The following is a 452,696-nucleotide window of genomic DNA, read 5'->3' as shown; positions in this document are numbered from 1 at the left end:
CGGGCTTCTTCAGCGATCCGGCGCTCATCTGGAAGGTCGGAAAACCGCCGACGCTGACCGAACGATCCAGCGACCACTTGACGTCCTTCGCCGTCACCGGCGTGCCGTCGTGAAACTTCGCGTTCTTGCGCAGCTTGAAGGTCGCCGACATGTCGCTGATGGTCATGTCCTCCGCGAGTTCGGGCTTGAACTTGTCGCGGTCGTAATAGGGCACGCCGCCGGGGCCGGCCTTCATCTCGTGGCCGATCAGGCGGTCGTAGCAATTCCAGGACACTTCATAGCCGGGCACGTTGGTGCCGACGCCGTGAATGTCGAGATTGTTGGGGCCGCTTTCGGAGACGATCAGCAAGGTTTCAGATCGGGCATCTGCCTTGGCGGGCGAGAAGATCGCCGGACCGGAGACCATGGCGCCAGCGGCGGCGCCTGTGGCGGTTTTCAGAAAATCACGACGCTTCATTCTGGCTCTCCCCAAGGGCGCGAGTGGATCGGCTTGGGAACAGACATCGCAAACTTCGTGCCAGAGCTTAACGAACCCCTAATGACCGTCTAGGGGACTGATAAATCTTGCATTTACGCAACGAGCCCGGCGGCCGACGTAGCCAGAGATCCGACTTAATTGCATACAAAGATATTGATATGCACATAATTTAGACTGCCGTGCAGCCGTGCTCGGTCATTGGTCGCCTGTTTCTGGCTTGACATATATCGGCTCCCGCTTCTTATTGCGAATAGTTCGCATTAGCATTTGCATCAGATCAAGAACGTTGGGGAATGGCGTGAGTTTGAGGTTGTGGGCGTCAATCACGGGGGCAGCGTGCCTCTCATCAATCTGGATTGGAGAGGCGAAGGCCCAGGAGGGACAAACGCTGTCGGAAATCGTGGTCAGTGCCGAGCGGCAGAAAGAAGCGGACGCCTTCCAGTCCACCACCCTGCTGACCGGCGACGCCCTCCAACGCACTACCTCGGCCTCCATCGCCGACTTACTGGCAACCCAGCCGGGCGTTGCGGCATCGACCTTTGCGCCGGGCGCGAGCAGGCCGAATATCCGCGGCCTCGATGACTATCGTGTTCGCATTCAGGAGAACGGCATCGGCAGCCAGGACGCATCGGATTTCAGCCAGGATCATCAGGTCCCGGTCGATCCGCTCTCCGCCGACAAGATCGAGGTGATCCGCGGTCCCGCAACGCTGCGCTATGGCAATCAGGCCATCGGTGGCGTCGTCAATGCCAGCAACAACCGCATTCCGGAAAATCTCGTGCCGGACAATTTCAGCGCACGCATCAAGGGCGGCGGCTCCTCGGTGGATAGTAGTATCGACGGCGCGGCCAGCATCGATGCCTCAGGCAACAATGTCGCCATTCACGTCGATACCTTCGGCCGCAGCGCCGGCGATTACAGAATTCCCGGCGGCGGCGTGCAGGCCAATACAAGGCTACGCTCGGAAGGCCAGTCGGTCGGCGGTTCCTACATCTTCGATGGCGGCTATATCGGCACCGCGATCCAGCACATCACCAGCCTGTATCATATCCCCGGCATCGCCGAATCCGCGTCGCGGACTCGCATCGATCTCGAACAGACCAAGGTGACCAGCAAGGGCGAATGGCGCGCGCCCACCGACGGCATCGCCGCGATCCGCTATACGTTCGGTGTCAGCGACTACAAGCATGGCGAGCTCGGCATCGGCGGCAATGGCGTCGACGGCCTGCAGAACACCATCACCAACAAGGAAATCGAAGGCCGCTTCGAACTGGACCACGCCGCGGTCGCAACACCGCTCGGCGCATTGACCGGAAGCTGGGGCGTACAGGCCAGCAACCGCAAGCTCGGCACTGCAGGCCTGCTCGGCGGGCTGCTCGCTCCCACCAATACGGACACGGTCGCAGGCTTCGTGTTCGAGCAATTGCAGCTCTCGGACACACTCAAATTCCAGGCCGCAGGCCGTATCGAGAGCCTGTCAGTCTCCGGCATGGCGCCAATCTTCCCCAGCAATTTCCTGCCACCACCCGACACATTTTCCGAGACCGCAGCGACACGCGATTTCACCCCGAAGAGCTTCAGCTTCGGACTGCTGAAATCACTGCCCTGGGACATGGTTGCCAATCTGAGCGTACAGCGTGCGCAGCGCGCGCCTGCCGCGCCTGAGCTTTATTCGCGCGGCTCCGACGGCGCATCCGGCACTTTCGTCATCGGCAATCCGGATCTGAAAATCGAAACCGCAGAGTCGGTCGAAGTCGGCCTGAAACGCAGCAGCGGCCAGCTTCGCTTCGAGGCGAGTCTCTACTACACGCGCTATCTTGATTTCATCTTCAAGCAGGTGACCGGCAACTTCTGCACCGACACTTTCGCAAGCTGCGGCGCGACCGGCCCACTGCTGCAAGTGGCCTACGGTCAGCGAGATGCGAATTTCCGCGGCGCCGAGCTGATGGCACAACTCGACGTGACGCCACTCAGCGACGGCATGCTCGGAATCGACACCCAATTCGACGTGGTCCGCGCGACCTTTGCCGATGGCAGCAACGTTCCGCGCATCGCACCGATGCGTGTGGGCGGCGGCGTCTGGTGGCGCAGCGCTGAATGGTATGCCCGTCTGGGTGTCCTGCATGCATTCACGCAGAACGACATTGCGCTCAATGAAACGTCGACTGCCGGCTACAATCTGCTGAAGGCTGAGGTGAGCTATACCCACACATTCGCGAAGGTCGACGGCGGCCTGCGCGACATCACCTTTGGCGTGACCGGCGACAATCTGCTCGACGAACAGGTCCGCAACCACATCTCCTTCAAGAAGGCGGAGGTGCTGCAGCCCGGACGCGGTGTGCGCCTCTTCACGAGTATGAGATTTTGAGCCCAATGACCTTGGAATCGCTCCAGTTTGGACCTCAACTCGGCCTCCAGAGGGCGACATCGTTCACATGCGAAGGTATTCTTCGCCATCATCTCCCATTGCAAACTTCGACCGACGGAATGCAGCCCCTATGACAAGATCCTGGTCTCCCATCACAACTGTATTGGTGGCGGTTAGCGGAACGGCGGCGCTTCCGCAGTTTGCTGTAGCTGCGACCACGGAAGCGCTGCTGCCGCATAATCTGTCCCCATGGGGCATGTTCATGAACGCCGATATCGTGGTGAAGGCCGTGATGATCGGTCTTGCCATCGCCTCGCTGGTGACCTGGACGGTCTGGCTCGCAAAGACCATCGAACTCAACCGCGAAACACGGTCCGCCAAACGGCGGCTCGACATACTGGAAAGCGACACGACGCTAGCCCAGGTCGAGCGCGACAGCGCCGATGCCCGCGATCCCGTGGCCCAGCTCATTCATTCGGCGGTGCGCGAGACTGCCCTCTCCCATGGACTGTTCGATGACGGCTTCAAGGAGCGTATTGCGCTCCGGCTTGAGCGCGTCGAACAGGCAATGTCGCGCCGGATCTCCCGCGGCATCGGCGTCGTCGCAACGATTGGTGCGACTGCGCCCTTTGTCGGCCTGTTCGGAACCGTCTGGGGCATCATGAACGCCTTCATCGGCATTTCGGAAACCAAGACCACCAACCTCGCCGTCGTCGCGCCGGGCATCGCCGAAGCCTTGCTCGCGACAGCACTTGGTCTCGTCGCAGCCATTCCGGCCGTGGTGATCTATAACCAGCTCGTTCGCAACATCACGACTTACCGTGCGCTGCTCGGCGATGCCTCCGCGCAGGTCATGCTGCTGATGAGCCGCGATCACGGCCGTCGCGGCATGCCAATCTCGCGGGCGGCGGAATAGACCATGGCTGCAAGATTAGGTGGACGCTCAGGCGGCGGTGACGACCTCGAAGTCAACCACGAAATCAATGTGACGCCTTTCATCGACGTGATGCTGGTTCTGCTGATCATCTTCATGGTGGCAGCGCCGCTTGCAACGGTCGATCTCGGTGTCGACCTGCCGGCAAGCGCCGTCGAACCACAACCGCGTCCCGACAAGCCGGTCTTCGTCACCGTCAAGCCTGACCTGACGATCGCCGTCGGCGAAGACATCATCCCGCGCGATACGCTGAGCGGCACGCTGGATGCTGCGACCAAGAATAACAAGGACGAGCGCATCTTCCTGCGCGCGGACAAGGTCGTGAGCTATGGCGATCTGATGGAAGTGATGAACCTGCTGCGCAACGCAGGCTATCTCAAGATCGCGCTGGTCGGCCTCGACGGACGAACCTCCACGCCATGAACGTCTTTGCGCTACATGCGCCGACCGACAACGTCGGTCTTCGCTGGACCGGGTCGGCGATCGCTATCGTCGCGATCCATGCCGGCCTGATCGCCGCAGGAATCTGGTGGTACCATCAGCCAAACCCGCCGGGCGTTACGATGCCCACCATCATGATCGACATGGCGCCGGCCACCGCCGCGCCTGAAACGCAGCCGCTGGATATCGCCCCTGGTCCCGAGATGCAGCAGTCGGACGCACCGTCCGAGCCGCCGCCCGAACCGGTTCAGCAGAAGCAGGTGGAAGAACAGATCCCGCCGACGCCGCTAATGGAGAAGCCGGTCGTCGAAGCGCCGCCCGAGCAGAAGACCGAGCCGACGCCTCCCCCGCCCGAGCCTGCCAAGATCATTCCCGATCCGCCAAAGCCGGTGCCGGAAAAGCCCAAGCCGAAGCCGATACGCGCCGAGGTCAAGAAGAAGCCGAACGATACGCCGGCAGCGCCGCAGACCACTGCAGCACCGCGCGCAGAACGCATCGCGCCTGCGGCATCGGCGGCCGCTGCCGGTGCATCGAGGGCAGCGTCTGCGTCTTACAATCAGCTCGTTCAATCACACTTGCAGCGCTTCAAGCAATTTCCCCAGAGTGCACGCACCGGTCAGTCAGGCACGGCAGTCGTCAGGATCGCCTTTACACTCGATCGCAGCGGTCGCGTGCTGTCTTCTCGCCTCCTGGAATCGTCGGGAAATCAAGCGCTCGATGCCGAAACGCTCGCCATGGTTCGTCGCGCGCAGCCATTTCCGGCATTTCCGCCGGAGAAGACCGGCGGTACGGAAGCGTTCAACGTTCCGCTGCGATACGACCTTCGTTAGCAACCGAAGATCGTGATGCGCCGCGACCGGGCAGATGTCACTGCACGGGATTGGCGCGCTCGAACTGGCGCAGCAGTTTGTTGCCGCGCTCTGCTGCAGCGTCGAGGGCCTCCTGCGCAGGCTTCTTGCCGCTGAAGGCCTGCTCCAGCTCATCCTCGATGGCGTCACGGATCAGCGTGAACGAGCCGAGGCGCAATCCCTTCGAATTTTCCGTCGGCGCTTTGAGCGTGATCTGTTCGATGGATTTCACGGTGCCGGGGTTGCGGTCGTAGAAGCCCTGCTGGCGCGTGAGCTCATAGGCGGCGCGCGTGATCGGCAGGTAACCCGTCTTCTGATGCCAGGTCGCCTGCACTTCGGGCTGCGAAAGAAACGCAAAGAACTTCGCGATGCCCTTATATTCTTCGCGCGGGCGATCGCGCAGTACCCAGAGCGTGGCGCCCCCGATGATCGAATTCTGCGGCGCGGCCGTGACATCCGGCCAGTACGGCATCATGCCATAGCCGACCTCGAATTTCGCATTGGCGAGAATGTCGGCGCGGGTCCCCGACGAGCCCAGGAAAATGCCGCATTCGCTCTTCTGAAAGCGTGGCTCAGCCGCTGTCGCACGGCCGCTATAGTCGAAGACCTTGGTCTTCTGCCATTCGGCAAGTTGCGTAATATGCCTCACCATCAGCGGATTGTTGAAGGTGAGCACCGCATCCAACCCGCCAAGGCCATTGGACTTGGTCGCCACCGGAATGTTGTGGAATGCCGAGAAGTTCTCGACATTGATCCATGATGGCCAGGCCGTGGTGAAGCCGCAAACCGCGCCTGCCGTCCGCAATCGCTTGGCAGCGGCGCCGAGTTCGGGCCATGTCCGCGGCGGCTCGTCCGGATTGAGCCCGGCGGCACGGAACAGATCCTTGTTGTAGTAAAGGATCGGCGTCGACGCATTGAACGGGAAGGACAGCATGTTGCCGGCCATGTCAGTGTAGTAGCCCGTAATGGCTGGCAGATAGGCTGACGGATTGAACGCCTCCGCCTGGTCGCGCATCAGTTCGTAGACGGGATAGGTTGCGCCTTTGGCGGCCATCATGGTGGCCGTCGCGATTTCGTTGACCTGGACGATGGCCGGCTGGCTCCGGGACCGGAAGGCAAAGATCGCCGCCGTGACGGTTTCGGTATAGTTGCCCTTGTAGACCGGAACGATGCGATAGCCCGTCTGTGTGGCGTTGAAATCCGCGGCCAGCTTTTCGACGTGCCGGCCGAGTTCTCCGGACATCGCATGCCACCACTGAATGTCGGTGGCGCGTGCGGGCGTCGCCGTCTGGCTGACTGTCACCACGAGCGCGAGATATCCGAGCGCCGCCTTCAACTTCATTTCATTCTGCCCTTACAACGCCGTCGGCTGCCGGCCTGCTGTGCTAATCATTCTTGTTGGGAGGCCAAAGCTTCCGCCGCCCAATAAAATAATGATTCCATTATAGTTTTGATCGAAATTGCCCCGCACGGTGGCGTTCACCGGACACGATCTGCCGCAGCACTCTGTTGCGACTTCGCGGCGTTCGGTTCAATCGGGACTGCGCCAGTTCAACCAGTTGTTGCGGGTTAATAGCCAGCACCGCCTGTATTTGCTACATTGAACTGTCTCGCAACCTCAACGAAACTCTTTCAGACTAGAAAAAACGAATTGCCGGGTTGCGACGCACGGCTGTCTCACCGATTGAACCTTTCGCAAGGCCGAATGACACACCTGTGGTGACGAGCCCGCACAACGGAGTTTCTGAAGGACAGGACGAGCTGGCGGCGCGAGGCCGGACCGGCCTCGTCGCGGCTGTCCGTGCGATTCCGATCCGCTGGCGCATTTTGTCCATCGCAGCCCTGAACTCGGCGGTCGTCCTCGTCCTGGCGGGATTGATCTGGAGCGGCTCGCGGGTGTTGTCCTCCGCCTGGGACGACGTGCGCCAGGTCCGGCAGTCCGATCAGGTTCTGGCCCTGCTCGAGAGCGAGACCGGCCGGCTGCAGAACCTGATCCATCGTTATATCAATCAGCCCAGCCCCGAACTGTTCGCCGAAATCCTGCTGCTGCGCGAGGCTGTGCTTGGGACACTGAATACCCGTGCCTCGACCGACCCCATGCTGTCTGGCTCGGTCGCCGAGCTAGAACGCGTCACCGAGCGCTTCCTTAGCGGCTTCGGTGAATTGCGGACGCTTCAAACCACCATTGCCAAGACCTACGAAGAACAGGTGCTTGGGCCTGCCAAGGACATGGCGGGACTGTACTCCATCATCGAGGGCGCCACCGGCCAGCGCGACGCGCTGATCTGGCCGGCACTCGGCAAGTCGCGTGAGGCATTCACCGCGATGCTGGTCGCCGCCAACGCCTATTATCTGTCGCTGGCATCCGCCTCGGCCGAAGATGCACGCCGCAACACCGAGACGATCGAGCGTACTATCCCGGTCATGACCGACCTCGCCGACAATGATCTGCAGCGTATTGCGTTGCAGCGGCTCAAGGGACGCTCAGTTGCCCTCCGCCAGGGGCTCGCAAAACTGTCCGAACAACTCTCCAGCCGCACGGACCTGCTGCGCAATTCGATCGATGCCAGCCAGGCCGACACGATTGCTGCGATCGATGGCCTGTCCGTCAAGATGCGCCAGCGCGAGCAGTCCGCGCAGGCCACTTTCGACCGTACGCTGACGGCGATCTCCCGCAATGTCATGGTCATCGCGGCGGCCTTTCTTGGGCTGATCATCACCGCAGGCATCATCATCGCGCTGAGCATCCGCCTGCCGCTGCAGCAGATCATGGCCTCGATGCGGGCGATCACCTCAGGCGACTATGATCGCAAGGTCCAAGGCACGGCCGCCAAGGACGAGGTTGGCGCCATGGCCCGCGCAGTCGAGGTGTTCCGTGAGAACGCCGTCGCCAAGCGCGAAGCCGAGAACGAGCTGCGTGCATCGAAAGAGAAGGCCGAGAGCGCCTTGCTCGAACTAAATGCCGCACAGCAGAATTTGATTGACGCCGAACGGCTGGCCGCACTTGGCGGTCTGGTCGCCGGCGTGGCCCACGAGGTCAATAATCCGATCGGCATCAGCCTCACCGTGGCATCAAGCTTCGCGCGGCGCTCGGAAATGTTCGAGGCCGAGCTGCGCTCCAATGCCCCGCTGCGGCGCTCGCAACTGGAAGAATTCGTCAAGACGTCACGCGATGCGGCACAGCAACTGGTCGCCAACCTGCATCGCGCCGGCGAGCTTATTCAGTCCTTCAAACAGGTCGCCGTCGATCGTTCCCACGCCGAACGGCGGCAGTTCAGCCTGTCCGAGGCCACCGATCAGATCATCGCCAGTCTGCGCCCCGTCCTTAAGAAGGCTCCGATCACACTGACGGTCGACGTGCCGGACGGGCTGATGATCGATGGCTATCCCGGGTCCTACGGCCAGATCCTGACCAATCTGTTCCTGAATGCGGCCAATCACGCATTTCCGGACGGTAAACCCGGCGCCATCGCTATCACCGCCAAGCCGCGCGGCACCGACGATATCGAGATCAGCTTCTCCGACAACGGCGCCGGCATGAGCCCGGACGTCCAGCGACAGGCTTTCGACCCGTTTTTCACCACGCGCCGCAACGAAGGCGGCACCGGTCTCGGCCTCCACATCGTGTACAATCTGGTGACCCAGCAGCTGGGTGGCCGGATGATGCTGGAGTCAAGATTGGGACAAGGCACGACATTTCGCATTATCATGCCGCGGGCCGCCACTGGCGCCGCTGGATCATTTGACGGGACTACGCAATGGCCGACCAGGACGATGTCCTCTACCTGATTGAAGACTCCGGTGATGTCCCGGAAGAATCCAATAACCGAAAATGGAAGATCGCGGTCATCGACGATGACCAGGCCGTGCATGAGGGCACGCGCTTCGCGCTGAGCGATTACACCCTGAACGGCCAGTCGCTGGAAATCCTGTCGGCCTATTCCGCTGCCGAAGGCCAGGCCCTGATGCGCGAGCATACGGATATCGCAGCCGTACTGCTCGACGTCATCATGGAGACGGATGCGGCCGGCCTCGAACTGGTCGAGTTCATCCGCAACGAGCTGCACAACGAAACCGTCCGCATCATCCTGCGTACCGGCCAGCCCGGCCAGGCGCCGGAGCGCCGCGTCATCGTCGACTATGACATCAACGATTACAAGGCGAAGACCGAACTGACCGCCGACAAGCTGTTCACCTCGCTGACGGCCGCGCTGCGCAGCTATCAGCAACTCGAACGCATGGTGCAGACACGGCGCGGCCTCGAAATCATCATCGACGCCGCCTCGACGCTCTATGATTTCAAGTCGATGCAGCGGCTTGCCGAAGGCGTGCTGACGCAGATCGCCTCGCTGCTGAATGTCGATTGCGCCGGCATTCTGGTGCTGCGCGATGGCGGCGTTGTCGGCGACGACTATGCCGTCCTCGCCGGATCAGGCTGCTACAGCCGCTTCATGGGTACCGCCACCGCACAGTCGCTCGATCCGGACCTGCGCCAGATGGTCGAAGATGCCTTCAAGCGCCGCAAGCACGACTTCGCCGACCATCGGACGGCGCTCTATATTCGCACCGGCAGCGGCCGTGAGGTTGTCGTGCTGCTGCAGGCGGAGCGGCAATTGTCGGAGACAGATCGTTCTCTGGTTGAGATCTTCGGCAGCCGGCTGTCGATCGCCTTCGACAACGTGATCCTCTATCAGCAACTGCACGAGGCCAATACGCAGTTGGAAGACCGCGTGGCGCAGCGTACCCGCGCCCTGATGCAGGCCAATCGCCGGCTTTCCGCGCAGTGGCTGCGGCTGCAGCGCGCCAACGGCTTCAAGAACGAGATTCTGGGTACCGTCGCCCATGACCTGAAGAATCCACTCGGCGTGATCCTCGGCCGCACCGAGATGCTGACCGAGCTGATATCCGCGGGATCGCCGAAGGAAAACATCTCCGCGCAGGTCGATCACATTCGTGACGCCACCAAGCGACTGACCTCGATGGTCGATCACCTGATCTCCGACGCCATGGCGGACGCCTTCGATATCACCATCCGCCGTGAGCCGGTCGATCTGGCGACGCTGGTCCGGGACGTCGCTGAAGCGAATCGGCCGTCTGCGGTGAACAAGCAGCAGGACCTCTCCGTCTCGGCGCCGGATCACCACGATCTCACCATGTGCGATGCCGACCGGATGCGTGAAGCGATCGACAATCTCGTCAGCAACGCCATCAAATACAGCCCGATCGGCGGCAAGATCGCGCTGCTCATCACAGGCGATGCCGATTATGTCCGCATCAGCATCAGCGACGAAGGTCCCGGCCTGTCGCCGGAGGATCTCGACCGCCTGTTTGGTCGTTTCCAGCGGCTTTCAGCCAAGCCAACCGGTGGTGAAAGTTCAACCGGCCTCGGCCTGTCGATCGTCAAACGCATCATCGACATGCATGGCGGCGAGGTGAATGCACATAGCCCCGGCCAGGGCGCCACCTTCACCATCCTGCTGCCAGCCACCAGTGAGGGCCTGTCATGAGCCAGAGCCCGCATATCGTTATCGTCGACGACGAAGCGCCCGCCCGTGAGATGGTGGGCGACTATCTCAAGATGCACGGCTTTGCCGTAACCCTGTGCGACGGCGGCAAGAGCCTGCGCAGCGAGATCGAGACCAAGGTGCCGGATCTCGTGGTGCTCGACCTCAACATGCCCGAGGAAGACGGGCTCTCGATCATCCGTGACCTCAAGAGCCGCATCAATGTGCCGGTGATCATGCTCACCGCCACCGCAAGCCCGATCGACCGTGTCGTCGGCCTCGAACTCGGCGCCGACGATTACATCGCCAAGCCCTGCGAACTCCGCGAATTGATGGCGCGCATCCGCTCGGTCTTGCGCCGAAGCACGCCGGTGAAGGGGGCAGCAGCAGATGCAACGCCTGCCAAGGAGAACAAAGACCATCTCGTGCGCTTCGGCACGAAGTGGCTCGATCTGGAAGCGCAGGCCCTGCGTGATGATGAAGGCAACGAACATCCGCTGACGGCCTCCGAATTCGGCCTGCTCAAGGTATTCGCCGCCAATCCGAAGCGCGTGCTCTCGCGCGAACGGCTGCTCGAACTGGCCAATGCCCGCGATGCAGAGGCTTTCGACCGGGCGGTTGACCTACGGATCATGCGAATCCGCCGCAAGATCGAGCCCGATCCGACGAAACCCGCCGTGATACGTACAATTCGCGGCGGGGGCTATTTGTTCTCCCCGGTGGGCGACAAGGCCTGAGCACCCCTTTTGGAATCTATCTCATTCAATTTACACGCATTTCACCTCTGAATGTTTCGTCGATAACCCTGCGACGAAACAATTCTCCGGTTCCATGAAACCATTTTCCGCTTTTGAAGCAGACGCCCTGAAACCGGGGCTCCTTAACAATCCTCCCAACGAAGCCGCAACGCGGTCTCTTACGGGAGTTAGTCATGCAGAACGTCATCGCCCTCAATGCCGCCGGTCAGCAGGGTATCATTACGGCCCGCGCCACCTCGGACGAGATGCTGCTGGAGAATATTGCCAGCGGCGACCGCACAGCGATGCACACGCTTTATGCCCGGCACAATGTGCGGGTCTATCGCTTCGTTCTCCGCATGCTGCGTGACACGTCGGCGGCGGAAGATCTGGTCAGTCAGGTATTCCTCGACGTGTGGCGGACCGCCAGCCAGTTCGAAGGCCGCTCGCAGGTCTCCACCTGGCTGTTGTCGATCGCACGCTTCAAGGCACTGACCGCGCTACGCCAGCGTAAATATGAAGACATCGACCAGGACGATGTCATGGAAATCGCCGACCAAGCCGATACACCTGAGGCATCGCTCGATCGCAGCCGCACCAGCGCCATTCTTCGCGCCTGTGTCGCCAAGCTGTCGCCGGCGCATCGCGAGATCGTCAACCTCGTCTACTATCATGAGAAGTCAGTGGAAGAGGTCGCCGGCCTGATCGGCATCCCCGCGTCGACGGTGAAGACCCGCATGTTCTACGCCCGCAAGCAGCTCGCCGATCTCCTGAAGACCGCCGGCATCGACAGTATCGCAGCGTAATCTGCCGCGTTCCTTTTGCTCCAACGTTACAGACGTCAGTTCGCGTAAATCTCCCCACCTCCAGCGACCCGGACGGGATGCCCCCTTCCGGGTCGTATTCTGTTTGGAGCTACGGCTTTGTCATCGTCGGCGGACGCACGAGCTTCCGCATCGACCTGCGCAATACATCTGACAAAATTGGACAAATTGTCTACGAGTCCAACGGCGAACGCCAATGTGGGCAGATGGACAGCCTTTTCAAGACGTTGCCGAATCCGGGCGGCCAACTAACAAAGACCTCGCGCAGTTTCGCCCGCGCGCTCTGCATGATAGAACACGTCCAGACTACACATGGACGGATGCAGATGTTCGAAGGCTTTGACCCTGTCATACTAGCCCGAGCGCAATTTGCGTTCACGATGTCATTTCACATCATCTTTCCCGCGTTCTCCATCGGGCTAGCGAGCTATCTCGCCGTGCTCGAAGCGCTCTGGTTGTGGACCGGGCGCGACGTCTTCCTCAACCTGTTCAATTACTGGCTCAAGATCTTCGCCGTGGCCTTCGGTATGGGCGTGGTCTCGGGTATCGTGATGTCCTACCAGTTCGGCACCAATTGGTCGGCCTTCTCCGACAAGGCCGGACCGATCATCGGGCCGCTGATGGCCTATGAAGTCCTCACCGCTTTCTTCCTTGAGGCTGGCTTTCTCGGCGTCATGCTGTTCGGACTGAAGCGCGTCGGTCCAAGGCTGCATTTCTTCGCTACGCTGATGGTCGCGATCGGCACGTTGTTTTCGGCGTTCTGGATTCTCTCGGCGAATTCCTGGATGCAGACGCCGGCCGGCTACAGCATCAATGCTGCCGGCCAGTTCGTTGCGGCCGACTGGTGGAAGGTGATTTTCAATCCGTCCTTCCCGTATCGTCTCGTGCATATGGTGCTGGCGGCCTATCTCACCACGGCTTTCGTGGTGGGCGCGGTCGGTGCTTGGCATCTGCTCAAGGATACGCGCCTGCCCGGCCCGCGCGTGATGTTCTCCATGGCGATGTGGATGGCCACATTGGTCGCGCCACTGCAGATTCTTGCCGGCGATCAGCACGGCCTCAACACGCTCGAGCACCAGCCAACCAAGATCATGGCCATGGAAGGCCATTTCGAGAGCCATCCCCATGGCGCGCCGCTGATCCTGTTCGGTCTCCCGAGCCAGGCCGAAGGCAAAGTGAACTACGCCATCGAGATACCCAAGCTCGGATCGCTGATCCTGAAGCATGATCTCAATGCGCCGATGGCCGGGCTCGATACTGTTCCGCGCGAAAACTGGCCGCCGGTGCCGGTGACGTTCTGGTCGTTCCGCATCATGGTCGGCATCGGCTTTCTGATGCTGGGGCTGGGGCTGCTGAGCCTCTTCATGCGCTTCCGCGGCAAGTTCTATGAGTCGCGATTCCTGCATAGCTTTGCGCTGGCGATGGGACCGGCCGGCTTCATCGCCGTGCTGGCCGGCTGGGTGACGACCGAAACGGGGCGGCAACCGTTCACGGTGTTCGGCCTGCTGCGGACCAGCGACTCGGTCTCGCCGCTGGCGGCGCCAGCCGTTGCGTCGTCGCTGATCGCCTTCGCCATCGTCTATTTCCTGGTCTTCGCCGCGGGCACGATCTATCTGCTCCGGCTCATGGCCGCGCCGCCCCATCATGATGAGCAAGGCCCGGCCGGCGACGTCCCGAGTCGTGCGGCGGGCATTACCCCGGCTGTGGGTGCAACCGCATCGGGGCACGCGTCATGATCGATATCGCGGTCGTCTGGGCCTTCATCATCGCCTTTGCCGTGTTCGTCTATGTCGTGATGGACGGCTTCGATCTCGGCCTCGGCATGCTGTTTCCGCTGTTCCCGAAGAAGGAAGACCGTGATGTCATGATGAACTCGGTCGCCCCGGTCTGGGACGGCAACGAGACCTGGCTGGTGCTCGGCGGCGGAGGGCTGATGGCAGCGTTTCCGCTGGCCTATGCGGTGCTGATGCCGGCGCTCTATACGCCGATGATTGTGATGCTGCTCGGCCTCGTGTTTCGCGGCGTCGCTTTCGAATTCCGCTGGCGCACCACGCGCGAGCGCAATCTGTGGGACATCGCTTTCGCCGGCGGATCGCTGATGGCCACACTGGCGCAGGGCGTGGCGCTCGGCGCGATCCTGCAAGGCATCGTCGTCAATGGTCGCCACTATGGCGGCGGCTGGTGGGACTGGCTGACACCGTTCAGCGTCCTGACCGGCCTCGCACTGATGGCCGGCTACGGCCTGCTCGGTGCCACCTGGCTGGTGTTGAAGACCGAAGGCGCGTTGCGCGATCAGGCCTATCGGCTGAGCTGGTGGCTGCTATTCGCCATGCTCGCCGCCATCGGTCTCGTCAGCATCGCGACGCCATTTCTGGATGCCGAATATGCGCGGCGCTGGTTCGCCTGGCCCAACATCATCCTGACGGCGCCGGTGCCGATTGCGGTTGCTGCCATCACGGCGCTCTTGATGCGAAGCCTCGCGGCCAAACAGGATTACCGGCCGTTCTTCCTGTCGCTGGCGCTGTTCGCATTGTCCTATGCCGGATTGGGCATCAGCATGTGGCCCTATATCGTGCCGCGCAGCATCACCATCTGGCAGGCCGCGTCCCCCGACAACAGCCTGCATTTCATGAGCTACGGCGTCGCCGTGCTGGTTCCCATCATCCTCGGCTACACCGCCTGGGCCTATTACGTGTTTCGCGGCAAAGTTCGCGCCGGCGCGGGCTATCACTGATGACACCTGCGTCGCAGCAAAAGCCCGGCTCTTTGGGCAAGCGCCCGCTGCTACAGCGCCTGTTGTGGTTTGTTGCGCTGTGGCTGGGCGGCGTCGCCAGTGTGACCCTCGTCAGCTACGTGCTGCGACTGTGGATCGCACCGAAATAGACGCGGTGACCTTTAATCAAATCGTCACCCGCGGACGGCAAATATGCCGGCGACTCACGACGTCCGCCCGCGGACTGTCGCCATGCTCGTTGATTTCATGGTTCCCGTGATTTGGCTGGGATGATACAGAATATCGACGCGAAACCGGAGATGCCTGCGATGATCAACATCCGCCGCCTGCTTGGCTTTCAACTCGTTGCCGCAGCCAGCCTGATGTTGTCGATCACGCAAGGCCTCGCCCAGCAACCGCGCCCGGATGTCGGCGACGAGCCCGGGCTGATTGCCGACGACTCCGTTCAGCTTGAACCGGAATTCCAGAAGCAGATGGTGCTGTACCGCACCACCGAGGCACCGGGCACCATCATCATCGCGACCTCAGAGCGCCATCTCTATGTGGTGCAGGGCAATGGTCGCGCGCTGCGTTACGGCATCGGCGTCGGCCGCGACGGCTTCCAGTGGCAGGGTCTCTTGAAGATCTCACGCAAGGCGGAATGGCCGGACTGGACGCCGCCGCCGGAAATGATCGCGCGCCAGCCTTACCTTCCTCGCTTCATGGCGGGCGGCCCCGGCAATCCGCTCGGCGCCCGCGCGCTCTATCTCGGCGCCACCGTCTATCGTATCCACGGCACCAACCGGCCTGACACCATCGGCACCGCCGTATCGTCCGGCTGCTTCCGGCTGGTCAATGCCGATGTCGCCGATCTCTACGAGCGGATCCCGGTGGGCACCAAGGTCATCGTGCGGCAGAAGCCTGAAATCTGATCTGCGCCTCGCCGCGCAGCTCTTCGATCCAGTTTTTCTCTGACATATTTTTCTCTGACGACGGGGCGGACTTCGCATGGGGATGAAGCGGACTTTCACGACCGGGCTGGCCATCGGCCTGGTGGTTGCCACTGCAGTGGCTGCGGCTGCGATCACCTATGAGCGCTACGACACCAAGACGCTGAAGCGCACCGTCAAACGCGACGCAGTACTCTGCGGCGTCAATACCGGCCTGCCCGGCTTCTCGTCGCCGGATGCGCAGGGCACCTGGACCGGCTTCGATGTCGACTTCTGCCGCGCCGTCGCCGCTGCGATCTTCAACGATCCAAAGAAGGTGACCTTCGTTCCGCTCGACGCGTCGGATCGCTTCAAGGAGCTGCAGAGCCGCAAGGTCGATATCCTGTCGCGCAATTCCACCTGGAGCATGTCGCGCGAGACCAATTACGATCTCTATTTCCCGGCCGTATCCTATTATGACGGCCAGGGCTTCATGGTGCCGAAGTCTCGCAAGATCGATTCCGCATTGGAACTCGATGGCAGCAAGGTCTGCGTCCAGGACGGCACCACGACGGTGCTGAACCTCGCGGACTACTTCCGCAGCAACAACATCAAATATACCGAAGTGAAGTTTCCAAAGCTGGACGAAGTCCTGAAGGCCTATAATTCCGGCCAGTGCGACACCTTCACGGCGGATGCCTCGCAGCTCTATGCGCTGCGCCTGACCATGAGCAAGCCCGACGATCACTTGATCCTGCCCGACGTCATCTCCAAGGAGCCGCTGGCCCCCGTGGTGCGCCAGCGTGACGACGACTGGATGATGATCGTGAAGTGGACGCTCTATGCCATGATCAATGCCGAAGAGCTCGGCATCACCTCGAAGAACATCGACGAAGCGCTGAAGTCCAAGAAGCCCGACGTGATGCGGCTGGTAGGCACCGAAGGCGCCTATGGCGAAGACCTCAGCCTCTCGAAGGACTGGGCCGCCCGCATCATCCGCCATGTCGGCAATTACGGCGAAGTCTACGACCGCAATATCGGCGAAGGCTCGAAGCTGAAGATTCCGCGTGGGCTCAACCAGATCTGGAGCGCTGGCGGCATTCAATATGCGCCGCCGATTAGGTAGGCTGCTTCTTTCTAACCTCTCCCCGCTTTTGCGGGGAGAGGTCGACCCGGCAGAGCGCAGCGACGCCGGGGCGGGTGAGGGGCATGGCACAGGGCCAGCGCCAATCTCACACTCTCGAAGCAAAGAATTCCACGGGAAGCTTCGGCGCCCATCATCGGAGCGATCCGATGAACTGCCTATGAGGCGCGCGCCTGCCATGCCCCTCACCCGCCGCGAAGACGCGGCGACCTCTCCCCGCAAAGCGCGGGGAGAGGTTAAGAGCGCCCGCCTCAATAATTCTTCAGCCGCGCCAGTTGGTCCGCGTGATAATTGCTGTCCCCCAGCAATTCCTGGCAGACCCGCGCGCGCTTCATGAAGAAGCCGATGTCGAACTGGTCGGTCATGCCCATGCCGCCATGCATCTGCACGCCTTCCTGCACGGCCAGCGTCGCCGTGGTCCCGGCCTTGGCCTTGGCGACGGCAATCGCGGCCGGCGCCGTCGGTGCGCCGTCATCGATCAGCTGCAGTGCCTTCAGCACGGCCGCACGCGTGACTTCGATCTCGGTATAGAGATGCGCGGCGCGATGTTGAAGGGCCTGGAATTCACCGATCAGCTTGCCGAACTGCTTGCGCTCCTTGAGATAGGTCACGGTGCGGCCGAACACTTCGTCTGACAGCCCGACCATCTCCGCCGCGACGGCGCCGCGGCCGATATTCAGCACGCCATCCAGCAATGCCCCGCCCTGATCGACATCGCCGAGCACGCTGTCGGCGGTAACCTCGACATTGTCGAACGTGATCCGCGCTGCATTGTGCGAATCCACCATCGCGGTGCGCTCGAGCGCGATACCCTTGGCCTTCGGATCGACCAGAAACAGCGTGAGGCCGTCGCGCTCACCCGGCGCACCTGCGCTGCGCGCCGCGACGATCAGGAGATCGGCGGTGTGGCCATCGACGACAAAGGCCTTCGCGCCGTTCAGCTTGAAGCCATTGCCGGAGCGCGCGGCCTTCATCGCCGTTTGCAGCGGACGATGCTTCGCGCCTTCGTCGATGGCCAGCGCCGCCAGCAGCGCGCCATTGGCGATTTTTGTCAGGTATTCCGACTTCTGCGCGTCGCTGCCCCGATTCAGCGCCGAGACGCCCAGCACAGCCGTGGAGAAGAATGGCGACGGCATCAGCGTGCGGCCGATCTCTTCCATCACGACGCCGGCTTCGACGGCGCCGAGCCCGCTGCCGCCGAACGCGTCCGGCACCAGCAATCCGGCAAATCCCATCTCGGAAAACGCGCGCCAATAGTCGCGCGAGAACCCGGTCGCATCCTTGCTATCGCGGAGCTGCCGGAAATGGCTGACCGGCGCCTTGTCGCCGATAAAGCCGCGGGCACTGTCGCGCAGCATGGTCTGTTCTTCGTTGAGGAGGAGAGGCATGGGTGTGATCCAATGATGAGGCGGTCTGGCGACCAAATTGATCCTAGCTCAGTCCTCATGGTGAGGAGGCGCGAAGCGCCGTCTCGAACCATGAGATGGAGTGCACCACCATCCTTCGAGACGCGGCCTTCGGCCACTCCTCAGGATGAGGGCAGAGTGAAATTCACGCCCCCGGCAAATCCAGAATGCGTTTGGCAACGATCCCCAGCATCACCTCGCTGGTGCCGCCTTCGATCGAATTCGCCTTGGTACGCAGCCACGCCCGCGGACGTGCGCCTTCATGCGAGCGCTGGCTTTCCCATTCCAGTGCATCGATGCCGCCCGATGACATCAGGATTTCATGGCGGCGCTTGTTGAGTTCGGTGCCGTAATATTTCATCGCCGACGAAAACGCCGGATGCGCCTGCCCCGCCTTCGCCAGATCGACCGCGCGCTCGGCCGCGCAGGCCAATGCGGCCTCGTCGACTTCGAAACTTGCGATTTGTCCGCGCAGCATCGCATCGTCGAGGCGGCCCTGTTCGTCCGCCCCGATGGAGTCGGCAGCCACCTGGCCAAGCGGTCGGCCGGCGCCGCGCTCGCCCATGCCAGAGATCATCGCACGCTCGTGCTGCAGCAGGTATTTCGCCACGTCCCAGCCGCGATCGACAGTGCCGAGCACATGCGACTTCGGCACGCGGACGCTATCGAAGAAAGTTTCGCAGAAGGGCGACTTGCCGGAGATCAGCAGGATCGGCTTGGTGGAGACACCTTTCGACGTCATATCGAACAGGATGAAGCTGATGCCGTCATGCTTCTTGCCGGACGCGTCCGTACGCACCAGGCAGAAGATCCAGTCGGCATAGTTCGCATAAGACGTCCAGATCTTCTGACCGGTGATGAGATAGTCATCGCCGTCGCTCTCAGCGCGCGTTTGCAACGAGGCCAGATCGGAGCCGGCATTGGGCTCGGAATAGCCCTGGCACCAGCGGATCAGGCCCGCGGCGATCTTCGGCAGATGCTCCTGCTTCTGGGCGTCGGTGCCATATTTCAGCAGCGCCGGCCCGAGCATGGAAATGCCGAACGACACCAGCGGCAGACGGGCGGAGATCGCAGCCATTTCCTGGCGCAGGATCTTCGTCTGTTCGCCGTCGAGGCCGCCGCCGCCATATTCCTTTGGCCAATGCGGCACGGTCCAGCCCCTGTCGCGCATCCGTTCGAACCAGATCCGCTGCGGCTCGGATGAGTACTTCGCATTGCGACCGCCCCAGAACGTATCCTCGTCCGAGCTCATCGGCTTGCGCATCTCCGGCGGGCAATTGGCCTCAAGCCAGGCGCGCGTCTCGCTGCGAAATTGATCGAGATCCGACATCAGCGTTTCCATCCATTTTGTGCGCGGGATGCCGAGCATCCGCAATGTTGTTGGGCGAAGCTTACTCGCCACTTCGTGGAATTCAATGGCCTGCTGCAAAGCGGAAGTAGTCAGGCTCGCCATTCCGGTGTATCGCCAAAGGACAACGAGCAAAAACACACGAGGAAACAACATGCGTCTCAAGTGGCTTTCGCCTGGCGAAATGTCTCCCGACCAGAAGTCCATCTATGACGAGTCGATCGCCAGCAAGCGCGGACGCCCGCCGGAGCCGATGATGGCCTGGCTCGCCAGCCCGAATATGGCCCGGCACGCGACCCGCCTCGGCGCGTTTCTGCGCTACGACACCACGCTGACGCCGGCGCATGCCGAGCTGGCGATCCTCGTCACCGCACGGCACTGGACCGCGCATTTCGAATGGTACGCCCACAAGAAGATGGCGCTGGACGGCGGTCTCGATCCCGCCGTCATCGAAGACATCAAGAACCGTCGTACGCCGAGTTTCAGCGAGAAGAAGGCGCGGGTGATCTATGACGTCGCCAAGTCGCTGCACGAGGCACAGGGCCTGTCCAAGCCGCTCTATGACGAAGCCACCGAGACGCTGGGCGCCCAGGGCCTCGTCGAGATCATCGGCCTGTGCGGCTACTACGCCATGGTCTCAATGACGCTGAACACCTACGAATTCGGCCTGCCGGACGGGCTGGTGTCCGAGCTTGCATAGCCGACGTCCCTTGGGATGAGTAAAGCGCGGCGAAACCCATCAATCCAATTCCCGGAAACGATGGGTTTCGCGAAGACGCTCTACCCTTCCTGCGATCGCGTGACTAGATCGTCCCGAGCGTCACACCATTCAGGAGCTTCGACATGCCCGACCCCACCACGCCGATCCCCGCAGGCACACGGATCGGGCATGTTCACCTGAAGGTTGCCGATCTTGATCGCGCGCTCGGCTTTTACCGCGACGTCCTCGGCTTTCAGGTCAAGCAACGCTATGGCGATCAGGCTGTCTTCATCGCCGCCGGCGATTACCATCACCACATCGGCCTTAACACCTGGGAGAGCAAAGGCGGCCAGCCGCCGGCGCCCGGCACGACAGGTCTTTTCCATACCGCGATCCTGTATCCCACCCGCGCCGCATTGGCCGACGCGCTACACCGCGTGCTCTCGGCCGGCATACAGCTTGACGGCGCCAGCGACCACGGCGTCAGCGAAGCGCTGTATCTGCGCGACCCTGACCAGAACGGCGTCGAGTTATATTGGGATCGGCCGGAGGCGGAGTGGCCACGGAGTGGCGATGGCGGGATTGCGATGTTTACGAAGCGGCTGGATGTTGAGGAGCTGCTGAAGCAGCGGCAGACATAAACTCAGTCCTCATCCTGAGGAGCCGCGCCCTTCGCGCGGCGTCTCGAAGGATGTGCCAAGCGGCTCATGGTTCGAGACGGCGCTACGCGCCTCCTCACCATGAGGTGAGAGCTTTGCTCTTTCGCCCCCGCACCATGATCAACACGGCTGCGGCCACCTGCAACGCCATGCAGACATAAAACGGCACGGCGTAACTGCCCGAAAGATCGCGCAGCCAGCCGACAATGCCCGGACCGAAAGCGTAAGTGACCTGCGTCGCCGCCGTGATCAGGCTGACCAGCACCCCGAACGAGCGTGCGGCAAATTCGCGCTGCACGATCAGCGCCGGCAGCGTGATCAGGTTTCCAACCGAAAAGCCGAACAACGCGCAGGCAAAGAACACCAGCGCCTCATTGCGCGAATTGATGATGATCGCAAGCGCCGTCGCCTGGCTGAGAAACGACAGCGCCGATGCCAGTCGCTGATTGAGCCGGTCGATCACTGTCGAGAACAAGACGCGGCCAACCACCGCCATCAGTGTCAGCAGCGATACCGCGGCCGCCGCGCGCTCGCGGCCGATCACCGGATCGAGAAACGAGATCAGGTGCACGATGAAGCCGACCTGCGCAAATAATCCGAACGCAAAAGCAATGGTGAGCGTCAGGAACGCCACGTCGCGCATTGCCTCCGCGCGAATGCGTGTCGACGATGGCGCGCTGGCCGTAGCGGCAACACCGTCCGGTGTGGCGGATGCTGCGCGATGCGGCGGATGGCCGACGAAGATGATGATCACCGGGACGAGCAGCACAAGCATCGCGATCGCTGCTGCGATAGTCGCGCCGCCAAAGCCGAATGCATTGCTCGCCGTCACCATCAGAGGCACGCCGACGATGCCGCCGAAACTCGCGCCATTCAGCGCAAGACTGATGGCCATACCGCGCTTCTTGTCGAACCACAGACCGAGCGTGTTGGTGATGGCGCCGAGACTGGTGCCGGCCCAGCCGAATGCGAGCAGCACATTCACCGCATAGAGCTGCCAGGGCGACGTGATCTGTCCGAGCAGGATGGTGGCAAACGCCATCACGCCGACGCCGGCCAGCAAACAGTTGCGCGGCCCGAGCGCGCGCATCGCTTCGCTTACGAATGCGACCAGCAATGCGCCGACAAGATAGAAGAAGGTCGTGGCCGTTGCGATGGTCGAGGCCGGCCAGCCATGCACGCGCTGAAGTTCCGCGAGATAGACGCTCTGGCCATAGAAGCCGAGCGCCCAGCCGAATGTCGCGAGCAGGAAACAAACACCGACGATACGCCAGCCGTCGTAACGAGCGGATGTCTCGTCATTTACCTCGGGCTTCTTCGGCCCAGTCGGAGTCGCGTCCATTCCGGATCTGCTTTCATTACGTTTCGTCCATCATGCTGCTCTGCGACAACACGCCGCGCTGATGTACCACCGTGATTAGAATTAACCACCCGTTTTACGGGCCAAAACGCTTTTGGATTAACTTCACAATCAAGCCATTCAAATCTTCACACCCTTGGCAGCTGCATTCGGCAGCGCCATATGGTATCGTATTGGATATGGAGGATTTTGAACCGTGAATGCGCTCGCCGAAGTGACTGAACAGACCGACCGCTCGCTCCTGATCGTGGAGGACGACAAGCCGTTTCTGGAGCGTCTTTCGCGTGCAATGGAAACGCGCGGCTTCACGGTCACATCCTGCGACTCCGTTTCCGAAGGTCTCGCCCAGATCAGCAAGTCAGCACCCGCTTTTGCTGTGGTCGATCTTCGTCTCGGTGACGGCAACGGCCTCGATGTCGTGTCGGCGCTGAAGCAGCAGCGCCCCGATGCGCGCGCCATCGTGCTCACCGGCTATGGCAACATCGCCACCGCCGTGACAGCAGTGAAGATGGGTGCCGTCGACTATCTGTCGAAGCCGGCCGATGCCGATGACGTTGTTGCAGCGCTGCTCGCGATCGACAATGACAAGTCCGAACTGCCGAACAACCCGATGTCGGCCGACCGCGTGCGCTGGGAACACATCCAGCGCATCTATGAGATGTGCAACCGCAACGTCTCGGAAACCGCACGTCGTCTGAACATGCATCGCCGTACGCTGCAGCGCATTCTCGCCAAGCGCGCGCCGCGCTGAGCCTTCTTTAAAAGCTAGATTTCGTTCGGCCAGGCTGCATGACCTTGAGGGTCGTGCAGCCTGTTCAGTCTGTGCGCCGCGGTCATCGCGAAGCGCAGCATCATGCCCTTGCGCGTCGGCGCCGGGAGACGATGCTCCGGTGCATCGCAATGAACATGCGCGCCATAGGCATCCGCCACGATCAGGCCTGTGTCAGCGGGAAAAATCTCGCACGGCAGATCCTGCGTGAAGGCGAAGAACAGCCGGTCGCAATGCGCGCGATACTCGGGCCATTTCTGATCAGCCCGCAAATCCTCGATCGATGACTTGATCTCGACAATCCAGACATCGCCGCGTTCGTTCAGCGCAACCAGATCCGCACGCCGTCCGGATGGCAGCGGCAATTCGCTGACGCATGAGAATCCCAGCGACCGCAGCAGCCTTGTGGTTCCGCGCGCAATGGCCAGTGCCGTCTCCGACTGGCGGCGATCGAAAATCAGCGCGGGGGTGTGAACGGCGTTCGATTCCATGGCGACAAACTTAGCCGATTTCGGCGGGGCCGCACATCACGTCTCCCGCCGGTCGGCCGTATGAATGTCGCAAGCGGCCACAAGTTTTCCGCAAGCGACGACGTGCGCCGAAAATCATCGCTGCAGCCCGGATTACGGAGACATCTCATGAGCTTAGCCCATCTCGGTCGCGTCGTTCTGCTCGCGGCTGCCGCAACTTTGCCGCAAGCGATTTTCGCCGGTTCCGCACAGGCCAAGCCGACCGTCGAAGTCGCCTTCGTGCTCGACACTACCGGTTCCATGAGCGGCCTGATTGAGGGCGCCAAGCGCAAGATCTGGTCGATCGCGACCACCATCCTCGACAGTAATCCCGACGCCGACATCCGCATGGGTCTCGTCGCCTATCGCGACATCGGCGACGACTACGTGACCAAGACCTTCGACCTCACCCCCGACATCCAGGATCTCTATGGCAACCTGCTGCAGGTCCGGGCGCAGGGTGGCGGCGATTGGCCGGAAAGCGTCAACGAGGCGCTCGATGTCGCCGTCAACAAGCTGCAATGGACCAAGGGTAGCGATGTCAGGCGTATCGTCTTCCTGGTCGGCGACGCACCGCCGCATATGGATTATCAGCAGGACACGAAATACACGACCACGCTCGAAGTCGCGAAGCAGAAGGATATCATCGTCAACGCTGTTCTGGCAGGCGCTGCCCGCGATACGGAGAAGGTCTGGCGCGACGTTGCCCAGCGCGGCGACGGCCGTTTCATCGCAATCCCGCAGGATGGCGGCCAGATCGTCATCATCGAGACACCCTATGACGAAGAGATCATCATCCTGCAGAACGACATCAACAAGACGGTGATCCCCTACGGCCCCCGCGCGCTGCAGAAGCACACCGAGAACAAGACACGACAGCTCTCGGAAGTCGCAGCGGCGGCGCCCGCCTCGGCAACGGATATGGCGAGCTACATCAACAAGCGCGCGAAAGTGTCGTCGGAAGCCGTCACCGGCGGCGGCGACCTCGTCAGCGACGTGTCCGCCGGCAAGCAGAAGCTCGACAGCGTGAAGGAAGATGAATTGCCTGAGGCCATTCGCAAATTGTCGCCGCAGCAGCGCGCCGATGAGCTCGGCAAGCAGATGAAGGATCGCAAGGCGCTGAACGACAAGCTGACCGCGCTGGTGGCCAAGCGTGATGCCTACCTCATGACCCAGCGCGACAAGGCGCCGGCCAAGGCGTCGTCCTTCGATCGCGAGGTGGAGGCGACGTTGAAGGTGCAGTTGAAGAAGTAGAACGCGGTCGTCCTTTCCCTCCCCTCTCCCCCAGCGCAGCGAGGCTGCGCGCCGCGGGAGAGGGTGCCTGAGCGAAGCGAAGGCGGGAGAGGGGAAGAAGAAAGCGCCCAAATTTCCCTTTTCTCGCCCGCAAAAATCAGCATTGTGGCGCGATGACAGATGAAACCGAACATAAAGCCCAGGCCGGGGGCACCATCATTCCGGTGACCCTGTTTCAGCAGAACTGCATGTTGCTGTGGGATGAGGCCACGCGGCAGGCCGTGGTGATCGATCCCGGCGGCGACGTGCCGCTGATCCTGGACGCCATTGCCAAGGCCAATGTGAAGGTCGAACAGATCTGGCTGACCCACGGCCATATCGACCATGTCGGCGGCGCCGACGAGCTGCGCGAAACGCTGAAGGTCGAGATCATCGGCCCGCATGTCGCCGATACGTTCCTGCTCGAACATGTCGAGGACAGCGGCGCGAAGTACGGCATGACGGGCACCCGCAACTTCATGCCCGATCGCTGGCTCAATGAAGGCGACACCGTCAGCGTCGGCGGCCTGACTTTCGACATCTTGCACTGCCCCGGTCATTCGCCTGGGAGCGTCGTGTATTACAGCAAGGCGATGAAATTCGCCCATGTCGGCGACGTGCTATTCGCAGGCTCCATCGGGCGGACCGATTTCCCCGGCGGCAGCCATGAGACATTGATCAATTCGATTACGACCAAGCTGATCCCGCTCGGCGACGATGTCGGGTTCATCTGCGGTCATGGCCCGGGCTCCAGCATCGGCCAGGAGCGCATGACCAACCCGTTCCTCACCGGCGAGGCATAATCCCGCCATGAGTGACGACAGGGCCTCCGGGGAGCAAGGAGCGCTTTCCAAGCACATCCTGCCGAGCTCCGGAACGATGATCGGCGTCTGCGCGACGCTGATCGGACTGGTCAAGATCATGGAGCCGCAGATCGGCCCCAGCCGGGTCGATGAATATTCGGCCATCGCCTCGCTGTTCTTCCTCGCCAGCGCGGTCGCGTCCTACACATCGATGCGGAAGTCGCAAAACCGCCAACTCAGCGAGCGCTGCGAGTCGATTGCCGATCAGTGCTTTCTGGGAGGCCTCGTCGCGATCACGGTAATCATTCTGTTTTTCGCCTACGAAGTCATCTAGCCAGATTAGTCGGCTCGAGCAGGATCGGCCCAGTCTTCGATCTGCGATGCCGCAATGGTGCGCTTGGGTTGATATGGATTGAGTGTGCCGGCTGTAGCGGTCCAGCCTTTGGCCAGGATTTCCCGGGCGAACAGTTTTGCATCGATTTCGGATTTGAAGGTCCTGGTCGTACGCACACCGTTTGTCGCACGAGTGTCGGACTTCACGGATTTGTCGGGGCCAAACGCCACGTACCAGATATCGGGCTTCGTCATCATGGTGTAGTAACGCGAATTGTGACGAAAAGTTGCATCTCGTGTGGCATGCTCGAGCTTGGCAGGCCTTACCTCTTGGTCGTATGCCGCGGCTCGACAATATCCGATACCAGGCCGAGCTTCTCCAGCAGGCGGATCGTCAGATAGGTGGTATCGAACTCCCACCAGCGATGGCCATGGCGCGCGGAGCGCTGATCGGCGTGATGGTTGTTATGCCAGCCCTCGCCATGGGCGAGGTAGCCAATGAACAGATTATTGCGGCTGTCCTCATCGGTCGCGTAGTTGCGATAGCCCCAGATGTGGGTGACCGAGTTGACCGCCCAGGTCTGATGCCAGACGAAGACGGTTCGCACGAAGACCGCCCAGATGACGATGCTCAAAGCGAACTGCACGGCCTCGGCCCATGAGCCGCCCCACAGCAGTTTGCCGGCCAGGCCCGCAAAGAAGAAGACGTTGATCTGGATGAGCAGGATCTTCAGCTGCCAGAGATTGCGCTCCAGCGCGACATAGAACGGATCGCGCAGGACGTCCTTGGCATATCGTTCATAGATGCCGAGGCGGGACAGGTCCGGGTTCTTCACCAGCAGCCAGCCCATATGGCCCCAGAAGAAGCTGGCAAGCGGGCTGTGTGGGTCCGGCTGCTCGTCGGACTTCTCGTGATGACGGCGATGGATGGCAACCCAGCGCGCCGGCGTATCCTCGGCGCAGCAGATCGCCACGACAACGAAAGCGTGCTCCAGCCGTTTCGGACACTTGAAACCACGATGCGTCAGCAACCGGTGATAACCGATATTGATGCCGATGAGGCCGAACAACCGCGCTGCGATGACCGCCACAATCACCGCTGTCCAGTTGAAGAACATCGGCATCAGCGCGAGTAGTGCGAGTGCGTGAAAGGTGGCGATGGTGAGCGTGTTGAGCCAGTCGATGCGATAGGGCTGCACGCCGTCCGGCAAAGCGAGACCTGTCTCGGTACGATCGGCAAGGGGAATGTCCAGTGCGATGGCAGGGGCGATCTGATCGCGATTGCTGATGGCCATCGTTCTCCGCATCCGGGCGATTGATCGCCGCGTGGTGCTCGTGTGATTCCCCGGCACTTCTCTACGCGAGAACATCGGCGCTGACTACAGATACGCCGCAGGCCATAGATGGAACAAAACAGGCCGCCTGAAGGCGGCCCGTTCGAAAAGTCATTTATTGATCGGCTTAATCGATCACTTCGACAATGCGATGGGTGCGCGGCTCGACGAGAACCGTGCGACCATTGACCACGGTGTAGCGGTATTCACGGGCGGAATTGTATTCCGCGGGAACCTCGTAATAGGTCACGCCGCTCTCAGGCAGCACGGCACCGACACGAACTTCGTTGCTATAGGTGTAGGATGGGCGACGCTGTTCCACGACATAGCTGCGGAACCGCGGACGATCGTCGACACCGAGCACGCCGGCTACGCCGCCGACGACACCACCAATGGTGCCGCCTACGATAGCGCCCACAGGACCAGCTGCGCGCTCGCCATCGCGCGCACCACGCTCAATGCCTCCGGGGACACCCTGAGCCTGAGCAACGGCGGGAAGAGCCATCATGGCGACGATGGCAGCGGTTCCAAGAAGACGGCGGATCATGATGATCTCCAGTTTTGATTGATCGGTATTGCGCCGATACAAGCTCGCGGCCGCACAATGGTTCCGGCGATTGAACTGTTAGAACCTGCGCACCGAGGCTGAAATATCTGGAGAGATATGGAACCGGAGGGCTACGCCTTTAATTCTGACGCTTTCTAGACGCGAACCGGTATCCACTTCGCTTGAAAACGCTTTAGCTCGTGACCATCGCGCGGATGCGGCGCAGGAAATGATCGAGGTCGAACGGCTTGGTGATCATCTCCATCCCAGGCAGCAGAAAGCCTTTCGCCATAACGACGCTTTCGGAATAACCGGTGATGAACAGGATCTTCAAGTCCGGCCGCGCCTCGCGCGCCTGATCGGCAAGCTGACGGCCGTTCATGCCGGGCAGCCCGATATCGGTGACCAGCAGATCGATATTCGGCGTCTCGCGCAGGACCCGCAAGCCCGACGGACCATCAACTGCCTCAAGCACGCGATAGCCTTCGTCCTTCAACATATCGACGATGACAGAGCGCACCACCGGCTCATCCTCGACCACCAGCAGGGTTTCGCCTGCGGCCACATGCTGATCGCCCTTCAGCGGGGCCGCATCCTGTGCGGCAGCGTCTCCCTCATGGCGCGGCAGATACAGTTTCACGGTCGTCCCGATATCGAGCCTGCTGTCGATGCTGACATGTCCGTTGGATTGACGCGCGAAGCCGTAGATCATCGATAGGCCGAGGCCCGTGCCCTGCCCGATCGGCTTTGTCGTGAAGAACGGATCGAAGGCGCGCGCCACGACCTCCGGGCTCATGCCGGTTCCGCTGTCGCTGACGCTGATGCAGATATAGTCGCCGGGCGTCAGAGCCGGCGCATTGGCATTGATGGCATCGACGCGCACATTCTGTGTCGCGATCTTCAGGTGCCCACCATCAGGCATCGCGTCCCGCGCATTGATCGCCAGATTGAGCAACGCGCTCTCCAACTGGTTCGGATCGCACAGCGTGCACCACAAATCGGGCGCCGCCGCGATATCGAGATCCAGCGTCTCGCCGATGGTCCGGCGCAACAGATCCTCCAGCGAGACGATCAGCATATTGGCATCGACGCTTTTCGGAATCAGCGGTTGCCGCCGCGCGAAGGCCAGCAACCGGTGCGTCAGCGCAGCCGCACGATTGGCCGAGGTCATCGCAGCGTCGATATAGCGCGCGATATTGTCGGTGCGACCCTGACCGAGCCGTGTCTGCATCAGGTCGAGCGAGCCGACGATGCCGGTGAGCAGGTTGTTGAAGTCATGCGCGATGCCGCCGGTGAGCTGACCGACAGCCTCCATCTTCTGCGACTGCCGCAGGGCCTCTTCAGTATTTTTAAGGCGTTCGGCAGCAGCCTTCTCGGCAGTGACATCGCGCGCCACGCAATAGATCTGGTTCTGATCCGGCACCGCCGTCCAGGACAGCCAGCGATAGGAGCCATCCTTGTGGCGAAGGCGATTCTCGAAGCGGATCGTCGGTTCGCCGGCGGCAAGCTTGTCGACCTCGGCCATCGTCCTGGCCTGATCCTCGGGATGCTCGAGCCAGCGCGAGGTCTTGTTGAGCAGCTCGGCCTCGCTCCAGCCGAGCGTGCGCGTCCAGGCCGGATTGACGGTGCGCCAGACGCCATCATGGTCGGAGACCATCAGGAGATCCTGCGACACGCTCCAGATCCGGTCGCGCTCACGCGTCTTGTCGCGCACGCGCTGCTCCAGCGTCTCATTGAGGTCTGCAAGTTTTGCCGCGAGCCGACGCGCCTCATCCTCGCTCTTGCGCAGCGCCTGCTCGGCCAGCACCTGATCGGTGACGTCGGTATGCGCACCGACCAGCCGCAGCGGCTTTCCCGCGTCGTCGCGCTCGATATAGGACCGCACTGAAATCCAGCGGGTCTGGCCATCGCTCGGGCGAATGATGCGATACTGCACAGTATAGTCGCGCACGCCGCTTTTCACCGCGTCGCGAAACTTCTGCTCCGTCGCCTCGCGATCCTCGGGATGGATGCGACGCACCCAATCTTCGTGCGACTCGTTGGCCGCTTCCGGCGGCAAACCATGAACGATCAGATATTCGGGCGATCGACGATTGCGGAAGCCGGTACGCAGATCGACTTCGAGACCGCCGATCTGGCCGATCTGCTGCACGCGCGCGAGCTCTGCTTCTCGCTCGCGCAAGACAATGGTCGCTTCATGATCCCGAGTGACATCGCGGCAAACCACCAGCACACCGCCGACGCCGTCATCCAGATCGAGCGGACTGTAGCTGTAGGTCCAATAGCTGTGTTCGAGCTTACCATTGCGCGTCATGGGGATCAGCTGGTTTTCGTGCCAGGTGGCACCGCCGCCACTCATCACCTGCGCGATCTGCGGGCCGATGATGGGCCAGATCTCGTGCCAGAATTCACGGCCACGCGCGCCCAGCCCTGCGTGATGCTGTTGTGCATCCATGGTCAGGGCATAGGCGTCATTATAGAACTGGATGAGGTCCGGTCCCCACCAGATGAACATCGGGTGGTTGGTATTCAGAACGATCCGGATCGCAGTGCGCAGACTCTGCGGCCAGGTGTCCGGTGCTCCGATCGGATGCGATGCCCAATCGTAAGCACGCATCAACGCGCCCATCTCGCCTCCACCGGCGAGAAAGTCGGGCGAATTCGGTCGATGGGCATCCAGCATGCGCGGGCAATCGGTACGCAAGACCAATCTGACGTATCTTGAGAACTTAGCGCCCTGTCAGACCTGGCGCAAATCGGCGCCGATCACGCCCTGTTACTTGTCAGGGTGACTTGATGAGACCGGCAGCCGTGAGGGCACGAGTAATGGCACCGTTGATATCGATAGACCGCCGTCCTACGGGATCGCGGCGCGCGGCGCGTCGATCGCCTGACGTGCGCGGCTTTTGCGTCACCGATGAGACAGTGGCATCCGCCGGCGCCGCGGGTTCCACGGCTGCAGCTTCGACATTGCGGGGTGCAAGCTGCCGGGTAAGGCCGAAGAACTGCGCGATATGATAGGAGGATGAGATGCCGGCTTCGAGCAGGAAGGCACCGGCGGCACCATAGGGCTCGTCCTGTCCGGCAATCGCCAGCGGCGTGCCATGCGCCATGTCGGTGATCGTGAAGGATTCCACGACGGTTTCACCGTCCTTGTTCCACCACACCTCACGCGGATAGCCATCGACATCCACGGCGGACATCGGTGCGGGCGGCAGGCCGTGAAGGTCGAGCCATTGCTTGACGATCTCGCCGGCATTGGCCGGATTGACGGTGCGATCGGCACTGCCGTGCCAGACGGACACTTTCGGCCACTCACCGGTATGCGGCGATGCCTTGCGCACGAGGTTGCCGAGATCGTTCGCGGCACGCGGCGCCGCGCGATACATGCCGCTCAGCGCTTCCTGCATGGTGGTGGCGATACCGTAAGGCAGGCCCGCAATGATGGCGCCGGCCGCAAACACGTCAGGATAGGTTGCGAGCATCACCGACGTCATCGCGCCGCCGGCCGACAGACCAGTAACGAAGATACGCTTGCGGTCCACATCGTGGTCCACGGCCATCTGCTCGATCATCTCTCGGATCGAGAGCGCTTCGCCGCTATCCCGCGCGATATCATCGGCGTTGAACCAGTTGAAGCAGGTGTTGCCATTATTGGACGACTTCTGTTCGGGCATCAGCAGCGCGAAACCATAGCGCTCGGCCAGAGCAGACCAGCCGGTGCCGTTGTCATAGCCCGCAGCGTTCTGGGTGCATCCGTGCAGCACGACGACCAATGCCGGATTTGCTGCCAGCGTGGCGGGCACGTAACTGAACATACGGAGGTCGCCGGGATTGCTGCCGAAACCCGTTGATTCGCTGATCGGACTCAAACCTGCCGACGCACGGCCGCGCGCCAACCCCTGCAACGTATTGATTCCGGGCGGTTTCGGGAGATTGCGGAGGAAATCGATATTATCGGCAAGAGACACGGCAGCTCCTAGGTCGTCAGGCTTATACAACAGTACCGACGACATATGGTTGCTGCACTGCAAAATAAAACAAATACGGTTTCAATATACCTATCAACGAAACGAGAGGCGCCACGGACGCTTCCGAAATTACCTATATTGCAAAGGAAGCCCCGCAGGGCCGGCCATAACATGGCCAGGTCATACGGGGCGAGTCGGGGAGAGATGACGAGTTACTGTTTCATCTCGTTCTTCATCATCTTGTCTTTCTTCATGCCGTCTTTGTGCATGGAATCCTTCTTCGCGCTATTTTTCGACATTCCCTGGGTGCCCGTGGCTTTGGTCTCGCCTTCCTTCGCCGTCGTGCCGGTGCCCATCTTGGTCGAATCCTGGCCGGAGGGGCCGGTCGCCTGAGCAAAGGCTGCGAACGGAGTAGCGCCGATGGCCGTGGCGCAGATCGCAACAAGAATGGTTTTCCGCATGGTCAGCTCCTGTTGAGTGAACGGCCTTCAACGCGACGTGGTTCGAAACGTTCCTGTTCCGTCGGCCGTCAATTACCGGTTCCGCACACGGTTTCGCGAGGTCATACCAGGCCGGCAATGTGCAAAAGCACGCCCGCGCCTGCACAAGCCAACAGGATCTGCAGCAGACCAATCCTCAGATAGAAGACCCCAAGCAGCGCCGCGACCGACAGCGCGACAGCCCATCCGTTGACGCTGTGCAGAACCGGCATGTCGAAGCTGAGTCCGAGCGCACGAACAGGTTTCACGTCGCGAAACATCGTGTGGATGGCGAACCATATCGCCAGGTTGAGGATGACACCGACCACTGCGGCGGTAATCGCCGCCAGCGCGGCGCTCAGCGCGCGATTGCCACGAAGAGTTTCGACGAACGGCGCCCCGAGGAAAATCCAGAGAAAGCACGGCGCAAAGGTCACCCAGGTCGCGAGCAATCCACCAAGCGTGCCCGCCAGCAGCGGCGGCAACACCCCCGGTGCGCGGAAGGCAGCCATGAAGCCCACGAATTGCAGCACCATGATCAACGGACCAGGCGTGGTTTCGGCCATGCCAAGGCCATCGAGCATCTCGCCCGGCTTCAGCCATGCGTAGTGATCGACGGCCTGCTGCGCGACATAAGCGAGAACCGCATAGGCACCACCAAAGGTGACCATTGCCATCTTGGAGAAGAAAACGGCAATCTGGCTGAACACGTCATTGCTGCCGAACGCCACGAGCAGCACAGCGACGGGCGTGAGCCACAGCACCAGCCAGACGGTCGCAACGATGAGCGACTGCCGTACACTTGGCCGGGCATGGAGAGGAAGTTGATCTCCGAGCAAACTATCAGCGTCGCCTCCGCCTGATGACCCGTGACCCGCACTCACCGTGAAGGCCGGCAGACCGGCCCGACCGCCGAGGAAGCCAATCGCTGCCGCACCGAAAACGATCACCGGGAACGGCACATCGAGAAAGAAGATCGCGAGGAAGGCGATGGCCGCCAGCGCGCGCATCACGTCGTTCTTCAGCGCGCGGCTACCGACCCGCACCACCGCCTGCAGCACGATCGCGAGCACCGCGGCCTTCAAACCGAAGAACAGCGCCGCGACGAAGCCGACATTGCCGAATGCAGCGTAAATCCAGCTCAGCACCATGATGCAGATCGCACCGGGAAGGATGAACAGCCCGCCGGCCATCAGCCCGCCGGCGGTCCGGTGCATCAGCCAGCCAATATACGTGGCGAGCTGCTGCGCCTCCGGGCCCGGCAACAGCATGCAATAGTTCAGCGCATGCAGAAAACGGCTTTCCGACACCCAGCGCTTCTCGTCGACCAGGATCCGATGCATCACCGCGATCTGCCCGGCCGGACCGCCGAAGGAAAGCAATGCGATCCGCAGCCACACCGAAAACGCCTCGGAGAAGGAAACGCCGTGGGTCTGCGGCTCGGGAATGGCCGGTGGTGTGACCGAAGTTGCTTCCGCCATCTCAAGCTTTCGTCTTTGCTGTCGGCCAGTTGTGGGTTTCGGTGCTGGCATCGCGGCACCAGCGATAGAACGCATCGTACAGCTGCAGTCCAGCCTCAAGCTGCTCGAGATCGTCGGCATACATCCGCGACAGGCCGAGTGACGCCGCCAACAGGCCCGGCGCTTCCGGGGCGAGATCGAGCCGCGCTGTATCCGCCGCGCGGACAATGGTAGCCAGTCGCAGCAACGGCGGCGTGGCGAGGCCGAATTCCTCGATCATCACATCGAAGGTACAGAGCTCGCCGCGATGGCTCCAGAACACGCCTTCGATATCGAACGGTGCAGCATCAAATTTCTCGCCGACGGCCGAGACTTCCGACGGCGCAACGAACATGAACAGCGCCGCCGGATCGATGAAACGCCGGATCAGCCAGGGACAGGCAATGCGATCGATCTTTGGGCGTTCGCGCGTCACCCACAAAGTGCGGCCCTGCGGGTTTTGCGGCGGCAACTTGCTGGTGGGAACGCGCGGCAGGCCTGCACTCTCCCATGCGAGATACCCGCCTTCCAGAACCTCTGCCGGGATACCGGCATCGCGCAGCAGCGCGGCAACGCCGTGACTGAGCTTGAGACCTTTCTGGCAGATCACCATGGCGGACCGACCGCGCAGCGCCGCGGCCCAGCCATTCACGTCGCCGAATGGCCGCCGGACCGAACCCGGCAGGAGAAACGGCGACTGAGCGAAATCCTCGTCGGTGCGGACATCGACGAGCGCGGGACATTTCGGCGTCCCAATCAGGCGAGCGAGTTTTTCAACGGAAATGCTGTTAATCGATGACATGGCGCGTCCTTGCAGGAATGCGGGACGCGATACTTGGGCATGTCGCCTCGTGGGGAGATCGCTTTGTCCCCATGCCCCAATATCAAGCCATCGCGATTGACCTGTCAAGGCGCGCGCTGGACGATCAAACGCCGTGCTGGAATTCTATGCGTTGCCCGCCCGGCGCATCCATAGCAGAAAGCCCGCACTGGCGGTGACCGACAACACGCACAATGCGAAGCTTGCGAGCAGCGCGATGACCGCCGATGCCGCGGATTGCACCGCGAAATAGACCGCGCCGATCGCAGCAACGCCGGCTGCATTGGCGATTTGCGTCGTGGTGCCGTACATGCCCGAGCCGGCTCCCGCGCTCGACGTCTGCACGGTCGACAGCACGGCACTGGATAGCGGCGCCATGACCAGACCCTGGCCGTAACCGAACACGGCAAGCGGCACCGCCAGCAGCGATGCAGACGACGCGTTCGCGGCCGGCACCGTTGCGGCCAGCGCGGCAAGACCGATGACCTGCACCACGCACCCCTCGATCAGCACCAGCCTGCCACGATGACGCGACCGCATGCCGCTGTGACGCGATGCGACAACGAAGGCCAGCGCCAGCGGTACGAAAACGAAACCTGCCCGCAACGGCGGCATGTGCAGCGCGTTCTGCATGAACAACGTCATCACGAGGTAAAATGACAGATTGGCGAAGAAGAAAAAGAACACCGCGCACAGCCCGCGCATGAAAGCAGCATCAGCGAGCAACGCCAGATCGATCAGCGGCATGCCACCGCGCAGCGCGACGCGGCGCTCCAGCCTGACGAAGCCGGCGATCACTGCCGCACCCGTAGCCATCGCCAGCCACACCGACGGCGCCCAGTGCAATTCGTGCCCGAACAGCAGCGGGCCGATCAGACCGAGCAATCCGGCGAACAGCACCAGCGCGCCTATTATATCCAGCCGCGTGCCTGGACGGCGAGGAACGGATGGCATCAGCCGCCACGCCGCCGCGATGATGACAAGCCCCATCGGTACATTGACGAAGAACACCGCACGCCAGCCGAGGCCTGCAAGGTCCATCGTCACCAGCAGGCCACCGAGCAGAAAGCCCGCAGCGCCGGCAAGGCCAAGCACGATGCCGTAAACAGCGAAGGCGCGGGCGCGGGCTTCATCCACAAACAGCACATGGATGGTGGCTAGCACCTGCGGCACCATCAGCGCCGCAGTGGCGCCCTGCGCCAGCCGCGCTAGAATCAGCTCCGGTCCGGATTGCGCGAGCCCGCACCACAGTGACGCCAGGGTGAAGCCGAGCACGCCGGCGAGAAAGGCGTTCTTGGTGGCGTAGATGTCACCGAGTCGACCGCCGGTGATCACCAGCGTCGCATATCCGATCAGATAGACCGCAATCACGGCCTCGATCTGCGCCGCGCTGGCACGAAGCTCGACCGCGATGGTTGGGATCGCGACATTGACGATGAAGGCATCGACCCCAAACATGAACTGCGCCGCAACGACGATCGCCAGCACCCACCAGCGGCGCGTGGAGTCGACAGGATTGGCAACGATCTGGTGCATGGAAGCGCCTCGCTCAACGGTCGGCCTGAAGCAGCCGTCCACTTTGATCCCAGCTTCCAGTCATCGCGTCGATTACCTCGGAGGTAGCTTTATTCAATTGAACTCTCCCGTCGGAATTGGTGGCGCTGACCGCAGGCCCGGCTTCGCAGGTCGATCTCCCGGTCCAAGTCACACCGAATTTGCATTCCTCGTGCAGGAAGATGCCGCCTGTGGCCCGATTGCTGCATGGCGAAGCAATTGCATATGCCGGCCCTTCCGGTTTCGAGGCCTCTTCGATGTATGACTACGACACGATCGTGATCGGCTCCGGCCCCTCTGGCCGGCGCGCTGCCGTCCAGTTCGCCAAGCTCGGTAAATCGGTGCTGGTGGTGGAGAAGGGCCGACGAGTCGGCGGCGTCTCGGTCCATACCGGCACCATTCCATCGAAGACGCTGCGCGAGACCGTGCTCAACCTGTCCGGCTGGCGCGAGCGCGGCTTCTACGGCCGTTCCTATCGGGTGAAACAGGACATCGACGCCCATGACCTGATCGTGCGGCTGCAGAAGACACTCGACCACGAAGTCGAGGTGCTGGAGCATCAGTTCAGCCGCAATGCCGTGAAGACGGCGCTCGGCGAGGCACGTTTCACCGGACCGCACCAGATCGAGATCGCCAACGAGAAGAACGAGATCAAGAATGTCTCCGCCGGCCATATCCTGATTGCCTGCGGCACCCGCCCGTTCCGGCCGGATTATGTCCCGTTCGACAACAAGACGGTATTCGACAGCGACGAGATCATCGACCTGCCGAAACTGCCGCGCAGCCTCGCGGTGATCGGCGCCGGCGTGATCGGTGTCGAATATGCCACTATCTTCAGCGCGCTCGATGTCGCCGTGACCCTGATCGAGCCGCGGCCGACCTTTCTCGATTTCATCGACAAGGAGCTGATCGACGAATTCATGCATGAGCTGCGCGATCGCAATGTCGCGCTGCGGCTCGGCTCCAAGGTCAATGCGATCGAGCAGAACGCACATGGCCAGATCGTCACCCGGCTCGCTGACGGCCGCAACGTCACGTCCGAGATGTTGCTGTTCGCCGCCGGCCGCGTCGGCGCCACCGACCGGCTCAATCTCGATGCTGCCGGCATCACCGTCGATCACCGCGGCCGCATTGCCGTCGATCCCGTAACGCTGCAGACCAGCGTGCCGCATATCTATGCGGCGGGCGATGTCATCGGCTTTCCTTCACTGGCCTCCACATCGATGGAGCAAGGCCGCGTTGCCGCCTGCCACGCGCTCGGGATGGAGCCGCTGGCACCCCCGGAGTTCTTTCCCTACGGCATCTATTCGGTGCCGGAGATTTCCACGACCGGCCTCACCGAAGAGGAAGTCCGCCAGAAGGGCATTCCCTATGAGGTCGGCGTCGCGCGCTTTCGCGAGACCTCGCGCGGCCATATCATGGGCCTGGATAGCGGCATGATGAAGATGATCTTCTCGACCAAGACCCGCCGCCTGCTCGGCGTGCATATCCTTGGCGAAGGCGCGACCGAGCTGATCCATATCGGCCAGGCCGTGCTCAATCTCAAAGGCACGATCGACTACTTCATCCAGAACACGTTCAACTATCCGACGCTGGCCGAGGCCTACAAGATCGCCGGGCTGGATGCGTGGAACAGGATGACGGCAAGGTAACTCTTTGTCATTCCGGAGCACAGTCTCGGCGCAGCCGAGAGCACGAGCCGGGAATGACTGAGGCAGCCCCACTCTCCTAGCTGCGCTTGCCACCAATCGAGATGAACGCCATGAGACAGGGCTCCGGCAACGGGTTGCGCCAGCGATGGCGTGTCCCGTTCTGCACGACGCAGTCGCCCTGACGCAAATGGACTTTCTGACCATCGTCCAATTCCAGCGTCATCTCGCCGCGAACCACGACTCCGTAATCGATCGTATCCGACGTGTGCATGCCTGGTGCATCGCGCTCGAAATGATCCCCCATGCCCGGGACCTTGTCCGACAACTCGCGCAGCCCGCTTTCCATTGTGACGCCGGGCGGCGGCTTCCAGCCTTCGGGCCGCTTGGGCGGATACGAAATCAGACGAAACATCGTTCCTCCCGGGCCGGGAAAAGCGCGCGTTCCCTTGAGCATCGGGTCCGGCTCCAGGCCCGTAAGTCCGGGCACTCCCTCGGTCATGTAGAGTTCGTAGAATGTCAGGCCGGGATTGGCATCGATCTCCACGACCTTGGACGTGACATCGAAGGACTTGAACACCGACTTGCCGGCTTCATCGCGGCCAGTCACGACCCGCTTGGGCGGTGGCAGCTCGCTCGCATCTTTCGCATCCGAGCTTTGCGGCAGCGCGGCCAAAGCGCCGCCACCGGCGATCACCGAAAGCGCCTGAAGCAGTTGGCGCCGATCGCTGCCTGCAAATCGTTCGGTACCCTGCGCGGCATCCAGAGACCCAGCATTCGAAGCCTTAGGCTTCTCACGTGACAACCACCGCCATGAGAACTTGCTCATCTGCATTCTCCATCGCGCTTTATCGTCAGCACATCGCTGTGCCGCGAGGCTGATCAGGCCGACATGACGTAGGGGATGCTGCCGATAATGGCGGCAAGCTGGAATGCGTTCGACAGCATGCCGCCCCAATGCATCCGTCGGAGCCGGCGCACGGCCTCGGCATCACCGGCATCTCTGGCACTCAGCTGGCTATCCATCCGCCGCAAGAACCAGCCCCGCGCCCAGATCGCAAAAGCCGCGATCAAGCCGATGCCGATGGTGAAAACCAGTCGACCAGCCAGTGCAAAAGCCCCTGTCGCGATGACACCGGCGATAGCGACCATCAGAAAATAAGAGCGGAACAGGCCCCGCAGTAACTGAGTCACTTCCGGGATATCCAGCCTCACCAGCAGAAAGGCCGGTGACGACAGCAGAAAGAAGCCCATCGAGAAAATCAGAAGGACCATAGAGGCCAAGGCGACGGCATCGGGCGTCATGCAATTACCCTTCTATCTGTCCGGGCAACAACCTTTCCATCAACTTCCGACACCAATATCCCCGTGGGCCTCTTCGACACTATTGGGCTTTGGTCGAATCCGGAGAGATATGCCTTCTCCAACAGAACAGCGCCTATCCGAAGAACCTGACACGGGCGAACCCACCCAGCCGCACATCCGTTGCGATCAGTTCAGCTTGACGACCTCCACACGCCGGTTCTTGGCGCGGCCGTCATCCTGGTCATTCGATGCTGCGGGTGCGAGCATGCCGACACCGGCTGCGCGCAGGCGCTTGCCATCTGCGCGGAAGCTCGTGGTGAGCGCCGCCACAACCGACTCCGCACGGCGGCGCGACAGATCGAGATTGTAGTCATAGGCGCCCTGATTATCGGTATGGCCAACGATCAGCACGGCAAGCTTAGGATCGGATGACAGAAGCCCTGCAATCTCCTGCAGGGTCGGCGACGATTCCGGCTTCAGGTCGGCCTTGCTCGTATCGAAGAATATCCCGTACAGCGCAACGCGGCCGGTAGAGCCGATGGTCTTCGCCATCTCGTCGGCCTTTACCACCACCATCTTCTGCTCACGCGGCTTCGGCTCGACGATATGCACGACGGCCACGGTGCGTTCGTTGAAGGCCTTGCAGTAGAGATCGTCCTTCACGAGATAGGTCTGCACGGTGACATAGGCTTCGCCGCCAGCTTGCGGGATCTTGGCAGCGAAGAAGCGCTGATCGTCGAGATGAGACGCCATGGCGCATTTGCCATTGGAGAAATCACCGTCTTTCAACTGCGCCTCAGTGACGAAATACATCAGCAGGCTCATATCGCCGCCGCCGCCCGCAGCCGAGCGCGTCGGATCGCCGCCGCAGTCATCGGTCTTGCAGCTATAGAGCACCTCGCCGCCGGCTGCCTTGACCACATCCTGATAGTTCCGCAGCACTTCGAGCGGCGAGCGGTTGGCCGGCAGCAGATAGGTGATGCGCGTACGTGCGCCTTCCACTTCAAGCAGCTTGTTCGGCTTGTAGACCTGATTGTTCATCCGATCGCGATCGCTATCGCCGGTCTTTTCCAGTTTCGACAGCGGGATGGTGAAGTCAGTGAAGGCGAGGCGCTCGTAGCTGATGATGAAGGAACCGTCATAACGCTTCAACAACGCGCTATCGCGCGCGCCGGGAACATCCTTGTTGGGAATCGTCGCATCGGCCTGTGCCGCACACGCACCGAACAGAACAAACAAGCCAACCGTCAGAATGCGTCCGAGCATGAGTCATGCGTCCCCGTTTCAGGAGCGCTCACGATGACGATTTGGGACATGTAAACAAGCGGACTAAAGCGCAGCGAATGGCCGCGCAGCCATGTCCGGTTTTCATTGAACCGAACGGTGCTGCGCGGCGACCAATCTCGTTAAGTCCAAACGGGTTTAGCCCCACGGACCGCGGCGCGTCTGACTGCCGCCGTTCCACGGGCCGGTTGCTTGAGGCGCGGAACGCGTCGGTACCTGCGACTGAGCACCCATCTGCCCCGCAAGCTGCTGCAGCGCTGCGATTCGATTTTGCGTCGCCGGATGCGTGGTGAACAGATTGTCCATGGCACGCCCCGACAGCGGATTGATGATGAACATATGGGCGGTCGCCGGCGCACGCTCGGCATCCTCATTGGGAATCTGATGCGCGGCGTTGTCGATCTTGGCCAGTGCCGAGGCCAGCCACATCGGCTGGCCGCAGATCCGCGCGCCCATCTCGTCGGCGGCATATTCGCGCGTCCGGCTGATCGCCATCTGCACCAGCATGGCGGCGAGCGGCGCCAGGATCATCAGCGCGATCTGGCCGATCATGCCCGGGCCATTATTGTTGCGGTTGCCGCCGAAGAACATGCCGAACTGGGCGATCATCGAGATCGCACCGGCGATGGTCGCAGTGATGGTCATCAGCAACGTGTCGTGATGCTTGATATGCGCCAGCTCATGCGCCACCACGCCGGCGAGCTCTTCGCGCGACAGCTGCTGCATCAAACCGGTGGTCACGGCCACGGCGGCATTCTCCGGATTACGACCGGTCGCAAAGGCGTTCGGCTGCGGATTGTCCATGATGTAGGTCTTGGGCATCGGCAGGCCGGCGTTCTGAGCGAGTTCGCCGACCATGCGATACAAGTCCGGCGCGTTGCTGATATCGACCGGCTGGGCGCCGTGCATCGACAGCACCGCGCGGTCCGAATTCCAGTAGGCGAACATGTTCATGCCGGCGGCGACCACCAGTGCGATCGTCGCACCCGACGCACCGCCCATGAGATAGCCGACACCCATGAACAGGGCGGTCATGCCAGCCAGCAGAATCGCGGTCTTGAAGTAGCTCATTGGTCCTCCTGCCCGCCTGCGGGAAACGCTGCGGTGCAGCCATCAAATGGTGATCGGCCCGATCGTTCCGCAAGGCGGCATTGTGCGGCAGCGCGTCGCGGCCATGCAGCGGATTGCATTGAATGCCGCGACATGTGGCCATAGGCTGCGCAACGAAAACATTAAAAAACATTACAAAGAGGAAACACTATGGCTCGCGTGAAGTTCGGCGCCTTTCTCGCACCGCATCATCCGATCGGCGAACATCCAATGCTGCAGTTCCGGCGGGACCTCGATCTCGTCGAGCAGCTCGATGCGCTCGGCTACGATGAATTCTGGTGCGGCGAGCATCATTCGTCGGGTTGGGAGATGATCGCCTCGCCGGAGATGTTCCTCGCCGCGGCAGGCGAACGCACCAAGCGCATTCGCTTGGGGACCGGTGTGATCTCGCTGCCCTATCATCATCCCTACAATGTCGCGCAGCGCATGGTGCAGCTCGACCATATGACCGGCGGCCGCGCCATTTTCGGTTCCGGCCCCGGGGCTCTCGCTTCCGACGCGCATACACTCGGCATCGACCCGATGACCCAGCGCGATCGCCAGGACGAAGCCATCGCCATCATCCGCCGTCTGTTCAACGGTGAGCGCGTCACCGCGAAGAGCGACTGGTTCACCATGAACGACGCCGCGCTGCAGATCCTGCCTCTGCAGGAGGAGATGCCCTTCGTGGTTGCGTCGCAGATCTCCCCCTCGGGCATGACGCTGGCCGGCAAATACGGCATCGGCATCATCTCGCTCGGCTCGATGTCGACACAGGGTTTGATGGCACTGCCGACGCAATGGGGCTTTGCGGAGGATGCCGCGAAGAAGCACGGCACCACGGTCGACCGCGCCAACTGGCGCGTGCTGCTATCCTGGCACATCGCGGAGACCCGCGAACAGGCAGAGCGCGAGGCTGGCCCCGGCCTGATGCGATGGCACAACGAATATAATGTCGGCACGCTGCAGCGGCCGGGCCTGCAACCCTTCACCTCACCCGAGGACGCGGTCGAGAAGACCGCAGGTGGCGAGAATGCGGCGTCGACCATCGGCACGCCGGATGACCTCATCAAAACCATCAAGAACCTGATGCAGGTTTCCGGCGGTGTCGGTACCATCATCGGCTTCGTGCATGACTGGGCCAATCCGGAGAACACACGGCGCAGCTGGGACATGGTGGCGCGCTATGTGGTGCCGGAGATCAACGGCTACATCGCGTCTTTACGCAAGTCGCAGCAATTCGTGATCGAGAACCGCGAGGTGTTCGAGCGCGCGGGCCAGGCCGTGATGGCCAAGATCATGGCCAACGAGAAAGCAGCCGCGGCGCTGCCGCTGACGGGACCGGGACGCGTGGCGATCCCGCTGGTGAATGCGCCGGATCTAAAGAAGGGGTAGTTAGAATTCCGTCATGCGCGGGCTTGTCCCGCGTATCCACGTCTTAAACCACCAGGCAAAGACGTCGATGGCCGGGACAAGCCCGGCCATCACGGAGAATGTGGCACTCACTTCCCGTAATAATCCTGCGCCGTTTCCCACGCCGCCGTCTGCAGCATCTTCGCAGTCGCTTCATCGAGACCCGCGAGATACGGATTGCCCACCGGCGAGCGGCCCGTCAGCGCGGCGAAGACCACGCAGGACGCAAGGTATGTGCCTGCCATGCTCGGATGACGCCTGTCGGGCTGGTACAGATTGAGCTCGGGCTGCTTCGCGCGCACCCTCGCAAATGCCAGACCTGCCGGAATCACCAAGGCATTGTTATCATTGCCGGCGACCGTATAGGCCTCGGCCAGTTGCTGCGTCATCTCCGACTTGTCTTCATAGGCCCAGGACATGAAGAAGACCGGTTTCGCGCCATGTGCCCTGACGATGTCCGCATCCTTTTTCGCATATTCAGTAAAGACCGACTTCAGCTTGGGATGGATCGGGCACTGGCTACAATCCATCATGATCGCAGCATCGAACAACCGCTCGCGCTTGTTGAAGATGATGTTGTTATTATCGTCGAAGGAATAGGACGCGATTGCGTTGGGTCGGAAATAGCTCTCGACATCGTGCCATTCGAAGCCGGAGCCGCCGATGGTCACCGAGGTCGCCTGGTAGCTCGTCCTGTTGGCGGGATCGGCAGCGCGCACCATCCCCAGCACGTGGCTGTGCATGCTGTTGTTGAAGTAGAAGAAGCTGTTGCCGATGAAGATCTCGGTCTTCGGAAAATCGGGTCCCAGCGACGTGACCTTGGGTTTGGTCTGCGCTTGCACCGCAACGGGCGCACCGGCCATGGCAGCAAGGGTTGCCACAGCGAGGAGCATGACTCGCAAAGTTCTGGACATGGAATGTCTCCCGGTTCTTATTATATGCGTATATGCGTATCGATAGCACAGGGCCGTGCGGATTGCGCCGGCCTCGATCGCGGGAGGCAGATCACCGCATGCCCCATGAGCTCGATTCCCATGACCTCGATCCCCTGATCCTTGATCTCCTGGAATGGATCACGCGCGAACCCAGATCCTATGCCGACGTGCTCGATGCATGGCGGACGTCGTGCCCGCGACTGACGGTGTGGGAAGACTGCATCGACCGCGGATTTGCCACACGCATGCACATCGCCGGACATGGCTCCGTCGTTCAAGTGACGGCCGCAGGCTTGTCCTTCCTGCAACGGCATGGACGCGTCATGCCAAAGACGCCAGCCTCGATCACCGCAACTAGTCCAGCGGCATCGTAAGCTGCGCGCCTTCATCGGCCACAAACACTGCGATCAGCTCGGCCGGCTCCGTATTGCTCGCATTGGCCGAGACGAGATGCGTCGAGCCCGGCGGCTCGAAGAATGACTGCCCAACCTTGAAGGTTTCGACCGGCCCGCCGCCGAGCTGCGAGCGAATCTCTCCCTTGGTGATGTAGGCTGTCACCGTGCCGGAATGACGATGCGGCGCGCTGAAGCCGCCGGGGCCATAGGACACGCGCACAATGGTCACGCGCTTTCCCGGCACATTCGGCAGCGCATGCGACGTGATCAGTTCCACCGCATCGCCGGGATTGGCGCTGGAGCCAGCGTTGACGGCGCAAAGCGGCGCCAGAACAATCGACAAGGCGTCCATTGTCGTCGGAAGTGCTTTGCCAAGGGCAATCGCACACATCAGTCCTGCGGCAACGGCAACAGACACATAGCGGGCTTCAGGCAGCCGCGGTGCGAGCGCATCGCATGTGATGGACATTCTTCGCTCCGTGCCCGTCAGCCGTTGTCCTGGCCGAACGCCTTGCGCATCGCGACATAGCCCTGCTGCTGCTGGCTCCAGTTACGACCGCCGGTGACACCGCCATCGACCACCAGATCGTTGCCGTTGACGAAAGAGGATTCATCGCTCGCCAGAAACACCGCGGCATGGGCGATATCGTCCGGCAGACCAGCGCGCGGGATCGGCTGCGCAGCCTTGAACGCCTCGCGCATCAGCGCCGGCGTCTGCTCGGCTGCTTCCACCGATAGTCCCAGCGCCTTGCCGAAGATTCCGGTCGCGATGGCGCCTGGCGAGATGCTGTTGACGCGCACACCGCTCTCACCGAGCTCCATCGCCACGCATTTGGTCAGATGGATGACCGCGGCCTTGGCGGCGCCGTAGACCACCGAGGACGAATAGCCGGCGAGCCGGCCGGCAATACTGCCATTGTTGATGATGCTGCCCGAGCCCTGTTTCTTCATATGCGGGGCGGCATGTTTCATGCCGAGCATGACGCTGCGTACGAGTGTCGCCATCGCCGTATCGAAACGATCGACGTCGAGGCCTTCGATACCACCGGTTTGCGCCGGACCGCCGGCATTGTTGAACAGGCAATCGATGCGGCCGAATTTCTCGACCGCGTGACCGATCAGTGCACTCATCTGCGCTTCATCGGTAACGTCGGTCTGACGGAAACTGCAATTTGCGCCGAGCTTCAAAGCAAGCGCATTGCCTTCCGGCGCACGACGCCCGGCAATCACAACTTTCGCACCCTGCGCGATGAAAATTTCCGCTGTACGGAACCCGATACCGCTCGTCGCACCGGTGATGACAGCGACCTTGTTGTCGAGACGCCCCATGTCGTTTCCCCGTTTGTTTTTATGGCCGGCATTTGACGCCCCGAACCTGCGCCCGCGCAAGGCGTATTTTGAGTCAGCGCGACTCGCAGCCCGCTGAATTTGCAGATGAAGCGGCGCACTTTCCAAGCCACAACCGTCGGAGAGTCCCGAGAATTACGATTAAGGAAGTTCTAAGACGCATCTGCGTATCGTGCAGCATTGTACCGCCATCCAAGCATGGCTCGCGATTGCTGGAGACCTTTTCCGTGAAGCTGCTCAATAACCTGCCGATTTCTGCCAAGCTCGGGCTTCTCGTCACCGTCACTCTGATCGGTCTCTGCCTCGCCGGCGTGCAGGCGACGCGTCTCGTCAGCGCCGAGATGCGCAGCTCTCGCATGGAGCAGGTTCTCGCCATCGTCGAAACGGCGCGCAACATGGCGCTCGGTCTGCAGAAGCAGGTGACAGCCGGCGAGTTGACGAAGGATGCTGCAATCCAGGAATTCGTCAAGCGCGCCCGCACGATGACTTATGACAAGGGCAACGGCTACGTCTTCTCCTATGACATGAACGGAATCGCGCTGGTGACGCCGGATCCGAAGCAGTTCGGCACCAACCGGCTGGACGTCCCGACCAACGGCCGTGCGCTGACCCGCGAGTTGCGCGACGGCGTCGCCGCCAAGGGCGATGTCACGCTGTATTACGAATACATGAAGCCGGGCACGACCGAATTGATCCGCAAGTTCTCCTATGCGGTTGCCGTGCCCGACTGGAATCTGTTCGTCGGCACCGGCGCCTATCTCGACGACCTCGATACCAAGATGACGCCGATCATCTGGTCGCTGGCGACAGCGATCCTCGGTATCGCTGTTGTTGCCGGCCTGATCGCCTGGTTTATCGCCCGCAGCATCACGAGGCCGCTGAGCCAACTCGGCACCCGCATGCGGGATCTCGCTGACGGCAAGCTGGAAGCCGAGATCCCCGGCGCCGACCGTCGCGACGAGATCGGTGCGATGGCCACGACGGTGCAGGTGTTCAAGGACAACGCGATCCGCATGCACGGCCTCGAGCAGGAAGAGGTCGCCGTCCAGCAGCGCGTCGCCGCCGAACGCAAGTCGGCGATGAACAGCCTTGCCGATGGCTTCGAGCAAAGCGTCAACGGCGTCGTGAAATCGGTTGCGACGTCCGCGGCCGGAATGCAGGCCACCGCATCGTCCATGACCAACACCGCAAGCGAAACCACCGATCGCGTCGCCAGCGTCAGCATGGCGTCCGAGAAGGCGCTGAACAACGTGCAGACCGTTGCCGCTGCAGCGGAAGAATTGACCGCGTCCGTCGAGGAAATCTCGCGGCAGGTCGCGCAATCGACCGAGATCGCGCGGCAGGCCGTCGGCGAGGCAGACCGAACCAACGCAACGGTTCAGCTCCTGTCCGGCGCAGCCGAAAAGATCGGCGTTGTGGTTCAGTTGATCGACACGATTGCAGCACAGACAAACCTCCTGGCGCTCAATGCCACCATCGAGGCCGCCCGTGCCGGCGAAGCGGGGCGCGGCTTCGCGGTCGTTGCCTCGGAGGTGAAGGCCCTGGCAACCCAGACAGCCAAGGCAACGGAGGAAATCTCGGCGCAGGTAGCCAGCATGCAATCGACGACCGGAGATGCCGTCTCGGCAATCGGCAATATCAGTGCGACCATCGAGAAGATGAGCGAGATTTCGATGGCGATTTCATCAGCCGTCGAGGAGCAAGGCGCTGCGACCCGCGAAATCGCCCGCAACATTCAGGCCGCAGCCACGGGCTCCAGCGAAATCGCCACCAATATCGGCAGCGTCAACGCAGCAGCCTCCGCCACGGGACAAGCGGCCGGCCAGGTGCTCAGCGGCGCGCGCGAGCTCGACGGGCAGGCCAGCATGCTGCAATCGGCGGTGACAGACTTCCTGACCAAGGTTCGCGCGGCCTAAATCAGGCGAGCGATCGAAACCTTCGATCGATACGGGCCGTTCCGCTTACAGCGCGGGGCGGCCCGATGTCTTTTTGGCGCTGGATGCCAGCGTGGTCAGAGCTGCTTCATCCGCAACGGGACGCTGCGTAGCTGCCAGCAGCGGCGCATCGACATATTGACGGATGCCGTTGTGATCCATCACGAAGAGCGGCCGGGTGTTCTTCATGTTGACGTCCTCGACCATCGCCATGCGACGGTTGTCGAGCATGAACCAGCGGCCATCGAGACGGGCGGCCGCAACAGCGTGGTCTTCCTGGCGCAGCGTATCGCGCAGGATCACAACGCGCAGATCCTCGGCCGCAACGCCGGCGGCACGTAATGCGGTGAACTTGGCGATGGCATAGTCCTCGCAATCGCCGGCACCCGTGGCGAACAGTGCCAGCGGCGAGCGCCAGACATCCGTTGCGCCATAGAGCACAAGATCATCACCGGGCCGAACCGCCAGATTGATAGCGCGATTGACCTCACCCATGCGGGCGCGACCATCGCGAGCACTGGCATCGCCGACGATATCCAGAAACTTCGCGGCCTCAGGCGAGCAGCGGACGGGTGTCTCGGCACAAAGCTCGACAGCAAGCTGCTCGTCGTCCTGCTCGCGTTCCACCCCGCGCCATTTGGCTTTGAGCTCGCCTTCCGGCAGCGACGATGTGGCGAGGCCAAACGGCTCCGCAGGCCGCTCGACTGCGTCGATCGCCTGGTCAGGAAAGGCCGTTCCGGCCAGGAGATCAGCGGGTGCCGCGAAAATCGCCAGCCCCAAGGCCAGCACAGACGCGCAGCGCACCCGCGCAAAAGCAGAAGTCCACATCATAGACGCCCCGTCTGTCCGGGCATCGGCAAGCAGGGCTGCTCGCACGTGACCGGATCATTTGTGGGGCCATCTTGAGGCGGCTAATTTTCGACGAGATTAAAAGGGGTTAGCCGGGTCGGCGAAGTTCGCGGACAGGCTGAAGGAGGGCTAACCGGCTTGACGACAATTTTATCGAAATGGCCGAAAGGCTCGTACGGGAGGGATTATATTACCTCACGGATTCGTTCCAGCGACGTCGATTTCCGGAACCGGGAACACAGCCTGAACTCGGAACATCGTTAACGAAAATTCACTATATGGATCAGTGGTATCCGGATGATTTCACAAAGCGGGCGATAGCTTGAAAAAGTGATGCGCAGACGTCCACTATCGCATTGCACCCCGCGGTGGTATGCATGGCTCGCAAATTAGCTAATTAATAACCATAACCATGCGCGGTAGAAATTGAACTACGCGGGTCCATTCGAATTTTCGCAATCTGGCGATGCTCCGGCCGAACCAACGGCTGGCGGCGGCGGTATTGGCCATACGTTTTCCGCTCATACGGCCGGTTCCGCGATTGTGGTGCAGGATGCCAACCTGCTGTTCTCCGGCGACTACAAGCGCTCAGGCGTCGACCTCGTCCTGTCAAAGGACGGACACGAACACGTCGTCTCCGACTATTTCAAGGGTTCACTGCGCGCAGCTCTGTCGTCGCCCGATGGCGCGCAGCTGTCCGGCGACCTCGTTACTGCCCTCGTCGGCGAAGTGCAGGTCGCCCAGCTCGGCGGCGGCGCCAATGCTGCCGCGCAAGTCATTGGTACTGTTAGCAAGCTAGCCGGCAGCGCGACTGCGATCCGCAATGGCGTCTCCGTGATGCTCAATGTCGGCGATCAGGTGCAGAAGGGCGACGTGGTCCAGGCTGGCGCAGACTCATCGCTGACCATGACTTTCATCGATGGCACCGTGTTTGGCCTCTCGGCCAATGCACGCATGGTGCTGAACGAGATGGTCTACGATCCCCAGGGATCGGCGAACTCATCCCTCCTCAGCCTCGTGCAGGGCACGATCACTTTCGTTGCCGGCGAAACTGCCAAGCATGGCAACATGCGCGTCGATACGCCGGTTGCCACGATGGGCATCCGCGGCACCGCCGTGTTGGTCGAAATCGGTTTCGAAGTGCCCGGACAGGGCGGCGCACCGCCGGTGAAATTCCAGGTTCTGGTCGAGCCCAACGGCGCGACCGGCTCCTACGTTTTGTATAGCAAGACCAGCGGCCAGGCGATCGGCACCGTCAATGCGGCCGGTCAGGTCACCAGCGTGCTCGGCAATGGCGATACATCCACAGGCATCGCCGATCCGCTGACGCCGATCGCACGGGCGATCATTGAGCAAACGCTGCAGACTTATTTCCCGAACTACGTTCCGAACGCCAATCCGCGCAGCGGACCCGGCGGCGGTTCATCTCCGAGCGATCCCAATTCCGGCACCAGTCCGGATCCCTTGAAATTCATTATTCCGGATTTTCTGCCGAACCAGCCCTACACCGTCCCGATCAAGCTGCAGGGCGATGGTTCCACTACGCCACCGATTGATGTCACCTTCACGCACTTCAACACCGCGCCGATCGTCACCGTCGCTCCGGTTGTCGTGATGCTGCCGGTCGACAAGACCAGCTTTGAAATCAAGGATCAGGTCCAGATCACCGATCCGGATAGCGGCGACGTTGCGACACCCTATGTGCCGGGCACCGCGCATATCATTTCGGCGAGCGGTCCGAGCGGCACACCCACGTCGCTTGACCTCAAATCGCTGGTCACCGTCGATCCACAAACCGGTCATGTCAGTTACGATCCGGCAGCGTTCAAGTTCCTCGCCGCAGGACAGAAGGCCGTCTACACCATCGGCTTCGACAGCCAGTCGGGACCGGACACGACCCATGAGACGCTGACCTTCACGGTCGATGGCTCCAATGATGCGCCGGTCGTTGCATCTGCGCTGACAGGCGCCGCAACGCAGAGCGCTGCCCCGCAGAGCTTCGATCTGCTCGCCGGCGCATCAGACGCCGATCTCGGCGAAACGGCGACGCTGACCGTTGGCAACCTCAAGTTCGCGCTGAATGGCGGCACCGCACAACAGGCCGCACCGACCGGCGTGACACTGACCGGCACCACCCTCCATGTCGATCCACACGCCTTTGCCTATCTTGGCGAGGGCCAGACGGCGACGATCACTGTCACCTACAGCGTCATCGACCCCCATGGCGCGAGTGTGGCGCAGACCGAGACGATTACGATTACGGGCACGAATGACGCACCGGTGATCGTATCTACTGGTACCACCGCTGCCGCGACTGCAGATTCGATCGGCACCGGCGGCGTGACTGCACAAGGTGACATCGCATTCTCCGACGCCGATCTCACCGATGTACATCAGATCACGTCAACGAGTAGCGCAACGACGATCGGCTCATTGAGTTTTGGCACGATCACGTCGGGCACCGGTGACGGCTCTGGTGGCAGCTTTGGCTGGACCTATCATGCAGACCCCGCCCAAGCAGAAGCGGCACTTCTCGCTTCAAGCAACGGTATAGTGACGGAAACGTTCACGGTTACCATTGCCGATGGTCACGGCGGCACGGTCAATCAGACGATAACAGTTACGCTGGCAGCCAATATCTGGATTGGATCAGGCACGAACAGCACTTTCGCGCTCATCGAGACCGAGGGGGCACAAACCAGTAATTGGAACGACCCGACTAACTGGTCGCAAGGCGTTCCAACGACGTCCCAGATCGTGCTGATCAACACGGACACAAACATTAATCTCGACGTTAACGCGGTTGTCGGATCATTGCTGATTGCCGCCTGCACTTCGATTTTTCTGACGACCTCGGGTGGTGCGCATACGCTGACTGTTTCCAACGACTTCATCAATGCGGGAAACATTGAGCTCGCGCCCGGCACTTCGTTGGAAGTTACTGGCATCGTACAGAATACCGGCACCATCGTCATCGATGACTTCTACACACCGTCCGGCGCGGCGCTCGTGATTGATCATACCGTTACGCTTGAAGGCGGCGGCTGGGTGACACTGGCCGGATCTGCCGACAGGATTTCCGGCGGCACCACCGATGCCAAATTGATCAACGTCGACAATACGATCGACGGCTACGGCAGGCTGGGCGATGGACATCTCGACATCACCAACCAGCATCATGGCAACATCATTGCTGACACGCACTACAAGCTGGTCATCGACGTTCGTTTTTCGGACTTCATCAATTGCGGCACCATTGAATCGAATTCCTGCGGCGGTCTCGAAATCAAAGGCGATCTGGTCAATTACGGGACCATCGAAGCCTATGCCGGCCTGTTCGAGATCGGCGGCAATGTCACCGGTCACGGCACCGCGAAAATCAGCGGCGGCAATCTCGAATTCGGCGGCTGGTCGGATGCCAATGTGACATTCTCCGGCGTCAGCAGCGACGAATTGATCCTCGACCGTGGCTCTCACTTTGTCGGCACGGTATCCGGTCTGTCCTATGGCGACACGATCGACCTGAAGGGCATCTCGCCCTGGCAGCTCTGGTTCGACCAGCACGACGGCGTCGTCGATGTGCATTACGGTTGGGGCAAGAATGACTATTTCACGCTGACCGATCCAGGCGTGCTGAAACATCTCGACATCGACTCCGACCATCACGGTGGCACCGAGATGACCTGGAGCAATGACGCGCCCGACATCAATACGTCGTCGGCTGAGCTTTCCAAGCTCCACGGCGGCTATTTCAAGATTTCCGACGTGTCCGTGTGGGACAAAGATTGGTCCAGCGGTGAGAACTATAAGCTGGACATCAACGGCACTGTGGTGAAGTCGGGATCACTCTCGTCTATTGATCATTATCTCGAAGATGGTTTCACCTTCAAACCAACCAGTTCGGAAACGCCTCAAGCGACCGTTGCCGTCACCGTCACTGACGGATTCGGCGCTAGCGAACATGTCAATTTCATCTTCAATACAGCACCTCTCCAGTCCAATACGCAGGTGTCACTGAACGGCACGACCGGAAATGACGTTATCTTCGCAACGGTCAACAAAGATACGCTGACGGGTGGCCATGGCTCGGATCAATTCGTCTTCGGGTCGCATAGCGGATCAATCGATAGGGATATCGTCACGGACTTCGAAGTCGGCACCGACAAGATCGTGCTCGACCACATTCGTGGTGTGCCCAATCTTTCAGGCCCCTTCGGCGATTTGAAGCTGACCCTTTGGGAGCTGTCCGGCGGAATCGAGCAGAAGGGAAACAATACCCTGATCCATCTCGATGGCGGTGACACGCTGCAACTCAATAACGTGCACATGTCCCAGCTGCACGCCAGCGACTTCATCGTCCACCCCTATTCCAACGTGGCGTAACGCGGCACCGTTAACCGTCCCGCGGACAGCACCTGCACAAGTCGCCTGACTGATGGCATAATGGCTGTCAGATCGGGGCTTGGGGTGGCGCTTGTACCTGACGAGCGACCGTCCGCATGATCCGCAAAGGTTTGACGATGCAGCGTGGCCTGTCACGAACCTCCAGCCTGCCGGCGCGGACCGAGCTTGGCGATGCCTTGCGGGCCTGCCGCGGCGCCTTTCTCGGCGTCGGGCTGATGAGCTGCATGATCAATATCCTGTATCTGACCGGCTCGTTCTTCATGCTCGAGGTCTATGACCGCGTGCTGCCAAGCCGCAGCGTGCCGACTCTCGTCGGTCTCATCGTCCTGGCCGGCGGGCTTTATGTGGCCCAGGGTATTCTCGACCTGCTGCGCGGCCGCATTCTGGTGCGGATCGGCAGTTCGCTCGACGAGGCGCTGAGCCCTCGCGTGTTCCAGACCGTGGTGCGACTGCCCCTCCTTGCCGGCGGACACAACGAAGGTCTGCAGCCGCTGCGCGATCTCGACAATGTTCGCTCGTTCCTCTCCGGCATGGGACCGAGCGCGCTGTTCGACCTGCCCTGGCTGCCGCTCTATCTGGCGATCTGCTTTGCGTTTCATCCGATGATCGGCGTCACCGCACTGGTCGGCGCCATCCTGCTGGTGGGCCTGACGATCCTCACAGAAATCATGACCCGCGAACCTGCGCGCGAGGCCAACGGCCTTGCGGCACGTCGCAGCGGGATTGCTTCGGCCAGCCGGCGTAATGCCGAAGTCGTCGTCGCGATGGGCATGGCCGGGCGTCTGACGCAGCGATGGCGCGAGGCCAACGAGACCTATCTGGCCGGCAACCAGCGCACCAGCGATGTAGCCGGCGGCCTCGGCGCCATCGCCAAGGTCATGCGCATGATCCTACAATCAGCGGTGCTCGGCGTCGGTGCCTATCTCGTGATCAATCAGGAAGCCACCGCCGGCATCATCATCGCGGGCTCGATCCTCAGCGCCCGCGCGCTGGCGCCGGTCGATCTGGCGATCGCGCACTGGAAGGGTTTTGTCACCGCCCGGCAGAGCTGGCATCGGCTCAACGGGCTGCTATACGCCTTGCCGGACCAGGCAGCGCTGACTCAGCTGCAAGATCCGTCGCAGAAACTGACCATCGAAGGCGTCAGCATCGCACCGCCGGGTGAGCAGAAGGTCACGGTCAGCGACATCACTTTTGCGCTCGCGGCCGGCAACGGTCTCGGCATCATCGGACCGTCGGGCTCCGGCAAATCATCGCTGCTGCGCGCGCTGGTCGGCGTCTGGAAGCCGGTGCGCGGTCATGTCCGGCTCGATGCCGCGGCGCTCGACCAATGGGCGCCGGACGATCTCGGCCGCCATATCGGCTATTTGCCTCAGGATGTCGAACTGTTCGCAGGCTCCATTGCCGACAATATCTGCCGTTTTGATCCCGATGCGAAGGATGACGATATCATCACCGCGGCACGGCAGGCCGGCGTCCATGACCTCATCGTCGGCATGCGCGAAGGCTATGATACGCAGGTCGGCGATCACGGCGGCGTTCTATCCGCCGGTCAGGCGCAACGCATCGCGCTGGCGCGCGCGCTGTATGGCGATCCGTTCCTGATCGTTCTGGACGAACCGAATTCCAATCTCGACACCGAAGGCGATGAAGCGCTGACCAAGGCCGTGCGCGCGGCCCGTACGCGCGGCGCCATCGTCATCGTCGTTGCACACCGGCCGATCGGCATCGAAGGCGTCGACATGCTGCTGGTGCTGAAGGATGGTCGCATGCAGGCCTTCGGACCGAAGGAGACCGTGCTGGGTCAGGTGCTGCAGCGCCCGGCAGCACAGCCGATCAAGATCGTCGCCGACGGCGGAGTTGCCAAGCCATGAGTGCGCCGCTCACAGGTTCGCGTCGTTCCATTCGCCTCCATCTGATGATCGGCCTTGCCGTCGTCCTCGTGCTGGCAGGCGGTTTGGGCGGCTGGGCGTCGACCGCGCAGATCTCCGGCGCCCTGATCGCGCCCGGCTCGGTGGTCGTCGATTCCAACGTCAAGAAAGTCCAGCACCCGACCGGCGGCGTCGTCGGCGAAGTGCGCGCCCGCGACGGCGACCTGGTAAAGGCTGGCGATGTCGTCGTGCGCCTGGACGATACCGTCACCAAAGCCGGCCTTGCTATCGTCACTAAGAACCTCAACGGATTGTGGGCACGCGCGGCGCGGCTGGAAGCCGAGCAGCGCGGCGTCGATCGTATTACGTTTCCACCGCAGCTTATCGAGCAGATCGCGGATGACGACGTGAAGAACGTCATCGCCAGCGAGACCAAGCTGTTCAACGTGCGCTCGACCGGCCGCGTCGGCCAAAAGCAGCAGCTGCGCGAACGCATTGCGCAGCTCAACGAGGAGATCGCCGGCCTCACCGCGCAGGAAACTGCCAAGACCCGCGAGATAGCGCTGGTGGAGAAGGAGCTGGTCGGCGTCCGCGGATTGTTCGATCAACAGCTGGTGCAGATCTCGCGCCTGACCGTGCTGGAGCGCGACGCCGCGCGCCTCGCCGGCGAACGCGCACAGTTCATCGCCGCCCGCGCCCAGGCCAAGGGCAAAATCACCGAGATCGAGCTGCAGATTTTCCAGATCGACAAGGATCTCGTCAGCGAGGTCTCCAAGGACCTGCGCGAGACCAATGACAAGATCGGCGAATTCGTCGAACGCAAGGTCACCGCCGAGGACCAGCTGCGCCGCATCGACATCCGCGCGCCGCAGGACGGCATGGTGCTGCAGTCCACTGTACACACCATCGGCGGGGTCATTACCGCGGGCGACGCCATCATGCTGATCGTGCCGCAGACCGACAATCTGTCGGTGGAAGCCCGGGTCAATCCGCAGGATATCGACAAGCTGCAGATCGGCCAGAAGACGCTGCTGCGACTTTCCGCCTTCAACCAGCGCACCACGCCCGAGCTCAACGGCGCCGTCAGCCGCGTCTCGCCGGATACGACGACGGATCAGCGCACCGGGCAGAGCTATTACACGATCCGGATTTCGATGCCCGCATCGGAAGTCGCCAAGCTCGGCGATGTGCGCCTGATCCCCGGCATGCCCGTCGAAGCCTTCGTGCAGACCGGCGACCGCACCATGCTGTCCTATCTCGCCAAGCCGCTGAGCGATCAGTTGATGCGCGCCTTCCGCGAGAAATGACCCTGCACCCATGAAGCGCATGCGGCGAGTGAGACGGCTGGCGCAGCGGTTCGGTTGGGCACGTGCGTTCTGTGTCGTATTACTGCTTGGCCTCGCGTCGCTGCGCATCGCTGATCCACCCGCCATCGAGGAATTGCGGCTGCGGGTCTTCGATACCTATCAGGTGATCCAGCCGCGGGTGAAGACGGCGAAGCCCGTTACCATCGTGGATATCGACGAGAAGAGCCTCGCAAAATATGGCCAGTGGCCGTGGCCGCGCACGCGTATCGCCGAGCTTGTCACCAGGTTGAACCAGCTAGGCGCCGTCGTGACCGGCTTCGACATCGTATTCCCCGAACCGGACCGGCTGAATCCTGCGCTGGCGGCGGAGAGTTTTACAGGGCTCGATGACGAGACGCGCATCCGACTGAAAGCATTACCCAGCAACGATCAGGTGCTGGCAGACGCCATCCGGCGCGGGCGCGTGGTGCTTGGCGAGTCCGGCCTGCCCTATGTCGTTTCGGAACTCGACAAGTCTCTGCCCCTGACGGGGTTGGCCATGCTCGGCGGGGATCCGCAGCCATTCATGTTGGCGTTTCCCGGACTGATCCGGAATATCGATCTGCTGGAAAAGGCAGCCATGGGACGCGGCCTGTTCACCATCAGTCAGGAGCGCGACGGTCTCGTGCGCCGCGTGCCCGTGATGATGCAGGCGCAAGGCATAGTCATGCCGTCGCTGAGCTTCGAGATGCTGCGCGCCATCACCGGCACCGACACGATCCTGATCAAATCCGACCGCGCCGGCATCAAGAGCATTGCGATCAAGGGTCTGGAGATTCCCACCGACAGCGAAGGACGGATCTGGGTGCATTTCGCCAAGCGCGATCCCAGTATCTATGTGTCGGCGTCCGACGTGCTCGATGGCACGGTGCAACCCGGCATGATCGCGCGGCATTTGGTGCTGATCGGTACCTCGGCGGTCGGCTTGCTCGATACCAAGACGACACCGCTCGATGCGGTCATTCCCGGCGTCGAGGTTCATGCGCAGGTGCTGGAGAGTGCGCTCACAAAGACCGTGCTGTCGCAACCCGCCTATACGCGTGGCGCCGAACTGTGCATTGCGATCATTCTCGGCATTATCGTGATCTGGCTCGCCCCGATGTTCGGCCCCGTCACCCTTATCATCATGGGCGCCGTGTTTGCGGCGCTGCTCGCCGGTACATCCTGGTATTTCTACACGCAGCACCGCCTGCTGATCGACTTCACCTATCCCTTGCTCTCGACCACACTGATCTATCTCACGCTGATCTTCAGCAATTTCGTGCGCGAGCAGGCGCAGCGCCGCCGCATCCGCTCGGCCTTCAGCCAGTATTTGTCGCCGGCGCTGGTGGCTCAGCTCGCCCAGTCGCCGGAGAAACTGGTACTTGGCGGCGAGGAGCGCGAAATGACCATCATGTTCTCGGACGTACGCGGCTTCACTACGATCTCGGAATCCTACAAGCACGATCCGCATGGCCTGACCACGCTGATGAACCGCTTCCTGACGCCGCTGACCAATGCAATCCTCGATCGCAAGGGTACCATCGACAAATATATGGGCGACGCCATCATGGCGTTCTGGAATGCACCGCTCGACGACGATCAGCACCAGATCAATGCCTGCCACGCCGCGCTCGACATGCTGGATCGCATCGACGCACTGAACAGACTGCGCCAGATCGAGGCCGAGAACGGCGGCCACGTCTATATCCCGATCAATGTCGGCATCGGCCTCAATACCGGCATCTGCGTCGTCGGCAATATGGGATCGGATCTGCGCTTCGACTATTCGGTGCTCGGCGACAGCGTCAATCTGGCCTCGCGTCTCGAAGGCCAGTCAAAGGAATACGGCTTTCCGATCATCGTCGGCTCGAAGACCGCGCTCGCCGTCAAGGACAAGTTCGCCATTCTCGAACTCGACTTCATCATGGTGAAGGGCAAGAAAGAACCGGAAGTGATCTACGCCATCGCCGGACGTGAGGACGTGACGCATTCGGAGCGCTTCCAGACGCTGCGCAACCTGACCATCGAAATGCTCGCCTGCTATCGTAGTCGCGACTGGGACGGCGCGTTGTACGCCGTCGAGCGCGGCCGCAATTCCGATGTCGCGAATGCCCTTGAGAAGCTCTACGATCTCTATGAGAAGCGCATCCGCGCCTATCAGGAGACCCCGCCACCAGCGGACTGGAACGGCTCGTTTGCATTGCTGACGAAGTAATCCCACGTAGGGCACAATAGCAAAGCGTATTGCGCCAGCGGGCGGTGGGTTACGCTGCGCTAACCCATCCTACAATCTACAGATCAGATTTCGCGCAGTGCCCGCATACTGGGCACGCTGACTTCGGCGAGCTTCAGATTGTCTTCGTTCTGGTCGATCGCGACATATTGCCCGTCCCAATAGGTCAGCGCGGTGTGCGGAACCGAAGTGATGACATCGCGGACGCGGCCGATGACGATGGCGTGGGAGTGGCGCTCGATGACTTCCTCGACGTCGCAGTCGATTGCCGCAAGGCTGCCGGCCAGCAGCGGCACGCCGGTTGCCCGGGTCACCCATTGCGCGCCAACGAAACGTTCTGCGCCCTTCAATCCGCCCTTGCCCGAAAATCGCTCGGCCACGTCGAGCTGATCAGCCGACAAAATGTTGACACCGAAGGCGCCGTAGCGCTGCAGCAGCGGCCAGGACGACGACTCCCGGTTGACGCTGACGATCAGCGTCGGTGGATCGACCGACAGCGACGAGACCGACGTCACCGTCATGCCGGTGATGTCCTTGCCGCGCCCGACAGTGATGACGCTGACGCCGCCGGCCAGCACCCGCATGGCGCCACGGAATTCTTGCGAAGAGACCTCGCGATCAGAAGAAATCTCGCGATCGACGGTGATGTTACGAACGACGGAATTCATGGCAGCCTCGCAGGTCACAATAGTCTCACAAACCAGTGGCGTCGGCTCCCGGGCCGAGCAGATTGCGCAGGATCGAACCTTCCAGCGCCGCAAGATCTGCCGAGCCGCGCTGCCGCGGCCGGGCGATATCGACATTGATATCGTGCGCGATGCGACCGTCTTCAATCACAAGCACGCGATCTGCCAGCGCCACGGCCTCGGACACGTCATGCGTCACGAGAATCGAGGTGAAGGTCTGATCATGCCACACGCGACCGAGCAACTGCTGCATCGAAATACGCGTCAGCGCATCGAGTGCGCCGAGCGGCTCATCGAGCGCCAGCACACGCGGATGGCTGACCAATGCCCGCGCCAGCGCGACACGCTGCTTCTGGCCACCTGACAAGACGGACGGCCATTGATCGCGCTTCTCGGCGAGACCGACTTCCGTCAATGCACTTTCGGCGCGCGCCTTGGCATCGGCAGATGTCCGGTCGGTCCCCAGGCCAACTTCCACATTCGAGAGCACGCTGGCCCATGGCAGCAGGCGCGGTTCCTGGAACATCACGCGGATGTCCTCCGGGCGGGTTTCCTCACCAAAGCTGATCGTACCGGCAGTCGGCGCGTCGAGGCCTGCGATCAAGCGGAGCAGCGTGCTCTTGCCGCAGCCGCTCTGGCCGACAATGGCCACGAACTGGCCGGCAGGAATATGCAGATCGACGCCGCGCAGCACTTCATTGCTGCCGAAGGATTTGCGGAGACCACGAATGGTCAGCGACAGTCCACGGGACTTCTGCTCCGACGGACGCCGCGCCTGCGTGGCGAGGGCCTGTTCGAAATCGACGGGTGCATCGATGACCTGAGCATCGACATGGCTGAGGCGAAGAGACTGTTGCACGGTCATTTCAAATTCTCGCTTCCGAATTTCGCTCAATGTTTCTGAAAAGCCGGGTGCCAGGACAATGTCAGCCGTTCCAGCGCGCGCGAGGCGCTGTCGGCCACCTTGCCCAGTAGCGCGTAGATCAGGATGCTGAGCACGACGACGTCGATCTGCATGAATTCGCGCGCCTGCATCGCCATGTAGCCAAGGCCCGACGAGGCCGCGATGGTTTCGGCCACGATCAGCGTCAGCCACATGATGCCGAGCGCAAAGCGGACGCCGACGAATATCGACGGCAGCGCGCCCGGGAAGATCACACGGCGGAACAGCTCGCTATTGCGCATGCCATAGATGCGGCCCATCTCGATCAGCTGCGGATCGACCGTGCGAATGCCGTGCAGCGTGTTAAGATAGATAGGGAAGAATACGCCAAGCGCGACCAGGAACAGCTTGGCCGATTCATCGATGCCGAACCACAGGATCACCAGCGGGATCAGCGCCAGATGCGGCACGTTGCGCACCATCTGCAGCGTCGTATCCGTGAGCTTGCTGCTGAGCTGGGACAGACCGTTGGCCAGACCGAAGGCAAAGCCGATGCTGCCGCCGATCAGGAAACCGACGGACGCACGCCAGAACGACACCCAGATATTCTGGGTGAGTTCGCCCGAAATCAGCAGCTTCCAGCCAGCCAAGGCAACATCGGTCGGCGCCGGCATTACCCGCGCCGGCACGTAACCCGTGACGCAAGCGGCCTGCCAGACGAGCAGGATGACCAGTGGCACGATCCATTGAGTCAGGCCATCGATGCGCGGCAAGCGAAAGCTGCGAACGCGGGGAAGGATTTCAACAATGCTCATGATGGGGTGCCTGTTGGAATTACGAGGCGCTCTGCGCGCGGTGCTCATTGGCAACGATTTCACCGACCGGGCCGGTGCGCGTCCGTAGCGATGTGACATTGTCGTGCTGTTGCAGCGACAGCAGCGGGAAGACGAGCTCGGCGAAGCGATAGGCTTCCTCGAGATGCGGATAGCCGGACATGATGAAGGTATCGACGCCGACGTCCAGATATTCCTTGATGCGCGCCGCCACCGTCTGCGCATCCCCGACCAGCGCCGTACCGGCGCCGCCACGCACGAGGCCAACACCGGCCCAGAGGTTCGGGCTGATCTCGAGCTTGTCGCGACGTCCGCCATGCAGCTGCATCATGCGCTGCTGGCCGACCGAATCCTGCCGGGCCAATGTCTTCTGCGCATTGGCGATGACGTCGTCGGTGACATACTGAATGAGTTCGTCGGCGGCCTTCCATGCCGCCTCGTTGGTCTCTCGCACGACCACATGAAGACGGATGCCGAACGACAGCTTGCGGCCGCGCTTTTCGGCCGCAGCCTTCACCCGCGCGACCTTCTCGGCGACCAACGCAGGCGGCTCGCCCCAGGTGAGATATTTGTCGACGGTGTCCACCGCGACATCGATGCCGGCATCCGACGAGCCGCCGAAATACAGCGGCGGGCGCGGCGACTGCACCGGCGGGAAGATCAGGCGACCGTCTTCAATCTGGATATGCTTGCCCTGGACATTGACGGTCTTGCCGGCCAGCAGGTCGTTATAGACGTTGAGGAATTCGCGGGTGACGGCATAGCGCTCATCATGCGGCAGGAAAATGCCGTCGCCCTTGTTCTCGACGGGATCGCCGCCAGTAACAACATTGATCAAGAGGCGACCGTTGGTGACACGGTCCAGCGTTGCGGTCATGCGCGCGGCGACGCTCGGCGATTGCAGGCCCGGCCGGACGGCCACGAGATAGCGAAGCTGTTCGGTCCACGGGGCCACAGCGGATGCAACCACCCATGAATCCTCGCAGCTGCGTCCCGTAGGCAGCAGCACGCCGAAATAGCCCAGCTGATCGGCGGCCTGCGCGATCTGGCGGAGATATTTGAAGTCGATGTCGCGCGCACCATGGGTCGATGCCAAGTAGCGTCCATCGCCGTGGGTCGGCAGGAACCAGAGAACATTGGCTTTGGATGGATTGCTCATCGGTGACGTCTCTCTCGCATCGGGCGACCATTGCGGCACCGCGAGAGGATGGTGTCATGACATAAGTCTGTCGAGTGGCCGGGGAAAATAGCGACGTGCGCACTGTGACTTAGGTCGATGACGAGACGTTCCTTTCAAACTTCCGGGCATATGCAGCGCATTTTTCTCCGCCAATCCTGCATCCCGTGGCGATCACAACCGCGTGGGTCGAAATGCAAGAGCTCGACCCGCGATCAGCGCTACTGAGTGGAGAATTTCATGCTGAGATTGCGGCGTGTGACACTCAGATTGTTTTGCTCAAAGGCTCATCATGAGAATGATCGTACAGGCCGTCATTGAGCAATCTGGCGCTTTCGCCGCCGTCATTGACGCTTTGTTAATGACGTCAGCACCGCTACCGCTCCAAATCGTGCGGCATTTACACAACTACCCGCGTTTTGCGAACCGATTTAACCAAATCGACAAGGCGTTTTGCGAGGCTCGGCCACCATGCAGAACGCATCCGCCCCAGGCTCGTCGGCCTCTCCAATAGACAGCGACCGCCCGACCGCAACCTCTTCGACCGAGGCTGCTACCGGATTCGTGGATAGCGATGCCGCATGCGAATTGGAGATGCTGCGCGAGATCGTACGCATGCTGCCGGCCTCCGTCACTGTGCAAGACGATCAGGGCGACTTTCTGCTGGTGAATGACGCCGCGGCAATCCAGTTCAATGCATCGGCAGACCAATTCAACAGACCCGATCCGCAATCGGATTTTCTGGTGCAGGCACTGACGCATCGACGCATGACTGCACTCGACCTGCTGCAGTCCGGCCGCTCCGCGGTATTCGAGGAACGCGTCAATTCCGAACGCGACAGGCGCGTGTTCCTGACCACGCATCGTCCGGCGCGTATCGGTGATCGTAGCGTGCTACTGTCCAGCGCCACCGATGTGAGCCGGCAGAAAGAGATGGAAGAAGAGCTGTTTCGTCGCGCCTATTACGACGAGCTGACCGATCTACCGACGCGGCGTGTGATCGAGAAACATGTCGGCGACATCATTGGCCATTCCGGCGAGACATCACATTTCGCGCTGGCCTTCCTCGACATCGACAATTTCAAGCACATCAACGACTATTACGGTCATAGTGTCGGTGATGCGCTGCTGGTACAGTTCGCCAAGCGGCTGGCGCTCGACCTGCGCGGCACCGACATGCTGTCGCGGATTTCCGGTGACGAATTCCTGCTGCTGCTGAACCCGATCCAGAGCCAGCAGGAGGTCGCCGAATATCTGGAACTGCTGGTGCAGCGGCTGCGTGCGCCGTTCTTCATCGACGGCTCCGAAGTATTCGCTTCAGCCTCGATCGGCGTCAGCCTCTATCCCGAACACGGCCGCAACTACGACACGCTGCATCAGAACGCCGATATCGCGATGTATCGCGTGAAGAATGAAACCAAGGGCGCTGCGGTGTTCTTCGACTCCAGCATGGAGAGCGAGGCGCTGACCCGCATGGCCACCGAACAGTCGTTGCGGCTGGCGATTCTCGACAAGCGGTTCTGCTGCGCGTTTCAACCGAAGGTCGATATCCGCAGCCTGGAGATCAAGGGTATCGAGGCCCTGGTGCGGCTGCGTAACGACGATGGCGTGATCCAGGCACCCAGCACCTTCATCAATCTGGCAGTCGAACTCGGCCTGATTGACGAGCTCACCCATCTGGTGCTCGCCGAGATTATGAAGTCGATCGACCTGATCGACGAGACCTTCGGCGCCACCGCCAGTATCAGCATCAACGTCGCCGCCAAACAGGCTGGCAACCCGGAATTCATGCGCGCCTTTGCCAGGGCCATCGAGGAGACCGGCTGCCCAACGCGCTTCATGGTCGAAGTGACCGAAGACGCATTCGTCGCCAAGACACATTTCCAGGACGACATCCTGCCGATGTTCCGAGCGCTCGGCGTCGGCATCTCCATCGACGATTTCGGCGTCGGCTATTCGTCGTTGTCGGCGCTGGCGGATATCACCGCCGACGAGATCAAGATCGACCGATCCTTCATTACCGACATCCACAAGCGCCCACGCAGCCAAGGCATCCTCCGCGCCATCGAGTCGCTCAGCGAGGCGCTGGGCATGACCGTGATCGCCGAAGGCGTCGAGACCTTCGAGGAACTGGCCTATCTTCAGGCCGCGACCAAGATCCGCTATGCGCAGGGCTATTATTTCTCCAAGCCGATCTTTCTGGAAGAACTGCAGCCCCAGGCGCGCACCAGTAGCGACCTGCGCAGCGCACCACCGGCTCGCCCGGCAGCAGATGCCCGCCCCGCCTATTCCCGCTCCGGCGGCCGGGGTTATTGAGGCACCGCCCTCTCCCCGTCATTGTCATCCCGTAACCACATCCCATCTGTTAAGGGACTGAAAACCACGCGCTACGCACACCAGAGAGCCCCCATGCCCGTCGTCCCGCTGTTTCTGAATATCCTCTGGATCGTGTTCGGCGGATTGGGAATGGCGGTCGGCTGGCTGATCGCGGCCGTTGTGATGGCCATCACCATCATCGGCCTGCCCTGGGCCCGCGCCGCCTTCAATATCGCCGCCTATACGCTGCTGCCGTTCGGCCAGCGCGCCGTTGACCGCGAGGCCGTCACCGGCCGCGGCGACATCGGCACGGGTGTGTTCGGCCTGATCGGCAATGTGATCTGGCTGGTGCTGGCCGGCTGGTGGCTGGCGATCGGCCATCTCCTGGCGGCGCTGGCCCTGGCGATCACCATCGTCGGCATTCCCTTTGCCTGGGCACATCTGAAGCTCGCCGGCATCGCGCTGTGGCCAATCGGCAAGGTCATCGTACCGGCCTAACGCGCATTGCGTTGAACAAATTCAAATTTTCTCGTTGAGAGTGCGCCGCGCATACGCGTGATTAACTATTTCGCTCAATGGTGAAACGAGGTGGGCCTCGGGCGCCGGAGTGATTATGCGTAAGCTTCCTTTTTTGATCGTTGCAGGTTCTTTCACGGCGGTTGTCGCCGCGGGCGCTGGCGCCTGGCATTTCTTCGGGCCCACCGGTGCTCAGACCAGCGCCAAAGCCGATAAAGGCGAGCTCACCACCGCCTCGATCGACACGCGCGCGCCGAAGTCGAACTCGACCGCACCAATCGAACCGCCGCCGCGTGTGCAGGCCGTCGCAGCTGCACCGGCTGCCGCGCCGATGCCCGCCGCTCCAGCCGTTGAAAAACGCCCGGCCATCGCCAAGCCCGTCTGCAACAATCCGAACGCGCTCGGCGTGTCACGCACCGTACAGATCGACACCACCGGTGGCCCCGGCCTCGGCATGTCGCAATACCGCGACTATGACTTCCTGCAGCCCGGCGAAGTCGTGCTGACCTTCGACGACGGCCCGTGGCCGGTGACCACGCCTGCCGTGCTGGCTGCGCTCAGCGCGCAATGCGTGCAGGCCGTGTTCTTCCCGATCGGCAAACATGCCACCTGGCATCCCGCGGTGTTGAAGCAGGTGATCGCGGCCGGCCATTCGGTTGGCACCCATACCTGGTCGCACCAGAATCTGGCGACCAAGACCCCGCAGGAAGCCAAGGACGAGATCGAACGCGGCATCAGCGCCATCACCCTGATGGCCGGCCAGCCGCTGTCGCCCTTCTTCCGTTTCCCGCAGCTGCGCCAGAATGCGGAGCTGAAGGCCTATCTCGCCGAGCGCAACATCGCCGCCTTCTCCATCGACATCGATTCCGAGGACTTCCGTATCCACAATGCAGGCAAGCTGGTCGCCTCGGTGATGGAAAAGCTGAAGAAGAAGGGCAAAGGCATCATCCTGATGCATGACCTGCACAAGTGGTCCGCTGCTGCCGTGCCGGACCTGCTCGCCCAACTCAAGGCCGGCGGCTACAAGATCGTGCATATCCGCGCCAAGGACACGCTGCCGACCATCGCAAGCTACGACGCCGCCATCGCCGCCGAACTGCAGCCGGTGAAAACCAGCAATGCGCGCCCGATTTCCAACGTGATCCAGACGGTCGACTAACACCTGATCCACTCGGGTTGAACCCAATCGAGGCCGGGGCGGCACCGCTGCCCCGGCCTTTTTGTGTTTCGTGGCAAGGCGCGCGGCGAAACAAAACGATCCCCCGACGAAACCATTATCAGCCTCGACGCAGACCGCCTGAAACCGGGCATGGTTATCCATCTGTCCAACGAAGCGGCACACAGCGCCGCCCAACAGGGACAGTCAGATGCGCATCATCGGTTTCATCGTCGCCTTCTCGTTCGCCTTTGCCGGCCCGTCATTCTCCGGCACCGCGATGAACGACCTGCCGGGTATCGGCACCTTTTCCTACAACGGCGCGCAGATCGCCCCAGATCCGGCGACCGCGAAATTCGCCTATCTGACGCTCACGCGTCGCGCCTGATCGCACCCCTCCCCTCCGATATCCCCAGACACAGAAAGCCATCACCATGACCTCATTCAGCGCGAATCTGATCGGACACACCCTCAAGGCCGCCACTGTCGGCGCAATCCTGATGCTGTCGGCGACGGCGAGCCATGCCCAGTCGGCGAGCCCTTTTGCCGGCTTTGACGGATCGTGGAGCGGCAGCGGCACCGTGTCGCTGTCGGATGGCTCCTCCGAACAAATTCGCTGCCGCGCCACCTACAACGTTGTCGGCGGTACCGCGCTGAAACAGTCTCTCCGCTGCGCCAGCGACAGCTACAAGTTCGAACTCAGCAGCGATGTGAAGAGCCAGGGTAATCAGGTGACCGGCACCTGGGGCGAAGCCAGCCGCAATATCTTCGGCAATCTGCAGGGCAGCGCCGGCGGTGGCCAGATCGATGTCTTCGTCGAGGCCGCCGGCTTCGCCGCCAACCTGACGCTGACGACCAAGGGCAACAAGCAGCTGGTCTCGATCAGCTCCAAGGGTCAGATCCGCGACGTCTCGATCAATATGATCCGGAGCTGAGGCAGAACCTATGCGGCTTGATGCTGTCGACCCACGGCATCAAGCCCACTGCCTGACACGAGTGTTTTGATGCCCGGTTGCCGCCTGCGCCTGATCACGCGAAGCAGTGGGTTTTCAATTGTGAGATGCACGATGATGCCCGCGCCGCCGGCTATGGCGACATAACACAGCATCATCATTGTCGATGCTTCGGGCGTCGGCAGCTGAAGCCATCGCTCATTACCTGTTTTCATGACGTCGAAAGCGATCGGATGCGTGAGATAGATGGCGTAGGACGCATTGCCGATCAGAATAAGCGGCTGCCAGGTTATGGCACCGCCGGCATATTCGACAAACAGCGCACTGGCGACAATCACGACCGGCGCGGCTGCGGCGAGCGCCATATAGACCGACGGCGTGACGCTGTTTGCCCATAGCGGTCCCACGAATTGGGACCCATAGCAGAGTGTGACGAGTGCGGCGCCGATCCAGACAATGGAGCGTTGTGGTGCAGCGGGAGCAAAAACCTGCAACGCATAGAAGATCGCGATCCCGGCGATGAAGAACTTCGTATAGTCGAAGGACAGATAGTGGCAGGCAGCCGCCGTGCAGACGGCGGCCGCCGCATAGTTCAACGCCACCAGGCATCCGACAACGATCAGCGGCGCCAGACGGCGGCTGATCACAAGCGCGGCTGCGAAGATCAGATAAAAATACACCTCGTAGTTCAGCGACCAACCGACATTTAGGATCGGATATTTGTCACCGATCGGCGCGAACATCAGGCTACGGCCGACATAGGCCCAGAGCGGCTCGGACGAACGGCCATCCAACGGCTTTGCCCATGTCTCTGCCTCAAGCAGCGCAGATCCGAACATCACGACAAGAAGCACGGCTGTGCACAGCCAATAGAGCGGTGCGATCCGCTCCAGGCGCTTAGCGAGAAAATCGTCATCACCCTTCCGGGTGATGAAACACATGATGAAGCCGGAGATGACGAAGAAGGTGGAGACCCCGAAGAATTCGGTGTGCCAATCGCCCGCGAACTTGTAGCCGGTGTGGAAAAACACCACGCCAAGGGCAGCTATGCCGCGCAACACCTGCAGATTTGACAGCATGGGCCTCCCTCAACCGCCCGTCGCGGTCGGGGACAAACCTCTGGCAGAGACGAGAGTTCCGCCGATCCGGAACTCTTGCGGGACAAAGAAGGCCGCGAGGTGACGCTAGCGGTCAGAAGCCGTAAAGCCGTGCGGGATTGTCGACGAGGATTGTCTTGCGAAGTGCCGCGTCGGGCGCCCACACCGCGAGCTGGTTCAGCAGGCGGCCGTCGTCAATCTGAAAGAGCGGCGTGACCTCGGTAGACTTTCTGCCAGCCGGCGTCACCGAATCCGGATGCGGCCAGTCGGTGCCCCAGATGATCCGCTCCGGATTGGCGGCGATCAGCGCCTTCGCCAGCGGTGCGACGTCCGGGTAATCTGGCCCTTGTGTCGAAGCGCGATAGGCGCCGGAAATCTTCACATAGGCCTTGCCGGTTTTGACGAGGTCGAGCAGGTCCGCAAAGCCCGGCTGATCCAGCCCGAGCTTGGCTTCCGCGCCGCCGAAATGATCGAATACCAGCGGCATCGGCGCACTGGCAACAACCTCCTTGATCGCAGATACCAATGGCAGATTGGTGAACATCTGGATGTGCCAGCCGCGCGTCTTCATGCGCTCGATCGCAGCCAGCAGACGCTGCTTGCCGATGGCGGGGTCGCTCACGCCGCTGGTCGCAAGATTGATCCGCATGCCGCGAATGCCGGCGGCCTTCATGGCGTCGAGCTCGCTCTCCGGTGTCTTGTCATCGATAACAGCAACGCCGCGCGCATCGTTGCCCCGCGCCTTCATGCCGAACAGGGTCGCCGAATTATCAGTGCCGTAGATGCTGGGCGTGACGATCACCACGCGCTTGACGCCGAGTGCCTTGTGCAGCGCCGCCATTTCCTCCGGCGACGCCAGTTCCGGCGTATAGACGCGGCCTGCAAAAAACGGGAATTTTTCGGGATCGCCATGAATATGGGTGTGACAGTCGCAGGCGTCTGCAGGCACCTGGAAATTCACCGGCGTCGCCGGCTGCGCGGCCTTGCCAACCGCAAATCTGTTGCTGAGCACGACAGCCCCCGCGATTGAAGAGAGCAGAACACCGCGTCTTGTGAACATTGGTTCCTCCCTGATGTCGTGACGCCATTTTGGGTCGGCGTTCACTTGATTGAGGCCAACGTGATCGTTTCGCGATCCATGTCAAGTGTGCTTCCACATGCTGCAAAGCAAAGAGGACGGGGATCGCCTTCCTGCTGTACAGCCCCATGTCGAATTGGCTGTGCAGCAGCTCGCTTGCAGTCATGTCACGGTTTGCGGACGGTCACGCGCAGGAACGTCGCCTTCACCGATGTCGTCGAAGGATCGGAGCTTTTATTCTGACTCTCGAAGAGCTTTACAAGCTCCCCCTTCAAGGTGTCGGCGCGACCGTCTTTTTCAGCCGCATCGAAGGCATTCATGGTCGGACCGTAATAGGCCTTGAACTGGTCGACGAACTTTGCCGGCGGTCCGGCAAAGTTGAATTCGTAGGAGTCACGAGCGAATGAGATATTTGGCTTCGGAATGCCGGCCGAGGTGAAGCGCTCGACAACATTGTCCTCGAGCCCCCAGGTCATGGGACTTACGAAGCCTTCCGGCGGAGGGGGCGAATAGGACGAGCTGATCTTGAGGATCTGCGCCACCAGAGTGGGATCGTTCGGGATCCAGTTTCCCATCACAATCCGGCCGCCTGGCCGCGTGACGCGAACCATTTCCCTGGCAACATCCGATGGCCTGGGCGCGAACATCGCGCCGAAGATGCTGACAACGAGATCGAAACTGTCGTCCTTGATATCTTTTAGATTCGACGCATCGCCTTCCTGAAAGCGACACGTAAGCCCTTCCGCCATCGCGCGCCTGTTGCCGGCGTCCACCAGATTGCGCGCGATATCGACGCCTGTGACGTTTGCCCCGGCTTTTGCTGCGGGAATTGCCGTCGTTCCGTCTCCGCATCCAAGATCGAGCACGTCACTTCCGCGCGTGATCCCGATCGACGCAACGAGCGCCTCGCCGCTGGCGCGCATCGTCTCCGCGATACGGGTGAAATCGCCTTTCTCCCAAAGAGCCTGGTTCGCATTCATGGGACGTCCTCCGATGTTCAACGCGGGAACGGCCGGCGCCTGGGTCGGTTCGCAGAACGCCGCCTGGGTAGCCGCAGTTATGTCACTCGGCTAGCGTTCCAGGTTCAGCATTCGCGATCGGACGATACCCCGCTGCCAAACACAGCGTGATTGAGCAAATGGGCGAGGTTCCGGGACAATCACGGGCGCAACCTCGTCCCCTCGCCCGCGCGAAATACCCGCCACACCCGCGGCGCGAGCGCTTCTGCGCATCCCGCCCCGATCCGAACGTGCGACCGTCGCCCGAAAGAGGGCACGCGCACTCCAACCGAGCCATTTTCGCCGAATCCGGCCCCGGCCAGCCGTTGCCGCCGCCCGGCCAATCGGCTAAATGGACGCTCAAGCACCCGTAGCTCAGCTGGATAGAGCGTTGCCCTCCGAAGGCAAAGGTCACACGTTCGAATCGTGTCGGGTGCGCCAGATCTTGCCGCGCCGCGCTAGGCGGCCTTTGCGGGGGCAAGCCCAACGGATTGCGCCTCAGAGCTTTGCCTCCGTTAAGCCGTTCGACCATCAGCACGCAGCGTCTCGTCGATGACATAATCGACCATCGCGTCCTGCAGATGATATTTGCGAACATGCTCGCGCAGATCCAGTGCCATCTGGCGCAGATGCGGCTTGTCGCTCAGTCCGCGCTCGATCACGGCCGACAGACTGCCCGGGGTTACGTCGTACAACAGAACATGCTCGTGTTCTCGAACGGGCGCGTGACGCTCGACCGTCGGATAGTTGAGAACCGGCACCGTCAGGCATTGCGCCGCCTCGGCGGTTCGATAGCACTCCCAGCTATAGCCCGACGGCGACCAGGCCAGCCATGCGCTGGAAAGCCGCCGCAGGAACTCGTCATGCGGTAGCCTCTCATGCGGAATATCGACCTTGAGACCCTTGCTTCTCAACGCCTCGAGTTCTGAAAGACCGACACGGCGCACCCACGAATTTTCCGCAACCTCGCCAACGAAAAACACGTCAGATGTCTTTTCCGGAGGTTCGCTATCGGTATCGATCCTTATTGCAGGAAGCGAAATGGGGCGGATCTTCGCCAGACGTTCGTTCCAGCGCCGATTGCGCCGTATGCGCCGCGTCGGAAGTGCCGGATGGGCCGAGTGGCAGAGAATGTGCCACCGATCGACGGGAAGCTCGCGTTTAAAAGCCGCGGTAGCCTTGTCGAGCAGAAAAAAGTTATGCGAGCCGACGATGAAGGCGTCGTTCATATCCAGAACGGCGATCGGCACGGGAGGCTTCACGAATCGTAGCCAGGAGACGCCGAACACTCTTGTCATCGCGGAGAGCGGGCGAAGCGGCTGCCGGAAGAAAGCGCGTAGCCAGTAGCGCGGATGCCACGCCGGGCGTAGTGGCATATAGACGATGATCAGGTCGTATGCCCCGCGTCGCGCCTCACGCATCGCCTTGATGAATCGCCAGGGCGTGCAGTCGGCGAAGCCTTTCGCCGCTCGCCCGCGAGGGATCGGACGTTCCCCCGTCCAGAGCACATCCGTCTCTTCCGGATAGATATCCTTGCAGTAGTGCCAGGAGCCCAATTCGAGGATTCTCGGTCTGGTCCTATTTGGGCTTTCTGCCGTCGCACTCACCGATGGAATTCCTTAACAGACGAGGCCAGCTCACAGGAGTTGCAATAGAACGGGTATCGCCATCACGGATTGATGCGCGACACGACATGAATGCAACAAAAAAGCGCGTCTGACGAGGGCGAAGAAGGCTGCAACATGCCCGTTTGCAAGCGTTTTTGGCGAGCTGGCCTCAAGGCGCCTTTTAGCCTCTCCCAGAGCTACCTGCGATCGGACACCGGCTGTTCGCTTGCTGCACGGCTGCAGTTTCTACAGCACTCGGCGGGGACCGCTGCTCAACCTGTTGAAGGTCGGCGGGCATTCCAATTTTCACTTTCCGCACCCGCGACCGTTGACGCCGCAGGATCAGCCTATGAGCGATCCGCGCGCCACCACCCATATTCCATGTCGTCAACTGGGCGCGCGACGCGCTGCAGCCACATCCTCTACAGGACATGATAAAGCATAACATCCTGAGCGCGCGGCGGACTGGATCCATACCTGGTTTGTCATGAGGCTGATCGCATATCAGGGTGGACAAGGCCGAGCGTCGGCACGTCAGATAACCGAACGGTCAGTGCTGAAGGACAGGCGCCGCACAAGACAACCAACGTCGAGGGAACGCCACAGGCAGAGCCCATGCCGCAATGCGGCGGGAGCACCATGCCGGTCCTCTTTCAAATCGATCCACTCCAACGACCTTGGTGACAGAAGGTCGTCAACAAGGGACTCGTTTTGAATGGATCGAATTTGACAATTCGCAACGTGACTCAGTCGGCAGTGCCTTGTGGCTCGGGCGGCTCCTGATCAAGCGCATCACCAAGCGCCTTTCCCCGGGCGAGACTCCGTTCTTCCTGCACCCTGATATTGTGCATCAGAGCTGTGAGGCGACGGCCAGTGATGGGCTGACCATCACCCTGGGTAACGCCCTGCGCAGCAAGGCCCGCAGCAATCTCGGTCCACGTCGCGCCGTCTTCACGGTGCATCCGTTCCAGTTCCCGAAGGTTCTTTCGAATAATTTCAGTCGCGCCAGATTTGATCTTGCCGATCGGCGAATCCTGCCGTTCGGCTTTCAACAATTTCACGTAATCGCGAAGGCTTTTGAGATCGATATCCATGGCCACGGCAATAGTGTCGGTTTCTTAAAACGCCACTTCATCAACCGATGAATAGCCCCTATCGATCTATTATCAAGATTTACGGCATTTAACTCAATGCGCGGATTTACCGATTTGATCTGATAGACTTTGGAGTGAGGCAGCTCGACTCATCTATATTTTTACGAATCAATTTCAATATTCTTTGGGTCGACTTTAATTTGATTGTCGCGCATCTCATTGATCGTGCGTGCGCCATTCTCCATTATTCGATCAAATCGCCACCCCGTGACGATCGTGAGATGGGCGGCTAGCATCTCGCGACCACACGAAGACCACACCGATAACTACACAACTCCTATGCGCTCTTGTGCACGACATATCGGTGCGGACGGCACCCCATCATCGTTCGAACAATCTGCATCGTCGTGCGATGAAGATCGACCGTCGGTTGATCGTTTGCGCACACATCTATCTCGACGGCTTCGCGCAAGCTTCGCTTGTTACGCCGCTCTTACGATTTGATTGCCACTGCAGACAGTCATGACCAATGCAAAGATCAGCATGACGATGTCCAAGAAACCGTCGGATTCACAGTCGACCGCTGTGGAAAACGGCAGCCTGTTTCGTGAGCAATCACCGAATTTACACTCCACGCCAAAACCTCATATCGCTGCTGCCGCTGCGATCGACGAGCTTCTCGCCAGCGAAGCGCGGGCGAATATGCAACGCGCTCGCATTTCCACCCGCGAAGAGCCGATCAAGGCAAAGGTGCGCTTCACTGTGCCGCCCGCCCGTATTGTCGCAAGACCGTTACAATCGCCGGCATGGAAAGCTCCATTCTTCTCCCTGGCGATGGTCGTCGGCCTGTCAACGCTCGTTTCCGCTGGCGCGATTGCCTATCTGCTCCTGCGGCCGATGACATCTTCAGCCGTATCCGATGCGGATCTTCGCAGCATTCGCGATTCCGTCGCGCAGCTACGACGGCAAGTTGCGGAGATGACCGGCGATGTGGCGAGCAGTCGCGCTGCCGCTGAAGCTGCCCGTACGCAGGCCGCCGAACAGGCAAGCCGCGCACAAGATCGCGCCGACCGCGAACAAACCGCTCTGGCTGCGAAATTTGCACGCATTGCCGATGAGAAAGCGCAAGCGGTACAGGTCGCAGCCACGCTGGCGAATACTGCCGATATCACCGGCACGGTGCAGCCTCAGGCGCAACGGCCAGCAAATACGTCACGCGAAGTTATTCCCGGCTGGCACGTGCGTCGCGCCTATGATGGCGTCGCAGTGCTCGAGGGGAAGACCGGCGTGATTGAGGTCGTGCCGGGGCAGGATGTCCCTGCTCTCGGGCGGATCCAGGAAATCAAGAACGAAAACAACCGCTGGCAGGTTCTGACCAGCAGAGGCGTCATCCTTTCAGGTCGCTGAATTGATGCCTCGATCTGACTGATCGATACTAACGGCCACGCACAGGCAGGATGCTCGTGACACGCTGGATGACTACCAAGGACGACGCCGACAAGATCGGCAACTTCGGATTCGTATCGAGCGATCCGAGCGCCCTATATGGCACGCTCTTGAGAGCGGATTTCAGTATTGGCCGATGCCGACTGATATCGGACCCACGCAATCGCATGTTGCTGCCCCGCACATGACGAACAGACTCTCGCTCCATATGCCCGCACACGACAATCAATGCGTTTTGCCGTGTGGTACTGCACTGGTTCAAACCGGTGAAGTCGCGATTGCATCTGTGACGACACGCTGTGAGATAGTTCGATGCAAAAAGGGTCCGACTAAATCGTCGCGCTTCATGAATTATCCACTTGTTAGTTTGCTTCAACTGCATGGTTTGCATGCACGACTCTTTGCAAATTTGTGCACCTCGACTACTTGATGATGCGGTATCATCTTGATGACCAGTATGCCGATTCGCGTGTGTGACAACTCGGGCAAGTTCAGCCGATCAAAGCGCCAGATATCGACGATACGGCACGCGATCGGCCACTTCCCTCGTTTTGACATTAGCGCTGGTTCGGTTCTGCCACCGACCGTGCACGACCATGAGATGTCATGTTGTGTTCACATAGCGAGAGGGAGCTCTCTGAAACTACGGATGAATGCAAGTCGGAGAATGTGAGCTGACCGCATCACAGCATTGGGTATCCCGTAAAAAGCGACCGGGCCTCCCATTTGCAAGTCAGCGAATCGCTCAAAGGCCCATCCATCCGCTCAAGTAACTGTTGTGTTGCGTCTTCAAGACAAAAATGGGGCGAGTGCGCCTAATTCGACCCCATAACGATATCAAGGCGAACACGCAGGGGATTAAAATGTTTGTTGTAATCGATGACCGAGAGGGCGTCACACAAGGCTATGCGGCCGGGTTTGATCGCGAAGGGGTTGTATCGATTGGCTTCACTTCTACAGACTTTCGCGATTGGCTGGAATGTGCCGTTGGTAATGATTTAACTGTCATTCGGGCCTTTCTGCTGGGCGATTGTCCGGATCGGACGAGCATCCCATCCAGTATCCGCAACAGGTCACGGGCGCCGATTATTGCGCTCAACAGCCTGAAGCACCTCAAGCAGACCATTGAGTTATTCGAAGCTGGCGTCGATGACGTCGTTCACGCACCGGTCCACGTCCGCGAGATCATGGCACGAACGGCAGTTATTCGCCGCCGCACCATCGATCAGCATGAACCGGCACAAACGAGCGTAATTCGTGTCTTTCTCGATGGCCGCGACCCGGAGGTTGCCGGTCGCACTTTGATTCTGCCACGACGCGAACTACGCATTCTCGAACACCTGGTCGGGCATCAGGGCAAATGGCTGACGAAGACCCAGCTCTTCAACGCCATCTATGGTCTGTTCGATGCCAGCTTCGATGAGAATGTGATCGAAAGCCATGTGAGCAAGCTGCGCAAGAAGCTACGCGATCATCTCGGCTTCGACCCGATCGAATCGAAGCGTTATATGGGTTACCGGCTGGACGATCTGAAGTCTCGTCCCGCTCACGAAGCGCCTATTTCAAAGGCGAACTAAGGCTCACGCCTTACGCGCAAGAGGACGCCGACTACGGCGTTGGCGTCCACCGCCTCCTCGAACTGCTGTGCAAGACACAGAGCTTCTCGCGCAACACGAGGTACCACACATCCACCACGCTAGATCATCGAGTATCACCGTACCACAGCGATGACCACTCGCTGTAGTCTCAGCGGCGAATCTGATCCTTCGACACATAGTTGAAATCCTGCACCAGGACTTCCTGCAGCGCGTCCGTCTGCAGACGCTTGTTGACCTGCGCGCGCACCGTCTGTGCGAATTGTGTGAGGTCGTAACGACCGAGATTCTTGAAATCGAGCTTCTGGTCGCCATAGATCATACGGAATGCTTCATCGACGACGAACGGCTCCGGCGGCACCGGCAGCTGACGCAGGACTTTGGCGTTAGCGGTGAAGACGAGTTGGGTGACGATATAGCCCTGAACGCTGCCGTCAGCGATCATCGGCACATTGATCACCTTGACCTTTTCATAAACCAGACCTTCAGGTTGGTCCTGCTTCGCGGGCAATGCGGCCGCAGTCTCCTTCCAGTAGGAGATCCCGAAACTGGTACCCACAGTGACGAGGCAGGCCCAAATGCCCGTGATCAGCAGCTTCATCATTTGCGCTTGCCTGCGATCGCCAGGGAATAGGTGCCGTCCGATTCAACCTCCTGGATCGAACGCGCGATGATGGCCGAGACCTCACGCACCGCATCGAGATGGATCTGTAACGCCGCTTGATTACGAATCAGGCTGGCGCGCAACAGTGTGAGTTGCGGCGCGACACGCGGATCGTTCTTGATGTCCTGAGTCAGCCGCATCGCGCGAGTCAGCTCGAGCAGACCACGGTTCTTGCGCTGGCTGAAGCCGTCGAAATCCACTACCGCGCGAACCTCAAGCTTCTCCGTCTCTTCGTCGATGGTTGCTTTCAACCGATCAATCGCGGTCAGCGCGCTGCTTTGGGTGCCGAGCCATTGGCCAGGCGTATCGTCCCCCTCGCCGAAAATGGGAGCCTCCTGCACAGCCGATTCAGGAAGGTCGGTCTCAGGCAAGGCCAGAGCCTGCGCCTCGACGGGGATGACTGAGGTCTGCTGTTCGATCTGTTCCATGTCGATCTCTACTGTCATGGCCGGATTCGGCCGTTAGCCTTCGGAAGTTGGAGCCGATGTCGGGCGCGATTTGGCCAGTTGCTTGGCGATGCCGACGCCGTTGCCCTTGGCCATTTCATTGCCGATCTGCTCGGCGAGCATCGAACGCCAGACATTGCCGGCGGTACCCTTGCCGAATACGTCCTCCGCATCCTTCGGCAGCATCGTTTCCACGAACATCTGCAGCACGAAGGCTTCGAACTTGCGGTAAACCGGGTTGCTTCCCTCAGCCTTCCGGATGATCGGCGTTGACACTATCTCTCCGCCGCTGACGGGGGCAGACTTCGCGCTCTGGGCGGCCTGCCCTGCGGCAAACTCGTCGGCGACCGCAGATGCGAAGTTCGCCTCGCCCGCCGGCGCCATACGCTCAAGCCTCGTTGCCGCGACGCGTTGAGCGGCCGGATCCGCCGCCTTCATGACATCCGCAATTAGATCGTTCGATACCGGCGCGACTGTCATGCCACGCTCCCCGCAATTGCGAGATTTCTCATCGGTCTACGCTCCCTCGATCGACCGCCGGACGGCCTTGTCGACTTCATCTTCCAGAACCCGCTTTTCATCGGCCCGAACCGTGCGTCCGACCGCCGACTTCACCATCTTCAGCGCATGTTTCAGCTTGCGGCCTTCGTCGCGTGCATGCGCCGCCAGTCTTTCCCTCGTCTTGGCTACGACGCCTTGCTCGATGCTGGCGGCGCGCAAACTCTGGCTCGCCGTCTGCACGGCGAGGTCCGGAAGCTTGCTCTCATCATTGAACCCTTCCAGAATGAGGCGCTGTTTCTCCTCGAGCTGGTTCTCCCGTGCCTGGCATTCCATCAGCTGCCACTCGGCAATCCGGTGCAGCCTTGCCTGCACGGCGGCGATACGGCGGATCTTGTGGTCGCGCTTCTGCATGGTTCGTCACCCGGACAGCCAGGATGCGAAAGCGATACTGAATTGCAGCACCATTTCGCGGCCCGTGAGATAGAGCAGCAACAGACCGCCAGTGAGTACAAAGGGAATCGAGATAAAGTAGACGGGAATGCTTGGCGTCAGTTTATTGGCGAGACCAACCGCGAAATTGACGATGACAGCATAGACGACGAAGGGACTTGCGACCCGGAGCGCCAGCGTAAAGGCCATGGAGAGATGATCTACGAGTTGCGTTAGCCCGCCCTCGGCGCTGATTCCGGTTGCCGGCAACCAGATCTGATAGGACCCGACCAGGCCGCGCAACAATTCCCAATGCTGGTCGGTTACAAAGAAGACCACCGTCGCAGTCAGCGTGATCAGCGGCACCAGCGCCGGCACATGCTCGCCATCGTCGGCGACACCAGGGAGGGTCAGACCAATCCCAGACGCGACGAATGTAGCCATCGTTTCCAGCGCCGCGAAGAACATGCGTGCAGTGAGTCCAATGACCAGGCCCACCATCAGCTCGGACATGATCAGGCGGAGGAGATCCGGCGCCGTCGCCGCTTCCACAGCAGGCCGGACCGTAGACTCCAGCAGAGGTGTGAGCATCAAGGTGACGCTGATGGCGAGGAACAACCGGATCTGTGTCGGGATATTGACCCGGGAATAGCCCGGCGCCACCATCATGCAAGTTCCGATGCGGCAAAAGATCAGGAACGTGGCCAGAATGGAGACAGAGCTGCTTGCGATCAAGACACAGCTCCGAGCGACATCACCTCGGCCCCCCGTGCGATCTCCACATGCGACAGCACCGGCAGCGTGGGGAACATGCGCTCGGTGATCATGCGAACATAAGGACGGACGTCAGGTGGCGCCACCAGCACCGCAGTGTCGCCATTGGCAGCCGCCTTGCGGACCGCAACCGACACGTCATCCGCAAATTGCTCGACCAGCCGCGGATCGGCGTCGAATTCCACGATCTCACCCTTGCCGTCGCGCTTGATGCTCTGATGGAAGGCGAGGTCCCAGCGATTGCCGAGGCGGAGCACCTTGAGCACGCCGTTGTCGGCGAAATCACCGCAGATCTGCTGCGCAATGCGCATCCGTACGTGCTCGGCCACATGCTCGGACCGACGCACATGCGGCGCGATCTCGGCGATGGCTTCCAGAATGAGATGCAGATTGCGGATCGAGATCCGCTCTGCCAGCAGAAGCTTGAACACCGCCTGCAGCCCGGAATAGGAAATCTGCGATGGCACCATATCCTCGATCAGCCGCTTGTATTCGGGATCGAGCCGATCGATCAGTGCGCGGGTGTCCTTGTAGGTAAGGAGCTGGGCCAGATTGTTGCGGACAACCTCACTGAGATGTGTGAGCAGCACCGAGATATTGTCAGCGATCTTGAATCCATCCTGTTTGACTTCGTCGATGAACGTCTCCGGAACCCACATCGCCTTCATCCCGAAAGCGGGTTCGATTGTCTCGTCGCCCGGAACATCTGGCTTCCGATCGCCGTCAAACAACACGAGAGACTCGCCGATACGTAATTCGTGATGGGCCACGACGGTGCCGTAGATCTTGATACGATATGACTTCGGCCCGATGGAGAGGTCGTCGGTCAGCTTGATCTCGGGAATGACGAAGCCATATTGGGCAGCGAAACGCCGCCGAACCTTGGCGACGCGATGCGCCAATTCCCCATGGGCATTCAGCATCTGGATCGCAAGCTGGCTACCGACGCAGAGCTCGACATCGGAGGTCTTGAGCAATTCCTTGACGGAATCCCTGTTCTCGATCTGCACCTTTTCCTGAACCTGCGCGATGCGTGCCTGTTCCACCTTCGCGCGGGCGGCCTGCTGGCGCGGGAGCGTAAAGCTCATGAAGGCCATGGCGCTGCCAAGCAGCGCGAAGGGCAGGAATGGCAGGCCGGGAAGCAGACCGAGCGCAAACATCATCATCGCGGCAACTGACTGGGCGCGCGGATACTTGCCGAGCTGCTTCAGCACCATCTGCTCGGCAGAGCCGCGGGTGCCGCCCTTGGAGACGAGCAGACCGGCCGAGAGCGACACGATCAGCGCGGGGATCTGCGAGACCAGGCCGTCACCAACGGAGAGCTTGGTGAAGACGTCAGCGGCGCGTGACAGTTCCATGCCATGATGAGTGACGCCGATGATGATGCCACCAAAGATGTTGATGGCCGTGATGATTAGGCCGGCAATGGCGTCGCCGCGCACGAATTTCGAGGCACCATCCATGGCGCCGAAGAACGAACTCTCCTCCTCCAGCTCGTGGCGCCGGCGCTGCGCTTCCTTGTCATCGATCAGACCCGCCGACAGGTCGGCGTCGATCGCCATTTGCTTGCCCGGAATGGCGTCAAGCGAAAAACGAGCACCGACTTCGGCGATACGCGTCGCACCCTTGGTGATCACTACGAAATTCACGGTAACGAGAATTGCAAAGATGATCAGACCGATGACGAAATCACCGCCCATCACGAATTTGGCGAAGCCGGCGACGACATAGCCGGCGGCGTGTTCTCCCTCACCGCCATGCGACAGGATCACGCGTGTGGTCGCCACGTTGAGCGCCAAACGCAGGATGGTCGCGATCAGTAGCACGGTCGGAAATGCCGAGAAATCCAGCGGCCGCTGAATCCATAGCGACACCATTAGGATCAGCGCGGACAACGCGATCGAGAAGGCCAGGCCGAGGTCGATCAGGATCGTCGGAACCGGCAGCACCAGCATCACCAGAATGGTGACGATGCCGAATGCAAAGGCCACGTCCGTGCCGGCCCGCCGTTCGGCCGGCAGGGCTGAAATCATTACGTCGGCCATGGCAAGTCTCGCGCGAATATCATGGCCGCACTGTGCAGCGCCGACCTTGCGTGAAGATGGTGAAGACGGTGGCGGCTAGAAGCCGCGCTCGATCCGGCCGTAGAGCACTTCGGTGAAGGCGAAGATATGGGCTCCCATGAAGGAGCCGGTGACGGCGACCACGATCAACATCACCACGATCTTGGGGATGAAGGTCAACGTCATTTCCTGCACCTGGGTCAGCGCCTGCAGGAGGGCAATGACGATGCCGACGAACATCGCGGAACCAACCGCCGGGCCGGCGGCAACGATGATGGTCCAGATCGCCTGTTGGGCGATATCGAGGGCGTCGCGCTCGTTCATGGCTCAGCTGATCGTGATGCCGGGTCCAAGAGAAACCTTGACCCCGTTCTCGAGCGTCGCGACCGCGCCGCCCTGGATGATATAGACTTCCTTAATCTTACCGGTCGTGTTCGTGCCGGATTCGTCCGTGAACGACGCGGTGCGACCGATCAGCCCTTCGGCCTGAGACATTGCGCTGGTCGACAGCAGCGTATCGAGCTTTGCATTGGTCTGAACCGCCTGCTCGACGGACGACAGCTGTGCAAGCTGGCTCATATATTCGGTTGAATCGGTCGGATTGGTGGGATCCTGGTTGCGCATCTGCGCGATCAGAAGCTGCAGGAAGCCATTGTAGTCGATCATATTGGTCGACGACGTCGTCGACGTCGTGTTTGTTGTGGATTTCGTGGTATCTACGCCGTTGACGATCATCTCGCTCTCCCTTGGTTAGGCTACGACCGGCAGCAGCATGTCGGCGCCGCTCAGGATCGCCTGTTCGACTTCGAACAGAGCCCGTATCTTCCGCAACGCCTCGTAATAGCGCTTCGCCTCGACGAGCTCCTCGATCGCATCGAGGCCCTGCAACAATTCCTTGTTGTCGGCCGCCGCGTAGATCGCGCAGCGCTGATGTCCAAAGACCGCACGCGCCTGTTCGATATCGCTCGGGCTCATCAACATCAGTTGCACGACGAAATAGAGCTGCCGAAGCGGCGTTGTCGCATCGGCGACCTGCATGACCTGGCTTTCCAGCAGGAAAGTCACGTCGTTGATCAGTTCCAGTGTCACCTTGCGGTCGACCCGCAAAACTGCGCCGTTAATATAGATTTTCTCACCCGATCGCAGCGATATGCACATTGGCTTCTTCATGCCAGCGAATCCCGGATGACGATATTGATCGCAACGAGATCGCTCACGTCCGACAACTGCCCTTCCCGGAGGCGCTCGGCTTCCTTGATGACCCAGAGACCAATCGAAATCAGTTGCGCTCGCAACTGCTCCGGCAGGCCGTTTCGTGGATTCGACAGATCTTGTATGAAGAAGGTCCAGAGATTACGAATATAGAGTAAGGCATCTGTTTCTTCGGATGAAGCAAGCGCTCCGCTCTGGATTTTCTGAAGTAGTTTAATTCCATGATTGAGCGCTTGTTGTTCTCTGGATCGCGCCTCGCGGCCGCTATCCTCGATTTCCGCGTCGTAACCTGCCAGTGTCATTTCAATCGATAACCTGTTGCTTCATAGATCAGCCCACCTATCAGAGATAATTAAGGATGCTGAGGTTCTGAATTTGCGCGGTCAGCGCATGCGACATCTCCAACTGATTTTTCAGGGAGTTGACCCGGACGGATGCCTCTTCCGGATCGACCACTTCCATCGCGTTGATCTGCTTGTTGACGATGTCGGTCTGCACCTTGAGACGACTGGTTGCATTTGTCGTCTGTTCCTGCGCGGTGCCGAGGCGTGCACCGACACTCGCGAGGTCGGACACCGAACCGCCGACCAGCAGCAGCGCCTTGTCTGTAACGGCCTGGAACGCGCTCTGATTCAGAGTTTCCAGACCAAGCCCGCTGAGCATCGTGTAGGCCATCGCCAGGTTCCGGAATGCCTTGTCATTGGCGCTGGCGGAGGAATCGACGGTTTGTGTCGTAGAGATGCGACTGCGCATGACCTGATCGGATGCCGACGACCAGTTCGTTCCCCAGGCCGGATCGTCGAACTCGGTCGCAAACGCATTGTCGAGGAAGTTATTCATGGCGGCGGGGGTGATATTTACGGCAGCCACGTCACCGGGCGGAAAACCAAAAGCGGCAGTAAAAGCCGCATCGATCGCCGTCTTGCTGGCCGAACCGGTCTGATAAGGCGTCATCGGCTGTTGCGCCGTGTTGATGCCGGCGAACAGATACTGTCCGTCCATCGAAACATTGAGCGTCGTGAGAAGCGACTGGAGGTTCGACGCTGCCGGCTGGGCGATGATGACGCCGCCATTTGCCGAATTGCGCGCCGCCAGCAAATCCTTCTGGAAGGACTGTGCCGTCTCGATCAATTGCGAAACACGCTCCTGCGTGACGTCCAGGCGGGCACTCACGAGTGCATTGGTATCGACGATTTTCTCCATATCGAGAAGCTCCGCACGCAGGGTCACGTCGCGACCCGTGAGTGCACCAAGACTCCCCCCGATGTCAGCGAGCCTTCCTGTCGTCGCCTCCTTGGTGGCCTTTGAGATCGCCACCTGGCTTTTCGACGCGGAGATGCGCAGGGTGGTCGAGATCGAGTTCGATGAAATGAAATTTGTAGCCATATCGATTACCCCACCGCCATCAGAAGTTCTTTCAGCATGTCGTCGATCGTTGAGATCAGTTTCGACGATGCCGAGAAAGTGCGTTCGACCTGCAACATGAAGGTCATCTCATCATCCATGTTGACGCCATTGACGTTCGACAACGCATCGGCGCTGCGCTCCAGGAGCGTCTGGCTATAGGTGGCGTCGTCGCCGACGCTCTTGCGTTGCGATTCCAGCCAACTCACCGAGGAGCCGGCAAAGTCGATGAGGCTGCCGCTAGGCTTGCCGAGCGCGGCCGGATCATAGGTTCGGGATGCCGCCATGCCATCGACGAGGCCCTGAATGCGGGCGAAGAAACCCGCCTCACCGCCGGCATTGTAGACATAATTGACGCCATTGATCCCACCATCGCGGATCAGGCTCGGATTGCCGCCAAGGGCCTGATCGACCAGGGCCGTCACCTTGATCGTCCCGGCGAGCCCGGTATTGATCACGCCCGTGGTCGGCATTCCGGGTCCACCGGCATAGGTGAAGAGGCCGGTTTGGTCTGGTCCAGCGGCAGCACTCTGATCCTTCTCGGCAAAAATCTCGATCACGGCGCGCGCAACTTCGTCGAGCTGATTCTGATAGGTCACCATCTTGTCGTCGCGAAGCGTCGCGAGACCAGCGAGCTTGCCGGAGCCGATCGGCATGATCGCGTTAGCGCCGGTAACGGGAACGCCATCGACGACCACAGCGTTGCCCGTTGTGGCGGCCGTGTAGGAATTTGTCGGAGCGAAGGTTACGGAGCGAGCGGTTCGCTCGAACAACGTGACCCCGGAATCCGTATAGACAACCATGTCATTGTTTGCGCGGGTGGCAAACGTGATCCCAACCTCCTGGGACAGCTTCGACAGGATACTATCGCGCGTATCAAGGTAGTCGGTGACGTCGGAGCCGGAGATCGTTCCCTTGATGATCGCCGTATTGACCGTCTCGAATTGCGCCAGAAGCTGATTGATATTCCCGACCGACGTCGCCATTTCGGCGTCGGCATCCGCGCGAACAGTCTGCACGGTGTTGGTCGAATCGTTCAGCGATGCGGCAACATTTTTGGCCGCCGTGACGGCGGAATTCGCGAACGTTACGTTATCCGGCGCCGATGCATATTGCTGCAGGGCGCTTTTCAGCTTGGCCAGTTGCGCCGCGGCAGACTGATCGAGCTCGGGGTCGTCGATGGTGACAGCCGCAACCTTCTGCAGACCGTTATAAAGGGCATCCTGCTGTGCGGTGTTCGATACCGCCTTGACGACATTGTTGAACAGACCGGCGCTGGCGGCCCGCTGAATACCACTGACATAGACACCGCTGCCCGGCTGGGAAACGATCAGAGCATTCTTGCGGGAGTAACCGTCCTGATGCAGGCCGGCGACGTTGCGCGAGATGACGGAAGACTGGACGCCCGACGCCATAAGCGACGAGCGGGCCGAATTGAGTGCGACCGTAAGTGACATTGGAGACTCCCGTCAGTGATCCGCGCTGTGCGTCAGCGCTTCAGGTTGACGAGTACGTCGAGCAGGTCCGCGCCGGTCTGGAACACCTTGGAATTCGCGGTGTAGCCACGCTGCGACTCGATCATCGCCGTGAGCTCGTTGGCCAGATCGACGTTGGATGCTTCGAGCGCTTCCGGCTTGATGGTACCGAGACCGCTATTGCCCGCGAAATCGACCTGGATGTTGCCGGAGTTGGTGCTGATCGAATAGACATTCCCGACTTCGGGCGAGAGATTGTCGGGACTCGGTACCGTCGCCAGCGGGATCTTGTAGCTCGCGATTCGCGTGCCGTCGTCGAAGATCGAATACATGGTGCCGTCTGAGCTCACCTCCACACGGTCGAGCGCGCTCGGCGCATTGCCGTTGGTCGTGGCCTTGAACTGGAACTCGTCTGCGACCTGCGTCATACTCGACATATCGAAAGTGACGGGCGAGCCGCCCGGGATTGTGAAGGCCATCGAGGTCGGGCTCGCGGCAGCGAGGCGGCCCTTGCCGGTGGCGCTGACGTCGAAGGTAAATGTCTGGGTGGTGCCCAGCTGCGACCCGGCTGCATAGGGGAAGCCGCCGCCTGCTGCCGCGCCTGCGCTGTTGTAGATCTGCACATCCCATGTATTGGCGGCTGTCTTGAACATGTACATGTCAAGTTTCACCGCATTTCCAATATTATCGTAGGTGATGACCGACGTTTTCGACGTAAAGTTCGGCGGTCCGGCGCTGATCGCAGCATTGGAATCCAGGTTGGCGCTACTGATGCCTGCCTGGGTCGTCGGATTTCCCAGCAAGGACTGCTGCGCGATGTTTACGACCTCGAGATTGCCGAGGCCGTTGGCAACGACGTTCGGCTGGGCGCCATTCTTGATGTTGTAGCCCATCAGATAGTAGCCACCGGTATTGTAGAGATTCCCCTGGCCATCCGGAACGAAAGAGCCAGCGCGCGTGAGGTAAGGCGTGCCTCCTGCGTCGCTGACAACAAAGAATCCGTTGCCCTGGATCGCCAAATCGGTCGCGGACGTCGTGTAATTCATCGTACCGGGATCAGAGATCGCGTAACGAACCTGCGTCTCGACACTACCGGAATTGTAGTTTCCGGTTCCGCTGCGAAGGATCAGAGAAGAGAATTCCGTCGAGGCGCGCTTGTAGCCCGTGGTATTCACGTTCGCGATATTGTCAGCGACCGTCGCCAGTTTGTTCGACTGCGCGTTCATGCCGGAGCCGCCTGTGCGCATCACCCCATACAGACTCATCGATTATCCTCCGTTTCACGTGTGAAGTATTAGAGTTGAAGTTGCTTGCGCGAGGCTGGCGGTTATCCACAGGGTCATCGTGACGCAGTGCGCTCGGCGCAAAAATCTCGGGCCTTGCTCGTCCACGACCCAAATCCGCTCGCGACAAGGCTGCCGATAACACTGCAGATGTAGCGTTTTTGGCCGACAATATTGGTCGGCCCAGCATTGTAGCGCGCGACAGCCATCGTCCAGTTTCCCTCGCGCTCACGCAGGTCTTTCAGAAATCGTGCGGCGTAGTCGACATTGCGCGCGGGATCGAACATCGCCTCTACACTTGGAAATTTTTCCCCGTGATAGCGATGATTGATCTGCATGCAGCCGAGATCGACCAGCTTGGCGCCCCTGCTCTTCTCCTCGGCGAAACGCGCAACGGCATTGCGCAGATCGGTGGCGAGCACCGTCCGGCCATCGACATTGAGCGCATAGGGATTCAGCACACCCTTGCGCCCGGTCTCGCTGAGACCGACCGCAAAGAGAACGCCGAGTGGCACATTGTGGCGGCGTGCCGCGCGCGCCATCTCCCGTTCGCACGGCCCCCCGGCTCGAGCGTCCGTTACAGCGCTAGATATAAACAGTGCTGCTGCGAACCCGATTACTATTCTGATCCTGCTGCCGCTCCGACGACCTTGGCGATTGCTCATGATCCTGCCTGTTATGCCGTGCGCCGCTCTGCGCATCGCCGGACGACCGGCCCGAAGAACCACCGTCCGCCTGCGATCCGCCTGACGACGGCAGCGAAGAACGTTGATCGGACGGCGCTTGTTGTTGCTGTTGCTGCTGACCGTTGTTCAGATTTGCGTCGGGGGTGCGGGTATGATCGATCGCCGCGATGTCGAACGTGTAGCCAGCCGACTGCATGGCGTCGGTGAGCGCACCGCGTTCCTGCCGCAGCATCTGCGTGGTTTCGTAGCGATCCGCAGTGAGATGAATCTCCACGGAATCGCCGGCAAGCCGCATCTTCACCGTGACAGAGCCGAGATTGGGCGGATCGAGTTCGAGCGTCATCATGCGCACCGGCCGGCTATCCGCAGCTTTGTTCGTTTCGAGCCCCGGCGCGTCAGCCACGCGAGCCCCTTCAGATGATGCGACGATCACCAGATCAGTAGCCATCCGATCGACGATCTTCTGCAGCGTCGTCACCTGTTGCACGGGTTCGAAATGCGTCTCTTGCTCACGGACGACCGCCTTCGCAACCGGAAGCGGCTTGGTATCCGTCGTCTCGACCGCCAACGTAAATCGATGCGTGGTGGCCGCATCGGCGTCAGGCACGTCGGCTGTTGCGGCGTGAATGAGCTTCGTGGGATCGCGCGGAGCATCATCTGCCTTCACGTCCGATACCGAAATGCGAGACGCCGCCTTGTCATCACTTGGCAAAGGTGAGTGTGCGTGATCGAGTTTGGCCATTACCGCGCTAAGCGCGGGATCCGGTCCGCGCCAGGGTGCAGATTTTGTCGCGCTCTCGTCGCCCTTCGTGGCCTTTGAATCGTCATCATCAGCTTGATCGTCGCTGACGTTTGGCTTTTGCGCGACTTCACCGGTCAATTCCGCAAGAACGGATGCCGCGTCGAGTATCGGCTTTGCGTCGACGATTTTCGCGTTATCGGCTGTCTTGGCAACATGCGGCGTGACTGTTTTGGTCTCCTTTGAGACCAGACGGAGCTGCTCGCGAAAGTGATCGGCCTTCTCCTTGCCGTCCTTGGCATGGGCACCGCCGTTCAATCCGCCTTTCGTCCCAGCCTTTCCGGCCGCTGTCTGGCGAAGCGCTGCCATCAGGAGATCAGCATTGTTCATCGGACCTTCTCCTTTAATTGTTCCTGCGACGCATCGAGCAACTTTTGTGCCCGATCGACGGCAGCGAGAGAGCGGCTGAAATCAATGCGCGGCCGCATGGCCGTCTTCGCTTCGCTGCTTCCGTCGCTCTTGGCTTTTGCCTCCGGCAGCGCCTTTCGAACATTCAGTCCAATGGCAAGCGCCGCGCTTTGCAGTTCGACATCACGTTCGGATAGTTTTGCCTTGTCGATCTGCTCAAGCTCGGCGATTGCCGTACTGTGTGCAGATGTGGCAACGCGTGCCGCGGCCCGGTACAGGCGCGCGCGTACGCGCTCGGCGCTGTCGTCATCGGACAATGCGAATACACGGTCGGCGGCGAGCACTGTCATTTCAGTCTTGCCGCGAACCAATGCCGTTCTTGCAATAAGAAGATAGAGTGCCCGCTGGCTCGCCCGATCAAGATGATCGAGCACAGCGACAAGACGCGGGAAACGATCGGGGCGCTGTACGAAGCTGAAGCGTGCCACAGAGAGCGCAAAGCGCTGGCGGAAATTGCCTGCATAGATAGAATGCCTATATCGGCGAAAGTAGCGCACCGCGAGGGCTTCGAACTTGTCGAAGTCGTCGTCCTGTCCGACGATGAAAATCTCCCGACGCAGTGCCGCTTCCTCGACCAGCGTGCCCGGCATCATCAGCCGCACCTCGTCAAGCAATGCGATCGCGACCTTCAGGTCGTCCTGTGCAACCAGTGCCGATTGCACCAGCGCGATCTCGGCACCGAGTGCCGCAGGCAGGCTGCGTGGCTTGATATTGGCGAGCTTCGACTTCGCTTCGTCCGTGCGCCCTTCGACATAAGCGATGGCGCCATCGACAATAGCCTCGTCAATATTCAGCACGTTGCGGGAGCGGAGGCTCGCAACCACTTGCGGCGACCCGCCACTCAAGAGGAAGGTGACAGCTGCACGCGAATTGCGCGGCTCCTTCCAGACGGTGGCATCGGCTTTCAGGAAGTTCTCACCCAAGCGCTTCAGCAGGGCGGGTTGGGAATTGTGAGCGTCGAGATCGCCGCGCGCGATCTGATCTTGCAGCATCTGCAATGAACGAACCATCTGATACGGCTCGCGCATTTGGTCGTCGGCCGGCTGCGCATGTGCACTGCCAAGACAGGCTAGAAGCGTTGCTGCAATGATCCTGGCGCTGGTCATAGCACGGGAGCACGGATCAGAAGCTCGATCCGCCGGTTCTGCGCGGCAAGCGGGTCGTTCTGAATTTTCGGCCGGCGGTCCGCATAGCCCTCGATGCGCTCGACCCGCCCGGCGTCGAGGCCGCCGCGCACCAGCATGTGATACGCCATATGCGCACGCGCGGTCGAAAGCCGCCAATTGTCATATTCCGACGTGCGATAGACACGGCTATCGGTGTGACCACGCACGATGACCTGGCCGCGGTTCTGCGCAATCATCGGCGTGATCTTGTCGAGCGCACGAACGAGACCGGGCGTGGGCTCGGCCGAGCCGTTGGCAAACATTCCGTAGTTCACGTCGTCCGTCAGATTGATCAGAAGTCCTTCGGGGGTTTCCCTCACTTCGGCCACCGGACGCGCCGGTCCAATGGCGGCCAGCGCCGCCGAAATTGCTGCCTGGAGCTTGGCGGCGTCCATCGGTTGGGCTTTTTCTTGCTGGGCGGGCGCCTTGTCAGGCTGCGCCGGGGATTTGTCAGCCGGCGCTGCAGTCTTGTCTGCCTGCGCCGGTTGCGGACGACCCGCTGCCGGATTGGACTTGTCGCCATCGTCGGCAAACAACCCGGCGGGCTTCGGTGCCTCCTGCTTGTCGGATTTCGCGGGAGTTGAATTCGATCCGGACATCTCTTGCCCCGGGGTGCCGGTGGCATCAGGCTTGGCATCGAGCGGGCGCGGCTCCTGACCCTCGCTCGCCGCGGCAGCAACATCTTCGCCGAATGGTAGGCTACCCGCGTCCTTGCGTCCCGACAGCTTCTTCTCGAGCGACGAGATCGACGCCATCGGCCAGTTGATCGGATCGAACGGATCTCGATAGGCCTCCCCGCCCTTCAGCCCTTCTTTGCGATTTGGGTCGAGCGCCGCACTGGTCTGTCCCGGACGCGGAGGACCGCCGGCAATCTCCGAGAGTACAGCATAAGGATCGCGAAACAACGTCGCCTCGCCATAGCGTGGCTGCGGAGGCTGCGGGCGCGCAAGCGCATCCGTCGGCTGACCTGGCTCCGGGTGCGGCCACTTGCTCTCGCCTTCCACGGCCTTGCCGGGGTCAACCCGCCGGGCATCGTTGATGCCCTTGCGATCCGGCGTCGAGTCCGTCAGCTTGATCGGGTTGAAGTAGGTGGCCACGCTTTCGCGCGTTTCCTGATTGGTGGCATTGATCAGCCACATCACCAGGAAGAATGCCATCATCGCCGTCATGAAGTCGGCGTAAGCGATTTTCCAGACACTGTTCTTCGTCTCGCCGCTCTCGAGCGAACTGCGGCGGCGGATGATCACTATTTCTGGCGGAAGCGGATCGGCCATCTCAGCTCTGGACCGCCATCTTCAGTCGTTCGGTCCAAACCTTGAGCTGAGTCTCAAGCACGATCTGATCAACGACAATCGACGCTTCCGCCTCGGGGCCGACACGCAATTCCGATGCGATTGCACGGACGCCGAGCTTGCTGCGGATCAGTTCGAGCAGCTCCGATGGGCCTGTGATGCGCAGGACCGGGCGGCGGCTATCGGTCGTGATTGACGACAGATGCTCGATGAACGCAGTGACGGCCTGTTTCTGCACGGCGTTACTGATGAGCGGCTCGAGAAGTCGAGCCGCTACGCCGGCGATTCTTCCCTGCAATTGATCACCCATTTCGGCGATATCGCCGACGAGCTTGGCCGCCGTTTCGTTGAGCAGTTGCTGCCGTTCTTCGGCGGCCTGTGCCGCAAGTGCCTGCTTCTCCTGCTCAATGCGCCGTTCGAACTCGGCGAGTGCACTCGCATAGCCTTCGGCGCGACCGCGCTCATAGCCATCATCCTCCTGCACGAGGGGCGGCTTTGGATGCATCTGCGGCTGCGGTTGAAACGACGGTTGCTGCTTTGCCTTCTGCAGAAGCGGCTGATGTTGCGGCTGCACGCTGGAGTGATGCAGATGGTCGAACGGAACGACGCGGCTGCGTGTTTTCGGCGGCTCCGGTCGATCGAAATCGGCGATCAGACGTGCGACTTGCTCTGCGCTCATACCGCTTCCTCTTGTCTGATCCATTGTTTCAGAATCGCTGCCGCCTGCTTCTCATCAAGCTGGATGATCTGTTCCAGCCGCTTCTGTGGCGTATTCTGCATACTGCTCGAGACATCCTGGATAAGATTGGGCGGAGCCTCGCCTCCTGACAGAGCCGCGGCCGCCATCGTGCTGCCGCCACTGAGCAGCGCATTCGTCTCCGCCTGGAACTGCGTTGTCTCGTCCGTCTTCGCGCTGGCCAGGATCGTATTGATCGCGGGGCGCAGACCGAACCAGATCAGCATGCCGGCCACGGCTAGAATGGTGATGGCGCTCACGAGACTGCCCGCTTGGCGCATCATCACCTCTGTGAAGGTGATCGACGGCACCGGCGCGAGATCGCGCGCACCTTCCATGAATTCGACCGCCGAAACCTGAATCTGGTCGCCACGCGGGCGATCGATGCCAGCTGCGGTCGCAGCAATCTGCGAGATCTCCGCGACCTTGGCTTCGATCGCAGCATCGCTCACCTTGTCGCCAAGGCTCGCAATGAGACGCGGCCGATTGACCAGAACGGCAAGGAACATCTTGTTCACCACGAAACCATCGCTCGTGGTCGTCACCGTCTTCGACGAAACTTCGTAATTGGTGATGTCTTCGCGGCGCTGCTTCTCGTCATTCTGATTCTTGGCGCCGGTCGCATTGACTTGCTGATCTGGCAGGTTCTGCTGAACGGTTGTCGGCTGCTGCCGATCGAGGCTCTGCGACGTTTCCTTCTCTCGCACAGCGCGTACGGAGCGCTGCACCCGCGAATCCGGATCGTAGACCGTCTCATTGGTCTGTTTCTTGTCGGTCGACAGCTGGGTTGCAACGCTGACCTCAAAATTATCGAGCCCCAGATAGGGCGTCAGTGCCCGGCTGACATTCTCCTGGATCGAGCGACTCACAACCTTCTGCAAGTTCGCCATCGTGGTCGGCGTTGCCCCGACGCTGCCGCTGCCGTCATCATCCGAGAGCAGCGACCCGTCGCTGTCGAGCACGGTGACCTTGTCCGCGGTCATCCCCGGCACGGCCGCAGCCACGAGATGGCGCACCGAACGTGCCGTGCGTGCATCCGCCGGACCATCCGTTCGCAATACGACCGAAGCCGACGGCGGCGACTGCTCACGCCGGAACGAGCCGCGCGCAGGCATCACGATATGGACGCGGGCTGCCTTGACGCCTTTGAGAACCTGGATTGTCCGCGCAATCTCGCCCTCGAGCGCACGCACGCGCGTGATTTCCTGCATGAACGACGTCAGGCCGAGCGAGCCAATCTTGTCGAACAGCTCATAACCGCCGCCGGTGGTGCTGGGCAGGCCCTTGTCGGCCAGCAGCGTACGCGCCTGCGCGGTCTGTCCGGGACGAACGTAGACGGTATCGCCTGCCGTATTCAGATCGAAAGCGATATTCGCGTCGCGCAGCACCGAGCTGACACGCGTCACGTCCTCGCGGCTAAGACCCGAATAGAGAACATTGTATTCCGGTCGGCTTATGTAGTACGCGCCGCCGCCAACGCCGCCAAACACAGCGAGGCCAACCACCGCGAGCAGAATGAGACGCTTCGTACCCAGCTCAAGCAGATTGTTCCAGAGCTTCTGCGCGTGCTCGCGATTGACCATAAATACCCCTGCCCACTTCCGAATCGATCATCGATTGTGAAGCTTGTCCGAGGGTTACGGAGAGCCGGAAAGCGAAATGGCCGCGACCTATGACGGTCGCGGCCATTCCCATTCACGATGCGAGAGCGATTAGCCGCGGAACAGCGACAGGATGCTCTGGCTGCCGGCGTTGGCGATCGACAGCGCCTGGATGCCCAGCTGCTGCTGCGTCTGCAAGGCCTGGAGGCGGGTCGATTCGGCGTTCATGTCTGCGTCGACGAGCTGGCCGATACCGCGATCGAGCGAGTCGGTCAGGGTCTTCACGAAGTCCTGCTGCAGACCAATGCGGTTCTTGATGGCGCCGAGATTGGTGGCGGCATCGGTGATCTTGCTCAGCGCTTTGTCTGTACCAGAGATGTAAGTCTCGAGCGCAGTCAGATCGGAGGCGCTATCGGTGAACTTCGAGATGTCCAGATTAGCGACGCTGAAGGTAGTCCAGCCACCATTCTTGTAGACGTCGTAGGTCTGGTCAAGAACGCCTTTTTGGGTCGCCACATTGGCGGTAACCGCTGGCTGTAACGCAACGGTACCGCCGGTCGCACCGCCATTGGTGCTTGTGGTGGCGATCGAGGTCGTGCTGGCGTTCTTGATCTCAAGCGTCTTGCCATCGGCATTGACACCAACAGTGAGGCCCTGGATGCCCAAACCGTTAAGTGCCTTGGCGATGTCCTGAACCGTGGAAGTCTGCGACACGTTGATCGTGGTCGTCGTGACAGCTCCACCAAGAGGCGTGACGGCGAAAGCGATCGTGCCCGTGGTCGTCGCGGGCGGGCCAGCCGCACCGACGGTGGCCGGATCGAAAACGAGGGTCGACGTCGTGGCGGCAGCGTGAGCCGTGATGTAGGCGGCGTCCAGCGTTGTATCGTAGAGCTTGATGGCGTCGAGGTCGATGGTGAGCGTGTCCACCGAAACGACACCGCCGGCGCGGGAGAAGGACGACACGACCGACTTGGTCGAGTTGTAGGTGGGGTCCTGTGAGTCGACCGAGATCCAGTTTTCACCGTTGAACACGGCCGAGTCGGCGGTGTTCTTCAGCTGCTTCTGGAGTTCGGTGATTTCACTCTGGATCTTGGCGCGGTCAACACCCGGGGTACGGGCAGCAACCAGTTTTTCCTTGATCGACGAGACGACGTCAACCGTGCCTTCGAGGCCGGTATACATCGTGTCGATGGTCGCAGCGCCGAGACCGAGAGCGTCCTGCACGGCGCCCAGAGCCTGAACGTCCGAACGCATCGTGGTAGCGATCGACCAGTAAGCGGCGTTGTCCGACGCGGTCGCCACGCGATAGCCGGTCGAGATGCGGTTCATCGTGGTGGAGAGGTTGGCATCGACCGAGCGCAGAGTCTGCAGCGCGGTCATGGCCTGGGAGTTGGTCATCAAGCTAGACATCGTATGTCCCTTTAATTTGATTGATTTGCTGGGGACATACCGGACTTTCACCGGTACGAGAGGGCGGCATCATGCCTTTGGAATGTCGATATCTGATCGACCCAACCTGTCGTGAATTGCAAGCTAGCCGCCAAACCTTACCCAAAGCTGAAGGGAGCGGCGGCTCGTATAGTTAACAGCGATCATTTGATTCGTCACTTACCTTGTGATGAATCAAATGATCTAGAGAAACGACTTCACAAGACCAACTGCGAGCAAATTCCAGCCGTCGATCAATACGAAGAATAGTACCTTGAACGGTAGCGCGAACACCGTGGGCGGCATCATCATCATGCCCATCGACATCGTTAGTGTTGCAACGATCATGTCGATCACCAGAAATGGCATGACGACAAGAAATCCGATCTCGAATGCGCGGCGAAGCTCCGACACCATGAAAGCCGGAATGATGATTCGCAGATCGATCCGCTGACCTTCGAGTTTGATCTTCATGCTTTCGGCAGCAAGGTTCTCGAAGGTTTGCAGATCCTTTTCACGTACGTGCTGCAGCATGAAATCCCGAAACGGATCTGTGACACGCGAATAGGCTTCCTGCTCTGTGATCTCATTCTTCATCAGGGGCTGAAGGCCGTTCTGCCACGCGCGATCGAAGGTCGGTGCCATCACATAGAATGTGAGGAACAGCGCAAGGCTGATCATCACGATATTGGCCGGCGTGGTTTGCAGGCCAAGCCCTGTGCGCAGGAATGAGAGTGCGACGACGAAGCGCGTGAAGCTCGTCACCATGATGAGCAGGCCCGGCGCCAGTGACAGCACCGTCAGCAGCGCGACCATCTGGATGATTCGGCCGCTCGCACTACCCTCGCCCTGCGGAAGCAAGGTCGACAGATCCGGAACCTGCGCCACTGCAGCCGTCGGCAGAAGCACCAGGAGCAGGATCGGAATGATACGCTTCATTGCACCACCAGCGTCTCGATAATCAACTCACGAACCCTGCCGCTCGAACGCGTAAGCGCGCGCTCATTCAGGTCTTCGCGCAGATATTGCAGGCCGCGGGCACCCTCGATCTGCGCGGGTGTGAGCGTGCGCAGATAGGCTGCAACATCCTCACCTATGCGAGCGACCACGATGCTCGCCTCCTCCTCGGTCAATTTATCGGTTACGATCGATGCCTCCATGCGGATCCAGGCATTTGGCGGCGCCGCCAGATTGGTCACGACCGGCGTGATCTTGCGCAGACGATCATTGGCATTGAAGGCCGACGAGATCGGTTTCTCTGGGACTTCCTTCTGGCTTTCACTGATGCGCTGGAACGTCGACATCAGATGCAGGCTTGCCAGCGCTCCAGCCCCGACCGAGAGCGCCGTGACAAGCAGCAGGGCGCCAAACCACTGCATGAATCCTGGGCGCTGGCCTTCATTCGCTGTGTTATCGGCCATGATCGATTCCCATCAGAACGGCGCGACCTGGTCGTAAACCTGTTGACCCCAGTTCGGCTGCTGCACTTCCATGGACCGGCCTCGCCCGCCATACGAAATGCGGGCTTCGGCGATCTTCTCATAGGCGATGGTGTTGTTGCGGCTGATATCGATCGGGCGCACGATGCCGCCGACATTGACGATGCGCATTTCGTAATTGACGCGCATCTCCTGCGAACCGCTAACCAGGAGATTGCCGTTCGGGAGTACGTCGACAACGACGGCAGCCACCGAGAAACGTACTTCTTCGTTCCGGTCGATCTTGCCAGCGCCCTTGTTCGACGACTGGGACTTGACGTTGGTATCGAAATTTCCCGCCGAGAGCCATTTGGCGATATTGGCCGAGTAATCGGACTCAACCTTGATCTGCGAGTCCCGCGACCGATCCGTCTTGTTATCAAGGATCGCCTTATCGTTCATCAGAATATTCACGGTCAGCAGATCGCCGACCCGCGTTGCCCGGGAATCGCGGTAGAGGTCCTTGCGGTCATTCCAGATCGAGTGAGGGCCCGCGCTACGATAGGCTCGTCTCTCGATCGGAATTGCGCGCGCATCGACCTGCATACCGTTGCCGATCGGCGACATGTAGGGCGCCTGGCCAACCTCGGCGAGATTACTGGCGCAACCGGTCAGGCACGACAGTGCGACCGGAATCAGAATCACTCTCAACCACATCATTTCTTGGCTTTCCCGTCGTCGGTGCGACGCATCCCGGCAAGCGTGTCAGCGAGATGTGCGCCACGTGCCGGTTCCATTTCATTGAGGATCGCGCTGGCAACGCGAACGCGCAGCTTGGCGAGAACAGCAGCTGCCGTGTCATCAGCCATGCTGGCAATCTGCTGCGCCGCAGCTTCCGGATTCATGCGCGAGTAGATTTCGACGACGTTATCTTCCGCCTTTTTGAGGAATTCTTCGCGCAACTTCAGCCATTCCTCATATTCGGCACGCTTGGCCTCAAGTTCGGCAATGCGCAGCTTCAGCTTGGATTCCGTCGCTTCCAGCTCTTTCTGCTGCCACGCCACCCGGGCATCGAGTGCCTGGTCTGCGATATTGCCGCAAAAGCGCGCGACGTCGGATTCCTGGGAGTTCGCGGCTGCGCTATCCTTTTTGTCGATTGCGCCCGTGATCAGCGCCGAATCGGCTGGCGGACGCACCACCGGGTCCTGCTTGTTGGCAGCCGGGCGTGGGCGCGCGACTTGCGGCGTCTTTGCAAATTCACCGAGGTTCAGCGGCTTTGAGAGCTTCTGCTCGGGTTCGGCCGATGCCTGTGTGGACAGCACCATACCGACCAGCATGAGAAACTTGATCGATCGATTTGCGACGCGCGCCATTCGTGTTCTCGTGATTCAGCTGAGCGAGCGTTGCACGCTTTGGCTTGCGTGACGCTGACCCGGGCTTACTGGATGACGAGTTCCGCTTGCAGCGCGCCGGCCGCCTTGATCGCCTGCAAGATCGCGATGATTCCCTGCGGTTTCAGGCCGATTTGATTGAGACCACGCACCAGACGCTGCAAGTCCGCACCACGCAGAATGGCGATCTTGGCGCCGGGCTCGTTAGCTTCGATGAAGGTTTGCGGCACCACCTTCGTCTCGCCGCGCGCGAATGGGTTCGGTTGCGACACGATCGGCGCCTCGGTGATTCGCACCGACAGATTTCCATGGGTGACCGCGACTGTCGAAATCTGTACATTCCGGCCGATGACCACCGTTCCCGTGCGTTCGTCGACCACCACTCGCGCCGGCGAATCCGGCTCGACCAGTAGCTCCTCGATTTCGGCGATAAACCGCACCGGCGCGGTCGAGCGTGGGCGCGACAGCACGATGGTGCGATAATCGCGCTCGAAGGCCACGACCTTCTGGTAACGGCCGCTACTATGCGCGTTGATCGCGTCCATGATACGCGTTGCGGTGACGAAATCCGGATTCTTTAGCTCAAGAATGAGCGATTCCATCTCGCTGAAACGCCCCTTGACTTCACGTTCGATCAGCGCGCCATTTGGGATACGGCCAGCTGTGGCCACGCCCTGGCTAAGCGTTTGTGCAGCGCCTTCGACGTTGTAACCGCCTACAGCGATAGCACCTTGCGCGACAGCATAGGTTTCGCCATCGGCGCCGCGTAACTGCGTCATCACCAACGTTCCACCAAGCAGGGATGATGCGTCGCCCAATGACGAGATCGCGACGTCGATTCGCGAACCACCCGCGACAAACGGCGGCAGATCGGCCGTCACAACGACGGCGGCAACGTTGCGCGTGCGCAACGAGGTGCCACGGATATTGATGCCCATATTGTCGAGCATCGATTGCAACGATTGTTCGGTGAACGGCGCGTTGCGCAACGTGTCACCGGTGCCCTTGAGGCCGATCACAAGGCCATAGCCGAGGATTTGGTTCTCCCGCACGCCCTTGAGATTGGCGATGTCCTTCACACGCACAGCGGCATCTGCCGCCGAGATCGAAAGCGAAAGCAGGAGACCGCAAAGGAGACGCAGCATCATCCGTTCTGAATCCGTACTGATCCGTCCTGCTGGACGATGCCCCGGATAGTGACTCCGGTATCGAGGTTGCGAAGCTGCACCATCATGCCGGCGCTGCCCGACTGCAGGGATGTTGCATAGGTGACGATAATGAGCCCATCATCCTCGACGAGCACCTTCACCACAGCCCCGCGGGTGACGGCCTTCAGATCTTCGAGACCGTTGATCGGAATCAGGTGCCCCGCCAACAGTGTACGACGCGCGATGCGGCCAACGAGGGACGCACGGTCGTTGATGAATGCACTTGCGCCCTGAATATTGGGCGCAAAATTGCGATCCATGATCATTTCATCCCTGATGACGTCACCGGGATAGATCGCTGTAGCCGGCACCGGATAGCGGACAGACTCGTCCGCGGCCTGAGCGACGCTTGCAATGCCGGCCGCGAGCACGAGGCTCACGACCCAGCGGGTAACGATGGTAACTGCGCGCATCAGGCCGAGATCCCGTTCTGTGGATTACCGCATGCCCTTCGAAATGGTCGATGCCATCTCGTCAGCCGCCTGGATGACCTTGGAATTCATTTCATAAGAACGCTGCGCCGATATCAGCTCAGTGATTTCCTTCACCGGATCGACGTTCGAACTCTCGAGATAGTGTTGATGCAGCTTGCCGTAGCCAATGTCGCCTGCGAAGCCCACAACGGGCACGCCGGATGAAACCGTCTCGCGATAGAGATTGCCGCCCAGTGGATCCAGACCGGCTTCATTGGAGAAGTTCGCGAGCGAGAGTTGCCCGAGCTGAACAGGCGCAACGGTTCCGTCGACCTTCGCGAAGACCTGGCCAGACTCGTTGACAGTGACATCCACGGCATTCTGCGGGACGATGATCGCAGGCGTCACCAGATAGCCGTCCGGCGTCACCAGCTGGCGGTTTTCATTCAGGTTGAATGCACCGGCGCGTGTGTAGAGTGTCTCACCATTCGGACCGGCGATCTGGAACCAGCCGCGGCCATTAATGGCCATGTCATAAGTGTTGCCAGTCTGCGCCATGGCGCCCTGCAGATGCAGCTTGCGCACGGCAGCCGAACGCACGCCGAGACCGAGCTTTGCGCCTTCAGGTACTGCGCCCTCACCGCTTCGGTTGGGAACGCCCTGCGCGCGGTCGATCTGATAGAACAGATCGGTGAATTCCGCGCGGGATCGCTTGTACGAGGTCGTATTGATATTCGCGATATTATTCGCGATCACTTCGACATTAAGCTGCTGCGCGCCCATACCGGTGGCAGCAATGGCCAGAGCTCTCATGATTAAACCTCAAATCGCCATTCGGCTGACTTCTTGATACGCCTGAACGACCTTGTCGCGGACGGCGACAGCCATCTGCAATGACCGTTCGGCAGACATGACCGCCTCGACCACCTTCTGTGCCGAGAGCTTGCCGTGGATGGACTGGATTGACGCGGCTTCGCCGGCTTTGATCGAACCGATGGCATCGGCTGCGACCTGTTCGAGGACGTTGTTGAAACCGACGGTGGCCGCACCGGGCTGCACCGCGGGTGTCGCGGAATTGATGACTTCGCTGGTTTTGGCGAGCTCACCAGCACTGCTGATGACTGAGGATACCGCTTCAAGCATGGTTAGCTCCTCAAAAGATCGATGGTCATCGACACCATGGATCTCACTTGTTTGATGACCTGTAGGTTGGCCTCGAAGGACCGATTGGTTTCCCGCATGTCGCCCATTTCAATCAACGAGTTAACATTGGGCAGCTTTACGTAACCGGTTGGATCGGCAGCCGGGTGGCCTGGCTCATAGTCCACGCGGAACGGCGCCTGATCGGTTCCGACATCCTTCACCTTAACCATGCGCACACCAGCGGCACGGTCCATCTCGGCTGTGAAGGTCGTGGTCTTGCGGCGATACGGATCCGAGCCTGGCGTGCGGCCGGTTGAATTGGCATTGGCAAGGTTCTCCGACACGACACGCAAGCGGGTCGACTGCGCTTCGAGGCCGGAACTTGCGATCTGAACAGATGCTTGCAACGGATCAATCATCGTCATTTCCCTCAGGTCTTCATGCTTGTCATGAACATGCGATGAAACGATTTGACGATCGCCGTATTCAGCGAATAGTCGCGATTGATATCGCCAGCCTTCAGCATCTCTTGTTCAAGGCTGACGGAGTTGCCGGAGTGAACGGTCTCCCAGCTCTTTTCCTTGCGCATGCCCTGGGCCTCAACCGAAGAGCCGGTCGTGATATGCGCCGGCGACGTCACCGTCACAGGCACGACTTTCGAATCGAGAATCTTGTTGAACGGTTCAATGTCCTGCGCGCGATAGCCCGGCGTGTTCGCATTGGCGACATTCGCCGAGATTGCGGACTGCCGCAGCGACAGCCATCGCTCATGCGATGAGGCAACATCGAAGAGATAGACGGGTCCCACTTATCCCCCAGGCAAACATGATTCCTTCATCATGGTTTACAAATGGAAACTTGTCCGAGGCTGGAGATGCGCATCACGACATGCGCGGAACGCTTACGCATTCGTCTTCTGCTTTCGCGAATGCAGAAAGTAGATGATTTCTGCGACAGGGCGGAAGAACTCCGACGGAATCATCTTGTCGATGTATGCGACATCATACATCGAGCGCGCCAGCATCTTGTCTTCCACCACCGGGACACCATTCTTCTCGGCGATTTCCCTGATCTTCAGCGCGATCAGGTCCTGCCCCTTTGCAAGCACCGTCGGCGCAGCGTCTTCGCCCTGCTTGTACTTCAGCGCAATCGCGTAATGCGTGGGATTCGCGATCACCAGCGTGGCGCGCGGAACGGCCGCCAGCATCGACTTGCGAGCGCGATCGCGCGCCAACGAACGCAACCGCGATTTGACGATCGGATCGCCTTCGGCCTGCTTGAACTCGTCCTTGATCTCCTGCTTCGTCATGCGCAGTTCGCGGCGCCAATGGAAGCGTGCCCAGACGAGATCGAGCGACACCAGGACAATGGTCGCAATGCTGATGGCGGAGACAAGCCGCATTGCGGTAGTCAGCACCAATTCCGGAACGGCCGCCGGATCGCTAAACAATGCATTCACGGCCACGGCCTCCTCAGCCCGCAGGACGATCATCACGACCAGACTGATAGCGACGAACTTGAAGACCGACTTTCCGAATTCCACACGTCCCTGCGCGCCGAAGATTCTGCCCCAACCTTTCGCTATTGAGATGCGCGAGGCTTCCGGCTGGATGCGATCGAACACAATTCGCGGTGCGTTCTGCAGGAAAGATGATGCCAGCCCGGCCAGCATCAGGACGATAACAATCGGAATAACCAGTCCCGCCGCACTCATACCGACCGCGGTGAGCAACTCAATAGCATCCGTTCCATTACGGATGCGGATGCCCGACGGATCGTCGATCAATCGGGCTAAAGTGAAAGTCAGATTTCTGACGTTGTCGGTGGTCAGAAAGCTTTGAATAATCAGCAGTGCGAGCATAGAGGCGAAAATCGGCGCTTCGCGCGAGACCGGGATTTGGCCCTTCTCAACGGAATCACGAACCTTCTTCTCTGTCGCCTCTTCGGTTTTACTGTCCTTATCGGGTTCGTCAGACACAATGCTCTATCTTCAGGTGAATACCGGCTGATCTTCTTGATCGGGGTTGAGTTCAATTTCGCCGCGTCCGGCCATATCGAGCGCAAGATCGGTAATGGCGCGCCGGGCATCCAGGATTTCGCGCTGATTGGCGGGGATACCGTTTGCCAGTTCGTGATCCACCAGACGACGGGTGCGTGAGGCGAGCGACGACAGAATGAGCTCGCGGAATGTCGTATCCGATCCCTTGAGCGCCATCACCACACGGTCCGTCGGCACCTGATCGAAGATCAGCATGCGTGCCTTGGCGGTCAGATTCACGATGTCGTCGAAGGTAAACAGCATGCCCTTCAGAATCTCGGCCGACTTCGGCCGCGATTCGGTGAGGTTCTTCAGCGATTCCTCCATCTGCGTCCGCTCCATCTTGTTGATGATGTCAGCCATGCGCGGATAGGTGTCGGATGCCAGGTTCCGAGCGAAGTTGATCATGAAGTCTTCATGCATGGTCTTTTCGATAATGCTCATCGCATCCTCGACAACTGGCTTGAGGCTGAGCATACGTCGCATCAGGTCGTGACGGATATCTGGCGGCAGATGGCTCATCACGCGGGCTGCACAAGCCGGTTTCACACGCGAGAGAATCAACGCCGCAGTTTGCGGATGCTCCTTGAGAAGATAGTTGGCAAGCAGGCTTTCCGAGACGAGCGAGATGCGCTCCCAAACCGACTTGGTCTTGTTGCCCAGAACTTCGGAAATGATGTCAGTGATCTGGTCCGGCGGCAGCACGCCATTCAGCAGCTTCTCCAGCTCACCGACAGTGCCAAAGATATTCGGACCTTCCGAGAAATTCTGAGCGAATTCCTCGATGATCGCTTCGAGCTCAGGCCCTGAGATGGGCTTGAGCTCAGCCGCAGCCCGCGTGACCAGTTTGATCTCTTCGGGATCGAACTCCCGAAGCAGGCCGCCCGAGAGCTCACGCCCCATGGCCAGCAAAAGAGCCGCCGCCTTCTCGGTGCCACCTAGCGGTTTGATGCTGGTGCCGGCGCGCTTAGCAGGTGCATTGAATGCCATAAGGAATATCTCTTTGGGAAAATCTCTTTAAGCGTCCGGATCCCCGGCCGCTCCTCCGACGATTTCCGTCAGCGATACACCGAAACGCGAATTCTCGTCTTCCACGACCACGACCGCACCGCGCGCAACGATGCGTCCGTTGACGACGACTTCGACAGGTTCACCCACACGGTGATCGAGCGGGATCACTGCGCCGCGGCCAAGCTTCATCAGATCGGCGACCGGCATGGTGGCTGAGCCGAGCAGCACCTGCACCGTGACCGGGATGCGCAGGATAGGTTCAAGATTGGTCAGCCGGCTGGTTTCCTCGGCAGCGCGAGCCGCGAGATCTGCCAGTTTGCCGAACGACGCGCCGTCAGCCTTGAGCGGGTCTACGCCTGTAGCGGTCGCTGCGCTTACCGGATCGATATCGAATGGTTGCTTCATATCCCCTGCCTTCTTGAAAACTCAGATCTTGGCCTAAGCCGGATTTTGTGCCGCAGTGCGCGTATCGATTTCCGCGATAGCCTTGCGTGCCTCGTCGATCTTGTCGCCGAGCGTCTGGACCATCTGTCGGCCATCCGCGCTGAATTCGCGCACCATCAGCACCATGTCGTCCACCGTCTCATTGGTCTTGCCGACCACGGCGGTAAACTCGCCCTGATGCGCACGCAACTTCACGAGTTCACGATGCATCTTGGTAACGCGGATGCTCGTGAAGAGCAGAGCCGCAAAAAGGATGATGTCAACGAGCGAGGATACCATCGATAAATTCCCGTTTTTGGTCGGCCGATTCCTTGACCTGCAGTGAATAGACGCCATTCATCTGGCCGAGCTGGCACCAGAACAAGCGTTGATCATTGCATTCGAGGCGAACCATTGTGTCCGGCGTGGCGTTGAGCTTGAGCACCTGGCCGACGTGAAATTTCGCGACCTCGCCGAGAGTAAACTGTCGCTCTTCGAGAACCGCCTTCAGCACCACTTCGGTCCGCTTGATCTCGCTGTGCAACTGACGGCTCCAGTTCGGATCGGTGGATGCCGACTCACCGGATACGATCTGCGACAGCGACTGCCGGATCGGATTAAGCGCTGCGTGCGGAATGACGATGAACATCTCGCCGCCGCGATCGAGACCCTGCAGCAGGATCTTCGCACACACGGCCATGTTGTTGAGGCGGCCGATCGCAAGATAGTCCATGCGCGTCTCGACACGTTCCAGGTTGAACGTCACGTCGGAAGCGCGGTCGAATGACGCCTGCAACGCCTTGCCAAAGCGCTCGAACAGCGATTGCGCGACATGCAACTCCACATTCGAGAATACCCGCGGCATATCCAGCGGCGGCTCCGCACCATCGGCGCCGAACAGGAGCTCGATCATGGTGTAGACGAAATCGCGATCGAAACCAATCAGGATGCGCGCATCCCATGCTTGCGCATAGAACACCGCGGCAATGGCTTCGCCCTCATAGCGATCGAGGATATCGGAGAGGCGATCGCTGCCCACGCTGCTTAGCGAGAAATACGACTGCGAGGGCGACATGGATCGCAGGCTTTCGGCACAAAGATTCGTCATCTGGTCGAAAATCACATGCAGCATCGGCATGCGTTCGACGGAAATTCCGGCAGCCCCTAAAAGTTGATCTGATCCTTGATCTACGCGGCCTGACTTTACTTCTGACATCAGGCCCGTGCTCCCGCTTTCGCCGAGGATTCAGCAGGTGCCGCCTTCGCGGGACCGCCGGAGATGGTTTCGCTTTCGACGACATCAATCGACGGGCGTTCACCGGGGCCGATCATCTTGCGGCCGTGTTCGATCGCGATCTGCGGCAGGGCCCCGTTCATGAAGGCGAGCAGTGACTGCTTGACGATTACATACATCCGCGCGCGCTGCTCGCGCACCAGCTTGATCTTGTGGGCCAGCGGCGCGACAAGACCGTAGGACAAGAAGATGCCGGCAAATGTGCCGACCAGAGCTGCGCCGATGAAGCCGCCGAGCAATTTCGGGGATTGGTCGAGAGCGCCCATCGCCTTGATGACGCCGAGTACCGCGGCGACGATACCGAGCGCCGGCAGTCCTTCGGCCACCATCATCAGCGAGCCATATGGTTTCATCTTGCTGCGAATGATGGTTTCGATTTCCTCGTCCATCAGCGCTTCGATCTCATGCGGCCGCGCGCTGCCCATGATGATCAGGCGGAAGTAGTCGCAGATGAAGTGCAGAAGCGGCTCATTGGCGAGAACGGTCGGGAAGGCAGTGAATATTTCTGACGATGATGGATCGTCGATATGAGCTTCCACCTCGTTGCGACCCTTGTTTCGTACCTCGCGCATCAGAGAATGCAGAAGCCCGAGCAGATCGAGGTAATGGCGTTGCTTCGGCACTGCGACCGTCAACGCCTGCACGGTGGCGCGGCCGGTGTCGACCACGGTTTTCCAGGGATTCGCAATGACATAGGTGCCCAGCGACATCCCCATGATGATGACGAACTCCCAGGGCTGCCATATCACGCTGAGATGCCCGCCCATCGCGGTGAAGCCGCCGATCAGACTGGCGAGTGTGATAATGACGCCAAAGAGAATGCTCAAGCGCACCGCTCCAAATTGAGGATACGATTCACTTAGGCAACGATGCTTGCACGAGGCTGACATCGGCCTGCGCCGGCCAGCCCCGCGCAAGCTTGTGCGGGGAGTTTGAGGCCAGTCTCGCCGCATGCGCCCGCAGACTGGGAACCCACTGCCGATGGTCTCGACAATCGCAAGCTACCAGCTGATCTCCAAGAATATCGTCAAATCGTTGCAGCAGACGATGGAGAAGCCGGACGTGTCGAAGGACACAGAATACTACCTGTCACACATCCGCGATGTGAATACGATCGACGAATTCATCGGCGACTATCGGTTGTTCAGCTATGCCATGAAGGCGTACGGGTTGAGCGACATGACCTATGCCAAGGCGTTCATGCGCAAGGTTCTTACGGAAGGTGTTGCCAGCTCGACCACATTCGCCAACAAGCTTTCCGACGCCCGCTACCGCGAATTCGCCACCGCATTCGACTTCGCCAAGCTGGGTGACCAGGCGACGAGCACGACCGCCGCGCAGGTCGGCACCGTCGAGAAATACGTTCGGCAGCAACTCGAGGAAGACGCCGGATCGCAAAATGAAGGCGTTCGTCTGGCACTCTATTTCGAGCGCAAGGCGCCCAAGATCACCAGCATCTATCAGATTCTCGCTGATCCGGCGTTGATCAAGGTCGCCCAGATCGCGCTTGGCATCTCACCGATGACCTCGATGGCGGATGTCGACAAACAGGCGAATATGCTCAGCGCGAAAGTCGGCATCGCGGATTTCCAGACCCCCGAAAAGCTGCAGTCGTTCCTGCAGCGTTTTTCGGTGATGTGGGAGATGGAGAACGGAACGTCCACCGCCCAATCGGCTTCAAGCACCCTTATCACGCAGCCGCTCGAAATGGGCCTCAGCACGGACGTGCTGACCACCCTGCAGAACCTGAAAATCGGACGATAAAATGCAATCAGCGCTCTATGTCAGCCTCTCGGCCCAGGTCTCGCTTGAGAAGCGACTCGAAACCATTGCCAACAACATGGCCAATATGAAAACCGCCGCGTTCCGTGCCGACGCGGTGAAGTTCGAGACTGCAATGTCGCGCGCAGCAACGCAGGCGGTCGCGTTCTCCTCGCCCGGCGAAAACTTTATCTCGCGCAAGGAAGGCGCTATTACCCAGACTGGCAATACCCTGGACGTGGCGATCACCGGAAATAGCATGGCCGCGTACCCCGGCGGCCCCGATCCCGGCCACACGACGTGGATGGCGTTTGCTGGGCCGAACGGCACCGTCTATACGCGCGATGGCCGCATGCAGATCGACATCAACGGGCAGCTTCAGACCCTCACCGGCTATCCAATCCTCGATTCTGGCGGCACGCCGATCATCGTCGATCCCGATGCTGGCCCGCTAACGATTGTGCGCGATGGCACCATTTCGCAGGGTCGCATCCAGGTCGGTCAGCTCGGCCTGTTCGATATCGCCCCGGACGCAAAGCTGGAACGATTCGGAACGTCGGGCGTGATTCCGAGCAAGCCGGCGACCACCGCGCTCGATTTCGTCACGGTCGGCTTTCAGCAGGGCTACGTCGAAGGATCAAATGTCGATCCTCTGACAGAACTCACACAGATGATGACCGCACAGCGCACCTTCCAGAGCGTCAGCTCATTGATCGACAATTCCGAAAGTACCATGCAGAACGCCATTCGCACGCTGGGCGATCCAAAAGCCTGATGCCTGATGTGACCGGCGGGAGAGCTCGATGAACGCGCTTGAAAAACTCGAATCGACCATCGCAACCCTGCGCCGGGACGTGCCCACGGTTCGTGTCGGTGGCATGGTGTCCGAGGTGACGCCGACGCATTTTCGCGTCTCCGGCCTGTCGCGCTATGTCAGGCTCGGTGAATTGATCGGACTGGAAATCGACAAGCAGGTTCATCTCGGTGAGGTCGTACGGATCGATACTGACGGCGTAACGGCCAAACCGTTCGATTCCCACTTTGCTGCCGGCCTCGGCGTTCCCGCCTTCCGAATGCCTCCCAAGACGCTGTCTCCACATCCGGCCTGGAAAGGTCGCGTCATCAATGCCCTTGGTGAGCCACTGGATGGCGCCGGCGACATGCCGGTCGGCGAGCGCGAGATGCAAACGGATGCCAATCCCCCACCGGCGATGAGCCGCTCCCGCGTGAGCAAGCCGCTCCGTACCGGCGTCCGCGTCGTGGATCTCTTCACACCGCTCTGTATCGGCCAGCGCATCGGCATTTTCGCCGGTTCCGGCGTCGGCAAAACCACCCTTCTTTCGATGCTGGCACGCAGCGCCGGCTTCGACACGGTAGTCACTGCACTGGTCGGCGAGCGTGGACGAGAAGTACGTGAATTTCTCGAAGAATCGCTGGTCCATCACAAGACCCGCGCGATCACAGTCGTCTCGACGAGCGACGAAAGCCCGATGATGCGTCGACTGGCGCCGAAGACAGCGATGACCATCGCCGAATATTTCCGCGATCGCGGTGAATCGGTGCTGTTGATCGTCGATTCGGTAACGCGCTTCGCCCACGCATCCCGTGAAGTCGCGCTCGCTACCGGCGAGCCGGCGATCGCACGCGGCTATGCGCCGAGTGTCTTCAGCGAACTTCCGCGGCTGCTGGAGCGTTCGGGACCGGGCCTCGAAGGCCAGGGCTCCATTACGGGCGTGTTTGCCGTGCTGGTCGATGGTGACGATCACAACGAACCTGTGGCGGATACGGTGCGTGGTACACTGGACGGGCACATCATGCTCGACCGCGACGTCGCCGATCAGGGCCGCTATCCGGCCGTCAATGTGCTGTCATCGGTCTCGCGCCTCGGCCAGCATGTGTGGTCGCCGGAGGAAGCTAATCTGGTGCGTAAGCTGCGCGCCATGATCGCCCGCTTTGAGGACACCCGCGACCTTCGCCTGATGGGCGGCTATCAGCCCGGCCGCGACAGTGAACTCGATCAGGCCGTCCAGCTCGTGCCCAAGATCTACGACGTGCTGCAACAGCACCCGACCGACCCGTCCTGCGCCGAGCCGTTCCAGGAATTGCTCAGCGTGATCAAGACCGCAATCGGGTAACTGCGCTCCCGCGTTCTAGACACCCGGGATCGTATCGAGATTCGCTGCCGCGACGATCGCACCGGATCGCACAAGGCGCAGCGACTTCTGAATGTCGTCGTGAAAATATCGATCCTCGTCGAGATGGGCGACGTCTGCCCGGATCCGTGCTCGAACGTTTTCCAGACGATCGCTGGACTTGAGCGGCGCATGGAAATCACAGCCTTGCGCGCCCGCCAGCAGCTCGATGGCAATGACGGCCATCGCATTCTCGATCATCGGCAACAGCCGCCGTGCCGCATGCGCCGCCATCGAAACATGATCTTCCTGATTGGCCGATGTCGGAATCGAATCGACGCTGGCCGGATAGGCCCGCTGCTTGTTCTCAGATACCAGCGCCGCGGCCGTCACTTGCGCGATCATGAAACCGGAATTAAGCCCCGGCTTCGGTGTCAGGAACGCGGGCACACCGGATAGCACCGGATCCACCAGCATGGCGATCCGGCGCTCAGAGATCGATCCGATCTCGCAGATCGCAAGCGCCATCATATCCGCCGCAAAAGCAACCGGCGCCGCATGAAAATTGCCACCGGAGATCGCGATATCGTCGTCGGCAAAGACCAGAGGGTTGTCAGAGACGCCATTCGCTTCAGTGAGAAGCGTGGTGGCCACTTGTCGCAAAACGTCCAGCGCGGCGCCCATCACCTGCGGCTGACAGCGGAGGCAATAAGGATCCTGAACACGGACGTCGCCGGTGCGGTGCGACTCGCGAATCGCGCTGCCGGCGAGAAGTTCCTTCAATGCCTGGGCCGACACGATCTGCCCTTCATGTTTGCGCAGTTGATGGATGCGTGGATCGAACGGCGTATCCGAGCCACGCGCGGCGTCGGTGGACAAGGCACCACTGACGAGTGCGGTCCTGAATAGGATTTCGGCCTCGAACAATCCCGCCAGTGCATAGGCCGTCGAGAACTGCGTGCCGTTCAGCAGCGCCAGTCCTTCCTTGGCCCGCAGCTCGATCGGCTGCACACCCGCACTAGCGAGCGCCTCCGTCGCCGGCAATCGCCCGGACGTCGTCAGCGCCTCGCCGACGCCGATCATGACCGACGCCATATGCGCGAGCGGGGCCAGATCGCCGGAGGCACCGACTGATCCCTGCGCGGGCACGATGGGCGTGATGTCATGCGCAATCATGGCGCTGAGCAACTGGACCGTCTCCATGCGGACGCCGGAGAAACCCTGTGCCAGGCTCGCAAGCTTGAGGCACATCATCAGCCGCACCACCGGCGCTGGCGCTGGATCGCCGACGCCCACGCAATGTGACAGCACGATGTTTTTCTGGAGGGCCGTGATGCTTTCGGCTGCTATGCCGACATGAGCAAGCTTTCCGAAGCCTGTATTGATGCCATAGACGGGTTCGCCCTTGGCGACGATCCGGGCAACTGCCTCAACACTAGCATTGATGCGTGGAATACAGCTCTCATCGAGAACCGGTACTGCCCCCCTATAGATCGACCGCCAGTCCGCCAGCGTCACCGTACCCGGTGTGAAACGCATCGTCATTAAAGTGTCTCCAGGCCATCCGTAGATGGCCCAAGGCAACACATTCAACGCTGCGCTTCAATGTTTGCGCACAACAAAAAGGCCAGCCGTGCGGCTGGCCTTTCAGCTGATCGACAGTCAGACCGTGGGCTGCGACGTGCGACGCAGCGTCACGTTTGGCTTATGGCTTCCAGCCGCCGCCCGGCAGGTTGCCGTGATAGGGCGTGTTGCGGCAGTGGCCCCACGGACCGCGCCAGTAACCGGGAGGGCAGCCGTTACCCATCACGGGAGCTTCCTGATAATAGCCGCCTGGGAGCGGGCCGTAATAAGGCGTATAGCGGCAGCCACCATAGGGACCGCGCCAGCCGTTCGGACCGCAACCACCCGCAACCGGGATCACGTGCGCTTCGACAGCGATGCTCTGGCCCATCATCGGCGCAGCACTTGCCTGCGTCGAGACGATGAACATGGCGACGAGACATGCCGCCATCATGTGCAGAATTTTGGTCATTCTATTCCTCTCGATGAGTTGAAGATCACTCGGCCCCGACGAAAGCGTCTTCGCCTTGCCGCGCGATGCGCAACCCGAAGATGCATTGGTCTTCATTCTGCTTAGAGGCACCAGATACCGTTGGCAATTCCGTTCTATCAATGCACCGGCACAACCCGTTCGGTTAGTTATCCGCCCGTTAAGAACGGCGAACGGAGCTGCCGCGCGAAGTGCTCCATCAGTGTAGTTCCCTTTAAACGAAGATGCAGCGACGTGTTGGAGCTATTCCAGAGACCGGAACCCTGCATCCGATCCCGCTGCGATCGAAGTGCTGCGACACGAGCGACTTCAATTGCCGCAAGGCCTTTGCATGATAGCTGAGTTGCGTGGAGCTCGGTTCTCGCGCTACCACGGGCCGCCGCGCAATCGCTTGATGAAAGACACCCGTGCTACCCTGGAAACTGATCGATACGACCGAAGTACCCGGCGGCGGCGTGCCGCTGCGCCTGATGCAGCGCGGGCAAGAGTTCACCATCAAGCTCGGCCAGAACGAGTTGATGAGCAGTCGGCTGTTCGGCTCCGAGGAAGCGCTGGCGACACTCACCTGCTTTCGCCTCAAGGACATGAAGGCGCCGCGACTTTTGATCGGCGGCTATGGCATGGGCTTTACATTGCGCGCTGCGCTAAAGGTGCTCGGCCCGAAGGCGAAGATCACCGTGGTCGAACTGGTGCCCGCGATCGTCGCCTGGGCGCGTGGCCCAATGGCCGAGCTGTCTGGCGACAGCCTGAGTGATGAGCGCGTGGAGATTGTCGAGGGCGATGTCGTTAAAGCCATCGCTGGTGCACGCGGCAAATATGATGCGATCCTGCTCGACGTCGATAACGGACCCGAAGGCCTGACGCGAAAATCGAATGATGCGCTCTATGACCTGAAAGGGTTGCGCGCGGCCCAGGCCGCGCTCAGTCCGGGCGGCGTACTGGCCGTCTGGTCGTCATTTCCTTATGACAAATTCACGGCGCTCCTCGGCAAGGCAGGCTTCAACGCCGAGGAAATCAAGATCCGCGCCACCGGCACACGCGGTGGCGCCCGTCACGTCATCTGGCTGGCGACGAAGCCAAAAACATAGCCGTCGCCGCGATGAAGATGGATCTTAATAGGCAATCGAACGACGACTGCGGCGCGGTTCGGCATAAGGCTGCGGGCTGAACGCCAGACGCGGATTGACGATGCAGTCGACGCCGCGACCCGATGCAGTGGCCTGGCACGCTTCATAGCTTGGATAGGAGCAATCGGTCCCAAAAGCCTGCGACTGGATGCAGTAGGGATAGGTCGGGGCGGCAGCTGCAGGGCTGGAAGCCATGGCCGAGACACCACCAACAGCCAACACGGCCAGCATCAGATTGCGCATCACGTATTCTCCTCCGCGGCAGCGGTCCTGTGACATCCCCAGAAAGCAACAGAGCCTGCGGATGAACGTTCCCGCAAGCTCCGGTACATCCCGGTCTTGTGATTACGCGCTTACGCTGTCGTCATCACAAGGGTTAGACACCATAGTGCCGCATGGGTTCATTCGACCTTAAGGCCCGCGGCTTTGACCACTTTCTCCCACTTCTCGGTCTCCGCGACGATCATCTTACCGAACGCTTCTGGCGGTCCGATCAGCGGTTCGCCGCCGAGATCGATCAGCTTGGCCTTGACGGCCGGATCCGCCAGCACCGCATTAACGTCCGCGTTGAGCTTGGCGATAATCTCCGGCGGCGTCTTCTTCGGCGCACCCATGCCGAACAAGGCGCTGGCCTCATAACCCGGCACGGTTTCCGCGACGGTCGGCACATCGGGTAGCAGCGACGATTTGTCGGTGGTCGTCACCGCCAGCGCACGAAGGCTGCCCGAGCGGATATGCTGGATGATTGACGGCATGTTGTCGAAGATTACCTGGACCTGACCACCGAGCATGTCAGTGATCGCTGGCGCAGCACCGCGATAGGGCACATGCTGCATCTTGGCGCCTGACAGCATCATGAACATCTCGCCGGACAGATGCACCGAGGTGCCGTTGCCCGACGACGCCATGTTCACCTTGCCCGGATTGGCCTTCACGTAGGCGATGAATTCCCCGACGGTCTTCGCCGTGATGTCCTTGTTGACGGTCATCACATTGGCGGTGCGATGGAAGGCGGCGACAGGCGCGATATCACGCACGAAATTGAAGCTCAGCTTCCCATAAAGCGTCGCGTTGATGTAGTTCGCCGGATTGACCAGCAGGATGGTGTAGCCGTCGGGTTCTGCATTCACGACAGATTCGGTGCCGATATTGTTGCCGGCGCCCGGCTTGTTCTCGACGACGAATTGCTGGCCGGTTCGCTCGGATAGCTTCTGCCCGATCAGGCGAGCCAGAATATCGGTTGCACCGCCAGCAGGATAGCCGACGACAAAGCGAACCGGCCGCGTCGGATAATCCACGGCCAGCGCCGAGCTGACAGGAACAAGAGCGGTTGCAGTAAAAGCAGAAAAGCCAAGCGCAATCAGACCGATCGCGGCACGACGTGACGTCATATTTTATTCCCTCCGGCTGCCGCAACTTTGCGCGCGGTCAGCGTGTGTTGAATTGACAACGGCCGTATCTACCAAACAATTCAACTATCGACCAGTGCGACACTACTGCGGCACCAGCCCAAAGAAACGTCAAGGACCATTTCATGTCCCTCACCGTCACGGCCCTCGATCATCTCGTCCTGAATGTCACTGACGTCCAGCGCTCAGCCACCTGGTATCAACGCGTCCTGGGCATGGAAGTGAGGGTGTTCGATCCCGGTCCGGGAAAGTTACCGCGCACATCGGTGAGTTTTGGCGTGCAAAAGATCAATCTGCGGCCGATCGGCGCCGATAAGGTCGAGTGGTTCACGGCGGATCATGAGATGGCCGGCAGCGACGACCTCTGTTTTCTCACTGCATCACCGCCCGACGCCGTGGTTGCGCATCTCGGCGCTTGCGATGTTGCTATCGAGGAAGACCCGGTGGCCAAACAGGGCGCGCGCGGCACCTTGCGCTCGGTCTATTGCCGGGATCCCGATGGGAGCCTGATTGAAATTTCGTCTTACGAAATAGGCTGATCCTGCACGCGTTGCGGTTTGCGCACCGCTGCCGCTGATGGCACAACATCTTCCGTAAAAACAAGAATAAGAAAGCCGCACCCGCGTAAGCGGTCGCTCCGGCGGCTTTCGACGGAGGATGCATGCCCCACCCCGCGACGAATCCCGCCATGATTCCCGGTTCGATCGGCCCGTTCGACGGCATGGACGTGCCGTGGCTGCTGCGCATGCACGCCGAGACGCGTCGCGATCGCCCTTTCATCATCTGGTCGCCATTCGATGCGCCGGCGCGGCCATGGACCTATGGCGAGTTTCACGAGCGCGTCGGGGCACTTTCCGCAGGCCTTGCCCAACGCGGCATCGTCCAGGGTGACTATGTGCTGATCCATCTCGACAACTGCGTCGAGATGCTGCTGGCCTGGTTCGCCTGCGTCGAACTCGGCGCCATCGCCGTCACCACGAATACCCGCTCGTCGGCTGCGGAGATCGAATATTTCGCCGATCATTGCGGCGCCGTCGCCGCCATCACCCAGCCATCCTATGCCGAGCTCGTCGTCGCAAATTGCCGCAAACTGCGCTGGATCGCGGTGACGTCGCACAACGCCGGCGCGTCGGCCGACGGCCATGCAGTGGGCAAGGCTGAGCGGTTCGAATCCCTGTTCGCTGACAGCGCCGATCGTCCGCGACGCCCGGTCGACCCTTGGGCGCATTGTAGCGTCCAGTATACGTCAGGCACCACATCGCGGCCCAAAGCGGTGCTGTGGACCCATGCCAATGCGCTGTGGGGCGGCAAGGTGAATGCTGCGCATCAGGACCTGCATGCGTTCGATACGCATATGACCTATCTGCCGCTGTTCCACACCAACGCACTGGCCTATTCGATGCTGGCGACGTTGTGGGTCGGTGCCTCCCTCGTGCTTCAGCCGCGTTTTTCCGCGCGCCGGTTCTGGAACGTGGCGCTCGAACATCGCGCCACCTGGCTGTCGACCATCCCGTTCTGCATGAAGGCGCTGCTCGAGCACGACGTGCCGAAGCATCATTTCCGGCTGTGGGGTGCGTCGTTCTGCGATCCGCCGGCCTTCGCCAAATTCGGCGTCAAGATCATCGGCTGGTGGGGTATGACCGAAACCATTACTCACGGCATCATCGGCGAGGTCGATCAGCCCAACACGCCGATGGCCATCGGCCGCGCCGCAACCGAATATGGCATCCGCGTCACCAACGACGACGGCACGCCGACTGCTGTGGGTGAGACTGGCAATCTTACGATCAAGGGCATTCCCGGCCTGTCGCTGTTCAAGGAGTATCTGCACAACGAAGCTGCGACCTCAGACAGTTTCGACACCAACGGCTTCTTCATCACTGGCGACCGCGTCACGCTACTCGAGCGCGGCTATATCAAGTTTGGTGACCGTGCGAAGGACATGCTGAAAGTTGGCGGCGAGAACGTTGCCGCGTCCGAGATCGAGCAAGTCGTCATCACGGTGCCCGGCGTTCGCGAGGCGGCCGTCGTCGGCAAGAAACATCCGATGCTGGATGAAGTGCCGGTGGTTTTCATCATCCCGCATGCCGGCGTGGCGCAGGCGCCACCCGCGCTGCATGACAATGTCATGGCGGCCTGCAAGAGCGGGCTGGCGGATTTCAAAGTGCCCCGCGAAATCCATTTCGTGGACGAGATGCCACGTTCAACTCTCGAGAAAGTCGCCAAGGCCGAGTTGCGCAAGCTGCTGGCCTGAGGCGAACGGCGCTTACGCGCCGAGCGCCACCGGGCGGAACACCTGCAGCAATTGCTGGTCGATCTTGTCGCCCATCTGCTCCATGATCTCGAATGCCTTGGCATGCGTGAAGGCCATGCGATAGGCGCGCCGCTCCACCAGAGCCGCGTGGATGTCGACGATGGTCATCAGGCGCACGATGTCGCTGATCTGGTCGCCGGCCAGCGCATCGGGGTAACCACTGCCATCCAGGAACTCGTGGTGATGCAGCACCACGTCGAGCATCTCGCGCGGAAAACTGCCCTGCGCCACGAGCGCTTCGAAGCCGAGACGCGGATGTTTGCGCATCTCGAGCGTCTCGTCCTCAGTGAGCTTGCCCGGCTTGTCCAGAATCGACACCGGGATAAACGCCTTGCCCACGTCGTGCACGAGAGCTGCGCGCGTGAGACGGCGCTGATCTTCGTCGCGCATGCCGAGATGCTGCGCAAAGGCCACCGCGAAACCAGTCACGAACAGGCAGTGACGATAGCTGTGATTGTGATGACGGCCGACTGCGGCCAGCCATTCGCGCAGCGATGTACGCTTGATGGCCTTCAGAATCTGGTTCTCTGCCTGCATCACGTCGTTGAAGGTGAGCGGCACGCCCGCCGGCAATTTCTCGAAGATCTTGACCATGACCGCATGCGCCGCCTCGACGCCGCGATTCAGCGCCTTGCCGCGTGCGGAGAAGTCCTCGTCATGCGGGTTTGGAAATGCCGCGCGAATACGCTGCATGATGCCACGTGCATCGAACGGCCGCGCGATCGTATCGGTGGCGCCGAGCGCCCAGGCCTGCATGGATCCGTGATGCAGCGAGTCGGCCAGCACGAACAGGCGCGGTATCGCTTCATAGGATTTGTGGCGCAGCTTGTTGCGCACGCGCTGCACGGCCTCTGCCGAACGCAGATTGATATCGACCACGATACCCGACAGCTCGCTGGGCGGTGTCTCCGGAATGGCTGACGTTGGGACAACATCGACTTCGCCGACCTTCTGCAGGATATCGACGAGTTCGCTGCTGTGATCGCTGCGGTCCGATGCCAGAAGCAGTCGGCGGCGCGCCGGCGATTGGTTGACTGAAGCGGTCATATGCCCTCGATCTATTGCGGCGAACGGGCCGCAAGCAGGACATACATACCTTGGAACAGGGTTCTTGAAGCTTAATGGGTATTGTTAATGCTTCCTGATCGTCCCCCGGAAGGTTTCATTCCGGCGGATAGCACTATCAGTCGGTTAGGGCTTTCGCGAAAACTTTAAGCAATGCCGCCTTGCGCCGGAATCCGATCCGGAAAACAATCGCGCCATGAAGACCATCAGGTTCATCCTCGGCGTCGCGACCGCCCTCGCCGTCACGGTTCCAGCCCACGGGCAGCCCGCCGGGACGAGGCCCGATCTGCCATTCACGGCAACCCTTTCGAACGCCACCCCGCTGGCTTTTGGGATGGCGGCGGATGACGCCGCCCGTATCTTGGGCACCCCGCTAACCTATGTCAGCGGCCGACCGGGCGATGAGATCTATCTGGCGATCCGCACCTTCGGCGGCAGCGGCTTCTTCGACCGCCGCGACCGCCTCTATCTCCAGTTTCGCAAGGGACGCCTGACCGGCTGGAAGGGCGACTGGGGCCGGCATTGGATGTGGCAGTAGCCGCTTTGTGAGTAGACCCGTGCTGTCGTCCGCGCCAAACAGACCTCACCCCTTAACAACGATATGGAATACCTCGTGGGACAAGACATCACGCTGACTGCATCTGACGGCTTCAAACTCGGCGCCTACCGCACCCAGCCTGAGGGCAAGCCCAAGGGCGCCGTGGTGGTGATCCAGGAGATCTTCGGCGTAAACGACCACATCCGCACGGTCTGCGATCGCTTCGCTGTGCAAGGCTATGTGGCGGTGGCGCCGTCGATCTTCGATCGCACCGAACCCAACTTCCAGTCCGGTTATTCGCCCGAGGAAATCGCCATCGCGCGCAAGTTCGTTGCTAATCCGGATTGGCCCGCGATGCTGCGCGATGCCCAGGCCGCGATCGATTCCGTTGGGGATATCGGCAATGTCGGCATCATCGGCTTCTGCCTTGGCGGCAGCGTTGCCTTCGCCGCCGCCACGAAATTGACGGGCCTCAGCGCCGCCATCGGCTATTACGGCGGCGCCGTGGTGCGCTTTGCCGACGACAAGCCGACCGTCCCGACGCAGCTGCATTTCGGCGAAAAGGATCACGGCATTCCGCTGTCGGACGTCGAGACCATCCGCGCCAAGCGGCCGGATGTGGAGATCTTCGTCTATGACGGTGCCGAACACGGCTTCAATTGCGATCAGCGCGCCAGCTACAACAAAGCCAGCGCGGATGTTGCGAGAGAACGGAGCCTCGCGTTCCTCGCGAAGCATCTGAAGTAAGCCGCCGCCCTCTCCACGTCATTGCCGGGCTTGACCCCGCAATCCACCTTTGCGGCACCAACAGGCGCTTGGGCAAAGCTGGATACCCGGGTCAAGCCCGGGTATGACGACTGAGAGGGAGCAGCCTCGATCTTTCCCTGCCAGTCGGGAGAGATTGGAACATCACTCGCCCTTCACGCCCGCTGTCTTTGCCACCGTCGCCCAGCGATCGAAATCGCGGCGCAGGCTCCTCTCGAAAGATTCGGGGCTGTCTCCGACCGGAACGAGATTGACCGCCTGCAGGCCGGCGGTCCCCTCCGGCGAATTGATGATGCGACCGAGCTCGGCCGACAGCTTGCTCACAATGTCCTTCGGCGTCGCTGCTGGCACGAAGACGCCGACCCAGCCTTCAGCCTCGAAACCGGGATAGCCGAGTTCGGCCATGGTCTGCACGTTCGGCAGCTTGGGCTTGCGTTTCTCGCCGCCCACCGCGAGCGGACGGATCTTGCCGGCTTCGAGCTGCGGACCGGCCGTGGTGAAGTCGAGGAAGGCCGCCGTGACCTGATTGCCGAGCAAGTCGTTCAAGAGCGGCGCGGCGCCACGATACGGCACATGGGTCATATCAATGCCGGTGTTCTTCTTCAGAAGCTCGCCATAAAGATGCGACGTCGTGGCATTGCCAAAAGTGCCGTACGGATATTTTCCGGGACTGGATTTGGCAAGATCGACCAGTTCCTTCACGGACTTCATCGGCTGCGCTTCGGGCACGACGAGCACGATCGGCGAGATCGCGACCTGCGTGACGGGCGCGAGATCTTTGAACGCATCGTAGGGCAATTTCGACATCAGGCTCGGCGCCTGGATGATCTGCGTGATTGCGATCAGCACCGTGTAGCCGTCGCCCGGAGCCTTGGCAGCGAAATCGTTGCCGATCACGCCACCGGCGCCCGGCTTGTTCTCCACGGTGACGGTCTGCTTCCAGGACTCCTGCAGCTTCTGCGCCAGTAGGCGCGCCGCGACATCGGTGGCACCACCGGGTGCATAGGGCACGACGAAAGTAATGCGCCGATCGGGATAGGATTGCGCGGTCTGCGCAAATGCTTGCGAAGACAGCGCCGCTCCCAGCGCCCCGATGGCTGCCAGAGTGACGCCGCGCATCACGTTGACCGACGGACTGGTCTTCATCTCTTCTCCCCCTGATATCCATATGTGCCGGCATGGCGGCGCATTTCAGCGAGTTGGCCTCGCTTGATCATTGCTACAGGGCGGGAGACGATTCTGATACAGAGCAACGCGTATCCTGACGCCAATGCGCCGATACATCGCAGCCAATTTCATCGCGGGAAAGCGCGTCTATTCTGTGAAGCGGAGAAAATCGCGTGTGAGGTGATGACCGCGATCGATGCGTGCGATCAGAACCAGCGCTCACTGACCAGCACCGTATCACCGGGATTGATCGGCGTGCCCAATGGCACCACGGCGCGGTACGAGCCCTCGACGGTGGTATGGGTCAGCGTGACTTCATCACGCTTGGCGCGGGGCGAGAAGCCGCCGGCAATGGCGATCGCGCTCTCGACGCTCATATTGGGCACGTAGGGATACTGCCCAGGAGCAGCAACTTCACCGAGGATGAAGAACGGACGGTAGGCTTCGATTTCGACAGCCACCGACGGCTCGCGAATGAAGCCATTGCGCAGGCGGCCGGTGATGCTCGCAGCCAGGGCAGCGGGCGTCATGCCACGCGCCGGCACGCGACCGATCAGCGGCATGGTAATCGCGCCACCGGCATCGATGGCGTAGGAATTGGTGAGACCTTCCTGGCCGTAAACCACGACGCGCAGCTTGTCGCCGGCATCGAGCTTGTACTGCGCATCATAGGTCGAGACCGGGGGAGCATAAGCAACCGGCACTGCTGCCGGCCCGTAACCCGGGCGACCGTAAGCGAGCGTGTCGAGATCGGCAGCCGGCGCAACCACTGCAACAGGACCCGGTCTCCGCATGCAGCCGGACAAAGCCAGCGCGGCAACCGCGACAATCATGGGCAGACGAAACGCGCGGGCAGACGACACTGGACATATCCCTCATAGAGGCAGCCTCGGTTTTGGCCTCTTATGGTTAAAATTCCGTTGTCATGGCCTTCCATCAGGCAGCAAAAAACCCGCCTTCGGGAGCTCCGAAAGCGGGCTTTTGACGTTGTTTATCTACACTTAGCCGTGGTCAGCTCAGGCCGTGACGCCGACCCCGATCGGGCACGACACACCGGTGCCGCCGAGACCGCAATAGCCGCCAGGATTCTTTGCCAGATACTGCTGGTGATAGTCCTCGGCGAAGTAGAACTTCCCGGCCGGCGCAATCTCGGTGGTGATGGCGCCGAGGCCCTTCGCGGACAGTGCCTTCTGATACGCCGCCTTCGACGCTGCGACGGCATCGCGCTGTGCATCGCTGAAGGTGTAGATCGCGGAACGATATTGCGAGCCGATGTCGTTGCCCTGACGCATGCCCTGGGTCGGGTCGTGGCTTTCCCAGAACGTCTTCAGGAGCTGCTCATAAGAAATCTTCTTCGGATCGAACACCACCAGCACCGCTTCGGTATGACCGGTGCGACCCGAGCAGGTCTCTTCATAGGTCGGGTTCGGCGTGAAGCCACCGGCATAGCCGACCGCGGTCGTATAGATGCCGTCGCCGAGCTCCCAGAACTTGCGCTCGGCTCCCCAGAAGCAACCGAGCCCGAACACCGCCCGCTCAACTCCTTCTGGATAGGGCGGCTGGATGTTGCTGCCATTGACGAAGTGATGCTTGGCAGTGGGGATCGGCGTATCGCGACCGGGCAGTGCTTCGGCGGCGGTCGGCAATGCAGCGGTCTTGCGCATGAAAAGCATGGATCATCTCCCGGCGCGCTCGCGAACGAAGTGGACTCCGGTTCGCTGGACGAACACGCAGATCTGGGGGCCAACAGCACCCGCGAGGCAGAACCGGATTCACTCCTGCCGCGCGGCGTATCTCAGGTGGCAATATAGGTATCTACGAGGGAAACGGCAGGTGTGTTACGTCGTCGAGCGCCGTTCAATTCCGCGAATAGCCGATCAACGGCTTGCTTGGCCGAAACAACAGCATCAGCACGATGCCGAGCACGCCCATGACGGCCCAGGCCGGCTGGTTGAGCAGCAATTTGAGAAGCCCACTGAGGAACGGCGCATTTGCATCGACCATCGCCTGGAAGGAACGCTGGCTGGCCTGGTTGATGTCGTTCCAGAACTCCCCGAGCCGGGTCAGCCGCAGCGCCTGATCGGCAATCGAGCGCGCCCCATCATAGACCAGGAACACGAACCCACCGGCCAGCAATAACAGCCCTATCAGGCGGAAAAACCCGCGGATCATCCGAATCCCCTCATCGCTCTCACCCCCGGCAATACCGGGCAAACCCGAGAAATTCAACCTCATCAGCAACTTAACCGCCACTCTGCGGCTGTTTTTCGTCTAAAGGCGCAGCCGGAAGGCGTTGACGGTGGAAATCGGGCACTCTATAAGGAGCGCCAATGGCGGTGGGCGCAATCCCGCCGCCGCTGTTCTTTGAGCGGCGCGCCCCGTGAGTTTCGAAACGCGTGAGCTTTGCCGCTCCGGGGATAGCATTTTCAGGAACACCCCGGAAACAGATCAGCGTTGGCCGCAGTCGAGCGGCAGACGTCAATCAGCCCGGCGCCCGAGACGGGACGCTGCTGAAGGATAGTGAGATATGGCCAATACGACCTCCGCCAAGAAGGCGACGCGCAAGATTGCCCGCCGCACCATCGTCAACAAGTCCCGCCGCACCCAGATGCGCGGTGCAGTCCGCACCGTCGAGGCGGCGATCAAGAGCGGCGACCGCGAAGCGGCGCTGAAGGCGATGAAGCTCGCCGAGCCCGAACTGATGAAGGCTGCTCAGCGCAACCTCGTTCACAAGAATCTCGCAAGCCGCAAGGTCTCGCGTCTCGTCCATCAGATCGCGAAGCTCGCGCAGTAATCTGACGACAACATTCTTTCCAAAAAGCCCGGCTTCACGCCGGGCTTTTTTTATGCCGCAATGCGTTCGCGCTATCGCGTCACAAATTCTGATGAAGCGCAAAGACCGCCGCGCGCTTGCGCGATGCGCGTCTCGTCATGTCTCTTCAACGGCACAGCCGGAACGCACAACGCATCACACCGAGTGCCAATCCGCGTTATCGCTTGCGTCAGCGTGATTCTGAAAAAGCAACAGCGCCACGCCGCCAGCGCGAGTCCGATGTCTAGGGTTACCCTGACTCAACGCACAGAAAAAAACGCGCGGCTCTAATCACTTATCGGCATAGCGAAGCGGACCAGTTTGAAAACGCGGACTCGGCCCCTTCATTCGTAAATGAATTATGAATTTCTTTTTTCGCTGGATCGAATCTGCAACGGCACTGTCACATTACGATTCAGCGCGTTGATTCAAAACCTTGACGCATCGTCAAAAAAATCACGAGGTGTTCCGGGCTGCGCAAGTGAGGCTTTTGCGGGGCACCTGAAAAATGATTCCGTTGCGAGAAACCGGGCGTGCTGTATTTCTTTAATCACTCGCGGCGCCCGCGGTTCTTCAGATCAGAGCGATTTAAGAACCAGGACGGACCTTAGGATCAGCGACGGTCTTCAGGTTAGCGACACCTTCCAAGCTTTGATCGGATCGCAGCCCATAGCAATATGGGAAGGGTTGTTCTGTGTCGAAATTTCTCGGGTATCCGTTCGGATGCTTTGAAAAGAAATGCGCACCGGCCAATCGCAACCAGCAAAGCTGACGGTGCGGAAGTAAGCGGGCAGGCGAGCGGGCAAGACGACGATACGGGAATACGACTGAACGAGTTTCGATGTTCAGCGTTGCGGACTGACTTTGAACCACATGTGAACTGACATCTTGCCGCGAGCGACCGCGGTGAGCGGGGGAGGCTTTATGCGCAAATCGACCACGACAGCATTCCAGCGACCGCGATCTGCGTCTCGTTCAGATACGGCGACCCACACCTCCGCCCACGTTCCCGACAGACCCTCCAGTACGCGCTGACCTCGCGACGAGGTCCTCTTCGACATCACTGATCTGACCTCGGCCGGATGGCCGTTGGCGGAGCTGTGCCCGAAGACGACGCGTCACACGAGGTCGCACCGCGTCTCCATACGCGGACATTCATCGGCAGCGTTGTGCCGGACACTCACTCTATCTGAAAAGTTCTCTGACAATGGCTAATATGGAACAGGATCACTGGTCTCGCGTGAAAGGTCGGCTGCGGTCGACGGTTGGCGAAGACGTTTACTCCAGCTGGTTCGCGCGGATGGATCTCGAAAGCGTGCAGGACGACAGCGTCCATCTTTCGGTACCCACCCGATTCCTGAAGAGCTGGATCCAGGCCCACTACGCCGAGCGCGTGCTGAACGCCTGGCAGGCCGAGATGCCGCAAGTTCATCGCGTCGATCTCACCGTGCGTTCGGCGATGCGCAACGTTGCGCCCGCCAACAAGGAAGCCGCAGCGCCGACCGAAGCGCGCCGCACCGAGACGTTCAACAACCGTCCCGCGCCCGAACTCCGCGCTACGGCCACCGCTCCGGTGTCCGCAAGCCATGAAGCACTCGGCGGCTCGCCGCTCGATCCGCGCCTGACTTTTGCGAGCTTCGTGCTCGGCCGCGCCAACACGCTGGCCCATGCTGCCGCGCGTCAGGTCGCCGAAGGTCGCCGCGGCGATCCGGTGATGTTCAACCCGCTTTACATCCATGCCGGCGTCGGCCTCGGCAAAACCCATCTGTTGCAGGCCGTGACCTGGGCTGGCAATTCCGGCCCCGACCGCAAGGTGCTGTATCTCACCGCCGAGAAGTTCATGTACGGCTTCGTCGCTGCGCTGAAGACGCAGACGGCGCTCGCCTTCAAGGAAGCGCTACGCGGCATCGACGTGCTGGTGATCGACGACATGCAGTTCCTGCAGGGCAAGACTACGCAGGCCGAATTCTGTCACACACTGAACGCGCTGATCGATGCCGGCCGCCAGGTGGTGATCGCCGCCGATCGTCCGCCGTCGGATCTGGAAAGCCTTGACGAACGCGTGCGTTCGCGCCTCGCCGGCGGTCTCGTCGTCGAAATGAGCTCGCTCGGCGAAGAGCTGCGCCTGGGCATCCTGAAGTCGCGCGTTGCGGCGGCCCGTGCACATCATGCCTCGTTCGACGTACCGGAACCGGTGCTGGACTATCTGGCCCGCACCATCACCCACAATGGCCGCGATCTCGAAGGCGCAATCAACCGCCTGCTGGCGCATTCGAAGCTGAACGCCACGCCGGTGACGCTGGAAATGGCCGAACGCGAAGTGCGCGACCTGATCCGCCCGCAGGAGCCGAAGCGGATCAAGATCGAGGACATCCAGCGTGTCGTCGCGCGTCAGTACAATGTCAGCCGGTCCGACCTCCTGTCGTCGCGCCGCACCGCCAATGTCGTGCGCCCCCGTCAGGTTGCGATGTATCTGGCCAAGACCCTGACGCTGCGCTCGCTGCCGGAAATCGGCCGCCGCTTCGGTGGCCGCGATCACACCACGGTTCTGCATGCCGTACGCAAGATCGAGGCGCTGGTCGGCAAGGACGTGGCCTTGCAGGATGAGGTCGAGACGCTGAAGCGCCAACTGCAGGAGTAAAGCCTCCCCGCCCCCGACGCGCCAAAGCGTGCGTCGGGGCAGGACGAGGGTGTTAACCGTCAAAACATTGGGGGCCGGAAGCGCATCTCTCTTGCGCTTCCCGGCCATCCACGCCACCTTGCGGTCCCCCGCGGGATTGAGCAAAATCCACTTGATCGAGCTTGCGGGTGTCATCGCTGCGGCGCCCATTCGGGCCGCCAGGCATTTCCACACGACACCGGATTGAATCGGGCGGGTTTTGTTATGAAGGTCACCGTCGAACGCGCGCAACTCCTGAAGTCGCTGAGCCACGTGCATCGCGTGGTCGAGCGCCGCAACACGATTCCGATCCTGGGAAACGTGCTGATCCGCGCCGAAAATGCCCGGCTGTCGCTAAAGGCCACCGACCTCGACCTTGAAGTCACGGAAACCCTGGCCGCCGAAGTCGGCACCGCCGGTTCCACCACCGTGCCCGCGCATATGTTTTACGACATCGTCCGCAAACTGCCGGATGGCTCGCAGATCGTGCTCGAAGCCGATGGCGACCGCTCGGTGATGGCGATCCGCGCCGGCCGTTCGCGCTTCACGCTGCAGACGCTGCCGGAGAATGATTTCCCGGATCTCGCCGCCGGCGAAATGACGCACTCGTTTGCGCTGCCCGCATCCGACGTCAAGCGCCTGATCGACCGCACGCAGTTTGCGATCTCCACCGAAGAGACCCGCTATTATCTCAACGGCATCTATCTCCACGCCGCCGGCACCGCGACCGCGGCAACCCTGCGTGCCGTCGCCACCGACGGTCATCGTCTGGCACAGATCGACCTCAAGCTGCCCAAGGGCGCCGACGGCATGCCGGGCGTCATCGTGCCGCGCAAGACGGTCGGTGAAGTGCAGCGCCTGATCGAGGATCTGGAAGCCGAGATCACCATCGAACTGTCGCAGGGCAAGATCCGCTTCACGCTTGGCAATGTGGTCCTGACCTCGAAACTGATCGACGGCACCTTCCCCGACTATGGCCGCGTAATCCCGCAGAACAACGACAAGGAACTGGTGATCGACAAGAAGGACTTCGAGAACGCAGTCGACCGCGTCTCGACGATCTCCAGCGAACGCGGCCGCGCCGTGAAACTCGCGCTGTCGGCAGGCAAGCTCGTGCTGTCGGTGACAAATCCGGATTCCGGCAGCGCGACGGAAGAGCTCGAGGTCGAATACGCCTCCGACGCGCTCGATATCGGCTTCAACTCGCGCTATCTACTCGACATCGCTGCCCAGATCGAAGGCGAAGTCGCCGTGCTGCGCCTCGCCGATCCCGGTTCGCCGACGCTGGTGCAGGACAAGGACGCCAAGGGCGCCCTCTATGTGCTGATGCCGATGCGGGTGTGAGTTCCTTCAGGTGTCGTCCCCGCGAAAGCGGGGACCCATAGCCTCCGAAGAACTAGTTGCAGCCAGGTAACCACGACTCTGCCGTTTTATGCCGGCCGTGGTTATGGATCCCCGCCCCGCATGCGCCTTCGGCGCACTCGGCGGGGATGACAACGGAGATTGGCGCGGTTCGTTGCGACGACTTTAGCTGAGTCCCATATTCACGAATGACCGCCTCCCGCATCCATCGCCTGTCGCTCACCAATTTCCGCAGCTATCGCGCGGCGTCGCTGGAGACGTCGGCGGATATGGTCGCCCTCGTCGGTCCGAACGGCGCCGGCAAGACCAATTGCATCGAAGCGATCTCGTTTCTGTCGCCAGGCCGCGGCCTGCGCCGCGCGACACTCGAAGACGTTGCGAATAACGAAGGCGACGGTTCCTGGGCCGTGTCGGCGACAGTCGAGGGTGAGGTTGGTCTCGCCACACTCGGCACCGGCATCGATGCCCCCGCGGCAGAAGGTGCGTCCACCAGTCGACGCTGTCGTATCGACCGTGAGCCGGTAGGCTCTGCCGCAGCGTTTGGCGATCACCTGCGCATGGTGTGGCTGACACCCGCGATGGATCAGTTGTTCATGGGCGCCGCCTCCGAGCGCCGGCGCTTCTTTGACCGCCTCGTGCTGGCCATCGACAAGGATCATTCCGGTCGCGTCTCGGCACTCGAGCGTAGCCTGCGTTCACGTAACCGCTTGCTCGAAGACCGGAACAGCGACGCCCACTGGCTCGATGCCATCGAGCGCGAGACCGCCGAACTCGCGGTCGCCGTTGCCGCGACACGCGGCCAGACTGCAACGCGGCTCGCAGAGATGCTGCGCGTGCGCGGCGAAGCTTCAGCCTTTCCATCCGCACTCATCATGCTCGACGGCTGGATGGAGAATGCGATGGTCAATGAACCGGCCACAGCGGTCGAAGATCGCTATCGCCAGATCTTGCGCGATGGTCGCCCTCGTGATGCCGCCGCCGGCCGCACGCTCGACGGCCCGCATCTCACCGATCTGCAGGTGATCTATGCGCCGAAAAACATGCCGGCGCGCGATGCCTCCACCGGCGAACAGAAGGCCCTGTTGATCGGGCTCATCCTCGCCCACGCTACGCTGGTCGCCGAGATGACCGGCATCACGCCGCTCTTGTTACTTGACGAGGTCGTCGCCCATCTCGACCCTGATCGGCGCAAGTCGCTGTTCGGCGAACTCTCGAAATTGGGCGCCCAGGTTTGGATGACCGGCGCCGATCCTGTTGCTTTCGCAGATATCGGCCCATCCGGCGAGATTTTCGACGTCGCCAATGGGCATATCGCGCGGTGCCAGCCGGCCGGTTGAACCAAAGCAACACCTCCTACAACTCACTCTAAGTGCCCCGCGCAAATAATGTCGCTGCCCTTGTGGGCAGCGCTTTTGCATGCACGCAAGCAAACGCCGGAGGCTTTCAGTGATGTTTTCAAGCAAGCGCGGGATACAGCTCCCGGCCAGATACTGCCTGTTGGCCCTGCTCGTCAGCACCGCCATCGCCGGCGGCTCGCTGGCCTGCCGTGCCGAAGACGGCCTGGTGGATGTGAGAACGCTGCCGCATATCGAAGGCGCGATGGCCCGGCCTGAAGCCACCAAATACCCCAATCTCAGCGCCAGCTATTTCGGCGCAGGCAACGTCGCGGACACCATTGCCAACACCGGAAAATTACTCGCAGCCGATGGCTGGATCGCCTACACGCCGCCACTCGAGGGATCAGATCGCAGTCGCTGGTACAAGAAGGGTGCGCAGGGTGTGTCGGCCTCTTTTATGAGCGACGGCAGTAGAACCGATCGGTCGGGCGTCAGCTACAGCTCGCAGCGCCTGGAAGTGAACCTGCCTTTCCCCGATCGCGCGACCGATATCGTCTATGACGAACGGCGGCCGTATCTTGGATGCACAACGGCTGAAACCGTTGATGCGACGCTCGCCTTCTTTCAGAAAGAACTCGCTACATTGGGTTGGTCGCCGCTGTCCGCGGGCGCAGCCGAGGCGCGTTGGCCGGATGCGAAGATCGACGAGACGATCGCGAATGGCGTGCGCGTCTATTTTTCTCGTGACGGCAACACGCGGCAATTGCCGGTGATGCTGACCTTGCAGCGGAGCGCCGATAACAAGACCAGCGTCGAAATTCGCGTCGCGCCCTTCGCGCTTCCGCAAGATCTCGCTGCGGGCCCTGAATCCGCAGGCCTGCCGCGACCGGAACGCATTAAATCCGCAGGAACCACGGGCAGCGCGGATTCTATCAGGCGTGAAGCGCATGCGCTGATCCCGGCTGAACTTGGCCCGGTGCTGGCCTTCTATCGCCGCGAACTCGGCAAGAAGGGCTGGGTCGAACAGGGCAAGGACACCGTCGTCACCGCCGATCGCGCCTCGCTCGCATTCACATCGCCGGAAGAGACGGCAACGATGCAGATCGGTCGCAAATACGATCTGACCACCGTGCAGATCGACGTACAGGTTCTGCCATCGGTGATCACTGCGCGCGCCAAGGCCAAGAAGGAAGCAGACGACCGCTTTATCAAGGATGCACTCGCGTTCGGGCAAGCGGCTATTGCCGAAGCGGATGCGAAGCGCGCAGCGGCACAAGCCGCGCGTGGGCCGGAAACTGCGTTGCGCGCGATGGACGGTTCGAGCACACCGATTCCCGTCCCCGACACCGCCAGCGAGATCGACTTCGACGGCGCCGATGGCAGGCTCGCATTCACCAGCTCATCAAGCGTCAGCGCGCTGGCGGATTTTTACCGCAGCGGAATGAAGGCGCTCGGCTGGAAGAGCACGCCGTCAGTCATCAACAATCCCAATATGGTGGTGTTGAATTTCAGCAAGACCAAGCAGAGCATCTCAATGACGGCGATGCAGATGGGCCCGAAGGTCAATGTCACGGCGACAGGCTCGGGCCTGAAGGGCGTGCCAGTCGCGGCCGTTGCCACCACCACCACCACCACGGGCAACGCCGAGAGCGCCGAACAGGTTCTCGAGTCCGATGGCGACACCGATTATCCCACGCCGAAGCAGCGGACGTTGCGATCGCTGGGTACTTCAGGGCTGCCAAGCGGCGCGCCGTTCAGACATGAGTTGAGTGCATCTGTGCCTGCGGGACTGGACTCGGTTCTGGCGTTCTACCGACGCGAACTCACGCAGCGACAGTGGCAGGAAGACACGAAGAGCGCTGTCATCAAGCCGGACAGCGCCACGCTCGCCTTCAAGGCCCCCGATGGGCCGGCCATGCTGAAGCTGGAACGCCGCAACGACGAGACCACGGTCAGTCTGGTGGTGCGCCATCCCGCAGAAGCGACGAAGGCGGGCATCCTGCCTGCACTGGGCAAGGTTCGGCTGCTGTTCGGCAATATGGGTGACGCGGAAGTGTCAGTCAGCGTCAATAACAAGACGATCAAGGTCGCGCCCGGCGTGGGCGGACCGCAAAATCCGAACGGTCCGACGATGGAACTGCCGCCCGGCGCCTACAAGGTCACGATCAAGGCCGCGGGCAAGCCCGCGCATGACAGCACGATCAAGGTCGCAGCCAACGACAGCTGGGGCCTGATGGTTGGCCCTGACGGTCGGGATATCCTCCCGCTGCAGCTCTACTGAGGACAAAGCGCGCAAGCGCGCCAGCGCGCGCGTCCGCCACTGCATTGGGCCATGAGAAATCGTCTGTTGTAGACCACGTTCGACAGCATAAATATCTGGCCATGCTGGTATTTTTGGCCATTCATCTGTCGCGGATCGCACGCGCGTTCGGAACCGAAATGCGTTCGCTGCCGATCCCCGGGCCGCGCATGATCGATGAGGCCGAATGCATCTGTTCGGTGCTGCTGGCAATCGTCTTGTCGCACGCCATCGGCGCGGAGAATGTCGGCTGGGCCGCGTTCTCCGGCTACATGGTAATGCGCTCGCATGTCGCCGAAAGTTTTACGCGCGGCATCCTCCGCGTGATTGGGACGCTTGCTGGCGCAGGACTCGCGCTTGCCGCTGCGCCTTTGCTGCTGCGCCAGCCGGTGCTGCTGAGTCTCGGTCTTCTGATCGGTGGCAGCATCACCCTTTATTTCGCCATCGTCGGCCGCCGCGCCTATGCTTGGCTATTCACCGGCCTCACCTTCCTGATGGTGCTGATCGAAGGCATGGAGCATGCGCGCGAGCCGATCCTGCGCTTTGCCTCGACGCGCGTGCTCGAAGTGCTGGCCGGTACCACCGCCTGCGTCATCGTCAGTGCGATCTCGACCTGGACAGTGCGGCGCGCGCTACCGAATCCGGACAACAATCTGCGCGCCAAGCCGGTCGACCAGCCGACGCGGCAATGGCACGCCACGGTAGCGCGTCACGCTCTGGTCGGCGGCATTGCATTGGCGCTGATCCCCTGGGCCTGGCAGTGGCTCGGCATCCCGTCGCTCAGCCAATCCAGCATCACGATCTTCGCAGTCATGCTGGTGCCCGCCGCCTCGCTGGCGGAGGGCATGCTCAGCCCGGTTTCCTCGCGCATGATGAACCGGCTGGTTGGCTGTCTCGCGGGCGGCCTGCTCGCCAGCGCGATCCTGCTGGTCAGCCGCCATTCGCCCGTCGTGATGACCATCGGACTCGCGCTCGGCGTCATGATCGGCCGTCACATCGAAAATGGCCCGCCCTCCATGAGTTATGCGGGCCTGCAATTCACTTTGGCCTTCCTCGTGGTGCTGGTGCCTGACAACTACGCCAATGCCGCCCTGGAGCCCGGCTATGACCGCCTGTTTGGCATTCTGTTCGGAATGGTGCTGCTGGAGCCGGTCGTGCTGGCCGCGCATTTGATCGCCCGGCGCGGCCTCAAGGCAAACGCCGCCAAACCAGCTACGGGACTGGCCGACAAATAGCCTCTCGGATGCATGCAAGCGGGGCATTTCGATGCCCGGAACAGGCGCGAAATCAGGCTACGAAAACGGCCTCAAATCGGCTTGAAACGGCGCCAAAAAAACCTATTTATTCAATAGCTTGCTGCGCGTTACTTTGCGCTAGGCGCAATGCGCCTTTCGTGGCACAAATAGAGCGATTCAGACGCCGTTTTCCGCGCTGATTCGGCACACCTTCGAAGGCCCCTACATGACTGAACCAGCCCGGCAACCCATCGCCGACACTGAGCATGCCATTCCCATCGAATACGGTGCGGAATCGATCCGGGTCCTGAAGGGACTCGACGCCGTCCGCAAGCGCCCGGGCATGTATATCGGCGACACGGACGACGGTTCCGGCCTGCATCACATGGTCTACGAAGTCGTCGATAACGCGATCGACGAAGCGTTGGCCGGTCATGCCAGCGCCGTCGAAGTCATTCTGAATGCCGATGGTTCGGTGACGGTGCGTGACGATGGTCGCGGCATTCCCGTCGACATCCACAAGGGCGAAGGCATCTCGGCAGCCGAGGTCATCATGACCCAGCTCCACGCCGGCGGAAAATTCGACCAGAACTCCTACAAGGTGTCCGGCGGTCTGCATGGCGTCGGCGTGTCCGTCGTCAACGCGCTGTCGAGCAAGCTGATCCTTCGCGTCTGGCGCAACGACAAAGAGCACCGCATCGAATTCGCCCATGGCGACGCGGTGGCGCCGCTCTCGGTGGTCGGCGACGCCAATGGCAGGCGCGGCACCGAAGTGACATTCTATGCCTCGGCGGAAACATTCACGACACTCGAATATGATTTCGCGACACTCGAACATCGTCTGCGCGAGCTCGCCTTCCTGAATTCCGGCGTCAACATCAGATTGTCGGATCTGCGTCATCCGGTCGAGAAGACCGAGAACATGATGTATGAGGGCGGCGTCGAGGAATTCGTCAAATATCTCGACCGCAACAAGAAGGCGATGGTGCCGACGCCGATCGTAATGCGCGCCGAACAGAGCGGCATCAGTGTCGAAGTCGCGATGTGGTGGAACGACAGCTACCACGAGAACGTGCTGTGTTTTACCAATAACATCCCGCAGCGCGACGGTGGTACCCATCTGGCCGGTTTCCGTGGCGCGCTGACGCGTCAGGTCAACGGCTATGCCGAAGTTGTCGCCAAGAAGGAAAAGATCGCCCTGACCGGCGACGATTGCCGCGAAGGTCTCACTGCCGTGCTGTCGGTGAAAGTGCCCGATCCGAAATTTTCATCGCAGACCAAGGACAAGCTGGTGTCCTCGGAAGTGCGTCCAGTGGTCGAGAACGTTCTCAACGAAGCTCTCGCCTCGTGGTTCGAGGAACATCCGACCGAAGCCAAGATCATCGTCAGCAAGGTGATCGAGGCCGGCGCTGCCCGCGAAGCCGCCCGCAAGGCCCGCGAACTGACCCGGCGCAAGGGCGCGCTGGATATCGCCTCCCTGCCCGGCAAGCTGGCCGACTGCCAGGAGCGCGATCCCGCCAAGTCCGAACTGTTCATCGTCGAGGGTGACTCGGCAGGCGGCTCCGCGAAACAGGGCCGCAACCGCGAATTCCAGGCCGTGCTGCCGCTGCGCGGCAAGATCCTCAATGTCGAGCGCGCGCGCTTCGACAAGATGCTCGGCTCCGAACAGATCGGTACGCTGATCACGGCGCTCGGCACCGGCATCGGCCGCGACGACTTCGACCTGTCGAAACTGCGTTATCACAAGATCATCCTGATGACGGACGCCGACGTCGATGGCGCGCATATCCGCACGCTGCTGCTGACGTTCTTCTTCCGCCAGATGCCGACACTGATCGAAGGCGGCTATCTCTACATCGCGCAGCCGCCGCTCTACAAAGTGACGCGCGGCAAGTCCGAGCAGTACCTCAAGGACGAACGGGCGCTAGAAGACTACCTGATCGAGACTGGTCTCGACGATTGCATCTTCAAGCTCGCTTCGGGCGAGGATCGCACGGGCCGAGATCTGCTGGCGCTGGTGGAAGACGCCCGCGTCATCCGCTCGACGCTGAACAACCTGCACTCGCGCTATAATCGCAAGGTCGTCGAGCAAGCTGCAATCGCTGGCGTGCTCAATCCGAGGGTCACCGCTGATCTCGCCACCGCCAATGCCGCCGCCGACTACATCGCCAAGCGGCTGGATGCGCTGGCCGACGAAGTCGAGCGCGGCTGGATCGGTGAATTCCGCGAAGGCCAGGGCTTCTTTTTTGAACGCACGATTCGCGGTGTGAAGGACGTCTCCTTCATCGATGACGCCCTGCTCGGCTCCGCCGATGCGCGCAAGCTCGACGAATATGCCGGCAGCCTGCAGGAGGCCTATCCGAAATCCGGTGTCCTGCGCCGCAAGGACATCGAATTCCCGATTCACGGCCCCGTCTCGCTGTTCGAGGCCGTCACCGACGCCGGCCGCAAGGGCGTGGCCCTGCAGCGCTACAAAGGTCTGGGCGAGATGAACCCCGGCCAGCTCTGGGAAACCACGCTCGACACCAATGAGCGTTCGCTGCTGCAAGTCCGGGTCAAGGAAGTCGATGAGGCCGACGACATCTTCACCAAACTGATGGGCGATGTGGTCGAACCGCGCCGCGAATTCATCCAGGACAATTCGCTCAGCGCGAATGTGGACGTGTAAGCGTATCGCACCCTGGAGATAAAACTGAAAAGGCCCGCCATTCTGGCGGGCCTTTTTGCGTTTATCCTACTTCTTCACCAGCGGGCAGCGCGACTGCGCCAACGGCTGAAACGCCTGATCGGCGGGTACCGTGGCGAGCAGTTTGTAATAGTCCCATGGTGCCTTGGACTCATTCGGCTTCTTCACCTCGAACAGATACATGTCGTGGACCATGCGACCATCTTCGCGGATCTTGCCGTTCTTGTAGAACACGTCATCGACGGGCAGTTCACGCATCCTCTTCATCACCTCTTCGGTGCTGTCGGTGCCGGCGGCCTGCACGGCTTTCAGATAATGCAGTACCGATGAATATGTGCCGGTCTGAAGCATGTTCGGCATGGCGTTCACCTTCCCGTAGAAGCGCTTCGACCACTTCCGCGTCTCGTCGTTCATGTCCCAATACGACGCCTCGGTGATCGTCAGCCCCTGGGCCTCCTTCAGCCCGAGACCGTGAACGTCGTTGATAAATCCGGCCAGTGCCGAGAGCTTCTGGCCGCCTGCTGTCAAGCCGAACTCTGCCGCCTGCTTGATCGAATTAATGGTGTCGCCACCGGCATTGGCGAGAGCCACCACCTTGGCCTTGGACGACTGCGCCTGCAGTAGGACGGAGGCGAAGTCCGCGGCCCCGACCGGGTGTTTCGTCGCACCGGCGACCTTGCCGCCCGATGCCTTGACGACATCGCCAGTGTCCTTCTCGAGGCCTTGACCGAACGCATAGTCCGCCGTCACGAAATACCAGGTATCGAAACCCTGGCTGACTAGCGCCTTACCTGTGCTGTTCGCGATCGCGAATGTGTCATAGGCCCAATGAACCACATAGGGTCCACACACCTCGTTCGTGATCCGGGTCGATCCCGGCGAGCTCAGCGTGATGATCTTCTTCTTCTCCTTGGCGATTTCAAGGACGGCCAAAGCAGGCGACGACGACGCAACGTCGAGAATGGCATCGACCTTGTCGGTATCGAACCATTTGCGTGCAGCGTTGGCGGCAATATCGGGCTTGTTCTGGTGATCTGCGAATACGACTTCGATCGGCATACCGAGGACCTTGCCGCCGAAATCCTCCACCGCCATCTGCGCCGCAGTCACGGCACCCTTGCCGGTAATGTCGGCATAGACGCCCGACATATCCTCGATGACGCCGACACGGACGACGCCATCCGAGACCTGTGCGTTCTGCGCCGAAGCAGAAGCGGTGCAAAGAAAAACGCTGGCAATCGCCGTCGTAAAGCACGCAACCAGTTCAGATCGTCTCATATCCTCCACCCCTTTTACGTTTTTGATTTTTCAATACGCCTGCGACGCGCGATCTCTCCAGGGACCTATCGCATCGTCACTTCTCATTTCCTCTGTTCGCAAACGCAACCAGGCCATGCTTGGCATCCGCACTCGTGAAGGTGCGCTGACCGAGCGCGGCCTCCACGCGAAATGCTTCTGCGAGCGGCAGATCCTGAAGCGTCAGCGCCGCTTCCTTGATGGTCTGGATGGCGATCGGACTCAGTGCCGCGATCTTGGCTGCCATCTCATAGGCCAGCGGTTCGACTTGATCGGAATCGACAACCCGATTGACGATGCCTTTGGCAAGCATGTCATCCGCGGAAAAGCGCTCCGCCGTCAGCATGATCTCCATGGCATGCGCGTAGCCGATCTGCCGGACCAGGCGCACGAGCGTGCCTCCCGCCGGCACGAAACCGTGCTTCGGTTCGGGCAGTTGAAAGACAGCGTCGCGCGCCGCGATCCGGATGTCCGTCGCCAGCATGATCTCGAACCCGCCGCCCATGCACATGCCGCGAATGGCGCTGATGACCGGCTTATAGAATCCGGGAAACTTGATGTGGGCCGGATCCCAGGCAGAGATGTCGATCGTGTCCGCCGCAAGTGCGGGAATAGACTCCCGGAGGTCAGCACCGACGCAGAAGGCGCGATCGCCTGCACCGGTCAGCACCACGGCCCGGATCTCATCGTCATCCTTGATGGCGTGGAATGCGCGGCCGAGGTCGTCATACATGGCGAGCGTCAGCGCATTCATTTTGTCCGGCCGGTTGATCCGGACCGTTGCGACGTGACTGTCCTTGGTGAAATCAATCGCCATCAGATCGCTCCCGACGCCTTGAGACGCACCAGTTCGGCCGCCGTGACATCCGCCAACCGGGAGAGAACCTCTGCATTGTCCTCGCCAGGTAGCGGCGCTTTTTCGAACGACACCTGTCCCGCACCGGATAGCTTGATCGGCAGGCCGAACATGCCGATCAGCTTTCCGGCGATCGGAACGTCGACGATCATGTTGCGTGCGGCGATATGCGGATCTTCGACCACTTCGGCGATGGTCTTGATGGCGCTGAGCGGGATCTTGTCGCCGGCCATCTCCTCGAGTTCGGCCTTGGTGTAGTTCGCGAACCAGCGTTCCAGCAGCGGCTTGACCTTGGTCTCTGCCACCGCATGATCGAACCGCTTCTCCATCGTATCGATGGCAGGATCTTTGGCCTGTTCCGGCTCGCCGAACAGCGTGCAGGTAATCGCCCAGAACTTGTCGGTGTAGCCGCCGAAGAAAACGTAACCGTCCTTGCAGGGAAACTGGCCATAGGGCCGAACGAACGGATGATCGTTGCCCAGTGGCGAGGCGACCTCTTTCTGCGCGGTGTAACGGACCACGGCGTTCTCGGTCAGTGTCAGCACGGAGTCTTGCTGAGATACATCGACCACCTGACCGACGCCGGTCTTCTCCGCCTCTCGCAATGCTGCGAGCGTTCCGATAGCCGCATAGAGGGAAGCGGCGAGGTCGCCGATGATCGTCCCAACGCGAACGGGCGGCATATCGGCATAGCCATTCATCGACCACAGCCCGCCGGCCGCCTGCCCCGTATTGTCATAGGCCGGCTTGGATGAATTGGGTCCGGTGCGGCCGAAGCCGCTAATCGCGGTGTAGACGAGCCTGGGATTGATCTCGCGCAGCACCTCGTAGCTGAGGCCAAGCTTGTCCATCGTGCCGGGGCGGAAGTTCTCGACGAGAATGTCGGCCTTCTGCACCAGCTTCTTCAGCAGGGCTTTGCCATCATCGGATTTGAGATTGAGCGTGATACCCCTCTTGTTGCGGTTGAACTGTGTGAAGAACGCGCTGAGTTGCTCATCGTCGTTGCCGACGAAGGGTGGAAAGGTCCGCGCATAATCCGGCTCTCCGGGATGCTCCACCTTGATCACGGTGGCACCCAGGTCTGCGAACAACATCGAGCAGAATGGACCTGCGACAACACGCGTGATGTCAAGCACCGTCACGCCCTTGAGAGGACCGTTGCGCTCCTTGAGCCCACCTATCTTTTCTGCTGTGTTCACATCATCCTCCCAGTCCATACGAATGTCCGCCGACAACATCGGCACGCATGGTTTTCGTACAAGAGCATGAGTATCGAAGATACATTTTCATACCCGCCGGCCGTGCAGGCGTGACGCCTGCACGAAGTTGCGTTGCACAAAGTGGCATTAGAACGCCTCCACTTTTTACGAACGCAGCTTCTCTAGAACTTCCTTGGCGCGATCAACACGCACGTCGTGATTGGCGGCAAGCGCGACCGCGACCTTCTCGATCTCGTCACCGGTGGCGCCGGCGACGATGGCGATGTTGCGCGCATGCAGTGCCATGTGCCCCTTCTGGATGCCTTCGGTGGCCAGCGCACGAAGCGCGCCCATGTTCTGCGCCAGACCGACGGCAACGGCGACTTCCGCCAGTTCCTGCGCACTCTGCACGCCAAGTATCTTCAGGGCCGCTCGCGCGGCGGGATGGGTCTTGGTGGCACCGCCGACGAGGCCGAGCGCCATCGGCATCTCAATGGTGCCGACGAGATTGCCCTTGCCATCGATTTCCCAATTGGTGAGCGAGGTGTAGCGGCCGGAGCGCGAGGCCCAGACATGGGCGCCGGCCTCGATGGCGCGCCAGTCATTGCCGGTGGCGACCACGATGGGATCGATACCATTCATGATGCCCTTGTTGTGGGTCGCGGCGCGGTAGGGATCGACGATCGCAAACGCACAGGCCTCGACGATGCCGCGGGCGATACGCTCGCCATCATATTCCTCGGTCTTCAACGCCTCCGGCGTCACTGACACCATTGCGCGAGCGATACGCAGATCGGCATAGTTCGACAGGATGCGCAGACGCACGGTTCCTTCGGTGATCTTCTCGATCAACGGCGCGACCGTCTCCGCCATCGTGTTGACGGTGTTCGCGCCCATGGCATCGCGCACGTCGACGATGAGATGCACGGCCATCATCGGCCCTACCGACGTGTTTTCGAACACATGCACCTCGACGTCGCGGCAGCCGCCGCCGAGCGAGATCAGCACCTTGTCTTTGGTGTTGGCCGCCTCAAGGATGGCATCGCGCTCGCGTAGCACGCGCGCACGGGCGCCGTGCACGTCGGTCACGCCTAGCACCTGCACCTGCGCACGCATGATCGGCGCGGAGCTTGAGGTCTGGAAACCGCCGCATTTGCGAACGATGCGCGCCATATAGGACGCCGCGGCCACCACCGACGGCTCCTCGACCGCCATCGGAATCAGGTAGTCACGGCCGTTCACGGTGAAATTGGTGGCGATACCGACCGGCAGTTCAAACGTGCCGATAACATTCTCGATCATGCCATTGGCGAGTTCGAGCGGCAGCGCACCGGGGCCGAAGGCCGCGCGCTCGGTATCACCGAGCGAGGTCGCGTCGATCACACGGTCCAGCCTTTCGGCAGGCGCGAGATTGCGCAGATTTTCCAAACGCGAATTGATCTTTCCGGGCTGTTCACCCGACTTCGAACCGGCCATTGCGGCGCCTCCCACACACAGGGTCTTCTGTTGGCGGCACGTTAGGCATCCGCGGATGACGTCCGAAAGAGACAGTTCTGAAATATTGTCCTAGACTGTACCCATGGCGATATGACCTCTCTATTCGCGGATGCAGCATTCTTCCGTGCAAATGGAACGCAGACCAGGTCCATCTGCGCGAAGACATGAGACTGGACGATTGAATTCAATCTTGTCGCTCTTGGAGAAAGGTACGGTTCTGATGGACCGTCCAGCACTGCACCTGGAGGCATTGCTTGACCGCTTCTCGTGATCCGTCCGACCGCGGCACAACGCTGGCCGAGACTTTGGCCGGCCGGTTGCGTGTGCAAATCCTCTCCGGCGCATTGCCGGAAGGCAACCGCCTGCCCTCGATCAGAAAGGCCGCCGGGGAATTTGGCGTGTCGAAGAACACCGTGGTCGAAGCCTATGACCGGCTGGTGCTTGGCAATCTCGTCGCAGCAAAGGCCGGCTCCGGTTTCGTGGTCATCTATCGCGGCGATGATGGGGGGCGACCGAAACACGTGAGCGAAGCCGTCGACATCGCATCGCTGCTAAGTGCCCAGCTCTCGCAGAATTTCGAGATCCGCGTCGGCGACGGACGGCCGCCGGCGTCGTGGACGGAGCAATCGGAGATCAAGCGCCATCTGAGCGGGACCGGACGGATCCTGCCGGCCGCCGCTGATGCCTATGGCTCCGCGCTCGGCTTCCTGCCGCTCCGACAACAGATCGCATTGCGGCTGCAAGCCCGGCAAATCGCGGTGAAGGAAGACGGGCTTCTGCTCACATTCGGAGCCAATCACGCGCTCGACCTGATCATCCGCGCGATGCTGTCGCCTGGCGATACAGTGCTGGTGGACGAGCCCGGCTATTATCCTCTGTTCGCAAAGCTCACGCTGGCGCAGGTTCGCATCGTCGGCGTTCGCCGCCTGGCGAATGGGCCGGATGTCGACGACCTCGCCGCAAAGATCCAGTCGGAGCGGCCGAAGCTGTTTTTCACGCAGTCGCTTGGCCACAATCCGACCGGAGGATCGATCACGCTGCCCGTGGCGCATGCGGTGCTTCAGACGGCGATGCGATCGAACCTCGTGATCGTCGAGGATGACCCGTTTGCCGATCTGCCGATGGCGGTGAACAGCCGGCTGGCGACGCTCGATCAGTTGAACAATGTGATCTCGATCGGGACCTTTTCGAAGACGCTGTCGGCAAGCCTGCGATCGGGCTTCATCGCGGCCCGCAGCGACCGCATCGCGACGCTGGCCGAATTGAAGATGCTTACCACTGTCAACAGTTCCGGCCATGTGGAGCGGCTGCTGCACCGGCTGCTCGCGGACGGCCACTATGAACGGCACCTGAAGCGGCTGGGACAGCGGAGTGAAGCCGCCATGGGCCAGGTGCGCGCCAATCTCGTGCGCGGCGGACATCAGCTCTATGCCGACGCACGCACGGGCTATTACCTGTATCTGCTGCTGCCCGACGGAATCGACGACATGGCGCTGGCGCGCGAAGGCGCGAAGGACAGCATCTTCATCGCGCCGGGAAGCCTGTTCTGCCTCGACAAGAACAGTCCGCTGGCGCGAGCGATCAGGATCAATGTGTCGCGGGCGGACAATCCAAAATTCTACGAATTTCTGCTGCGCCGGCTGCAATAGACGCCACGACGCCTTCAGGTCGCTTCCTCGGTATAGGGAGCCAGCACATCCAGCAGATCCCGGCCCCGCGCCGGGGTCGGCTCCACCAGCGCGCGGTTGGCGACCGAGTCCAGATGCGAATGCATCAGCGACATCGCCTTGTTGGCGTCGCCCTCCTGCAGCGCTTCGATGATCGCTATGTGCTCGCTGATGCCGCATTCCGACGAATGCGGGCGACTGAACAGCGACAGTGTCAGACAGCAGCGATAGGCGATCTCGCTGACATAGCGGACCAGCACCGGGCTGTTGGTCATCGACGCCAGCATGATGTGAAATTCAGTCGCTAAGCGAATGGACACGGCGTTCGGCCCGTCATGCGCCTCACGCTCCGCTTCGACATGCGCCTTGAGGCGCGCGATCTGGCTGCTGCTGAGCTTGCCGGCGATCTTGCGGACGATCAGCCGTTCGAGATCCATCCGGATGTCGAAGATGTCGCGCGCGTCCTGCCAGCTCGGCGTCACGACCACGGCGATGCGGTTACGTCGCAGCTCCACAAGCCCCTCGGACGCCAGTTGCCCGAGTGCATAGCGCGCAATGGTACGGCTGACGCCGAAGCGCTCACCCAAGGAGTCCTCGGGAAGCTTGGCGCCGGGTTCCAGAGCCTGCTCGATGATCGCCCGCCGCAGCGCGCGGCAGATCACCCCAACCTTGTCTTTTGAATTCGGCACTTCTGGCATTCAGATCGAACCTGTCGCGATTTGACCACTCTGGGCCGTGCCCGAAGTGCATGCAATCGAGGAGAGTGGCTGCCCAATAATTCCTCAGGGAATGGTGAGCGAACGTAAAATGACAACGTTTCGCCTTGGACTCAAGTGGCACCCCAATTGCATGCACTTATCGCCATGACAAGTATGCAAGAAAATGGGCCTACCGAGGGCCAACGAAGACCGACCGCCATTGAACTGTCAGCAACCTCGGTAACGTTCGGCCGCGGCCCGACCGCCACGCCGGCGCTTGCCGAGACCAACCTTAGCATTCGCGACGGCGAATTCCTCGCCCTTGTCGGCCCCTCCGGCTGCGGCAAGTCGACGATCCTCAAGCTCGTCAGCAATCTGCTCCGCCCCACCACCGGCGTCGTCATCGTCGGCGGGCGTGAGGTCGCCGCGAAGGCGTTGCGGATTGGGATGGCGTTCCAGAACCCGACCATGCTGCCCTGGTTGACCATCGAGCAGAACATCATGCTGCCGCTCAAGATCGTCGAGCCGTTCCGGTCGCAATACCGACAGCAACGCAAAGGCGCGTTTCTCGACAAGGCACACGCGCTTCTGACGCAAGTGGGCCTCAAGGATTTCGGCAAGAAGTATCCGTGGCAGCTTTCCGGCGGCATGCTGCAGCGGGCCAATCTGTGCCGCGCGCTGATCCATGAGCCGCGCATGTTGCTGCTCGACGAGCCCTTCGGCGCGCTCGACCAGTTCACCAAGGAAGAACTCTGGTCGATCCTGCAGAGCCTCTGGCTGCAACACAAACCGACGGTGCTGCTGGTCACGCATGACCTCCGCGAAGCCGGCTTCCTGGCCAGCCGCATCTGCGTGATGAGCGCACGACCGGGCCGCATCCTCGACGACAGGCCGGTGGATTTCCCACGGCCGCGCACCATCCCCATGACTTTCGAGCCTGATTTCGTCGCACTCAATCAGCGCCTGCGTGAACTCATCGTCAACGCCCGGAGCAGCGCTCCCGAAGCGCAGGAGGCATAGGTCATGAGTGTAGGCCTGCGTCAAAAACTCTGGTCGTTCGGACTGATCGTCATCTTCTTCGTCGGATGGCAGTTATTTTGCGCCATGTCGGGCGTGTCGGATCTGGTTCTTCCGCGTCCGACGGAAATCATTGCGACGCTGATCACGCGCTTCCCGATCCTGTGGCCGCATATTCTACAGACCCTCGGCACGACCATGGCCGGCTTCGTCCTTGGTGTCGGCCTCGGCGTGGTGCTGGGCGCGGTCATCGGCGTCTCGAAAGTCGCCTATGACACCGCCTATCCGCTGCTGGTCGGCTTCTCGTCGATTCCGAAAGTCGCCGTCGTGCCGATCTTCGTGCTGTGGTTCGGTTCGGGCTCCGTGCCTGCGATCCTGACCGCACTGTCGATCTGCTTCTTCCCCATCGTCGTCAATATCGCGACCGGCCTCGCCACCACCGAACCGGAGCTGGAAGACGTGCTGAAGGCACTCGGCGCCAGCAAGATGGACATTCTCTGGAATGTCGGCCTGCCGCGCACCATGCCGTTCTTCTTTGCCTCGCTGAAAGTCGCGGTCAGCTACGCCTTTGTCGGTGCCGTTCTGGCCGAGACCGTCGCGTCGAATCGCGGCATCGGCAATGTGATGATGAGTGCATCGTCGAACTTCAACGTCCCGCTGGTGTTCGCCTGCCTGTTCATTCTCGCGATCCTTGGCGTGGCGCTCTACGTCATTTTCTCTCTGATCGAGGCGCGTGTGACCGGCTGGGCCACGCGCAAGAACGATCTCGTTGCGACCTAATCCACCCACATCAACCAGGAGAATGTCATGTTGAAGAGATTGACCGCCCTCGCAGTCGGCAGCGTCCTGCTCACAGGGTCCGCCCTCGCTCAGGAGACGACCATCAAGTTCACGCTGGGCTGGAAAACCCAGGGCAGTGACGCGGCGTTCTTCTATGCCAAGGACAAGGGCTACTTCAAGGAAGAGGGCCTGAACGTTGTCATCGATCAGGGCGAAGGCTCGGGCGCGACCGTGACCCGTATCATGTCCGGCGCCTGGGATGCCGGCTTCGGCGACGTCAATGCCATCATCCAGAACTCCTCGACGCGCCCACAGGACGCGCCGGTGATGGTCTATATGATGTGGAACCAGCCTCCCTTCTCGATCGTCACCAAGAACACCAGCGGCATCAAAACGATCAAGGATTTCGAAGGCCACACGCTCGGCGGCGCGCAGGGCACGCCGACGACCCGTCTGCTGCCGGTCTTCATCCAAAAAAACGGTCTGGCCGGCGACAAGATCAAGGTCACCAACATGGCGCCCAATCTGCAGGAGCCGATGCTGATCAAGGGCGACATCGACGCTGCCCTCGTGTTCAACATCACCAGCTACTTCAACCTCGTCCTGAACCGCCAGGATCCCGAAAAGGACTACAGGTGGTTCTCGTTCGGTGAATTCGGCCTCGACCTGTATTCGAACGGCGTGATGGTGTCGCAGAAGCTGTTGGCCTCGAACCCGAAGGCCGTTGCCGGTCTGGTCCGCGCCATCAACAAGGCTAACATCGCCGTCGCCAAGGATCAGAACGCCGGCATGGCGTCGGTCGTCGCCTTCGACAACCTCGTCGATGTCCCCGTCGAGAAGCGCCGCCTGCAATATTCTTTCGATAAGCTGATGGTCTCCCCCGAGATGAAGGAAATCGGCGTCGGCGACATCAAGGATGACCGCATGACCCGTGCCATCGGCATGGTCGTCGAAGGTTACGACTTGAAGCGCACCCCGACCCCGAAGGAAGTATTCTCGCGCGAATTCCTGCCGGCGCGCGGGGATCGCGAACTGGTCTATACGGCGAACTAAGGCTTGCACGCGGATGAACGGGATCCTGTCTGCGACGAATATTTTCACCGGCACAGATCGAGGCCTCGTGCCTCAGGCCAGCATCCACCATGCGGATGGTCTGATCACGAGCGTCTCGGCCGGCGCGCATATTTCGCCGCAGACAAACCACCTGATCATCCCCGCACTGGTCAACGCCCACGACCACGCGCGTCCATCGATGACATCCTTCGGCGCATCCGATATGCCGCTGGAATCATGGATCGCACGGTCAGCCTTCGGCACACCGCCCGATCCCTATCTCGTCGCCGCTGTCTCGCTCGCCCGTTCGGCGCGCGCAGGCTGCGGCGGCGCGATGATTCATTATACCCGGCCGAGCGGCAAGATGCCGATCGTCGATGAGTCGATCGCAATCGCAAAGGCCGCGAGCGATGTCGGCATCCGGCTGGCCTTCGCGCTGGCCGTACGCGACCAGAACCCGATCGTCTATGGCGATAGCGCCGACGTGCTTGCCGCATTGCCCGAGGACGATCGCAGCACGATCCAGGACATGTTCATTCGTCCGAGCCCGACACCATCCGAATATCTCGACCGTGTCGAAGCCATTCATGCAGCCATCGCTGGTCCGATGATCGATGTGCAATACGGTCCGGCCGGCGTCCAGTGGTGCTCGCCTGCGCTGCTCGAAGCCATCGCCGAGCGCTCCGCCGCGACCGGCCGGCGCGTGCACATGCATCTTCTTGAGACCATCTATCAGCGGCAATGGGCCGATCGCGCCTTTCCGGGCCGCGTTGTGCGCTATCTGAAAGATATCGGCCTGCTATCGAACCGGCTGACGCTGGCCCATTGCATCCATGCCCGGCCGGACGAACTCGATATGATCGCCGAGTCTGGCGCGACCATCGTGACGAATTTCAGCTCCAATCTCCATCTGCATTCCGGTCTTGCGCCGATTGCCGATGCGCATCGCCGTGGCTGCCCGATCGCCGTCGGCATCGACGGTGTCGCCCTCGACGAGGACGATGATGCGATCCGCGAAATGCGTCTCGTGCAGATAGCGCATGACGGCCTCGGCTTCGACCGCACATGGAGTCGTGCGGAGTTTCTCACGCTCGCCGTCCGCAACGGCCGGAAGTCGATCGGCGCGCCGGGATCGGGCATGCTCGCCGCCGGAGAAGCCGCTGATTTCGTGACACTCGATATCGGTCAGCTCGACCGCGATGCCATCATGCCGGTCGATCCGATCGACATGCTGTTTGCGCGCGGCAATACGAGCTGCATCCGCGATGTCGTGGTCGACGGGCGCACCATCAGCCGCGATGGCAAGCCGACCGGCGTCGACCTAGAGGCCATGGAGACCGAGTTGCGCGGGCTCTATCGCAAGAGCGTGCCCCAGTTCAAGGCGTTCGAACGCGCCTGGGCACCGTTCGAAAGCGCCGTGTCGCACTGGTTCCGGCAACAGGGGTGTTGCTAGCAGCGGGGGCGCTGCTAGCTCACCAAACCTTCCGCGGCTTCAGTTCACCTGACGTTTTTCCAGCTTTCGTGCCAGCGTGCGGCGATGCATGCCGAGGCGGCGCGCCGTCTCCGAAATGTTGAAATCGCTCTCCACCAGCGTCTGGTGGATGCGTTCCCATTCCAGCGTCTTGATCGAGGTCGGACGTTCCGTGAGCGCCACTTGCACATCGCCGGTCGCCTTCTGGAACGCTTCCTCAATATCGTCGGTGTTCGAAGGCTTGGCGAGGTAATGACACGCGCCGAGCTTGATCGCCTCCACCGCCGTGGCAATGCTGGCATAGCCGGTGAGCACTACGATCAGCATCTCAGGGCTCAGCGCATGCAGCGCCTCGACGCAGGCCAGGCCCGAGGCTCCGCCGAGCTTGAGATCGACCACCGCATAGCCCGGCACCTTGTCGCCGAGCACCTCGGTCAAGGTCTCGAAGCCCTCGGAATGCAGCACGGTGTAACCGCGACGCTCGAACGATCGCTTCAGCGTGCGCGCGAAACCCTCGTCATCCTCGACAATGACCAGCAGACGTTCATCCGACATGTTTGCGCGCTCCAACCGCGAGGGCGGACAACGGAAGTGACAACGACACCAGGGCGCCGCCCACGGGCCGGTTCTCCGCCACTACTGTGCCGCCCAGTTTGCGGACAGCATTGACCACCAGAAACAGACCGAGCCCGCGCCCGGACTGGCCTTTGCTTGAATTATACGGCTTGCCGAAATTCGCCAGCATCTCCTTGGCGAAACCCGGTCCCATGTCGCTGACCTTCAGCACCAGCGAATCGCCATCGCGCTCGATAGCGAGGCGAACCCAGAGCGGGGATACCTCGTTGGCGTTATCGAGCACGTTAAAGATCATCTGCTTCAACGCCGAGTCCGACACGATCGGCATGTCCTCGCCGAACCGATTCTCATAGACCAGCGTGTTGATCGAGCGCGCACCGCGCCAGTCCTCGACCAGTTCGCCGAAGAAACCATTGACGGTCGTCACAACCGGCGCCTCGCCGCGCATGTCGCCGGCCGACATCAGAATGCCAGTGACGATCGATTTACATCGCTGCACATCGGCCTGCATTTCCGCGATCTCTTCCATTAGCTCCGGATTGCCTGCCAGTTCCGGCATCCGGCGCCAGTCGCTCAGGATCACCGACAGCGACGCCAGCGGCGTACCGAGTTCATGCGCAGCGCCGGAGGCGAGCAGGCCCATGCGCACGATATGATCTTCCTCCGCGGCCTGCTGACGCAGCGCTGCTAGACCCTCGTCGCGCTCGCGCAGGTTTTCTGCAATGCGCGTCATGAAAACGACGATCAGCGCCGCGTCGAGCACGAAACAGATCAACATGCCGATAATGTGCAGCTCGAACAGATCGTCGCGCAGCGCTTCCGGTAGCGCCAGCGGGCGATGAAATACAATCAGTCCGGCGAAGCACAGACAGGCAACAACAACGACGACCCAGGTCGAGCGACCATTTAGCAACATCGCCCCGAGCGTAACCTGCAGGAGATAGAGCGATATGAATGGATTTGTGGCGCCGCCGCTCAGATAAAGCTGGGCGGTCAGCGCCGCGACGTCGAGCAGCAAAAGCAGGAGCAGTTCGCGGTCACGCGCGTCGGTCTGCTGGCGCAGCCACTCCTGGCTGATGACGTTCAGGAATACTGAGCCGCACAGGACCATGACCATGGCCATCAGCGGTAGCGAAATGCCCATCACCAGATGCACGAAGCCGATGGTCAGGACCTGCCCGACTACTGCGATCCAGCGCAACTGGATCAGCAGATTGATGTTCTTAATATTGGTGGTCTCGTCGAGCGGCAGAGCCGTGACTGCAACGGGTGTGGTGACACCCGTCGCGTCGACTGGTGATCCGGCAACCGCACTGACGCCTGTGACGTCTGGTGTGCCCACCTTGCTCTCTGCTCCCAAACCCGGCATCTCGCCCCGTCAGCTTGATCGGCCAGCCTCAATCGGACCGGCGCATCATCCAAGACGTCATACGCGAGGTAGTGATTTTTTCCGAATCCGCCACTCGTCGTAAGCGACGAACAGGACACCGCCGGCCAGCATCAAAGCGAGGCCGAACCAGGTGATGGCATAGACCACGTGGTTGTTCGGGAAGGCGATCACGGTCAGGCCGCCATGGGGCTGACCCGGTGCGTCCAGCGCGGCATTGGAATCGATGAAATAGGGGGCGACGGCGCCGAGCGTCTGGCTGGCGGCAATCGCCTCGACGTCGCGGGAATACCAGCGCTGGGCAGCGGGATCATTTGAGCGCAGGAACCCGCCCTTCGGTTCGGTGACGCGCAACAGGCCCGTCACCAACACCAGCGTCGCGGGCGCCGCGAATGCGTCGGCTTTGCGCTCGTCCGGGCTGACGAAGCCCCGATTCACCAGCACAGCGTATCCGGCCTCGGTGCGCAGCGGCGTCAGCACCCAGAAACCGGCGCCGAGATCCGAGACAGCCTGCACCAGAGTATCGGCGCCCGGCACAAACCGCCCGGTGACGCTGACGCGACGATATTCATCGTCATTGCGATTGATCGCAGGCCACGCCGCAGGCCCGGGTGCAGCTTCGGGCGCGGCGTGGCTGCGCTGATCGACACGTGCGATCAGATCCAGTTTCCAGGCGCGGCGTTCGACCTGCCAGATGCCCAGCGCGGTCAATCCCGCGATACCGAGCAGTGCCAGCAGGCCCAGCACCATGAGGGTTGTCGCGCTACGTGGCGACCGCCCGGATTCCATTTTCGATTCAGACGACTCCTGTCTGGCCGGGCGGCCTACGACGATCCCGTCGTTGGCGCGCGCCGTGGCCATCAGGGCATATTCCTCATGTCGTGAACCGGCATCATGTTGACGTTGAGGTGGTACATCACCCAGAGCGAACCGCTCAGCGCAATCACGACGATGATGATCGTGAAGATCAGCGCCATCATGGTCCAGCCGGCATCCGACGTCGTGTTCATGTGCAGGAAGTAGACCATGTGAACCACGATCTGCACCACAGCGAACGCAACGACGATCGCGATGGTCCAGTTCTTGTTCTCGATCGCGCCCGTCATCACCAGCCAGAATGGAATGGCGGTAAGGATGACCGAGAGGACGAAGCCAGTCATATACGACTTGAACGAACCATGGTCGCGGCCGTCATCGTGGCCGTGGTCATCGTGACCATGTCCGTGCGCGGCATGTGCATCGGCGCTCATCGCAGCACTCCCAGCAGATAAACAAAGGTGAAGACGCCGATCCAGACGACGTCGAGGAAATGCCAGAACATGCTCAGGCACATCAACCGCCGCTGGTTCGCCTCGATCAGGCCGAAACGGGCGACCTGCACCATCAGCGTCACCAGCCAGATGATGCCGAAGGTGACGTGCAGGCCGTGGGTGCCTACCAGCGTGAAGAAGGACGACAGGAAGGCGCTCCGCCAGGGGCCAGCACCTTCGTGGATCATGTGATGGAACTCATAGAGTTCGATGCAGAGGAACGCGAGGCCGAACAGGCCGGTGATGCCGAGCCACATTTGGGTCGACTTCACTCTGCCCTTCATCATTTCCAGCATCGCGAAGCCGTAGGTGATCGACGAGAACAGCAGCATCGCGGTATTGAGCGCGACGAGCTTGAGGTCGAACAAATCCTTCGGCCCCGGCCCCGCGGCATAGCTACCGCCGAGCACGCCGAAGGTAGCAAACAGCATCGCGAAGATGAGGCAATCGCTCATCAGGTAGAGCCAGAAGCCCAGCATGGTGCTGGAACCGGCCGGATGATCGTGTTCATCGACGACGTAGAAGACCGGCACTTCAGTGCCGTTTATCGTTTGGGTCGGTACGTTCATGACGCGGCCTGCACTGCGAGAAGTTTCGTACGCTCGCCTTCGGTACGGATGACGTCCTCCAACGGAATGTGGAAGTCACGGTTGTAGTTGAAGGTATGGAAGATCGCGACGCCGACGATGGCAACGAAGCTCAGGGCCGCGAGCCACCACATGTACCAGATCAGGGCGAAGCCCATCGCCGTGGCCAAGATCGAGAGGATCACGCCGGTGCCGGTGTTCTTCGGCATATGGATCGGCCTGAAGCCCTCCAGCGGGCGCGTATAACCGCGGCGCTTCATGTCCCACCACGAGTCATTGTCGTGAATGACCGGGGTGAAAGCGAAGTTGTAATCCGGCGGCGGCGACGACGTTGCCCATTCCAGCGTGCGCCCGTTCCAGGGATCGCCCGTGGTATCGCGCAGCTTCTCGCGATTCCAGATGCTGACGGCGATCTGGACGAGGAAAGCACCGATGCCGATCGCGATCAGAACCGCACCGAAGGCGGCGATGACGAACCAGATCTGCAGCGACGGATCGTCGAAGGTGCGCAGGCGGCGGGTGACGCCCATCAGACCAAGCACATAGAGCGGCATGAAGGCGAAGTAAAAGCCGAGGACCCAGCCCCAGAACGAGACCTTGCCCCAGAACTGATCGAGCTTGAAGCCGAAGGCCTTCGGGAACCAGAAGTTGATGGCAGCGAAGATGCCGAACACCACGCCACCGATGATCACGTTGTGGAAGTGAGCGATCAGGAACAGGCTGTTATGCAGGACGAAGTCGGCCGGCGGTACTGCGAGCAGAACGCCGGTCATGCCGCCGATCACGAAGGTCAGCATGAAGGCAATCGTCCACATCATCGGCAGTTCGAACCGGATGCGGCCGCGATACATTGTGAACAGCCAGTTGAATATCTTCGCGCCCGTCGGGATCGAGATGATCATCGTCGTGATGCCGAAGAAGGAATTCACGCTGGCGCCCGAGCCCATGGTGAAGAAGTGATGCAACCAGACCAGATAGGACAAGATCGTGATGACCAGCGTGGCGTAGACCATCGAGGTGTAGCCAAACAGCTTCTTGCCCGAGAAGGTCGAGGTCACTTCCGAGAACACGCCGAACAGCGGCAGGATCAGGATGTAAACCTCCGGATGGCCCCAGATCCAGATCAGGTTCACATACATCATCGGGTTGCCGCCGAGATCGTTCGTGAAGAAGTTGGTCCCGACGTAACGATCCAGCGAGAGCAGCGCGAGCACGGCGGTCAGGATCGGGAAGGACGCGACGATCAGGACGTTGGTGCAGAGCGAGGTCCAGGTGAAGATCGGCATCTTCATCATGGTCATGCCCGGCGCACGCATCTTCACGATGGTCGCAATCAGGTTGATGCCCGACAGCGTCGTGCCAACGCCGGCCACCTGCAGCGCCCAGATATAGTAGTCGACGCCGACATCCGGACTGTAGCCGATGTTCGATAGCGGCGGATAAGCCAGCCAGCCGGTCTTGGCGAACTCACCGACGAACAGCGACATCATGACAAGGATGGCGCCACCGGTGGTCATCCAGAAGCTGAAATTGTTCAGGAACGGGAACGACACGTCGCGCGCACCGATCTGCAGCGGCACGATGTAGTTCATCAGGCCGGTGACCAGCGGCATCGCGACGAAGAAGATCATGATCACGCCATGCGCCGTGAACACCTGATCGTAGTGATGGGCGGGCAAGAAACCTTCGGAGCCGTTGAAGGCCATGGCTTGCTGGGCGCGCATCATGATCGCGTCGGCGAAACCGCGCAGCAGCATGACGATGCCCAGCACCATATACATGATGCCGATCTTCTTGTGGTCCACGCTGGTGAACCACTCCTTCCAGAGATAGCCCCACAGCTTGAAATAGGTCAGCGCGCCGAGCAGCACGATGCCGCCGAGCGCGACCATCGCGAAAGTCGCGACCAGAATCGGCTCATGATATGGAAACGACTCAAGTGTCAGGCGGCCGAAGATGAACTTCGCAAGCCCGGTATTTGCCAGTGCGGCTGTATCAGACATTTAGATCGACCCGATCAGGTGTTGGAAGCGCGCCGCTCGGCAGGCGGCGGCGCAGGCGTGAAATTGAACGGCGCGGGGGCGGCACCCGGGCGCGCGAGACCGGCACCGGTGACCGGTGTCGGGTCGAGTGGAGTCGTCGTCGAGCGGTGATCGGCTGCTTCGCGTGCGGCCTCGGCAAGGGTACAGACGCTGGCGACGTAGTTCTTCGTCGAGCTTGTGCCGTCGAGCATCGAGATATTGTATTTCAGCGGCAGAATGTTGCGGGCGCTGGCGAGGCCGAGGCCACCCTTCGCATCCATCGCCATCATCTCGCTCATGCACATCTTGCCGGGCTGGGCGCACATGTTTAGGATCGCCTTGTAGAGGTCAGGCGCGACTTCCTTATAGAGACGAACCGGCACATTCTCGCTGGGCTTTTCGAGATCCAGATAGGCCTCGCGGCTCAGCGTCTCGTTGCTCGCCTTGGCCTTGGCGATCCAGGCATCAAAGCCGGCCTGATCGACGCCATGGAACTTGAAGCGCATGCCGGAGAAGCCGGCGCCGCTATAGTTCGCCGAAAAGCCGTCATAAACGCCAGCCTTGTTGATGACCGCGTGCAGCTTGGTTTCCATGCCGGGCATCGCATAGATCTGGCCGGCGAGCGCGGGGATATAGAAAGAGTTCATCACCGACGAAGCAGTGATCTTGAAGCGCACCGGACGATCGACCGGCGCGGCCAGTTCATTGACCGTAGCAATGCCGTATTCCGGGTAGAAGAACAGCCACTTCCAGTCGAGCGCGACGACTTCGACCTGCAGCGGCTCAAGAAGGCTCGCAGCATTGCCGGGCGCAATCCGGTCGAGCCGACGATACGGGTCTAACAGATGCGTGCTGGACCAGGTCACGGCGCCGAGACAGATTATGATGAGGAGGGGCATCGACCAGATGACGAGCTCGAGATGGGTCGAGTGATCCCAGTCCGGCTCGTATTTCGCATCAGCATTCGACTGCCGGTACTTCCAGGCGAAGAACACGATCAGGGCCATCACCGGCACGATGATCAGCAGCATCAACACCGTGGAAATGACCACGAGATCGCGTTGCTGCACTGCGATGTCACCCGCAGGATTCATCACGACGAAATTGCATCCGCCCAGCAAGGCAACCAAGGGCAGCAGAAGGAGTATCCGTAGGCGGCTCAAGGTGTTACCCATTCCATAATGTCCGTTCGCGCGCACGGTTAGGCGTATTTGCTGCAGGGCAACATTGGACAATTTGTCCAATGGTCCGAAGACGCGGTTCGCGACAAATCGTCAACCTCACGTCGCCCTTTGGGCGTCGATTGCATGACCTTCAACACACCACCGACGGATAGAAAAAATGGCGCAGACGTCATCGACGATCGAACGGGACGCACGCCTTCTGCACGCGGATGGCCACGGAGCGGTTAACCCGGGCGAGATCGCCATTGGCGTCATCATCGGCCGGACCTCCGAGTTCTTTGACTTCTTCGTCTATGCGATCGCTTCGGTGCTGGTATTTCCGAAGCTCGTCTTCCCCTATCTCGATCCGCTGACCGGCACTCTCTATTCCTTTGCGATCTTTTCGCTGGCATTCATCGCCCGCCCGATCGGCACGATGATCTTCACAGCTATCGATCGCAGCCAGGGCAAGGGCGCCAAGCTGACCATCGCGCTGTTCCTGCTCGGCGTTGCCACCGTCGCCATCGCCTTCCTGCCCGGTCACGAATCCATTGGCGTCGCATCGGCCTGGCTGCTGGCTGCTGCACGTATCGGCCAGGGCATTTCCTGGGGCGGCACCTGGGACGGCCTTGCTTCGCTCCTGGCGCTGAATGCGCCAGAAGGCAAGAAGGGCTGGTACGCCATGATCCCGCAGCTCGGCGCCCCGATCGGCCTTCTGGTGGCGAGCGCGCTGTTCGCCTTCTTCGTCGACACGCTGTCCGCTGACGACTTCCTCGACTGGGGCTGGCGCTATCCGTTCTTCGTCGCTTTCGCCATCAACGTCGTCGCTCTGTTCGCCCGCCTGCGCATGGTGGTGACGCCCGGCTACACCGAGCTGTTCGAAGCCCGTGAACTCGAGCCGTCCTCGATCACCGAGACGATTGCCCAGCAGGGCCGCACCGTGGTGATTGGCGCCTTCGCACCGCTGGCGAGCTTCGCACTGTTCCACATGGTCACAGTGTTCCCGCTCTCTTGGGTGTTCCTGTTCACCCGCGAAGCACCCGGCCGCTTCCTGATCGTCGAATGTATCGGCGCCGTGTTCGGCATCATCGCTATGATCGTGTCGGGCTATGTCGCCGACAAGGTCGGTCGCCGCACGCTGCTGACCGGTTCGGCGATTGCCATCGCGGTATTCAGCGGCTTCGCACCGCAGATGCTGGACGGCGGCATCGTCGGCGAACTGGCCTTCATGGTGACCGGCTTCATCCTGCTCGGCCTGTCGCTCGGTCAGTCGTCGGGCTCGGTCGCATCGAGCTTCTCGAAGCGCTTCCGCTACACCGGTTCGGCGCTCACCACCGACCTTGCCTGGCTGTTCGGCGCCGGCTTCGCACCATTCGTGGCGCTGGTGATGTCGAGCCGCTTCGGCCTGTCCTCGTCGGGCGTGTATCTGCTGTCGGGCGCGGTCGTGACCCTGCTTGCGATCTCGATCAACCGGCAGTTCGCCAGCCGCGACGCCTCGGCGATCCAGCCGTAAGCAACACTGCCGCTGAAGAAAGAGCCCCGGTTCTGAGCAGAACCGGGGCTCTTTCTTTTTGTTTTGACTCGTTTCCCTGACGCGAACCGGCATCTACTTCGCTAATGCGACAGCGGCACATCATCCTGATGCAGGATGCGTTCGGCGGCGCCCTGCAGATCGTCATACTGGCCTGATTTCAGCGACCACAGGAACGCCGCGAGGCCGCACAGGCCAAGCCCGATGGCGATCGGAATCAGATAGAAATAGTCTGTCATTCCGCCGGCTCCATTCTGACCGCCATTCGCGGCGTTGATGCGCTCGCGCCCTGAGACTTGTCGGACTTGCCGCGGCCACGCAGCCGCAGCGCGTTGGCCACCACAACGATGGACGAACCGGACATCGCAATCGCGGCAACTAGCGGCGTGACGTGACCCATGATCGCGATCGGCACCGCAATGAGATTGTAGCCGACTGCCAGAGCGAGATTCTGCCGCACGAGATGCCCGGCCTCGCGCGAGACCGCGATTGCCTGAGACACCGCGGACAGGTCCTCGCGCAAGAAGACGAGATCTGCCGCGTTGCGCCCGACATCGGCAGCCGATGCCGGCGCCATCGACGCATGCGCGGCCATCAGCGCCGGCGTGTCGTTGAGACCGTCGCCAACCATCAGCACCTTCTTGCCGGCGGATGCCAGCTCGGCCACATGCGCCGCCTTGCCGCCCGGCAGCACGCCGGCGAAATATGGCACGCCCATGCCTGCAGCGAGTGTCCGCACCGGCGTCTCGCGATCGCCCGAGACAACCTCGACTGACAGTCCGTCGCGCTTCAATGCGCCGACCGTTTCAGCCGCGCCCGCACGCAACCGATCCTCGAAGCGGAAATCCGCCACGCATTGTCCATCGCGCGACAACACGACGGAAGAGCCATCGAGATCCATACCGCTGGTATCGGTGAGGGCCCATTCCGGCCGCCCGAGGCGCAGCACGCTGCCGCCGAGACGCGCTTCCATGCCGCAGCCCGGATGTTCGGAGACATCATCGAGCGCAATCGAGGCCTGCACCGTCGGAACGGCCGCGGCGAGCGCACGCGAATAGGGATGCCGCGAATATGCGGCGACCGCGCTGGCCAGCGCCAGCGTTGCGGGCGCGATCGTTTCCGCATTGACGACACGGGGATTGCCGAGCGTTAGCGTCCCCGTTTTGTCGAACACCACAGTATCGATCTCGGCGAGACGCTCCAGCGCCCCGCCATCCTTGATCATGATGCCGCTCTCAAACAGCCGCCGCGCAGCAACCACCTGCACCATCGGCACCGCGAGGCCAAGCGCGCAGGGACAGGTGATGATTAGCACCGCCACCGCAATGGTGATCGCGCGATGCACGTCGCCCGACACGATGAGCCAGCCGACCAGCGTGATAGCCGCGGTGAGATGCACCACCGGCGCATAAAGCCCGGCCGCACGATCGGCGATGCGGCGATAGACCGAACGGCCCTGCTCTGCGGCTTCCATCATCCGCAGCATTTCCGCGAGGAACGACTCGTTGGCCGAGGCTGTCGCCGTGATGATCAGAGGCCCTGTGAGATTCAGCGTACCCGCGCGCAGCACTGAACCCGGCAGTGCCGGCTGCGGCACGCTCTCACCGGTGACCAGCGAGACATCGAGTTCCGACAGACCCTTGGTCACCTGCGAATCGACCGGCACGCGCTCGCCGGCAGCAAGCATGATGGTCATACCCACAGTGATTTCACCGACCGGCAGATAGATCTGCGCACCGTCACTCTGCAGAACCAGCGCACCGCGCGCCGCCAGGCGTGCGAGCCCCTTCACCGCGACACGCGCGCGCTCGCGCATCATGTGATCGAGGGTGCGGCCGATCAGCAGGAAGAACAGTAGCGACACCGACGCATCGAAATAGGCATGCGGACCATGGATCGCAGTCTCATACAGGCTCATGCCGAAGGCCAGCAACACGCCGAGCGAGATTGGCACATCCATATTGGTGCGACCGTGACGCAGTGCCTGCCAGGCCGAGCGAAAGAATACCCGGCCGGAATAGATCAGCGTCGGCAGCGCGATCAGCGCAGAGATACCGTGGAACAGATCGCGCGTCGCGGGCTCGGCACCGGACCACACCGAGACCGATAGCAACATGATGTTGCTGGCCGCAAAGCCCGATACCGCGAGCGCACGGATCAGTTCCGACAGCGTCGTATCCGTGGCATCGCCGTCGACCTCGAACAGATGCGCTTCATAGCTGACTTTGCGCAGCGTTTCGATGAAAGGCGGCGGTGCGGCATCGGCGCGCCATTTGATGGTGACGCGCTTGGTCGAGAGATTCACCCGCGCCCATGTTACGCCGTCAAGCGCACCAAGCGCTTGTTCGACCGTGCGGATACAGGCGCCGCAGTGAACGTCCGGCACCGAGAGATCGGTCTGCCTCAAACCGCCGGCAATGGTACGGCTGACCAGCAGGACTTCGCGCGGATCCGGCGCCGCCAGTATGGCCAATTCTGCTCCTGAGCCACAGCAACTCATCGGAGACCTCGCTTCTCAGTTCGGGCCGGGCACCTCGACACCCGGCTTCATCGCCACATAGGCGTGCCATGTCCCGTGACCGAGCACGGGAAACACGACGATCATACCGAGCAGGCCGGTCATGACATTGATCAAGAACAAAGCCAGCGCGATTCCCGCCCAGGTCAGCATGACCGGCAGATTGGCCCAGACCATCCCCATGCTCGTGCCCATGGCGGTGAGCGCATCGACGCGCTCGTTGAGCAGCATGGGAATGGCGAACACGCTGATCGCAAACGAGAATGCCGCGAAGATGCCGCCGACCGCGGTGCCGGCGATCAGCATCGCCCACCCGATGGGTGTGGTGAACAGCATGGAAGCGACGCCATCGAGGCCGGGAAACGGGTTCATGCCGAAAAACAGCGCGTAGATGATCACCGCGGCGCGGATCCAGACCAACATCAGCGAGCACAACAAGAGGCCCGCGAATAGCAACTGCCCGCCCGACTTCGGCCGGACGAGAATCATCTGCAACAGCGAGACACGCTCATGGGCGGCGATCCGGCGACTCTTCTCATAGAGTCCGATGGCGAGTACCGGCCCGACCACCATGAAGCCGGCAAAGGCCGGAAACAGGATGTAGTCCCAGCCAAAGGCGAACAACCCGCCGACCAGGACGACCGAGACCGCGAAAACCAGCACGCCATAGCTGAGGCTCACCGACGGGATAATTGTCAGATCGCGCCAGCCGGCTTTGAGCCAGTCAAAGGCGACGGATGGCGCGACATGGCGATTCCACGACACCGAGGGCGGCAGCGGAGGGGCAACGGCTGGAAGAGTCATCTTCGACCTCGCAATCTCAATGACGCGGCGTGCATGACGAGGACGCCGCACTGAATTGGCCGGCTTCCGCGACACTGGCGCCGCGCTTGACGTGATCGATACAGTCGGGCTGCGACGAGAACGCCACATAGACCATGTGCGCATTGGCCATCAGCACCAGTAGCAGACCGGCAGCAATCGCCATCCAGACCCAGACCTTCGCGTTGACGTGCTTCATCGCTGCTACATTCATGGCCCGGCAGCCCTGAGGTTGACGAGATAGAGCGCGAGGATCTTGCGATCGAGCGCCGACAGTCGCGAATCCCAGCTCGGCATATGACCTTGCCGGCCACCCCAGACAGTCGTGAAGACCGACTGGGTGTCACCGCTATAGATCCAGAAATTGTCACGCAGGTTCGGCGCACCAAGTTCGATATTGCCGGTCGCGTTCTCGCCGTGGCAGGCGACGCAATTGTCGGTGAACACCGCCTTGCCGCTGGCGAGCTTCGCGGGCGCGATCGCCTTGGCCACCGCGGGATTCGACAGGCTGCGGACATAGTCGACGACATCGTCGATCTGCTCGCGCTTCAACATCCCGTCACGGCCGAAGGCCGGCATCTGCGAGGTCCGCGAGTCCTTGTGCGGCGAATTGATGCCAACGCGGATCGTCTCGGCGATCGCATCGGGCGTGCCGCCCCACAGGAAGGCCTGCGACACCAGCGTTGGAAAGCCGTTGCCGCCCTCGGCGGTGCGGCCATGACAGGCCGCACAATTATCGCCGAACAAAGTTGCGCCGGTCTGCCGCACGATCTTCATCAACTTCGGATCGGCCTGGATAGCTTCGAAGCTTTCGGTCTCGATCAGCTTGCTCCACTTGGCGCGGTCCGAGGCCGCGTCCTTGATCTGCTTGGCCACGACGTTGCGCTGGTCGATCCCGAGCAGGCCCTTGGTATAGGTCACGCCGAGCGGCCAGGCCGGCATCAGGATCCAGTACACGACCGAATAGAGAAAGGTCGCCCAGAGGAAGAAGACCACCGCACGCGGCACCGGCGTGTTCAGTTCCTTGATGCCATTCCATTCGTGACCGGTGGTGAGATAACCGGAGACGGGGTCGCGTTCCTCTACTGCCATCGCTTCGCCTCGTATGGCTTGTCCTCAACGGAAGGATCAAGGATCGACTGCGCCGCAGAGTCGAACGACTTTTTGTTCTTCGGCCAATAGGCATAGACCACCACGCCAACAGACATGGCGATCAGATAGAACAGCCCGAAGGACTTCGCGAACCAGACGGTGGCCTCGTGCTCCATCGTCACTCTCCCGCCGCAGCCGTTTTGGCCTTGTGAGCCGCATCAGTCAGCTTGCCCAAGATCTGCAAGTAAGCGACCAGCGCATCCATCTCGGTGGGCTCGCCGGGCTGGCCATCGAAGGCGCGCACATTGGTCGCCTCGCCATAGCGCTTGGTGACACCTTCTGCGAAAGGCGTATCCGGCGTGGTCTGGCCATAGGCATCGTTGGATGCGTTGGCGATCATCTCATCCGTATAGGGCACGCCGACCTTGCGCAGCGCGGCCAGATGCAGGCCGAGATCGTCGATCCGCGCCTTCGCCCGCGTGAGATAGGCATAAGACGGCATCACCGATTCCGGCACCACGTCGCGTGGATTGATCAGATGCTTGACGTGCCATTCGTCGGAATATTTGCCGCCGAGGCGCGCGATATCCGGTCCGGTACGCTTCGAGCCCCACAGCATCGGATGGTCGTATTTGGATTCGACCGCGAGCGAATATGGCCCGTAACGCTCGACCTCGTCGCGCAATGTGCGGATCATCTGCGAATGACAGGCGTAGCAGCCTTCGCGGATGTAGATGTTGCGGCCGGCGATTTCGAGCGGCGTATAGACGCGCATATCCGGTGCATCTTCCACCGTCTGATGGATCGTGAACAGCGGCACGATCTCGATGAGGCCGCCGATGCTAGCGGCAATGATGATACCGATGGCAAGACTCATCGTCTTGCGTTCGAGCTTGTAGTGCAGGCCGAACAAACCCATCGCTATTCTCCCGGCTGCAGCGCAGGCACGCCAGCGGGCTGTGCCGCCGGACGATCTGCGGCGCGTTCATCGGCCGGCTGATCAGCAGTGCGGATAGTCATGACGATGTTGTAGAGACCGATCACCGCACCAGCGAAGAAGAAGAACCCGCCGACCGCGCGCGCAACGTAATAGGGCTTCATCGCGATCACTGTCTCGATAAAGGAATAAGACAGCGTGCCGCTGCTGTTATAGGTGCGCCACATCAAGCCCTGGATGATGCCTGAATTCCACATCGCGAAGACGTATGTGAAGAGGCCGGCGACAGCGAGCCAGAAGTGCCATTCGACGAGCGCCGGCGAATACATCCGCTCGCGCTTCCACAGCCACGGCACCGACGCATAGATCGAACCGAAAGTGATCATCGCCACCCAGCCGAGCGCGCCGGCATGGACGTGGCCGACGGTCCAGTCGGTGTAATGCGACAGCGAATTCACCGAACGGATCGCCATGAACGATCCCTCGAACGTGGTGAGGCCGTAGAACACCGCAGCCACCATCATGAAACGCAGCGTCGCATCGTCGCGCACCTTGTACCAGGCGCCGTTCAGCGTCAGCAGAGCGTTGCCGGCGGAGCCCCAGGACGGAATCAGCAGCATCAGCGAGAAAGTCATGCCGAGTGTCTGCACCCATTGCGGCAGCGCCGTGTAATGCAGGTGATGGGAGCCCACCCACATATACATGAAGGTGATGCCCCAGAACGAGATGATCGACATCCGGTAGGAATAGATCGGCCGACCCGCGCGCACCGGCAGATAGTAATACATCATGCCGAGGAAGCCGGAGGTGAGAAAGAAAGCGACGGCGTTGTGGCCGTACCACCATTGGGTCATCGCATCCTGCACGCCGGAAAAGGCCGAATAGCTCTTGGCGTGACCGAACGAGACCGGCATCGCCAGATTATTGACGGTATGCAGAATCGCCACCACCAGGATGAAGGCCATGTAGTACCAGTTGGCGACGTAGATATGTGGCTCCTTCCGCCGCGCCAGCGTCCGCATATAGATGACGAAATAGACGATCCAGACGATTTCCAGCAGAAGGTCGGCATACCATTCCGGCTCGGCATATTCCTTCGACTGGGTGACACCCATCAGATAGCCGGTGGCGGCGAGCACGCAGAACAGATTGTAACCGAGCAGCACGAACCACGGGCTGATCTGATCCGGCAACCGCGCGCGCGAGGTGCGCTGGAGCACATAGAGTGAGGTGCCAATCAGCCCATTGCCGCCGAAGCCGAAGATCACCGCGCTGGTATGCGCAGGACGGATACGGCCAAAGCTCGACCAGCCGGCATCGAACGTCAGATTGGGAAACACCAGCTGCCAAGCAACCCAGTCGCCGATGAACATGCCGATCACGGCCCAGATCATCGCCAGGATGATCGCCAATTTGGTAGGGTCATCGTAATATAGCGCCAGCCGGGCCTCGTCCGGCTCTGGCTCGTAATAGACATAAATGACACCGAAGATGCCGGCGATCCCCGCCAGCATGACAATCGCACCATGGACGCCGAGCGGGTCCTGGCGGCCGGCGATCGCCATCGCGAGGCCGCAAATCGTGAGAGCCAGCAGGATGATGAGCGCGAGCTGCCGCTCCGATTTGGTCAATTGCGCGATCATCCGGTCATCCCCTGCTCGTCTCGCGGCGGCTCGTCAGGCAGGACGCGCAGCGCCCGATCGGCACAGAGCATCCTCACACCATCATGACTAGCTCACTCCGCCGCCACAGCGATTGACTTAGGTCAAGCCCGCGAACGGATTCCGACCGGGATCAATCGCAATTTTTGATACTTACAACCAATGTCGCGCAACCGAACCTGGCGCGTCTCTTCTACAGGCGCAGACAGGATGCCTGCGCCTGTTAGTCCTTCACGTCGTAGCGATAGGATTTCGAGACGATCTGCCAGCCATCGGCCAGCTTCATCGCGATCAGGTAATCGGTGAAGTAACGCGGCGGCAGCTGGCAGCGCACCTTGATGAAGGCTGTCTTGTCGTCGGAGCGATCAATGGTGACAATGAGGTCATCGCGGGTCTTGCCATCGACCTTGCCCGAGGTCCGCGTACGAACCATGGCCATCCAGTCCGGCATAGTCAGCACTTTCAGCTCGCCATTCTCGACCCAGCGCAGATCCGCGGTCGGATGAAAGATCGCGCCAAGCTTGTCGGCATCAGCCTCGTAGAGGCCGTCGAAATAATGCTGGATCACCGCTTCAACGGTCGAACGATCGTAAGCCAAGTTATTCCCCCACCGACAGCCGCACTGAAACTCTTATAACACGAAAGCGATGACGGCCATACTATACCGTTGCATAGGTGGTTCGGCCTTAGATCACTTGCTGTCGCCCAGCATCTTTCGAAAACGTTCGATCTCCTGCGGCACGAAAGCCGCGAGGTAGGCCGGCGCCATTTCGGCATCTGCAGCGGGCATCGAGCCGAGATCGTCGAGCCGTTTCTGATAATCGGGATTGGCAACGGCAGCGCGCATCGCGGCATTGAGCTTCCCGATGATCGGCGCAGGCGTGCCCTTCGGCGCGAACAGCGCATACCAGCCGGATATTTCAAATTGCGGCAACCCCGCCTCGCTGGCGGTCGGAACGTCAGGCAGATGCGGCAGCCGCGTTCTGGATGCCAGCGCAATCGCGCGAATGAGACCGCTCTGGATGGCCGGCGTCACCGACGCCGAGGAATCGCAGATGCCATCGATCTGCCCACCTATCAGATCATTCAGGGCCGGACCGCCGCCGCGATAGCCGACCAGCGTGACATCGATGCCCGCAGCCTGAACGAAAGCCTTGCAGAACAGATAGTTCTGCGAGCCCACACCGGAGTGGCCGATATTGAGACGGCCGGGATTCTGTTTCGCATGCGCGATGAATTGCGCGAGATTGTCGGCCGGAAAATTGCGCCGGATGGCAACCATAGCCGAACTCTTGTTGAACATGCCGATGCCCGCAAAATCCGACGGCGCGAATTTCACATCGGGTGTGAACAGGTAGACCGCAGTATTGGTGCCGCTATTGCCCTGCACGATGGTGTAGCCGTCAGGCGGGGCCTGCGCGACGCGAGCCAGCGCCACGGCCCCGCCCGCACCGCCGATATTTTCGATCACGATGGGCTGACCGAGATGCCGGCTCATCTGTTCGGCAATCAGCCGTGCATTGACATCGGAACTGCCGCCGGCAGCGAATGGCACAACGAGCGTGATGGGGCGGGTGGGATAATCCTGCGCGGATGCGCACAGCGGCGCGATCAGCACCAGACAGAGCGGAGCAAGCCTGAACCAAGCCATCCCAAATCCTCCCTGACCAGGTCTTGTCTAAGTAGATCTTTGCCTGATTTTTCCGTGATCTTAGGGAGTATCCGGTGCCGGCTGCAAAGACATGTTATGCTGCAGAGCGGCGTAACCAACGGCGTGCGGCGCCGTTCCTTGAGTCTACGGAGGTCCTATGACCATCTCCATGGTTCACCCAACGATCGACACCAAGAGCCTGCTGGCCGGCGCACAATTCGCCGACGCCTTCAGTATCACGACCGAAACGACGGACCTGACCGCCCGCGACGCCGCCACCCGCATGCTCAGCCACTCTCCGCCCTGGGTGGACGCCCTGATGCGGCTGCGGGATCTGATCGTTGCGCCCTTCGGGCTGAAGACGGCGCACTCTGCGCGTCACGCCAATGTCGACAAGGTCGGCTTTTTCCCTGTGCTCAGCGAGACGCCGCAGCGTCTGATCGCGGGATTCAATGACAATCATCTCGATTTTCGCGTCGTGGTCGATGTCGCAGCGGACGGTACCGGCCAGCGCGTTACGGCAACGACCGTCGTGCTGATGCATAACTGGCTCGGACGTATCTACCTGACGGTCATCAAGCCGTTTCACCGAATGGTGGTCCGTTCCATGCTGCGGCAGGTCACGCGCTGAATTTGCCGTGGCGGCCGTGGGGAACCTGGGTCATCGCAGCCCGTTAGCCCATATGCCATTTACCGAGATCGATCCGCAGAACGACGAGCTGAAAGTCACGCTGGCGCACGCGTTTGACGCCGCTTGGCAGCCCTTTGTGACGCATGAAGGCGAGTCCGCGGATACGCCCGAGAACCGCCGCCGCCTTGCCGCGCGGATTGTCGCCGTGGCGCGGTCAGGACAGATCGATGAAAAGGCGCTCAGCGAGGCCGGATTGATTTACCTCCGCGTACTCGCCGAGGCGGCGCGGCTTTCCGCCCGCATTCGTGACGTCGCATCTCCCGATCTGGCGCCCCAAGCTGACGACCAACGAAACCAGTCGTTCGGCCCGGAGACGGTCGCTGCGATGTCCACAGCCCTGGATCGCTGCCTCGATGAATTGCCGCTGCGGATTTCATCGGACGCCGTGCAGTTGCTCTCGAGCAGTATTCTCGATGAAGCATCGCGCGGGGAGCGCGACCCGGAAAAGCTGCAGCTCCACGCCTTGGCATTGCTCAAGTCGCGTCAATAGGCTCCTTGCTCACCGGATCCGTCTCGGCCCATTCGGCGACGCAACGTTCGAGATCCTTCAAATTCTGTCGCATTTGTTCCAGCGAAAAGCCGATCGCAAAGAAGCGCTCAGCCACATCGCCGGGTAATCCGCGCGTTAGCCCCTCTTGCCGAAGCGCACCGACCTCTCCTGCATAAGCCTGTAGTGCGGTCTGCACCGGCCAGATCGCCGGCGCGCCGGTGCCGCTGCGCAGTGCTACGGCGGTCGAATGCAGAAACGTCGTCATCGCATCGCTGACCCGCGACAACGGACCCGCCAGCCTGACCTGCAACGCGGATGGCAACGGCACCACCGTGGACCGCCCGATCATGACCAGGTCATGCCGCAGCCGCAGCGTCGTACGCAGCAAGGGACCTGTATCGGGTCCGCGGGACAAATGCGCGGCACGCTCCCGTTCGGCTTCGGCTCCGATCGCATTCAGATTGGTGAGCGCATGGCCGATGCCGTCCTGCAACCGGTGCAGTGCCTCATTGTCGCGCCCGCGCGTCAATGACGCCAGCAGTTCGGTCAACGCCGTTGCGATCAGATCGAGCGCTTCCGCCGAACTGGCCCGGACTTGGCTATGCGCCCGCGACGGCAGCACCAGGAACGACACCAGAAGACCTGTGACGGCACCGACCGTGACTTCGAGCACACGATCGATGGCGGATTCCAGCGGCGTGTTGTGGTTCATCATCGGCAGCAGCAGCACGATGATGGCCGTCACGGTCGCGACATTGAGGCTCGGATTGATCGCCGCGATGAAGGCCAGTGGCGCCACGGAGAGCACAAGCACCGCGAGCAGCGCACCTTCATTGGAATGCGGGATCAGGATCGCAACCGCGCCGCCATAGATGGCGCCGCCGATCGTGCCGACCAGATAATCACGTGTTGCCTTCAGCGACCGCCCGACGCTCATCTGGGTGACGATGATCGCGGTCAGCACGGCCCAGAGCGGCAGTTTGAGCCCGACGGTCAGGGCCACGATCAGCGCAGCAAGCGCGGCGGCCGTCACCCGGATGCCGAGCCCCAGTTCGACCTTGCGCGCCCGGAAAAAAGCAACCGCCCGCTTTAACAATCCGAGGATTTGCTTCGATGCGGACATGTCTCAAATTGATCCTTGAAAGGGATATCGGCGAACCGCTTTCAGCATGGCTGCCCCACGCGTCGCCATGGCCGCTTGAAACGCCGATTTGGTCCGCCTAAGGCTATTTCAACAAGAGTGAGGAAACACAATGGCCAATGAGACCGCAACGCTTGCCGCCTATGTCGCGGACCTGAAGTTCGACGACATTCCACAGGACGTGCTGGAGCGCGCCAAGGTTCTCACCCTCGATTATCTCGGCAGCACCATCCGTGCCCGCAGCGAGGCTGAATCTACCCCCTCACTGCTGAAGATGCTGGAAGCCCTGTCGCTGGACGGCAAGGGCGACTCCACCGTGTTCGGCGACAGCAAGACCTGGACACCCGCCGTGGCCGCCCTGCTCAACGGCGCGCTCGGCCACTCGCTCGATTTCGACGACACCCATGCCGATTCCTCGCTGCATCCGAGCGCCCCCGTGGTACCCGCCGCCTTCGCCGTCGGCGAAATGGTCGGCGCATCGGGCAAGCAGGTGCTCACAGCCATCGTCGCCGGCTATGAAGTCTGCTGCCGGCTGGGCAACGCCCTCGACCCGACCTCGCATTATGCCAAGGGCTTCCACCCCACTGCCACCGCCGGCACCTATGGTGCTGCGGCTGCAGCCGGCAAGTTGTTCGGCCTGTCGAAGGATCAGCTGATTTCAGCCTTCGGCGTGTCGGGCAGCCAAGCGGCGGGTTCGCTGCAGTTCCTCGTCAACGGCGCCTGGAACAAGCGCTACCAGGTCGGCGCGGCCGCCATGAACGGCGTAATCGCCGCGACTTTAGCGCGCAACGACTTCATCGGCGCGACCGAATCCGTCGAGGGCAAGCATGGCCTCCTGGTCGGCTACAGCGACAACGCGCATCCGGAAAAGGCCGTGGCCGATCTCGGCTCGGTTTATGAGACCATGAAGATCGGCATCAAGCCCTATCCGAGCTGCCGCTACACGCATGCCGCCATCGACGCATTGGTGGCGATGCGGCGCGAGCACAATCTGACGCCCGAGCAGGTCAAGCGCGTCGAGATCGGATTGCATCGCAACGGCATCACGCTGACCGGCGACGCCGCCACCAAACGTCACCCGACCTCCATCGTTGGCGGCCAGTTCTCGATGTTCTTCACCGGCGCGCTCGCGCTCGATCAGGGCAGCTTCGGCTGGGACGACTACAAGCGCCTCGGCGACAGCGCGATCAACACGCTGGCCGACCGCTTCGACGTGGTTCAGGACGAACGCCTCGAAGGCAAGCGCCATCCGTTCGGCGCCCGCGTCAGCATCACCACCGAGGATGGCGTGCATGAGCGCATCTATGCCGATCCATCGGGCGAGCCGACATCGTTTCCCGATGCCGCCGCCATGCAGCAGAAGTTCCTGCAGCTCGCGCGCCCCGTGCTGAACAATCGCGCCGAGAAATTTGCGGATGCGATCCTCTCGCTCGAGACTTTCGACCGCGTGGCAACGGCGACGGCGATGGGACGCTAACGGACATCAGGCGCCGTCGATGATGATGAAATCGGCCTCGGCGTATTTTTGCCGGATGGATCTGGCGGTTTCGTATTCCGGGCTACGGTAGCAGGCGGTTGCGGTCGCGCGGTCGGCGAATTCCACCACCACATTGCGATCGCGGGCGTCGCCTTCCATGGTTTCGAAGGCGCCGCCGCGCACGATGAACCGTGCGCCGAACTTGTCGAACGCCGGCTTGGCCGCAGCGAGATATTCCGGATAACGGCCGTCGTCGCGCACCGAGACGCGGACAATCCAGTAGGCTTTCGACATCATGGCTCTCCAGTTTTGATGTGATCGTTGTGGCGCGTCGTCGTTGCTGTGGCGGGTCACCGCATCAATACCGGCGCGGGCCACGCCGATATCGCGCAATTCGTAATCGCTCATAGAGCGTAGTTCGTCACGCGCCTGTTGCCGCTCGCGCAGACATCGCCAGCCGTGACGCATGGCCGCGATGGCAGCGATCGCGACCGAACGCAACATCTGGCCACGCTCAGCATGAGCGCGCCGGATGATGGATCGCCTTAGCGCGGTCCATTGCAGCGGCGTCAGGTGGCGCGCGCCGTACGCGTGCGGTTCGGGTTCATCGTCGATCATGCCACCCCTCTCCGCTTACGCTGTGACGTTGGCCATGATGGTTTACCCGGCGCTTTTCATCCCATAAAATGAATAATCAAGATCATTTCGATCTCATGGAGAGATGTATGGATCTGTCCGAGCTGCGCATCTTCCGCGCCGTTGTGCGCGAAGGCGGTGTGACGCGCGCCGCGGAACGGTTGCACCGCGTGCAGTCCAACGTGACGACGCGGGTGCGTCAGCTCGAGGACGATCTCGGCACGGCGTTGTTCGTGCGCGAAGGCAAGCGCCTGCATCTGACGCCCGCGGGCCAAACGCTGCTCGGCTATGCCGACCGGCTGCTGGCGCTGGCCGACGAGGCCCGCGACGCGGTGCAGGACCCACGGCCGCGCGGCGTCTTCCGCCTTGGCGCCATGGAGAGCACCGCGGCGGTGCGCTTGCCCGGACCGCTCAATGAATTTCACCGCCGCTATCCCGACGTGCAACTCGAAATGCGCATCGGCAATCCGGAGACCCTCGCGAAAGGCATCCTTGCCGGTGATCTCGACGCCGCCTTCGTGGCCGAGCCGATTGCCGCGGCGCCGTTCGACCGCATGCATGCGTTCGACGAGGAGCCGGTGATCGTGTCGTCGCCACGCCATCCGCCGATCGGGCGCAAGGACAGCGCGCCGCGCTCGGTACTGGTGTTCGAGAACGGCTGCCCGCATCGCAAGCGGCTGGAAGACTGGTATGCAAAGCGCGGCGAGATGCCCGAGCGCACCATCGAACTCGGCTCCTATCACGCCATGCTCGGTTGCGTAGTCGCGGGTATGGGCATCGCGCTGCTGCCGGAAAGCGTGCTGTCGACATTCCCGGAGGGCAAGCGGCTCACCGTGCATCGCCTGCCGCGCGGCGAGAATCACGCCGAGACGGTGCTGATCTGGCGCAAGGGCGCGGCTTCGCCGAACGTCCAGGCAATGCAACAGGTGCTGCTGAACGAACGAACGACCCGCGGCCCTGCAGCTAAGCGCAAGGCATCAAGCGTTAACGCACCGCACAATGTGAAGTAGATTTACAACCGCATTCTCCCGTGGCTAACGTCACGCCAATAAAAAGCAAACAGGAGGAGACCTTTATGTTGCGCGTTACAGCGATTGCAGCCGGATTCGTTATCGGCGTTGCGGCTCTTACGACAATCCAGCCTGCCATGAGCCAGTCTGACGGCTGGGTCACGCTGGTCGATAGCACCAAGATGGGCGACTGGGACAAGGTCGGCGACGCCAACTGGGAAATGAAGGACGGCGCGCTCGCCGCCGACAAGCTGCTCTCCGGCAAGGATCTCGCTTATCTCGTCAGCAAGACGCCCTACAAGGATTTCCAGATCAAAGCCGAGTTCTGGACCGATGCCGAAGCCAATAGCGGCATCTTCATCCGCTGCGATAACCCGAAGGTGATTGATGGCAAGACCTGCTACGAGGTCAACATCTTCGACAAGCGGCCCGACCCGTCCTACGGCACCGGCGCCATCGTCGATGTGGCCAAGGTCAATCCGATGCCCAAGGCGGCGGACAAGTGGAACACCTATGAGATCACGGCGAAGGGCCCGAAGCTCACGGTCATCCTGAACGGCGAAAAGACCGTCGATGTCGAGGACACCAAGCACGCCGCCGGCCCGATCGCCCTGCAATACGGCTCCGGCGTGGTGAAATTCCGCAAGGTCCAGATCAAACCGCTGTAAGCACAGCCATTCCTCAGTCCGGACGGAGCGATCCATCCGGGCTGAGCCCCTTTTACCCGCCCCGCCAAATGCTGCTATGATGGACCCAACCCTATGGAGCCCTCATGAGCTGGCAACCTTCAGAAGATCCGATCCTCGGCGACGCGCAGACCTGCGACGCGCTGGAGCTTGTGATCGTGCCGCGCACCCGCGATCTCGGCGACGGCTTCCTCGTCCGCCGCGCCCTGCCCCACGGCAAGCGCCAGATGGTCGGCCCGTTCATCTTCTTCGATCATTTCGGCCCGATGCAGTTCATCTCCGGCAAGGGCATGGATGTGCGACCGCATCCGCATATCGGTCTCGCCACCGTCACCTATCTGTTCGACGGCGCGATCATGCATCGCGACAGCGAGGGCAATGTCCGCGAGATCCAGCCGGGTGCCATGAATCTGATGACCGCCGGAAAGGGCATCGCCCATTCCGAGCGCACGCCGGACGTGCAACGCCGCGACGGCCAGAAGATGCTGGGCCTGCAGAGCTGGATCGCGCTGCCCAAGGGCTCCGAGGAAATCGCGCCGTCGTTCCAGCATTATGCCGCGGACAGCCTGCCGACCATCACCGATACCGGCTTCACCGCACGCGTGATCGCCGGCAAGGCGTTTGGCAAAGCGTCGCCGGTGTCGATGGTGTCGCCATGGTTCTATGCAGAAGTGGCCGTCGAGGCCGGCACAAGCGTGCCGCTCGATCCCGACCATGAGGAACGCGCAGTCTATGTGGTCGATGGCGAGGTAGAGATCGCCGGCGACCGCCATGAGGGGCCGCAACTGCTGATCTTCCGGCCCGGCGACGCGATCACCATCAAGGCGACGCGCAAGACCCGCATGATGTTCCTCGGCGGCGACGCGTTGGAAGGGCCGAGGCATCTGTGGTGGAATTTCGTGTCCTCCAGCAAGGAACGCATCGAGCAGGCGAAAGAGGACTGGAAGACCGGCCGCTTCGCCCATGTGCCCAACGAACACGAATTCATCCCGCTGCCGGAATAGGCCCACTCCTTCATCACGCCGCCGCCGGCCAGACGCCGGACGACTCTGCTTTCGAAAGACCCTGACATGACCACAATGGCCACCAGCGACCTGCCCCTCCCCAAGATCGGTCGCGGCAAGGTGCGCGATATCTATTCCGTCGGCGACGACCGCGTGCTGCTGCTGACCACCGACCGCATCAGCGCCTTTGACGTGGTCATGAACGAAACCATCCCGATGAAGGGCGCGGTGCTGACCCAGATCAGCGCCTGGTGGTTCAACCAGCTTGGCGGCGTGGTCCCGCATCACATGATCTCGGCGGATGCCGACGAGATCATCGGGCAGGTGCCGGCGCTCGCAGGTCACCGGGCCGCTTTGGCCGGTCGCGCCATGCTGTGCCGCCGCACCACCGTCTTCCCGATCGAGTGCGTGATCCGCGGCTACATTTCGGGTTCGGCCTGGAAGGAATATGCCGCGTCAGGCACGCTGGCCGGTGAGAAGCTCGATGCCGGGCTGCTCGAAAGCCAGAAATTCGCCGAGCCGGTGTTCAGCCCGGCCACCAAGGCCGAGACCGGCCATGACGAGAACATTACCATCGCCCGGATGCGCGAGATTATCGGCGAGGAGGATGCCTTCACGCTCGAGAGCATGACTCGCGCCGTCTACACCCAGGGTGAAGAGATCGCCCGCGAGGCAGGCATCATCATCGGCGACACCAAGTTCGAATTCGGCAGGGAAGGCAGTGGCCGCATCATCCTGATCGACGAGGTGATGACCCCCGACAGCTCCCGCTTCTGGGCCGCCGACGTCTATAGACCGGGCCAGCCGCAGCCGAGCTTCGACAAGCAGCCGCTGCGCGACTATCTCGACATCGAGCGCCGCGCCGGCCGCTGGAACGGCGAAGCTCCGCCGCCGCCGCTCCCCCCTGAGGTGATCGACGCCACCAGCAAGCGCTATTTGGAGGCCTATCGCCGCCTGACCGGCACGGAGCTGGTCATCAACTAACAAACTGACCGTCTTTCCCGCGGACTGTCATAAAAATAGTCTTGTCCGTACATCTCACCGTCGTCTACCAGAGACGGCGGCGGTTGCGCCTGTCGCGCAGCGCTCCTACAGGTTCGCGCGTGACATACTTCCGGCCCGCACTCCTCATCGCCCGTCATTGCGAAAGTAGCCGCCCATGACTGACTCCCTTGTCAGCCCGGGCGTGTTGCACGCATGGCGTAATGACGTGTTCGGCGGCCTGATCGCCAGCGTCCTCACCATCAGCTTCGGCCTGTCCTATTCGGTGCTGATCTTCACCGGGCCGCTGGCCTCGCTGCTGCCCTACGGCATTGCCGCGACCTTCATCTCTGCAAGCGTCATAGCCGCCGTGATCGCCCTTGGCAGTTCGTTCCCCTTCGCGGTCGCCGGCCCCGAGAGCTCGACCGCAGCCGTCACCGCCATCCTGGCGGCGGCTCTGGTCGAGCACATCGTTACGGCCGATGCACCGTCTGCCTTGCTTGGCCCGGTGCTCATCACCCTATCCTCGGCCACGATCATCACCGGCATTGTGCTGTGCGGCTTCGGCGTTACCCGCATGGGACGCGCTATCCGCTATGTGCCCTATCCGGTGATCGGCGGATTTTTGGGAGCCACCGCCTGCCTGATCGTCACCGGCGCCATTCAGGTGATCACCGGCTACAAGCTGCAATGGGCGAACCTGGCAAAACTCGCCAATCCGATGATGTTCTACGAGTTGCTGGCCGCGGTAGCCGTCGCACTCACCATCTATGCGACCTGGCATCGGTCCCGTAAGCCACTAGGCCTGCCGATGATTCTCATCGGGAGCGTCATAGCGGCTCATCTAGTTTTCAAGATCGCCGGTGTGTCCGTGATCGAGGCCCAGGCTATGGGCTGGACCTTCGCATCGCCGCCCAAGGCCAACCTGACCTTACCCTGGGCCTTCTTCAGCGACGGCTATCCATGGCAGGCGCTGCCCGGACTCATCGGCAATTTCATCGCTGTGATCTTCGTGACGGCCGTGAGTACCCTGTTCAATACGACGGGCCTCGAAGTCGCCGCACATCGGGAAGCCGATATCGAACGCGAGCTCAATGCGACCGGGGCGGCCAATATCCTGGCCGGGGTACTGGGAGGCTATGCCGGCTGCATCTCGATCAGTCGTTCGCTCCTGAATCGCAACAGCGGTGCCACGGGGCGGCTTTCGGGCCTCACCGTCGCGGCGGCAGCCGCGCTGATGCTCGTCGTCGACCCCGCGCTGCTGGCCTATATGCCGCGCTTCGTGCTCGGCGGCCTATTGCTGTATCTCGGCTTGGAGCAACTTCATCGCTGGATCGTCGACTCCCGCAAGCGGCTGTCGCTGCTCGACTACCTGTCCCTGTTGGCAATCATCATCATTATTCTCACATGGGGGTTCGTGGCCGGCGTGCTGATCGGCATCGTGATCGGCTGCGCCACCTTTGCGCTCAGCGTATCGCGGGTATCCTCGATCAAATACGGTTTCGATGGCTCCGAATATCGCAGTTCGCTCGATCGATCACTTGAGGATCAGCGTACGCTGGCGGCGCATGGCCGCGAAATCCAAGGCCTTAACCTGCAGAGCTATTTGTTCTTCGGCTCGGCCAACCGGCTCTATCTGCATGTCAAGGCGCTGCTGCGCCGTCATCCCGAGTGCCGCTATCTCGTCTTCGACTTCAAGCTGGTGACGGGCATCGATTCGTCGGCCGCCCACAGCTTCGCCCAGATCAAGCGCATCGCCGAAGGCCACGGCACCACGCTGGTGCTCGCCAATCTTCATCCCTCAGCCAATCGCAATTTGCGCGCCAGCCTGTTCATCGATGACGCCGTCAAGGTTATGGGCGAACTCGATCATGCGCTGGAGTGGTGCGAGAACGAGGTGATCGCGCGGCATCGTGGGCTCGCCGAAGAAGAAGCCAACTTGCGCGACTGGTTCACCAAGATCCTGCGCACCGCCGACGATTCGGAAGAACTGATGCGACGCTGCCAGCGCGTCGAGGTCGTTGCCGGCGAGATCATCGTTCAGGCCGGCGACGCCGCCGATTCCATGCACTTCATTCTGGACGGCCGACTCGGCATCATGGTGCCGGCGGGCGATGGCAAGCTGACGCGGGTGCGCAGCCTCGGGCGTTACACGACAGTGGGCGAAATGGGCCTTGTCGCCTATGCACCGCGCAGCGCCACCATCCAGGCAGAGATCGCCAGCGTGCTGTATCTGCTGCGCGCCGACGCCTTCGAGGACATCAAGCAGAACCATCCGGCATTGAGCCAGAAACTGCTGACCTATTTCGTGTCTGTGATGGCGGAGAGGCTGGCTTTTGCGAGCCGGATGATTGCAGTGTTGCGAAGGTAAGAATAGCCGACACAGCGCATCTGAAACAGACGTCATGATCGTCTACGAGTTGGGACCGCCGGCACCGACGGTCGAATTGGCAGGTTTCGTTGCCTTGCGGCTGGCGCGCCAGTTCTCCCACCTTTGGACAACGACAAAAAAGGTCGGAACGAACAGGACGGCAAGGCAGGTCGAGGCGAGCATGCCCGAGAATACGGTGATGCCGATCGACTTGCGGGCGTTGGCGCCGGCGCCGGTCGCGAGCACCAGCGGCAGCACGCCGAGAATGAAGGCGAAGGACGTCATCAGAATCGGCCTGAATCGCGCACGTGCAGCTGCGACCGCCGACTCCAGTAGTGGCTTGCGATCATGCACGTGCAGTTCGATCGCCACCTCAACGATCAGGATCGCGTTCTTCGCTGACAGCGCGATCAAAAGGATAATGCCGATCTGGGTGTAGAGATTGTTCTCGATCCGCAGCGCGGTGAGCACCGCCATCGGGCCAAGCAGTGACAGCGGCACGGCCAGGATCACCGAAATCGGCGCGTACCAGCTTTCATACTGTCCGGCGAGCACCAGATAGACGAGCAGCAGCGCAAGACCGAACACATAATAGAGCTGATTGCCGACGATCTTTTCCTGATACGACATCGCCGTCCACTCGAATCCCGTTCCCGGAGGCAAAGTCTTCGCTGCGATCTGCTCCATCAATGCCATGGACTGCCCGGAGCTGTAGCCCTGTGCTGGCAGGCCGATCACCGTCGCCGTCGGATAAAGATTATAGAGACTGATCAGCGACGGCCCCACGGCAGGCGTAATCTTCGCCACGGTGCCAAGCGGAACCATGTTGCCCTGCTGGTTGCGCACCATCAGGTTCTCGATGTCCCGGGCAGTCAGCCGGAATTTGGCATCTGCCTGTGTGTAGACCTGAAAGGTGCGGCCAAACTTGTTGAACTGGTTGACGAAGGACGAGCCCAGATAAGACGACAGGGTCGAGAACACCTGATCTGTCGTGACATGCAAAGTCTGGGTCTTGATACGGTCGATCTCTATATCGAATTGCGGCACCATCGAGCGGAACGGCGAGCTGACGCGCTGCAAAGCACTCTGCGTCTGTGCATTCGCCACGATCGCGCCGGTGATCGCCTGCAGCTTGTTATAATCGGCGTTGCCATCGCGCAGTTCGATCTGCATGGCGAAGCCCGCCGCGTTGCCGATGCCCTGAATGGGCGGCGGCGGGATCACCAGAATGCGCGCCTCTGGAATCACCGACAGGCTCTCGTTCAATCCAACGAACAGCGAACGAAGATCCTGTCCCGATCCGCGCTCGCTCCATTCTTTCAGGATCAGATAGGCGACACCGGCATTGGCCAGGCTGGAGCTGCTGTCGAGCGCGGAGATGCCGGCGATGGTAACCACCTGTTCCACCGCTGGCGTCTTCGCGGCCAATTCACTGACCCGATCGAGTACACGCTGAGTCCGATCCAGCGCGGCACCATCGGGCAACTGGACTGCGACCAGCAGATAGCCTTGATCCTCGATCGGGATGAAGCCGGTGGGAATCCGGGATAGGCCGTAACCGCCAATACTGATCAGGATCAATGCCAGGACAACCGAGAGATTGCTGTGCGCTACCATGCGACCGATCAGGGCGGCATAGCCCCGTTCGAGCCGGTCGTAGACCCTGTTGAACCCACGATAGAAAAAATTGCGCTTCTCCGGCGGCACCGGGCGGCGCAGCCACAATGCGCATTGCGTCGGCTTCAGCGTGGCCGCATTGACGGCGCTGAGCAGCGCCGTGGCCGCGATAACCAGTGCAAATTGCGCATACATGCGCCCCGTCAGCCCGGGCAGGAATGCCGCCGGCAGGAACACCGAAATCAGCACCAGCGTGATGCCGATGATCGGGGCGAACAGCTTGTCCATCGCGCTGATCGCCGCGTCGTGGCCGGACATGCCCTGCTCGATATTGTACGCCGCGCCTTCGACAACCACGATGGCATCGTCGACGACAATGCCGATCGCCAGCACAATGGCAAACAGGGTCGACAGATTGATGGTGAAACCGAGCGCCGCCATCGCCGCGAAGGCGCCGATGATCGTCACCGGCACAGTGGTCGCCGGCACCAGCATCGCGCGCCAGTCCTGCAGGAAGATCAGGATGACCACCAGCACTAGCAAACCTGCTTCGAGGAGCGTCTTGTAGACCTCGTTGATCGATGCCTGGACGAATTTCGTGGTGTCGAACGGCGTGTCGTATTTGATGTCGTCGGGAAATTGCGTGGCCAGCGCCGCCATCTTCTTCTCGACAGCCTTCTCCACCTCGAGCGCATTGGCGCCCGGCGACTGGAATACGCCGATGCCGACGGCTGGCTTCTGGTTGAGCGAAAAGATCTGGCTGTAGGTCTGCGCACCCAATTCGACGCGTCCGACGTCACGGACCCGCGTGACATCGCCATTGTCGCCGGTCTTGACGATGATGTCCTCGAATTCACCGGGATCATCCAGCCGCCCGTTGATGTTCAGCGTGTACTGGAAGGCCTGTCCCGCGGGCGTCGGCGGCATGCCGATTTGCCCCGCAGAAACCTGCTGGCTCTGCTGCTGGATGGACTGGATGATATCCTGCGGCATCAGCCCGCGCACTTGCAGCTTGCTCGGATCCAGCCATATCCGCATCGAATACTGGCCGGCGCCGAACACCGTCACATTGCCGACCCCCGACAGACGCGACAACTCGTCCCGGATGTTGATCGTGGCGTAATTGCTCAGAAACAGGCTGTCATAGGTCGCCTTCGGCGACGTCAGTGTCACGAACAACAGGATCGCCGTCGATTTCTTCTGAACGGTCACGCCCTGATTCTGCACGGCGGTCGGCAGCGACGACAGCGCGCTCGATACGCGGTTCTGCACCAGCACCTGCGCAAAATTCAAATCGGTGCCGATCTTGAACGTGACCGTGAGTGAATAGGTGCCATCCGCTGCGCTGTAGGACTGCATATAGAGCATATCCTCGACGCCATTCACCTGCTGCTCGATCGGCAGCGCCACCGTGTCGACGATGGTCTTGGCGCTGGCGCCGGGATAGCGCGTCGTCACCTGGACGGTCGGCGGCACCACGTCCGGATATTGTGCGACTGCGAGGCCATAGAGCGAGACGCCGCCGATCAGGATCATCAGCAACGCGATGACATTGGACAGGACCGGCCGCTCGATGAAGAACTTCGAAATCATGGCCTGTCCTATTTGGTCGGGGTCGGCGCTTCGATCTTTCTCAGTTGCGGATCGACCTTCTGCCCCGGAATGGCACGCAGCAGGCCTGCAATGACGATGCGATCATCCGGCTTCAGACCGCTTTCAATTGCGCGAAGCTCACCTTCCAGCGGGCCGGTGACGACCTTGCGCTGCTCGATGACATTGTCGCCATTCACGACCAGCACATAACGCCCGGCCTGATCGCTGCCGAGCGATACATCCGGCACCAGCAGGGCGTTGTCCTGCTGGTCGATAGGCACGCGCACGCGAACATAAAAACCCGGCAACAGGATGCGATCCGGATTTGGCAGAACACCTCGCACCGGCAGCGTACCCGTCGACTGGTTGATGGTCGGCGAGATGTAGTCGATCTGGCCCTTGTGCGGAAAACCAGTCTCGGTCTGCAGTCCGATCTCGATCGGCAGCTGCCTGAGATCGTTCACCGTCAGCCCGCGTCGCCGGGCTTCATCCCGGATGCGCAGAACGTCCTGTTCGTTGACGTTGAAATTCACATAAATCGGATCGAGCTGCACGATCGTCGCAAGCTGGGTCGGCGACGCGACACCAACCAGTTCGCCAACCGACACCAGATGTGCGCTGACGACGCCGTCAAACGGCGCAATGACATTCGTATAGCCGTAATTGACGGCCGCGATCTTGGTGTTGACTTGCGCCTGCTGCAGATTGGCTTGTGAATTCTCTCGTGTCGCCGTCGACTGCTCGAGCGTTGACTGCGCAACAACCTGGCGGGATACGAGGTCCGACTGGCGTTTGAAATCCGCTTCCGCCTGCTTTGCAGACGCCTGCGCACCGGCTTCCGCAGCCTGCGCCTGTTCCAGCTTCAACTGGTATGTCTCAGGCTCGATCGTGAACAGCGTGGTGCCTTGCTTGACGAAGGAGCCGTCCTGATAGTTGATCGACTGTAGAACGCCCTGAACGCGCGCCACGAGATCGACATTCTTGATCGGTGCTGTATTGCCTGTCGCTTCGAGAAAGCGCGTGATGCCGCGCTGCACAGGAACCGCCACCTCAACTTTCGGCGGCGGTGGCGGCACGAAAGTGTTTTGCTCGCAGGCACTTAAAAAGATGCTCGTCAGCACAACGCCGGCAGCGCGTATAGCGGGGACATGCTGCAGCTGCTCAATGCGATCTTTCGGTCCAGATGAACAGGCGCGCATAAATCGCATTGTCCTGCCTCAATCAAAAGACTCTCAAAAAAACCTTGGCCAAAAACGACAGCCGCCCGCATCAATAGCAACAATCCACTTGTAGTGAAACCGAAACCGTAAAATGATGTCGGACCGAAGTTGTTTTGCGAATGCCTTTCAGAACTCACGCTTCTTGAAGATTTTACGCAGTTGCCCTGACTAACCGGGCGGTAGCAACGAGGATTTCAGCGATGAATTTCATGTTCGGCTTGGCCGCGCGATATCGCGTATCGATGGCTACTATCATTCTAATCGCAATCGCGAGCCCCACCTTTGCGCAAGCGCCGAGCCAGGCGCAGCGTGACGCGATCAAGACGCAGTGTCGCTCGGATTACATCGCGCATTGCTCAAGCGTTCCTCCTGGTGGAGAAGCCTCGCTGCAATGCCTGCAAAAGAACATGGCTAGTCTTTCTGCGGGATGTGCGGGCGCGGTGCGCGCAGTTCAGGCGCCAACTGCGGCACCGAAGGCCACCGCACCAACGCCTGCTGCAGCGCCCAAGACAGAAGCAACACCACCGGCTACCAAGCCCGCGCCCGCCGCTGCCGCACCAAAGGCGGCAGCGAAAAGCACAGCCCCGCCACCTGCTGCGGCAGCCACAACCGCAGCGCCTGCCTCCGCCGCTGCTCCTGCAGCTATCGTGTTGCGGCCGATGCGGCCACGCGAAGAATTGCTTGTGATGAGATCAGCATGCGGCGGCGACATCAGATCGCTCTGCGGCGGCGTAGCGCCGGGTGGCGGCCGCATCGTGCAGTGCCTGGCCAGCAACAGCGCATCGCTTTCGCCGGCTTGCACCAGCGTCCTTGCGCCATTCGCTCAACGATGATTGAGGCTACGCGACAACGATGACCGACCGCGTCCGCTACTCTCCACGAAAGGCAAGGATCAGCTGTATCAATCGGACAGACAGAATGACGTAACAGAGCGACATGATGATCTGAAGCGCCACGTGCCATTCCAACTTTGCGAGCTTGCAGAGGCCATCGAGGAAATTCAACAGCAACAGAACGATTCCGAACAGCATGACACCGCGGCCGACAAGACCGTGGCGCAAATATCCAAACAGGACGATCAGGGGCTCATTGCTCGACACATGCGCCCCGGCCGAGATGATCAAAGTGCCGATCACCATCTTTTCGACGTGACTGAATATTTCCTTTGAGGCGGGCTCGATATGTCGACCGTGAAAAGTAAGCCACCTGGTTCTGAAATCCGACATGCTTTCTCCTGTTGAGATCAACACCGGGCAAAATCGTCCCATCGCATGTTTCTGGTCGGCAAGGATTTGTATCTAGGAGATTGAATAAACGTTCTGTCGGATCGAGACGCAAGGCGGCGTCGCAAGATTTCTCATTGACCACGCAGCCTTTGCGTCTCCTGCGAACTACTCTTTGCGCGTGAAACCACTTCTCATTTGCTCGTTTTAATTCCGCCTACTGAAGCCCACGAACCTTTCTTCGTTTGTTTTTGCCAACCGACACAGCCGGGAGATCACCATGCGTACTTTCTTGATGATGGTTGCAGCCGTTCTCGCATTCGGCACGACAATGACGTTTGAAGCCACCGACGCCAACGCCGTCGTCTGCGCACGCGGTGTCTACCGTGCCGGCTGCGCCGGCTATCGTGGCGCCGCCGTGGTGCGCCGCCCGGTGGCGGTCGCGTGCCGCACCGTCTGGGTCAATGGCGTGCGCGTCCGTCGCTGCTACTGACCGAGGGCGGGTTCAGCTGAAGTCGATCAATTCGGACGGCCCGTCGGACTTGCCGGCAAACGGCCCAGCAACAGACATTGATCTGTGCGGGGCATGATAGTGCCGTTGACCATGCCTGCAAAACGTAAATGCCCGGCGCATCTCACGAAGCTCGCTTCGCGTTAGCCGGGCATGACGGTGACTGGTTCAGAATTGGGAAGGCGCGAAGCCTCAGATTCCCGACATCATGATGTATTTGATCTCGACATATTCTTCCATGCCGTGATGCGAGCCTTCGCGGCCGAGCCCTGACTCCTTGACGCCGCCGAATGGTGCGACTTCGGTGGTGATGAGGCCGGTATTGACGCCGACCATGCCGGACTCCAGCGCTTCCGCAACACGCCAGACGCGGCCGAGATCGCGCGAATAGAAGTACGACGCCAGACCGAACGGCGAGGCGTTGCACATGGCGATGACATCGGCTTCATCCTTGAAGCGGAACACCGGCGCCAGCGGGCCGAAGGTTTCTTCCTGCGAGACCAGTGCATCCGGCTTCACATTGGCGAGCACCGTTGGCTCGAAGAACGTTCCGCCGAGCGCATGGCGCTTGCCGCCGGTGACGATCCTGGCGCCGCCCTTTACCGCATCAGCGATGTGACGCTCGACTTTCTCGACGGCCTTCTCGTTGATCAGCGGGCCCTGGGTGATGCCCTGTTCGGTGCCGTCGCCGACCTTCATCGCCGCGACCTTCTTCGACAGCTTCTCGACGAACTGATCGTAGATGCCATCCTGCGCATAGAGGCGGTTGGCGCAGACGCAGGTCTGGCCCATGTTGCGATATTTCGAGACAATCGCGCCTTCCACGGCGGCATCGATGTCGGCATCGTCGAACACCACGAAGGGTGCGTTGCCGCCGAGTTCGAGGCCGAGCTTCTTCACGCCGACCGAAGCCTGCTTGTAGAGGATCTTGCCGACATTGGTGGAGCCGGTGAAGCCGACGAAGCGCACCGCAGGATGTTCGCAGAGCACGAGGCCGATCGCCGATGCGTCGCCGGTGATGATGTTCAGCACACCCTTCGGCACGCCGGCACGCTCGGCGAGTTCAGCCAGCGCGAGCGCCGACAGCGGCGTCTCGTTGGCAGGCTTGATCACCACGGTGCAGCCGGCGGCCAGCGCCGGCGACACTTTGCGAGTGATCATCGAGTTCGGGAAATTCCACGGCGTGATCGCACCGCAAACGCCGATCGGCTGCTTGATCGCCAACAGGCGCGCATCGGCACGCTGGGTCGGGATGGTCTCGCCATAGACGCGGCGGGCTTCCTCAGCGAAGAATTCGATATAGGCGGCGCCGATATCGACCTCGCCCAGCGCTTCGGCCAGCGGCTTGCCCTGTTCGGTGGTCAGGATCAGCGCGAGATCCTCGCGATTGGCGATGATCAGCTCGAACCACTTGCGCAGGATGTTGGAGCGCTGCTTGGCGGTGAACTTGGCCCAGGCCGGAAACGCCTTTTCGGCGGCCTCGACAGCCTGCGTCGTTTCCTTGGCGCCCATATTGGGCACCTTGGCAATTTCAATCTCATTGACCGGATTGGTCACCGAGGTCTCGCCGGTGCCGACCCAGGCGCCGCCGATGTAGCACTTGTCGCGCAGCAGCGAGGGGTCCTTGAGGCGGTCGCGCAGCGAAGGGGCGGTGGACTGGCGTGCGGCTGAGGTCGGTGACATGGGCGGTTCTCCTGCGGAAAGTGTCGCGAACGTATAGCCGCGGACTTGTAGAGGAGTATAGGCCCGAAAGCGCCCCTTGGCGGCGAATGGCAGCTATCGCCCGCAGGGGTATTTAACGCCCGAATTCAACAGTCGCAGAACGCCGCAAGCCCGATCAGGCCGCGCCGCGCATATAGGTCTCGCGCCGATCGATCATTCGCTCGAAAGCGATGCGGGCGTTGGCACGGGTGGTCGTGGAGAAGGTGCGGTATTCCAGCTCCGGCAGCATCGCTGCGTCGCTGCGACCGAACCAGGAAATAAACGATTTGGGCGGGGCCGAAATCTTCGCCAGCGCCTGCGCCAGATTTTCAGCCGCATCGAAAGCGAACAGGGCGCCGGTCTGCGCCACGCGAACTTCGAAAATTCCTGGACCGATCGGGGCCTCGATGCTCTCGCCACGGGAAGCGCGGGGATAATGTTTCCAGTCGGTCCAGTTCGCGATCATCGTCGGTCTCCGCAGCTGACACGCTGCACGTGTTACTCATGGTCTTACGGGTTAGTGTCGGAAAGCGCTTTGACGTTCACGTCATTTTTTGAACACAGCTGCGCCAATTTCGTTCCAAGGCGCGATCAAACTCGCCCCCAGGCCCGATATGGTTCCCCTCAAATGCTAAAACCAGCGCAAATGTAATCACATCCGCGAGACCGACGACCTCGCGCCCAAGTTGAATGTCCACGCCGGAAATCGGTAAGATCAAAGAAAATCGGAGAGGAAACGGATGTCAGTTCAAGTCGAGATTGACCGGATTCTGCAGCGAGCCAGTGAAACAGGCGCCATTCCCGGTGCCGTGGCGATAGCTGCGATGCGGAACGAGATTATTTACCAAGGGGCGTTCGGCAAGCGCGACGCATCCAAGGATACCACCATCACGCTAGACAGCGTGTTCTGGATCGCCTCCATGACCAAAGCGATCACCGCTGCTGCAGCGATGCAGTTGGTGGAGCAGGACAAATTGACGCTGGATGCACCGCTGGCGACCGCGCTTCCGGATCTCGCGGAGACGCAGGTGCTGGATGGTTTCGACAGCGAAGGCACTCCGAAACTACGTCCGCCGCGCCAGCCGATAACCTTGCGGCATCTGCTGACCCACACCGCCGGCTTCTGTTACGACATGTGGAACGGCGACATGGTGCGCTATCTCGAGACAACCGGCATTCCGCCGTTTCGCTCCGGACTGAACGCCGCCATGAAGGTGCCGATCATGCGCGATCCCGGGACCCGCTGGGAGTACGGCACCAATATCGACTTCGTCGGCAAGGTCGTCGAGGCCGTCAGCGGCGAACGCCTGGATGCCTATTTCCAGAACCATTTGCTGGCGCCGCTTGGGATGACCGACACCGCCTTCGTGATTGGCAGCGACCAGCGCAAGCGCCTTGTTGCCATGCACAGCCGCGGCGCCGACGGCGCGCTGACCCCGATCCCGTTCGAGATCAAACAGGATCCGGAATTCTTTGCCGGTGGCGGGGGGCTCTATGGCACCGCCCCCGACTACATCAAGTTTACGCAAATGATGCTGAATAACGGGACCGGCAACGGCAATCGGATATTAAAGCCAGAGACCGTCGCGCTGATGAGCCAAAACCACATCGGCGAACTCAACATGACGCCGATGGCTTCAGCAGTGCCGACCGCCAGTAACAATGTCGACTTCCTTCCGGGCATCGACAAGAAATACGGGCTCAGCTTCATGATCAATACTGCGCAGTCAGCCGAAGGCCGCAGCGCCGGCAGCCTCGCCTGGGCAGGCCTCGCCAACACCTATTACTGGATCGATCCCGCGCGAGATATCACCGGCGTCATCATGATGCAGGTGCTGCCGTTTGCGGATTCGACTTGTTTGAAGGTGTTTTCGGATTTCGAACGCGCCGTTTATGCGGAGCTGGATGCGAAGAAGGCGGCGTGAGAGCCGCGATGCGCTGATCTCTCACCACGTCATGGCCGGGCTTAGCCCGGCCATCCACGACCTTCCTCTCTTGCCAAGGCGTGGATGCCCGGCACATCTAGCGAAGCTCGCTTCGCGCTGGCCGGGCATGACGACAGAGAAGAAAACCCAAGAAATGCAGTCTTAAACCGGCAACCCGTTCTTGCCCGCCAGGTCCTTCAGCGAAACCTGGGGACGCGCGCCGATATGCTGGATGACTTCAGCGGCGGCCATCGCACCGAGCTTGCCGGCATTTTCATAGCCGGCGTTGCGCACCAGACCGAACAGGAAGCCTGCCGCGAATAGATCGCCTGCGCCGGTGGTATCGACGAGCTTCTCGATCTTGTGTGCAGGCACCGCAACGACGCCATCGCCCGATGTCACGATACAGCCCTTCTCGCTGCGGGTGACGACGCCGAGCTTGGTGTCCTGGCCGAGCTGCTTGAGCGCCGCATCGAAATCCGTGGTTTCGTAAAGCGAGGTCAGTTCGGCCTCGTTCGCGAAGATGAGATCGACGGTGCCGGAACGCATCAGGTCGAGAAACTCGGCGCGATAACGGCCGACGCAGAAAGCGTCCGACAGCGTCAATGCGACCTGACGCTTGGCGTCATGGGCGATCTTCGAGGCCTTCACGAAGGCTTCCTTGGCGCTGGCGGGATCCCACAGATAACCTTCGAGATAGACGATCGACGAGGCCGCGACTGCAGCGGCATCGATATCGTCGGGCGTCAGATCCTGCGCGGCACCGAGATAGGTGTTCATGGTGCGCTCGCCATCGGGCGTCACCAGGATGTAGGAACAGCCGGTGGCCGGACCGCCGGTGGCGGGTTTGGTGTCGAACGCAACGCCGGCGGCACGGATGTCGTGGGTGTAGAGCTTGCCGATCTGGTCGTCCTTGACCTTGCCGACATAGGCCGCGCGGGCGCCGAGGCTGGCGAGGCCGACGATGGTATTGGCGGCCGAACCGCCGGACATTTCGGTGGCAGGGCCCATCGCCTTGTAGATCGCGGTGGCGCGGGCTTCGTCGATCAGCGCCATGCCGCCCTTGGTCATCTCATGCGCGGCGAGGAACTTGTCATCGGCCTGCACCAGCACGTCGAAAATCGCATTGCCGATTCCGAGCACGTCATATTTCGCTGAGGTCATTAAGAATATCCCGTTGCGGCAATTGCGATGAGGCTGAAAATCCGTTTCAACTCGTCTCGCGGTCGCCCAAGTTGAGCCGTCGGTGAAGGCCGGTTTGATGGCTGCAGCGACTATCACGTTCTGCCCCGCGCCAGCAAGGACAGCCCTTACGATGGTTCTATGATCCGTTCCATCCTGACCGTTTCCACGGGCACTTTGGCATCGCGGTTGCTGGGCTTTGCCCGCGACGCGATGGTCGCCGCGCTGCTCGGCGCAGGCCCAGTCGCGGATGCTTTTCTGGTGGCATTTCAGCTCGTCAACGTGATCCGGCGGTTGCTCACCGAGGGCGCGCTGAATGCCGCGCTGATCCCGACCTGGCTGCGCATCCAGACGACGCAGGGCGCCGTCGCAGCCACAGCTTTTGCGGGTCGTGTGCTCGGCACCATCAGCGTTGCGCTGATGGTCGCGACGATCCTGATCGGCTTTGCGATGCCGCTCGTGATCGCGCTGCTTGCCCCGGGTTTCGTCGGCCAGCCGACGCTGCAGCTCGCCGTCGAGAATGCGCGATTGATGCTGCCCTATCTCGCCTTCGCCGGCCCCGTCACTGTCATGATGGGACTGCTGAACGCGCAACAACGCTTCGCGTTGACCGCATTTTCGCCGCTGCTCTTCAACATCGCCCTGATTGCCGTCATGACCCTACTGCTGGTGTGGCGGCAAGAGCAAAACACTGCCGCTATGGCCATGGCGGCCACTGTCGGCATTGCCGGGTTGCTGCAGTTGCTGATGTTGATCTTGCGGAAATCCAGCGGCAATCTTGCGGCGCCTTTGCGGCTGTCGCTCGATGGCGAGATGCGCGGCTTCTTCCGCAAGGCGTTGCCTGGCATGGTCGCCAATTCCGGGCCGCAGCTTCTCATCGTCACCGGCGCAATCATCGCATCGACGACTCCGGCTGCCGTGTCGTGGCTGTATTTCGCGAACCGCCTGATTGAACTGCCGCTCGGCATCGTCGGCACGGCCATGGGCACTGTGCTGGTCCCCGCATTGACGCGCGCCGTGCGATCAGACGATCAAGCCGCCATCGCGCAGGCGGAATCGCGCGGGTTTGAACTCGCGATCGGTCTCGCATTGCCGGCTACGCTCGGACTGATGATATTGAGCCATCTCATCGTGCAGTGTCTGTTTCAACACGGCGCGTTCGGCGCGAGCGACACGGTCTCGACTGCAAGTGCGCTGATATGGTTGGCGCTGGGCTTGCCCGCTCAGGTGCTTGTGAAAGCTCTGTCGCCCGCCTTCTTCGCACGCGAGGATACGACGACGCCGCTGCTGGCGACGCTCGTCGGTTTGGTAATCGCAATCATCTTCGCACTGGTTTTGAATAGGCCATTCGGTACGAGTGGCATCGCGGCGGCGATCGCTCTGGCGGCGTGGGGCAGCGCGATCTTTTTGATCCTCCGGAGCGCAGCAGCTTTCGGCTTCTCGCCCGACCATGATGCAAGACGCCGACTGCCGATCATTGTCCTGTCGTCGCTGGCCATGGGCGGCCTGCTATGGCTCGCCGCGCATCTTGTCTTGCCCTGGACGGCACAGGCCCACGGCCTGGTACGAGCGAGCTTGCTCGGCCTCCTGATCGTTGGCGGGCTGGCAATCTACGCAGCACTGCTCACCCTCTCCGGCGCCGTGCGCTGGGCCGAGGTCCGCGGCGCCCTCAAGCGATCACCGGCGGCCGGCTAGGGCAGATTGGCAATGGACGCCGCCCGGCGCCTATGGCAAGTCACGCCCCTTGCCCGCATTCCACCACGGGCGCACAGGAACTAGACGATGGCTTTTACTCAACGGGTTTTTTCGGGCGTCCAGCCGACGGGCAATCTGCACCTCGGTAACTATCTCGGCGCGATCGTGAATTTCGTCAAACTGCAGGAGACGCATAATTGCATCTACTGCGTGGTCGATATGCATGCCGTCACCGTGCCGATCTCCGTCTGGGGCGGACCCGATGAATTGCGCCGCAACACCCGTGAAGTGACCGCCGCCTTCATCGCCTCGGGCATAGATCCAAAGAAGCAGATCATCTTCAACCAGAGCCAGGTGTCCGGCCATGCAGAGCTGGCCTGGATCTTCAACTGCGTCGCCCGCCTCGGCTGGCTGAACCGCATGACCCAGTTCAAGGAAAAGGCCGGCAAGGATCGCGAAAACGCGTCCGTGGGTCTCTATGATTATCCGGTGCTGATGGCTGCGGACATTTTGCTGTATCGCGCCACGCACGTTCCGGTCGGCGAGGACCAGAAGCAGCATCTCGAACTGTGCCGCGACATCTCGCAGAAGTTCAACAACGACTTCTCCGAATCCATCGCAGCGCACGGGCATGACGGCCCTTACTTCCCGATGCCGGAGCCTGTCATCACCGGACCGGCGACTCGGGTGATGAGCCTGCGCGACGGCACCAAGAAGATGTCGAAGTCGGACGCCTCGGACAATTCGCGCATCAACCTCACGGATGATGCCGACACCATCGCGCAGAAGATCCGCAAGGCGAAGACCGATCCGGAACCGTTGCCGTCGGAAGAGAAGGGCCTCGAGCCGCGTCCCGAGGCCGACAATCTCGTCGGTATCTATGCCGCACTGTCCAACCGGTCGAAAGCTGACATTCTCACAGAATTCGGCGGCGCGCAGTTTTCGGGCTTCAAATCGAGCCTTGTCGATCTCGCTGTCGAAAAACTGTCACCTATCGCCGGCGAGATGAAGCGGCTGACGACATCCGATCTGACCTATGTCGATCAGGTTCTGGCCGATGGCGGCGAACGCGCCGGCGTCATTGCCGCCGAAACCATCAAGTCCGTGAAGGACATCATCGGCTTCGTCCACAAGCGGTAAATTCGCTATCGCATTCCTTTTCTCTGCCACAATCGACGCGACGCAAGTCATCCTTGCGTCGCGCTTGTCGAACGCCGCTGCGCCGTGGCAGCATGACACGATTGCCAAGCCGCTCACATTCTGGCGCATCAGACGCGCTACAGCATCGGGACATGCATGAGCACCCAGCGACGTAGTTATGAAAGCGGCCACAAGCCGAAATGCCTCGTGGTCGTCGATGACAGCGAGGAATGGGACCGCGCAGTGTATTACGCCAGTCGCTGGGCCATTCGTGTCGGTGGCGGCGTGGTGATGCTGCGCATCATCGACACTGAAGATCGCAACCAGCAATGGCTCGGCGTTGCCGACGTCATGAAGGCCGAAGCCGAAGAAGGCGCCAATGCCGCGCTGGACCGCGCCTCGGGCCGCGCCAATGGCATCGCCGCCATCACCCCTGAACGCGTGATCCGCGAGGGTGATCCCACCGAGCAAATCCTCGACGTAATCGACAAGGACGTCGACATTTCCATGCTGGTGCTGGCTGCATCGGCCGGCGCGGAAGGCCCCGGCCCGATCGTCACCATGATGGCCAAACTGGTCGGCTCGTTTCCGGTGCCGGTCGTCATCGTGTCGGGCGCCCTGAGCGACCTCGACATCGACGCCCTGTCGTAACCACCCTTTCGGACGGCTAAGGGACTGCGAAATAGGCCGAATTCGGCGATTTCGCGCCTTGATCGTGCGTTTTTCGTCGCCATCTGCTAGGGGATACTCACGCGCCGGCCTTGAACCGGCGACGCAGGAGAGACCGATGTTCATCCAGACCGAAGCTACCCCCAATCCCGCCACGCTGAAGTTCATTCCCGGCCGCGACGTGCTCGACAGCGGCACCATGGAATTCACCTCACCGGAAGCCGCAACGCGTTCGCCGCTGGCCGAAAAGCTGTTCGCCGTGAAGGGCGTCACGTCAGTGTTCTACGGCTCCGACTTCGTCACCGTGACCAAAGACGACAGCGACTGGCAGCACCTCAAGCCGGCGATCCTCGGCGCCATCATGGAGCACTACATGTCCGGCGCGCCGCTGATGGCCGACGGCAGCGTGAGCGGCGACGTGATCTCCGACGACGAGGCCGAATTCTTCAACGAGGAAGACGCCGAGACAGTCGATACGATCAAGGACCTGATCGAGACTCGCGTGCGCCCGGCCGTGGCCAATGACGGCGGCGACATTACTTTCCGCGGCTTCAAGGACGGCATCGTCTATCTGAACATGAAGGGCTCCTGCGCCGGCTGCCCGTCATCGACAGCGACCCTGCAGCACGGCATACAGAACCTGCTGAAGCACTTCGTGCCGGACGTTGTCGAAGTCCGCCCGATGTAAGTTCGGTCGCACCGCGACACATAAAAATGCCCGGGACAATCCCGGGCATTTTCGTTTCTGGAACAGCCTTCGTTTAGCGCCCGATGCTTGCGGCTTCTTCGGCGGCGCGCTGCATGCTCGATGACATCTCGTTCGTCACCGTGCTCTGCTCCTCAACCGCAGCCGCCGTTGCGGTGACATATTCGCTGACGTTCTGGATTTCCTGCTTGATCGCGTTCAGCGCATCGACCACATCGCTCGAAATGCCATTGAGGCTGCCGATCTCGCTGGCGATCTTATCGGTCGCCTGCTTGGCCTGGTTGGCCAGATTTTTCACCTCCGATGCGACGACTGCAAAGCCACGACCGGCCTCACCGGCACGCGCCGATTCGATGGTGGCGTTCAGCGCCAACAGATTGATTTGTCCGGTGATGTTGCCGATTAGCTCGACGATCCCGCTCATCGCCTGCGCTGCCGTGCTGAGACGCTGCGCTTGATCGTCCGCCAACTCGACCTTGCCCACGGCAGACATCGCCGTGGTCTTTGATTTCATCATCGCTTCAGAGATTTCGCGCACCGACGCGTTCAGTTCCTCGGCGCCGGCGGCGACCGATTCCATCATCGCGCGCACGCGTTCGCTCTTCATACGCGCGATCACCTGCGCCGTGGTGTCGGTGGCATACTTCACGACCTTGTAGGGCTTGCCATTGAGGTCGAGGATCGGATTGTACGAAGCCTGTATCCAGACTTGTTTGCCGCCCTTACCGATCCGCTGGTACTCCGCCGCCTGGTAGTTACCCCGCTTGAGCGCCGCCCAGAATTCGCGATAGTCGGCACCGTCGCGCTCACTCGGCACAACGAACATGCTGTGGTGCTTGCCCTGTATTTCCGAGAGCGCGTAACCGAGCACGCCCAGAAAATTCTCATTGGCGCTGAGAACGATGCCATCCATGCTAAATTCGATCACGGCCTGCGACTTGCCGATGGCCTCGATCTGACCTGAGAAATTCGCCGTGCGCAGCTTCTGATCGGTAACGTCTGACGCGAACTTGACTACCTTGATTGGCCGGCCTGTCTCATCAAGGATTGGATTGTAGGTCGCGAGAATCCAGACCTCTTTGCCGTTCTTGCCGATCCGCTTGTATTCGGCGGCCTGAAATTCACCACGATTGAGGCTGGCCCAGAATTCGCGATAGGCCGCGCCGTCGCGAGTTGCAGAATCGACAAACATGCTGTGATGTTTGCCTTCGATTTCCGCGAGATTGTAACCCATGACATTCAAGAACAAGTCATTGGCCGTGACAATCGTCCCATCGAGCTTGAACTCGATGACAGCCTGCGAACGACCGATGGCTGCGATCTTGCCGGCATCGTCCATACTGCGGATTTTCACTGCAGTTGTATCCATGGCAAACTTGACGATTTTCAGGGGCTTGCCATCATTCCCCAGGATCGGGTTGTAGGAACCCTGGATCCAGACTTCCTTGCCACCTTTGCCGAGACGCTTGAACTCGCCGGCCTGGTACTCGCCGCGATTGAGGTTGTTCCAGAACGTGCGATATTCCGCGCTGCTCTTCATCTCCGGCGTCACGAACATGCTGTGGTTCTTGCCGACGATTTCTTCCAGCGTATATCCAAGGGCGGACAGGAAGTTTTGATTGGCTCCAAGGATCGTGCCGTCAGCGCTGAACTCGATCACCGCTTGCGATTTTTTGATCGCTGCCGCCAGGGCCAGCCCCTCGCGCGCCTCTGAACTGCTCAACCAATGCAGCATCGAATCGCCTCCCATAAATATAATCGTATTCAAAAAATTAGACGAATAATTTCAGCCCGCATGAAAGCCACGCGCATCCGCGAAATGTCGCTTCCGAACGGTATGCTTATCTCATCTATCTCCGAAGAATTTATTAAGTGAAACTTTTAACCAGAGCGAAACTGAAGCTGTCCACGGGCGCATTTCGCTCACGGGAACTTTGATGATCTCGCTGTCGTATCTTGTGAAAATATCTTTATGAGAAAGCGAGTAGTGGATGCACGCTAAAGCTGCCGCCCCCTCTCCGGCAGCAACGCGAATCACAGCACCATTGCGCGTGGAGCGATATTCTGCGAGTGGCAGGCGCAAACCCTCGCAAGCCGTGGTAGCGTCTCTTTTATGTTGATCCTTGCCATTGATACCGCCCTTGACGCCTGCGCCGCAGGCATCCTCGACACCCGCACCAGCAAGCTCATTGCGCATGAGTCCATGCCGATGAAGCGCGGTCACGCCGAAGCGCTGATGCCGCTGCTCGGGCGCGTCATAGCGGATTCCGGCATCGCCTTCGCCGACCTCGACCGTATCGCCGTCACCACCGGCCCCGGCAGCTTCACCGGCCTGCGCGTCGGCCTGTCGGCGGCGCGCGGCATTGGCCTGGCGGCCAGCAAGCCTGTGGTCGGCATCACCACACTGACGGCCTATGCAGCCCCCGTTGTCAGCGAGAACATGGATGCGCCTGTTATCGCCGCCATCGACGCGCGGCATGACCATGTCTATTTCCAGGTCGTCAGCGGTAACGGCACCTCACTGGTGCGGCCGGGCGTCATCCCCATCGACGAGGCCCTTGAGGCCGCACAGTTCGGCGCGCCGTATCTGGTCGGAAATGCCGCCGAGATCATTGCCGCACGCTGGCCGTCCGATGCGCCGGCGCCGTTGCGCGTCGATATGCAACCTGCTCCCGAAATCTCATGGGTGGCATGGCTCGGTGCCGCCGTGAATCCGGAGACCGCGCTGGCGCGTCCCTATTATCTGCGCGCACCCGACGCCAAGCCGCAAAGCAGCCTGATGCAGCAGGCCGCACTAGCCGCATCATGATGCCGGCCTGGTGGTCGCGCCTGTTCGGCCACGGCAATGCTGTGGTCGAGCCCGCCACGCTGCGCGACGCGCGACAACTCGCGCAGTTGCATGCCGCATCCTTCCATCGCGGCTGGGGTGCCGGGGAATTCGAACAGATGCTGCGCGAACAAAACACCCTCGTGCATCGGCTCAAACTGCGCGGCCGCCTCATCGGCTTCGCCGTCTCACGAATCGCCGCCGATGAAGCCGAGATTCTCTCCGTTGCCGTGTCGCCCGCTCATCGCGGCCGCGGCCTGTCGCGCGATCTATTTCTCACCCATCTCGGTCATCTGGCCGGTCGCGGCGTGCGTACCGTGTTCCTCGAAGTTGAGGAAAACAATCAACCGGCGCGGCGGCTCTATGACAGAACCGGCTTCGCAGTCGCGGGACGCCGCGAACGCTATTACAAGGAAGCGGATGGAGCGGAATTGAATGCGCTGGTGATGCGGCGCGACTTGTCCTGACGCCTGCGGAGTGGCAAAAGAAGCCACGATGGGATCCGGATCATGACTGCACTGAAATCATCTGCGATGAAGTCTGCTGGTATCGAGGCGCGCTGCGCCGCGACCGGCATGCGCATGACGGAGCAACGCCGCGTGATTGCGCGCGTTTTGGCGGAAGCCGACGATCATCCCGATGTCGAGGAACTGTATCGCCGCTGCGTTGCGGTGGATGACAAGATCTCGATCTCAACGGTGTATCGCACGGTGAAGCTGTTCGAAGACGCCGGCATCATCGAGCGTCACGATTTTCGCGAAGGCCGCGCGCGCTACGAGACGATGCGTGACAGCCATCACGATCATCTGATCAACTTGCGTGACGGGACCGTCATCGAATTCACGTCTGAAGAAATCGAGAAATTGCAGGCTGAAGTCGCCGCGAAGCTCGGTTACAAGCTGGTCGATCACCGGCTGGAGCTGTACTGCGTGCCGCTCGACGAGGACAAAACCACCAAGTGAGCGAATCAACCAAGTGAGTTCAGTTTCTTCGCGCTTCGATCTCGTCATCTTCGATTGTGACGGCGTGCTCGTCGACAGTGAGTCCCTCGCCTGCGTCGTCCACGCAGATGTCCTGACACAGTTCGGCTATCCCATCACCGCCGATCAGGTGCATGAGCGTTTCCTCGGCCGGTCCGCGCGCGAGGCGCGCCTGGAAGTCGAGACCGAGCTCGGTCGCGTGCTGCCCGATGACTACACCGCGACGCTGAAAGCCACGATCGACGAGGTGTTCGGCGCGAAGCTGCAGCCGATCCCGCATATCGCCGAGACACTCGCAATATTGTCACAGCCGGTTTGCGTAGCGTCCTCGGGCACACCGACACGCATTCGCAGCAGCCTCACTACGACCGGGCTGCTCGACCGTTTCGATCCGCATCTGTTTTCCGCTCTGCAGGTCGAGCGCGGCAAGCCGCAGCCCGATCTGTTTTTGTTCGCCGCCGCGCAGATGAATGCCGTGCCGGAGCGCTGCGTGGTGATCGAGGACAGCATTCCCGGCGTTACGGCGGGCATCGCAGCCGGCATGACCGTGTTCGGCTATCACGGCGGCGGCCACTGCAGCCCGACCACCGCCGCAGCCCTGACGGCCGCTGGAGCCCATCTCGTATTCGACGATATGCGGCAGCTCCCTGGCCTGGTGGCCAGGGGCGCACTGGCTGGCGAGCCCGTCGGCCTCGCCTAAGCCATTGCGAGCACTTATATTTTGCAGAAATGCTGGATTTTCCGGACGTTAGCCTATAATTGAGCGCTGCGCAGCAAGCGCATTTCCAGCCCATTACAGGTTCCATGACCGCGCCGCGTAAGCTGCATATCAAATCCTACGGCTGCCAGATGAACGTCTACGATGCCCAGCGCATGGTGGACACGCTGGCGCCTGAAGGCTTCGTCGAGACGGCCAATGTCGACGACGCGGATCTGGTGATCCTCAACACCTGCCACATCCGCGAGAAGGCGTCCGAGAAGGTCTATTCGGAGCTCGGCAAGTTGCGCGTCGCCAAGGCGGAAGCCGCGCAGGCCGGACGCAAGATGAATGTGGTCGTCGCCGGCTGCGTCGCGCAGGCCGAGGGCAACGAGATCATTCGCCGCGCGCCCGTTGTCGATATCGTGGTCGGGCCGCAGAGCTATCACAACCTGCCGGCGCTGCTGAAGCAGGCGAAAGCCGGCGGCCGCGCGCTGGACACCGAATTTCCGGTCGAGGACAAGTTCGGCTTCCTGCCGCCGCCGAAACCGGCAGCGATTCGTGCCCGCGGCATTTCCTCTTTCGTTACCGTGCAGGAAGGCTGTGACAAGTTCTGCACCTTCTGCGTGGTGCCCTATACCCGTGGCTCCGAAGTCTCGCGCCCCGTGGCGAAAATCATCGACGACGTGCAGCGGCTCGCCGACAACGGCGTGCGCGAGATCACGCTGATCGGCCAGAACGTCAACGGCTATCACGGCGAGGGTCCCGACGGCCGCCCGTGGGCGCTGGGCACGCTGCTCTATCGCCTCGCCGAGATTCCCGGTATCGCCCGGCTGCGCTATTCGACCAGCCATCCTCGCGATGTCGAGGACACGCTGATCGCGGCGCATCGCGATTTGCCGGAACTGATGCCGTTCGTGCATCTGCCCGTGCAGTCGGGTTCCGACCGCATCCTGGCGGCCATGAACCGCAAACATACAGCCGAAGATTATCGCCGCGTCATCGATCGTTTTCGCGACGCGCGGCAAGACATTGCTTTTACTTCTGATTTCATCGTGGGCTTCCCGGGCGAGACCGAGGAAGATTTTGCAGCCACGCTCGCGCTCGTCACACAAATCGGATACGCTGGCGCTTATTCGTTCAAGTATTCGCCGCGTCCGGGAACGCCGGCCGCGGATTTGCAGGAGACGGTGTCACAGGCTGACATGGACGAGCGATTGGTGCGGCTTCAGAACCTGATCGACAGCCAGCAATCGGCCTTCAACGCGGCCACGATTGGACGCACTGTGGATGTGCTGTTCGAACGCAAGGCGCGCAATCCCGGCCAGATCGTCGGTCGCACCGCTTACCTGCAGCCGGCCCATGTGATGGCTTCTGACGACATCATCGGTCAGGTGCTTCCGGTCACCATTGAGAGCCTTGAGCGCTACAGCCTGCTCGGCAGCCTCGCATCATCTCCAGTTGCTAGTTCTCCAGTACCACCAGTGTTGCAGCCAGTCCGTTCTCACACCGTCACGGGAGCCTGAATTCTTGGCCAAAAGCGCATCGGATTCGTCTACGCTCGCTGTTCGCAAACTCGATACTCCACCGCAGGCCGAGACGCAGGTCGTCATCGACTTTGATGACAACCGGGCGGCCTCTTCGCTGGTCGGGCCTTATGGCCAGAACCTCGCGATCATCGAACGCCGGCTGAATGTCGTCGTCGATTCCCGCGGCAACCACATCACCCTCACCGGTACCCGCGACGCCTGCGATGCCGCACGGCGTGTACTCGAAACGCTCTATGCGCAGGCAGTGCAGGGCCATGATCTTGCCCCCGGCGATGTCGAAGGCACGATCCGCGCGACACTGGCGCAAGGCACGCTGTTTCCGTTCGATCCCAAGGGATCGAAAGCAGCCGCCTCGAATTTCGACACCATCAATCTGCGCAAGCGCCCGGTGCGTGCCCGCACCGCGACGCAGGACGCCTATATCCGCGCGCTGAGAAGCAACGAGCTGGTGTTCGGCATCGGCCCCGCCGGTACCGGCAAGACCTGGCTTGCGGTTGCGCAGGCGGCGATGCTGTTCGAGCGCAAGGAGGTCGATCGCATCATCCTGTCTCGTCCCGCGGTGGAAGCAGGCGAACGGCTCGGCTTCCTGCCCGGCGATATGCGCGAGAAGGTCGATCCCTATCTGCGCCCTATCTATGACGCATTGTATGACCTGATGGACGGGCGCATTGTCGAACGCGCGCTGCAGACCGGCGAAATCGAAATCGCGCCGCTTGCGTTCATGCGCGGTCGCACGCTGACCAATGCCGCGATCATCCTCGACGAAGCCCAGAACACCACATCGATGCAGATGAAGATGTTTCTGACGCGTCTCGGCGAGAACAGCCGCATGATCATCACCGGCGATCCCTCGCAGGTCGACTTGCCCAACGGCCAGACCTCGGGTCTCGCCGAGGCCGCGCGTCTGCTCGACGGCGTGCAGGGTATCTCGCAGGTGAAGTTCACGGGCGAAGACGTGGTCCGCCACGAACTCGTGGCCCGCATCGTCGCCGCCTACGAAGGAACGCCGCAGAAGGCGGTCGCTACAAAGACCTGATGACACACTCATACGCTGACGGCGGACCCGGAATCGGGTCCGTTCGCGAAAGAAGTTCGATACCGATGCCGACCTATTCATCTCCCGCGACAGAGGTTCTTGTTGTCGCCGATTGCTGGTCTGCGGAGGCCGATGCCGACGCCGTGATTCACCGCGCCATCGAAGCTGCCGCCGCCATGGTCGATACCGATACGGCCGACGCCGAACTCGCCATCATGCTCACCGACGATGCCGGCATCCGCACGCTGAACCAGAACTGGCGTGGCATCGACAAGCCGACCAACGTCCTGTCATTTCCGGCGCTGCAGCCGCCCGAAGGCGCAGACGAGCCCGATGACATGCCGCGCATGCTCGGCGACATCGCTATTGCCTACGAGACCACGCGCCGCGAGGCTGACGAAGAAGAGAAGAGCTTCGCCAACCATCTCAGCCATCTCGCCATTCACGGTTTTCTGCATCTGGTCGGTTACGATCATGAGAAGGACGACGAAGCCGAAGAGATGGAAGCGCTGGAGCGCGAGATCCTGGCAACGCTCGGGATCACGGACCCCTATGCAGATCAGGATCGGGTGACCTGAGATGCCGGACGGCGACACTAGAAGCGATCATTCGAAGACCTCAAGCAATCTGCCTGCGGTGGTTCACGACGGCGAGGTCATGCGCCCGACGTCGGAGACCTGGCTGACCCGCGCGATCCGCTCGCTGTTCGGCTGGAAGCCGGGCTCGGTGCGTGCCGACCTGCAAGTCGTGCTCGACGCCTCCGCGCCGGACGAGACTGGCTTCTCCACCATCGAGCGCACGATGTTGCGCAATATTTTGGGGCTCAACGAGCGCCGCATCGCCGACGTCATGGTGCATCGCGCCGATATTATCGCGGTGAAGCAGGACATCTCGCTCGGCGAATTGATGGGCCTGTTCGAGAGCGCGGCGCATTCGCGCCTGGTCGTATTCAACGAAACCCTCGACGATCCCGTCGGCATCGTCCATATCCGCGACCTGCTGGCATACATGACCGTGAAGGCACGCAACGTTGTGCCATCGACGGCCAAGAAGAAGAAAGTGTTTCCCGCGGGCCTCGACCTGCGTTCGGTCGATCTGGCGCAGACCGTCGTTGACACCGGCATCATCCGCAAGCTGCTCTACGTGCCGCCATCCATGCGCGCCATCGATCTGCTCGCGCAGATGCAGGCAGCACGCATCCATCTCGCACTCGTTGTCGACGAATATGGCGGCACCGACGGCCTCGTCTCTATCGAGGACATCGTCGAGCAGATCGTCGGCGAGATCGATGACGAACACGACAGCGACGAGCCGCCATCCATTGTCAGGCAGGGCGACAGCTTCATCGCCGATGCACGCGCCAGCCTCGATGACGTGCGCGCCATGATCGGCGAAGAATTCGAGACCGGCGAAGACGGCGAGGAAGTCGAGACACTCGGCGGCTATCTCGTCACCCATGTCGGCCGGCTGCCCGTGCGCGGCGAGGTGATTTCCGGCCCCGGCAATTTCGAGATCGAAGTGCTCGATGCCGATCCGCGCCGCGTCAAGCGGCTGCGCGTCGGCCCCCGCAAGGAGCGGCCTGCGCCGCGTGCCCGCGAACCACGCCGCCGCGATGCGTCATCGGACACCGGCGCGGCACCCTCCAATGACAATGTGAATACGCCTCCATCAGGCGACAGCGCGGGAACGCCGTGACATCACGCAGCCTGCGCTCGGTCGCACTCAGCATCATTCTCGCTTGGGGTTGGAAGCGCGCAGGCATCGCGCTGCTGGCCGGCGCAGTATCGTCGCTGGCGATGGCGCCGTTCAACGCCTGGCCGGTGCTGTTCATCACGTTCCCCGTCGTCGTCTGGCTGATCGATGGCGCCGCCGCCGGCAAGATGCGCGGCATTCCCGCGGCCGCCATGGCGGGCTGGTGGTTCGGTTTCGGCTATTTCGTGCCGGGCCTATACTGGATCGGCTACGCTTTCCTCGTCGACGCGCAGACCTTCGCATGGCTGTTGCCCGCCGCGATCTGCGGCCTGCCCGCCTATCTCGCGCTGTTCACCGCGGTCGGTTTCGCGCTGGCACGCCTGCTCTGGACCAAGGATGCCAGCCGCATCTTCGCGCTCGCCGCCAGCCTGACGATCGGCGAATGGCTGCGCGGCCACGTGCTGACGGGCTTTCCCTGGAATGCGTTCGGCTATGCACTCACCGAACCGCTCGCGCTCGCGCAGAGCGCATCGCTGGTCGGCCTATGGGGACTGACATTTATCACTGTAGCGATCTTTGCATCGCCTGCGGTGCTGATCGACGGACGCTCGCGCACGCAGCGGCCGTGGCTAGCGCCGGCGCTTGCGCTGGTGCTGCTCGTCGTGATGGGCACCTATGGCATGGCTCGGCTATCGCGCACCCCGACGCAGCTCGTCGCCAATGTGAAGCTGCGCATCATGCAGCCGAACCTGTCGCAAGACACGCGCTTCAACTATTCCGCCAAGGCGGATGTCATGAGCAGATATCTTGCGCTGTCGGACCGCGCGACCGGTCCGCAGAATTCAGGCGTCGGCGCAGCCAATATTCTGATCTGGCCGGAATCGGCATTCCCGTTCTTCCTGTCGCGCGAACCCGATGCGATGGCGCAGATCGCCAATCTGCTGCCGAAGGGCACCGTGCTGGTCACCGGCGCCGTGCGCCCGCCGGATGCGCCGCTCGGCGCGCGCATCACGCAGGCCTATAATTCCATTTACGTGATCGATCATGACGGCAGCATCCTGTCGACCTACGACAAACTGCATCTGGTGCCGTTCGGCGAGTATCTGCCGTTCCAGAGCTTCATGGAGAAGATCGGCTTCCAGCAATTGACCAAAGTCCATGGCGGCTTCATTCCCGGCACCCGTCGCAAGCCGATGGACATTCCCGGCGCACCGCGCATGCTGCCGCTGATCTGCTACGAGGCGGTTTTCCCGGACGATATCACCACGCGCAACGATCGGCCGGGCTGGATCGTCAATCTCACCAATGATGGCTGGTTCGGGATTTCCACGGGCCCCTACCAGCACCTCCAGCAGAGCCGCGTCCGCGCCATCGAGGAAGGCCTGCCGCTGGTTCGCGCCGCGAACACCGGCATTTCCGTCGTGGTCGACCCTGTCGGCCGCCTGATCGCGCGGCTCGATCTCGGTGTCGAAGGCGTGCTGGATTCGGGACTACCAGCGGCCATTTCGCCGACGGTCTACTCGAAAATCGGCGATATTCCCGCCGCGATGTTTGTCGCGCTCGCGATCATTTTCGCCGTTCGGCGGCGTACGCCAGTACGCCACTAGCTTGATACTTGAAGCATTTGATATAGCTTGCAAGCTAGCTTTCGCCGCCTACCGAACAACCCTCTCGATGTGATTGCTTTTTAAGCTAGCTTTGTAAGCTTTATTTCTCACCTATTGAGAAATAAAGGTGCAGTGGCTTAAATTTTCCGCTTAGGAAAATTTGCGTGGTTGTTATAATCCACTAGGATACCTTTGGTTACAACCGAAGCCGCCCTAAATGACGGATTGCCACGCATGATCCGTCTCCCTTGATGTGATCCAGGAGTAATTGAGATGTCGACGAAAGCGCCCAATCCTGTTGACAAATATGTCGGCAGCCGTGTGCGCATGCGGCGCATTATGCTCGGCATGAGTCAGGAAAAGCTGGGCGAAGCCCTCGGTCTGACGTTTCAGCAAGTTCAGAAATACGAGAAGGGCACCAACCGCGTCGGCGCCAGCCGGCTGCAGCAGATTTCGGAAATTCTGCAGGTCCCCGTCTCGTTCCTGTTCGAAGGCGGCCCCGGCGCGATCCATAACGGCGAAGGCTTCGCTGAAGCGTCCTCGCCTGCCTATGTCTCCGACTTCCTCGCCACCTCCGAAGGCCTCGCTCTGACCCGCGCCTTCACGCGCATCACCGATGCCAAGCTCCGCCGCAGCATCGTCGACCTGGTCGAACAGATCGCTTCGCGCGAAGCCCCGGATCAGCGCTAAAATCACGGTACTTTCAACGGAAATTCGTCATCGCGCCTGATGGCGCCGATGGCGTTTCGGCTGTATCACTCGCGCGCGATGACCACAGCCAATTCCAATCATAACGATCACGATGCCCCCGCTGATGCGGGTGCGTCCACGCCTGCCGAGAGCGGCCATTACACCGGCTCGTTCTTCGGACGCCGCAAGGGCCACAAGCTGCGCGACCATCAGGCCGACCTGATGGCGACGCTGCTGCCGGCGCTCACCGTCGACATCGCACATCCGGCACCTGACGATATCCGCACGCTGTTCGGCACTGATGTCGAGACCGTGCGTCTGGAGATCGGCTTCGGCGGCGGCGAGCATCTGGTCGCGGAAGCGCTGGCGCATCCCGACATCGGCTTCATCGGCTGCGAGCCCTATATCAACGGCATGGCGAAGATTCTGACGCAGATCGAGGCGCAGAACATCGGCAATATCCGCCTCGTCGCCGGCGACGCCGCTGAACTTCTCACATGGGCACCGGCCCAATCGCTGTCACGCATCGACCTGATCCATCCGGATCCGTGGCCGAAGAAGCGTCACTGGAAGCGCCGCTTCGTGCAGGACGCAACACTGGCTGCGATGGCGCGCGTGCTGAAGCCGTCAGGCGAATTTCGTTTCGTGCATGACATTCCGGATTACGTCGCGTGGACACTCTGGCATGTGTCGCGATCGCCGGATTTCATCTGGACTGCAGAGCGCGCCGATGACTGGCGCCTGCCATGGCCGAACTACACCATGACGCGCTACGGCCGCAAAGCCACGCGCGAGGGCCGCATCGCGGCCTATCTCATCTTCAAGCTGATCTCGTAAGATAAGCGGCGAGCGTAAGCGCGTCGCCTCACAGCATGTTCGGAAGCACACGATCCGGCGGCTTGTGATTGTCGAGGAAGGCACGGATGTTGATGATGACTTTCTCGCCCATCTCGACACGGCCTTCGATCGTCGCCGAGCCCATATGCGGCAACAGCACGACCTTGCCGGCGCGCGCGAGCCGCACCAGTTTCGGACTCACCGCGGGCTCATGTTCGAACACGTCGAGCGCGGCACCGGCAATGTCACCCGATTCGATCAGCTTGATCATCGTCTCTTCATCGATCACCTCGCCGCGCGCGGTGTTGACGATATAGGCGTCCTTGCGGATCAGCTTGAGGCGGCGTGCTGACAGCAGATGAAACGTCGCCGGCGTATGCGGACAGTTCACCGAGATGATGTCCATGCGCGCCAGCATCTGGTCGAGCGAGTCCCAATAGGTCGCACCGAGTTCTTCGGCGATCTTCGGCGCGACGGGTTTGCGGTTGTGATAGTGGATCTGTAGCCCGAAAGCGCGGGCGCGGCGCGCCACAGCCTGGCCGATGCGGCCCATGCCGATGATACCGAGCCGCTTGCCCCCTAACCGCTTGCCCAGCATCCAGGTCGGCGACCAGCCTTGCCAGTCCTTGCCTTCGGTCAGGATCGAGGCACCCTCGATCAGCCGGCGCGGCACTGCGAGGATCATCGACATGGTCATATCGGCGGTGTCTTCAGTGAGCACCTTCGGCGTATTGGTGACGGTGATGCCGCGGGCGTGGGCCGCGGTGACGTCAATATTGTCGACGCCGTTACCAAAATTGGCGATCAGCCTGAGCTTGCAGTCGGGATGCTCGAGCAGTTCCTTGGTGATCTCGTCGGTGACCGTCGGCACCAGCACATCGGCGGTGCGGGTCGCTTCAGCGAGTTGCTCGGGCGTCAGCGGCGTGTCGTCGAGATTGATGTGCGCATCGAACAGTTCGCGCATGCGGGTCTCGATCGAGTCCGGCAGCTTGCGCGTGACGATGACGAGAGGCTTTTTCTTGACCGACATGTCCTGCTCACTCGCGCTTTGGCTAATCCGTTCAGTCCGCATTAACCCGGTTGTTCGAAACTGCCGCAGCCGCGAATTCACCGTTTCCTCGGGTTCCCCGACACCCTTTTTGGTGCCTTGGCCTTCGGTCCTCTCTAGCAGAAGACCAAGCCAAAACAAGAACCCAACAGGCGCGTGCGGCGCGGCGGCACTTGCGTTCTTTGGATTGGGTTGAGGTGGGGTTGATGGCGTTCCGGCGATTTGCGTGTGCGATGTTGGCGATGGGTACTCTGATCGCGGCAGCAATCGATCCGGCTCTCGCTGCCAAGGACACGCCGCTGGGCGCCAGCGGCCTGCCGGTGCCGCGCTACGTCAGCCTCAAGTCGGATCACGTTAATGTCCGCGCCGGCCCCACCAAGGACAATGATGTCGCCTGGGTCTATACTCGCTCCGGCCTGCCGGTCGAGATCACCGCCGAATACGAGAACTGGCGCCGCGTCCGCGATTCCGAGGGCGCCGAGGGCTGGGTCTATCACTCGCTGCTGTCCGGCCGCCGCACCGCGGTCGTGACCATGAAATCCAAGGACGAACTCGCCTCGATCTACGACAATCCGGATGCGACCAGCGCCGTCGCAGCGCGGTTACAGGCGGGTGTCGTGGCGCAGGTAAAGCGCTGCAATAATGGCTGGTGCCGGGTGATCGGCAACGGCTTTGACGGCTGGATCGAACAGCAACGGCTATGGGGCGTCTACGCCGACGAGAAGGTGAACTGAGCACATCCCGCATCGGGAGCCTGGCCTGCGCCGGCGCAGTGGTCGCCGTTGCAGCGCTGTCATGGTCCGGCCCGGCTCGTGCGCAATCCGCCACTGAGACGTGTCTGGCTGTGGATCAGCGGCTGTCTGGTGATGCGACCCTTCCGCGCACCGTGGCTGCGCTCAAAACCGGTGGCCCGCTCAAGATCGTCGCCATGGGCTCGTCCTCGACGCTCGGCCTGTGGCAATCCGACCCCACCAAAACCTATCCCGGCATGCTGCAGAGCGAGCTGCAACGCCTGAAGCCGGGACTGCGGCTGGAGGTCATCAATAGCGGCCGGAACGCCGACACGATCCCGGGCAATATCGCCCGCTTCGACCGCGATGTGCTGGCGCATCGCCCGGATCTCGTGATCTGGCAGATCGGCACCAATGACGTGACCTGGCTGCAAAGCGCGGACAGCCTGACCGGCAGGATCGTCGAGGGCATCCGCCTGCTGAAGGCTGACGGCGCCGACGTGATCCTGATGGATCAGCAATACGCGCCGGTCATTCTCGCATCGCAATATTCCAAGATGCAGGCGAGCATAGCTGACGCCGCCCGGCAGGGACGCGCACCGCTGTTCTCGCGCTTCGAGCTGATGCGCCGTGCAGTGGACGCAGGGCTCTCCATGGGAGCGCTAACGGCCTGGGACGGACTACACAATTCCGCAGCCGGCTACGAATGCACCGGCCGCTCCCTCGCCCGCGCGATCGTGGCAACGGCTGCAGCTGGCGAGCAAACGCCGCCGAAAACGGTTCGGCGGCGCAAATAACTTCAGAATTTGGATAAAAGCCGTTAGCGCTTTTTGCGCAGACGAACGACCATGTCGATGCGGCTGATCTCGAAGCCCTCGGGGACTTCCGGCATCTTGGTCAGCACGAGGTTCTGATCCGGAATATCGACCAGCTCGTGGTTGTTCTCGAGATAGTAGTGGTGATGCGAGGTCACGTTTGTATCGAAATAGGTCTTCGTACCATCGACGCTGACCTGACGAAGCAGGCCGGAATCCGTGAGCTGATTGAGCGTGTTGTAAACGGTCGCCAGCGACACCGGCACCTTGGCGAGAGTCGCTTCCTCGTACAGCATTTCCGCAGTGAGATGACGCGCGCCCTTGCCGAACAGCAGCCAGCCCAGCGCCATGCGCTGACGGGTGGGTCGCAGACCGACCGACTGCAGCATCTCGTTGACGTCATGCCACGGGCAACCAGTCAAAGCCGGCTGGCGGCCGTGATTGATTTCCGCAACCGCAGCTGCGTCATCCAGAACTGAAACGCTGTCGCTCATATCCACGTCAGTAATCCTGCCGTTCACACTCAAAAAGAACACTGAATTAGCCTTCTATTATAGAAAGACGGGGCCTCAGATGCAAGGTTTTCGCAACTAGGAGCCATGCATCAGAAGGGATGCTTCCGCAGTGCATCGCAACATGGTCAATAACCCGCCAAAAGCAGGCGATCCGCCGCTTTGCCGCCCCATAAGCCTATGATAGAGAGCGCCCAGCCGGGGCAAGTTCCCGTGTCATTTGGAACAATTCTATATGTGGCGACTCGACCCGGGCAGCCACCACCATCGATGGACCCAGAAAGCCGGCATGATCCAGGAACAACGCAACAGCTACGCATATGAAGACCTGCTGGCCTGCGGCCGCGGCGAGCTGTTCGGACCAGGCAATGCTCAATTGCCGCTTCCGCCGATGCTGATGTTCGACCGCATCACCGAGATCACGGCTGATGGCGGCGAATTCGGCAAGGGTCTCGTGCGCGCTGAACTCGACGTCAATTCGGACCTCTGGTTCTTTGCCTGCCACTTCAAGGGCGATCCGGTCATGCCAGGCTGCCTCGGCCTGGACGCCATGTGGCAGATGGTCGGGTTCTTTCTGGGCTGGTCGGGCGGCATCGGCCCCGGTCGCGCGCTCGGGCTCAGCGAGCTGAAGTTTTCCGGCCAGGTTCTCCCGAACGTCAAAAAGGTCGTGTACACCATCGATATCAAGCGCGTGATGCGTTCAAAATTGTGGTTGGGGATTGCCGACGGCTCGCTTTCGGCCGATGGCGAGATTATCTATCGCGCCAAGGACCTGAAGGTCGGCCTGTTCAAGCAGGAAGCACCTGCCGCATTGCAGCCGGGAACGTGATCTACCGGGTGCCATTCAACGGCGGTCTCCGAGGGGGCGACCGCCAGTTCCACAACAACGTAATTCAAAGGGCGAGGCGATCATGAGGCGGGTTGTCGTCACGGGGATGGGCATTGTCTCATCTATCGGAAACAACACTCAGGAAGTGCTTGCGAGCCTCCATGAGGCAAAGTCGGGCATCACGCGCGCCGACAAATACGCAGAGCTTGGTTTCCGTTCGCAGGTGCAAGGCGCACCGACCATCAATCCGGCCGATGTGATCGACCGCCGCGCGATGCGGTTCCTCGGCGAAGGCGCCGCATGGAATCACATCGCCATGGAACAGGCGATCCAGGACTCCGGTCTCGAAGAGTCGGATATCTCGAACGAGCGCACTGGCATCATCATGGGCTCGGGCGGACCTTCCGCGCGCACTATCGTCGAAGCCGCGGACATCACGCGAACGAAGGGTCCTAAGCGCGTTGGCCCATTCGCGGTGCCGAAGGCGATGTCCTCGACCGCTTCTGCGACGCTCGCGACCTGGTTCAAGATCAAGGGTGTGAACTATTCGATCTCCTCCGCCTGCGCGACCTCGAACCATTGCATCGGCAATGCCTACGAGATGATCCAGTGGGGCAAGCAGGACGTCGTGTTTGCCGGCGGCTGCGAGGAACTCGACTGGTCGCTCTCGGTGCTGTTCGACGCCATGGGCGCAATGTCCTCGAAGTATAACGACACACCCTCCACCGCTTCGCGTCCCTATGACGTCAGCCGCGACGGCTTTGTCATCGCTGGCGGCGCCGGCGTGGTCGTGGTCGAAGAACTCGAGCACGCGAAAGCACGCGGCGCCAAGATCTATGGCGAAATCATCGGCTACGGCGCCACCTCGGATGGCTACGACATGGTCGCTCCATCCGGCGAAGGCGCAGAGCGTTGCATGAAGATGGCGCTGGCCACGACCGGCGGCATCAAGATCGACTACATCAACCCGCATGCGACGTCGACGCCTGCCGGCGATCCGCCGGAAATGCAGGCGATCCGCAACGTGTTCGGCACTGGCGAGAAATGCCCGCCAATCTCGGCGACCAAGGCGCTCACCGGCCACTCGCTCGGCGCCACCGGCGTACAGGAAGCAATCTACTCGCTGCTGATGATGCAGAACGGGTTTATCTGCGAGAGCGGCAACATCACCGAACTTGATCCGGTGTTCGCCGACATGCCGATCGTGCGCAAGCGCATCGACAATGTGAAGGTCGGCACCGTGCTGTCGAACTCCTTCGGCTTCGGCGGCACCAACGCTACGCTGGTCTTCAAGCGGATGGATGCATAACGCGATGCCATCACTGATGCAGGGCAAGCGCGGACTGATCATGGGCGTCGCCAATGATCATTCTATCGCGTGGGGAATCGCCAAAGCCCTGCATACGCAGGGCGCCGAACTGGCTTTCACCTATCAGGGCGATGCGCTTGGCAAGCGCGTCAAGCCGCTGGCGGAATCGCTCAATGCGGATCTGATCCTGCCCTGCGACGTCGAAGACATCGCCAGCGTCGATGCTACGTTCTCTGCGATCAAGGAGAAATGGGGCAGGCTGGATTTCCTGGTCCACGCCATCGGTTTCTCCGACAAGAACGAACTCAAGGGCCGCTACGCCGACACCACGCGCACCAATTTCTCGCGCACCATGGTGATCTCCTGCTTCTCCTTCACCGAAATCGCCAAACGCGCGTCGGAAATCATGAAGCCCGGCAGCGCCATGATCACGCTGACTTTTGGCGGATCGACCCGCGTGATGCCGAACTACAATGTCATGGGCGTTGCCAAGGCCGCTCTCGAAGCCTCGGTGCGTTATCTCGCATCTGACTTTGGCCGCCAGGGCATTCGCGTCAACGCGGTGTCGGCTGGCCCGGTACGTACACTGGCCGGCTCGGGCATCGGCGATTCCCGCGCGATGTTTGCATTCCAGCAGAAGCATTCGCCGCTCGGCCGCGGCGTAACACTGGAAGAACTCGGCGGCACTGCGCTGTATCTGCTGTCGGATCTTTCCGGCGGCGTGACCGGCGAAACGCATTTCGTCGACTCCGGCTACAACATCATCTCGATGCCGCATCCGGATGCGTTGAAGGCAGACGCAAGCGAGTAATTCGCCTTACGTCTTTTCCCCCGATGCAAATTCCATTGCCCGCTGGAAGGCCGGACGAGCGCTGCAACGGTCGAGATAGCGCTCGAACGCCGGGCGCGACGGGACCATCTTGAAATTGCGCACGGCAAAGTTCAGTCCTGAACCGATGGCGATATCGGCGGCAGAGAATTGTGTGCCAAGAATCCATGGACCTTCATCAAGCGCGGCTTCGAGCACATCGAACACGCGCTGCGCATCACCCCAGCCCGCGGCCACCGGATTCAGCTCCATCTTGGTCGCGATCTGTGCGATCGCCGGTTCGATACAGCCCGGCGCAAAGAACAGCCAATAGAGATATTTCGCGCGATGAGAATCGCCGAGCGGGGGCGCCAGCTTCGCCTCGGGGTAGCGTTCGGCCACGTAAGCGCAGATTGCCGCAGCCTCGGCCATGGTGGCGTCGCCATCCTGCAGAGCCGGCACCTTGCCCATCGGATTGACGGCGAGGAATTCCAGCGTGCGCTGCGCACCGGTGGAGATATCGGTCAGCACGCGCTCATAGGCGACGCCGGTTTCCTCCATCAGCCAAAGCGCCGTGAATGAGCGCGAGCGCGGCGACCAGTAGAGTTTCATCATCTGGAGATCCTCCGGAGAAACATTTTGCCATTTGTGCGGGGATTCGGAGAAAGCTGCAAGACGCAGAGCGCTCAGACTCTTTGAAACTCTCATCGCCGCGAAAGCGGGATCCAGTAACCGGCAGTCTCAGTGATGACAGTTGAGTATGACGCCGCGCGACAAGAAAAAGCCCCCGCGACATAGTCGCAGGGGCTTTCATATTCACGATGGCGGGCCGAGGTTACTCAGCCGCCTGCAGTATCGGCTTCTCGATAAGATCGAAACGATCCGCGTTCATCACCTTCACCCAAGCCTTGACGAAGTCCTTCACGAACTTCTGCTTGGCGTCAGCGCTTGCATAGACCTCCGCGAAGGCACGCAGCTGCGAGTGCGAACCGAAGACCAGATCGGCGCGTGTACCGGTCCACTTGACTTCGCCGCTCTTGCGATCACGTCCCTCGTACACGTTGTTCGAGCCATCGACCGCCTTCCACTCCGTGCTCATGTCGAGCAGGTTGATGAAGAAGTCGTTGGTCAACGTCTCCGGTGTCTTGGTGAAGACACCGCGCACGGACTGCCCGGAATTCGCACCGAGTACCCGCAAGCCGCCGACGAGAACCGTCATTTCCGGAGCAGTCAGCGTCAGCAATTGCGCGCGATCCACCAAAGATACTTCGGCCGGTACGGCAGACGTGCCCTTGAGGTAGTTACGGAAGCCGTCCGCGACCGGTTCCATCACCTCGAAGGATTCCACATCGGTTTGCGCCTGCGAGGCGTCGCCGCGCCCCGGAGAGAACGGAACGGTCACATCCAGGCCAGCATCCTTCGCGGCTTTCTCGACCGCCGCGCTGCCGCCGAGGACGATCAGGTCGGCAAGCGAAACCTGCTTGTCACCGGATTGCGCCGCGTTGAACTCCTTCCGGATTCCATCGAGCACCTGCAACACCTTGGCTAGCTGAGCCGGCTGGTTAACCTCCCAGTCCTTCTGAGGGGCCAGACGGATGCGCGCGCCGTTGGCACCGCCACGCTTGTCGCCGCCACGGAAGGTGGAGGCCGAAGCCCAGGCCGTGCTGACCAATTCGGACACGGTCAGACCCGATGCCAGCAGCTTGGCCTTGAGCGCAGAGACGTCGGTGTCGTCGATCACCGGATAGTCAACCGCAGGGATCGGATCCTGCCAGATCAACTCTTCCTTGGGCACTTCCGGACCGAGATAACGCACGCGCGGACCCATGTCGCGATGAGTCAGCTTGAACCAAGCCCGAGCAAAAGCTTCAGCGAAGGCCTGCGGATTCTGCAGGAAGCGGCGTGAGATTTTCTCATAGGCCGGGTCGAGACGCAGGGACAGATCCGTCGTGAGCATGGTCGGCTTGTGCTTCTTCGATGGATCATGCGCGTCGGGGATCACTTCCTCGGCGTCCTTGGCCTCCCACTGGATGGCCCCACCGGGGCTGCGGGTCTGCACCCATTCATACTTGAACAGGTTCTCGAAGAAGAAGTTGCTCCACTGCGCCGGCGTCTGCGTCCAGGTGACCTCAATGCCGCTACCAACGGCGTCTGCACCGGATCCAGTACCGTAGTTGCTCTTCCAGCCCAGGCCCTGCGCTTCCAGGCCGGCAGCTTCAGGCTCCGGACCCTTGTGGGACTCAGGCGCAGCGCCATGGGTCTTACCGAAGGTGTGACCGCCGGCGATCAGCGCGACGGTTTCCTCGTCGTTCATCGCCATGCGCTTGAAGGTCTCGCGGATGAAGCTGGCGGCCGCTACCGGATCGCCGCTGGCACCCGGACCTTCCGGATTCACGTAGATCAGGCCCATTTCCGTGGCACTGAGCGGAGCTTCGAACTTGTCGAGCGACCGGTGGGACAGCCACGTGGATTCGGGACCCCAATTCACGTCCTGATCAGGCTCCCAGACGTCGGCACGACCGGCCGCGAAACCGAAGGTGCGAAAACCCATGGTCTCCAGCGCCACGTTGCCGGTCAGGATCAGCAGGTCGGCCCACGAGATCTTGTTGCCGTATTTCTGCTTGATCGGCCACAGGAGGCGGCGTGACTTGTCGATGTTGACGTTGTCCGGCCAGGAATTGAGCGGAGCAAAACGCTGCTGACCGCGACCGCCACCGCCACGGCCATCGCTGAGCCGATAGGTACCAGCGGCGTGCCACGACATGCGGATGAACTGCGGACCGTAATGTCCGAAATCAGCCGGCCACCAGTCCTGCGAATCGGTCATCAGCTTGCGCAGGTCGTTTTTCAACGCCTCGTAATCAAGCTTCTTGAATTCCTCGGCGTAGTTAAACGCATCGCCCATCGGATCGGACAGCGACGAGTGCTGGTGGAGAATCGACAGGTCTAGCTTGTTCGGCCACCAGTCACGATTGGCCCGGGCAGCGGGGGCATGCGCAACGGGGCACTTGCCGGCGCCATTCTCATTCGTCGTGTCCATCAGTCTCTCCTTCTGGCTGTTTGGAATATGAGCCGTCCCAGGCAACACCGACACACCGGATCGCCTTCAAAAACCCGCTCAAATTTTCCAAAAGCTGTCTAATTTCAATTGTCTGCCGAATTCCTCGGCGAGCTTGGCGCTCACCCTAATTGGATTTCGTGACGAGAGATTGGAAGAATTCTTAGATCAGGTCCAGTCGAATTGTCTTCTCCCTTCGATCAGTTTATCTGATGATCCATGATCACGCTCCGCCAGCTCCGCTATCTCGCCGCGCTCGCCAAACACGGCCATTTCGGCCGCGCGGCCGAGGCCTGCAACGTCACCCAGCCTGCGCTGTCGATGCAGATACGCGACCTCGAACGGACGCTGGGCGTCAAGGTGGTGGAGCGCCGGCCCGGCGAGGTGATGCTGACCGATGTCGGGCGCGAAGTGGCGCGGCGCGGCGAGGACGTGCTGGCGGCCTCGCGCGACCTGGTGGACTTTGCGCGGCATCGCGGCGGACTCCTGACCGGGCGGCTGACGCTCGGCGTGATCCCGTCGCTGGCGCCGTATCTGCTGCCGCGGATCCTGCCGGTGCTACAGAAACAGTTTCCGGAATTGCGGCTGGAGCTGCGCGAGACGCAGACCAGGCAACTGGTCGACGATATCAAGTCAGGCGCGCTCGATGCCGCGATGCTGGCGCTGCCGCTTGGCGAGCCCGAGATCGATACGGCCAAATTGTTCGACGATCTGTTCCTGCTCGCGGTGCCGGCAGACGATCCCCGCCCGGCCGACAAACGCATCAAGGCGATGGAGATCGACCAGAGCCGACTGATCCTGCTGGAAGACGGCCACTGCCTGCGCGATCAGGCGCTGGCCTTCTGCGCCACCGCAGCGCGCGGCCATCAGTCCGGCGGCAACGGCATGGCCTTCGCTGCGTCCAGCCTCTCCACGGTGATGCAGATGGTCGCCAGCGGCTATGGCGTGACGTTGATCCCGCAGATCGCCGCCGATGTCGAACAACGCGACGAGCGCGTCAAATTCCTGCGGTTGGAGAATCCGCAGCCCGGCCGCACCATCGGCCTCGCCTTTCGCCGGACGTCTCCGCGCAAGGCGGATTTCGCCGCATTGGGCGATGTGGTGAAGGACAGCGTTATCGGCTGATCGTGATGGACCGCAAAAGAAAACGCACCGGCGCGGCTGCGCCGATGCGTTTTCGGACGAGCGAAGCGATCGCGCCTAGCTCTTCTGCTTGGCGATGACCTTGTCCTTGATGCCGTCATAGGTCTTCTCGGGCACGATCTTCTTCTGCACGAGTTCGTCCTTGCCCTTATACGGACGGCCTTTGACAATGGCCGCCGAATAGGCCTTGCCGATACCGGGCAGAGCCTCGAGCGCCTCGACACTCGCCGAGTTGAGATCAAGCAGTTCAGCCTTCGGTGCCGGAGCCATCTTCGATTCGCTGGCAGGCGCCATCTTGGATGTGGCAGCCGGGGCCATCTTGCCGGCGGGAGCAGCGGGCTGCGGCGACTGCGCCATCGACGGCGCGGATGCGAGCAGACCCAGAGTGAGAGCGGCAGCGGTCAAAGTAGCAAATTTGAAATGGCGCATCGTGGTGTCCCTCCAAGGACGGTTAAGTAACGCCATCAAGCTAGCTGCGGATTCATGGCGCCGCCATGGCGCGAAAATGAACCGCAGATAAAAGCTGAAGTTTATTTTGGTAGTTAAGCCGGCTTGCTCATGATGAGGATTGCGCTCAGGACCCTGCCTGCAGTGCCTTGTCGATCTCGACTTTCAGCACGCGCTCGTAATTTTCCTGCGTGATGCCACCGACCATCTTGTAGGCGATGCGGCCGTCGCGGCCGACGATGAAGGTTTCGGGCACGCCATAGACACCCCATTCGATCGCGGCGCGGCCGTTGCCGTCGACGCCAACGATGCCGAACGGATTGCCGTAACGACCGAGAAAGCGGCGCGCGTTGTCCGGTGCGTCCTTGTAGTTGATGCCGACCAGTTGCAGCCGTTTGTCCTTGCCGAGTTCTGTCAGCAGCGGCGCCTCCTCATGGCACGGCACGCACCACGATGCCCAGACATTGACGAGACTGACCTTGCCCTTGAAGGCTGCGGGATCGAGACCCGGCACCGGCGCACCGCTATCGGTAAGGCCTTCCAGTGCCGGTAATGTCGTCTGTGGCGCGGCGCGGCCGATCAATGCCGAGGGCAGTTTCGCGGGGTCGGCTCCGAGCCGAAACCAGAACAGCGCGGCGAGCGCGGCAAAGATCAGCAGAGGCAGTGCGAGCATCCAGCGGCGCTTCGGAGTGGCTTGCGTGGTCATGTCAGATCCGTCGCGCCACGCCCCGAGCGCCGCGCCACGCCGGAGGATTCCAACTCATGCAGCCGCGCGCGGACGCGACGATGATCGATGGCGATCCACACGATGAGGATCAGCACCACCGCTGCGACCAGCGCGTAGGACGTGACGATGAAAGATGCGTAGGGACCAAGCGCCATCACGGGAGTGCCACCGGCTTTGAGGCCTGCAACATCTGCAGCGCGCGCAGGCGGCGCCGCAGGATCTCGTTACGCATGGCCGCGAGATGTAGCGTGATGAACAGCAGCGAGAATGCCACCGCCATCACCAGCAGGGGAATCAGAAACGACTTGTCGAGCGACGAGCCGCCCATCTTCATTACCGACGCAGGCTGATGCAGCGTATTCCACCAATCGACCGAGAACTTGATGATCGGAATATTGATGGCGCCGACCAAGGTCAGCACCGCCGCGGCGCGCGCCGCCCGCGATGGGTCTTCAACGGCACGCCACAGCGCGATCAGGCCGAGATACATCAGAAACAGAATGAGCACCGAAGTCAGTCGGGCGTCCCATTCCCAATAGGTACCCCACATCGGCCGGCCCCACAGCGAACCCGTGACCAGTGCGAGAAAGGTGAAGGCCGCGCCGATCGGTGCTGCGGATTTGGCGGCGACGTCGGCGAGCGGATGCCGCCACACCAGCGTGCCCAGCGATGCCACGCTCATGACGCCCCAGACGAACATCGACAGCCAGGCATTGGGTACATGGACGAACATGATCTTGACGGTGGCGCCCTGCTGATAGTCATCGGGGGCCATAGCCGACTGATACAAGCCGATCGCAAGCAGAATGCCCGTCGCCATCGCCAGCCACGGCAGGATGCGGGTGGCGAGCGACAGGAACCGGGTTGGATTGGCGAGTTCGGTCAGCGTCATGGCATTTCCAATAGTCGCGGCCCTGTCCGCGATCAATGCAACTTATTCTCGTTCAACACGGCTCGCGACGAGTTGACCCAGGTCAATCCAGTGTCTCAGCCTGTCGTGATCCATCCAACTGTCTCAATCCAGTCCATGCCGCAGGCTCGCCGCCGCCGCGAAAGGCCCGATCACGAGGCTCGCCAGCGATAGCGCGCAGAGGATCGAGAATGGCGTCGAGAATGACAACTGTCCGGCGATGGCCGCATTGGAGGCCGCAACGCCGAAAATCAGCACCGGGATCGATAAGGGCAACACCAGCACCGCCAGCAAGAGCCCACCGCGCTGCAGCGTCACCGCCAGCGCGGCGCCAATCATGCCAGTGAAAGTCAGCGCCGGCGTGCCCGCCAACAGCGTCAGGGCGACCGCCAGCGTCGCCGGCCCGTCGAGATTGAGCAGCAGCCCCAGCACTGGCGTCGCGACGATCAGCGGCACGCCCGCGGCCAACCAATGTGCGAGAGCCTTGGCAGCGCAGGCGAGTTCCAGTGGCGTCCGGCTCATCAGAATGAGATCCAGTGACCCATCGTCGTGATCGGCGGTAAACAACCGGTCCAGCGTCAGCAGGCTCGCGAGCAGCGCCCCGAGCCAAAGGATCGCCGGCCCCAGCCGTGCCAGCAGCGCCAGATCCGGCCCCAGCGCGAAAGGCATCAGGACGACAACCGTCAGAAAAAACAGCACACCGATCAGCGCCCCGCCGCCGACCCGGACGGCAATGCGGATGTCGCGTCGAATCAACGCGCCAAGGGCACTCACGCCTCGCCCCCGATGCGCAACTCCCGTGCAGGAATACCAAGTGGGCCATGGGTCGCAGCGATAATCAGACCGCCGGTGGCGAGATGATCCGTCATCAGTCCGGCGAATACCCGCTGACTGACCAGATCGAGCGCCGCTGTCGGCTCGTCGAGCAGCCAGATCGGCCGGCGGACGGTCAGCAATCGCGCAATCGACAGCCGGCGACGCTGGCCGGCCGACAGGAAACCCGCGGGCAATGCTGCGGCATGGGAGAGACCTACTGCTGCAATGCACGTGGCTGGATCGGCCGGCGTGCCACCGAGGAAGTCGGCCCAGAAGATCAGGTTTTCCGTCACCGTCAAAGCCGGCTTCATGGCGTCGCGGTGGCCCAGGTAATGGGCCTGTTCGGCAACGGTCATTTCGCCGTCGCCGCCATCGAGAGTGATGGAGCCCTCGGCCGGCGCCAGCAGGCCTGCGATCAACCGCAGCAATGAGGTTTTGCCTGCCCCGTTAGGGCCAATGACCGCCACGGCCGTGCCTGCCGTGGCATCGAAATCGAGCCCGGCGAAGACTTCGCGGCCACCCCGCAGGCATCTCAAATTGCGCCCCGAGAGCCGCATCTTAACCCTTCCATGACCATCTGATTTGGTCCAGAGGTCGCCGCGGCGTTGTTGCATCATTTCGCAGGGCTGCAAACGATTGTCGATATGGCAGCGGTTCTAGAAAGATTCTATAAGTCGGAACTTGATGCAGCACACAATCGGCGCCTGCAAGCAAACCGGCCTTCTCCGCCGACGGTGTCTCGATACCCTTTTCCGGGTATCGGTCAACTGAATTGGGACCCCTTCACATGACCTCGCTCGACAGTTTCAAGTGCCAAAAAACCCTCAAGGTGGGCGCTAAAACTTACGTGTACTACAGCCTGCCGCTCGCTGAGAAAAATGGTCTGACAGGCATTTCGAAGCTGCCCTATTCGATGAAGGTCCTGCTCGAGAATCTGCTGCGCAACGAGGACGGCCGCAGCGTCAAGAAGGAAGACATCGTTGCTTTCTCGAAATGGCTGAAGAAGCGCAAGCTCGAGCACGAAATCTCGTTCCGCCCTGCGCGCGTGCTGATGCAGGACTTCACTGGCGTCCCCGCGGTAGTCGATCTTGCTGCCATGCGTAATGCGATGCAGGCGCTGAAGGGCGATCCCAAGAAGATCAACCCGCTGGTCCCGGTCGATCTGGTCATCGACCACTCGGTGATCGTGAACTTCTTCGGTGACAACAAGGCGTTCGGCAAGAACGTCGCCGAAGAGTACAAGCAGAACAAGGAGCGCTACGAGTTCCTGAAGTGGGGCCAGAGCGCGTTCTCGAATTTCTCCGTCGTGCCGCCCGGCACCGGCATCTGCCACCAGGTCAATCTCGAATATCTCGCCCAGACCGTCTGGACGAAGAAGCAGAAGATGACGGTCGGTAAGAAGACCGGCACCTTCGAGGTCGCCTATCCGGACACGCTGGTCGGCACCGACTCACACACCACCATGGTCAACGGCCTCGCCGTGCTCGGCTGGGGCGTCGGCGGCATCGAGGCGGAAGCCGCGATGCTCGGCCAGCCGCAGTCGATGCTGCTGCCCGACGTGGTCGGCTTCAAGCTGTCGGGCGCACTCAAGGAAGGCGTCACCGCCACCGACCTCGTGCTCACCGTCACCCAGATGCTGCGCAAGCAGGGCGTCGTCGGCAAGTTCGTGGAATTCTACGGCCCCGGCCTCGACGCCATGTCGGTCGCTGACAAGGCGACAATCGGAAACATGGCGCCGGAATATGGCGCGACCTGCGGCTTCTTCCCGGTCGATGCCGCCACCATCGACTATCTGAAAACTTCGGGCCGCAAATCGGCGCGTGTCGCACTGGTTGCCGCTTATGCCAAGGCGCAGGGCCTGTACCGCACCGCCAAGTCGCCCGATCCGGTGTTCACCGAAACGCTGAAGCTCGATCTCGGCGACGTCGTACCCTCGATGGCCGGCCCGAAGCGTCCCGAAGGCCGCGTCGCACTGCCCGCCATCGCCGAAGGCTTCTCTGCCGCGCTAACCACCGAATACAAGAAGCCGGATAACCACAACGCGCGCTTCCCCGTCGAGGGCAAGAACTTCGATGTCGGCCATGGCGATGTGGTGATCGCTGCCATCACCTCCTGCACCAACACCTCGAATCCGAGCGTGCTGATCGCCGCCGGCCTGCTGGCACGTAACGCCGTGGCCAAGGGCCTCAAGACCAAGCCGTGGGTGAAGACCTCGCTGGCGCCGGGCTCGCAGGTCGTCGCTGAATATCTCGCCAATTCCGGCTTGCAGCTCGATCTCGACAAGATCGGCTTCAACCTCGTCGGCTTCGGTTGCACCACCTGTATCGGCAATTCCGGCCCGCTGCCGCCGGAGATTTCGAAGTCGATCAACGACAACGGCATCGTTGCCGCAGCGGTTCTTTCGGGCAACCGTAACTTCGAGGGTCGCGTCTCGCCGGACGTGCAGGCAAACTATCTCGCCTCGCCGCCGCTGGTCGTCGCGCACGCCCTTGCCGGTACGGTGACCAAGAATCTCGCGATCGAGCCGATCGGCGAAGGCAAAGATGGCAAGCCGGTGTTCCTGAAAGACATCTGGCCGACCACGAAGGATATCAACGCCTTCATCAAGAAGTACGTGACGTCGACGATCTTCAAGAAGAAGTACGCAAACGTGTTCGACGGCGACGCCAACTGGCGCAAGATCAAGACGGTCGAGAGCGAGACCTACAAGTGGAACATGGGTTCGACCTATGTGCAGAACCCGCCCTACTTCGAAGGCATGAAGAAGGAGCCGGAGCCGACCACCGACATCGTCGATGCGCGCATCCTGGCTCTGTTCGGCGACAAGATCACCACCGACCACATCTCGCCGGCCGGTTCGATCAAGCTCACCTCGCCCGCCGGCAAGTATCTGTCGGAGCATCAGGTGCGCCCGGCCGACTTCAACCAGTACGGCACGCGCCGCGGCAACCACGAAGTGATGATGCGCGGCACCTTTGCCAATATCCGCATCAAGAACTTCATGATGCAGGGTGCTGACGGCAACGTACCGGAAGGCGGCATGACCAAGCACTGGCCCGATGGCGAAGCGATGTCGATCTACGACGCCGCGATGAAGTACCAGGCCGAGCAGGTGCCGCTGGTCGTGTTCGGCGGCGCCGAATACGGCAACGGCTCGTCGCGCGACTGGGCTGCGAAGGGCACCCGTCTGCTCGGCGTTCGCGCCGTGATTACCGAAAGCTTCGAACGTATTCACCGATCCAATCTGGTCGGCATGGGCATTCTGCCGCTAACCTTCGAGAACGGCTCATCGTGGAAGAAGCTCGGCCTCAAGGGCGACGAGAAGGTCACGATCCGCGGTCTGACGGGCGACATCAAGCCGCGCCAGCAGATGGTGGCGGAAATCGTGTCGGCCGATGGCTCACTCCACAAGGAGACGCTGCTCTGCCGCATCGATACGCTGGACGAGCTCGAATATTACCGCAATGGCGGCATCCTGCATTACGTGCTGCGTCAGCTTGCAGCCTGACGCCCATACGTGGTGTGACGTAGTGCCTCACCGCGAAGTGAGTGGCTAGTGAACAGAAGGCGGCCTATGAAGGGCCGCCTTCTGGCGTTTGAGGGCATGAACGTGTTAGCGACACCAATGTGCGACACCGTCTGTTATGTGTCTCACCTCGAGCGTGGCAAAAACCTCATGAAATCCTTTGGCGGCATATCGCAGTGGACCGGCGCGCTCAGCGTGTGCGCCGCCATTGCAGCAAGCGGTAGCGCGCTGGCCCAGCCTAGGGCCGTGGTGGAGCTGTTTACCTCGCAAGGTTGCTCGTCCTGCCCGCCTGCAGACAAGATCATCGGCGACCTCGCCAAAGACCCGTCCGTGATCGCATTGAGCATGCCGATCGACTACTGGGATTATCTCGGCTGGAAGGACACGCTGGCCGACTCGCGTTTCAGCGCGCGGCAGAAGGCCTATTCACAGATGCGCGGCGATCGCGACGTCTACACGCCGCAAGTCGTCGTCAACGGCGCCACTCAGGTGATCGGCAGCGATGCCGATCGTATCCAGGGCGCGATCAGCGAAACCAAGAAAGGCACCGTGATGACGGTGCCGGTGTCGATGTCGGTTTCCGGGAAACACGTCAACGTGTCCGTTGCCGCATCGAGCAATGCGCCGGATACGGCGCATGGCGAAGTCTGGATCTGTTCCGTGTCGAAGGCAGTGCCGATCACGGTCGGGCGCGGCGAGAATCGCGGCAAGCAACTGACCTATTACAATGTCGTCCGGAACTGGCTGAAGGTCGGTGACTGGACCGGCAACGCCGCCAACTGGACGCTGCCGCTGGAGAACATCTCCAGGGATGGTGTCGATGCCGCCGTTGTTTATGTGCAAGACGGCACGCGCGACAAGCCCGGCGCGATGCGCGGCGCGGCCTATACGTCGCTACAGTAAGTCTTCAGATTGATAACTTCGGTAGCTGCTGCGCTTACGCGTGGCATGCCCGCACCATTGTGAGCCCTCGGCGAAGACTGGATTGCTTCGTCGCTTCGCCTATCGCAATGACGCTTGATGGTCTCGCAAAAGCATCCACCAAAAAGAAAAGGACCAACTTGCGTTGGCCCAGTGGGGATTAACTTCCTGCGCAGGGTCCGATCCCAACGACCGCGGGGGGCTGGGGGCTGAGGAATCCGAGACCGGAAGAACCGGACCCGACGCAGTATCTTCTTGTCGCAATCCAGAAGGGCGCCCGATGGGCCAAAATTTGGCGGCAATAAGATTCACCTGACGTTCCCGTGACGGGAAATTTCTACCATCAACCCTGCGGATCGGCCCTTGCAGAGGACCGCGGTCGGCGCGATCATGTCGGCGATATGACAGGAGGCGCTGCATGAATGTGATTCCGGGAGATACTGAGCCCACCGAGAATCGCGCGGCGACAGGCTCTGCCGCCGCCGCGCCCGTCGTCAGCTTCAACCGCCTTGAGCTCAGCCGCATCCTCAATCTGTACGGCCGTATGGTCTCCGACGGCGAGTGGCGCGATTACGCCATCGACTTTCTGCGCGACCGCGCGGTGTTCTCGGTGTTCCGCCGCTCGTCGGAAGTGCCGCTCTATCGCATCGAGAAAGATCCGCGACTGGCGCGCAAGCAGGGCATGTATAGCGTGATTTCGGCCAGCGGCATGATTCTGCGCCGCGGCCAAGAACTCGACCGCGTGCTCCTGGTGATCGATCGCAAGCTGGCGGTGGTGTAATCGATTCGCAGAGCGTCAGGGCAGCGTGCGGGCGCCGTCGCCAAGTGCGAGCTGCATCGAAACGGTATCAAGCCAGCGATCGAACTTGAACCCGACATCGGCATGCACCCCAACCATCTGAAATCCGGCATTGCGATGAACCGCGATGGAGCCAGCATTCGCGCTGTCACCGATCACGGCGACCATCTGGCGGTAGCCGCGGCTCTCGCATTCGGCGATCAACCGCGCGAGAAGTTTGCCGCCAACGCCTCGCCGTTGAGCTTTCGGATCGAGATAAATCGAATTCTCGACGGTAAAGCGATAAGCCGGTCGCGGGCGATGCGCGCTGGCATAGGCATAGCCGACAACCCGGCCTTCCAGCACAGCCGCGAGATACGGATAGCCCCCGCTCACCATCCCCTCGAAACGTCGCGTCATCTCGGCCAAATCTGGCGGGATCAGTTCGAACGTGGCCGTGCCGAACTGCACCGCCTCGGCATAGATCGCGGTGATCGCGGGCAGATCTGCCGCCGTGGCGGGCCTGATTTCAATATCGGACATGGCGCTGAGACTATTTTTGCTCCACCCAAAAGAAAAGCCCCGGCCTTTCGGTCGGGGCTAAGATCTTCTCTATGCTCTGAGCTTATTCGCGCTGTCCGAGCAGCTGCAGCAGCAGCGTGAACAGGTTTATGAAGTTCAAGTAGAGCGACAGGGCACCGGTGATCGCCGCGCGCTCGGCGATATCGCCGCCCTGCGAGGCGTAACCGTAGATGTAGTCGTTCTTCAACCGCTGGGTATCGTAGGCAGTGAGGCCCGCGAAGATCAGCACGCCGACGACCGACACGATGAACTGCAGCATCGACGAAGCGACGAAGATGTTCACGACGCTCGCGATGATGATGCCGAACAGGCCCATCAGCAGGAACGAGCCCATGCCCGTCATGTCACGCTTGGTGGTGTAGCCGTAAAGGCTCAGCGCACCGAACGAGGCAGCGGTAATGAAGAACACCCGCACGATCGATGTGTGCGTGTACACCAGGAAGATCGACGACAGCGAGATGCCCATCAGAGCCGCGAAGGCCCAGAACAGTAACTGCGCAGTAGCCGGCTTCAGCCGGTTGATGCCGAACGAGATGGCGAACACCATGACCAGAGGCGCCAGGATGAACACCCACTTCAGCGGGCTCACGAACATCGCATAGCCGAACGGCGTCAGGTAGGAGCTACCGATCCGGGCAGCAGCGCCCGACGGATCGGTCGTGACAGCCGCCATGTACACGCCGAGAGCAGCGAGGCCGGTGATGGCCAGACCGATCGTCATGTAGTTGTAGATGCGCAGCATGTAGGAGCGCAGTCCGGCGTCTACGGCAGCGGCATCGCGCGCGCCGGCCCGGCCGAAGGGGGAAGCATAGTTACGGTCTAGATCCGACATGGTCGAAACCTCGATGTTGTCCGGCTGATCGCAAAGGGTTCGCGTCGCCGGTTCGAATTATATCCCAGATATCTGCGCTTCCTGACACTAAACTCGATTTAATAAAAAATCGATGTCATCTGCGCTCGATGCCTGACCCATAGGGTATGTGGTAAACTAACACATTCGCTGCAAGCTTCCACGCGTGGCGGAATGTCGCTCCGATTTGCATTCAGGCAACTGGGTAAACTTTCAGCCTGACGCAAGCTTGGCGATTTCTCAGTCATTTTGCACGAATCAGCCCGTGCAAAGGCTGCTTCGTGTCAAAACAGGTCACAAATTCCGTAACACGGTGGCAGGCTTCTGGTTCAAGGCTACCAACGTACCCACCAGGCCCAAACCCACTGTGACAATTAGCGCCGCCAGCACGACGCCAGCCGCGCTGCCAGCCTGCCAGACAAAGCTCAGCGTCATCAGGCGCGTGACGATCAGCCACGCCGCCACCGAGCCGGCGATGACCCCAAACACCGCCGTGGCCAGGCCGATCATCAGATATTCGAGGGCATAGGCACCCAAAAGCCGCGCACGCGTTGCGCCGAGGGTCTTGAGAATCACGGCGTCATAGACGCGATGCCGGTGACCGGCGGCCAGCGCGCCACCGAGCACGAGGATGGCCGAGAGCAGCGTCACCGCGCTGGTACCGCGGATCGCCAGCACGAGATTTGTAACAACCGATCCCACAGTGTCGAGCGCTTCCCGGACCCGCACGGTGGTGATCATCGGGAATGCGTCGGCCACCGCCTTGACCAGACCGGCGTCCTGGGACGGATCGGACTTCGGTTCGGTCAGCGTGGCAATATGGGTATGCGGCGCACCGCGGAAGGTATTGGGCGAGAACACCAGGACGAAATTGATGCCGAGGCTCTGCCAGTCGACGGACCGCATATTGCCTATCCTGGCGGTGATATCGCGGCCGAGCACGTTGACGGTGACCTCGTCGCCCAGTTTGAGCCCGAGCCCGTCGGCCAGCTTCTTCTCGAACGACACCAGTGGCGGGCCGCTATAGTCGGGCGCCCACCATTCGCCCTCGACCAGCTTGGAGCCACGCGGAACCTCGTTGGTGTAACTGAGGCCGCGGTCGCTCTGCAGTACCCATTCGGCATCGGATGACGGCTTGAGGTCTTCTGCCTTGACGCCGCGCGCGGCGACGATCCGGCCGCGCAGCATCGGCACATCCTCGACGGTCGACTGCGGCTGCTTCTCCCTGAGAAACGCGCTGAAGCGGTCGGCCTCGGTGGAGGGAATGTCGATGAAATAGAACGACGGCGCCTTCTCCGGCAGCGCTGCCATGAACTGCCGGCGCAGATTGCCGTCGATCTGGGTGACGGTCACCAGCACGGTCAGGCCGAGCCCGAGCGACATCACCACCGACGGCGTCAGCGCGCCCGGCCGGTAGATATTGGCAATAGCCAGCCGCAGCATGGTCATGCTCGGCCGCGGTAATTTGCGCGCAAAAGCCATCAATGCGCCGGCGATACCGCGCAGCAAGGCGAAAACGACCATCGACGACACCACAAATACGGCAGCGACGCGTTTGTCGTAAGCGAGCCCGACCACCACCGCGATCAGCACCCCGACCACGAGTGCCATCCAGAGTATGTAGCGCAACTTCGGCCGGTGAGATTCCGTCAATGCCGCATCACGAAACAGCGCCGCAACCGGCACGTCGTGTACGCGCGCCAAGGGCCATAGGCCGAAGGCCAGCGCCGTCAGCAGCCCGTACAGCAACGACAATGCCAGCTCACCGAGATGAAGCGCCGGCACCACCGGCAGCGGCAGCAGCTTGCCGAACAGGCCGACAATGGCAAACGGCAAGGACGCACCGACCACCATACCGATCAGCGAGCCGATCACCGCCAGCACCAGTACCTGGGTGAGGTAGATCGCGAATACGTCGCGGCCGGTCGCGCCAAGCGCTTTCAACGACGCGATGACATCGCGGCGGCGATCGATATGGCTCTTCACGGCATTGGCGACGCCGACGCCGCCGACCAGCAGGGACGCGAGGCCGACCAATGTCAGGAACTGGGTGAATCGCGTGATGGTGCGCTCAAGCTGCGGCGACGCGTTGTCGCGCGAACGGATTTCCCAGCCGGCTTGCGGCAATTGGGCACGCGCATCGTCGGCCAGCGCCTTGGCAGCGCGATCGCCGGAAACGGTGTCCGGCAGGCGAACACGATAGATCCAGCGCACCAGACTGCCGGGCTGCAGAAGCTTGGTGGCGCGCAGAGCGTCCTCACTGGTGAGGAAACGCGGCGCGAAACCGACACCGCCAGCGAGCTTGTCGGGCTCCGCTGAAATTTCGCTGCGAAGCTCGAACGTCGCATTACCGACCGTGAGGCGGTCACCAACCTTGAGGCCTAGCCGGGCCATCAATGTCGTATCCGTCGCGGCGCCATAGGCCCCGTCACGTTCGGCGAGCAGATCGCTCATCGGCATGTCCGGCGCCAGCGTTGCCTTGCCGAGCAAGGGATAGCTGCCATCGACGGCCTTGATCTCAACAAGCGCAAGATTGCCGTCCGGCGCGCGCGCCATGCCGCGCAGCGTTGCGGCAACCGACACCGCACCGCGTGCGCGCAAGAAGGCGAGTTCTTCCGGCTTGGCCTCACGCTGCATCAGCGAGAATGCCACGTCGCCGCCGAGCAGCGTACGGCCTTCGCGCGCCACGCCCTCGCCCAAACTTGCCGCGACCGAACCGACGCCTGCGATGGCCATGACGCCCAGCGCGATGCAGGCGATGAAAACGTAGAAGCCGCGCAGGCCGCTGCGCATCTCGCGGAAAGCGTAACGCAACGCCAGCGACGGGCCTCGGCTGTTAGGAATGGTCTCGGTGATGGTCATCGGATCAGGCCGTCTCGACCCAGTTGCGCTCGGTGGCGGGCCCATCGATCCGGCCGGAACGTAATCGCACCACGCGGTCGCAGCGATGCGCCAGCGTGTTGTCGTGGGTCACCAGCACCAGCGTCATGCCGCGCTGGGCGTGCTGCGCGAACAGCAGATCAACGATCTGGCCGCCGGTGGATTCGTCGAGATTGCCGGTCGGCTCGTCGGCGACCAGGATCGCAGGATCCGGCGCCAATGCGCGCGCCAGCGCGACGCGCTGCTGCTCGCCACCGGAAAGCTGGGTCGGATAGTGATGCAGACGGGCGCCGAGACCGACCGCTTCCAGCTCGCGTGCCGCACGGCCGGCTGGGTCGGGATGACCTGCCAGCTCCAGCGGTACCGCGACATTCTCCAGCGCCGTCATGGTCGGGATCAGGTGAAAGGACTGGAAGACGATGCCGACATGACGGCCACGAAACCGCGCCAATCCGTCCTCATCGAGATCATTGAAAGAGGTGCCGTTGACCACCACCTGACCGGAGTCAGGACGCTCCAGCCCCGCCATCACCATCAGCAGCGTGGACTTGCCGGAGCCCGACGGGCCAATCAGCCCGATCGCTTCACCCGATCCGACGCGCAGGCTGATATCCTTGAGGATATGCACGCGCGCGGCGCCGGTGCCGAGCGAGAGGTTGATGTTCGAGATTGAAATGGTGTCCGGCGAAACGCCGGCCGATGATGAGGCTTCAATGAAAGTATCCATGCGAGCTTCATATGGCACTTCGTTTGCGGCGGTCGAGGGGCTGCTGCGCACGTTTATGTGGCTGGTCGTCGCCGGGCTGACGGTCGCACTTCCGATCCCCACCGCCACGGCGCAGACGGCCGCCACCGGCACGGCCAAGCCCGTCAAACTGGTCGTGCTGGGGGACTCCCTGAGCGCAGGTTATGGCCTGCCGGCGGCGGCCGCGTTTCCGGTCCGGCTACAAAAGGCCCTGAAGGACAAGGGGATAGAGGTCGAGATGATCAATGCCGGTGTATCCGGGGATACCACCTCGGGCGGCCTCGGGCGGCTCGACTGGTCGGTGCCCGAGGGGACGCAGGGCGTGATCGTCGAACTCGGCGCCAACGACGCGCTGCGCGGCACCGATCCGAAGGTCCCGCGTGCGGCACTCACCGAGATTCTGACGCGGCTGAAGGCCCGCAACATCGCCGTGCTTCTCTGCGGCATGGTGGCACCGCCGAACTACGGCGCCGACTATGCGGAAAAGTTCAATTCGATCTATCCGGATCTCGCCAAGCAATTTGGCGTGCCGCTCTATTCGTTCTTTCTCGAAGGCGTCGCCGGTGACAGTAAGCTCAACCAGGCCGACGCGATGCATCCGACAGCGGATGGGGTCGACATCGTCGTGAAAAACATCCTGCCCAGCGTCGAGGCATTTGTCGGCACGATCGCTGGGCAACGCAGTTGAGAAACAGGCAGCCTCAACCTTAATGACGGTTTTTCACGGAACCTTCATGCACCGAGCGCGGCATCTGCTTCGCAGAGTCACAGAAGTCGGGTAAAAAAAGACATCGGTGATTCGTCACCGGCTCGTTTGTTCGGGCATGATTTTCGCCGAGGGGTGCGGGCGTGCGTAAGCACACCGTAGTCAGCACCTTTCGGCGAAAATCGCGCCCCGGCAAAGAGGAGCTGACTATGCCGCGTTTGTTCGCCGGACTGGAGATACCAGCCGAGATCGGCCAGACATTGGCCAATTTGCGTGGCGGCCTGCCAGGCGCACGCTGGATCGATCCCGAAAATTATCATGTCACGCTTCGCTTCATCGGCGACATCGATGGCGTTTCCGCCAACGAAATCGCCGATCTGATGTCGCGCGTGGAACGCCGCCCCTTCGAGGTCGCGGTGCGCGGCCTGTCGAGCTTCGGCGGCAAGAAGCCCCGCGCTGTCGTCGCCTCGGTTGATCCGAGCCGTCCGCTGCTTGAACTGCAATCCGAACTGGAACGGCTGGTGCGCCGCTGCGGGCTCGAGCCCGAGGGCCGCAAATTCACGCCGCATGTCACGCTGGCCCGGTTGCGCGACTCCTGCGACCGCGACGTCGCCGACTATCTTTCGGTGCGGGGCTACTTCCCGACGAAGATCTTCACCGCCTCGCGCTTCGTGCTGTTCTCCTCGCGGGCATCCACGGGCGGCGGCCCTTATCTGGTCGAGGATTCCTACGCGCTCTGCGCATGAGCGCATATCCGCTTCGACCAATTCGTATCTTGCATTTTCCGGGCGCATGGGGCCGTTAGGGCCCCATGTCGTCCAGCCCTCCGCAATCCTTCCGCGAACAATATCAAGCCCTCGTAGCCTCCGGCGCTATCGAGGCTGACCCGGCGCAGGCCGGCGCCGTCGAGGCCATCGCGGCGCTCGACGTTGCGCTGTCCACTTATAAGCCACCGCGCAAGCAGGGCTTCTTTGGACGCCTGTTCGGCGACAAGGATATGCAACCGCCGCGCGGTCTCTACGTCCATGGCGAGGTCGGCCGCGGCAAGACCATGCTGATGGACCTGTTCTTCGAAGCCAGCGCGGTCACGCACAAGCGTCGCGCTCATTTCCATGAGTTCATGGCCGACACCCATGAGCGCATCTATAATTTTCGCCAGAAAATCGCGAGCGGCGAGCTCCCCGACGGCGATGTCATCGCGCTGACGGCGAATTCGATCTTCGACGAAGCCTGGCTCCTCTGCTTCGACGAATTTCACGTCACCGACATCGCCGATGCGATGATCCTCGGCCGACTGTTCGCACGGCTGTTCGAACTCGGCACCGTCGTCTTCGCGACGTCCAATGTCGAACCCGTCAATCTCTACAAAGGCGGGCTCAACCGCGCGCTGTTCTTGCCGTTCATCAAACAGATCGAAGATCATATGGAGGTGCGCAAGCTGGATTCACGCACCGACTATCGATTGGAAAAACTGGCCGGCGTAAAGAGCTGGCTGGTGCCGGACGATGATGCAGCAAAGGCTGCGCTCGACAAGGCCTGGGCAAAGCTCACGGGCGGCGCACCCGCAAAGTCGCGTGATATCTCGATCAAGGGCCGCACGCTGCGTGTTCCCCTGGAAGCGCAGGGCGTGGCCCGGTTTTCATTTGGCGACCTCTGCGAGAAGCCGCTTGGCGCGTCAGACTATCTGAAACTGGCGCACGACTATCACACGCTGTTCATCGAACATATTCCGATGATGGACTACGGCGACCGCAACGCCGCCAAACGCTTCATCGCTCTCATCGACACGCTCTATGACAATGCCGTGAAGCTGATGGCCTCGGCCGCCGGCGAACCACACGCGCTGTATCAGGCCAGCGAAGGTTTCGAGGCAATGGAATTCGCGCGGACCGCGTCGCGGCTGTTCGAGATGGGTTCAGAAACATATCTGGCCCTGCCCCATGGCCGCAGCGATTCCACCGCGTCAGGCGCCACCACGGGCCTGGTCGAAACCTGACGCGCGCGATTGGATCGATATCAAAGCGGAATCGGTACTTTCGCGAGCGATTCCAATTTCCGGTTTGCTCATAATAATTTGCATTGCAGGCCGGCGCTCGACAATTGGGCAGGCCCCGACTTGAACGGTGTCCGCGAAAGGGATAACCAGCCTGTCAGCATTTCCTGCTCCCTCCCTACCCCTTCGGGCTTAAAGGATAGATTTCCCATGGCGCGTAACAAAATCGCATTGATTGGTTCTGGTCAGATCGGCGGAACGCTCGCTCACCTCGTTGGCCTGAAAGAACTCGGCGACGTCGTGATGTTCGACATTGCGGAAGGTGTGCCGCAGGGCAAATCGCTCGATCTCGCACAGTCCTCACCGGTAGACGGCTTCGACTCCAAGCTGACCGGCGCCAACTCCTATGAGGCGATCGAAGGTTCGGACGTCATCATCGTCACCGCCGGCGTGCCGCGCAAGCCGGGCATGAGCCGCGACGACTTGCTCTCGATCAACCTCAAGGTGATGGAGCAGGTTGGCGCAGGCATCAAGAAGTACGCCCCGAATGCCTTCGTCATCTGCATCACAAACCCGCTCGATGCGATGGTCTGGGCGCTGCAGAAGGCTTGCGGCCTGCCGGCAAACAAGGTCGTCGGCATGGCTGGCGTGCTGGACTCTGCGCGCTTTCGCTACTTCCTGGCCGATGAATTCAATGTGTCGGTCGAAGACGTCACCGCCTTCGTGCTCGGTGGCCACGGCGACACCATGGTTCCGCTGGTCAAGTATTCGACCGTTGCCGGCATCCCGCTGCCCGACCTCGTGAAGATGGGCTGGACCTCGCAGGCCCGCATCGACGAAATCGTCGACCGCACCCGCAATGGCGGCGCCGAGATCGTCAACCTGCTGAAGACCGGTTCGGCCTTTTACGCTCCGGCCGCGTCGGCCATCGCGATGGCTGAGAGCTATCTCAAGGACAAGAAGCGCGTTCTGCCCTGCGCCGTTCACCTGAACGGTGAATACGGCGTCAAGGACATGTATGTCGGCGTTCCCGTTGTCATCGGCGCCAAGGGTGTCGAGCGCATTGTCGAGATCGAACTCCTCGGCAAGGACAAGGAAGGCTTCGACAAGTCGGTGGCTTCGGTGGTCGGCCTGATGGACGCCTGCAAGAAGATCGCACCCGACCTGCTCGGCTAAGATCAAGCTCACTTCACCGGCACCCTCTGGGTGCCGGTTTTGCATTTGACGACGTTGGCAAACACTGCAACGAACCCCTCAGCCAATTCGTCCGTCACGCGGAATTATCATCGGCTTTGACTTGCAGCATGCTTGGTATACGGTATGCCAGTTCAAAGAAAATGACGTGAATTCCAAGTTCACCATCCGGGGTTCGGGAGCAACCTATGAATATCCATGAATATCAGGCGAAGGCCGTGCTGAAGGAATTCGGCGTGCCCGTTTCCAAGGGCGTGCCAATCCTCAAGGCCGAGGAAGCTGAAGCTGCCGCCAAGCAGCTGGGCGGTCCGTTGTGGGTGGTGAAGAGCCAAATCCACGCCGGCGGCCGCGGCAAGGGCAAGTTCAAGGAAGCATCGGCCGGCGACAAGGGCGGCGTCCGCCTCGCCAAGTCGATCGACGAGACCAAGCAGTTCGTCAAGGAAATGCTCGGCGCAACCCTCGTCACCGAACAGACCGGCCCGGCCGGCAAGCAGGTCAACCGGATCTATCTGGAAGACGGCTCGGACATTGAGAAGGAGTTCTATCTCTCCCTCCTCGTCGACCGTGAGACCTCGCGCGTTGCTTTCGTGGTTTCCACCGAAGGCGGCATGAACATCGAGGAAGTCGCGCACAACACCCCGGACAAGATCGTGACCTTTTCGGTCGATCCGGCCACCGGCGTGATGGGCCACCACGGCCGCACCGTGGCTCAGGCGCTTGGCCTCAAGGGCGATCTCGCCAAGCAGGCCGAGAAGCTGGTGTCGCAGCTCTACACCGCATTCATCGCCAAGGACATGGACATGCTGGAGATCAATCCGCTGATCATCTCCAAGCAGGGCGAGCTGAAGTGCCTCGATGCCAAGATGTCGTTCGACTCGAACGCGCTGTATCGTCACCCGGAAATCGTCGCGCTGCGCGACACGACCGAAGAAGACGCCAAGGAAATCGAGGCGTCGAAATATGACCTCGCTTACATCGCGCTCGACGGCACCATCGGCTGCATGGTCAACGGCGCGGGCCTCGCAATGGCCACGCTCGACATCATCAAGCTGTATGGCGAAAGCCCGGCCAACTTCCTCGACGTCGGTGGCGGTGCTTCCGAGGAGAAGGTAACCGCAGCGTTCAAGATCATCACTGCCGATCCGAACGTGAAGGGCATCCTGGTCAACATCTTCGGCGGCATTATGAAATGCGACGTCATCGCTGCCGGCGTTGTCGCCGCAGTGAAGGCTGTCGGCCTTCAGGTGCCACTGGTTGTCCGCCTCGAAGGTACCAATGTCGAGGAAGGCAAGAAGATCATCCGTGAATCCGGTCTCAACGTTCTGCCCGCCGACGATCTCGACGACGCCGCTCAGAAGATCGTCAACGCCGTGAAGGGAAAGTAAGCCGATGTCCGTCCTGATCGACAAGAACACCAAGGTCATCTGCCAGGGCTTTACCGGCAAGAACGGCACCTTCCACTCCGAACAGGCGATTGCCTACGGCACCAAGATGGTCGGCGGCACTTCGCCAGGCAAAGGTGGCTCCACGCATATCGGCCTGCCGGTGTTCGACACCGTGGCCGAAGCCCGCGACAAGACCGGCGCCGATGCGTCGGTGATCTATGTGCCGCCGCCGGGCGCAGCAGACGCGATCTGCGAAGCCATCGACGCGGAAATCCCGCTGATCGTCTGCATCACTGAAGGCATTCCGGTGCTCGACATGGTGCGCGTCAAGCGTTCGCTGTCCGGCTCCAAGTCGCGCCTGATCGGGCCGAACTGCCCGGGCGTCGTCACCGCTGGTGAGTCGAAGATCGGCATCATGCCGGCCAATATCTTCAAGCCCGGCAGCGTCGGCATCCTGTCGCGCTCCGGCACACTGACCTATGAAGCCGTGTTCCAGACCACCCAGGCCGGCCTCGGCCAGAGCTCGGCAGTCGGCATCGGCGGCGACCCGGTCAAGGGCACCGAGTTCATCGACGTGCTCGAGATGTTCCTGGCCGACCCCAAGACCACCTCGATCATCATGATCGGCGAAATCGGCGGCTCGGCGGAAGAAGACGCGGCACAGTTCATCAAGGACGAAGCCAAGCGCGGCCGCAAGAAGCCGATGGTCGGCTTCATCGGCGGCGTCACCGCTCCTCCCGGCCGTCGCATGGGCCATGCCGGCGCCATCGTGTCGGGCGGCAAGGGCGACGCCCAGTCGAAGATCGCAGCCATGGAGGCCGCCGGCATCCGCGTCTCGCCATCGCCCGCGCGCCTCGGCACCACGCTGGTGGATGTGCTGAAGGGCTAAGCTGAGCTCGAGGAGTTGAGAATAAGAAAGGCCCGCTCGCGAGAGCGGGCCTTTTGTTTTGACACTCTGACTGGATCGCCCGGTCCAAGTGCGCGCCCGGCCGGGCGAGGACACTGGAGTTCTACGCCGCCTGCGCCTGCTTCTCGCCAACCAGCGGCAAACCTTCCTCGATTGGATACTTCGTATCGCGCGACCATTCGTTCCACGAACCAAAATACATCCGGACATCAGCCACGCCGGCGTTCTTTAGCGCGAGAAACGTGTTCGACGCGCGTGCGCCCTTGAAGCAGTAAAGATAGACGGTGGTCGACGGCGTGATCCCGACAGTCGCGCATTCGGCGAGGATCTCGTTCTTCGACTTGAAGCGCGGGCCTTCCGATGTCGGCTTCATCATGCGGTACCACTCGATCCAGACAGCGCCGGGAATGCGGCCCATGCGCGGGCAGAAATCCTTGCCATAGGGCGACGAGCTTTCGCCGATCCATTCGTCGACATCGCGCACGTCGAGGATCGCGATCGACGGATTGCCGAGTGCGGCCTGCATGGTGGCCGCGTCGATCAGGATCGAACCGGCTTCCGGCTTGATCGCGAAGGCTGCTGCTGTCGGCGTCGGAACATCCGTGGTGGTCGGCAGGCCCTTCATGGTCCAGGCCTCAAAGCCGCCATGCAGAACCTTGATCCTGGGATAGCCTAGAAACTCCAGCAGGAAGTAGCCGCGGCAGGACTGGCCGAAGCCCGAATTCATCGACTGTTCGTAGATCACCGCAGTCTCGCTGCCGGACAGGCCGGCACCGCCGAAGGCCGCAGCGAACTTCTTCTTCAACTCGTCCATACCTTCGGGCGTCGAGGTGGCGAGGAACGTAAAGATCTCATGGAGATTGACGGCGCCGGGGATATGCCCGGCCGCATAGGCGTCGGGATTGCGCGTGTCGATGATGACACAAGGTTCTGACTTCATGAACGTGACGAGGTCGTCTGCGGAAATGAGAACTTCAGCCATTGAAAGCCTCCACTGTGTTGAACCGTCGTTGTTGAGTCGTTTGTGCTGGATCGCCTGTCGTTTCGCCGTGACTTAAGTCAATTCGCTTTCCGTTCGCGTGATCGGGATCATTTGCATGATCGGGATCACGCCCCGCCCTGGTCTCCCTGATATTCGCGCGCATTGTCTGCGAGCATTTTTCTGAGCTGCTTGGTGGCGGGGGTGACGATCGCCACGAAATAGGCTTCACGCAGCCGGCGCTGGGCACGGTGCGATTTGAGATAACCGCGTGCACCACAATGCAGCATCGCTGCATGGGCTGCGGCGACGGCGGCGTCGCCGGCGCGCAGACGCAGTTCGACGACGCTGCGCCAATAGGCATTGCTCGTGTCAAAGGGTGTGGCGGCGAGCATCATCGTCTCGGCCTCCATTTTCGCGAGAAGCCCGGCGAAATCCTCGGGCTGCTGCGGCAGGAAGCAATTGACGTGGGCGAGCGACGGCTTGACGCTATGCATGATAGCAACGCAATCGCGCACCAGCCCGAGGCCCATGCCCATCTGCATCAGGATGAACCCGGCGCGAATTCTCTTCACGAAAGGCATCGCCGGCGCCGCGAGCACCTGATCGTCTGGAATGAAGACGTCGCGAAATTGCACGGCGTAGGTGCCGGTGCCATCCATCGCGAGGAACGGCTTGCACGGCGTCAGCGAGAGATTCTCGTCGGCGCAGTCGGCGAGGAACATCACCTTCTCGCCGGAGTCGTCATCGAGTTCAAAGATGGTGCCGAACATATGGTCGGGGCCAAGATTCGATACCCATGGCAGAGCACCGCGCACGATGTAACCGCCGTTGGTGCGGCGACCTTTCAGCTTGAGCTTCTCGATGCCAAAGAAGCTCTTCATCGGATTGGACAGGCCGGTGCCGCCGAGCAGCTTGCCGCTCGCGGCATCGCTCAGATACTTCGCCTTCAGTGCGGCGTTGTCGGAGTTGAGGATGTACCAGACCAGCGTGTTCTGGCACCACGCCATGAAGGCCGTGGAGCCGCAGGTCTCGCCGATGGTGGTGATGCCCGCGATCGTCTCGCCGAGATCCGCGTGTGCCGACCAGGCACCAACACCGCCGAGATGACGTAGCGCCCGATCCGGATAGATCGTGCCTTCATCTATCTCCAAAGCGATCGGTGAAAGATCGGTGCGCGCGACGGCAGCTATTCGTTCGACGAGCGACGGTGTGTCGCCGGCCCCTTCAATATCGTCAGATTTCCGCAGCACTGCCGTCGTGGTCATTTCGATCTCCGTCACGCGCAAGGAAGAGAGACCGCGGCCGCATCGCTGCGGCCGCGCTAACTCACATTCAGGCAGAGACTTCGAGATTGACCGGGCGCGTAAACGTGTTGGCGACGGGCGACCACTTCTTGACGTGGGTGATCAGCGCATCGATCTCGGCCTGTGCGATGCCTTCGCATTCCATATCGACCTTGATGCGCACATCGGTGAAACCGACCGGCTTCTCGCTGATGTCGCCGGTGCCCCAGACGGCAGTGATGTTGAGATCGCCTTCGAGCTGCAGTTCGAGTTTGTTGACGGTCCAACCACGATGCACGGCATTTGCGTGCAGACCGACGGCGATGCAGGAGCCAAGCGCCGCCAATGACGCCTCTGACGGATTCGGCGCAGTGTCGTCGCCGAGCAGCGCCGGCGGCTCATCGACGATGTAAGGCGGCAGGTTGCGGATGTAGTTGGCGTGGCGGAACTTGCCCTCGGCCACCGTTTTGCACTTCAGCGTCTTGATGACATTGGGATTGGCTTTGCCGTTCGCGATCAGCTGTTCGAGTCCGCCTTTGTCGATCGGCGCGAGGCAGCCGGTCAGGGCGGTTTTGGCGGCAACAGCAGTCATTGGGTTTCTCCCTTGGAAAAATGGCTAGATACAGAACGTTCTGTAGCTTTGCAGAAACCGTGCCAGCGTCGGTCGATGCGAAAATCAACGCGGGATCAGCGAGTTACGCAATTGACGCGAAATGGGGCAGAGGCTAAACTGCCGCTTAGCGCGGCAAATACGTATTTACCCGCTCGAATATTGGTCAGGAACCGATGATCGCTTGCGCCGCGCGCGCGCCATGACATATGACAGGGCATGACTGATGCGATGCCGCAGGCTGTCGAGAGCAATGTTCCGCAGGTGACGCCGCGTGAGCGGCTGATGGACGCGGCGACAAGGCTGTTCTGCAAGAATGGCATCAATGCCACCGGCATAGACGCCATCGTCAGCGAGGCCGGTACGGCCAAAACCACCCTCTACAAAAACTTCAAATCCAAGGACGACCTGGTCGACGCCGTGCTCAGGGCGGAGAGCGAGACCTGGCGCGGCTGGTTCATTGCCGCCGTGGAACGCGCCAGAACTCCGCGTGAAAAACTGGATTCGATTTTCCCCGCGCTGAAGGGCTGGTTTGCCGAAGAGACCTATTATGGCTGTGTTTTCATCAATGCAGTCGGCGAGCACGCCAAGGACGAGACCCGGCTGCGCGACATCACGATCCGGCATAAATCGTTCGTTCTCAAGCACATCTCCGGACTGGCCGAGGCCGCTGGCGCCAAGAAGCCGGACTTTCTCGCGCACCAGATCGGCCTCTTGATGGACGGCGCCATCGTCGCCGCCATGGTGACCCGCGATCCGACCGTGGCAGACGCCGCCGGCATGGCCGCCAATGCCCTGCTCGACGAGGCTTGCGGGCCGCCCAAAATCCGCCGCACCCGGCGCGCCGGACTGCAAGGAGGCGCTGCCGCTTTGGCTAAGGAAGACCTCAGTGTCGTCGACTGAAATCAGCGGACAAAATCTCGCGCACAAAGAATTGACGAAATATTCAGTTCTTCGTGCTTTTCAGGGCGCACATTCGGATTAAATAGGGTAGAAGCTCGCTCGACTTTAGGATGGTCCGGCAACCGGATCAGCCCTCGCTAAAATTTCCGCGCGATACCAAATCAGGACGCCATCATGTCTCGCCAGGACGCGAACGCCGCCTTTGCACTCTCTTCATTTCTGCAAGGCGCAAACGCCACTTACATCGACGAACTCTATGCTCGTTACGAAAAGGACCCCTCCTCAGTCGACGCCGAGTGGCAGGAGTTCTTCAAGAGCCTGAAGGACTCGCCCGCCGACGTTCAAAAGAACGCCGAAGGCCCGTCCTGGGAGAAGGCCAACTGGCCGCTGACGCCCAAGGACGACCTGACCTCCGCCATGGACGGCAACTGGGCCCAGGTCGAGAAGGTGATGGGCGCCAAGCTCGCCGCCAAGACCGCGCAGCCCGGTGCTGCCGCCCCGACCGGCGACATCAATCAGGCGACCCGCGATTCGGTGCGCGCCTTGATGCTGATCCGCGCCTTCCGCATGCGCGGCCATTTCCACGCCAATCTCGATCCGCTGGGCATCGAAGGCCAGAAGGATCACGAGGAGCTCGATCCGCGCTCCTACGGCTTCACCGATGCCGACTACGACCGCAAGATCTTCCTCGATAACGTCATCGGCCTCGAATACGGCACGCTGCGTGAGATCGTTGCGATCCTGCAGCGCACCTACTGCCAGACCCTCGGCGTCGAGTTCATGCACATTTCCAACCGCGCGCAGAAGGCGTGGATCCAGGAACGTATCGAAGGCCCGGACAAGGAAATCAGCTTCACGCCGGAAGGCCGCCGCGCCATCCTCCAGAAGCTGGTCGAAGCCGACGGCTTCGAGAAGTTTTGCGACGTCAAGTTCACCGGTACCAAGCGCTTCGGCCTCGACGGCGGCGAATCACTGATCCCGGCGCTGGAACAGATCATCAAGCGCGGCGGCAGCCTCGGTGTCCGTGACATCGTCGTCGGCATGCCACATCGCGGTCGCCTCAATGTGTTGACCCAGGTGATGGGCAAGCCGCACCGCGCGCTGTTCCATGAATTCAAGGGCGGCTCGGCCAATCCGGACGAGGTCGAAGGCTCGGGTGACGTCAAGTATCACCTCGGCGCCTCGTCGGATCGCGAGTTCGATAACAACAACATTCATCTGTCGCTGACGGCGAACCCGTCGCATCTTGAAATCGTCGATCCCGTGGTGCTCGGAAAGGTCCGCGCCAAGCAGGACCAGAATGGTGATCCGCCGGACCAGCGTATTTCCGTGCTGCCGCTGCTGATGCATGGCGATGCGGCCTTCGCAGGTCAGGGTGTGGTTGCTGAATGCTTCGCGCTGTCGGACCTGAAGGGTTATCGCACCGGCGGTTCGATCCACTTCATCGTCAACAACCAGATCGGCTTCACCACCTATCCGCGCTACTCCCGTTCGTCGCCCTATCCGTCCGATGTCGCGAAGATGATCGATGCTCCGATCTTCCATGTGAACGGTGACGATCCGGAAGCGGTGGTATTCGCCGCCAAGATCGCGATCGAGTTCCGGCAGAAGTTCCACAAGCCTGTCGTCATCGACATGTTCTGCTATCGCCGCCACGGCCATAACGAAGGCGACGAGCCGGCGTTCACCCAGCCGGTGATGTACAAGAAGATCGGCGCGCATCAGTCGACGCTGGATATCTATGCCAAGCGCATCATCGCCGATGGCGTGATGACCGAAGGCGAAGTCGACAAGGCGAAGGCCGACTGGCGCGCCCGTCTTGATGCGGAGCTCGAAGCCGGCGCCGGCTACAAGCCGAACAAGGCTGACTGGCTCGACGGCAAGTGGGCCGGCTTCAAATATGCCGACCAGGAGGAAGATCCCCGTCGCGGCGTGACCGGCGTCGACGTCAAGACGCTGAAGGAGATCGGCGCCAAGATCACCAAGGTGCCCGATGGTTTCCGCGTTCACCGCACGGTGCAGCGCTTCCTCGACACCCGCGCCAAGGCGATCGACAGTGGCGAAGGCATCGACTGGGCGACCGGCGAGGCGCTGGCATTCTGTACCCTGATGGAAGAAGGCCACCATGTCCGGCTGTCCGGCCAGGACTCGGAGCGCGGCACCTTCTCGCAGCGCCATTCGGTGCTGTTCGACCAGGAAGACGAAAGCCGCTACACGCCGTTCAACCACCTCAAGCCCGACCAGGGTCACTACGAGGTCATCAACTCACTGCTGTCCGAAGAAGCCGTGCTCGGATTCGAATACGGCTACTCGCTGGCCGAGCCGAAGGCGCTGACCATCTGGGAAGCGCAGTTCGGCGACTTCGCCAACGGCGCACAGGTGCTGTTCGACCAGTTCATCTCCTCGGGTGAACGCAAGTGGCTGCGTATGTCGGGCCTCGTCTGCCTGCTGCCGCATGGTTATGAAGGCCAGGGCCCGGAGCATTCCTCCGCACGCCTTGAGCGTTTCCTCCAGATGTGCGCCGAAGACAACATGCAGGTGGTCTATCCGACTACTCCGGCCAACTACTTCCACATGCTGCGTCGTCAGTTGAAGCGTGAGATTCGCAAGCCGCTGATCGTCATGACGCCGAAGTCGCTGCTGCGCCACAAGCGTGCGGTGTCGAAGCTGAGCGAACTCGGTGCCGACACATCGTTCCATCGCGTGTTGTTCGACGATGCGGAGAAGCTGCCGGACGAGAAGATCAAGCTCACCGCCGACAACAAGATCCGTCGCGTCGTGCTGTGCTCCGGCAAGGTCTATTACGACCTCTACGAGGAGCGCGAGAAGCGCGGCATCGACGACGTCTACCTGATGCGCATCGAGCAGCTCTATCCGGTGCCGCTGAAGACGCTGGTGCAGGAGTTGACCCGCTTCAAGGGTGCGGAATTCGTCTGGTGTCAGGAAGAGCCGCGCAACATGGGCGGCTGGCACTTCATCGAACCGTATCTTGAATGGGTGCTCAACCAGATCAACGCCACCCACAAGCGTCCGCGTTATGCCGGCCGCGCTGCTTCGGCAGCGACCGCCACCGGCCTGATGTCCAAGCATCTCGCCCAGCTCAAGGCCTTCCTCGACGAAGCGCTCGGCTAAGCCTCCATTCTGTTGGCGAATGCCCCGCACCCGCGGGGCGTTCGCATATTCCCATTGATTTCAAGTTCAGGCAGGAATGACCGAGCGGGTCGCCACGCCACAAGAGGAAATAGACAATGACTGAAATTCGCGTTCCCACGCTCGGCGAATCCGTGACGGAAGCCACCATCGGCCGCTGGTTCAAGAAGGCTGGCGATGCCGTCGCCGTTGACGAGCCGTTGGTTGAACTCGAGACCGACAAGGTCACCATCGAAGTTCCGGCGCCCTCCGCCGGCGTGCTCGGCGAGATCGTTGCCAAGGACGGCGAGACCGTTGCCGTCGGCGCACTGCTCGGCCAGATTACCGATGGTGCCGGCGGCGCCAAGCCGGCTGCAGCTCCCGCGAAGCCCGCTGCCCCGGCTCCGGCCGCTGCACCTGCCGCGGCTGCACCTGCTCCCGCTCAGAAGTCCGCACCCGTCGATGCACCGCTGGCGCCGTCGGTCCGCAAGATCTCGGCCGAAAGCGGCATCGATGCCGCCACCGTCCCCGGCTCGGGCAAGGATGGCCGCGTGACCAAGGGCGACATGCTCGCTGCGATCGAAAAGGCTGCGTCGGCACCCACGCCGATCAATCAGTCTGCCGCCGCCGTGCAGGTACGTGCGCCGTCACCCGCTGACGATGCTGCCCGCGAAGAGCGCGTGAAAATGACGCGCTTGCGTCAGACCATCGCGCGTCGCCTCAAGGACGTGCAGAACACCGCAGCGATGCTGACGACCTTCAACGAGGTCGACATGACCAACGTGATGGCACTGCGCTCGCAGTACAAGGATGTGTTCGAGAAGAAGCACGGCACCAAGCTCGGCTTCATGGGCTTCTTCACCAAGGCCTGCGTGCAGGCGTTGAAGGATATTCCGGCCGTGAATGCCGAGATCGATGGCTCCGACCTGATCTACAAGAACTATTATCACGTCGGCGTTGCCGTCGGCACTGACAAGGGCCTCGTCGTTCCCGTAGTGCGCGACTGCGATACCAAGTCGATCTCCAACATCGAAAAAACCATTGCGGATTTCGGCAAGCGCGCCCGTGACGGCCAGCTCAAGATCGACGAAATGCAGGGTGGCACATTCACCATCACCAATGGCGGCATCTACGGTTCGCTGATGTCGACGCCGATCCTGAACGCACCGCAGTCGGCCATCCTCGGCATGCACAAGATCCAGGAACGTCCGGTCGTGGTCGGCGGTAAGATCGAGATCCGCCCGATGATGTATCTGGCGGTGTCCTACGATCACCGCGTCATCGACGGCAAGGAAGCCGTGACATTCCTCGTTCGCGTCAAGGAAAGCCTGGAAGATCCGGCCCGTCTCGTTCTGGATCTCTAACCCGAGGTCGCCATGGCGTTCGGACCGAACCCTCCGCCAATTCAGGCCCACCTTTGCGTCAAGGGTGGGCTTGAAGCCATTGCCTTCTATGAGAAGGCGCTTGGCGCGAAGTGTTCGTTCCACGCAATGGCCGACGACGGCAAGCGGGTCATGCACGCCAATCTCGAAATGTTCGGCAGCGAAGTTATGCTGCATGACGAATTTCCCGAGTTTGGTGGCCACATCCTGTCGCCGCAGACCCGCGGCGGCGCCGGCATGACGATCAATATCAATCTGCCCAAGCCTGAAGATGTCGACGCCGCGATCGCCCGCGCGGAAACATCGGGAGCAGAAGTCGTGATGGCGCCTCAGGATGTTTTCTGGGGGGCCCGCTACGGCACCATTCGCGATCCGTTCGGACACATCTGGTCCTTCAACGCCGCACTCACCGGGAGCGACGCATGAGCGACAACGTCGTCATCATTACCGGCGGAAGCCGCGGCATTGGTCGTTCCACCGCGCTGCTGGCGGCCTCACGTGGCTTCAAGGTCGTCGTCGGCTATGCCAGCAACGAAGCCGCCGCCAACGAGGTCGTTTCGAAGATCGAAGCGACCAACGGCAAGGCCATCGCCGTAAAATGCGATGTCGGCTCCGAGGCTGACATTCTTGCGCTGTTCAAGGCAGCGGACGCCTTTGGTCCTCTCGGCGCCCTGGTCAACAATGCCGGCATTGTCGGCCCTTCCATCCGCGTCGATCAGATGACTGCCGAACGCATCGCCAACATGATGACGGTGAATGTCACCGGCAGCATTCTTTGCGCCCGCGAGGCCGTAAAGCGCATGTCGACCAAACACGGCGGCAAAGGTGGCGTTATCGTCAATCTGTCATCGGTAGCCGCCAAACTGGGTGCGCCGAACACCTATGTCGACTATGCCGCGTCGAAAGGCGCGATCGATTCCTTCACCATCGGATTGGGACACGAAGTCGCCGCCGAAGGCATTCGCGTTGCCGGCATTCGGCCGGGTTTGATCGATACCGATATTCACGCGTCAGGCGGCGAGCCGGACCGCGCGCATCGTCTTTCCGTCAACGTGCCGATGAAGCGCGTCGGCACAGCGGATGAAGTTGCCAATGCCATCGTCTGGTTGCTGTCGGACGAGGCTTCTTACGTCACATCCACCATTCTCGACGTGTCCGGTGGCCGCTGAGGCTCTGACACCCCATATCATCTGAAGACAATACAGGACTGCATCATGGCTTCTTACGACCTCGTTGTTATCGGCACCGGACCCGGCGGTTATGTCTGCGCGATTCGCGCGGCGCAGCTCGGCATGAAGGTCGCCGTCGTCGAGAAGAACAGCACGCTGGGGGGCACCTGCCTGAACATCGGCTGCATGCCCTCGAAGGCTTTGCTCTATTCGTCAGAGCTTTTTGAGGAAGCCGGCCACTCCTTCGCCAAGATGGGCATCAAGGTGTCCGCCCCGACGCTCGATCTTCCCGCGCTGATGAACTTCAAGCAGCAGGGCATCGACGGCAACGTCAAGGGTGTCGAGTTCCTGATGAAGAAGAACAAGATCGACGTCGTGATGGGCACCGGCCGTGTGCTCGACACCGGCAAGGTCGAAGTCACCGGCGCTGACGGCAAGGCCCAGACGCTGGAGACAAAGAACATCGTCATCGCTACCGGCTCTGACGTCGCGAAGCTGAAGGGCATCGAGATCGACGAGAAGCGCATCGTATCGTCGACCGGCGCGCTGTCCCTCGACAAGGTGCCGGAGAAGATGATCGTGGTCGGCGCCGGCGTGATCGGCCTCGAACTCGGCTCGGTGTGGCGCCGCCTCGGCGCCGAAGTCACCGTCGTGGAATTCCTCGACCGTATCCTGCCCGGCATGGATGGCGAAGTCGCCAAGCAGTTCCAGCGCATGCTTGAGAAGCAGGGCATGACCTTCAAGCTCGGCGCCAAGGTCACTGGCGTCGATACGTCGGGCAAGAAACTGAAGGCGCAGATCGAGCCAGCCGCGGGCGGCGCTGCCGAATCCATCGAAGCCGACGTGATTCTCGTGGCGATCGGCCGCGTGGCTTACACCGAAGCGCTTGGCCTCAAGGAAGCTGGCGTCGAACTCGACGAGCGCGGCCGCGTCAAGATCGACCATCACTTCTCGAGCAACGTGAAGGGCGTCTACGCTATCGGCGACGTCGTCGCGGGCCCGATGCTGGCGCACAAGGCGGAAGACGAAGGGGTTGCCTGCGCCGAGATTCTTGCAGGCCAAGCCGGTCATGTGAACTATGACGTGATCCCGGGCGTGGTCTACACCACGCCGGAAGTCGCCGCCGTCGGCAAGACCGAGGAAGAGCTCAAGGCTGCCGGTATCGCTTACAATGTCGGCAAGTTCCCGTTCACTGCCAATGGCCGCTCCAAGGTCAACCAGACCACCGATGGTTTCGTGAAGATTCTCGCAGATGCGAAGACCGATCGCGTGCTCGGCGTGCATATGATCGGCCGCGAAGTCGGCGAAATGATCCATGAAGCCTGCGTGCTGATGGAATTCGGCGGTTCCGCCGAAGATCTGGCCCGCACCTGCCATGCCCATCCGACCCGCTCCGAGGCGGTGAAGGAAGCTGCATTTGCAGTAGCCAAGCGCGCTATCCATATGTGAGTCACGGCCGGCACGACGCCGGCTGGGAGACGAACACCATGATGCGACGCGTGCTGCAGCCGCTGTGGTTCTTCCTCGCTTTGATCTTCCTGATCGAAGCGTGGCTGTGGGATCATCTCGAACCGGTCGTCGCGCGCATCGTTGCAGCGATACCGCTGCGCGCATTCAAGGAATGGCTGGCCGCGCGAATCGCGCGGCTGTCGCCAATGTTGACGCTGGTCGTGTTTGTTGTTCCGGCGATCCTGCTGTTTCCGTTGAAACTGGCCGGCGCCTGGCTGCTTATGCATCAGTATTGGATCAGCGCTTTCACGCTCATCGTATTCAGCAAGTTTCTCGGCGTCGGCGTCGCCGCGTTCATCTTCGATGTGACACGGCCGAAGCTGTTGCAGATGAACTGGTTTCGGAAGCTCTACGAATTCGTTCTCGACATCCGCCGCCGGGCCGGCGAATTGGTCGCGCCTGTGACGGCAAGAATCAAGGCGACGATGGCGATGTTCCGCTCCAATTCATCGTCGCGTTGGATGCGGCTGGTACAACGGCTGCGTCATCGGGCGCATTCGGCACGGTAGATCGAACGGGAGAACGACTTGGCTGAACTGGCACGCATCCAAACTCCCCTTCTCGATATTGCTTATGAACATAGCGGACCGAATGACGGCCTACCCGTCCTGCTGATGCATGGTTTTCCCTATGACATCAGAGGCTATGACGACGCGGTCGACATCATCAACGCTGCCGGCTTTCGTACCATCGTGCCCTATCTGCGTGGCTATGGGCCAACGCGGTTTCTTTCCAGTGCGACCATCCGCTCGGGGCAACAGGCTGCGCTCGGACAGGATCTGCTGGAGCTGATGGACGCGCTGCGTATCGGCAAGGCTGTTGTCGCAGGCTATGACTGGGGCGGCCGCGCGGCCTGCGTCGTCTCTGCGCTATGGCCCGAACGCGTACACGGTCTCGTCAGTTGCACCGGCTACAACATCCAGGACCTGACGAATGCGGCGCGGCCATCCGCTCCCGAGCAGGAAGCGCGACAGTGGTATCAGTATTATTTCCATACCGAACGCGGCCGCAACGGCCTGATCCAGAACCGCGACGCACTAGCCAAACTGCTCTGGAAGATGTGGTCGCCCAGCTGGGCGTTCGACGACGCCACATTCGAGCGCTCGGCATCGGCCTTCGACAACGATGACTTCGTTGATGTGGTCGTGCATTCCTACATGCACCGTACCGGCAGTGTTGCCGGCGATCCAAATTATGCTTTTCTGGAGACCCAGCTTGCGGCGCAGCCGAAGATCGATGTCCCGACTATCGTTCTGCATGGCGCTGACGATGGCGTTGGACCAGTAAAGAATTCCGAGAATCACGGCCAGTATTTTACGGGCCCTTACGAGCGCCGCGTCATCGCGGGCGTTGGCCACAATGTACCGCAGGAAGCGCCCAAGGCGTTTGCCGAAGCGGTCCTGCAGCTATGCCGGACCGCTTCGGCTTAAGTCGTTACATGAGATGAACCGCATGCGGCGCAAACAGGCCAATCGCCGTGAAGGCGACGCCGGCAATCGCCAGTGCACCTGATACCCAGGCCAGCGCGATCATGCCGGTGATGATCGTGGCCGATGCCAGCACAATGCCGATCTGGAATGCGGCGGAGGCCACTTCATAGTGATGATAACGCGCCATTGCGAGGTCGCGCGCATGCTCGGCTTCCTTGGCACGGGCGGCGAGCTGTTCGGAGCCTTCGCCGGTCTCCGGCTCGGAGCGATAACGATCCGCGGTCTTCTTCCAGTCGTCGATCTGCTTGGACAGTGCGGCCTTGGCGGCATCGTCACCCATCAGCCCAAGGCTGAGCCTGGCCTGGTCCGATGTCGCCTGAACGACGGTGCGGCGGATGCTTTTGGCCTGGAAGAACGCCCAGAGGTTGGATGCCTCGACGTTCTTGCTGATAGATTCGGTTTGCGCACCCTTGCCGAGGGTTTCCGAGAACGCCAGAAACAGCGCGATCACAGCAATCAGCAGTGCAATATTCTTGTTCGAGCCGGACGCATGCTCGGCATGCTCCGCGTGCTCCATACTTTCGTGCGCGCCCATCGTAATCCCCTCCGGTTGGTCGATGTGTCGATTTGACCGAACCGCGGCGACTTCGCAAGGGGCAGCTCATGACACTTCTACTACAGCTGGGGTTTGCCTGGCCCTACGCTCGCGGGTGTGCTGTCTTGTAGACCTCGAACAACCGCTCGGTGTCGATGCCGGTATAGATCTGTGTGGTCGACAGCGAGGCGTGGCCGAGCAATTCCTGGATCGCGCGGAGGTCACCACCGCGAGTCAGCAGATGGGTGGCAAAGGAATGGCGCAGCGCGTGCGGCGTGGCGCTGTCGGGCAGGCCGAGCGCGCCGCGCATCCGCTCCATGGTCAACTGGATGATCCGGGGACTGAGCGGGCCGCCCCGCGCGCCAACAAACATCGGTCCTTCGGCAGACAGCGGGTGCGGACACTGCGCCGCATAGTCGGCGATGAGCTCCAGCACATTCTGCAACACGGGTACCATGCGGGTCTTGTTGCCTTTGCCATTGACGATCAGTACGTCACCGGCACCGGGTGCCGGCACATCACGGCGCGACAGACCAAGGGCTTCGGAGATACGCAAGCCCGAACCATACAGCAATGCCATGACTGCGGCGTCGCGCGCCCAGATCCACGGATCGCGGTTTTCGCCGGCCCGTTCATCCGCATCGGCCAGGCGTTTGGCCGAGACCATCTGCAACGGCTTCGGCAGGCTCTTGCCGATTTTGGGCGCGCGTATCGCTGACAGCGCACCGACATTGCCCTTGCCTTCGCGCTCTAGAAAACGACCGAATGACCGTAGACCGGCCAGCGCGCGCATCAGCGAGCGGCCGCCGATATCATCGCCGCGCCGCGCCGCCATGAAGGCACGGACATCGCTGGTCTCCAGCTTGGCGAAACGCGGCAGCGAGACGAGCGCGCCCCAGTGTTCGGCGAGAAATGTCAGAAACTGCCGGACGTCGCGCGCATAGGCTTCGAGCGTCTTTGGCGACAGCCGCCGCTCGGCGCGGAGATGTGACAGCCACCGCGTCATCTGCAGCGAGACGTCGGCATCCGCACAGATGAGGTCGATCGGCGCCGGCCCACCTGATTTGGCTTCGGCTGGTTTCTTGTCGGAAAGCTTGGCCATCGGGATGCCTTGCAGTTCGCGGTACGCGAACGGGCGGAGATTATCACACCCTGCTCGTTTCACTTTGGTGAACCGCCGGCATCGTCAATCCGGGAACCGCTTCAGGGGCTCCGCGACACCGGTCGGGAGGCCTGTTCGCGCTGCATTCATGGCCATGGCCAGGAAGGTGTAATAGCCATTGATCCCAAGCAGATCGATGACGCCCTGCTCGCCGAATTTGGCGACGGCCTTGTTCCAGGTCGGATCACTCACGCGTTTGGTGCGCTGGATCTCGATCGACATGTCGTAGGCGGCCTCTTCGTCCTCGGCCATGCCAACAGGACGCCGGCCATCGGCAATCGCATCGGCGATGTCGTTGCGCAGGCCGGCTTTGACCGCGATGTCATAATGCGCAACCCACTCATATTGCTGGGTCCATTCGCGTGCGGTGATCAAGATGATCATTTCGCTGAGCCGCGGCGCCAGTGCGCTCTTGAACCTGAGATGATCGCCCATCGCCTTGGCGCGCAGCATGACTTCCGGGCTGCGAATTAGCGGCACGAAGGGGCCTCGGACTTCATAGCCCCGGCCGCCGGAGAACTCCTCGGCAGCTTTCTTCTGCGCGTCGGTGTATTTGTCGGCCGGGATCGGCGGCATCCGGTCCTGTGCCCGTGCGGGGATGGCGGTAACTGACAGCACGAGAAGTGAGGCTAGAGTCCCGGCGAGCTTGTGGCGCATGATGTTTCTCCCTGCGGGTTCTTGTTCTTGTTTCATTGTCGTGGCGGCCGATCGGTCATAAGACCGGCCATCCGGCGGACACTGGTCCGGACCGCACCGCGAGCTTAGGTTAGCGGATACCCCAATTCGAGTCTGATTCCGCCGATGGACGAAGCTGCGCGCACCAAAACATCGTCTGGCGTCGTTGACGTGCTGGTGCCGGTCGCGCTGAACCAGGCTTATTCCTATCGCGTGCCCCGTGGCCTCGACCTGCAGCCCGGCGATGTCGTCAGCGTACCGCTCGGCGCCCGCGAGGTGATCGGCGTGGTCTGGGCAGAAAATGCCAATCCCGACCCCCGCCTGCACAATCGCCTGAAAGAGGTTGGCGAGAAATTCGATGTCCCCCCGCTGAAGCAGGAATTGCGCAGCCTGGTCGACTGGGTGGCGAATTACACTTTGTCCGCGCGCGGCATGGTCATGAAGATGACTCTGCGGATGGGCGAGCACCTCGGCCCGGAGCGGGTGCGCATGGGCGTCCGCCTGGTCGGCGAAGTGCCCAAGCGCATGACCTCGGCACGCGCACGGCTGATCGAGATCCTGTCGGACGGCCTGCTGCACGCGAAGTCTGAGGCAGCCAAGGAGGCCGGCGTCAGCGCAGGCGTAATCGACGGCCTCGTCGATGAAGGCACGCTTGCTATTGAAGCCATGCCCCGCGCGCTACCGCCGCCAGCGCCTGATCCCACCTTCGCCGAACCGGACTTTTCAAACGATCAGGCCGTCGCGGCCGAAGCGATGCGGACCTTCGCCGCCAAGGGGGATTTTCACGCCGCTTTGCTCGACGGCGTCACCGGCTCCGGCAAGACCGAGGTCTATTTCGAGGCGGTTGCCGAGGTGATCAGGCGCGGCGAACAGGTGCTGATCCTGATGCCCGAAATTGCGCTGACGGGGCAATTCCTGGAGCGCTTCTCAAAACGCTTCGGCGTGCGGCCGCTGGAGTGGCATTCCGAACTGACACCGCGCACCCGCGCGCGCAACTGGGCGTCTATCGCCAATGGCGAGGCCCATGTCATCGTCGGCGCCCGCTCGGCACTGTTTCTGCCCTATGCGAAACTCGGCCTGATCATCGTCGATGAAGAACATGACCAGGCCTACAAGCAGGACGAAGGCGCGCATTACCACGCCCGTGACATGGCGGTGGTGCGCGCATCGATCGCGAAGATTCCTATCGTGCTCGCTTCTGCCACGCCATCGGTCGAGTCCGAGGTCAACGCGCGCAAAGGCCGCTATCAGCGCATCGCGCTGCCATCGCGCTTCGGCGGCCAGCATATGCCGCATATCGAAGCCATCGACCTGCGCCGCGAAGGGCCGATGCGCGGCCGCTTCATCGCACCGCGCCTCGCCGGGAAAATCCAGATCGCCATCGAGCGCAAGGAACAGGCGTTGCTCTTCCTCAATCGCCGGGGTTATGCGCCGCTGACGCTATGCCGCGGCTGCGGACATCGCTTCGCTTGCACGATCTGCGATGCCTGGCTGGTCGATCATCGCTTTCGCCAGCGGCTGGTATGTCACCACTGCGGCTTCTCGATGCACCGTCCACATCAGTGTCCCCATTGTCAGGCCGAAGAATCGCTGGTCGCCGTCGGGCCGGGCGTCGAGCGGCTGCAAGAGGAAGCGGCGAGCCTGTTTCCGGATGCACGCACCATGGTGCTGTCGAGCGATCTTATTACGTCGATCGATGCGATGCGCACGGAGCTGGCCGAGATCGCAGAGGGCCGTGTCGATGTCATCATTGGCACGCAACTCGTGGCCAAGGGTCATAACTTCCCGCGGCTCAATCTGGTCGGCGTCATCGACGCCGATCTGGGCCTCGGTAATGGCGATCCGCGCGCCGCGGAGCGCACCTATCAGATGCTCAATCAGGTCATCGGCCGCGCCGGACGTGAACAGGGCCGCGGCATCGGCTATCTGCAGACCCATCAGCCGGAACATCCGGTGATGAAGGCGCTGATCGCAAACGACCGCGAAGCGTTTTACGCCAGCGAGATCGAGGCCCGCGAGCGCGCGGGCTATCCACCCTTCGGTCGACTGGCGAGCCTGATCATCTCAGGCGGCGACCGGCCAACCACGGAGGGCTATGCGCGCAAGCTCGCCGCCGTAGCACCGATCGACGAGCGCATCATGGTGCTCGGCCCCGCCGAAGCACCGCTCGCCGTGATCAAAGGCCGCTATCGTTTTCGCCTGCTGGTGAAGTCAGCCCGCAATGTCGATCTGTCGCACTATCTCCGCGACTGGCTCGCGCATGGGCCAAAGACGACCGGCAATCTCAAGCTCGAAGTAGATGTCGATCCGCAAAGCTTTCTGTAAGCAACGCCCATGTGACAGATCAAAGAAAAGCCTGCTGTCATTACTGACAACAGGCTTTTACTGAACGCGAACACAACGCAACGCTTACTAAACTTGAGAGATCAGTATCGTAGCACGTCTCTGCGCTTACATGACTTCCGCAACGACACGGCCGACACCACGGCCGGTCAGACCGATCGCACTCGCTGCGCCCTTGGACAGGTCGAGCACCCGGCCACGGATGAACGGGCCACGATCGTTGACGGTGACGACAACGCTGCGACCGCCGTGGGTGACGCGGAGCTTGGTGCCGAACGGCAGCGAACGATGCGCGGCGGTCATCGCATTCTGATTGAAGCGCTGACCCGACGCAGTGCGGCTGCCGGACTCATTGCCGTAATAGGACGCAACACCCGAGAAGCTGCGGCCGCCGGTCGAAGGCGCGATCGACGCATTGGCATCGAACAGCGACGGCGAAGCTTTGGCGACGTGATGGTGCTTGTGGTGATGGCGATGGTGCCGGGATTTGGCCGAAGCCTCAGAAACCGTTCCCCCGAGAACAAGAGCGGCAGTCATGACAGCGATTGCCGTACGCGGCCGGGCGATAGCGCCCAGCGTCGATTTTCCGTAACGCAGCATAAGTTGTTGTCCCTCAGACAGTATTGCCACAAATGTGGCAAGTGGACCCCCGTCCCAATTTCATTGGCTGAGCGTTTGACGACGTAATGAGGCGTAAAATAGGCAACGCAATCGTTCCATGACCAGATGAAATATCTTGTGATGGAACAGAACATGCCTAATGAGCCGCTTTAATGAATTTTTAACTATTAAATATACTACATATTACATAACTATACTGAATAGCTAAGTGATCGCCGTGCATGGATAGCATTCGGTAAGTAAATGTTAAGCAGTCCGAAACGGTGACATGAAACGCGCACGCCGCGCTGCCCGCCGCGATTTCAATTGCCGACTCACGGCACTCGACGTTGCGTGATTCAAAAGAATCGGCACCGTGTACCGTCATGCGGAATAAGAAATTCCGCCTCGGAGATGGACGATGAAACACTCCGTCAGCGACCCGATTGGCGCGTCACATCTCCCTGAAATGATTCTTTGCGAGGGCCTGCGACAAGGCATCATCAAACGCTTTCGTCGCGTTGCACCAGCGCGCGGGCTATGTTAGCAAAGCCGCGATTTGAACGGGTCACGACATTTTGTTGTGACCTAAAAATCGAAGTCCCGCTTGAATTCCAAGGACTTGGATCGCTAGGCGCCACATTCAGGCGATAGTTATTCCCTTGCGAGTTTGACAGCCTGAAGAGCGCAATTCGTGGCAACACAAGATCCGTCGGTTTCGGGAATGTCCGGTCGTTATGCAACGGCTCTGTTTGAGCTGGCGCGTGACGAAAAGTCCGTCGATGCGGTGAAGGCCGATCTCGACAAATTCGCAGCGATGCTGGCCGACAGCGCCGACCTGGCGCGACTGGTTCGCAGCCCGGTGTTCTCTGCCGAGATTCAGGGCAAGGCCCTCGCTTCGGTTCTGGAGAAAGCCGGAATTACCGGCATCACCGCCAACTTCCTCAAGGTCCTCACCGCCAACCGCCGCCTGTTCGCCATTGGTGACGTGGCGCGCGGCTTCAATGCGCTGGTCGCCAAGTTTAAGGGCGAAGCTACGGCTGACGTCACCGTCGCCGAGCCGCTCAGTGACAAGAATCTCGACGCTCTCAAGACCGCGCTGAAGTCAGTGACGGGCAAGGACGTCGCGCTCAACGTGAAAGTCGATCCGTCCATCATCGGCGGGCTTGTCGTCAAGCTCGGCAGCCGCATGGTGGACAGCTCGCTTCGCACCAAACTCAACTCGATCAAGCACTCGATGAAAGAGGCAGGCTGATGGACATCCGCGCCGCAGAAATTTCCGCGATCCTCAAAGACCAGATCAAGAATTTCGGCCAGGAAGCTGAAGTTTCCGAAGTCGGACAGGTGTTGTCCGTCGGCGACGGCATTGCCCGCGTCTACGGCCTCGACAACGTCCAGGCCGGCGAAATGGTCGAATTCGAGAACGGCACCCGCGGTATGGCGCTGAACCTCGAAACCGACAACGTCGGTGTCGTTATTTTCGGCGCTGACCGCGAAATTAAGGAAGGCCAGACTGTTAAGCGCACCCGTTCGATCGTGGACGCGCCGGTTGGCAAGGGTCTGCTCGGCCGCGTGGTCGACGCGCTCGGCAATCCGATCGATGGCAAGGGTCCGATCCAGGCCGACAAGCGTATGCGCGTCGACGTCAAGGCACCGGGCATCATTCCGCGCAAGTCGGTCAACGAGCCGATGGCAACCGGCCTGAAGTCGGTCGACGCTCTGATCCCGGTCGGCCGTGGCCAGCGCGAGCTGATCATCGGTGACCGTCAGACCGGCAAGACCGCAATCGCGCTCGACACCATTCTGAACCAGAAGTCGCTGAACGTTGCTGGCGCTCCCGAGAGCCAGAAGCTGTACTGCGTGTACGTCGCCGTTGGTCAGAAGCGTTCGACCGTCGCCCAATTCGTGAAGGTGCTCGAAGAGCAGGGCGCGATGGAATACTCCGTCGTGGTCGCCGCGACCGCTTCAGATCCGGCTCCGATGCAGTACATCGCGCCGTTCACCGGCTGCACGATCGGCGAATTCTTCCGCGACAACGGCATGCACGCCGTCATCATCTATGACGATCTCTCGAAGCAGGCCGTCGCTTACCGCCAGATGTCACTGCTGCTGCGTCGTCCGCCGGGCCGCGAAGCCTATCCGGGCGACGTGTTCTATCTTCACTCTCGTCTGCTCGAACGCGCTGCGAAGCTCAATGATTCCCAGGGCAATGGTTCACTGACGGCGCTGCCGGTCATCGAAACCCAGGCCAACGACGTGTCCGCCTACATTCCGACCAACGTGATTTCGATCACTGACGGTCAGATCTTCCTTGAAACCGATCTGTTCTTCCAGGGCATCCGTCCTGCCGTGAACGTCGGTCTGTCGGTGTCGCGCGTCGGCTCCGCCGCGCAGACCAAGGCGATGAAGAAGGTCGCCGGCAAGATCAAGGGTGAGCTCGCGCAGTACCGCGAAATGGCGGCCTTTGCGCAGTTCGGCTCCGACCTCGACGCGTCGACCCAGCGTCTGCTGAACCGCGGCGCGCGTCTGACCGAACTCCTGAAGCAGCCGCAGTTCTCGCCGCTGAAGATGGAAGAGCAGGTTTGCGTGATCTGGGCCGGCACCAACGGCTATCTCGACACTCTGCCGATCGCCAAGGTTCGGGGCTTCGAAGACGGTCTTCTGTCGCTGCTGCGCGGCAAGAACGTTGAGATCCTCAACGCGATCCGCGACAGCCGCGATCTCAAGGATGACGTCGCCGCCCAGCTCAAGGCCGTCGTCGAAGGCTTCGCGAAGACCTACGCTGCTTAATACTGTCAATGAATGGCCGGCTCCTGCCGGCCATTCGCGTTGATGTCCGGCACGAGGTCGGGCGTTTCGAACGAGAGGTTCGCGATCGGCCAAACGGCCAGATCGCCGGGGTGGACTGAGAATGGCCTCACTTAAAGACATGCGCGTCCGCATCGCCTCGACCAAGGCGACGCAGAAGATCACCAAGGCGATGCAGATGGTCGCAGCGTCGAAGCTGCGTCGTGCGCAGACCGCTGCCGAAGCTGCACGTCCTTACGCCGAGAAGATGGATACCGTGATCGCCAGCATTGCCGGCGCTACAACGGCAGGCTCCGGCCCGGCGCTGCTCGTCGGCACCGGCAAGGATCAGGTTCATCTGCTGCTGGTCTGCACCGGCGAGCGTGGCCTGTGCGGCGCTTTCAATTCCTCGATCGTCCGTCTGGCGCGCGAACGCGCATTGGCGCTGATGAACCAGGGCAAGACGGTCAAATTCTTCTGCGTTGGTCGCAAGGGCTACGAGCAACTGCGCCGGAATTTCGACAAGCAGATCGTCGGTCATCTCGAATTGCGTTCGGTGCGTCAGCTTGGCTTCGTCAATGCCAACGACATCGCCAAGAAGGTTCTCGAACTCTTCAACACTGGCGAATTCGACGTCTGCACGCTTTTCTATTCCCGCTTCAAGTCGGTGATCGCGCAAATCCCGACCGCCCAGCAGATCATTCCCTTGGTGGTCGAGGCGCCTAAAGCCGATGCCGGCCCAACGCCGAGCTACGACTACGAGCCCGCCGAAGATGAGATCCTCGACGGCCTGCTGCCGCGCAATCTTGCGGTGCAGATCTTCCGCGCTCTGCTCGAGAACAACGCTTCGTTCTATGGCGCGCAGATGAGCTCGATGGACAACGCTACGCGCAACGCCGGCGACATGATCCGCAAGCAGACATTGATCTACAACCGCACCCGCCAGGCGATGATTACGAAGGAGCTGATCGAAATCATCTCCGGCGCCGAGGCGATCTAACAACAACCTTCCGGCCTCATGGGCCGCCGTTCAAGTTTCGGACTTCCGAGTCCTTGAAGTTTATGGAGAAGTTTTCATGGCCGCATCCGCCAACCAGACCGGACGTATCACCCAGGTCATCGGCGCCGTCGTCGACGTGCAGTTCGAAGGCTACCTGCCCGCAATTCTGAACGCGATCGAAACCAAGAACGGTGGCAACCGCCTGGTTCTCGAAGTCGCCCAGCATCTCGGCGAATCGACCGTCCGCACCATCGCGATGGACACCACCGAAGGTCTGGTCCGCGGTCAGGAAGTCACCGACACTGGCTCGCCGATCCAGGTTCCAGTTGGCGTCGGCACCCTCGGCCGTATCATGAACGTGATCGGGGAGCCGATCGATGAAGGCGGTCCGATCGCTTCGGAAGGCAACCGCGCTATCCATCAGGAAGCGCCGATGTATACCGAGCAGTCCACCGAGGCTGAAATTCTCGTCACCGGCATCAAGGTCGTCGATCTGCTCGCGCCTTACGCCAAGGGCGGCAAGATCGGCCTGTTCGGCGGCGCCGGCGTCGGCAAGACGGTTCTCATTCAGGAACTGATCAATAACGTCGCGAAGGCGCACGGCGGCAACTCGGTGTTCGCCGGCGTCGGCGAGCGTACCCGCGAAGGTAACGATCTCTATCACGAGTTCATCGAGTCCAAGGTGAACGCCGATCCGCACAATCCGGATCCGGCCGTGAAGTCGAAGTGCGCTCTCGTGTTCGGCCAGATGAACGAGCCTCCGGGCGCCCGCATGCGCGTTGCTCTGTCCGGTCTGACCGTCGCCGAGCACTTCCGCGATCAGGGCCAGGACGTGCTGTTCTTTATCGACAATATCTTCCGCTTCACCCAGGCAGGTTCGGAAGTGTCGGCGCTGCTCGGCCGCATTCCTTCGGCGGTGGGTTACCAGCCAACTCTCGCGACCGACATGGGCGCGCTGCAGGAGCGTATCACCACCACGCATAAGGGTTCGATCACCTCGGTGCAGGCCATCTACGTTCCGGCCGACGACTTGACCGATCCGGCGCCTGCTACCTCGTTCGCCCATTTGGACGCGACGACCGTGCTCAACCGTGCGATTTCGGAAAAGGGCATCTACCCCGCAGTGGATCCGCTCGACTCCACCTCGCGCATGCTGTCCCCGCTGATCGTCGGCCAGGAGCACTACGAGACCGCGCGTATGGTTCAGCAGGTGCTGCAGAAGTACAAGTCGCTGCAGGACATCATCGCCATTCTCGGCATGGACGAACTGTCGGAAGAGGACAAGCTGGCCGTGGCCCGCGCCCGCAAGATCGAGCGCTTCCTGTCGCAGCCGTTCTTCGTCGCTGAAATCTTCACGGGTTCGCCGGGCAAGTTCGTCGAGCTCGCCGATACCATCAAGGGTTTCCGCGCGATCTGCGAAGGCAAGTACGATCATCTGCCGGAAGCCGCCTTCTACATGGTCGGTGCGATCGAAGAAGCCGTCGAGAAGGGCAAGAAGCTGGCTGCGGAAGCCGCTTGATCAAAGAAGATTGCCGCTGTCGGGCTCTGCCCGGCAGCGGATTGAATTGTTCCGACTGCAGATTCTGACTGATAGACCGCGGACCGTGTTCGCGGGTGACAGCCAAGAGAGTAGCTACCGATGGTCACGTTCCACTTCGATCTCGTCTCGCCGGAAAAGCTCGCTTTCACAGGCGAAGTCGAGCAGGTCGATATCCCGGGCGCCGAGGGTGATGTCGGCGTGATGGCCGGCCACGCACCTGTGGTGATTGCGTTGCGTCCGGGCATCATGACTGTCACCAACGGTGGCAAGCATGAGAAGATCATTGTGCTCGGCGGCCTTGCCGAAGTCTCGGACAAGGGCTTGACGGTTCTTGCTGACGTCGCGACGTCGATCGCCGAGCTGGACCGCGAAGCTTTCGCCAAGGACATCGCCGAGATGGAAGAGAAGCTCGCCGAGAAGGAAGGTTCCGCTCTGGACCGCGCCATCGAGCGCCTCGACCACTTCAAGGTCATCCAGCAGCACATCACCTCGACGGCGATGCACTAAGCGCTATAGCCCGGGTAGCGCTTCGTTTCGTCAGGGCTTCGCCTCAGACAAATTTCGCAAAACTCTCGGCCACGGCGCGATAGACCTCCCGCCGGAACGGCACCACGAGATCCGCGACGCGATCCAGCCGCTCCCAACGCCAGGCGTCGAATTCAGGCGGCTGGTCATTGCGCGGCGTGAGCGGATCGACTTCGGCATCATCCCCGGTGAATTTCAGTGCAAACCACTTCTGCCGTTGCCCGCGGAACTGCGCAAAGCGATGGCTGGGGTTCTCGAACGGGATGAAGTCGTAGGTCATCCAGCCGGTCTCGCCGAGATAGTCGGCATGGCTGACGCCAGTCTCTTCCCATAATTCGCGCATCACGGCGACGCGGGGATCTTCGTCGGGATCGATACCACCCTGAGGCATCTGCCATTCCAGGCCCGGCAGAATGATCTCCGGCCCGTCATCCTTGAAGCGGCGGCCGATCAGAACTTTGCCGTCGGCATTGAACAGTGCGACGCCCACATTGGGGCGATAGGGCCGGTTATCCGTCATTGCGGCGCTAGCCGTCCGCCAGACCGGCAAATTCCTTCACCACCCGCTCATAGACGGGGCGCTTGAACGGCACGATCAGCTCCGGAAGGTTCTTCATCGGCTCCCAGCGCCAATTGATGAACTCGGCCTTGTGGCCACCCGGGGGGTGCGTGACGTTGATTTCCTTGTCATCGCCGGTGAAGCGTACGGCGAACCATTTTTGCCGCTGGCCGCGATAGCGACCCTTCCAGGCCCGCCCGGCCACCGTGCGGGGAATGTCGTAGATCAACCAGTCCGGCACTTCGCCGAGCTTCTCGACCGATTGGACACTGGTTTCTTCATAGAGCTCGCGCTTGGCTGCCTCCCAGGTGTCCTCACCGGGATCGACGCCGCCCTGCGGCATCTGCCAGACATGCATGTCATCGACGTGCTCGATACCGCCGGCACGTCGGCCGATAAAGACGAGCCCTTGCGGGTTGATCAGCATCATTCCGACGCAAGTTCGATAGGGCAGGTCTTCGTAGCGCGCCATTCCGTCAATGCCTCTCGCGTCCGTTCGAGCACTCTTTACGCAGCGATTCGACCTTGCTGAATCGCAGCGATTCGGCCGTGCCGAATTCACCCTAGCCCAAAGACGCTAGCTTGATTTTGATTTCAGCATCGCGGTTGTCAATGGCACCAGCATGACCCCGCGGCTTTCAAGGGTTTTCGCCCAGGCGCTGATACGTTCGATCGAGATCGGCAGCGCCGAAGCGACGCCGACAGCCACACCCCGCTCCTTGGCCAGCCCCTCGAGCCGCGCTAGCGCCTTGTCGATGTCTGCGGAGGTCGGCACCGCGTCGATGGCAACATCGGAGCGTGCGAAGGGCATGCCCTGCCCTTCGGCGGCTGCGGCGGCAACGCTGCGCGGCGTCGAGCCATCGTCGAACAATGCAAGCCCGCGTTTGCTGGCCTCACGCGCAATGGGTTGCATCGCCGTGTCAGTGGCGATGAAGCGCGCGCCCATGAAATTGGCGACGCCGACATAGCCCTGGAAGCGGCTCATATGCCACATCATGCGATCGAGGTTCTGCTCGGCCGTAGCCGAGGACAACAGCGTCTGCGGGCCGGGATCGTTGTCGGGATAGTCGAACGGTTCCATCGGCAGCTGCAGCAGCACCTCGTGGCGCTGCGCACGGGCGCGCTCGACCAGTTTGCCGGGATCCGAGCCATAGGGCGTGAAGCCCAGCGTCACGGCCAGCGGCAGCTTCATGATGGCATCGGTGGTCTTGGCTGCACCGACGCCGAGGCCGCCAATAACGATGGAAATGCTCGGCATCTTCATCGCCCTGGCGCGCTCGGCCTCGGAGCCCGCGGCATAGGCCGTGACCGGCTTCAGCGCGCCGATGGCGATGGGCACCATGCCGTGGCGGGATTTCTCCAGCAGTTTCTGATCGATCCCCGTCATGACCGGCGGCGACACATCGGCCGCAGCGTTGTCCGACCCCTCGCTCGACACCACGATATCCTTACGGGCGCCGCTGGAGCCGTCGATGATGGTAATGGTCTTCTGGCCGGGAACCTCGGGTGCCTTGGCCGTCTCGGGCGTACCGTGCTTGACCTCGATCGGCGGCTTGGCGGCGACCTTCTGATCATCAGTCGCGGCAGGTGCCTTGATCGCTACGCGCGCTACCGGCTCGCCGCCCATCGGGTTATTATTGAAGATGGCAACACCGAGAAAACCGAGCAGCAGCAAGGCGAGGATCGTGGCAAGCGCCTGCGTTCCGGAAAAAGGCAGCCGGAACCGCCGCTTACGCGTCGATTTTTGTCCAAGCGGGGCGCTCAGATCGTCCGCCGACACTGCCATGGATCTCCCGAATCAGCCGACCGGACAATAACACGCCCGGTCGCGGCCACGGCACCCGGAAGGGCGCGGGATCACCTGGAAGGATTGCAACAAAAAGGGCGACCCGAAGGCCGCCCTTTCCGCAGAATTGATGCGTATTCGCCGATCAGTTCGGCTTGGCGGCCGCCTTATCGTCTGCTGGCTTGTCCGCAGCAGCAGCGGCTCCCGGCGGCGGCGTGATGATTGCGTTCGACGTCACCTTGATGCCGTGGAGCAAATCGGCAGCGGCCTTCAGCGCCTTGTCATTCTTGGCATCCGGCGGCACATAGGACTGCGAACCGGTCTTCTCGTCGCCATCGTTCTTCAGATGGCCGCGGAGCGAAGCCTCGCCCTTGATGTCGCGGGACTTCAGCTCATCCGGCACGTCCTGCACGATTTCGATGTCCGGGACGATACCCTTGGCCTGGATCGACTTGCCCGACGGCGTGAAGTAACGCGCCGTGGTCAGACGCAGCGCACCGTTGCCGGAGCCCAGCGGGATGATGGTCTGCACCGAGCCCTTACCGAACGAGCGCGTACCGATCGTGGTCGCACGCTTGTGATCCTGCAGCGCGCCGGCGACGATTTCCGATGCCGAAGCCGAACCGCCATTGATCAGCACGACCACCGGCTTGCCCTTGGTCAGATCGCCTGCATGCGCCGTGCGGCGCTGGGTTTCTTCAGCGTTACGACCGCGGGTCGAGACGATCTCGCCACGCTCGAGGAACGCGTCGGAAACGGTGACGGCTTCTTCAAGAAGACCGCCCGGATTGTTGCGGAGGTCGATGATGTAGCCCTTGACCTTGTCCGCGCCGATTGCCGCGGTTTGGGCCGCGATCTCGCGCTTCAGGCCTTCTGTGGTCTGCTCGTTGAAGGTCGTGATGCGGATGTAAGCGATATCGTCGCTTTCAACGCGAGCACGCACCGAGCGAACACGGATGTTGTCGCGCACGAGAGTGACGTCGAGCGGATTGTCCTGACCCTTGCGGATGATCTTCAGCTTGATCTTGGTGTTGACCGGGCCACGCATCTTCTCGACGGCCTGGTTCAGGGTGAGACCCTGCACGGCTTCCTCGTCGAGGCTGGTGATGATGTCGTTGGCCATGATACCGGCCTTCGATGCCGGGGTATCGTCGATCGGTGACACCACCTTGATCAGGCCGTCTTCCATGGTGACTTCAATGCCGAGCCCGCCGAACTCACCGCGGGTCTGCACCTGCATGTCGCGGAAGCTCTTGGCGTCCATGTAGCTGGAATGCGGATCAAGACCGGTGAGCATGCCGGAGATCGCCGACTCGACCAGCTTGCTGTCGTCGGGCTTCTCGACATAATCGCTGCGGACGCGCTCAAACACGTCGCCGAACAGGTTGAGCTGGCGGTAGGTATCCGAGGTCGCTGCGCGGGCACTGGTGCCCATGAACACGGCGCGTGGCTGAGTCACGAAGAGCGTCAAGGCGGCGCCAGTGGCAGCACTCAGCAGAATTATGGAAGTCTTGCGCATCATCCGCGAACCTTTTCGCCTTCGTTAGCGGCCCACCATGGGCCTGGATCAATGGGAGTCCCGTCTTTCCGGAACTCGATATAAAGCACAGGCTGGCTGGCATTGGCCGCAAGGACGGATGCTACCCGGGATGTTGATCCCATGACAGCGATCGGTTCCCCGGTAAGGACGAACTGACCAATGTTCACCGAAATACGCTCCATCCCGGCGATCAAGACATGATACCCGCCCCCGGCATTGAGGATCAAGAGTTGTCCATAGCTACGGAACGGACCGGAATAAACAACCCAGCCGTCACACGGTGTTGTGACCTGCGCACCCGCCCGTGCGGCCAGTGACATGCCCTTTTCGACGCCACCCACACCGTCGGAACCGCCGAAATTGCGAATTTTAACCCCGTTGACCGGAAGTGCGAGCATGCCCTTTGCCGACGCAAAGGCGATCGCCGGACTGAGCCGGCCGGGATCCTTGAAGGCGCCGATATTCGGCTTGCCGTTGCTGAGCGCCGCCGGCGTGCCCTGCAGACTGGCTGTGGCTGCCGCCTTCGCCGCCGCCTTGGAGTCCTGCTCCATCTTCGCGATCAGGCCCTGCAGACTGTCGACCTGACGGGACAACGTCAGCGCACGCGCGGCTTCCGCTTCCATGTCCTTTTCCGCAGCCGACTGCTGCTTCTGGCGCTCCTCGGTAAAGGACGCGAGGCGTGTCTGTTCTTCCTTCAGCTTGTCGCGATCGCCAGCAAGCTGATCGCGCTCGGTCGAGATCGCCTTGCGCAAATTCACGAGTTCGCTGAGGTCAGCCACCAGTTGCTCGGCGCGCGCGCGCATCTCGGGCACAACGGAGCCGAGCAGCATCGCGGTGCGCAGCGACTTCAGCGCATCTTCGGGACGCACCAGCAAAGCCGGCGGCGCACGGCGGCCGGCGCGCTGCAAGGCGGACAACACTTCGACGATTTCGCCACGGCGCGATTCCAGCGTGCCGCGGATCTTCTGCTCGCGCGCATCCAGCGGCCGCAATCGTACTTCGGCATCGTCGATCCGGGTTTCGACGCTGCGGACGCGGGCGGCAATATCGATGAGCTGCTGACTGAGCTTGCCGCGATCCTGTCCGATCGCCGCGATATCGGCTTTCAATTTCGCCTGAAGCTCCGCAGCGCTCTTCTGCTGCGCGCGGACCGCTTCAAGCTCCTGCTCGCGTTGACGAATGATATCGGGTGACGGCGCATTCGCTTGCTGGATCGGCGCAGCGGTTTGCGCACGGACCGACGTCGTCATCAAACCTGCAAGAGTCGCTGATACCAGCATCATGGATAACGACGATGCGTTCGACATCCCGCGGCGAACGGCGTCGTATTCAGATGGAATGGACCGCGGTGACAGCATCGTGGTTTCGACAGCGCCTTCTTTCAAACGCGATACGCTCAATATAGCGAGCTAAACGCGGTGATACGGGTGGCCAGCTAAAATTGTAGCGGCCCGGTAAATCTGTTCCAGAAGCATGACGCGAACCATTTGATGCGGCCAGGTCGCCGAGCCGAATGCAATGCTCAGTTTGGCTTTGCGCCGCAATTCGGGCGAAAGTCCGTCCGCCCCGCCGATGACAAAAACATTATGCGGCACCGATTCGTCCCGCCACTTCCCGATATGGCGAGCGAAACTGGCACTGTCCACGCTGCTGCCACGCTCGTCGAGCGCTACTAATACAGCCTTTTCCGGAATCAGCGCCGAAATCGCCGCTGCTTCCTCATTGATCCGGGTCGCCGCATCGCGTGCGCGGCTTTCCGAAATTTCATGAATCGCAAGGCCGCGAAAACCGAGCTTGCGGCCAATATCGTCGAAACGATCACGGTACCGTTCCGCGAGCTCGCGTTCCGGACCCTGCTTGAGCTTGCCGATGGAAATCACAAGAAGATGCATTGGCGCAGACTAGCACGCGTCGCGCCGTTGCCGAATTCCCGCTGGCTCAAACAGCCTTCAGATCGATCCGCGGTTCATCCGACGGGCTCTGCGTCCACAAACGTTCCAGATTGTAGAATTCGCGAACTTCAGGCCGGAAGACATGCAGGATGACTTCGCCGGTATCGATCAGCACCCAATCGCAATTGGACAGGCCTTCGACATGCAGCTTCTTCTGACCGGCTTCCTTGAGACCTTTGGCGACATTTTCGGCCACTGCGCCGACATGGCGGTTCGACCGGCCGGTGGTCACAACCATGTAATCGGAGAAAGCCGACTTGCCGCGCAGGTCGATGGTCACCGTTTCCTCGGCCTTCATGTCGTCAAGGCGGGCGAGAACGAGATTGAGCGTTTCGGTCGCGCTATCGCGCACTGCCGCAGCAGATTTCTTTGCCTTGGGCGAAGCAACCTTCTTCGGAATGACAGCCTTCGGTGCAGCTTTTGCAGCAGCGGGTGTCTTGGCTGCAGCCTTCAGCTTTGCGGTTTTGGTTGCGGCAGCCTTTTTAGGCGCGGCAGCCTTCTTTACCGAAGCGGACTTCTTGGGTGGGGCAACCTTTGACGGGGCTTTCTTGGCGCCCGTCTTGGACAATACAGAAGTGGCCAGAGGACCATTCCTTTCACTGTATTGGGACGCCGAATCCGACGCCCGGTGAGATCAAGTATGCATGTGGGAATGCCGGATTCAATATTCCAGCGCCCGCCCTATAGCACTTATCGGGCGAGTGTTGTGGAATTACGTCTTCCAGCTGCCATCCGGGTTCCGCAGCCGGGTGGAGGACAGATTCAGCTTCAAACCGGTCAAAAATACCCATGCGGGGGGCTTCAGGTCGGCCAATGACCCAGCGTCCTGCTCCGGTATCCGGTAACGGCCGAGGGCCTGGGCGGCGGTCGATGCCAGTCCCTGGAAGCTCTGCGGCGGTCGGTCGATGACCGCAAAGGGCACCTCTCCGGCAATCACCTGCCAGCTCTCCCAGCGGTGAAACTGGGCGAGATTGTCGGCACCCATGATCCAGACAAATCGTGCTTGCGAACATCGACGTCGGAGGTAGCTGATGGTGTCGACGGTATAGCGCGTACCGATGACACTCTCGAGACAGGTGATATCGATGCGCGGATGATCGGCCATCGCCTTCGCAGCCGCTGCGCGCTCGGCGAGATCGTGCAGATTGCGTTGATCCTTCAGCGGATTGCCCGGCGACACCAGCCACCAGACGCGATCGAGCTGCAGCCGTTTCATCGCGAACAGGCTGATAGCCCGATGCGCGGCATGCGGCGGATTGAACGATCCGCCAAGCAGACCGATCCGCATGCCGGGACTATGTGGCGGTATGCCCTGCGCCGGCGGGACTGAATGCAAATCCAATTCAGTCTCCACGCGCCGAAACGCACATCATCACGGCCTGGTCTGTCCGGTGCCGTGAATGCGATATTTGAAACTGGTGAGCTGCTCGGCACCGACCGGGCCGCGCGCATGGAATTTGCCGGTGGCGATTCCGATTTCGGCACCGAAGCCGAATTCACCGCCATCGGCAAACTGCGTCGAGGCGTTATGCAGTACAATCGCCGAATCCACTTCGTTGAGAAACTTCGTGGCCACCGCAACGTCTTCGGTGACGATCGCATCGGTGTGATGCGAACCGTGATCGCGAATATGCGCGAGCGCGTCATCGACACCATCGACGACCCTGGCCGAGATGATCGCGTCTTCGTATTCGGTGTCCCAGTCCTCGTCCGTTGCAGGCTTGACGCGCACATCGGCCTGCTGCACGACGGCGTCACCGCGCACCTCGCAGCCGGCATCAATCAGCATTTCCACCAGCGGCTTGAGATGCGTACCTGCCACCGCGCGGTCGATCAGCAGCGTTTCCGTCGCGCCGCAGACACCGGGACGGCGCATCTTCGCATTCAGCACGATCGATTTCGCCATATCGAGCTTGGCGGTACGATCGACATAGGTGTGATTGACGCCTTCGAGATGTGCGAATACCGGGACCCGCGCTTCGGCCTCGACACGCGCGACCAGGCTCTTACCGCCGCGCGGCACGATCACATCGACGCCGCCATTGAGGCCGGTGAGCAGCAAGCCAACCGCCGCACGATCGCGCGTCGGCACGAGCGTAATCGCGGCTTCCGGCAGACCGGCTTCACGCAGGCCCTGCACCAGACATTCATGAATTGCACGGCAGGAGCGGAAACTGTCGGAGCCGCCGCGCAAGATCACGGCATTGCCGGACTTCAGGCACAGTACGCCGGCATCCGCCGCAACATTCGGACGGCTTTCGAAAATCACCGCAACGACGCCGAGCGGTACGCGCACGCGCTCGATGGTCATGCCATTCGGCCGCTGCCAGCTTTCGGTGACGGCGCCGACGGGATCGGCGATGTCATGGATCACACGGATGCCATCAGCCATCGCATGCACGCGCGCTTCGGTCAGGGTCAGCCGATCGATAAAGGCCGATGTCGCGCCATTGGCGCGCACCTCGGCGACATCCTCGGCATTGGCCGCCAGGATCGCCGGCGCACCGGCGCGTATCGCGCGCTCCATGGCCGCAAGCGCCCGGTTCTTTTGCTCCGTTGGAGCCACCGCCAACGCACGCGCAGCCGCACGGGCGCTCCGGGCGAGGTCGTTCATCAGGACAGACAAATCTGCCGATCCGTCGATGGCTTTCAGCGAGGCGGTCATAAGGGGCTCAAATTAGCGGAATAGGACTGTTCATCCCAAAATAGGGACTCATGGGAGCAAGGTCAAAGCGTGTTCGCTACCACCCGGCAGCAGTGCGCTCGCGGATCGATTGCGCCACGAGCTGGATGCCGCGGTAAAGCGCGCGACCGGCCGGCGACAGGTCACGCCCCACGCGACGGATCAGATACAGATCGCGCTCAATGACCGGATCGAGCAGCCTGCGGAAGGTCAGCACGGGGTGGTCCGTCGCCGGCAACGCCAGACCTGGCAATGGCGCCACGCCGACGCCGGCCTCGACCATGGCGAGCAGGGTCGCCGGGTGTTCGGCCTCATGCAGCGGGTTGCTACGCCCCAGTTCCTGCAGACCGCGTTCCATTTCCAACCGGATCCCGGTGCCGGTCGCCATTGCGATCATGCCTGCAGCGACGCCGTCCATCCAGTTCACGGTGCTTTGTGACGCCAGCTGATGATCCCGCCGCATCACCAGCGCAAAACGGTCCGTCAGCAGCTTCGTCGCGTCAAGATCCGCATCCTCACCCGGCACATTGGCGATGCCGAGCTCGGCGTCGCCGCTGCGCAGCCCGGCAATGATCTGATGCCGTGACACTTCCTTGAGCGTCACGCTCACCATGGGATATTCGCGCTGGAAGTTCGCCAACACCACCGGCATCAGACGCAACGCCACCGACGGCACGCAGGCCACCGTAACATGGCCGCGGCGATGCTCGCGCAGATCGCGTAAATCCTGAATTTGGTGATCGAGATCCGCCAGCAGGCGTTGGATCCCCGGCAGGAATTCGGCACCGACCTTGCTGAGTTGAACGCTGCGCGTCGTCCGGTCCAGCAGCCGGACCTGCAGCTCGTCCTCGAGCTGGCGAACGGCCTGGCTGAGGGCGGACTGGGAGACGCCAAGTTTCCGCGCAGCCCGGCTGAAGCTGCCGGCCTGAACCACCTCGGCGAAGGCACGGAGTTGCCGGAGGTCAATATTCATAAGCATTACAGATAAATATATCTGTTTTTCCCGACTTGTTAATGAAATTAACGGGTGCAAGAATTTTATGCGAAAACCAGCTGCGGCTAAAAACTATGCAGCACACCATCTGACATCGGCAATGGCGGCGAGGGACAGAGGCATGATCGACAGGCGCAACCTACTCAAATATTCGCTCATTGGCGCCGCAGCGGCCCCGTTTGCTGGCCTGGGAGGCCCGGCCTTTGCCGCCGGCCGCAAGGTGCTGGTGTCGGAAGCCATCCGGCTCGGCATGTATGCCTCGCTCTATGTCGCAACCGACAAAGGCTTGTTCACCAAGCACGGCCTCGACACCGACCTGTCGACCGCGGGCGGCATCGCCCTGCCGGTGCCGATCCTGCTGTCCGGCCGCGGCCAGATCGGCGTCACCAGCCCTGGCATGTCGGTCAACGCCACGCGTGAAGGCGGCAAGCTCAAGAATATCGCCAAGATCGTCGGCGGCGTATCGATGTGGGGAATGACCCGCCCGGACACCAAGATCACCACCATCGATGACCTCCGCGGCAAGACCATCGCGACGCTGAAATTTCCGTCCTCGACGATCCAGGTCCCGACTTACGCGATGAAGACGGTCGGCAAGTTCGACCCCAAGGAAGCGGGCGTCACCTTCCTGGAATTGCCACCGGGCGCCCAGGCCGCAGCCGTCAAGGATGGCCGTGCCGACATCGCCACCGCATTCGAATGGGATATCAGCATCGGCGCCGAACAGTTTGGCCTCGTACCGTCGCTATCATTCGCCGATCTGCTTGGTCCGCTGTGTTTCACGACGGCCATGGCCACCGAAGACGTGATCGCCTCCAACCCGGAGGCGGTGCAAGGCTTCTGTAACGCCATCGCCGAGGCGCAGAAGATGATGCACGAGAACAATGCTGTCTTCACCGAGGTCGCAGAGAAGTACTTTCCGAAAGTCTCGCCGTCGGTGGTCGGAAATGCGACGAAGAACTTCTTTGGCAGCAAGACGGCGATTCCGAAAAACCCCACCATCTCCGCCGAGGAATGGGATCGCGCGATGTTGCTGGAACAAGGCGGCGGCGCAGTCTCAACGACGCTTCCCTATGCACAAATGGTCGACAATCGCTTCGCCGAGAAAGCGACCAAAGAATTCGGATTGGCGTGATGTCGGTCTCAACCAGCTTTCCGCCTGAACGGCGCTACGTCACCTTGCCCGCACGCCCCGAGCCGTTGCGGCTCGCGGTCGAGGAGACCGCAGTCATCGTGGTCGACATGCAGAACGCCTACGCGTCGCCGAACGGCTATCTGGATCTCGCGGGCTTCGACGTGACCGGCGCCAAGGCAGCGATCGTGGCCGTCAAGGAGACGCTGGAGGTCGCGCGCGAGGCCGGCGTCACTGTGATCTATTTCCAGAACGGCTGGGACGCCGACTATGTCGAGGCCGGCGGTCCGGGCTCCCCGAACTGGCACAAATCGAACGCACTCAAGACCATGCGCGCGCGCCCGGAATTGCAAGGCAGCCTGCTCGCCAAGGGTGGCTGGGACTACGCGCTCGTCGATGAACTCCAGCCGCAGCCCGGCGACATCGTGGTACCGAAGCCGCGCTACAGCGGCTTCTTCAACAGCCAGTTCGACAGCATCCTGCGCGCGCGCGGCATCCGCAATCTCGTCTTCTGCGGAGTTGCCACCAATGTTTGCGTGGAATCGACCCTGCGCGACGGCTTCCATCTCGAATATTTCGGCGTGATGCTCGAAGACGCGACGCATCAGGCCGGCCCCGACTACGTCCAGAAGGCGGCTGTCTTCAACATCGAAACCTTCTTCGGCTGGGTTTCCAGCACGGCCGATTTCCGCCGCGCATTCGCGCAGACTGAAACCTCCACGAAAGCCTGAGGATCCCATGACAGATCGCGCGATTATTCCGCCCGGCACTCATCCGCCGCTCGCACCTTACTCGCCCGGCATGATGGCCGACGGCGTGATCTATGTGTCCGGCACGCTGGCCTTCGACAAGAACAACGACGTCGTTCATGTCGGCGATGCGGCGGCGCAGACCCGGCACATCCTTGAGACGATCAAGAGCGTGCTGACTGCCGCAGGCGCCACGATGGCCGATGTCACCTTCAACTCCATCTTCGTAACCGATTGGGCCAATTACGGCGCCGTCAATAAGGTCTATGCCGAATACTTCCCCGGCGAGAAGCCGGCTCGCTACTGCATCCAGTGCGGACTGGTGAAACCGGATTGCCTCGTCGAGATCGCGTCGATCGCACACAAGCGAGCTTGATGTGACGACCATCGAAGCCACCCAAGCCAATGTCGCGCGGCGGCTGATGCCGCCGGTCCTGCGGATCGCGCTGCTGCAAGTGGCACTGCTAGCTCTGTTACTTGCTGCCTGGGAAATTGCGATCAGCTTCAAATGGATCGCGGTCTATCTCTACGGACGGCCAAGCGGCATCTTCGCCAAGGCCTCTATTCTGATCGCCAACGGAGAACTCCTGCGCGATGCTGCGCTGACTGCCTGGGAAGCCATCGCCGGATTCCTGATCGGCACTATTGCCGGCAGCGCCGTCGGGCTGCTGCTCTGGCTGTTTCCCACCAGCGCGGCGGTGCTGCGCCCCTATCTCATCGCGCTCAACGGCTTGCCGAAGATCGCACTCGCACCCTTGATTATCGTGTGGTTCGGAATCGGCATCTCGTCGAAGATCGCCATCGCCGCCATCATTACCTTCATCGTCGCGGTGATCACCGCGCAACAGGGCGCCAAGGAAGTCGATAGCGACCTGATCAAGTTGATGCGCTCGCTCGGTGCCAGCCGATGGAAGACCTGGCGTACTGTCGTCATTCCGGGCGCCATGCCGTGGATCGTGTCCGCCTTCCGTCTCAATGTCGGCTTCGCGCTGATCGGCGCAGTCGTCGGCGAATACATCGCCTCGAAAGAGGGCCTCGGCTACATGATCTATTATGCCGGCGTGCTCTACGATTTGAACGCCGTGTGGGTCGGCATCGCCGCGCTCATGGCCGTGGCGCTACTGATGTACGGCGCGATCGACATTCTCGAACGCCGCCTGCGCTTCTGACTTTCCATCGCTCGAACCCGCAAGACAACCCATGCCCTATGCAAGCGGCGGTGACGCCGACATCTATTACGAAACTCATGGACACGGAACGGCGATCCTCATGTCGGCCGGCATGGGCGGCAGCGGATCGTTCTGGACGCCACAGGTCGCAACACTCGCGCAGCGCCACCAGGTCATCCTCTACGACCACGTCGGCACCGGCCGCAGCGCTGATAACACCGCGCCGCCACGATCAATCTCGGGCATGGCCAACGACATCGCGCATGTGCTCGACCATGCCGGTGTCAGCAATGCACATGTAGTGGGCCATGCCATCGGCGGCATCGTCGGAATTGAACTTGCCCTGCGCGACCCCGCGCGCTTGCGCAGCCTGGTGGTGGTGAACGGCTGGGGTCGCGCCGATCCGTTCCTGCGGCGCTGTTTTGAAGTGCGCAAACAGATCCTGAATCAGTCCGGCCCGAAAGCCTATGTGCGTGCGCAGCCGCTGTTTCTCTATCCGCCGCGATGGATTTCCGACAATTCCGCGCAGCTTGACGCGGAAGAAGAGCGCATCCTCGCACACTTCCCGACAGCGGCGACGATGAACGCACGGATCGACATGTTTCTCGCCTTCGACCCCGGCGACGCTCTCGCGACCATTGCAACGCCGACACTGCTGGCCTCATCGCGAGACGACAGTCTGGTGCCGGCCTATCTCTCGCAACAACTGGCTGCCGCCATTCCGGGCGCGCGCATGCGCGAAGTGGAATGGGGCGCCCATGCCTTCACCGCCGTGATACCCGATGTTTTCAATAACATGCTGCTCGGCTTCTGCAGCGAGGTGGACGCATGAACGCTATGACGCAACTCGCAACACCGACCTCGACCACATCCGCCGTACTCAAGGCCGAACAGGTCGGCGCATCATTCGGAAGCGGCAAGCAATATGTCGAAGCCATCCGCGACGTCAGCTTCGAGCTGCGGCAGGGCGAGACGCTGGCGATCGTCGGCCCGTCCGGCTGCGGCAAGTCCACATTGTTCAATGTCATTGCCGGTTTGCTGAAACCGACGCGCGGCCATGTCGAGGTCGCAGGCATTCGCGTCGACGACGCCGCAGGACATGTCGGCTATATGCTCCAGAAGGATCTGCTGCTGCCGTGGCGTTCCGTCATCGACAATGTGATGCTCGGCTTGGAAGTGCGCGGTGCGCCGCGACAGACGTCGCGCGACATCGCCATGAAATTGATCCGCGCCTACGGCCTGGCCGGTTTCGAGAACGCCAAGCCCGCAACCTTGTCAGGCGGCATGCGCCAGCGCGTGGCCATCATGCGCACGCTGGCCTTCGACCCGCAGGTGATCCTGCTGGATGAGCCGTTCTCGGCGCTGGATTTCCAGACCCGCCTGCTGCTGCAGGCCGACGTGTCACGCATCATCGCCGAAAATGGCAAGAGCGCCATTCTGGTCACCCATGACATCGGCGAAGCCATCGCCATGGCCGACCGCGTTCTGGTGCTGAGCGCACGTCCGGCGACCGTGCGGGCGCTGCATGTCATCGATCTGCCCAAAGCAGGCCGCGATCCCGTGGCGCTGCGCACCGACGCTGCCTTCCAGGCCTATTTCGCCAAGATCTGGGCCGACCTGGAAATGCCGGCCACCGCCGCGTAAGGCACCAAAGCTGCGACTGACTGCTGCGACTGAAACGGATGGCGCCGGAGCGCAAATGGTGCCGCAAACAGGACTCGAACCTGTGACCCCGTCATTACGAATGACGTGCTCTACCAACTGAGCTATTGCGGCGAACCAAGCGGCGATTCGGCTTTTCGGCCGAAAACGCTGGGGCATCTGATATCGCCCGGGGCGTTGCTTTGCAAGAAGCGGCGGCGAATCTCGCGACCGAAAAGCGCAACGAACCACCCACTGAAACCGGCCATTTGGGCCTGAATCGGGGCTGTTATCCGCCCCAGCGCCGTAGAAACCCGCGCCAACCGCCCTGTTGCTGGCCTGCATTCAGCTCGGCGAATTCATCGCGATAATCGTCTGCCTCGTCCACGCCGGGATCGTCCGGGGGCCTGACGATGGGAATGACGGCTGGAATGGCGACAGCGGGCTTAGCGGCGCTGGCGATATCGGTGCGATCACGGAACAGCGGTGGCGGCGCGGGGGCCGGTTTCGGGAGCGGCGGCGGCGCCTCGGCGGGCTCGAGCGTGGCAGCGGCCACCGGTTCGGGCTGTGCTGGTACTTCAGGTTCCGCCGCGAGATCCTGAACCGGCGCGACAGGCGTGATCTCGGCTGGCACGGGCACCACGGGTTTTGGCATCGCGGGCGGCGGAGCCAGCACGGTTTCGCGCAAAATCTCGGTCTCAATCGTCGAGGCCCTGTCCGACGGCAGCGCGGCCAGCGGCGTCTGCCACTGGAACGCATCAATTCGGCCGGTGACCGGCGACACCGGCCGCCAGCGATCGGACACATAGCCGTCGGCGGTCCAGACCGGATCATGCAACGCGCGCACGGCACGCAATGTCCAGGCGCGGGCGCGGCCGCTGTCGCCATGTTCGGTACGTTCGATTTCCGCCATCAGCATCGCAACGCGCTGGGTGGAATCGGTCGTGAACGGCGCCAGTGCTTCGCGGGCGCGTGTGAATTCGGCGGCATCGATGGCCGCTCGGGCAATCGCCAGCGCGCCTTCGATATGGCCTGGCGCTTTCGACGCCAGCGTCTCGACACGCACCAGCCGCTGCCGCGCGGAATCGCCGAGCTTCACATGGGCATAGGCGTCGGCGAGATCCGGATGCGGCTGCGCCAGCCACGCTGTCTCGATGATCTTCATTGCCCGACGGGTCTGATGCGCCTCGCTCTGGAATCGGCTGGCGAGAACGGCGGCCGGCACCAAAGTTGGCGCAAGCTTGATCGCCTCGGTCACGCTGTCGCGGGACAGATCGCGATCTTGTGTCTCAAGCTCCAGCGCACGCGCGGTGAGCAGCACGCCGCGCTGCCGACGAAACGCCGCGCGATCGATCAGGCCAGAGGCAAAATTGTTGTCGAGGATTTTCAGCGCGCCGGTCCAATCGCTCTGCGCGCAGCGGAAGCCAAGAACGGCTTGCGACGCCCATGTCGATGCCGGCGATAATTTAAGCGCTTCTTCGGCAATCGTCACGGCGGCGACGGGATCGTCGCTGCGCTGCGCTTCGATGAACAGACCGCGCAGACCCAGCAGCCGCGTATCGCCACGCTCAGCCATCGCCTGAAACGCACGATGCGCACCGGCGCGATCGCCATCGAGCTGGGCGGACTGGGCATGCAGCAACAGAGCGAGCGGATCGTCAGTCGTCAAACGTTTGGCGATATCGGCATGACGCCGCGCGGCGTGGCCATCGCCCTGCCCGATCGCCAGCAGACCATGCGTGATGGCCTGACGTCCGCGCGTCTGACGCTTTTCATGGCGACGACGGCGCATTCGCTTCGGCGCGCCCCACAAACCACGCAGGAGCGACCAGGCGAACACCACCGCGACGATTGTCAGGCCGAGCACCAGCACAAACACCGGCACCGACGGCGAAGCGCGCCAGACGCCCCAGGATATCACGACATCGCCGGGCTGATCGGCGACCCAGGCGGCGCCAGCGGCCGCAAGTGCTATCAACACAAGAAACAGAATAATGCGGAACATCGGATTCCTATGGCGCCGGTTTGGAAAGCGCCGCCATCGCGTCGGCTGCGAATTGACGTGAAGCCGCCAGCGCTGCATCGCGCATATCGACTCTATCGAGCCAGGGCTGAACCACGGCACGATCCGCTGGCGACAGCGTCAGCAACTCACGCCTGGCCGTGGCGATATCGTTGCTGCGCGCAGCCGCAGACGCGCGTGACACAGCGCCGCTGTTGCTACCTGCGCCGACAGCATCGGTGCGCTCGATGCGCACCAGCTTGGCCGCGCCGGCCTGCAGACGATCCATGAAACCTGCGCCTACCGCAGGCGTGTCCGCCGGAGCGGGTGTGAGCTTCGGTAACACTGCAAGCAGTTCACGGCTGAGCGCGACTGTGTTTGGTAGGCCCGTCGTTGCAAACGCATCGAGCGGCTTCAGCTGATTGGCATTGCCGGCAAGCGGTTTGACCGCCGCAAGCGCCGTCGCAAAGGGCTCACCTTGACGCACCGACGTATCGAGCAACGATGCCACAACGACACGGCGCAAGACCGTGTCATCGAAAGGTTTGGTATTCTGTTGGGCGGCCGAAGACTTCAACTCGTCGGCTGCACGTTCGATCTGCCCGAGCCGCTCATTGATCGGCCCGAGATCGACCACACCGGTCGCGGTGCGCGGCGCGGATTTGAGTTGATTGATGTCGGCGACGACACGATCCGATTGCGCCTTCGCGGCAGTGAGATCGCCGCGCAATCCCACGATGGATTTCTCAAGCGTATCGATCCGCGTTGCCAGACCCGTATCCGGCGCAGCAAGCGGGCGCGCTTCGATCTGTGCAACGCGAGAGGTCAGCGCATCGACATCTGCCTTGTCGCTCGAAGCAATGCCGCTCAGGCCGAACCATGCGATCCCGGCGACAAACGCACCGGCAACCGCGCCAACGGCGGCGGGAACCAAGACAGGTGCACGCGCAGGCGAGACGGGCGCCTGCTTTTCAGCCCCAGCCTCCGCGGCGGGTTCGGACGGCGGCATGTCCGACGGCGCGGTATCGATGGACTCCGATGCTGTTTCCGGTAGCGCAGGCTCCGCTGCAGCCGGACGCTCGGTGACCTCGGCAGCCGTCAATTCGATGGTTGGCGGCGGCCGCTTGGGCCGACCGGCATCCGGAGACGATCCTGTATCGCTATCGTCGGCCATCGCGTCGGTTCCCTCGTGGCATGCCCGATCCCTACCGGGATTTGGTCACAGCAGTCTTAACGCGATAATGGCGCGATGGCACGTTCCAGCGCAGCGAACAGGGCATTTTCGTCCGGAGTCTGCGCCACCACGACCTGGGTAGCCCCGGCATCATGCGCAATCGTGCCGACCGCAGCTGAAAGGCAATAGTGTGGAACTGCGAGGGCAGCGATCTCGACGCCCGACAAGCCCACCGCCTGGAAGAATGCCCGCGCGCTCCGCCGCGAATAATGCAGCACGGCCTCGATTCTGCCGGCCACGAAGGCCGCAGCAACATCATTCGGCAGATCGGCCACCGGCATCATCCGGTAGGTGGTTTGTGTCACCACCGTGAAACCACGCGCACCGAGTTCGCCAGCGAGATCCCGCGCAAGATCGGCGCCGGCCAGATAAAGGAGCGGGCGGGTCTTGTTCAGCAGCTTGCTCTTGCTGCTCTCCGTCAATAGGTCCCGCAGCGCCGCAGCATCACCTTCGGCGGACACGACCTTGGCAAAGCCGAGATCGCGCGCGGCCTCTGCGGTCCGGTCGCCGACCGCGAACAGCGGCAGGTGAAGCAGGGTTGCTTGCACCGGCTGATCGGCGAGTGCGCGTAGCGCATTGGAGGACGTCACGATCACCGCGCCGAAATCCGCATCCGAATCGATGGACAGCATCACCTTTTCGAAGCGCAGCATCGGCGCCGCCAGCACCTCAAAGCCCCGCGCGCGCAAGGCGGCGGCGGTGCTGGTAGTGTCCGGCTGCGGGCGAGTGACGAGAATAGCCATATCTGAGGTCCGGTTTCGGGGGTCTCGCATGCCACGCAGGGCATCGAGTGATTGCACCTTGCAACCCCGCAATGCTACGCCGGGGACAGGAAAAGCCCGGATTTGGCTGATTTAGCAAGGACCGATAGTGACCACCGACCAACCGATGCTGGTGCTGGGAATCGAGACGACCTGCGATGAGACCGCGGCCGCCGTCATCGAACGCCAGCCCGACGGCAGCGGCAAGATCCTGTCCAATATCGTCCATTCGCAGATCGGTGACCACGCGCCCTATGGCGGCGTGGTGCCCGAGATCGCCGCGCGCGCCCATATCGACCTGCTCGACGGCATCGTCGGCCGCGCCATGAAGGACGCCGACGTCAATTTCGCGCAACTGAGCGGTGTGGCCGCAGCCGCCGGACCCGGCCTGATTGGCGGCGTCATTGTTGGTCTCACCACCGCAAAAGCCATAGCCATGGTGCATGACACCCCGCTGGTGGCCGTGAACCATCTCGAAGCCCATGCGCTGACGCCGCGGCTGACCACTTCCTTGGCGTTTCCGTATTGCCTGTTTCTCGTTTCCGGCGGTCATACCCAGATCGTCGCGGTGCTCGGCGTCGGCCACTACGTCCGGCTCGGCACCACCGTCGATGACGCCATGGGCGAAGCCTTCGACAAGGTCGCCAAGATGCTCGGCCTGCCCTATCCCGGCGGTCCGCAAGTGGAGCGGGCTGCTGCCGGTGGCGATCCCAAGCGCTTTGCGTTTCCGCGGCCGATGCTTGGCCGGCCCGATGCGAATTTTTCGCTCTCCGGTCTCAAGACTGCGGTCCGTAACGAAGCCAGCCGTCTCATTCCTTTGGAAGAGCAGGACATCGCGGATCTCTGCGCCAGCTTCCAGGCGGCGGCCCTGGAATCGACGGCGGATCGATTGAGCGTCGGCCTCAGATTGTTCGAAGACCAATTCGGCCCGCCGCACGCGCTGGTCGCAGCCGGCGGTGTCGCCTCCAACCAGGCGATCCGCGGCGCGCTGCAGGCCGTCGCCGCAAAAGCGCAGACCACGCTGATCATCCCGCCGCCGGCACTGTGCACCGACAACGGCGCGATGATCGCCTGGGCCGGCGCGGAACGTCTTGCGTTAGGACTCACCGACACGATGGAAGCACCGCCCCGCGCGCGCTGGCTGCTCGATGCTGACGCCAAGGCGCCGGCGGGCCATTCCAAATCCCGCGCGGCTTACTGACGGGAATACCATGAGCGACTTCAACTCTGTGGCGGTGATCGGCGCTGGTGCTTACGGCACGGCGCTGGCCGATGTCGCGGCGCGCGCCGGCCGCGAAACCGTGCTCTATGCACGCTCGACTGCAGCCGCCGAACTGATGCAGGTATCGCGCGCCAATCCGAGATTGCCCGGCGCAGCCATCGATGACTCTGTCTTCGTCACCGCCGATCTTTCGCTGCCAGCGCGCGCCGATATCATTCTGCTCGCCGTCCCGTCGCAGCAGTTGCGCGAGGCATTGACGGCGCTCGCGCCGCTATTGCCGGCAGGCGTTCCAGTGGTCGCCTGCGCCAAGGGCATCGAGCGCGGCAGTCACAAATTCATGACGGAAGTCATCGCCGACGTCGCACCGCATGCGATCCCTGCCATTCTGTCGGGACCGAATTTCGCCGACGATGTCGCAGCGGGCCTGCCCACGGCCGTGACACTCGCCTGCGCCGACGAGGATATCGCTGTCGCACTCGTGCAGGCCCTGGGTTCGGCGACGTTCCGTCCCTATCACTCCACCGATGTGCGCGGCGTCGAGATCGGCGGTGCGGCGAAGAACGTACTGGCAATTGCGGCGGGTATCGTCGCCGGCAAGCGGCTCGGCGCGTCGGCCCTTGCAGCACTCACAACGCGCGGCTTCAGCGAATTACTGCGACTAGGCATCGCATGTGGCGCGCGCACCGAGACGCTATCGGGACTGTCAGGTCTTGGCGATCTGATCTTGAGCTGTTCAAGCGCGCAATCGCGTAATTTTTCGCTCGGCGTTGCATTGGGCCGCGGCGAACAGCCTGCGCGCGACAAACTTGCCGAAGGCGAATTCACCGCACCTGTGCTGATCGAGCTTGCCGCATCGAAGGGCGTCGACATGCCGGTCGCAAATGCGGTCGCGGCAATTCTGGCCGGACAGGCAACCATCGATCAGGCAATCGATGGCCTGCTGACGCGGCCGTTCAAGGCAGAAGGTTAGAGACGTGATGAAATACTGGCTGGTGAAATCGGAGCCTTCGGTGTGGTCGTGGGACCAGCAGGTCGCGAAGGGCAAAAAGGGCGAAGCCTGGACCGGCGTGCGCAACCACAGCGCCAAGCTCAATATGATGGCCATGAAGAAAGGCGATCGCGCCTTCTTCTATCATTCCAACGAAGGCAAGGAAGTTGTCGGGATCGTCGAGATCGTGAAAGAGCACTATCCCGATCCAACCGATGAATCCGGCAAGTTCGTCTGCGTCGATATCGCCGCCGACAAACCTTTGAAGACACCGGTGACGCTCGTTGCCGTGAAGGCCGAGAAGAAGCTCGCCGAGATGGCGCTGCTGAAACTGTCGCGGCTCTCGGTGCAGCCGGTGACCGCGGAGGAGTGGAAGCTCGTCTGCAAAATGGGCGGATTGTGAGCGCCGACGGCGCGGCCAATCTTGCAATCACTGATCCCGTAGCTTTCATCCGCGCCAATACGCGCCTGCGACCGGTACCACTGGTGCCGAACATTGTGCTGCACACTGCCGACGAGGCCGTGCCGCTGTGGAGCAAGACAGAAGAGGAACTTGGCGAGGCCGGATTGCCGCCACCGTTCTGGGCTTTCGCCTGGGCCGGCGGACAGGCACTGGCGCGCTTTGTTATCGATCATCCCGGGCATGTTGCTGAAAAGACCATCATCGATTTCGCAACAGGATCGGGGCTGGTGGCTATCGCCGCGATGAAAGCCGGAGCAAGCAGCGTCTTCGCCTATGACATCGACGCCTTTGCGCGCACGGCCATCGCGCTGAACGCGGCTGAAAATGGCGTTACGATCAATGCTCGCGGTGACGATCTGCTCGGCGGCTCATCTGTCCCGCCCGCACAAGCGATTCTGGCAGGCGATATTTTCTATGAACGCGACACCGCAGAGCGCGCCTTTGCATTTCTTTCAGAGCAAGCGGCGCGCGGTGCAACGATCCTGATCGGCGACCCCGGCCGCAGCTATCTGCCGAAAGACAAGTTGCGCAAGCTCGCGGAATACAGAGTGCCCGTGACGCGCGATCTTGAAGATGCAGAGATCAAGAACACGGCGGTGTGGACGCTGGCCTAACTACCCCGCCTCAGCCACCACCTGCGCCAGAAGCTGCTCGCGCTTCGATTGCGAGCGATAGCCCGTTTGCGTCGCGGCGATGCGCGCGAGGACGCCGTCCTCGAAGGCGGTGACGATGGTATCGTGCACATAGCTCTTGCGGCAGATCGCCGCCGTGTTCTGTAATTCGTCCGCCGCCGACCGCACGGCTTCGAGCACCTGCTTCCTGCGCCCGCGCTCACTGGCTGCCGGCTCGATCCGCGACAGGGTTTCAGCCACCGTCGCCGACGCCATCAGAGTGCGGAAATCCTTCAGTGAAATCTTGATGCCGGCGATATCGCGCAGGAAGGCGTTCACTGCTGCCGTGTTGACCTTGTGAATGCGGCCAGCGTTGTCGCGATACTGGAACAGGCGTTTGCCCGGCACGTCGTGCAGGATACCAATCGCGCGGACGAGCTTCGACGCATTGGACTCCTTGCGCACTGCCTTGCCGCCCTTGGCCTTGAAGGTGAGCACGATGCAATCGTCTTCGAGCTGCACGTTCGACTTCATCAGCGTTGTAGCGCCGCGGGTGCCCGACAGCTTCATATAGCTCTCATTGCCGGCACGGATCGCGGTCCGCGTGACGAGTTCGATGACAGCGGCGAGCGCGAACTCACGCGTCGGCTCGTCGCCAGCCAGAAGCGCCGAGACGTTGCGGCGGATCTTCGGCAGTGCCGCCACCAGCTTCGCCAGCCGATGCGCCTTGCGCTGCTCGCGGACCTTCTCCCAATCCGAGTGATAACGGTATTGCAGGCGGCCGGCCGCGTCGCGGCCTACGGCCTGCAAATGCGACGTAGGATCAGCGGCATAGCGGACCTCGGCATAGGCCGGGGGCACTGCCATGGAGTTCAGCCGCTTAATCGTCCCGATATGCTTGATCGGGGTGCCGTTGGCCCTGACGAAGGAATAAGATTTTCCGCGCTTGAGCCGGCGGATCGTCAGCTCAGATTGATCTCCAAGCTTCAGACCCATTTCACGGGCCAAAACCTCCACGCTCGCGGGGCTTGGCTTGGCCATACGGGCTGGCCGCGCGACGGAACGGGCGGAAACGGCCCGGGAAGGCGCGAAATTCTGCTGTTCCATCATAGTGTTATCTGCCTCGTCGGCCCTGTGTCTCTGCTAATGCCGTTTATTGATTTTTGGTTCCGGGCCGCTTGGCCGTCCCTGCGAGGGCGATTTAGGGGCTTCCCGCAACTATTGCGAGTCCACAGGTACGCAATTTCGGTTACTGGTTACCGTTTAGCGCCCGAATTGGCTTTATGATGAAGTTTCCGAGCCGTCAAAACGCGAACGTGATCGGGGCTGCGACCTTGCGGACCGACCAAAGGCCTAGTCCGTCCCCGCTTGTCCGGCTATCTCGCCCCGGCGCATATTGCGCGCAACGAGAACCGGCTGGCGGCGAATTCGCGCAGCGGTCGCACGGTGGTGGAGGGGACGATGTCCGACAAAATTTACGACGTACCGGCTGAGTGGACGACGCGCGCCTTCGTCGATGACGCGAAATACAATGAGATGTATGCGCGCTCGATCAGCGATTCCAACGGCTTCTGGGCCGAGCAGGCCAAGCGCCTCAACTGGACCCACGCCCCCACCAAGATCGAGAACACGTCCTTTGCCCCAGGCAAGATCTCGATCAAGTGGTTCGAGGATGGCGTATTGAACGCCGCCTATAATTGCATCGACCGCCATCTACCGAAGCGCGCCAACCAGACCGCGATCATCTGGGAAGGCGACGACCCCTCGCAGTCGAAGCACATCAGCTATCAGGAACTGCACGACGAAGTTTGCAAGATGGCCAACGTGTTGCGCAACCGCAATGTCGGCAAAGGCGACCGCGTCACGATTTATCTGCCGATGATTCCGGAAGCCGCTTACGCGATGCTGGCCTGCGCGCGCATCGGCGCGGTCCATTCAGTGGTCTTCGCCGGCTTCTCGCCGGACTCGCTGGCGCAGCGCATCACTGACTGCCAGTCTAAGATCATCATCACCGCCGATGAAGGCCTGCGCGGCGGCAAGAAAGTGCCGCTAAAGAACAATGTCGATGCGGCCGTCGCGAAAGCCGGCGGCGTCGACTGGGTCGTCGTGGTCAAGCACACCGGCACGCCGGTGAATATGGATCCCGCCCGTGACTTCTGGTATCGCGAGGCCGCCGAAGTCGTGACCACCGAATGCCCCTGCGAGCCGATGAATGCGGAAGATCCGCTGTTCATCCTCTACACGTCGGGCTCCACCGGCCAGCCCAAGGGCGTGCTGCACACCACTGGCGGCTATCTGCTGTTCGCCTCGATGACGCATCAATATGTGTTCGACTATCACGAGGGTGATGTCTACTGGTGCACCGCCGACGTCGGCTGGGTGACCGGTCACAGCTACATTCTCTATGGGCCGCTGGCCAACGGCGCGACCACGCTGATGTTCGAAGGCGTGCCGAACTATCCGTCGATGTCGCGCTTCTGGGAAGTCATCGACAAGCATCAGGTCAACATCTTCTACACCGCGCCAACCGCGATCCGCGCGCTGATGCAGGCCGGCGACGAGCCGGTGAAGAAAACCTCGCGCAAGAGCCTGCGATTGCTGGGATCGGTCGGCGAGCCGATCAATCCGGAAGCCTGGGAGTGGTACTATCACGTCGTCGGCGAGGCGCGCGCGCCGATCGTCGATACCTGGTGGCAGACCGAGACCGGCGGCATTCTCATCACGCCCCTGCCCGGCGCCACGAAACTGAAGCCTGGCTCGGCGACGCGGCCGTTCTTTGGTGTCGTCCCCGAGATCGTCGATGCCGATGGCAAGGTGCTGGAGGGCGAGACCTCGGGCAATCTCTGCATCGCCAAGTCATGGCCTGGCCAGATGCGGACGGTCTATGGCGATCACGCCCGTTTCGAACAGACCTATTTCTCGACCTACAAGAACAAGTACTTCACCGGCGACGGCTGCCGCCGCGATGCCGACGGTTATTACTGGATCACCGGCCGCGTCGACGACGTCATCAATGTCTCCGGCCACCGCATGGGCACCGCGGAAGTGGAATCGTCGCTGGTCGCGCATGAGAAAGTGTCGGAAGCCGCCGTGGTCGGCTATCCGCACGACATCAAGGGCCAGGGCATCTACGCTTATGTCACGTTGATGAACGGCGTCGAGCCGACTGAAGAGCTCCGCAAGGAGCTCGTGGCCTGGGTTCGCAAGGACATCGGCCCGATCGCCTCGCCGGACCTGATCCAGTTCGCACCGGGTCTACCAAAGACCCGCTCCGGCAAGATCATGCGCCGCATCCTGCGCAAGATCGCCGAAGACGAACCGTCATCTCTGGGTGATACATCGACACTGGCCGATCCCGCCGTGGTCACCGACCTCGTCGAGCATCGGCAGAACAAGAAGCCGGGGGCGTAACCGCTCGCCCAATCTGTCGGCAAACACGGAGTGATGTGGTGGATCGTCGGTCATTCGTGTTGGGAAGTGCTGCAGTTGTTGCGGGCGGAGCCTCCGCCCGTGCGCAACATGCCGGTCATCCCGCATTGCCTGGGGCACCATCGTCGAAAGAGCCCTACGCCAAATTGCAAGGTGGCGTACCGCATCACATGACGCCCGAGCAGGAGGCGCAGCGTGTCACAGAGAGTCCGGCGCCGAAAGGGCCGCAAGGAAAGTGGATATCGCGTGCGGCACTGCCGTTGCCGCGCAGCGAGATGGCCTGGGCGACATCATGGGCCGATCGTATGCATATCGTCGGCGGCTACGGCGAAGGCCGTGTCGACCGCCCCTATCACCATGTCTACGATCCCGCTTCAGATCAGTGGCTCGACGCAGCGCCCCTGCCGCGCGGCGCCAACCATGTCTCGGTCGCTGCCGATGCCGGACGCGTCTATGCGCTCGGCGGTTTCATGCAGCAGAACCGCGGCTCGGACCAGAACGCCTATGCCTATGATGTCGCTGCCAATCGCTGGGATACGATCGCGCCCTTGCCGCGACCACGCGGTGCCGGCGCTGCCGTTGCGCTGAACGGCAAAATCCATCTGATCGGCGGCGCGTCGGAACCGGCGGCTGAGCGCGCCAGTGTCAGTTGGCACGAAGCCTATGATCCCAAGACCGACAAATGGGAGACCCGCAAGGCACTGCCCGGTGCGCGTGACCATGTCGGCTGCGTGGCCACGCGCGGCGTGATCCATGTGATCGGCGGGCGTTTCAATACGTTCGAGTACAATACCGATCTGCACCATGTGTATCTGCCCGAGCGCGACACATGGGAGCTGCGCGCCGCACTGCCGACGACCCGTTCGGGCCATGGCCTTGTGGTATATCGCGACCGGCTGTTCGCCATGGGCGGCGAATCCGGCGTGGTGCAGAACGGCCAGCTCACCCAGGGCAAGGTGTACGGACAGATGGAAAGCTACGATCCGGCCTCCGACACCTGGCAGAGCCACGCGCCGATGCTGACCCCGCGCCATGCGGTCGGCGCCACGGTTATTGGCGACTGGATCTATGTGGCCGGTGGCGGCGCTGTCCTCGGCGGCGCGGTACAATCCGCCGTCCATGAGGCCTTTACGCTGGCCTAGTGACCTCCAACGCATCGCATCTGGCTGCCCTCACGCGATTGTCAGGGGCAGATGGCCGCTGCTGGCCAATTTAGAGCGAGTGTTGTTTTCCGGGCATTTACTTTGTTCAGCGGATTTCCTCTTTAGGCGCTCGTTGGCGCACTCCCCCGCGCCGGCAGAGACCGGTTGTTTACGCGACTGGTTGAGAATTTCCCGTGTGCAATTGTTTTCGTCGCCTTGAGAGGCGGCACGACCTCGTCGGCCGCTACCGGTCGGGCCGAACTGGAGAGATCGATGTCCTTGAAGATTGCTAGTGCGCTGGCAGCCACCGTTGTCGTTGGCGCCCTGATGTCCCCCACCGCGCAGGCAGCGCCCAATGTGGTCGGCTTCCATGGCGACTATGCCCCCGGCACCATCGTCGTGAAGACCAATGAGCGTAAGCTGTATCTCGTGCTCGAACAGGGTCAGGCCGTGCGCTATCCCGTCGGTGTCGGCAAGCCCGGCAAACAGTGGGCCGGCGCCACCAAGATCGACGGCAAGTACCGCCAGCCGGCCTGGGCTCCGCCCGCCGACGTCAAGCGTGACAATCCGAATATCCCCGATGTGATTGCGGGCGGTTCGCCCGCTAATCCGATGGGCGTTGCTGCGATGACCCTCGCCGGCGGCGAATATGCCATCCACGGCACCAACCGCCCCAATTCGATCGGCGGCTATGTCTCTTACGGTTGCGTCCGCATGTACAACGAAGACATCACCGACCTCTATTCGCGCGTCTCGGTCGGCACGCCGGTGATCGTCACCCAGCGCTGATCGCTGGCAGCTTCGCTATTCTGAAAAGCCGCGCATGATGCGCGGCTTTTTGTTTTGCTGATCTCAGCGGTTATCGCACCAGCCGTTGCGATGGCCACCGCCATACGCGCGCGCGTGACCAGCACCGAGCAGTGCAGCCGACACGTTCGGCGTTTGCCTGGTCGCCACATCGGCTACTACGCGGCCGGGATATTTGTCAGGCCCGATATTATAGATCGTGAGACTTCCCTCGCGGAGCAACTTGGTCAGTGCGGCCGTCGCGGTTTCTGCTTTCTGAATCTCGCGCGCGCATTGCCCCTTCAGTTCCGGCGCATCGATGCCACGCAAACGAATGCGCACGCTGACGTCTTCACCCGACCCAAGATGCACGCGCGCGCCAAAAGTATCGCCGTCGATGGCATAGCGCATCTCGATCGGGTAGCGCGCCTCAGCATTGCCGGCGCGCCTGACGATCGCCTCGGAATCGCGGGCGGCCTCGGTCTGATCCGCGCCGGGCAGGAACGGCAGCCAACGCTTCACCGGCAGCATGGTGCCGGCGGCCAGGCCAAGCACGAATACCCACGGCATCGCCGCGGACATGCGGGATCGCCACGGCGACGCACGGTGAATGCGCGATGCTGGGGTCATCGTCCTGCGATAATGTGAGTCGAAACAACCAGCCAGAAGAATCTGGCTCAGTGACCCGAAGAGTTAGAAGTCGGACGCAATGCCCTTACGCTCCCAGTCGCCAAAGCGCGTGGGCTCCGGGCCTTCAGGTCCCTGGAACTCTTTCGCTTTCGCCGCAGTATGTGCTGCTGCAGCTGCAGCCCGACGTTCTTCTGCCTCGGCCAGCGCGCGCTGCGCGGCTGGCGTCAAAACTTTCTTCGGTGCCGGCTCAGGCTCCGGCAAAGACGTTGCGGACTCGGAAGGAATGTCGTTCATCTCAGGTTTCCTGCTGAACCGGCAAGGGCGGCACGCGTTACATAAATCAATGTCGAACAGTTGCCGTTCGACTGTGAGCATATAAGGGCGATTCTTACATTTGGCATATTCGCATGCGACAGAATCGCTCCCATCCAATGGCCGCATGCTGAGCCTGCCCGCGCCATTGCCCGCCCTCCGTCGTGATGTTTTCGCATGTCGCAAGTAAGATACGCACCGCCAACCGAGGTCCCCGGCCTCGCCGCGCGACGGATTGCGGCGGATATTCTCGACGGCGTATTGCACAAGCATCGGACCCTCGACGACCAGCTCGAAGGCGCCGCGGCCCATCCCGGCCTGAAAACCCTATCCGACCGCGACCGCGCGCTGATGCGACGTCTGGTTGCAACGATCCTGCGCCGGCTCGGCACGCTCGGGCATATTCTCTCCCGCCTGCTCGACCGTGGTGTTCCCACCGATGCCCCGCGTGCGCAAAGTGCGCTCCTGATTGGTGCTGCCCAGATCCTCTGGATGGATGTGCCGGATCACGCCGCCGTCGACCTCTCGGTCCGCATGGTGCAATCCGACCGCCGCGCCGCGAAATATGCCGGACTGGTCAATGCCGTGTTGCGACGCTGCGCCCGTGAAGGCCAGCCGCTGATCGACGAAGTTGCCGCCCAGACTCTCGACATCCCGCCCTGGCTGATGGCGCGCTGGACGGCCCATTACGGCGGGACGGCAGCCAAGGAAATGGCCGTGGCGCTGAGCCATGAGCCGTCGCTCGATCTCACCGTCAAATCCGAAGCCGATGCCTGGGCCACGCGCCTGCACGGCGAAGTGCTTCCAACCGGTTCCGTCCGAACCTTGCTGCAGGGCTCGGTGACCATGCTGCCCGGTTTCGATGACGGCCAGTGGTGGGTGCAGGACGCCGCGGCGGCACTGCCGGCACGACTGTTCGGCGACCTCAAGGGCAAACGCATCGTCGATCTCTGCGCCGCGCCGGGCGGCAAGACTGCGCAATTGGTCCAGGGCGGCGCGCAGGTCACTGCTATCGACCGCTCGCCGAACCGCGTGGCGCGGCTGCGCGAAAATTTGGCGCGACTGTCGCTGGAAGCCGAAACCGTCGTCGTCGACGGCACCGAATATCCCGGCGAGGGTTTTGACGGCGTGTTGCTGGACGCGCCCTGCTCCTCGACCGGCACGATCCGGCGGCATCCCGACGTCGCCTGGCTGAAACAGGACTCCGATATCGTCATGCTGACCGCGCTGCAGCGGCGCCTGCTGCAGAAGGCGGCTTCCATCCTGAAGCCCGGCGGAACCCTGGTCTATTGCACCTGTTCGCTGGAGCCAGAAGAAGGCGAACAAGCCATCGCCGACCTGCTGGCCAAGGATTCCAGCATGCGCCGCGCCCCCGCCGACGCCAGTGAAGTTGCCGGCCTGGCCGAGATCGTCACCCCCGAGGGCGATCTGCGCACTTTGCCGAGCCATCTGCCCCATACCGATCCTCGGCTCGGCGGGCTCGACGGCTTCTATGCGGCGCGACTCATTAAATCCTGATATTCACAGAGTAATCTCCCGATTCGCGAGGCTTCCACAGGGGGCTTCCTTGTACTGTGTGCGGATCGCGTTTCCGGCTAAAAGGATTCGCAACAACCCTTTCTCTTCCAGTTCAAGGCGCGCGTGGTCGCACATCGCAGACGTATCTCGGGGCTGATCCTCGGCCGCTTCGCGCGGAGCGCTATGTCGCGCGCGTCCGGTGGATCGGCGGCGCTGGCCCGGCTCTGGCCCGGACGCACTGATCGCCTGATCATCGCTCCGCATGACCTGCGCACCACCGACGCCACCCGCGCCGCCGAAATCTATGCCGGGCGCTTCGTCTTCGCCGGCAAGATCGTCACCTGCCACGGTCGCTCGATCTTCGATCTGGAACCGCCATCGGAGGACTGGGAAGTTTCACTGCTCGGCTTTGGCTGGCTCCGCCATCTGCGCGCCGCCGACACCGCCATCACCCGCGCCAATGCGCGCTCGCTGATCGACGACTGGATGTCGAATACATCGCGCAAGCGCCCTGTCGGCCGCCGCGCCGACGTCATCGCCCGCCGTGTGATCTCGCTGCTATCGCAGGCACCGCTGGTACTCGGCGATACCGACGGCAAATTCTATCGCCGCTATCTGCGCTCGCTCAGCCGCGAGATCCGCTCGCTACGCTACGCGCTGTCACATGCACCCGACGGCGTGCCAAAGCTGCAGGTACTGATTGCGCTGTGTTACGCATCCCTCTGCCTCGCCAATCAGGCGCGCCACATCCGTACCGCCACACGCAAACTCTCCGACGAATTGCAGCGCCAGATCCTGCCCGATGGCGGACATATCTCGCGCAACCCCGGCGCGCTGATCGAATTGCTGATCGATCTGCTGCCGCTGCGGCAGACCTTTGCCGCCCGCAACATCGCGCCACCGCCGGCGCTACTGAATGCGATCGATCGCATGATGCCGATGCTGCGATTCTTCCGTCATGGCGACGGCTCGTTCGCACTGTTCAACGGTATGAGCAATGCGCCATCGCATCTGCTGGCGACGCTGCTGGCCTATGACGACACGCACGGCGTGCCGATGGCGCATATGCCGCATACCGGCTTCCAGCGTCTCGAGGCCGGTCAGATGACCGTGATCATCGACACCGGCCCGCCACCACCGTCCAGTGTGAGCCACGACGCCCATGCCGGTACGTTGTCGTTCGAACTGTCGTCCGGCCCGAGCCGCATCGTCATCAATTGCGGCATGCCGTCGACCGGGCGCGACAACTGGCGCGCTTTCGCGCGCGGCACGCCCGCGCATTCGACGATGACCTATCACAACACCTCGTCGTGCCAGTTCGTCGAACGCAGCGCGATGAAGAAGTTTCTGCAGGGCGCCCCGATCGTCAACGGCCCGCATGTGGTGGAGAGCTATCGCGAGATCACCTCGAACGGCACCATCCTGACCACCGCGCATGACGGCTATCACCCACGCTTCGGTGTCACGCATCGGCGCGTGCTGATGATCTCCGAGGACGGGTCGAAACTTGAGGGCGAGGACATCGTTGCGGCCGCGCCCGGCGCGCGGCTCAAAGGCAGCAATACCGACTACGCCTTGCGCTTCCATCTGCACCCGTCGGTAAAGGCCAGCCGGCTCAGCGACGCCCGCGGCGTCATGCTGGTATTGCCGAACCGCGACGTCTGGACCTTCGAGGCGCTGGACGACAAGGTCGAGCTGGAGGACAGCGTGTTCCTGGCCGGCAATGACGGACCGCGCCGAACCGCCCAGATCGTGATCCACCAGAACGCCCAGCAGACCTCCAGCATCCGCTGGAGTTTTGCCCGCTCGGCCTCCTCGCCGTCGCAGACCACGGCCCGCCGCAACGCCCGCCGCGAGCCGGAATTGCCGTTGTAAATCAGGCCTTCACGACGAAATTGCTGGCATGCAAGCCCTTGCAGTTTCTTGCACCGCGAAACCATGCTACGCGGCGTCCTTCTCCCACGGGATACGCATCATGACCGACCATCCGCGCAAGGTTACTCGCGCTCTATTGTCCGTTTCCGACAAGTCCGGGCTGATCGAATTTGCTCGCGCGCTGTCTGCCCACGGCATCGACCTCGTTTCCACCGGCGGTACCGCCAAGGCGATCGCTGCGGCGGGCCTGAAGGTCTCGGACGTGTCCGACCTCACCGGCTTCCCGGAAATGATGGATGGCCGGGTCAAGACGCTGCATCCCAAGGTTCATGGCGGCCTGCTCGCGATCCGCGACAATGCCGAACACGCCAAGGCAATGAAGGATCACGGAATTTCGCAGATCGATCTGCTCGTCGTGAACCTCTACCCGTTCGAGGAGACCGTTGCGAAGAACGCCTCCTATGAGGATTGTATCGAGAATATCGACATCGGCGGTCCGGCAATGATCCGCGCGGCCTCCAAGAACCACGACGACGTCACCGTGGTCGTCGAGCCGTCGGACTATCAGTCGGTGCTCGACGAACTCGCCACCAACAAGGGCGCGACCACGCTAACGCTGCGCCGCCGTCTGGCAGCCAAGGCTTATGCCCGCACTGCGGCCTATGACGCCGCGATCTCGAACTGGTTTGCCGATCAGTTGAAAATCGATGCGCCGGATTTCCGGGCTGTTGGCGGCAAGCTCGTCGAAGCGCTGCGTTACGGCGAGAACCCGCACCAGACCGCTGCATTCTATCGCACACCCGAACTCCGCCCCGGCGTATCCTCGGCGCGGCAGGTGCAGGGCAAGCAACTGTCCTACAACAATATCAACGACACCGATGCGGCCTATGAATGCATCGCCGAGTTCGATCCAAAGCGCACCGCAGCCTGCGTCATCGTCAAGCACGCCAACCCCTGCGGCGTGGCCGAAGGCAGCAACCTGATCGACGCCTATCGCAAGGCACTGGCCTGCGATTCTACTTCGGCCTTCGGCGGCATCATTGCCATGAACCGCACGCTGGACGCGGAGACCGCGCAGACCATCACCGAGATCCTGACCGAGGTGATCATCGCGCCGGACGCCACCGAAGAAGCAATCGCCATCATCGCCAAACGACGGAATATCCGCCTGCTGCTGGCAGGCAGTCTGCCTAATCCCCGCGCGCCGGGCCTGACCTACAAGACGGTGGCCGGCGGCCTGCTGGTGCAGAGCCGTGACAACGCGGTGGTCGATGACATGATCCTAAAGCCGGTTACCAAACGGCAGCCGACGGAAGCTGAATTGCGCGATCTCAAATTTGCATTCCGTGTGGCCAAGCATGTCAAATCGAACACGATCATTTACGCGAAAAACCTTGCCACCGTCGGTATCGGTGCAGGCCAGATGAGCCGGGTCGATTCCGCTCGGATTGCCGCACGTAAGGCGCAAGATGCTGCTGCCGAACTGAAACTCGCCGAGCCTATGACCAAAGGATCGGTCGTCGCATCAGATGCGTTCTTCCCCTTCGCCGACGGACTATTGGTGGCGATCGAGGCCGGAGCCACGGCCGTGATTCAGCCAGGCGGTTCGATCCGCGACGATGAAGTGATCAAGGCGGCGGATGACGCCGGAATCGCAATGGTGTTCACCGGCGTCCGCCACTTCAAGCACTGAGACTTTCGAGGCTCAGGCTTCCCGCACGCGCGCGAGCAGACCGAGGCCTCCGACAAAGAACAGCACCAGCACTGCCATGCCAGCCTTCTGGCTGGCGGTGACTGCGGTGACGAGGCCGATCAATAGCGGCCCCATGAAGGACGTTACCTTCCCTGTCAACGCGAACAGACCGAAGAACTGCGCGATGCGATCCTGCGGTGCCAACCGGATCAACAGCGTGCGCGATGCCGCCTGCAGCGGACCGCCCGCCATGCCGATCAGGCAACCCAGCGCAAGATAGGCCTTCTCCGCAGGCGCCGCGAACAGACCGCCACCGGGCACCGGCGGCGTGACCTTGATGAAGAAGATGGTTTCGCGATCAATCAGCAGGATCGCGATGATCGAGATCAGCAGCAGCAGGATGCTGCCGGTGATCACACGCTTTGGTCCGAACGCATCGTCGAGTTTTCCGCCAATGAAGGCGCCGAACGTTCCGGCAATGGCCAGGATGATACCGAATGTGCCGATCTGAATCGTATTCCAGCCGAACGTGCCGGCCGCATAGATGCCGCCGAAAGCAAACAGCGACACGAGCCCGTCCGTGTAGATCATGTTGGCTATCAGGAATGCCATCATCGAGCGATGCTTCGGCAGATCGCTTAGCGTGTGCCTGAGATCGGTCAGACCTGCACGCACGGCGTGACCGGGCGAAACCTTTGCAGGAAAATCCGGCGTCAGCAGAAACATCGGCAGCACGAAGACGACGAACCACAGGCCCGACAGCGGCGCCGAAATGCGATCGCCCTGGAACGTCGCGGGGTCGAGACCGAGGATCGGGACCAGACCGAACAATGTGCGCCCAGTGGTCGGGTTCGCAGCCATGAAGCCGAGCACGATGATCAGGCTGAGAATGCCGCCGACATAGCCGAGCGCCCAGCCCGAACCGGACAGGCGGCCGATTTTATCCGGCGGCACCAACGTCGGCATCATCGCATTGTTGAACACGGTGGCAAATTCCACGCCGATGGTCGCCAAGCCATAGGCAATCAGCAGCGGCAGGATGATAGCGGGATCGCCGGGCTTGCCGATCCACATGATGCAGGCGCCGATCACGAAGATCGCACCGAAGCTTGCGATCCAAGGCTTGCGGCGGCCGCTCGCGTCGGCAATCGCGCCAAGCATCGGCGATGCCAGCGCGATGATCAACCCGGCCGCAGCAGTAGCGAAACCCCACAGCGATTGTCCCGTGGCCGCATCGGATGCCACGCGCGTGGCGAAATAGGGCGCGAAAACAAAGGTGGTGATGAGACTGAAGTAAGGCTGGGCCGCCCAGTCAAAAAACATCCAGCTGATCACCGCAGAGCGCGGTGGATAGGTCTTTGGCGCCGCTGTCACAGAGGCTGATGAAGCGGCGGCGACCGCCATGCGTGGTATCCCCCCGCGAATCACAGAGTGTTGTCTCGTACGTTTCACAAGCCATATAGCATTCGAGACGGCGATGCGATCATGTCCGCTGTCAGCCGGAGTGATCGATGGCACCGTTTGCTTTCCTGCGTTGTACGTGCGTCGCAGCACTCGCATTTATACTCGTCGTCCCGGCATCGACAAACGCGCAGCAGGCGCGTGACATCTATACCCCCGCACCGTCAGGCACGCTCAAACCCATCGCTGCCAAGCATGGCATGGTCGTCGCCCAGGAGAAGATCTCCGCCAAGGTGGGTGCGGATGTCATGGCGCGCGGTGGCAATGCGATCGATGCGGCTGTTGCGAGCGGTTTCGCCATGGCTGTCACCTATCCGCGCGCCGGTAATATCGGCGGCGGCGGTTTCATGGTGATCCACACAGCCTCCGGCGAAGACGTCACCATCGACTATCGCGAGACCGCGCCGGCCGCTGCCACCCGCACCATGTTTCTCGGCAGCGACGGCAAACCGGACACCGCGAAATCCCGCGATTCAGCTTTGGGCATCGGCATCCCCGGCACGGTGGCGGGACTTGCGCTGGCGCTGGAGAAATACGGCTCGGGCAAGTTCACATTGTCGGATCTGTTACAGCCCGCGATTGTGCTGGCGCGCGACGGCTTCATCCTGACTGACGATGGTGCGGATACACTGCCGGATTGGCACAGGCGCCTGGTGCGCTGGCCGGCAACGAAGAAGATCTTTTCGCGTGACGACGGCACCTCGCTGCGCGACGGCGACCGGTTGATCCAGACAGACCTCGCAACAACACTCACAGCGATTGCCACACAGGGACCGCGCGGCTTCTATGGAGGCCCCGTCGCCGAGAAGCTGGTCAGCGGCATCAATGCGGCAGGCGGCATCTTCACGGCAGACGACCTCAAGACCTATCAGCCCGTGGTTCGCACGCCGGTCCGCGGCAGCTATCGCGGCTACGACATCATCTCAATGCCGCTGCCATCATCCGGCGGAACGGTGCTGCTGGAGACACTGAATATTCTCGAAGGCTTCCCGATGGGCGAGATGCGGCAAGCCTCCGCACCGTCGCTGCATCTGCTGGTCGAGGCCATGAAGCGTGCTTATGCGGATCGCGCGCGCTATCTGGGCGATCCCGCTTTTGTCAACGCGCCGATCGCGACGCTGACTTCGAAGGACTACGCTACCGGGCAGCGCGCCTCGATCGATCCCAACAAGGCAACGCCGTGGACCGACGCCCTCTCGGCCGTACCGCCGCGCGAAGGACAGAATACGACCCACTATTCGGTGGTCGACAGCGCCGGCAATGCGGTGAGCAACACTTACACGCTGAACTTCAGTTATGGTGTTGGCCTGATCGCCGACGGCACCGGCGTATTGCTCAACAACGAGCTTGACGACTTCACCGCCGCACCCGGCGCATCCAATGCCTATGGACTTGTCGGCTTCGAAGCCAACCTGCCCGGCCCAGGCAAGCGGCCACTGTCATCGATGTCGCCGACCATCGTTCTAAAGGATGGCAAACCGGTGCTGGTCACCGGCTCGCCCGGCGGCAGCCGCATCATCTCGACAGTGCTGCAGGTGATCGTCAATGTGATCGACTACAGAATGGATGTGATGTCGGCCGTCGCGACCTCTCGCCTGCATCACCAGTGGCTGCCCGATGAAGTCCGCATCGAACGCGGCTTTAGCGAAGAGACCCTCAATGCCCTGCGTGCCATGGGCCACAAGGTGGTTGAGCCGATGGGCCAGACTTCGGCTAACTCTATTCTGGTGACGCCAGACGGCTTGCTTGGTGCCCCTGATCCGCGTACGCGTGGCGCTGAGGCATCTGGGTACTGACGTCCAATGACATATCCGGTGCTCCCAGGGGCGCGCGGGTGAGCGCCCCCCGAACCAAGATGACAAACGGGGGAAACAATCATGAGCGGCAACCGACCAACCGATCCCGGCGCCATTGAGCGCGCGGAAATCGAAGACACCAGCCTTCTGGCCTTCTATCGCGATATGAACCCACCGGAGCGCCGCACGTTTTGGGCCTGCGCCACAGGCTGGGCACTCGATGGCATGGACTTCATGATCTATCCGCTGGTGATCGGCACCATCATCGTGATGTGGAAGGTCGATCCCGGTACTGCCGGCCTCGCTGGCACCGTGACACTTCTTGCCTCCGCGATCGGTGGCTGGCTCGGCGGTTATCTTGCCGACCGTATCGGCCGCGTCCGCACGCTGCAGCTGACGATCCTGTGGTTCTCGTTCTTCTCGCTGATCTGTGCCTTCGTGCAGAATTTCGATCAGCTGCTGGTGGCGCGTGCACTGCTCGGCATTGGCTTTGGCGGTGAATGGGCCGCAGGCGCAGTGCTGATGGGCGAAGCCATCCGTCCGCAATATCGCGGCCGTGCTGTCGGCTCGGTGCAATCCGGCTGGGCGATCGGCTGGGGTCTCGCCGTGCTGTCACAAGCGGTCTTGTTCTCATGGCTTCCACCAGAGACGGCGTGGCGCTGGATGTTCGCCATCGGTGCACTGCCGGCTTTGCTGGTGCTGTATCTGCGCCGCTACGTCGAAGAGCCGGTCATCGCCGCGGAGACCCGGGCCAAGCAGAACGCCAGCGGCGATCGGCCCAAGCTCAGCGAAATCTTTGCCGGCCCGATGCTGAAGACCACGATCCTTGCGTCGCTTGCTGCGACCGGTTGCCAGGGTGGCTATTACGCCATCACCTTCTGGGTGCCGCGCTTCCTCACCACCGAGCGCAAGCTGTCGATCGTCTCATCGACCGGCTATCTTTCGGCGCTGATCGTCGGCTCCTTCATCGGCTATCTCGTCGGTGCATGGCTCGCCGACCGCATCGGTCGGCGCAACCTGTTCCTGACCTTCTCGCTCGGCGCCATCGCAGTCATCCTGATCTACACACAGGTGACGCTCACCAACGAAGTGCTGTGGATCCTCGGCTTTCCGCTCGGCTTCTTTGCGTCGGGCTACTTCTCCGGCATGGGCGCGTTCCTCACGGAGCTCTATCCAACACGTCTGCGCGGATCTGGTCAGGGCTTCTGCTACAATTTCGGCCGTGGTATCGGCGCTCTGTTCCCGTTCCTGGTCGGCGCTCTGTCCAACACCACCAGCCTCGGCAATGCCATCGCGATCTTCGCAGTGCTGGCTTACGGCCTGTTCTTCCTCGCAGCCTATGCGTTGCCTGAAACCCGCGGACGTATTCTCTATGCAGACGCCTGATTCATCCCCCAGCGAACCCCGGGCTTGCCCGGGGCCGCAACCGACCCAGCGCAGCGCGACACGGTTCACCGTGCCGCGTGGTGCCGTTGATACGCATGCCCATGTGATCGGTCTGCCGCCGGACTATCCGTTCGTCGCCGGGCGGAGCTACACGCCGCCGGAGGCCACGGCGGCATCTTATCTATCGATGCTCGATGCGACCGGCATGACTTACGGCGTGCTAACGCAAGTCAGCGTGCATGGCACCGACAACCGCCTGCTGGTGGACGCGCTCACCGCCAATCGCCAGCGGCTGCGCGGCATCGCCGTGATCGGGCTGGATTGCCCCGAGAAGGAGAAGGCCGCGCTGAAAGAAGCCGGCGTCGTCGGCCTTCGGCTCAACGTGCTTTATGGCGGCGGGATGGGTTTCGCGCAGCTTGAGGACTACGCGTCGCTCTGCCGCGAGATGGGCTGGCATCTGCAATTCCTGATCGATGCCAAGGATATTCCGGCTCTCGCCTCACGCTTTGCGAAACTGCCGGTGCCATTCCTCGTTGACCACATGGGACACTTCCCGACCTCACGCGGCATCAACGATCCGGGCTTCGACGCTCTGGTCGGACTCGTTCGTGACGGCGCATGGGTGCGGCTGTCCGGCGCCTATCGCACCAGCATCCAGGGTGGCCCGCCCTATAGCGATACGATTCCCTTCGCCCAGAAGCTGGTCGCCGCCAATCCGGATCGTTGCATCTGGGGCTCCGACTGGCCGCATGTGGCGAACTGGGATGTGATGATGGGCGTAAGTGATCTGCTCGACCTGCTTGCAGAGTGGGTGCCGGATGAGACGACGCGCAATCGTATCCTCACGAACAATCCGCAGAAGCTGTTCGGCTTCCCCGCGGTCTAGCGCCCCACCGAATACGGCCCGCCCTTCTCCAGCGCACGCTGATAGGCGGGCCGCGCATGGATCTTCGCGAGCCACGCCATCGCCTTGGGATGTCCTTGCTCCAGCCCGGCGCGCGCGGAGGCCGCTTCGAGCGGGAAGCTCATCTGGATATCGGCGGCGGTGAATTCGTTGCCGGCGAACCACTCGCTCTTCGACAGCTCGCCTTCCCAGAAGGCCATATGCTGTTTGAGCTGCGGATCCACCAACGTGTTCAGCGCTTTCGCAGCGATGGCATTGACCACCGGACGCATCAGCAGCGGCGCGCGCTTCGGCAGCATCATGAAGATGAGCTTCAACAGGAGCGGCGGCATCGCCGATCCCTCGGCGTAGTGCAGCCAATAGGTGAAGCGCAGGCGCTCCGGTGTGTTGTCAGGCGGAATCAGCCGGCCGTTGCCGTAGGTTTTGACGAGATATTCGACGATCGCACCGGACTCGGCGATCGTGTTGCCGCTATCGGTGATGACAGGCGACTTGCCGAGCGGATGGATCGCCCGCAGCTCCGGCGGCGCCAGCATGTTGGGCTGCCGGTCGTATCTGATGATCTCATAGGGAGTGCCGAGCTCTTCGAACAGCCACAGCACGCGCTGGGAGCGCGAGTTATTCAGGTGATGGACAGTGAGCATGGCGATCCTTTGCGAGCTGGCGCACTTAATTATCGCCCGGGTAATATTGACAGATATATTATCCGGGTATAATTAGCATCGATCTTGATGATGAGACGGGCTTATTCCCATGACTGAAATGAGTGTTCCTCCGTTTAGCGCCTTTGCCGGTCCGAAGCTGCTGGCTTCTGGGCCATTGGCCGAGGTCGCGATCGCGATCAAGATCGCGACCGGCGCAATCGCCGATCCGATCGTCATTTTCGACAACGCCACCGGCAAGTCACTCGATATCGATTTGCGCGGCAGCCATCGCGAGGTCGTCGCCCGCCTGCCCCAGCCATCGACGCCCGAGCCCGCCACCGAGGCATCCACCGAGCCACGTGGCCGTGGCCGGCCGAAGCTTGGCGTTGTCGCCCGCGAGGTAACGCTGTTGCCGCGCCATTGGGAGTGGCTTGGCACTCAACCCGGCGGCGCTTCCGTCGCATTACGAAAACTGGTCGAGGAGGCGCGCCGCGTCCATGGTGACCGGGATCGGCTTCGTGCGGCGCGTGACGCCGCTTATCACTTCATGTCGACCATGGCGGGCGACCGGCCCGGTTTCGAGGAAGCGTCGCGGGCCTTGTTCGCTGACGACCGGCGACGCTTTGCCGGCCTGATCGCCCCATGGCCCGAAGATATTCGCGACCACATCATCAAGCTTGCCTTCAGTGATCGCGCCGAATCGACCTCGGCCTGATCGGCCGTCACGTCCATCCCAAGGAAATGCCCGTGTCGAACGTTCCGCCCCTCTGGAAGACCTTTCTCGTCTTCCTTGCACCGATGATGCTGAGCAATATTCTGCAATCGCTGTTCGGCACCATCAACAGCATCTATGTCGGCCAGATGATCGGCGTCGATGCGCTCGCGGCGGCATCGGTGTTCTTTCCGATAATGTTTTTCTTCATCTCCTTCGTCGTGGGATTGGGAGCGGGCGCGTCGGTGCTGATTGGCCAAGCCTGGGGCGCGGGCGAGCGCCACAAGGTAAAGGCGGTGGCCGGCACGACTCTCGCTGTCGCCCTTCTGCTAGCGGTCATCATCGCGGTGTTCGGCGCCCTGTTGAGCCGACCAATGATGGTTGCGCTTGCGACACCGGCAGATGTTCTCGACCAGGCCAGCGCCTATGCCCGGATCATGATGCTGGCGATGCCGGCGACCTTCATCTTCATTCTGATGACATCGATGATGCGCGGCGTCGGCGACACCGTGACGCCGCTATGGGCGCTGGCACTATCCACCATCATCGGACTCACCGTCACACCGGCGCTGATCCAGGGCTGGTTTGGCCTGCCGCGACTTGGCGTGGCCAGCGCTGCCTGCGCCGCGGCCGCGTCGAGCGCGTTCACGCTGCTCTGGCTCGCCATGTACCTGCGCCGCAAGAAACACGCGCTCGCGCCCGACGCGGAGCTCCTGCGCAGAATACGGCTTGACCCCGCGCTGCTGCGCAAGGTGTTGCGGATCGGTATCCCTTCCGCGATCGGCATGGCCGTAATGTCGGTGGCCGAACTTGTGCTGCTCGGCCTCGTCAACGGCTTCGGCTCCAACGCGACCGCCGCTTATGGCGCGGTCAACCAGATTTTGAGCTATGTGCAGTTTCCGGCCATTTCGATCTCGATTACGGTCTCGATCTTCGGCGCGCAGGCCATCGGCCGCGGCCAGGCCGACCGGCTCGGCGCCATCGTCCGCACCGGATTGCTGATGAACGTCGTCCTGACCGGCGGACTGGTGGCGATCGCCTACCTGTTCTCCAGCACCCTCATGAGCTTTTTCATTGTCGATCCCGCGGTCCTCGAACTCGCACAGCGATCGCTTCACATTGTACTGTGGAGTTCGGTCCTGTTCGGCATGGCCACAACCTTCTCCGGAATGATGCGTGCCAGCGGAACGGTATTCGCACCATTGGCGCTTCTGGTTTTCGCCATCGTTGCCATCGAGGTGCCCTCGGCCGTCATCCTCAGCCGCACTATCGGTCTCGATGGCGTCTGGGCCGCTTACCCCATCACCTTCTGCGCCATGTTTGTTCTGCAGATGAGCTATTACATGCTGGTGTGGCGCAAACGGACCGTACAGCGTCTGATCTGACACTGTGCGTCGTCAAGCCATAGCATTACGGTCATCATAAAAGATGTGGACGCATCGCACGTGCTGCGCCACACTGCACCCAATAAAAATTCGGGAGACCGCCTTGACCAAGACGTCGCCACAATTCCTGTTCGATTTCGGCAGCCCCAACGCCTATCTCAGCCATCTGGCGATCCCGGCGATCGAAGCGCGCACCGGCGTGACATTCGAATACGTCCCGGTCCTGCTGGGGGGCATCTTCAAGGCGACCAATAATCGCTCGCCGGCGGAGACCTATGCCGGCGTCAAGAACAAACGTGAATTTCATCAAATCGAGACCGAGCGGTTCGTGAAGCGCTTCAGCGTCAAGCCCTACACGATGAATCCGTTCTTCCCGGTCAACACGCTGAACCTGATGCGCGTCGCCATCGCGGCACAGCTTGACGGCGTGTTCGAGAAATATGTCGAGGCGGCATTCCATCATATGTGGGGTGAGCCAAAGAAGATGGATGACCCCGACGTGGCCATCAAAGCGCTGACGGAGTCGGGTCTCGATGGCGCAAGACTGTTCGCACGCGGGCAGGAGCCGGAGGTGAAGGCGGTGCTGGTCGCGAACACGCAGACCGCAGTCGAGCGCGGCGCCTTCGGCTCGCCGACCTTCTTCGTGGGTAACCAGATGTTCTTCGGCAAGGAGCAACTGCGCGAAGTCGAGGAACTGATCACCGGCGCCAGCACGTAACGGGAGAGTTTCATGCAGAAGCGCAACGCGACTGTCGCGGTCATCGGAGCTGGAGACTATATCGGCGCCGAGATCGCCAAGAAGTTTGCCTCAGAAGGTTTCACAGTGTTCGCCGGGCGCCGTAACGGCGACAAGCTGGCGCCTTTGGTGGCGGAGATCGAGGCCATAGGAGGCACAATCGTGGCGCGCTCGCTCGATGCCCGCAAGGAAGACGAGATCGCCGCCTTTCTCAACGACGCAGATGCGCACGCGCCATTGGAGGTCTGCATCTTCAATGTCGGCGCCAACGTCGATTTCCCAATTCTGGAGACGACCGAGCGGGTGTTTCGCAAGGTCTGGGAGATGGCCTGCTATTCCGGTTTCCTGGCCGGGCGCGAAGCTGCACGGCTGATGACGCCGCGTGGCCAGGGCAACATCTTCTTCACAGGCGCCACCGCGAGCTTGCGTGGCGGCAGTGGTTTTGCCGCTTTTGCATCGGCCAAATTCGGATTGCGTGCAGTGGCTCAGGCGATGGCCCGCGAGCTCGGCCCGAAGAACATTCATATCGCCCATCTGATTATCGACAGCGGCGTCGACACTGCCTGGGTGCGCGAACGCCGCGAGCAGATGTGGGGCAAGGAGGCGCTCAACAATCCCGATTTGTTGATGCCGCCCGCGTCGGTCGCTCAGTCATACTGGCAGCTCTATCAGCAGCCGCGTAGCGCCTGGACGTTTGAACTGGAGATTCGCCCGTTCGGGGAGAAGTGGTAGCGAGCACCTTCTCGCAGCCGTCATTGCAGGTAGCCCTTGCGACGAAGCAATCCAGCCCTACATCGACAAGGAACTGGATTGCTTCGCTCAAGGGAAAGTTGGCAAGCTAACTTTCCCAGAGCTCGCAATGACGGGCTACTGTTTGACAGCTTCGCGTTCCAATCCAACATGGACTCATCCCAATGCGTATTCTCGTGGTCGGCGCCGGTGCCATCGGCGGCTATTTCGGCGGCAGGCTGTTGCAGGCCGGCAATGACATCACTTTCCTGGTTCGCCCGAAGCGCGCCAGTGAGCTGGCAAGCGCCGGCCTTGTCATCAAGAGCCCGCACGGCGACGTGACCCTGAAGAATCCGCCGACGGTGCAGGCAGATGCGATCAAGGGGAAATTCGATGTCGTGCTGCTGAGCTGCAAGGCCTTCGACCTCGACGACGCCATCGCGTCCTTTGCACCCGCGGTTGGGCCAAACACGGCGATCATTCCGCTGCTCAACGGCATGAAGCATCTCGACGTACTGGAGAAGAAGTTCGGCGCCGAGAACGTCATGGGCGGCCAATGCCAGATTGCAGCGACGCTCAACGAGGCGCGCGAGGTCGTCCAGATGGCGCCGATGCAGGTGCTCAGCTTCGGCGAACGCAAGGGCGGCAGTTCAGATCGCGTGAAGGCGATCGCTGCGATCATGGCGACCGGCAACTTTGGAGGCGCGGCCTCCGAGAATATCATGCAGGATATGTGGGAGAAGTGGGTGTTCCTGGCGACGATCGCCGGCTCCACCAGCGCGATGCGCGGCGCTGTCGGCGACATCGTCGCGGCACCGGGCGGCCGAGACTTCATCCTCGGCGTGCGCGATGAGATGAGCGGCGTCGCCAAGGCCAACGGCTTCGCACCGCGGGCAGCCTTCCTCGAACGCACCGAGGGCATGCTGACAGCAGAAGGCTCGAAGATGACAGCCTCGATGTATCGCGACATCCTCAACAAGGCGCAGATCGAGGCCGACCAGATCGTCGGCGATGTCATCGCCCGCGCCGATGCCGCCAAGGTTGCCGTGCCGCGACTGCGGATGATCTATACGCATCTCAAGGCGTATGAGCATCAGCGGGTAGCGTAAGCATCGGGACGTAGCCCGGATCAGGCCAATCGCAATCCGGGCTACGGATTTCCCCTCATAGATGCGCCAGATAATGCGCCAGCGCAGTGATCTCTTCTTCACTGAGCGAATAGGCAACCTCAGCCATCGCTGCCATGCCGCCACCGGCGCGGACGCCGGACTTGTAATCGCGCAGCGCCTTGACGAGATAGTCCTCGCGCTGTCCGGCGATACGCGACACCGCCTTCGTGCCACCATAACTTTCCGTGTGGCACGACGCACAGCGACGGCCGACCGCCGCTTGCGCGCCCTTGGCCGACAGATCCGGATTGTCATCGGGCTTTTTGCCCTCCGGCGGCTTCAGCGAGGCGAAATAGGCGCCGAGATTACGGATGTCGTTGTTGTCGATCTGCTCCAAGATCGGCTGCATCTGTTCGTTCTTGCGGGTGCCTGAACGAAAGAACACCAGCTGCCATTGGATAAACAGATCCGGCTGTGCGGCGAGCGAAGGGATGTTCTCCATTTGCGAGATGCCGTTTTCGCCGTGACAGCCGCTGCAGAGCTCGGCTTTCTCCTTACCCGCGGCGATATCGGCGGCATCAGCCGGACTGGACCCAGAACCAAGAACTAGAAAGACAAGAACAGCCGCGATTGCAGAACGATGCATGAGCCACATTCCCATTCCAGAATACATGAGGCTGGAGCTGCGGATGACGCAACTCCAGCCTCACGCAATTCGCGACTTACTTCGCGTAGCTGATGCGATAGATTGCGCCTGCCCAATCGTCGGCAATCAGCAGCGATCCATCCTTGGCCAGAACGATATCGGCAGGGCGGCCGAGATAACCCTGGTCACCCTCGATCCAGCCGGAGGCAAAGATCTCCTGCTTGGCGTTCTTGCCATCCGGCCCGGCGATCACACGCTTGATACGTGCGCCCTGATACTTGTGCCGGTTCCACGAGCCGTGTTCGGCAATGAAGATGTTGTTCTTGTATTCGGCAGGAAACATGCTGCCGGTATAGAACTTCATCCCCAGGGGTGCGACATGGGCGCCGAGATTCAACACCGGCGGCGTGAACTCCGAGCACTTGTGACCCATGGCGAATTTCGGATCCGGCATGTTGCCTTGATGGCAATGCGGATAGCCGAAATGCTCACCAAGCTTCGAGATCATGTTGAGCTTGTCGCTCGGCATATCGTCGCTGATCCAGTCCCGCGCATTTTCGGTGAACCAGTATTTGCCGGTGCGGGGATCAACGTCACCGCCGACGCTGTTGCGAACGCCGAGCGCCACGATTTCGGCATTGCCGGTCTTGGGATCGACACGGCGGATCTGCGACAGGCTGGTCGGCGGAATGCCGATGTTAAAGGGAGGTCCAAACGGAACGTAGAACCAGCCATCCTTGTCCGGCGCGAGATACTTCCAGCCATGTGCGGCGAATGACGGCATATCGTCATAGACCACCTTGCCGTCACCGAGCTTGTCGATATTTGCCTCGGCATTCTCGTATTTGATCAGCTTGTTGATATCGATCACATAGAGCGCGCCGTCCTGGAAGGCGATGCCCGTCGGCATCTTCATGCCCTTGATGACGGTCTTGACCTCTTTCTTGCCGCCCTTGTCGGTGATCGCATAGACGTTGCCGAGGCCGAACGAGCCGACAAAGAGCGTGCCTTTATCGCCCCAGGCCATCTGCCGCGCCGCCAGCACGCCGGACGCATAGACCTCGATCTTGAATCCCGGCGGCAGCTTGATCTTCTTCATCATGGCTGCGAGTTCGGCATCGGACGCACCGGTCGGCGGGCCCGACGGCGGCGCGAGGCCCTTTTGCGCTTCGGTCTCGTCGCCGAGGAACCAGTCGTCCGGCGGATTGGTCCAGAATTCCTTGGTATCGGATTTGTAGCTCTTGAGCTTTTGCTGTGCGCTCGCTTGATTGAGCGAGGCCATGCCGATCGCCGTAGCGAGGATGGCGGCGCACGCAACAACGGATCGACCAGTCATCGATTTCATCGCGTCACTCCCTGTGCAGCTTGTTGCGGCTGCTATGTCTTATTGAACGTTCGAGACGAACTTTATTGGTCTGTGATTTTCTCAGACAGTGAGATGCTAGCACAAATGTCGCAGGTGAAAAGCGCAACTAACGCTCGCGCAAATGAAAGACGTCGCCATCACGACGACATCTTGATAAAAATTTTGAAAGTTAGTTCCAGGAGCCTGATGCAATTGGCGCATCGCACCGCATCATCGCGCGATCACTGCTACGTTTTTTAAAGGCTGCCCTTGGTGAGATAGCGCCAAGCCACGGCCAGCAAGATCAACCCGATGAAGATCAACGCGACCGGCAGCTTCTTCTTTTCGCGCGGGGGCGGTGGCGTGTTGGGCTTGATCCGGCGAAAAGGCGTGACATTGTTATTGTTGTCGTCGGGCATTGGTCTTGATCTCGAAGCCGTCTTGATGATGGGCGCGATGCCGGTGCCGCCCATGCGGGAGTAATAGCTGCGGTAGACAGTCTGGATGGTGGCTTCGGCCGCGGCTGGCTCGGATTGTTTGCCACGCGCCAGCAGCGCGAGATAGCCCGCATAGAATGTCTGGGCTTCCTGCGGCAGCGCGTCGAGGCTTTTCAGCTTCGCCATCATCACCCAGGTCGCAAAATCCGCCCGCGCCTCGTCATTGGCACGCTTGGCAATTTCCAGGTTGGAATCAGTGGTCGACGGCATCGTCAGTCTCGTACCCGCTTCGCCCGTGGATTGTCTGCCCAACGCCCGATGATTTCAAGCGATGCAGGGCGGATCTACGTGCCTGCGGATCACAAACGACAAGGCCGCCGGACGGCGGCCTGTGATCGATAAAACTGATGCCAAAAAACCAGGAAAATTCTGGAGCGGGCGAAGGGATTCGAACCCTCGACCCCGACCTTGGCAAGGTCGTGCTCTACCACTGAGCTACACCCGCATCCGAGAAGACAGGCGGCGATTGCTCGCCGCCGACGCGCAGACCTATGCCAAATGCCGGTGGCGAATGCAACAGTTAGACTGCATCTCGGATCGCGGCGAGTTAATCGCGATTTATGGCCCTTTGAGCCCGATTTTGCCCAGAAAATGGGTCAAAACAGCGAAATGTCGCCTCTCGGGTCGAATCGGTCCCTGCCGGACCTATTTCACCGGATTGCAAATTACTGTCACGGACGCCATTTAATCGCTCAGGCCATGCTAGAAGCAGCCAAATTTTTCAGACATCGAGCGAGGTTCACGTGACCATCATGGATCAGGGCGGCGCACAGGCGCCGCAGGCAGGTTCGACGCCGCAGGCAGCAACCGCTCTCATCAAGGACACGACCACCCGCACCTTCGTGCAGGACGTCATCGAGGAATCCAAACGCCAGCCGGTCCTGATCGACTTCTGGGCGCCTTGGTGTGGTCCGTGCCGCCAGCTGACTCCTGTCATCGAGAAAGCCGTGACCGCCGCCAAGGGCAAGGTGAAGCTGGTCAAGATGAACATCGACGAGAATCCGGAGATTCCCGGCCAGATGGGCATCCAGTCGATCCCCGCCGTGATCGCCTTCGTCAACGGCCAGCCGGCCGATGGCTTCATGGGTGCGGTTCCGGAGAGCCAGGTCAATGCGTTCATCGACAAGCTGACAGCCGGCATGCCCGGCGCCGAGCCGACGGCTGCCGAATTGCTTCAGGAAGCCGAAGCGATTCTGGCTGAGGGCGATCCGGCCACCGCCGCCTCGATCTATGGCGAGGTGATTGCCGCCGATGCCGGCAATATCGCCGCCATTGCTGGCCTTGCCCGCTGTTACGTCGAGACCGGCGCCATCGAACAGGCCAAGCAGACCCTTGAGCTCGTTCCGGTCGCGAAGCGTGAGGACGCTGCGGTCAAGGCCGTGCAGGCCAAGATCGATCTGGTCGAACAGGCCAGTGCGCTCGGTCCGGTCACCGAACTGGAACAGAAGGTTGCCGCTAATCCGCTCGACCATCAGGCCCGCTTCGACCTTGCGATCGCGCTCAATGGCGCCAATCAACGCAGTGAGGCCACGGGTCACCTGCTTGAAATCGTCAAGCGTGATCGCAAATGGGATGACGACGGCGCCCGCAAGCAATTGATCCAGTTCTTCGACGCCTGGGGACCGACGGATGAGGCCACCGTTGACGGTCGCAGGCGGTTATCGACTATCCTGTTCTCGTAATTCTCCTCGCGTGACGAATCGGAACCGGACATGCCCATCAATGCCGACTATCGCGGGCCTGCCGAACTTCCCGAGGTGATCCCGGTGTTTCCGCTGCCGGGCGCGCTGCTGCTGCCGCGCGGCCAGATGCCGCTGAACATTTTCGAGCAGCGCTACCTCGCGATGATCGACGATTCGCTTCGCGACGGGCACCGGCTGATTGGCATGATCCAGCCCGATGCGGCGCATTCGCCGGATGAGGCCAAGCCGGCACTGTTCAAAGTCGGCTGTGTCGGGCGCATCACCCAGCTCGCCGAATCCGGTGACGGCCGCTATATCCTCGAACTGACCGGCGTTTCCCGTTTCGAAGTGGTGCGGGAACTCTCGGTGCTGACGGCATATCGGCAGTGCAAGGTCGACTACTTCCCCTTCATCGACGATTTCACCGCACGCAAGGGCGAAGATGATGTCGACCGGGCCGCGCTGCTCGCGGTGCTCACCGATTTCCTCAAGGCCAACAACCTGAAAGTGGATTGGGAAGGCATCGACAAGGCTCCCAACGAGGCCCTGGTGAACGCGCTGGCGATGATGTCGCCCTATGGTCCGCCCGAGAAACAGGCGATGCTCGAAGCGCCCGATCTCAAGACCCGCGCTGAGATCCTGATCGCTGTCACTGAAATGGATCTGGCCAAGAAGCGCACCAGCGGCGACCCACCGCTGCAGTAATTCTGATAAATAACCATGATCAACGACCGCATCACCGGAGCGCACCCATGACCACACCGCCAATCGAGCGTGCCGAAAGCACCGTCGACGCCAAGCTGCTCGAGATTCTGGTGTGCCCGCTGACCAAGGGCCAACTCGAATTCGATGCCGCCCGCCAGGAGCTGATCTCGCGCCAGGCCAAGCTTGCTTATCCGATCCGCGATGGCATTCCGATCATGCTCCCGGAAGAAGCGCGGAAGATCGACTGAATTTCTGATGTGGCGGCTCATGCCGGCGCAAATCTCAAAGCGACGATTCCCGCGACGATGAGGACGACCCCGCCGCCGCGCAGCAGACTCATCGACTCGCCAAACAGCACGCTTCCGAACAGGACCGTCCCGGCTGCGCCGATCCCGACCCATACCGCGTAGGCGGACCCCACCGGCAAAACCTCCAGAACCCGGCCGAGCAGATAGACGAACGCGGCGAGGAAAATCAGCGACAGGATGGTCCAGCCCGGTCGGGTGTAACCCGTGGCATATTTCATCGAAATCGCCCACCCCACATCCAGAAGCCCGGCCACGATCAGTAGCAGCCATGCGACGCCCTGGCTCATGGCTGCCTCATGCTGCGATCTTGAGAAGATGTGCGTCGCGCTCGGCGAGAAATGCGCGCAGCCGGTCGGCGTAGTCGGCCGTGACGGCATTCGCTACGCTCGGACGTCCGCGTAACGCTGCGCGCCATGCCCGAACCTTGGGTGTTTGGGCGAAGACTTCCGTGTCAGCGATGCTATCGAACACATCGAAGTAGCGGAAGATCGGCGCGTAGATCGCATCGACCATACTGAAGTGCTGCCCCGCGAAAAACGGCGCTGCAGTTAGCACGTTCTCAACGCGACCGAATTTTCCAGCCAACATCTTCCGCTTCGCTTCATAACTGTTCGCGTCGGTGGCCGTCTCAAATCCCCACAAATCCGCGAGGATTGACGAGCCGAACTCGATCCAGCCACGGTGCCCGGCTCGTTCGAGCGGATCGGATGGGTGAAGCCGCACGCCCATCTGCGTCTCTTCGATGTATTCGCAGATCACCGCGCTCTCGAAGAGTGCGGCGGTGTCATTTCCATCGCGTCGGACAAGCAGAAGCGGAACCTTGCCCAGCGGGGAGATCGCGTGAAACCAGTCCGGCTTGTGCGCGAGATCGATATAGCACCGCTCGAAACGGACACCCTTTTCGGCAAGCACGATGGCTGCTCGCTGCACGTAAGGGCAGAGATGATGGCTGACGAGCGTCAGTGCTGATGCGTCTGGCTGACCCACGGTCATGCGCTCACCTTTATTCTCTCGGCGCGCATGGTCTGCTGCACGGCGGGCCGCGCCTCGACGCGGGCCATGAAACCGCGCAGATGCGGAAAGTTGGACAGATTAACCCCTGTGAAGTTAGACCACCCGACGATCGTGAACAGATAGGCGTCGGCCGCCGTGAAGTTTTCTCCGAGCAGGAACGGCCTGCCCGCCGCCAGATGGCGCTCGACCGATGCCAGCCGCTCTCCGATCTTTACGCGTGCAACATCTGCCGCCTGTGCGCCATATTCGGGGTGAAACAGCCACGGGCTGAACATCTTGTGGAGTTCAGTGGCAATGAAGTTGAGCCAGGATTGCAGCTCGACACGCTGCGGTGTGCCGGCAAGCGGCGCCAAACTGCTCTCGGGTTTGAGGTCCGCAAGGTATTGAACGATCGCGGTGCCCTCGGTCAGCACTGTGCCGTCATCGAGCGCCAGCGCCGGCACATAGCCGTTCGGGTTCACCGCCGAATAGTCGCTGCCCGCCTCGGTGACGTGGGGCGACTTCCGGATATCCACCCGCACGAGTTCAAGCGGGATACCCGCCTCGTTCGCAACAATGTGCGGCGAGAGCGAGCAGGTACCGGTGGCGTAATAGAGTTTCATGGTTGGATCTTTCGTTGCATCCGTCGTGGGGTCGCTATCGCACCAGCAAGGTAGTGCCCGCACAGACGCAAGTCCCATTGGCATTTCGCCAGCGGCGCTTGCGTGACTGCAAGCAAACCCACTGCTATCTTCGTCAACATGGATGATTGGAACGAACTTCGGCTGGCGCTCGCCATCCAACGCGCGGGCGGTCTGACAGCGGCGGCGATAACACTCGGCGTCGATCACTCCACGGCCTTCCGCCGCCTGAAAGCGTTGGAGGACAAGGTTGGCGTGCGACTATTCGAACGGCTTCCAGGCGGCGTCTATCAAGCGACGGAGGCCGGTGCGCGGATGGCTGCCGGCGCAGAGCGCATGGAGGACGAGGCACTGGCGCTTGATCGCGACATATCCGGTCGCGATCATCGTTTGTCCGGCCGCCTGACGGTCACGTCGTCCGAAACGCTGGCCTATAGCCGGCTGACGCCGCTTCTCGCCGCGTTCCAGCAGACTCACCCCGGCATTGTCGTGGAGTTGATGATCGACAACCGCGTACTGAGCCTGTCGCGCCGCGAAGCCGACATCGCATTGCGCCCTATCCGTCCGAAGGAAGGCGATCTTTGGGGACGCAGACTGTCGGCCATCGCGTGGGGGCTCTATGCGGCCCCTGCCTATCTCGAGGCAATTGGCGGCCCGTTATCGAATCCATCCGAGATCGATCGCCATTCCTTGATCGGCTGGGAGGAAACAACATCAGGCATCGGGGCCGCCGACTGGCTGTCGCGCGGCGCGCCATCGAAGGCCTTCGTCTATCGGACAAACAGTCTGGTCAACCAGCTCGTCGCAGCGAAGGCCGGCATCGGGCTCGCGCTGATGCCGTGCTATCTCGCAGATCACGACGCCGGGGTGGCAAGAGCACTATCTGAGCCCCTCAAGGAACTTGAGGGTGAACTCTGGATCGTGACTCATGCGGATTTGAAGAATACGGCGCGCGTCAGGGCCTTCTTCGATCTCGTCGGCGAAGGATTGATCCGCGAGCGCCCACTGTTCGAAGGCGAGAAGAAGCAGACACCTTCACCACGTTGAGCGGCATAACCGCATGACGTGCTGCCTACAGTGCCTCGCCCTTCAACAGCCGCGGCACTTCCCCCGACAATCCCGCAGCCTGCTTGATGAACGCGCCCTTCAGCGGCGGCAACCGATCGACGATGCCGAGACCGATGTCGCGGATGCTGCGCACGAAGGGCAGATCGTTCGAGAACAGGACGTTCAGCACGTTGGTGGCGACACCCATTGTCATGGTGTCGAAGCGGCGCCAGCGCTGGTAGCGCTCCAAGACATCGCTCTGGCCGAAATCCATCCCAAGACGTGCAGCATCAACGATGGTTTCTGCCAATGCCGCGACATCCTTCAGACCCATATTGAGTCCCTGCCCCGCGATCGGATGGATCACATGCGCAGCGTCGCCGATCAGCGCCAGCCGTTCGCCGATGAAGGAGCGCGCGACGAAATAGCCGAGCGGAAAGGCCCGCGGCTTGTCGAGCGCTTTGACCTCGCCGAGGTGCAGGCCGAACCGCTGCTCGAGCTCGGCATGGAATTCATCATCCGGCAAAGCGACGATGCGCGCGGCTTCCGCGCGCTTCTCGGTCCACACCAGCGACGAACGCTTGCCAGTCAAAGGCAGAATTGCAAACGGCCCGGCGGGCAGGAAGTGTTCTTCGGCACGTCCGTCATGATCGCGCTCATGGCCGACCGTGACGACGATACCGGACTGGTCATAATCCCAGCCATGGGTCGCGATGCCCGCACGCTCGCGTAGCTTCGAGCGCGCGCCATCGGCGGCGACAAGAAGTGCTGCTTCAATCACGCTGCCATCACCGAGCGTGACGCTGACACCGTCGGCCCGTGAATCGAATGTCGTCACCGCGGTCGCACGCAGGTCGACGCCCGCCGCTTCGGCGCGGATCACGAGTTCGTCGATCAACCGGCGATTCTCAACCATATGTGCGAACGGCTCGCCCGGCTCCACATGACCGCCGAAGGTCAGGAAGGTCGGACGGGTGGCGTCTTCCAGCTTGGAATCGGTGACGACCATGTCGAGAATCGGCTGGCTTTCGGCAGCCACGGCATCCCAGACACCGAGAGCATCAAACAGCCGCCGACAGGCAGCAACGATGGCCGTGGCGCGCGGATCGCGGCTCGGCCGGTTCGCCAGCGCGGGATCGGCGACAATGATCGGCAGATCGGGGCCAAGCCCCTGCCGCAACGCCAAAGCCAGCGCCAGTCCGGCGAAGGCTCCGCCGCCGATGACAATGCCTCGTTGTGCCGCCATGATATCCGTTCTCGCTGTTGCCACGCGCTTATAGCTGGGCGAAACAGGATCGCGAAACAAGGGCGGCAATGGGACCGGGGCCTGCACGGCCAAGGTCTTGGTAAACCTCCCTTAATATTGCCGCTGAGCGAAAGATGCCGACATGTCCAAGAGCCTGATCGATCTGATCGATATCCTCGATCTCGAGACCATCGAGGTGAACATGTTCCGCGGGCGCAGCCCGAAAACGCGCTGGCAGCGGGTGTTCGGCGGCCAGGTGATCGGCCAGGCCATGGTGGCTTCGTGCCGCACCGTCGAAGGCCGCATGCCGCATTCGCTGCATTGTTATTTCATTCTGCCCGGCGACCCGCAGATTCCGATCGTCTACGAGGTCGAGCGCCTGCGCGACGGCAAGAGCTATTCGACCCGGCGTGTCACCGCGATCCAGCATGGCCACGCGATCTTCTCGATGATGGTGTCGTTCCACGCCGAGGAGGAGGACTCGTTCAACCACCAGGATCCGATGCCGGACGTGCCACCGCCGGACAAGCTCACCGCGGAAGAGCTGTCGAAACATCCGATCATCGAGAAGATGCCCGATTTCATCCGCCGTTATTACGAGTCCGACCGGCCGATCGAGCTGCGTCCGGTGGAATTCCAGCGTTATGCTGGCGAGAAGATTCCGGAGGGCCGGATTAATTTCTGGATTCGTACCGCCGCGAAGCTGCCGGACGATCCGGCGCTCCATATGTGCGCGCTGGCCTATGCGTCGGACTTTTCGCTGCTCGATTCCATCATGGCCCGCTATGGCCGCACTTTGTTCGACGGTCAGGCGATGGCGGCCAGTCTCGATCACGCCATGTGGTTTCACCGCCCGTTCCGCGCCGACGAATGGCTGCTCTACAGTCAGGATTCGCCGAGCGCCCAGAACGGTCGCGGCCTCGCGCGCGGCCTGATCTTCAAGCCCGACGGCACGCTGGTGGCGACCGTGGCGCAGGAAGGCTCAGTGCGCGAGCGCCGCGAGAAGCCGGCGACGTAAGTTGCTCCGCTTCCAGCCATGAATCCCGCTTCGCCGTCTTGGCGTGCAAACGGCCCACCCCGATGGCAGGGTCGCCGCCCAATTTCCACGCGCCATGCCAACGGGGATGGCATAAAGCTGTCTGATTGCGTAAGCAGGGTCGTACACCGCCCCCGAAGAGGAATCCTGCATGAAGCTCGTGGTCGCGATCATCAAACCCTTCAAGCTCGATGAAGTGCGTCAGGCTCTGACGGCCATCGGCGTCCACGGCATGACGGTGACCGAAGTGAAGGGCTATGGCCGGCAGAAGGGCCATACCGAGATGTATCGCGGCGCCGAGTATATCGTGAATTTCCTGCCCAAACTGCGCCTCGAAATCGCTGTGGCGTCCGACCTCGCGGCCAAGGCGGTCGAGGTCATCTCCACCGGAGCCCGGACCGGCCAGATCGGCGACGGCAAGATCTTCGTAACCCCGATCGACCACGCCCTGCGTATCCGCACCGGCGAGACCGACAGCGACGCGCTTTAGGCAATAAGCCAGCGCCCACTGGGCTTTCAGCCAGAGCTGCTCTCACAGTCCGCTCGAATACGCCCGAAGGGCTCTACGGCCTTGCCCGGTTGAACCATGTCAATTCCACGCGCGCCAGTTGGAAGGCCTGCAGATTAGACAATTTCGAGTTTTTTGCCTCGGATTGACGTATTTGGGCACCTCTGGGCTGCCCGCCGCCTAAGCAGGAATATGTCGAGAGCCTGTCATGCTTCCCTTTTGAGCAGGATTGACTAGAGTTTGGGCGCGACCGAATAGCGCACTCTGTCTCATCACGTGAGAAACGCGAAAAGCTGGGGATTCATAAACCGTTAGAGAATTCCGCCGATCTGGCACGGCATTTGATTCTATCTGGTCTGGCTGTGCCCGCGTAGTGAACTTCTCCGCGTGGTGAACCTCAGTCGAGATCGCCCGGTCGGTTTTCGGTCGGGCCCAAGCGGGGATAGGACCCATGAAAATTGTTATGGCGATCATCAAGCCATTCAAGCTTGAGGAAGTCCGTGATGCCCTGACCGCCATTGGCGTTCATGGTTTGACGGTGACGGAAGTCAAAGGATATGGCCGACAGAAGGGCCATACGGAAATTTATCGCGGCGCTGAATATGCGGTGAGCTTCCTGCCCAAGATCAAGATCGAGGTGGCTGTCGCTTCCGATCAGGTCGACAAGACCATCGAAGCCATCACCACCGCCGCCAAGACCGGCCAGATCGGCGACGGCAAGATCTTCGTCATCAACCTCGACCACGCGGTTCGCATCCGCACCGGCGAGGCCGATGCTGCAGCCCTCTAAGTCGAATTCCTCGGATTTCGCGCTCACCCATTCTTCAATCAGGAGTCAAACACAATGACGTTTAAGCGTCCCTCTGGCGCGGGATTGGCGGCACTCGCCGTTGGCCTGTTCGCCGCAACTGCGGCTTACGCCGATCCGACGGTCAACAAGGGCGATAACGCCTGGATGATGACCTCGACGGTGCTGGTTCTGTTGATGACCGTCCCGGGTCTCGCCCTGTTCTATGGCGGCCTCGTTCGTTCCAAGAACATGCTCTCGGTGTTGATGCAGGTCCTCTACACCGCTTGCATCGTGATGGTGATCTGGGCTCTCTACGGCTACAGCATCACGTTCACTGGCGGTTCGGCCTATATCGGTGGCTTCTCGAAGGCGTTCCTCGCCGGCGTGACGCCTGACTCGATGGCTGCTTCGTTCACCGCAGACGCCAACATCTCGGAACTCGTCTACTTCTGCTTCCAGATGACCTTTGCCGCCATTACACCCGGCCTGATCGTCGGCGCCTTTGCAGAACGCACCAAGTTCGCCGCGATTGCACTGTTCATCCCGCTCTGGGTGACGTTGATCTACTTCCCGATCGCGCACATGGTCTGGTACTGGGCTGGTCCGGACGCCATCGTTGCAGCCGCCAAGGCTGTAGCGGCTGCGGCTCCCGATGCGAAGGCTGCGGCTCAGGCCAAGCTTGATGAAGTCATGGCCGATGCCGGCCAGGTGTTCCTGTGGGGCGCTCTCGACTTCGCTGGCGGCACCGTCGTTCACATCAACGCCGGTATTGCTGGCCTCGTGGGCTGCCTGATCATCGGCAAGCGCACCGGCTACGGCAAGGAGCTGATGGCTCCGCACTCGCTGACCATGACCATGATCGGCGCGTCCCTGCTGTGGGTTGGCTGGTTCGGCTTCAACGTCGGTTCGAACCTCGAAGCCTCGGGCACTGCCGCTCTCGCGATGACCAACACCTTCCTCGCAACTGCGGTTGCGGCGATGGCCTGGATGTTCGCGGAGTGGATGACCAAGGGTCACCCGTCGCTGCTCGGCGCAGCATCGGGCGCGGTTGCCGGCCTCGTCGCCGTCACCCCGGCTTGCGGCTTCTCGGGTCCGATGGGCGCGATGGTTCTCGGTCTGGTCGCAGGCGTCGTCTGCCTGTTCTTCTGCACCGTCGTGAAGAACTCCCTTGGCTATGACGACTCGCTCGATGTGTTCGGCGTCCATTGCGTCGGCGGCATCATCGGCGCGCTCGGCACCGGCATCCTGGTCAACCCGGCCCTCGGCGGCACGGGCGTCATGGACTACGTCGCCGGCAAGATCGGCGACTACGACATGGTCACCCAGATGATCGCGCAGTGTAAGGCTGTCGCGACCACGTTGGTGTGGTCAGGCGTCGGTTCGGCGATCCTGTTCAAGGTCGTCGACGTGATCGTCGGTCTCCGCGTCAATGTTGAAGTCGAGCGCGAAGGCCTCGACGTCACCGAGCACACCGAACGCGCCTACAACATGTAAGCGTCACGAGCCGTCCCGGATCATCGATCCGGGATGCTCACGAAGGGATCGGTTGGGGCACTACCCGGCAATGTCCCAACCGTCGAAGGGCTCCAGCGCAAGCTGGGGCCTTTCACTTTTTTGGGGGGCCATTCTGATCCCTGTGTAGGCCTGGACGGCCGCCGAACACGTGATAGCAAGGCCGGCCCCTCGATGGTTAATCGCGTCTTAACCTCGCCGTATCTATGGTGGTTTGATCTCGTTTCGGCCGATCTCATGGGGCGATCGGCTGCCTTGAAAGTACTGGCGTTTTCCTGATGGCACTCACCGCTCCTCCTTCCGCGGCGCAAGGCGCTGGCAGCCGGACCTCGGCTGGGCCCGATGGCGAGCGTTCGCCGTTTGCGCGGCTGACGGAATTGCTGGCGCCGTATCAGCCCGGCCAACCGCTGATCACACTGTCATTGGGCGAACCGCAGCACCCGGTGCCGGATTTCGTCGGACCGGTCCTCGCCAAACACACCGCCGATTTCGGCCGCTATCCGATCGCCAAGGGCATTGAGCCATTCCGCCGCGCCGCCGCGACGTGGATGGGTACGCGCTTCAATCTCCCGCGCGACCTCGATCCGGAAACCGAAATACTGGTGTTGAATGGCAGCCGTGAAGGCCTGTTCTTCGCCGCGATCACGGCCGCGCGCTTTGTCGGCCCGCGTAAAGGCACGCCGGCGATCCTGCTGCCAAATCCGTTCTATCCAGCCTACGGCGCCGGTGCGCGCGCCGCGGGTTGCGAGCCGATCTTCATGCCGACCACAGTGGCCAACGGCTTCCTTCCCGATCTCGACGCACTCGATGAGGCCACGCTGGCGCGCACGGTGGCGATGTACGTCGCATCGCCGGCCAACCCGCAAGGCGCCGTCGCGACGCCCGCTTACTTCAAGAAGCTGCACGACCTCGCGCTGCGCTACGGTTTCATCGTGCTGTCCGACGAATGCTATTCGGAAATCTACACACAGGCCGCGCCCGGCAGCATGCTGGCGTCAGCCGGACCCGACTATGCCAATGTCGTTGCGTTCCAGTCGCTGTCTAAGCGCTCGAACCTGCCCGGCATGCGCGTCGGCTTCGTCGCCGGCGACAAGAAATTCCTCGGCGCATTTCACGAACTGCGCAATGTGGCCGCACCGCAGGTCCCGGTGCCGCTGCAGCAGGTCGCGGTTGCCGCCTATAGCGACGAAGCACATGTGGAAGAGAATCGCAGGCTCTACCGCCTGAAGTTCGATCTTGCGGATCAGATCCTCGGCAATCGCTACGGCTACAAGCGCCCGGCTGGCGGCTTCTGTCTGTGGCTCGATGTCTCCGCATATGGCGGCGACGAAGAGGCAGCCGTGAGACTGTATCGCGATGGCGGCGTGCGCGTGGTGCCCGGAAGTTATCTGGCGCGCCCGCAGGCCGACGGCAGCAATCCCGGCGCCGGCTATATTCGTTTGGCCATGGTGCAGGACAGTGAAACGACAGCCGAGGCTTTGCATCGGCTGGTGAAGATTTTGAATTGAAGATCCTGGATTGATGCAGGGCGCATGAGCACTCCGGTATGAGCACCACGATCGAACGCGTCATTCCTCTCGTCGGCCATCTGCCCGCGTCGATTCGCGAGATGCTGGGACGACGGCTGCGTGAACTGGCGGGCTTTGGCCTGGTCTGCGCCGCAGGTGTCGCGGCGGCAGCGATGATGACGTGGTCCGTGCAGGACCCGAGCCTGAGCCATGCCACCTCGCGTGCGATCCGCAATGTCGCCGGTTATCCCGGCGCGATCGGTGCCGATCTGTTGATGCAGATCCTCGGCCTCGGCGCGATCATGATGATTCTCACCATCGCCGTCTGGGGCTGGCGGATGATGACGCATCGGCATTTCGATCGCGAAGCACTGCGCATCGGTTGCTGGGTCCTTTGCACCATCATCGCATCAGGCTTTGCCAGCTGCTGGCAGCATGGCGGGTCGTGGCCGCTGCCGACCGGCGTCGGTGGCGTGGTCGGCGACGCGCTGTTTCGCGCGCCCGCGGTGGTCTTCGGCCCCGTCGGCTTCATCTATCGATTCGTCCTCGGCTTTATTCTCTGCGCGGCGATGATCGTGACTTTCTTGATCGCCTGCGGCTATGGCGCGCAAGCGAAGGAAGAGTTTGCCGAGATCGATATCGAGGAAGACGACGAGCCATTCGAGGAAGACGAAACCCGCGATCGCAGCTCGATCTCGGTCTCGCTTGGCTGGGCGGCGCATGCCGTGATGAGCGCGAAGGCGCGTCTCGGCCGTTTGCTCTCGTTGGTCTACGGCAAGATGGTCGCGAGCGAGCCCAAGGCGCGGGCGGCCTCCTTCGAACGTCAGGAACCGAACCTCGGCGGTCGTCGCAACAGTCCCTCCATCGCACCGCATGACGAAGACGAGAGCGATCACGACGAGGACGAAGAGCACGACTACGAGGAAGAAGAGGAAGAGGAGCCCGCCCCGAAGGCGCGCAAGAAATCCTCGGCCAAGGAGCCGGTGCGCAAATCCAACGGCAAGTTCGAACTGCCCTCCGTCGGCATGCTCACCGCGCCGAAGGCCGCCGATCGCAAGCCGCTCAGCAAGGCCGAACTCGAAGCCAATTCGCGCGCGCTGGAAGGCGTGCTGCAGGACTTCGGCGTGCGCGGCGAAATCGTCAAAGCCAATCCCGGCCCCGTCGTCACGCTGTACGAACTCGAACCCGCACCCGGCATCAAGTCGTCGCGCGTGATCGGCCTTGCCGACGACATCGCGCGCTCCATGAGCGCGCTGTCCGCCCGCGTCGCCGTTGTCCCCGGTCGCAACGCCATCGGCATCGAGCTGCCGAACGCCCATCGCGAAAACGTCTACTTGCGCGAACTGCTGACCGTGCAGGACACCAATGACGGCAGCATCAAGCTCCCGCTCTGCCTCGGCAAGAATATCGGCGGCGAGTCCATCATCATCGATCTTGCGCGCACGCCGCATATGCTGATCGCCGGTACCACCGGTTCGGGCAAATCAGTCGCGATCAACACCATGATTCTCAGCCTGGTCTACCGGCTGCGGCCGGATCAGTGCCGCCTGATCATGGTCGATCCGAAGATGCTCGAACTCTCCGTCTATGACGGCATCCCGCATCTGCTGACGCCGGTCGTGACCGATCCGAAGAAGGCCGTCGTCGCGCTGAAATGGGCCGTGCGCGAGATGGAAGAGCGCTACAAGCGCATGGCCAAGCTCGGCGTCCGCAATATCGACGGCTACAATGCGCGCCTCGTGGAAGCCAAGGCCAAGGGCGAGGAGCTCTCGCGCACCGTTCACACCGGCTTCGACAAGGAAACCGGCAAGGCGATCTACGAGGAAGAGAAACTCGATCTCGCGCCGTTGCCCTATATCGTCATCATTGTCGACGAAATGGCCGACCTGATGATGGTCGCCGGCAAGGACATCGAAGGCCTGGTGCAGCGTCTCGCGCAGATGGCACGCGCCGCCGGTCTCCACGTCGTCCTCGCCACGCAGCGTCCGTCGGTGGACGTCATCACCGGCACGATCAAGGCGAACTTCCCGACGCGTATCTCCTTCCAGGTCACGTCGAAGATCGACAGCCGCACCATCCTGGGTGAGATGGGCGCCGAACAACTGCTCGGCCGCGGCGACATGCTCTATATGGCTGGCGGCGGCCGCATCTCGCGCGTACACGGTCCTTTCGTGTCGGACGAGGAAGTCGAGAAGGTGGTGCGCCACCTGAAGACGCAGGGCGAGCCGGAATATCTCGAGGCGGTCACCGCCGAAGAACCGGAAGAGGGCGAGGACGGCGCGGTATTCGATTCGACCGGCATGGGTGCCGATGGCGGTGGTGGCGATCTGTTCCAGCAAGCCGTTGCCATCGTGAAGCGCGACCGGAAGGCGTCGACCAGCTACATCCAGCGCCGGCTGCAGATCGGTTACAATCGCGCAGCGTCGCTCATCGAGCGCATGGAAAACGAAGGCATCGTCGGTCAGCCCAACCATGCCGGTAAACGCGAGATTCTGATCGAAGAAGAAGAAAGCGGGTTCTGAGAGTTTGACCCCGCCGATGGACAATCCCGCTTTTGAGTCGCGAAATCGCCACAGCTCCGGGTTAGCGCCTGCGCTGGCGGCGCCAGCCGCGGCGGGGGCGCAAGAGACCACCGGCCGGACCGCAAAACCGGTACCCATTCTGACGCAAAGCGCGGTAAAATGCGCCGAACCCGCCGAGCAGGACGACGCCTTGATGAGACGCCCGACCCATCACGCCGCAGACCGGTCTTTCCTGCGCATCGGCGCAGCCGGCCTCGTCGCGACGTTTGTCGCCGCCATTGTGGCGCCCTCGGCCCATGCCCAGTCAATCCCATTGCCGCGACCTGCACCGCAGGCGCGCAGCAATGGCAGTTTCCAGATGTCGGCCTCCGAGCCCCAGGCCGTTCGGCCGCCAGTTGCAATCGCACCCAAGACATCGGCGACGACATCCACGCCACCGAATCCAATCATTCCGGATCCGCGCCGCAACGTTCCCGCCAGCATTTTCATGAGCTTCGACGCCAATCAGAAGGCGCAGGCGAGCAAGGTCAGCAGCTATCTGTCATCGCTCAGCAATCTGAGCGGTAACTTTGTTCAGGTGGGCCCGGACGGCAGCCGCACCACCGGTGACTTCTTCATCCAGAAGCCCGGCAAGGTCCGTTTCGAATATGATGCACCGACGACCATCGCCATGGTGTCCGACGGCCAGTCGCTCGCCGTCCGCGATTCCAAGCTGGCAACCCAGGACATCTACCCGCTGTCGCAGACACCGTTGCGCTATCTGCTGTCCGATCGCATCGATCTGATGAAGGACACCAATGTGGTCGCCGTCAGCGCTGACGACCTCTATACGTCGGTGACCATTGAGGAAAAGAACGCGCTGGTCGGCACCTCGCGCCTGATGCTGATGGTCGGCACCAAGGATGGACAGCTCAAGCAGTGGACCGTCACCGACCCGCAGGGCTATGACACCACGGTCGCGATCTACAATCTCGATACCGCGAAAAAGCCCGACCCGGGGCTGTTCAAGATCGACTTCACCAAGTATCCCACCAGCGGCGCGAATTAGTTTTCGCTGCAGGTGATGCCCTCATGATGAGCAGGCGCGCTTGCGCCGTCTCACCATCGGATTTCCATGCGTTTTTCCCTGTCCACCTGGAATATCAATTCGGTGCGATTGCGCATCGACCTTGTCGCCAAGTTTCTCGAAGAGATGCAGCCGGATGTGCTGTGTCTGCAGGAAACCAAGTGCCCGGACGATGCCTTTCCGCTCAAGCGCTTCAAACAGCTCGGTTATGACCATGTCGTGCTGAACGGGCAGAAGGGCTATCACGGCGTCGCCATCGTCTCGAAACTTCCATTCGAGAGCAGCGACATCCGCGTGTTCTGCAACAATCTGGACTCACGCCACATCTCGGTATCGTTCGGCGAAAAGGCGGGCATGGCCGTGCCGCTGATCGTGCATGATTTCTATGTGCCTGCCGGCGGCGACGTTCCGGATCCGGACGTGAATGCGAAGTTCGCGCACAAGCTCTCGTTCCTCGACGAGATGAAGACCTGCGAGCCGCTGCATCCGCGCGGCGATGCGCGTCATATCCTGGTCGGCGATCTCAACGTAGCACCGCATGAGAATGACGTGTGGTCGCACAAGCAGATGCTGAAGATCGTGTCGCATACGCCGATCGAATGCGAAAAGCTGCTCGCCGTGCAGAGCGAGGGCAACTGGATCGACGTCGCGCGCGAACGCATTCCACTGTCGGAAAAGATCTACACGTGGTGGAGCTACCGCGCCGCCGACTGGGCGGTGTCGAATCGCGGCCGCCGCCTCGATCACATCTGGGTGTCGTCCGCGCTAAAAGATTCGATCCGCGACTTCACCGTCACGTCAGATGCACGCGGCTGGGAGCGACCATCGGATCACGTCCCGGTCACGACGGTGCTGGAGCTTTGATATCAGTTACTGGCTGAGCTTGGCGCCGATCAGCGTCACGTCGCTGGCGAGCTGACTGACGCGAGTCGCCATGTCGTCACGCAGACGGCGCGCGGCCGCGGGATCGCTGTCAAGCACGCGCTGAAACAGGCTGCGTGTGATCCGGATCGTGCTGGAATATTCCGTGGCGACCGCCGTCGAGGGCCGCTGCATCGCCACCAGTAATGCAAGTTCGCCCATCAATGTGCCGGGGCCTGCGATCACTTCATGATCGCTGCCGTCGTCGAGGCTGATGCGGAATGCGCCGTTCTGGACGACGTAGCCGCAATCGGCATCGTCGCCCTGCCGAAACAACACCGAGCCCCGCGCAAATTCCTGCTGCTCGGAACCGATCGCGATCACGCGCAAAGCGGCGATACCCAACAGGCGCAATGTCGGGACGCGCTCAAGCAGGGCTACATCATCATCGATCGACATGCAGAACCGTGTGATCGGGACGCGCAAAGGAGGATACCGAACAGCTAATGGCGAATCGGCTCCCGAATCGTATCACGGCACCAACTTGTAGCCACCGGCTTCCGTCACCAGGATTTCAGGATTGGCAGCGTCCTTCTCGATCTTCTGACGCAGCCGATAGATGTGCGTTTCCAGCGTGTGCGTGGTGACGCCGGAATTGTAGCCCCAGACTTCCTGCAGCAACGTCTCGCGCGACACCGGCAACTGCCCGGCGCGGTACAGGAAGCGCAGGATCGCCGTTTCCTTCTCGGTCAGGCGGACCTTCTTGGCATTGGCACCGGTGAGCATCTTGGAGCCAGGCCGGAAGCTATAGGGACCGACGGTGAAGACGGCATCTTCGCTGGCTTCGTGCTGACGGAGCTGCGCACGAATACGCGCCAACAGCACAGCAAAGCGGAATGGCTTGGCGACATAATCATTGGCGCCGGATTCCAGACCGAGAATGGTGTCGGAATCGGTGTCATGCCCGGTCAGCATGATGATCGGCGCCTTGAAGCCACCCTTGCGCAGGCTGCGCACGACTTCGCGACCGTCCGTGTCGGGCAGGCCGACATCCATCAGCACCAGATCGGGGGAATTGGCCTTGGCTGCAGTAGCGCCCTTGGCGCCGGTGTCGACAGCGGAGGCCTCGAACTCTTCGTGCAGCGACAGCTGCTCGACCAGCGCCTCGCGCAAATCAGTATCGTCATCCACGATCAAGATCTTGCGGGCATTGGGCATTGCGACAATCCTTTGAACGGCTGCGGCGGAGCGTTGTTCGCCGCGCTGAAACAGTGGGCCAGAAATCGTGACAGGCTTCGCCGTTACTGCATATTCTAGCGCAAAATCAGCGACATTCCCGGCGAATGTACTGCTGCAGCGCGAAATAGAACATTTGCGGTAAATAGCAAGGCGGAGTTCGCGATTCGGATGGGAAGTCCCGTTATTTCAGACACTTATCGAACAAGCTTGCGTGATCGACCGCTAACTATGGTTCACATTCGCGCGTCAGCCGGAGACAGACTCCGTGGATGGCTGACGACCGATCACGCAACCATACCCGTCGCGCTCGGCCGCGGCGGAATCAAGGCGAACAAACGCGAAGGAGATGGCGGAACGCCGCTTGGGACGTTTCGCCCCATCCGCCTATGGTGGCGAGCCGACCGCAATCCACGTCCGCGTAGCTTTCTGCCGATCCGCCCCATCACGCCGATGGATGGCTGGTGCGAGGATCCGTCTGATCGGCACTACAATCGGCCTGTGCGGCTCGATCGTGGTCATGACGGCGACCGACTGGCCCGCGAGGATCATCTCTACGATTTCATCATCGAGATTGACCAGAACACCCGGCCGCGGATCGCCGGACGGGGGAGCGCGGTGTTCCTGCATCTGGCGCGCCCAAAATTCGCGCCGACCGCGGGCTGCGTGGCCATGACCAAGCCAGCCATGCTGCGGCTGCTGGCCCGGATCGGACCGAAGACGAAGATCGTTATCGGCTAGGCCTCTGGCCTAGCGACGTCCGAAAATCGCCGAGCCGACGCGCACATGAGTTGCGCCGAACTGGATGGCGATGGCGAAGTCGGCGCTCATTCCCATGGATAATTGCGTGAGCCCGTTGCGTGCAGCGATCTTCGCTGTCAGCGCGAAATGCGGTGCCGGCGCATCGTTAACCGGCGGAATGCACATCAGTCCGGAAATCGTCAGCCCATAGGTATCGCGGCAACGCGCCAGGAAATCATCAGCCTCGCCCGGCGCGATACCGGCCTTTTGCGGCTCCTCACCGGTGTTGAGCTGTACGAAGAGCTGCGGCGTCCGCTGCTGCGCCTTCATCTCCTTGCTTAACGCTTCGCAAATGCTCGGTCGATCGACCGAGTGAATCGCATCGAACAAGGCGACCGCTTCCTTGGCCTTGTTGGACTGCAAAGGCCCTATCAAATGCAACGCAATCGCGGGTTGAGTGGCGATTAACGCCGGCCATTTGGATTTTGCCTCCTGGACGCGATTTTCGCCGAACACACGCTGACCGGACTGGATCACGGGCGCAATTGCGTCAGCCTCGAACGTCTTCGACACCGCGATCAACGTCACAGAACTGCGGTCCCGCCGCGCTTCGTTACATGCGCGGAAGATATCGTACTCGACCGAAGCGAGTCCGTCGGTTGGTAAAGAAGACGTTACGCCCGACGACTCTTGCACGGATTTATTTTCAACCAAGGCGCGAACTTTCTTGAGATCCATTGCAGTTTAACGAATCCGGGAAAGGCTTTTTGAAGGCTTTGGAGTACCTATGTCCGCGGGGCTTAGGGATCGAAGATGTCACGCATCGGTATTAACCGCAATAAAGCGAGGCTTAGGGGAGCTCTCGGTATTCGCGCTCGACTGGTCCTGTTGGCCCTCATTCTGGTCGGGCCATTGATGGCGGAGCGAATTCGCTCACTCGATGCGACGCGTACCCACCAGATCGCGACGGCCGCGCGTGATTTCGCTGGTGTCGCCCAGCACAGCGCCGATGCACAGCGCGAAGTTTTCGCCTCGATCGAGGCCGTGCTGAAATCATCCGCCTACATCTATACGTCGGCCGCTCAGGTGAATCGGAGCTGCGCCATTATGCGGGCGAGCCTCCGCGGCGATATGCCGTGGCTGCGCAGCCTGACGGTGGCCGGTGCGGATGGCATCGCCCTGTGCTCGACCTGGCCGGAAGTCATCGAGCAGAGATTCGATTTCAGCGATCGCCCCTATTTCAAGAAAGCGATAGCGACCGGTGAGTTTGTCGTCAGCGATTATCTGTTCAGCCGTTTAACGAACCAGCCGACAGTGATGGCTGCCTATCTCGCACCGGGCCTTACTAAGGGCGACGATGCCGTGGTACTGGCGGCGGTGAATCTCGACTGGATGTCGAAGATCATGGGCAATCTCGGCGACCGGCCCGGTGTCACGACACTGCTGGTCGATCATGCCGGCACCGTGCTTGCAGCGCCGCCGACAAACGCCAGCGCGATTGGTCGGCCGATGGAAGACCTTGCTCTATTGCCGATGATCGAAGCGCATCTGCGCAATACGGATAAGCAGGCCGGTTCGCTGTCATTCAGCGCCAATGACGGTTCACAGCGCACCGTATCATTCGCGACAATCCCCGGTACCGGCGCGCAATTGATCGTCAGCATCGACGAGGCCCGAGTCTCGGCGGTTGCCGATCGCGAGATCCGCACCGCCTATTTGCAGCTCGCCTTCGTTTGCCTGTTCGTTCTGCTTGGCGCGCTGGTGGTTGCGGAGCGACTGATCATCAAGCCGATCCAGATGATGGAGACCATGGCGCAGCGCTTCGGTCGCGGCGACTGGTCGGCCCGCGTAGCGCGGAACAAGCTGCCGGCCGAGTTCGTACCGCTGGCACGCGCATTTTACGGCATGGCGGCGCAGTTGCGTGGTCGCGAACGCGAATTGCGCGCCAGCAACGAGCAGCTCACGGTGCTTGCCTCCATCGACATGCTGTCTGGCCTTGCCAATCGGCGCGGCTTCCAGAGCCGCCTCGATTTCGAATGGCTGAAGGCCCAGCAATCCGGCGACCATCTGACGCTGCTGATGATCGACGTCGATCACTTCAAACTCTTCAACGACACCTATGGCCATCCCGAAGGCGATGCTTGCCTGGCGCGCGTCGGCGAAGCTCTCTCCAGCCTGGCCGATCGCTGCTCGGGCTTTGCCGGACGCTATGGCGGCGAGGAATTCTGCCTGCTGCTGCCGGGCACCGAGGTCGCCCGCGGCGTCCAAATCGGCGAAATGGTACGCGCGGCAATCTGGAACCTGGCGGTCTCCCATGCCACCAGCGCACATCAGCGGGTCACGGTCAGTGTCGGCGTGGCCTCGACGATGCCAGCTACGCTGGAGACGGCGAACGATTTGATCGAGGCAGCCGATGCCTCGCTCTACGCCGCCAAACGGCGTGGCCGCAACACCGTGGTGGAGCACGGCTTCGTCCGGGCGTATGGCACGGCCGTGTCGCTGGCGGGGTGAGACGGCGGGCCCCCGCCCCTGGCCCGTTTCTTGTCTTAAACCATTGACCTAACGCGGCCTTTTATGGCCTAGTCCCCCGCCTCAGCGCGAATTCAGCCCGAGCAAGCACCGGTTTGCGACCTCGTTCGCGCGTCCATGATCTGAGAAGCGCTCGAACCGGCCGGCGGATTTCAAAAGCACCATGAGCAACGAACGTTACAACGCCCGCGAGACCGAACCGCGCTGGCAGCGCGTCTGGGACGACAAGGCGATCTTCGCCACCAAGAACGACGATCCGCGCGAGAAGTATTACGTACTCGAGATGTTCCCCTATCCGTCGGGGCGCATCCATATGGGCCATGTCCGCAACTATACGATGGGCGACGTGGTTGCGCGCTTCCAGCGCGCGCAAGGCAAGAACGTTCTGCATCCGATGGGCTGGGATGCGTTCGGCCTGCCCGCCGAGAACGCCGCGATCGAGCGCAAGGTCGCTCCGAAGGCGTGGACCTATGAGAACATCGCATCGATGAAGAAGCAGCTGCAGACCATGGGTCTGTCGCTGGACTGGGCGCGCGAATTCGCGACCTGCGACCCCAGCTATTACAAGCATCAGCAGAAGATGTTTCTCGACTTTCTGAAGGTCGGGCTCGCAGAGCGCGAGAAGCGCAAGATCAACTGGGACCCGGTCGATATGACCGTGCTCGCCAATGAGCAGGTGATCGACGGCCGCGGCTGGCGCTCCGGCGCGCTGGTCGAGCAGCGCGAGATGAACCAGTGGGTCTTCAAGATCACGAAGTATTCGCAGGAGCTGCTCGACGCGCTGGATACGCTCGACCGCTGGCCCGACAAAGTCAGGCTGATGCAGCGCAACTGGATCGGCCGCAGCGAAGGCCTGTTGATCCGCTTTGCGCTGGATCCCAAAACGACGCCATCAGGCGACAATGAACTGAAGATCTTCACGACGCGGCCCGACACACTGTTCGGTGCCAAGTTCATGGCGATTGCGCCGGACCATCCGCTTGCCACGGCGGCAGCGAAGAACAATCCGGCACTGACCGAATTCATCGCCGAGTGCAAACGGCGCGGCACCGCCCAGGCTGAGATCGACACCGCCGAAAAGATGGGCTTCGATACCGGCATCAAGGCCGTGCATCCGTTCGATCCGAACTGGAAGCTGCCGGTCTATGTCGCGAACTTTATCCTGATGGAATACGGCACCGGCGCCATCTTCGGCTGCCCGGCACATGACCAGCGCGACCTCGACTTCGTCAATAAATATGATCTCGGCAGCACGCCGGTAGTCTGTCCCGAGGGGCAGGATCCGGCGACCTTTGTCGTGACCGACGTCGCCTATGACGGCGATGGCCGCATGATCAATTCGCGCTTTCTCGATGGCATGACGATCGAACAAGCCAAGGCTGAGGTCGCAAAGCAGCTCGAAGCCGAGATTCGCGGCAACGCACCGGTTGGCGAGCGGCAGGTGAACTTCCGCCTGCGCGACTGGGGCATCTCACGCCAGCGCTACTGGGGCTGCCCGATCCCGATCATCCACTGCCCGAGTTGCGATATCGTGCCGGTGCCGGACAAGGATCTGCCCGTCGTGCTGCCGGAGGATGTGACCTTCGACAAGCCAGGCAACGCGCTCGATCATCATCCGACCTGGAAGCACGTGAAGTGCCCGAACTGTGGCGCGGATGCGCGGCGCGAGACCGACACGATGGATACGTTCGTCGATTCGTCCTGGTACTTCGCGCGCTTTACCGATCCGTGGAACACAGCAGCGCCGACAACACCGGGCGTCGCCAATCGCATGATGCCGGTCAATCAGTATATCGGCGGCGTCGAACACGCGATCCTGCATCTGCTCTATAGCCGCTTCTTCACCCGCGCGATGAAGGCGACCGGTCACGTCAATTTCGACGAACCGTTCGCCGGCATGTTCACGCAGGGCATGGTGGTTCACGAGACCTACAAGAAGCTGGACGGCACCTTCGCCTCACCGGCCGAGATCAACATCACCGGCGACGGTGACGGCCGCCGCGCAACCATGCTGACCGACGGATCACCAGTGGAGATCGGCTCGATCGAGAAGATGTCGAAGTCGAAGCGCAACACGGTCGATCCCGACGACATCATCGGCACCTACGGCGCCGATACCGCCCGCTGGTTCATGCTGTCGGATTCGCCGCCGGACCGCGACGTCATCTGGAGCGAGGAAGGCGTCAAGGGCGCCTCACGTTTCGTGCAGCGCCTGTGGCGTCAGATCAACGAATCAGCCGCGCACGGCAAATCGGCGCCGGCAGCCCGTCCCACCGAATTCGGTCCGGATGCGATGGCGATCCGCAAGGCCGCGCATGGCGCGCTCAGCAAGGTCTCGACCGAGATCGAAAAACTGCATTTCAATGTCTGCCTCGCCCATATCCGCGAATTTTCCAACCTGCTGGGCGAAGCTTTGGCGCGTTCGGGAACCCCGACCCCGGATGTCTGCTGGGCGCTCCACGAGGCCTCGGTCATCCTTGTTCAACTGTTTGCGCCGATGATGCCGCATCTGGCCGAGGAATGCTGGGGTGTGCTGGGGCAACCGGGCATGATCTCGGAAGCCCGTTGGCCGCAAATCGAGCCCAATCTGCTGGTTGAAGACACCATGACCCTGCCGGTACAGGTCAATGGTAAGAAACGTGGAGAAGTCACAGTGGCCCGGGAAGCGACGAACCCGGAAATTGAGGCTGCCGCTCTGGCGCTCGATGCTGTAAAACAGGCGCTGGACGGCAAGCCCGTCAAGAAGGTCATCGTCGTCGCCCAGAGGATCGTGAATGTTGTCGGCTAAATCCCGCATTGCCGCCCGGCTCATGGTCGTCGCCACCCTGGCGGCGCTGACGGCCGGCTGCTTCCAGCCGATGTATGCCGAGCGTGGCGACGGTAAACCCGGCCTGCGCGAGAAGCTGCAGGGCGTCGAGGTGCCGCCGCTAGACTATCCCAACGCGTCGCCGCAAGCCCGCGTCGGCGTGAATATCCGCAATGCACTGATGTTCAAGATGTACGGCAGCGCCACCGGCCTGCCGCCGACCTATCAGCTGAAGATTCGCTTCAATCCGAGCCGGACCTCGCTGATCGTCGATCCGAATACCGCGCTGCCGACCAGCGAAAACTACGGCATCGATGCGACCTATGGTCTAATCGAGATCGCCACCGGCAAACAGGTCCTGACCGGCAGCACCTTCTCCCGCGTCACTTATGACATCCCGGGCCAGTTGCAGCGCTTCGCCCGAGCCCGCGCCTATCGGGACGCCGAAGACCGTGCGGCCGGTGAGATCGCCGACAACATCAATACCCGTCTGGCGTCGTTCTTCTACGCCGGCACCTAAGCCGTCGCGTGGTCGCGCTTCGCGGAAAAGACATCGACACGTTTCTGGCGCGGCCGGATGCCGGCCGGCCGATCATTCTGCTCTACGGAGCTGACGCTGGACTCGTCCGCGAGCGCGCCGACGCGCTGATGAAATCCGCGGTCGACGATCCCAATGATCCATTTTCGCTGGTTCGCATGGACGGCGATGATTTGGCCGCCGAGCCGTCGCGTCTCGTCGAAGAAGCCATGACGGTGCCGCTGTTCGGTGGGCGGCGGGCGATCCGTGTGCGCGCAGGCTCGAAGAATTTTTCCAGCGGCGTCGACACGCTCGCTGACTCCGATATCAAGGATTGCCGCATCGTCATCGAGGCTGGTGAGCTTCGGCCGGAATCGCCATTGCGGAAAGTCTGCGAGAAGGCCAGGACCGCGGTGGCCATCGCCTGTTACCCCGACACCGAGCGCGATCTCGCAAAGCTTATCGATGAAGAGCTCCGCGTCTCCAATCTCCGCATGGCGCCGGATGCACGCGCCACACTAATGTCGCTGCTCGGCGGCGATCGGCAGGCATCGCGTAACGAGCTCCGCAAGCTCACGCTCTATGCGCATGGTACCGGCGAAGTCACGCTCGACGACGTGATGGCCGTCGTCGCCGACGCGTCCGAGCTGAAGATCGATCCAATTGTCGACGGCGCCTTTGCCGGGAATCCCGCCGCGGTGGAAGTCGAGTTCAACAAGGCGATGATCGCCGGAACTTATCCGGGCATGATCATGATGGCCGCGCAGCGCCAGGCCGCATTGCTGCACAAAGCCAGCCTGCTGGTGGAGGCTGGTAGTTCGGCATCAGCAGCCGTGGAAAGCGGATTTCCGCGGCTGCATTTTTCCCGCAAGGGAACGGTGGAAGCAGCGCTGCGAAATTTCTCCGCACAGCGGTTGGTCAGCATCATCGACCAGCTCGCCGTTGCCGCCCTCGACGTCCGCAAGCAAAACGCCCTCGGCGCGGTGATCGCACAGAGGGCGTTGATGTCGATTGCCGTGAATGCAAGGCGGCGAGGTTAGCTCTCCGAATCCAGCCGCTTCAGAATTTCGTCGAGCTGATCGAGATCACGATACTTGATGATCACGGTGCCGCCCGGATCACGGTGATCCACCGACACTTTCAGCCCGAGCACGTCGCTGACCCGTTTCTCCAGCGCGATCGTGTCGGCATCCTTCGCCGCCTTGGGAGACGACGTGCGCGGCTTCTGCGGCGCGCGCTCCGGCACGCCCTCTTCGTGCGCGAGTGCTTCGGTCTGACGAACGTTCAGTCCCTCGGCGATGATCCGCTTCGCAGCGCCCGATGCGTCCGGCAGGTTGATCAGCGCGCGAGCGTGACCGTTGGACAACTGACCGGAAGCGATCAGGCCCTGCACGTCCTCCGGCAGCTTGGTGAGGCGCATCATGTTGGCGACATGGCTGCGGCTCTTGCCGACGATTTTCGCGATCTCGTCCTGGCTGTGTTTGTAGGTCTCGGCGAGCGCGTGATAGCCCTGCGCCTCTTCCATCGCGTTGAGATCTTCGCGCTGGACGTTTTCGATGATCGCGATTTCCATCGCGGCCGAATCCGTCACGTCGAGCGGCACGATCGGCACTTCATGTAGACCGGCGATCTGCGACGCGCGCCAGCGGCGTTCGCCGGCGATGATCTCGAAGCGATCGTTGCTACCCTTCACCGGCCGCACCACGATCGGCTGGATCACGCCATGCTGCTTGATCGAGGCCGCGAGTTCGGCGAGCTCAGCATCGGCAAAAGCCCGACGCGGGTTGCGCGGATTGGCCTTGAGAAATTCAATAGGCACCTTGCGCTGGTTGCGCGAAGGACGCTCGACATGCGCGGCCTCGCCGCCGACATCGCCGATCAGACTTGCAAGACCGCGGCCCAGCCGCGAACGCGCTTCATCAGCCATCGCCAATCCCTTCGAACTCATCGCGCCACTCCGTACTCAAACTTGAAATTCGGTTGCAGGCTGGGCAAAGGCGTACTTGCGCCGTGCCTGCCATTATCGTTTGCGATCCGCTGTTGTGGGCACGCTGTGCTTTGCCCACCCTACTTGCTCAGTGAGCGGTACGCAGGTCGCGCTCGCGCTGGATCACTTCGGTCGCGAGCCGCAGATAGGCTTCAGAGCCCGAGCACTTCAGGTCATAGACCAGCACCGGCTTGCCGTAGGACGGCGCTTCCGAAATGCGGACGTTGCGCGGAATCATGGTCTCGTAGACCTTGCTGCCCATGAATTCGCGTACGTCGGCAACGACCTGGTTTGACAGGTTGTTGCGCGAGTCGAACATGGTCAGCACGATGCCATGGATCGACAGGTTCGGATTCAGCGTCGAGCGTACCTGCTCCACGGTCTGCAACAATTGCGACAGACCTTCGAGCGCGAAGAACTCACACTGCAGCGGAACGAGAATCGCATCCGACGCGGCCATGGCATTGACGGTGAGAAGGTTGAGCGATGGCGGGCAATCGATCAGCACGTAAGTATAGTCGGAGCCCGGCGAGACATTGTTGTTCAACTCGCCGATCGCATCGCGCAGCCGGAAGGCGCGATCACGGGCCGAACCGAGTTCAAGCTCGAGGCCCGACAGATCCATGGTCGAGGCGGCTATGTGCAGACGCGGCACGGCGGTGACGACGACCGCATCGCGCAGCGGCGCTTCGCCGATCAGAACGTCATAGGTTGAGCAGTTGCGATTGCGACGATCGATGCCGAGACCGGTGGATGCATTGCCCTGCGGATCGAGATCGACGATCAACACGCGCTCGCCGATCGCGGCGAGTGCGGTGCCGAGATTAATCGCGGTGGTGGTCTTGCCAACGCCGCCCTTCTGATTCGCCAGCGCCAGGATGCGCGGATGGCCAGGCACCGTATTTGACGTATGCTCTTGATATTGCTGATCAATTACGGTCATTGGTGTGGCCATTTTGGTTTGCGGACGGGGTCAGTCGCTCGATCCGGTCGAGTTCGACGATCCAGCCTTGTCCGCCGGTCAGGCTGGCATGCAGGCGCGGGCTTATATTCCAATATCTAGTAGCTTCGGTCAATTCCGATTCTACATCTTGACCCTTGAGAAATAAGGCTTTTGTGCCCGGCTTCATCAGGGGCTCGGCGAAACCGATGACGATATGTAACGAGGCAACGGCACGCGCGGTGATGCAATCGACATGCTCGGGAAATCTATCCACATTATCCCCGATGTCAGCCAGATGAATTGTGCCTGGGGCTTGCGTCACACGTAACGCTTCGCGCAGGAACGCCGCCTTCTTGGCGTTTCGCTCGACGAGATGAACATGTCCGCCAGCGACATCACCCATGGCACAGGCCAGAACCACACCGGGGAAACCTCCGCCGCTGCCGAAGTCGAGCCAGGTCATGGCTGAAGGCGCAAGGTTCAGAAGCTGCAGCGAATCCGAGATATGGCGCGTCCAGAGATTTGGAAGCGTGGCCGGCGAAATCAGATTTGTCTTGGCCTGCCACTGCAGCAACAGGTCGACATAGCGATCGAGCCTGTCTTCCGTTTCACGTGAAACAGGGGTCAGCCGCAAGGCCGCAGCCTTATCGGCATCGAGCCGGGGTGCGGGCGCCGCTTGTTGGGATCGTTGAGCCATTGGATTGTCTGTAAAGCTGTTGGGACCCATCCATACTCTGAGTCCATTTTTCCGGCTATCGAATTGCGGAGCGGCAGCGGCAAATCGGGACGAAAAACACGCGATGACCGAGCGACCGATCTATCAGGAGGCTCTGCGGCGAACTAATCTGCTCAGAATCCTGGCGCCGTTCGATCCGCATGTGGTCGGCACACTTCCGCTTGGCCTGGCCAGACCCGGCAGCGACATCGATATCGTTTGTTGCGCCACGGATAGATCTTCCGTAGCCACCCTGCTCTGGGAGCATTTTCGCGAGGCCGATGACTTCGCGCTCTATCAATGGTCGGCCAGAGGCCGACCGGTCGTCGCTAAGCTCAGCACCTATGGATGGCCATTCGAAATCTTCGTCAGCTCGACTCCGGTACAGGATCAAGCTGGCTGGCGGCACTTCGAGGTCGAGAAGCGACTGCTGACCCTGGGCGGACCCGCCTTCCACACCGCCATCTGCGCGTTACGAGCCGGAGGAGTAAAGACAGAGCCTGCCTTTGCGCGTGCTCTCAAGCTTGAAGGCGATCCTTACGCCGTCCTGTACGACCTGTTCAGCACCTCTGATAACCAGCTGAATGCCGCCCTGAGGGCGCAAGGGTTTGCAGCATAGAGGATTCAGGACAGTGAGTTGACCAGGATCAATGCGAGCAGGACGAGTCCGGCCTCCAATGAATCATCGTTGGAGGCAGATGACCATGAGTGTGATCGTACGGCTTTTCCTGATGCTGGCAGCACCCATCACTGCGCTATTCGTCTCGCGTGACGCACTCAATTTCGACGTGGTCCAGACAATCGTCGCCGTGATTCTCTTTACAGTGGCCGTAGCAGCCGTTGCCTTCTGGCCCCGCCGGCCAGTGAAGCCATCTTCAACGGAGCCGCGCTGATTTCGGCTTCTGTTTCACGTGAAACAACCAATTAGGCCAAAGCAGCCTTCGGCTTCCGTGCTTCGCGGCGGAGATAGGCCGCGAGAATGGCCAATGCGGCCGGAGTCATACCATCCAGACGTCCCGCCTGCCCCACCGTGTGTGGAAGCGCGGCCTTGAGCTTGGCCCGGGCCTCATTGGACAGTCCGGGGACCGCATCATAGTCGACATCCACCAGCGAGAGACCCTCGTCACGGCGAAAAGCCTCCACATCCGCGGTCTGACGCTTCAGATAGACATCATATTTGGCATCGATCTCGATATGGGTGCCGATCGCTGGGTCAATGGCCGATAATTCTGGCCAGATCCGGGTCACGGTGGCCCATTCGGTCTCTGGGTAGGAGAGGAGATCGAAGGCAGAGCGACGCTGACCGTCGTGATTGAGCACCAGACCATGCTTCGCCGCCCCGTTAGGAGTGATCGAAAGCGCCTGCGTGAGCGTCTTACCGACGGTGAGGGCTTCCATCTTGGCCCCATGCCGGACCGAACGAGCGCTGCCGACACATCCCAGGCTGATACCCTTGTCGGTCAGGCGCTGATCGGCGTTGTCGGCACGCAGCGTGAGACGATATTCGGCCCGCGACGTGAACATCCGATAGGGCTCGGTAATCCCGCGGGTGACCAGATCGTCGATCATCACGCCGAGATAACCGTCAGCCCGGTCGAACACGGTCAACTGGCTCCCACTCGCGGCCAGGGCCGCATTCAAACCGGCGACGAGACCCTGGGCGGCCGCTTCTTCGTATCCGGTGGTGCCATTGATCTGCCCGGCCAGAAACAGGCCGGGGACACGCTTGGTCTGCAGCGTCGGATCGAGTTCGCGGGGATCCACGTGGTCATATTCGATCGCATAACCCGGGCGGACCATTCGGACCCGCTCGAGACCGGGGATCGAGGCCAGGATCGCGGCCTGAACCTCCTCGGGCAGTGAGGTAGAGATGCCGTTGGGATAGACCGTGGAGTCATCGAGGCCTTCCGGCTCCAGGAAGATCTGGTGACCATCGCGATCGCCAAAGCGGACGATCTTGTCCTCGATGGACGGGCAATAGCGCGGCCCTGAGCTCTTGATCTGGCCGGAATACATCGGCGAGCGATGCACATTGGCCCGGATCACCTCATGGGTCGCCGGTGTGGTGCGCGTGATGCCGCACTGAATCTGCGGATTGGTGATCCGCTCGGTCATGACCGAGAACGGCTCCGGCGGATCGTCAGCGGACTGCATCTCTACCCCCGCCCAGTCGATGGTGGTCCCATCGAGCCGCGGTGGCGTACCGGTCTTGAGCCGTCCGAGGGTAAAGCCGACGCGCTCGAACGCCTTGGACAGGCCGAGGGCGGGAGCTTCATCGATCCGGCCAGCGGGCCAGTTCTTCTCGCCGAGATGGATCAGGCCGCGCAGAAAGGTCCCAGTGGTGATGACCACCGATCCGGCGGAGAGTTCGCGGCCATCGACCAGACGGATGCCGGTGACCCGGCCGTTTGACATCAGCAGGTCGTCGGCCTCGCCTTCGATCACACTCAGATTCTTGGTCGCGACGATCGCCACCTGCATCGCGGCAGCGTAAAGCTTGCGGTCCGCCTGGGTGCGCGGGCCACGAACGGCCGGACCCTTCTTGCGATTGAGCATGCGGAACTGGATGCCGCCGGCATCGGCCACGCGGCCCATCAACCCGTCCAGCGCATCGACCTCGCGAACCAGATGGCCTTTGCCGAGACCGCCAATAGCAGGATTACAGGACATTGCGCCAATGGTCGCAAACTGGTGCGTGACCAACGCAGTCCGCGCGCCCATGCGCGCAGCACCAGCTGCGGCCTCGCAGCCGGCATGGCCTCCCCCGATTACGATGACGTCAAACTTGTCCTGCATGGCCGCAGCTTCTAGCGCGGGCGTCGCCGGGATTGAAGAGAAATCCACAGGCACTGTTTCACGTGAAACAACGGATGTCCTCTGAAGAGGATCTAAGAGGCAGGACTGTTTCACGTGAAACACAATCTGCTTTAGCCGTCATTGCATAGCGCACGCCCGCAACGAAGCAGTCCTGTCTTTTGCAAGTCAGCTACCCGGCCGTCTGGATTGCTTCGCTCCGCTCGCAATGATGGCTGAAATCTCTATGCTTTTACCGAGAGTTCCACGCCTGAGTTGATTCAATATTCATTTCATTAAAAAATGAATAAAGTAATATTATTTACCTATACAAAAATCCCGGAAGATGCTATCAAGGATATCTTCCACATCCACCCGCCCAAGCAACCGCCCCAATTGCTGCGCTGCAGCACGCATATCTTCCGCAACGAATTCTTCACCATGCCCGGCCGATGCTGCAGCATGCTGCAGCAAACTCGAAGTGCTGCGCAGCAAAAGACGCTGCCGCTCCCGGGTAATCAGCCCAGCCTCACCGCTCCCAAAGTACCGACCGGCGAAGTCAACCAGCAGGGCCAACAGTTGTGCGAGGCCATCGCCGCGCTCTGCAGAAATTGCGATCAACAAGTCTGGCCCGGCTGAGGCAGCCTGGACCAGATCGACCTTGTTCCGGACCACCCAGACCGGCGTCTCAGATTCCGCCAGCCATTGCTCTGGATGAGATGCCCCTGCGCTGGAGTCCACCAGCCAGAGCACCAGATCCGCTTCGGCCGCCCGAGCCCGCGCCCGGCGCACGCCCTCCTCCTCCACCGGATCGGCCGTCTCACGAATGCCGGCGGTGTCGATGATCGTCACCGGATAACCGTCGAGGTCGAGCTGCACCTCGATAACGTCGCGGGTGGTGCCGGCATGCGGTGAAACAATTGCCACGTCGCGCCGGGCGAGCTGATTCATCAGCGTCGATTTGCCGACATTGGGCTGACCCGCGATGGCCACCACCAGACCGTCGCGCAACCGCTCGCTTCGACCCTGCGCCGCCAGCACCTCCTCGATCTCCCGATGCAGCGCCGATGCTTTCGCCAAAGCCGGCGCCAGCAATTCGGCGGATACGTCGCCTTCGTCAGAAAAATCGATGCCGACTTCGACCAGGGCCAGCGCCTCGATGATCTGCTGTCGCCAGTTGCGCGCCTTGTCGCCGAGCAGTCCCTTGAGCTGCCGCAGCGCCTGACGCCGCTGCCGGTCAGTGTCCGCGTGAATCAGATCGTCGAGGCCTTCCGCCTCGGTCAGGTCGAGCTTGCCGTTCTCGAAAGCGCGGCGGGTGAATTCGCCGGGCTCCGCCGGCCGTAAGCCATCGATAGCCGCCAGCGCTTCAAACAAGGAAGCCAGCACTGCGCGTCCGCCGTGGATATGAAATTCGGCAACATCTTCCCCGGTCGCACTGGCCGGTTCCGGAAACCACAGCACCACTGCATCGTCGATCGGACCAAGCTTTTCGTCTGACAGCAGAACATGAGCCGCCAGCCGTGGCGCCGGCAGCTTCCTTGCCAGACGCGTCAGCGCCTCACCTGCCTGAGGACCTGACACGCGGACAATCGCAATCGCTGTCGGCGGGCGGCCGGAGGACAAAGCGTAGATCGTCTGGTCGCGTGGATGCATCGCCTATTTGCCGATGGGGGCGATGCGATGCAATGGGGATTCTGAACCCAGAATCCCCAGATGTTTAAAACAATCGGGGATTCCGGGTCTGTGCATCAGGCGTCTTCGCCGACCTCCGTACATCCCGGAATGACGGTCAACGGTCAGTACAAAGAACCGACACAAAAAAGCGCCGCTGCTTTCGCAACGGCGCGTTTTGCAGTCCTGAAGCTGTTCGCTCGAACAGCCCCGAAACTTACGTATTCATCGAATCGAAGAATTCCGAGTTGTTCTTCGTGTTGCGGAGCTTGTCGAGCAGGAAGTCGATAGCGTCCATCGTACCCATCGGATTGAGAATGCGGCGGAGCACATACATCTTCTTGAGGAGCTGCGGATCGGTGATGAGCTCTTCCTTGCGGGTGCCCGAGCGCGAGATATCGATCGCCGGGAAAGTCCGCTTGTCCGAGACCTTGCGGTCCAGGATGAGTTCCGAGTTACCGGTGCCCTTGAATTCTTCAAAGATGACTTCGTCCATGCGGCTGCCGGTATCGACCAGCGCGGTGGCGATGATGGTCAGCGAACCACCTTCTTCCACATTACGGGCCGCACCGAAGAAGCGCTTCGGACGCTGCAGAGCATTGGCGTCGACACCGCCGGTGAGCACCTTGCCGGATGACGGCACCACGGTGTTGTAAGCACGGCCAAGACGGGTGATCGAATCCAGCAGGATGACCACGTCGCGGCCATGTTCGACCAGGCGCTTGGCCTTCTCGATCACCATTTCGGCGACCTGAACGTGACGCACCGCCGGTTCGTCGAAGGTCGAGGAGACGACCTCACCCTTCACCGAACGCTGCATGTCGGTGACTTCTTCCGGACGTTCGTCGATCAGAAGAACGATCAGATAGCATTCCGGGTGGTTGGCGGTGATCGAATGCGCGATGTTCTGCATCAGCACGGTTTTACCCGTCCGCGGCGGCGCGACGATCAGTGCGCGTTGACCCTTGCCGATCGGCGCGACGATGTCGATGACACGCGCCGAGAGATCGCGGCGGGTCGAATCTTCCAGCTCGAGGCGGAAGCGCTGGTCCGGAAACAGCGGGGTGAGGTTGTCGAAATTGACCTTGTGCTTCGACTTCTCGGGATCTTCGAAGTTGAGCGTATTGACCTTGAGCAAAGCGAAATAACGTTCGCCTTCCTTCGGGCTGCGGATATGGCCTTCGACCGTATCGCCAGTGCGCAAGCCGAAGCGGCGGATCTGCGAGGGCGAGACATAAATATCGTCCGGACCTGGCAGGTAGTTCGCATCGGGCGACCGTAAGAAGCCGAAGCCGTCGGAGAGAACCTCGACGACGCCTTCACCGATGATGTCGGTTTCCTTGATCGCTAGCTGCTTCAAGCTCGCGAACATCAGCTCCTGCTTGCGCATGGTGCTGGCATTTTCGACCCCGAGCTCTTCCGCAAACGAGACAAGCTCGGCTGGCGTCTTGGCCTTGAGGTCCTGGAGTTTCATTTCCCGCATTGGGAGGGATCCTGTGGAAAGTCGGGGAGGGAGCGCGAGGTAGCCAAGACGGATGCGGACGCTGGAAAAGATCAGGAAAGTCCGCAGGTCTCTGGCCAGGAAGTCTTGAGCGAGGAAGGTGCTGAAGGAGCTTCAAACCTGATGCGGTGGCCGGTTCAAAAAGCGAAACCGGTACAAACCACATCCGCCTGCGTGGGGTGGGATGACGCGAATATAGAAAATCGCAGGGTGTCGCGCAAGGAGCCGAAACGGCGGTTGTGATGACAAATTTGGCCTAGAACGGCTTCACGATCACCAAAATGACGATCAGGATCATCAAAATTGTGGGTACCTCGTTGATAATTCGATAGAATTTAGAAGTCCGCGCATTTTTGTCCTGAGCAAAATCACGCACCCGGGCACTCAGGAAGCCATGAACGCCAGACATCAGCAGCACCAGCGTCAGTTTGGCGTGAAACCAGCCCGAGCTGAACCAGTGACCGGCCCAGGCGAGATACAGGCCGAGGATCCAAGTGGCGATCATCGCCGGATTGATGATCGCCTTGAGCAGGCGACGCTCCATCACCTTGAAGGTTTCGGATTGCTTCGAGCCGATCTCCGCATCGCAGTGATAGACGAACAGTCGCGGCAGATAGAGCATGCCCGCCATCCAGGAGATGACGGCGATCACATGCAGCGCCTTGGCCCATTCATACATTCGAAAGTTCTTTCCAGCATCACTGCGTCACATCGCACGTGCCGAGACCGGAACATTTCACCGGAAAGCCGCGTTGCAGGACGCGCCGATACAGAGCGGATCACCGCACTATCCGCAAGCCATCCTTCTCTTAAATAATATTTATAGAATCTTAGGTTTGAGTCTAAGTGACAGTGGATTTCAGCCGCCCAAAACAATCCCGGAACTGTCCCACGCTTATGCACATGGCCACGTGATTTCTCCAAAGCGGCCTGCATGCAAGTTCGATATGCAGCGCAAAGGCTTACCGTCGCCGTGCACTGGATTATCCCAAGACAAACCCGGATAACCCCATTATCATTCAGAGCAGCCTCAGAGCTTTTCCTCTTCATGAGCCCTGTGAAGAAAAAACCGAGTTATCCCGGGCCCGCTGAGGCGATGGTCGATTTCCCGGAAAAGCTCCACAGAGATTCACAGGACATACACGATCATGGTGCCCACCACCGGCAGCTATTTTCATCTTCATCTGGTCTCCGATTCGACCGGTGAGACGTTGATCACGGTGGCCCGCGCCGTCGCGGCGCAATATGCCAACGTCACCCCGGTCGAACATGTCTACCCACTTGTCCGCAGCCAAAAGCAACTCGATCGTGTGCTTTCCGAAATCGAGGAAGCGCCGGGCATTGTTCTCTTCACGCTGCTGGAAAAAGATCTCGTCGGCCGGTTGGAAGCCAAGTGCCAGGAGATCAACAGCCCGAGCCTGTCGATCATCGGGCCAGTGATGCAGCTCTTTCAGGCTTATCTTGGTGCGTCGACCACCGGCCGCGTCGGTGCGCAGCACACGCTCAACGCCGAATATTTCAAGCGTATCGACGCGCTGAATTATTCGATGATGCATGACGACGGCCAGCATGTGGAAGGCCTCGAAGAAGCGGACGTGGTTCTGGTCGGCGTTTCGCGCACATCGAAGACACCAACATCGATCTATCTTGCCAATCGTGGTGTGCGCACGGCCAATGTGCCGCTCGTTCCCGGCATCCCCATTCCCCATCAGCTTGAGACGTTGAAAAATCCGCTGGTGGTCAGCCTGCACGCGACGCCGGAGCGCTTGATTCAGATTCGCCAGAACCGGCTTCTCAGCATTGGTAGCGATACGGCCAATGACGATTATATCGATCGCCAGTCGGTCACGGACGAAGTCACCTATGCGCGCAAGCTTAGCGCCAAATACGGCTGGGCTTTGTTGGAAGTGACACGTCGCTCCATCGAGGAAACCGCGGCAGCCATCATGAAACTGCTGGCCGATCGCCAGCGTCAGAGGATGTCCGAATGACCATTTGGCGCGGCGTGCAACCACTGATCCTGGCGTCGCAGAGTTTGGCGCGTCGTGAGTTGCTGGCGAATGCTGGCATTACGTTTGATGCGATGCCGGCGGATATCGACGAGCGCGGCATCCAGCAGAAATCCGGGTTGAAGGCGCCGGGCGAGATCGCAGCCTTGCTCGCCGAGCGGAAGGCGGCCTTTATCTCGCTGCGTCATCCCGGCCGCTATGTTCTTGGCGCCGATCAAACCCTGGCGCTCGGGGATCGGATGTTCAGCAAACCCGCCGGACGCGAACAGGCGGCCGAACAACTTGCGATCCTCGCCGGTCGGACCCACGAATTGCATTCAGCGCTTGCCGTCGTTTGCGATGGTGCGACGTTGTTCTCCAATGCCTCCGTGGCGCATATGACCATGCGCAAGCTGGATGGTGCGGCGATCAATGCCTATCTGGACGCTGCAGGCGACAAGGTGACGACGAGTGTCGGCGCCTATCAGCTCGAAGGTCTGGGTGTGCATCTGTTCGAGCTGATTGAAGGCGATCACTTCACCATTCTTGGTCTGCCACTACTGCCGCTGCTGAGTTTCCTGCGCGGCGAAGAGATGATCGCGATCTGATTTTGATGAGGACTTGATGCGCGTATTGGGGCTGACCGGTTCGATCGGAATGGGGAAATCCACCACGGCGAAGTTGTTCATGGAAGCCGGCGTGCCGGTCTATGACGCCGACGCCACCGTGCACATGATCTATGACGGCGAAGCTGCACCGCTGATCGAGGCGGCGTTTCCCGGAACCACCGTGAATGGCAAGGTCGATCGCGCGAAGCTATCGCCGCTGGTAGTGCACGATGCCGCCGCGATGAAGAAGCTCGAGCAGATCGTGCATCCGCTGCTCGGCGCCTATCATAGAAAATTCCTGGACGATGCAGAGAAGTCGGGTGCGCCGGTGGCAGTGGTCGATGTGCCCCTGCTCTATGAAACCGGCGGAGAAAAGCGGGTCGATGCGGTAGTTGTCGTGTCCACCAATCCCGAGCAGCAGCGCGAGCGCATCCTGGCGCGCGAGGGTATGACGGCCGAGAAACTCGATGCCATTCTGGCGCGGCAGCTGCCTGACGCCGAAAAGCGCAAGCGCGCCGACTTCGTGGTGGATACATCGAACGGATTGGATCCCGTGCGGGAGCAGATCCGTGAAATTCTCGCCGAGGCTGTTAAGATGCCACAACGGCGGCCCTGACCGTCCCCTGATTCGACAACCGGCTTAGTTCGATGCGCGAAATCGTCATGGATACCGAAACCACCGGCCTCGATCCCCTCCGGGGCGATCGGCTGGTGGAAATCGGTTGCCTTGAAATCTTCAACCGGATGCCGACCGGCCAGACCTTCCATGTCTACGTCAATCCCGAGCGTGACATGCCTCAGGAAGCATTCAACGTGCACGGGCTGTCGGCCGAGTTCCTGTCGACCAAGCCGCTGTTTCACGAAGTGGTCGACGACTTCATGGCCTTCATCGGCGATTCGCCGCTGGTGATTCATAACGGCATGTTCGACCTCGGCTTCATCAATGCCGAACTCGATCGCATCAAGCGCCCGCCGGTGCCGCGCGAGCGTCTCGTTGACACGCTGCTGCTGGCGCGCCGCAAGCATCCCGGTGTGTCGAACAAGCTCGACGATCTCTGCGCCCGCTATGCGATCGACAATTCCCGCCGCACCAAGCACGGCGCGCTGCTCGACTCCGAATTGCTGGCGGAAGTCTATATTGACCTCATTGGCGCCCGGCAGTCGCAACTGATCCTGGCGGACGAAGCGCCTGCGCAGCGCACCGGCAGCATCAATGACGCACCGCGCCGCCAGCGCGAGATCGCACTTGCGCCGCGCGTGACCGAAGCCGATCGCGCCGAGCACCGCGCCTTTGTCGCAACGATGGGCGAGAAGGCAATCTGGAACGAATTTCTGGGAACGCCGTCGTAAAACGACAATGGCCGGGACACGCCCGGCCATGAGGTAAGCTTATTGTTTGGAGCACCCGAACTTAGTTTGCCGGACCAGCGTCGGCTTGAGCCTGACGTTCCAGGTTCTGCCGGTACAGACCGACGAAATCCACGGGATCGAGCATCAGCGGCGGGAAACCACCATCGCGCACCGCGGTGGCGATGATTTCGCGCGCGAACGGGAAGAGTAGGCGCGGGCATTCGATCATAACCAGCGGGTGCAGGTTTTCCTGTGGCACGTTGACGATGCGGAACACGCCGGCATAGGCCAGTTCGAAAGAGAACAGCACTGAGCCGGCGTTCTCGGCCTTGCCCTCGACCGACAGCGTCACTTCATATTCGCTCTCGGAGAGATTGTTGGCGCCGACATTGATCTGGATATTGATGTTCGGCTGCTGGGCCTGCGGTGCCAGCGAGGCTGGGGCGTTCGGGTTTTCGAACGACAGGTCCTTGGTGTATTGCGCTAGCACATTGAGCTGGGGGGGTGACTGCTCCGGAGGGGTGCCGTTGCCGTTTGCCATCGAAAATTCTCCTGAAGCGCTGCCGGGCGGGTGGAACCGGTTCGTCGCGGGCGTCCGCACGAACGGTTGAATGAGGTGATCGCGGCGAGTGGCTATCATAGGCCTGCGGCACTCGACAAGGATGCCACGCCACAACCTGGACGCTAGAAAATCGCTGGTTTGACCCACCGCTTGGGCATCCAGGTGCAAAACCGGTCATATTCGCCCCGAATTCACGTTAAATGACTGAAAGTGCGGGTTTTCCTCGTTCGATCCGATTTCCTCTGACAGACAAACGCGCTAGAATTTATCGAAACGGTTGCGGTCGAGGCTGCCGGTGCGAAGGCCGCTTTGCCGCAGCCGGACACGATGGCGCGCCATTGGCTGGGCTTAGTTTCATGTCTACATGGAGCAGGTTCGCCCATGACGCGATCTCCCGACCTGCGGGAGCCGATTTCAGCACCGCGATGGGCGGCATAGTCTTCCGCCGGGCATGCCCGGCACCGATCAGAAAGCAATAAGACGTGGACATTTACACCATCATCTTCCTGGCACTGGCGGTCTTCATTTTCATCCGCCTGCGCAACGTGCTCGGACAGCGCACCGGCGAGGAGCGTCCGCCCTTCGACCGCGCCGCGCGTGATGCTCTGCCGCCCGAAGGCAATGTCGTGCCGATGCCCGGCGGTCCGATCGATCAGGCTGCGCCGGCACCGGCCGCCGACGTCTCTCCCGCCGAGCGCTGGAAGGGCATCACCGAACCGGGCACGCCGCTTGCCGCCGGTCTCGATGCCATCGTCGACCAGGATTCGTCGTTCGATCCGCGCCATTTCATCACCGGCGCGAAGGGCGCCTATGAGATGATCGTGTTGGCCTTTGCCAATGGCGATCGTCGGTCGCTGAAGGATCTGCTGTCATCGGAAGTGTTCGACTCGTTCGACGCCGTCATCAAGGACCGCGAGAAGAACGAGCAGAAGACCGAGACCCGTTTCGTTTCGATCGACAAGGCTGAACTCGTTGGGGCCGAAGTGCGTGATCGCGCGGCACAGCTCACCGTGCGTTTCGTGTCGCAGATGATTTCGGTGACGCGCGACAAGACCGGCGCTGTGGTCGACGGCAATGCCGACAAGGTCAGCGACATCACCGACGTCTGGACCTTTGCCCGCGATATCACCTCGCGCGATCCGAATTGGAAGCTGGTTGGCACCGGCAGCGTGCAATAACGCTGCCGGGCTCGGCCGGCTTGCCGCGCTGTGCGTGATTGCTGCTGCGTTGGTTCCTGCCTCTGCAGACGCGCGGGTCCGGCGTCACGCCAAGCACGTAAAGAATGATCCTGCACAATTTGTATATGTGCCGCGGCACAATCCACCGCGGGAATGGCCGTTCGAATTCACAGGCAGCCAATATGCGCCGGTGAATTGGGCCGATATCGCCGGCTGGAGCGAGGACGATCACCTCCTCGCCTTCCAGGCTTTTCGCACCAGCTGCAAGCCGATTGTTGCTCAACGCAACTCACCAACGGATTCGAAGGCGCTTGGCACCACGCTCCGCGATCCCTGCCGGGCTGCGAGAACTGCCGAGATTTCCGATGGCGCCAAGGCGCGCGCTTTCTTCGAAGACCATTTTCTGCCGCTGCGTATCTCACGGCTCGGCGAGCCTGAAGGTTTCGTCACCGGCTACTATGAGCCAGTGATCGACGGTTCGCGCACGAAGACTGACGTTTACACCGTGCCGGTCTATCGCCGCCCGTCGAATCTGTTTGTGCGCGGCTATCGCCAGTCATCCGCAAGCATGCCGAATGGCGGCGATGTGTTCCGCAAGATTGGCCGTCGCAAACTCGTGCCTTATTATGATCGTGGTGAGATCGAAGACGGCGCCATCGCCGGGCGCGGGCTCGAAATCGTCTGGCTGAAGAGCCAGACCGATTTGCTGTTCACGCAGATCCAGGGCTCGGCGCGCGTCCGCCTCGAAGACGGCAGCACGGTGCGGATCAATTACGATGCGCATAATGGCTATCGCTATACGCCGGTCGGTCGCGTGCTGATTGATCGGGGCATCATTCCGCGCGAGCAGATGTCGATGCAGCGTATCCGGCAATATATGGAAGAGAACCCGGATGCCGCGAGCGAACTGCGTCGGCAGAATCGCTCCTATGTCTTCTTTCGCGAAGTGCAGCTCTCCGACAAAGACGAAGCCGTCGGTGCGCAAGGCGTGCCGCTGACGCCGGGCCGATCCATCGCCGTCGACAAGTCGTTGCATGTCTATGGCACACCGTTCTTCATCGAAGGCGATCTGCCTGTCGACTCGGATACGGCAAAGACGCCGTTCCGTCGCCTGATGGTAGCGCAGGACACCGGCTCGGCCATTGTCGGTCCGGCCCGTGCCGATCTGTATTTTGGGGCCGGCGCAGAAGCTGGCCGAGTCGCCGGCCGGATGCGCCATCCTGCGCGCTTTGTTATGCTGGTACCGAAGAGTCTCGATCCCTCTGTGCGCGGCCATCACATGCCGCTGCCCGATGCGCGGCCGTCGGAGACAATCGCAAAGCTGTTTCCGCAGACCGAGCCGAAGCCGGTCGAAGCATCGAAGGTCGAAAATTTCGCGATCGATAACAAGGCTGCAGCAAGGCCCGATACGTCCAGGTCTGATACATCGGTCGCGTCGAAGCCCGCGGCGCCAGCCGTGACAATGACGACGCCATTGCCAGTTGCAAAACCAGCTGCGGCTGCAGTCGCGCCCGCTCCGGCATCCCCGCCGGCCGTGGCTACGACAGTGCCATTGCCGGAGGCACGGCCTGCGGTCGCGCCTCAAGTCGCAGCCGAGGCGAAGTCGCAGAAAAAACCCGAAGTAAAACCTGAAGCGAAGCGGGAAGTTAAACCGAAACGTGCCAAAGCCAGGCACCGCGTGTATCGTCGCGAAGCGAAGCAGCCGCAGTCCCTCTTCCGTTTCCCCTGGCAATGAAGCGTTCACGTCCACCGCAACTCATCGATCCCGTGGCGCCGCGCCGTCGCCGCGTGCTGAGCGAAGAGGAGCGCGCGCTGTGGGAACTGGTCGCCAAACAGGTCAAGCCGCTGCGCAAGAAGCGCGTGGTGAAGCCGGAGCCTGCGGAAGATGCGCCAACGCTTGTGAAAGTCGCGGCGCCCAGGAAGATGACCTCGGCACCGCCGGCAATCCTCAAAACCGCAAAGCCTGTGCCGCCGCCCGTGCCGCCTCTGGCGCCGCTCGGCCGTCGCGAGCGTTCGCAGCTCTCGCGCGGTCGCAAGGACATCGACGCGCGGATCGATCTGCACGGAATGACACAGACGCGCGCACATCACGCGCTGTCGGCATTCCTGCATCGCGCCAGCCATGACGGCATGACTTTCGTGCTGGTTATCACCGGCAAGGGCCGGACAACCGGCCCCGAATCCGAACGCGGTATCCTGCGCCGCCAGGTGCCGCTCTGGCTGGGGTTGCCGGAGTTTCGTTCGCTGGTGGTTGGATTCGAGGAAGCGCATATCGGGCACGGCGGCGCCGGTGCGCTGTATGTGCGGATCAGGCGGGCGCGTTCTTAACCTCTCCCCGCAAGAGCGGGGCGAGGGAGCGAAAGGTCGGTGCTTCGTCTCACAAAATAAACCGGCTCAGATCCGAATTCTTCGCCAGATCCCCCACATGCTTCTGCACATAGGCGGCATCGATTCGGATGGTCTCGCCGTTGCGATCGGGCGCAGCGAAGGAAATCTCGTCGAGCACGCGCTCCATCACCGTCTGCAAACGTCGTGCGCCGATATTCTCGACGCTTGAATTCACGGCAACGGCAACGTCGGCCAGTGCATCGATGGCGTCGTCGGCGAATTCCAGCGTCACGCCTTCGGTCTGCAATAGCGCCACATACTGCTTGATCAGCGAAGCCTCCGGCTCGGTGAGAATGCGGCGCATGTCGTCGCGGGTCAGCGCATTGAGCTCGACGCGGATCGGCAGGCGGCCCTGCAATTCCGGCAAGAGATCGCTCGGCTTGGCAATATGGAATGCGCCGGACGCGATGAACAGGATGTGGTCGGTCTTCACCGCGCCATGCTTGGTGGAGACGGTAGTGCCTTCGATCAGCGGCAGCAGGTCGCGTTGCACGCCTTCGCGCGAGACTTCGCCGCCGCTGCGCCCATCACGCACGCAGATCTTGTCGATCTCGTCGAGGAACACGATGCCGTTGTTCTCGACGACTGAAATCGCTTCCTGCACGAGCGCGTCGCTGTCGAGCAGCTTGTCGGCTTCCTCATTCACCAACGGCTCATGCGCATCTTCTACCCGGAGGCGGCGCGTCTTGGTGCCCTTCCCCATCTTGCCGAAGATATCGCCAATCGAGATCGCGCCCATCTGCGCGCCGGGCATTCCCGGGATTTCGAACATCGAGGGGCCGCCGGAGGACTGAACCTCGATCTCGATCTCCTTGTCGTTGAGCTCGCCGGTGCGGAGCTTCTTGCGGAACGACTCTTTCGTTGCTGCGCTCGCGGTGGCGCCGACCAGCGCATCGACCACGCGATCCTCGGCGGCGAGCTGAGCTCGCGCCTGGACGTCCTTGCGCTTGCGCTCGCGGGTTAGCGAGATCGCGACCTCGACGAGGTCCCTGATGATCTGCTCGACATCACGGCCGACATAGCCGACCTCGGTGAACTTGGTGGCTTCGACCTTGATGAAAGGCGCGCCGGCGAGCTTCGCCAGCCGCCGTGCGATCTCGGTCTTGCCGACGCCGGTGGGGCCGATCATCAGGATGTTCTTTGGCAGCACTTCGTCGCGGAGCGATCCGGTCAGTTGCAGGCGCCGCCAACGATTGCGCAGCGCGATCGATACCGCGCGCTTGGCGTCGTGCTGGCCGACGATGAACCGGTCGAGTTCGCTTACGATTTCGCGGGGAGAAAAGTCGGTCATGTCACTCTACGTAAGTTGAGAAGGGCGTGGGGACAAGCGGATCAGATAATAGGTGGGCCGGCCTGCCAGGTTCGGATCGCTTCGAATGGATGAATCAGCATGATCACGTTCAAAGTGAGATTGTCGCGAATGTGCAGGCCGACCAGTACCTCGAACAGAAGCGCGATCGCGACGGTCGCGGCGACTGGGAGCTTCCGCGCAAGGATGAAGCCCGTGATCATCGAGAGTGTATCAGCCAGTGAATTGACGATGCTGTCGCCGAAATAATCCAGCGACATCGTACCCGCGCGATAGCGTTCGATGATCCAGCTCGAATTTTCCAGCAGCTCCCAGCCGCCTTCAATGAGCATGGCGACGATCAGGCGCGCGATCCAGGACAGTCGTGGAAGCAGCAGCCAGGTGGCGGCGTAAAACAAGAAGCCGTGGATGATGTGAGAGAATGTGTACCAGTCGGTGAGGTGCTGTGAATTCTCCGAACTCAGCACCACGCCATGCCACAGCTTCACGTAGCCACAGGCGCAGATCGGCAATCGCCCCATCGCATAAAGAAGAGTCGCCTGCAGGGCGAGCAGGCCGAGTGCGATGACGACGCCCTGCTTGACCGAGAGGTCGCTGCCGGACGACGCGCGGGTATTGTGACCCGCGACGGTCATGCCTCCAGCATTTCCAGCGTCACGTTGCGGTTGGTGTAGACGCAGATATCGGCCGCGATATCCAGCGACTTGCGCACGATGGTCTCGGCATCCTGGTCGGTATCGACCAGCGCCCGCGCCGCAGCCAGTGCGTAATTGCCGCCGGAGCCGATGGCCATCACGCCGGCTTCCGGCTCGAGCACGTCGCCGGTGCCGGTCAGCACCAGCGAGACGTCCTTGTCGGCGACGATCATCATGGCTTCCAGCCGGCGCAGATACCGGTCGGTGCGCCAGTCCTTGGCGAGTTCGACGGCCGCCCGGGTCAATTGGCCGGGATACTGCTCCAGTTTGGCTTCGAGACGCTCGAACAGCGTGAAGGCGTCCGCCGTGGCGCCGGCAAAGCCGCCGATCACGTCGCCCTTGCCCAGTTTACGGACCTTTTTGGCGTTGGATTTGATGACCGTCTGGCCGATCGAGACCTGACCGTCGCCGCCGATCACGACTTTACCGCCCTTGCGGACGGTCAGGATGGTGGTGCCGTGCCAGACCGGAGACGATCCGTCATGGGAAGCCGAATAGGATGCGTTCATGGAAACCCTCTTGAGCGCCTGATCTAGGCACGGATACCGGCCGTTGCAAATCCGGCGACGAAGCATAGGCCAGCGGCCGATGCGCGCGGATTCCGGTCACCATAGGGGCAAAGATCGGTCCGGAATCGGCTCTCCCGCGGTAGCGAAGGTGTCATCTCCCTGTTAAAAGGGCGCGTTTTCAGCAGGCGGAGAGGCGTTTTCATGCGCACGGCGACGATCAAGCGCAAGACCAAGGAAACCGATATCGAGGTCTCCGTGAACCTCGACGGTACCGGCGTATCCAAATCGACCACCGGAATCGGCTTCTTCGACCATATGCTCGATCTGCTCGCCCGCCATTCCCGCATCGACGTCACTGTGAAGGCGGTCGGCGACCTCCATGTCGATTTCCACCATACGGTGGAGGATGTCGGCATCGCGCTTGGCCAGGCGGTCAAGCAGGCACTTGGCGACATGGCCGGGATCACGCGCTATGCCTCGGTCTATATGCCGATGGACGAGACCCTGACCCGGGTGGCGCTGGATATTTCCGGCCGGCCGGTGCTGGTGTTCAAATCGACTTTCCCGACCCACAAGATCGGCGAATTCGACACCGAACTGGTGCGCGAGTGGTTCAACGCCTTTGCGGGCAATGCGGGCGTGACTTTGCACGTCGAAACCCTATATGGCGAGAACAGCCATCACATTGCCGAATCCTGCTTCAAGGGTCTGGCGCGGGCGCTGCGGGCGGGTGTTGCGATCGATCCGCGCAATGCCGGCGAAGTGCCATCCACCAAGGGTCAGCTCGGCGGCTGATCGGCCTCTACGGTTTCGGGCGGAGTTTGCCATGCCGGTCTACACAGTTCACGCACCTCGCGGTGCCGGCCCTGAGCCGTTTGCGGCAACGGACAAGTTCGAGTTCGTGCGCGATGGATTCCATTTCTGGGCGTTCGTCGCCGGCCTGATCTGGCTGATCTATCATCGGCTGTGGTGGGCACTGCTCGGCTATGTCGTGCTGTCGATCGCCGGCGAAGTCGCGCTGTCGATGTTGAAGGTCGATCTCGGCGCCCGTTTTGTCGTGATGCTGCTGTTTGCGCTGCTGATGGGCTTCGAGGCCGCCAGCCTGCGCCGCTGGACGCTGTCGCGTGGCAAGTGGCGTCAGCTCGATGTGGTCGTCGCCGATAACAAGGATGCCGCCGAGCGTCGCTTCTTCGATCGCTGGACCGCGCAGCACAACGCAGTCAACGATCAGTGGGCGAGCGATCGCGGCGGTCCGCCGCCGACCCGTCACGCGCCCGGCCAAGCATTCTCGCGTCCGCCGTCTCTGGCGCAAAACGACATCATCGGGTTATTCCCGCAACCGGGAGTGACACGGTGAGCGTTGCCATTATCGATTACGGCTCCGGTAACCTGCACTCAGCGGCGAAGGCATTCGAGCGCGCCGCGCGCAGCATGGATGTGCCGGAGAAAATCATCGTCACGCGCGATCCCGAAGCGGTGTTCCGCGCCGATCGCATCGTGCTGCCCGGCGTCGGCGCCTTTGCGGATTGCCGCAAGGGACTGGATTCGCTGGACGGCATGGTCGAGGCGATGACCGAAGCGGTGCGCGACAAGGCTCGACCTTTTTTCGGCATCTGCGTCGGCATGCAGCTGATGGCGACCAAGGGCAAGGAGCACGTCACGACCGACGGGCTCAACTGGATCGCCGGCGATGTCGAGAAGATCCAGCCGCGCGAAGAGAATCTGAAGATCCCCCATATGGGCTGGAACACGCTCGACATGGTGCGTGAGCACGCGGTGTTGGAGCGCCTGCCGCTTGGGCCGAAGGGTCGCCACGCCTATTTCGTGCACTCCTATCACCTGAATGCGGTCAACGAGGCCGATGTACTGGCGCGCGCCGATTACGGCGGTCCTATCACTGCCATCGTCGGCAAGGACACCGCGATCGGTACGCAATTTCATCCCGAAAAGAGCCAGCGTTTCGGGCTGGCTCTGATTTCGAACTTTCTGAAGTGGAAGCCGTGATTCTATTTCCCGCCATCGATCTGAAAAACGGCCAGTGCGTTCGCCTTGAGCAGGGCGACATGGCGCGCGCCACTGTGTTCAACCTTGATCCCGCCGCACAGGCGCGCGACTTCGAGACTCAAGGCTTCGAATATCTTCATGTAGTCGATCTCGATGGCGCCTTTGCAGGCAAGCCGGTGAATGCGCAGGCCGTGGAATCGATGCTGAAGGTCATCAAGATGCCGGTGCAGCTCGGCGGCGGCATTCGCGATCTCAAGACGGTGGAAGCCTGGCTCTCCAAGGGCATTACCCGCGTTATCATCGGAACGGCCGCGGTGCGCGATCCAGCTCTGGTGAAGGAAGCCGCGAAGAAATTTCCGGGCAAGGTCGCCGTCGGTCTGGATGCCCGCGACGGCAAGGTTGCCGTTGAGGGCTGGGCTGAGACCTCGACCGTCACTGCGCTGGAAATCGCGCAGCGTTTTGAAGATGCTGGCGTCGCCGCCATCATCTTCACCGATATCGCGCGCGACGGTTTGCTCAAGGGTATCAATTGGGATGCGACGATTGCGCTGGCAGATTCGATTTCAATTCCGGTGATCGCCTCGGGCGGTCTCGCCTCCATCGATGATATCAAGGCCATGCTTGAGCCACGTGCTGCGAAGCTCGAAGGCGCGATCTCCGGCCGTGCGCTGTATGACGGGCGGATTGATCCGGCCGAGGCGCTGAAACTCATCAAGCAGGCGGCATAAGGACCGAGCCATGTTCAAAGTCCGCGTCATCCCCTGCCTCGACGTCAAGGATGGACGCGTGGTGAAGGGCGTCAACTTCGTCGACCTGCGCGATGCCGGCGATCCCGTCGAGGCTGCGATCGCTTATGATGCGGCTGGCGCCGATGAACTCACTTTCCTCGACATTAACGCCACCCACGAAAACCGCGGTACCATGATGGACGTGGTCCGTCGCACGGCAGAAGCCTGTTTCATGCCGCTGACGGTCGGCGGCGGCGTGCGCACGGTGGACGATATCAAGACGCTGCTGCGCGCCGGTGCCGACAAGGTCTCGATCAATTCGGCCGCGGTGGCCAATCGCCAGTTCGTCAAGGAAGCCGCCGAGAAGTTCGGCGACCAGTGCATCGTGGTGGCGATCGACGCCAAACGGTCTGGCTCGCGCTGGGAGATCTTTACCCATGGCGGCCGCAAGTCGACCGGTATCGATGCCATCGAATTCGCCCAGGAAGTCGTTTCATTGGGGGCCGGTGAAATCCTGCTCACCTCGATGGACCGCGACGGCACCCGTTCCGGCTTCGATATCGAACTGACCCGGGCCATCGCCGACAGCATCGGCGTACCGGTGATCGCCTCGGGCGGCGTCGGTAATCTCGATCATCTGGTCGAAGGTATCAGGAGCGGCCACGCCACCGCGGTGCTGGCGGCCTCGATTTTTCACTTCGGGGAATTTACCATTCGCGAGGCCAAGGATCATATGGTCCGGGCCGGACTGCCGATGCGGCTCGACCCCTAGGTCAATCTCTGGCAGGAGTCTGCGCTGCCCAGCCAACAAGGCGCCGAAATGGCTTTTACGCTTCACGATCTCGCCGACACCATCGACGCCCGCGCGGCGGCGGGTGGCGACGCGTCCTATACCCGTAAGCTGCTCGACAAGGGCGCGGAGCATTGCGCCAAGAAATTCGGCGAGGAAGCGGTCGAGACCGTGATCGCGGCGGTTGAGAACGATCGCACCAATCTGATCAATGAAAGTGCCGACCTGCTGTTTCATCTGCTGGTGCTGCTGAAAGCGCGCGGCGTAACGATTCAGGAGGTCGAGGCGGCGCTCGGTCAGCGCACGTCGCAATCCGGACTGCAAGAGAAAGCGTCGCGCAAGAGCGAGTAACAGCGTCGATCACAACGGGGACCGCTTCATGGATATGCGGGCAGACCAACAATACAATCCCTATCGGAATTTCTCGCGCGAGCAGTGGGCCAAGCTGCGCGACGATACGCCGATGACGCTGGAGGCCGGCGAGATCGCCGCCCTGCGTTCGATGTATGATCGCCTCGATCTGCGCGAGGTCGAAGAGATTTACCTGCCGCTGTCCCGCCTGCTTTCGATCTATGTCACGGCGACACAACGTCTGTATTACGCGCAGCGCAAGTTCCTCGGCATCGAGGATCGCAAGATGCCCTATATCATCGGCGTCGCCGGGTCGGTGGCTGTCGGCAAGTCGACCACCGCCCGCGTGCTGCAGGCACTGCTCGCAAGATGGTCGCCGCGGCCCAAGGTCGATCTCGTCACTACCGACGGCTTTCTCTATCCGAATGCGGTGCTTGAGCGCGAAGGCATCATGCAGAAGAAGGGCTTTCCCGAAAGCTACGATCTGCCAACGCTGCTACAGTTTCTCAGTGACATCAAAGCCGGCCGCAATGCCGTCCGCGCGCCTGTGTATTCGCATCTCACTTACGACGTGGTCCCAAACAAGTGGGTCGAGGTCGATCAGCCCGACATCCTGATCGTCGAAGGCGTCAATGTGCTACAGACCGGCCGCCTGCCGCGCGACGGCAAGGCGGTGCCTGTGGTCTCCGACTTCTTTGACTTCTCCGTCTATATCGACGCCGATGAGCCGGTACTGCGCGACTGGTATGTGAGACGGTTTCTGGCGCTGCGCGACACCGCATTCCACGATCCGCGATCCTACTTCAATCGCTACGCATTGCTGTCGGATGAAGAAGCGACGGCGACGGCGCTGGCGATCTGGGAGCGTACCAACCTCGCCAATCTCGAAGACAACATCCTGCCGACGCGGCCGCGTGCGACGCTTATCCTCAAAAAGGGCGCGGATCACGTGGTGGAAAACGTCGCGCTGCGTCGCCTCTAAGCGATTACGCCGCGTGGCGTGAGGTGTCCGTGCTGAAATGCTCGATATAGCGTGCGCCGATCGACGTCACCGGCATCACGATCAGAACGTCGGTGGTGCCGAACTGATGATCGATCACGGCGCCGTCGCCGATCATGGCGCCGATCCGTAGATAGCCTTTGATCAGCGGCGGTAGCGCACGAAGCGCCGCCTTGGTGTCGATGGCATCCGCGGCCATCCGGTTCATCTCGACATAGCGCGACGGATGCGCGCGGGCGCGCCAGGCTTCGGGCGCGCGGGCGTTGTGATGCAGGAACGACAGCGGCAGCGCGAGGCGATCCGGATCGGTGCCTTCAAAACTGGCGCAACCGATCATGACGTCGAACTTGTTCTGTCGCACGTAGCTCCAGATGCCCTGCCACAGTAATTCGACGGTGCGCTTGTTGCGGTAGCGCGGCAGCACGCAGGAGCGACCGAGTTCGAGGAAGCGCAGACCCGCATGGCGCTCGATCATCCCCGACAGATCGAATTCGCTGTCGGTATAGAAACCCCCGTTCTGCATGGCCGCCTCATGGCGTAGCAGGCGATAGGTGCCGACCACCGGCTGCTTGCCGGACAGTGTGGGCTTGGCATCGTGATCGACGACGAGAAGGTGATCGCAGATCTTGTCGAATGCATCCTTGTCGCGGCGTGCCAGCATGGTGGCGGCGTCGGCGATCGCGGTGCCGTTCTTGTAGAATACCTTGTAGCGCAGCCGCTGCGCGCGCTTCACGTCGCGCTTGTCCTGCGCGAGGCGAACTTCAAGCGGACCCATCCGGCCCAGAGAAGTCGTGGCGACCGGAATGCCGTTGGCGGGATGGAGATGCAGCGGCGGTTTGAACCAGGTGATCGCAGTCTGTGCGGCGGCGCTCATGTTCTGGGGCCGCAACATCTGCATGAAACCCTGCTTCGGTCGCACCAGTTCGTTGCCGTGCATGGCCATCCCCAACTCAATCGCCTTGTGCCGCAGGCATCACGCGAATCATCGATGCGGCCTATCCGCACCAGACATCACGGGCGTTCAACAGCCGTGTGACGGACGTGTTGCGGAGGTGTGACAGTGAAAGTGAGCTAGGCGGCGATATGCCGCGATGTAGCAAGTCCCTTGAGGGCTTCGGCGAGTTTATCGCGATCCAGCGGCTTCATCAGGAAGCCGTCCATGCCGGCTTCGAAACAGGCATAGCGATCTTCGACCAGTGCGTTCGCTGTGAGGGCCAGGATCGGGGTACGCCTGACGCGTTGACCGGCCTCGCGCGCGCGAATGCGTTTGGTGGTCTCGATGCCGTCGAGCTTTGGCATCTGGATATCCATCAGGACGAGGTCATAGGGCGTGCCTGCGGAGTCGGAGGCGAGCCAGGATTCCAGTGCCTCTTCGCCATTGGTGGTTACGACCGGCTTGTGGCCAAGCCGCGTTAGCAACGAGCGCATCAGTAGCGCGTTGATCTCGTTGTCTTCGGCGACCAGGATCGAGAGGCTGGGTGCCATCGCCTCCGTTAGTTCCGGTGTGGCCGGATCGCGATCCAACGGATCATCGGCGGCGATCGTCGGTGAGTCCGTCTGTAATGTCAGGCGCGCGGCGAGCGAGGTCGCACGCAGCGGCTTCACCAGATAGCCGGTGAACGCACTCGGCGTTGTGGGCTGCAGCTCATGACGCATCGCCGGCGTGAACAGCACGATCCGTCGCAGCGCGTGCGGAATTGCAGCGTTCGCAAGCTGCTCGGCAGCGTCAGCACCAAGAGCGCGATCGATCATGACGGCGTGCCATGAACGTTCGGGCAGCAGCGCTTGCGCGACGGCGAGATCGGAGACAGTGCAGGTCTGCGCGCCCCATCGCCCGAGTCGCAGGGCTGTGAGCGAAGCTTCGATGGTTTGTGGCGCCACCAGCATCACCGAAAGGCCCGTGAGATCCGGCGGCACGAAGGTCGCGGTGCCGCTGTCGGAAGCGGCGAGCGGGATAGACACTTCGAATGTCGAGCCGGCACCGAGCGTGCTCTGCAGCGTGATGCGGCCGTTCATGCGCTTGACGATGCGCTCGCTGATGCTGAGGCCAAGACCCGTTCCGCCATAATGGCGCGCGGTGCCCTCGTCTGCCTGTTCGAATTCGCGAAAGATGCGCTGCTGCGCATCCGGCGCGATGCCGATGCCGGTGTCGCGCACCAGGAAAGAGACTTCGTTCTGCCAGATGCCGGGTTCGACGATCAGCGCTACGCCGCCGGTCGCCGTGAACTTGATGGCATTGCCGGCGAGATTGAGCAGCACCTGGCGCAGGCGCGCCGCATCGCCCATCACTGTCAGCGGCAATCGCTCATCGACATAGGCCGCGATTTCGAGATTGCGTGCCTGCGCGCGCGGCGCCAGCAATTCGGTGATGTCCTCGATCAATCCGGCTAGTGCAAAGGGGCGATGTTCCAGATCGATCTTGCCGGCCTCGATCTTGGAGTAATCCAGTAGCTCCTCGATCAGCGACAGCAGCGCATCGCCGGAGGTCTTCACGGCCTTGGCGTACGTGATCTGTTCGGGGGTCAGCGGCGTATCGAGCAGCAAGCCGCTCATGCCGAGAATGCCGTTCAGCGGCGTGCGGATTTCATGCGACGCCATCGCAAGGAACCGTGACTTGGCGCGGTTGGCGGCATTGGCATGGTCGCGCGCTTCACCGAGGGCGCGCTCGGTCTGGGTGCGGTCGGTGACATCGCGTCCAACGCATTGCAACTCGGCGGGCTGGCCCGCATCGATCCGCACCAGACCTTCGCGCCAGGCGATCCAGCGCGGACCGGTCGCCGTGGCGATCTTCTGATCGTGCATGCTGGTGCCGTTGGGCTCGTTGGCGATATCGCCCTGCTCCAGCAGCGTGAGTTCGAAACGGCTGCCGATCAATGCTTCGCGTGATTGTTCCGCCAGCGCACAATAGGCATCGTTGACGAAGGTGATGCAGCCTTCGCTATTGCGGATTACGATCAGGTCGCCTTGCGCTTCGAACAGGCTGCGCGCGCGCTCTTCGGCTTCCTTCAATTCCCAGTTCCGGTCGACCAAGGCTTCATTATGCGCAGCCAGTTTGCGCATCCGTTTGCCCATGAAGCGCATGCGGATGCTCATGGTGGCCAGGGCGACGCAGGCCAGCGCGAACAGGAAGCTGGCGCCGATCGCAAAAGCGTGCGGGTCGTAACCTGAGTCTTTCGAGGTCGAACCTGAGATGAAACCATAGGCGCCACCGAAGGCAGCCGAGAACATCACGAAGGAGCGGATGACAAAAGCAAGCCACGGAAAACGGCGCGCAAAGCGGCGGAAGTAGACCTTGATCCGGAAGACACCTTTCGCCACAGATCAGCACTCCGGCTTGTCACATCATGGCTCGCGATTGCACGCGAATACAGGCCGCGATCAGGCGATCGCAGATCTCAGAAACAATGCGGGTATGTTGTTGCCAAGTGCTTGCGCGGTGGCAGTTTTGAATTTGCCCGCGCAGACATGGTTGATGAAGCGTTAATCCTCTTCTTAGAGGCTGGCCGCTGCCATCCGCGCCGGGCTGCGGCTGTGGGCGCTGACGATCAGCGCTGCGGCGTCGCGCGCCGTGAAGCTGCGAGATTTCACGAAGATCCGGTAGTCGGCGTCGCCCTGTTCCGACAGATAGATAACGGGCTCCGAACTCGCCGATGTGTCGGCAATGCCGATGAAGCGCGTCGCGGCCGTGACGGGGCAGGCATCGGGTTCCGCTGCATCGGCATCATCGAGCACGACAAAGTCGGCGGTTTCGGCGCTGTCGACGATCTGCACACGGACGGTCGCCTGCTGGGGATCGCTCGTGAAGCTGACATGCGATTGCGCCTGCCAGGGCATGGCGGCGATCTGGATGGTGGTCTCACCGGTGGAGATGCAGGGATGCGTTCCGCTCACGAGATCGCCGCGGGCGAGAAAGGCTGCTAGCGCCAGGGGAATCGTCGAGGCTAAAATCTTGAAACGCAGCATGACACGGTACTCGCCCTGGCCCCGCAATGCGGGGTTATGGTGAGCAGAGCGTAAACAAAACTCGTTACTATCGCGTTGACGTCCACATCAGTGGCGAGGAGGAGACGTCAAGCAGCTCGGCGAATGTCCTCCGCCAGCGCGCGATAAGACAACGCCTCGGCCAGATGCAGCCGCCCGATTTTCTCGGCGCCGTCGAGATCCGCCAGCGTCCGCGCCACGCGCAGTACGCGGTGATAACCGCGCGCGGTCAGTCGCATCGTTTCGGCGGCATCGCGCAACAATATCAGCCCCTGCGCATCCGGCTGCGCTACCGTTTCCAGCACAGAGGCGGGCGCGGAGGCATTGGTATGTGTGCCCGGCAATCCCGCCGCCGCATAGCGCATGGTCTGCAGATCGCGCGCGGCGGCGACACGCGCCGCGACTTCGGCGGAACCTTCCGACGGTGGCGGCAGAATGAGATCCGCCGCGGTCACCGCCGGGACTTCGATGCGCAGATCGATGCGATCCATCAAGGGGCCCGAGATGCGCGCCTGATAATCCGAGGTGCAGCGATCGATGCGGCCACGTTTGCAGGAGAAGCCCGGCTCGAACGCGTGACCGCAGCGGCATGGATTCATCGCAGCAACAAGCATAAAGCGCGCGGGATAGGTGACGCGGTGATTGGCGCGCGAGACCGCCACCTCGCCATTCTCAAGCGGCGCGCGCAGCGAATCCAGCACGCGCGGATCGAACTCCGGCAGTTCGTCGAGAAACAGCACGCCTTGATGCGCCAGCGAAATCTCGCCCGGCCGCGCGCGCAGGCCGCCGCCTGTGAGTGCGGCCATGCTGGCGGAATGATGCGGTGCGCGGAACGGCCGGCGTGAGGTGAGTGCGCCGTCCTTGATCTCGCCGGCCACCGACGCAATCATCGAGACTTCGAGGAGCTCCGCCGGCGATAGTGGCGGCAGGATCGACGGGAGCCGTGCCGCCAGCATGGATTTGCCTGATCCTGGACTCCCTGCCATCAGCAGGTGATGGCCGCCCGCGGCAGCGATCTCCAGCGCGCGCTTGGCGCTTTCCTGTCCCTTGATGTCGCGCAGATCCAGCAGCGTTTCCTCACGCGCATGTATCTTCGGCTGCGGCCGCGACAGAACCTGCGTGCCCTTAAAGTGATTGGCGATCTGGATCAGCGACGTCGCGGCGATGATCTGGATATCGGGACTGGCCCAGGCGGCTTCCGCGCCGCAGGCTTCTGGGCAGATCAATCCCTCGTCGCGCGCATTGGCGCCGATCGCTGCAGGCAGTACGCCAGCCACTGGCGCGAGCGAGCCATCGAGACCGAGTTCGCCGAGCACGGTAAAGCCTGTCAATGCATCCGGCGGAATCGCGCCGATCGCGGCCATCAATCCGAGAGCGATCGGCAGATCGTAATGGCTGCCTTCCTTGGGTAAGTCAGCGGGCGCGAGATTGACGATGATCCGCCGTGCCGGCAGCGCCAGACCCGAGGCGACCAGCGCGGCACGGACCCGTTCGCGCGCTTCGGATACTGCCTTGTCGGGCAGGCCGACGATCAAAAAATTCGGCAGACCGGGCACGACCTGAACCTGCACGTCGACCGCGCGGGCCTCGATCCCCTCAAAGGCTACGGTGGAAACCCGTTGAACCATGCCGCCCCCATTCGAGATGAGAGCGTAACCTAAGGTTGCTTCTACATCAAGAACAATCAGTGAACGAAATGTAGCGGTAAAGTATGCTGGTTTTGGCTGAAGTCGGCCATTGGCGTAGAAAATCTTAAACACGTCATGCAAAGCATCCTATCAGCTTCGAGACGAAGACCGGGTGCCCGCAGATGTCAGATCGCTTGTCGATGCCGCCAGACGCTCCGGATGACGCCGACCTGATCGCTGCGCTGAAGGCGCAGATCGAAGCCCAGCAAACCATCATCGACGAACAGGCTGCTTCGCTGGCGCATAGCCGGAAGATCTTCGATCGCTCCTCGGCTGCGGCACGAATCGGCGTCTGGGAATGCGACCTCTCCGATGAATCGCTGGTCTGGACCGATGTCGTCTATGACATCTTCGATCTACCGCGTGGCTCGACGCCGATTCGCGAGGAGGCGCTCGCCTGTTATCCCGAAGAATCCGTCAGGGAACTGACGAAGCGGCGCAGCAAGGCCATCGAGGATCGCACGGGCTTCAGTCTCGATGCGGAGATCATCACCTTCAAGGGCAACCGGCGCTGGATCAGGATCACGGCCACTGTCGAGTCGGTCGATGGCGTTGCCGTCCGCATCTTCGGCATGAAGCAAGACATCACCGAAGAGAAAATTCTGGCGGATCGCAATCGCTATCTCGCCGAATTCGATACGCTGACCGGCCTCGCCAATCGCAGCCAGTTTCAAACCAAGCTGTCGCTGTTCGATGCGGCGTCGGCCATCAAGGTGAAGCCGTTCGGCGCGCTGCTGTTGATCGATCTCGATGAATTCAAGCCGGTCAATGACTGTTTCGGCCACGCAGCGGGCGATGCCTGCCTGACCGTCGTTGCAAATCGAATTCGCAACATCTGTGCCGGTGCGGAACTGGTCGCACGACTCGGCGGTGACGAATTCGCGGTTCTGCTGGGGCCTCACGCGGAATTCGAGGAAGCCTCGGAGACGGCGCGTGCGATTGTGACGCAGTTGGGACTGCCGATTGATCATCGCGGACAACAGTTGCGGGTTGGCGCATCGGTCGGCATCGCGCTGGCCGATAACTGCACGTCATCGCAATTGGCAGCCATGGCCGATTCGGCGCTCTATGCGGCGAAGGATGCCGGACGTGGCACGTTCCGGATCTACAAACGCGGAGCGGAGAGACGTCCGAGGGACGCCTCATCCGCGGCGTGAGGATGAATTGCTGCGGAATTCCTGCGGCGGTCACTGTCTCAAGATCGCCGCAGGAAAGCCGCAGGATTTCCGCTAGAGATTCATCACCATCGGCTCGGCGATATAGCGGAAGCCGTCGCCTGATTTCACCACATGACCATAGCCCGGCCACGCGAAGTGATAGGACATCACGGCGGTCTTGTTGGCTGCGAGCATGTCGAGCATCTTCACCCGCGTCGCCGCCGCCATCTTCGGATCGGAGTCATAGGCGAACTCCATCCGCGGCTTCTCCAGCAGCAGCACCTGATGATGGGTGAGGTCGCCGAGGAAGGCGAAAGATTTCCCGTCCGACTGGATCATGAACATGTGGTGGCCGAACGTATGGCCAGGTGCATGCATGGCGGTGACGCCCGGCAGGAACTCCTGGCCGTCCTTGAAGAACACCAGGCGATCCTTCACCGGCAGCAGGTTCTTGCGCGCATGGACGATGAAGTCCTTGAGCGGCGAACCGAGCTTGCCTTCGTCGGTCCAGAACTTGAAGTCTTCCTCGCTGAGATAGATCTGCGCGTTGGGAAATAGCGGCTTGTCATTGGCATCGACGATGCCGCCGATATGATCGATATGGGCGTGCGAGCACACCACGGCATCGATATCGCCGGGCTTGATACCGGCTTCGGCCATACTTTTCTGCAGGCGACCCGTGGTGTTGCCGAACAGTTGCGACGTGCCCATGCCGGTGTCGAACAGGATCAGTCTGTCGCCCATGTTGACGATCGGCGCGTTCTGTTCGAGCACGACATTGCTGCTGCTGAGGAAATTATCCGTCAGCATCTTCTGCACGTCTTCCTTGGGTACGCCGACGAATGTGCCGGAGGGATCGCCGAGCGGCAAAGGTCCGTCGGAGACAACGGTGACTTCCGCGCTGCCTAACATGAAACGGTGGAAGTAGGGCGCCTGTGTGCCGAGCTTTGGTGCCTTGGCCGATGCGCTGCCGATGAGGCCGGGAGCGAGAAGATTTGCGCCCAAACCAGCGCCGAGCGAGAGCAGGGACCTTCGCGAAACTTCTGAAGTCATGCGTTTCTCCACTGATATGCTTTTGCTTGCCGCCACATGTAGCGGGCCGCTCGATTGGTCGAGCGTGCATCGGCATGCTGCGCTTGCCGTCCATGACTGGCAAGCAAAAGCAGCAGGCGGAGAATTGCGACAAATGGAATTCAAACTGCTGCGTCAAGTATTGACGCAGCGCAGCGAGTGACGCGAGCGGAGTTTACTTCCGCTTCGCTTCGATCACGTCCCAGACCCGCGCCGCGACATCCGGTCCGCCAAGCTTGGCGATGGCGCGAATGCCCGTGGGCGACGTCACGTTGATCTCGGTGAGATTGCCATCGATCACGTCGATGCCGACGAACAGCAGACCGAGATTACGCAGTGCCGGTCCGACACGTTCGCAGATTTCGCGCTCACGCGGCGAGAGTTCGGTGGCCTTGGCGGCGCCGCCACGCACCATGTTGGAGCGCAAATCGTCTTCAGCCGGCACGCGGTTCACGGCACCCGCGAATTCGCCGTCGATCAGGATGATGCGCTTGTCACCATGCTTCACTTCGGGGAGGAAGCGCTGGATGACCCACTGCTCCTTGAAGGTCACGGAGAACAGATCGTAGAGCGAACCGAAATTCATGTCCTGCGGCAGCACGCGAAACACCGCTGCGCCGCCATGGCCATGCAGCGGCTTCATCACCACAGCGCCATGCTCGGCGCGGAATGCATTAATCTCGTCCTTGTCGCGCGAGATTAGCGTCGGCGGCATCAGGTCCGAGAAGCCCATCACGAAAATCTTCTCCGGCGCGTTGCGCACCGAGGCCGGATCATTGACCACCAGCGTTTTCGGATGAATGCGCTCGAGCAGATGCGTCGAGGTGATGTAAGCGAGATCGAATGGCGGGTCCTGCCGCAGCAACACCACGTCGAAGGATTCCATGTTGGTGCGGGTGGGATCGCCGAGGGTGAAATAATCGCCCTCGATATCGCGCACCGACAGCGATTGCACTGGCGCCACCACGTCATTGCCGCGCAGCGAGAGCTTGTCCGGCGTGTAATAGGACAGTTTGTGGCCACGCTTCTGGGCTTCCAGCAACATCGCGAAGGTCGAATCGCCCTTGTGATTGATGCGCGCAATGGGGTCCATCTGGACGGCGACGTTCAAGGTCATGCTGGGGTCCGGAATTGTGGTCGGGAAGGCGAAAACTCAGGTACTGGCGTCGAATGCCGCTAACAGATGGCGTGGCAAATGTCTTGGCGCAATCAGCACGACGTCGAAACGCAGGTCGAATTCCGCATGTTCGGGATGCGTCATCAGCCAGGCCTGGGCGGCATCCATGATCCGGGCCTGCTGGCGGGGCGTCACGGCATAGGCGGCCTCGTCCAGGCTGGCGCGGGCCTTCACCTCGACAAAGGCGATCAGGCTGCGTTTCTTGGCGACAATGTCGATCTCGCCATGGGGGGTACGAAAGCGGCGGGCGAGGATGCGGTAGCCCTTGGCCAGCAGCAAGGCAGCGGCACGGCTTTCGGCGGAGAGGCCGGTATTGAACGCGGCAACGCGTTCCGGCGCTGACGGTCTGGCCGCGGGCTTCGGCGCGGAGACTTTGTCAGTCTTCGTCATCGCCGGAGTCCCTGTGAATCTCCTTCGCCAGTTCCAGCGCGCGAGCATAGACGGCGCGGCGCGGCCGGCCGGACAGTTCGACCGCATGTGCCACGGCATCCTTGACGCTGTCGCGCTGCAACGAGCTGCGCAGCAGGGCATCGAGATCGTCCTCGGTCATGGCCTGCGCATCCGCAGCCGGTGGCCCGATGACGAGCACGAATTCACCGCGGGTCTCCAGCCCATCGGCCCCCTTGGCCAGATCGGCAATCGCTCCGCGATTGACCTCTTCATGCATCTTGGTGAGTTCACGGCAGATCGCCGCATCGCGGTTGCCCATGATGTCTGCGAGATCGGCCAGCGTGTCCTGCACGCGGTTGCCGGAGTCGAACATCACCAGCGTGGCATCGATGCCAGCCAGCTCGGTCAGGCGGGATCGCCGCGCCATCTGCCGCGATGGCAGAAAACCCTCGAAGAAAAAGCGATCCGTCGGCAGGGCAGAGACGGCCAGCGCGGCTAGCACCGAGGACGGCCCCGGCAGCGAAATCACATTGAAGCCTGCTGCAGTCACTTCCCGCACGAGTTTGAAGCCCGGGTCGGAAATCAATGGCGTGCCGGCATCGGACACCAGTGCGATGGACGCGCCCTGCGACAGTTTTTCAAGAATTTTTGGCCGTGCCTGTTCGGCATTGTGCTCATGATATTGCTTGAGTGTGCCGGTGATCCCGTAGCGCTCGGTCAGGCGGCGGGTGATGCGGGTGTCTTCGCAGGCGATGATATCGACCCCCGCCAGGGTCTCCAGCGCGCGCAGGGTGATGTCGCCAAGATTGCCGATCGGCGTGGCTACGAGATGCAGCCCCGGAACAGCTTTCGGTGCCATGAGCAGATGGCCGGAGACCGTGAAGGTCCGGGCCGACGGCGCCGCGGCGTCCGCAGGCGATGAGGAGAGGGGTGTTGCGCGCATGGCGGCAATGTAGAGCGAATTGCGCCAAAGGGGGACAGCCGTTTTTTGGGCGTTTGGCCGTGGTTCATTCCCGTCGTGCTAATCCAGCCGCGGTGACGGGGTATGCCGGACATAAAGCTTTTGTTTTGGTTAACTTATCGCCGACAATATGTCTGAATCCGCGCCTCACACTATATAGTGGGTGACGAGGCGGGCCGATCTGATACGGCCGAAAGAAGAGAAGTGATGGCGGATCCGTTCGACCCCAAATCCAGGACCAAGGGCGCAACACGGCGGACGGCTGTCGGCCTGCTGCTGGGCGCGCCGCTGCTCGGAGCCTGCGCGGGTGTGCAATCGACGCTGACCAATGCGTTTGGCACCGGATCGACGGCGCCATCGGGACCGCCTGCCGGACCGGCGCAGCAGTCGCAAGCCATCGGCACCGGGGGCACGAAAGTCGGACTGATCCTGCCGCTGTCGGCTTCCGGCAATGCTGGCGTCGCCGCGCAGTCGATGAAGAACGCCGCCGAAATGGCGCTCACCGAATTCCAGAATCCCAGCATTCAACTCCTGATCAAGGACGACAATGGCAGTGCGCAGGGCGCCCAGCAGGCCGCCCAGCAGGCGCTCGACGAAGGATCCGAAATCATTCTCGGACCGTTGTTTGCGCTGTCAGTGCCGGCCACCGCGCAGCTCACGCGCGCGCGCAACGTGCCGGTGATCGCGTTCTCGACCGATTCCAGCGTCGCCGGCCGTGGTGTCTATTTGCTCAGCTTCCTGCCCGAGTCCGACGTCAATCGCATCGTCGATTACGCCGCGGGCACGGGCAAACGCTCCTTTGCGGCGATGCTGCCCGAGAATGCCTATGGCAATGTGGTCGAAGTTGCGTTCAAGCAGGCTGTCGCGCGCAAGGGTGGCCGCGTCGTCGCTTTTGAGCGCTATGGTGCTGACCGCTCCAGCGCAGCACGCAACATTGCCGCATCCCTCACCGGCGCCGACGCGTTGTTCATTGCTGACGATGGCGACGCGGTTGTCGCAACGGCTGATGCCTTGACTGCGGCGGGTGCCAATCTGCGCAATGTGCAATTGCTCGGCACGGGCCTGTGGGACAACCCGCGCGTCTTCAACAGCGCGGCGCTGCAGGGCGGTCTCTATGCCGCGCCAGATCCTGCAGGGTTTCGTGCCTTTGCGGGCCGTTACCGCGCGAAATATGGCGGCGATCCCGTGCGTACAGCGACGCTTGCTTACGATGCGGTGGCGCTGGTCGCCGCTTTGGCGCGCACCCAGGGCGGACAGCGCTTCGCACCTGAAACGCTCACCAATCCATCAGGCTTTGCCGGCATCGATGGCCTGTTCCGGTTCCGCAGCGATGGCGGTAACGATCGCGGCCTCGCCGTGATGAAGGTCGCGTCGGGTGGTGGTCAGGCCGTGGCGGGCTCGCCGAAGAGCTTCGGGGCTTAGCGCCTACGCCGCCAGATCTGCCACGACAGCATCGAGCACAGGGAAGCCCTCCTGCGTCACGCGCAGGCGACCGTTCTGTTCCACGACGATGGCGCCTTCCTCGCGCAGGATCTGGATACGTTTCTCGTCCAGCGCGCGGCCGGATAGCATCTGATAGCGTGCGGGATCGATGCCTTCGGCAAGGCGCAGGCCCATCAGCAGATATTCGTCGGCGCGTTCTTCGCTATTGAGCAACTCATCCGATGTGACACCGTGGCCGTTGTCTTCCACGCGCATTACCCAGGCTTCCGGCCGCTTTTCGGTGGCGATGGCATGTCTGACACCGTCGATGTCAAGGCGGCCATGGGCGCCAGGCCCGATGCCGGCATATTCCTGGCCGCGCCAATAGACGAGATTGTGTTTGCACTCCGCGCCGGGGCGAGCGTGGTTGGAAATCTCGTAGAACGGCAGGCCCTGCTGTGCGCAGACTTCCTGCGTCACGTCATAAAGTGCGCGCGCGAGGCCCTCGTCGGGGGTCTTGAGCTTGCCGGCGGCGTGCAACCCGAAGAACGGCGTGCCTTCCTCGATGGTCAGCTGATATAGCGATAGATGCTCGGCGGCTTCCGAGATGGCGAGCTTGAGTTCGTCGGTCCACATCTGCGGGGTCTGGTCGGGGCGCGCATAGATCAGATCGAACGAATACCGATCGAACGCGCTGCGCGCGATGGCCACGGCATCGAGTGCCTCGCGCGCCGTATGCAAACGTCCCAGTGATTTCAGCGACGCATCGTCAAGCGCTTGTACGCCGAGCGACACGCGGTTGACGCCGGCCTCGCGATAACCGCGAAAGCGCGTCGCTTCGACGGAGGTCGGGTTAGCTTCGAGTGATACTTCGACGTCGGAGGCAACGTTCCAGTATTTTCCGATCGAATCCAGAATCGCGCCGACGGTCTGCGGCTGCATCAGCGACGGCGTGCCGCCGCCGAGAAAGATCGACGTCACGGTGCGGCCTGGCGTGCGGGCAGCCGTGGTTTCGATCTCCCGTGCGAAGGCCCGCGCGAAACGTACTTCGTCGACGGCGTGATGACGGACGTGGCTGTTGAAGTCGCAATACGGGCACTTCGACAAGCAGAACGGCCAGTGCACATAGACGCCGAAAGCGTCCTGCTGTGCGTCAGCGGGGTTCAAGGCAGATCTCCGCGAGTTTCACGAATGCCCTGGCGCGATGCGACAAGCCCTCGCCGAGTGGCGGCAACCCGTGCTTCTCGACCGCGGTCATTTCGCCATAGGTGCGGGTGTGACCATCGGGCAGGAATGTCGGATCGTAGCCGAAGCCGGCAGTGCCGCGCGGCGGCCAGACCAGCGTGCCATGGGCGTGCGCTTCGACTTCCTCGAGATGACCGTCGGGCCACGCCACGCAGAGTGCCGAGACGAAATGCGCGGTGCGCTTGTCAGGCGAGGTCGCGCCGCGCTCCTGCAACAGGCGTTCGATCCGCGTCATCGCGCCGGTGAAGTCCTTGGACTCGCCGGCCCAGCGCGCCGAGAAGATGCCGGGTGCGCCGTCGAGGGCATCGACGACGAGGCCTGAATCATCCGCGAAGGCCGGCAATTGCGCGACATTGGCCGCGGCAATCGCCTTGATGGCGGCATTGGCCTTGAAGGTGTCGCCGGTCTCGTCGGGCTCGGCGAGGTCGAGTTCGCCGGCCGATACTGCTTCGATGCCATAGGGCGCCAGGAGATCGCGCATCTCGGCAAGCTTGCCGGGATTGTGGGTGGCGATGACGAGCTTCCCAGTGATTCGACGATGCATGATGCGAGTCTACGCCTGCTTGATGACTTGCGGAATCACGCGATGGCCATTTTCTGCAGTTCGACGAGGCGTCCGACGCCCTTTTGCGCCAGGGCCATCAGCTTCAGGAACTCGTCCTGCGTGAACGGCGTCTTCTCGGCGGTGCCCTGCACCTCGATGATGCGCCCGTCGCCGGTCATCACGAAATTGGCGTCGGTGTCGGCCTCGGAATCCTCGGCGTAGTCCAGATCAAGCACCGGTGTGCCCTGATAGATGCCGCAGGAAATTGCCGCGATATTGTCGCGCAGCACGTTGCCGCCGCCGTTCTTGAACATGTTGCGGTTCTTCATCCACGAGATGCAGTCGGCCAGCGCAACCCATGCGCCGGTGATCGACGCCGTACGGGTGCCCCCATCGGCCTGGATCACGTCGCAGTCGATGGTGATCTGGCGTTCGCCGAGCGCTTCGAGGTCGACGGCAGCGCGCAGCGAGCGGCCGATCAGGCGCTGGATCTCGACGGTGCGGCCGCCCTGCTTGCCGGATGCGGCTTCGCGGCGGGTGCGTTCCAGCGTGGCGCGGGGCAGCATGCCGTATTCGGCGGTGACCCAGCCGCGGCCCTGGCCCTTGAGCCATGGCGGCAGGCGCTCTTCCAGCGTGGCGGTCACCAGCACATGAGTGTCGCCGAATTTCACCATGCAGGAACCTTCGGCATATTTGACCACGCCGCGTTCCAGCGACACGGCGCGCAGTTCATCGGGCGCACGACGGCTTGGTCGCATGAGAAAATCCTTCCAAATGTCCAGAGAAAGCCTGTTCGCGGTGCTTTTAGGGGCCACGGACCGCAGCGGCAAGGGCAGGGCAGGTTCCACAACCGCAATGGTGCTTGTATCCGGGGGCTCGGGGCGACAGATTAGGTCCTCAAGGAGTACCCTGTGGCCCACCACGATCCGATCGGCCTGATTTCGCCGCATGCCGGGCTCGCCCAGCTCAATGAGCGATCGCGTGAGATCTTCCGGCAGATCGTCGAGAGCTATCTCGCCACCGGCGAACCTGTCGGTTCGCGCAATATTTCGCGCCTGATCACGGTTCCGCTGTCGCCGGCCTCGGTCCGCAACGTCATGTCGGACCTGGAGCAGCTCGGCCTGATCTATGCGCCGCATACCTCTGCAGGACGGCTGCCGACCGAACTCGGACTGCGGTTTTTTGTCGATGCCTTGATGCAGGTCGGTGACCTCACCGAGCCGGAGCGGCAATCGATCCAGCAGCAACTGTCCTCGGTGGGGCGCTCGCAGACGGTGGAGGCGGCGCTCGGCGAGGCGCTGACGCAGCTGTCCGGGCTGACCCGCGCGGCAGCGGTGGTTCTGACCGCCAAGTCCAATGTGCGGCTGAAACACATCGAATTCGTCCGTCTGGAGCCCGAAAAGGCGCTGGTCGTGTTGGTCGCCGAGGATGGCCAGGTCGAAAATCGCGTGCTGACCCTGCCGCCCGGCGTGCCATCGTCGGCGCTGAACGAGGCGTCGAACTTCCTCAATGCCCGGATTCGCGGCCGCACGCTGGCTGAGGCCCGGCTGGAGCTGGAGACGGCGCTGACCCAGAACCAGATCGAACTCGATCAGCTGACCCAGAAGGTCATTGCCGCCGGCATTGCCAGCTGGTCGGGTGGCGAGAAGGACGATAGGCAGCTGATCGTGCGCGGCCAGGCCAATCTGCTCGAGGATCTCCATGCGCTGGAGGATCTTGAACGCGTTCGCCTCCTGTTCGACGATCTCGAAGCCAAGCGCGAGGTGATCGACCTTCTCGGCCGGGCGGAGACGGCCGAAGGTGTCCGCATCTTCATCGGCTCGGAAAACAAGCTGTTCTCGCTGTCCGGCTCGTCCACGATCATTGCGCCCTACAGCGATGGCGCCGGCCATATTGTGGGCGTTCTCGGTGTCATCGGGCCGACCCGGCTGAACTATGCGCGGGTGATCCCGATGGTAGATTACGCGGCGCGCATCGTCAGCCGCATGCTCGGGGGCTGACAGATCGGCCGAATCCGGCCGGTTGTGCTTGATTTTCGGCGCTCAAACCCCGATATCCCGCTCAGCAATCCCACCATTTTGGCGTGTTTTTGAGAAGGCAGCGTGATGACTGATTCCAATGGGCAGAACGACAATCAGGACAAGACGGCAGCGGCCGCCGATCCGGTGGTCTCCAAGCCCTACATCATGCCGGACGATCCGGAACCGAATTCGGTCGAGGCCCTGACCAAGGAAGCCGCGGAATCGCGCGACAAGATGCTGCGCACGCTGGCGGAGATGGAAAATCTGCGCAAGCGGACCCAGAAGGAAGTCGCCGACGGCCGCACCTATGCGATCGCCAATTTTGCGCGCGAAGTGCTCGATATCGCCGACAGTCTGCAGCGCGCCCTCGATGCCGTGCCTGCCGACACCAAGGCCGCGGCCGATCCGGGCCTGAAGGCGCTCCTCGAAGGCGTGGAACTCACCGAGCGCTCGCTGCTCAACACGCTGGAAAAGAACGGCGTGAAGAAGTTCGACCCGTCGGGCGAGAAGTTCGATCCGAATTTCCAGCAGGCGATGTACGAAGTGCCCGACGCTTCCGTGCCTGCGGGCACCGTCGTTCAGGTCGTGCAGGCCGGCTACACCATTGGCGAGCGCGTGCTGCGCCCGGCGCTGGTCGGTGTCTCGAAGGGCGGCGCCAAGGTTGCACCTGTTTCGGAGTAACAGAGCCTCTGGCTGTCATCACCCGCGAAAGCGGGTGATCCAGTACACGCCGGTCTCAGTGAGTGATCACAAGCGCCGGTGATTACTGGGTCGCCCGATCCCAGCGCGCAATTGCGTGCCAGGTCGGGCGATGACAATGAGAGTATGGGTCAAGCCGCCAGATCGCCCGACTGAATACGCTTCACGCCGGCCTTGTTCATGTCGGCCCAGGCTTTGGCCAGTGAGCCCTGCGTGTCGATGCCGCGGCAGGCATCTTCGACTACATAGACATCGAAACCTGCTTTTCGCGCATCGAGCGCGGACCACGCGACACAGAAGTCGGTGGCGAGGCCGACGATAAATACGCGCTGCAATTTGCGGGCTTTCAGATAGGCGGCAAGACCGGTGGTGGTCTTTCCGTCAGCCTCGGTAAACGCCGAATAGCTGTCGACGTCCTTGTTGAAGCCCTTGCGCAGGATCAGCTCGGTATGCGGGATCGCGAGATCCTTCGACAGCGCAGCCCCTTCAGTGCCCTGCACGCAGTGATCCGGCCACAGCACCTGCTTGCCGTATTTCACCTCAAGGGTCTCAAACGGCTTCTTGCCGCTGTGGCTGGATGCGAAGGAGATATGGCCCGGCGTGTGCCAGTCCTGCGTCATCACCACATCGGCGAATTTCTTTGCGATGGCGTTGATGACCGGCACGACCTTGTCGCCGTCCTTCACCGCAAGGCTGCCACCGGGCAGGAAGCAGTTCTGCACGTCGATCACCAGCAACACGGATGTACGATCGAGGCTGACCTTGCCAGCGGCGGATAGTGTTTTGGGAGCTAGGCTGGTCATGGCTAAGGCTCCAAGCCCCCCGAAAACCTGACGTCTGTTGAGCATCGCGAAATTCCCCGTACCGAATTGGCCAAGCAAATCAGGTCACGGGGAGCTCGTAAAGCGGGCCGTGAGGACGGTCGTGCGTTCTTTAGCGCGGCTCGATGCCGTCACGCACGGCGCGGAAGCGCGGAAACGCCTTGGCCCAATCATCGCGCGGTGCGCTTGCAATAATGCGCATCGTGATTTTGCCGCCGCCGAAGCGCAGCCACTGCACAACGCTGACCGGCGTGTTGTTCTTGCCGCTGACGGCGTCGATACGGGTCTCCCAGCCTGCCATGCCGTCGATCCGCTGCGGCTCCGACATGGTGATGCGGCCTTCGCGCAGGCCGGGAATCGTGCCTGCGGCCTGCTGGGCAAAGCGGCCGCGATCTTCAGCCTTTTCCGGCGCGGAGGCCAGGCTGCCGATCACCACAAAAGGACTCGTTTCGATGCTGTTCTCGTCGCTCGAGTCGGCCAGCAATAGCGCGGCACCCGGCGCCAGCGTGCGGACGGTCTTGAAGTCGCTCATTTCCGAGACCTTGAACGGCATCAGACCGAGTTGTTCTGCCAGCGGGACTTCCTTGCGGACCACGGCGGATGAGAGCATCTGGCGCACCGCGTCGTCGGTGTAGATTTTCTGGGCGTTTTCCGGGACTTGCACGGCGACATAGCCGGAGAAGGTCCCGCCGCCGACGATCATCGAATAGCGCCTGACATTGCCGGTCGCGTCCTTGGCGTTCTCGATCGTGTAGAAGGCCTTTCCGGCCGTGGTCTCGATGCTCTCGGGCTTCGCGGCCATACCAGCCGGATTGGCCTTGAACGCGGTCTCGACCTCGTTGAAGGCGGCGGCTGGCAGCTCGGTCACTAGCACCTTGACGCCCTGATCGGAGGTCTCGAAGCCGACAAAGGTCTTTGCCGGGGCGAGGCCAACCAGCGGGGCCAGACCCACACGGACACCCGGCGGGAAGACGGGGTCAGCCGCCAAAGCGGGGCGGTGGGCGACCGAAATGGCCGTCAGCATGGTCAAGGCGAACAGGGGCGCAGCATGTTTCATGAAAAATCTACTGGGTTTGCATTGAGGCTGTTCGATGGTGCGGGGCTCCGGCCTTGGTCGCCGCGCGCCCGGTCGGAAAGGGCTTTCACGGTTGTCCTGTTCCGCCAACAGATCAAGCCATAAATCCGTTCCCGGCGCCGTCCGCGCCCATCCGTCGCGTATTGGCGAAACAACCGCCAAGGGTCTGTTTCACCAAATATTAATTTCGCGCATCGGTCGTGTTTTCATGGGTCTGGAGTGTGCCAGATGCCTTGCGGCCACCACCCCCCCTCCTATATGAGGCCTACCGTCGCAATATCGCGAATAGTTGATGTTTGGGGGTTGGGAGCGGGGTGCCGTCAGGGCCCAGCCAACCTGCCGCAGAAAAAGGATATGAGAGCATGGGAAAGGTCATCGGTATCGACCTCGGTACGACGAATTCCTGCGTCGCCGTCATGGATGGCAAAACGCCGAAGGTCATCGAGAACGCAGAAGGCATGCGGACCACGCCGTCCATCGTGGCTTTTACCGATGATGGCGAGCGCCTCGTCGGCCAGCCGGCCAAGCGCCAGGCAGTTACCAATCCCGAGCGCACCATTTTCGCGGTGAAGCGCCTGATCGGCCGCCGCTATGACGATCCGACCGTCGAGAAGGACAAGAAGCTCGTCCCCTACAAGATTGCCAAGGGTGGCAATGGCGACGCCTGGGTCGAAGTCGACGGTAAAACCTATTCGCCCTCGCAGATCTCCGCCTTCACGCTGCAGAAGATGAAGGAGACCGCGGAGGCTCACCTCGGCCAGAAGGTCGAGCAGGCCGTCATCACCGTGCCCGCTTACTTCAACGACGCCCAGCGTCAGGCCACCAAGGATGCCGGCAAGATCGCTGGCCTCGAAGTGCTGCGCATCATCAATGAGCCGACTGCGGCTGCGCTCGCTTACGGCCTCGACAAGTCGAAGTCCGGCACCATCGCGGTGTATGACCTCGGCGGCGGCACCTTCGACGTCTCGATCCTTGAGATCGGCGACGGCGTGTTCGAAGTGAAGTCCACCAACGGCGACACGTTCCTCGGCGGTGAAGACTTCGACATGCGTCTGGTCGGCTACCTCGCCGACGAGTTCAAGAAAGAGCAGGGCATCGACCTGCGCAACGACAAGCTGGCGCTGCAGCGTCTGAAGGAAGCTGCTGAAAAAGCGAAGATCGAGCTGTCGTCGACGACCCAGACCGAAATCAACCTGCCGTTCATCACGGCGGATGCCTCCGGTCCGAAGCATCTGACGCTGAAGCTGACCCGCGCCAAGTTCGAAGCGCTGGTCGACGATCTCGTGCAGAAGACCATCGAGCCCTGCCGCAAGGCACTCAAGGACGCTGGTCTGACCGCCGGTGAAATCGGCGAAGTGGTTCTGGTCGGCGGCATGATCCGCATGCCGAAGATCCAGGAAGTCGTGAAGCAGTTCTTCGGCAAGGAGCCCCACAAGGGCGTCAACCCGGATGAAGTCGTGGCCATCGGCGCCGCCATTCAGGCCGGCGTGCTGCAGGGCGACGTCAAGGACGTGCTGCTGCTCGACGTGACCCCGCTGTCGCTGGGCATCGAGACGCTGGGTGGCGTGTTCACCCGCATCATCGAGCGCAACACGACGATCCCGACCAAGAAGAGCCAAGTGTTTTCGACGGCCGAGGACAACCAGAACGCCGTCACCATCCGGGTCTTCCAGGGTGAGCGCGAAATGGCGGCCGACAACAAGCCGCTCGGCCAGTTCGACCTGATGGGCATTCCGCCGGCTCCGCGCGGCATGCCGCAGGTCGAGGTGACCTTCGACATCGACGCCAACGGCATCGTCAACGTGTCGGCGAAGGACAAGGCGACCAATAAGGAACAGCAGATCCGGATTCAGGCATCCGGCGGTCTGTCCGAGTCCGACATCCAGAAGATGGTCAAGGACGCCGAAGCCAACGCTGCCGAGGACAAGAAGCGTCGTGAGGCTGTCGATGCCAAGAACCACGGCGATGCCCTCGTGCATTCGACCGAGAAGGCTCTCGGCGAGCATGGCGACAAGGTTGGTGAGACCGAGCGCCGCGCCATCGAGGATGCCATGAGCGACCTGAAGGAAGCTCTGAAGGGTGATGATGCCGAGGCGATCAAGGCCAAGACCAACACGCTGGCGCAGGCTTCGATGAAGCTCGGCGAAGCGATGTACACCCAGCAGGCCGAGGCTGACGCCAAGCGCGATGCCGAGAAGGATGACGTGGTCGACGCCGAGTTCACGGAAGTCGACGACGACAAGCCGAAAAAGTCGGCCTGATAGGCGAGCGGAACGATGACCCTCATCCTGAGTAGCGCGGTGCGCGTCTCGAAGGATGAGGGTTGTTTTTTGTCAGGCGGGCCTTGTTAGGCAAGTTTTGTTAGTGCGGGAGTAGCATCTTCATCGATGCGTTCTTCTGGGATGCTCCTCGGGATGAGGACCAATTTCGGGCGGATCTGACTGATGTCCACCAAGCAATGTTATTACGAGACGTTGGAAGTCGAGCGCGGCGCGAATGATGCGACCCTGAAGACGTCGTTTCGCAAGCTTGCGATGAAATGGCATCCGGACAAGAATCCAGGCGATGCCGCCGCTGAAGTGAAGTTCAAGGAAATTGCCGAGGCCTACGACGTCCTCAAGGACGGCGACAAGCGCGCGGCCTATGACCGTTATGGCCATGCCGCCTTCGAACAGGGCAATGGTGGCGGCGGTGGTCCGGGCTTCGGATCCGGCTTCGCCTCCTCCTTCTCCGACATTTTCGAAGACCTGTTCGGCATGGCCGGACAGCGCGGCGGTGGCCGCAGCGGCGGCCGCGAGCGCGGGGCCGATCTTCGCTACAACATGGAAATCACGCTGGAGGAAGCTTACTCCGGCAAGACCGCACAGATCGAGATTCCGGTCGCGGTGACCTGCGAAGCCTGCTCCGGCACCGGCGCCAAGGCAGGAACCAAGCCGAAGGCCTGTTCGACCTGTGGCGGTGCCGGCCGCGTCCGTCAGGCCCAGGGCTTCTTCACGCTGGAAAGGACCTGCCCGAGCTGTCAGGGCCGCGGTCAGATGATCGAGGATCCGTGCCCGAGCTGCTCCGGCGCCGGCCGCGTCGAGCGCGAGCGCACGCTCTCGGTCAACATTCCGGCGGGCGTCGAGGACGGCACCCGCATTCGTCTTGCCAATGAAGGCGAAGCCGGCGCGCGCGGTGGTCCGTCGGGCGATCTCTATATTTTCCTGTCGCTGGCCTCGCACGACTTCTTCCAGCGCGATGGCGCGGACCTGCATTGCCGCGTGCCGATATCGATGGTGACTGCGGCGCTGGGCGGCGAATTCGAAGTGCCGACCATCGAAGGCGGGCGCAACAAGGTCAAGGTTCCCTCGGGCACCCAGTCCGGGCGCCGCTTCCGCGTTTCGTCGAAGGGCATGCCGGTGCTGCGTTCGCGCCAGACCGGTGACATGTATGTCCAGGTCGTCGTGGAAACGCCGCAGAACCTGACGAAAAAGCAGCAGGAGCTGCTGGCCGAATTCGAGAAACTATCTTCGGGTGCAACGCAACCTGAAGCCGCGGGTTTCTTCACTAAGGTCAAGGACTTCTTCGGAACGCGGACAGGCTCCTGACGTTGGAAGCTTGACCGTTTCTATTGTTGCCTATACCTCTTTATGACGAAATTCTGACGTTCCGCACGTTCCGCGGTCTGCCTGGAAGCGACATGCCTCTGCACTCGTCCGCGCGTACGTTGAAGAAGCCGCTCCGTCTCGACGACGAGGTTCGCTTCCTCCGTTCATGGATCGATAAGCCGCTGCATATGGGTGCCGTGATGCCGTCGGGCAAAGCTCTTGCCCGCACGATGGCGCAATATGTCGACAATGACGCGACCGGTCCGGTCATCGAACTTGGACCCGGCACCGGCGCGATCACCTCTGCGCTCGTCGCGCATGGGGTGGACCAGAAGCGTCTGGTGCTCGTCGAATTCAATCCCACCTTTTGCGCACTGCTGCGTGAGCGTTACCCGCAGGCGACGATCGTTCAGGGCGACGCCTACACATTGCGCGATACCCTGTGGGATGTGTTGAAAGAGCCCGCCTCCGCCGTCGTCTCCGGCCTGCCGCTGGTCACCAAGCCGATGCTGACGCGCCTCAAGCTGATCCGCGATGCCTTCGCGGCGATGTCGCCGAACGCGCCCTTCGTGCAGTTCACCTATTCGGTGGCGCCGCCGATCCCCAAATCGCTGCCCGGCGTGTCCACAGAGGCCTCCGAGCGGATCTGGATGAACCTTCCGCCGGCGCGCGTCTGGGTGTATCGCAAACGCTAGTGCCGGCCGCGATCGCGCGGTGGCTTCGCCCCGACGATCGGAATCATGGCTGCGATCAAGATCCTCGTTATTCCAGGCTCGCTGCGCACAGGGTCGCTGAATGCGAAACTCGCGGCTGTCGCCATTGACGCGCTGGTTCGCGCCGATGTCGATGCCACCAGGATTTCGCTCGGCGACTTTCCGCTGCCGATCTATGACGGCGACCTCGAGAGCAATTCCGGCGTACCGAAACATGCGCTCGATCTGAAGCGTATGATATCGGCGCATCATGGTGTGCTGATCGTGACGCCTGAATACAACGCGTCGCTGCCGCCGCTGGTGAAGAATACGATCGACTGGATCTCGCGCGTGGAAGACACGCATGAGAGCAAGGGCCAGGTGTTTCGCGAGCGGCCGTTTGCGATTGCGGCGGCTTCGAATGGGCGGCTTGGCGGTGCGCGCTGTTTGCAGGCCTTGCGGCTGGTGCTGTCGGCGTGTCGCGCGATGGTGATCCCGAACCAGCTCACGCTGGCGTTCGCCGGTGAGGCCTATGACGATATGGACCGGCTGAAACACGCCGCCGACAAGGATGCGATGACGGCGATGGTGCGCCAGCTTATCGATGTCGCGCAGCAGATGAAGTGAGACGAGATGACGTTGCAGACCATTGATCCCCGCGACCGCCTGATCGTCGCACTCGATTTGCCGGATGTTGACGCTGCCGAAGCGATGATTGCGCGGCTCGGCGACAGCGTGACTTTCTACAAGATCGGCTATCAGCTCGGCTATGCTGGTGGTCTGCCGCTGGTGCGCAAGCTCGCCGATACCGGAAAGAAGGTGTTCGCCGATCTGAAGATGCACGACATCGGCAACACCGTCGCGCGCGGTGTGGAAAGCGTGGCGAAGCTCGGCGCGACCTTTCTCACCGTGCATGGCTATCCGCAGACCATGCAGGCGGCGGCCAATGCCAGCAAGGGCTCCGGCCTGAAGATCCTCGCGGTGACAGTACTGACCTCGTACGACAACGAGGATCTGAAGGCCGCGGGCTATCAACTCGGTGTCAGCGATCTCGTCGCCGCGCGCGCGCAGCAGGCGCAGGCGCTCGGTATCGATGGCCTCGTCTGCTCGCCGGAAGAGGCGGCGAACCTGCGCAAGCATATCAAGCCTGAGATGTGTCTGGTCACGCCCGGTGTGCGCCCTGCCGGCAGTGACGTGGGTGATCAGAAGCGGATCATGACCCCGGCACGCGCGATTGCCGAAGGTTCGGACTATCTGGTGGTCGGCCGTCCGGTAATGGAAGCTGCTGATCCGAAGGCTGCGGCCGAGGCGATCGTCGCCGAAATTACGCAGGCACTGGCGAACAAGTAAGAACGGGACAGGGAGAGAGACAGATGGCCAAGGCTTACTGGATTGCACGCGTCGACGTGCACAATATGGACGGCTACAAGCAATACGTGGCCGAGAACGGCCCGGTCTTCAATAAATTCGGGGCCAAATTCCTGGTGCGCGGTGGTCAGTTCGAGGCCAAGGAAGGCACGTCGCGCTCGCGCAATGTTGTGCTCGAATTCAAGGACTACGCGACCGCGCTAGCCTGTTACAATTCGCCGGAATACCAGCGGTTGGTCGCGATGCGCAGCCCGCACGGCGAGAGCGATCTCGTGATCATCGAGGGGTATGACGGTCCGCAGCCTTGAGCGGCAGGGCCTTAAGCATGTGTTTGATCTGATTGGTATCTAAGGACTTTAGGTACCGTGGGCGTGTTGCCGCCGTGGCAACGCGCCGCTATACCGCCTTGAGATACTGAGGATCGTTCAATGTCCGATATGAGACTGATCGTTGCTGGCGCCGGCGGCCGAATGGGCCGCGCGCTGATCCGCACCATTTCCGAGACCCCCGGTGCTGTCGTTTCCGGCGCGCTGGAAGCGCCCGGCTCGGAGCTGCTCGGACAGGATGCCGGCGTGCTCGCCGGCCTGCCCGAGAACGGCGTCAAACTCTCGGCCGACCTCTGGACGCTGTCGAAGGATGCCGATGGTATCCTTGATTTCACGGTGCCTGCGGCGACCATCGCCAATGTTGCGATCGCAGCCCAGCGCGGCCTCGTTCACGTGATCGGCACCACCGGCCTGTCGTCGTCGGACAACGCGGTGATCAAGAGCGTGACCGGTCAGGCCATCGTCGTGCAGTCGGGCAATATGAGCCTCGGCGTCAATCTGCTCGCCGCGCTGGTGAAGCGCGTTGCGCAGTCGCTCGATGACGGCTTCGACATCGAAGTACTGGAGATGCATCACAAGGCCAAGATCGACGCGCCCTCGGGCACGGCTTTCATGCTGGGTCAGGCTGCTGCCGAGGGTCGCAAGATTCCGCTCGAGCAACATTCGGCGCGTGGCCGCGACGGGCTCACCGGCGCGCGCAAAACCGGCGATATCGGCTTTGCCTCGCTGCGCGGCGGTACTGTCGCTGGCGATCATACGGTGATCTTCGCCGGTCCCCATGAACGCATCGAGCTGTCGCACAAGGCCGAGGATCGCATGATCTTCGCCCATGGTGCGCTGAAGGCGGCGATGTGGGCGCATGGAAAAAAGCCAGGTTTGTACTCGATGGCTGACGTGCTCGGCCTTGGTGAAATGTAAGAAGAACGAAACGGAATTCTCGATGAACGAACGTCTTCTCGTCCTCGTCCGTCATGGACAGAGCGAATGGAATCTGAAGAACCTTTTCACCGGCTGGAAAGATCCTGATCTCACCGAGAAGGGCGTCGCAGAGGCCAAGGAAGCCGGCCGCAAGCTGAAGGCGCAGGGTCTGACCTTCGATGTCGCGTTCACCTCGGCGCTGACCCGCGCGCAGCACACGCTCAATCTCGCACTGGAAGAGATGGGCCAGACCGGCCTGCCGATCACGAAACATCTGGCGCTGAACGAGCGCGATTACGGTGATCTCTCCGGCCTCAATAAGGACGACGCCCGCGCCAAATGGGGCGAGGAGCAGGTCCATGTCTGGCGTCGATCCTATGACGTGCCGCCGCCCGGTGGCGAGAGCCTGAAGGATACGCTGGCGCGCACGCTGCCGTATTTCGTGCAGGAAATCCTGCCCTGCGTGCTGCGCGGCGAACGCACGCTGGTAGCGGCCCACGGCAATTCGCTGCGTGCCCTGATCATGGTGCTGGAGAAGCTGACGCCGGAAGGCATTCTCGCCCGCGAACTCGCAACCGGCGTGCCGGTGATCTATCGGCTCAATGCCGATGCGACGGTGGCGTCGAAACTCGATCTTGCGGGTTGATCGACGTGCTCGGTGGCGCGGCTAGCGCGCCATCGCAGCCGACACGAAATCCGAGATCGCATCGAGAAAGACGTCCGGCTTCTGCAATTGCGGGACATGCGCGCAGCCCGGAAGCACGATCAGTCGTGCATCAGGTAGTCCGGCAGCAAGCTCTCTGGACATCGGTGGTGGCGTCGCTTCATCGTGCTCGCCGACCAGCACCAGCACCGGCGCTTTGACGGTCCCGATCTCGGGGCGCAGGTCCAGCGTCGCCAGGGACTCGCAGGCACTCTGAAACACGCCGGGATCCGTGCGCAAAAAGGCCTCGCGGCGGTCGCGCATCAGCTCCGGGTTCTGCTCCTGAAATTCAGCGGCGAACAAGCGTCGCATCGCGACATCGGTAACCGCCGGCAATCCCTTGGTCGATGCGGCCATCCCCATGTTGCGGAACGCCTCACGACCGGGTTCGGAAAACGCTGCGCCGCAATCGGCGAGAACCAGACGGCCTGCGATGCCGGGATGGCGGATCGCCATCTGCAAGGCAACGAAACCGCCATAGCCGTTACCGAGCACGATCGTGTCCGCGCCGTCGCCGCAGTCCCTGACGGCCTCCGCCACGCGGTCCGCTACGGCCGCCAGTCCGCCGCTTACGGCGTCTGATCCCCCAAAACCCGGCAATTCGGGAACGATGACACGGTGGGTCTTGGCCAGCGACGGCACGATGCTGTCGAAGCTTGCCCGGTCAGACAGCAGCGAGTGAAGCAGCACGATGGCCGGTCCTTCGCCGAATTGCGCTGCATTGACGGTGCCGTTTGCCAAGCGCCGATCTGCCATTTTTGCCTCTCCCGTCAAAAGCTTGCAGCCCGCAGCCTGATCGGCTGTCGCATCCGCCTGTCCTGTTGTGTCCCGGACCGGAGCCTAAAAGCAAGTCCTCGATCGCGCAAATCTGACTTGACGTGATATTTCACGAGATGCATCTTTGTCGGAGAATCAGAGGAAATATCCGTGCTTCTTCGAGATAATGTCTACAATAGCCTCAGGTCTGATATCCTGATGTGTCGCTTTCTGCCAGGTGATGATATGCGGGAGCAGGAGCTGGCGGAGCGCTATGCGGTCAGCCGCCAGCCCGTACGTGAGGCTTTGCTGCGGCTGGAGCGCGAGCATCTCGTGACGGTGCAGCCGCGCCAGGGTTATCGGGTCAATCCGATCTCGATCTCGGACGCCCGGGACCTGTTGCGGTTTCGCTATGCGGTCGAGCCGGCCTGTGTGTCGGAAGCGATCGAGCACGCCTCGGACAACATCCTGCGCGGATTGGACCAGTACAGGTCGTTCGACGGCTCGGCGGAAGATTTCATCGATTATAACCGCGCCTTCCACATCGCGCTGGCACAGGCGTCCGGCAACCGGCGCATGGCGTCGGCCGCGCGCGATCTGATCGAACAGGCCGACCGGCTGGTGCGTATCAGCATCGCCAACGTCAAGGGCCGCGATCACATGCAGCTCGTGGGCGAGCACGTCAGCCTGATCGACGCCATGCAGCGCCGCGACCAGCGCGGCGCGGCGCGCATCATCAAGGCTCACATCGAGAAAACAGAAAAGCGCGTGCTGCCTGCCTTGGCGCGTAACGCGATCATCGTCGAAGGGAGAGATCTATGAACATTCCAACAAAAACAGGCTCCATCGATGTCGAGATCCACGGCAATTTCGTCGATGGCCGCGAAATCGAAGCCGGCAACGGCGAGATGATTGATGTGCGGAACCCGGCTACGGGCGACGTCATCGCGCGAATCCCCAATTCGACCACGGCCGATATCGATCATGCGATGAAGAGCGCGCGTGCGGCGTTCGAAGGACGCGCATGGGGCGGCATCGATACGCGCGCCCGCGCCCGCCTCATCAACAAGCTTGCCGATGCCTTCGAGGCTAATCTCGACACGCTATACCGGCTGGAAACGTTGAACAACGGCCGTCCAGTCAACGAGACCCGTGCGCAGCTTGCGCGTCTTCCTGATTTCTTCCGCTATTTCGCCGGCGTTGCCCTGGCGCGGCGCGATTCGGTCATCCCGGTCGAAGGCGCGTATCTCAACTATACGCTGCGCACGCCGATCGGGATCGTGGCGAACTGTACGCCGTTCAATCATCCGCTGATGATCCTGTGCAAGTCGCTGGCGGCTGTGCTCGCTACCGGCTGCGTGACGGTCGTGAAGCCTTCGGAATACACGCCCCTGACCACGCTGAAGCTCGCGCAGATCTTCACCGAAGCTGGCCTGCCGCCGGGTGTGTTCAATATCGTGCTGGGCTACGGCCCAAGTGCCGGCAAGATGTTGTCCGAACATCCCGATATCAACAAGCTGGTGTTGACCGGCGGTACCGAAGCCGGGCGCATCGCCGGTGCTTCGGCAGCGAAAGTATTCGCGCATCAGACGATGGAGCTTGGCGGCAAGACGCCCGTCATGGTGTTCGATGATTTCGATGTCGATCAAGCGGTCAATTACGCCGCTTTCGGCGCCTTTATCGGTGCTGGCCAGACTTGCGTCTGCGCTTCCAGGCATATCGTGCAGGCCTCGATCTACGACGAGTTCGTCGCGAAGTTGCAGGCCAAGACGAAGTCTATCCGTATCGGCGATCCGTTCGATCCCAACACGCAGCTCGGCCCGGTGATCTCGGCGCGCCAGCGTGACCGCGTGCTTTCCTATGCGCGTTTCGGTCACGAGGATGGTGCCCGGCTGGTTGCTGGTGGCGTTGCGGCAAAGGTTGCCGGTCACGAAAACGGGTTCTTCGTGGAGCCCACGGTGTTCGCCGATGTTCGGTCGGACATGCGCATCTTCCAGGAAGAGGTGTTCGGTCCGTTCACATCTGTCACGCCGTTCAAGGACGAGGCCGATGCGTTGCGTCTGGCCAATGATTCCCCGTTCGGACTTGCAGCGGCGATCCGCACCCGTGACGTCGCGCGCGCACATCGCGTGGCCGGCCGCGTCAAGGCGGGTATCGTCTGGATCAACGATCATCATCGCCTCGATCCCGCATCGCCCTGGGGCGGCGTGGACGACAGTGGCATCGGCCGTGAATGCGGCACCGAAAGCTTCGATGATCACTTCAACACCAAGAGCGTGATGGTGGCGACGGGCGATGGCCCGTTCGACTGGTATCGCGACACGGCGGCGCAGAAGCGACTGAACTAGAGCAAAGCGATCGCCAACAGATCCCCCACAGAGGGACGGCGCTAATCCGATATGGAAACAAACAGGGAGAGACGACGATGCCGACATCAGTAAATGCGGGCGGCCGGTTGGACCGGCTGCCGATCGGACCGTTCCATTACCGCATCATGACGTTGATCGGGATTGGAATGTTCTTCGACGGCTTTGACATCTACATCGCAGGAACAGTGCTGGGCGTGACGCTCAAGAGCGGCTTCTCGACACTCGCCGAGAATGCGCTGTTCATTTCGGCGACGTTCTTCGGAATGATGCTCGGCTCGTTCGGCACCGGCTTTCTCGGTGATCGCTACGGCCGTCGGTTCTCCTACCAGTTCAATCTGTTGCTGTTCGGCGTGGCATCGCTTGCGGCGGCATTCGCACCAAACATGACCATTCTGATCCTGTGCCGCTTCGTGATGGGCCTCGGACTCGGTGCCGAAAACGTGGTCGGCTACTCGACGATGACCGAGTTCGTTCCCGCGCGTTCGCGGGGCAAGTATCTGGGGCTGATGGCCGTCTGCGTCGTCAGTGGCCTGCCGGTGGCGCTACTGGTGGCCTCGTTCGTGGTGCCGATGTTCGGATGGCGCGCCATGTTCGTACTCGGCGGCATCGGTGCGCTGGTGGTCTGGTACATGCGCAAGAACCTGCCGGAGTCGCCGCGCTGGCTCGAGGCCGTCGGCCGCCGCGAGGAGGCAGAGGCGCTCATGCAGAAGATCGAGAGTGAGGCCGCCCAAGGCAAGCCGCTGCCGCCGGTGACCGCGGTCTCGACCGTGCAGGCGTCCGGCCAGCTGTCGTCGCTATTCGCGCCCCCACTGCTGTCGCGTATGATCGTCGGTTCGATCTGCCTGATCACCATCAACACATTGCTGTATGGCTTCGTGACCTGGCTGCCGGTGTTCTTCATCAAACAGGGATTGAGTGTCGCCACGTCGTTCAGTTACTCGCTACTGATGGCGCTGGGTGCTCCGGTCGGCTCGGCCATCGGCGCGCTGACGGCCGACCGTTGGGGCCGCAAGCCGACCATCATCGGTTCGTCGCTGATCGCGGTGGTGTTGGGCATCATCTATCCGATGATTTCCGATCCGCTTCTGCTGCCAGCGGTCGGTTTCGCGCTCACGATCCCGATCTATGTGCTGGTTGCGTTGCTGTTCGGCATCTATATCCCCGAACTGTTCCCCACCGAAGTGCGCTTGCGGGCGTCGGGGATCGTCAACACGCTGGGGCGCGGCGCAACCATCGTGACGCCGTTCTTGGTGGTGACCCTGTTCGAGGCGCGCGGCGTTGCGGGCGTAATGGCGCTGATGATCGGATTGCTGGTGCTGCAGATCATCACGGTGTGGGCGTTCGGCATTGAGCCACGGAACCGCAGCCTTGAAGAAATGAAGACCGACGAATCCTCAGCGCCCGTGCTGAAGGAAGCGTCTTAGTCGTTCAGTCCAATGGGCCGCAGGAAGCTGCGGCCCATTGCTGCTAATTCGCTCCCACCTGTCCGGCTTCCCAGCCGATCATGGCCTGCTTCCGTGTAATGCCCCAATGATAACCCGTCAGCGCGCCGGATTTACCGAGCGCGCGATGGCACGGCACCACGAAGGAAATCGGGTTCTTGCCCACGGCCGCGCCGACGGCGCGTGAGGCCTTCGGGTTGTCGATCTTGCAGGCGATATCCGAATAGCTGACCGCACGACCCATCGGGATCTTCAGCAGCGTTTCCCAGACGCGGACTTCGAAATCCGTCCCGATCAACACCACCCGCAGCGGCTGGTCCGGGCGCCACAGCTTGCTGTCGAAGATGCGCTGCGCCAGTCCGGCCGTGCCGGGAGTGTCCTCAATCAATGTGGCCGCCGGCCAGCGCCGGCTCATGTCGGCGAAAGCGCGCTGTTCGTCGCCCGGATCGGAGAAAGCGAGACCCGCAAGGCCGCGGTCGCTGGCGATCACGATCGCGGTGCCGAACGGTGAGGGATGGAAGCCGTAGCGCAACTCCATGCCGGCGCCGCCGGTTTTCCATTCTCCGGGTGACATCGCTTCATGGGTTACGAAGAGATCGTGCAGCCGGCCCGGGCCGGAAAGGCCTGAGTCGAGCGCGGCGTCGAGGACGCTGGCGGAATCGCGCAGCAGGTGCTTGGCGTGGTCGAGCGTCAGCGCCTGCATGAACGCTTTCGGTGTCAGTCCCGCCCAGCGGCGGAACAGGTGATGCAACTCGTCCGGCGTCACGCTCGCGGCATCCGCCACGGCCTCGATGTTCGGCTGGTCCCGCCACTGCGAGTGCATGAAGCCGATGGCACGGCGTACGGAATCGTAATCGCGCAGGGCCGCGTCGCGCTGGCCCGGCTTGATCGGGCGATGCTCAGTCATCGCTAGGTCTCTGGCAAGATTCATCATGATATCGATGTAGGCCTGCCCCGACGCGCAAACCACCCGTTTCCCGATGGATCATCAGTTCACCGGATTATAGGTCGGGCCGCGTTTGGCGGCCTGGAGCGCTTCCATCAAGGCTTTGATGAAGCTCGCCTTTTCCTCCGCGCCGAGGAACCGTGCGATCGACACCCGACGGCCGCGCGACACCAGAAAAAGCTGCTCGATGCCGAATTCGGCGTGGCACACCTGATCGATCTGCACCCAGAGTGGATTGAATGCCCATTCCACGACGTCGCCTGATGGGCTGACCCGGCGCACACGGATTTCCGACGGCGTGACCGTGATCTCTTCGGTGGCCCTGGCGCGTCTGTCGTAGACCTTGAAGGCGATATAGATCGCCAGCAGGTCGAGGCCGAAAAAGCCGAGCACCGGCCAGGCGCCCATCAGCAGGAAGGCCATCCCCGCGCCGAACGAGACCATGCTGATGAAACCCATGAGCACGAGGAAGCCCTTGCGACCCAGCGCGTGATGCGGACGCAGCAGCGCGCTGAACAGCATCGGTTCCTGCGAGACGTCAAAGTCGTTGCCTGATGTCATGGTCCCTCAGTATATCCCTTTGATGCCGAAAATCACCCGCAAGCTCGCCGCCAGCGCAAAGTCCAGTCCTGCAAAGAAGGTTGTAGCGAAAGCGGTAAAGGCGCCTGCGAAGAAGGTCGCCAAGCCGAAGCCCATCAAGCTGAAACCCATCAAGTTGAAGCCTTGGACCAAAGCCCAGGTCCATGAAGCCTTCTCGCGCTTCCGCAAGGCTAATCCCGAGCCCAAGGGCGAGCTCGAACATCTCAACCCCTACACATTGCTGGTCGCAGTGGTGTTGTCCGCGCAGGCGACTGACGCCGGCGTCAACAAGGCGACGCGCGCGCTGTTTCCTATCGCCGATACACCGCAGAAAATGATTGATCTCGGCGAAGAGACGGTGCGGGACTATATCAAGACCATCGGCCTCTATCGCACCAAGGCGAAGAACGTTATCGCGCTGTCGGAAAAGCTGATCCGCGAATTCGGCGGCGTCGTGCCGCGCACCCGCGCCGAAATCGAGTCACTGCCGGGCGCCGGGCGCAAGACCGCCAATGTCGTGCTCAATATGGCGTTTGGCGAGCACACGATGGCTGTGGACACCCATGTCTTCCGCGTCGGCAATCGCACCAACATGGCGCCGGGCAAGAACGTGCTCGACGTGGAGCTGGAGCTGGAGCGCGTGATCCCCGACGAGTTCATGCTGCATGCCCATCATTGGCTGATCCTGCACGGCCGCTATACGTGTCTCGCGCGCAAGCCGCGCTGCGAGGTGTGTCTGATCAACGATCTGTGCCAGTGGCCGGAGAAGACCGTGGTCTAGGCGACCGGCATCTTTGTCACGCGACCCGGCTCGATCAACTCCGGTCGTGGTCCGCTCAATCGCTTGTGCATATGGACCATGAAGGCCATGCCGAACAGCGGCGTGGCCAGGTTGACGATCGGGATCGAGACGAAGGCCGCGATGAACAGCCCGGCGGTGAACACCGTCGCCGCATGCTGCTTGCGCATCACCTTGGCGTCCGCCGGCGAGCGGAACCGCATGGCGGCCAGCTCGAAATACTCGCGGCCGAGCAGCCAGGCTGTGGCGATGAAGAAGACGACGAAACCAATACCGGCGAAGAATACGAAGGGCAGCGCGATCAGATAGACCGCGATGGTCAGCAGCGCGGTCTTGCCGCCTTCGGTGATAGCGAGCCCGAACGGCAATGCGACGCCGACCCGCTCCGCGGGATAGTGCTCGCGCTCGACGATATCGGCAACATCATCGACGAACACGCTGGCGACCAGTGACGTAATCGCCGGCATCAGAAAGATTGCGCCGGCGACGACGCCGAGACCGGCGGCAATCGACAAGGTCCAGGACAACACATTGATCATCGTGTGGTAGTCCGACCCGATCGTGCTTTCGGCCCAGACGCCGCCCGAAGTGGCAGCCCAGTTCAACAACCGCTGCATGCCGATTGCCAGGACAGTGATTAAAACCAGGGCAAGTCCGATCGACTTCCACAGGATGCTGCGCATCGGCGGTGAAAGAATTTGCGATAGCGCCTTGGCGGCAGCGACAAGCATCCGATTTTCTCCTTGCAATCACGAAGACGTAACCCTTGCGAAGTTGTCAGACAAGTGCAGCGCAGCATCGACTTCTTCACTGGACGGATAAATAGAAAGAGGTAGTCTCAAGAAAAACAATCATCAGGGAGGACGACATCTTGATCACCAAGGGTACCCGTGCGCTTGTTTTCGCTACTGCCGCTTCTGGCTTGTTTCTGACCGCAGCGCCCGCCTTCGCGCAGCAAAGCATCACCGTCTGGTTCAGCAAGGGGTTTTATAAATCCGAAGATGAATCGCTGCTGGCGGCGATCAAGAAATTCGAAGACAAAACCAAGATCAAGGTCGAACTCTCGCAATATGCCATTCAGGACATGATCCCGAAGACCGTGGCTGCGCTGGATTCCGGTACGCCGCCGGATGTCGCCTATGCCGACACCTACGATGTGCAGGCATCCGGCAAATGGGCCTTCGAAGGCAAGCTGGAAGATATCACCGACATCCTAAAGCCGATGATGGATAAATTCGCGCCGAACACGGTCGAGACGGCCTATCTGATGAACGGCCAGACCAAGAAGAAGGCGTATTACGGCTTTCCGCTGAAGCAGCAGTCGATGCATGTGGAGATCTGGAGCGATCTGCTCGAGCAGGCCGGCTACAAGATCAGCGATATTCCCAAGGACTGGAAGGGCTACTGGTCGTTCTGGTGCGATAAGGTCCAGCCGGCCTATCGTAAGGCGTCGGGCGGCCGTGCCTATGGTGTCGGCCAGCCGATGGGCGTGGAGTCCACGGACTCACTGCAGTCGTTCTACACCTTCATGGATGCCTATAACGTCAAGCTGGTCGATGATGACGGCAAGCTTCTGGTGGACGATCCCAAGGTCAAGGAAGGCCTGATCGGCGCGCTCAGGGACTATACCGACACCTATATCAAGGGCTGCACGCCGCCATCCTCGACGACGTGGAAGGACCCCGACAACAATGTCGCCTTCCACAACAAGAGCATCATCATGACCCACAACTTCACGATTTCGATCGCGGCGAAGTGGTTCGAGGATTCGCAAAACCAGACGTTGACGCCGGAGCAGCGCGCGGCCGGCAAGAAGGCCTATGAAGAGACGATCGTCACGGCATCGTTCCCGCTGAAGCCGGACGGCACGCCGATCAAGTATCGCTCAGACGTGAAGACGGGGATGATCTTCTCGCAGTCGAAGAACAAGGCGGGCGCCAAGGAATTCGTCAAGTTCCTGATGGAAGAAGAAAACCTTGGCCCCTATGTCGAAGGTGCGCTGGGTCGCTGGTTCCCGGTGACCAAGGCCGGACAGGCAAGCCCGTTCTGGCAGGCCGACAAGCATCGCAAGGCAGTCTATACCCAGTTCACGGGTGGCACCTCGTCGTTCGATTTCGTGAAGAATTACAAGTTCACGATCCTCAATAACGAGAACGTCTGGGCCAAGGCGATGAACCGCGTGGTCAGCGAGAAGGTGCCGGTCGAGAAGGCCGTCGATGAGTTGATCGCCCGGATCAAGGAAATCGCGGGTTAGTCCGAGACAAAGCCGGCCGCCCCTCGCGGCCGGCTTTTGCAATGGTGTACAGCATGGCCACGATCACCTATCCCGCTCCCGCCGATACGCTGCCACGCCGGCCATGGTCGGCCCGCCTCACGACGCCGCAGGTCTGGGGCGTCGTGATGATCGCGCCCTATCTGCTCGTGTTCGCCGCCTTCGTGGTCTATCCGATCGGTTATGGCTTGTGGTTGGCGCGGCACCCGGCGAGTTACGTCGCGCTCTATAACGATCCGGTATTCGCGCGCGCCGTCGTCAACACGCTGATCTTCCTGATTATCGGCATCAATCTCAAAATGCTGGTGGCGCTGTTCCTGTCCGGATTCTTCGTGCAGTCGCGCACCTGGATACGTTGGCTGTCGGTGCTGTTCATCCTGCCTTGGGCCGTGCCGTCGATCCCGACCATCCTGTCGGTCCGCTTCATGTTCAATCCCGAATGGGGCGTGATCAATAACCTGATCTTCAAGTTCACCGGCGAGGATGGGCCCAACTGGCTGAATGACCCTGCCATGGGCCTGACGCTGGCGATTCTGGTGCACATCTGGAAGTCGCTGCCGTTCTGGACGCTGATCCTGATGACAGGGCGTCTGGCGATCTCGACGGACATGTTCGAGGCCGCCGATGTCGACGGCGCCAGCTGGTGGCAGAAATTCCGCTTCATCACTTGGCCATCGATGCAGACGCTGTATCTCACCTGCACGCTGCTTTCGATGATCTGGACGCTCGGCGACTTCAACAGCGTCTATCTGTTGACGGGAGGCGGGCCAGCGGATCTCACTCATGTTCTGTCTACATTGGGGATTCGCTATCTCCGCCTCGATCAGCTCGACATGTCGATGGCATCCATCGTTTGCGCGATGCCGCTTGTGCTGCCGCTGGTCTATTTCATGATGAAACGGCTCTCTCGATGAAGAGGTTCACCCGATGAGAGTGCCAACGCTACGAGAAGTCGGCACGGAAGCGCGGTTGCTGCTGATCGGCATTCCCGTGCTGATCTGGACGTTGATTCCGATCTACCACATGTTCCTGTTCGCGATCTCGCCGAAGCAGGATGCGTTCGCGGGCAAGTTGTGGCCCGACCATCCGACGCTGAACAATTTCAGAATCGTGTTCAATCAGCAGCACTATTTCCTGCGCGATTTCTGGGCGCAGTTCTTCAATTCCGTCGTTATCGCGGTGGCTGTTGGTGCGCTGACGCTGGTCATCGCCACCGCTGCGGCCTTTGCCATCAGCCGTCTCCGTGTGCGCGGTGGACGGACGGTGATGAACATGGCGCTGTTCACCTATTTCATTCCCGCCGCATTCCTCGCTGTGCCGATGTATCGCACCATGGGCAATTACGGCCTGCTCAACAATCACTGGTCGCTGATCCTGGCGATGGTGACCATTGCTTCGCCCTATGCGATCTGGGTGCTCAAGCAGGCGTCCGACAAGCTGCCGCTCGAGCTCGACGAAGCCGCCATCATGGATGGCGCGACGCCGCTGCAACTGTTTCGCATGGTCTATGTGCCGCTGATGTTGCCGTCGCTGGTCGCAATCGGGACCTATGCGCTGCTGCTCGCCTGGAACGAATATCTCTACGCCTTTCTGCTGCTGTCCAAGGATACCGAGATCACGCTACCCGTCGCGCTCGGCAACTTCCTGGCCGCTGATGACTCGCCCTGGGAATTGCTGATGACCACGGGCTTTATTTACGCGCTACCACCAGCCGCAGTGTATTACGCCTTCCGGCGCTACATGGTCGGCGGACTCACAGCGGGCGCGGTCAAGTCGTGAAGTGGCGGATCAGGCGATTAGCCTGATCCGAGGCCTGCTCACGTCTTCGTCAGCCACTTCCGCTTCCGTGTCAGTCGTCTCAGGAATGAGCGGCGGCGTGCCGAAGACGTCCGGAAATGGATCGAAAGTGCCCGCCACCTCCCGGAGCGGCTTTTGTTTGTCGGCCCAATGCAACGCCGTGTAGTCGAATCCGAGTTCAATGGTCGGCTTCACCACTTCGAAATAGGGCGAGATATCGAAATCCCTGGGCATATACAGCGATGAATCGCGGATGTGCAGAATCTCGCGACGGGCCTGGCGGCTACCGGCGCGGGTGATTTTCGGCAGAATCGGATAGCGCACGGCATCGAAAGCCTGCGCGATCAATGCCGAGCAGATGATCTTGGTGGGATCGCCGGAGCCGAAAGCGATCATGCGCCGCCGCCAGCGCTGCGGTATTGGCAGCGGGATCAGGAAGCGCATCAGGTCGAGAATGTTCTTGGTGTCGTAACCAAAGCCAATCCGGTTGATGGCGTAGCGACACACAGTGGTGCGGTCCTCGTAAGACAGACCGACCGGGCGGCACAGGCGGGTGTGGAACGGATAATATTTCGACAGCGGTGCCGAGGTGACACCTTCGCCGATATTGGCCTCGATCAGCACATGCGGCTCGCCGTTCGGCTCTGCAGCACCATCGATTGGGCCGACATAGAGCGCGGCATGCGACCAGGTCGATTGCGTGAGATATTTGATGATGCCGGAGACGCGGTTGTTGCCTTCGACCAGCAGCACGTCACCTTCCTCGATGATACCGCGCAGGCGTTCGGGGTCGCTCGGCGTGAAAGGCTCGTAGCCGGGCAGCTCCTTCTGCAGATATTTCGCGATCAGTTTCCCGACCGTATCGAGCATGAGGCCCATGATCGTGACTCCCCCAGCGCGGTTCATGTCGACCGCTTTCCCTGGCTCCATCATGGTCGAGAGCCATTGCAATTTGGTTCATGCCCGCGCGGCGCTGGTGACAATTCATTCACCACGACGGTTGCCGCACACCCTCGAATACGGCAAGGTTCGCGAGACGTTCTCATGCATCATAAAATTTCGGAAACCATGTCATGACGATTTCACGCCGAGATTTCCTGTCGGCGTCCGCAGCATTGACACTTGTGCCGCTGTTCGGCGCAAGGACATTGGCCGCGTCGCTGCCGCGGGATGCTGACATTGTCGTGATTGGCGCGGGCGCTGCGGGCATCGCTGCGGCGCGTCGTATCCAGGCGGCCAATCGCAAGGTGATCGTGGTCGAGGCCTCCAGCCGGATTGGCGGACGGTGCATGACAGACGCGACAAGTTTCGACGCCCCGTTCGATCGCGGCGCGCGCTGGCTGCACACGCCGGAAACCAACGCAGTGGTGAAGCTTGCCCGGCCGGTGGGAATCGATGTCGCGCCATCGCCGCCGAGCCAGAAGCTGCGTATCGGCCGTCGCAATGCCCGCGCCGGCGAGACCGAGGAATTGCTCGCTGCGGTGGTGCGGGCCAATCGCGCCATCGACGAAGCAGCGCGCCGTGCCGACATCTCCTGCGCTACGGCGCTGCCGAAGGATCTCGGGGACTGGGCGGGCACAATCGATTTCGTGCTCGGGGCCTATGCGACCGGCAAGGACCTCAAGGATCTCTCGACGCTGGATCTCTCGCGCGCGCAGGATCGCGCCATCGATGTTGCCACGCGCCAGGGGCTCGGGGCGTTGATGGGCAAGCTCGGCGAGGCCGTTCCAGTGGCGCTGTCGACCCCTGCGACGCGCGTGACCTGGAGCGGACGCGACATCGGCGTTGAGACGGCGTCAGGGCGCATTGCGGCGCGGGCGGTGATCATCACCGCATCAAGCAATGTGTTGTCGTCGGGGACAATCAAGTTCACGCCGGAACTGCCAAAGCGGCAGCTCGACGCGGCGGCAAAACTCAGCCTCGGCAGCTATGACCGTATCGCGCTACAGTTTACTGGCAATCCGCTCGGGCTGGGTCGCGATGAGCTGATGGTCGAGCAAAGCACGAGCACACGTACCGGTGCACTGTTTGCGAACATTGGCGGATCATCGCTGTGTACCGTCGATGTCGCGGGCGCATTCGGCCGCGACCTTGCAACTCAGGGCGAGGCCGCGATGGTGGCTTTCGCCGTTGAATGGCTGACGAAGCTGTTCGGCTCCGATATCAAACCGGCGATCAAGCGTTCTGCAACGACGCGCTGGGATACGATGCCATTCGTGCTCGGAGCCATGTCGGGGGCCGCACCGGGTGGCCAGGCCTCGCGCCGCGTATTGGCTGAGCCTATGGGCAATCTGTTCCTTGCCGGCGAAGCCACGCACGAAACATTGTGGGGCACGGTCGATGGCGCATGGGAAAGCGGCGAGCGCGCAGCAGAGGCGGCGCTCAAGAAGATCGGCGCAATGAAAGAGCCGGAACCAGACAAGCCGGTGCGGACGAAGCAGCGGCGGCAGCGGTCGAGCGGAGCGGGGTTGGAGTAGCCGCGACGTGAGGCTGCTATTGGCGCTACACCGGTAGCGCCAGCTGCATCAGATCCTTGGCCACGATGATCTTGCCGGAAAAATTCTTTCGCACGCCCGAGATCCAGTCCTCGTCGGTGACTTCGGGATCGTCGCCCGGCACGAAGTGGCTGAGCACCAGCACCTTCACGCCAGCCGCGGCGGCGATGCGGCCGACATCCTCGGTGGTGGTGTGGCTTTCCATCAAATGTTTTTTCAGCGTCGCGCCGTTCTTCGTCTTGATCACCAGCCGGTCAACAGCGGGCACGTAAAGTGCCTCATGCACCAGCACGTCCGCCCCCTTGGCGAACTCTGCGAGCTTCGGGTTGTAAGCGGTGTCGCTGGAGAACACGATGACGCCGTCGGGCGTCTCGAATTTGTAGGCGAAGCTGTCGACGATCGGCGGATGCGGAGTGCGGAACGCTGTCACCTTGACGTCGGCCGTCTGCAGAACCATGCCATCCTCCGCGATATCCTTGGCAACGAGCAACGGCCGCGGATCGGGGCGGCCTTCATCTTCGATGCGGGTATCAACGTCGAATTTGTTCAACTCCCAGTAAGTCCGGGTCATTGCCTCGATGCCCTTGGGACCAAACGAGCGGATCGGCGTCGAGAGGCCTGCGGCCCAAGCATTGTAGAACAAGTTGCCGTATTCCAGATTGTGATCGGAATGGTGGTGGCTGATGAAGATATACTTCACTGAGGGAAGCGGCACGCCGGCATTGACCAGTTGCCGGCTGACGCCCATGCCGCAATCGATCACGAATGGCGTGTCGTTGACCACAACGAGGTTGGCGGGATTGGACGCACCGACGCCGACGCGTGGGCCGCCCTTGGTGCCGAGAAATATGATCCTGGTGCGCGGTTTTGCCGGCGTCTGCGCCAGCGCGGGGCGCGCCGCGAAGACCATGGCGCCGGCAGCGGCAAACTTCAGCATGTCGCGGCGATCGATCATGGTCGTCTCCCGTTGTTCTTGAATTGGAGAGACCCTAACGCCGCGCCGGCTGGCGCCGCAAGTCACGCAAGCGTCAGTGAAATATCCCGTCGAACAGCGGCAGGCTGATCAGCGCCGAGACGGCGATTAGGGCGTAGCAGATATTGCGGAACAGCTCGTCGCTGGCCTTGCCGAAAAGTTTCGAGCCGAGCCAGAGGCCGAGACCGAACAGTGGTCCGGTAATCACCGCGAGGCCGAGAATGGCGGAATTCCACAATCCGCCGATCGTATAGCTGATGATGATCAAGACGTCTGCCACCGCGAAGTACAGGATGATATTTGCGCGGGTGACGGCAGCGACTGCCGCGTCTCGCAGCCAATACATCACTATGGGCGGGCCGCCGAGTTGCGCCAAGCCACCAAAAAAGCCGGCGACGCCGCCGACACTGACCGTCACCGGAACGGTCGGCTTACCGGGATAGCGCCAGCCGGAGATCAGTAGCGTCAGCATCGTGACGATCAGTGCGACGATGCCCCAACGAACAGTCAGCGGATCGGCCCAGGCCAAGGCCATCGTGCCGAGCGGCACGCCAATAAGTGCGCCCAGCGAAATGATGCTGACGTCGCGCCTGTCGGCTCGTCTTGCGGCGTTCGGGATCAGCGTCAGCGTGGTCGAAAAGTCGATCAGCAGCAGCAAGGGCGACGCGACCTGCGCGCCCGCCACGCTTGAGGCGAGCGGCATGAAGATCAGCGCCGAACCGAAGCCCGAAAACCCGCGGGCCAGTCCGGCGATGAAGGCGGTGACGGTGATAAAAACGAGCGACGTGGTCGAATACTGGACCAGGCCGAGTGATTCCATCATGCGCGTAACGTGCCGCCCGTCTTCTTCGTTACTTCCGCCACGATCTTCGCTGCCACCGCATCGATTTCCTGATCAGTCAGCGTCTTCTCGCGCGGCTGGATCGTGACAGCGATGGCCACCGACTTCTTGTCGTCGTCGATGCCCTTGCCTTCGTAGACGTCGAACACGGTCACAGCGGTGACCAGCTTCTTGTCTACGCCGGCTGCCGCACGGACGATGTCGCCGGACCTGACCTTGCGATCGACGATGAAGGCGAAGTCGCGTGATACAGGCTGGAACGCCGAGAGCTCCAAAGTCGGTTTGGCGCGGGTCGCCTTCTGCTTGGCATCGGGAATGCGATCGAGGATCACTTCGAACGCCATCAACGGGCCGTCGGCACCGAGTGCTTCGAGCGTGCGCGGGTGCAATTCGCCGAAATGACCGAGGACGTTCTGCGGACCGATCTGGATCGTGCCGGACCGGCCGGGATGTAGCCAGTCGGCGCCACCAGCGACGATCTGCAACGCCTGCATCGGCGCACCTGCGGCTGCGAGAACTGCAAAGGCATCGGCCTTGGCGTCGAGCGCATTCGCAGCGCTGGCGCCGGACCAGTGACGGCCGTTGCCAGCCGACGAGGCGAGGCCACGCCGCACGCCGGATGCAGCCATGAACTGATCCTGCGGGCGATCGCCGCGGAAGATCTGGCCGACTTCGAACAGCGCGAGGTCGGACGAACCGCGATGCGCATTGGCCTGAGCGGCTGCGATCAGTCCGGGCAACAGGCTCGGCCGCATGTCGGAGAGATCGGCGGCGATCGGGTTGGCCAACGCCAGTTCAGGTGCGCCGCCGCCGAACACTTCGGCATGCGGCTTCGAGATGAACGACCATGTCACGGCCTCGACGAGGCCGCGCGCGGCCAGTCCACGCTTGGCGCGGCGGGTACGCTGCTGGATCTGCGTCAGTACCGGCTTGCGCGGGGCGTCGCCGCGCGGGAATGGCGTCATCGGCACCTTGTCGACGCCGAAGATGCGCATGACTTCTTCGACGATGTCAGCCTTGCCGGTGACGTCGCTACGCCATGACGGCACTGCGACCTTCACCACGGGGCCGCTGCCGGCCACCATGAAGCCGAGATGCGTCAGGATGCGTCGCATCTCCGGGAATGGCACGTCGATGGCGGCGAGGCGCTTCACCTCGGCAATCGGGAAGTCGATGATGCGGTCGTCACCGTAAGGTTTGCCGACCACGATGCTCTCCGACGGTGCGCCGCCGCACAGTTCCATCACCAGCTTGGTTGCCAGTTCGAGACCGGGCACCATGAAGACCGGATCGACGCCGCGCTCGAACCGATAACGCGCGTCGGAATTGATCCCGAGCCTGCGGCCGGTCTGCGCGATATTGATCTCGTTCCACAGCGCGGATTCGATCAGTACATCGGTGGTGTCTTCCGAACAGCCGGAGGCTTCGCCGCCCATGATGCCGGCGAGCGACTCGACACCATTGTCGTCGGCGATGACGCAGGCCTTGCTGTCGAGCGTGTAGGTCTTGCCGTCGAGCGCGAGCAGCGTCTCGCCGTCACGTGCGCGGCGGACAACGATGTCGCCCTTTACCTTGGACGCATCGAACACATGCAGCGGACGGGCGCGGTCGAAAGTCAGGAAGTTGGTGATGTCGACCAGCGCATTGATCGGGCGCAGGCCGATGGAGGTCAGCTTCTTCTGCAGCCACTCCGGCGACGGGCCGTTCTTGACGCCGCGCACGAGACGCAGCGCGAAGCCGGGGCACAGCTTGGCGTCTTCAACGGTGACCTTCACCGGGCAGGGAAATTCGCCCTTGATCGGCTTGATGCCGGGATTCTTGAATACACCCATGTCGGCCGCGGCGAGATCGCGCGCAATGCCCGACACGCCGGTGCAGTCCTGACGGTTCGGCGTCAGGTTGATCTCGATGACGGGGTCGCCGAGCTTGGCCCAGTCGGGATAGATCGCACCCACGGGTGCATCGGCCGGCAGCTCGATGATGCCATCGATATTGTCGGGGAGTCCGAGTTCACCCGCCGAGCACAACATGCCCTGGCTTTCGACGCCGCGGATATTGCCGAGACCGATGGTGAAATCCTTGCCCGGGATGAACGTGCCGGGCCTGGCGAGAACCGTCTTCAGCCCTGCGCGCGCATTCGGCGCGCCGCAGACGATCTGCAGCGGTTTGTCATCGCCGGCATTGACGGTGCAGACGCGCAGGCGGTCGGCATTGGGATGCTGCTCGGCCGTGACGATCTCGGCGATCGTGAACGGCTTCAACAGCTTCGCCTTGTCGTCGATATGCTCGACCTCGAGCCCGATCATGGTGAGCTTGTCGGTCAGCGTCTCGAGCGACTCGTCGGTGTCGAGATGATCCTTCAGCCAGGAGAGGGAGAATTTCACGTGCTCAGTCCTCCGGCCAGCGTCGGTACTTCAAGCGGCTTGAAGCCATAGTGATTGAGCCAGCGCACGTCGCCCTCGAACAGCTGACGCAGGTCGGCCATGCCGTATTTCAGCATCGCGATACGATCGATGCCCATGCCCCAGGCGAAGCCCTGATACACGTCGGGATCGATGCCGCAGGCGCGCAGCACATTCGGATGCACCATGCCGCAGCCGAGAATCTCGAGCCAGTCTTCGCCTTCGCCGAAGCGGATCTCGTTCTTGTCGCGGCGACACTGGATATCGACTTCCAGCGACGGCTCCGTGAACGGGAAGAACGACGGACGGAAACGCATATTGACGTTGTCGACCTCGAAGAATGCCTTGCAGAATTCGTGCAGGATCCATTTGAGGTGGCCGAGATGCGAACCCTTGTCGATGACCAAGCCTTCCACCTGATGGAACATCGGCGTGTGGGTCTGGTCAGAGTCGCTGCGATAGGTGCGGCCCGGACAGATTACGCGGATCGGCGGCTGCTGGCTCAGCATGGTGCGCACCTGCACCGGTGATGTATGCGTGCGCAGTAACAGGCGCGAGCCGTCTTCCTTCGGATTGAAGTAGAAGGTGTCGTGCATCTCGCGGGCGGGATGGCCCTCGGGGAAATTCAGCTTGGTGAAATTGTAGTCGTCCGTCTCGATATCCGGACCTTCGGCGACGGCGAAGCCCATATCGGCGAAGATCGTCGTCAATTCGTCCCAGGTCTGGCTGAGCGGATGAATGCGGCCGAGTTCAGCGGGGCCATCGCGCAGCGGCAGCGTCACGTCGATGGTCTCGGAAGCGAGACGTGCATCGAGGGCTGCGGATTTCAACACATCGCGGCGCGCGGTCAGCGCTTGCGTGACGGTGTCCTTGGCCAGGTTGATGGCCGCGCCTTCGGTCTTGCGTTCTTCTGGCGTCATCTTACCGAGAGTCGACAACAGCGCGGAGATCGAACCCTTCTTGCCGAGCGCGCCGACGCGCACGGCTTCCAGGGCGGCTTCGTCGGAGGCATTGGCAATATCGGCCAGAATAGTCTGTTGGAGCGTCGTCAGATCGGACATCAGCAACCTCGATGAGAGAGGCGGGCGCCTCTTGCTGTCTGCGCGTCCGACGGAACGCCGGGCACCAGCTTCTACAGCACGGGTATCACAGGGATTAAGACGTCAATGGCCGGGACAGGAGCGCGTGAACGCTTCTGCCCGGCCATGACAATGTCGATGAATACGCGGAGTGGAGAGCTCAGGCCGCCAGTGCGGCCTTTGCTGGCTTAGGCTGCGAGTGCAGCTTTGGCCTTCTCAGCAATCGCGTTGAACGCCGCCGGCTCGTTGATCGCGAGATCCGAGAGCACCTTGCGGTCGACCGTCACGCCGGACTTGGCGAGACCGTTGATAAACACGCTGTAGGTCATGCCGAGCGGACGGACGGCCGCGTTGAGACGCTGGATCCAGAGCGCGCGGAACGTACGCTTCTTGCGCTTGCGATCGCGGAACGCATATTGGCCGGCCTTGTCGACGGCAGCCTTTGCGGCGCGAATGGTGTTCTTGCGGCGACCGCGGAAACCCTTGGCGGCCTTGTAGACTTTCTTATGCTTGGCGTGAGCCGTCACACCGCGTTTTACGCGAGCCATGACTGATCTCCTTCATCTGAAATAACAAAAGGGGTGATATCCGCCGCAATGAAGCGGCGTAAGGGCGATCAGGCGTTTGGCAGAAAGTACTGCTTGATGTTGTCGCCGTCGGTCTTGAACAGCACGCGGGTGCCGCGGAGCTGACGAATCTGCTTCTTCGTCCGCTTGATCATACCGTGGCGCTTACCGGCATGGGCGGCCATAACCTTACCCGTTCCGGTGACTTTAAAGCGCTTTTTAGCGCCCGACTTGGTCTTCAGCTTGGGCATTTGGCTCTCCTATGGCCACGCAGAAAGCGCCCCGAAAGGCGTTGCGTCGGCTAAAATGCTCGTTAGAGCGTTGAAAATGCTCAACTAACCGCCGTTTGCGGGAAGTCAGCACAGTCGTCGACACGGCAGCCCTTAATCAGCCGGGCGACGAAGGTTGCGCTTATGGCAGAGGAATGCTCCGATGGCAACGATTAACGCGGCTCAACACTCTGTTTAGCGCATGGCTTCAGACTGGTCCGACGCGCCCCGGATGCCTATGTGATCCGGACCAGAGAAACAGAGGGACGACGACAATGGCCCGGAATGCACGTGCCGCCGCAAGGGCGGTTGCCATCCAGCAAGATGCTGCTGCTCAGACCGCCACCCGCTGGATGTTCGCAGCCGCTGGCCTCGCCGCGGCTCTCGCGCTGGCCGGTGCACTCGCCCTCATTTCGGGCTGAGCCGCCCAGCTCCGAACGATCTCAGAATACGCCCAAAGAAAAAGGCCCGCCAGAAATCTGACGGGCCGAAATTCCTGATTACCAACCTCGTTAAGGTCAGTCGGCGCTGTGATCAGCGCGGTGCGAGCACCATCACCACCTGACGACCTTCGAAGCGCGCGTCCTGCTCCACCTTGGCGTATTCGGCGACGTCTGCTTTGACCTTGTCGAGCAGCTTGGTACCGATTTCCTGGTGCGCCATTTCGCGGCCACGATAGCGCAAGGTGATTTTGACCTTGTCGCCTTCTTCGAAGAAGCGCTGCATTGCGCGCATTTTCACGTCGTAGTCATGATCATCGATCATCGGGCGGAGCTTGATCTCCTTGATTTCGACGATCTTCTGCTTCTTGCGGGCCTCGGCGGCCTTCTTCTGCGCCGAATACTTGAACTTCCCGTAGTCCATGATCTTGCAGACGGGGGGGCTCACATTCGGCGAAATCTCGACCAGATCCATACCGGCTTCCATCGCCATCTTGATCGCAGCAATGGTTTCCACGGTGCCGTGGTTGAGGCCGGTCTGATCAATCAGCTGGATCTGCAGATTGCGAATTTCATCGTTGGTGCGCGGCCCGTCTTTGGTTGCGGCGGGCGGGGCTCTGTTGGGACGGCGAATGGGTAACTCTCCAATGTTGTTTAGGAAGGCCGCAGTGTGAAGGAATAAGGCGTTTGGAGCAAGCAAACTCACGCAACGCAGCGTCAATCACTCAAATACGAGGCAATTTCGTCACGCGAAAGGCCATAGGCGCAGTACACCGCTGACTTGGGTCAAATAGAGTTCCCAGACCCGTTCTGCAAGCCGTGGTTGACAGGAGCGCAACGCGGCATCGAGGCGGACGTTCCCTGGGATGGTATGGACGTTGAGGATCGACGTTGACGATCCCGACCTGCTCAATCAAACAGCAATCGGCATTTCAGGGTCGAACAAGGATGGTTTGATGAGCACAACGGTATCGACCGACCCCACTTTCATCACGGCAGGTACAGGCAGTAGCCGCCGCCAGATCGCGATGCGGGTCCGCGACGGCGCTGCTCCGGGCCTGTTCTGGATGAGCGGCTTCAAATCCGACATGCAGGGCGGCAAGGCGGTGGCGCTCGATGCCTGGGCCGCCGAGCACGGCCGCGCTTGCGTGCGTTTCGACTATTCCGGCCACGGCGAATCCGGCGGCGATTTCGTCGATGGCACCATCGGCCAATGGCTGGAGGATGGCCTCGCAGTGTTTGATGCGGCCTGTCAGGGGCCGCAGGTGGTGATTGGCTCGTCGATGGGCGGCTGGATGGCACTCCTGCTGGCGCGCGCGTTGGCCCGACGCAGCAAAGCGGGGCGCGCGACGCTGAAGGGCCTGGTGCTGATCGCGCCGGCGCCGGATTTCACCGAAGAGCTGATGTGGAAAGGCTTCTCGCCGGAAATCCGCGCGGAGATCGAGACCATCGGTCAATGGCTGCGCCCGTCGGAATATGGCGAGCCCTATCCGATCACGCGGCGGTTGATCGAAGAGGGGCGCAATCACCTGCTGCTCGGCGGTACGATCGATGTCGGTTGCCCCGTGCGGATTTTGCAAGGCAGGCAGGACCCCGACGTGCCCTGGCAGCATGCTTTCCGTCTGGCCGAACGGCTGCCGAGTGACGACGTCGTGCTGACCATGATCCAGGACGGCGACCATCGGCTGTCGCGCCCGCAGGACATTGCGCGACTATTGTCGGCTGTGGCGGAGTTTTGATTGCATCACCCGTACCGTTGAATAGGCTCGCCTGAAAAGAGCGATCAATCAGCGGGAGGAATTCGGATGGACGCTACGGCACTCTTGCGCGCATTTTGCGATGCCGTTGAACAGCGTGACGGCCAGAGCTTCGCTGCGCTGTTCACTGAAGACGGCGTCTATCACGACGTCTTCTACGGCGCATTCGAAGGCCGCGTGAAAATCGCCGACATGGTCGACGACTGGTTCTATCGGACCGCGGAAGATTTTCGTTGGGACATGCACACGCCCGTCAGCGACGGCACCACGCTCTATGCGCGCTACACGTTCAGTTATCGCTCGAAACTCCCGGAGGCCAATGGCGGCCGCGCGATGTTCGAAGGCGTTGCGATCATGACGCTGCGTGACGGCAAGATCGTGAGCTATCATGAAGTGGCCAATACGGCGCCGGCCTTCGTCGATTTGCATTTCGCGCCGGAGCGCATCGCCAAGATCGTCGCCAAGCAGGGTGAAGCGCTCAAAGCGCGACCGGAGATGGCGCGACACCTGACGAACTGAGCGCAAGCTGCCATTCGTCGTTCACGCTCCCATCCTTTTCAGCGTCGCCGAGTTGCGTAGCGAGCGCAGCAAATTCGTCTGCGGGCATTAGTTGCGACAGCGCCCATATCGCTGCCCCGCGCACCACAGGACTTTCATCGTCCAGCAGCCGCTGCGCATCGCTTACCAGTGATAGGTCGTTCGAATTGCCGATGGCGATCAGCACATTGCGAATGAAGCGGTTACGGCCAATGCGCTTCACGGGTGACTTCGTAAAGAACGCGCGGAAAGCCGCATCGTCGAGCTTCGCGAGTTCGGCCAGCGACGGGGCACGCAACTCATCGCGTGCGGCGAGTTTGATCTCGCGGCCCTCCTGAGCGAATTTGTTCCATGGGCAGGCGGCGAGGCAATCGTCGCAGCCATAGATGCGATTGCCCATGGGCTTGCGGAATTCGCGCGGGATCGGGCCCTTGTTCTCGATCGTGAGATAGGAAATGCAGCGCCGCGCATCGAGTTTGTAAGGCGCCGGAAAGGCCGATGTCGGGCAGCTGTCGAGGCAGGCCTGGCACGAGCCGCAGTGATCGATGGTGCGCGCATCGCGCGGCAGTTCGAGCGTGGTGAAGATCGCGCCGAGAAACAGCCATGAGCCGAATTCGCGCGACACGAGATTGGTATGCTTGCCCTGCCAGCCCAATCCTGCGGCGCCGGCGAGCGGCTTTTCCATCACGGCAGCCGTATCGACAAACACTTTCACATCGCCGCCGGCTTGCGCGATCAGCCATCGCGCCAGCAGCTTCAGGCGCTTCTTGATGAGGTCATGATAATCGTCGCCGCGGGCATAGACCGAGATCGCGGCGTGCGAGCGTTGCTTGAGGATCTCGAGCGGATTCTCGTCGGGTCCGTAATTGACGCCGAGCATGATGACGGAGCGAACGTCCTGCCACATCACCTTGGGGTCGGCGCGGCGGTCGGGATTGTCGGCAAGCCACTCCATGTCACCATGGGCGCCGGCGTTGAGAAATTCCTGTAGCCGTTCGCGTACGCCGGCGATGGCGTCCGGATCGGTGATCCCGATTGAATCGAAGCCCAGCGCCTTCGCCTCGCGCGTCAGCCTATCCTTGAGATCGGCGGGAAGCGTGGCGATCACATCGTCAGCGGGTGGGCTCAGAAATCGAGATCCACATAGGTCCGCGATGCTGGCACGCCCGCCAGCCACTCGCTCAGCAGCGGTCGGAACGACGGACGGGATTTCACCCGCGCGTACCACGCCTTCGCCGCGTCGTCCTCGCTCCATGGAACATCGCCCAGATAGTCGATCGCCGACAGATGAGCTGCCGCGACCAGATCCGCATAAGTCAGTCGGTCACCGGCCAGAAAATTGCGTGTCCGCGCCAGCCAGCCGATATAGGCCAGATGATAGCGCACATTTGCGGTGGCTGCGCGAATCACATCCATCGCCGGGGCGCCGCCGCCGACCTCTTCGCTCATGAAGCGCTTGTAGATGCGTTCGGTGACCAGTGGGCCGGACGCTTCCTCGAAGAATTTCTCGTTGAACCACGCCATCAGCCGGCGCACTTCGATGCGTTCCGCCATCGCGACAGGTAGCAGGCGGCGATCGCCCATCTCCGGTCCATGGGTCTCGTCGATATATTCGGCGATGATCCCGGCGCCAGGAATGGGCGGGAAACCATCGGTGAGCAGCACAGGCGTAGTTCCCGCAGGATTGAGCGCCAGAAATGCCTCGCGCCGATCCCACGGCCGCTCGTCCACCAGTGTGAGGTCGAGTCCGTATTCGCCGAGTACGAGACGAATGAAGCGGGAATGCGGACAGAACGAGTGATGGTAAAGCGTGTACATGCGGGCCTTGATAGTTATGCGGTCGTTAAGAAAGCGTCTCGGTTGCGTCGGTGGTAAAAGTGTCACGCAGCGCGCGCCAAACTAGCGAAGCTTGGCTCTGAGGCAACCCGCGAATGTGATGGTATTTGCGATTGCAGCAATGAAGGGAATAGGCGAGAAGAACCCGGCTTTTTCAGGCCCACACTGACGAAGGACAGATAAGCAGATGATGTCTGATGCGATAAGGGCGGTGATTCTCGGCATTGTCGAGGGTGTCACCGAGTTCCTGCCAGTTTCCTCAACGGGGCATCTGCTGCTCGCGGAACGCTTCTTCGATCTGGGCGAGGACAATTTCTGGAAGAGCTTCGCCGTGCTGATCCAGCTCGGCGCCATTCTGGCGATCCTTGCACTTTACTTCGGCAAGTTGTGGCATATCGCGCTGAACCTGTTCAAAGGCGACGCTGCGGCGCGCCGTTTCGTGATCGGCGTACTGATCGCGTTCCTGCCTGCTGCCATCATCGGCGCCGCTGCCGGCGGCTATGTCAAAAGCTATTTGTTCAATCCGTGGGTCGTGTGTTTCTCGCTGATCGTTGGCGGCGCGATCCTGCTCTGGGTCGATCAGCTCGATCTTGAGCCTGTGCATCACGATGCCACGACGTTCCCGTTGCCGATGTATCTCAAGATCGGTCTGGCGCAGTGCGTGGCGATGATTCCCGGCGTGTCGCGCTCCGGCGCGACCATCGTCGGCGCTATGCTGCTCGGTGCTGAAAAGCGCGCAGCGGCGGAGTTCTCGTTCTTCCTGGCGATCCCGACCATGGTCGGTGCCTTCGTCTACGATCTCTACAAGAGCCGGGCCGATCTCTCGGTAGATCACGGCGTGATCATCGTTATCGGTTTCGTGGTGTCGTTCATCACCGCGATCATCGTGGTGAAAAGCTTTCTCGGCTACGTGACCCGCCACGGCTTCGCGTTGTTCGCATGGTGGCGCGTGATCGTCGGTACGCTCGGCCTGATCGCGCTGGCGCTGGGCTACTGAATTTTGCCAAACATCCTGCTGTCATCCCCGCCGCGCACGCCCTCGGCGTGCCAGGCGGGGACGATATCGTCAGTTTATGCCGTTATGTGCGAACTGACCGGTGGCTCGGAAGCGCCAGAGATATTGTGGCGCAATCGCTTCTAGCGAATCAGCGGCAATACCCAGGCCATCCAGCGTCAGACCAGCGATCTTGGCGGCTTCCGACACCACATTGTCGACACCAAGCATGGCGACCTGATCCGGCGTCAGTTTGAAGTCGCCCGGGGCGAATTGCAGGAAATAGGACTGTAGCTTGGCGATGGCCGTCGGCACCGGCAGCGTCATGCGCTTGCGCTCGATGGTCGCGAGGATGATGTCGATGATTTCACTCATCGTCAGCACTTCCGGACCGCCGAGTTCATAGGTGGCGCCCGGCTTGGTCTTGCCGTCGACGGCATCGGCCGCAGCCTGGGCGACATCGCCCACATAGACCGGCTGCATCTTGGTCGTGGCGCCGAACACCGGCATCACTGGGGCCATCCGGGCGAGATTGGCAAATCGATTGGTGAACTGATCCTCGGGGCCGAACACGATCGATGGGCGCAGGATGGTCGCGGAAGGCACAGCCGCCAGCACGGCCTGCTCGCCGGCTGCCTTGGCACGGGCATAGGCCGATTCGGAATCGGCATCGGCGCCGATGGCTGAAAATTGCACCATCCGCGCGCCGATCTCGGCGGCGGCCTGCGCCACCGCGCCGGCGCCCCGCGCCTGCACGGCATCAAAGGTCTGCGCGCCGCTTTCGGTCAGGATACCCACCAGATTGACGACGATGCTGGCGTCGCGCATCGCGGCCTTGATCGAGGCGGGGTGGCGCAAATTGGCCTGAACGATATTGATCTGTCCGACACGGCCAAGCGGTTGCAGATGGCCGGCCAGTTCCGGCCGACGCACGGCGACCCTGATCCGGTATTCGCGCTTGGCCAGCGCGCGGACCACATGGCGTCCCACGAAGCCGGATCCGCCGAAAACCGTAACGAGGGTGTCGATGGGGGCAGCCATGGATCAGTTCCTTGAGTCAGTCATGCAAGGGCAAAACGGGGGAATTTAGACCAATTCGCGATACGCCAACGCGCGAGGCCTGTACAGCGGATTTGGAATTGAACGAAGCAATTTGACAAGCGCGTAACGGCCCCCTACTAACCGCGCCACGTGCCTCGCACGTGCCCAGGTGGCGGAATTGGTAGACGCGCTGGCTTCAGGTGCCAGTGGCTTAACGGCCGTGAAGGTTCGAGTCCTTTCCTGGGCACCACGGTGCTCTTAAGTCTCTGATATTCAGAGCAATTCATTGAATTTGACAGTTTGGGGCTGCGCGGTCGATGCGTGCGGGCGCGGAGGTGTTTCTGCGTTGCCGCCGCCGCGAAGCGCGCGCCAACCGCGAACAGACATTGCACCCTGTTTCTAACGGGCCATCGCCTGATCATAGGCCGCGACAGAAGCCTGTGCGGTCGCCTTCACTTCGATAGCGCTCATTCCGGGCCGATACAGGCTGCTGCCAAGACCGAAGGCCTGTACGCCGGCGGCGACATAGTCCGTGAAATTCCGGTCGGAAACACCACCAACAGCCCCGATCACGGCATCCCTGGGCAAAACCGCGCGAATGGCGGCGATGCCGGACGGGCCGAGGATCGATGCCGGAAAGAATTTCAGGGCGGAAGCTCCTGCACGTAGGGCGAGGAAAGCTTCGGTCGGCGAGAACACGCCGGGCATCGTGACCATGCCGCGGCTCGCTGCAATTGCCAACACATCGACGTCGACATTCGGGCTCACCATCAGACGCCCGCCGACATCGGCGACGTGGGCGCAGTCATTCGCGGTGAGGACAGTGCCGGCGCCGATCAGGGTGTCGCTGCCAAATCGTTTGCAGATCCGTGCGATAGATTCGAACGGATCGGGCGAGTTCAGCGGCACTTCGATCATCTCGAAGCCGGTGTCGATCAACGTCTCGACGATGCCCTCCACCTCGTCGGGCTGCACGCCGCGCAGGATGGCGACGAGCGGACGCTTCACGGTGGGCCAACGGATTGGCTGCTTCATCTGAACTGAGCTCCCCACAGATGGATTGCGGCCTTGGTCAGGCCGTGTTGCGACGCGCGTTCGGCATCGACGATGGCGACCTCGAAGCCGGCCGCGGCAAGCGCTGCAGCATAGAGATCCTTGAGCGCGCCGGCGCCGATCAGGCGCACCGGATGCCGCGTGCCATAGCGCGATCCGGCATCGGCGATTTCCGTGCCGATCAGGAGGCCCGACAGGCGCGCCGCGCCGTCGGCCTGTTGCTGGAAGCCGAGCAGTTGCGCCGCGCGCAAGCTGAATAGCGAGGCGGTCAAGCCGACCGGCGTATCGAGCGCGCGTTGCAGGCCATCGCGGAACCCGTCATTCGCGGCGGGCGACCGTGCGTCGTGATCCACCGCGTGTTTCAGGATGCTGTGCTGAGTGATGACTGAAAAGAGCTCGCCGGTCATATAGGTCGTGAATGACACCACGCTGCCGGACTCGATCCAGACCCATTTGCTGTGGGTGCCGGGAATGCAGACCAGACCGGTGAAGTCGGGTTCGGTCACGCCGAGCAGTTGCGTCTCTTCGCCACGCATGACGTCGGGTGCCGCGGCGTCGGCTTGCGCGATGCCGGGTAGGATACGCACGTCGCCTTGCGCGTCGACGCGCTGCGCACCGTCGTGCAAGGCGTCGAGGCGTGTCGGTGTGTGCAGATAGGGCGCCTCGATCCAGCCCTGTCGTGCGCCGGCCATACCACAGATCAACACAGGTACGTTCTGCATTCCGCCAAGTTTGGCAAGGTGATCAGCGAGCACCGGAGCGAAGCCTGCAGCCGCGCAATGCAGCATGCCTTCAGGCCCGCGCGTCTCCGCAAGCACGCTGCCATCGGCGGTCATCAACCAGCCTCGAAAGCTGCTGGTGCCCCAATCGACCGCGACGAAGGCCGGTTTGTCTGCTGTCACGTTTTGCTCTGGCTTGTCATGGCACGAATTTGTGCCGAGCATAGCCGAAAGCCTCACTCTTGGAAGTCTGTTCGCGGCGGTCAAGCTACGGCATTTCGTACCGACCCTCTTCGCTCAACAGTAATTCTCACACAGCATCGGCTCGGAATCGGTGGGTTGGATTACGCGCACGGGCGCTTGCGTCAGATGCGGCGTGCCTCCGCGGCTAACAACAGCGCGAAATGCATCCAGGATCGCCATCGCCATGTCTGGGTGATGCGTCTCGACGGCGCTGTCCAACCAGTCAGGAAGGTCACGCTGGTTCGAGAGAGCGCAATGCCATTCACCTTCGTCATAAGCGAGCCGACGCAGTTGCCACCGCGGCAGTTCGATCGCGATCAAGGCAAGCGCAGCATCGGTCCAGGCGCCGGCAGCGACCAGGCGATCGAGGCGCTGGGCCTCCGCTGTGCGACGCATTGCCGGCAGGCGCTTGCAGGTGGTGAGGCAAATCGCGGTGAAACTCGTAGCGTCAAGCGGAGCTGTTTCGGATGGCGCTTCGGAAAGGGGCGTTCGCTGAATCGAGATGAACGACATGACGGGTCTCCATGAACAGCGCGATCTTCGGAAGACCGCATCATGCAATATCCGTAGTCCGTCATTTGAATACGAGGCAGCTTCGGGCACGAAGATATAAAGGCTGCATAAGCGCCCGAGGATTAGCGGCGCACGCGCACGCGCTCCGCCACGTCTTTATGAGATTCCTATAAGTTCGCTGCTGGCCTCATCTCGAAAACCTACGTCCTGAATGGCACCTGATCGTGCATCGGGCGCGCGAGCCGTTTGCTCCGTGCCGCCGCAGTCATTGCATCAGGAGCATTCCATGCTGGACATCGTCATGCTGGCCCTCGGGCTTGGCTTTTTCATTCTCACCCTGGGCTACGCCTATGCCTGCGAGCGGCTGTGAGGAGCGCATCATGATTTTCGATTACACGCTCGCCGGCTTCGTGTCCGCGGCATTGCTGATCTACCTCACTTACGCGCTGCTGCGGCCCGAGCGGTTCTGAGCGCGCGCACCTCAAAAGGTCAACTGACATGACAATGATTGGCTGGATTCAAATTGCTCTGTACTGCGCGGTGGTTCTCGCGCTGGTGAAGCCGCTCGGCGGCTACATGACATCCGTTTTCAATGGAGAGCGTACTTTCCTCTCTCCGATTCTGCGACCGGTCGAAGCCGGGCTGTACTGGATCGGTGGCGTCGACGAGAAACGTGAGCAGCACTGGCTGACCTATACGGTTGCCATGCTGCTATTCCACGTGGTCGGCTTCCTCGGTCTCTACGCGATCATGCGGCTGCAGGCCGTGCTGCCGTTCAATCCTGCCGGGCAGTCCGCGGTAGCCGAAGATCTCTCCTTCAACACCGCGATCTCCTTCGTCACCAACACCAACTGGCAGAACTACGGCGGCGAAAGTACCATGTCGTATCTGACCCAGATGCTGGGTCTGACGGTACATAACTTTCTGTCGGCAGCGGCCGGCATCGCATTGGCCGTGGCACTGATCCGCGGCTTTGCACGGTCGTCGATGCGCACCATCGGTAATTTCTGGGTCGATATCACCCGTTGCACGCTCTATGTGCTGCTGCCGATCTGCATCGTCTACACGCTGTTCCTGGTCTGGCAGGGCATTCCGCAGACGCTCGGCGCCTATGTCGATGCGACGACGCTGGAAGGTGCGAAGCAGACCATCGCGGTCGGCCCCGTCGCCTCGCAGGTCGCCATCAAGATGCTCGGCACCAATGGCGGCGGCTTCTTCAACGCCAATGCGGCGCATCCGTTCGAAAATCCAACCGCGCTGTCGAATTTCATCCAGATGATCTCGATCTTCGCGCTGGGTGCGGCGATGACCAATGTGTTCGGCCGTATGGTCGGCAACCCCAGGCAAGGCTGGGCGATCCTGACCGTGATGGGCGTGCTGTTCATTACCGGCGTCGCGATCACCTATGGCGCTGAAGCCTCGGGCACCACAGGCCTGAATGCACTTGGTCTCACCGGCGGTAATATGGAAGGCAAGGAGCTGCGCTTCGGCATCGTCGCGTCCAGTCTGTTCGCGGTCATCACGACGGCGGCGTCCTGCGGCGCGGTCAATGCGATGCATGACTCGTTTACAGCGATTGGCGGCATGATCCCGCTGATCAACATGCAGCTCGGCGAGATCATCGTCGGCGGCGTCGGTGCCGGTCTCTATGGCATGCTGCTGTTCGTCGTGCTGGCGATCTTCGTCGCCGGTCTGATGGTCGGCCGCACGCCGGAATATGTCGGCAAGAAGATCGAGGCGCGCGAAGTGAAGATGGCGATGCTCGCCATTCTCGTGTTGCCGCTGATGTATCTCGGCTGGACCGCGGTGGCGGTGGTGCTGCCTTCGGCGGTGGCGTCGATGGCCAATGCCGGGCCGCATGGCTTCACCGAGGTGCTCTACGCCTTCACCTCGGCCACCGGCAATAACGGCTCGGCTTTCGGCGGCCTCACCGGCAACACCTTCTTTTACAACCTCACACTGGCGAGTTCGATGTTCGTCGGCCGCTTCTTCATGATCGTGCCAGCCATGGCGCTGGCCGGATCATTGGCCGCGAAGAAGTCGATCCCGGCTTCGGCCGGCACCTTGCCGACCACCGGCGGATTGTTCGTCGGCCTCGTGATCGGCGTGATCCTGATCATCGGCGGTCTCACCTTCTTCCCGGCACTTGCGCTCGGGCCGATCGTCGAGCACCTCGCGATGACCGCCAGCACCCTGTTCTGATCGGATTTGGAGTTATGTCCATGGAAACGTTGAAACTGCAGAAGCGGGTGCCGGTCTCGGCCATGCTCGATTCGAAAATTGTCATCCCAGCCATTGGCTCGGCTTTTACCAAACTCGATCCGCGACTGATGATCAAAAATCCTGTGATGTTCGTGGTCGAGGTCGTCGCCGCACTCACCACGGTGATCTTCATCAAGAACGTCATCACCGGCGGAAGCGATCTGGGATTTGCGTTCCAGATCATCCTCTGGCTCTGGTTCACGGTGCTGTTCGCCAATTTTGCCGAAGCCGTCGCCGAAGGGCGCGGCAAGGCGCAGGCGGAATCGCTGAAGAAGACCCGCACCGAAAGCCAGGCCAAGCTGCTCACCGGCAGCGACAGCGGCGACAAGAGCTACCGCATGGTCTCGGGCACCAGCCTGAAGGTCGGCGATGTCGTTCTGGTGGAAGCTGGCGACAACATCCCGTCCGACGGTGAAGTGATCGAAGGCGTGGCTTCAGTTAATGAGGCGGCGATCACCGGCGAGTCCGCACCTGTCATTCGTGAATCCGGCGGCGATCGCTCGGCGGTCACCGGTGGCACGCAGGTGCTGTCCGACTGGATTCGCGTCCGCATCACTGCGGCGCAAGGCTCGACCTTCATCGATCGCATGATCAAGCTGGTAGAAGGCGCTGAGCGACAGAAGACGCCGAACGAGATCGCGCTGAACATTCTGCTGGTCGGCCTCACCATCATCTTCGTGTTCGCGACGGTGACGATCCCGAGCTATGCGGCTTATGCCGGTGGTTCGATCTCGGTGGTGGTGCTGGTGGCTTTGTTCGTGACCCTGATCCCGACCACCATCGGCGCACTGTTGTCGGCGATCGGCATTGCCGGCATGGATCGTCTGGTGCGCTTCAACGTGCTGGCGATGTCCGGTCGTGCGGTGGAAGCTGCCGGCGACGTCGATACGCTGCTGCTCGACAAGACCGGCACCATCACGCTCGGTAATCGTCAGGCGACAGCCTTCCGTCCGGTGCGCGGCGTGACCGAACAGGAACTGGCCGATGCGGCGCAGCTTGCATCGCTCGCGGACGAAACCCCGGAAGGCCGCTCCATCGTCGTGCTGGCCAAGGAGAAATACGGCATCCGAGGCCGCGACATGGCCGAACTGTCGGCGACTTTCGTGCCGTTCACCGCACAGACCCGGATGAGCGGTGTCGATGCCGGTGGCTCGTCGGTCCGCAAGGGCGCGGTGGATTCGATACTCGCTTACGTCAACGGTGGCGCGTCGTTCGCCGTGGCGTCCGGCAACACTGTGCGTGCGATGCAGCCGGCCGCGATGTCGGACACGGCACGTGAAATCCAGGCGATCTCCGACGAGATTGCAAAGGGCGGCGGCACCCCGTTGGCGGTCGCGCGCGATGGCAAGCTGCTCGGCGTCATCCATTTGAAGGACATCGTCAAGGGCGGCATCCGTGAGCGTTTCGCCGAACTGCGCCGCATGGGTATCCGCACCATCATGATCACCGGCGACAATCCGATGACCGCTGCAGCCATCGCAGCCGAAGCCGGTGTCGATGATTTCCTGGCGCAGGCCACACCCGAGGACAAGCTGCAGCTCATCCGCGACGAGCAGGCCAAGGGCAAGCTGGTGGCGATGTGCGGCGACGGCACCAACGACGCGCCGGCACTGGCTCAGGCCGATGTGGGCGTTGCGATGAACACCGGCACGCAGGCAGCGCGTGAAGCCGGCAATATGGTTGATCTCGACTCCAATCCGACCAAGCTCATCGAGGTCGTCGAAATTGGCAAGCAGCTCCTGATGACGCGGGGGGCGCTGACCACGTTCTCGATCGCCAATGACGTGGCGAAGTACTTCGCCATCATCCCGGCGATCTTCCTCGCCTTCTATCCGCAGCTTGAGGCGCTCAATATCATGAAGCTGGCGAGCCCGCAGAGCGCCATTCTGTCGGCCATCATCTTCAATGCGATCATCATCATCGCGCTGATTCCGCTGGCCCTGAAAGGTGTCGCCTATCGCCCGATCGGCGCCGGCGCGCTGCTCGGCCGCAACCTGCTGATCTACGGCCTCGGCGGCATCATCGTTCCGTTCATCGGTATCAAGGCGATCGACCTCGTTGTCACCGCCCTGCACCTAGTTTGAGGAGTTACGCTATGTTGAGAGAAATTCGCCCGGCCATCGTTCTGCTGCTCGGCCTCACGGCCATCACCGGTCTCGGCTACCCGCTCGCGATGACGGGCGTCGCCGAAGCGATCATGCCGAACCAGGCGCAAGGCAGCCTCATCGAACGGGACGGCAAGGTTGTCGGCTCGTCCCTGATCGGTCAGGAATTCAAGGGCGAGGAATACTTCCACGGCCGCCCGTCGGCGACCCTGGGTCCCGACCCGCAGGATTCCACCAAGACGGTGCCGCAGCCTTACAATGCCATCAACTCGATGGGCTCCAATCTCGGCCCGACCAGCAAGGCGCTGATCGACCGCGTGAAGGAGGACGTCGAGAAACTGAAGGCAGAGAACCCGTCGATGCCGGTGCCGATCGATCTCGTGACCACCTCGGGCAGTGGTCTCGACCCGAACATTTCGCCGGAGGGTGCGCTGTTTCAGGTGCCCCGCATCGCCAAGGCGCGCAAGCTGCCGGAGGACCGCGTCCGCCAGCTGGTGACAGATAAGGTCGAAGGCCGCCTCGGCGGTCTGCTAGGCGAACCGCGCGTTAACGTTCTTGCCTTGAATCTCGCGCTGGACGCCGCCGCACCGAAGTAGGCCGCCTAGGCCGCAGCCGTAGCGGAGACTATATTGCCTTATGGCAAATCAGCGCCGCGATCCCGACCAACGACCTTCGCCTGAGGCCTTGCTGGAGACAGCAAGGCGCGAGGAAGATGCCGCCGGGCGGCTGAAGATCTTTGTCGGCGCCGCCCCCGGCGTCGGCAAGACTTATGAGATGCTGCAGAGCGCCCATGCCAGGCGCAAGGCGGGCATCGATGTAGTGGTTGGCGTGGTCGAGACCCACGGGCGCGCCGAGACCGAGGCGCTGTTGACCGGCCTTGAGGTGCTTCCCCGCAAGCGCATCGATCACAAGGGCCAGCAACTCGAGGAAATGGATCTCGATGCGCTGATCGCGCGGCGCCCGCAGATCGCATTGGTGGACGAACTCGCTCATACCAACGCGCCGGGCAGCCGCCATCCCAAGCGTTATCTCGACGTCGCGGAATTATTGGCCGCAGGGATCGACGTCTATACGGCGGTCAATATCCAGCACATCGAAAGTCTGAATGATGTGGTCGCCCAAATCACTCATGTGCGGGTGCGCGAGACCGTGCCGGATTCGGTGTTCGATCGTGCAGACGCCATCGAGCTGATCGACCTCACCCCGGACGATCTGATCCAGCGCCTGAAGGAAGGCAAGGTCTACGTTCCCAAACAGGCCGAGCGCGCGCTGGAGCATTATTTCTCGCCCGGCAATCTCACGGCGCTGCGCGAGTTGGCATTGCGTCGCACGGCGGATCGCGTCGATGAGCAATTGCTCACGCATATGCAGGCCAATGCCATTGCCGGCCCGTGGGCTGCCGGCGAACGCATTCTGGTCTGTATCAGTGAGGACCCGCGCTCAGCCGGGCTGGTGCGCTACACCAAGCGTCTCGCGGATCGGCTTCACGCGCCGTGGACGACGGTCAGCATCGAGACGCGGCGCAGCCTTCAACTCACTGAAGAACAGCGCGACCGGCTTGCTGATACGTTGCGGCTCGCCGAGGCGCTTGGCGCCGAAGCGTTGACGATTCCGGGCGCAGGCCGGCGCATCGCCGACGATCTGCTCGGCTATGCCCATGCCAACAACGTCACCCAGATCGTGATTGGCAAGGCATCGCGGTCATGGTGGTTCGAACTGGTGCGCGGTTCGGTGGTCCATGATCTCGTCCGGCGCGCCGGCAATATCAGTGTGCATGTGATCGCCGGCGATGCGTTGCCAACGGAGCCGGCTGCGAAACGTGCGCAGATGACCGATCGCGTCGAGCCGTTCGATGCAAAGCCCTATATTGCGGCGCTGGCGGTCGTGGCGGTGGCTCTTGGAGCCGCAACGCTGCTGCGTCCGATCTTCGGGATCGAGAATGTCGATCTGATGTTTCTCACCGCCGTGGTCGGCGTCGCCGTGCGCTTTGGTCTCTGGCCATCGCTGCTGGCAAGCGTCGTGGCATCGCTGAGCTATAACTTCTTCTTCCTGCCGCCGGTCTATACGCTCACCATCACCGATCCGACCAATGTGGCGGCCTTCTTCTTCTTCATGCTGATCGCCATTCTCGTGTCCAATGTCGCGGCGCGGGTGCGTACCCAGGCCGTCTCGGCCTTTGGCCGTGTGCGCACAACCGAGTCGCTCTATGCGTTCAGCCGCAAACTCGCGGGTACGGCGGCGCTTGACGACGTGCTGTGGGCGAGCGCGTATCAGATCGCATTGATGCTGAAGGTGCGGGTTGTGTTGCTGTTGCCGGAGCAGGGTGTGATCACCGTCAAGGCCGGATATCCGCCTGAGGACGAATTGGACAAGGCGGATCTGGCCGCTGCCAACTGGGCCTGGAGCAATGATCGCCCCGCCGGTCGTGGCTCTGAAACATTGCCCGGCGCGAAGCGGCTGTTTCTGCCGATGCGGACCGGTCGTGGACCGATCGGTGTGATCGGCATCGACGATGATCGCACTGGGCCATTGCTGACACCTGACCAGCGCCGGTTGCTGGATGCGCTTGTGGATCAGAGCGCACTCGCCATCGAGCGCGTACAGCTCGTCGAAGACATGGACCGCGCCGAGCGCAACGTCGAATCTGACCGACTGCGTCAGGCGTTGCTGACCTCAATCTCGCATGATCTGAAGACGCCGCTGGCCTCCGTGCTCGGTGCGGCTTCCACGCTGCGCGATCTATCGCCGAAGCTCAGCGAGGCCGAGAAGGCCGATCTGCTCGGCACGGTGATCGACGAATCCGAGCGGCTGAACCGTTTCATCGCTAATCTGCTGGATATGACCAAACTGGAGTCCGGTGCCGTGGTGCCGAATGCAACGCTGCAGGATCTCGCGGAGATCGTCGGCAGCGCGCTGCGCCGGGCCGGCAAGATCCTCAGCAGGCATCGCGTCGCGCTCGATCTGGCGCCAAACCTGCCCATGCTGGAGCTTGATGCGGTATTGTTCGAGCAGGTGCTGTTCAATCTGCTCGACAATGCCGCGAAATATGCCCCGGATGACACCACCATCACGATCAGGGCCATGCGCGATGCGGACTCAGTCTCGCTGCAGGTGACGGACGAGGGGACGGGCATTCCACCCGCCGATCTCGAGCAGGTGTTCGATAAATTCTATCGCGCCAACAAGGGCGATCACGTTCGGGCGGGCACCGGCCTCGGCCTTGCGATCTCCCGGGGCTTTGTTGAGGCAATGCGTGGCACTATTTCGGCCACCAATCGCGCCGACCGATCAGGCGCCGTGCTGACCATCCGCCTTCCCATCCCGCCGGCCTCCGAAGCTCTGGACACCGCCGCATGAACACCGCCGCCATCAAGGTCCTGGTCATCGATGATGAGCCGCCGATCCGCAAATTGCTGCGCATGGGCCTCAGCACCCAGGGTTATGACATCCTTGAGGCCAGCAACGGCAAGATCGCGCTGGAGAAATTGGCGGAGAAGCCCGCTTTGATCATTCTCGATCTGGGCCTGCCGGACATCCAGGGCCACGATCTGCTGCAGATGATTCGCGCCCGCGACGACAGCGTGCCGATCGTGGTGCTGTCCAGCCGCGGCGATGAAGCTGGCAAGGTGCAGGCGCTCGATCTCGGTGCCGACGACTATCTCACCAAGCCGTTTGGCATGGATGAGCTGCTGGCACGCATGCGGGCCGCGCTCAGGCATCAGCTACAGGTTCATGGCGAGCGGCCGGTATTCCGCTCCGGGGAATTGTCGGTCGATCTGGTGCGTCGCATCGTCAAGGTGGGTGACCGTGAGGTGAAACTGTCACCAAAGGAATATGAGTTGCTGCGGGTCCTGGTGCAGCATGCCGGCAAGGTGCTGACCCATCGGTTTCTGCTGAAGGAATTGTGGGACGAGCTCACCGACGCACAATATCTGCGCGTTTATGTCCGCCAGCTGCGTCAAAAGATCGAGCTCGATCCGGAGCGCCCGCAATTCGTCCTGACCGAAACGGGTATCGGCTACCGGCTGCGCGCCGGAGAATAGCTAACGACAAACCCGTCAAACAGCAGGTTATTTGGTCTGCCGGGCGACCGATGCCGGTGCGTTGTAGTCCAGCAGCCGGATCGCCTCGTCGGCGGCGTCCACCATCTCCGACATCAGCTTGCGCGTTCGCTCGAAATCCGCAGCCGACATGCTGCGAAACAGCATATCGTTCACCGGACGCTGAACGGGTGCCAATTCATTGAGCAGCGCGCGCGCTTTCGGCGTGATGGTCAGAATGACACGGCGGCGATCTTCCTCATCGGTCTCTTTTTCAACAAGGCCGTTTGATACCAGCTTGTTGATCTCGATCGTAATGAACGCGCCGCTGAAGTGCAGGTGCTCGGCGACCTGATTGACGCCGATCTTCTCATCCGTGCCGCTCAAATGAGCAATGGCAATCAGCACGGTGTATTGCGTGCCGGACAGGCCGATCACTGCGCCGAGTTGCCCGCGCACAGCCTGAAGCCGCGCCGAAAACGCCAATGTGTCATGGACAAATTGACGGAAAGCCCGATCCGATCCGTCGACCATCAATTGTGGCCGCGAAATCGTCGGTTCTACCTTCATTTTACGTGATTTGCTCTTAATCGCCATCAGGTCCCCGCACACCTATGAGTCGTATAGCGGCGGCGTTACGCACAAACAAGTTGGAACCAGTGCGTTTTGATAGCAGGCCAGCCATGCTTGACAGCGCGCACTTTCGTTCGATAATATAGCTTTGTTATAAAGCTAATGCGCGTCGCTCAGGTTTCGCGATCAGGAGATGACCATGGGCGCCACTGCGGACGTGGATCCTCGCGCCTTCCGACAGGCGCTCGGACAGTTTGCCACCGGCGTCGCCGTGATCACGGCCGAAGCGGCCGATGGCCAGGCGATCGGCTTGACCATGAGTTCGTTCAACTCGGTCTCGGTGGACCCGCCGCTGATCCTGTTCTCGATCGACCGCAAGGCCTTCAGCCTCAAGGCGATGACCGAGGCCAAAGGTTATGCCGTGAACATCCTCGGCCGCGATCAGGAGCATCTGTCGAACAAGTTCGCCAGGGCGCTCGGCGACAAGTGGGCGGCGGTCGAACATACGCTGGGCCATGAGGCGGCGCCCCTGATCGCTGGCGCGCTCGCACACTTCGAATGCGCGCCATACGCGCAATATGACGGCGGGGACCATGTGATCTTCGTCGGCCAGGTGGTGAAGTTCAGCGCCTATCCGGCCAACGAGCCGTTGGTCTTCTTCCGTGGGGCCTATCGCAGCCTTGCAAGTACCGAGCGCAGCCCGGAATGGCCGCTGCCGATGCACTACTGAAATAATGCACCTGAGAATGCTACCCATGACTGAAAGTGATCGAGGCAACCCATGATCAAGACCGGCGAACAGCATATCGCGAGCCTGCGCGACGGCCGTGAAATCTATCTCGATGGCGAGCTGGTGGATGACGTGACCACCCATCCGGCCTTCCGGGGGGCGGTGGCCTCGATCGGGCGGATGTTCGATTTCCAGAGCGCGCCGGAAAATCGCGAGCTGATGACTTTCGAGACCGAGACTGGCACCCGAGCCAACCGGATCTGGGAATTGCCCGGCAGCTATGATGCGCTGGTCAATCGTCGCCGCGGGCTGGAAGCCTGGACCGAGCTGCATGCCGGCTTCATGGGCCGCGCGCCGGATCACGTCGCCTCCTGCATCGCCGGTATGTATATGGGCGTCGAGGTATTCGAAGCCTACAACGAGGATCGCGCCAAGGCGCTGGCGGATTACTATCGCTACGCCCGCGACAACGACCTCTATCTCACTTACGTGATCATCAATCCGCAGGCCGACCGTTCCAAGAGCGCGGCCGAGCAGGCTGATCCGTTCCTGTCAGCAGGCGTGGTGTCGCGCGATGCCGAGGGTCTGACGATCCGTGGCGCCAAGATGCTTGCCACCGGTGGCATCATGGCCAACGAGGTGTTCGTCACCTGTATCCAGCCGCTGCAGCCCGGCGACGAAAAGTACGCGGTGTCTTTCGCGATTCCGATGAATACCAAGGGTCTGAAGGTCCTGTCGCGCAAGTCTTATGAAGCCGCGTCGCCATCCGTGTTCGACAATCCGCTGTCGAGCCGCTTCGATGAAAACGATGCCGTGTTGTATTTCGACGACGTGAAGGTGCCTTGGGATCGCGTGTTCATCGTCGATGACATCGCGATGTGCCAGAAGCAGTTCCACGCGACTCCGGCGCATGTGTATCAGAACTATCAGGCCATGATCCGGCTCTCGGTGAAGCTGCGCTTCCTGATCGGGATCGCGCACCGGACCGCCGAGACCAATGGTATCGCCGGCTTTCCGCAGGTCAGGGAAATGCTCGGCCAGCTCGCAGCCGAAGTGTCGATGGTCGAAGCCTTCGTCGTTGCGATGGAGACCAAGGGCACGCAGCGCGGCGCTTATTACGTGCCGGACCGGGCGATGCTGTATTCGGCACAGGTCCTCACCCAGCAGCTCTATTCCAAGGTCATCAACACGCTGCGCGAGCTCGCCGGCGGCGGCATGATCATGCTGCCGTCCTCGGTGAAGGACTTCGCCAATCCGGAATTGGCGGGTCTGATCGGCAAGACCCAGCAGTCCCCCGCGGCCAGCGCGATAGAAAAGGTCAAATTCTACAAGCTGGCCTGGGACGCGGTCGGCTCCGAATTCGCCTCGCGTCACTCGCAATACGAGATGTTTTTCGCCGGCGCGACCTTCGTCACCAAGGGCCATGCCTTCCGCACCTATGACTGGATGAGGTCGGCGGCGTTGCTCGACAAAATGCTGTCCAGCTATGACCTAGCCGACGAAGTCTCCACCTTAACGGCGCCGGCTGCCTCGCCGCGCGCTGTCGCTTGATCTGTCCCTTCAGGAAAACCGACCATGGCCATCAATAAACTTCACGATGAATTCCGTACCGTCGATATGTCTTCGGGATGGGAGACGCCCGCGGGCTATCCGGCAGGCATCCAGCAGAAAATCTTGTCGGGGGCGCTCGACGAAGTGAACAAGCGTGGCAGCCGCACCCGCCTGCTGCGCTTTGAGCCAGGCGTCTACACCACCGAGCCGTTCGTGCACGAATATTGGGAAGAAGTGTTCCTGTTCACCGGCGACCTGATCGTCGGCAATGACAAGCAGGGCAACGGCGGCGAGTCCTTCAAACCGAACACCTATGCTTGCCGTCCGCCCGGTGCCTATCACGGCCCGTTCAAGTCGGTCGGCGGCTGCGTGTTGATGGAAATCCACTATTTCGACCCGGCCTGAGCCGTTTCGCGTCTCCTCCTGATGGCGGCGCGCTTTCCTTGTGGCGCGACCGCTGCTTCTTCGGAAGGTTTCTCCTCGGCCGGCGTGGCCGTCTTCGGTTTGATCCGAAGTCGCAAACGTCCGGTTGAGCCCTCTCCGACCTCGAATGTCTCCATTTTGCGCACCAGGTCGCTCAGCTTCTTGAAGCCGTAGGTGCGGACGTCAAAGTCGGACACGGTGTTCGGAAGTTGTTCTCCGACCCGGTCCAGATTGACCCAGCCGTCTTCGTTGCTCAGTTGGGATACCACCTTTTCCAGAATGGGAACTGCGGCAGCGGGGCTTTGCAAGGCTGCTGGTTTTGATGGTTGCTCTGTGCTTGCCGTTGCGCGTTCGGGTCTCAGGTTCTCCGTATAGATGAAGCGCCGGCACGCCTGCCGAAAACTCTCGGGTGTTTTCCGCGTGCCGAAGCCGTAGACGTCAGCGCCCTGCTCGCGCAGCCGTGAGGCGAGACGTGTGAAGTCGCTATCGGAGGACGCCAGGCAAAAGCCGTCGAACCGCCCGCTATGCAGCAGGTCCATCGCGTCGATCACCAGCGCGATGTCGGACGAGTTCTTGCCCTTAGTGTAGGCGAACTGCTGATAAGGATCGATGGCGTGCTTTTGCAGGATGTCGGCCCAGGATCTGAGCTGCGGACTTGAGAAGTCGCCGTAGATCCGGCGGACGCTGGCTTCGCCGAATTTGGAGATTTCCTCGAACAAGCTGCCGGCAATCTGCGGAGACGTGTTGTCGGCATCGATCAGGACCGCGAAACGGGGCAAACGCTGCTGTGCGACGTTCATCTGCAACCTCTGCCCGCTGGATGAATGGCCCGCTCAGTCTGTCAGCTTTTTGCTGCAGGCGAAACATGCCTGGGGGAGCGTATCTCTCGTCAGCCCGGCCATTGCGCGGTAAAGTCACCCAAATCCCGCGAATCGCGGGCGCTGAAAGAGGCAATTGAGACCATGACCATCCGCCTGCATCGCGGCGATTTGCCGGATTTGAGCCGCTACACCGATTCGGTTGCGATCGACACCGAGACCATGGGTCTCAATCCGCATCGCGACCGGCTATGCGTGGTGCAGCTCTCGCCCGGCGATGGAAGTGCCGATGTCGTGCAGATACCGATGGGCCACACGGACGCGCCGAACCTGAAGAAGCTGCTCGGCGATCCCAAGGTGACGAAGATCTTTCACTTTGCGCGGTTCGATCTCGCCGCTCTCTACAACGCGCTCGGCGTCATGCCTGAGCCGGTCTATTGCACCAAGATCGCTTCCCGCCTGTGCCGCACCTATACCGACAGGCATGGTCTCAAGGATCTGGTCCGCGAAGTCCTCGGCGTCGATCTGTCGAAGCAGCAGCAGTCGAGCGACTGGGGCAGCCAGACACTCAGCGAGGCGCAGCTGTCCTACGCCGCGTCGGACGTGCTGCATCTGCATGGGCTGCGCGAGCGCCTCAACGTCATGCTGGCGCGCGAAGGACGCACCGAGTTGGCGCAGGCTTGTTTCGACTTCCTCCCGACCCGGGCCAAACTGGACCTCTCAGGCTGGGAAAACGAGGACATTTTCGCTCATTCGTGACTGGCCTGCGGCGAAGTGACTTTCTGAAACAGTTCAGGGTCCCTCCTGCCGCGTTTCGGTCATACTCCTCGTTCTGGTGGGGCGGGGCTGCAAACCGATGCATTTCAGCGTAGACTGGCGCCGGTTTGGCAGGCCTTTCGGTGTGGCCCTTTTCGGCATGGCCCGTTGGAGCGACGGTGAGTTCAGTTCAGATTCCCAGCTATCAGGCGGGCATGGATGCGCGGTTCAGGGCCGCGGCACGCCATAGCCGTCTGGTGCGTCTGCTGCGGATTGCTGTCCCTGCCGTCGTGATCCTGTCGATGGCGGCAATTGTCGGCGTGTCGATCTTCAATCCGTTCCGGATCCTCGCCAAATTGCCGCTCGACATGGGCAATCTGGTCGTTTCGGGGACCAAGATCACCATGGAGACGCCGCATCTGGCCGGTTTCTCGCCGGACGGACGGCCATATGAGTTATGGGCCAAGGCCGCGACGCAGGATCTGACGGACCCCGACAATGTCGAACTGACAACCTTGCGCGCCAAGGTGATGATGGAAGACAAGTCGACGATGACGATGGATGCCCGCACCGGGAAGTTCAATTCGAAATCGCAGATGCTCTATCTGTATCAGGACATTTTCCTGCAAACGACGACCGGCTACGAAGCCAAGCTGACACAGGCGAACATTGATATTGCCAATGGCACGGTCACGTCGGACGAACCGGTCGATGTCAAACTTCTCAACGGCACTTTGCTCGGGCAACGGATGCGCATCACGGAACACGGTGAGCTGGTTCGGTTCGAGGGCGGTGTGTCGATGAACCTGAAGATGGACCCGCCTTCGCCGGATGCTACGGCACAGCCTGAGACCGTGGCAGAGCCTGAAGTCGCGCCGGAGCCCGTGAAACCGCGGGCCGCCAACGGCAAGCGCGCCAACGCGAAATGAATGTGATGATTTTTCCCGTCAGTAATGTCCGATTCCGCGGGGTGACCGGCGCTGCGATCGCCGTGCTCCTGCTGGCTTTGACAGCCGATGCACATGCGCAGAGCGCGGTGCAGGGTGTGCCGAATGCCATGCAGGGCTTCTCGCAGAATCGCGATCAGCCCATTCAGATAGAGGCCGCATCGCTGGAAATGCGTGACAAGAAAAAAGAAGCGACCTTCGCAGGCGATGTAAAGGTCGTGCAGGGCGACACCACAATGAAATCGAAGACTCTCGTGGTCTTCTATGACGGCGGTGGCTCCGCGAACGAGCCGGCGGCCAAGGCTGCGCCCAAGGCACCGATCAAGGCTGCGCAGCCGGGCCCGGGTGGCTCGTCGGCGATCAAGCGACTTGAAGCGCGCGGCGGGGTCATCGTCACCCAGAAAGACCAGGTTGTCACCGGCGAGACGGCGGTGTTCGACACCCGAACCAATCTCGTCACTATGCAGGGCAATGTTGTGCTCACCCAGGGCAAGAATGTGCTGCGCGGCGATCGTCTGACCGTGGATATGACCACGGGCACCTCACGCGTCGAATCCAACAGCGGCAGGGTCCAGGGCATGTTCGAGTCGTCCGGCCAGAAGGGTGGCGGTGGCCCGACCTCGATCATACCCGGGCCTGGAGGCGGAAAACCCAAGTAACTCGAAGGGTTTATCGATAGGGGCGAGCCGGATCCGGTTGAATCTGGCTGCGTAACCCGTTATCGCCATTGTTTTAATCGACATGGAAGGCTTGGCGTTCGGCTGGGCAAGGGACATCTAGTCCGCCATGCTGTTCCCAGTGATCGAACATGCCGCGACCTGGCGCGGATGACGTTTAGAGGCTGATCGAAGCGCGAATGGTTGATTTCCTCGGCATGTTCCGTCGGCGCGCTCCAAAACGCGGTCCGCAGGGTTTTGCGCGGTCGCCGGTCGACATCACGGCGCTCGGCGACAGCATGGGCGACATGCTGGGCAATCCCAGCCGTGAGGCGCCGCCACTGGCGCGCACCGCCCCGGCCGATACGCCCCAGGTTCCGCAGGCCCGGGGTGAGGCGCCGCGTGCCCCACAGCCTGTACCGGCCCGCCGTCCGGACAAGGCGCCGCCGCGGCCCCGGACCAACGGCGCCGCCGCACCAAAAGCTGCCCCGCGTGCGGGCTATCTGGCCGTCCATAATGTGAAAAAGAGCTTCGGCTCACGCCAAGTCACCCGCGGCGTCAGCATTTATGTTCGTCGTGGTGAGGCCGTCGGCCTGCTCGGACCGAACGGTGCCGGCAAGACCACGGTGTTCTACATGATCACCGGCCTGATCAAGCCCGACAGCGGCGCCATTGAGCTTGACGGCCACGACGTCACCCAGCTGCCGATGTATCAACGTGCGCGCCTCGGCATCGGCTATCTGCCGCAGGAAGCCTCGATTTTTCGCGGCCTCACGGTCGAGCAGAACATCCGTGCAGTGCTGGAGGTCGTCGAGCCCAGCCGCAAGAAACGCGAGCGCGAGCTCGACGGGCTGCTCGAAGAGTTCAACATCCAGAGACTGCGCAAGTCGCCGTCGATCGCGCTGTCCGGCGGTGAGCGTCGCCGTGTCGAAATCGCGCGCGCGCTGGCAACGCGGCCGAATTACATGCTGCTCGACGAACCCTTTGCCGGCATCGACCCGATCGCGGTGGGTGACATTCAAGACCTGGTCCGCCACCTCACCAATCGCGGCATCGGCGTGCTGATCACCGACCATAACGTGCGCGAAACGCTGGGGCTGACAGACCGCGCCTACATCGTCTATGCTGGTGAAATCCTGACGGAGGGATCTCCAGAGGAGATCGTGGCTGACCCGGACGTGCGTCGGCTTTACCTTGGCGAGGAATTCCGCCTCTAGACCAAATTTACAATTCGTCAAGCCGTGTACATCAGGCCGGGAAAGAGATAAGCAAGAAACGGACCAACTTTTGGATCGGTTTTTGCCTCCATGGCGCTGACGCAGAGACTAGAGTTCCGGCAATCCCAGTCGCTGGTGATGACGCCGCAGCTGATGCAGGCCATCAAGCTGCTGCAGCTGTCGAATCTCGATCTCGCAACCTTTGTCGAAGATGAACTGGAGCGCAATCCGCTGCTGGAACGCGCCAGCGACGGTCCTGAGCCGCCGGTGGCCGGCGAGGCCAGCCCCGAGCGCAGCGAGTTCTCCGGTCAGGACGAGGCGGGCTATGCCTCCGGCCATGACGATGGCGGCGACCATTCCGATTTTTCCGATCGTTCAGGCGGCGACAGCTTCGATGCGCCGGCGCCCGACGAGTGGATGAACCGCGAACTCGGCACCCGCGCCGAGATCGAGCAGACCCTGGACACCGGGTTGGACAACGTCTTCTCCGAAGAGCCGGCCGAAGCCGCCGCACGCAACGCACAAGATGCTGCTCCGACCGCCTATACCGAATGGGGCGGCGGCGCTTCCAACGACGATAGTTACAATCTTGAGGCCTTCGTTGCCGCGGAAGTGACGCTCGGCAGCCATCTCGCCGAACAGCTCTCGGTGGCGTTCTCGTCGCCCGCGCAGCGCATGATCGGTCAGTATCTGATCGATCTCGTCGATGAGGCCGGCTACCTGCCGCAAGATCTCGGCGACGTGCATGAGCGGCTGGGCGCCTCTGTTGACGATGTCCAAAGCGTTCTCGGTGCGTTGCAGAAATTCGATCCGCCGGGTGTCTGCGCGCGCAGTCTCAGCGAATGTCTCGCAATCCAGTTGCGTGAACAGAACCGTTACGACCCTGCGATGCAGGCATTGGTCGAGCATCTCGATCTTCTGGCCAAGCGCGACATCGGCAATCTCAGAAAAATCTGCGGCGTCGACGACGAAGATCTGACCGACATGATCGGCGAGATTCGCAGGCTCGATCCGAAGCCCGGTCTGAAGTTTGGCTCGGCGCGAACACAGACCGTAGTGCCTGATGTCTATGTGCGGCCGGGTCCTGATGGCGGCTGGCATGTCGAGTTGAACAGCGACACGCTGCCGCGCGTTCTCGTGAACCAGGTTTATTATTCCGAATTGTCGAAAACGATCCGCAAGGATGGCGACAAGTCGTACTTCACGGATTGTCTACAGAATGCGACCTGGCTGGTGCGTGCGCTCGATCAGCGCGCGCGTACTATCCTGAAGGTTGCGACCGAGATCGTCCGGCAGCAGGATGGCTTCTTTACGCAGGGTGTTGCGCATCTTCGGCCGCTGAATCTCAAGGCGGTTGCTGATGCCATTCAAATGCATGAATCGACGGTGTCGCGCGTTACCGCCAATAAATACATGGCGACAAATCGCGGCAGCTTTGAATTGAAATACTTCTTTACGGCATCGATCGCGTCGGCTGATGGTGGCGAAGCGCATTCGGCTGAAGCGGTGCGACATCACATCAAGCAATTGATTGATGGAGAAAGTCCTTCTCTTATTCTTTCGGACGACACGATCGTGGAACGCTTGCGCGAAGCCGGAATTGATATCGCGCGCCGTACCGTTGCCAAATACCGTGAAGCCATGCGTATCCCGTCTTCAGTTCAGCGCCGACGCGACAAGCAGAGTATGCTCGGCAATGCACTCACGGCACCCGCCACTCCGTCCGATAGGGCACCCGACCGATCCCGCGACACTGCACCAGCTTGATTGCACTCCCGTGGAAACGGGATACTGTCGGTTCAAGGCAGAAGAATCGAGGCATCAGCATGACCCTTCGTATCTCGGGAAAAAGCATCAATGTCGGAGACGCTTTGCGAGGCCGCGTGAGCGAGCGGACCGATGAGGTCCTTCGCAAATATTTCGATGGCAACTATTCCGGTCACATCACGCTCAGCAAAGACGGCTTCGGCTTCCGCACCGATTGTGCGTTGCATCTTGATTCCGGAATTACGCTCGAAGCGGACTCCAATGCAGCGGATGCTTACGCCAGCGCCGATCAGGCGCTGCTTCAGATCGAGAAACGTTTGCGTCGCTACAAGAGCCGGCTGAAGGATCGTTCCGCGCGCAAGACGCATGCTGAAAATCAGGCGATGGCCGAACTCACGGCTCCGACTTTGGACGCGCCGAGCTACATCCTTGAGGCGCCCGATCATGAGGGCGATGCCGACAGTGGCTACGATCCGGTCATCATTGCCGAATCGACCAGGTCGCTGAAGCGGTTCTCGGTGAGCGAAGCTGTCATGGAACTTGATTTCACCGGCGCGGCCGTCGTGCTATTCCTGCATGGCAGTACCGGTCGGGTGAATATCGTGTACCGCCGAGGCGACGGTAACGTGGGTTGGGTCGATCCACCGGTGGTTAAACCGTCCTGACGGCATTGACGCCCAAACGGCCCCTCCCTATGGTCCGCCGCCTTTGACAGGGTTATACCGGTCAATGGATTTCGCATGGGGGGTTCCGGTGCTAGAGTACGTCCGGGCGTTCGCGCCCGGCGCGTTTTCCATCACAGGAACGATGTCCCTTTCCAGTCTTTCTTGACGCTGCCGGTTTTGGTTCTAACTACCCGCTGACGGTCAAACATCCTCGGAACGGTCAATGACGATTACCGATCTGGTCGCGCCCGAGGCGATAATCCCGGCGTTGAAGGTCAACAGCAAGAAGCAGGCGCTGCAGGAGCTCGCTGCGCGCGCTTCCGCGCTCACCGGTCAGAACGACCGCGCCATTTTCGAGGTGCTGTTGCAGCGTGAGAAGCTCGGTACGACGGCCGTGGGCTATGGCGTTGCCATTCCGCATGGCAAGTTGCCGAAGCTCGACAAGCTGTTCGGCCTGTTTGCGCGCCTCGATCGTCCGATCGATTTCGAGGCCATGGACGGCCAGCCGGTCGATCTGGTGTTTCTGTTGCTGGCGCCGGAAGGTGCGGGCGCCGATCATCTGAAGGCGCTGGCACGGATTGCACGTCTGCTGCGCGATCAGGACGTCGCCAAAAAGCTGCGTGCCTCCCGTGACGCTCAGGCGATCTATTCGGTGCTCGCTTTGCCGCCAGCGACAGCCGCCTAACCATCTCACCCCGCAGCTTACGCTGGAATCGCCCGGTTGGACCGGGCGATTCTCCTATTCCGAGCCAGATCCCTGCTTGCGCGGAGATAGAAGGCTGGTTGGCCTTGCCAGCTTACGCCGCGAATTCCTTGGCCGAGATTGGAGCGAGCGACTCGTTGCGCACCGCCTGCCGCGCGGTGATCGATGCGAGCTCGTTCATAGCCGCAGAGGCAGCTTCGGCTTGCGTTTCGGCACGGATCGATTCTGCTTCTTCCGCTGCAGCGACTGCGCGCGACGATGCTGCCATCCGCAGTGCGGTCTGGATCTCGTTGGAATCCGCGCCGCTCTTGAGCAGCAGCAACGTCAGCAGCGCCTTGACGTCGGAATTCATCGCGTCTGCGCTCTGCTTCATGCGTCGCACGGCCGCTGACGTTTCAGGAACGTTGACGGCGGCTGCGGGACGAAGCTTGGCGACGTTGCTGCCTGAAGCTTCTATGCCCTGCATGCGCATCGGATTGGCATATTCTTCCGCCATCATTACCCGCGATGCGGCAGCAAGCTGCAGAGCATTGTGAATCTCCGGCGAACTGGTGCCGGTCTTCAGCAACAGCAAAGTGAGGAGAGCTTTGACGTCCGAGTTCATCGCGGCAGTGTTTTGCATTGTGTTCCTCGCTTGTGAGAAGAGTGACTGAGCTAGTTGAAACGTCGTCCGAACAGCTTTTCGAAGAAGGTTGGTTGTGGCGGCTCGGGGTGAGTGATTTCAGCGACGAGTTTGGGTGGCTTGGGGCGCCGGACGTCACGCTTCGCCCGCAGCTTTGACAGCAGCATGGTCGGCCCAGGCATGGCCGCGGGCTCGGCGAAGGTCGTGAGCGTGCCGTCCTCGAGGCTGCCGCGGATCAGGATTGGTGAGAGAAATATGGGATCTGCGAGTGCAGCAGCCGTCGCAAGGCGCGCGTTATTTAGAGTGCCGAGGCTCTGAACGGCCTCGATACTCCATTGCCCGAGCGGCAAGCGGTCTGACTTGGTCACGAAAGGCGGGCTGCTGTCGGGTGCGGTGATGGGAGGGACGGTGCCGTCGGCGCGCATCAAGAATACGGTGGCAGCTGCGCAGCCCGGTGCAAAGACGAGGATCGCGAAACAGGCTGCGATCACCGGCCGACTATCAAAATCCCAGGAGCCGGTCCGGGGAACTGCCTCTGATTTCGGAGCGGTGATCGTTGCACCGAAGCTCCGTAGCAAGTCTTCGACTTGAACTATCTGGGCTTGTGTCGATCCATTCATGGCGACCTCGAATCTCAACATGACCAGATTTTCTCAAGTCATGGTGAATGCGTGGTCACCATTTTCTTCTGTGAAACGGCAGCAAAGATCAGGCGCAATGATGCCATCGCGTCGGATATCCAGATTGCTATTGATGGGGGGATCAGTTTTTCAGATGGCGCAGCGGATGAGAGGTCGCGTGCGGATCGATTGCGTCCGATGATGTGCTCACGATATTGACGACGGGTTAAATAGATACCGCGTCATGCAAGCCGAGCACCTGCGCGTGATGATCGTCGTTTGGACGCTGGGATACCCGACATTGGGATACGCGGCTGTCACCGCGTATCCTGACGTCTGCATGCTGGCCAGTTCGCGTTAGTGAACGCTGACGGTCTGCAATTCCTGGCTCCATGCATTCGCGATCGCCGCTTCACGGCTGTCGGTGAGCATGATCGGCGTGCCGTCGGCGGCGTGCAGCGCGAACAGCTGCAATCCGGGCGCAATCTCCGGCGCCTGCGGGAACAGTCCCGGCACATCTTCCGAGCGAACCGGCTTCACATAGGCGATCATACCTTCGCCCAGATGCGCCAATGCTTCGGTGGTGACGGCGGCATTTTCATTGATCGTAACAACTTCAGTCATCGTCTCGACTCCTTCTATGAGATCAAGCGGTCGAGTCCGCTACTCGTTCCATACTCAGGATGCATGACCTGATCGAAAACCGGAAACCAGTTTGTCGCGTCATGCATTATTCGTGTTCATTGATAGCGATTGTCTTAATGACCCTTTCAGGCTCAGGCCTGGCCAGATCAATCGACAACAGCCCGTTCTTCAGATCCGCACCCAGCACCAGCATCCCCTCTGCCAGCACGAAAGTGCGCTGGAAGTGGCGCGCGGCGATGCCGCGATGGATGTATTGCCGGGTCTTGTCGTCCTGCTGGCGGCCCCGGATCACGAGCTGGTTTTCCTCGGTGGTCACATCGAGCTGATCGCGGGTGAAACCTGCGACCGCCAGCGTGATCCGCAGGCGTTCGGGTTGACCGTTATTACGGTCGCACCGCTCGATGTTGTAAGGAGGATAACCGTCGGCACCTTTGACGACGCGATCGAGCGCACGCTCAATCTCGTCGAATCCCAAAAGGAACGGACTAGATAACGAAGGAACACGAGACATACCTACAAAGCCCTCTCGAAGCGACTTTGAGGGGCCCTTACGGCACCCCTGGCCAATCGGCACTCTGCCAACCGGTCAATCAACAATATGGGCATGCCAAAGCCCGGTTCAAGCACCTCTAAATTGCCGGGAAACCGTTACTAAGGCCTTGAAACCGATCAGATATCGATCCGATTGCGGCCATCGACGCTGAACAGGTGCAGTTTGTCGCGGGGAGCCGTGGCGCGGATCGAAGCACCGATGGCCGGGGCATCCTGGCCGGGGATACGCACGATGACCTCGCCCTCGGGCAGCTCGCCCGGAGTGGCGCTGACGGCCTTCTCGGCCCGCGCACGGGTGCCATAGACGAAGGTTTCCGCGCCGACCCGTTCGATGGCCTCGACCGTCAGGTTCAGCGTGATGCCGCCGTCAGTTGCGGCCGCGCCGGAAATCGCAAGGTCTTCCGGCCGGACGCCCAGGATACCGGCGTCGGCGGCGCTGCGGCTGTCGCCGGCGAACTGCGCACGGATCTCATTGCCGCCCAGCTTGATCAGGTTCATCGGTGGCGCGCCGATGAAGGAGGCGACGAAAGTGGTCGCCGGCTTGCGGTAGATATCGAGCGGACTGCCGATCTGCTCGACCTGGCCGCCGTTCATCACCACCAGAATATCCGCCAGCGTCATCGCCTCCAACTGATCGTGGGTGACGTAGATCGACGTCGTCTTGAGGCGACGTTGCAGCTTGCGGATTTCGACCCGCATGGCGACGCGCAGCTTGGCGTCGAGATTGGACAGTGGCTCGTCGAACAGGAACACTTTCGGCTGGCGGACGATGGCGCGCCCCATGGCAACGCGCTGGCGCTGGCCGCCGGATAATTGTCTGGGCTTGCGATCGAGCATGCCGGCGAGTTCGAGCGTCTGCGCGGCTTCGCGCACGCGCGTATCGATCTCCGGCTTCGGCATGCCCCTGTTGCGCAGGCCGTAAGCCATGTTGTTGTAGACGCTCATATGCGGATAGAGCGCGTAATTCTGGAACACCATGGCGATGTCGCGATCGGCCGGCTCGATCTCGTTGACGACACGGCCGCCAATATCGACCTCGCCGGAGGTGACGGTCTCAAGGCCGGCAACCATGCGCAGCAAGGTCGACTTGCCGCAGCCGCTTGGCCCGACGAGCACACAGAACTGGCCGTCGCCGATTTCGAACTCGATGCCTTTGATGGCCTCGAAGCCGCCGGGATAGGTCTTACGGACGTTGCGCAGCGAAACGTTGGCCATCTGAATTTACTTCTCCGTCTCGACCAGACCGCGCACGAACAGTCGCTGCATGAACACCACCACGGCGACAGGAGGCACCATCGCAAGGATCGCCGTCGCCATCGCGAGCTGCCATTCGGCGAGTTCATCTGTCGTCGTCAGCATCTTCTTGATGCCGGTGACGATGGTCTGCATGGATTCCTGTGTCGTGATCAGCAGCGGCCACAGATACTGGTTCCAGCCATAGATGAACTGGATCACGAACAACGCTGCCATCGTCGTCACCGACAGTGGCAGCAGCGTATCCTTGAAAAAGCGAAAGGGACCGGCGCCGTCGATGCGCGAGGCTTCGAGCAGTTCATCGGGGATGGTCATGAAGAACTGGCGAAACAGCAGCGTGCCGGTGGCCGACGCAATCAGCGGCAGGATCAGCCCGGCATAGGTGTCGAGCATCTTCAGATCGGCGATCACCTTGTAGGTCGGATAGATGCGAACCTCGACCGGCAGCATCAGCGTCACGAAGATGATCCAGAACGCCGTCTGGCGGAACGGAAAACGGAAATACACCACCGCATAGGCGGAGAGGATCGAGATCACGATCTTGCCGAGCGCGATGCCCATTGCCATGACGAACGAATTCATCAGCATATGGCCGACCGGCTCGCGGCTGGCGCGCGATCCGCCGACGAAAATCGCGCGGTAATAGTTCTCCAGCGTATGACTGCCCGGCAGCATCGGCATGTTGCCGTTGACCACCGTCGCGGCGTCATGTGTCGAGGCGATCAGTGCGACATAGACTGGGAACACGACGATGAACACGCCGAGTGTCAGGATCGCGTAAGCGAGGATGTCGTTCCAGCGGCGGTGCTCGACCATCAGTATTGCACCTTGCGCTCGACGTAGCGAAACTGGATGGCCGTGAGCGCGATCACGATCACCATCAGGATCACCGACTGCGCAGCTGATCCGCCGAGGTCGCCGCCGAGCCTGCCGTCGGCATAGACCTTGTAGACCATGGTGGTCGTCGCCCCGGCCGGCCCACCACCCGTGACGGCGTCGATGATGCCGAAAGTGTCGAAGAACACATAGACGACGTTGACGACCAGCAGGAAGAACGTGGTCGGCGACAGCAGCGGGAACGTGATCGTCCAGAATCGTCGATACGGTCCGGCGCCATCAATCGCCCCGGCCTCGAGCACGCTACGCGGGATCGCCTGCAGGCCGGCCAGGAAGAACAGGAAATTATAGGCGATCTGCTTCCACACCGCGGCCATGACGACGAGCGCCATGGCGTGGTTGCCGTTCAACATCGGATTCCAGTTGAAGCCCATCATGCGCAGCGGTCGTGCCATGGTGCCGAGGGAGGGATGGAAGATGAACAGCCACAGCACGCCAGCGACGGCCGGCGCCACCGCATAGGGCCAGATCATCATGACCTTGAAGGTCGGTGCCGCTTTCAGATTCTTGTCGGCCTGGGTGGCGAACAACAATGCGATCGACAGCGAGAGCGCCGCGACCAGCGACGAGAACACCACGGTCGTCGCCATTGCCTTGTAGTATTCCGGCTGGGCCAGTAGCGCCTGATAGTTCTCCAGCCCGATGAATTCCGAGTTCAGGCCGAACGCGTCCTCGCGTAAAAACGATTGCCAGACAGCCTGGCTGGCCGGCCAGTAGAAAAACACCAGGGTGATGACCAGCTGCGGCACGAGCAACAAATATGGCAGCAGCTTACCCTTGAAGACCGCGGACTTTTCCATGCAGTTCGTCGTGCCCCAGAAAGCAGCCTCATTCTGCTCATGTCATCGCCCGTCCAAGCGCGCAATTGCGCGCGAGGCCGGGCAACGACAGCGTCCGCTTGAATACTACTTCGCAGTCTTTTCGAAGGTCCGCAACATGGCGTTGCCACGGCTCACGGCGGTGTCGAGTGCCTGTTGTGCCGTCTTCTGGCCACCCAGCGCAGCCTCGATCTCTTCGGACCAGATGTCTCGCAACTGCACCATGTTGCCGAACCGCAGGCCGCGCGAATTTTCGGTCGGCTCCTTGTTGGTCAGCTCCTTCAGCGGGGTCTGCAGGATCGGGTTCTTGTCATAGAAGCCGTCGGCCTTGGTCTTTTCATAAGCGGCCTTGGTGATCGGCAGATAACCGGACTCCTGATGCAGCTTGGCCTGCCGATCTGTGTCGGACAGGAAGCTGAAGAATTTTGCGATGCCCTTGTTTTCCTCAGGCTTCTTGCCGCCCATCACCCATAGCGAAGCGCCGCCGATGATCGAGTTCTGCGGCGCGCCGGCAGCTTCGGGGTAGTAAGGCATCGGCACCGAGGTAAAGGCGAATTTGGCGGTACCCTTCGCTGTCGCATAATAGCCGGAGGAGGTCATGAAGAGCGGGCATTCGCCGGAGCCGAAGCGACTCTCGCTGGCATTGGCGCGACCGGAATAATCGTAGGTCTTGTCCTTCTGCAATTCGATCAGCGTCTGCAGATGTTTGACATGCAGTGGCGAGTTGAATTTCAGTTCGGTGTCGAAGCCGTCGAGTCCATTCGCCTTGGTACCGATCGGCACGTTGTGCCATGCCGAGAACTGCTCGATATTGGCCCAGGTCGCCCAGGCATTGGAGAAACCGCAGGTCGCATAGCCGGCCGCCTTGAGCTTCTTGGCGCCCTCGAACACTTCGGGCCAGGTCTTGGGAATTTCGGCAATATTGGCCTTCTTCAGCGCATCCAGATTGACCCACATCACCATCGACGATGAGTTGAAGGGAAACGACAGCATCTCGCCCTTCGATGTCGAGTAGTAACCGGTGATCGCGGGCAGATAGTTGTTTGGATCGAACGGCTCGCCCGCATCCTTCATCAGCTGGTAGACAGGTTTGACGGCGCCCTTGGCGCTCATCATGGTCGCGGTACCGACCTCGAAGACCTGTAGGATGTGCGGTGCGGTGCCGGCGCGGAATGCTGCGATGCCGGCATTCATGGTGTCGGGATAGCTGCCCTTGAAGGTCGGGACCACCTTGTAGTCCGGTTGGCTGGCATTGAAGTCAGCCGCGAGCTTGTTGACGATGTCGTTGTTGCCGCCGGTCATCGCGTGCCACCACTGGATCTCGGTCACCGCTTGCGCGGGCGAAGCGAGCGCCAGCGTGCATGCGAACAGAGTGGCGAGTGCGAATTGGGGGCGGATCATCCAGTTTCTCCCGTTAGCCGTCATCGTCTCGTTGCAACAAAGCTGCGCCGGATGACGTGCATGCGACATTTTGACAGCGCGGATGCTAGGCGGGAAATGGCGGCGTTGGGAAGCCGCAAAAAGTCGAAGACGAACGGGGCTGCGGATCGCGCAGCCCCGTGTTGTTCTTATCGCTTGCGCTCGGAGCCGCTCACGGTTCCTTTGGCGACCAGCTCCTTGATCTCATCACCGGAGTAGCCGAACTCGGTGAGGATCTCGTTGAAGTGCTCGTTGAACTTCGGCGGCACGTGGCGCAGGCTCGCTTTGGTGCGGTCGAAGCGGACCGGCGAGGCGACGCCCTTGTACCAGTCCTTCTCGATGATATCGCCGCGATGCTTCGTGTGGGCATTGGCGAGCGCCTTGTCGATCGACTGTACCGGACCGGCGGGGAGGCCGGCGCCAAGCAGACGCTCGCACAGCGGCGCGCTGTCGTGATCCTTCAGGATCGCTTCCAGTTCGGCCCGCAGCGCATCGCGATTCTGTACGCGGTCACGGTTGCGTGCGAAGCGCACGTCCGTGCCGAGTTCCGGCTTGCCAAGTTCGCGGCACAGCTTGCGGAAGGTGCCGTCATTGCCGACGCCCATGAAGATGTTGCCGTCGCGAGCAGCGAACACGGCATAGGGCACCAGGTTCGGATGCTCGTTGCCGGTCAGTGCCGGCGGCTTGCCACCGTTGTAGAAATAGTTCGCGGTATGCGGGTGCATGATCGCGAGACCGGTTTCGTACAATGTCGCCTCGACGAATTGACCGAGACCCGATTTGGCGCGCTCGGCGAGCGCCATCAGGATGCCGACGCAGGCATAGAGACCGGTCGCCATGTCGACAAGCGCGACGCCGATGCGGGTCGGGCCGCTTTCCTGTGAGCCGGTCGATGCCATCAGGCCGACCATCGACTGGATGATCGCGTCATAGCCGGGGTGGCCGCCATGCGGGCCATCGCCGCCGAAGCCGGAGATGCGGCAATGGATCAGCTGCGGGAATTTCTCGCGCAGGAAATCGTTGCCGATGCCCCATTTGTCGAGCGTGCCGGGCTTGAAGTTTTCGATCATCACGTCGGCGTTTTCGAGCATCCGCATCAGCACTGTACGACCACCCTCGGAGGCGAGGTCGAGACCGATCGAGCGCTTGTTGCGGTTGGTGCCGATGAAATAGGCCGCGTCGTCGTCGTGGAAGGGGGGGCCCCAGTCGCGAGTCTCGTCGCCGGCCGGCGGCTCGACCTTGACGACGTCAGCGCCGTGGTCGGCCAGGATCTGGGTGCAATAGGGTCCGCCAAGAACGCGCGACAGATCGATCACGCGCAGGCCGGCAATCGCGCCGGGAGCTATGGGCAAGCTCATTCAATCAGCCTTCTCTCAAGTGTCGTTGGGATATTTTTATGCCAGAGAGCATGTAAAGGCTGTCAGAGCTAGCGGGCTTCCGGCTGGTCAGCAATGGCCTTGTCCGGGCAGCGGCTATGGCCAGAGCGAGGGTATGGCGCAACCGCCAGACGAACGCGAACGGGCTCGGCCGATGGCCGAGCCCGTTCGTATCGAGAGTTAATTCGTTTGCGCCGCTGTGACTCAGACGATCACGGTGCGGACGTCGATATTGCCGCGTGTGGCGTTGGAATACGGGCAGACCTGATGCGCTTTCTCGACCAGCGCTTCAGCTTCTGCGCGCGCCAGACCCGGCAAGGAGACCGCGAGTTCGACATCGAGGCCGAAACCACCGGCCGAACGCGGGCCGATGCCCACGGTGGAAGTGACCGTCACATCGGCGGGTACCTTCGGGCCGCCCTGCGAGCCCACGAACTTCATCGCGCCGATGAAACAGGCAGCATAGCCGGCCGCGAACAGCTGCTCGGGATTATTGCCGGCGCCGCCTGCGCCGCCGAGTTCCTTCGGCGTGGTGAGTTTGACGTCGAGCGCGCCATCAAGCGTAGCGGCGTGGCCATCGCGGCCGCCGGTTGCCTTGGCGCTGGTCTTGTAGAGCACGTTGACAGACATGGTTGGTCTCCTCGTTGTTTGTGTCTTGCCCCATTGTAATTGCGCACAATTAGATTGTGCACAATACATAAAATGCGCGACGCAATCGAATTGTGCTCAACTGATCGTGAAGGGGTTGGGGTCTGGCGTCAGCTGTGGCCAAATAAGCTCCGGAGATAATCATGGCCAAGAAACCCGCACCTGTTCCGCTGCTGCAGCTCGATAACCAGCTCTGCTTTGCCGTCTATTCGACCGGCCACGCGTTCAACCGCGTCTACAAGCCGCTGCTGGAGCGGCTGAAGCTGACCTATCCGCAATATCTGGCGATGCTGGTGCTGTGGGAGCACGACAATGTGCCGGTCAAGGACATCGGCGAGCGACTGTTTCTCGATTCCGGCACGCTGACGCCGCTGTTGAAGCGCCTGGAAGCCGCTGGCCTGATCAAGCGCACCCGCAGCGCAGAGGACGAGCGGCAGATGCTGATCGCATTGACGGCGCAAGGTCAGGCGCTGCGTGAAAAAGCCAAGGCCGTGCCGCAGGGAATTCTCGCGGCGTCAGCCTGCACGGTCGGTGAAATGGCCGCGATGAAAAATGAACTCGTGGCGCTACGTGATCGGCTGAACGCAGCGCTCGGGGATTAGCGCGGTCAATCTCTACGAGGATGGGTTGGTGCGGCTTGCCGAGCCGAAGCTCGCGAAGCGAGCGAAGGATGGTGGAGCCAGGCGGGATCGAACCGCCGACCTCTTGCATGCCATGCAAGCGCTCTCCCAGCTGAGCTATGGCCCCAATACCTGCGACGCACTGGGTGGGGCGTCGCGCGGCAAACCAAGATCACATATCAGGAGTGATCTCAAGTCTCTTCTGAGCTTAACTTTCTTCGTCGCCCGAGACGTCGCCGATGATGTCGGTCACGTCCTCATCGCCTTCTTCTTCGTCGGCAATGAAGGTCGAATCATCGTCTTCATCGTCATCGATGGTGTCATCGACTTCGATATCGTCCTCGGATTCCAGCACGGCAGCCTTCTTGCCGGTATTCTCCTCGGCGTCGGCTTCCTCCAGCGAGACCAATTCTTCGCTCTCGGCGGCTTCCGGAGTTTCCGCGGCGGCAGATGCTGCAGCTGCGCGTGCGGCTGCATCCGCGCGGGTCCGCGGCGGCGCAATCGGCGCAATCGGCACAACCTCGCCCGTATAAGGCGAAATCACCGGGCTCTTGTTGAGGTCGTAGAACTTCTTGCCCGTCGTGGGGCAAATGCGTTTGGTTCCGAGATCGGATTTGGCCACGTGAAGGGTCCTGGGGATTTTTTGAAAAACGGTGCTTCACTTGGCTAGTTGACGCGCCCCTGTCAATAGCGGTTTGCATGAGAATGACCGCTGCGTGACGCCGCGTGGCTCATATGCTACGAGCCGCCTGCGCGAAGGAACACAATCTTGACCCAATCAGACACAGCCGCCGCCCAGCCGACCCCGCTGACAGCGCGAAAATCCGGCGCCCTGCGCGGTAGCGCCCGCGTGCCCGGTGACAAGTCGATCTCGCACCGGGCCCTCATTCTGGGTGCCCTGGCGGTCGGCGAGACCCGGATCACGGGGCTGCTGGAGGGTGAGGACGTCCTGAATACCGCCAAATCGATGCAGGCGCTGGGCGCCAGCGTCGAACGAACCGGCGATTTTGCGTGGAAGGTCAACGGCGTCGGCGTTGCCGGCTTCGCCGCGCCCAAGGCGCCGCTGGATTTTGGCAATTCGGGTACCGGGTGCCGGCTGGTGATGGGGGCTGTCGCAGGCTGCCCGATCGAGGCGACATTCGATGGCGATGCGTCGCTGCGCAGCCGGCCGATGCGCCGGATCGTTGATCCGCTGGAATTGATGGGCGCCAAAGTCACCGCGAGCCAGGACGGCGGGCGTCTGCCGCTGACGCTCAAAGGCGCGCGTGATCCGCTGCCGATCGTCTATCGTACCCCGGTAGCCTCCGCCCAGATCAAGTCGGCCGTGCTGCTGGCCGGCCTGTCGGCCCCTGGCACCACCACGGTCATCGAGACCGAGGCCAGCCGGGATCACACCGAGCTGATGCTCAAGCATTTTGGCGCCGAGATTACTTCCGAAAAAGAAGGCGCGCACGGCCGCAAGATCACGCTCACCGGTCAGCCCGAATTGAAGGGTGCCGATGTCGTGGTGCCGGCAGATCCGTCCTCCGCAGCATTCCCGATGGTTGCGGCATTGATCGTGCCGGGCTCCGAGATCGTGCTCACCGATGTGATGACCAATCCGCTGCGCACCGGGCTGTTCACGACGTTGCGCGAGATGGGCGCATCCATCGAGGAAAGCGATATCCGCGGCGATGCCGGCGAACCGATGGCGCAGTTCCGGATCACTGCGTCGAAGCTGCACGGCGTCGAAGTGCCGCCGGAGCGCGCGCCGTCGATGATCGATGAATATCTGGTGCTGGCCGTGGCTGCGGCGTTTGCCGAAGGCACGACCATCATGCGCGGGCTGCAGGAGCTGCGCGTGAAGGAATCCGACCGTCTGGAAGCCACCGCGGCGATGCTGCGGGTCAACGGCGTCAATGTCGAAATCGTCGGCGATGACCTCATCGTGCACGGCAACGGCCGTGTTGCCGGTGGCGGCCTCGTCGCCACCCATATGGATCACCGCATCGCCATGTCGGCGCTGGCCATGGGCCTCGCTTCCGACAGACCGGTGACCATCGACGACACGACATTCATCGCCACCAGCTTCCCCGATTTCATCCCGATGATGCGTCGGCTGGGTGCTGATTTCTCCTGAGGTTGCCGGCGTGGATATTTCCGGAGACGGGTGCTAAGCCCGCGCAGGTCGCGCGAGCCTGACTCCCGATCCACCGCCATTCATCGTGACAAGACGAGCACGCGCAACGCATGATTATTGCTATCGACGGTCCCGCCGCATCCGGAAAAGGCACGCTGGGCAAACGGCTTGCGCACCATTACGGTTACCGGCACCTCGATACCGGCGTGATCTATCGCGCGGTCGCCAAGGCGATGCTCGATCTTGGCGCGGACCTGACCGATGAGGCGCAGGCCGTGGCTGTCGCCAGTGAGCTCGATCCCGAGAAATTCGGCAATCCGGCGCTGAAGACCCAGGAAGTCGGTGATGCGGCCTCTGTGGTCTCGGCCATCCCGCGGGTGCGGGAGGTCCTTTTGAACTTCCAGCGGCGTTTTGCCGAGGATCCGCCGGGAGCGGTGCTCGACGGCCGCGATATTGGAACCGTGATTTGCCCCCATGCCGACGTGAAGATCTTCGTCGTCGCCGATGCCAGGGTCCGCGCCCGCCGGCGCACCCTGGAGGCTCTCGGACGGGGCGAGGTGGCCGATGAGGCCGCCGTGCTGGCGGATATCATCAGGCGCGACGAACGCGACCAGAACCGCCCGATTGCGCCTCTGAAGCCGGCCACGGATGCATACTTGCTGGATAACTCCAATTTGGATATAGAAGGCGGCGTCCGGGCCGCCATCGACATTGTCGAGGCCGTCCGAGCGGGCCGGCAACGGGTCTGATTTTTCTTTCTTTCCGAAAGACGTCAGACAAAACCGTTGCCGTCATTGGAGGAAAGCCCGCTCCCGATCTCGAGCTGCGATACGCGCTTCAGGCTCCGGACACCATCAAGACCCTACCCACGTTTCGATCGTGAAGGCATGCTGCCGGCCCGTTCTTGCATCCTCCTGCAAGGCGGTCGTTAGAGGTTGCGGACCCCTGACACTTCACATTTGAGACGCCCATTAACCCGAACGGCCGGCGATACCCGCATCTGGAGAACAAATGGCTTCGACTGCTTCTTCGTATAATCCTTCCCGCGATGATTTCGCGGCAATGCTCGACGAGTCCTTCGCGGGCGGCAACCTTCAGGAAAGCTCTGTTATCAAGGGCATCGTGGTTGCGATTGAAAAGGACATGGCCGTCATCGACGTCGGCCTGAAGACTGAAGGCCGTGTGGCACTGCGCGAATTCGCCGGTCCCGGCCGTGACAGCGAACTCAAGGTCGGCGACGAAGTCGAGGTGTTCCTCGACCGGATCGAAAACGCACTGGGCGAAGCCGTTCTGTCGCGCGACAAGGCCCGCCGCGAAGAGAGCTGGGGCAAGCTCGAGAAGGCCTTCAACAACAACGAGAAGGTTCACGGCGTCATCTTCAACCAGGTCAAGGGTGGCTTCACCGTCGATCTCGACGGCGCAGTGGCCTTCCTGCCGCGTTCGCAGGTGGACATTCGTCCGATCCGCGACGTCGCTCCGCTGATGAACAACTCGCAGCCGTTCCAGATCCTCAAGATGGATCGCCGCCGCGGCAACATCGTCGTGTCGCGTCGTACGGTTCTCGAAGAGACCCGCGCCGAACAGCGTCAGGAACTGGTCCAGAACCTCGAAGAAGGTCAGGTCATCGACGGCGTCGTCAAGAACATCACCGATTACGGTGCGTTCGTTGACCTGGGCGGTATTGACGGCCTGCTGCACGTTACCGATATCGCGTGGCGCCGCGTCAACCATCCGACCGAAGTGCTCACCATCGGTCAGACGGTCAAGGTCAAGATCATCAAGATCAACCACGAGACCCACCGTATCTCGCTCGGCATGAAGCAACTGCTCGACGATCCGTGGCAGGGCATCGAGGCGAAGTACCCGCTGAACGCACGCTTCTCAGGTCGCGTCACCAACATCACAGACTACGGCGCATTCGTCGAACTGGAGCCGGGCATCGAAGGCCTGATCCACGTGTCGGAGATGTCGTGGACCAAGAAGAACATGCACCCCGGCAAGATCGTTTCGACCTCCCAGGAAGTCGAAGTGCAGGTTCTCGAAGTCGACAGCGTCAAGCGCCGCATTTCGCTCGGTCTCAAGCAGACCATGCGCAATCCGTGGGAAGTGTTCGTCGAGAAGTTCCCGGTCGGTTCGACCGTCGAAGGCGAAGTCAAGAACAAGACCGAGTTCGGTCTGTTCCTGGGTCTCGAAGGCGATGTGGACGGCATGGTCCATCTCTCCGACCTCGACTGGAAGCAGCCGGGCGAGCAGGTCATCGACAACTTCAAGAAGGGCGACATGGTCAAGGCCATCGTCCTCGATGTGGATGTCGAGAAGGAGCGCATCTCGCTCGGCGTCAAGCAGCTCGAAGGCGACCCCTTCGCAGAGCCGGGCGACGTCAAGAAGGGCGCTGTCGTGACTTGCGAAGTGATCGAAGTGAAGGAATCCGGCATCGACGTTCAGATCGCCGGCACCGACTTCACGACCTTCATCAAGCGTTCGGAACTGGCGCGCGAGCGTTCGGATCAGCGCGCTGAGCGTTTCGCCGTCGGCGAGAAGGTCGATGCCCGCGTGATCCAGTTCGACAAGAAGGCCCGCAAGGTCCAGGTGTCGATCAAGGCTCTCGAAGTGGCAGAAGAGAAGGAAGCCATCGCGCAGTACGGATCGTCGGATTCGGGCGCGACCCTCGGCGACATTCTCGGCAAGGCGCTCAAGCAGAGCACCGACAAGTAAGCGCGCAAGTAAGTTTCGACTCACTTGTTGCTACCAATTGGGGCCCCGGTTTCACCGGGGCCCTTTTTGCTGTTTCGACCATGTTTTCTTCATATTGCCTCGCAATTGATGTATTTGAGATACCTCAAGTAAACGCTGCCCGGACGACAGATGCAGCATCCGCCAGACGCAAGCTCTCGCCGAGGGCTTAGGAGATTTCCGATGTCGCTTGATTCCGATGTGATCGTCGATCGCCGCAGGATGCGTCGCAAGCTGACGTTCTGGCGCGTGGCAGCGGTGCTGGTCGCGGTCGCTGCGGTGGTCGTCGTCGGCGTCGTGGTGACGCGGTCGGGCTCTGAGGCGCTGTCGTCGTCGGGGGCGATCGCGCGCATCAAGATCGAGGGCCTGATCCAGAGCAACAATGATCGCGTCGAGGCGCTGGAGCGGCTGGAGAAGTCATCCGCGGCAGCGGTGGTGGTACATATCAATTCGCCGGGCGGCACCACGGCTGGCTCCGAGCAGCTCTATGACGCGCTGATGCGCCTCAAGGCCAAGAAACCGATGGTCGTTGTCGTCGAGGGCCTGGCCGCATCGGGCGGCTACATCGCGGCACTCGCATCCGACCATATCGTTGCGCAGCAGAGCTCGCTGGTCGGCTCCATCGGTGTTCTGTTCCAGTTTCCCAATTTCACGGGGTTGATGAAGACCGTCGGTGTCGAGGTCGAGCAGGTCAAATCCTCGCCCCTGAAGGCGGCGCCCAATGGTTTCGAGCCGACCAGCCCGGAGGCGCGGGCAGCGTTGGAATCGCTGGTGAAGGACTCCTATGGCTGGTTCCGTGGGCTTGTGCAGAGCCGCCGCGCCATGGATGACGCGCAACTACAGAAAGTCGCCGATGGCCGTGTTTTTACGGGGCGCCAGGCCGTGGACCTCAAGCTGATTGATCAGCTTGGCGACGAGAAAGCCGCCGTGGCGTGGCTGGTAGCCGAGAAGAAGATCAAGAGCGATCTGCCGGTTCGCGACTTCAAGCTGACGCCTAAATTCAGCGATTTCACCTTCCTGCGCGCTGCTGCGACGATCACACTCGATGCAGTGGGTCTCAACGCGATCGCGCGGCAGGTCGAGCAGGCGGGCCTCGCGCAGGCCATGGACGGCTTCGGTCTCGATGGCATGCTGGCGCTGTGGCGGCCGGCCACCACCAACTAGGGAACTGCTCGTCCTGTTCTTTCCGCACTGCAAGGAAGGCTGCAACAACGGTTTCGGGCATTTGTCACGCATTTTCGAAGGTGCCCGAATTCATTTAGCGTCTTGACAGTTCAAGGCATTTTCACGGAAATGCATCCTCCCGTTCAGAGTCCAACGTCTCGATGATCAAATCCGAACTCGTTCAACGCATCGCTGAGCATAACCCGCACCTCTACCAGCGGGATGTTGAGAACATCGTGAATGCGATTCTCGATGAGATCGTGGCTGCGCTGGCACGCGGTGACCGTGTCGAACTCCGCGGCTTCGGTGCATTCTCGGTGAAGCATCGCCCCGCCCGTGCAGGCCGCAATCCGCGGACTGGCGAGCATGTTCCGGTAGACCAGAAGAGTGTTCCGTTCTTCAAGACCGGCAAGGAAATGCGCGAGCGGCTCAACCGTGAGAATGGTGCGCCGGAAGCCAGCGCGGCGTCATAAAGAACTTTGAGGTAGCGCGCATTCGGGCCGACAGGTCTGAGTCAGATAGCGGAATGCGCGCCCGCATCGCCTTCGCGAGAGACGTTGATGCGCAAATTCTTCTCAGCCCTGGTGGTCATCCCTCTCGCGATCGTCTTCGTCGTGTTCGCCGTCGCCAACCGTCATATGGTCACGGTCTCCTTCGATCCGTTCAACAGCAGCGATCCCGCGGTCGGTGCCACGATGCCGCTATTCGTTGTGATCATCCTGTCGGCCATCCTGGGCGTCATCGCAGGGGGAATGGCGACCTGGTTCAGGCAAGGGCACTGGCGCCGCGCAGCACGTCAGCATGAGGCCGATATCAGGCGGGCCCGTGCAGAACTGGCCGATCTGCGCGCCCATACCGCGACCACGTCACGGAACGGTGTGCAGCGGCTTCCGGCGCCGGGTTCCTCCCATATGGCCGGTGAGCGAGACAAGTCCGGCGCGACGTTGTAGAACCCCGCGCATAGGCTTTTCCTGCCATTCCCGGTATTGCCAGCGGCCATTTGAAGCATGTCTCTGATCGTCAAAATCTGCGGCCTGTCCACTCCGGAGACGCTCGATGCGGCTCTGGTCGGCGGCGCGGATATGGTCGGCTTCGTGTTCTTTCCGCCGTCGCCGCGTCACGTCACGCTCGATGTTGCGCGGGCTTTGGGCAGGCAGGCGAAGGGCCGTGCCGTGAAGGTCGCGCTGTCGGTCGATGCCGATGACGCGGATCTTGAAAACAGTATCGATGCCTTGAAGCCCGATATCCTGCAGCTCCATGGCAAGGAGAATGTGGCGCGGGTGCGCGATATCAAACAGAAGTTCGGCCTTCCGGTGATGAAGGCGCTCGCCGTCGAGACCAGGGCCGATCTCGCTGCATTGCCCGGCTATGCCGCGGTCTGCGATCGCATCCTGTTCGATGCCAAACCACCGAAGGATGCAACGCGTCCGGGTGGTCTCGGCGCGGTCTTCGACTGGCATCTGCTCGAAGGCCTCGATCTGAAGCTGCCCTTCATGGTATCGGGCGGCCTCACCGCCGCCAATGTCGCCGAGGCCCTGCGCATCACGCGGGCCGGCGGTGTCGATATTTCGTCCGGCGTGGAAAGCGCGCCGGGCATCAAGGATCCCGACATGATCCGCGCTTTCATCCGCGCCGCGCGCGCAACGCAAGAGTTGACGACCTGATGACTCAAGCCATTCCCAATTCCTATCGGTCCGGTCCCGACGACACCGGTCACTTCGGCATTTTCGGCGGCCGCTTTGTCGCCGAGACGCTGATGCCGCTGATCCTTGACCTGCAGAAGGCCTATGAGGACGCCAAAGCCGATCCCGCCTTCCGCAAGGAGATGGACGGCTATCTCAAGGCCTATGTCGGTCGCCCGTCGCCGCTCTATTTCGCGGAACGTCTCACCGAGCATCTCGGTGGCGCAAAAATCTATCTGAAGCGCGAGGAGCTGAATCACACCGGCTCGCACAAGGTCAACAACGTGCTCGGCCAGATCATGGTCGCGCGCCGCATGGGCAAGAAGCGCATCATCGCCGAGACCGGCGCCGGTCAGCATGGCGTGGCGACGGCGACGCTCTGCGCCCGCTTCGGCCTCGAATGCATCGTCTATATGGGTGCGGTGGACGTCGCGCGTCAGCAGCCCAATGTGATCCGCATGGAAATGCTCGGCGCCAAGGTGGTGCCGGTGCAGGTCGGCGCTCGCACGCTGAAAGATGCGATGAACGAGGCGCTGCGCGACTGGGTCACCAATGTGCACAACACGTTCTATTGCATCGGCACCGTCGCCGGCCCGCATCCGTATCCGATGATGGTGCGCGACTTCCAGTCGATCATCGGCGAGGAAACTCGTGTGCAGATGCAGGAGATCGAAGGTCGTTTGCCGGATTCGTTGATCGCCTGCATCGGCGGCGGCTCCAATGCGATGGGGCTCTTCCATCCGTTTCTCGACGATCCATCGGTTGATATCTACGGCGTCGAAGCGGCGGGCCACGGGCTCACCAACCTGCACGCCGCATCGATTGCTGGCGGCCGTCCCGGCGTGCTGCATGGCAACCGTACCTATCTCTTGATGGATGAAGATGGCCAGATCCAGGAAGGCCATTCGATCTCTGCCGGCCTAGATTATCCCGGCATTGGCCCCGAACATTCGTGGCTGCATACGATCGGCCGCGTGAAATATCTGTCGGCGACGGACGAGGAAGCGCTCGCCGCATTCCAGTTGCTGTCGAAACTCGAAGGCATCATCCCGGCGCTGGAGCCGGCCCATGCCCTCGCCAAGGTGAGCGAACTCGCGCCAACGCTGCCGAAGGATCACCTGATGGTCGTCAACCTCTCCGGCCGCGGCGACAAAGACGTCCCGCAGGTCGGCGATATCCTGAAGGGCAGGCAGTCGTGACCACCCGCATCGATACCCGTTTCGCCGAACTCAAGGCCGAAGGCCGCGCGGCATTCGTCACTTTCGTGATGGCCGGCGATCCCGATCTTGCAACCTCGCTCGAGATCGTCAAGGCGCTGCCGAAAGCCGGTGCCGACATCATCGAGATCGGCATGCCTTTCACCGATCCGATGGCCGATGGCCCGTCGATCCAGGCCGCCGGCCTGCGCGCGCTGCAGGGCGGCATGACGCTGCGCAAGACGCTGCAGCTCGTGCGCGATTTCCGCGCCGCTGACGACAAGACGCCCATCGTCCTGATGGGCTACTACAATCCGATCTATATTTACGGCGTCGACAAGTTCCTGCCTGATGCCAAGGCGGCCGGCGTGGATGGTCTGATCATCGTCGACCTACCGCCGGAAGAAGACGCAGAGCTCTGCCTGCCGGCAATCAAAGCCGGATTGAACTTCATCCGTCTGGCCACGCCGACCACCGATGACAAGCGCCTCCCGGCGGTGCTCGCGAACACGTCGGGCTTCGTCTATTACGTCTCGGTCACCGGCATCACCGGCTCGGCCAGCGCGGATTCATCCGCCGTGAGCACGGCTGTGGCGCGGATCAAGCGTCATACCAAGCTGCCGGTTTGTGTCGGTTTCGGCATCCGGACGCCGGAAGCGGCGCATGACATCGCGCGGCATGCCAACGGCGCGGTGGTCGGAACGGCGCTGATCGATGCGCTGAAGGGCTCGCTGGACGCCGATGGCAAGGCCACGGCCAAGACTGTCAGTGCGGTCGCCGATCTGGCCGCCGCCCTCGCCCAGGGCGTTCATGGGGCCAGACAGGCTGCCGAATAAGCCACAATTGGCCTCCATCAACCGGGAACAACGGTTGCCGGGCTCCATCCCGGCCGCCATATAGATATCAGAGCGACGCATCATCTCAGCGACGCGGAGACACATATGAACTGGCTCACCAACGTCGTCCGGCCGAAGATCCGCAGCATCCTCAAGCGCGATACGCCCGAGAACCTCTGGATCAAGTGCCCGGATACAGGGCAGCTCGTGTTCTACAAGGACGTCGAGAGCAACCAGTTCGTCATTCCGGGCTCGAACTATCATATGCGCATGGGCGCCACCGCCCGCATGAAGTCGATTTTCGACAACGAGACCTGGTACGACGTCGCGCTGCCCGAGGTGATCGCCGATCCGCTGAAGTTTCGCGACGAGCGCAAATATGTCGACCGCATCAAGGACGCCCGCACCAAGACCGGCATGAACGACTCGGTGAAGGTCGGCTACGGCAGGATGGAAGGCTCCGGCGTTGTCGTCGCCGTGCAGGATTTCGATTTCATGGGCGGCTCGCTCGGCATGGCTGCCGGTGAGGCGCTGGTGCGCGGGCTCGAACTCGCCGTCGAGAAGAAGTCGCCCTTCATCGTGTTCGCGGCCTCCGGCGGCGCGCGGATGCAAGAGGGCATCCTGTCGCTGATGCAGCTGCCGCGCACCACGGTGGGCGTGCAGATGCTGCGCGAGGCCAAGCTGCCTTACATCGTGGTGCTGACCAACCCGACCACCGGCGGCGTCACCGCATCCTATGCGATGCTGGGCGATGTGCAGATCGCCGAGCCCGGCGCGCTGATCGGCTTTGCCGGTGCGCGCGTGATCGAACAGACCATTCGCGAAAAATTGCCGGAAGGTTTCCAGCGCGCCGAATATCTGCGTGACCACGGCATGGTCGACATGGTCGTGCATCGCCACGATCTGAAGCCGACGCTCGCGCGCCTCTGCCGTCTGCTGACGAAATCTCCAGCCATTGCGAGCCCGCCGCGCGCGGAGAGCATTCCGGCCGAGATCCTCGTGGCTCCTGACGCGGTGCCGGCCGCGCACGCGTGAGCACCTCCGCGCCGCCATCGTCGCCCGACCTCGGCGAGATTCTGGCGCGGCTGTCGAAGCTGCATCCGAACACCATTGATCTGTCGCTGGACCGTATGCAGCGGCTGATGGCGCAGCTCGGCAATCCCGAGCGCAAGCTGCCCCCGGTGATCCATGTTGCCGGCACCAACGGCAAGGGCTCGACCATCGCCTATCTGCGCGCGATCTGTGAGGCCGCAGGCCTGCGCGTTCACGTCTACACCTCACCGCATCTCGTCCGCATGAATGAGAGCATTCGCCTTGCCGGCACCTTGGTGAGTGACGACGCATTGCGCGCGGCTTTCGCCCATGTCGAGACAGTCAACGCCGGCGCACCGATCACGTTGTTCGAGGCCGAGACCGCGGTCGCGTTCGATCTGTTCGCGAAGCATCCCGCCGATGTCGTGCTACTCGAAGTCGGCCTCGGCGGGCGGCTCGATGCGACCAACGTGATCGAAACGCCCGCCGCCTGCGTGCTCACGCCGATTACCATCGATCACACCGACTTCCTCGGCGACACGCTCGCGAAAATCGCAACCGAGAAAGCCGGCATCATCAAGCGCCGCGTGCCGGTCATCACGGCCGAGCAAGCGCCTGATGTAACTGATGTGATCGAACAGCAGGCGCGCAGGATGCATGCGCCGCTTGTGAGCGCCGGGCAGGAATGGCACGTCACTATCGAGCGCGGCCGCCTCGTGTATCAGGATGATCGCGGGTTGATGGATATTGCCGCGCCGCGGCTGTTCGGACGCCATCAGTTCGGCAATGCGGGTCTGGCGATTGCGACATTGCGCGCGCTGGATATCTTCAAGATCGATCCTGCCGCCTATGAAACCGGTGTCGCGCGCGCCGAATGGCCGGCGCGGATGCAGCGGCTGACATCGGGCAAGCTCGTCGCGGCGGCGCCCACCGATTCCGAAGTCTGGCTCGACGGCGGTCACAATGCCGATGGCGGGCGCGTCATTGCAGCCGCGCTCGGCGATCTCGAAGAGCGCGTGCCGCGGCCGCTGGTGGTGATCGCCGGCATGATGGCCAACAAGGATGCGACGGGCTTTCTGGCGAATTTCGCCGGCCAGACCCGCCATATCATCGCCGTGAAAATCCCCGGCCGCGACGGCGTCATGGCACCGGATGCGTTGGCCGACGCCGCGCGGAGTCTCGGCATGCGCGTCGAGACAGCGCCGAGCGTCGCCGATGCGCTGCAATCCCTCACCCGGCTCGCCTATGAAGTGCCTCCGCGGATCCTGATTGCAGGCTCGCTCTATCTGGCCGGTCATGTACTTGCGGAGAACGGCACGCTCCCTGCATAGAACGGCATCGATACAAGTGATCTCTGATTGATCTTTGCTTGATTTTAGGGAGGTTCGATGCGCTTCGCTGCCATTGCCGATGTTCACGGCAACCACTTTGCCCTTGAGGCGGTTGTCGCCGATATCCGTACCCAAGGCATCACCGACATCGTCAATCTTGGTGATATGGCCAGCGGTGCGCTCGATGCGCGCCGTGCGGTGGACATCATGATGGGCCTCAATGCCACCAATGTCCGCGGCAATCATGATCGTTACATCACCGACTACAAGCTTGACGACATGTGGCCGTCCGATCGGCTGGCCCACAGCCAGCTAGAACCAGAGCAGATGGACTGGCTGCGCGCGCTGCCCTTCAGCACGATTTATCAGGGCGATGTCTATCTCGTTCACGCGACGCCCGATGACGACAACACCTACTGGATGGAAGCGGTGACCCCCGAAGGCATCGTGCATATGGCTGCGATCGAAGCCATCGAGGAGAAGGCGAAGGGTATCACGCAATCGCTGATTCTCTGCGCCCACACCCACATCGCGCGTGCCGTCAGGCTTCGCGACGGCCGCATGATCGTCAATCCCGGCAGCGTCGGTGGTCCCGGCTATCGCGACGTCACACCCTATCCGCATACGCTGGAAATCGGCACGCCTGACGCCTGCTACGCGATTATCGAGAAGGTGGGCAAGCGATGGCAGGTGACGTTCCGTCAGGTGCCTTACGACCATCAGGCGATGGCGGAGTTGGCGTTGGAGCACCAGCGACCGGAATGGGCGAGCGCACTGGCGACGGGATGGATTCGCTGATGCAAAGAAAACGGTCGGCGTCGCTTCCCTCGCTCCGCTTGCGGGGAGAGGGTGGCGCGGACGAAGTCCGCGGCGGGTGAGGGGGAGCCAGCGAGTGAAACACTGGCTCCCCCTCACCCGCCTTCCACATGCTCCGCATGTGAAAGTCGACCTCTCCCCGCAAGCGGGGCGAGGTTAGGTACACAAAACAAAAACGGCCGGTGAACATCACCGGCCGTAAATTCTCGAATAAAGCGCGCGATCAGACCGCGGCGCTGATCCACTGCTGCAGCTTCGCCTTCGGCGCGGCGCCGACCTGGCGCGAGGCCATTTCGCCGCCCTTGAAGATCATCAGCGTCGGGATCGACATCACGCCATACTTCGATGCGGTCTTCGGGTTCTCGTCGACGTTGAGCTTCAGGATGGTGACCTTTTCGCCCATGGCAGCGGAGATTTCGTCGAGCGCCGGCGCGATCATGCGGCAGGGACCGCACCACTCGGCCCAGAAATCGATCACGACCGGGCCGGTCGCCTTGAGTACTTCCGCTTCGAAATCGGCGTCTGTCACCTTGCCAACGGCCATGGTCGTATCCTCGTCCTGTTCAATGAAAGGCGCGCTGGAAGATTCGCGCGCTGGAATGATGCATCCAACCTATGAACGCCCCCTTGCCGGGTCAAGGTTGGTCACAGTGAGATGATGGCGGCCAGCTCCGCGTCCAGCGCAGCACCGGAAATCTCCATCATTTCAAGCGTTTCCGTCCAGAGCAGGGCGGCCCGGATCGGCCGATCTGGGTATAACTTGGCGAGCACGCCGCGATACAGCGCCAGCTGCCGGATATAGGCCTTGGGCGCCTCGATCAGCTTGCGCGGCGGGTTGTGGTTGGTCTTGTAGTCGACGATCCGGATCTCGGTCTTGGTCAGAACCAGCCGGTCGATCTGGCCCGAGACGAGCACAGGCGATCCGTCCTTTCGCGTCAGTCGTCCGGCCACTGCCACTTCCGCGCGACTGCCGGGGGCAAACAGCTCGGCAAGGCGTTGATCGCCGATCAGCGACAGCACCTGCGTGGCCAGCGCTACGCGGTCGAGATCGGTCCAGTCATGGGCGTTGCGGGCGAGGAAATTCAGGGCGGTCTCGCGACGCTTCTCGGCGGTGATGTCGGGCAGCGATTGCAACAGGCGATGCACGAGGTTGCCGCGCTGTAAGGCCAGTTGGCGCAGCCGTTCGGATTCGCCCGAGCGCTGTCCGCGGCCGTCGTCATCGTCGTCGGCATCCGATGGCCGCAGCAGGCTTTCGCGGCGCGGCTGGTCGCCGACCTTGTCGCGCAGCCACGCCGGCAGCACGATAGGCGCCGCCGCGGTGACAGGCGTTGCAGTGCCCGGCGCGGGTACGACGTCTTCCACCCGCGTATAGCGTTTCACCACGCCGTCCGGCGGCGGCACGCTCTGCATCTGCAGCCCGGAATTCTCCAGGCCCTTCTGGATCAGGTCGTACCAGGACAGCGGCCGCACCTCGTTGCGGTTGCCGGGCATGCAGCCGCCAACGATCAGGCGATCGGCCGCGCGCGTCATCGCCACATAAAGCAGCCGGCGATATTCGTCCTCGGTATCGCGGATCATGTCGGCGCGCGCCGCCGCGACTGCTGGCGGATCGTCCGCCTTCTTGCCGGCCCAGACCACGACGCCCGGGCTGTTCGGTGCGGCGTTGCCCTGCGGGAGATGGATCAAATTGAGTCGCTGCGAATCCGCCGGCGACGATGTGGTATCGACCAGGAATACGACCGGTGCTTCCAGGCCTTTGGCGCCATGCACGGTCATCACGCGAACTTCGTCGCGGGTGATCTCCATGTCGCGCTTCACTTCCGTGTCGGCGGCGCGCAGCCAGGCGACGAAGCCCTGCAGCGAGGCCGGCGCCTTGCGCTCATAGCCCAGCGCGAGTTCGAGAAATTCGTCGAGCGCGTCATTGGCCTCATGGCCGAGCCGACGCAGGATGCGCGCGCGGCCGTGATCACCGCCGAGCAGCCACGCATAGAACGCAAAAGGCGTCTCGCTGGCAAAGCGCTTCTCGCAAGCGATGAGCCGCTTGAAAGCGCCGCCGAGCTTGGGATCGCTCACCGCCTTTTCGCCGAGTGCGTCGCGCAGCGATCCCGTGCGCTCATAGGCCAGCTTGAACAGGTCATCGTCATCGAGGCCGAATAGCGGGCTCTTCAATACGGTCGCCAATGCCAGGTCGTCCTGCGGCAGCAGTAGCGCGTCGGCCAGGTTCATCAGGTCGACGATGGCGATATGTTCGGTGAGCTTCAGCCGGTCGGCGCCGGCGACGGGAATGCCGGCATGTTTCAGCGCCTGGATGATGGCGTCGAAGGCCTTGCCGCGGCGGCGCACCAGCACCAGCATGTCGCCATAGCGCAGCGCGCGACGCTTGCCGATGGGCCCGGTCTCCGTCTTCGCCGCGATCAAGTCTTTGATCTCGGTCTGCACGCGGCGGGCGAGTTTCACTTCAGGGCTGGTCTCGGAGCGCTTGTCGAACGGCGCCTGCCAGCCTTCGATGCTTGGCCGGTCGTCAGGCTGCTCCAGCTCCCACAGATCGATCAGGCTGGGACCGGCATCGTCCAGCGTTTCATGAATCGGATAGCCGTTCTCGACGGCGTGGATACTGCGGAAGATCGCTTCCTCGCGAAACACGTGGTCGACCGATCGCAGAATGGCTGAGCCCGACCGGAAAGAATGGCTGAACGCGATGGGATCGAATTTCATCCCGGCGTCCTTGAAGCGGCTTTGGAGCGCCTTGCGCCGCAGATCGAATTCGCGCGGTGCTGCGCCCTGGAACGAGAAGATCGATTGCTTCTCGTCGCCGACGGCGAAGATCGTGCGCTTGAGCCCGTCGCGCGCACCTTCGCCGGAGGTGAATTCCGAGATCAGATGGGTGATGATGTCCCATTGCCGCGGCGAGGTATCCTGCGCCTCGTCGATCAGCACGTGATCGACGCCGCGATCGAGCTTGAAATGCACCCAGCTCGACGACACCCGATCGAGCATCTCCAGCGTGCGCGCGATCAGGTCGTCGTAATCCAAAAGGCCGCGTTCGTTTTTCTCGCGGCGATAATTCTCCGCGACCTGGCTGGCGATCACCAGCAGCGACTGGGTGCGCTCGCGCATGGCGACAGCGCGGCGGCGTTCCAGCAGCGGGATCACGCGGTCGCCTTCGCGTTGCAAAGCCGCGAGCAGATCGGGCCGGCTGTCGGCGATCTTCTTGGTTGCCAATGATTTCCGGAGCGACTGGTCTTTGGTCAGAAACAGCTCGAGATATTTCTCGACCTGCTCGGTGCCCGACAACGCCAGAGCTTCGCGCAGCCGATTGGCCTGATCGCCATCGGTCTTGCTGCCGGTCTCGAAGATCTCGGCGGCGGGTATCCAACGTTCGCGCGGCAGATGCGGTCCGTCGATGATCTCCAGCTCGACACTGTCTCTGGTATCGCCGGCTGTCACGCCCAGGGTTGCCGACAGCTGCGCCATCGCGGCATCTGTCGAGCCGGCGCGCTCGATCCAGGCCAGGAACTGATCGCGGGACAGACTCGCCTCGCGCACGACGTCGCGGAACGTCACGTCTGCCGCCGAGGTCATGGCGGTCGTCAGCGCGCGGCCTTCGGCGCTATCGGGTGCGGCGGCTGCTTGCAACAACACCTGCAGGCTGGCGCGCTCCATCATTTCGTTCTGGTCGCGGTCGTCGAGCACGCTGAACCGCGCCGGCACATTGGCCTCGAACGGAAACTGCTGCAGCAGTCGCGTACACAGCGCGTGGATGGTCTGGACTTTCAGACCACCCGGCGTCTCCAGTGCACTGGCGAACAATTCGCGAGCGCGCTCGCGCACTTTACGGCTGGGAACAGCGCCGGCAGTTCTGATCTCCGCGTCGAGCGCGGTGTCGTCCAGCGTGACCCAGTGGCCAAGCCGCGTGAATACGCGCTCGGCCATGTTGGCCGCCGCGGCCTTGGTGAAGGTCACGCAGAGAATTTTCTCCGGCGGGACGTCGTTGAGCAGCAGTCGGATCACGCGGTTGACCAGCACATAGGTCTTGCCGGAACCGGCATTCGCTGAAACGAACACCGACGAAGCGGGATCCGATGCGAGCTGCTGCTTTGCACTCGCTGCGGGCGGGATATTGCGCGGGCCGCTCATGACTCGCCTCCCCCAGAGCCACCATTGGCGGACCACTCTTTGATCCGCGCCAGATCGTCATAGCTGCCATAGCGGTTCGACCACATGGACAGGCTCAGCGATGTATAGGCGGTGGCTTCGTCCTCGAAGCTGCGGATCAGCGCTTCCAGCTTGGCGCGTGCTTCGATGGCGGCATCATCGGGCAGTTGCGGTTCGTCCTTGCGCTCGATCCTCAGTTCGAGCAGCCGCTCTTCGCCGGGCGGGTTGTTGCCGCTGAGCCGAACATAGACCAGTTCGCTGACGGACGATCCCGCGGCAATGCCGGCAAATCCACCCTCGCGCAGGATCGCGGCTTCCAGCGTGAGCTGCGGCGACAAGCCCATGCGCACCTGCTTGCCGGTGGGCGGTTGGCCGGTCTTGTAATCGAGCAGCGCGAAAGTGCGGTCGCTGCGATGCTCGATGCGGTCGGCCCGCGCCGAGAGATGGAAGACGCGGCCGTGATCGAGCGGGATCTTGATCTCGCCGCGCACTTCCGCGTCGATGCTGGCGACATTGATGCGGCGGTCGATTTCCCAGGCGCCAAACCACGAAGCGATGCGCAGGAAACGCGGCCACCACAATGCGCGCGCCTCAGGTCGCGCCATCAGGGGCGCAAAATGTCGATCGCCGATTCTGCGCAGCTCGCGCGCGGGATCGTCCGGCAGTGTCTTGCTGTACTCCATCGTGAAATCGCCGAGCGACGCGTGAATCGCCGATCCCCGGTCGGCTGCCGAGAGCGGCATGTCGATGGGATCGAGCGGCGCCAGGCCCAGAATATATTTGGCATAGATCGTATAGGGATCGCGCAGCCAGTCCTCGATGGCGGTGACCGACAGCCTGAGCGGACGTGCAGCACGCGGCGGCCGCGGCTCCGGCTGGGCAATCGGCGTGACGGTCTCGGGTTTATCGAGCTCTTCGGCATAGCGAACATAGTGCTCGCCCGCGGCCAGCGCCGCGTCCCAGCGGGTCTCGCCGGCGACAGCTTCGAGCCGGTGCAGAAAGCGCGACGCGACGGCCGGCGCACCGCCGACTTTCGCCGCGTGGCTCAGGATCACGTCCTCGGTGCCGAGCAACTGCACGAAGTCATGCGCGGTGAGGCCGATACGGCGTTCCGGCAGATCGAGGCCGAGCTGATGCCGCATTGGGCGGCTCAGCCATGGATCGATGCGCGGCGAGGGCGGCCAGATGCCTTCGACGAGACCACCGAGAATCACGCGGTCCGATTGCGTCAGTCGCGCTTCGAGCTGGCCATAGATGCGCAAGCTGGCATTGGCGACTTCCGGCCGGCGCACGATGCGGTCAGCGAAGGCGGTCTGAAACACATCCGGATAATCGCGGAGCTGCATCATCAGCCCGCTGGGGCGCAGCCGCTCCTCGTCGCCGCTCTCGGTCGCGACAGTCTCCATGACGACGAGATCGTCGAATGCCTTGGTCAGCGCCGTGCCCTCGCGCCCGGCCAGCGCGACATCGTTGCCCCTGTCATCGCGCGACAGCAGCTTGATCGCCTCACGATGCCGCAAGGCAACTTCAGCGAAGTCGATCGGCCTGATGGGGTGGATGCCTTCCAGCGGCGCCAGCGCGGTGCGCAATCCGGCGATCAGTTCTTCCGCGCGGTCAAGACGGTCGTCGTCGAGTTTTGCGCGCGGCTCCGCGCCATGCAGCATCGACGCTTCGCGGCGGCGCAGCTTGCCGAGCTCGTCGCGGAAGCGCGCGAAATCCTGCGCCAGTCCGGCGGTGCCGGGCGTCGGCCGCGTGCCGCGCAGCAGCGCGAGTTCGAGCGTCTCGATCGCGTCTTTCCAGGCGTTCGGCGCCGTGCCCAAACGAAACAGCGGATGTTTCAGCAGCGCCAGCAATGTCGCCGGTTCGAGCTGCTCCGCTGCCGCCTCGGCGATGAGGCGCGCGAAGATGCCGGCCGAGGTCTCAGTCAGCGCATCGCCGCCGGAATCGTCGAAGACGAGATTCCAGCGGCCCAGCGCGCCCATCACCCGGCGCGCCAGTGCGCGGTCGGGCGTCACCAGTGCGGCGGACTTCTTGAGTTCATGGGCTTCGCGCATGGCGATCGCGATGGCCAACGCTTCCATTTCCGGATTCGCGGCGGCGATCACAGCAAGGTTCTGCATGCCGGCCGCGATTTTCTGTTCGACGGCCGGCTGAGCGAGACGCGTATGCCACTGCGCCGTGGCGTTGGATGGCCGCATCGCCTCCGAGGCCAGCAATTCGCGGCCCTGCGGCGACGGCGTGCCGAACGTCATCACGTCGCGGCGCGTGATGCCGAAACGTTCCAGCAGCGCATGGAGCGCGAATTGCGGATGGTTCGATGCCGAGGATTCGGTCCGACCGAACGCATCCTTCGTGCCGCCGATCATATTCCACGCGGTGTCGTCGAGATCAGTATCGAGGCCGGGCAGGACGACAGCACCCTGCGGCAGCTGCGCGACCTCGCGCAGGAACTTCGCGGTGGTCGGCATCGAGCCGGTCGAGCCGGCTGCGATGATGGGGCCGCCTTTGTGGGCCTTCAGGCGCGAAGCTTCAGCATCGATCAGCAGATCGCGGCGCACCGCAGGCTCAATCGCATTGTGTGCGGCGAGGATGTCTGGCCATACGTTCCTGGCGATGCTCAGAAACTGCAGCGTGAGTTGCCAATACTGATCGAGCGCGTCGGGCACCAGCCCGTCCAGCGCGCTCCAGTCGACCTTGCGCGTCGCCATGTCGTCCATCAGCCGCGCCAGATCGTCGGCGAGTGCGAGCGTCGAGGCCGGGCCGCCGACGACCAGCGGCGTCTGCGTGGGATCGCTGGGTGCAAGTTGCTTCGCCCATGCGGCAATCAGTTGCGCCAGCAGAAGCCGGCGCTGCAATCCGTCGAGCGCGGGAGGTGCATCGAGCCTTTCGAGCGCCTCAGGCGATGCTGCCTGCGCGAAGGCCAGTTCTTCCTCGTCGACATCGCCGAGCGGAACGATACGCGGCAGCAGCACGGCGTCGGTCCCGAGCACGTCGAGGAATATCTCCTGCGCCATGCGGCCGGCGCGGCGTGTCGGCAGATACAGGGTGACTTCAGCCAGTTTCTCCGGCGCGCCGCGCGCGGAAAATCCCTCGACGAGATCACCGTCGACAAGCGCGGTGATCAGCGTGCGCAGGAACGGCGCAGAGGATGGAATGTTGAAGACGCGCATGAACACCCTGATTCGTGATCAGGGTGCATCATGGCATGGTTGGAAAGGTGACGGGAGTCGCAGGAAACTCAGGCGACGCTGGCGAGGAACGCATCTTCCGCGGCGCGCACGGCGTCGGGCGTGCCGACATGCATCCAGACGCCTTCCATGCGCAGTCCGAACAGGCGCTCCTGCTCGTTGGCCTTATCGAACAGTTTGGTCAGCGAAAATTCACCGGATGGCGCATCCTTGAACAGCGCCGGTGACAGGATCGCGACACCGGCATAGACGAACGGCACCACCTGATTCTCCTTGCGGCGACGCAGCGCACCATCGGTGAGCATCGCGTAGTCGCCGCAGCCGGCATAGCCGATGCTGTTGGCGGTCGGCGCCATCAGCAGCAGGATGTCCATACGTGCGGGATCGAAGGCCTCCGCAAGACGCGCGAGATTCGGCTGCACGCCGTCAATCCACATCGTGTCGGCATTGAGATGATAGAACGGCTCGGAGCCGAGCAGCGGCAGCGCCTTCACCACGGCACCGCCAGTGCCGAGCACCTGATCGCGCTCATCGGAAATGGTGATCTTCGGTTCGGTGCGCGTCGCGACATGATCGATGATCTGGTCGGGCAGGTAATGCACATTGACGACGGCTTCGGTCACGCCAGCAGCGGCGAGCTTGTCGAGCACGTGATCCAGCAGCGGCTGTCCTGCGACAGGGACCAGCGGCTTCGGCAAGTTGTCGGTGAGCGGTCGCATACGCAGGCCGAGACCGGCGGCGAGAACCATTGCTTTGGTGGGTTTTACGGACATAGCGACATTGGCCTTGGTAGAATGATGGGCCTTGATGGAATCGTTCTTGAATTTTTGAGCTGAAATGATGGTAGCACG

The 452,696-nt window shown here is 61.5% G+C and carries 440 protein-coding genes, 5 tRNA genes and 1 pseudogene (1 of these 446 running past the window's edge); 225 read left to right on the top strand and 221 right to left on the bottom strand.

Annotation, left to right across the window (positions count from 1 at the left end):
• Positions 1–457 carry the beginning of an ABC transporter substrate-binding protein gene (locus LPB73_RS27335; RefSeq protein WP_120287489.1) on the bottom strand. 1,163 nt of this gene lie to the left of the window's left edge, so the window shows 457 of its 1,620 coding nt (coding positions 1–457); the start codon lies at positions 455–457; its stop codon lies beyond the left edge, outside the window.
• A gap of 319 nt (positions 458–776) precedes the next feature.
• Between LPB73_RS27335 and LPB73_RS27330 the strand changes: the two genes are divergently transcribed.
• From LPB73_RS27330 to LPB73_RS27315, 4 genes are all read left to right on the top strand, one after another.
• Positions 777–2,846: a TonB-dependent receptor gene (locus LPB73_RS27330; RefSeq protein ID WP_231078811.1), complete on the top strand. Its 2,070-nt coding sequence runs from the start codon at positions 777–779 to the stop codon at positions 2,844–2,846.
• A gap of 130 nt (positions 2,847–2,976) precedes the next feature.
• Positions 2,977–3,762, top strand: coding sequence for a tonB-system energizer ExbB (exbB, locus tag LPB73_RS27325; RefSeq protein WP_231078810.1), 786 nt, complete (start codon positions 2,977–2,979; stop codon positions 3,760–3,762).
• Positions 3,763–3,765: 3 nt separating this feature from the next.
• Entirely contained in the window at positions 3,766–4,203 is a 438-nt protein-coding gene (gene exbD / locus LPB73_RS27320) for a TonB system transport protein ExbD (RefSeq protein ID WP_116659928.1), read from the top strand.
• On the top strand, positions 4,200–5,051 hold the full coding sequence (locus LPB73_RS27315; protein ID WP_231078809.1) for a TonB family protein: 852 nt from the start codon (positions 4,200–4,202) through the stop codon (positions 5,049–5,051). Before exbD ends, LPB73_RS27315 begins: the two co-directional genes overlap by 4 nt.
• Before the next feature lie 37 nt (positions 5,052–5,088).
• Here the strand turns inward: LPB73_RS27315 and ugpB (LPB73_RS27310) are convergent, their stop codons facing one another.
• Positions 5,089–6,411 carry a sn-glycerol-3-phosphate ABC transporter substrate-binding protein UgpB gene (ugpB, locus tag LPB73_RS27310; RefSeq protein ID WP_093757612.1) on the bottom strand — a complete coding sequence of 441 codons (1,323 nt, stop codon included), beginning with the start codon at positions 6,409–6,411 and terminating at the stop codon, positions 5,089–5,091.
• Positions 6,412–6,830: 419 nt separating this feature from the next.
• Here ugpB (LPB73_RS27310) and LPB73_RS27305 point away from each other — a divergent pair, with 419 nt between their 5' ends.
• From LPB73_RS27305 to LPB73_RS27265, 9 genes are all read left to right on the top strand, one after another.
• Positions 6,831–8,858, top strand: a complete 2,028-nt coding sequence (locus LPB73_RS27305; RefSeq protein WP_231081267.1) for a sensor histidine kinase — start codon at positions 6,831–6,833, stop codon at positions 8,856–8,858.
• Positions 8,828–10,576, top strand: coding sequence for an ATP-binding response regulator (locus LPB73_RS27300; RefSeq protein ID WP_175369165.1), 1,749 nt, complete (start codon positions 8,828–8,830; stop codon positions 10,574–10,576). Before LPB73_RS27305 ends, LPB73_RS27300 begins: the two co-directional genes overlap by 31 nt.
• The gene (locus LPB73_RS27295; protein ID WP_231078808.1) at positions 10,573–11,310 is read left to right on the top strand and encodes a response regulator; all 738 of its coding nucleotides are present in this window, start codon (positions 10,573–10,575) and stop codon (positions 11,308–11,310) included. Before LPB73_RS27300 ends, LPB73_RS27295 begins: the two co-directional genes overlap by 4 nt.
• Before the next feature lie 194 nt (positions 11,311–11,504).
• On the top strand, positions 11,505–12,116 hold the full coding sequence (locus tag LPB73_RS27290) for a sigma-70 family RNA polymerase sigma factor (RefSeq protein WP_093757615.1): 612 nt from the start codon (positions 11,505–11,507) through the stop codon (positions 12,114–12,116).
• A 344-nt stretch (positions 12,117–12,460) separates the two neighbouring features.
• Positions 12,461–13,870, top strand: a complete 1,410-nt coding sequence (locus LPB73_RS27285) for a cytochrome ubiquinol oxidase subunit I (protein WP_231078807.1) — start codon at positions 12,461–12,463, stop codon at positions 13,868–13,870.
• Positions 13,867–14,868: a cytochrome d ubiquinol oxidase subunit II gene (gene cydB, locus LPB73_RS27280; RefSeq protein WP_089263497.1), complete on the top strand. Its 1,002-nt coding sequence runs from the start codon at positions 13,867–13,869 to the stop codon at positions 14,866–14,868. The genes LPB73_RS27285 and cydB overlap by 4 nt, the downstream gene beginning before the upstream one ends.
• Entirely contained in the window at positions 14,868–15,017 is a 150-nt protein-coding gene (locus LPB73_RS27275; RefSeq protein WP_231078806.1) for a DUF2474 domain-containing protein, read from the top strand. Before cydB ends, LPB73_RS27275 begins: the two co-directional genes overlap by 1 nt.
• 159 nt (positions 15,018–15,176) lie before the next feature.
• Positions 15,177–15,779 carry a L,D-transpeptidase gene (locus LPB73_RS27270; RefSeq protein WP_089263709.1) on the top strand — a complete coding sequence of 201 codons (603 nt, stop codon included), beginning with the start codon at positions 15,177–15,179 and terminating at the stop codon, positions 15,777–15,779.
• 82 nt (positions 15,780–15,861) lie between these two features.
• On the top strand, positions 15,862–16,902 hold the full coding sequence (locus tag LPB73_RS27265) for an amino acid ABC transporter substrate-binding protein (RefSeq protein ID WP_086936948.1): 1,041 nt from the start codon (positions 15,862–15,864) through the stop codon (positions 16,900–16,902).
• A gap of 269 nt (positions 16,903–17,171) precedes the next feature.
• On the opposite strand, the gene LPB73_RS27260 is transcribed toward LPB73_RS27265, so the two are convergent.
• Both LPB73_RS27260 and LPB73_RS27255 read right to left on the bottom strand, forming a co-directional pair.
• The gene (locus tag LPB73_RS27260) at positions 17,172–18,308 is read right to left on the bottom strand and encodes an acyl-CoA dehydrogenase family protein (protein WP_175369170.1); all 1,137 of its coding nucleotides are present in this window, start codon (positions 18,306–18,308) and stop codon (positions 17,172–17,174) included.
• Positions 18,309–18,471: 163 nt separating this feature from the next.
• On the bottom strand, positions 18,472–19,656 hold the full coding sequence (locus LPB73_RS27255) for an acyl-CoA dehydrogenase family protein (protein ID WP_231078805.1): 1,185 nt from the start codon (positions 19,654–19,656) through the stop codon (positions 18,472–18,474).
• A 172-nt stretch (positions 19,657–19,828) separates the two neighbouring features.
• Between LPB73_RS27255 and LPB73_RS27250 the strand changes: the two genes are divergently transcribed.
• A complete protein-coding gene (locus LPB73_RS27250) occupies positions 19,829–20,374 on the top strand; it encodes a carboxymuconolactone decarboxylase family protein (RefSeq protein ID WP_231078804.1) in 546 nt (181 codons plus the stop codon).
• A 143-nt stretch (positions 20,375–20,517) separates the two neighbouring features.
• A complete protein-coding gene (locus tag LPB73_RS27245) occupies positions 20,518–21,015 on the top strand; it encodes a VOC family protein (protein WP_231078803.1) in 498 nt (165 codons plus the stop codon).
• Positions 21,016–21,109: 94 nt separating this feature from the next.
• Here the strand turns inward: LPB73_RS27245 and LPB73_RS27240 are convergent, their stop codons facing one another.
• Complete coding sequence (locus LPB73_RS27240) at positions 21,110–22,375, bottom strand: MFS transporter (RefSeq protein ID WP_231078802.1); 1,266 nt, start codon at positions 22,373–22,375, stop codon at positions 21,110–21,112.
• A gap of 214 nt (positions 22,376–22,589) precedes the next feature.
• Between LPB73_RS27240 and LPB73_RS27235 the strand changes: the two genes are divergently transcribed.
• A complete protein-coding gene (locus LPB73_RS27235; RefSeq protein ID WP_089263491.1) occupies positions 22,590–23,144 on the top strand; it encodes an ActR/PrrA/RegA family redox response regulator transcription factor in 555 nt (184 codons plus the stop codon).
• Positions 23,145–23,158: 14 nt separating this feature from the next.
• Here LPB73_RS27235 and LPB73_RS27230 read toward each other — a convergent pair whose 3' ends face one another.
• On the bottom strand, positions 23,159–23,653 hold the full coding sequence (locus LPB73_RS27230; protein ID WP_089263490.1) for an MmcB family DNA repair protein: 495 nt from the start codon (positions 23,651–23,653) through the stop codon (positions 23,159–23,161).
• Positions 23,654–23,800: 147 nt separating this feature from the next.
• On the opposite strand from LPB73_RS27230, the gene LPB73_RS27225 reads away from it, so the two are divergent.
• The 3 genes from LPB73_RS27225 to LPB73_RS27215 all read left to right on the top strand — a co-directional run bounded on the left by LPB73_RS27225 (position 23,801) and on the right by LPB73_RS27215 (position 26,080).
• Complete coding sequence (locus tag LPB73_RS27225; protein WP_231078801.1) at positions 23,801–24,925, top strand: vWA domain-containing protein; 1,125 nt, start codon at positions 23,801–23,803, stop codon at positions 24,923–24,925.
• Positions 24,926–25,077: 152 nt separating this feature from the next.
• The gene (locus LPB73_RS27220; protein WP_231078800.1) at positions 25,078–25,746 is read left to right on the top strand and encodes an MBL fold metallo-hydrolase; all 669 of its coding nucleotides are present in this window, start codon (positions 25,078–25,080) and stop codon (positions 25,744–25,746) included.
• A gap of 7 nt (positions 25,747–25,753) precedes the next feature.
• Positions 25,754–26,080 (top strand): hypothetical protein, encoded by a 327-nt coding sequence (locus LPB73_RS27215; protein ID WP_089263487.1) that lies wholly within the window; start codon positions 25,754–25,756, stop codon positions 26,078–26,080.
• 5 nt (positions 26,081–26,085) lie between these two features.
• Here LPB73_RS27215 and LPB73_RS27210 read toward each other — a convergent pair whose 3' ends face one another.
• The 9 genes from LPB73_RS27210 to LPB73_RS27170 form a co-directional block, all read right to left on the bottom strand.
• Positions 26,086–26,337, bottom strand: a complete 252-nt coding sequence (locus LPB73_RS27210; protein ID WP_093757625.1) for a hypothetical protein — start codon at positions 26,335–26,337, stop codon at positions 26,086–26,088.
• A 65-nt stretch (positions 26,338–26,402) separates the two neighbouring features.
• Positions 26,403–27,374 carry an acyl-CoA desaturase gene (locus LPB73_RS27205; RefSeq protein ID WP_231078799.1) on the bottom strand — a complete coding sequence of 324 codons (972 nt, stop codon included), beginning with the start codon at positions 27,372–27,374 and terminating at the stop codon, positions 26,403–26,405.
• Positions 27,375–27,540: 166 nt separating this feature from the next.
• Positions 27,541–27,960 carry a DUF1236 domain-containing protein gene (locus LPB73_RS27200; RefSeq protein ID WP_068730422.1) on the bottom strand — a complete coding sequence of 140 codons (420 nt, stop codon included), beginning with the start codon at positions 27,958–27,960 and terminating at the stop codon, positions 27,541–27,543.
• A 193-nt stretch (positions 27,961–28,153) separates the two neighbouring features.
• Positions 28,154–30,643, bottom strand: coding sequence for a hybrid sensor histidine kinase/response regulator (locus LPB73_RS27195; RefSeq protein WP_231081266.1), 2,490 nt, complete (start codon positions 30,641–30,643; stop codon positions 28,154–28,156).
• 100 nt (positions 30,644–30,743) lie between these two features.
• Positions 30,744–31,931 carry a PHB depolymerase family esterase gene (locus LPB73_RS27190; protein WP_231078798.1) on the bottom strand — a complete coding sequence of 396 codons (1,188 nt, stop codon included), beginning with the start codon at positions 31,929–31,931 and terminating at the stop codon, positions 30,744–30,746.
• Between the two features lie 212 nt (positions 31,932–32,143).
• Entirely contained in the window at positions 32,144–32,392 is a 249-nt protein-coding gene (locus LPB73_RS27185; protein WP_093757628.1) for a hypothetical protein, read from the bottom strand.
• Positions 32,393–32,493: 101 nt separating this feature from the next.
• Positions 32,494–33,891: a chromate efflux transporter gene (gene chrA / locus LPB73_RS27180; protein WP_231078797.1), complete on the bottom strand. Its 1,398-nt coding sequence runs from the start codon at positions 33,889–33,891 to the stop codon at positions 32,494–32,496.
• 1 nt (position 33,892) lies between these two features.
• Positions 33,893–34,711, bottom strand: coding sequence for a chromate resistance protein ChrB domain-containing protein (locus tag LPB73_RS27175; protein ID WP_231078796.1), 819 nt, complete (start codon positions 34,709–34,711; stop codon positions 33,893–33,895).
• A gap of 144 nt (positions 34,712–34,855) precedes the next feature.
• Positions 34,856–36,265 (bottom strand): MFS transporter, encoded by a 1,410-nt coding sequence (locus LPB73_RS27170; RefSeq protein WP_231078795.1) that lies wholly within the window; start codon positions 36,263–36,265, stop codon positions 34,856–34,858.
• 275 nt (positions 36,266–36,540) lie between these two features.
• On the opposite strand from LPB73_RS27170, the gene sthA reads away from it, so the two are divergent.
• Positions 36,541–37,935, top strand: coding sequence for a Si-specific NAD(P)(+) transhydrogenase (sthA, locus tag LPB73_RS27165; protein WP_231081265.1), 1,395 nt, complete (start codon positions 36,541–36,543; stop codon positions 37,933–37,935).
• A 76-nt stretch (positions 37,936–38,011) separates the two neighbouring features.
• Here the strand turns inward: sthA and LPB73_RS27160 are convergent, their stop codons facing one another.
• The 4 genes from LPB73_RS27160 to htpX form a co-directional block, all read right to left on the bottom strand.
• Positions 38,012–38,761, bottom strand: coding sequence for a cupin domain-containing protein (locus LPB73_RS27160; protein WP_231078794.1), 750 nt, complete (start codon positions 38,759–38,761; stop codon positions 38,012–38,014).
• 53 nt (positions 38,762–38,814) lie between these two features.
• Complete coding sequence (locus tag LPB73_RS27155) at positions 38,815–39,237, bottom strand: hypothetical protein (RefSeq protein ID WP_231078793.1); 423 nt, start codon at positions 39,235–39,237, stop codon at positions 38,815–38,817.
• 186 nt (positions 39,238–39,423) lie between these two features.
• Positions 39,424–40,503, bottom strand: a complete 1,080-nt coding sequence (locus LPB73_RS27150) for a DUF4892 domain-containing protein (protein WP_231078792.1) — start codon at positions 40,501–40,503, stop codon at positions 39,424–39,426.
• 156 nt (positions 40,504–40,659) lie between these two features.
• Positions 40,660–41,592, bottom strand: coding sequence for a zinc metalloprotease HtpX (gene htpX / locus LPB73_RS27145; protein ID WP_231078791.1), 933 nt, complete (start codon positions 41,590–41,592; stop codon positions 40,660–40,662).
• A gap of 46 nt (positions 41,593–41,638) precedes the next feature.
• Here htpX and LPB73_RS27140 point away from each other — a divergent pair, with 46 nt between their 5' ends.
• Both LPB73_RS27140 and LPB73_RS27135 read left to right on the top strand, forming a co-directional pair.
• Positions 41,639–41,794, top strand: coding sequence for a hypothetical protein (locus tag LPB73_RS27140; protein ID WP_231078790.1), 156 nt, complete (start codon positions 41,639–41,641; stop codon positions 41,792–41,794).
• The gene (locus LPB73_RS27135) at positions 41,782–43,005 is read left to right on the top strand and encodes an LLM class flavin-dependent oxidoreductase (protein WP_231078789.1); all 1,224 of its coding nucleotides are present in this window, start codon (positions 41,782–41,784) and stop codon (positions 43,003–43,005) included. Before LPB73_RS27140 ends, LPB73_RS27135 begins: the two co-directional genes overlap by 13 nt.
• A gap of 107 nt (positions 43,006–43,112) precedes the next feature.
• On the opposite strand, the gene LPB73_RS27130 is transcribed toward LPB73_RS27135, so the two are convergent.
• Positions 43,113–43,916: a DUF4886 domain-containing protein gene (locus LPB73_RS27130; protein ID WP_231081264.1), complete on the bottom strand. Its 804-nt coding sequence runs from the start codon at positions 43,914–43,916 to the stop codon at positions 43,113–43,115.
• A gap of 119 nt (positions 43,917–44,035) precedes the next feature.
• On the opposite strand from LPB73_RS27130, the gene LPB73_RS27125 reads away from it, so the two are divergent.
• The gene (locus tag LPB73_RS27125) at positions 44,036–44,332 is read left to right on the top strand and encodes a hypothetical protein (protein WP_231078788.1); all 297 of its coding nucleotides are present in this window, start codon (positions 44,036–44,038) and stop codon (positions 44,330–44,332) included.
• Here the strand turns inward: LPB73_RS27125 and LPB73_RS27120 are convergent.
• Positions 44,313–44,822, bottom strand: a complete 510-nt coding sequence (locus LPB73_RS27120) for a cupin domain-containing protein (protein ID WP_231078787.1) — start codon at positions 44,820–44,822, stop codon at positions 44,313–44,315. The two genes, LPB73_RS27125 and LPB73_RS27120, sit on opposite strands and share 20 nt — an antisense overlap.
• Before the next feature lie 17 nt (positions 44,823–44,839).
• Positions 44,840–45,682, bottom strand: coding sequence for an SDR family NAD(P)-dependent oxidoreductase (locus tag LPB73_RS27115; RefSeq protein WP_231078786.1), 843 nt, complete (start codon positions 45,680–45,682; stop codon positions 44,840–44,842).
• A 245-nt stretch (positions 45,683–45,927) separates the two neighbouring features.
• Between LPB73_RS27115 and LPB73_RS27110 the strand changes: the two genes are divergently transcribed.
• Positions 45,928–47,616, top strand: coding sequence for a methyl-accepting chemotaxis protein (locus LPB73_RS27110; RefSeq protein ID WP_231078785.1), 1,689 nt, complete (start codon positions 45,928–45,930; stop codon positions 47,614–47,616).
• A 45-nt stretch (positions 47,617–47,661) separates the two neighbouring features.
• On the opposite strand, the gene LPB73_RS27105 is transcribed toward LPB73_RS27110, so the two are convergent.
• Positions 47,662–48,462 carry a transglutaminase-like cysteine peptidase gene (locus LPB73_RS27105; protein ID WP_414716918.1) on the bottom strand — a complete coding sequence of 267 codons (801 nt, stop codon included), beginning with the start codon at positions 48,460–48,462 and terminating at the stop codon, positions 47,662–47,664.
• 447 nt (positions 48,463–48,909) lie between these two features.
• On the opposite strand from LPB73_RS27105, the gene LPB73_RS27100 reads away from it, so the two are divergent.
• From LPB73_RS27100 to LPB73_RS27085, 4 genes are all read left to right on the top strand, one after another.
• Positions 48,910–52,866, top strand: coding sequence for a VCBS domain-containing protein (locus LPB73_RS27100; protein ID WP_231078783.1), 3,957 nt, complete (start codon positions 48,910–48,912; stop codon positions 52,864–52,866).
• Between the two features lie 116 nt (positions 52,867–52,982).
• The gene (locus LPB73_RS27095; RefSeq protein ID WP_231078782.1) at positions 52,983–54,761 is read left to right on the top strand and encodes a type I secretion system permease/ATPase; all 1,779 of its coding nucleotides are present in this window, start codon (positions 52,983–52,985) and stop codon (positions 54,759–54,761) included.
• Positions 54,758–56,065 carry an HlyD family type I secretion periplasmic adaptor subunit gene (locus LPB73_RS27090; RefSeq protein WP_231078781.1) on the top strand — a complete coding sequence of 436 codons (1,308 nt, stop codon included), beginning with the start codon at positions 54,758–54,760 and terminating at the stop codon, positions 56,063–56,065. The genes LPB73_RS27095 and LPB73_RS27090 overlap by 4 nt, the downstream gene beginning before the upstream one ends.
• Before the next feature lie 10 nt (positions 56,066–56,075).
• Positions 56,076–58,301, top strand: coding sequence for a CHASE2 domain-containing protein (locus LPB73_RS27085; protein ID WP_231078780.1), 2,226 nt, complete (start codon positions 56,076–56,078; stop codon positions 58,299–58,301).
• Positions 58,302–58,384: 83 nt separating this feature from the next.
• Here the strand turns inward: LPB73_RS27085 and LPB73_RS27080 are convergent, their stop codons facing one another.
• The 4 genes from LPB73_RS27080 to ssuD are packed head-to-tail and all read right to left on the bottom strand — an operon-like array spanning position 58,385 to position 61,880.
• Positions 58,385–58,987 carry a flavin reductase family protein gene (locus tag LPB73_RS27080; RefSeq protein ID WP_231078779.1) on the bottom strand — a complete coding sequence of 201 codons (603 nt, stop codon included), beginning with the start codon at positions 58,985–58,987 and terminating at the stop codon, positions 58,385–58,387.
• Positions 58,988–59,012: 25 nt separating this feature from the next.
• Positions 59,013–59,864 carry an ATP-binding cassette domain-containing protein gene (locus LPB73_RS27075; RefSeq protein WP_231081263.1) on the bottom strand — a complete coding sequence of 284 codons (852 nt, stop codon included), beginning with the start codon at positions 59,862–59,864 and terminating at the stop codon, positions 59,013–59,015.
• Between the two features lie 32 nt (positions 59,865–59,896).
• Positions 59,897–60,703, bottom strand: a complete 807-nt coding sequence (gene ssuC / locus LPB73_RS27070) for an aliphatic sulfonate ABC transporter permease SsuC (RefSeq protein WP_231078778.1) — start codon at positions 60,701–60,703, stop codon at positions 59,897–59,899.
• A gap of 19 nt (positions 60,704–60,722) precedes the next feature.
• The gene (ssuD, locus tag LPB73_RS27065) at positions 60,723–61,880 is read right to left on the bottom strand and encodes an FMNH2-dependent alkanesulfonate monooxygenase (protein WP_231078777.1); all 1,158 of its coding nucleotides are present in this window, start codon (positions 61,878–61,880) and stop codon (positions 60,723–60,725) included.
• 612 nt (positions 61,881–62,492) lie between these two features.
• On the opposite strand from ssuD, the gene LPB73_RS27060 reads away from it, so the two are divergent.
• The 5 genes from LPB73_RS27060 to LPB73_RS27040 all read left to right on the top strand — a co-directional run bounded on the left by LPB73_RS27060 (position 62,493) and on the right by LPB73_RS27040 (position 66,821).
• Complete coding sequence (locus tag LPB73_RS27060) at positions 62,493–64,214, top strand: putative bifunctional diguanylate cyclase/phosphodiesterase (RefSeq protein ID WP_231078776.1); 1,722 nt, start codon at positions 62,493–62,495, stop codon at positions 64,212–64,214.
• A gap of 93 nt (positions 64,215–64,307) precedes the next feature.
• On the top strand, positions 64,308–64,712 hold the full coding sequence (locus LPB73_RS27055; RefSeq protein ID WP_231078775.1) for a YccF domain-containing protein: 405 nt from the start codon (positions 64,308–64,310) through the stop codon (positions 64,710–64,712).
• Between the two features lie 115 nt (positions 64,713–64,827).
• Positions 64,828–65,889 (top strand): polysaccharide deacetylase family protein, encoded by a 1,062-nt coding sequence (locus tag LPB73_RS27050; RefSeq protein ID WP_231078774.1) that lies wholly within the window; start codon positions 64,828–64,830, stop codon positions 65,887–65,889.
• A 208-nt stretch (positions 65,890–66,097) separates the two neighbouring features.
• Positions 66,098–66,274: a hypothetical protein gene (locus LPB73_RS27045; protein WP_231078773.1), complete on the top strand. Its 177-nt coding sequence runs from the start codon at positions 66,098–66,100 to the stop codon at positions 66,272–66,274.
• Positions 66,275–66,320: 46 nt separating this feature from the next.
• Positions 66,321–66,821, top strand: coding sequence for a hypothetical protein (locus tag LPB73_RS27040; RefSeq protein ID WP_175369198.1), 501 nt, complete (start codon positions 66,321–66,323; stop codon positions 66,819–66,821).
• An 8-nt stretch (positions 66,822–66,829) separates the two neighbouring features.
• On the opposite strand, the gene LPB73_RS27035 is transcribed toward LPB73_RS27040, so the two are convergent.
• From LPB73_RS27035 to LPB73_RS27025, 3 genes are all read right to left on the bottom strand, one after another.
• On the bottom strand, positions 66,830–67,918 hold the full coding sequence (locus LPB73_RS27035; protein WP_231078772.1) for an acyltransferase family protein: 1,089 nt from the start codon (positions 67,916–67,918) through the stop codon (positions 66,830–66,832).
• Between the two features lie 112 nt (positions 67,919–68,030).
• Positions 68,031–68,996 (bottom strand): amidohydrolase family protein, encoded by a 966-nt coding sequence (locus LPB73_RS27030; RefSeq protein WP_231078771.1) that lies wholly within the window; start codon positions 68,994–68,996, stop codon positions 68,031–68,033.
• A 185-nt stretch (positions 68,997–69,181) separates the two neighbouring features.
• The gene (locus tag LPB73_RS27025; RefSeq protein WP_231078770.1) at positions 69,182–69,994 is read right to left on the bottom strand and encodes a class I SAM-dependent methyltransferase; all 813 of its coding nucleotides are present in this window, start codon (positions 69,992–69,994) and stop codon (positions 69,182–69,184) included.
• A 382-nt stretch (positions 69,995–70,376) separates the two neighbouring features.
• Between LPB73_RS27025 and LPB73_RS27020 the strand changes: the two genes are divergently transcribed.
• Positions 70,377–70,453: transfer RNA gene (locus LPB73_RS27020), tRNA-Arg, on the top strand.
• A gap of 74 nt (positions 70,454–70,527) precedes the next feature.
• Here the strand turns inward: LPB73_RS27020 and LPB73_RS27015 are convergent.
• Positions 70,528–71,619, bottom strand: a complete 1,092-nt coding sequence (locus tag LPB73_RS27015) for a glycosyltransferase family 1 protein (protein WP_231078769.1) — start codon at positions 71,617–71,619, stop codon at positions 70,528–70,530.
• A gap of 680 nt (positions 71,620–72,299) precedes the next feature.
• On the opposite strand from LPB73_RS27015, the gene LPB73_RS27010 reads away from it, so the two are divergent.
• The 3 genes from LPB73_RS27010 to LPB73_RS27000 all read left to right on the top strand — a co-directional run bounded on the left by LPB73_RS27010 (position 72,300) and on the right by LPB73_RS27000 (position 75,736).
• The gene (locus LPB73_RS27010; protein ID WP_231078768.1) at positions 72,300–72,764 is read left to right on the top strand and encodes a hypothetical protein; all 465 of its coding nucleotides are present in this window, start codon (positions 72,300–72,302) and stop codon (positions 72,762–72,764) included.
• 471 nt (positions 72,765–73,235) lie between these two features.
• On the top strand, positions 73,236–74,120 hold the full coding sequence (locus LPB73_RS27005) for a hypothetical protein (protein ID WP_231078767.1): 885 nt from the start codon (positions 73,236–73,238) through the stop codon (positions 74,118–74,120).
• A 902-nt stretch (positions 74,121–75,022) separates the two neighbouring features.
• The gene (locus LPB73_RS27000) at positions 75,023–75,736 is read left to right on the top strand and encodes a response regulator transcription factor (protein ID WP_175369205.1); all 714 of its coding nucleotides are present in this window, start codon (positions 75,023–75,025) and stop codon (positions 75,734–75,736) included.
• A 169-nt stretch (positions 75,737–75,905) separates the two neighbouring features.
• Here LPB73_RS27000 and LPB73_RS26995 read toward each other — a convergent pair whose 3' ends face one another.
• The 36 genes from LPB73_RS26995 to motA all read right to left on the bottom strand — a co-directional run bounded on the left by LPB73_RS26995 (position 75,906) and on the right by motA (position 105,287).
• Positions 75,906–76,358: a hypothetical protein gene (locus tag LPB73_RS26995; RefSeq protein ID WP_175369206.1), complete on the bottom strand. Its 453-nt coding sequence runs from the start codon at positions 76,356–76,358 to the stop codon at positions 75,906–75,908.
• The gene (locus LPB73_RS26990; RefSeq protein WP_231078766.1) at positions 76,355–76,846 is read right to left on the bottom strand and encodes a hypothetical protein; all 492 of its coding nucleotides are present in this window, start codon (positions 76,844–76,846) and stop codon (positions 76,355–76,357) included. The genes LPB73_RS26995 and LPB73_RS26990 overlap by 4 nt, the downstream gene beginning before the upstream one ends.
• A gap of 33 nt (positions 76,847–76,879) precedes the next feature.
• A complete protein-coding gene (locus tag LPB73_RS26985) occupies positions 76,880–77,344 on the bottom strand; it encodes a rod-binding protein (RefSeq protein ID WP_231078765.1) in 465 nt (154 codons plus the stop codon).
• 36 nt (positions 77,345–77,380) lie between these two features.
• Positions 77,381–77,776 (bottom strand): hypothetical protein, encoded by a 396-nt coding sequence (locus LPB73_RS26980; RefSeq protein WP_093757657.1) that lies wholly within the window; start codon positions 77,774–77,776, stop codon positions 77,381–77,383.
• A gap of 6 nt (positions 77,777–77,782) precedes the next feature.
• Positions 77,783–78,529 (bottom strand): flagellar biosynthesis protein FliR, encoded by a 747-nt coding sequence (gene fliR, locus LPB73_RS26975; RefSeq protein WP_089263450.1) that lies wholly within the window; start codon positions 78,527–78,529, stop codon positions 77,783–77,785.
• Positions 78,526–80,613 carry a flagellar biosynthesis protein FlhA gene (flhA, locus tag LPB73_RS26970; protein ID WP_231078764.1) on the bottom strand — a complete coding sequence of 696 codons (2,088 nt, stop codon included), beginning with the start codon at positions 80,611–80,613 and terminating at the stop codon, positions 78,526–78,528. The genes fliR and flhA overlap by 4 nt, the downstream gene beginning before the upstream one ends.
• A 75-nt stretch (positions 80,614–80,688) precedes the next feature.
• Positions 80,689–80,955, bottom strand: coding sequence for a flagellar biosynthesis protein FliQ (gene fliQ / locus LPB73_RS26965; protein WP_089263448.1), 267 nt, complete (start codon positions 80,953–80,955; stop codon positions 80,689–80,691).
• Between the two features lie 3 nt (positions 80,956–80,958).
• Positions 80,959–81,366: a flagellar hook assembly protein FlgD gene (gene flgD, locus LPB73_RS26960; RefSeq protein WP_231078763.1), complete on the bottom strand. Its 408-nt coding sequence runs from the start codon at positions 81,364–81,366 to the stop codon at positions 80,959–80,961.
• A 15-nt stretch (positions 81,367–81,381) separates the two neighbouring features.
• Entirely contained in the window at positions 81,382–81,789 is a 408-nt protein-coding gene (gene flbT, locus LPB73_RS26955; RefSeq protein WP_120288068.1) for a flagellar biosynthesis repressor FlbT, read from the bottom strand.
• A gap of 8 nt (positions 81,790–81,797) precedes the next feature.
• Positions 81,798–82,145: a flagellar biosynthesis regulator FlaF gene (gene flaF / locus LPB73_RS26950; RefSeq protein ID WP_068729866.1), complete on the bottom strand. Its 348-nt coding sequence runs from the start codon at positions 82,143–82,145 to the stop codon at positions 81,798–81,800.
• A gap of 40 nt (positions 82,146–82,185) precedes the next feature.
• The gene (locus LPB73_RS26945) at positions 82,186–83,229 is read right to left on the bottom strand and encodes a flagellar hook-associated family protein (protein ID WP_175369209.1); all 1,044 of its coding nucleotides are present in this window, start codon (positions 83,227–83,229) and stop codon (positions 82,186–82,188) included.
• A gap of 5 nt (positions 83,230–83,234) precedes the next feature.
• A complete protein-coding gene (flgK, locus tag LPB73_RS26940) occupies positions 83,235–84,704 on the bottom strand; it encodes a flagellar hook-associated protein FlgK (RefSeq protein ID WP_231078762.1) in 1,470 nt (489 codons plus the stop codon).
• A 32-nt stretch (positions 84,705–84,736) separates the two neighbouring features.
• On the bottom strand, positions 84,737–85,987 hold the full coding sequence (locus LPB73_RS26935; protein ID WP_068729872.1) for a flagellar hook protein FlgE: 1,251 nt from the start codon (positions 85,985–85,987) through the stop codon (positions 84,737–84,739).
• Positions 85,988–86,061: 74 nt separating this feature from the next.
• Entirely contained in the window at positions 86,062–86,547 is a 486-nt protein-coding gene (locus LPB73_RS26930) for a transglycosylase SLT domain-containing protein (protein ID WP_231078761.1), read from the bottom strand.
• Positions 86,548–86,590: 43 nt separating this feature from the next.
• On the bottom strand, positions 86,591–87,820 hold the full coding sequence (locus tag LPB73_RS26925; RefSeq protein WP_231078760.1) for a flagellar hook-length control protein FliK: 1,230 nt from the start codon (positions 87,818–87,820) through the stop codon (positions 86,591–86,593).
• Positions 87,817–89,004 (bottom strand): chemotaxis protein, encoded by a 1,188-nt coding sequence (locus LPB73_RS26920; RefSeq protein WP_231081262.1) that lies wholly within the window; start codon positions 89,002–89,004, stop codon positions 87,817–87,819. The genes LPB73_RS26925 and LPB73_RS26920 overlap by 4 nt, the downstream gene beginning before the upstream one ends.
• Positions 89,001–90,338, bottom strand: coding sequence for a MotB family protein (locus tag LPB73_RS26915; RefSeq protein ID WP_175369213.1), 1,338 nt, complete (start codon positions 90,336–90,338; stop codon positions 89,001–89,003). The genes LPB73_RS26920 and LPB73_RS26915 overlap by 4 nt, the downstream gene beginning before the upstream one ends.
• A 1-nt stretch (position 90,339) precedes the next feature.
• Positions 90,340–91,035 (bottom strand): hypothetical protein, encoded by a 696-nt coding sequence (locus LPB73_RS26910; RefSeq protein WP_231078759.1) that lies wholly within the window; start codon positions 91,033–91,035, stop codon positions 90,340–90,342.
• Positions 91,032–92,675 (bottom strand): flagellar basal-body MS-ring/collar protein FliF, encoded by a 1,644-nt coding sequence (gene fliF / locus LPB73_RS26905; protein WP_120287542.1) that lies wholly within the window; start codon positions 92,673–92,675, stop codon positions 91,032–91,034. The genes LPB73_RS26910 and fliF overlap by 4 nt, the downstream gene beginning before the upstream one ends.
• A gap of 129 nt (positions 92,676–92,804) precedes the next feature.
• A complete protein-coding gene (locus LPB73_RS29160) occupies positions 92,805–94,103 on the bottom strand; it encodes a flagellin (RefSeq protein WP_305801565.1) in 1,299 nt (432 codons plus the stop codon).
• A gap of 222 nt (positions 94,104–94,325) precedes the next feature.
• Positions 94,326–95,060 carry a flagellar type III secretion system pore protein FliP gene (gene fliP, locus LPB73_RS26890; protein ID WP_068729883.1) on the bottom strand — a complete coding sequence of 245 codons (735 nt, stop codon included), beginning with the start codon at positions 95,058–95,060 and terminating at the stop codon, positions 94,326–94,328.
• A complete protein-coding gene (locus tag LPB73_RS26885; protein ID WP_120287544.1) occupies positions 95,057–95,542 on the bottom strand; it encodes a flagellar basal body-associated FliL family protein in 486 nt (161 codons plus the stop codon). The genes fliP and LPB73_RS26885 overlap by 4 nt, the downstream gene beginning before the upstream one ends.
• 12 nt (positions 95,543–95,554) lie before the next feature.
• Positions 95,555–96,250, bottom strand: coding sequence for a flagellar basal body L-ring protein FlgH (gene flgH / locus LPB73_RS26880; protein ID WP_089263698.1), 696 nt, complete (start codon positions 96,248–96,250; stop codon positions 95,555–95,557).
• A 5-nt stretch (positions 96,251–96,255) separates the two neighbouring features.
• Positions 96,256–96,912 (bottom strand): MotE family protein, encoded by a 657-nt coding sequence (locus tag LPB73_RS26875; protein WP_231078758.1) that lies wholly within the window; start codon positions 96,910–96,912, stop codon positions 96,256–96,258.
• A gap of 65 nt (positions 96,913–96,977) precedes the next feature.
• Entirely contained in the window at positions 96,978–98,075 is a 1,098-nt protein-coding gene (gene flgI, locus LPB73_RS26870; protein WP_184520050.1) for a flagellar basal body P-ring protein FlgI, read from the bottom strand.
• Positions 98,075–98,551 carry a flagellar basal body P-ring formation chaperone FlgA gene (gene flgA / locus LPB73_RS26865; RefSeq protein ID WP_231078757.1) on the bottom strand — a complete coding sequence of 159 codons (477 nt, stop codon included), beginning with the start codon at positions 98,549–98,551 and terminating at the stop codon, positions 98,075–98,077. Before flgA ends, flgI begins: the two co-directional genes overlap by 1 nt.
• 24 nt (positions 98,552–98,575) lie before the next feature.
• On the bottom strand, positions 98,576–99,364 hold the full coding sequence (flgG, locus tag LPB73_RS26860; RefSeq protein WP_089263432.1) for a flagellar basal-body rod protein FlgG: 789 nt from the start codon (positions 99,362–99,364) through the stop codon (positions 98,576–98,578).
• Positions 99,365–99,373: 9 nt separating this feature from the next.
• Positions 99,374–99,694, bottom strand: coding sequence for a flagellar hook-basal body complex protein FliE (locus LPB73_RS26855; protein ID WP_068729891.1), 321 nt, complete (start codon positions 99,692–99,694; stop codon positions 99,374–99,376).
• A gap of 2 nt (positions 99,695–99,696) precedes the next feature.
• Positions 99,697–100,113 carry a flagellar basal body rod protein FlgC gene (gene flgC, locus LPB73_RS26850; RefSeq protein WP_089263697.1) on the bottom strand — a complete coding sequence of 139 codons (417 nt, stop codon included), beginning with the start codon at positions 100,111–100,113 and terminating at the stop codon, positions 99,697–99,699.
• 11 nt (positions 100,114–100,124) lie between these two features.
• The gene (gene flgB / locus LPB73_RS26845; protein WP_089263431.1) at positions 100,125–100,502 is read right to left on the bottom strand and encodes a flagellar basal body rod protein FlgB; all 378 of its coding nucleotides are present in this window, start codon (positions 100,500–100,502) and stop codon (positions 100,125–100,127) included.
• A gap of 93 nt (positions 100,503–100,595) precedes the next feature.
• On the bottom strand, positions 100,596–101,672 hold the full coding sequence (flhB, locus tag LPB73_RS26840; RefSeq protein WP_231078756.1) for a flagellar biosynthesis protein FlhB: 1,077 nt from the start codon (positions 101,670–101,672) through the stop codon (positions 100,596–100,598).
• 12 nt (positions 101,673–101,684) lie between these two features.
• A complete protein-coding gene (locus tag LPB73_RS26835) occupies positions 101,685–102,722 on the bottom strand; it encodes a flagellar motor switch protein FliG (protein WP_231078755.1) in 1,038 nt (345 codons plus the stop codon).
• Between the two features lie 27 nt (positions 102,723–102,749).
• Positions 102,750–103,148 (bottom strand): flagellar motor switch protein FliN, encoded by a 399-nt coding sequence (gene fliN, locus LPB73_RS26830; protein ID WP_231078754.1) that lies wholly within the window; start codon positions 103,146–103,148, stop codon positions 102,750–102,752.
• 33 nt (positions 103,149–103,181) lie between these two features.
• On the bottom strand, positions 103,182–103,466 hold the full coding sequence (locus LPB73_RS26825; RefSeq protein ID WP_231078753.1) for a hypothetical protein: 285 nt from the start codon (positions 103,464–103,466) through the stop codon (positions 103,182–103,184).
• Entirely contained in the window at positions 103,447–104,382 is a 936-nt protein-coding gene (locus LPB73_RS26820; protein WP_089263426.1) for a FliM/FliN family flagellar motor switch protein, read from the bottom strand. Before LPB73_RS26820 ends, LPB73_RS26825 begins: the two co-directional genes overlap by 20 nt.
• On the bottom strand, positions 104,382–105,287 hold the full coding sequence (motA, locus tag LPB73_RS26815) for a flagellar motor stator protein MotA (protein WP_256461226.1): 906 nt from the start codon (positions 105,285–105,287) through the stop codon (positions 104,382–104,384). The genes LPB73_RS26820 and motA overlap by 1 nt, the downstream gene beginning before the upstream one ends.
• Positions 105,288–105,441: 154 nt before the next feature.
• On the opposite strand from motA, the gene LPB73_RS26810 reads away from it, so the two are divergent.
• Genes LPB73_RS26810 through fliI form a run of 3 tightly spaced genes read left to right on the top strand, consistent with a single transcriptional unit; the run spans position 105,442 to position 108,356 of the window.
• Positions 105,442–106,224, top strand: coding sequence for a DUF1217 domain-containing protein (locus LPB73_RS26810; protein WP_089263696.1), 783 nt, complete (start codon positions 105,442–105,444; stop codon positions 106,222–106,224).
• Between the two features lies 1 nt (position 106,225).
• The gene (flgF, locus tag LPB73_RS26805; RefSeq protein WP_089263424.1) at positions 106,226–106,996 is read left to right on the top strand and encodes a flagellar basal-body rod protein FlgF; all 771 of its coding nucleotides are present in this window, start codon (positions 106,226–106,228) and stop codon (positions 106,994–106,996) included.
• A gap of 28 nt (positions 106,997–107,024) precedes the next feature.
• Positions 107,025–108,356, top strand: a complete 1,332-nt coding sequence (gene fliI, locus LPB73_RS26800; protein WP_089263423.1) for a flagellar protein export ATPase FliI — start codon at positions 107,025–107,027, stop codon at positions 108,354–108,356.
• Positions 108,357–108,371: 15 nt separating this feature from the next.
• On the opposite strand, the gene hutH is transcribed toward fliI, so the two are convergent.
• Both hutH and LPB73_RS26790 read right to left on the bottom strand, forming a co-directional pair.
• A complete protein-coding gene (hutH, locus tag LPB73_RS26795) occupies positions 108,372–109,898 on the bottom strand; it encodes a histidine ammonia-lyase (protein WP_231078752.1) in 1,527 nt (508 codons plus the stop codon).
• A gap of 160 nt (positions 109,899–110,058) precedes the next feature.
• Positions 110,059–110,388, bottom strand: coding sequence for a GCG_CRPN prefix-to-repeats domain-containing protein (locus tag LPB73_RS26790; RefSeq protein WP_231078751.1), 330 nt, complete (start codon positions 110,386–110,388; stop codon positions 110,059–110,061).
• A 425-nt stretch (positions 110,389–110,813) separates the two neighbouring features.
• Between LPB73_RS26790 and LPB73_RS26785 the strand changes: the two genes are divergently transcribed.
• Positions 110,814–111,494 carry a spermidine synthase gene (locus LPB73_RS26785; RefSeq protein WP_093757681.1) on the top strand — a complete coding sequence of 227 codons (681 nt, stop codon included), beginning with the start codon at positions 110,814–110,816 and terminating at the stop codon, positions 111,492–111,494.
• A 24-nt stretch (positions 111,495–111,518) separates the two neighbouring features.
• Here the strand turns inward: LPB73_RS26785 and LPB73_RS26780 are convergent, their stop codons facing one another.
• Together LPB73_RS26780 and LPB73_RS26775 are read right to left on the bottom strand one after the other, a co-directional pair.
• On the bottom strand, positions 111,519–111,776 hold the full coding sequence (locus LPB73_RS26780; protein WP_089263421.1) for a DUF3551 domain-containing protein: 258 nt from the start codon (positions 111,774–111,776) through the stop codon (positions 111,519–111,521).
• A gap of 158 nt (positions 111,777–111,934) precedes the next feature.
• Positions 111,935–112,924 (bottom strand): Bug family tripartite tricarboxylate transporter substrate binding protein, encoded by a 990-nt coding sequence (locus LPB73_RS26775; RefSeq protein ID WP_184512391.1) that lies wholly within the window; start codon positions 112,922–112,924, stop codon positions 111,935–111,937.
• Between the two features lie 143 nt (positions 112,925–113,067).
• Here LPB73_RS26775 and LPB73_RS26770 point away from each other — a divergent pair, with 143 nt between their 5' ends.
• Together LPB73_RS26770 and LPB73_RS26765 are read left to right on the top strand one after the other, a co-directional pair.
• The gene (locus tag LPB73_RS26770; protein WP_231078750.1) at positions 113,068–113,481 is read left to right on the top strand and encodes a VOC family protein; all 414 of its coding nucleotides are present in this window, start codon (positions 113,068–113,070) and stop codon (positions 113,479–113,481) included.
• A 122-nt stretch (positions 113,482–113,603) separates the two neighbouring features.
• Entirely contained in the window at positions 113,604–115,196 is a 1,593-nt protein-coding gene (locus tag LPB73_RS26765) for an AMP-binding protein (protein ID WP_231078749.1), read from the top strand.
• A 12-nt stretch (positions 115,197–115,208) separates the two neighbouring features.
• Here the strand turns inward: LPB73_RS26765 and LPB73_RS26760 are convergent, their stop codons facing one another.
• The gene (locus tag LPB73_RS26760; RefSeq protein WP_089263417.1) at positions 115,209–116,303 is read right to left on the bottom strand and encodes an HD-GYP domain-containing protein; all 1,095 of its coding nucleotides are present in this window, start codon (positions 116,301–116,303) and stop codon (positions 115,209–115,211) included.
• A 214-nt stretch (positions 116,304–116,517) separates the two neighbouring features.
• Here LPB73_RS26760 and LPB73_RS26755 point away from each other — a divergent pair, with 214 nt between their 5' ends.
• On the top strand, positions 116,518–116,859 hold the full coding sequence (locus LPB73_RS26755) for a hypothetical protein (RefSeq protein ID WP_093757685.1): 342 nt from the start codon (positions 116,518–116,520) through the stop codon (positions 116,857–116,859).
• Positions 116,860–116,934: 75 nt separating this feature from the next.
• Positions 116,935–117,606, top strand: a complete 672-nt coding sequence (locus tag LPB73_RS26750) for a dienelactone hydrolase family protein (RefSeq protein ID WP_231078748.1) — start codon at positions 116,935–116,937, stop codon at positions 117,604–117,606.
• 162 nt (positions 117,607–117,768) lie between these two features.
• Here LPB73_RS26750 and LPB73_RS26745 read toward each other — a convergent pair whose 3' ends face one another.
• From LPB73_RS26745 to LPB73_RS26730, 4 genes are all read right to left on the bottom strand, one after another.
• Complete coding sequence (locus tag LPB73_RS26745; RefSeq protein ID WP_231078747.1) at positions 117,769–118,770, bottom strand: Bug family tripartite tricarboxylate transporter substrate binding protein; 1,002 nt, start codon at positions 118,768–118,770, stop codon at positions 117,769–117,771.
• A 227-nt stretch (positions 118,771–118,997) separates the two neighbouring features.
• Positions 118,998–119,624: a polysaccharide biosynthesis/export family protein gene (locus LPB73_RS26740; RefSeq protein WP_093757687.1), complete on the bottom strand. Its 627-nt coding sequence runs from the start codon at positions 119,622–119,624 to the stop codon at positions 118,998–119,000.
• 183 nt (positions 119,625–119,807) lie between these two features.
• The gene (gene msrA / locus LPB73_RS26735) at positions 119,808–120,464 is read right to left on the bottom strand and encodes a peptide-methionine (S)-S-oxide reductase MsrA (protein WP_120287555.1); all 657 of its coding nucleotides are present in this window, start codon (positions 120,462–120,464) and stop codon (positions 119,808–119,810) included.
• 184 nt (positions 120,465–120,648) lie between these two features.
• Positions 120,649–120,963 carry a hypothetical protein gene (locus tag LPB73_RS26730; protein ID WP_068729932.1) on the bottom strand — a complete coding sequence of 105 codons (315 nt, stop codon included), beginning with the start codon at positions 120,961–120,963 and terminating at the stop codon, positions 120,649–120,651.
• 355 nt (positions 120,964–121,318) lie between these two features.
• Here LPB73_RS26730 and rpsT point away from each other — a divergent pair, with 355 nt between their 5' ends.
• The 7 genes from rpsT (at position 121,319) to gyrB (ending at position 133,163) form a co-directional block, all read left to right on the top strand.
• On the top strand, positions 121,319–121,585 hold the full coding sequence (gene rpsT, locus LPB73_RS26725; protein WP_068729934.1) for a 30S ribosomal protein S20: 267 nt from the start codon (positions 121,319–121,321) through the stop codon (positions 121,583–121,585).
• Between the two features lie 1,225 nt (positions 121,586–122,810).
• Positions 122,811–124,244, top strand: a complete 1,434-nt coding sequence (gene dnaA, locus LPB73_RS26720) for a chromosomal replication initiator protein DnaA (protein WP_089263412.1) — start codon at positions 122,811–122,813, stop codon at positions 124,242–124,244.
• Positions 124,245–124,487: 243 nt separating this feature from the next.
• A complete protein-coding gene (gene dnaN / locus LPB73_RS26715) occupies positions 124,488–125,606 on the top strand; it encodes a DNA polymerase III subunit beta (protein WP_089263411.1) in 1,119 nt (372 codons plus the stop codon).
• Positions 125,607–125,812: 206 nt separating this feature from the next.
• Positions 125,813–126,961: a DNA replication/repair protein RecF gene (gene recF / locus LPB73_RS26710; RefSeq protein ID WP_231078745.1), complete on the top strand. Its 1,149-nt coding sequence runs from the start codon at positions 125,813–125,815 to the stop codon at positions 126,959–126,961.
• A 160-nt stretch (positions 126,962–127,121) separates the two neighbouring features.
• Entirely contained in the window at positions 127,122–129,242 is a 2,121-nt protein-coding gene (locus LPB73_RS26705; protein ID WP_231078744.1) for a hypothetical protein, read from the top strand.
• Between the two features lie 101 nt (positions 129,243–129,343).
• Positions 129,344–130,495 (top strand): FUSC family protein, encoded by a 1,152-nt coding sequence (locus tag LPB73_RS26700; RefSeq protein ID WP_231078743.1) that lies wholly within the window; start codon positions 129,344–129,346, stop codon positions 130,493–130,495.
• A 226-nt stretch (positions 130,496–130,721) separates the two neighbouring features.
• A complete protein-coding gene (gene gyrB / locus LPB73_RS26695) occupies positions 130,722–133,163 on the top strand; it encodes a DNA topoisomerase (ATP-hydrolyzing) subunit B (RefSeq protein WP_231078742.1) in 2,442 nt (813 codons plus the stop codon).
• A gap of 66 nt (positions 133,164–133,229) precedes the next feature.
• On the opposite strand, the gene LPB73_RS26690 is transcribed toward gyrB, so the two are convergent.
• The 4 genes from LPB73_RS26690 to LPB73_RS26675 form a co-directional block, all read right to left on the bottom strand.
• The gene (locus LPB73_RS26690) at positions 133,230–134,459 is read right to left on the bottom strand and encodes an ABC transporter substrate-binding protein (RefSeq protein WP_231078741.1); all 1,230 of its coding nucleotides are present in this window, start codon (positions 134,457–134,459) and stop codon (positions 133,230–133,232) included.
• 76 nt (positions 134,460–134,535) lie between these two features.
• Positions 134,536–135,294, bottom strand: coding sequence for an enoyl-CoA hydratase/isomerase family protein (locus tag LPB73_RS26685; protein ID WP_231078740.1), 759 nt, complete (start codon positions 135,292–135,294; stop codon positions 134,536–134,538).
• Entirely contained in the window at positions 135,294–136,532 is a 1,239-nt protein-coding gene (locus LPB73_RS26680; protein ID WP_231078739.1) for a CaiB/BaiF CoA transferase family protein, read from the bottom strand. The genes LPB73_RS26685 and LPB73_RS26680 overlap by 1 nt, the downstream gene beginning before the upstream one ends.
• A gap of 165 nt (positions 136,533–136,697) precedes the next feature.
• Positions 136,698–138,008 carry a hydroxymethylglutaryl-CoA reductase, degradative gene (locus tag LPB73_RS26675; RefSeq protein WP_231078738.1) on the bottom strand — a complete coding sequence of 437 codons (1,311 nt, stop codon included), beginning with the start codon at positions 138,006–138,008 and terminating at the stop codon, positions 136,698–136,700.
• Between the two features lie 275 nt (positions 138,009–138,283).
• Here LPB73_RS26675 and LPB73_RS26670 point away from each other — a divergent pair, with 275 nt between their 5' ends.
• Positions 138,284–139,678, top strand: a complete 1,395-nt coding sequence (locus tag LPB73_RS26670) for a PLP-dependent aminotransferase family protein (protein ID WP_231078737.1) — start codon at positions 138,284–138,286, stop codon at positions 139,676–139,678.
• Between the two features lie 14 nt (positions 139,679–139,692).
• On the opposite strand, the gene LPB73_RS26665 is transcribed toward LPB73_RS26670, so the two are convergent.
• The gene (locus LPB73_RS26665) at positions 139,693–140,394 is read right to left on the bottom strand and encodes a GntR family transcriptional regulator (RefSeq protein WP_414716830.1); all 702 of its coding nucleotides are present in this window, start codon (positions 140,392–140,394) and stop codon (positions 139,693–139,695) included.
• A 165-nt stretch (positions 140,395–140,559) separates the two neighbouring features.
• Here LPB73_RS26665 and LPB73_RS26660 point away from each other — a divergent pair, with 165 nt between their 5' ends.
• From LPB73_RS26660 to LPB73_RS26645, 4 genes are all read left to right on the top strand, one after another.
• Positions 140,560–141,414: an ABC transporter ATP-binding protein gene (locus tag LPB73_RS26660; RefSeq protein ID WP_231078735.1), complete on the top strand. Its 855-nt coding sequence runs from the start codon at positions 140,560–140,562 to the stop codon at positions 141,412–141,414.
• A 3-nt stretch (positions 141,415–141,417) separates the two neighbouring features.
• Positions 141,418–142,191 (top strand): ABC transporter permease, encoded by a 774-nt coding sequence (locus LPB73_RS26655; RefSeq protein ID WP_231078734.1) that lies wholly within the window; start codon positions 141,418–141,420, stop codon positions 142,189–142,191.
• A 27-nt stretch (positions 142,192–142,218) separates the two neighbouring features.
• A complete protein-coding gene (locus tag LPB73_RS26650; protein ID WP_231078733.1) occupies positions 142,219–143,244 on the top strand; it encodes an ABC transporter substrate-binding protein in 1,026 nt (341 codons plus the stop codon).
• A 67-nt stretch (positions 143,245–143,311) separates the two neighbouring features.
• On the top strand, positions 143,312–144,697 hold the full coding sequence (locus tag LPB73_RS26645; protein ID WP_231078732.1) for an amidohydrolase family protein: 1,386 nt from the start codon (positions 143,312–143,314) through the stop codon (positions 144,695–144,697).
• A 39-nt stretch (positions 144,698–144,736) separates the two neighbouring features.
• Here the strand turns inward: LPB73_RS26645 and LPB73_RS26640 are convergent, their stop codons facing one another.
• From LPB73_RS26640 to cyoA, 7 genes are all read right to left on the bottom strand, one after another.
• Positions 144,737–145,270 (bottom strand): response regulator transcription factor, encoded by a 534-nt coding sequence (locus LPB73_RS26640; RefSeq protein ID WP_231078731.1) that lies wholly within the window; start codon positions 145,268–145,270, stop codon positions 144,737–144,739.
• Positions 145,260–146,543, bottom strand: coding sequence for an ATP-binding protein (locus LPB73_RS26635; RefSeq protein ID WP_231081259.1), 1,284 nt, complete (start codon positions 146,541–146,543; stop codon positions 145,260–145,262). Before LPB73_RS26635 ends, LPB73_RS26640 begins: the two co-directional genes overlap by 11 nt.
• 174 nt (positions 146,544–146,717) lie before the next feature.
• Positions 146,718–147,428 (bottom strand): SURF1 family protein, encoded by a 711-nt coding sequence (locus tag LPB73_RS26630; RefSeq protein WP_305801563.1) that lies wholly within the window; start codon positions 147,426–147,428, stop codon positions 146,718–146,720.
• A 110-nt stretch (positions 147,429–147,538) separates the two neighbouring features.
• A complete protein-coding gene (gene cyoD / locus LPB73_RS26625; protein WP_093757703.1) occupies positions 147,539–147,928 on the bottom strand; it encodes a cytochrome o ubiquinol oxidase subunit IV in 390 nt (129 codons plus the stop codon).
• Positions 147,925–148,557 carry a cytochrome o ubiquinol oxidase subunit III gene (gene cyoC, locus LPB73_RS26620; RefSeq protein WP_089263389.1) on the bottom strand — a complete coding sequence of 211 codons (633 nt, stop codon included), beginning with the start codon at positions 148,555–148,557 and terminating at the stop codon, positions 147,925–147,927. Before cyoC ends, cyoD begins: the two co-directional genes overlap by 4 nt.
• Positions 148,554–150,578 carry a cytochrome o ubiquinol oxidase subunit I gene (gene cyoB, locus LPB73_RS26615; protein ID WP_231078730.1) on the bottom strand — a complete coding sequence of 675 codons (2,025 nt, stop codon included), beginning with the start codon at positions 150,576–150,578 and terminating at the stop codon, positions 148,554–148,556. The genes cyoC and cyoB overlap by 4 nt, the downstream gene beginning before the upstream one ends.
• Before the next feature lie 14 nt (positions 150,579–150,592).
• Positions 150,593–151,759: a ubiquinol oxidase subunit II gene (gene cyoA / locus LPB73_RS26610; protein ID WP_414716917.1), complete on the bottom strand. Its 1,167-nt coding sequence runs from the start codon at positions 151,757–151,759 to the stop codon at positions 150,593–150,595.
• 178 nt (positions 151,760–151,937) lie between these two features.
• Between cyoA and LPB73_RS26605 the strand changes: the two genes are divergently transcribed.
• The gene (locus tag LPB73_RS26605; RefSeq protein ID WP_089263383.1) at positions 151,938–153,272 is read left to right on the top strand and encodes an MFS transporter; all 1,335 of its coding nucleotides are present in this window, start codon (positions 151,938–151,940) and stop codon (positions 153,270–153,272) included.
• A 101-nt stretch (positions 153,273–153,373) separates the two neighbouring features.
• Here LPB73_RS26605 and ccoS read toward each other — a convergent pair whose 3' ends face one another.
• The 10 genes from ccoS to LPB73_RS26555 form a co-directional block, all read right to left on the bottom strand.
• Positions 153,374–153,529: a cbb3-type cytochrome oxidase assembly protein CcoS gene (gene ccoS / locus LPB73_RS26600; protein ID WP_089263381.1), complete on the bottom strand. Its 156-nt coding sequence runs from the start codon at positions 153,527–153,529 to the stop codon at positions 153,374–153,376.
• Entirely contained in the window at positions 153,526–155,790 is a 2,265-nt protein-coding gene (locus LPB73_RS26595) for a cation-translocating P-type ATPase (RefSeq protein ID WP_231078728.1), read from the bottom strand. The genes ccoS and LPB73_RS26595 overlap by 4 nt, the downstream gene beginning before the upstream one ends.
• 15 nt (positions 155,791–155,805) lie before the next feature.
• The gene (locus tag LPB73_RS26590; RefSeq protein ID WP_231078727.1) at positions 155,806–156,612 is read right to left on the bottom strand and encodes a DUF2189 domain-containing protein; all 807 of its coding nucleotides are present in this window, start codon (positions 156,610–156,612) and stop codon (positions 155,806–155,808) included.
• A gap of 16 nt (positions 156,613–156,628) precedes the next feature.
• Positions 156,629–156,844 carry a hypothetical protein gene (locus tag LPB73_RS26585; protein WP_231078726.1) on the bottom strand — a complete coding sequence of 72 codons (216 nt, stop codon included), beginning with the start codon at positions 156,842–156,844 and terminating at the stop codon, positions 156,629–156,631.
• Positions 156,841–157,722, bottom strand: a complete 882-nt coding sequence (gene ccoP / locus LPB73_RS26580) for a cytochrome-c oxidase, cbb3-type subunit III (protein WP_231078725.1) — start codon at positions 157,720–157,722, stop codon at positions 156,841–156,843. The genes LPB73_RS26585 and ccoP overlap by 4 nt, the downstream gene beginning before the upstream one ends.
• Positions 157,713–157,898, bottom strand: a complete 186-nt coding sequence (locus tag LPB73_RS26575) for a cbb3-type cytochrome oxidase subunit 3 (RefSeq protein WP_374725588.1) — start codon at positions 157,896–157,898, stop codon at positions 157,713–157,715. The genes ccoP and LPB73_RS26575 overlap by 10 nt, the downstream gene beginning before the upstream one ends.
• 2 nt (positions 157,899–157,900) lie before the next feature.
• Entirely contained in the window at positions 157,901–158,641 is a 741-nt protein-coding gene (gene ccoO / locus LPB73_RS26570; protein ID WP_231078724.1) for a cytochrome-c oxidase, cbb3-type subunit II, read from the bottom strand.
• Between the two features lie 2 nt (positions 158,642–158,643).
• Positions 158,644–160,302 carry a cytochrome-c oxidase, cbb3-type subunit I gene (gene ccoN / locus LPB73_RS26565; protein WP_231078723.1) on the bottom strand — a complete coding sequence of 553 codons (1,659 nt, stop codon included), beginning with the start codon at positions 160,300–160,302 and terminating at the stop codon, positions 158,644–158,646.
• Positions 160,303–160,543: 241 nt separating this feature from the next.
• The gene (locus LPB73_RS26560) at positions 160,544–160,918 is read right to left on the bottom strand and encodes a nuclear transport factor 2 family protein (protein WP_068729987.1); all 375 of its coding nucleotides are present in this window, start codon (positions 160,916–160,918) and stop codon (positions 160,544–160,546) included.
• A gap of 93 nt (positions 160,919–161,011) precedes the next feature.
• Complete coding sequence (locus LPB73_RS26555) at positions 161,012–161,971, bottom strand: tripartite tricarboxylate transporter substrate-binding protein (RefSeq protein ID WP_175369242.1); 960 nt, start codon at positions 161,969–161,971, stop codon at positions 161,012–161,014.
• A 157-nt stretch (positions 161,972–162,128) separates the two neighbouring features.
• Here LPB73_RS26555 and LPB73_RS26550 point away from each other — a divergent pair, with 157 nt between their 5' ends.
• On the top strand, positions 162,129–162,602 hold the full coding sequence (locus LPB73_RS26550) for a DUF2867 domain-containing protein (protein WP_231078722.1): 474 nt from the start codon (positions 162,129–162,131) through the stop codon (positions 162,600–162,602).
• A gap of 7 nt (positions 162,603–162,609) precedes the next feature.
• Positions 162,610–163,152, top strand: a complete 543-nt coding sequence (locus tag LPB73_RS26545) for a hypothetical protein (protein WP_210269350.1) — start codon at positions 162,610–162,612, stop codon at positions 163,150–163,152.
• Here the strand turns inward: LPB73_RS26545 and LPB73_RS26540 are convergent.
• Complete coding sequence (locus LPB73_RS26540) at positions 163,136–164,275, bottom strand: FUSC family protein (protein WP_231078721.1); 1,140 nt, start codon at positions 164,273–164,275, stop codon at positions 163,136–163,138. The genes LPB73_RS26545 and LPB73_RS26540 overlap by 17 nt on opposite strands.
• A 130-nt stretch (positions 164,276–164,405) precedes the next feature.
• Between LPB73_RS26540 and LPB73_RS26535 the strand changes: the two genes are divergently transcribed.
• On the top strand, positions 164,406–165,770 hold the full coding sequence (locus LPB73_RS26535; protein ID WP_231078720.1) for an MmgE/PrpD family protein: 1,365 nt from the start codon (positions 164,406–164,408) through the stop codon (positions 165,768–165,770).
• Positions 165,771–165,776: 6 nt separating this feature from the next.
• On the opposite strand, the gene LPB73_RS26530 is transcribed toward LPB73_RS26535, so the two are convergent.
• A complete protein-coding gene (locus LPB73_RS26530; RefSeq protein ID WP_231081257.1) occupies positions 165,777–166,064 on the bottom strand; it encodes a DUF1330 domain-containing protein in 288 nt (95 codons plus the stop codon).
• Between the two features lie 84 nt (positions 166,065–166,148).
• Positions 166,149–166,238 (bottom strand): annotated as a pseudogene (locus tag LPB73_RS26525) (DUF1127 domain-containing protein); the annotation flags it as partial.
• A 257-nt stretch (positions 166,239–166,495) separates the two neighbouring features.
• Here LPB73_RS26525 and LPB73_RS26520 point away from each other — a divergent pair.
• The 5 genes from LPB73_RS26520 (at position 166,496) to LPB73_RS26500 (ending at position 172,458) form a co-directional block, all read left to right on the top strand.
• On the top strand, positions 166,496–167,416 hold the full coding sequence (locus LPB73_RS26520) for a LysR family transcriptional regulator (RefSeq protein WP_231078719.1): 921 nt from the start codon (positions 166,496–166,498) through the stop codon (positions 167,414–167,416).
• Positions 167,417–167,481: 65 nt separating this feature from the next.
• On the top strand, positions 167,482–168,084 hold the full coding sequence (locus tag LPB73_RS26515; RefSeq protein ID WP_089263360.1) for a 3-keto-disaccharide hydrolase: 603 nt from the start codon (positions 167,482–167,484) through the stop codon (positions 168,082–168,084).
• A 104-nt stretch (positions 168,085–168,188) separates the two neighbouring features.
• The gene (locus tag LPB73_RS26510; RefSeq protein ID WP_231078718.1) at positions 168,189–169,106 is read left to right on the top strand and encodes a pirin family protein; all 918 of its coding nucleotides are present in this window, start codon (positions 168,189–168,191) and stop codon (positions 169,104–169,106) included.
• Positions 169,107–169,172: 66 nt separating this feature from the next.
• Positions 169,173–170,090, top strand: coding sequence for a phosphoribosylaminoimidazolesuccinocarboxamide synthase (locus LPB73_RS26505; RefSeq protein ID WP_231078717.1), 918 nt, complete (start codon positions 169,173–169,175; stop codon positions 170,088–170,090).
• 175 nt (positions 170,091–170,265) lie between these two features.
• Positions 170,266–172,458, top strand: coding sequence for an SLC26A/SulP transporter family protein (locus LPB73_RS26500; protein WP_231078716.1), 2,193 nt, complete (start codon positions 170,266–170,268; stop codon positions 172,456–172,458).
• A gap of 42 nt (positions 172,459–172,500) precedes the next feature.
• On the opposite strand, the gene LPB73_RS26495 is transcribed toward LPB73_RS26500, so the two are convergent.
• From LPB73_RS26495 to LPB73_RS26480, 4 genes are all read right to left on the bottom strand, one after another.
• The gene (locus LPB73_RS26495; protein WP_231078715.1) at positions 172,501–175,668 is read right to left on the bottom strand and encodes an efflux RND transporter permease subunit; all 3,168 of its coding nucleotides are present in this window, start codon (positions 175,666–175,668) and stop codon (positions 172,501–172,503) included.
• A gap of 8 nt (positions 175,669–175,676) precedes the next feature.
• Positions 175,677–176,867, bottom strand: coding sequence for an efflux RND transporter periplasmic adaptor subunit (locus tag LPB73_RS26490; protein ID WP_231078714.1), 1,191 nt, complete (start codon positions 176,865–176,867; stop codon positions 175,677–175,679).
• A 472-nt stretch (positions 176,868–177,339) separates the two neighbouring features.
• Positions 177,340–177,690 (bottom strand): hypothetical protein, encoded by a 351-nt coding sequence (locus LPB73_RS29255; protein WP_414716829.1) that lies wholly within the window; start codon positions 177,688–177,690, stop codon positions 177,340–177,342.
• 67 nt (positions 177,691–177,757) lie between these two features.
• Positions 177,758–178,156: a hypothetical protein gene (locus tag LPB73_RS26480; protein WP_231078713.1), complete on the bottom strand. Its 399-nt coding sequence runs from the start codon at positions 178,154–178,156 to the stop codon at positions 177,758–177,760.
• Between the two features lie 235 nt (positions 178,157–178,391).
• On the opposite strand from LPB73_RS26480, the gene LPB73_RS26475 reads away from it, so the two are divergent.
• Positions 178,392–178,604, top strand: coding sequence for a hypothetical protein (locus LPB73_RS26475; RefSeq protein ID WP_089263345.1), 213 nt, complete (start codon positions 178,392–178,394; stop codon positions 178,602–178,604).
• 210 nt (positions 178,605–178,814) lie between these two features.
• Here the strand turns inward: LPB73_RS26475 and LPB73_RS26470 are convergent, their stop codons facing one another.
• Both LPB73_RS26470 and LPB73_RS26465 read right to left on the bottom strand, forming a co-directional pair.
• Positions 178,815–180,305, bottom strand: a complete 1,491-nt coding sequence (locus LPB73_RS26470; RefSeq protein ID WP_231078712.1) for an NAD-dependent succinate-semialdehyde dehydrogenase — start codon at positions 180,303–180,305, stop codon at positions 178,815–178,817.
• 154 nt (positions 180,306–180,459) lie between these two features.
• A complete protein-coding gene (locus LPB73_RS26465) occupies positions 180,460–180,789 on the bottom strand; it encodes a hypothetical protein (RefSeq protein ID WP_093757725.1) in 330 nt (109 codons plus the stop codon).
• Between the two features lie 274 nt (positions 180,790–181,063).
• Here LPB73_RS26465 and LPB73_RS26460 point away from each other — a divergent pair, with 274 nt between their 5' ends.
• On the top strand, positions 181,064–182,248 hold the full coding sequence (locus LPB73_RS26460) for a serine hydrolase domain-containing protein (protein ID WP_231078711.1): 1,185 nt from the start codon (positions 181,064–181,066) through the stop codon (positions 182,246–182,248).
• A gap of 162 nt (positions 182,249–182,410) precedes the next feature.
• Here LPB73_RS26460 and LPB73_RS26455 read toward each other — a convergent pair whose 3' ends face one another.
• Complete coding sequence (locus tag LPB73_RS26455; RefSeq protein WP_231078710.1) at positions 182,411–183,412, bottom strand: adenosine kinase; 1,002 nt, start codon at positions 183,410–183,412, stop codon at positions 182,411–182,413.
• A 159-nt stretch (positions 183,413–183,571) separates the two neighbouring features.
• Between LPB73_RS26455 and murJ the strand changes: the two genes are divergently transcribed.
• From murJ to LPB73_RS26435, 4 genes are all read left to right on the top strand, one after another.
• Positions 183,572–185,125, top strand: a complete 1,554-nt coding sequence (gene murJ, locus LPB73_RS26450) for a murein biosynthesis integral membrane protein MurJ (RefSeq protein WP_231078709.1) — start codon at positions 183,572–183,574, stop codon at positions 185,123–185,125.
• Between the two features lie 87 nt (positions 185,126–185,212).
• Positions 185,213–186,265, top strand: a complete 1,053-nt coding sequence (gene trpS, locus LPB73_RS26445; RefSeq protein ID WP_231078708.1) for a tryptophan--tRNA ligase — start codon at positions 185,213–185,215, stop codon at positions 186,263–186,265.
• Between the two features lie 156 nt (positions 186,266–186,421).
• The gene (locus LPB73_RS26440; protein WP_089263331.1) at positions 186,422–186,916 is read left to right on the top strand and encodes a universal stress protein; all 495 of its coding nucleotides are present in this window, start codon (positions 186,422–186,424) and stop codon (positions 186,914–186,916) included.
• A 136-nt stretch (positions 186,917–187,052) separates the two neighbouring features.
• On the top strand, positions 187,053–187,622 hold the full coding sequence (locus LPB73_RS26435; RefSeq protein ID WP_089263329.1) for a NifU family protein: 570 nt from the start codon (positions 187,053–187,055) through the stop codon (positions 187,620–187,622).
• A gap of 73 nt (positions 187,623–187,695) precedes the next feature.
• On the opposite strand, the gene LPB73_RS26430 is transcribed toward LPB73_RS26435, so the two are convergent.
• Together LPB73_RS26430 and LPB73_RS26425 are read right to left on the bottom strand one after the other, a co-directional pair.
• A complete protein-coding gene (locus LPB73_RS26430) occupies positions 187,696–189,375 on the bottom strand; it encodes a methyl-accepting chemotaxis protein (protein ID WP_231078707.1) in 1,680 nt (559 codons plus the stop codon).
• Between the two features lie 111 nt (positions 189,376–189,486).
• Complete coding sequence (locus LPB73_RS26425; RefSeq protein WP_231081287.1) at positions 189,487–189,837, bottom strand: hypothetical protein; 351 nt, start codon at positions 189,835–189,837, stop codon at positions 189,487–189,489.
• Between LPB73_RS26425 and tsaB the strand changes: the two genes are divergently transcribed.
• The 11 genes from tsaB to LPB73_RS26370 all read left to right on the top strand — a co-directional run bounded on the left by tsaB (position 189,754) and on the right by LPB73_RS26370 (position 199,556).
• The gene (tsaB, locus tag LPB73_RS26420) at positions 189,754–190,449 is read left to right on the top strand and encodes a tRNA (adenosine(37)-N6)-threonylcarbamoyltransferase complex dimerization subunit type 1 TsaB (RefSeq protein WP_231078706.1); all 696 of its coding nucleotides are present in this window, start codon (positions 189,754–189,756) and stop codon (positions 190,447–190,449) included. The two genes, LPB73_RS26425 and tsaB, sit on opposite strands and share 84 nt — an antisense overlap.
• Complete coding sequence (rimI, locus tag LPB73_RS26415) at positions 190,449–190,934, top strand: ribosomal protein S18-alanine N-acetyltransferase (protein WP_231081255.1); 486 nt, start codon at positions 190,449–190,451, stop codon at positions 190,932–190,934. Before tsaB ends, rimI begins: the two co-directional genes overlap by 1 nt.
• A gap of 42 nt (positions 190,935–190,976) precedes the next feature.
• The gene (locus LPB73_RS26410; RefSeq protein ID WP_068730031.1) at positions 190,977–191,429 is read left to right on the top strand and encodes a Fur family transcriptional regulator; all 453 of its coding nucleotides are present in this window, start codon (positions 190,977–190,979) and stop codon (positions 191,427–191,429) included.
• Positions 191,430–191,442: 13 nt separating this feature from the next.
• Positions 191,443–192,147, top strand: a complete 705-nt coding sequence (locus LPB73_RS26405; protein WP_231078705.1) for an HAD family hydrolase — start codon at positions 191,443–191,445, stop codon at positions 192,145–192,147.
• 104 nt (positions 192,148–192,251) lie between these two features.
• Complete coding sequence (gene miaB, locus LPB73_RS26400) at positions 192,252–193,670, top strand: tRNA (N6-isopentenyl adenosine(37)-C2)-methylthiotransferase MiaB (RefSeq protein WP_231078704.1); 1,419 nt, start codon at positions 192,252–192,254, stop codon at positions 193,668–193,670.
• 4 nt (positions 193,671–193,674) lie between these two features.
• Entirely contained in the window at positions 193,675–194,730 is a 1,056-nt protein-coding gene (locus tag LPB73_RS26395; protein WP_068730036.1) for a PhoH family protein, read from the top strand.
• A gap of 65 nt (positions 194,731–194,795) precedes the next feature.
• The gene (gene ybeY / locus LPB73_RS26390) at positions 194,796–195,308 is read left to right on the top strand and encodes an rRNA maturation RNase YbeY (protein WP_231078703.1); all 513 of its coding nucleotides are present in this window, start codon (positions 194,796–194,798) and stop codon (positions 195,306–195,308) included.
• A gap of 1 nt (position 195,309) precedes the next feature.
• Entirely contained in the window at positions 195,310–196,425 is a 1,116-nt protein-coding gene (locus LPB73_RS26385; RefSeq protein WP_093757734.1) for a hemolysin family protein, read from the top strand.
• Complete coding sequence (gene lnt / locus LPB73_RS26380; RefSeq protein ID WP_231078702.1) at positions 196,422–198,029, top strand: apolipoprotein N-acyltransferase; 1,608 nt, start codon at positions 196,422–196,424, stop codon at positions 198,027–198,029. The genes LPB73_RS26385 and lnt overlap by 4 nt, the downstream gene beginning before the upstream one ends.
• A 273-nt stretch (positions 198,030–198,302) precedes the next feature.
• Positions 198,303–198,719: a helix-turn-helix domain-containing protein gene (locus LPB73_RS26375; protein ID WP_068730045.1), complete on the top strand. Its 417-nt coding sequence runs from the start codon at positions 198,303–198,305 to the stop codon at positions 198,717–198,719.
• Positions 198,720–198,797: 78 nt separating this feature from the next.
• Positions 198,798–199,556 (top strand): tRNA (guanine(46)-N(7))-methyltransferase TrmB, encoded by a 759-nt coding sequence (locus LPB73_RS26370; protein ID WP_115033152.1) that lies wholly within the window; start codon positions 198,798–198,800, stop codon positions 199,554–199,556.
• Between the two features lie 28 nt (positions 199,557–199,584).
• Here the strand turns inward: LPB73_RS26370 and LPB73_RS26365 are convergent, their stop codons facing one another.
• On the bottom strand, positions 199,585–200,586 hold the full coding sequence (locus LPB73_RS26365) for a 2-hydroxyacid dehydrogenase (protein WP_120287607.1): 1,002 nt from the start codon (positions 200,584–200,586) through the stop codon (positions 199,585–199,587).
• A 224-nt stretch (positions 200,587–200,810) separates the two neighbouring features.
• Between LPB73_RS26365 and LPB73_RS26360 the strand changes: the two genes are divergently transcribed.
• Both LPB73_RS26360 and LPB73_RS26355 read left to right on the top strand, forming a co-directional pair.
• On the top strand, positions 200,811–201,338 hold the full coding sequence (locus LPB73_RS26360; RefSeq protein WP_068730049.1) for an SH3 domain-containing protein: 528 nt from the start codon (positions 200,811–200,813) through the stop codon (positions 201,336–201,338).
• Complete coding sequence (locus LPB73_RS26355; RefSeq protein WP_231078701.1) at positions 201,305–202,132, top strand: SGNH/GDSL hydrolase family protein; 828 nt, start codon at positions 201,305–201,307, stop codon at positions 202,130–202,132. Before LPB73_RS26360 ends, LPB73_RS26355 begins: the two co-directional genes overlap by 34 nt.
• Before the next feature lie 23 nt (positions 202,133–202,155).
• Here LPB73_RS26355 and irrA read toward each other — a convergent pair whose 3' ends face one another.
• The gene (gene irrA / locus LPB73_RS26350; protein WP_089263317.1) at positions 202,156–202,644 is read right to left on the bottom strand and encodes an iron response transcriptional regulator IrrA; all 489 of its coding nucleotides are present in this window, start codon (positions 202,642–202,644) and stop codon (positions 202,156–202,158) included.
• A 307-nt stretch (positions 202,645–202,951) separates the two neighbouring features.
• Here irrA and fabA point away from each other — a divergent pair, with 307 nt between their 5' ends.
• The 3 genes from fabA to fabI all read left to right on the top strand — a co-directional run bounded on the left by fabA (position 202,952) and on the right by fabI (position 205,611).
• A complete protein-coding gene (gene fabA, locus LPB73_RS26345; protein ID WP_210269351.1) occupies positions 202,952–203,491 on the top strand; it encodes a bifunctional 3-hydroxydecanoyl-ACP dehydratase/trans-2-decenoyl-ACP isomerase in 540 nt (179 codons plus the stop codon).
• Positions 203,492–203,573: 82 nt separating this feature from the next.
• Positions 203,574–204,800 carry a beta-ketoacyl-ACP synthase I gene (fabB, locus tag LPB73_RS26340; RefSeq protein ID WP_068730055.1) on the top strand — a complete coding sequence of 409 codons (1,227 nt, stop codon included), beginning with the start codon at positions 203,574–203,576 and terminating at the stop codon, positions 204,798–204,800.
• Between the two features lie 4 nt (positions 204,801–204,804).
• Positions 204,805–205,611, top strand: a complete 807-nt coding sequence (fabI, locus tag LPB73_RS26335; RefSeq protein WP_093758195.1) for an enoyl-ACP reductase FabI — start codon at positions 204,805–204,807, stop codon at positions 205,609–205,611.
• 6 nt (positions 205,612–205,617) lie between these two features.
• Here the strand turns inward: fabI and LPB73_RS26330 are convergent, their stop codons facing one another.
• Together LPB73_RS26330 and katG are read right to left on the bottom strand one after the other, a co-directional pair.
• Positions 205,618–206,223, bottom strand: coding sequence for a glutathione S-transferase family protein (locus LPB73_RS26330; RefSeq protein ID WP_231078700.1), 606 nt, complete (start codon positions 206,221–206,223; stop codon positions 205,618–205,620).
• A 220-nt stretch (positions 206,224–206,443) separates the two neighbouring features.
• A complete protein-coding gene (katG, locus tag LPB73_RS26325; RefSeq protein ID WP_231078699.1) occupies positions 206,444–208,648 on the bottom strand; it encodes a catalase/peroxidase HPI in 2,205 nt (734 codons plus the stop codon).
• Positions 208,649–208,885: 237 nt separating this feature from the next.
• On the opposite strand from katG, the gene LPB73_RS26320 reads away from it, so the two are divergent.
• Entirely contained in the window at positions 208,886–209,791 is a 906-nt protein-coding gene (locus LPB73_RS26320) for a LysR substrate-binding domain-containing protein (RefSeq protein ID WP_231078698.1), read from the top strand.
• A gap of 75 nt (positions 209,792–209,866) precedes the next feature.
• On the opposite strand, the gene LPB73_RS26315 is transcribed toward LPB73_RS26320, so the two are convergent.
• The 6 genes from LPB73_RS26315 to ccmA form a co-directional block, all read right to left on the bottom strand.
• A complete protein-coding gene (locus LPB73_RS26315; protein WP_089263307.1) occupies positions 209,867–210,238 on the bottom strand; it encodes a ComEA family DNA-binding protein in 372 nt (123 codons plus the stop codon).
• 145 nt (positions 210,239–210,383) lie between these two features.
• Positions 210,384–210,962, bottom strand: a complete 579-nt coding sequence (locus LPB73_RS26310; RefSeq protein WP_231078697.1) for a DsbE family thiol:disulfide interchange protein — start codon at positions 210,960–210,962, stop codon at positions 210,384–210,386.
• Positions 210,959–211,138: a heme exporter protein CcmD gene (gene ccmD, locus LPB73_RS26305; RefSeq protein WP_068730071.1), complete on the bottom strand. Its 180-nt coding sequence runs from the start codon at positions 211,136–211,138 to the stop codon at positions 210,959–210,961. The genes LPB73_RS26310 and ccmD overlap by 4 nt, the downstream gene beginning before the upstream one ends.
• Positions 211,138–211,875: a heme ABC transporter permease gene (locus tag LPB73_RS26300; protein ID WP_231078696.1), complete on the bottom strand. Its 738-nt coding sequence runs from the start codon at positions 211,873–211,875 to the stop codon at positions 211,138–211,140. Before LPB73_RS26300 ends, ccmD begins: the two co-directional genes overlap by 1 nt.
• Positions 211,876–211,998: 123 nt before the next feature.
• Positions 211,999–212,667 carry a heme exporter protein CcmB gene (gene ccmB / locus LPB73_RS26295; RefSeq protein WP_089263299.1) on the bottom strand — a complete coding sequence of 223 codons (669 nt, stop codon included), beginning with the start codon at positions 212,665–212,667 and terminating at the stop codon, positions 211,999–212,001.
• Positions 212,664–213,266 (bottom strand): heme ABC exporter ATP-binding protein CcmA, encoded by a 603-nt coding sequence (gene ccmA / locus LPB73_RS26290; RefSeq protein ID WP_231078695.1) that lies wholly within the window; start codon positions 213,264–213,266, stop codon positions 212,664–212,666. The genes ccmB and ccmA overlap by 4 nt, the downstream gene beginning before the upstream one ends.
• A gap of 230 nt (positions 213,267–213,496) precedes the next feature.
• Between ccmA and acnA the strand changes: the two genes are divergently transcribed.
• The 3 genes from acnA (at position 213,497) to LPB73_RS26275 (ending at position 217,937) form a co-directional block, all read left to right on the top strand.
• Complete coding sequence (acnA, locus tag LPB73_RS26285) at positions 213,497–216,217, top strand: aconitate hydratase AcnA (protein WP_093757744.1); 2,721 nt, start codon at positions 213,497–213,499, stop codon at positions 216,215–216,217.
• Positions 216,218–216,385: 168 nt separating this feature from the next.
• A complete protein-coding gene (locus tag LPB73_RS26280) occupies positions 216,386–217,138 on the top strand; it encodes a DUF1223 domain-containing protein (protein ID WP_089263293.1) in 753 nt (250 codons plus the stop codon).
• Positions 217,139–217,574: 436 nt separating this feature from the next.
• Positions 217,575–217,937, top strand: a complete 363-nt coding sequence (locus tag LPB73_RS26275) for a DUF2794 domain-containing protein (protein WP_089263291.1) — start codon at positions 217,575–217,577, stop codon at positions 217,935–217,937.
• A gap of 15 nt (positions 217,938–217,952) precedes the next feature.
• On the opposite strand, the gene LPB73_RS26270 is transcribed toward LPB73_RS26275, so the two are convergent.
• From LPB73_RS26270 to LPB73_RS26255, 4 genes are all read right to left on the bottom strand, one after another.
• Positions 217,953–218,477, bottom strand: coding sequence for a GNAT family N-acetyltransferase (locus LPB73_RS26270; RefSeq protein ID WP_231078694.1), 525 nt, complete (start codon positions 218,475–218,477; stop codon positions 217,953–217,955).
• 82 nt (positions 218,478–218,559) lie between these two features.
• Positions 218,560–219,348 (bottom strand): Bax inhibitor-1/YccA family protein, encoded by a 789-nt coding sequence (locus tag LPB73_RS26265; protein ID WP_089263288.1) that lies wholly within the window; start codon positions 219,346–219,348, stop codon positions 218,560–218,562.
• A gap of 312 nt (positions 219,349–219,660) precedes the next feature.
• Positions 219,661–222,228: an ABC transporter permease gene (locus tag LPB73_RS26260; protein ID WP_231078693.1), complete on the bottom strand. Its 2,568-nt coding sequence runs from the start codon at positions 222,226–222,228 to the stop codon at positions 219,661–219,663.
• Positions 222,229–222,232: 4 nt separating this feature from the next.
• A complete protein-coding gene (locus tag LPB73_RS26255) occupies positions 222,233–222,973 on the bottom strand; it encodes an ABC transporter ATP-binding protein (RefSeq protein ID WP_089263284.1) in 741 nt (246 codons plus the stop codon).
• On the opposite strand from LPB73_RS26255, the gene LPB73_RS26250 reads away from it, so the two are divergent.
• The 6 genes from LPB73_RS26250 (at position 222,972) to sucD (ending at position 229,158) form a co-directional block, all read left to right on the top strand.
• Complete coding sequence (locus LPB73_RS26250) at positions 222,972–223,679, top strand: arylesterase (RefSeq protein ID WP_089263282.1); 708 nt, start codon at positions 222,972–222,974, stop codon at positions 223,677–223,679. The genes LPB73_RS26255 and LPB73_RS26250 overlap by 2 nt on opposite strands.
• A 227-nt stretch (positions 223,680–223,906) precedes the next feature.
• A complete protein-coding gene (gene thpR / locus LPB73_RS26245) occupies positions 223,907–224,443 on the top strand; it encodes an RNA 2',3'-cyclic phosphodiesterase (protein ID WP_231078692.1) in 537 nt (178 codons plus the stop codon).
• Between the two features lie 65 nt (positions 224,444–224,508).
• Positions 224,509–225,693: a cell division protein ZapE gene (gene zapE / locus LPB73_RS26240; protein ID WP_120287618.1), complete on the top strand. Its 1,185-nt coding sequence runs from the start codon at positions 224,509–224,511 to the stop codon at positions 225,691–225,693.
• Positions 225,694–225,900: 207 nt separating this feature from the next.
• Positions 225,901–226,866 (top strand): malate dehydrogenase, encoded by a 966-nt coding sequence (mdh, locus tag LPB73_RS26235; RefSeq protein WP_068730094.1) that lies wholly within the window; start codon positions 225,901–225,903, stop codon positions 226,864–226,866.
• 206 nt (positions 226,867–227,072) lie between these two features.
• The gene (gene sucC, locus LPB73_RS26230) at positions 227,073–228,269 is read left to right on the top strand and encodes an ADP-forming succinate--CoA ligase subunit beta (protein WP_089263274.1); all 1,197 of its coding nucleotides are present in this window, start codon (positions 227,073–227,075) and stop codon (positions 228,267–228,269) included.
• A gap of 4 nt (positions 228,270–228,273) precedes the next feature.
• Positions 228,274–229,158: a succinate--CoA ligase subunit alpha gene (gene sucD / locus LPB73_RS26225; RefSeq protein ID WP_093757749.1), complete on the top strand. Its 885-nt coding sequence runs from the start codon at positions 228,274–228,276 to the stop codon at positions 229,156–229,158.
• A 121-nt stretch (positions 229,159–229,279) separates the two neighbouring features.
• On the opposite strand, the gene LPB73_RS26220 is transcribed toward sucD, so the two are convergent.
• The 3 genes from LPB73_RS26220 to LPB73_RS26210 form a co-directional block, all read right to left on the bottom strand.
• Entirely contained in the window at positions 229,280–230,158 is an 879-nt protein-coding gene (locus tag LPB73_RS26220) for a sulfurtransferase (RefSeq protein ID WP_231078691.1), read from the bottom strand.
• 125 nt (positions 230,159–230,283) lie between these two features.
• Positions 230,284–231,423 (bottom strand): acyl-CoA dehydrogenase family protein, encoded by a 1,140-nt coding sequence (locus LPB73_RS26215; RefSeq protein WP_231078690.1) that lies wholly within the window; start codon positions 231,421–231,423, stop codon positions 230,284–230,286.
• A 67-nt stretch (positions 231,424–231,490) separates the two neighbouring features.
• On the bottom strand, positions 231,491–232,033 hold the full coding sequence (locus LPB73_RS26210; RefSeq protein WP_184512455.1) for an OsmC family protein: 543 nt from the start codon (positions 232,031–232,033) through the stop codon (positions 231,491–231,493).
• Between the two features lie 237 nt (positions 232,034–232,270).
• Between LPB73_RS26210 and LPB73_RS26205 the strand changes: the two genes are divergently transcribed.
• From LPB73_RS26205 to LPB73_RS26170, 8 genes are all read left to right on the top strand, one after another.
• Positions 232,271–232,954, top strand: a complete 684-nt coding sequence (locus LPB73_RS26205; protein ID WP_231078689.1) for a TetR/AcrR family transcriptional regulator — start codon at positions 232,271–232,273, stop codon at positions 232,952–232,954.
• A gap of 174 nt (positions 232,955–233,128) precedes the next feature.
• On the top strand, positions 233,129–236,086 hold the full coding sequence (locus LPB73_RS26200; protein WP_093757752.1) for a 2-oxoglutarate dehydrogenase E1 component: 2,958 nt from the start codon (positions 233,129–233,131) through the stop codon (positions 236,084–236,086).
• 116 nt (positions 236,087–236,202) lie between these two features.
• Positions 236,203–237,447, top strand: a complete 1,245-nt coding sequence (gene odhB / locus LPB73_RS26195; protein WP_231078688.1) for a 2-oxoglutarate dehydrogenase complex dihydrolipoyllysine-residue succinyltransferase — start codon at positions 236,203–236,205, stop codon at positions 237,445–237,447.
• Between the two features lie 12 nt (positions 237,448–237,459).
• Positions 237,460–237,891: a VOC family protein gene (locus tag LPB73_RS26190; protein ID WP_120287625.1), complete on the top strand. Its 432-nt coding sequence runs from the start codon at positions 237,460–237,462 to the stop codon at positions 237,889–237,891.
• Positions 237,888–238,634, top strand: a complete 747-nt coding sequence (locus tag LPB73_RS26185; RefSeq protein WP_231078686.1) for an SDR family oxidoreductase — start codon at positions 237,888–237,890, stop codon at positions 238,632–238,634. The genes LPB73_RS26190 and LPB73_RS26185 overlap by 4 nt, the downstream gene beginning before the upstream one ends.
• Before the next feature lie 45 nt (positions 238,635–238,679).
• Complete coding sequence (gene lpdA, locus LPB73_RS26180; RefSeq protein WP_231078685.1) at positions 238,680–240,083, top strand: dihydrolipoyl dehydrogenase; 1,404 nt, start codon at positions 238,680–238,682, stop codon at positions 240,081–240,083.
• A 38-nt stretch (positions 240,084–240,121) separates the two neighbouring features.
• Entirely contained in the window at positions 240,122–240,652 is a 531-nt protein-coding gene (locus tag LPB73_RS26175) for a hypothetical protein (protein WP_231078684.1), read from the top strand.
• A gap of 27 nt (positions 240,653–240,679) precedes the next feature.
• A complete protein-coding gene (locus LPB73_RS26170) occupies positions 240,680–241,573 on the top strand; it encodes an alpha/beta fold hydrolase (RefSeq protein WP_231081254.1) in 894 nt (297 codons plus the stop codon).
• Between the two features lie 4 nt (positions 241,574–241,577).
• Here the strand turns inward: LPB73_RS26170 and LPB73_RS26165 are convergent, their stop codons facing one another.
• From LPB73_RS26165 to LPB73_RS26155, 3 genes are all read right to left on the bottom strand, one after another.
• Positions 241,578–242,168, bottom strand: coding sequence for a DUF4337 domain-containing protein (locus tag LPB73_RS26165; RefSeq protein WP_068730131.1), 591 nt, complete (start codon positions 242,166–242,168; stop codon positions 241,578–241,580).
• 103 nt (positions 242,169–242,271) lie between these two features.
• Positions 242,272–243,270, bottom strand: a complete 999-nt coding sequence (locus LPB73_RS26160; protein WP_231078683.1) for a tyrosine recombinase XerC — start codon at positions 243,268–243,270, stop codon at positions 242,272–242,274.
• An 84-nt stretch (positions 243,271–243,354) separates the two neighbouring features.
• Positions 243,355–243,987 carry a carboxymuconolactone decarboxylase family protein gene (locus LPB73_RS26155; RefSeq protein ID WP_231078682.1) on the bottom strand — a complete coding sequence of 211 codons (633 nt, stop codon included), beginning with the start codon at positions 243,985–243,987 and terminating at the stop codon, positions 243,355–243,357.
• A 144-nt stretch (positions 243,988–244,131) separates the two neighbouring features.
• Between LPB73_RS26155 and LPB73_RS26150 the strand changes: the two genes are divergently transcribed.
• Entirely contained in the window at positions 244,132–246,330 is a 2,199-nt protein-coding gene (locus LPB73_RS26150) for a primosomal protein N' (RefSeq protein ID WP_231078681.1), read from the top strand.
• A gap of 126 nt (positions 246,331–246,456) precedes the next feature.
• Here the strand turns inward: LPB73_RS26150 and LPB73_RS26145 are convergent, their stop codons facing one another.
• Positions 246,457–246,948: a septal ring lytic transglycosylase RlpA family protein gene (locus tag LPB73_RS26145; RefSeq protein ID WP_089263249.1), complete on the bottom strand. Its 492-nt coding sequence runs from the start codon at positions 246,946–246,948 to the stop codon at positions 246,457–246,459.
• 694 nt (positions 246,949–247,642) lie between these two features.
• On the opposite strand from LPB73_RS26145, the gene LPB73_RS26140 reads away from it, so the two are divergent.
• The 5 genes from LPB73_RS26140 to LPB73_RS26120 all read left to right on the top strand — a co-directional run bounded on the left by LPB73_RS26140 (position 247,643) and on the right by LPB73_RS26120 (position 252,782).
• Positions 247,643–248,203, top strand: a complete 561-nt coding sequence (locus LPB73_RS26140) for a F0F1 ATP synthase subunit delta (RefSeq protein WP_089263247.1) — start codon at positions 247,643–247,645, stop codon at positions 248,201–248,203.
• Positions 248,203–249,738: a F0F1 ATP synthase subunit alpha gene (gene atpA, locus LPB73_RS26135; protein WP_068730144.1), complete on the top strand. Its 1,536-nt coding sequence runs from the start codon at positions 248,203–248,205 to the stop codon at positions 249,736–249,738. The genes LPB73_RS26140 and atpA overlap by 1 nt, the downstream gene beginning before the upstream one ends.
• A gap of 121 nt (positions 249,739–249,859) precedes the next feature.
• Positions 249,860–250,735 carry a F0F1 ATP synthase subunit gamma gene (locus LPB73_RS26130; protein WP_068730146.1) on the top strand — a complete coding sequence of 292 codons (876 nt, stop codon included), beginning with the start codon at positions 249,860–249,862 and terminating at the stop codon, positions 250,733–250,735.
• A gap of 76 nt (positions 250,736–250,811) precedes the next feature.
• Positions 250,812–252,254: a F0F1 ATP synthase subunit beta gene (gene atpD / locus LPB73_RS26125; RefSeq protein WP_089263243.1), complete on the top strand. Its 1,443-nt coding sequence runs from the start codon at positions 250,812–250,814 to the stop codon at positions 252,252–252,254.
• A gap of 120 nt (positions 252,255–252,374) precedes the next feature.
• The gene (locus LPB73_RS26120; protein ID WP_089263241.1) at positions 252,375–252,782 is read left to right on the top strand and encodes a F0F1 ATP synthase subunit epsilon; all 408 of its coding nucleotides are present in this window, start codon (positions 252,375–252,377) and stop codon (positions 252,780–252,782) included.
• A 43-nt stretch (positions 252,783–252,825) separates the two neighbouring features.
• Here the strand turns inward: LPB73_RS26120 and LPB73_RS26115 are convergent, their stop codons facing one another.
• The 10 genes from LPB73_RS26115 to LPB73_RS26070 all read right to left on the bottom strand — a co-directional run bounded on the left by LPB73_RS26115 (position 252,826) and on the right by LPB73_RS26070 (position 262,353).
• Positions 252,826–253,320, bottom strand: a complete 495-nt coding sequence (locus LPB73_RS26115) for an RNA pyrophosphohydrolase (protein WP_093757758.1) — start codon at positions 253,318–253,320, stop codon at positions 252,826–252,828.
• A gap of 7 nt (positions 253,321–253,327) precedes the next feature.
• A complete protein-coding gene (locus LPB73_RS26110) occupies positions 253,328–253,831 on the bottom strand; it encodes an RNA pyrophosphohydrolase (RefSeq protein WP_068730156.1) in 504 nt (167 codons plus the stop codon).
• A 105-nt stretch (positions 253,832–253,936) separates the two neighbouring features.
• Entirely contained in the window at positions 253,937–255,145 is a 1,209-nt protein-coding gene (locus LPB73_RS26105) for a divergent polysaccharide deacetylase family protein (protein ID WP_231078680.1), read from the bottom strand.
• 145 nt (positions 255,146–255,290) lie between these two features.
• A complete protein-coding gene (locus LPB73_RS26100) occupies positions 255,291–256,667 on the bottom strand; it encodes a S41 family peptidase (RefSeq protein WP_120287632.1) in 1,377 nt (458 codons plus the stop codon).
• Positions 256,664–257,968, bottom strand: coding sequence for a murein hydrolase activator EnvC family protein (locus LPB73_RS26095; protein ID WP_374725622.1), 1,305 nt, complete (start codon positions 257,966–257,968; stop codon positions 256,664–256,666). Before LPB73_RS26095 ends, LPB73_RS26100 begins: the two co-directional genes overlap by 4 nt.
• Before the next feature lie 126 nt (positions 257,969–258,094).
• Complete coding sequence (gene rlmH, locus LPB73_RS26090) at positions 258,095–258,577, bottom strand: 23S rRNA (pseudouridine(1915)-N(3))-methyltransferase RlmH (RefSeq protein ID WP_089263230.1); 483 nt, start codon at positions 258,575–258,577, stop codon at positions 258,095–258,097.
• Positions 258,578–258,623: 46 nt separating this feature from the next.
• Positions 258,624–259,037, bottom strand: a complete 414-nt coding sequence (rsfS, locus tag LPB73_RS26085) for a ribosome silencing factor (protein WP_068730459.1) — start codon at positions 259,035–259,037, stop codon at positions 258,624–258,626.
• Positions 259,038–259,349: 312 nt separating this feature from the next.
• Positions 259,350–259,979, bottom strand: coding sequence for a nicotinate-nucleotide adenylyltransferase (locus LPB73_RS26080; RefSeq protein ID WP_256461223.1), 630 nt, complete (start codon positions 259,977–259,979; stop codon positions 259,350–259,352).
• Between the two features lie 30 nt (positions 259,980–260,009).
• Complete coding sequence (locus LPB73_RS26075; protein WP_231078679.1) at positions 260,010–261,302, bottom strand: glutamate-5-semialdehyde dehydrogenase; 1,293 nt, start codon at positions 261,300–261,302, stop codon at positions 260,010–260,012.
• A 76-nt stretch (positions 261,303–261,378) separates the two neighbouring features.
• Positions 261,379–262,353 (bottom strand): LysR family transcriptional regulator, encoded by a 975-nt coding sequence (locus LPB73_RS26070; RefSeq protein WP_175369300.1) that lies wholly within the window; start codon positions 262,351–262,353, stop codon positions 261,379–261,381.
• Between the two features lie 82 nt (positions 262,354–262,435).
• On the opposite strand from LPB73_RS26070, the gene LPB73_RS26065 reads away from it, so the two are divergent.
• Genes LPB73_RS26065 through LPB73_RS26040 form a run of 6 tightly spaced genes read left to right on the top strand, consistent with a single transcriptional unit; the run spans position 262,436 to position 267,008 of the window.
• Positions 262,436–263,449, top strand: a complete 1,014-nt coding sequence (locus tag LPB73_RS26065; RefSeq protein ID WP_231078678.1) for an ABC transporter substrate-binding protein — start codon at positions 262,436–262,438, stop codon at positions 263,447–263,449.
• The gene (rutB, locus tag LPB73_RS26060) at positions 263,449–264,177 is read left to right on the top strand and encodes a pyrimidine utilization protein B (RefSeq protein ID WP_089263220.1); all 729 of its coding nucleotides are present in this window, start codon (positions 263,449–263,451) and stop codon (positions 264,175–264,177) included. Before LPB73_RS26065 ends, rutB begins: the two co-directional genes overlap by 1 nt.
• 7 nt (positions 264,178–264,184) lie before the next feature.
• Complete coding sequence (gene rutC / locus LPB73_RS26055) at positions 264,185–264,571, top strand: pyrimidine utilization protein C (RefSeq protein WP_093757765.1); 387 nt, start codon at positions 264,185–264,187, stop codon at positions 264,569–264,571.
• Between the two features lies 1 nt (position 264,572).
• Entirely contained in the window at positions 264,573–265,364 is a 792-nt protein-coding gene (locus tag LPB73_RS26050) for an ABC transporter permease (RefSeq protein ID WP_089263216.1), read from the top strand.
• 31 nt (positions 265,365–265,395) lie between these two features.
• Complete coding sequence (rutD, locus tag LPB73_RS26045; RefSeq protein WP_231078677.1) at positions 265,396–266,196, top strand: pyrimidine utilization protein D; 801 nt, start codon at positions 265,396–265,398, stop codon at positions 266,194–266,196.
• Positions 266,193–267,008 carry an ABC transporter ATP-binding protein gene (locus LPB73_RS26040; protein ID WP_231078676.1) on the top strand — a complete coding sequence of 272 codons (816 nt, stop codon included), beginning with the start codon at positions 266,193–266,195 and terminating at the stop codon, positions 267,006–267,008. The genes rutD and LPB73_RS26040 overlap by 4 nt, the downstream gene beginning before the upstream one ends.
• A gap of 56 nt (positions 267,009–267,064) precedes the next feature.
• Here the strand turns inward: LPB73_RS26040 and LPB73_RS26035 are convergent.
• The 4 genes from LPB73_RS26035 to LPB73_RS26020 all read right to left on the bottom strand — a co-directional run bounded on the left by LPB73_RS26035 (position 267,065) and on the right by LPB73_RS26020 (position 270,984).
• Positions 267,065–267,140, bottom strand: a tRNA-Thr gene (locus LPB73_RS26035).
• A gap of 154 nt (positions 267,141–267,294) precedes the next feature.
• Positions 267,295–269,010 (bottom strand): heme biosynthesis protein HemY, encoded by a 1,716-nt coding sequence (locus tag LPB73_RS26030; protein ID WP_231078675.1) that lies wholly within the window; start codon positions 269,008–269,010, stop codon positions 267,295–267,297.
• A 7-nt stretch (positions 269,011–269,017) separates the two neighbouring features.
• Positions 269,018–270,181 carry a COG4223 family protein gene (locus LPB73_RS26025; protein ID WP_231078674.1) on the bottom strand — a complete coding sequence of 388 codons (1,164 nt, stop codon included), beginning with the start codon at positions 270,179–270,181 and terminating at the stop codon, positions 269,018–269,020.
• A 56-nt stretch (positions 270,182–270,237) separates the two neighbouring features.
• Positions 270,238–270,984 carry a uroporphyrinogen-III synthase gene (locus LPB73_RS26020; RefSeq protein WP_231078673.1) on the bottom strand — a complete coding sequence of 249 codons (747 nt, stop codon included), beginning with the start codon at positions 270,982–270,984 and terminating at the stop codon, positions 270,238–270,240.
• 145 nt (positions 270,985–271,129) lie between these two features.
• Here LPB73_RS26020 and tsaD point away from each other — a divergent pair, with 145 nt between their 5' ends.
• The 4 genes from tsaD to LPB73_RS26000 are packed head-to-tail and all read left to right on the top strand — an operon-like array spanning position 271,130 to position 274,289.
• Positions 271,130–272,203 carry a tRNA (adenosine(37)-N6)-threonylcarbamoyltransferase complex transferase subunit TsaD gene (gene tsaD, locus LPB73_RS26015; protein ID WP_120288082.1) on the top strand — a complete coding sequence of 358 codons (1,074 nt, stop codon included), beginning with the start codon at positions 271,130–271,132 and terminating at the stop codon, positions 272,201–272,203.
• A 10-nt stretch (positions 272,204–272,213) separates the two neighbouring features.
• Positions 272,214–273,194: an NAD(P)H-dependent glycerol-3-phosphate dehydrogenase gene (locus LPB73_RS26010; protein WP_231078672.1), complete on the top strand. Its 981-nt coding sequence runs from the start codon at positions 272,214–272,216 to the stop codon at positions 273,192–273,194.
• A gap of 7 nt (positions 273,195–273,201) precedes the next feature.
• Positions 273,202–273,615: an EVE domain-containing protein gene (locus LPB73_RS26005; protein WP_068730189.1), complete on the top strand. Its 414-nt coding sequence runs from the start codon at positions 273,202–273,204 to the stop codon at positions 273,613–273,615.
• Positions 273,612–274,289, top strand: coding sequence for a class I SAM-dependent methyltransferase (locus tag LPB73_RS26000; RefSeq protein ID WP_231078671.1), 678 nt, complete (start codon positions 273,612–273,614; stop codon positions 274,287–274,289). Before LPB73_RS26005 ends, LPB73_RS26000 begins: the two co-directional genes overlap by 4 nt.
• Here the strand turns inward: LPB73_RS26000 and LPB73_RS25995 are convergent, their stop codons facing one another.
• The gene (locus tag LPB73_RS25995; RefSeq protein WP_089263196.1) at positions 274,290–275,396 is read right to left on the bottom strand and encodes a DNA topoisomerase IB; all 1,107 of its coding nucleotides are present in this window, start codon (positions 275,394–275,396) and stop codon (positions 274,290–274,292) included.
• A gap of 351 nt (positions 275,397–275,747) precedes the next feature.
• Between LPB73_RS25995 and acs the strand changes: the two genes are divergently transcribed.
• From acs to LPB73_RS25980, 3 genes are all read left to right on the top strand, one after another.
• The gene (acs, locus tag LPB73_RS25990; protein ID WP_231078670.1) at positions 275,748–277,697 is read left to right on the top strand and encodes an acetate--CoA ligase; all 1,950 of its coding nucleotides are present in this window, start codon (positions 275,748–275,750) and stop codon (positions 277,695–277,697) included.
• 38 nt (positions 277,698–277,735) lie between these two features.
• A complete protein-coding gene (locus tag LPB73_RS25985; RefSeq protein ID WP_231078669.1) occupies positions 277,736–278,857 on the top strand; it encodes a Kelch repeat-containing protein in 1,122 nt (373 codons plus the stop codon).
• Positions 278,858–279,130: 273 nt separating this feature from the next.
• Positions 279,131–279,646, top strand: coding sequence for a L,D-transpeptidase (locus LPB73_RS25980; protein WP_175369311.1), 516 nt, complete (start codon positions 279,131–279,133; stop codon positions 279,644–279,646).
• 63 nt (positions 279,647–279,709) lie between these two features.
• On the opposite strand, the gene LPB73_RS25975 is transcribed toward LPB73_RS25980, so the two are convergent.
• The gene (locus LPB73_RS25975; protein ID WP_231078668.1) at positions 279,710–280,225 is read right to left on the bottom strand and encodes a thermonuclease family protein; all 516 of its coding nucleotides are present in this window, start codon (positions 280,223–280,225) and stop codon (positions 279,710–279,712) included.
• Positions 280,226–280,336: 111 nt separating this feature from the next.
• Positions 280,337–280,567, bottom strand: a complete 231-nt coding sequence (locus LPB73_RS25970; RefSeq protein WP_115033144.1) for a DUF1674 domain-containing protein — start codon at positions 280,565–280,567, stop codon at positions 280,337–280,339.
• A gap of 195 nt (positions 280,568–280,762) precedes the next feature.
• Here LPB73_RS25970 and LPB73_RS25965 point away from each other — a divergent pair, with 195 nt between their 5' ends.
• From LPB73_RS25965 to purH, 3 genes are all read left to right on the top strand, one after another.
• Positions 280,763–282,103, top strand: a complete 1,341-nt coding sequence (locus LPB73_RS25965; RefSeq protein ID WP_231078667.1) for an RsmB/NOP family class I SAM-dependent RNA methyltransferase — start codon at positions 280,763–280,765, stop codon at positions 282,101–282,103.
• 183 nt (positions 282,104–282,286) lie between these two features.
• Positions 282,287–283,978: a heparinase II/III family protein gene (locus tag LPB73_RS25960; RefSeq protein ID WP_089263676.1), complete on the top strand. Its 1,692-nt coding sequence runs from the start codon at positions 282,287–282,289 to the stop codon at positions 283,976–283,978.
• Positions 283,979–284,078: 100 nt separating this feature from the next.
• The gene (purH, locus tag LPB73_RS25955) at positions 284,079–285,671 is read left to right on the top strand and encodes a bifunctional phosphoribosylaminoimidazolecarboxamide formyltransferase/IMP cyclohydrolase (protein WP_231078666.1); all 1,593 of its coding nucleotides are present in this window, start codon (positions 284,079–284,081) and stop codon (positions 285,669–285,671) included.
• 12 nt (positions 285,672–285,683) lie between these two features.
• On the opposite strand, the gene LPB73_RS25950 is transcribed toward purH, so the two are convergent.
• A complete protein-coding gene (locus LPB73_RS25950; RefSeq protein WP_231078665.1) occupies positions 285,684–287,075 on the bottom strand; it encodes an MFS transporter in 1,392 nt (463 codons plus the stop codon).
• 107 nt (positions 287,076–287,182) lie between these two features.
• Between LPB73_RS25950 and ggt the strand changes: the two genes are divergently transcribed.
• The 3 genes from ggt to LPB73_RS25935 all read left to right on the top strand — a co-directional run bounded on the left by ggt (position 287,183) and on the right by LPB73_RS25935 (position 291,200).
• Positions 287,183–288,928, top strand: a complete 1,746-nt coding sequence (gene ggt / locus LPB73_RS25945; RefSeq protein WP_231078664.1) for a gamma-glutamyltransferase — start codon at positions 287,183–287,185, stop codon at positions 288,926–288,928.
• An 81-nt stretch (positions 288,929–289,009) separates the two neighbouring features.
• The gene (locus LPB73_RS25940; protein WP_089263183.1) at positions 289,010–290,314 is read left to right on the top strand and encodes an MFS transporter; all 1,305 of its coding nucleotides are present in this window, start codon (positions 289,010–289,012) and stop codon (positions 290,312–290,314) included.
• On the top strand, positions 290,301–291,200 hold the full coding sequence (locus LPB73_RS25935; protein ID WP_231078663.1) for an amidohydrolase family protein: 900 nt from the start codon (positions 290,301–290,303) through the stop codon (positions 291,198–291,200). Before LPB73_RS25940 ends, LPB73_RS25935 begins: the two co-directional genes overlap by 14 nt.
• Here the strand turns inward: LPB73_RS25935 and LPB73_RS25930 are convergent.
• Entirely contained in the window at positions 291,197–291,862 is a 666-nt protein-coding gene (locus LPB73_RS25930; RefSeq protein ID WP_231078662.1) for a glutathione S-transferase family protein, read from the bottom strand. The genes LPB73_RS25935 and LPB73_RS25930 overlap by 4 nt on opposite strands.
• Positions 291,863–291,971: 109 nt before the next feature.
• Here LPB73_RS25930 and LPB73_RS25925 point away from each other — a divergent pair, with 109 nt between their 5' ends.
• From LPB73_RS25925 to panE, 5 genes are all read left to right on the top strand, one after another.
• Positions 291,972–292,577 carry a DUF2239 family protein gene (locus LPB73_RS25925; protein ID WP_231078661.1) on the top strand — a complete coding sequence of 202 codons (606 nt, stop codon included), beginning with the start codon at positions 291,972–291,974 and terminating at the stop codon, positions 292,575–292,577.
• Between the two features lie 26 nt (positions 292,578–292,603).
• Positions 292,604–293,959 (top strand): MATE family efflux transporter, encoded by a 1,356-nt coding sequence (locus LPB73_RS25920; RefSeq protein WP_231078660.1) that lies wholly within the window; start codon positions 292,604–292,606, stop codon positions 293,957–293,959.
• Between the two features lie 103 nt (positions 293,960–294,062).
• Positions 294,063–294,677 carry a 2-hydroxychromene-2-carboxylate isomerase gene (locus LPB73_RS25915; RefSeq protein ID WP_231078659.1) on the top strand — a complete coding sequence of 205 codons (615 nt, stop codon included), beginning with the start codon at positions 294,063–294,065 and terminating at the stop codon, positions 294,675–294,677.
• A 12-nt stretch (positions 294,678–294,689) separates the two neighbouring features.
• Complete coding sequence (locus LPB73_RS25910) at positions 294,690–295,427, top strand: SDR family oxidoreductase (protein WP_231078658.1); 738 nt, start codon at positions 294,690–294,692, stop codon at positions 295,425–295,427.
• Positions 295,428–295,609: 182 nt separating this feature from the next.
• Complete coding sequence (gene panE / locus LPB73_RS25905; protein WP_231078657.1) at positions 295,610–296,533, top strand: 2-dehydropantoate 2-reductase; 924 nt, start codon at positions 295,610–295,612, stop codon at positions 296,531–296,533.
• Between the two features lie 55 nt (positions 296,534–296,588).
• Here panE and LPB73_RS25900 read toward each other — a convergent pair whose 3' ends face one another.
• The 4 genes from LPB73_RS25900 to LPB73_RS25885 form a co-directional block, all read right to left on the bottom strand.
• Positions 296,589–297,179 (bottom strand): c-type cytochrome, encoded by a 591-nt coding sequence (locus LPB73_RS25900; RefSeq protein ID WP_175369328.1) that lies wholly within the window; start codon positions 297,177–297,179, stop codon positions 296,589–296,591.
• Positions 297,180–297,255: 76 nt separating this feature from the next.
• Entirely contained in the window at positions 297,256–298,524 is a 1,269-nt protein-coding gene (locus LPB73_RS25895) for a PQQ-dependent sugar dehydrogenase (RefSeq protein ID WP_120287658.1), read from the bottom strand.
• Between the two features lie 257 nt (positions 298,525–298,781).
• Entirely contained in the window at positions 298,782–299,231 is a 450-nt protein-coding gene (locus tag LPB73_RS25890) for a hypothetical protein (RefSeq protein WP_170849625.1), read from the bottom strand.
• Between the two features lie 160 nt (positions 299,232–299,391).
• Positions 299,392–299,466, bottom strand: a tRNA-Gly gene (locus LPB73_RS25885).
• A gap of 298 nt (positions 299,467–299,764) precedes the next feature.
• Between LPB73_RS25885 and trxA (LPB73_RS25880) the strand changes: the two genes are divergently transcribed.
• The 3 genes from trxA (LPB73_RS25880) to LPB73_RS25870 are packed head-to-tail and all read left to right on the top strand — an operon-like array spanning position 299,765 to position 301,656.
• On the top strand, positions 299,765–300,703 hold the full coding sequence (gene trxA / locus LPB73_RS25880; protein WP_414716828.1) for a thioredoxin: 939 nt from the start codon (positions 299,765–299,767) through the stop codon (positions 300,701–300,703).
• A gap of 30 nt (positions 300,704–300,733) precedes the next feature.
• Positions 300,734–301,408, top strand: a complete 675-nt coding sequence (locus tag LPB73_RS25875; protein ID WP_089263165.1) for an LON peptidase substrate-binding domain-containing protein — start codon at positions 300,734–300,736, stop codon at positions 301,406–301,408.
• 47 nt (positions 301,409–301,455) lie between these two features.
• Positions 301,456–301,656, top strand: a complete 201-nt coding sequence (locus LPB73_RS25870; RefSeq protein WP_068730204.1) for a Trm112 family protein — start codon at positions 301,456–301,458, stop codon at positions 301,654–301,656.
• A gap of 17 nt (positions 301,657–301,673) precedes the next feature.
• On the opposite strand, the gene LPB73_RS25865 is transcribed toward LPB73_RS25870, so the two are convergent.
• The 3 genes from LPB73_RS25865 to gstA are packed head-to-tail and all read right to left on the bottom strand — an operon-like array spanning position 301,674 to position 303,332.
• On the bottom strand, positions 301,674–302,003 hold the full coding sequence (locus LPB73_RS25865; protein ID WP_231078656.1) for a DMT family transporter: 330 nt from the start codon (positions 302,001–302,003) through the stop codon (positions 301,674–301,676).
• Between the two features lie 7 nt (positions 302,004–302,010).
• Entirely contained in the window at positions 302,011–302,709 is a 699-nt protein-coding gene (locus LPB73_RS25860; protein ID WP_231078655.1) for a glutathione S-transferase family protein, read from the bottom strand.
• On the bottom strand, positions 302,706–303,332 hold the full coding sequence (gene gstA / locus LPB73_RS25855; RefSeq protein WP_231078654.1) for a glutathione transferase GstA: 627 nt from the start codon (positions 303,330–303,332) through the stop codon (positions 302,706–302,708). Before gstA ends, LPB73_RS25860 begins: the two co-directional genes overlap by 4 nt.
• Before the next feature lie 102 nt (positions 303,333–303,434).
• On the opposite strand from gstA, the gene LPB73_RS25850 reads away from it, so the two are divergent.
• Positions 303,435–304,397, top strand: a complete 963-nt coding sequence (locus LPB73_RS25850; protein WP_231078653.1) for a LysR family transcriptional regulator — start codon at positions 303,435–303,437, stop codon at positions 304,395–304,397.
• A 25-nt stretch (positions 304,398–304,422) separates the two neighbouring features.
• Here the strand turns inward: LPB73_RS25850 and LPB73_RS25845 are convergent, their stop codons facing one another.
• Complete coding sequence (locus LPB73_RS25845; RefSeq protein ID WP_089263155.1) at positions 304,423–305,643, bottom strand: ubiquinone biosynthesis hydroxylase; 1,221 nt, start codon at positions 305,641–305,643, stop codon at positions 304,423–304,425.
• A 142-nt stretch (positions 305,644–305,785) separates the two neighbouring features.
• Between LPB73_RS25845 and tesB the strand changes: the two genes are divergently transcribed.
• From tesB to LPB73_RS25805, 8 genes are all read left to right on the top strand, one after another.
• Positions 305,786–306,661 carry an acyl-CoA thioesterase II gene (gene tesB / locus LPB73_RS25840; protein ID WP_089263153.1) on the top strand — a complete coding sequence of 292 codons (876 nt, stop codon included), beginning with the start codon at positions 305,786–305,788 and terminating at the stop codon, positions 306,659–306,661.
• 169 nt (positions 306,662–306,830) lie between these two features.
• On the top strand, positions 306,831–307,169 hold the full coding sequence (locus tag LPB73_RS25835) for a P-II family nitrogen regulator (RefSeq protein ID WP_089263151.1): 339 nt from the start codon (positions 306,831–306,833) through the stop codon (positions 307,167–307,169).
• A gap of 469 nt (positions 307,170–307,638) precedes the next feature.
• Positions 307,639–307,977 carry a P-II family nitrogen regulator gene (locus LPB73_RS25830; RefSeq protein WP_068730208.1) on the top strand — a complete coding sequence of 113 codons (339 nt, stop codon included), beginning with the start codon at positions 307,639–307,641 and terminating at the stop codon, positions 307,975–307,977.
• A 54-nt stretch (positions 307,978–308,031) separates the two neighbouring features.
• Positions 308,032–309,471 carry an ammonium transporter gene (locus LPB73_RS25825; protein WP_089263149.1) on the top strand — a complete coding sequence of 480 codons (1,440 nt, stop codon included), beginning with the start codon at positions 308,032–308,034 and terminating at the stop codon, positions 309,469–309,471.
• A gap of 296 nt (positions 309,472–309,767) precedes the next feature.
• The gene (locus tag LPB73_RS25820) at positions 309,768–310,997 is read left to right on the top strand and encodes an aminotransferase class I/II-fold pyridoxal phosphate-dependent enzyme (protein WP_231078652.1); all 1,230 of its coding nucleotides are present in this window, start codon (positions 309,768–309,770) and stop codon (positions 310,995–310,997) included.
• A 38-nt stretch (positions 310,998–311,035) separates the two neighbouring features.
• A complete protein-coding gene (locus tag LPB73_RS25815) occupies positions 311,036–313,519 on the top strand; it encodes a DNA translocase FtsK (RefSeq protein ID WP_231078651.1) in 2,484 nt (827 codons plus the stop codon).
• Positions 313,520–313,712: 193 nt separating this feature from the next.
• Positions 313,713–314,567: an outer membrane lipoprotein carrier protein LolA gene (locus LPB73_RS25810; RefSeq protein ID WP_309941581.1), complete on the top strand. Its 855-nt coding sequence runs from the start codon at positions 313,713–313,715 to the stop codon at positions 314,565–314,567.
• Positions 314,568–314,633: 66 nt separating this feature from the next.
• Positions 314,634–315,449: an exodeoxyribonuclease III gene (locus tag LPB73_RS25805; RefSeq protein ID WP_231078650.1), complete on the top strand. Its 816-nt coding sequence runs from the start codon at positions 314,634–314,636 to the stop codon at positions 315,447–315,449.
• A 6-nt stretch (positions 315,450–315,455) separates the two neighbouring features.
• On the opposite strand, the gene LPB73_RS25800 is transcribed toward LPB73_RS25805, so the two are convergent.
• Entirely contained in the window at positions 315,456–315,905 is a 450-nt protein-coding gene (locus LPB73_RS25800) for a cyclic nucleotide-binding domain-containing protein (RefSeq protein ID WP_089263672.1), read from the bottom strand.
• 72 nt (positions 315,906–315,977) lie between these two features.
• Positions 315,978–316,664, bottom strand: a complete 687-nt coding sequence (locus tag LPB73_RS25795; protein ID WP_068730214.1) for a response regulator transcription factor — start codon at positions 316,662–316,664, stop codon at positions 315,978–315,980.
• Positions 316,665–316,913: 249 nt separating this feature from the next.
• Here LPB73_RS25795 and LPB73_RS25790 point away from each other — a divergent pair, with 249 nt between their 5' ends.
• A complete protein-coding gene (locus LPB73_RS25790) occupies positions 316,914–317,423 on the top strand; it encodes a L,D-transpeptidase family protein (protein ID WP_414716827.1) in 510 nt (169 codons plus the stop codon).
• A gap of 9 nt (positions 317,424–317,432) precedes the next feature.
• On the opposite strand, the gene LPB73_RS25785 is transcribed toward LPB73_RS25790, so the two are convergent.
• The gene (locus tag LPB73_RS25785; protein WP_089263137.1) at positions 317,433–318,161 is read right to left on the bottom strand and encodes a YggS family pyridoxal phosphate-dependent enzyme; all 729 of its coding nucleotides are present in this window, start codon (positions 318,159–318,161) and stop codon (positions 317,433–317,435) included.
• Between the two features lie 75 nt (positions 318,162–318,236).
• On the opposite strand from LPB73_RS25785, the gene LPB73_RS25780 reads away from it, so the two are divergent.
• From LPB73_RS25780 to holA, 4 genes are all read left to right on the top strand, one after another.
• On the top strand, positions 318,237–319,934 hold the full coding sequence (locus LPB73_RS25780) for a diguanylate cyclase domain-containing protein (RefSeq protein WP_231078648.1): 1,698 nt from the start codon (positions 318,237–318,239) through the stop codon (positions 319,932–319,934).
• 181 nt (positions 319,935–320,115) lie between these two features.
• Positions 320,116–322,740, top strand: a complete 2,625-nt coding sequence (gene leuS, locus LPB73_RS25775; protein WP_231078647.1) for a leucine--tRNA ligase — start codon at positions 320,116–320,118, stop codon at positions 322,738–322,740.
• Positions 322,727–323,278 (top strand): LPS assembly lipoprotein LptE, encoded by a 552-nt coding sequence (locus LPB73_RS25770; protein ID WP_089263131.1) that lies wholly within the window; start codon positions 322,727–322,729, stop codon positions 323,276–323,278. Before leuS ends, LPB73_RS25770 begins: the two co-directional genes overlap by 14 nt.
• A gap of 8 nt (positions 323,279–323,286) precedes the next feature.
• Positions 323,287–324,315 carry a DNA polymerase III subunit delta gene (gene holA, locus LPB73_RS25765; protein ID WP_089263129.1) on the top strand — a complete coding sequence of 343 codons (1,029 nt, stop codon included), beginning with the start codon at positions 323,287–323,289 and terminating at the stop codon, positions 324,313–324,315.
• Here the strand turns inward: holA and LPB73_RS25760 are convergent.
• The 3 genes from LPB73_RS25760 to rsmG form a co-directional block, all read right to left on the bottom strand.
• Positions 324,312–325,202 carry a ParB/RepB/Spo0J family partition protein gene (locus LPB73_RS25760; RefSeq protein WP_184520081.1) on the bottom strand — a complete coding sequence of 297 codons (891 nt, stop codon included), beginning with the start codon at positions 325,200–325,202 and terminating at the stop codon, positions 324,312–324,314. The two genes, holA and LPB73_RS25760, sit on opposite strands and share 4 nt — an antisense overlap.
• 148 nt (positions 325,203–325,350) lie before the next feature.
• On the bottom strand, positions 325,351–326,205 hold the full coding sequence (locus LPB73_RS25755; RefSeq protein WP_068730223.1) for a ParA family protein: 855 nt from the start codon (positions 326,203–326,205) through the stop codon (positions 325,351–325,353).
• Positions 326,192–326,902 (bottom strand): 16S rRNA (guanine(527)-N(7))-methyltransferase RsmG, encoded by a 711-nt coding sequence (gene rsmG, locus LPB73_RS25750; protein WP_231081251.1) that lies wholly within the window; start codon positions 326,900–326,902, stop codon positions 326,192–326,194. The genes LPB73_RS25755 and rsmG overlap by 14 nt, the downstream gene beginning before the upstream one ends.
• 103 nt (positions 326,903–327,005) lie before the next feature.
• Between rsmG and LPB73_RS25745 the strand changes: the two genes are divergently transcribed.
• Positions 327,006–327,539: a DUF4269 domain-containing protein gene (locus LPB73_RS25745; RefSeq protein ID WP_231078646.1), complete on the top strand. Its 534-nt coding sequence runs from the start codon at positions 327,006–327,008 to the stop codon at positions 327,537–327,539.
• 85 nt (positions 327,540–327,624) lie between these two features.
• Entirely contained in the window at positions 327,625–327,813 is a 189-nt protein-coding gene (locus LPB73_RS25740; protein ID WP_089263671.1) for a hypothetical protein, read from the top strand.
• A gap of 31 nt (positions 327,814–327,844) precedes the next feature.
• Here LPB73_RS25740 and mnmG read toward each other — a convergent pair whose 3' ends face one another.
• The 4 genes from mnmG to hemJ form a co-directional block, all read right to left on the bottom strand.
• On the bottom strand, positions 327,845–329,716 hold the full coding sequence (gene mnmG, locus LPB73_RS25735) for a tRNA uridine-5-carboxymethylaminomethyl(34) synthesis enzyme MnmG (RefSeq protein WP_231078645.1): 1,872 nt from the start codon (positions 329,714–329,716) through the stop codon (positions 327,845–327,847).
• A 315-nt stretch (positions 329,717–330,031) separates the two neighbouring features.
• On the bottom strand, positions 330,032–331,366 hold the full coding sequence (mnmE, locus tag LPB73_RS25730) for a tRNA uridine-5-carboxymethylaminomethyl(34) synthesis GTPase MnmE (RefSeq protein ID WP_231078644.1): 1,335 nt from the start codon (positions 331,364–331,366) through the stop codon (positions 330,032–330,034).
• A 235-nt stretch (positions 331,367–331,601) separates the two neighbouring features.
• Positions 331,602–332,867 (bottom strand): transcription termination factor Rho, encoded by a 1,266-nt coding sequence (gene rho / locus LPB73_RS25725; protein WP_068730228.1) that lies wholly within the window; start codon positions 332,865–332,867, stop codon positions 331,602–331,604.
• A gap of 274 nt (positions 332,868–333,141) precedes the next feature.
• Positions 333,142–333,564: a protoporphyrinogen oxidase HemJ gene (gene hemJ, locus LPB73_RS25720; protein ID WP_231078643.1), complete on the bottom strand. Its 423-nt coding sequence runs from the start codon at positions 333,562–333,564 to the stop codon at positions 333,142–333,144.
• A 472-nt stretch (positions 333,565–334,036) separates the two neighbouring features.
• Between hemJ and LPB73_RS25715 the strand changes: the two genes are divergently transcribed.
• The 4 genes from LPB73_RS25715 to dnaQ are packed head-to-tail and all read left to right on the top strand — an operon-like array spanning position 334,037 to position 336,831.
• Complete coding sequence (locus tag LPB73_RS25715) at positions 334,037–334,876, top strand: pyruvate, water dikinase regulatory protein (RefSeq protein WP_089263669.1); 840 nt, start codon at positions 334,037–334,039, stop codon at positions 334,874–334,876.
• Positions 334,873–335,481 (top strand): Maf family protein, encoded by a 609-nt coding sequence (locus LPB73_RS25710; RefSeq protein WP_231078642.1) that lies wholly within the window; start codon positions 334,873–334,875, stop codon positions 335,479–335,481. Before LPB73_RS25715 ends, LPB73_RS25710 begins: the two co-directional genes overlap by 4 nt.
• 16 nt (positions 335,482–335,497) lie before the next feature.
• The gene (gene coaE, locus LPB73_RS25705) at positions 335,498–336,097 is read left to right on the top strand and encodes a dephospho-CoA kinase (RefSeq protein ID WP_231078641.1); all 600 of its coding nucleotides are present in this window, start codon (positions 335,498–335,500) and stop codon (positions 336,095–336,097) included.
• A 32-nt stretch (positions 336,098–336,129) separates the two neighbouring features.
• Positions 336,130–336,831, top strand: a complete 702-nt coding sequence (gene dnaQ / locus LPB73_RS25700; RefSeq protein ID WP_089263111.1) for a DNA polymerase III subunit epsilon — start codon at positions 336,130–336,132, stop codon at positions 336,829–336,831.
• A 61-nt stretch (positions 336,832–336,892) separates the two neighbouring features.
• On the opposite strand, the gene secB is transcribed toward dnaQ, so the two are convergent.
• Positions 336,893–337,372 (bottom strand): protein-export chaperone SecB, encoded by a 480-nt coding sequence (gene secB, locus LPB73_RS25695; RefSeq protein WP_068730233.1) that lies wholly within the window; start codon positions 337,370–337,372, stop codon positions 336,893–336,895.
• Between the two features lie 503 nt (positions 337,373–337,875).
• Between secB and LPB73_RS25690 the strand changes: the two genes are divergently transcribed.
• The 3 genes from LPB73_RS25690 (at position 337,876) to LPB73_RS25680 (ending at position 340,899) form a co-directional block, all read left to right on the top strand.
• Positions 337,876–338,571 carry a Tim44/TimA family putative adaptor protein gene (locus tag LPB73_RS25690; protein ID WP_068730234.1) on the top strand — a complete coding sequence of 232 codons (696 nt, stop codon included), beginning with the start codon at positions 337,876–337,878 and terminating at the stop codon, positions 338,569–338,571.
• A gap of 127 nt (positions 338,572–338,698) precedes the next feature.
• Positions 338,699–340,306, top strand: coding sequence for a murein transglycosylase A (locus LPB73_RS25685; protein WP_414716826.1), 1,608 nt, complete (start codon positions 338,699–338,701; stop codon positions 340,304–340,306).
• Entirely contained in the window at positions 340,303–340,899 is a 597-nt protein-coding gene (locus LPB73_RS25680) for a Smr/MutS family protein (RefSeq protein WP_184512510.1), read from the top strand. Before LPB73_RS25685 ends, LPB73_RS25680 begins: the two co-directional genes overlap by 4 nt.
• Before the next feature lie 49 nt (positions 340,900–340,948).
• Here LPB73_RS25680 and hslU read toward each other — a convergent pair whose 3' ends face one another.
• From hslU to hslV, 3 genes are read right to left on the bottom strand one after another with little or no spacing between them, the layout of a single operon-like run.
• The gene (gene hslU / locus LPB73_RS25675; RefSeq protein ID WP_231078639.1) at positions 340,949–342,250 is read right to left on the bottom strand and encodes an ATP-dependent protease ATPase subunit HslU; all 1,302 of its coding nucleotides are present in this window, start codon (positions 342,248–342,250) and stop codon (positions 340,949–340,951) included.
• Between the two features lie 41 nt (positions 342,251–342,291).
• A complete protein-coding gene (locus LPB73_RS25670; protein ID WP_231078638.1) occupies positions 342,292–342,903 on the bottom strand; it encodes a DUF2585 domain-containing protein in 612 nt (203 codons plus the stop codon).
• Positions 342,900–343,472, bottom strand: a complete 573-nt coding sequence (gene hslV / locus LPB73_RS25665) for an ATP-dependent protease subunit HslV (protein ID WP_068730238.1) — start codon at positions 343,470–343,472, stop codon at positions 342,900–342,902. Before hslV ends, LPB73_RS25670 begins: the two co-directional genes overlap by 4 nt.
• Positions 343,473–343,673: 201 nt before the next feature.
• Between hslV and hisB the strand changes: the two genes are divergently transcribed.
• The 7 genes from hisB to coaA are packed head-to-tail and all read left to right on the top strand — an operon-like array spanning position 343,674 to position 348,327.
• Positions 343,674–344,267: an imidazoleglycerol-phosphate dehydratase HisB gene (hisB, locus tag LPB73_RS25660; protein WP_089263102.1), complete on the top strand. Its 594-nt coding sequence runs from the start codon at positions 343,674–343,676 to the stop codon at positions 344,265–344,267.
• 31 nt (positions 344,268–344,298) lie between these two features.
• Complete coding sequence (locus LPB73_RS25655) at positions 344,299–344,829, top strand: DUF2628 domain-containing protein (protein WP_231078637.1); 531 nt, start codon at positions 344,299–344,301, stop codon at positions 344,827–344,829.
• Positions 344,826–345,476, top strand: a complete 651-nt coding sequence (hisH, locus tag LPB73_RS25650) for an imidazole glycerol phosphate synthase subunit HisH (protein WP_231078636.1) — start codon at positions 344,826–344,828, stop codon at positions 345,474–345,476. The genes LPB73_RS25655 and hisH overlap by 4 nt, the downstream gene beginning before the upstream one ends.
• Positions 345,473–346,204, top strand: a complete 732-nt coding sequence (gene hisA, locus LPB73_RS25645; RefSeq protein ID WP_120288087.1) for a 1-(5-phosphoribosyl)-5-[(5-phosphoribosylamino)methylideneamino]imidazole-4-carboxamide isomerase — start codon at positions 345,473–345,475, stop codon at positions 346,202–346,204. Before hisH ends, hisA begins: the two co-directional genes overlap by 4 nt.
• 10 nt (positions 346,205–346,214) lie before the next feature.
• On the top strand, positions 346,215–346,976 hold the full coding sequence (gene hisF / locus LPB73_RS25640) for an imidazole glycerol phosphate synthase subunit HisF (RefSeq protein ID WP_231078635.1): 762 nt from the start codon (positions 346,215–346,217) through the stop codon (positions 346,974–346,976).
• A gap of 48 nt (positions 346,977–347,024) precedes the next feature.
• Positions 347,025–347,345 (top strand): phosphoribosyl-ATP diphosphatase, encoded by a 321-nt coding sequence (locus LPB73_RS25635; protein ID WP_089263096.1) that lies wholly within the window; start codon positions 347,025–347,027, stop codon positions 347,343–347,345.
• 28 nt (positions 347,346–347,373) lie between these two features.
• A complete protein-coding gene (gene coaA, locus LPB73_RS25630; protein WP_089263094.1) occupies positions 347,374–348,327 on the top strand; it encodes a type I pantothenate kinase in 954 nt (317 codons plus the stop codon).
• 4 nt (positions 348,328–348,331) lie between these two features.
• On the opposite strand, the gene LPB73_RS25625 is transcribed toward coaA, so the two are convergent.
• The 4 genes from LPB73_RS25625 to LPB73_RS25610 form a co-directional block, all read right to left on the bottom strand.
• Positions 348,332–349,282 (bottom strand): GNAT family N-acetyltransferase, encoded by a 951-nt coding sequence (locus tag LPB73_RS25625; RefSeq protein WP_175369619.1) that lies wholly within the window; start codon positions 349,280–349,282, stop codon positions 348,332–348,334.
• A gap of 134 nt (positions 349,283–349,416) precedes the next feature.
• Positions 349,417–351,663 (bottom strand): ATP-binding protein, encoded by a 2,247-nt coding sequence (locus tag LPB73_RS25620; protein WP_231078634.1) that lies wholly within the window; start codon positions 351,661–351,663, stop codon positions 349,417–349,419.
• 174 nt (positions 351,664–351,837) lie between these two features.
• Positions 351,838–352,308, bottom strand: coding sequence for a hypothetical protein (locus LPB73_RS25615; RefSeq protein WP_231078633.1), 471 nt, complete (start codon positions 352,306–352,308; stop codon positions 351,838–351,840).
• Positions 352,309–352,415: 107 nt separating this feature from the next.
• Complete coding sequence (locus LPB73_RS25610) at positions 352,416–353,954, bottom strand: YifB family Mg chelatase-like AAA ATPase (RefSeq protein ID WP_231078632.1); 1,539 nt, start codon at positions 353,952–353,954, stop codon at positions 352,416–352,418.
• A gap of 182 nt (positions 353,955–354,136) precedes the next feature.
• Between LPB73_RS25610 and LPB73_RS25605 the strand changes: the two genes are divergently transcribed.
• A complete protein-coding gene (locus tag LPB73_RS25605; protein WP_231078631.1) occupies positions 354,137–355,171 on the top strand; it encodes a diguanylate cyclase domain-containing protein in 1,035 nt (344 codons plus the stop codon).
• 72 nt (positions 355,172–355,243) lie between these two features.
• Here the strand turns inward: LPB73_RS25605 and LPB73_RS25600 are convergent, their stop codons facing one another.
• Complete coding sequence (locus tag LPB73_RS25600) at positions 355,244–356,224, bottom strand: MBL fold metallo-hydrolase (RefSeq protein WP_089263086.1); 981 nt, start codon at positions 356,222–356,224, stop codon at positions 355,244–355,246.
• On the opposite strand from LPB73_RS25600, the gene LPB73_RS25595 reads away from it, so the two are divergent.
• Positions 356,223–356,405: a hypothetical protein gene (locus LPB73_RS25595; RefSeq protein WP_141137046.1), complete on the top strand. Its 183-nt coding sequence runs from the start codon at positions 356,223–356,225 to the stop codon at positions 356,403–356,405. The genes LPB73_RS25600 and LPB73_RS25595 overlap by 2 nt on opposite strands.
• A 12-nt stretch (positions 356,406–356,417) precedes the next feature.
• Here the strand turns inward: LPB73_RS25595 and gshB are convergent, their stop codons facing one another.
• From gshB to rsmI, 3 genes are read right to left on the bottom strand one after another with little or no spacing between them, the layout of a single operon-like run.
• A complete protein-coding gene (gene gshB / locus LPB73_RS25590; RefSeq protein WP_231078630.1) occupies positions 356,418–357,359 on the bottom strand; it encodes a glutathione synthase in 942 nt (313 codons plus the stop codon).
• Between the two features lie 36 nt (positions 357,360–357,395).
• Complete coding sequence (locus LPB73_RS25585) at positions 357,396–357,809, bottom strand: YraN family protein (protein WP_231078629.1); 414 nt, start codon at positions 357,807–357,809, stop codon at positions 357,396–357,398.
• Positions 357,796–358,752, bottom strand: coding sequence for a 16S rRNA (cytidine(1402)-2'-O)-methyltransferase (rsmI, locus tag LPB73_RS25580; RefSeq protein WP_231078628.1), 957 nt, complete (start codon positions 358,750–358,752; stop codon positions 357,796–357,798). Before rsmI ends, LPB73_RS25585 begins: the two co-directional genes overlap by 14 nt.
• Before the next feature lie 225 nt (positions 358,753–358,977).
• Between rsmI and LPB73_RS25575 the strand changes: the two genes are divergently transcribed.
• Positions 358,978–360,192 (top strand): penicillin-binding protein activator, encoded by a 1,215-nt coding sequence (locus LPB73_RS25575; RefSeq protein WP_231078627.1) that lies wholly within the window; start codon positions 358,978–358,980, stop codon positions 360,190–360,192.
• A gap of 3 nt (positions 360,193–360,195) precedes the next feature.
• On the opposite strand, the gene hemW is transcribed toward LPB73_RS25575, so the two are convergent.
• From hemW to rph, 3 genes are read right to left on the bottom strand one after another with little or no spacing between them, the layout of a single operon-like run.
• Positions 360,196–361,359, bottom strand: a complete 1,164-nt coding sequence (gene hemW, locus LPB73_RS25570) for a radical SAM family heme chaperone HemW (protein WP_231078626.1) — start codon at positions 361,357–361,359, stop codon at positions 360,196–360,198.
• Positions 361,346–361,981: an RdgB/HAM1 family non-canonical purine NTP pyrophosphatase gene (gene rdgB / locus LPB73_RS25565; protein WP_231078625.1), complete on the bottom strand. Its 636-nt coding sequence runs from the start codon at positions 361,979–361,981 to the stop codon at positions 361,346–361,348. Before rdgB ends, hemW begins: the two co-directional genes overlap by 14 nt.
• Positions 361,982–362,016: 35 nt before the next feature.
• A complete protein-coding gene (gene rph / locus LPB73_RS25560) occupies positions 362,017–362,739 on the bottom strand; it encodes a ribonuclease PH (protein ID WP_093757824.1) in 723 nt (240 codons plus the stop codon).
• Between the two features lie 153 nt (positions 362,740–362,892).
• Between rph and hrcA the strand changes: the two genes are divergently transcribed.
• Together hrcA and grpE are read left to right on the top strand one after the other, a co-directional pair.
• Positions 362,893–363,981, top strand: coding sequence for a heat-inducible transcriptional repressor HrcA (gene hrcA / locus LPB73_RS25555; protein ID WP_068730256.1), 1,089 nt, complete (start codon positions 362,893–362,895; stop codon positions 363,979–363,981).
• Positions 363,982–364,086: 105 nt separating this feature from the next.
• Complete coding sequence (gene grpE, locus LPB73_RS25550; protein WP_231078624.1) at positions 364,087–364,683, top strand: nucleotide exchange factor GrpE; 597 nt, start codon at positions 364,087–364,089, stop codon at positions 364,681–364,683.
• Between the two features lie 149 nt (positions 364,684–364,832).
• Here the strand turns inward: grpE and pncA are convergent, their stop codons facing one another.
• A complete protein-coding gene (pncA, locus tag LPB73_RS25545; RefSeq protein WP_231078623.1) occupies positions 364,833–365,549 on the bottom strand; it encodes a bifunctional nicotinamidase/pyrazinamidase in 717 nt (238 codons plus the stop codon).
• A gap of 85 nt (positions 365,550–365,634) precedes the next feature.
• On the bottom strand, positions 365,635–366,579 hold the full coding sequence (locus tag LPB73_RS25540) for a hypothetical protein (RefSeq protein WP_231078622.1): 945 nt from the start codon (positions 366,577–366,579) through the stop codon (positions 365,635–365,637).
• A 380-nt stretch (positions 366,580–366,959) separates the two neighbouring features.
• Here LPB73_RS25540 and dnaK point away from each other — a divergent pair, with 380 nt between their 5' ends.
• The 8 genes from dnaK (at position 366,960) to LPB73_RS25500 (ending at position 374,134) form a co-directional block, all read left to right on the top strand.
• Positions 366,960–368,858, top strand: coding sequence for a molecular chaperone DnaK (gene dnaK / locus LPB73_RS25535; protein ID WP_068730261.1), 1,899 nt, complete (start codon positions 366,960–366,962; stop codon positions 368,856–368,858).
• Positions 368,859–369,041: 183 nt separating this feature from the next.
• Entirely contained in the window at positions 369,042–370,184 is a 1,143-nt protein-coding gene (gene dnaJ / locus LPB73_RS25530; RefSeq protein ID WP_092140889.1) for a molecular chaperone DnaJ, read from the top strand.
• Between the two features lie 92 nt (positions 370,185–370,276).
• Positions 370,277–370,879, top strand: a complete 603-nt coding sequence (locus LPB73_RS25525) for a class I SAM-dependent methyltransferase (RefSeq protein WP_093757830.1) — start codon at positions 370,277–370,279, stop codon at positions 370,877–370,879.
• A gap of 45 nt (positions 370,880–370,924) precedes the next feature.
• Complete coding sequence (locus LPB73_RS25520; protein ID WP_093757831.1) at positions 370,925–371,503, top strand: NADPH-dependent FMN reductase; 579 nt, start codon at positions 370,925–370,927, stop codon at positions 371,501–371,503.
• A gap of 6 nt (positions 371,504–371,509) precedes the next feature.
• Positions 371,510–372,226: an orotidine-5'-phosphate decarboxylase gene (gene pyrF, locus LPB73_RS25515; RefSeq protein ID WP_089263059.1), complete on the top strand. Its 717-nt coding sequence runs from the start codon at positions 371,510–371,512 to the stop codon at positions 372,224–372,226.
• Between the two features lie 23 nt (positions 372,227–372,249).
• Positions 372,250–372,552: a DUF1330 domain-containing protein gene (locus LPB73_RS25510; RefSeq protein WP_068730266.1), complete on the top strand. Its 303-nt coding sequence runs from the start codon at positions 372,250–372,252 to the stop codon at positions 372,550–372,552.
• A gap of 120 nt (positions 372,553–372,672) precedes the next feature.
• Positions 372,673–373,488, top strand: coding sequence for a 4-hydroxy-tetrahydrodipicolinate reductase (gene dapB, locus LPB73_RS25505; protein WP_089263057.1), 816 nt, complete (start codon positions 372,673–372,675; stop codon positions 373,486–373,488).
• Positions 373,489–373,510: 22 nt separating this feature from the next.
• The gene (locus tag LPB73_RS25500; RefSeq protein ID WP_089263055.1) at positions 373,511–374,134 is read left to right on the top strand and encodes a 2,3-bisphosphoglycerate-dependent phosphoglycerate mutase; all 624 of its coding nucleotides are present in this window, start codon (positions 373,511–373,513) and stop codon (positions 374,132–374,134) included.
• A gap of 21 nt (positions 374,135–374,155) precedes the next feature.
• On the opposite strand, the gene LPB73_RS25495 is transcribed toward LPB73_RS25500, so the two are convergent.
• The gene (locus LPB73_RS25495) at positions 374,156–374,947 is read right to left on the bottom strand and encodes an alpha/beta fold hydrolase (protein ID WP_231078621.1); all 792 of its coding nucleotides are present in this window, start codon (positions 374,945–374,947) and stop codon (positions 374,156–374,158) included.
• Between the two features lie 171 nt (positions 374,948–375,118).
• Here LPB73_RS25495 and LPB73_RS25490 point away from each other — a divergent pair, with 171 nt between their 5' ends.
• From LPB73_RS25490 to LPB73_RS25480, 3 genes are all read left to right on the top strand, one after another.
• Positions 375,119–375,769 carry a GntR family transcriptional regulator gene (locus tag LPB73_RS25490; protein ID WP_115032048.1) on the top strand — a complete coding sequence of 217 codons (651 nt, stop codon included), beginning with the start codon at positions 375,119–375,121 and terminating at the stop codon, positions 375,767–375,769.
• On the top strand, positions 375,766–377,295 hold the full coding sequence (locus tag LPB73_RS25485; RefSeq protein ID WP_231078620.1) for an aldehyde dehydrogenase: 1,530 nt from the start codon (positions 375,766–375,768) through the stop codon (positions 377,293–377,295). Before LPB73_RS25490 ends, LPB73_RS25485 begins: the two co-directional genes overlap by 4 nt.
• A gap of 77 nt (positions 377,296–377,372) precedes the next feature.
• Complete coding sequence (locus tag LPB73_RS25480; RefSeq protein ID WP_231078619.1) at positions 377,373–378,740, top strand: MFS transporter; 1,368 nt, start codon at positions 377,373–377,375, stop codon at positions 378,738–378,740.
• 43 nt (positions 378,741–378,783) lie between these two features.
• Here the strand turns inward: LPB73_RS25480 and LPB73_RS25475 are convergent, their stop codons facing one another.
• On the bottom strand, positions 378,784–379,665 hold the full coding sequence (locus LPB73_RS25475) for a methylated-DNA--[protein]-cysteine S-methyltransferase (protein ID WP_414716825.1): 882 nt from the start codon (positions 379,663–379,665) through the stop codon (positions 378,784–378,786).
• 81 nt (positions 379,666–379,746) lie between these two features.
• Positions 379,747–380,265 carry a DUF2244 domain-containing protein gene (locus tag LPB73_RS25470; RefSeq protein WP_089263045.1) on the bottom strand — a complete coding sequence of 173 codons (519 nt, stop codon included), beginning with the start codon at positions 380,263–380,265 and terminating at the stop codon, positions 379,747–379,749.
• Positions 380,266–380,287: 22 nt separating this feature from the next.
• Here LPB73_RS25470 and nth point away from each other — a divergent pair, with 22 nt between their 5' ends.
• The gene (gene nth / locus LPB73_RS25465) at positions 380,288–381,064 is read left to right on the top strand and encodes an endonuclease III (protein ID WP_120287705.1); all 777 of its coding nucleotides are present in this window, start codon (positions 380,288–380,290) and stop codon (positions 381,062–381,064) included.
• On the opposite strand, the gene LPB73_RS25460 is transcribed toward nth, so the two are convergent.
• Positions 381,061–381,813, bottom strand: a complete 753-nt coding sequence (locus tag LPB73_RS25460) for a sulfate transporter family protein (RefSeq protein ID WP_231078618.1) — start codon at positions 381,811–381,813, stop codon at positions 381,061–381,063. The two genes, nth and LPB73_RS25460, sit on opposite strands and share 4 nt — an antisense overlap.
• 140 nt (positions 381,814–381,953) lie before the next feature.
• On the opposite strand from LPB73_RS25460, the gene LPB73_RS25455 reads away from it, so the two are divergent.
• From LPB73_RS25455 to LPB73_RS25445, 3 genes are read left to right on the top strand one after another with little or no spacing between them, the layout of a single operon-like run.
• Positions 381,954–383,336: an ABC transporter substrate-binding protein gene (locus tag LPB73_RS25455; RefSeq protein WP_231078617.1), complete on the top strand. Its 1,383-nt coding sequence runs from the start codon at positions 381,954–381,956 to the stop codon at positions 383,334–383,336.
• A 53-nt stretch (positions 383,337–383,389) separates the two neighbouring features.
• Positions 383,390–384,268, top strand: a complete 879-nt coding sequence (locus LPB73_RS25450; RefSeq protein WP_231078616.1) for a carbohydrate ABC transporter permease — start codon at positions 383,390–383,392, stop codon at positions 384,266–384,268.
• 13 nt (positions 384,269–384,281) lie between these two features.
• Complete coding sequence (locus LPB73_RS25445) at positions 384,282–385,133, top strand: carbohydrate ABC transporter permease (RefSeq protein WP_231078615.1); 852 nt, start codon at positions 384,282–384,284, stop codon at positions 385,131–385,133.
• A 9-nt stretch (positions 385,134–385,142) separates the two neighbouring features.
• Here the strand turns inward: LPB73_RS25445 and LPB73_RS25440 are convergent, their stop codons facing one another.
• Positions 385,143–386,030, bottom strand: a complete 888-nt coding sequence (locus LPB73_RS25440; protein WP_089263035.1) for a YiiX/YebB-like N1pC/P60 family cysteine hydrolase — start codon at positions 386,028–386,030, stop codon at positions 385,143–385,145.
• A 194-nt stretch (positions 386,031–386,224) separates the two neighbouring features.
• On the opposite strand from LPB73_RS25440, the gene LPB73_RS25435 reads away from it, so the two are divergent.
• Positions 386,225–387,628 carry a flavin monoamine oxidase family protein gene (locus tag LPB73_RS25435; RefSeq protein ID WP_231078614.1) on the top strand — a complete coding sequence of 468 codons (1,404 nt, stop codon included), beginning with the start codon at positions 386,225–386,227 and terminating at the stop codon, positions 387,626–387,628.
• Positions 387,629–387,653: 25 nt separating this feature from the next.
• Here LPB73_RS25435 and LPB73_RS25430 read toward each other — a convergent pair whose 3' ends face one another.
• From LPB73_RS25430 to rpmI, 6 genes are all read right to left on the bottom strand, one after another.
• Positions 387,654–388,601, bottom strand: a complete 948-nt coding sequence (locus LPB73_RS25430; protein WP_231078613.1) for an MBL fold metallo-hydrolase — start codon at positions 388,599–388,601, stop codon at positions 387,654–387,656.
• Positions 388,602–388,674: 73 nt separating this feature from the next.
• A complete protein-coding gene (locus LPB73_RS25425) occupies positions 388,675–389,442 on the bottom strand; it encodes a sulfite exporter TauE/SafE family protein (RefSeq protein ID WP_231078612.1) in 768 nt (255 codons plus the stop codon).
• Positions 389,439–391,844: a phenylalanine--tRNA ligase subunit beta gene (pheT, locus tag LPB73_RS25420; protein ID WP_231078611.1), complete on the bottom strand. Its 2,406-nt coding sequence runs from the start codon at positions 391,842–391,844 to the stop codon at positions 389,439–389,441. Before pheT ends, LPB73_RS25425 begins: the two co-directional genes overlap by 4 nt.
• Entirely contained in the window at positions 391,841–392,923 is a 1,083-nt protein-coding gene (pheS, locus tag LPB73_RS25415; protein WP_089263024.1) for a phenylalanine--tRNA ligase subunit alpha, read from the bottom strand. Before pheS ends, pheT begins: the two co-directional genes overlap by 4 nt.
• 206 nt (positions 392,924–393,129) lie before the next feature.
• The gene (rplT, locus tag LPB73_RS25410) at positions 393,130–393,489 is read right to left on the bottom strand and encodes a 50S ribosomal protein L20 (protein ID WP_068730282.1); all 360 of its coding nucleotides are present in this window, start codon (positions 393,487–393,489) and stop codon (positions 393,130–393,132) included.
• A gap of 68 nt (positions 393,490–393,557) precedes the next feature.
• Positions 393,558–393,758 carry a 50S ribosomal protein L35 gene (gene rpmI, locus LPB73_RS25405; RefSeq protein ID WP_068730283.1) on the bottom strand — a complete coding sequence of 67 codons (201 nt, stop codon included), beginning with the start codon at positions 393,756–393,758 and terminating at the stop codon, positions 393,558–393,560.
• Between the two features lie 293 nt (positions 393,759–394,051).
• On the opposite strand from rpmI, the gene LPB73_RS25400 reads away from it, so the two are divergent.
• Entirely contained in the window at positions 394,052–394,198 is a 147-nt protein-coding gene (locus LPB73_RS25400) for a hypothetical protein (protein ID WP_176454502.1), read from the top strand.
• 112 nt (positions 394,199–394,310) lie between these two features.
• Here the strand turns inward: LPB73_RS25400 and infC are convergent, their stop codons facing one another.
• A complete protein-coding gene (gene infC, locus LPB73_RS25395; RefSeq protein ID WP_086936983.1) occupies positions 394,311–394,850 on the bottom strand; it encodes a translation initiation factor IF-3 in 540 nt (179 codons plus the stop codon).
• 322 nt (positions 394,851–395,172) lie between these two features.
• On the opposite strand from infC, the gene LPB73_RS25390 reads away from it, so the two are divergent.
• Positions 395,173–395,955 carry an alpha/beta hydrolase gene (locus LPB73_RS25390; RefSeq protein WP_231078610.1) on the top strand — a complete coding sequence of 261 codons (783 nt, stop codon included), beginning with the start codon at positions 395,173–395,175 and terminating at the stop codon, positions 395,953–395,955.
• 66 nt (positions 395,956–396,021) lie between these two features.
• A complete protein-coding gene (locus LPB73_RS25385; protein WP_231078609.1) occupies positions 396,022–396,492 on the top strand; it encodes a nuclear transport factor 2 family protein in 471 nt (156 codons plus the stop codon).
• On the opposite strand, the gene queG is transcribed toward LPB73_RS25385, so the two are convergent.
• Positions 396,452–397,687, bottom strand: coding sequence for a tRNA epoxyqueuosine(34) reductase QueG (gene queG, locus LPB73_RS25380; RefSeq protein WP_231078608.1), 1,236 nt, complete (start codon positions 397,685–397,687; stop codon positions 396,452–396,454). The two genes, LPB73_RS25385 and queG, sit on opposite strands and share 41 nt — an antisense overlap.
• Entirely contained in the window at positions 397,636–398,328 is a 693-nt protein-coding gene (locus tag LPB73_RS25375; RefSeq protein WP_068730287.1) for a glutathione S-transferase family protein, read from the bottom strand. The genes queG and LPB73_RS25375 overlap by 52 nt, the downstream gene beginning before the upstream one ends.
• A gap of 205 nt (positions 398,329–398,533) precedes the next feature.
• Here LPB73_RS25375 and LPB73_RS25370 point away from each other — a divergent pair, with 205 nt between their 5' ends.
• Positions 398,534–399,343, top strand: coding sequence for an undecaprenyl-diphosphate phosphatase (locus tag LPB73_RS25370; protein WP_231078607.1), 810 nt, complete (start codon positions 398,534–398,536; stop codon positions 399,341–399,343).
• A gap of 69 nt (positions 399,344–399,412) precedes the next feature.
• On the opposite strand, the gene LPB73_RS25365 is transcribed toward LPB73_RS25370, so the two are convergent.
• A complete protein-coding gene (locus LPB73_RS25365) occupies positions 399,413–400,381 on the bottom strand; it encodes a complex I NDUFA9 subunit family protein (protein ID WP_231078606.1) in 969 nt (322 codons plus the stop codon).
• A gap of 163 nt (positions 400,382–400,544) precedes the next feature.
• Here LPB73_RS25365 and LPB73_RS25360 point away from each other — a divergent pair.
• Positions 400,545–400,631: transfer RNA gene (locus LPB73_RS25360), tRNA-Leu, on the top strand.
• A gap of 149 nt (positions 400,632–400,780) precedes the next feature.
• Here the strand turns inward: LPB73_RS25360 and LPB73_RS25355 are convergent.
• The 3 genes from LPB73_RS25355 to LPB73_RS25345 form a co-directional block, all read right to left on the bottom strand.
• Positions 400,781–401,416: a 2-dehydro-3-deoxy-6-phosphogalactonate aldolase gene (locus tag LPB73_RS25355; RefSeq protein ID WP_231078605.1), complete on the bottom strand. Its 636-nt coding sequence runs from the start codon at positions 401,414–401,416 to the stop codon at positions 400,781–400,783.
• Complete coding sequence (locus LPB73_RS25350; protein ID WP_414716824.1) at positions 401,413–402,336, bottom strand: 2-dehydro-3-deoxygalactonokinase; 924 nt, start codon at positions 402,334–402,336, stop codon at positions 401,413–401,415. Before LPB73_RS25350 ends, LPB73_RS25355 begins: the two co-directional genes overlap by 4 nt.
• Before the next feature lie 114 nt (positions 402,337–402,450).
• Complete coding sequence (locus LPB73_RS25345) at positions 402,451–402,909, bottom strand: hypothetical protein (RefSeq protein WP_414716823.1); 459 nt, start codon at positions 402,907–402,909, stop codon at positions 402,451–402,453.
• A gap of 211 nt (positions 402,910–403,120) precedes the next feature.
• Between LPB73_RS25345 and LPB73_RS25340 the strand changes: the two genes are divergently transcribed.
• From LPB73_RS25340 to LPB73_RS25310, 7 genes are read left to right on the top strand one after another with little or no spacing between them, the layout of a single operon-like run.
• Positions 403,121–403,279 carry a hypothetical protein gene (locus LPB73_RS25340; RefSeq protein WP_158596734.1) on the top strand — a complete coding sequence of 53 codons (159 nt, stop codon included), beginning with the start codon at positions 403,121–403,123 and terminating at the stop codon, positions 403,277–403,279.
• Positions 403,280–403,289: 10 nt separating this feature from the next.
• A complete protein-coding gene (locus tag LPB73_RS25335) occupies positions 403,290–403,379 on the top strand; it encodes a K(+)-transporting ATPase subunit F (protein ID WP_081421711.1) in 90 nt (29 codons plus the stop codon).
• Positions 403,380–403,407: 28 nt separating this feature from the next.
• Positions 403,408–405,111, top strand: a complete 1,704-nt coding sequence (gene kdpA, locus LPB73_RS25330; RefSeq protein WP_231078603.1) for a potassium-transporting ATPase subunit KdpA — start codon at positions 403,408–403,410, stop codon at positions 405,109–405,111.
• Between the two features lie 20 nt (positions 405,112–405,131).
• On the top strand, positions 405,132–407,255 hold the full coding sequence (gene kdpB / locus LPB73_RS25325) for a potassium-transporting ATPase subunit KdpB (RefSeq protein WP_231078602.1): 2,124 nt from the start codon (positions 405,132–405,134) through the stop codon (positions 407,253–407,255).
• Between the two features lie 11 nt (positions 407,256–407,266).
• Positions 407,267–407,872, top strand: coding sequence for a K(+)-transporting ATPase subunit C (locus LPB73_RS25320; RefSeq protein ID WP_231078601.1), 606 nt, complete (start codon positions 407,267–407,269; stop codon positions 407,870–407,872).
• Positions 407,873–407,912: 40 nt separating this feature from the next.
• Positions 407,913–410,633 carry a sensor histidine kinase gene (locus tag LPB73_RS25315; RefSeq protein WP_231078600.1) on the top strand — a complete coding sequence of 907 codons (2,721 nt, stop codon included), beginning with the start codon at positions 407,913–407,915 and terminating at the stop codon, positions 410,631–410,633.
• Positions 410,630–411,319, top strand: coding sequence for a response regulator (locus LPB73_RS25310; RefSeq protein ID WP_175369389.1), 690 nt, complete (start codon positions 410,630–410,632; stop codon positions 411,317–411,319). Before LPB73_RS25315 ends, LPB73_RS25310 begins: the two co-directional genes overlap by 4 nt.
• A 27-nt stretch (positions 411,320–411,346) precedes the next feature.
• Here the strand turns inward: LPB73_RS25310 and LPB73_RS25305 are convergent, their stop codons facing one another.
• Entirely contained in the window at positions 411,347–411,886 is a 540-nt protein-coding gene (locus LPB73_RS25305) for a MarR family winged helix-turn-helix transcriptional regulator (protein ID WP_158596735.1), read from the bottom strand.
• 202 nt (positions 411,887–412,088) lie between these two features.
• Here LPB73_RS25305 and LPB73_RS25300 point away from each other — a divergent pair, with 202 nt between their 5' ends.
• From LPB73_RS25300 to LPB73_RS25290, 3 genes are read left to right on the top strand one after another with little or no spacing between them, the layout of a single operon-like run.
• On the top strand, positions 412,089–412,619 hold the full coding sequence (locus LPB73_RS25300) for a flavin reductase family protein (protein ID WP_231078599.1): 531 nt from the start codon (positions 412,089–412,091) through the stop codon (positions 412,617–412,619).
• Positions 412,620–412,670: 51 nt separating this feature from the next.
• A complete protein-coding gene (locus tag LPB73_RS25295; protein ID WP_231078598.1) occupies positions 412,671–414,170 on the top strand; it encodes a 4-hydroxyphenylacetate 3-hydroxylase family protein in 1,500 nt (499 codons plus the stop codon).
• Positions 414,171–414,194: 24 nt separating this feature from the next.
• A complete protein-coding gene (locus LPB73_RS25290) occupies positions 414,195–414,575 on the top strand; it encodes a cupin (protein WP_089266367.1) in 381 nt (126 codons plus the stop codon).
• On the opposite strand, the gene LPB73_RS25285 is transcribed toward LPB73_RS25290, so the two are convergent.
• Positions 414,557–415,393, bottom strand: coding sequence for an NYN domain-containing protein (locus tag LPB73_RS25285; RefSeq protein ID WP_231078597.1), 837 nt, complete (start codon positions 415,391–415,393; stop codon positions 414,557–414,559). The two genes, LPB73_RS25290 and LPB73_RS25285, sit on opposite strands and share 19 nt — an antisense overlap.
• Before the next feature lie 162 nt (positions 415,394–415,555).
• Here LPB73_RS25285 and LPB73_RS25280 point away from each other — a divergent pair, with 162 nt between their 5' ends.
• The 7 genes from LPB73_RS25280 (at position 415,556) to ptsN (ending at position 422,104) form a co-directional block, all read left to right on the top strand.
• Positions 415,556–416,170, top strand: a complete 615-nt coding sequence (locus tag LPB73_RS25280) for a ribonuclease D (protein WP_068730302.1) — start codon at positions 415,556–415,558, stop codon at positions 416,168–416,170.
• 176 nt (positions 416,171–416,346) lie between these two features.
• Entirely contained in the window at positions 416,347–417,096 is a 750-nt protein-coding gene (lptC, locus tag LPB73_RS25275; protein ID WP_231078596.1) for an LPS export ABC transporter periplasmic protein LptC, read from the top strand.
• Positions 417,097–417,101: 5 nt separating this feature from the next.
• Complete coding sequence (locus tag LPB73_RS25270; protein ID WP_414716916.1) at positions 417,102–417,773, top strand: LptA/OstA family protein; 672 nt, start codon at positions 417,102–417,104, stop codon at positions 417,771–417,773.
• A gap of 197 nt (positions 417,774–417,970) precedes the next feature.
• Positions 417,971–418,987 (top strand): LPS export ABC transporter ATP-binding protein, encoded by a 1,017-nt coding sequence (lptB, locus tag LPB73_RS25265; protein WP_231078594.1) that lies wholly within the window; start codon positions 417,971–417,973, stop codon positions 418,985–418,987.
• 90 nt (positions 418,988–419,077) lie between these two features.
• Complete coding sequence (gene rpoN, locus LPB73_RS25260; RefSeq protein WP_231078593.1) at positions 419,078–420,754, top strand: RNA polymerase factor sigma-54; 1,677 nt, start codon at positions 419,078–419,080, stop codon at positions 420,752–420,754.
• Between the two features lie 59 nt (positions 420,755–420,813).
• Positions 420,814–421,419, top strand: coding sequence for a ribosome hibernation-promoting factor, HPF/YfiA family (gene hpf, locus LPB73_RS25255; RefSeq protein ID WP_089266375.1), 606 nt, complete (start codon positions 420,814–420,816; stop codon positions 421,417–421,419).
• A gap of 223 nt (positions 421,420–421,642) precedes the next feature.
• Positions 421,643–422,104 carry a PTS IIA-like nitrogen regulatory protein PtsN gene (gene ptsN, locus LPB73_RS25250; RefSeq protein WP_089266376.1) on the top strand — a complete coding sequence of 154 codons (462 nt, stop codon included), beginning with the start codon at positions 421,643–421,645 and terminating at the stop codon, positions 422,102–422,104.
• A 112-nt stretch (positions 422,105–422,216) separates the two neighbouring features.
• On the opposite strand, the gene LPB73_RS25245 is transcribed toward ptsN, so the two are convergent.
• The 10 genes from LPB73_RS25245 to LPB73_RS25200 all read right to left on the bottom strand — a co-directional run bounded on the left by LPB73_RS25245 (position 422,217) and on the right by LPB73_RS25200 (position 430,955).
• The gene (locus LPB73_RS25245; protein ID WP_231078592.1) at positions 422,217–422,744 is read right to left on the bottom strand and encodes a hypothetical protein; all 528 of its coding nucleotides are present in this window, start codon (positions 422,742–422,744) and stop codon (positions 422,217–422,219) included.
• A gap of 32 nt (positions 422,745–422,776) precedes the next feature.
• On the bottom strand, positions 422,777–423,385 hold the full coding sequence (locus LPB73_RS25240; RefSeq protein WP_231078591.1) for a hypothetical protein: 609 nt from the start codon (positions 423,383–423,385) through the stop codon (positions 422,777–422,779).
• A 336-nt stretch (positions 423,386–423,721) separates the two neighbouring features.
• Positions 423,722–423,988 (bottom strand): DUF1150 family protein, encoded by a 267-nt coding sequence (locus LPB73_RS25235; protein WP_089266380.1) that lies wholly within the window; start codon positions 423,986–423,988, stop codon positions 423,722–423,724.
• Positions 423,989–424,094: 106 nt separating this feature from the next.
• Entirely contained in the window at positions 424,095–424,520 is a 426-nt protein-coding gene (locus LPB73_RS25230; RefSeq protein ID WP_068730313.1) for an Hsp20 family protein, read from the bottom strand.
• A gap of 158 nt (positions 424,521–424,678) precedes the next feature.
• Complete coding sequence (locus LPB73_RS25225; protein WP_231078590.1) at positions 424,679–425,776, bottom strand: sn-glycerol-3-phosphate import ATP-binding protein UgpC; 1,098 nt, start codon at positions 425,774–425,776, stop codon at positions 424,679–424,681.
• Between the two features lie 6 nt (positions 425,777–425,782).
• Entirely contained in the window at positions 425,783–426,631 is an 849-nt protein-coding gene (gene ugpE / locus LPB73_RS25220; RefSeq protein ID WP_231078589.1) for a sn-glycerol-3-phosphate ABC transporter permease UgpE, read from the bottom strand.
• The gene (gene ugpA, locus LPB73_RS25215) at positions 426,631–427,512 is read right to left on the bottom strand and encodes a sn-glycerol-3-phosphate ABC transporter permease UgpA (protein ID WP_089266387.1); all 882 of its coding nucleotides are present in this window, start codon (positions 427,510–427,512) and stop codon (positions 426,631–426,633) included. Before ugpA ends, ugpE begins: the two co-directional genes overlap by 1 nt.
• A gap of 105 nt (positions 427,513–427,617) precedes the next feature.
• Complete coding sequence (gene ugpB / locus LPB73_RS25210; protein WP_231078588.1) at positions 427,618–428,931, bottom strand: sn-glycerol-3-phosphate ABC transporter substrate-binding protein UgpB; 1,314 nt, start codon at positions 428,929–428,931, stop codon at positions 427,618–427,620.
• Between the two features lie 167 nt (positions 428,932–429,098).
• Positions 429,099–430,307 carry a CaiB/BaiF CoA transferase family protein gene (locus tag LPB73_RS25205; RefSeq protein WP_184512580.1) on the bottom strand — a complete coding sequence of 403 codons (1,209 nt, stop codon included), beginning with the start codon at positions 430,305–430,307 and terminating at the stop codon, positions 429,099–429,101.
• 222 nt (positions 430,308–430,529) lie between these two features.
• A complete protein-coding gene (locus LPB73_RS25200) occupies positions 430,530–430,955 on the bottom strand; it encodes an organic hydroperoxide resistance protein (RefSeq protein WP_231078587.1) in 426 nt (141 codons plus the stop codon).
• 161 nt (positions 430,956–431,116) lie between these two features.
• On the opposite strand from LPB73_RS25200, the gene LPB73_RS25195 reads away from it, so the two are divergent.
• Positions 431,117–431,575 carry a MarR family winged helix-turn-helix transcriptional regulator gene (locus tag LPB73_RS25195; protein WP_231078586.1) on the top strand — a complete coding sequence of 153 codons (459 nt, stop codon included), beginning with the start codon at positions 431,117–431,119 and terminating at the stop codon, positions 431,573–431,575.
• Positions 431,576–431,644: 69 nt separating this feature from the next.
• Here LPB73_RS25195 and LPB73_RS25190 read toward each other — a convergent pair.
• Positions 431,645–431,720: transfer RNA gene (locus LPB73_RS25190), tRNA-Ala, on the bottom strand.
• 81 nt (positions 431,721–431,801) lie between these two features.
• Entirely contained in the window at positions 431,802–432,215 is a 414-nt protein-coding gene (locus LPB73_RS25185; RefSeq protein WP_068730321.1) for a TIGR02300 family protein, read from the bottom strand.
• A gap of 147 nt (positions 432,216–432,362) precedes the next feature.
• Here LPB73_RS25185 and aroA point away from each other — a divergent pair, with 147 nt between their 5' ends.
• The 12 genes from aroA to LPB73_RS25125 all read left to right on the top strand — a co-directional run bounded on the left by aroA (position 432,363) and on the right by LPB73_RS25125 (position 444,484).
• The gene (gene aroA, locus LPB73_RS25180) at positions 432,363–433,712 is read left to right on the top strand and encodes a 3-phosphoshikimate 1-carboxyvinyltransferase (RefSeq protein WP_231078585.1); all 1,350 of its coding nucleotides are present in this window, start codon (positions 432,363–432,365) and stop codon (positions 433,710–433,712) included.
• Positions 433,713–433,822: 110 nt separating this feature from the next.
• Positions 433,823–434,461 (top strand): (d)CMP kinase, encoded by a 639-nt coding sequence (gene cmk, locus LPB73_RS25175; protein ID WP_093757876.1) that lies wholly within the window; start codon positions 433,823–433,825, stop codon positions 434,459–434,461.
• Between the two features lie 262 nt (positions 434,462–434,723).
• Positions 434,724–436,427: a 30S ribosomal protein S1 gene (gene rpsA, locus LPB73_RS25170; RefSeq protein ID WP_068730324.1), complete on the top strand. Its 1,704-nt coding sequence runs from the start codon at positions 434,724–434,726 to the stop codon at positions 436,425–436,427.
• A 201-nt stretch (positions 436,428–436,628) separates the two neighbouring features.
• Positions 436,629–437,609 (top strand): signal peptide peptidase SppA, encoded by a 981-nt coding sequence (sppA, locus tag LPB73_RS25165; RefSeq protein ID WP_231078584.1) that lies wholly within the window; start codon positions 436,629–436,631, stop codon positions 437,607–437,609.
• Positions 437,610–437,770: 161 nt separating this feature from the next.
• Complete coding sequence (locus LPB73_RS25160; protein WP_089266402.1) at positions 437,771–438,082, top strand: integration host factor subunit beta; 312 nt, start codon at positions 437,771–437,773, stop codon at positions 438,080–438,082.
• A gap of 87 nt (positions 438,083–438,169) precedes the next feature.
• Positions 438,170–438,559, top strand: coding sequence for a LapA family protein (locus LPB73_RS25155; protein ID WP_231078583.1), 390 nt, complete (start codon positions 438,170–438,172; stop codon positions 438,557–438,559).
• Between the two features lie 57 nt (positions 438,560–438,616).
• On the top strand, positions 438,617–439,273 hold the full coding sequence (locus tag LPB73_RS25150) for a phosphoribosylanthranilate isomerase (RefSeq protein ID WP_231078582.1): 657 nt from the start codon (positions 438,617–438,619) through the stop codon (positions 439,271–439,273).
• Positions 439,273–440,490, top strand: a complete 1,218-nt coding sequence (gene trpB / locus LPB73_RS25145) for a tryptophan synthase subunit beta (RefSeq protein WP_120287734.1) — start codon at positions 439,273–439,275, stop codon at positions 440,488–440,490. The genes LPB73_RS25150 and trpB overlap by 1 nt, the downstream gene beginning before the upstream one ends.
• Positions 440,487–441,323 carry a tryptophan synthase subunit alpha gene (gene trpA, locus LPB73_RS25140; protein WP_231078581.1) on the top strand — a complete coding sequence of 279 codons (837 nt, stop codon included), beginning with the start codon at positions 440,487–440,489 and terminating at the stop codon, positions 441,321–441,323. The genes trpB and trpA overlap by 4 nt, the downstream gene beginning before the upstream one ends.
• A gap of 105 nt (positions 441,324–441,428) precedes the next feature.
• The gene (accD, locus tag LPB73_RS25135) at positions 441,429–442,358 is read left to right on the top strand and encodes an acetyl-CoA carboxylase, carboxyltransferase subunit beta (protein ID WP_231078580.1); all 930 of its coding nucleotides are present in this window, start codon (positions 441,429–441,431) and stop codon (positions 442,356–442,358) included.
• Entirely contained in the window at positions 442,355–443,686 is a 1,332-nt protein-coding gene (locus LPB73_RS25130; protein ID WP_231078579.1) for a bifunctional folylpolyglutamate synthase/dihydrofolate synthase, read from the top strand. The genes accD and LPB73_RS25130 overlap by 4 nt, the downstream gene beginning before the upstream one ends.
• A gap of 57 nt (positions 443,687–443,743) precedes the next feature.
• Entirely contained in the window at positions 443,744–444,484 is a 741-nt protein-coding gene (locus LPB73_RS25125) for a metallophosphoesterase family protein (RefSeq protein ID WP_231078578.1), read from the top strand.
• A gap of 241 nt (positions 444,485–444,725) precedes the next feature.
• Here the strand turns inward: LPB73_RS25125 and trxA (LPB73_RS25120) are convergent, their stop codons facing one another.
• The 4 genes from trxA (LPB73_RS25120) to LPB73_RS25105 all read right to left on the bottom strand — a co-directional run bounded on the left by trxA (LPB73_RS25120) (position 444,726) and on the right by LPB73_RS25105 (position 452,618).
• The gene (gene trxA, locus LPB73_RS25120) at positions 444,726–445,046 is read right to left on the bottom strand and encodes a thioredoxin (RefSeq protein ID WP_068734104.1); all 321 of its coding nucleotides are present in this window, start codon (positions 445,044–445,046) and stop codon (positions 444,726–444,728) included.
• Between the two features lie 101 nt (positions 445,047–445,147).
• Entirely contained in the window at positions 445,148–448,639 is a 3,492-nt protein-coding gene (gene addA / locus LPB73_RS25115) for a double-strand break repair helicase AddA (RefSeq protein ID WP_231078577.1), read from the bottom strand.
• Positions 448,636–451,827 carry a double-strand break repair protein AddB gene (gene addB, locus LPB73_RS25110; protein WP_231078576.1) on the bottom strand — a complete coding sequence of 1,064 codons (3,192 nt, stop codon included), beginning with the start codon at positions 451,825–451,827 and terminating at the stop codon, positions 448,636–448,638. The genes addA and addB overlap by 4 nt, the downstream gene beginning before the upstream one ends.
• A 68-nt stretch (positions 451,828–451,895) precedes the next feature.
• Positions 451,896–452,618: a nucleotidyltransferase family protein gene (locus LPB73_RS25105; protein WP_120288093.1), complete on the bottom strand. Its 723-nt coding sequence runs from the start codon at positions 452,616–452,618 to the stop codon at positions 451,896–451,898.
• Between the last annotated feature and the right edge of the window lie 78 nt (positions 452,619–452,696).

The organism is Tardiphaga sp. 37S4 (assembly GCF_021044645.1).
In the GTDB taxonomy this organism is placed as follows: Bacteria; Pseudomonadota; Alphaproteobacteria; order Rhizobiales; family Xanthobacteraceae; genus Tardiphaga; species Tardiphaga robiniae.
Note: the sequence above shows the minus strand (reverse complement) of the source record. Positions and strands in the feature narration are given on the sequence as shown.

What these genes read in the sequence shown, in the direction of transcription:
- LPB73_RS26780 (WP_089263421.1), bottom strand. Translation starts at nt 111,776, where the DNA reads ATGCGCAATCTGATGCTGGCCGTGTTGGCTGTTGGTGGTGTCTCGGCC.
- addB (WP_231078576.1), bottom strand. Translation starts at nt 451,827, where the DNA reads ATGCGCGTCTTCAACATTCCATCCTCTGCGCCGTTCCTGCGCACGCTG.
- rpmI (WP_068730283.1), bottom strand. Translation starts at nt 393,758, where the DNA reads ATGCCCAAGCTGAAGACCAAGTCGGGCGCTAAAAAGCGCTTTAAAGTC.
- LPB73_RS26650 (WP_231078733.1), top strand. Translation starts at nt 142,219, where the DNA reads ATGTTGAAGAGATTGACCGCCCTCGCAGTCGGCAGCGTCCTGCTCACA.
- LPB73_RS25975 (WP_231078668.1), bottom strand. Translation starts at nt 280,225, where the DNA reads ATGTCCGCGGCGATGCCGTGGGTATTCGTGCTTGGCCTGGCCGCCGGC.
- hemJ (WP_231078643.1), bottom strand. Translation starts at nt 333,564, where the DNA reads ATGTATGAATGGGCCAAGGCGCTGCATGTGATCGCCGTCATCTCCTGG.
- LPB73_RS26535 (WP_231078720.1), top strand. Translation starts at nt 164,406, where the DNA reads ATGGCCAATGAGACCGCAACGCTTGCCGCCTATGTCGCGGACCTGAAG.
- recF (WP_231078745.1), top strand. Translation starts at nt 125,813, where the DNA reads ATGACCGCCTCCCGCATCCATCGCCTGTCGCTCACCAATTTCCGCAGC.
- flgD (WP_231078763.1), bottom strand. Translation starts at nt 81,366, where the DNA reads ATGATCGTCAACGGCGTAGATACCACGAAATCCACAACAAACACGACG.
- LPB73_RS26540 (WP_231078721.1), bottom strand. Translation starts at nt 164,275, where the DNA reads ATGTCCGCATCGAAGCAAATCCTCGGATTGTTAAAGCGGGCGGTTGCT.
- LPB73_RS26665 (WP_414716830.1), bottom strand. Translation starts at nt 140,394, where the DNA reads ATGCCAGAAGTGCCGAATTCAAAAGACAAGGTTGGGGTGATCTGCCGC.
- LPB73_RS25835 (WP_089263151.1), top strand. Translation starts at nt 306,831, where the DNA reads ATGAAGCTCGTGGTCGCGATCATCAAACCCTTCAAGCTCGATGAAGTG.
- flgA (WP_231078757.1), bottom strand. Translation starts at nt 98,551, where the DNA reads ATGCGCGCAGTTACCATCGTTACCCGCTGGGTCGTGAGCCTCGTGCTC.
- LPB73_RS26120 (WP_089263241.1), top strand. Translation starts at nt 252,375, where the DNA reads ATGGTCACGTTCCACTTCGATCTCGTCTCGCCGGAAAAGCTCGCTTTC.
- flgC (WP_089263697.1), bottom strand. Translation starts at nt 100,113, where the DNA reads ATGATTGATCCGTTGCAAGCATCTGTTCAGATCGCAAGTTCCGGCCTC.
- LPB73_RS26185 (WP_231078686.1), top strand. Translation starts at nt 237,888, where the DNA reads ATGAGCGACAACGTCGTCATCATTACCGGCGGAAGCCGCGGCATTGGT.
- zapE (WP_120287618.1), top strand. Translation starts at nt 224,509, where the DNA reads ATGTCGTCCAGCCCTCCGCAATCCTTCCGCGAACAATATCAAGCCCTC.
- LPB73_RS25105 (WP_120288093.1), bottom strand. Translation starts at nt 452,618, where the DNA reads ATGTCCGTAAAACCCACCAAAGCAATGGTTCTCGCCGCCGGTCTCGGC.
- LPB73_RS25500 (WP_089263055.1), top strand. Translation starts at nt 373,511, where the DNA reads ATGAACGAACGTCTTCTCGTCCTCGTCCGTCATGGACAGAGCGAATGG.
- fabA (WP_210269351.1), top strand. Translation starts at nt 202,952, where the DNA reads ATGATCCAGGAACAACGCAACAGCTACGCATATGAAGACCTGCTGGCC.
- LPB73_RS26515 (WP_089263360.1), top strand. Translation starts at nt 167,482, where the DNA reads ATGTTGCGCGTTACAGCGATTGCAGCCGGATTCGTTATCGGCGTTGCG.
- LPB73_RS26585 (WP_231078726.1), bottom strand. Translation starts at nt 156,844, where the DNA reads ATGAATGTAGCAGCGATGAAGCACGTCAACGCGAAGGTCTGGGTCTGG.
- cmk (WP_093757876.1), top strand. Translation starts at nt 433,823, where the DNA reads ATGATTATTGCTATCGACGGTCCCGCCGCATCCGGAAAAGGCACGCTG.
- LPB73_RS26590 (WP_231078727.1), bottom strand. Translation starts at nt 156,612, where the DNA reads ATGACTCTTCCAGCCGTTGCCCCTCCGCTGCCGCCCTCGGTGTCGTGG.
- LPB73_RS25240 (WP_231078591.1), bottom strand. Translation starts at nt 423,385, where the DNA reads ATGTTGAGATTCGAGGTCGCCATGAATGGATCGACACAAGCCCAGATA.
- LPB73_RS25865 (WP_231078656.1), bottom strand. Translation starts at nt 302,003, where the DNA reads ATGAGCCAGGGCGTCGCATGGCTGCTACTGATCGTGGCCGGGCTTCTG.
- flbT (WP_120288068.1), bottom strand. Translation starts at nt 81,789, where the DNA reads ATGTGCATATCGCTGCGATCGGGTGAGAAAATCTATATTAACGGCGCA.
- LPB73_RS25435 (WP_231078614.1), top strand. Translation starts at nt 386,225, where the DNA reads ATGACGATTTCACGCCGAGATTTCCTGTCGGCGTCCGCAGCATTGACA.
- LPB73_RS25635 (WP_089263096.1), top strand. Translation starts at nt 347,025, where the DNA reads ATGGCTTTTACGCTTCACGATCTCGCCGACACCATCGACGCCCGCGCG.
- LPB73_RS26825 (WP_231078753.1), bottom strand. Translation starts at nt 103,466, where the DNA reads ATGGTATCCTCGCTCGTTGACATCATCCTTTTTGCGGCTCTGCTCTTC.
- LPB73_RS26100 (WP_120287632.1), bottom strand. Translation starts at nt 256,667, where the DNA reads ATGATGCGCAAGACTTCCATAATTCTGCTGAGTGCTGCCACTGGCGCC.
- LPB73_RS26220 (WP_231078691.1), bottom strand. Translation starts at nt 230,158, where the DNA reads ATGGCTGAAGTTCTCATTTCCGCAGACGACCTCGTCACGTTCATGAAG.
- LPB73_RS25595 (WP_141137046.1), top strand. Translation starts at nt 356,223, where the DNA reads ATGCGTTTCTCCACTGATATGCTTTTGCTTGCCGCCACATGTAGCGGG.
- LPB73_RS26990 (WP_231078766.1), bottom strand. Translation starts at nt 76,846, where the DNA reads ATGGAACAGATCGAACAGCAGACCTCAGTCATCCCCGTCGAGGCGCAG.
- atpD (WP_089263243.1), top strand. Translation starts at nt 250,812, where the DNA reads ATGGCCGCATCCGCCAACCAGACCGGACGTATCACCCAGGTCATCGGC.
- LPB73_RS25295 (WP_231078598.1), top strand. Translation starts at nt 412,671, where the DNA reads ATGATCAAGACCGGCGAACAGCATATCGCGAGCCTGCGCGACGGCCGT.
- LPB73_RS26115 (WP_093757758.1), bottom strand. Translation starts at nt 253,320, where the DNA reads ATGACGGATAACCGGCCCTATCGCCCCAATGTGGGCGTCGCACTGTTC.
- LPB73_RS26510 (WP_231078718.1), top strand. Translation starts at nt 168,189, where the DNA reads ATGAGCTGGCAACCTTCAGAAGATCCGATCCTCGGCGACGCGCAGACC.
- flgI (WP_184520050.1), bottom strand. Translation starts at nt 98,075, where the DNA reads ATGCTGCGTCTCCTTTGCGGTCTCCTGCTTTCGCTTTCGATCTCGGCG.
- LPB73_RS27090 (WP_231078781.1), top strand. Translation starts at nt 54,758, where the DNA reads ATGAGTGCGCCGCTCACAGGTTCGCGTCGTTCCATTCGCCTCCATCTG.
- LPB73_RS26660 (WP_231078735.1), top strand. Translation starts at nt 140,560, where the DNA reads ATGACAAGTATGCAAGAAAATGGGCCTACCGAGGGCCAACGAAGACCG.
- flhA (WP_231078764.1), bottom strand. Translation starts at nt 80,613, where the DNA reads ATGGCCGACGTAATGATTTCAGCCCTGCCGGCCGAACGGCGGGCCGGC.
- LPB73_RS25225 (WP_231078590.1), bottom strand. Translation starts at nt 425,776, where the DNA reads ATGGCCAACGTTTCGCTGCGCAACGTCCGTAAGACCTATCCCGGCGGC.
- LPB73_RS27185 (WP_093757628.1), bottom strand. Translation starts at nt 32,392, where the DNA reads ATGCGGAAAACCATTCTTGTTGCGATCTGCGCCACGGCCATCGGCGCT.
- LPB73_RS25300 (WP_231078599.1), top strand. Translation starts at nt 412,089, where the DNA reads ATGGGCGCCACTGCGGACGTGGATCCTCGCGCCTTCCGACAGGCGCTC.
- LPB73_RS26520 (WP_231078719.1), top strand. Translation starts at nt 166,496, where the DNA reads ATGGATCTGTCCGAGCTGCGCATCTTCCGCGCCGTTGTGCGCGAAGGC.
- LPB73_RS25965 (WP_231078667.1), top strand. Translation starts at nt 280,763, where the DNA reads ATGTCGCAAGTAAGATACGCACCGCCAACCGAGGTCCCCGGCCTCGCC.
- rph (WP_093757824.1), bottom strand. Translation starts at nt 362,739, where the DNA reads ATGCGACCAAGCCGTCGTGCGCCCGATGAACTGCGCGCCGTGTCGCTG.
- LPB73_RS27230 (WP_089263490.1), bottom strand. Translation starts at nt 23,653, where the DNA reads ATGGAATCGAACGCCGTTCACACCCCCGCGCTGATTTTCGATCGCCGC.
- LPB73_RS27130 (WP_231081264.1), bottom strand. Translation starts at nt 43,916, where the DNA reads ATGCTCCTCGCTGTGGCAACCCTTGCTGCCATGGCCGGTGCGCCCGTT.
- LPB73_RS25575 (WP_231078627.1), top strand. Translation starts at nt 358,978, where the DNA reads ATGGCGGATCCGTTCGACCCCAAATCCAGGACCAAGGGCGCAACACGG.
- ccmD (WP_068730071.1), bottom strand. Translation starts at nt 211,138, where the DNA reads ATGGCGCTTGGTCCCTACGCATCTTTCATCGTCACGTCCTACGCGCTG.
- LPB73_RS26765 (WP_231078749.1), top strand. Translation starts at nt 113,604, where the DNA reads ATGCCCCACCCCGCGACGAATCCCGCCATGATTCCCGGTTCGATCGGC.
- LPB73_RS26640 (WP_231078731.1), bottom strand. Translation starts at nt 145,270, where the DNA reads ATGTCGGATGAACGTCTGCTGGTCATTGTCGAGGATGACGAGGGTTTC.
- fliP (WP_068729883.1), bottom strand. Translation starts at nt 95,060, where the DNA reads ATGAAGCGTATCATTCCGATCCTGCTCCTGGTGCTTCTGCCGACGGCT.
- LPB73_RS26265 (WP_089263288.1), bottom strand. Translation starts at nt 219,348, where the DNA reads ATGTCGGATCTAGACCGTAACTATGCTTCCCCCTTCGGCCGGGCCGGC.
- LPB73_RS26530 (WP_231081257.1), bottom strand. Translation starts at nt 166,064, where the DNA reads ATGTCGAAAGCCTACTGGATTGTCCGCGTCTCGGTGCGCGACGACGGC.
- ptsN (WP_089266376.1), top strand. Translation starts at nt 421,643, where the DNA reads ATGACGATTACCGATCTGGTCGCGCCCGAGGCGATAATCCCGGCGTTG.
- LPB73_RS27225 (WP_231078801.1), top strand. Translation starts at nt 23,801, where the DNA reads ATGAGCTTAGCCCATCTCGGTCGCGTCGTTCTGCTCGCGGCTGCCGCA.
- mnmG (WP_231078645.1), bottom strand. Translation starts at nt 329,716, where the DNA reads ATGCAGGACAAGTTTGACGTCATCGTAATCGGGGGAGGCCATGCCGGC.
- LPB73_RS25470 (WP_089263045.1), bottom strand. Translation starts at nt 380,265, where the DNA reads ATGACATCAGGCAACGACTTTGACGTCTCGCAGGAACCGATGCTGTTC.
- dnaA (WP_089263412.1), top strand. Translation starts at nt 122,811, where the DNA reads ATGGCTAATATGGAACAGGATCACTGGTCTCGCGTGAAAGGTCGGCTG.
- LPB73_RS25795 (WP_068730214.1), bottom strand. Translation starts at nt 316,664, where the DNA reads ATGCCCAATGCCCGCAAGATCTTGATCGTGGATGACGATACTGATTTG.
- tsaB (WP_231078706.1), top strand. Translation starts at nt 189,754, where the DNA reads ATGTTGATCCTTGCCATTGATACCGCCCTTGACGCCTGCGCCGCAGGC.
- flgF (WP_089263424.1), top strand. Translation starts at nt 106,226, where the DNA reads ATGCAATCAGCGCTCTATGTCAGCCTCTCGGCCCAGGTCTCGCTTGAG.
- LPB73_RS27050 (WP_231078774.1), top strand. Translation starts at nt 64,828, where the DNA reads ATGCGTAAGCTTCCTTTTTTGATCGTTGCAGGTTCTTTCACGGCGGTT.
- LPB73_RS27140 (WP_231078790.1), top strand. Translation starts at nt 41,639, where the DNA reads ATGGTGATCGGCCCGATCGTTCCGCAAGGCGGCATTGTGCGGCAGCGC.
- rplT (WP_068730282.1), bottom strand. Translation starts at nt 393,489, where the DNA reads ATGGCTCGCGTAAAACGCGGTGTGACGGCTCACGCCAAGCATAAGAAA.
- LPB73_RS25475 (WP_414716825.1), bottom strand. Translation starts at nt 379,665, where the DNA reads ATGACTGAGCATCGCCCGATCAAGCCGGGCCAGCGCGACGCGGCCCTG.
- LPB73_RS25800 (WP_089263672.1), bottom strand. Translation starts at nt 315,905, where the DNA reads ATGTCGATCGATGATGATGTAGCCCTGCTTGAGCGCGTCCCGACATTG.
- LPB73_RS27275 (WP_231078806.1), top strand. Translation starts at nt 14,868, where the DNA reads ATGACACCTGCGTCGCAGCAAAAGCCCGGCTCTTTGGGCAAGCGCCCG.
- miaB (WP_231078704.1), top strand. Translation starts at nt 192,252, where the DNA reads ATGACCGCGCCGCGTAAGCTGCATATCAAATCCTACGGCTGCCAGATG.
- LPB73_RS26690 (WP_231078741.1), bottom strand. Translation starts at nt 134,459, where the DNA reads ATGAGACGATCTGAACTGGTTGCGTGCTTTACGACGGCGATTGCCAGC.
- cyoB (WP_231078730.1), bottom strand. Translation starts at nt 150,578, where the DNA reads ATGTCTGATACAGCCGCACTGGCAAATACCGGGCTTGCGAAGTTCATC.
- LPB73_RS27295 (WP_231078808.1), top strand. Translation starts at nt 10,573, where the DNA reads ATGAGCCAGAGCCCGCATATCGTTATCGTCGACGACGAAGCGCCCGCC.
- ugpB (WP_093757612.1), bottom strand. Translation starts at nt 6,411, where the DNA reads ATGAAGTTGAAGGCGGCGCTCGGATATCTCGCGCTCGTGGTGACAGTC.
- LPB73_RS25370 (WP_231078607.1), top strand. Translation starts at nt 398,534, where the DNA reads ATGATGTCTGATGCGATAAGGGCGGTGATTCTCGGCATTGTCGAGGGT.
- LPB73_RS25960 (WP_089263676.1), top strand. Translation starts at nt 282,287, where the DNA reads ATGTCGCGCGCGTCCGGTGGATCGGCGGCGCTGGCCCGGCTCTGGCCC.
- LPB73_RS26410 (WP_068730031.1), top strand. Translation starts at nt 190,977, where the DNA reads ATGACTGCACTGAAATCATCTGCGATGAAGTCTGCTGGTATCGAGGCG.
- LPB73_RS27200 (WP_068730422.1), bottom strand. Translation starts at nt 27,960, where the DNA reads ATGATCCGCCGTCTTCTTGGAACCGCTGCCATCGTCGCCATGATGGCT.
- LPB73_RS26355 (WP_231078701.1), top strand. Translation starts at nt 201,305, where the DNA reads ATGGGGCGTCTACGCCGACGAGAAGGTGAACTGAGCACATCCCGCATC.
- LPB73_RS27025 (WP_231078770.1), bottom strand. Translation starts at nt 69,994, where the DNA reads ATGAATGCGAACCAGGCTCTTTGGGAGAAAGGCGATTTCACCCGTATC.
- LPB73_RS27210 (WP_093757625.1), bottom strand. Translation starts at nt 26,337, where the DNA reads ATGATGACGAAGCCCGATATCTGGTACGTGGCGTTTGGCCCCGACAAA.
- LPB73_RS26700 (WP_231078743.1), top strand. Translation starts at nt 129,344, where the DNA reads ATGCTGGTATTTTTGGCCATTCATCTGTCGCGGATCGCACGCGCGTTC.
- LPB73_RS27000 (WP_175369205.1), top strand. Translation starts at nt 75,023, where the DNA reads ATGTTTGTTGTAATCGATGACCGAGAGGGCGTCACACAAGGCTATGCG.
- fliI (WP_089263423.1), top strand. Translation starts at nt 107,025, where the DNA reads ATGAACGCGCTTGAAAAACTCGAATCGACCATCGCAACCCTGCGCCGG.
- LPB73_RS25780 (WP_231078648.1), top strand. Translation starts at nt 318,237, where the DNA reads ATGTCACGCATCGGTATTAACCGCAATAAAGCGAGGCTTAGGGGAGCT.
- ccoP (WP_231078725.1), bottom strand. Translation starts at nt 157,722, where the DNA reads ATGGCAGTAGAGGAACGCGACCCCGTCTCCGGTTATCTCACCACCGGT.
- LPB73_RS26315 (WP_089263307.1), bottom strand. Translation starts at nt 210,238, where the DNA reads ATGCGCCATTTCAAATTTGCTACTTTGACCGCTGCCGCTCTCACTCTG.
- rho (WP_068730228.1), bottom strand. Translation starts at nt 332,867, where the DNA reads ATGCGGGAAATGAAACTCCAGGACCTCAAGGCCAAGACGCCAGCCGAG.
- LPB73_RS25155 (WP_231078583.1), top strand. Translation starts at nt 438,170, where the DNA reads ATGCGCAAATTCTTCTCAGCCCTGGTGGTCATCCCTCTCGCGATCGTC.
- sucD (WP_093757749.1), top strand. Translation starts at nt 228,274, where the DNA reads ATGTCCGTCCTGATCGACAAGAACACCAAGGTCATCTGCCAGGGCTTT.
- LPB73_RS26105 (WP_231078680.1), bottom strand. Translation starts at nt 255,145, where the DNA reads ATGGCAGTGTCGGCGGACGATCTGAGCGCCCCGCTTGGACAAAAATCG.
- LPB73_RS26465 (WP_093757725.1), bottom strand. Translation starts at nt 180,789, where the DNA reads ATGATCGCGAACTGGACCGACTGGAAACATTATCCCCGCGCTTCCCGT.
- LPB73_RS25830 (WP_068730208.1), top strand. Translation starts at nt 307,639, where the DNA reads ATGAAAATTGTTATGGCGATCATCAAGCCATTCAAGCTTGAGGAAGTC.
- acs (WP_231078670.1), top strand. Translation starts at nt 275,748, where the DNA reads ATGTCCGACAAAATTTACGACGTACCGGCTGAGTGGACGACGCGCGCC.
- dnaK (WP_068730261.1), top strand. Translation starts at nt 366,960, where the DNA reads ATGGGAAAGGTCATCGGTATCGACCTCGGTACGACGAATTCCTGCGTC.
- LPB73_RS26475 (WP_089263345.1), top strand. Translation starts at nt 178,392, where the DNA reads ATGCGTACTTTCTTGATGATGGTTGCAGCCGTTCTCGCATTCGGCACG.
- LPB73_RS27040 (WP_175369198.1), top strand. Translation starts at nt 66,321, where the DNA reads ATGACCTCATTCAGCGCGAATCTGATCGGACACACCCTCAAGGCCGCC.
- exbD (WP_116659928.1), top strand. Translation starts at nt 3,766, where the DNA reads ATGGCTGCAAGATTAGGTGGACGCTCAGGCGGCGGTGACGACCTCGAA.
- LPB73_RS26875 (WP_231078758.1), bottom strand. Translation starts at nt 96,912, where the DNA reads ATGGCGCGCGTCGCAAATCGATCGATCAAGTTTCTCATGCTGGTCGGT.
- LPB73_RS25605 (WP_231078631.1), top strand. Translation starts at nt 354,137, where the DNA reads ATGTCAGATCGCTTGTCGATGCCGCCAGACGCTCCGGATGACGCCGAC.
- coaE (WP_231078641.1), top strand. Translation starts at nt 335,498, where the DNA reads ATGCGCGTATTGGGGCTGACCGGTTCGATCGGAATGGGGAAATCCACC.
- LPB73_RS26200 (WP_093757752.1), top strand. Translation starts at nt 233,129, where the DNA reads ATGTCTCGCCAGGACGCGAACGCCGCCTTTGCACTCTCTTCATTTCTG.
- LPB73_RS25950 (WP_231078665.1), bottom strand. Translation starts at nt 287,075, where the DNA reads ATGGCGGTCGCCGCCGCTTCATCAGCCTCTGTGACAGCGGCGCCAAAG.
- LPB73_RS27030 (WP_231078771.1), bottom strand. Translation starts at nt 68,996, where the DNA reads ATGTTCACAAGACGCGGTGTTCTGCTCTCTTCAATCGCGGGGGCTGTC.
- LPB73_RS25745 (WP_231078646.1), top strand. Translation starts at nt 327,006, where the DNA reads ATGACCGAGCGACCGATCTATCAGGAGGCTCTGCGGCGAACTAATCTG.
- LPB73_RS25615 (WP_231078633.1), bottom strand. Translation starts at nt 352,308, where the DNA reads ATGCTGCGTTTCAAGATTTTAGCCTCGACGATTCCCCTGGCGCTAGCA.
- fabB (WP_068730055.1), top strand. Translation starts at nt 203,574, where the DNA reads ATGAGGCGGGTTGTCGTCACGGGGATGGGCATTGTCTCATCTATCGGA.
- LPB73_RS25230 (WP_068730313.1), bottom strand. Translation starts at nt 424,520, where the DNA reads ATGTCTCGTGTTCCTTCGTTATCTAGTCCGTTCCTTTTGGGATTCGAC.
- LPB73_RS26385 (WP_093757734.1), top strand. Translation starts at nt 195,310, where the DNA reads ATGCCGGACGGCGACACTAGAAGCGATCATTCGAAGACCTCAAGCAAT.
- panE (WP_231078657.1), top strand. Translation starts at nt 295,610, where the DNA reads ATGCGTATTCTCGTGGTCGGCGCCGGTGCCATCGGCGGCTATTTCGGC.
- LPB73_RS25825 (WP_089263149.1), top strand. Translation starts at nt 308,032, where the DNA reads ATGACGTTTAAGCGTCCCTCTGGCGCGGGATTGGCGGCACTCGCCGTT.
- mdh (WP_068730094.1), top strand. Translation starts at nt 225,901, where the DNA reads ATGGCGCGTAACAAAATCGCATTGATTGGTTCTGGTCAGATCGGCGGA.
- LPB73_RS25625 (WP_175369619.1), bottom strand. Translation starts at nt 349,282, where the DNA reads ATGCACGGCAACGAACTGGTGCGACCGAAGCAGGGTTTCATGCAGATG.
- ssuC (WP_231078778.1), bottom strand. Translation starts at nt 60,703, where the DNA reads ATGAGCATTGTTGAAATCCTTCCCCGCGTTCGCAGCTTTCGCTTGCCG.
- pncA (WP_231078623.1), bottom strand. Translation starts at nt 365,549, where the DNA reads ATGCTCAACAGACGTCAGGTTTTCGGGGGGCTTGGAGCCTTAGCCATG.
- LPB73_RS25940 (WP_089263183.1), top strand. Translation starts at nt 289,010, where the DNA reads ATGAGCGGCAACCGACCAACCGATCCCGGCGCCATTGAGCGCGCGGAA.
- LPB73_RS26925 (WP_231078760.1), bottom strand. Translation starts at nt 87,820, where the DNA reads ATGAACAATGCTGATCTCCTGATGGCAGCGCTTCGCCAGACAGCGGCC.
- sucC (WP_089263274.1), top strand. Translation starts at nt 227,073, where the DNA reads ATGAATATCCATGAATATCAGGCGAAGGCCGTGCTGAAGGAATTCGGC.
- ccoO (WP_231078724.1), bottom strand. Translation starts at nt 158,641, where the DNA reads ATGGGTTTGTTCGGCCTGCACTACAAGCTCGAACGCAAGACGATGAGT.
- LPB73_RS26205 (WP_231078689.1), top strand. Translation starts at nt 232,271, where the DNA reads ATGACTGATGCGATGCCGCAGGCTGTCGAGAGCAATGTTCCGCAGGTG.
- LPB73_RS26005 (WP_068730189.1), top strand. Translation starts at nt 273,202, where the DNA reads ATGAAATACTGGCTGGTGAAATCGGAGCCTTCGGTGTGGTCGTGGGAC.
- LPB73_RS25495 (WP_231078621.1), bottom strand. Translation starts at nt 374,947, where the DNA reads ATGGCAGATCGGCGCTTGGCAAACGGCACCGTCAATGCAGCGCAATTC.
- LPB73_RS25270 (WP_414716916.1), top strand. Translation starts at nt 417,102, where the DNA reads ATGATTTTTCCCGTCAGTAATGTCCGATTCCGCGGGGTGACCGGCGCT.
- LPB73_RS26745 (WP_231078747.1), bottom strand. Translation starts at nt 118,770, where the DNA reads ATGAAGACCAGTCCGTCGGTCAACGTGATGCGCGGCGTCACTCTGGCA.
- atpA (WP_068730144.1), top strand. Translation starts at nt 248,203, where the DNA reads ATGGACATCCGCGCCGCAGAAATTTCCGCGATCCTCAAAGACCAGATC.
- LPB73_RS27035 (WP_231078772.1), bottom strand. Translation starts at nt 67,918, where the DNA reads ATGCTGTCAAATCTGCAGGTGTTGCGCGGCATAGCTGCCCTTGGCGTG.
- LPB73_RS25870 (WP_068730204.1), top strand. Translation starts at nt 301,456, where the DNA reads ATGACCACACCGCCAATCGAGCGTGCCGAAAGCACCGTCGACGCCAAG.
- LPB73_RS26030 (WP_231078675.1), bottom strand. Translation starts at nt 269,010, where the DNA reads ATGTTCCGCATTATTCTGTTTCTTGTGTTGATAGCACTTGCGGCCGCT.
- LPB73_RS26260 (WP_231078693.1), bottom strand. Translation starts at nt 222,228, where the DNA reads ATGACCATCACCGAGACCATTCCTAACAGCCGAGGCCCGTCGCTGGCG.
- LPB73_RS25310 (WP_175369389.1), top strand. Translation starts at nt 410,630, where the DNA reads ATGAACACCGCCGCCATCAAGGTCCTGGTCATCGATGATGAGCCGCCG.
- LPB73_RS25770 (WP_089263131.1), top strand. Translation starts at nt 322,727, where the DNA reads ATGTTGTCGGCTAAATCCCGCATTGCCGCCCGGCTCATGGTCGTCGCC.
- LPB73_RS26375 (WP_068730045.1), top strand. Translation starts at nt 198,303, where the DNA reads ATGTCGACGAAAGCGCCCAATCCTGTTGACAAATATGTCGGCAGCCGT.
- sppA (WP_231078584.1), top strand. Translation starts at nt 436,629, where the DNA reads ATGTCGCTTGATTCCGATGTGATCGTCGATCGCCGCAGGATGCGTCGC.
- LPB73_RS25585 (WP_231078629.1), bottom strand. Translation starts at nt 357,809, where the DNA reads ATGACGAAGACTGACAAAGTCTCCGCGCCGAAGCCCGCGGCCAGACCG.
- LPB73_RS25200 (WP_231078587.1), bottom strand. Translation starts at nt 430,955, where the DNA reads ATGTCTGTCAACGTGCTCTACAAGACCAGCGCCAAGGCAACCGGCGGC.
- LPB73_RS25935 (WP_231078663.1), top strand. Translation starts at nt 290,301, where the DNA reads ATGCAGACGCCTGATTCATCCCCCAGCGAACCCCGGGCTTGCCCGGGG.
- rutC (WP_093757765.1), top strand. Translation starts at nt 264,185, where the DNA reads ATGACAGATCGCGCGATTATTCCGCCCGGCACTCATCCGCCGCTCGCA.
- fabI (WP_093758195.1), top strand. Translation starts at nt 204,805, where the DNA reads ATGCCATCACTGATGCAGGGCAAGCGCGGACTGATCATGGGCGTCGCC.
- LPB73_RS26330 (WP_231078700.1), bottom strand. Translation starts at nt 206,223, where the DNA reads ATGATGAAACTCTACTGGTCGCCGCGCTCGCGCTCATTCACGGCGCTT.
- LPB73_RS25280 (WP_068730302.1), top strand. Translation starts at nt 415,556, where the DNA reads ATGACCATCCGCCTGCATCGCGGCGATTTGCCGGATTTGAGCCGCTAC.
- flgK (WP_231078762.1), bottom strand. Translation starts at nt 84,704, where the DNA reads ATGTCACTTACGGTCGCACTCAATTCGGCCCGCTCGTCGCTTATGGCG.
- LPB73_RS25340 (WP_158596734.1), top strand. Translation starts at nt 403,121, where the DNA reads ATGGCACCTGATCGTGCATCGGGCGCGCGAGCCGTTTGCTCCGTGCCG.
- hslV (WP_068730238.1), bottom strand. Translation starts at nt 343,472, where the DNA reads ATGAACGCATCCTATTCGGCTTCCCATGACGGATCGTCTCCGGTCTGG.
- ggt (WP_231078664.1), top strand. Translation starts at nt 287,183, where the DNA reads ATGGCACCGTTTGCTTTCCTGCGTTGTACGTGCGTCGCAGCACTCGCA.
- LPB73_RS25365 (WP_231078606.1), bottom strand. Translation starts at nt 400,381, where the DNA reads ATGGCTGCCCCCATCGACACCCTCGTTACGGTTTTCGGCGGATCCGGC.
- LPB73_RS25485 (WP_231078620.1), top strand. Translation starts at nt 375,766, where the DNA reads ATGAACATTCCAACAAAAACAGGCTCCATCGATGTCGAGATCCACGGC.
- LPB73_RS26820 (WP_089263426.1), bottom strand. Translation starts at nt 104,382, where the DNA reads ATGTCAGAAGTAAAGTCAGGCCGCGTAGATCAAGGATCAGATCAACTT.
- LPB73_RS26150 (WP_231078681.1), top strand. Translation starts at nt 244,132, where the DNA reads ATGGACGAAGCTGCGCGCACCAAAACATCGTCTGGCGTCGTTGACGTG.
- LPB73_RS26360 (WP_068730049.1), top strand. Translation starts at nt 200,811, where the DNA reads ATGGCGTTCCGGCGATTTGCGTGTGCGATGTTGGCGATGGGTACTCTG.
- LPB73_RS25355 (WP_231078605.1), bottom strand. Translation starts at nt 401,416, where the DNA reads ATGAAGCAGCCAATCCGTTGGCCCACCGTGAAGCGTCCGCTCGTCGCC.
- LPB73_RS25480 (WP_231078619.1), top strand. Translation starts at nt 377,373, where the DNA reads ATGCCGACATCAGTAAATGCGGGCGGCCGGTTGGACCGGCTGCCGATC.
- LPB73_RS25460 (WP_231078618.1), bottom strand. Translation starts at nt 381,813, where the DNA reads ATGCTTGTCGCTGCCGCCAAGGCGCTATCGCAAATTCTTTCACCGCCG.
- LPB73_RS27250 (WP_231078804.1), top strand. Translation starts at nt 19,829, where the DNA reads ATGCGTCTCAAGTGGCTTTCGCCTGGCGAAATGTCTCCCGACCAGAAG.
- LPB73_RS26110 (WP_068730156.1), bottom strand. Translation starts at nt 253,831, where the DNA reads ATGGCGCGCTACGAAGACCTGCCCTATCGAACTTGCGTCGGAATGATG.
- LPB73_RS25195 (WP_231078586.1), top strand. Translation starts at nt 431,117, where the DNA reads ATGGCCAAGAAACCCGCACCTGTTCCGCTGCTGCAGCTCGATAACCAG.
- LPB73_RS26495 (WP_231078715.1), bottom strand. Translation starts at nt 175,668, where the DNA reads ATGATTTCGAAGTTCTTCATCGAGCGGCCGGTCCTGTCCAATGTCATC.
- LPB73_RS25205 (WP_184512580.1), bottom strand. Translation starts at nt 430,307, where the DNA reads ATGAGCTTGCCCATAGCTCCCGGCGCGATTGCCGGCCTGCGCGTGATC.
- LPB73_RS27155 (WP_231078793.1), bottom strand. Translation starts at nt 39,237, where the DNA reads ATGACGCCCGATGCCGTCGCCTTGGCCTCTATGGTCCTTCTGATTTTC.
- LPB73_RS26435 (WP_089263329.1), top strand. Translation starts at nt 187,053, where the DNA reads ATGTTCATCCAGACCGAAGCTACCCCCAATCCCGCCACGCTGAAGTTC.
- rpsA (WP_068730324.1), top strand. Translation starts at nt 434,724, where the DNA reads ATGGCTTCGACTGCTTCTTCGTATAATCCTTCCCGCGATGATTTCGCG.
- LPB73_RS25430 (WP_231078613.1), bottom strand. Translation starts at nt 388,601, where the DNA reads ATGATCGATCGCCGCGACATGCTGAAGTTTGCCGCTGCCGGCGCCATG.
- cyoD (WP_093757703.1), bottom strand. Translation starts at nt 147,928, where the DNA reads ATGAGCGCCGATGCACATGCCGCGCACGGACATGGTCACGATGACCAC.
- LPB73_RS26480 (WP_231078713.1), bottom strand. Translation starts at nt 178,156, where the DNA reads ATGGGACGATTTTGCCCGGTGTTGATCTCAACAGGAGAAAGCATGTCG.
- LPB73_RS26440 (WP_089263331.1), top strand. Translation starts at nt 186,422, where the DNA reads ATGAGCACCCAGCGACGTAGTTATGAAAGCGGCCACAAGCCGAAATGC.
- LPB73_RS27095 (WP_231078782.1), top strand. Translation starts at nt 52,983, where the DNA reads ATGATCCGCAAAGGTTTGACGATGCAGCGTGGCCTGTCACGAACCTCC.
- LPB73_RS25610 (WP_231078632.1), bottom strand. Translation starts at nt 353,954, where the DNA reads ATGGTTCAACGGGTTTCCACCGTAGCCTTTGAGGGGATCGAGGCCCGC.
- LPB73_RS26985 (WP_231078765.1), bottom strand. Translation starts at nt 77,344, where the DNA reads ATGACAGTCGCGCCGGTATCGAACGATCTAATTGCGGATGTCATGAAG.
- LPB73_RS25320 (WP_231078601.1), top strand. Translation starts at nt 407,267, where the DNA reads ATGTTGAGAGAAATTCGCCCGGCCATCGTTCTGCTGCTCGGCCTCACG.
- LPB73_RS25400 (WP_176454502.1), top strand. Translation starts at nt 394,052, where the DNA reads ATGGCCCGGAATGCACGTGCCGCCGCAAGGGCGGTTGCCATCCAGCAA.
- LPB73_RS26915 (WP_175369213.1), bottom strand. Translation starts at nt 90,338, where the DNA reads ATGGCCGATCCGCTTCCGCCAGAAATAGTGATCATCCGCCGCCGCAGT.
- LPB73_RS26760 (WP_089263417.1), bottom strand. Translation starts at nt 116,303, where the DNA reads ATGACCGCTTCAGTCAACCAATCGCCGGCGCGCCGCCGACTGCTTCTG.
- LPB73_RS26250 (WP_089263282.1), top strand. Translation starts at nt 222,972, where the DNA reads ATGCGAGCTTCATATGGCACTTCGTTTGCGGCGGTCGAGGGGCTGCTG.
- LPB73_RS25890 (WP_170849625.1), bottom strand. Translation starts at nt 299,231, where the DNA reads ATGCCGTCGACCACTGATTCCAACCTGGAAATTGCCAAGCGTGCCAAT.
- LPB73_RS25785 (WP_089263137.1), bottom strand. Translation starts at nt 318,161, where the DNA reads ATGGATCTCAAGAAAGTTCGCGCCTTGGTTGAAAATAAATCCGTGCAA.
- pyrF (WP_089263059.1), top strand. Translation starts at nt 371,510, where the DNA reads ATGACGTTGCAGACCATTGATCCCCGCGACCGCCTGATCGTCGCACTC.
- LPB73_RS25385 (WP_231078609.1), top strand. Translation starts at nt 396,022, where the DNA reads ATGGACGCTACGGCACTCTTGCGCGCATTTTGCGATGCCGTTGAACAG.
- LPB73_RS27120 (WP_231078787.1), bottom strand. Translation starts at nt 44,822, where the DNA reads ATGTCCATCACATGCGATGCGCTCGCACCGCGGCTGCCTGAAGCCCGC.
- irrA (WP_089263317.1), bottom strand. Translation starts at nt 202,644, where the DNA reads ATGAGCGACAGCGTTTCAGTTCTGGATGACGCAGCTGCGGTTGCGGAA.
- ssuD (WP_231078777.1), bottom strand. Translation starts at nt 61,880, where the DNA reads ATGAGCAATCCATCCAAAGCCAATGTTCTCTGGTTCCTGCCGACCCAC.
- ugpE (WP_231078589.1), bottom strand. Translation starts at nt 426,631, where the DNA reads ATGGTCGAGCACCGCCGCTGGAACGACATCCTCGCTTACGCGATCCTG.
- LPB73_RS26605 (WP_089263383.1), top strand. Translation starts at nt 151,938, where the DNA reads ATGGCGCAGACGTCATCGACGATCGAACGGGACGCACGCCTTCTGCAC.
- LPB73_RS26310 (WP_231078697.1), bottom strand. Translation starts at nt 210,962, where the DNA reads ATGACCACGCAAGCCACTCCGAAGCGCCGCTGGATGCTCGCACTGCCT.
- LPB73_RS26430 (WP_231078707.1), bottom strand. Translation starts at nt 189,375, where the DNA reads ATGCTGCATTGGTTGAGCAGTTCAGAGGCGCGCGAGGGGCTGGCCCTG.
- LPB73_RS26190 (WP_120287625.1), top strand. Translation starts at nt 237,460, where the DNA reads ATGGCGTTCGGACCGAACCCTCCGCCAATTCAGGCCCACCTTTGCGTC.
- LPB73_RS26730 (WP_068729932.1), bottom strand. Translation starts at nt 120,963, where the DNA reads ATGATCCGCGGGTTTTTCCGCCTGATAGGGCTGTTATTGCTGGCCGGT.
- ugpB (WP_231078588.1), bottom strand. Translation starts at nt 428,931, where the DNA reads ATGATCCGCCCCCAATTCGCACTCGCCACTCTGTTCGCATGCACGCTG.
- LPB73_RS27270 (WP_089263709.1), top strand. Translation starts at nt 15,177, where the DNA reads ATGATCAACATCCGCCGCCTGCTTGGCTTTCAACTCGTTGCCGCAGCC.
- LPB73_RS25450 (WP_231078616.1), top strand. Translation starts at nt 383,390, where the DNA reads ATGGCCACGATCACCTATCCCGCTCCCGCCGATACGCTGCCACGCCGG.
- LPB73_RS27195 (WP_231081266.1), bottom strand. Translation starts at nt 30,643, where the DNA reads ATGCTGGATGCCCATCGACCGAATTCGCCCGACTTTCTCGCCGGTGGA.
- dapB (WP_089263057.1), top strand. Translation starts at nt 372,673, where the DNA reads ATGTCCGATATGAGACTGATCGTTGCTGGCGCCGGCGGCCGAATGGGC.
- LPB73_RS27125 (WP_231078788.1), top strand. Translation starts at nt 44,036, where the DNA reads ATGCCCCATGAGCTCGATTCCCATGACCTCGATCCCCTGATCCTTGAT.
- LPB73_RS27150 (WP_231078792.1), bottom strand. Translation starts at nt 40,503, where the DNA reads ATGCTCGGACGCATTCTGACGGTTGGCTTGTTTGTTCTGTTCGGTGCG.
- LPB73_RS26300 (WP_231078696.1), bottom strand. Translation starts at nt 211,875, where the DNA reads ATGACGCTGACCGAACTCGCCAATCCAACCCGGTTCCTGTCGCTCGCC.
- LPB73_RS25790 (WP_414716827.1), top strand. Translation starts at nt 316,914, where the DNA reads ATGGTTCACATTCGCGCGTCAGCCGGAGACAGACTCCGTGGATGGCTG.
- LPB73_RS26810 (WP_089263696.1), top strand. Translation starts at nt 105,442, where the DNA reads ATGGTCTCGACAATCGCAAGCTACCAGCTGATCTCCAAGAATATCGTC.
- msrA (WP_120287555.1), bottom strand. Translation starts at nt 120,464, where the DNA reads ATGCTTTTCATGCGCAAGACCGCTGCATTGCCGACCGCCGCCGAAGCA.
- LPB73_RS27255 (WP_231078805.1), bottom strand. Translation starts at nt 19,656, where the DNA reads ATGTCGGATCTCGATCAATTTCGCAGCGAGACGCGCGCCTGGCTTGAG.
- LPB73_RS26255 (WP_089263284.1), bottom strand. Translation starts at nt 222,973, where the DNA reads ATGGATACTTTCATTGAAGCCTCATCATCGGCCGGCGTTTCGCCGGAC.
- LPB73_RS26130 (WP_068730146.1), top strand. Translation starts at nt 249,860, where the DNA reads ATGGCCTCACTTAAAGACATGCGCGTCCGCATCGCCTCGACCAAGGCG.
- rsmI (WP_231078628.1), bottom strand. Translation starts at nt 358,752, where the DNA reads ATGCGCGCAACACCCCTCTCCTCATCGCCTGCGGACGCCGCGGCGCCG.
- ybeY (WP_231078703.1), top strand. Translation starts at nt 194,796, where the DNA reads ATGCCGACCTATTCATCTCCCGCGACAGAGGTTCTTGTTGTCGCCGAT.
- rutD (WP_231078677.1), top strand. Translation starts at nt 265,396, where the DNA reads ATGCCCTATGCAAGCGGCGGTGACGCCGACATCTATTACGAAACTCAT.
- ccoN (WP_231078723.1), bottom strand. Translation starts at nt 160,302, where the DNA reads ATGATCGCGCAATTGACCAAATCGGAGCGGCAGCTCGCGCTCATCATC.
- LPB73_RS25875 (WP_089263165.1), top strand. Translation starts at nt 300,734, where the DNA reads ATGCCCATCAATGCCGACTATCGCGGGCCTGCCGAACTTCCCGAGGTG.
- LPB73_RS25305 (WP_158596735.1), bottom strand. Translation starts at nt 411,886, where the DNA reads ATGAAGGTAGAACCGACGATTTCGCGGCCACAATTGATGGTCGACGGA.
- LPB73_RS25125 (WP_231078578.1), top strand. Translation starts at nt 443,744, where the DNA reads ATGCGCTTCGCTGCCATTGCCGATGTTCACGGCAACCACTTTGCCCTT.
- LPB73_RS27055 (WP_231078775.1), top strand. Translation starts at nt 64,308, where the DNA reads ATGCCCGTCGTCCCGCTGTTTCTGAATATCCTCTGGATCGTGTTCGGC.
- rimI (WP_231081255.1), top strand. Translation starts at nt 190,449, where the DNA reads ATGCCGGCCTGGTGGTCGCGCCTGTTCGGCCACGGCAATGCTGTGGTC.
- LPB73_RS25895 (WP_120287658.1), bottom strand. Translation starts at nt 298,524, where the DNA reads ATGAAATCGATGACTGGTCGATCCGTTGTTGCGTGCGCCGCCATCCTC.
- LPB73_RS26065 (WP_231078678.1), top strand. Translation starts at nt 262,436, where the DNA reads ATGATCGACAGGCGCAACCTACTCAAATATTCGCTCATTGGCGCCGCA.
- LPB73_RS26885 (WP_120287544.1), bottom strand. Translation starts at nt 95,542, where the DNA reads ATGGCCGATAACACAGCGAATGAAGGCCAGCGCCCAGGATTCATGCAG.
- LPB73_RS26505 (WP_231078717.1), top strand. Translation starts at nt 169,173, where the DNA reads ATGACCACAATGGCCACCAGCGACCTGCCCCTCCCCAAGATCGGTCGC.
- ugpA (WP_089266387.1), bottom strand. Translation starts at nt 427,512, where the DNA reads ATGGAAAAGTCCGCGGTCTTCAAGGGTAAGCTGCTGCCATATTTGTTG.
- LPB73_RS27080 (WP_231078779.1), bottom strand. Translation starts at nt 58,987, where the DNA reads ATGAATTCCGTCGTTCGTAACATCACCGTCGATCGCGAGATTTCTTCT.
- LPB73_RS27290 (WP_093757615.1), top strand. Translation starts at nt 11,505, where the DNA reads ATGCAGAACGTCATCGCCCTCAATGCCGCCGGTCAGCAGGGTATCATT.
- hutH (WP_231078752.1), bottom strand. Translation starts at nt 109,898, where the DNA reads ATGACGATGCGTTTCACACCGGGTACGGTGACGCTGGCGGACTGGCGG.
- LPB73_RS26010 (WP_231078672.1), top strand. Translation starts at nt 272,214, where the DNA reads ATGAGCGACTTCAACTCTGTGGCGGTGATCGGCGCTGGTGCTTACGGC.
- cyoC (WP_089263389.1), bottom strand. Translation starts at nt 148,557, where the DNA reads ATGAACGTACCGACCCAAACGATAAACGGCACTGAAGTGCCGGTCTTC.
- LPB73_RS25160 (WP_089266402.1), top strand. Translation starts at nt 437,771, where the DNA reads ATGATCAAATCCGAACTCGTTCAACGCATCGCTGAGCATAACCCGCAC.
- rpoN (WP_231078593.1), top strand. Translation starts at nt 419,078, where the DNA reads ATGGCGCTGACGCAGAGACTAGAGTTCCGGCAATCCCAGTCGCTGGTG.
- LPB73_RS26595 (WP_231078728.1), bottom strand. Translation starts at nt 155,790, where the DNA reads ATGAGTTGCTGTGGCTCAGGAGCAGAATTGGCCATACTGGCGGCGCCG.
- coaA (WP_089263094.1), top strand. Translation starts at nt 347,374, where the DNA reads ATGGATATGCGGGCAGACCAACAATACAATCCCTATCGGAATTTCTCG.
- trxA (WP_068734104.1), bottom strand. Translation starts at nt 445,046, where the DNA reads ATGGCCGTTGGCAAGGTGACAGACGCCGATTTCGAAGCGGAAGTACTC.
- hisB (WP_089263102.1), top strand. Translation starts at nt 343,674, where the DNA reads ATGCGCACGGCGACGATCAAGCGCAAGACCAAGGAAACCGATATCGAG.
- LPB73_RS25510 (WP_068730266.1), top strand. Translation starts at nt 372,250, where the DNA reads ATGGCCAAGGCTTACTGGATTGCACGCGTCGACGTGCACAATATGGAC.
- ccmA (WP_231078695.1), bottom strand. Translation starts at nt 213,266, where the DNA reads ATGCGGCTCTCGGGGCGCAATTTGAGATGCCTGCGGGGTGGCCGCGAA.
- LPB73_RS26145 (WP_089263249.1), bottom strand. Translation starts at nt 246,948, where the DNA reads ATGCTGCGTTACGGAAAATCGACGCTGGGCGCTATCGCCCGGCCGCGT.
- LPB73_RS27135 (WP_231078789.1), top strand. Translation starts at nt 41,782, where the DNA reads ATGGCTCGCGTGAAGTTCGGCGCCTTTCTCGCACCGCATCATCCGATC.
- hisF (WP_231078635.1), top strand. Translation starts at nt 346,215, where the DNA reads ATGTTCAAAGTCCGCGTCATCCCCTGCCTCGACGTCAAGGATGGACGC.
- LPB73_RS26155 (WP_231078682.1), bottom strand. Translation starts at nt 243,987, where the DNA reads ATGCGCCACAAGCTCGCCGGGACTCTAGCCTCACTTCTCGTGCTGTCA.
- LPB73_RS29160 (WP_305801565.1), bottom strand. Translation starts at nt 94,103, where the DNA reads ATGTCTAGCTTGATGACCAACTCCCAGGCCATGACCGCGCTGCAGACT.
- LPB73_RS26275 (WP_089263291.1), top strand. Translation starts at nt 217,575, where the DNA reads ATGAATGTGATTCCGGGAGATACTGAGCCCACCGAGAATCGCGCGGCG.
- hpf (WP_089266375.1), top strand. Translation starts at nt 420,814, where the DNA reads ATGACCCTTCGTATCTCGGGAAAAAGCATCAATGTCGGAGACGCTTTG.
- tesB (WP_089263153.1), top strand. Translation starts at nt 305,786, where the DNA reads ATGTCCAAGAGCCTGATCGATCTGATCGATATCCTCGATCTCGAGACC.
- LPB73_RS26930 (WP_231078761.1), bottom strand. Translation starts at nt 86,547, where the DNA reads ATGGCGCGCGCGGCACGCCGCCACAATGTGCCACTCGGCGTTCTCTTT.
- LPB73_RS26280 (WP_089263293.1), top strand. Translation starts at nt 216,386, where the DNA reads ATGAAATCCTTTGGCGGCATATCGCAGTGGACCGGCGCGCTCAGCGTG.
- LPB73_RS25315 (WP_231078600.1), top strand. Translation starts at nt 407,913, where the DNA reads ATGGCAAATCAGCGCCGCGATCCCGACCAACGACCTTCGCCTGAGGCC.
- LPB73_RS25245 (WP_231078592.1), bottom strand. Translation starts at nt 422,744, where the DNA reads ATGCAAAACACTGCCGCGATGAACTCGGACGTCAAAGCTCTCCTCACT.
- kdpB (WP_231078602.1), top strand. Translation starts at nt 405,132, where the DNA reads ATGGAAACGTTGAAACTGCAGAAGCGGGTGCCGGTCTCGGCCATGCTC.
- pheS (WP_089263024.1), bottom strand. Translation starts at nt 392,923, where the DNA reads ATGTCCGATCTGACGACGCTCCAACAGACTATTCTGGCCGATATTGCC.
- LPB73_RS25845 (WP_089263155.1), bottom strand. Translation starts at nt 305,643, where the DNA reads ATGGCGGCACAACGAGGCATTGTCATCGGCGGCGGAGCCTTCGCCGGA.
- nth (WP_120287705.1), top strand. Translation starts at nt 380,288, where the DNA reads ATGCCGAAAATCACCCGCAAGCTCGCCGCCAGCGCAAAGTCCAGTCCT.
- LPB73_RS25285 (WP_231078597.1), bottom strand. Translation starts at nt 415,393, where the DNA reads ATGAACGTCGCACAGCAGCGTTTGCCCCGTTTCGCGGTCCTGATCGAT.
- rlmH (WP_089263230.1), bottom strand. Translation starts at nt 258,577, where the DNA reads ATGCATCTTCTTGTGATTTCCATCGGCAAGCTCAAGCAGGGTCCGGAA.
- LPB73_RS25655 (WP_231078637.1), top strand. Translation starts at nt 344,299, where the DNA reads ATGCCGGTCTACACAGTTCACGCACCTCGCGGTGCCGGCCCTGAGCCG.
- fliQ (WP_089263448.1), bottom strand. Translation starts at nt 80,955, where the DNA reads ATGAACGAGCGCGACGCCCTCGATATCGCCCAACAGGCGATCTGGACC.
- LPB73_RS26075 (WP_231078679.1), bottom strand. Translation starts at nt 261,302, where the DNA reads ATGACCGCCTCGCTGAAAGCCATCGACGGATCGGCAGATTTGTCTGTC.
- LPB73_RS26550 (WP_231078722.1), top strand. Translation starts at nt 162,129, where the DNA reads ATGACCATCTCCATGGTTCACCCAACGATCGACACCAAGAGCCTGCTG.
- LPB73_RS25860 (WP_231078655.1), bottom strand. Translation starts at nt 302,709, where the DNA reads ATGACCGTGGGTCAGCCAGACGCATCAGCACTGACGCTCGTCAGCCAT.
- LPB73_RS26175 (WP_231078684.1), top strand. Translation starts at nt 240,122, where the DNA reads ATGATGCGACGCGTGCTGCAGCCGCTGTGGTTCTTCCTCGCTTTGATC.
- LPB73_RS26775 (WP_184512391.1), bottom strand. Translation starts at nt 112,924, where the DNA reads ATGACGTCACGTCGTGCCGCGATCGGTCTGATTGCGCTTGGCTTTTCT.
- LPB73_RS26215 (WP_231078690.1), bottom strand. Translation starts at nt 231,423, where the DNA reads ATGACCACGACGGCAGTGCTGCGGAAATCTGACGATATTGAAGGGGCC.
- LPB73_RS27045 (WP_231078773.1), top strand. Translation starts at nt 66,098, where the DNA reads ATGCGCATCATCGGTTTCATCGTCGCCTTCTCGTTCGCCTTTGCCGGC.
- LPB73_RS27170 (WP_231078795.1), bottom strand. Translation starts at nt 36,265, where the DNA reads ATGCACCAGATCGTTGCCAATCCTGTCGACTCCACGCGCCGCTGGTGG.
- LPB73_RS26165 (WP_068730131.1), bottom strand. Translation starts at nt 242,168, where the DNA reads ATGGGCGCGCACGAAAGTATGGAGCACGCGGAGCATGCCGAGCATGCG.
- LPB73_RS27205 (WP_231078799.1), bottom strand. Translation starts at nt 27,374, where the DNA reads ATGGCCATCAGCAATCGCGATCAGATCGCCCCTGCCATCGCACTGGAC.
- LPB73_RS27220 (WP_231078800.1), top strand. Translation starts at nt 25,078, where the DNA reads ATGACAGATGAAACCGAACATAAAGCCCAGGCCGGGGGCACCATCATT.
- LPB73_RS26490 (WP_231078714.1), bottom strand. Translation starts at nt 176,867, where the DNA reads ATGCGCGCCTGTTCATCTGGACCGAAAGATCGCATTGAGCAGCTGCAG.
- LPB73_RS26095 (WP_374725622.1), bottom strand. Translation starts at nt 257,968, where the DNA reads ATGATGCTGGTATCAGCGACTCTTGCAGGTTTGATGACGACGTCGGTC.
- rdgB (WP_231078625.1), bottom strand. Translation starts at nt 361,981, where the DNA reads ATGCATCGTCGAATCACTGGGAAGCTCGTCATCGCCACCCACAATCCC.
- LPB73_RS26500 (WP_231078716.1), top strand. Translation starts at nt 170,266, where the DNA reads ATGACTGACTCCCTTGTCAGCCCGGGCGTGTTGCACGCATGGCGTAAT.
- LPB73_RS27085 (WP_231078780.1), top strand. Translation starts at nt 56,076, where the DNA reads ATGAAGCGCATGCGGCGAGTGAGACGGCTGGCGCAGCGGTTCGGTTGG.
- LPB73_RS26855 (WP_068729891.1), bottom strand. Translation starts at nt 99,694, where the DNA reads ATGCTTGAAGCGGTATCCTCAGTCATCAGCAGTGCTGGTGAGCTCGCC.
- LPB73_RS26020 (WP_231078673.1), bottom strand. Translation starts at nt 270,984, where the DNA reads ATGGCTATTCTCGTCACTCGCCCGCAGCCGGACACTACCAGCACCGCC.
- LPB73_RS26945 (WP_175369209.1), bottom strand. Translation starts at nt 83,229, where the DNA reads ATGGCTACAAATTTCATTTCATCGAACTCGATCTCGACCACCCTGCGC.
- LPB73_RS25805 (WP_231078650.1), top strand. Translation starts at nt 314,634, where the DNA reads ATGCGTTTTTCCCTGTCCACCTGGAATATCAATTCGGTGCGATTGCGC.
- LPB73_RS26370 (WP_115033152.1), top strand. Translation starts at nt 198,798, where the DNA reads ATGACCACAGCCAATTCCAATCATAACGATCACGATGCCCCCGCTGAT.
- LPB73_RS25810 (WP_309941581.1), top strand. Translation starts at nt 313,713, where the DNA reads ATGAGACGCCCGACCCATCACGCCGCAGACCGGTCTTTCCTGCGCATC.
- LPB73_RS26995 (WP_175369206.1), bottom strand. Translation starts at nt 76,358, where the DNA reads ATGATGAAGCTGCTGATCACGGGCATTTGGGCCTGCCTCGTCACTGTG.
- LPB73_RS25150 (WP_231078582.1), top strand. Translation starts at nt 438,617, where the DNA reads ATGTCTCTGATCGTCAAAATCTGCGGCCTGTCCACTCCGGAGACGCTC.
- LPB73_RS25980 (WP_175369311.1), top strand. Translation starts at nt 279,131, where the DNA reads ATGTCCTTGAAGATTGCTAGTGCGCTGGCAGCCACCGTTGTCGTTGGC.
- LPB73_RS26210 (WP_184512455.1), bottom strand. Translation starts at nt 232,033, where the DNA reads ATGACTGCTGTTGCCGCCAAAACCGCCCTGACCGGCTGCCTCGCGCCG.
- LPB73_RS26365 (WP_120287607.1), bottom strand. Translation starts at nt 200,586, where the DNA reads ATGTCGGTCAAGAAAAAGCCTCTCGTCATCGTCACGCGCAAGCTGCCG.
- LPB73_RS25440 (WP_089263035.1), bottom strand. Translation starts at nt 386,030, where the DNA reads ATGGGCCTCATGCTCGATACGGTCGGGAAACTGATCGCGAAATATCTG.
- lptB (WP_231078594.1), top strand. Translation starts at nt 417,971, where the DNA reads ATGGTTGATTTCCTCGGCATGTTCCGTCGGCGCGCTCCAAAACGCGGT.
- LPB73_RS27285 (WP_231078807.1), top strand. Translation starts at nt 12,461, where the DNA reads ATGTTCGAAGGCTTTGACCCTGTCATACTAGCCCGAGCGCAATTTGCG.
- LPB73_RS27260 (WP_175369170.1), bottom strand. Translation starts at nt 18,308, where the DNA reads ATGCCTCTCCTCCTCAACGAAGAACAGACCATGCTGCGCGACAGTGCC.
- LPB73_RS26630 (WP_305801563.1), bottom strand. Translation starts at nt 147,428, where the DNA reads ATGGTGCTGGGCCTGCTGGCACTGCTCGGTATCGCGGGATTGACCGCG.
- LPB73_RS25235 (WP_089266380.1), bottom strand. Translation starts at nt 423,988, where the DNA reads ATGACTGAAGTTGTTACGATCAATGAAAATGCCGCCGTCACCACCGAA.
- LPB73_RS27240 (WP_231078802.1), bottom strand. Translation starts at nt 22,375, where the DNA reads ATGGACGCGACTCCGACTGGGCCGAAGAAGCCCGAGGTAAATGACGAG.
- LPB73_RS27105 (WP_414716918.1), bottom strand. Translation starts at nt 48,462, where the DNA reads ATGTGGACTTCTGCTTTTGCGCGGGTGCGCTGCGCGTCTGTGCTGGCC.
- LPB73_RS26270 (WP_231078694.1), bottom strand. Translation starts at nt 218,477, where the DNA reads ATGTCCGATATTGAAATCAGGCCCGCCACGGCGGCAGATCTGCCCGCG.
- LPB73_RS26790 (WP_231078751.1), bottom strand. Translation starts at nt 110,388, where the DNA reads ATGACCAAAATTCTGCACATGATGGCGGCATGTCTCGTCGCCATGTTC.
- LPB73_RS26655 (WP_231078734.1), top strand. Translation starts at nt 141,418, where the DNA reads ATGAGTGTAGGCCTGCGTCAAAAACTCTGGTCGTTCGGACTGATCGTC.
- trpB (WP_120287734.1), top strand. Translation starts at nt 439,273, where the DNA reads ATGACTCAAGCCATTCCCAATTCCTATCGGTCCGGTCCCGACGACACC.
- flaF (WP_068729866.1), bottom strand. Translation starts at nt 82,145, where the DNA reads ATGACACTGGCAGGTTACGACGCGGAAATCGAGGATAGCGGCCGCGAG.
- LPB73_RS26470 (WP_231078712.1), bottom strand. Translation starts at nt 180,305, where the DNA reads ATGTCACCGACCTCAGCCGCACGCCAGTCCACCGCCCCTTCGCTGCGC.
- LPB73_RS25815 (WP_231078651.1), top strand. Translation starts at nt 311,036, where the DNA reads ATGAGCACCACGATCGAACGCGTCATTCCTCTCGTCGGCCATCTGCCC.
- LPB73_RS26425 (WP_231081287.1), bottom strand. Translation starts at nt 189,837, where the DNA reads ATGCGCAATGAGCTTGCTGGTGCGGGTGTCGAGGATGCCTGCGGCGCA.
- dnaJ (WP_092140889.1), top strand. Translation starts at nt 369,042, where the DNA reads ATGTCCACCAAGCAATGTTATTACGAGACGTTGGAAGTCGAGCGCGGC.
- rsmG (WP_231081251.1), bottom strand. Translation starts at nt 326,902, where the DNA reads ATGGCTCAACGATCCCAACAAGCGGCGCCCGCACCCCGGCTCGATGCC.
- LPB73_RS25680 (WP_184512510.1), top strand. Translation starts at nt 340,303, where the DNA reads ATGAAGCGTTCACGTCCACCGCAACTCATCGATCCCGTGGCGCCGCGC.
- LPB73_RS25740 (WP_089263671.1), top strand. Translation starts at nt 327,625, where the DNA reads ATGAGTGTGATCGTACGGCTTTTCCTGATGCTGGCAGCACCCATCACT.
- hslU (WP_231078639.1), bottom strand. Translation starts at nt 342,250, where the DNA reads ATGACCGACTTTTCTCCCCGCGAAATCGTAAGCGAACTCGACCGGTTC.
- LPB73_RS27005 (WP_231078767.1), top strand. Translation starts at nt 73,236, where the DNA reads ATGACCAATGCAAAGATCAGCATGACGATGTCCAAGAAACCGTCGGAT.
- exbB (WP_231078810.1), top strand. Translation starts at nt 2,977, where the DNA reads ATGACAAGATCCTGGTCTCCCATCACAACTGTATTGGTGGCGGTTAGC.
- LPB73_RS25525 (WP_093757830.1), top strand. Translation starts at nt 370,277, where the DNA reads ATGCCTCTGCACTCGTCCGCGCGTACGTTGAAGAAGCCGCTCCGTCTC.
- LPB73_RS26935 (WP_068729872.1), bottom strand. Translation starts at nt 85,987, where the DNA reads ATGAGTCTGTATGGGGTGATGCGCACAGGCGGCTCCGGCATGAACGCG.
- LPB73_RS25335 (WP_081421711.1), top strand. Translation starts at nt 403,290, where the DNA reads ATGATTTTCGATTACACGCTCGCCGGCTTCGTGTCCGCGGCATTGCTG.
- LPB73_RS25345 (WP_414716823.1), bottom strand. Translation starts at nt 402,909, where the DNA reads ATGTCGTTCATCTCGATTCAGCGAACGCCCCTTTCCGAAGCGCCATCC.
- rutB (WP_089263220.1), top strand. Translation starts at nt 263,449, where the DNA reads ATGTCGGTCTCAACCAGCTTTCCGCCTGAACGGCGCTACGTCACCTTG.
- sthA (WP_231081265.1), top strand. Translation starts at nt 36,541, where the DNA reads ATGTATGACTACGACACGATCGTGATCGGCTCCGGCCCCTCTGGCCGG.
- LPB73_RS27115 (WP_231078786.1), bottom strand. Translation starts at nt 45,682, where the DNA reads ATGGGGCGTCTCGACAACAAGGTCGCTGTCATCACCGGTGCGACGAGC.
- leuS (WP_231078647.1), top strand. Translation starts at nt 320,116, where the DNA reads ATGAGCAACGAACGTTACAACGCCCGCGAGACCGAACCGCGCTGGCAG.
- trpS (WP_231078708.1), top strand. Translation starts at nt 185,213, where the DNA reads ATGGCTTTTACTCAACGGGTTTTTTCGGGCGTCCAGCCGACGGGCAAT.
- LPB73_RS25445 (WP_231078615.1), top strand. Translation starts at nt 384,282, where the DNA reads ATGAGAGTGCCAACGCTACGAGAAGTCGGCACGGAAGCGCGGTTGCTG.
- murJ (WP_231078709.1), top strand. Translation starts at nt 183,572, where the DNA reads ATGATCCGTTCCATCCTGACCGTTTCCACGGGCACTTTGGCATCGCGG.
- LPB73_RS25290 (WP_089266367.1), top strand. Translation starts at nt 414,195, where the DNA reads ATGGCCATCAATAAACTTCACGATGAATTCCGTACCGTCGATATGTCT.
- LPB73_RS27160 (WP_231078794.1), bottom strand. Translation starts at nt 38,761, where the DNA reads ATGAGCAAGTTCTCATGGCGGTGGTTGTCACGTGAGAAGCCTAAGGCT.
- LPB73_RS26460 (WP_231078711.1), top strand. Translation starts at nt 181,064, where the DNA reads ATGTCAGTTCAAGTCGAGATTGACCGGATTCTGCAGCGAGCCAGTGAA.
- LPB73_RS25755 (WP_068730223.1), bottom strand. Translation starts at nt 326,205, where the DNA reads ATGACCGTAATTGATCAGCAATATCAAGAGCATACGTCAAATACGGTG.
- LPB73_RS26980 (WP_093757657.1), bottom strand. Translation starts at nt 77,776, where the DNA reads ATGCAGAAGCGCGACCACAAGATCCGCCGTATCGCCGCCGTGCAGGCA.
- gyrB (WP_231078742.1), top strand. Translation starts at nt 130,722, where the DNA reads ATGACTGAACCAGCCCGGCAACCCATCGCCGACACTGAGCATGCCATT.
- LPB73_RS27265 (WP_086936948.1), top strand. Translation starts at nt 15,862, where the DNA reads ATGAAGCGGACTTTCACGACCGGGCTGGCCATCGGCCTGGTGGTTGCC.
- cydB (WP_089263497.1), top strand. Translation starts at nt 13,867, where the DNA reads ATGATCGATATCGCGGTCGTCTGGGCCTTCATCATCGCCTTTGCCGTG.
- LPB73_RS26835 (WP_231078755.1), bottom strand. Translation starts at nt 102,722, where the DNA reads ATGGCATTCAATGCACCTGCTAAGCGCGCCGGCACCAGCATCAAACCG.
- LPB73_RS27060 (WP_231078776.1), top strand. Translation starts at nt 62,493, where the DNA reads ATGCTGCGCGAGATCGTACGCATGCTGCCGGCCTCCGTCACTGTGCAA.
- katG (WP_231078699.1), bottom strand. Translation starts at nt 208,648, where the DNA reads ATGGACACGACGAATGAGAATGGCGCCGGCAAGTGCCCCGTTGCGCAT.
- LPB73_RS25670 (WP_231078638.1), bottom strand. Translation starts at nt 342,903, where the DNA reads ATGACCGTCGCGGGTCACAATACCCGCGCGTCGTCCGGCAGCGACCTC.
- LPB73_RS26755 (WP_093757685.1), top strand. Translation starts at nt 116,518, where the DNA reads ATGAAGACCATCAGGTTCATCCTCGGCGTCGCGACCGCCCTCGCCGTC.
- LPB73_RS25930 (WP_231078662.1), bottom strand. Translation starts at nt 291,862, where the DNA reads ATGCTCACTGTCCATCACCTGAATAACTCGCGCTCCCAGCGCGTGCTG.
- purH (WP_231078666.1), top strand. Translation starts at nt 284,079, where the DNA reads ATGACCGACCATCCGCGCAAGGTTACTCGCGCTCTATTGTCCGTTTCC.
- dnaQ (WP_089263111.1), top strand. Translation starts at nt 336,130, where the DNA reads ATGCGCGAAATCGTCATGGATACCGAAACCACCGGCCTCGATCCCCTC.
- lpdA (WP_231078685.1), top strand. Translation starts at nt 238,680, where the DNA reads ATGGCTTCTTACGACCTCGTTGTTATCGGCACCGGACCCGGCGGTTAT.
- rpsT (WP_068729934.1), top strand. Translation starts at nt 121,319, where the DNA reads ATGGCCAATACGACCTCCGCCAAGAAGGCGACGCGCAAGATTGCCCGC.
- mnmE (WP_231078644.1), bottom strand. Translation starts at nt 331,366, where the DNA reads ATGCATCCACGCGACCAGACGATCTACGCTTTGTCCTCCGGCCGCCCG.
- fliF (WP_120287542.1), bottom strand. Translation starts at nt 92,675, where the DNA reads ATGGTCAATCGCGAGCACGCGCAGAAGCTCTGGAACAATCTGCTTGAG.
- LPB73_RS26320 (WP_231078698.1), top strand. Translation starts at nt 208,886, where the DNA reads ATGATCACGCTCCGCCAGCTCCGCTATCTCGCCGCGCTCGCCAAACAC.
- gstA (WP_231078654.1), bottom strand. Translation starts at nt 303,332, where the DNA reads ATGAAACTCTATTACGCCACCGGTACCTGCTCGCTCTCGCCGCACATT.
- LPB73_RS27215 (WP_089263487.1), top strand. Translation starts at nt 25,754, where the DNA reads ATGAGTGACGACAGGGCCTCCGGGGAGCAAGGAGCGCTTTCCAAGCAC.
- ccoS (WP_089263381.1), bottom strand. Translation starts at nt 153,529, where the DNA reads ATGACAGACTATTTCTATCTGATTCCGATCGCCATCGGGCTTGGCCTG.
- LPB73_RS27245 (WP_231078803.1), top strand. Translation starts at nt 20,518, where the DNA reads ATGCCCGACCCCACCACGCCGATCCCCGCAGGCACACGGATCGGGCAT.
- LPB73_RS25820 (WP_231078652.1), top strand. Translation starts at nt 309,768, where the DNA reads ATGGCACTCACCGCTCCTCCTTCCGCGGCGCAAGGCGCTGGCAGCCGG.
- tsaD (WP_120288082.1), top strand. Translation starts at nt 271,130, where the DNA reads ATGCTGGTGCTGGGAATCGAGACGACCTGCGATGAGACCGCGGCCGCC.
- LPB73_RS27175 (WP_231078796.1), bottom strand. Translation starts at nt 34,711, where the DNA reads ATGTCATCGATTAACAGCATTTCCGTTGAAAAACTCGCTCGCCTGATT.
- LPB73_RS25995 (WP_089263196.1), bottom strand. Translation starts at nt 275,396, where the DNA reads ATGATGGAACAGCAGAATTTCGCGCCTTCCCGGGCCGTTTCCGCCCGT.
- accD (WP_231078580.1), top strand. Translation starts at nt 441,429, where the DNA reads ATGAACTGGCTCACCAACGTCGTCCGGCCGAAGATCCGCAGCATCCTC.
- LPB73_RS26040 (WP_231078676.1), top strand. Translation starts at nt 266,193, where the DNA reads ATGAACGCTATGACGCAACTCGCAACACCGACCTCGACCACATCCGCC.
- flgG (WP_089263432.1), bottom strand. Translation starts at nt 99,364, where the DNA reads ATGAGAGCTCTGGCCATTGCTGCCACCGGTATGGGCGCGCAGCAGCTT.
- LPB73_RS26575 (WP_374725588.1), bottom strand. Translation starts at nt 157,898, where the DNA reads ATGGAGCACGAGGCCACCGTCTGGTTCGCGAAGTCCTTCGGGCTGTTC.
- secB (WP_068730233.1), bottom strand. Translation starts at nt 337,372, where the DNA reads ATGGCAAACGGCAACGGCACCCCTCCGGAGCAGTCACCCCCCCAGCTC.
- LPB73_RS25970 (WP_115033144.1), bottom strand. Translation starts at nt 280,567, where the DNA reads ATGAACGACATTCCTTCCGAGTCCGCAACGTCTTTGCCGGAGCCTGAG.
- LPB73_RS26675 (WP_231078738.1), bottom strand. Translation starts at nt 138,008, where the DNA reads ATGGCCGGTTCGAAGTCGGGTGAACAGCCCGGAAAGATCAATTCGCGT.
- LPB73_RS25600 (WP_089263086.1), bottom strand. Translation starts at nt 356,224, where the DNA reads ATGACTTCAGAAGTTTCGCGAAGGTCCCTGCTCTCGCTCGGCGCTGGT.
- LPB73_RS26910 (WP_231078759.1), bottom strand. Translation starts at nt 91,035, where the DNA reads ATGAGCGCAGAGCAAGTCGCACGTCTGATCGCCGATTTCGATCGACCG.
- LPB73_RS26920 (WP_231081262.1), bottom strand. Translation starts at nt 89,004, where the DNA reads ATGACCAGCGCCAGGATCATTGCAGCAACGCTTCTAGCCTGTCTTGGC.
- addA (WP_231078577.1), bottom strand. Translation starts at nt 448,639, where the DNA reads ATGAGCGGCCCGCGCAATATCCCGCCCGCAGCGAGTGCAAAGCAGCAG.
- LPB73_RS27315 (WP_231078809.1), top strand. Translation starts at nt 4,200, where the DNA reads ATGAACGTCTTTGCGCTACATGCGCCGACCGACAACGTCGGTCTTCGC.
- LPB73_RS25390 (WP_231078610.1), top strand. Translation starts at nt 395,173, where the DNA reads ATGAGCACAACGGTATCGACCGACCCCACTTTCATCACGGCAGGTACA.
- LPB73_RS25520 (WP_093757831.1), top strand. Translation starts at nt 370,925, where the DNA reads ATGGCTGCGATCAAGATCCTCGTTATTCCAGGCTCGCTGCGCACAGGG.
- odhB (WP_231078688.1), top strand. Translation starts at nt 236,203, where the DNA reads ATGACTGAAATTCGCGTTCCCACGCTCGGCGAATCCGTGACGGAAGCC.
- LPB73_RS25425 (WP_231078612.1), bottom strand. Translation starts at nt 389,442, where the DNA reads ATGATGGAATCACTCGGCCTGGTCCAGTATTCGACCACGTCGCTCGTT.
- LPB73_RS25760 (WP_184520081.1), bottom strand. Translation starts at nt 325,202, where the DNA reads ATGGCTGATGAAGCGCGTTCGCGGCTGGGCCGCGGTCTTGCAAGTCTG.
- thpR (WP_231078692.1), top strand. Translation starts at nt 223,907, where the DNA reads ATGCCGCGTTTGTTCGCCGGACTGGAGATACCAGCCGAGATCGGCCAG.
- LPB73_RS25375 (WP_068730287.1), bottom strand. Translation starts at nt 398,328, where the DNA reads ATGTACACGCTTTACCATCACTCGTTCTGTCCGCATTCCCGCTTCATT.
- LPB73_RS26770 (WP_231078750.1), top strand. Translation starts at nt 113,068, where the DNA reads ATGTCCCTCACCGTCACGGCCCTCGATCATCTCGTCCTGAATGTCACT.
- LPB73_RS25925 (WP_231078661.1), top strand. Translation starts at nt 291,972, where the DNA reads ATGACTGAAATGAGTGTTCCTCCGTTTAGCGCCTTTGCCGGTCCGAAG.
- LPB73_RS26740 (WP_093757687.1), bottom strand. Translation starts at nt 119,624, where the DNA reads ATGATTGTCGCGGTTGCCGCGCTGGCTTTGTCCGGCTGCATGCGGAGA.
- gshB (WP_231078630.1), bottom strand. Translation starts at nt 357,359, where the DNA reads ATGACCTTGAACGTCGCCGTCCAGATGGACCCCATTGCGCGCATCAAT.
- LPB73_RS27300 (WP_175369165.1), top strand. Translation starts at nt 8,828, where the DNA reads ATGGCCGACCAGGACGATGTCCTCTACCTGATTGAAGACTCCGGTGAT.
- LPB73_RS25910 (WP_231078658.1), top strand. Translation starts at nt 294,690, where the DNA reads ATGCAGAAGCGCAACGCGACTGTCGCGGTCATCGGAGCTGGAGACTAT.
- LPB73_RS26025 (WP_231078674.1), bottom strand. Translation starts at nt 270,181, where the DNA reads ATGGCCGACGATAGCGATACAGGATCGTCTCCGGATGCCGGTCGGCCC.
- acnA (WP_093757744.1), top strand. Translation starts at nt 213,497, where the DNA reads ATGACCTCGCTCGACAGTTTCAAGTGCCAAAAAACCCTCAAGGTGGGC.
- LPB73_RS25710 (WP_231078642.1), top strand. Translation starts at nt 334,873, where the DNA reads ATGACCATTTGGCGCGGCGTGCAACCACTGATCCTGGCGTCGCAGAGT.
- LPB73_RS26555 (WP_175369242.1), bottom strand. Translation starts at nt 161,971, where the DNA reads ATGGCTTGGTTCAGGCTTGCTCCGCTCTGTCTGGTGCTGATCGCGCCG.
- LPB73_RS26455 (WP_231078710.1), bottom strand. Translation starts at nt 183,412, where the DNA reads ATGACCTCAGCGAAATATGACGTGCTCGGAATCGGCAATGCGATTTTC.
- LPB73_RS25900 (WP_175369328.1), bottom strand. Translation starts at nt 297,179, where the DNA reads ATGCATCGTTCTGCAATCGCGGCTGTTCTTGTCTTTCTAGTTCTTGGT.
- LPB73_RS26685 (WP_231078740.1), bottom strand. Translation starts at nt 135,294, where the DNA reads ATGGCGATTGATTTCACCAAGGACAGTCACGTCGCAACGGTCCGGATC.
- LPB73_RS25920 (WP_231078660.1), top strand. Translation starts at nt 292,604, where the DNA reads ATGCCCGTGTCGAACGTTCCGCCCCTCTGGAAGACCTTTCTCGTCTTC.
- grpE (WP_231078624.1), top strand. Translation starts at nt 364,087, where the DNA reads ATGACTGATTCCAATGGGCAGAACGACAATCAGGACAAGACGGCAGCG.
- fliN (WP_231078754.1), bottom strand. Translation starts at nt 103,148, where the DNA reads ATGAAGCAACCATTCGATATCGATCCGGTAAGCGCAGCGACCGCTACA.
- htpX (WP_231078791.1), bottom strand. Translation starts at nt 41,592, where the DNA reads ATGAGCTACTTCAAGACCGCGATTCTGCTGGCTGGCATGACCGCCCTG.
- dnaN (WP_089263411.1), top strand. Translation starts at nt 124,488, where the DNA reads ATGAAGGTCACCGTCGAACGCGCGCAACTCCTGAAGTCGCTGAGCCAC.
- kdpA (WP_231078603.1), top strand. Translation starts at nt 403,408, where the DNA reads ATGACAATGATTGGCTGGATTCAAATTGCTCTGTACTGCGCGGTGGTT.
- LPB73_RS26160 (WP_231078683.1), bottom strand. Translation starts at nt 243,270, where the DNA reads ATGGCCAAGCTTTCCGACAAGAAACCAGCCGAAGCCAAATCAGGTGGG.
- chrA (WP_231078797.1), bottom strand. Translation starts at nt 33,891, where the DNA reads ATGGCGGAAGCAACTTCGGTCACACCACCGGCCATTCCCGAGCCGCAG.
- LPB73_RS25540 (WP_231078622.1), bottom strand. Translation starts at nt 366,579, where the DNA reads ATGAAACATGCTGCGCCCCTGTTCGCCTTGACCATGCTGACGGCCATT.